At 65.4% G+C, this 456,360-nt stretch carries 447 protein-coding genes, 8 tRNA genes and 14 pseudogenes (2 of these 469 cut by a window edge); 273 read left to right on the top strand and 196 right to left on the bottom strand.

Annotated elements, in window-relative coordinates; all coding sequences use genetic code 11:
• On the bottom strand, positions 1-1,763 hold the start of the coding sequence (locus ACQY5K_RS06085) for a hydantoinase B/oxoprolinase family protein (RefSeq protein ID WP_428121017.1). It extends 2,380 nt beyond the left edge of the window; only the first 1,763 of its 4,143 coding nucleotides appear in the window; its start codon is at positions 1,761-1,763; its stop codon lies beyond the left edge, outside the window.
• An 81-nt stretch (positions 1,764-1,844) separates the two neighbouring features.
• Between ACQY5K_RS06085 and ACQY5K_RS06080 the strand changes: the two genes are divergently transcribed.
• From ACQY5K_RS06080 to ACQY5K_RS06065, 4 genes are all read left to right on the top strand, one after another.
• Positions 1,845-3,215 carry an aspartate aminotransferase family protein gene (locus tag ACQY5K_RS06080; protein WP_428121015.1) on the top strand — a complete coding sequence of 457 codons (1,371 nt, stop codon included), beginning with the start codon at positions 1,845-1,847 and terminating at the stop codon, positions 3,213-3,215.
• A 10-nt stretch (positions 3,216-3,225) separates the two neighbouring features.
• Positions 3,226-4,371: an aromatic ring-hydroxylating oxygenase subunit alpha gene (locus tag ACQY5K_RS06075; RefSeq protein WP_428121012.1), complete on the top strand. Its 1,146-nt coding sequence runs from the start codon at positions 3,226-3,228 to the stop codon at positions 4,369-4,371.
• 72 nt (positions 4,372-4,443) lie between these two features.
• Positions 4,444-5,934: an amidase gene (locus ACQY5K_RS06070; protein ID WP_428121010.1), complete on the top strand. Its 1,491-nt coding sequence runs from the start codon at positions 4,444-4,446 to the stop codon at positions 5,932-5,934.
• Positions 5,935-5,993: 59 nt separating this feature from the next.
• On the top strand, positions 5,994-6,872 hold the full coding sequence (locus tag ACQY5K_RS06065) for an acyl-CoA thioesterase (protein WP_428121008.1): 879 nt from the start codon (positions 5,994-5,996) through the stop codon (positions 6,870-6,872).
• Between the two features lie 57 nt (positions 6,873-6,929).
• On the opposite strand, the gene ACQY5K_RS06060 is transcribed toward ACQY5K_RS06065, so the two are convergent.
• The 3 genes from ACQY5K_RS06060 to ACQY5K_RS06050 all read right to left on the bottom strand — a co-directional run bounded on the left by ACQY5K_RS06060 (position 6,930) and on the right by ACQY5K_RS06050 (position 10,177).
• On the bottom strand, positions 6,930-8,093 hold the full coding sequence (locus ACQY5K_RS06060) for a CaiB/BaiF CoA transferase family protein (RefSeq protein ID WP_428121006.1): 1,164 nt from the start codon (positions 8,091-8,093) through the stop codon (positions 6,930-6,932).
• An 11-nt stretch (positions 8,094-8,104) separates the two neighbouring features.
• Positions 8,105-8,632 carry an alpha/beta fold hydrolase gene (locus tag ACQY5K_RS06055; protein WP_428121003.1) on the bottom strand — a complete coding sequence of 176 codons (528 nt, stop codon included), beginning with the start codon at positions 8,630-8,632 and terminating at the stop codon, positions 8,105-8,107.
• Positions 8,633-8,704: 72 nt separating this feature from the next.
• The gene (locus ACQY5K_RS06050) at positions 8,705-10,177 is read right to left on the bottom strand and encodes an amidase (RefSeq protein WP_428121000.1); all 1,473 of its coding nucleotides are present in this window, start codon (positions 10,175-10,177) and stop codon (positions 8,705-8,707) included.
• Positions 10,178-10,293: 116 nt separating this feature from the next.
• Between ACQY5K_RS06050 and ACQY5K_RS06045 the strand changes: the two genes are divergently transcribed.
• Together ACQY5K_RS06045 and ACQY5K_RS06040 are read left to right on the top strand one after the other, a co-directional pair.
• Entirely contained in the window at positions 10,294-10,980 is a 687-nt protein-coding gene (locus tag ACQY5K_RS06045) for a hypothetical protein (RefSeq protein ID WP_428120998.1), read from the top strand.
• Between the two features lie 105 nt (positions 10,981-11,085).
• Positions 11,086-13,557 (top strand): CaiB/BaiF CoA transferase family protein, encoded by a 2,472-nt coding sequence (locus ACQY5K_RS06040; protein ID WP_428120995.1) that lies wholly within the window; start codon positions 11,086-11,088, stop codon positions 13,555-13,557.
• Positions 13,558-13,612: 55 nt separating this feature from the next.
• Here ACQY5K_RS06040 and ACQY5K_RS06035 read toward each other — a convergent pair whose 3' ends face one another.
• The gene (locus tag ACQY5K_RS06035) at positions 13,613-14,596 is read right to left on the bottom strand and encodes an isopenicillin N synthase family dioxygenase (RefSeq protein ID WP_428120992.1); all 984 of its coding nucleotides are present in this window, start codon (positions 14,594-14,596) and stop codon (positions 13,613-13,615) included.
• A 181-nt stretch (positions 14,597-14,777) separates the two neighbouring features.
• Here ACQY5K_RS06035 and ACQY5K_RS06030 point away from each other — a divergent pair, with 181 nt between their 5' ends.
• On the top strand, positions 14,778-15,764 hold the full coding sequence (locus tag ACQY5K_RS06030; protein WP_428120990.1) for an NADPH:quinone oxidoreductase family protein: 987 nt from the start codon (positions 14,778-14,780) through the stop codon (positions 15,762-15,764).
• A 75-nt stretch (positions 15,765-15,839) separates the two neighbouring features.
• Here the strand turns inward: ACQY5K_RS06030 and ACQY5K_RS06025 are convergent, their stop codons facing one another.
• The gene (locus ACQY5K_RS06025) at positions 15,840-17,495 is read right to left on the bottom strand and encodes an AMP-binding protein (protein WP_428120987.1); all 1,656 of its coding nucleotides are present in this window, start codon (positions 17,493-17,495) and stop codon (positions 15,840-15,842) included.
• Positions 17,496-17,596: 101 nt separating this feature from the next.
• Here ACQY5K_RS06025 and ald point away from each other — a divergent pair, with 101 nt between their 5' ends.
• From ald to ACQY5K_RS06010, 3 genes are all read left to right on the top strand, one after another.
• The gene (gene ald, locus ACQY5K_RS06020; RefSeq protein ID WP_428120985.1) at positions 17,597-18,709 is read left to right on the top strand and encodes an alanine dehydrogenase; all 1,113 of its coding nucleotides are present in this window, start codon (positions 17,597-17,599) and stop codon (positions 18,707-18,709) included.
• A 133-nt stretch (positions 18,710-18,842) separates the two neighbouring features.
• Entirely contained in the window at positions 18,843-19,154 is a 312-nt protein-coding gene (locus tag ACQY5K_RS06015) for a hypothetical protein (protein WP_419922733.1), read from the top strand.
• A 12-nt stretch (positions 19,155-19,166) separates the two neighbouring features.
• Complete coding sequence (locus ACQY5K_RS06010; protein ID WP_428120982.1) at positions 19,167-20,177, top strand: HNH endonuclease; 1,011 nt, start codon at positions 19,167-19,169, stop codon at positions 20,175-20,177.
• Positions 20,178-20,268: 91 nt separating this feature from the next.
• Here ACQY5K_RS06010 and ACQY5K_RS06005 read toward each other — a convergent pair whose 3' ends face one another.
• From ACQY5K_RS06005 to ACQY5K_RS05975, 7 genes are all read right to left on the bottom strand, one after another.
• On the bottom strand, positions 20,269-20,655 hold the full coding sequence (locus tag ACQY5K_RS06005) for a hypothetical protein (protein ID WP_428120980.1): 387 nt from the start codon (positions 20,653-20,655) through the stop codon (positions 20,269-20,271).
• On the bottom strand, positions 20,652-20,903 hold the full coding sequence (locus tag ACQY5K_RS06000; protein ID WP_428120978.1) for a hypothetical protein: 252 nt from the start codon (positions 20,901-20,903) through the stop codon (positions 20,652-20,654). Before ACQY5K_RS06000 ends, ACQY5K_RS06005 begins: the two co-directional genes overlap by 4 nt.
• A 133-nt stretch (positions 20,904-21,036) precedes the next feature.
• A complete protein-coding gene (locus tag ACQY5K_RS05995) occupies positions 21,037-22,245 on the bottom strand; it encodes an ATP-binding protein (protein WP_428120975.1) in 1,209 nt (402 codons plus the stop codon).
• A gap of 166 nt (positions 22,246-22,411) precedes the next feature.
• Positions 22,412-22,630 carry a type II toxin-antitoxin system HicA family toxin gene (locus ACQY5K_RS05990; RefSeq protein ID WP_428120972.1) on the bottom strand — a complete coding sequence of 73 codons (219 nt, stop codon included), beginning with the start codon at positions 22,628-22,630 and terminating at the stop codon, positions 22,412-22,414.
• Positions 22,631-22,645: 15 nt separating this feature from the next.
• On the bottom strand, positions 22,646-22,855 hold the full coding sequence (locus tag ACQY5K_RS05985) for a type II toxin-antitoxin system HicB family antitoxin (protein WP_428120969.1): 210 nt from the start codon (positions 22,853-22,855) through the stop codon (positions 22,646-22,648).
• Between the two features lie 244 nt (positions 22,856-23,099).
• Positions 23,100-23,492 (bottom strand): very short patch repair endonuclease, encoded by a 393-nt coding sequence (locus ACQY5K_RS05980; protein WP_428122575.1) that lies wholly within the window; start codon positions 23,490-23,492, stop codon positions 23,100-23,102.
• A gap of 120 nt (positions 23,493-23,612) precedes the next feature.
• Positions 23,613-24,182, bottom strand: a complete 570-nt coding sequence (locus tag ACQY5K_RS05975) for a peroxidase-related enzyme (protein WP_428120967.1) — start codon at positions 24,180-24,182, stop codon at positions 23,613-23,615.
• A gap of 146 nt (positions 24,183-24,328) precedes the next feature.
• Between ACQY5K_RS05975 and ACQY5K_RS05970 the strand changes: the two genes are divergently transcribed.
• The 3 genes from ACQY5K_RS05970 to ACQY5K_RS05960 are packed head-to-tail and all read left to right on the top strand — an operon-like array spanning position 24,329 to position 28,161.
• Entirely contained in the window at positions 24,329-24,895 is a 567-nt protein-coding gene (locus tag ACQY5K_RS05970; protein WP_428120965.1) for a carboxymuconolactone decarboxylase family protein, read from the top strand.
• 35 nt (positions 24,896-24,930) lie between these two features.
• The gene (locus ACQY5K_RS05965) at positions 24,931-26,457 is read left to right on the top strand and encodes a cell wall-binding repeat-containing protein (protein ID WP_428120962.1); all 1,527 of its coding nucleotides are present in this window, start codon (positions 24,931-24,933) and stop codon (positions 26,455-26,457) included.
• Between the two features lie 54 nt (positions 26,458-26,511).
• Positions 26,512-28,161, top strand: a complete 1,650-nt coding sequence (locus tag ACQY5K_RS05960; RefSeq protein ID WP_428120960.1) for a hypothetical protein — start codon at positions 26,512-26,514, stop codon at positions 28,159-28,161.
• Positions 28,162-28,181: 20 nt separating this feature from the next.
• Here ACQY5K_RS05960 and ACQY5K_RS05955 read toward each other — a convergent pair.
• Positions 28,182-28,255, bottom strand: a tRNA-Lys gene (locus ACQY5K_RS05955).
• Positions 28,256-28,279: 24 nt separating this feature from the next.
• Positions 28,280-28,355 (bottom strand) — tRNA-His (locus tag ACQY5K_RS05950).
• A gap of 98 nt (positions 28,356-28,453) precedes the next feature.
• Between ACQY5K_RS05950 and ACQY5K_RS05945 the strand changes: the two genes are divergently transcribed.
• From ACQY5K_RS05945 to ACQY5K_RS05920, 6 genes are all read left to right on the top strand, one after another.
• Entirely contained in the window at positions 28,454-28,960 is a 507-nt protein-coding gene (locus ACQY5K_RS05945; protein WP_428122573.1) for a glycine/sarcosine/betaine reductase selenoprotein B family protein, read from the top strand.
• 18 nt (positions 28,961-28,978) lie between these two features.
• Positions 28,979-29,467 carry a hypothetical protein gene (locus ACQY5K_RS05940; protein WP_428120958.1) on the top strand — a complete coding sequence of 163 codons (489 nt, stop codon included), beginning with the start codon at positions 28,979-28,981 and terminating at the stop codon, positions 29,465-29,467.
• A gap of 73 nt (positions 29,468-29,540) precedes the next feature.
• On the top strand, positions 29,541-30,479 hold the full coding sequence (locus ACQY5K_RS05935; protein ID WP_428120955.1) for an NUDIX hydrolase: 939 nt from the start codon (positions 29,541-29,543) through the stop codon (positions 30,477-30,479).
• 71 nt (positions 30,480-30,550) lie between these two features.
• Positions 30,551-30,624 (top strand) — tRNA-Arg (locus tag ACQY5K_RS05930).
• A 223-nt stretch (positions 30,625-30,847) separates the two neighbouring features.
• On the top strand, positions 30,848-31,405 hold the full coding sequence (folE, locus tag ACQY5K_RS05925; protein WP_428122570.1) for a GTP cyclohydrolase I FolE: 558 nt from the start codon (positions 30,848-30,850) through the stop codon (positions 31,403-31,405).
• 181 nt (positions 31,406-31,586) lie between these two features.
• Positions 31,587-34,262 (top strand): ATP-dependent DNA helicase UvrD2, encoded by a 2,676-nt coding sequence (locus ACQY5K_RS05920; protein WP_428120952.1) that lies wholly within the window; start codon positions 31,587-31,589, stop codon positions 34,260-34,262.
• 99 nt (positions 34,263-34,361) lie between these two features.
• On the opposite strand, the gene ACQY5K_RS05915 is transcribed toward ACQY5K_RS05920, so the two are convergent.
• Together ACQY5K_RS05915 and ACQY5K_RS05910 are read right to left on the bottom strand one after the other, a co-directional pair.
• Positions 34,362-35,018, bottom strand: coding sequence for an NUDIX hydrolase (locus ACQY5K_RS05915; protein WP_428120950.1), 657 nt, complete (start codon positions 35,016-35,018; stop codon positions 34,362-34,364).
• A 47-nt stretch (positions 35,019-35,065) separates the two neighbouring features.
• Positions 35,066-35,908, bottom strand: a complete 843-nt coding sequence (locus tag ACQY5K_RS05910) for an LLM class F420-dependent oxidoreductase (protein ID WP_428120948.1) — start codon at positions 35,906-35,908, stop codon at positions 35,066-35,068.
• Positions 35,909-35,944: 36 nt separating this feature from the next.
• Here ACQY5K_RS05910 and ACQY5K_RS05905 point away from each other — a divergent pair, with 36 nt between their 5' ends.
• The 6 genes from ACQY5K_RS05905 to ACQY5K_RS05880 all read left to right on the top strand — a co-directional run bounded on the left by ACQY5K_RS05905 (position 35,945) and on the right by ACQY5K_RS05880 (position 39,044).
• Positions 35,945-36,358 (top strand): ferredoxin, encoded by a 414-nt coding sequence (locus ACQY5K_RS05905; RefSeq protein ID WP_428120946.1) that lies wholly within the window; start codon positions 35,945-35,947, stop codon positions 36,356-36,358.
• 181 nt (positions 36,359-36,539) lie between these two features.
• A tRNA-Pro gene (locus ACQY5K_RS05900) sits at positions 36,540-36,616 on the top strand.
• A gap of 219 nt (positions 36,617-36,835) precedes the next feature.
• Entirely contained in the window at positions 36,836-37,267 is a 432-nt protein-coding gene (locus ACQY5K_RS05895) for a hypothetical protein (RefSeq protein ID WP_428120943.1), read from the top strand.
• On the top strand, positions 37,264-38,202 hold the full coding sequence (locus tag ACQY5K_RS05890) for an ADP-ribosylglycohydrolase family protein (RefSeq protein ID WP_428120941.1): 939 nt from the start codon (positions 37,264-37,266) through the stop codon (positions 38,200-38,202). Before ACQY5K_RS05895 ends, ACQY5K_RS05890 begins: the two co-directional genes overlap by 4 nt.
• A 168-nt stretch (positions 38,203-38,370) precedes the next feature.
• A complete protein-coding gene (locus tag ACQY5K_RS05885; RefSeq protein WP_420627031.1) occupies positions 38,371-38,610 on the top strand; it encodes a hypothetical protein in 240 nt (79 codons plus the stop codon).
• Positions 38,607-39,044, top strand: coding sequence for a TA system VapC family ribonuclease toxin (locus ACQY5K_RS05880; RefSeq protein WP_428120939.1), 438 nt, complete (start codon positions 38,607-38,609; stop codon positions 39,042-39,044). Before ACQY5K_RS05885 ends, ACQY5K_RS05880 begins: the two co-directional genes overlap by 4 nt.
• Positions 39,045-39,251: 207 nt before the next feature.
• Here the strand turns inward: ACQY5K_RS05880 and ACQY5K_RS05875 are convergent, their stop codons facing one another.
• The gene (locus tag ACQY5K_RS05875; protein ID WP_428122868.1) at positions 39,252-39,758 is read right to left on the bottom strand and encodes a hypothetical protein; all 507 of its coding nucleotides are present in this window, start codon (positions 39,756-39,758) and stop codon (positions 39,252-39,254) included.
• A gap of 68 nt (positions 39,759-39,826) precedes the next feature.
• Between ACQY5K_RS05875 and ACQY5K_RS05870 the strand changes: the two are divergent.
• Positions 39,827-40,407, top strand: a pseudogene (locus ACQY5K_RS05870) (transposase); the annotation flags it as partial.
• Here ACQY5K_RS05870 and ACQY5K_RS05865 read toward each other — a convergent pair.
• Both ACQY5K_RS05865 and ACQY5K_RS05860 read right to left on the bottom strand, forming a co-directional pair.
• Positions 40,312-40,704, bottom strand: coding sequence for a DNA adenine methylase (locus ACQY5K_RS05865; RefSeq protein ID WP_428120937.1), 393 nt, complete (start codon positions 40,702-40,704; stop codon positions 40,312-40,314). The pseudogene ACQY5K_RS05870 and the gene ACQY5K_RS05865 overlap by 96 nt on opposite strands.
• A gap of 364 nt (positions 40,705-41,068) precedes the next feature.
• Positions 41,069-41,308 (bottom strand): annotated as a pseudogene (locus ACQY5K_RS05860) (aldehyde dehydrogenase family protein); the annotation flags it as partial.
• A gap of 120 nt (positions 41,309-41,428) precedes the next feature.
• Here ACQY5K_RS05860 and ACQY5K_RS05855 point away from each other — a divergent pair.
• Together ACQY5K_RS05855 and ACQY5K_RS05850 are read left to right on the top strand one after the other, a co-directional pair.
• Complete coding sequence (locus ACQY5K_RS05855) at positions 41,429-41,719, top strand: hypothetical protein (RefSeq protein WP_428120935.1); 291 nt, start codon at positions 41,429-41,431, stop codon at positions 41,717-41,719.
• Positions 41,706-42,119 carry a PIN domain-containing protein gene (locus ACQY5K_RS05850; protein WP_428120933.1) on the top strand — a complete coding sequence of 138 codons (414 nt, stop codon included), beginning with the start codon at positions 41,706-41,708 and terminating at the stop codon, positions 42,117-42,119. Before ACQY5K_RS05855 ends, ACQY5K_RS05850 begins: the two co-directional genes overlap by 14 nt.
• A gap of 42 nt (positions 42,120-42,161) precedes the next feature.
• On the opposite strand, the gene ACQY5K_RS05845 is transcribed toward ACQY5K_RS05850, so the two are convergent.
• From ACQY5K_RS05845 to ACQY5K_RS05830, 4 genes are all read right to left on the bottom strand, one after another.
• On the bottom strand, positions 42,162-43,991 hold the full coding sequence (locus tag ACQY5K_RS05845; RefSeq protein WP_428120930.1) for an SWIM zinc finger family protein: 1,830 nt from the start codon (positions 43,989-43,991) through the stop codon (positions 42,162-42,164).
• 11 nt (positions 43,992-44,002) lie between these two features.
• Positions 44,003-44,236: a hypothetical protein gene (locus tag ACQY5K_RS05840; protein WP_428120928.1), complete on the bottom strand. Its 234-nt coding sequence runs from the start codon at positions 44,234-44,236 to the stop codon at positions 44,003-44,005.
• Between the two features lie 62 nt (positions 44,237-44,298).
• Complete coding sequence (locus tag ACQY5K_RS05835; RefSeq protein ID WP_428120926.1) at positions 44,299-45,390, bottom strand: AAA family ATPase; 1,092 nt, start codon at positions 45,388-45,390, stop codon at positions 44,299-44,301.
• A 96-nt stretch (positions 45,391-45,486) separates the two neighbouring features.
• Entirely contained in the window at positions 45,487-46,983 is a 1,497-nt protein-coding gene (locus ACQY5K_RS05830) for a CoA-acylating methylmalonate-semialdehyde dehydrogenase (RefSeq protein ID WP_428120924.1), read from the bottom strand.
• 127 nt (positions 46,984-47,110) lie between these two features.
• On the opposite strand from ACQY5K_RS05830, the gene ACQY5K_RS05825 reads away from it, so the two are divergent.
• The 6 genes from ACQY5K_RS05825 to ACQY5K_RS05800 all read left to right on the top strand — a co-directional run bounded on the left by ACQY5K_RS05825 (position 47,111) and on the right by ACQY5K_RS05800 (position 50,915).
• Complete coding sequence (locus ACQY5K_RS05825; RefSeq protein WP_428120921.1) at positions 47,111-47,356, top strand: hypothetical protein; 246 nt, start codon at positions 47,111-47,113, stop codon at positions 47,354-47,356.
• Positions 47,357-47,359: 3 nt separating this feature from the next.
• Positions 47,360-48,313, top strand: coding sequence for an SDR family NAD(P)-dependent oxidoreductase (locus ACQY5K_RS05820; protein ID WP_428120919.1), 954 nt, complete (start codon positions 47,360-47,362; stop codon positions 48,311-48,313).
• 185 nt (positions 48,314-48,498) lie between these two features.
• A complete protein-coding gene (locus ACQY5K_RS05815; protein WP_428120916.1) occupies positions 48,499-49,452 on the top strand; it encodes an SDR family NAD(P)-dependent oxidoreductase in 954 nt (317 codons plus the stop codon).
• Positions 49,453-49,496: 44 nt separating this feature from the next.
• Positions 49,497-50,627, top strand: coding sequence for a glycine cleavage T C-terminal barrel domain-containing protein (locus ACQY5K_RS05810; protein WP_428120914.1), 1,131 nt, complete (start codon positions 49,497-49,499; stop codon positions 50,625-50,627).
• A 45-nt stretch (positions 50,628-50,672) separates the two neighbouring features.
• Positions 50,673-50,744, top strand: a tRNA-Gly gene (locus ACQY5K_RS05805).
• A 62-nt stretch (positions 50,745-50,806) separates the two neighbouring features.
• Positions 50,807-50,915: transfer RNA gene (locus ACQY5K_RS05800), tRNA-Gly, on the top strand.
• A gap of 24 nt (positions 50,916-50,939) precedes the next feature.
• Here the strand turns inward: ACQY5K_RS05800 and ACQY5K_RS05795 are convergent.
• Entirely contained in the window at positions 50,940-51,620 is a 681-nt protein-coding gene (locus tag ACQY5K_RS05795; RefSeq protein WP_419922787.1) for an ATP-dependent Clp protease proteolytic subunit, read from the bottom strand.
• Complete coding sequence (tig, locus tag ACQY5K_RS05790; RefSeq protein WP_428120911.1) at positions 51,617-53,239, bottom strand: trigger factor; 1,623 nt, start codon at positions 53,237-53,239, stop codon at positions 51,617-51,619. Before tig ends, ACQY5K_RS05795 begins: the two co-directional genes overlap by 4 nt.
• Before the next feature lie 201 nt (positions 53,240-53,440).
• Between tig and clpX the strand changes: the two genes are divergently transcribed.
• The 18 genes from clpX (at position 53,441) to ACQY5K_RS05700 (ending at position 74,638) form a co-directional block, all read left to right on the top strand.
• Positions 53,441-54,712 carry an ATP-dependent Clp protease ATP-binding subunit ClpX gene (gene clpX, locus ACQY5K_RS05785; protein WP_428120908.1) on the top strand — a complete coding sequence of 424 codons (1,272 nt, stop codon included), beginning with the start codon at positions 53,441-53,443 and terminating at the stop codon, positions 54,710-54,712.
• 9 nt (positions 54,713-54,721) lie between these two features.
• Positions 54,722-56,128, top strand: coding sequence for a bifunctional folylpolyglutamate synthase/dihydrofolate synthase (locus ACQY5K_RS05780; RefSeq protein ID WP_428120906.1), 1,407 nt, complete (start codon positions 54,722-54,724; stop codon positions 56,126-56,128).
• 202 nt (positions 56,129-56,330) lie between these two features.
• Positions 56,331-56,780: a nucleoside-diphosphate kinase gene (gene ndk, locus ACQY5K_RS05775; protein ID WP_428120904.1), complete on the top strand. Its 450-nt coding sequence runs from the start codon at positions 56,331-56,333 to the stop codon at positions 56,778-56,780.
• A gap of 41 nt (positions 56,781-56,821) precedes the next feature.
• Positions 56,822-57,838, top strand: coding sequence for a rod shape-determining protein (locus ACQY5K_RS05770; RefSeq protein ID WP_428122567.1), 1,017 nt, complete (start codon positions 56,822-56,824; stop codon positions 57,836-57,838).
• 65 nt (positions 57,839-57,903) lie between these two features.
• The gene (gene mreC / locus ACQY5K_RS05765; RefSeq protein ID WP_428120901.1) at positions 57,904-58,839 is read left to right on the top strand and encodes a rod shape-determining protein MreC; all 936 of its coding nucleotides are present in this window, start codon (positions 57,904-57,906) and stop codon (positions 58,837-58,839) included.
• A 43-nt stretch (positions 58,840-58,882) separates the two neighbouring features.
• On the top strand, positions 58,883-59,425 hold the full coding sequence (locus tag ACQY5K_RS05760; RefSeq protein ID WP_419922794.1) for a hypothetical protein: 543 nt from the start codon (positions 58,883-58,885) through the stop codon (positions 59,423-59,425).
• Positions 59,418-61,607, top strand: a complete 2,190-nt coding sequence (gene mrdA / locus ACQY5K_RS05755) for a penicillin-binding protein 2 (RefSeq protein WP_428120895.1) — start codon at positions 59,418-59,420, stop codon at positions 61,605-61,607. Before ACQY5K_RS05760 ends, mrdA begins: the two co-directional genes overlap by 8 nt.
• Positions 61,607-62,779 carry a rod shape-determining protein RodA gene (gene rodA, locus ACQY5K_RS05750; RefSeq protein WP_428120893.1) on the top strand — a complete coding sequence of 391 codons (1,173 nt, stop codon included), beginning with the start codon at positions 61,607-61,609 and terminating at the stop codon, positions 62,777-62,779. The genes mrdA and rodA overlap by 1 nt, the downstream gene beginning before the upstream one ends.
• 108 nt (positions 62,780-62,887) lie before the next feature.
• Positions 62,888-64,897, top strand: a complete 2,010-nt coding sequence (locus ACQY5K_RS05745; RefSeq protein ID WP_428120890.1) for a TIGR03960 family B12-binding radical SAM protein — start codon at positions 62,888-62,890, stop codon at positions 64,895-64,897.
• A complete protein-coding gene (locus ACQY5K_RS05740; RefSeq protein ID WP_428120888.1) occupies positions 64,827-65,762 on the top strand; it encodes a TIGR03936 family radical SAM-associated protein in 936 nt (311 codons plus the stop codon). The genes ACQY5K_RS05745 and ACQY5K_RS05740 overlap by 71 nt, the downstream gene beginning before the upstream one ends.
• Positions 65,763-66,288: 526 nt before the next feature.
• Positions 66,289-67,683: an Rne/Rng family ribonuclease gene (locus ACQY5K_RS05735; RefSeq protein WP_428120885.1), complete on the top strand. Its 1,395-nt coding sequence runs from the start codon at positions 66,289-66,291 to the stop codon at positions 67,681-67,683.
• 95 nt (positions 67,684-67,778) lie between these two features.
• A complete protein-coding gene (gene rplU / locus ACQY5K_RS05730; protein ID WP_428120882.1) occupies positions 67,779-68,090 on the top strand; it encodes a 50S ribosomal protein L21 in 312 nt (103 codons plus the stop codon).
• A gap of 3 nt (positions 68,091-68,093) precedes the next feature.
• The gene (gene rpmA / locus ACQY5K_RS05725) at positions 68,094-68,345 is read left to right on the top strand and encodes a 50S ribosomal protein L27 (protein WP_419922801.1); all 252 of its coding nucleotides are present in this window, start codon (positions 68,094-68,096) and stop codon (positions 68,343-68,345) included.
• Positions 68,346-68,458: 113 nt separating this feature from the next.
• Complete coding sequence (gene obgE / locus ACQY5K_RS05720; RefSeq protein WP_428120880.1) at positions 68,459-69,730, top strand: GTPase ObgE; 1,272 nt, start codon at positions 68,459-68,461, stop codon at positions 69,728-69,730.
• 41 nt (positions 69,731-69,771) lie between these two features.
• Positions 69,772-70,905: a glutamate 5-kinase gene (proB, locus tag ACQY5K_RS05715; RefSeq protein ID WP_428120878.1), complete on the top strand. Its 1,134-nt coding sequence runs from the start codon at positions 69,772-69,774 to the stop codon at positions 70,903-70,905.
• Positions 70,906-70,968: 63 nt separating this feature from the next.
• Positions 70,969-72,255, top strand: a complete 1,287-nt coding sequence (locus ACQY5K_RS05710; protein ID WP_428120876.1) for a glutamate-5-semialdehyde dehydrogenase — start codon at positions 70,969-70,971, stop codon at positions 72,253-72,255.
• Between the two features lie 42 nt (positions 72,256-72,297).
• Positions 72,298-73,197, top strand: coding sequence for an AAA family ATPase (locus ACQY5K_RS05705; protein WP_428120874.1), 900 nt, complete (start codon positions 72,298-72,300; stop codon positions 73,195-73,197).
• Between the two features lie 4 nt (positions 73,198-73,201).
• The gene (locus ACQY5K_RS05700) at positions 73,202-74,638 is read left to right on the top strand and encodes a vWA domain-containing protein (RefSeq protein ID WP_428120872.1); all 1,437 of its coding nucleotides are present in this window, start codon (positions 73,202-73,204) and stop codon (positions 74,636-74,638) included.
• Between the two features lie 9 nt (positions 74,639-74,647).
• Here ACQY5K_RS05700 and ACQY5K_RS05695 read toward each other — a convergent pair whose 3' ends face one another.
• Both ACQY5K_RS05695 and ACQY5K_RS05690 read right to left on the bottom strand, forming a co-directional pair.
• Positions 74,648-76,063 carry a class II 3-deoxy-7-phosphoheptulonate synthase gene (locus tag ACQY5K_RS05695; protein WP_428120870.1) on the bottom strand — a complete coding sequence of 472 codons (1,416 nt, stop codon included), beginning with the start codon at positions 76,061-76,063 and terminating at the stop codon, positions 74,648-74,650.
• Complete coding sequence (locus ACQY5K_RS05690; protein WP_419922808.1) at positions 76,041-76,907, bottom strand: sigma-70 family RNA polymerase sigma factor; 867 nt, start codon at positions 76,905-76,907, stop codon at positions 76,041-76,043. Before ACQY5K_RS05690 ends, ACQY5K_RS05695 begins: the two co-directional genes overlap by 23 nt.
• A 388-nt stretch (positions 76,908-77,295) precedes the next feature.
• On the opposite strand from ACQY5K_RS05690, the gene ACQY5K_RS05685 reads away from it, so the two are divergent.
• Complete coding sequence (locus tag ACQY5K_RS05685) at positions 77,296-77,919, top strand: nicotinate-nicotinamide nucleotide adenylyltransferase (protein ID WP_428120867.1); 624 nt, start codon at positions 77,296-77,298, stop codon at positions 77,917-77,919.
• A gap of 2 nt (positions 77,920-77,921) precedes the next feature.
• Positions 77,922-78,338: a ribosome silencing factor gene (gene rsfS, locus ACQY5K_RS05680; protein WP_428120865.1), complete on the top strand. Its 417-nt coding sequence runs from the start codon at positions 77,922-77,924 to the stop codon at positions 78,336-78,338.
• Between the two features lie 2 nt (positions 78,339-78,340).
• Here rsfS and ACQY5K_RS05675 read toward each other — a convergent pair whose 3' ends face one another.
• Positions 78,341-79,558 carry a DUF3048 domain-containing protein gene (locus ACQY5K_RS05675; protein ID WP_428120862.1) on the bottom strand — a complete coding sequence of 406 codons (1,218 nt, stop codon included), beginning with the start codon at positions 79,556-79,558 and terminating at the stop codon, positions 78,341-78,343.
• Between the two features lie 261 nt (positions 79,559-79,819).
• Between ACQY5K_RS05675 and galE the strand changes: the two genes are divergently transcribed.
• Complete coding sequence (gene galE, locus ACQY5K_RS05670; RefSeq protein WP_428120859.1) at positions 79,820-80,827, top strand: UDP-glucose 4-epimerase GalE; 1,008 nt, start codon at positions 79,820-79,822, stop codon at positions 80,825-80,827.
• A gap of 49 nt (positions 80,828-80,876) precedes the next feature.
• Here the strand turns inward: galE and ACQY5K_RS05665 are convergent, their stop codons facing one another.
• Entirely contained in the window at positions 80,877-82,463 is a 1,587-nt protein-coding gene (locus ACQY5K_RS05665; RefSeq protein WP_428120857.1) for a hypothetical protein, read from the bottom strand.
• A 66-nt stretch (positions 82,464-82,529) separates the two neighbouring features.
• Here ACQY5K_RS05665 and ACQY5K_RS05660 point away from each other — a divergent pair, with 66 nt between their 5' ends.
• The 3 genes from ACQY5K_RS05660 to ACQY5K_RS05650 all read left to right on the top strand — a co-directional run bounded on the left by ACQY5K_RS05660 (position 82,530) and on the right by ACQY5K_RS05650 (position 86,943).
• Positions 82,530-83,948 (top strand): sugar transferase, encoded by a 1,419-nt coding sequence (locus ACQY5K_RS05660; RefSeq protein ID WP_428120855.1) that lies wholly within the window; start codon positions 82,530-82,532, stop codon positions 83,946-83,948.
• Positions 83,949-84,014: 66 nt separating this feature from the next.
• On the top strand, positions 84,015-85,730 hold the full coding sequence (locus tag ACQY5K_RS05655; protein ID WP_428120853.1) for an N-acyl-D-amino-acid deacylase family protein: 1,716 nt from the start codon (positions 84,015-84,017) through the stop codon (positions 85,728-85,730).
• Positions 85,731-85,734: 4 nt separating this feature from the next.
• The gene (locus ACQY5K_RS05650; RefSeq protein WP_428120850.1) at positions 85,735-86,943 is read left to right on the top strand and encodes a CaiB/BaiF CoA transferase family protein; all 1,209 of its coding nucleotides are present in this window, start codon (positions 85,735-85,737) and stop codon (positions 86,941-86,943) included.
• Positions 86,944-87,067: 124 nt separating this feature from the next.
• On the opposite strand, the gene ACQY5K_RS05645 is transcribed toward ACQY5K_RS05650, so the two are convergent.
• The 3 genes from ACQY5K_RS05645 to ACQY5K_RS05635 all read right to left on the bottom strand — a co-directional run bounded on the left by ACQY5K_RS05645 (position 87,068) and on the right by ACQY5K_RS05635 (position 90,378).
• Positions 87,068-88,402, bottom strand: a complete 1,335-nt coding sequence (locus tag ACQY5K_RS05645; protein ID WP_428120848.1) for a bifunctional o-acetylhomoserine/o-acetylserine sulfhydrylase — start codon at positions 88,400-88,402, stop codon at positions 87,068-87,070.
• Between the two features lie 174 nt (positions 88,403-88,576).
• Positions 88,577-89,602 carry a D-2-hydroxyacid dehydrogenase gene (locus ACQY5K_RS05640; RefSeq protein ID WP_428120845.1) on the bottom strand — a complete coding sequence of 342 codons (1,026 nt, stop codon included), beginning with the start codon at positions 89,600-89,602 and terminating at the stop codon, positions 88,577-88,579.
• Positions 89,599-90,378, bottom strand: coding sequence for a 2-keto-4-pentenoate hydratase (locus ACQY5K_RS05635; protein ID WP_428120843.1), 780 nt, complete (start codon positions 90,376-90,378; stop codon positions 89,599-89,601). The genes ACQY5K_RS05640 and ACQY5K_RS05635 overlap by 4 nt, the downstream gene beginning before the upstream one ends.
• 226 nt (positions 90,379-90,604) lie before the next feature.
• Here ACQY5K_RS05635 and ACQY5K_RS05630 point away from each other — a divergent pair, with 226 nt between their 5' ends.
• Entirely contained in the window at positions 90,605-91,048 is a 444-nt protein-coding gene (locus ACQY5K_RS05630; protein ID WP_428120841.1) for an ArsI/CadI family heavy metal resistance metalloenzyme, read from the top strand.
• 108 nt (positions 91,049-91,156) lie between these two features.
• Here ACQY5K_RS05630 and ACQY5K_RS05625 read toward each other — a convergent pair whose 3' ends face one another.
• The 6 genes from ACQY5K_RS05625 to ACQY5K_RS05600 all read right to left on the bottom strand — a co-directional run bounded on the left by ACQY5K_RS05625 (position 91,157) and on the right by ACQY5K_RS05600 (position 97,170).
• Positions 91,157-91,975 carry an acyl-CoA thioesterase gene (locus tag ACQY5K_RS05625; RefSeq protein WP_428120838.1) on the bottom strand — a complete coding sequence of 273 codons (819 nt, stop codon included), beginning with the start codon at positions 91,973-91,975 and terminating at the stop codon, positions 91,157-91,159.
• Positions 91,976-91,987: 12 nt separating this feature from the next.
• Positions 91,988-92,911, bottom strand: coding sequence for an acyl-CoA dehydrogenase family protein (locus tag ACQY5K_RS05620; protein WP_428120836.1), 924 nt, complete (start codon positions 92,909-92,911; stop codon positions 91,988-91,990).
• A complete protein-coding gene (locus ACQY5K_RS05615) occupies positions 92,911-93,729 on the bottom strand; it encodes an enoyl-CoA hydratase/isomerase family protein (RefSeq protein WP_428120834.1) in 819 nt (272 codons plus the stop codon). The genes ACQY5K_RS05620 and ACQY5K_RS05615 overlap by 1 nt, the downstream gene beginning before the upstream one ends.
• Positions 93,730-93,814: 85 nt before the next feature.
• Positions 93,815-94,195 carry a PIN domain-containing protein gene (locus tag ACQY5K_RS05610; RefSeq protein ID WP_428120831.1) on the bottom strand — a complete coding sequence of 127 codons (381 nt, stop codon included), beginning with the start codon at positions 94,193-94,195 and terminating at the stop codon, positions 93,815-93,817.
• Complete coding sequence (locus ACQY5K_RS05605; RefSeq protein WP_428120829.1) at positions 94,192-94,425, bottom strand: ribbon-helix-helix domain-containing protein; 234 nt, start codon at positions 94,423-94,425, stop codon at positions 94,192-94,194. The genes ACQY5K_RS05610 and ACQY5K_RS05605 overlap by 4 nt, the downstream gene beginning before the upstream one ends.
• A gap of 366 nt (positions 94,426-94,791) precedes the next feature.
• Positions 94,792-97,170, bottom strand: coding sequence for a 3'-5' exonuclease (locus ACQY5K_RS05600; protein WP_428120826.1), 2,379 nt, complete (start codon positions 97,168-97,170; stop codon positions 94,792-94,794).
• A gap of 178 nt (positions 97,171-97,348) precedes the next feature.
• Between ACQY5K_RS05600 and ACQY5K_RS05595 the strand changes: the two genes are divergently transcribed.
• Complete coding sequence (locus ACQY5K_RS05595) at positions 97,349-97,690, top strand: IS30 family transposase (protein WP_428120824.1); 342 nt, start codon at positions 97,349-97,351, stop codon at positions 97,688-97,690.
• A gap of 196 nt (positions 97,691-97,886) precedes the next feature.
• Positions 97,887-98,171: pseudogene (locus ACQY5K_RS05590) on the top strand (hypothetical protein); the annotation flags it as partial.
• A gap of 74 nt (positions 98,172-98,245) precedes the next feature.
• Here the strand turns inward: ACQY5K_RS05590 and ACQY5K_RS05585 are convergent.
• From ACQY5K_RS05585 to ACQY5K_RS05570, 4 genes are all read right to left on the bottom strand, one after another.
• Positions 98,246-98,497 (bottom strand): type II toxin-antitoxin system HicB family antitoxin, encoded by a 252-nt coding sequence (locus tag ACQY5K_RS05585; protein ID WP_428120822.1) that lies wholly within the window; start codon positions 98,495-98,497, stop codon positions 98,246-98,248.
• 4 nt (positions 98,498-98,501) lie between these two features.
• A complete protein-coding gene (locus ACQY5K_RS05580) occupies positions 98,502-99,623 on the bottom strand; it encodes an acyl-CoA dehydrogenase family protein (protein ID WP_428120819.1) in 1,122 nt (373 codons plus the stop codon).
• A gap of 97 nt (positions 99,624-99,720) precedes the next feature.
• On the bottom strand, positions 99,721-100,872 hold the full coding sequence (locus tag ACQY5K_RS05575) for an acyl-CoA dehydrogenase family protein (RefSeq protein WP_428120817.1): 1,152 nt from the start codon (positions 100,870-100,872) through the stop codon (positions 99,721-99,723).
• Positions 100,873-100,900: 28 nt separating this feature from the next.
• A complete protein-coding gene (locus ACQY5K_RS05570; RefSeq protein ID WP_428120815.1) occupies positions 100,901-102,526 on the bottom strand; it encodes a flavin-containing monooxygenase in 1,626 nt (541 codons plus the stop codon).
• Positions 102,527-102,593: 67 nt separating this feature from the next.
• On the opposite strand from ACQY5K_RS05570, the gene ACQY5K_RS05565 reads away from it, so the two are divergent.
• On the top strand, positions 102,594-104,114 hold the full coding sequence (locus tag ACQY5K_RS05565) for an amidase (protein ID WP_428120812.1): 1,521 nt from the start codon (positions 102,594-102,596) through the stop codon (positions 104,112-104,114).
• 42 nt (positions 104,115-104,156) lie between these two features.
• Here the strand turns inward: ACQY5K_RS05565 and ACQY5K_RS05560 are convergent, their stop codons facing one another.
• Positions 104,157-106,457, bottom strand: a complete 2,301-nt coding sequence (locus ACQY5K_RS05560) for a hydantoinase/oxoprolinase N-terminal domain-containing protein (RefSeq protein WP_428120810.1) — start codon at positions 106,455-106,457, stop codon at positions 104,157-104,159.
• 144 nt (positions 106,458-106,601) lie between these two features.
• Here ACQY5K_RS05560 and ACQY5K_RS05555 point away from each other — a divergent pair, with 144 nt between their 5' ends.
• Together ACQY5K_RS05555 and ACQY5K_RS05550 are read left to right on the top strand one after the other, a co-directional pair.
• Positions 106,602-107,009, top strand: coding sequence for a rhodanese-like domain-containing protein (locus tag ACQY5K_RS05555; protein ID WP_428120808.1), 408 nt, complete (start codon positions 106,602-106,604; stop codon positions 107,007-107,009).
• A gap of 18 nt (positions 107,010-107,027) precedes the next feature.
• Positions 107,028-109,559, top strand: coding sequence for a N,N-dimethylformamidase beta subunit family domain-containing protein (locus tag ACQY5K_RS05550; protein WP_428120806.1), 2,532 nt, complete (start codon positions 107,028-107,030; stop codon positions 109,557-109,559).
• 36 nt (positions 109,560-109,595) lie between these two features.
• Here ACQY5K_RS05550 and ACQY5K_RS05545 read toward each other — a convergent pair whose 3' ends face one another.
• On the bottom strand, positions 109,596-110,261 hold the full coding sequence (locus tag ACQY5K_RS05545) for a hypothetical protein (protein ID WP_428120804.1): 666 nt from the start codon (positions 110,259-110,261) through the stop codon (positions 109,596-109,598).
• A gap of 179 nt (positions 110,262-110,440) precedes the next feature.
• On the opposite strand from ACQY5K_RS05545, the gene ACQY5K_RS05540 reads away from it, so the two are divergent.
• Entirely contained in the window at positions 110,441-111,670 is a 1,230-nt protein-coding gene (locus ACQY5K_RS05540; protein ID WP_428120802.1) for a hypothetical protein, read from the top strand.
• Between the two features lie 10 nt (positions 111,671-111,680).
• Here the strand turns inward: ACQY5K_RS05540 and ACQY5K_RS05535 are convergent, their stop codons facing one another.
• The 3 genes from ACQY5K_RS05535 to modA are packed head-to-tail and all read right to left on the bottom strand — an operon-like array spanning position 111,681 to position 114,604.
• Positions 111,681-112,853, bottom strand: coding sequence for an ABC transporter ATP-binding protein (locus ACQY5K_RS05535; protein ID WP_428120800.1), 1,173 nt, complete (start codon positions 112,851-112,853; stop codon positions 111,681-111,683).
• A 24-nt stretch (positions 112,854-112,877) separates the two neighbouring features.
• Entirely contained in the window at positions 112,878-113,702 is an 825-nt protein-coding gene (gene modB / locus ACQY5K_RS05530; protein WP_419922837.1) for a molybdate ABC transporter permease subunit, read from the bottom strand.
• Positions 113,703-113,707: 5 nt separating this feature from the next.
• The gene (gene modA, locus ACQY5K_RS05525; RefSeq protein ID WP_428120797.1) at positions 113,708-114,604 is read right to left on the bottom strand and encodes a molybdate ABC transporter substrate-binding protein; all 897 of its coding nucleotides are present in this window, start codon (positions 114,602-114,604) and stop codon (positions 113,708-113,710) included.
• Here modA and ACQY5K_RS05520 point away from each other — a divergent pair.
• Positions 114,603-115,499, top strand: a complete 897-nt coding sequence (locus ACQY5K_RS05520; protein WP_428120795.1) for an MBL fold metallo-hydrolase — start codon at positions 114,603-114,605, stop codon at positions 115,497-115,499. The two genes, modA and ACQY5K_RS05520, sit on opposite strands and share 2 nt — an antisense overlap.
• A 59-nt stretch (positions 115,500-115,558) precedes the next feature.
• On the opposite strand, the gene ACQY5K_RS05515 is transcribed toward ACQY5K_RS05520, so the two are convergent.
• Together ACQY5K_RS05515 and ACQY5K_RS05510 are read right to left on the bottom strand one after the other, a co-directional pair.
• Complete coding sequence (locus ACQY5K_RS05515; protein WP_428120793.1) at positions 115,559-116,683, bottom strand: DUF418 domain-containing protein; 1,125 nt, start codon at positions 116,681-116,683, stop codon at positions 115,559-115,561.
• 43 nt (positions 116,684-116,726) lie between these two features.
• A complete protein-coding gene (locus ACQY5K_RS05510) occupies positions 116,727-117,818 on the bottom strand; it encodes a Zn-dependent alcohol dehydrogenase (protein ID WP_419922841.1) in 1,092 nt (363 codons plus the stop codon).
• Positions 117,819-117,956: 138 nt separating this feature from the next.
• Here ACQY5K_RS05510 and ACQY5K_RS05505 point away from each other — a divergent pair, with 138 nt between their 5' ends.
• From ACQY5K_RS05505 to ACQY5K_RS05470, 8 genes are all read left to right on the top strand, one after another.
• Complete coding sequence (locus tag ACQY5K_RS05505) at positions 117,957-119,384, top strand: 3' terminal RNA ribose 2'-O-methyltransferase Hen1 (protein WP_428120791.1); 1,428 nt, start codon at positions 117,957-117,959, stop codon at positions 119,382-119,384.
• Positions 119,384-121,921, top strand: a complete 2,538-nt coding sequence (locus ACQY5K_RS05500; RefSeq protein WP_428120789.1) for a polynucleotide kinase-phosphatase — start codon at positions 119,384-119,386, stop codon at positions 121,919-121,921. Before ACQY5K_RS05505 ends, ACQY5K_RS05500 begins: the two co-directional genes overlap by 1 nt.
• A gap of 86 nt (positions 121,922-122,007) precedes the next feature.
• Positions 122,008-122,274 carry a hypothetical protein gene (locus ACQY5K_RS05495; protein WP_419922844.1) on the top strand — a complete coding sequence of 89 codons (267 nt, stop codon included), beginning with the start codon at positions 122,008-122,010 and terminating at the stop codon, positions 122,272-122,274.
• A gap of 6 nt (positions 122,275-122,280) precedes the next feature.
• Positions 122,281-122,604 carry a carboxymuconolactone decarboxylase family protein gene (locus tag ACQY5K_RS05490; RefSeq protein ID WP_428120787.1) on the top strand — a complete coding sequence of 108 codons (324 nt, stop codon included), beginning with the start codon at positions 122,281-122,283 and terminating at the stop codon, positions 122,602-122,604.
• A 119-nt stretch (positions 122,605-122,723) separates the two neighbouring features.
• Complete coding sequence (locus tag ACQY5K_RS05485) at positions 122,724-123,026, top strand: hypothetical protein (protein WP_428120785.1); 303 nt, start codon at positions 122,724-122,726, stop codon at positions 123,024-123,026.
• A complete protein-coding gene (locus ACQY5K_RS05480; RefSeq protein ID WP_428120783.1) occupies positions 123,023-123,574 on the top strand; it encodes an acyl-CoA thioesterase in 552 nt (183 codons plus the stop codon). The genes ACQY5K_RS05485 and ACQY5K_RS05480 overlap by 4 nt, the downstream gene beginning before the upstream one ends.
• A gap of 5 nt (positions 123,575-123,579) precedes the next feature.
• The gene (locus ACQY5K_RS05475; protein ID WP_428120781.1) at positions 123,580-124,467 is read left to right on the top strand and encodes a 1,4-dihydroxy-2-naphthoate polyprenyltransferase; all 888 of its coding nucleotides are present in this window, start codon (positions 123,580-123,582) and stop codon (positions 124,465-124,467) included.
• A 22-nt stretch (positions 124,468-124,489) separates the two neighbouring features.
• Positions 124,490-125,017 (top strand): YbaK/EbsC family protein, encoded by a 528-nt coding sequence (locus tag ACQY5K_RS05470; RefSeq protein ID WP_428120779.1) that lies wholly within the window; start codon positions 124,490-124,492, stop codon positions 125,015-125,017.
• A 23-nt stretch (positions 125,018-125,040) separates the two neighbouring features.
• Here ACQY5K_RS05470 and ACQY5K_RS05465 read toward each other — a convergent pair whose 3' ends face one another.
• Both ACQY5K_RS05465 and ACQY5K_RS05460 read right to left on the bottom strand, forming a co-directional pair.
• The gene (locus tag ACQY5K_RS05465) at positions 125,041-125,739 is read right to left on the bottom strand and encodes a ubiquinone/menaquinone biosynthesis methyltransferase (RefSeq protein ID WP_428120777.1); all 699 of its coding nucleotides are present in this window, start codon (positions 125,737-125,739) and stop codon (positions 125,041-125,043) included.
• Positions 125,736-126,167 carry a hypothetical protein gene (locus ACQY5K_RS05460; RefSeq protein WP_428120775.1) on the bottom strand — a complete coding sequence of 144 codons (432 nt, stop codon included), beginning with the start codon at positions 126,165-126,167 and terminating at the stop codon, positions 125,736-125,738. Before ACQY5K_RS05460 ends, ACQY5K_RS05465 begins: the two co-directional genes overlap by 4 nt.
• A 161-nt stretch (positions 126,168-126,328) precedes the next feature.
• Here ACQY5K_RS05460 and mshD point away from each other — a divergent pair, with 161 nt between their 5' ends.
• The 4 genes from mshD to ACQY5K_RS05440 all read left to right on the top strand — a co-directional run bounded on the left by mshD (position 126,329) and on the right by ACQY5K_RS05440 (position 129,882).
• Positions 126,329-127,093 (top strand): mycothiol synthase, encoded by a 765-nt coding sequence (mshD, locus tag ACQY5K_RS05455; RefSeq protein ID WP_428120773.1) that lies wholly within the window; start codon positions 126,329-126,331, stop codon positions 127,091-127,093.
• Positions 127,094-127,130: 37 nt separating this feature from the next.
• The gene (gene rlmN / locus ACQY5K_RS05450; RefSeq protein WP_428120771.1) at positions 127,131-128,246 is read left to right on the top strand and encodes a 23S rRNA (adenine(2503)-C(2))-methyltransferase RlmN; all 1,116 of its coding nucleotides are present in this window, start codon (positions 127,131-127,133) and stop codon (positions 128,244-128,246) included.
• Positions 128,247-128,262: 16 nt separating this feature from the next.
• A complete protein-coding gene (gene nth / locus ACQY5K_RS05445; protein WP_428120769.1) occupies positions 128,263-128,904 on the top strand; it encodes an endonuclease III in 642 nt (213 codons plus the stop codon).
• Between the two features lie 63 nt (positions 128,905-128,967).
• Positions 128,968-129,882: an HpcH/HpaI aldolase/citrate lyase family protein gene (locus ACQY5K_RS05440; RefSeq protein WP_428120767.1), complete on the top strand. Its 915-nt coding sequence runs from the start codon at positions 128,968-128,970 to the stop codon at positions 129,880-129,882.
• Between the two features lie 31 nt (positions 129,883-129,913).
• Here ACQY5K_RS05440 and ACQY5K_RS05435 read toward each other — a convergent pair whose 3' ends face one another.
• The gene (locus ACQY5K_RS05435; RefSeq protein ID WP_419922855.1) at positions 129,914-130,102 is read right to left on the bottom strand and encodes a hypothetical protein; all 189 of its coding nucleotides are present in this window, start codon (positions 130,100-130,102) and stop codon (positions 129,914-129,916) included.
• Between the two features lie 63 nt (positions 130,103-130,165).
• Between ACQY5K_RS05435 and hisD the strand changes: the two genes are divergently transcribed.
• The 7 genes from hisD (at position 130,166) to ACQY5K_RS05400 (ending at position 137,100) form a co-directional block, all read left to right on the top strand.
• Positions 130,166-131,470 (top strand): histidinol dehydrogenase, encoded by a 1,305-nt coding sequence (hisD, locus tag ACQY5K_RS05430; RefSeq protein WP_428120765.1) that lies wholly within the window; start codon positions 130,166-130,168, stop codon positions 131,468-131,470.
• Positions 131,467-132,540, top strand: coding sequence for a histidinol-phosphate transaminase (gene hisC / locus ACQY5K_RS05425; RefSeq protein ID WP_428120763.1), 1,074 nt, complete (start codon positions 131,467-131,469; stop codon positions 132,538-132,540). The genes hisD and hisC overlap by 4 nt, the downstream gene beginning before the upstream one ends.
• A gap of 73 nt (positions 132,541-132,613) precedes the next feature.
• Positions 132,614-133,237 carry an imidazoleglycerol-phosphate dehydratase HisB gene (hisB, locus tag ACQY5K_RS05420; RefSeq protein ID WP_428120761.1) on the top strand — a complete coding sequence of 208 codons (624 nt, stop codon included), beginning with the start codon at positions 132,614-132,616 and terminating at the stop codon, positions 133,235-133,237.
• Between the two features lie 10 nt (positions 133,238-133,247).
• Entirely contained in the window at positions 133,248-133,898 is a 651-nt protein-coding gene (gene hisH / locus ACQY5K_RS05415) for an imidazole glycerol phosphate synthase subunit HisH (RefSeq protein ID WP_428120759.1), read from the top strand.
• 24 nt (positions 133,899-133,922) lie between these two features.
• The gene (locus ACQY5K_RS05410; protein ID WP_428120757.1) at positions 133,923-134,717 is read left to right on the top strand and encodes a HisA/HisF-related TIM barrel protein; all 795 of its coding nucleotides are present in this window, start codon (positions 133,923-133,925) and stop codon (positions 134,715-134,717) included.
• Positions 134,714-135,496: an imidazole glycerol phosphate synthase subunit HisF gene (hisF, locus tag ACQY5K_RS05405; RefSeq protein WP_428120755.1), complete on the top strand. Its 783-nt coding sequence runs from the start codon at positions 134,714-134,716 to the stop codon at positions 135,494-135,496. The genes ACQY5K_RS05410 and hisF overlap by 4 nt, the downstream gene beginning before the upstream one ends.
• A gap of 47 nt (positions 135,497-135,543) precedes the next feature.
• Positions 135,544-137,100 carry an acyl-CoA synthetase gene (locus tag ACQY5K_RS05400; protein ID WP_428120753.1) on the top strand — a complete coding sequence of 519 codons (1,557 nt, stop codon included), beginning with the start codon at positions 135,544-135,546 and terminating at the stop codon, positions 137,098-137,100.
• Between the two features lie 3 nt (positions 137,101-137,103).
• Here the strand turns inward: ACQY5K_RS05400 and ACQY5K_RS05395 are convergent, their stop codons facing one another.
• Positions 137,104-137,760: an alpha/beta hydrolase gene (locus ACQY5K_RS05395; protein WP_428120751.1), complete on the bottom strand. Its 657-nt coding sequence runs from the start codon at positions 137,758-137,760 to the stop codon at positions 137,104-137,106.
• Between the two features lie 181 nt (positions 137,761-137,941).
• Between ACQY5K_RS05395 and ACQY5K_RS05390 the strand changes: the two genes are divergently transcribed.
• The 11 genes from ACQY5K_RS05390 (at position 137,942) to fabZ (ending at position 146,677) form a co-directional block, all read left to right on the top strand.
• Positions 137,942-138,238 carry a GroES family chaperonin gene (locus ACQY5K_RS05390; RefSeq protein WP_419923522.1) on the top strand — a complete coding sequence of 99 codons (297 nt, stop codon included), beginning with the start codon at positions 137,942-137,944 and terminating at the stop codon, positions 138,236-138,238.
• A 3-nt stretch (positions 138,239-138,241) separates the two neighbouring features.
• Positions 138,242-140,449 carry an anthranilate synthase component I gene (locus ACQY5K_RS05385; RefSeq protein WP_428120749.1) on the top strand — a complete coding sequence of 736 codons (2,208 nt, stop codon included), beginning with the start codon at positions 138,242-138,244 and terminating at the stop codon, positions 140,447-140,449.
• Positions 140,449-141,339, top strand: coding sequence for a YgfZ/GcvT domain-containing protein (locus ACQY5K_RS05380; protein WP_428120747.1), 891 nt, complete (start codon positions 140,449-140,451; stop codon positions 141,337-141,339). Before ACQY5K_RS05385 ends, ACQY5K_RS05380 begins: the two co-directional genes overlap by 1 nt.
• Positions 141,340-141,432: 93 nt before the next feature.
• Positions 141,433-141,747 carry a putative quinol monooxygenase gene (locus tag ACQY5K_RS05375; RefSeq protein ID WP_428120745.1) on the top strand — a complete coding sequence of 105 codons (315 nt, stop codon included), beginning with the start codon at positions 141,433-141,435 and terminating at the stop codon, positions 141,745-141,747.
• Positions 141,748-141,802: 55 nt separating this feature from the next.
• Positions 141,803-142,624, top strand: a complete 822-nt coding sequence (locus ACQY5K_RS05370; protein ID WP_428120743.1) for an indole-3-glycerol phosphate synthase TrpC — start codon at positions 141,803-141,805, stop codon at positions 142,622-142,624.
• A complete protein-coding gene (locus ACQY5K_RS05365; protein ID WP_428120741.1) occupies positions 142,615-143,286 on the top strand; it encodes a phosphoribosylanthranilate isomerase in 672 nt (223 codons plus the stop codon). The genes ACQY5K_RS05370 and ACQY5K_RS05365 overlap by 10 nt, the downstream gene beginning before the upstream one ends.
• Positions 143,287-143,328: 42 nt before the next feature.
• Positions 143,329-144,528 (top strand): tryptophan synthase subunit beta, encoded by a 1,200-nt coding sequence (trpB, locus tag ACQY5K_RS05360; protein WP_428120739.1) that lies wholly within the window; start codon positions 143,329-143,331, stop codon positions 144,526-144,528.
• Positions 144,525-145,325: a tryptophan synthase subunit alpha gene (gene trpA, locus ACQY5K_RS05355; RefSeq protein ID WP_428120737.1), complete on the top strand. Its 801-nt coding sequence runs from the start codon at positions 144,525-144,527 to the stop codon at positions 145,323-145,325. The genes trpB and trpA overlap by 4 nt, the downstream gene beginning before the upstream one ends.
• A 3-nt stretch (positions 145,326-145,328) precedes the next feature.
• Positions 145,329-145,742, top strand: a complete 414-nt coding sequence (locus ACQY5K_RS05350) for a hypothetical protein (protein ID WP_428120735.1) — start codon at positions 145,329-145,331, stop codon at positions 145,740-145,742.
• Complete coding sequence (locus ACQY5K_RS05345) at positions 145,739-146,134, top strand: c-type cytochrome (RefSeq protein ID WP_428120733.1); 396 nt, start codon at positions 145,739-145,741, stop codon at positions 146,132-146,134. Before ACQY5K_RS05350 ends, ACQY5K_RS05345 begins: the two co-directional genes overlap by 4 nt.
• Positions 146,135-146,221: 87 nt before the next feature.
• On the top strand, positions 146,222-146,677 hold the full coding sequence (gene fabZ, locus ACQY5K_RS05340; RefSeq protein WP_428120731.1) for a 3-hydroxyacyl-ACP dehydratase FabZ: 456 nt from the start codon (positions 146,222-146,224) through the stop codon (positions 146,675-146,677).
• Between the two features lie 54 nt (positions 146,678-146,731).
• Here fabZ and ACQY5K_RS05335 read toward each other — a convergent pair whose 3' ends face one another.
• The 3 genes from ACQY5K_RS05335 to ACQY5K_RS05325 form a co-directional block, all read right to left on the bottom strand.
• Positions 146,732-147,151 carry a putative toxin-antitoxin system toxin component, PIN family gene (locus ACQY5K_RS05335; RefSeq protein ID WP_428120729.1) on the bottom strand — a complete coding sequence of 140 codons (420 nt, stop codon included), beginning with the start codon at positions 147,149-147,151 and terminating at the stop codon, positions 146,732-146,734.
• Positions 147,152-147,153: 2 nt separating this feature from the next.
• Positions 147,154-147,501, bottom strand: a complete 348-nt coding sequence (locus tag ACQY5K_RS05330; RefSeq protein WP_428120727.1) for a hypothetical protein — start codon at positions 147,499-147,501, stop codon at positions 147,154-147,156.
• Positions 147,502-147,770: 269 nt separating this feature from the next.
• Complete coding sequence (locus ACQY5K_RS05325; RefSeq protein ID WP_428120725.1) at positions 147,771-148,331, bottom strand: hypothetical protein; 561 nt, start codon at positions 148,329-148,331, stop codon at positions 147,771-147,773.
• Positions 148,332-148,476: 145 nt separating this feature from the next.
• Between ACQY5K_RS05325 and ACQY5K_RS05320 the strand changes: the two genes are divergently transcribed.
• The 15 genes and pseudogenes from ACQY5K_RS05320 (at position 148,477) to ACQY5K_RS05250 (ending at position 160,306) form a co-directional block, all read left to right on the top strand.
• Complete coding sequence (locus ACQY5K_RS05320) at positions 148,477-149,514, top strand: hypothetical protein (RefSeq protein WP_428120723.1); 1,038 nt, start codon at positions 148,477-148,479, stop codon at positions 149,512-149,514.
• Positions 149,511-149,774, top strand: coding sequence for a hypothetical protein (locus tag ACQY5K_RS05315; RefSeq protein ID WP_428120721.1), 264 nt, complete (start codon positions 149,511-149,513; stop codon positions 149,772-149,774). Before ACQY5K_RS05320 ends, ACQY5K_RS05315 begins: the two co-directional genes overlap by 4 nt.
• A gap of 352 nt (positions 149,775-150,126) precedes the next feature.
• Positions 150,127-151,674: an RNA-guided endonuclease InsQ/TnpB family protein gene (locus ACQY5K_RS05310; RefSeq protein WP_428120719.1), complete on the top strand. Its 1,548-nt coding sequence runs from the start codon at positions 150,127-150,129 to the stop codon at positions 151,672-151,674.
• 421 nt (positions 151,675-152,095) lie between these two features.
• On the top strand, positions 152,096-152,662 hold the full coding sequence (locus ACQY5K_RS05305) for a toprim domain-containing protein (protein WP_428120717.1): 567 nt from the start codon (positions 152,096-152,098) through the stop codon (positions 152,660-152,662).
• Positions 152,663-153,798: 1,136 nt separating this feature from the next.
• On the top strand, positions 153,799-154,869 hold the full coding sequence (locus ACQY5K_RS05300; protein ID WP_428120715.1) for a hypothetical protein: 1,071 nt from the start codon (positions 153,799-153,801) through the stop codon (positions 154,867-154,869).
• Between the two features lie 117 nt (positions 154,870-154,986).
• On the top strand, positions 154,987-155,148 hold the full coding sequence (locus tag ACQY5K_RS05295; RefSeq protein ID WP_428120713.1) for a hypothetical protein: 162 nt from the start codon (positions 154,987-154,989) through the stop codon (positions 155,146-155,148).
• Positions 155,149-155,329: 181 nt separating this feature from the next.
• Positions 155,330-155,617, top strand: coding sequence for a hypothetical protein (locus ACQY5K_RS05290; RefSeq protein ID WP_428120711.1), 288 nt, complete (start codon positions 155,330-155,332; stop codon positions 155,615-155,617).
• Between the two features lie 130 nt (positions 155,618-155,747).
• Positions 155,748-156,499 (top strand): annotated as a pseudogene (locus tag ACQY5K_RS05285) (DNA-methyltransferase); the annotation flags it as partial.
• A gap of 249 nt (positions 156,500-156,748) precedes the next feature.
• Positions 156,749-157,021 carry an HNH endonuclease gene (locus tag ACQY5K_RS05280; protein ID WP_428122564.1) on the top strand — a complete coding sequence of 91 codons (273 nt, stop codon included), beginning with the start codon at positions 156,749-156,751 and terminating at the stop codon, positions 157,019-157,021.
• A 96-nt stretch (positions 157,022-157,117) separates the two neighbouring features.
• A complete protein-coding gene (locus tag ACQY5K_RS05275) occupies positions 157,118-157,294 on the top strand; it encodes a hypothetical protein (RefSeq protein WP_428120709.1) in 177 nt (58 codons plus the stop codon).
• 200 nt (positions 157,295-157,494) lie between these two features.
• Complete coding sequence (locus ACQY5K_RS05270; RefSeq protein WP_428120707.1) at positions 157,495-157,848, top strand: hypothetical protein; 354 nt, start codon at positions 157,495-157,497, stop codon at positions 157,846-157,848.
• 3 nt (positions 157,849-157,851) lie between these two features.
• Positions 157,852-158,079: a hypothetical protein gene (locus tag ACQY5K_RS05265; protein ID WP_428120705.1), complete on the top strand. Its 228-nt coding sequence runs from the start codon at positions 157,852-157,854 to the stop codon at positions 158,077-158,079.
• Positions 158,080-158,680: 601 nt separating this feature from the next.
• Positions 158,681-159,031, top strand: coding sequence for a hypothetical protein (locus tag ACQY5K_RS05260; RefSeq protein ID WP_428120703.1), 351 nt, complete (start codon positions 158,681-158,683; stop codon positions 159,029-159,031).
• 238 nt (positions 159,032-159,269) lie between these two features.
• On the top strand, positions 159,270-159,674 hold the full coding sequence (locus ACQY5K_RS05255; RefSeq protein WP_428120701.1) for a hypothetical protein: 405 nt from the start codon (positions 159,270-159,272) through the stop codon (positions 159,672-159,674).
• Positions 159,675-159,928: 254 nt separating this feature from the next.
• Entirely contained in the window at positions 159,929-160,306 is a 378-nt protein-coding gene (locus ACQY5K_RS05250) for a hypothetical protein (protein WP_428120699.1), read from the top strand.
• 320 nt (positions 160,307-160,626) lie between these two features.
• Here ACQY5K_RS05250 and ACQY5K_RS05245 read toward each other — a convergent pair whose 3' ends face one another.
• The 5 genes from ACQY5K_RS05245 to ACQY5K_RS05225 all read right to left on the bottom strand — a co-directional run bounded on the left by ACQY5K_RS05245 (position 160,627) and on the right by ACQY5K_RS05225 (position 164,375).
• Positions 160,627-160,761, bottom strand: a complete 135-nt coding sequence (locus tag ACQY5K_RS05245) for a hypothetical protein (RefSeq protein WP_428120697.1) — start codon at positions 160,759-160,761, stop codon at positions 160,627-160,629.
• A 460-nt stretch (positions 160,762-161,221) separates the two neighbouring features.
• Positions 161,222-161,833 (bottom strand): hypothetical protein, encoded by a 612-nt coding sequence (locus tag ACQY5K_RS05240; protein WP_428120695.1) that lies wholly within the window; start codon positions 161,831-161,833, stop codon positions 161,222-161,224.
• Between the two features lie 17 nt (positions 161,834-161,850).
• Complete coding sequence (locus tag ACQY5K_RS05235; protein ID WP_428120693.1) at positions 161,851-163,074, bottom strand: DUF7224 domain-containing protein; 1,224 nt, start codon at positions 163,072-163,074, stop codon at positions 161,851-161,853.
• A 121-nt stretch (positions 163,075-163,195) separates the two neighbouring features.
• Positions 163,196-163,933, bottom strand: a complete 738-nt coding sequence (locus ACQY5K_RS05230; RefSeq protein WP_428120691.1) for an ATP-binding cassette domain-containing protein — start codon at positions 163,931-163,933, stop codon at positions 163,196-163,198.
• 79 nt (positions 163,934-164,012) lie between these two features.
• The gene (locus tag ACQY5K_RS05225) at positions 164,013-164,375 is read right to left on the bottom strand and encodes a hypothetical protein (RefSeq protein WP_428120689.1); all 363 of its coding nucleotides are present in this window, start codon (positions 164,373-164,375) and stop codon (positions 164,013-164,015) included.
• 76 nt (positions 164,376-164,451) lie between these two features.
• Here ACQY5K_RS05225 and ACQY5K_RS05220 point away from each other — a divergent pair, with 76 nt between their 5' ends.
• Together ACQY5K_RS05220 and ACQY5K_RS05215 are read left to right on the top strand one after the other, a co-directional pair.
• A complete protein-coding gene (locus ACQY5K_RS05220) occupies positions 164,452-165,615 on the top strand; it encodes an ISAzo13 family transposase (protein WP_428122562.1) in 1,164 nt (387 codons plus the stop codon).
• A gap of 397 nt (positions 165,616-166,012) precedes the next feature.
• Complete coding sequence (locus ACQY5K_RS05215) at positions 166,013-166,357, top strand: hypothetical protein (protein WP_428120687.1); 345 nt, start codon at positions 166,013-166,015, stop codon at positions 166,355-166,357.
• A gap of 290 nt (positions 166,358-166,647) precedes the next feature.
• Here the strand turns inward: ACQY5K_RS05215 and ACQY5K_RS05210 are convergent, their stop codons facing one another.
• On the bottom strand, positions 166,648-167,121 hold the full coding sequence (locus tag ACQY5K_RS05210; RefSeq protein WP_428120685.1) for a DNA methyltransferase: 474 nt from the start codon (positions 167,119-167,121) through the stop codon (positions 166,648-166,650).
• Between the two features lie 174 nt (positions 167,122-167,295).
• On the opposite strand from ACQY5K_RS05210, the gene ACQY5K_RS05205 reads away from it, so the two are divergent.
• Complete coding sequence (locus ACQY5K_RS05205; RefSeq protein ID WP_428120683.1) at positions 167,296-168,846, top strand: RNA-guided endonuclease InsQ/TnpB family protein; 1,551 nt, start codon at positions 167,296-167,298, stop codon at positions 168,844-168,846.
• 333 nt (positions 168,847-169,179) lie between these two features.
• Here ACQY5K_RS05205 and ACQY5K_RS05200 read toward each other — a convergent pair whose 3' ends face one another.
• The 5 genes from ACQY5K_RS05200 to ACQY5K_RS05180 all read right to left on the bottom strand — a co-directional run bounded on the left by ACQY5K_RS05200 (position 169,180) and on the right by ACQY5K_RS05180 (position 179,221).
• Positions 169,180-172,518, bottom strand: a complete 3,339-nt coding sequence (locus ACQY5K_RS05200; RefSeq protein ID WP_428120681.1) for a helicase-related protein — start codon at positions 172,516-172,518, stop codon at positions 169,180-169,182.
• The gene (locus ACQY5K_RS05195; RefSeq protein ID WP_428120679.1) at positions 172,505-173,293 is read right to left on the bottom strand and encodes a hypothetical protein; all 789 of its coding nucleotides are present in this window, start codon (positions 173,291-173,293) and stop codon (positions 172,505-172,507) included. Before ACQY5K_RS05195 ends, ACQY5K_RS05200 begins: the two co-directional genes overlap by 14 nt.
• A gap of 451 nt (positions 173,294-173,744) precedes the next feature.
• The gene (locus ACQY5K_RS05190) at positions 173,745-176,627 is read right to left on the bottom strand and encodes an Eco57I restriction-modification methylase domain-containing protein (protein ID WP_428120677.1); all 2,883 of its coding nucleotides are present in this window, start codon (positions 176,625-176,627) and stop codon (positions 173,745-173,747) included.
• 502 nt (positions 176,628-177,129) lie between these two features.
• Positions 177,130-177,924, bottom strand: a complete 795-nt coding sequence (locus ACQY5K_RS05185; RefSeq protein WP_428120675.1) for an SDR family NAD(P)-dependent oxidoreductase — start codon at positions 177,922-177,924, stop codon at positions 177,130-177,132.
• A gap of 70 nt (positions 177,925-177,994) precedes the next feature.
• On the bottom strand, positions 177,995-179,221 hold the full coding sequence (locus ACQY5K_RS05180; RefSeq protein ID WP_428120673.1) for an IS110 family transposase: 1,227 nt from the start codon (positions 179,219-179,221) through the stop codon (positions 177,995-177,997).
• 286 nt (positions 179,222-179,507) lie between these two features.
• Between ACQY5K_RS05180 and ACQY5K_RS05175 the strand changes: the two genes are divergently transcribed.
• Positions 179,508-180,392, top strand: a complete 885-nt coding sequence (locus tag ACQY5K_RS05175; RefSeq protein ID WP_428120671.1) for an alpha/beta hydrolase — start codon at positions 179,508-179,510, stop codon at positions 180,390-180,392.
• A 14-nt stretch (positions 180,393-180,406) separates the two neighbouring features.
• Here the strand turns inward: ACQY5K_RS05175 and ACQY5K_RS05170 are convergent, their stop codons facing one another.
• The 3 genes from ACQY5K_RS05170 to ACQY5K_RS05160 are packed head-to-tail and all read right to left on the bottom strand — an operon-like array spanning position 180,407 to position 183,757.
• Positions 180,407-181,105 (bottom strand): type 1 glutamine amidotransferase, encoded by a 699-nt coding sequence (locus tag ACQY5K_RS05170; RefSeq protein WP_428120669.1) that lies wholly within the window; start codon positions 181,103-181,105, stop codon positions 180,407-180,409.
• Positions 181,102-182,394 carry a cytochrome P450 gene (locus ACQY5K_RS05165; RefSeq protein ID WP_428120667.1) on the bottom strand — a complete coding sequence of 431 codons (1,293 nt, stop codon included), beginning with the start codon at positions 182,392-182,394 and terminating at the stop codon, positions 181,102-181,104. The genes ACQY5K_RS05170 and ACQY5K_RS05165 overlap by 4 nt, the downstream gene beginning before the upstream one ends.
• Positions 182,395-182,398: 4 nt before the next feature.
• Positions 182,399-183,757 (bottom strand): cytochrome P450, encoded by a 1,359-nt coding sequence (locus tag ACQY5K_RS05160; RefSeq protein WP_428120665.1) that lies wholly within the window; start codon positions 183,755-183,757, stop codon positions 182,399-182,401.
• Positions 183,758-183,837: 80 nt separating this feature from the next.
• Between ACQY5K_RS05160 and ACQY5K_RS05155 the strand changes: the two genes are divergently transcribed.
• Positions 183,838-185,175, top strand: a complete 1,338-nt coding sequence (locus tag ACQY5K_RS05155) for a glutamine synthetase family protein (protein WP_428120663.1) — start codon at positions 183,838-183,840, stop codon at positions 185,173-185,175.
• A 69-nt stretch (positions 185,176-185,244) separates the two neighbouring features.
• On the opposite strand, the gene ACQY5K_RS05150 is transcribed toward ACQY5K_RS05155, so the two are convergent.
• Positions 185,245-186,549 (bottom strand): glutamine synthetase family protein, encoded by a 1,305-nt coding sequence (locus ACQY5K_RS05150; RefSeq protein ID WP_428120661.1) that lies wholly within the window; start codon positions 186,547-186,549, stop codon positions 185,245-185,247.
• Positions 186,550-186,639: 90 nt separating this feature from the next.
• Between ACQY5K_RS05150 and ACQY5K_RS05145 the strand changes: the two genes are divergently transcribed.
• The 11 genes from ACQY5K_RS05145 to ACQY5K_RS05095 all read left to right on the top strand — a co-directional run bounded on the left by ACQY5K_RS05145 (position 186,640) and on the right by ACQY5K_RS05095 (position 194,432).
• The gene (locus ACQY5K_RS05145) at positions 186,640-187,917 is read left to right on the top strand and encodes an ABC transporter substrate-binding protein (protein ID WP_428120659.1); all 1,278 of its coding nucleotides are present in this window, start codon (positions 186,640-186,642) and stop codon (positions 187,915-187,917) included.
• Between the two features lie 59 nt (positions 187,918-187,976).
• Complete coding sequence (locus ACQY5K_RS05140) at positions 187,977-188,738, top strand: ABC transporter ATP-binding protein (protein WP_428120657.1); 762 nt, start codon at positions 187,977-187,979, stop codon at positions 188,736-188,738.
• Entirely contained in the window at positions 188,735-189,622 is an 888-nt protein-coding gene (locus ACQY5K_RS05135; RefSeq protein ID WP_428120655.1) for a branched-chain amino acid ABC transporter permease, read from the top strand. Before ACQY5K_RS05140 ends, ACQY5K_RS05135 begins: the two co-directional genes overlap by 4 nt.
• Positions 189,622-191,505 carry an ATP-binding cassette domain-containing protein gene (locus ACQY5K_RS05130; RefSeq protein ID WP_428120653.1) on the top strand — a complete coding sequence of 628 codons (1,884 nt, stop codon included), beginning with the start codon at positions 189,622-189,624 and terminating at the stop codon, positions 191,503-191,505. The genes ACQY5K_RS05135 and ACQY5K_RS05130 overlap by 1 nt, the downstream gene beginning before the upstream one ends.
• 66 nt (positions 191,506-191,571) lie before the next feature.
• Positions 191,572-192,309, top strand: coding sequence for a Phenylacetic acid catabolic protein (locus ACQY5K_RS05125; protein WP_428120651.1), 738 nt, complete (start codon positions 191,572-191,574; stop codon positions 192,307-192,309).
• A gap of 63 nt (positions 192,310-192,372) precedes the next feature.
• Positions 192,373-192,609 (top strand): hypothetical protein, encoded by a 237-nt coding sequence (locus ACQY5K_RS05120; RefSeq protein WP_428120649.1) that lies wholly within the window; start codon positions 192,373-192,375, stop codon positions 192,607-192,609.
• A 22-nt stretch (positions 192,610-192,631) separates the two neighbouring features.
• Complete coding sequence (locus tag ACQY5K_RS05115; protein WP_428120647.1) at positions 192,632-193,081, top strand: FAS1-like dehydratase domain-containing protein; 450 nt, start codon at positions 192,632-192,634, stop codon at positions 193,079-193,081.
• Positions 193,078-193,455 (top strand): MaoC family dehydratase, encoded by a 378-nt coding sequence (locus ACQY5K_RS05110; protein WP_428120645.1) that lies wholly within the window; start codon positions 193,078-193,080, stop codon positions 193,453-193,455. Before ACQY5K_RS05115 ends, ACQY5K_RS05110 begins: the two co-directional genes overlap by 4 nt.
• Positions 193,452-194,051: an enoyl-CoA hydratase/isomerase family protein gene (locus tag ACQY5K_RS05105; RefSeq protein ID WP_428122559.1), complete on the top strand. Its 600-nt coding sequence runs from the start codon at positions 193,452-193,454 to the stop codon at positions 194,049-194,051. Before ACQY5K_RS05110 ends, ACQY5K_RS05105 begins: the two co-directional genes overlap by 4 nt.
• Positions 194,052-194,082: 31 nt before the next feature.
• Positions 194,083-194,271: a hypothetical protein gene (locus ACQY5K_RS05100; RefSeq protein ID WP_428120643.1), complete on the top strand. Its 189-nt coding sequence runs from the start codon at positions 194,083-194,085 to the stop codon at positions 194,269-194,271.
• On the top strand, positions 194,265-194,432 hold the full coding sequence (locus ACQY5K_RS05095; protein WP_428120642.1) for a hypothetical protein: 168 nt from the start codon (positions 194,265-194,267) through the stop codon (positions 194,430-194,432). The genes ACQY5K_RS05100 and ACQY5K_RS05095 overlap by 7 nt, the downstream gene beginning before the upstream one ends.
• A gap of 23 nt (positions 194,433-194,455) precedes the next feature.
• On the opposite strand, the gene ACQY5K_RS05090 is transcribed toward ACQY5K_RS05095, so the two are convergent.
• On the bottom strand, positions 194,456-194,923 hold the full coding sequence (locus ACQY5K_RS05090; protein ID WP_428120640.1) for a PPOX class F420-dependent oxidoreductase: 468 nt from the start codon (positions 194,921-194,923) through the stop codon (positions 194,456-194,458).
• A 172-nt stretch (positions 194,924-195,095) separates the two neighbouring features.
• Between ACQY5K_RS05090 and ACQY5K_RS05085 the strand changes: the two genes are divergently transcribed.
• The gene (locus tag ACQY5K_RS05085; protein WP_428120638.1) at positions 195,096-197,570 is read left to right on the top strand and encodes a CaiB/BaiF CoA transferase family protein; all 2,475 of its coding nucleotides are present in this window, start codon (positions 195,096-195,098) and stop codon (positions 197,568-197,570) included.
• A gap of 41 nt (positions 197,571-197,611) precedes the next feature.
• Here ACQY5K_RS05085 and ACQY5K_RS05080 read toward each other — a convergent pair whose 3' ends face one another.
• The 4 genes from ACQY5K_RS05080 to ACQY5K_RS05065 all read right to left on the bottom strand — a co-directional run bounded on the left by ACQY5K_RS05080 (position 197,612) and on the right by ACQY5K_RS05065 (position 200,496).
• Positions 197,612-198,022, bottom strand: coding sequence for a type II toxin-antitoxin system VapC family toxin (locus ACQY5K_RS05080; RefSeq protein ID WP_428120636.1), 411 nt, complete (start codon positions 198,020-198,022; stop codon positions 197,612-197,614).
• Positions 198,023-198,025: 3 nt separating this feature from the next.
• Positions 198,026-198,331 (bottom strand): type II toxin-antitoxin system Phd/YefM family antitoxin, encoded by a 306-nt coding sequence (locus tag ACQY5K_RS05075; protein WP_428120634.1) that lies wholly within the window; start codon positions 198,329-198,331, stop codon positions 198,026-198,028.
• A gap of 31 nt (positions 198,332-198,362) precedes the next feature.
• Complete coding sequence (locus ACQY5K_RS05070; RefSeq protein WP_428120632.1) at positions 198,363-199,562, bottom strand: CapA family protein; 1,200 nt, start codon at positions 199,560-199,562, stop codon at positions 198,363-198,365.
• 85 nt (positions 199,563-199,647) lie between these two features.
• Positions 199,648-200,496, bottom strand: a complete 849-nt coding sequence (locus tag ACQY5K_RS05065) for an alpha/beta hydrolase (RefSeq protein ID WP_428120630.1) — start codon at positions 200,494-200,496, stop codon at positions 199,648-199,650.
• A 188-nt stretch (positions 200,497-200,684) separates the two neighbouring features.
• On the opposite strand from ACQY5K_RS05065, the gene ACQY5K_RS05060 reads away from it, so the two are divergent.
• Positions 200,685-201,851 carry a serine hydrolase domain-containing protein gene (locus tag ACQY5K_RS05060; RefSeq protein WP_428120628.1) on the top strand — a complete coding sequence of 389 codons (1,167 nt, stop codon included), beginning with the start codon at positions 200,685-200,687 and terminating at the stop codon, positions 201,849-201,851.
• A 20-nt stretch (positions 201,852-201,871) separates the two neighbouring features.
• Here the strand turns inward: ACQY5K_RS05060 and ACQY5K_RS05055 are convergent, their stop codons facing one another.
• From ACQY5K_RS05055 to fabD, 5 genes are all read right to left on the bottom strand, one after another.
• Positions 201,872-203,053: a beta-ketoacyl-[acyl-carrier-protein] synthase family protein gene (locus ACQY5K_RS05055; RefSeq protein WP_428120626.1), complete on the bottom strand. Its 1,182-nt coding sequence runs from the start codon at positions 203,051-203,053 to the stop codon at positions 201,872-201,874.
• A 10-nt stretch (positions 203,054-203,063) separates the two neighbouring features.
• The gene (gene acpP, locus ACQY5K_RS05050; RefSeq protein ID WP_428120624.1) at positions 203,064-203,297 is read right to left on the bottom strand and encodes an acyl carrier protein; all 234 of its coding nucleotides are present in this window, start codon (positions 203,295-203,297) and stop codon (positions 203,064-203,066) included.
• A 107-nt stretch (positions 203,298-203,404) separates the two neighbouring features.
• Positions 203,405-204,139 carry a 3-oxoacyl-ACP reductase FabG gene (fabG, locus tag ACQY5K_RS05045; RefSeq protein ID WP_428120622.1) on the bottom strand — a complete coding sequence of 245 codons (735 nt, stop codon included), beginning with the start codon at positions 204,137-204,139 and terminating at the stop codon, positions 203,405-203,407.
• A gap of 76 nt (positions 204,140-204,215) precedes the next feature.
• Positions 204,216-205,181: a beta-ketoacyl-ACP synthase III gene (locus ACQY5K_RS05040; RefSeq protein WP_419922903.1), complete on the bottom strand. Its 966-nt coding sequence runs from the start codon at positions 205,179-205,181 to the stop codon at positions 204,216-204,218.
• 87 nt (positions 205,182-205,268) lie between these two features.
• Complete coding sequence (gene fabD, locus ACQY5K_RS05035; protein ID WP_428120620.1) at positions 205,269-206,453, bottom strand: ACP S-malonyltransferase; 1,185 nt, start codon at positions 206,451-206,453, stop codon at positions 205,269-205,271.
• 222 nt (positions 206,454-206,675) lie between these two features.
• Here fabD and ACQY5K_RS05030 point away from each other — a divergent pair.
• The 5 genes from ACQY5K_RS05030 (at position 206,676) to coaE (ending at position 212,498) form a co-directional block, all read left to right on the top strand.
• Positions 206,676-206,758: transfer RNA gene (locus ACQY5K_RS05030), tRNA-Leu, on the top strand.
• Between the two features lie 156 nt (positions 206,759-206,914).
• Complete coding sequence (locus ACQY5K_RS05025; protein ID WP_419922905.1) at positions 206,915-207,490, top strand: ANTAR domain-containing response regulator; 576 nt, start codon at positions 206,915-206,917, stop codon at positions 207,488-207,490.
• A 20-nt stretch (positions 207,491-207,510) separates the two neighbouring features.
• A complete protein-coding gene (polA, locus tag ACQY5K_RS05020; protein ID WP_428120618.1) occupies positions 207,511-210,234 on the top strand; it encodes a DNA polymerase I in 2,724 nt (907 codons plus the stop codon).
• Positions 210,235-210,483: 249 nt separating this feature from the next.
• On the top strand, positions 210,484-211,833 hold the full coding sequence (gene rpsA, locus ACQY5K_RS05015) for a 30S ribosomal protein S1 (protein WP_428122556.1): 1,350 nt from the start codon (positions 210,484-210,486) through the stop codon (positions 211,831-211,833).
• A gap of 29 nt (positions 211,834-211,862) precedes the next feature.
• Positions 211,863-212,498, top strand: a complete 636-nt coding sequence (gene coaE / locus ACQY5K_RS05010) for a dephospho-CoA kinase (RefSeq protein WP_428120616.1) — start codon at positions 211,863-211,865, stop codon at positions 212,496-212,498.
• Between the two features lie 32 nt (positions 212,499-212,530).
• On the opposite strand, the gene ACQY5K_RS05005 is transcribed toward coaE, so the two are convergent.
• Positions 212,531-213,052, bottom strand: a complete 522-nt coding sequence (locus ACQY5K_RS05005; protein ID WP_428120614.1) for a hypothetical protein — start codon at positions 213,050-213,052, stop codon at positions 212,531-212,533.
• A 328-nt stretch (positions 213,053-213,380) separates the two neighbouring features.
• Between ACQY5K_RS05005 and uvrB the strand changes: the two genes are divergently transcribed.
• A complete protein-coding gene (uvrB, locus tag ACQY5K_RS05000; protein WP_428120612.1) occupies positions 213,381-215,465 on the top strand; it encodes an excinuclease ABC subunit UvrB in 2,085 nt (694 codons plus the stop codon).
• Between the two features lie 56 nt (positions 215,466-215,521).
• On the opposite strand, the gene ACQY5K_RS04995 is transcribed toward uvrB, so the two are convergent.
• Complete coding sequence (locus ACQY5K_RS04995) at positions 215,522-216,613, bottom strand: S-(hydroxymethyl)mycothiol dehydrogenase (RefSeq protein WP_428120610.1); 1,092 nt, start codon at positions 216,611-216,613, stop codon at positions 215,522-215,524.
• Positions 216,614-216,855: 242 nt separating this feature from the next.
• On the opposite strand from ACQY5K_RS04995, the gene uvrA reads away from it, so the two are divergent.
• Both uvrA and ACQY5K_RS04985 read left to right on the top strand, forming a co-directional pair.
• Positions 216,856-219,717 (top strand): excinuclease ABC subunit UvrA, encoded by a 2,862-nt coding sequence (gene uvrA, locus ACQY5K_RS04990; protein ID WP_428120608.1) that lies wholly within the window; start codon positions 216,856-216,858, stop codon positions 219,715-219,717.
• 108 nt (positions 219,718-219,825) lie between these two features.
• Positions 219,826-220,404: a carboxymuconolactone decarboxylase family protein gene (locus tag ACQY5K_RS04985; RefSeq protein WP_428120606.1), complete on the top strand. Its 579-nt coding sequence runs from the start codon at positions 219,826-219,828 to the stop codon at positions 220,402-220,404.
• Positions 220,405-220,473: 69 nt separating this feature from the next.
• Here ACQY5K_RS04985 and ACQY5K_RS04980 read toward each other — a convergent pair whose 3' ends face one another.
• The 5 genes from ACQY5K_RS04980 to ACQY5K_RS04960 form a co-directional block, all read right to left on the bottom strand.
• Positions 220,474-222,774 (bottom strand): ATP-binding protein, encoded by a 2,301-nt coding sequence (locus ACQY5K_RS04980; RefSeq protein ID WP_428120604.1) that lies wholly within the window; start codon positions 222,772-222,774, stop codon positions 220,474-220,476.
• A complete protein-coding gene (locus ACQY5K_RS04975) occupies positions 222,771-223,895 on the bottom strand; it encodes an ABC transporter substrate-binding protein (protein ID WP_428120602.1) in 1,125 nt (374 codons plus the stop codon). Before ACQY5K_RS04975 ends, ACQY5K_RS04980 begins: the two co-directional genes overlap by 4 nt.
• A gap of 172 nt (positions 223,896-224,067) precedes the next feature.
• Positions 224,068-224,496, bottom strand: a complete 429-nt coding sequence (locus ACQY5K_RS04970) for an ATP-binding protein (RefSeq protein ID WP_428120600.1) — start codon at positions 224,494-224,496, stop codon at positions 224,068-224,070.
• A gap of 88 nt (positions 224,497-224,584) precedes the next feature.
• Complete coding sequence (locus tag ACQY5K_RS04965) at positions 224,585-225,748, bottom strand: PP2C family protein-serine/threonine phosphatase (RefSeq protein ID WP_428120598.1); 1,164 nt, start codon at positions 225,746-225,748, stop codon at positions 224,585-224,587.
• Between the two features lie 5 nt (positions 225,749-225,753).
• On the bottom strand, positions 225,754-226,092 hold the full coding sequence (locus ACQY5K_RS04960) for an STAS domain-containing protein (protein WP_419922917.1): 339 nt from the start codon (positions 226,090-226,092) through the stop codon (positions 225,754-225,756).
• Positions 226,093-226,322: 230 nt separating this feature from the next.
• Between ACQY5K_RS04960 and uvrC the strand changes: the two genes are divergently transcribed.
• The 10 genes from uvrC (at position 226,323) to ACQY5K_RS04910 (ending at position 237,514) form a co-directional block, all read left to right on the top strand.
• Positions 226,323-228,197, top strand: coding sequence for an excinuclease ABC subunit UvrC (gene uvrC / locus ACQY5K_RS04955; RefSeq protein WP_428120596.1), 1,875 nt, complete (start codon positions 226,323-226,325; stop codon positions 228,195-228,197).
• 29 nt (positions 228,198-228,226) lie between these two features.
• Positions 228,227-229,147, top strand: coding sequence for an RNase adapter RapZ (rapZ, locus tag ACQY5K_RS04950; protein ID WP_428120594.1), 921 nt, complete (start codon positions 228,227-228,229; stop codon positions 229,145-229,147).
• Positions 229,148-229,336: 189 nt separating this feature from the next.
• Entirely contained in the window at positions 229,337-230,341 is a 1,005-nt protein-coding gene (gap, locus tag ACQY5K_RS04945) for a type I glyceraldehyde-3-phosphate dehydrogenase (RefSeq protein WP_428120592.1), read from the top strand.
• A gap of 14 nt (positions 230,342-230,355) precedes the next feature.
• The gene (locus ACQY5K_RS04940) at positions 230,356-231,516 is read left to right on the top strand and encodes a phosphoglycerate kinase (RefSeq protein ID WP_428122554.1); all 1,161 of its coding nucleotides are present in this window, start codon (positions 230,356-230,358) and stop codon (positions 231,514-231,516) included.
• Positions 231,517-231,535: 19 nt separating this feature from the next.
• Positions 231,536-232,303 (top strand): triose-phosphate isomerase, encoded by a 768-nt coding sequence (tpiA, locus tag ACQY5K_RS04935; protein WP_428120590.1) that lies wholly within the window; start codon positions 231,536-231,538, stop codon positions 232,301-232,303.
• A gap of 138 nt (positions 232,304-232,441) precedes the next feature.
• Positions 232,442-232,726 carry a hypothetical protein gene (locus tag ACQY5K_RS04930; protein WP_419922922.1) on the top strand — a complete coding sequence of 95 codons (285 nt, stop codon included), beginning with the start codon at positions 232,442-232,444 and terminating at the stop codon, positions 232,724-232,726.
• A complete protein-coding gene (locus ACQY5K_RS04925) occupies positions 232,726-233,160 on the top strand; it encodes a helix-turn-helix domain-containing protein (RefSeq protein ID WP_428120588.1) in 435 nt (144 codons plus the stop codon). Before ACQY5K_RS04930 ends, ACQY5K_RS04925 begins: the two co-directional genes overlap by 1 nt.
• A gap of 36 nt (positions 233,161-233,196) precedes the next feature.
• Positions 233,197-234,753, top strand: a complete 1,557-nt coding sequence (locus ACQY5K_RS04920; protein WP_428120586.1) for an AMP-binding protein — start codon at positions 233,197-233,199, stop codon at positions 234,751-234,753.
• A gap of 276 nt (positions 234,754-235,029) precedes the next feature.
• Entirely contained in the window at positions 235,030-236,202 is a 1,173-nt protein-coding gene (locus tag ACQY5K_RS04915; protein WP_428120584.1) for a DUF2339 domain-containing protein, read from the top strand.
• Positions 236,192-237,514, top strand: a complete 1,323-nt coding sequence (locus ACQY5K_RS04910) for a DUF2339 domain-containing protein (RefSeq protein ID WP_428120582.1) — start codon at positions 236,192-236,194, stop codon at positions 237,512-237,514. Before ACQY5K_RS04915 ends, ACQY5K_RS04910 begins: the two co-directional genes overlap by 11 nt.
• Positions 237,515-237,533: 19 nt before the next feature.
• Here the strand turns inward: ACQY5K_RS04910 and ACQY5K_RS04905 are convergent, their stop codons facing one another.
• Positions 237,534-238,700: an alpha/beta hydrolase family protein gene (locus tag ACQY5K_RS04905; protein WP_419922926.1), complete on the bottom strand. Its 1,167-nt coding sequence runs from the start codon at positions 238,698-238,700 to the stop codon at positions 237,534-237,536.
• A 110-nt stretch (positions 238,701-238,810) separates the two neighbouring features.
• On the bottom strand, positions 238,811-239,422 hold the full coding sequence (locus ACQY5K_RS04900) for a MarR family winged helix-turn-helix transcriptional regulator (protein ID WP_428120580.1): 612 nt from the start codon (positions 239,420-239,422) through the stop codon (positions 238,811-238,813).
• A 271-nt stretch (positions 239,423-239,693) separates the two neighbouring features.
• Between ACQY5K_RS04900 and ACQY5K_RS04895 the strand changes: the two genes are divergently transcribed.
• The 5 genes from ACQY5K_RS04895 to secG all read left to right on the top strand — a co-directional run bounded on the left by ACQY5K_RS04895 (position 239,694) and on the right by secG (position 244,395).
• Complete coding sequence (locus ACQY5K_RS04895; protein ID WP_428120579.1) at positions 239,694-240,128, top strand: hypothetical protein; 435 nt, start codon at positions 239,694-239,696, stop codon at positions 240,126-240,128.
• A gap of 71 nt (positions 240,129-240,199) precedes the next feature.
• A complete protein-coding gene (locus ACQY5K_RS04890; RefSeq protein WP_428120578.1) occupies positions 240,200-241,342 on the top strand; it encodes an alpha/beta fold hydrolase in 1,143 nt (380 codons plus the stop codon).
• A gap of 9 nt (positions 241,343-241,351) precedes the next feature.
• Positions 241,352-242,416, top strand: coding sequence for a patatin-like phospholipase family protein (locus ACQY5K_RS04885; RefSeq protein ID WP_428120576.1), 1,065 nt, complete (start codon positions 241,352-241,354; stop codon positions 242,414-242,416).
• Positions 242,417-242,490: 74 nt separating this feature from the next.
• Positions 242,491-244,113 (top strand): thioredoxin family protein, encoded by a 1,623-nt coding sequence (locus tag ACQY5K_RS04880; RefSeq protein WP_428120574.1) that lies wholly within the window; start codon positions 242,491-242,493, stop codon positions 244,111-244,113.
• A gap of 54 nt (positions 244,114-244,167) precedes the next feature.
• Positions 244,168-244,395 carry a preprotein translocase subunit SecG gene (gene secG, locus ACQY5K_RS04875; RefSeq protein ID WP_419923525.1) on the top strand — a complete coding sequence of 76 codons (228 nt, stop codon included), beginning with the start codon at positions 244,168-244,170 and terminating at the stop codon, positions 244,393-244,395.
• 35 nt (positions 244,396-244,430) lie between these two features.
• Here the strand turns inward: secG and ACQY5K_RS04870 are convergent, their stop codons facing one another.
• Positions 244,431-245,903, bottom strand: a complete 1,473-nt coding sequence (locus ACQY5K_RS04870; protein ID WP_428120572.1) for an N-acyl-D-amino-acid deacylase family protein — start codon at positions 245,901-245,903, stop codon at positions 244,431-244,433.
• A 74-nt stretch (positions 245,904-245,977) separates the two neighbouring features.
• Between ACQY5K_RS04870 and ACQY5K_RS04865 the strand changes: the two genes are divergently transcribed.
• Complete coding sequence (locus ACQY5K_RS04865; protein ID WP_428120571.1) at positions 245,978-246,817, top strand: TIGR03560 family F420-dependent LLM class oxidoreductase; 840 nt, start codon at positions 245,978-245,980, stop codon at positions 246,815-246,817.
• An 80-nt stretch (positions 246,818-246,897) separates the two neighbouring features.
• Positions 246,898-246,981, top strand: a tRNA-Leu gene (locus ACQY5K_RS04860).
• A 48-nt stretch (positions 246,982-247,029) separates the two neighbouring features.
• On the opposite strand, the gene ACQY5K_RS04855 is transcribed toward ACQY5K_RS04860, so the two are convergent.
• The 9 genes from ACQY5K_RS04855 to ACQY5K_RS04815 form a co-directional block, all read right to left on the bottom strand.
• The gene (locus ACQY5K_RS04855; RefSeq protein WP_428120569.1) at positions 247,030-247,824 is read right to left on the bottom strand and encodes an IclR family transcriptional regulator; all 795 of its coding nucleotides are present in this window, start codon (positions 247,822-247,824) and stop codon (positions 247,030-247,032) included.
• The gene (locus ACQY5K_RS04850) at positions 247,821-250,214 is read right to left on the bottom strand and encodes a xanthine dehydrogenase family protein molybdopterin-binding subunit (RefSeq protein ID WP_428120567.1); all 2,394 of its coding nucleotides are present in this window, start codon (positions 250,212-250,214) and stop codon (positions 247,821-247,823) included. The genes ACQY5K_RS04855 and ACQY5K_RS04850 overlap by 4 nt, the downstream gene beginning before the upstream one ends.
• Positions 250,211-250,699 carry a (2Fe-2S)-binding protein gene (locus tag ACQY5K_RS04845; protein ID WP_428120565.1) on the bottom strand — a complete coding sequence of 163 codons (489 nt, stop codon included), beginning with the start codon at positions 250,697-250,699 and terminating at the stop codon, positions 250,211-250,213. The genes ACQY5K_RS04850 and ACQY5K_RS04845 overlap by 4 nt, the downstream gene beginning before the upstream one ends.
• Entirely contained in the window at positions 250,696-251,553 is an 858-nt protein-coding gene (locus ACQY5K_RS04840) for an FAD binding domain-containing protein (protein ID WP_428120563.1), read from the bottom strand. Before ACQY5K_RS04840 ends, ACQY5K_RS04845 begins: the two co-directional genes overlap by 4 nt.
• A gap of 6 nt (positions 251,554-251,559) precedes the next feature.
• The gene (locus tag ACQY5K_RS04835) at positions 251,560-252,588 is read right to left on the bottom strand and encodes a hypothetical protein (protein WP_428120561.1); all 1,029 of its coding nucleotides are present in this window, start codon (positions 252,586-252,588) and stop codon (positions 251,560-251,562) included.
• Positions 252,585-253,673 (bottom strand): aromatic ring-hydroxylating oxygenase subunit alpha, encoded by a 1,089-nt coding sequence (locus ACQY5K_RS04830; protein ID WP_428120559.1) that lies wholly within the window; start codon positions 253,671-253,673, stop codon positions 252,585-252,587. Before ACQY5K_RS04830 ends, ACQY5K_RS04835 begins: the two co-directional genes overlap by 4 nt.
• A 299-nt stretch (positions 253,674-253,972) precedes the next feature.
• Positions 253,973-255,586: a flavin-containing monooxygenase gene (locus ACQY5K_RS04825; protein ID WP_428120557.1), complete on the bottom strand. Its 1,614-nt coding sequence runs from the start codon at positions 255,584-255,586 to the stop codon at positions 253,973-253,975.
• Between the two features lie 76 nt (positions 255,587-255,662).
• Complete coding sequence (locus ACQY5K_RS04820; RefSeq protein ID WP_428120555.1) at positions 255,663-255,923, bottom strand: DUF4160 domain-containing protein; 261 nt, start codon at positions 255,921-255,923, stop codon at positions 255,663-255,665.
• 18 nt (positions 255,924-255,941) lie between these two features.
• Entirely contained in the window at positions 255,942-256,244 is a 303-nt protein-coding gene (locus ACQY5K_RS04815; protein WP_428120553.1) for a DUF2442 domain-containing protein, read from the bottom strand.
• A gap of 136 nt (positions 256,245-256,380) precedes the next feature.
• Between ACQY5K_RS04815 and ACQY5K_RS04810 the strand changes: the two genes are divergently transcribed.
• The 5 genes from ACQY5K_RS04810 (at position 256,381) to ACQY5K_RS04790 (ending at position 259,210) form a co-directional block, all read left to right on the top strand.
• Positions 256,381-256,611, top strand: coding sequence for a hypothetical protein (locus ACQY5K_RS04810; RefSeq protein WP_428120551.1), 231 nt, complete (start codon positions 256,381-256,383; stop codon positions 256,609-256,611).
• Positions 256,605-256,922 carry a type II toxin-antitoxin system PemK/MazF family toxin gene (locus ACQY5K_RS04805; RefSeq protein ID WP_428120549.1) on the top strand — a complete coding sequence of 106 codons (318 nt, stop codon included), beginning with the start codon at positions 256,605-256,607 and terminating at the stop codon, positions 256,920-256,922. The genes ACQY5K_RS04810 and ACQY5K_RS04805 overlap by 7 nt, the downstream gene beginning before the upstream one ends.
• On the top strand, positions 256,891-257,034 hold the full coding sequence (locus ACQY5K_RS04800; RefSeq protein ID WP_428120547.1) for a hypothetical protein: 144 nt from the start codon (positions 256,891-256,893) through the stop codon (positions 257,032-257,034). Before ACQY5K_RS04805 ends, ACQY5K_RS04800 begins: the two co-directional genes overlap by 32 nt.
• A 224-nt stretch (positions 257,035-257,258) precedes the next feature.
• Positions 257,259-258,050, top strand: coding sequence for a uridine phosphorylase (gene udp, locus ACQY5K_RS04795; protein WP_428120545.1), 792 nt, complete (start codon positions 257,259-257,261; stop codon positions 258,048-258,050).
• Entirely contained in the window at positions 258,047-259,210 is a 1,164-nt protein-coding gene (locus ACQY5K_RS04790; RefSeq protein WP_428120543.1) for an enolase C-terminal domain-like protein, read from the top strand. Before udp ends, ACQY5K_RS04790 begins: the two co-directional genes overlap by 4 nt.
• 85 nt (positions 259,211-259,295) lie before the next feature.
• Here the strand turns inward: ACQY5K_RS04790 and ACQY5K_RS04785 are convergent, their stop codons facing one another.
• Together ACQY5K_RS04785 and ACQY5K_RS04780 are read right to left on the bottom strand one after the other, a co-directional pair.
• Positions 259,296-260,081: a hypothetical protein gene (locus tag ACQY5K_RS04785; RefSeq protein ID WP_428120541.1), complete on the bottom strand. Its 786-nt coding sequence runs from the start codon at positions 260,079-260,081 to the stop codon at positions 259,296-259,298.
• An 18-nt stretch (positions 260,082-260,099) separates the two neighbouring features.
• A complete protein-coding gene (locus ACQY5K_RS04780) occupies positions 260,100-260,468 on the bottom strand; it encodes a hypothetical protein (protein ID WP_428120539.1) in 369 nt (122 codons plus the stop codon).
• A gap of 338 nt (positions 260,469-260,806) precedes the next feature.
• Here ACQY5K_RS04780 and ACQY5K_RS04775 point away from each other — a divergent pair.
• A pseudogene (locus tag ACQY5K_RS04775) lies at positions 260,807-262,252 on the top strand (transposase); the annotation flags it as partial.
• Between the two features lie 204 nt (positions 262,253-262,456).
• Here the strand turns inward: ACQY5K_RS04775 and ACQY5K_RS04770 are convergent.
• The 3 genes from ACQY5K_RS04770 to ACQY5K_RS04760 form a co-directional block, all read right to left on the bottom strand.
• Entirely contained in the window at positions 262,457-263,551 is a 1,095-nt protein-coding gene (locus ACQY5K_RS04770; protein ID WP_428122551.1) for an IS630 family transposase, read from the bottom strand.
• A 95-nt stretch (positions 263,552-263,646) separates the two neighbouring features.
• Positions 263,647-263,913, bottom strand: coding sequence for a type II toxin-antitoxin system RelE/ParE family toxin (locus ACQY5K_RS04765; RefSeq protein WP_428120537.1), 267 nt, complete (start codon positions 263,911-263,913; stop codon positions 263,647-263,649).
• A gap of 6 nt (positions 263,914-263,919) precedes the next feature.
• Positions 263,920-264,174: a type II toxin-antitoxin system RelB/DinJ family antitoxin gene (locus tag ACQY5K_RS04760; RefSeq protein ID WP_423921991.1), complete on the bottom strand. Its 255-nt coding sequence runs from the start codon at positions 264,172-264,174 to the stop codon at positions 263,920-263,922.
• A gap of 444 nt (positions 264,175-264,618) precedes the next feature.
• On the opposite strand from ACQY5K_RS04760, the pseudogene ACQY5K_RS04755 reads away from it, so the two are divergent.
• Positions 264,619-264,888, top strand: a pseudogene (locus ACQY5K_RS04755) (type I restriction enzyme endonuclease domain-containing protein); the annotation flags it as partial.
• 185 nt (positions 264,889-265,073) lie between these two features.
• Entirely contained in the window at positions 265,074-266,369 is a 1,296-nt protein-coding gene (locus ACQY5K_RS04750) for an ISL3 family transposase (protein ID WP_428120534.1), read from the top strand.
• 129 nt (positions 266,370-266,498) lie between these two features.
• Here ACQY5K_RS04750 and ACQY5K_RS04745 read toward each other — a convergent pair whose 3' ends face one another.
• The 7 genes from ACQY5K_RS04745 to ACQY5K_RS04715 form a co-directional block, all read right to left on the bottom strand.
• Positions 266,499-267,200, bottom strand: a complete 702-nt coding sequence (locus ACQY5K_RS04745; RefSeq protein WP_428120532.1) for a D-2-hydroxyacid dehydrogenase — start codon at positions 267,198-267,200, stop codon at positions 266,499-266,501.
• Between the two features lie 42 nt (positions 267,201-267,242).
• Complete coding sequence (locus ACQY5K_RS04740) at positions 267,243-267,908, bottom strand: maleylpyruvate isomerase N-terminal domain-containing protein (protein WP_428120530.1); 666 nt, start codon at positions 267,906-267,908, stop codon at positions 267,243-267,245.
• Positions 267,905-269,281 carry an LLM class flavin-dependent oxidoreductase gene (locus ACQY5K_RS04735; protein ID WP_428120528.1) on the bottom strand — a complete coding sequence of 459 codons (1,377 nt, stop codon included), beginning with the start codon at positions 269,279-269,281 and terminating at the stop codon, positions 267,905-267,907. Before ACQY5K_RS04735 ends, ACQY5K_RS04740 begins: the two co-directional genes overlap by 4 nt.
• Positions 269,282-269,332: 51 nt before the next feature.
• The gene (locus ACQY5K_RS04730; RefSeq protein ID WP_428120526.1) at positions 269,333-271,342 is read right to left on the bottom strand and encodes a molybdopterin-containing oxidoreductase family protein; all 2,010 of its coding nucleotides are present in this window, start codon (positions 271,340-271,342) and stop codon (positions 269,333-269,335) included.
• Positions 271,343-271,412: 70 nt separating this feature from the next.
• Positions 271,413-271,820 carry an ester cyclase gene (locus tag ACQY5K_RS04725; protein WP_428120524.1) on the bottom strand — a complete coding sequence of 136 codons (408 nt, stop codon included), beginning with the start codon at positions 271,818-271,820 and terminating at the stop codon, positions 271,413-271,415.
• A 176-nt stretch (positions 271,821-271,996) separates the two neighbouring features.
• Positions 271,997-272,461 carry a hypothetical protein gene (locus ACQY5K_RS04720; RefSeq protein WP_428120522.1) on the bottom strand — a complete coding sequence of 155 codons (465 nt, stop codon included), beginning with the start codon at positions 272,459-272,461 and terminating at the stop codon, positions 271,997-271,999.
• A complete protein-coding gene (locus ACQY5K_RS04715; RefSeq protein ID WP_428120520.1) occupies positions 272,458-272,691 on the bottom strand; it encodes a hypothetical protein in 234 nt (77 codons plus the stop codon). Before ACQY5K_RS04715 ends, ACQY5K_RS04720 begins: the two co-directional genes overlap by 4 nt.
• A 143-nt stretch (positions 272,692-272,834) precedes the next feature.
• On the opposite strand from ACQY5K_RS04715, the gene ACQY5K_RS04710 reads away from it, so the two are divergent.
• From ACQY5K_RS04710 to ACQY5K_RS04700, 3 genes are read left to right on the top strand one after another with little or no spacing between them, the layout of a single operon-like run.
• Positions 272,835-273,014 (top strand): hypothetical protein, encoded by a 180-nt coding sequence (locus ACQY5K_RS04710; RefSeq protein WP_428120518.1) that lies wholly within the window; start codon positions 272,835-272,837, stop codon positions 273,012-273,014.
• A gap of 45 nt (positions 273,015-273,059) precedes the next feature.
• Entirely contained in the window at positions 273,060-273,197 is a 138-nt protein-coding gene (locus ACQY5K_RS04705; RefSeq protein WP_428120516.1) for a hypothetical protein, read from the top strand.
• A gap of 40 nt (positions 273,198-273,237) precedes the next feature.
• Positions 273,238-273,990 (top strand): maleylpyruvate isomerase family mycothiol-dependent enzyme, encoded by a 753-nt coding sequence (locus ACQY5K_RS04700; protein ID WP_428120514.1) that lies wholly within the window; start codon positions 273,238-273,240, stop codon positions 273,988-273,990.
• 16 nt (positions 273,991-274,006) lie between these two features.
• Here the strand turns inward: ACQY5K_RS04700 and ACQY5K_RS04695 are convergent, their stop codons facing one another.
• Together ACQY5K_RS04695 and ACQY5K_RS04690 are read right to left on the bottom strand one after the other, a co-directional pair.
• Positions 274,007-274,360, bottom strand: coding sequence for a hypothetical protein (locus tag ACQY5K_RS04695; protein ID WP_428120512.1), 354 nt, complete (start codon positions 274,358-274,360; stop codon positions 274,007-274,009).
• Positions 274,357-274,602 carry a hypothetical protein gene (locus tag ACQY5K_RS04690; protein WP_428120510.1) on the bottom strand — a complete coding sequence of 82 codons (246 nt, stop codon included), beginning with the start codon at positions 274,600-274,602 and terminating at the stop codon, positions 274,357-274,359. Before ACQY5K_RS04690 ends, ACQY5K_RS04695 begins: the two co-directional genes overlap by 4 nt.
• 196 nt (positions 274,603-274,798) lie before the next feature.
• On the opposite strand from ACQY5K_RS04690, the gene ACQY5K_RS04685 reads away from it, so the two are divergent.
• A complete protein-coding gene (locus ACQY5K_RS04685) occupies positions 274,799-274,963 on the top strand; it encodes a hypothetical protein (RefSeq protein ID WP_428120508.1) in 165 nt (54 codons plus the stop codon).
• Positions 274,960-275,187 (top strand): hypothetical protein, encoded by a 228-nt coding sequence (locus ACQY5K_RS04680; RefSeq protein ID WP_419552892.1) that lies wholly within the window; start codon positions 274,960-274,962, stop codon positions 275,185-275,187. Before ACQY5K_RS04685 ends, ACQY5K_RS04680 begins: the two co-directional genes overlap by 4 nt.
• Positions 275,188-275,190: 3 nt before the next feature.
• On the opposite strand, the gene cysC is transcribed toward ACQY5K_RS04680, so the two are convergent.
• From cysC to ACQY5K_RS04630, 10 genes are all read right to left on the bottom strand, one after another.
• Positions 275,191-275,787 (bottom strand): adenylyl-sulfate kinase, encoded by a 597-nt coding sequence (cysC, locus tag ACQY5K_RS04675; RefSeq protein WP_428120506.1) that lies wholly within the window; start codon positions 275,785-275,787, stop codon positions 275,191-275,193.
• Positions 275,788-275,812: 25 nt separating this feature from the next.
• The gene (gene cysN, locus ACQY5K_RS04670; protein WP_428120504.1) at positions 275,813-277,759 is read right to left on the bottom strand and encodes a sulfate adenylyltransferase subunit CysN; all 1,947 of its coding nucleotides are present in this window, start codon (positions 277,757-277,759) and stop codon (positions 275,813-275,815) included.
• On the bottom strand, positions 277,759-278,682 hold the full coding sequence (gene cysD, locus ACQY5K_RS04665; RefSeq protein WP_428120502.1) for a sulfate adenylyltransferase subunit CysD: 924 nt from the start codon (positions 278,680-278,682) through the stop codon (positions 277,759-277,761). Before cysD ends, cysN begins: the two co-directional genes overlap by 1 nt.
• A complete protein-coding gene (locus ACQY5K_RS04660) occupies positions 278,679-280,985 on the bottom strand; it encodes an SDR family NAD(P)-dependent oxidoreductase (RefSeq protein WP_428120500.1) in 2,307 nt (768 codons plus the stop codon). Before ACQY5K_RS04660 ends, cysD begins: the two co-directional genes overlap by 4 nt.
• Before the next feature lie 42 nt (positions 280,986-281,027).
• Complete coding sequence (locus ACQY5K_RS04655; RefSeq protein WP_428120498.1) at positions 281,028-282,206, bottom strand: DUF1214 domain-containing protein; 1,179 nt, start codon at positions 282,204-282,206, stop codon at positions 281,028-281,030.
• 111 nt (positions 282,207-282,317) lie between these two features.
• The gene (locus ACQY5K_RS04650) at positions 282,318-283,064 is read right to left on the bottom strand and encodes a sulfotransferase family protein (RefSeq protein ID WP_428120496.1); all 747 of its coding nucleotides are present in this window, start codon (positions 283,062-283,064) and stop codon (positions 282,318-282,320) included.
• Between the two features lie 15 nt (positions 283,065-283,079).
• On the bottom strand, positions 283,080-283,625 hold the full coding sequence (locus tag ACQY5K_RS04645) for a hypothetical protein (RefSeq protein WP_428120494.1): 546 nt from the start codon (positions 283,623-283,625) through the stop codon (positions 283,080-283,082).
• 3 nt (positions 283,626-283,628) lie between these two features.
• A complete protein-coding gene (locus ACQY5K_RS04640; RefSeq protein ID WP_428120492.1) occupies positions 283,629-283,931 on the bottom strand; it encodes a hypothetical protein in 303 nt (100 codons plus the stop codon).
• 278 nt (positions 283,932-284,209) lie between these two features.
• Positions 284,210-284,617, bottom strand: coding sequence for a type II toxin-antitoxin system VapC family toxin (vapC, locus tag ACQY5K_RS04635; protein WP_428120490.1), 408 nt, complete (start codon positions 284,615-284,617; stop codon positions 284,210-284,212).
• Positions 284,589-284,831, bottom strand: a complete 243-nt coding sequence (locus ACQY5K_RS04630) for a type II toxin-antitoxin system VapB family antitoxin (RefSeq protein WP_423923095.1) — start codon at positions 284,829-284,831, stop codon at positions 284,589-284,591. The genes vapC and ACQY5K_RS04630 overlap by 29 nt, the downstream gene beginning before the upstream one ends.
• A 629-nt stretch (positions 284,832-285,460) precedes the next feature.
• Here ACQY5K_RS04630 and ACQY5K_RS04625 point away from each other — a divergent pair.
• The 5 genes from ACQY5K_RS04625 to ACQY5K_RS04605 all read left to right on the top strand — a co-directional run bounded on the left by ACQY5K_RS04625 (position 285,461) and on the right by ACQY5K_RS04605 (position 288,354).
• Entirely contained in the window at positions 285,461-285,712 is a 252-nt protein-coding gene (locus ACQY5K_RS04625) for a hypothetical protein (RefSeq protein ID WP_428120488.1), read from the top strand.
• 340 nt (positions 285,713-286,052) lie between these two features.
• Positions 286,053-286,442: a hypothetical protein gene (locus tag ACQY5K_RS04620; protein WP_428120486.1), complete on the top strand. Its 390-nt coding sequence runs from the start codon at positions 286,053-286,055 to the stop codon at positions 286,440-286,442.
• Between the two features lie 28 nt (positions 286,443-286,470).
• Positions 286,471-287,598, top strand: coding sequence for a class I SAM-dependent methyltransferase (locus ACQY5K_RS04615; protein WP_428120484.1), 1,128 nt, complete (start codon positions 286,471-286,473; stop codon positions 287,596-287,598).
• A gap of 130 nt (positions 287,599-287,728) precedes the next feature.
• Positions 287,729-287,971 carry a type II toxin-antitoxin system VapB family antitoxin gene (locus ACQY5K_RS04610; RefSeq protein ID WP_428120482.1) on the top strand — a complete coding sequence of 81 codons (243 nt, stop codon included), beginning with the start codon at positions 287,729-287,731 and terminating at the stop codon, positions 287,969-287,971.
• Positions 287,968-288,354: a type II toxin-antitoxin system VapC family toxin gene (locus ACQY5K_RS04605; RefSeq protein ID WP_428120480.1), complete on the top strand. Its 387-nt coding sequence runs from the start codon at positions 287,968-287,970 to the stop codon at positions 288,352-288,354. Before ACQY5K_RS04610 ends, ACQY5K_RS04605 begins: the two co-directional genes overlap by 4 nt.
• A 24-nt stretch (positions 288,355-288,378) precedes the next feature.
• Here the strand turns inward: ACQY5K_RS04605 and ACQY5K_RS04600 are convergent, their stop codons facing one another.
• A complete protein-coding gene (locus tag ACQY5K_RS04600) occupies positions 288,379-289,404 on the bottom strand; it encodes an aldo/keto reductase (RefSeq protein ID WP_428120478.1) in 1,026 nt (341 codons plus the stop codon).
• A 96-nt stretch (positions 289,405-289,500) separates the two neighbouring features.
• Here ACQY5K_RS04600 and ACQY5K_RS04595 point away from each other — a divergent pair, with 96 nt between their 5' ends.
• The 5 genes and pseudogenes from ACQY5K_RS04595 to ACQY5K_RS04575 form a co-directional block, all read left to right on the top strand.
• A complete protein-coding gene (locus ACQY5K_RS04595) occupies positions 289,501-289,923 on the top strand; it encodes a DUF1330 domain-containing protein (RefSeq protein ID WP_428120476.1) in 423 nt (140 codons plus the stop codon).
• A 127-nt stretch (positions 289,924-290,050) separates the two neighbouring features.
• Positions 290,051-290,452 (top strand): heavy metal-responsive transcriptional regulator, encoded by a 402-nt coding sequence (locus ACQY5K_RS04590; protein WP_428120473.1) that lies wholly within the window; start codon positions 290,051-290,053, stop codon positions 290,450-290,452.
• A gap of 43 nt (positions 290,453-290,495) precedes the next feature.
• Positions 290,496-292,646 carry a heavy metal translocating P-type ATPase gene (locus ACQY5K_RS04585; RefSeq protein ID WP_428120471.1) on the top strand — a complete coding sequence of 717 codons (2,151 nt, stop codon included), beginning with the start codon at positions 290,496-290,498 and terminating at the stop codon, positions 292,644-292,646.
• Between the two features lie 4 nt (positions 292,647-292,650).
• Positions 292,651-293,605 (top strand): annotated as a pseudogene (locus ACQY5K_RS04580) (oxidoreductase).
• 49 nt (positions 293,606-293,654) lie between these two features.
• Positions 293,655-294,134 (top strand): annotated as a pseudogene (locus ACQY5K_RS04575) (zinc-binding dehydrogenase); the annotation flags it as partial.
• 151 nt (positions 294,135-294,285) lie between these two features.
• On the opposite strand, the pseudogene ACQY5K_RS04570 reads toward ACQY5K_RS04575, so the two are convergent.
• Positions 294,286-294,561, bottom strand: a pseudogene (locus ACQY5K_RS04570) (SDR family oxidoreductase); the annotation flags it as partial.
• 165 nt (positions 294,562-294,726) lie between these two features.
• Between ACQY5K_RS04570 and ACQY5K_RS04565 the strand changes: the two are divergent.
• Entirely contained in the window at positions 294,727-295,170 is a 444-nt protein-coding gene (locus tag ACQY5K_RS04565) for an SRPBCC family protein (RefSeq protein ID WP_428120469.1), read from the top strand.
• Between the two features lie 58 nt (positions 295,171-295,228).
• Complete coding sequence (locus tag ACQY5K_RS04560) at positions 295,229-296,437, top strand: HNH endonuclease (RefSeq protein WP_428120467.1); 1,209 nt, start codon at positions 295,229-295,231, stop codon at positions 296,435-296,437.
• A 131-nt stretch (positions 296,438-296,568) separates the two neighbouring features.
• On the opposite strand, the gene ACQY5K_RS04555 is transcribed toward ACQY5K_RS04560, so the two are convergent.
• Complete coding sequence (locus ACQY5K_RS04555; RefSeq protein WP_428120465.1) at positions 296,569-297,177, bottom strand: dimethylsulfonioproprionate lyase family protein; 609 nt, start codon at positions 297,175-297,177, stop codon at positions 296,569-296,571.
• Between the two features lie 66 nt (positions 297,178-297,243).
• Here ACQY5K_RS04555 and ACQY5K_RS04550 point away from each other — a divergent pair, with 66 nt between their 5' ends.
• The 4 genes from ACQY5K_RS04550 to ACQY5K_RS04535 are packed head-to-tail and all read left to right on the top strand — an operon-like array spanning position 297,244 to position 301,378.
• Positions 297,244-298,377, top strand: coding sequence for an acyl-CoA dehydrogenase family protein (locus tag ACQY5K_RS04550; RefSeq protein ID WP_428120463.1), 1,134 nt, complete (start codon positions 297,244-297,246; stop codon positions 298,375-298,377).
• 36 nt (positions 298,378-298,413) lie between these two features.
• Positions 298,414-298,842 carry a Fur family transcriptional regulator gene (locus ACQY5K_RS04545; RefSeq protein WP_428120461.1) on the top strand — a complete coding sequence of 143 codons (429 nt, stop codon included), beginning with the start codon at positions 298,414-298,416 and terminating at the stop codon, positions 298,840-298,842.
• A gap of 17 nt (positions 298,843-298,859) precedes the next feature.
• Positions 298,860-301,076, top strand: coding sequence for a catalase/peroxidase HPI (gene katG / locus ACQY5K_RS04540; RefSeq protein ID WP_428120459.1), 2,217 nt, complete (start codon positions 298,860-298,862; stop codon positions 301,074-301,076).
• A 50-nt stretch (positions 301,077-301,126) separates the two neighbouring features.
• A complete protein-coding gene (locus tag ACQY5K_RS04535) occupies positions 301,127-301,378 on the top strand; it encodes a type II toxin-antitoxin system ParD family antitoxin (RefSeq protein ID WP_428120457.1) in 252 nt (83 codons plus the stop codon).
• Between the two features lie 102 nt (positions 301,379-301,480).
• On the opposite strand, the gene ACQY5K_RS04530 is transcribed toward ACQY5K_RS04535, so the two are convergent.
• Positions 301,481-302,455 (bottom strand): IS30 family transposase, encoded by a 975-nt coding sequence (locus tag ACQY5K_RS04530; protein WP_428120455.1) that lies wholly within the window; start codon positions 302,453-302,455, stop codon positions 301,481-301,483.
• Positions 302,456-302,642: 187 nt separating this feature from the next.
• On the opposite strand from ACQY5K_RS04530, the gene ACQY5K_RS04525 reads away from it, so the two are divergent.
• The 6 genes from ACQY5K_RS04525 to ACQY5K_RS04500 all read left to right on the top strand — a co-directional run bounded on the left by ACQY5K_RS04525 (position 302,643) and on the right by ACQY5K_RS04500 (position 307,270).
• Entirely contained in the window at positions 302,643-302,837 is a 195-nt protein-coding gene (locus ACQY5K_RS04525) for a hypothetical protein (protein WP_428122866.1), read from the top strand.
• A 48-nt stretch (positions 302,838-302,885) separates the two neighbouring features.
• Complete coding sequence (locus tag ACQY5K_RS04520; RefSeq protein ID WP_428120453.1) at positions 302,886-303,719, top strand: phosphate/phosphite/phosphonate ABC transporter substrate-binding protein; 834 nt, start codon at positions 302,886-302,888, stop codon at positions 303,717-303,719.
• Between the two features lie 25 nt (positions 303,720-303,744).
• Positions 303,745-304,770 (top strand): LLM class flavin-dependent oxidoreductase, encoded by a 1,026-nt coding sequence (locus tag ACQY5K_RS04515; protein ID WP_428120451.1) that lies wholly within the window; start codon positions 303,745-303,747, stop codon positions 304,768-304,770.
• Between the two features lie 139 nt (positions 304,771-304,909).
• Positions 304,910-305,785, top strand: a complete 876-nt coding sequence (locus tag ACQY5K_RS04510; RefSeq protein ID WP_428120449.1) for an alpha/beta fold hydrolase — start codon at positions 304,910-304,912, stop codon at positions 305,783-305,785.
• Between the two features lie 27 nt (positions 305,786-305,812).
• Positions 305,813-306,427, top strand: a complete 615-nt coding sequence (locus ACQY5K_RS04505; protein ID WP_428120447.1) for a hypothetical protein — start codon at positions 305,813-305,815, stop codon at positions 306,425-306,427.
• Between the two features lie 213 nt (positions 306,428-306,640).
• Positions 306,641-307,270: a hypothetical protein gene (locus ACQY5K_RS04500; protein WP_428120445.1), complete on the top strand. Its 630-nt coding sequence runs from the start codon at positions 306,641-306,643 to the stop codon at positions 307,268-307,270.
• Between the two features lie 58 nt (positions 307,271-307,328).
• Here ACQY5K_RS04500 and ACQY5K_RS04495 read toward each other — a convergent pair whose 3' ends face one another.
• The 4 genes and pseudogenes from ACQY5K_RS04495 to ACQY5K_RS04480 form a co-directional block, all read right to left on the bottom strand.
• Positions 307,329-307,778 carry a nucleic acid-binding protein gene (locus tag ACQY5K_RS04495; RefSeq protein ID WP_428120443.1) on the bottom strand — a complete coding sequence of 150 codons (450 nt, stop codon included), beginning with the start codon at positions 307,776-307,778 and terminating at the stop codon, positions 307,329-307,331.
• A 1-nt stretch (position 307,779) separates the two neighbouring features.
• A complete protein-coding gene (locus tag ACQY5K_RS04490; RefSeq protein WP_428120442.1) occupies positions 307,780-308,331 on the bottom strand; it encodes a hypothetical protein in 552 nt (183 codons plus the stop codon).
• A gap of 186 nt (positions 308,332-308,517) precedes the next feature.
• Positions 308,518-309,429, bottom strand: a pseudogene (locus ACQY5K_RS04485) (redoxin domain-containing protein); the annotation flags it as partial.
• Between the two features lie 12 nt (positions 309,430-309,441).
• A complete protein-coding gene (locus tag ACQY5K_RS04480; protein ID WP_428120440.1) occupies positions 309,442-309,699 on the bottom strand; it encodes a hypothetical protein in 258 nt (85 codons plus the stop codon).
• Between the two features lie 218 nt (positions 309,700-309,917).
• Between ACQY5K_RS04480 and ACQY5K_RS04475 the strand changes: the two genes are divergently transcribed.
• The 3 genes from ACQY5K_RS04475 (at position 309,918) to ACQY5K_RS04465 (ending at position 313,735) form a co-directional block, all read left to right on the top strand.
• Positions 309,918-312,167: a xanthine dehydrogenase family protein molybdopterin-binding subunit gene (locus ACQY5K_RS04475; RefSeq protein WP_428120438.1), complete on the top strand. Its 2,250-nt coding sequence runs from the start codon at positions 309,918-309,920 to the stop codon at positions 312,165-312,167.
• Positions 312,168-312,269: 102 nt separating this feature from the next.
• Complete coding sequence (locus ACQY5K_RS04470; RefSeq protein WP_428120436.1) at positions 312,270-313,013, top strand: hypothetical protein; 744 nt, start codon at positions 312,270-312,272, stop codon at positions 313,011-313,013.
• Positions 313,010-313,735: a nucleotidyl transferase AbiEii/AbiGii toxin family protein gene (locus tag ACQY5K_RS04465; protein WP_428120434.1), complete on the top strand. Its 726-nt coding sequence runs from the start codon at positions 313,010-313,012 to the stop codon at positions 313,733-313,735. The genes ACQY5K_RS04470 and ACQY5K_RS04465 overlap by 4 nt, the downstream gene beginning before the upstream one ends.
• A gap of 117 nt (positions 313,736-313,852) precedes the next feature.
• On the opposite strand, the gene ACQY5K_RS04460 is transcribed toward ACQY5K_RS04465, so the two are convergent.
• The 4 genes from ACQY5K_RS04460 to ACQY5K_RS04445 all read right to left on the bottom strand — a co-directional run bounded on the left by ACQY5K_RS04460 (position 313,853) and on the right by ACQY5K_RS04445 (position 318,320).
• Positions 313,853-314,917 carry an NAD(P)H-dependent flavin oxidoreductase gene (locus ACQY5K_RS04460; RefSeq protein WP_428122548.1) on the bottom strand — a complete coding sequence of 355 codons (1,065 nt, stop codon included), beginning with the start codon at positions 314,915-314,917 and terminating at the stop codon, positions 313,853-313,855.
• A gap of 106 nt (positions 314,918-315,023) precedes the next feature.
• On the bottom strand, positions 315,024-316,235 hold the full coding sequence (locus tag ACQY5K_RS04455; protein ID WP_428120432.1) for an LLM class flavin-dependent oxidoreductase: 1,212 nt from the start codon (positions 316,233-316,235) through the stop codon (positions 315,024-315,026).
• A gap of 56 nt (positions 316,236-316,291) precedes the next feature.
• A complete protein-coding gene (locus tag ACQY5K_RS04450) occupies positions 316,292-317,035 on the bottom strand; it encodes an SDR family oxidoreductase (protein ID WP_428120430.1) in 744 nt (247 codons plus the stop codon).
• A 97-nt stretch (positions 317,036-317,132) separates the two neighbouring features.
• Positions 317,133-318,320 (bottom strand): CaiB/BaiF CoA transferase family protein, encoded by a 1,188-nt coding sequence (locus ACQY5K_RS04445; protein WP_428120428.1) that lies wholly within the window; start codon positions 318,318-318,320, stop codon positions 317,133-317,135.
• A gap of 164 nt (positions 318,321-318,484) precedes the next feature.
• On the opposite strand from ACQY5K_RS04445, the gene ACQY5K_RS04440 reads away from it, so the two are divergent.
• From ACQY5K_RS04440 to ACQY5K_RS04425, 4 genes are read left to right on the top strand one after another with little or no spacing between them, the layout of a single operon-like run.
• Entirely contained in the window at positions 318,485-319,225 is a 741-nt protein-coding gene (locus tag ACQY5K_RS04440; protein ID WP_428120426.1) for a class II aldolase/adducin family protein, read from the top strand.
• A gap of 18 nt (positions 319,226-319,243) precedes the next feature.
• The gene (locus ACQY5K_RS04435) at positions 319,244-320,614 is read left to right on the top strand and encodes an aromatic ring-hydroxylating oxygenase subunit alpha (protein ID WP_428120424.1); all 1,371 of its coding nucleotides are present in this window, start codon (positions 319,244-319,246) and stop codon (positions 320,612-320,614) included.
• Positions 320,611-321,141, top strand: coding sequence for a 3-phenylpropionate/cinnamic acid dioxygenase subunit beta (locus ACQY5K_RS04430; RefSeq protein WP_428120422.1), 531 nt, complete (start codon positions 320,611-320,613; stop codon positions 321,139-321,141). The genes ACQY5K_RS04435 and ACQY5K_RS04430 overlap by 4 nt, the downstream gene beginning before the upstream one ends.
• Before the next feature lie 10 nt (positions 321,142-321,151).
• A complete protein-coding gene (locus ACQY5K_RS04425) occupies positions 321,152-321,928 on the top strand; it encodes an SDR family oxidoreductase (protein ID WP_428120420.1) in 777 nt (258 codons plus the stop codon).
• 142 nt (positions 321,929-322,070) lie between these two features.
• Here ACQY5K_RS04425 and ACQY5K_RS04420 read toward each other — a convergent pair whose 3' ends face one another.
• The 4 genes from ACQY5K_RS04420 to ligA form a co-directional block, all read right to left on the bottom strand.
• On the bottom strand, positions 322,071-322,730 hold the full coding sequence (locus tag ACQY5K_RS04420; RefSeq protein WP_428120418.1) for a TetR/AcrR family transcriptional regulator: 660 nt from the start codon (positions 322,728-322,730) through the stop codon (positions 322,071-322,073).
• A 92-nt stretch (positions 322,731-322,822) separates the two neighbouring features.
• Positions 322,823-323,776 (bottom strand): Gfo/Idh/MocA family oxidoreductase, encoded by a 954-nt coding sequence (locus ACQY5K_RS04415; RefSeq protein WP_428120416.1) that lies wholly within the window; start codon positions 323,774-323,776, stop codon positions 322,823-322,825.
• Entirely contained in the window at positions 323,773-324,669 is an 897-nt protein-coding gene (locus ACQY5K_RS04410; protein ID WP_428120414.1) for a class III extradiol dioxygenase subunit beta, read from the bottom strand. Before ACQY5K_RS04410 ends, ACQY5K_RS04415 begins: the two co-directional genes overlap by 4 nt.
• Positions 324,666-325,064 carry a protocatechuate 4,5-dioxygenase subunit alpha gene (ligA, locus tag ACQY5K_RS04405; protein ID WP_428120413.1) on the bottom strand — a complete coding sequence of 133 codons (399 nt, stop codon included), beginning with the start codon at positions 325,062-325,064 and terminating at the stop codon, positions 324,666-324,668. Before ligA ends, ACQY5K_RS04410 begins: the two co-directional genes overlap by 4 nt.
• 114 nt (positions 325,065-325,178) lie before the next feature.
• Between ligA and ACQY5K_RS04400 the strand changes: the two genes are divergently transcribed.
• Positions 325,179-326,189, top strand: a complete 1,011-nt coding sequence (locus ACQY5K_RS04400) for an amidohydrolase family protein (RefSeq protein ID WP_428120412.1) — start codon at positions 325,179-325,181, stop codon at positions 326,187-326,189.
• Entirely contained in the window at positions 326,186-326,899 is a 714-nt protein-coding gene (locus tag ACQY5K_RS04395) for a 4-carboxy-4-hydroxy-2-oxoadipate aldolase/oxaloacetate decarboxylase (protein WP_428120410.1), read from the top strand. The genes ACQY5K_RS04400 and ACQY5K_RS04395 overlap by 4 nt, the downstream gene beginning before the upstream one ends.
• A 28-nt stretch (positions 326,900-326,927) precedes the next feature.
• On the opposite strand, the gene ACQY5K_RS04390 is transcribed toward ACQY5K_RS04395, so the two are convergent.
• From ACQY5K_RS04390 to ACQY5K_RS04370, 5 genes are all read right to left on the bottom strand, one after another.
• Positions 326,928-327,572 (bottom strand): GntR family transcriptional regulator, encoded by a 645-nt coding sequence (locus tag ACQY5K_RS04390; RefSeq protein WP_428120408.1) that lies wholly within the window; start codon positions 327,570-327,572, stop codon positions 326,928-326,930.
• Positions 327,559-328,422, bottom strand: coding sequence for an amidohydrolase family protein (locus tag ACQY5K_RS04385; RefSeq protein WP_428120406.1), 864 nt, complete (start codon positions 328,420-328,422; stop codon positions 327,559-327,561). Before ACQY5K_RS04385 ends, ACQY5K_RS04390 begins: the two co-directional genes overlap by 14 nt.
• A gap of 60 nt (positions 328,423-328,482) precedes the next feature.
• Positions 328,483-329,556, bottom strand: a complete 1,074-nt coding sequence (locus ACQY5K_RS04380; protein WP_428120404.1) for a 4-oxalomesaconate tautomerase — start codon at positions 329,554-329,556, stop codon at positions 328,483-328,485.
• Positions 329,557-329,640: 84 nt separating this feature from the next.
• The gene (locus tag ACQY5K_RS04375) at positions 329,641-330,867 is read right to left on the bottom strand and encodes a cytochrome P450 (protein ID WP_428120402.1); all 1,227 of its coding nucleotides are present in this window, start codon (positions 330,865-330,867) and stop codon (positions 329,641-329,643) included.
• A gap of 120 nt (positions 330,868-330,987) precedes the next feature.
• Positions 330,988-331,155 carry a hypothetical protein gene (locus ACQY5K_RS04370; RefSeq protein WP_428120400.1) on the bottom strand — a complete coding sequence of 56 codons (168 nt, stop codon included), beginning with the start codon at positions 331,153-331,155 and terminating at the stop codon, positions 330,988-330,990.
• A 70-nt stretch (positions 331,156-331,225) separates the two neighbouring features.
• On the opposite strand from ACQY5K_RS04370, the gene ACQY5K_RS04365 reads away from it, so the two are divergent.
• The 4 genes from ACQY5K_RS04365 to ACQY5K_RS04350 all read left to right on the top strand — a co-directional run bounded on the left by ACQY5K_RS04365 (position 331,226) and on the right by ACQY5K_RS04350 (position 334,560).
• Positions 331,226-332,071, top strand: coding sequence for a TauD/TfdA dioxygenase family protein (locus tag ACQY5K_RS04365; RefSeq protein ID WP_428120398.1), 846 nt, complete (start codon positions 331,226-331,228; stop codon positions 332,069-332,071).
• A 96-nt stretch (positions 332,072-332,167) separates the two neighbouring features.
• On the top strand, positions 332,168-333,289 hold the full coding sequence (locus ACQY5K_RS04360) for an LLM class flavin-dependent oxidoreductase (RefSeq protein ID WP_428120396.1): 1,122 nt from the start codon (positions 332,168-332,170) through the stop codon (positions 333,287-333,289).
• A 58-nt stretch (positions 333,290-333,347) separates the two neighbouring features.
• Positions 333,348-333,737, top strand: coding sequence for a RidA family protein (locus ACQY5K_RS04355; RefSeq protein ID WP_428120394.1), 390 nt, complete (start codon positions 333,348-333,350; stop codon positions 333,735-333,737).
• A gap of 331 nt (positions 333,738-334,068) precedes the next feature.
• Positions 334,069-334,560, top strand: a complete 492-nt coding sequence (locus ACQY5K_RS04350; RefSeq protein ID WP_428120392.1) for a phytanoyl-CoA dioxygenase family protein — start codon at positions 334,069-334,071, stop codon at positions 334,558-334,560.
• A gap of 10 nt (positions 334,561-334,570) precedes the next feature.
• Here the strand turns inward: ACQY5K_RS04350 and ACQY5K_RS04345 are convergent, their stop codons facing one another.
• Both ACQY5K_RS04345 and ACQY5K_RS04340 read right to left on the bottom strand, forming a co-directional pair.
• Complete coding sequence (locus tag ACQY5K_RS04345; RefSeq protein ID WP_428120390.1) at positions 334,571-335,533, bottom strand: alpha/beta fold hydrolase; 963 nt, start codon at positions 335,531-335,533, stop codon at positions 334,571-334,573.
• A 55-nt stretch (positions 335,534-335,588) separates the two neighbouring features.
• On the bottom strand, positions 335,589-336,221 hold the full coding sequence (locus ACQY5K_RS04340; RefSeq protein WP_428120388.1) for a GNAT family N-acetyltransferase: 633 nt from the start codon (positions 336,219-336,221) through the stop codon (positions 335,589-335,591).
• Between the two features lie 325 nt (positions 336,222-336,546).
• Between ACQY5K_RS04340 and ACQY5K_RS04335 the strand changes: the two genes are divergently transcribed.
• The 3 genes from ACQY5K_RS04335 to ACQY5K_RS04325 all read left to right on the top strand — a co-directional run bounded on the left by ACQY5K_RS04335 (position 336,547) and on the right by ACQY5K_RS04325 (position 340,111).
• Positions 336,547-338,247: an Eco57I restriction-modification methylase domain-containing protein gene (locus tag ACQY5K_RS04335; RefSeq protein WP_428120386.1), complete on the top strand. Its 1,701-nt coding sequence runs from the start codon at positions 336,547-336,549 to the stop codon at positions 338,245-338,247.
• Positions 338,248-338,283: 36 nt separating this feature from the next.
• Positions 338,284-338,721 carry a hypothetical protein gene (locus ACQY5K_RS04330; RefSeq protein WP_428120384.1) on the top strand — a complete coding sequence of 146 codons (438 nt, stop codon included), beginning with the start codon at positions 338,284-338,286 and terminating at the stop codon, positions 338,719-338,721.
• 502 nt (positions 338,722-339,223) lie between these two features.
• Entirely contained in the window at positions 339,224-340,111 is an 888-nt protein-coding gene (locus ACQY5K_RS04325; RefSeq protein ID WP_428120382.1) for a phytanoyl-CoA dioxygenase family protein, read from the top strand.
• A 43-nt stretch (positions 340,112-340,154) separates the two neighbouring features.
• On the opposite strand, the gene ACQY5K_RS04320 is transcribed toward ACQY5K_RS04325, so the two are convergent.
• Positions 340,155-340,721, bottom strand: a complete 567-nt coding sequence (locus ACQY5K_RS04320; RefSeq protein WP_428120380.1) for a hypothetical protein — start codon at positions 340,719-340,721, stop codon at positions 340,155-340,157.
• Between the two features lie 149 nt (positions 340,722-340,870).
• Between ACQY5K_RS04320 and ACQY5K_RS04315 the strand changes: the two genes are divergently transcribed.
• From ACQY5K_RS04315 to ACQY5K_RS04270, 10 genes are all read left to right on the top strand, one after another.
• Entirely contained in the window at positions 340,871-341,548 is a 678-nt protein-coding gene (locus tag ACQY5K_RS04315; RefSeq protein ID WP_428120378.1) for a response regulator transcription factor, read from the top strand.
• A complete protein-coding gene (locus ACQY5K_RS04310; protein ID WP_428120376.1) occupies positions 341,545-342,852 on the top strand; it encodes a sensor histidine kinase in 1,308 nt (435 codons plus the stop codon). The genes ACQY5K_RS04315 and ACQY5K_RS04310 overlap by 4 nt, the downstream gene beginning before the upstream one ends.
• Before the next feature lie 115 nt (positions 342,853-342,967).
• The gene (locus tag ACQY5K_RS04305; RefSeq protein WP_428120374.1) at positions 342,968-343,387 is read left to right on the top strand and encodes a nitroreductase family deazaflavin-dependent oxidoreductase; all 420 of its coding nucleotides are present in this window, start codon (positions 342,968-342,970) and stop codon (positions 343,385-343,387) included.
• Positions 343,388-343,408: 21 nt separating this feature from the next.
• Complete coding sequence (locus tag ACQY5K_RS04300; protein WP_428120372.1) at positions 343,409-344,350, top strand: phytanoyl-CoA dioxygenase family protein; 942 nt, start codon at positions 343,409-343,411, stop codon at positions 344,348-344,350.
• Positions 344,351-344,378: 28 nt separating this feature from the next.
• The gene (locus ACQY5K_RS04295) at positions 344,379-344,801 is read left to right on the top strand and encodes a hypothetical protein (RefSeq protein ID WP_428120370.1); all 423 of its coding nucleotides are present in this window, start codon (positions 344,379-344,381) and stop codon (positions 344,799-344,801) included.
• On the top strand, positions 344,798-345,178 hold the full coding sequence (locus ACQY5K_RS04290; RefSeq protein ID WP_428120368.1) for a DUF5615 family PIN-like protein: 381 nt from the start codon (positions 344,798-344,800) through the stop codon (positions 345,176-345,178). The genes ACQY5K_RS04295 and ACQY5K_RS04290 overlap by 4 nt, the downstream gene beginning before the upstream one ends.
• A gap of 5 nt (positions 345,179-345,183) precedes the next feature.
• Positions 345,184-345,309 carry a hypothetical protein gene (locus tag ACQY5K_RS04285; protein ID WP_428120366.1) on the top strand — a complete coding sequence of 42 codons (126 nt, stop codon included), beginning with the start codon at positions 345,184-345,186 and terminating at the stop codon, positions 345,307-345,309.
• A complete protein-coding gene (locus ACQY5K_RS04280; protein ID WP_428120364.1) occupies positions 345,302-345,838 on the top strand; it encodes a DUF1697 domain-containing protein in 537 nt (178 codons plus the stop codon). Before ACQY5K_RS04285 ends, ACQY5K_RS04280 begins: the two co-directional genes overlap by 8 nt.
• Positions 345,839-345,901: 63 nt before the next feature.
• Complete coding sequence (locus ACQY5K_RS04275) at positions 345,902-346,195, top strand: hypothetical protein (protein ID WP_428120362.1); 294 nt, start codon at positions 345,902-345,904, stop codon at positions 346,193-346,195.
• A 148-nt stretch (positions 346,196-346,343) separates the two neighbouring features.
• Positions 346,344-347,252, top strand: coding sequence for an IS982 family transposase (locus ACQY5K_RS04270; RefSeq protein ID WP_428120360.1), 909 nt, complete (start codon positions 346,344-346,346; stop codon positions 347,250-347,252).
• A gap of 14 nt (positions 347,253-347,266) precedes the next feature.
• Here ACQY5K_RS04270 and ACQY5K_RS04265 read toward each other — a convergent pair whose 3' ends face one another.
• The 7 genes and pseudogenes from ACQY5K_RS04265 to ACQY5K_RS04235 form a co-directional block, all read right to left on the bottom strand.
• Positions 347,267-347,692, bottom strand: coding sequence for a transposase (locus tag ACQY5K_RS04265; RefSeq protein ID WP_428122546.1), 426 nt, complete (start codon positions 347,690-347,692; stop codon positions 347,267-347,269).
• A 134-nt stretch (positions 347,693-347,826) separates the two neighbouring features.
• Positions 347,827-348,855, bottom strand: a pseudogene (locus tag ACQY5K_RS04260) (transposase); the annotation flags it as partial.
• Positions 348,856-348,994: 139 nt separating this feature from the next.
• The gene (locus ACQY5K_RS04255) at positions 348,995-349,600 is read right to left on the bottom strand and encodes a hypothetical protein (RefSeq protein ID WP_428120358.1); all 606 of its coding nucleotides are present in this window, start codon (positions 349,598-349,600) and stop codon (positions 348,995-348,997) included.
• The gene (locus ACQY5K_RS04250) at positions 349,587-350,048 is read right to left on the bottom strand and encodes a hypothetical protein (protein WP_428120356.1); all 462 of its coding nucleotides are present in this window, start codon (positions 350,046-350,048) and stop codon (positions 349,587-349,589) included. Before ACQY5K_RS04250 ends, ACQY5K_RS04255 begins: the two co-directional genes overlap by 14 nt.
• A gap of 239 nt (positions 350,049-350,287) precedes the next feature.
• A complete protein-coding gene (locus ACQY5K_RS04245; RefSeq protein ID WP_428120354.1) occupies positions 350,288-350,446 on the bottom strand; it encodes a hypothetical protein in 159 nt (52 codons plus the stop codon).
• Positions 350,447-350,741: 295 nt separating this feature from the next.
• A pseudogene (locus ACQY5K_RS04240) lies at positions 350,742-350,963 on the bottom strand (transposase); the annotation flags it as partial.
• 134 nt (positions 350,964-351,097) lie between these two features.
• Positions 351,098-351,574 (bottom strand): annotated as a pseudogene (locus tag ACQY5K_RS04235) (transposase); the annotation flags it as partial.
• Positions 351,575-352,408: 834 nt separating this feature from the next.
• Between ACQY5K_RS04235 and ACQY5K_RS04230 the strand changes: the two are divergent.
• The 4 genes from ACQY5K_RS04230 to ACQY5K_RS04215 all read left to right on the top strand — a co-directional run bounded on the left by ACQY5K_RS04230 (position 352,409) and on the right by ACQY5K_RS04215 (position 354,171).
• Entirely contained in the window at positions 352,409-352,666 is a 258-nt protein-coding gene (locus ACQY5K_RS04230; protein WP_420443497.1) for a type II toxin-antitoxin system VapB family antitoxin, read from the top strand.
• Entirely contained in the window at positions 352,663-353,049 is a 387-nt protein-coding gene (locus ACQY5K_RS04225) for a type II toxin-antitoxin system VapC family toxin (RefSeq protein ID WP_428120352.1), read from the top strand. Before ACQY5K_RS04230 ends, ACQY5K_RS04225 begins: the two co-directional genes overlap by 4 nt.
• Positions 353,050-353,086: 37 nt before the next feature.
• Positions 353,087-353,608, top strand: coding sequence for an adenine phosphoribosyltransferase (locus ACQY5K_RS04220; RefSeq protein WP_428120350.1), 522 nt, complete (start codon positions 353,087-353,089; stop codon positions 353,606-353,608).
• Positions 353,609-353,745: 137 nt separating this feature from the next.
• Positions 353,746-354,171, top strand: coding sequence for a PPOX class F420-dependent oxidoreductase (locus ACQY5K_RS04215; RefSeq protein WP_428120348.1), 426 nt, complete (start codon positions 353,746-353,748; stop codon positions 354,169-354,171).
• A 63-nt stretch (positions 354,172-354,234) separates the two neighbouring features.
• On the opposite strand, the gene ACQY5K_RS04210 is transcribed toward ACQY5K_RS04215, so the two are convergent.
• Complete coding sequence (locus ACQY5K_RS04210; RefSeq protein ID WP_428120346.1) at positions 354,235-356,520, bottom strand: CotH kinase family protein; 2,286 nt, start codon at positions 356,518-356,520, stop codon at positions 354,235-354,237.
• 113 nt (positions 356,521-356,633) lie between these two features.
• On the opposite strand from ACQY5K_RS04210, the gene ACQY5K_RS04205 reads away from it, so the two are divergent.
• From ACQY5K_RS04205 to ACQY5K_RS04180, 6 genes are all read left to right on the top strand, one after another.
• Positions 356,634-358,211, top strand: coding sequence for an FAD-dependent monooxygenase (locus ACQY5K_RS04205; protein WP_428120344.1), 1,578 nt, complete (start codon positions 356,634-356,636; stop codon positions 358,209-358,211).
• Positions 358,212-358,255: 44 nt separating this feature from the next.
• The gene (locus ACQY5K_RS04200) at positions 358,256-359,077 is read left to right on the top strand and encodes an MBL fold metallo-hydrolase (RefSeq protein ID WP_428120342.1); all 822 of its coding nucleotides are present in this window, start codon (positions 358,256-358,258) and stop codon (positions 359,075-359,077) included.
• Positions 359,078-359,129: 52 nt separating this feature from the next.
• Positions 359,130-359,657 (top strand): hypothetical protein, encoded by a 528-nt coding sequence (locus ACQY5K_RS04195; RefSeq protein ID WP_428120340.1) that lies wholly within the window; start codon positions 359,130-359,132, stop codon positions 359,655-359,657.
• A 64-nt stretch (positions 359,658-359,721) separates the two neighbouring features.
• A complete protein-coding gene (locus tag ACQY5K_RS04190; protein ID WP_428120338.1) occupies positions 359,722-361,188 on the top strand; it encodes a N,N-dimethylformamidase beta subunit family domain-containing protein in 1,467 nt (488 codons plus the stop codon).
• Positions 361,188-362,597 (top strand): carotenoid oxygenase family protein, encoded by a 1,410-nt coding sequence (locus ACQY5K_RS04185; protein ID WP_428120336.1) that lies wholly within the window; start codon positions 361,188-361,190, stop codon positions 362,595-362,597. The genes ACQY5K_RS04190 and ACQY5K_RS04185 overlap by 1 nt, the downstream gene beginning before the upstream one ends.
• 22 nt (positions 362,598-362,619) lie before the next feature.
• The gene (locus ACQY5K_RS04180) at positions 362,620-363,774 is read left to right on the top strand and encodes an acyl-CoA dehydrogenase family protein (RefSeq protein ID WP_428120334.1); all 1,155 of its coding nucleotides are present in this window, start codon (positions 362,620-362,622) and stop codon (positions 363,772-363,774) included.
• Positions 363,775-363,847: 73 nt separating this feature from the next.
• On the opposite strand, the gene ACQY5K_RS04175 is transcribed toward ACQY5K_RS04180, so the two are convergent.
• On the bottom strand, positions 363,848-364,627 hold the full coding sequence (locus tag ACQY5K_RS04175; RefSeq protein WP_428120332.1) for an SDR family oxidoreductase: 780 nt from the start codon (positions 364,625-364,627) through the stop codon (positions 363,848-363,850).
• Between the two features lie 102 nt (positions 364,628-364,729).
• On the opposite strand from ACQY5K_RS04175, the gene ACQY5K_RS04170 reads away from it, so the two are divergent.
• The 5 genes from ACQY5K_RS04170 to ACQY5K_RS04150 all read left to right on the top strand — a co-directional run bounded on the left by ACQY5K_RS04170 (position 364,730) and on the right by ACQY5K_RS04150 (position 369,055).
• On the top strand, positions 364,730-365,959 hold the full coding sequence (locus ACQY5K_RS04170; protein WP_428120330.1) for a hypothetical protein: 1,230 nt from the start codon (positions 364,730-364,732) through the stop codon (positions 365,957-365,959).
• 7 nt (positions 365,960-365,966) lie between these two features.
• Complete coding sequence (locus tag ACQY5K_RS04165) at positions 365,967-367,133, top strand: hypothetical protein (protein ID WP_428120328.1); 1,167 nt, start codon at positions 365,967-365,969, stop codon at positions 367,131-367,133.
• A 31-nt stretch (positions 367,134-367,164) separates the two neighbouring features.
• Entirely contained in the window at positions 367,165-368,319 is a 1,155-nt protein-coding gene (locus ACQY5K_RS04160; protein WP_428120326.1) for a redoxin domain-containing protein, read from the top strand.
• Between the two features lie 72 nt (positions 368,320-368,391).
• A complete protein-coding gene (locus ACQY5K_RS04155) occupies positions 368,392-368,691 on the top strand; it encodes a hypothetical protein (RefSeq protein WP_428120324.1) in 300 nt (99 codons plus the stop codon).
• Entirely contained in the window at positions 368,675-369,055 is a 381-nt protein-coding gene (locus tag ACQY5K_RS04150; protein ID WP_428120322.1) for a PIN domain-containing protein, read from the top strand. Before ACQY5K_RS04155 ends, ACQY5K_RS04150 begins: the two co-directional genes overlap by 17 nt.
• 44 nt (positions 369,056-369,099) lie before the next feature.
• Here ACQY5K_RS04150 and ACQY5K_RS04145 read toward each other — a convergent pair whose 3' ends face one another.
• Positions 369,100-369,735 (bottom strand): hypothetical protein, encoded by a 636-nt coding sequence (locus tag ACQY5K_RS04145; RefSeq protein ID WP_428120320.1) that lies wholly within the window; start codon positions 369,733-369,735, stop codon positions 369,100-369,102.
• Complete coding sequence (locus tag ACQY5K_RS04140; RefSeq protein ID WP_428122544.1) at positions 369,725-373,606, bottom strand: DEAD/DEAH box helicase family protein; 3,882 nt, start codon at positions 373,604-373,606, stop codon at positions 369,725-369,727. Before ACQY5K_RS04140 ends, ACQY5K_RS04145 begins: the two co-directional genes overlap by 11 nt.
• A 539-nt stretch (positions 373,607-374,145) precedes the next feature.
• Here ACQY5K_RS04140 and ACQY5K_RS04135 point away from each other — a divergent pair.
• Complete coding sequence (locus ACQY5K_RS04135; protein WP_428120318.1) at positions 374,146-376,428, top strand: arylsulfatase; 2,283 nt, start codon at positions 374,146-374,148, stop codon at positions 376,426-376,428.
• 34 nt (positions 376,429-376,462) lie between these two features.
• Here ACQY5K_RS04135 and ACQY5K_RS04130 read toward each other — a convergent pair whose 3' ends face one another.
• Together ACQY5K_RS04130 and ACQY5K_RS04125 are read right to left on the bottom strand one after the other, a co-directional pair.
• Positions 376,463-376,906: a PaaI family thioesterase gene (locus ACQY5K_RS04130; RefSeq protein WP_428120316.1), complete on the bottom strand. Its 444-nt coding sequence runs from the start codon at positions 376,904-376,906 to the stop codon at positions 376,463-376,465.
• A gap of 59 nt (positions 376,907-376,965) precedes the next feature.
• Entirely contained in the window at positions 376,966-378,057 is a 1,092-nt protein-coding gene (locus ACQY5K_RS04125; RefSeq protein ID WP_428120314.1) for a zinc-dependent alcohol dehydrogenase, read from the bottom strand.
• A 151-nt stretch (positions 378,058-378,208) separates the two neighbouring features.
• Here ACQY5K_RS04125 and ACQY5K_RS04120 point away from each other — a divergent pair, with 151 nt between their 5' ends.
• On the top strand, positions 378,209-379,393 hold the full coding sequence (locus tag ACQY5K_RS04120; RefSeq protein ID WP_428120312.1) for a mandelate racemase/muconate lactonizing enzyme family protein: 1,185 nt from the start codon (positions 378,209-378,211) through the stop codon (positions 379,391-379,393).
• A 33-nt stretch (positions 379,394-379,426) separates the two neighbouring features.
• Here ACQY5K_RS04120 and ACQY5K_RS04115 read toward each other — a convergent pair whose 3' ends face one another.
• From ACQY5K_RS04115 to ACQY5K_RS04105, 3 genes are all read right to left on the bottom strand, one after another.
• Positions 379,427-380,239 (bottom strand): coniferyl-alcohol dehydrogenase, encoded by an 813-nt coding sequence (locus ACQY5K_RS04115; RefSeq protein ID WP_419923051.1) that lies wholly within the window; start codon positions 380,237-380,239, stop codon positions 379,427-379,429.
• A 98-nt stretch (positions 380,240-380,337) separates the two neighbouring features.
• Positions 380,338-380,751: a c-type cytochrome gene (locus tag ACQY5K_RS04110; protein WP_428120310.1), complete on the bottom strand. Its 414-nt coding sequence runs from the start codon at positions 380,749-380,751 to the stop codon at positions 380,338-380,340.
• Positions 380,748-381,293, bottom strand: a complete 546-nt coding sequence (locus ACQY5K_RS04105; RefSeq protein ID WP_419923531.1) for an O-acetyl-ADP-ribose deacetylase — start codon at positions 381,291-381,293, stop codon at positions 380,748-380,750. Before ACQY5K_RS04105 ends, ACQY5K_RS04110 begins: the two co-directional genes overlap by 4 nt.
• A gap of 592 nt (positions 381,294-381,885) precedes the next feature.
• Here ACQY5K_RS04105 and ACQY5K_RS04100 point away from each other — a divergent pair.
• From ACQY5K_RS04100 to ACQY5K_RS04090, 3 genes are all read left to right on the top strand, one after another.
• Entirely contained in the window at positions 381,886-382,356 is a 471-nt protein-coding gene (locus tag ACQY5K_RS04100; protein ID WP_428120308.1) for an MBL fold metallo-hydrolase, read from the top strand.
• Positions 382,357-382,360: 4 nt separating this feature from the next.
• Positions 382,361-383,272, top strand: coding sequence for a haloalkane dehalogenase (locus tag ACQY5K_RS04095; protein WP_428120306.1), 912 nt, complete (start codon positions 382,361-382,363; stop codon positions 383,270-383,272).
• Between the two features lie 162 nt (positions 383,273-383,434).
• Positions 383,435-384,562 carry a DNA cytosine methyltransferase gene (locus ACQY5K_RS04090; RefSeq protein ID WP_428122541.1) on the top strand — a complete coding sequence of 376 codons (1,128 nt, stop codon included), beginning with the start codon at positions 383,435-383,437 and terminating at the stop codon, positions 384,560-384,562.
• A 163-nt stretch (positions 384,563-384,725) separates the two neighbouring features.
• Here ACQY5K_RS04090 and ACQY5K_RS04085 read toward each other — a convergent pair whose 3' ends face one another.
• The 4 genes from ACQY5K_RS04085 to ACQY5K_RS04070 form a co-directional block, all read right to left on the bottom strand.
• The gene (locus ACQY5K_RS04085) at positions 384,726-385,922 is read right to left on the bottom strand and encodes an ISL3 family transposase (protein ID WP_428114698.1); all 1,197 of its coding nucleotides are present in this window, start codon (positions 385,920-385,922) and stop codon (positions 384,726-384,728) included.
• 56 nt (positions 385,923-385,978) lie between these two features.
• On the bottom strand, positions 385,979-387,091 hold the full coding sequence (locus ACQY5K_RS04080) for a hypothetical protein (protein ID WP_428120304.1): 1,113 nt from the start codon (positions 387,089-387,091) through the stop codon (positions 385,979-385,981).
• Between the two features lie 91 nt (positions 387,092-387,182).
• On the bottom strand, positions 387,183-389,588 hold the full coding sequence (locus tag ACQY5K_RS04075) for a CoA transferase (protein ID WP_428120302.1): 2,406 nt from the start codon (positions 389,586-389,588) through the stop codon (positions 387,183-387,185).
• Positions 389,589-389,667: 79 nt separating this feature from the next.
• Positions 389,668-390,438: a glucose 1-dehydrogenase gene (locus tag ACQY5K_RS04070; protein WP_428120300.1), complete on the bottom strand. Its 771-nt coding sequence runs from the start codon at positions 390,436-390,438 to the stop codon at positions 389,668-389,670.
• Between the two features lie 123 nt (positions 390,439-390,561).
• On the opposite strand from ACQY5K_RS04070, the gene ACQY5K_RS04065 reads away from it, so the two are divergent.
• The 12 genes from ACQY5K_RS04065 to ACQY5K_RS04010 all read left to right on the top strand — a co-directional run bounded on the left by ACQY5K_RS04065 (position 390,562) and on the right by ACQY5K_RS04010 (position 404,477).
• The gene (locus tag ACQY5K_RS04065; RefSeq protein WP_428120298.1) at positions 390,562-391,770 is read left to right on the top strand and encodes an NAD(P)/FAD-dependent oxidoreductase; all 1,209 of its coding nucleotides are present in this window, start codon (positions 390,562-390,564) and stop codon (positions 391,768-391,770) included.
• Positions 391,771-391,888: 118 nt separating this feature from the next.
• Positions 391,889-392,899 carry an LLM class flavin-dependent oxidoreductase gene (locus ACQY5K_RS04060; protein WP_428120296.1) on the top strand — a complete coding sequence of 337 codons (1,011 nt, stop codon included), beginning with the start codon at positions 391,889-391,891 and terminating at the stop codon, positions 392,897-392,899.
• Positions 392,900-393,039: 140 nt separating this feature from the next.
• Entirely contained in the window at positions 393,040-393,723 is a 684-nt protein-coding gene (locus ACQY5K_RS04055) for a VOC family protein (protein WP_428120294.1), read from the top strand.
• Between the two features lie 90 nt (positions 393,724-393,813).
• Positions 393,814-394,656, top strand: coding sequence for a dioxygenase (locus ACQY5K_RS04050; protein ID WP_428120292.1), 843 nt, complete (start codon positions 393,814-393,816; stop codon positions 394,654-394,656).
• A gap of 152 nt (positions 394,657-394,808) precedes the next feature.
• Positions 394,809-397,391, top strand: a complete 2,583-nt coding sequence (locus ACQY5K_RS04045) for a leucine-rich repeat domain-containing protein (RefSeq protein ID WP_428120290.1) — start codon at positions 394,809-394,811, stop codon at positions 397,389-397,391.
• Positions 397,392-397,501: 110 nt separating this feature from the next.
• Positions 397,502-397,711, top strand: coding sequence for a type II toxin-antitoxin system CcdA family antitoxin (locus ACQY5K_RS04040; protein ID WP_428120288.1), 210 nt, complete (start codon positions 397,502-397,504; stop codon positions 397,709-397,711).
• A complete protein-coding gene (locus ACQY5K_RS04035; protein ID WP_428120286.1) occupies positions 397,708-398,016 on the top strand; it encodes a type II toxin-antitoxin system PemK/MazF family toxin in 309 nt (102 codons plus the stop codon). The genes ACQY5K_RS04040 and ACQY5K_RS04035 overlap by 4 nt, the downstream gene beginning before the upstream one ends.
• A 153-nt stretch (positions 398,017-398,169) precedes the next feature.
• The gene (locus ACQY5K_RS04030) at positions 398,170-399,036 is read left to right on the top strand and encodes an FAD binding domain-containing protein (RefSeq protein ID WP_428120284.1); all 867 of its coding nucleotides are present in this window, start codon (positions 398,170-398,172) and stop codon (positions 399,034-399,036) included.
• On the top strand, positions 399,036-399,527 hold the full coding sequence (locus ACQY5K_RS04025) for a (2Fe-2S)-binding protein (protein WP_428122539.1): 492 nt from the start codon (positions 399,036-399,038) through the stop codon (positions 399,525-399,527). The genes ACQY5K_RS04030 and ACQY5K_RS04025 overlap by 1 nt, the downstream gene beginning before the upstream one ends.
• Positions 399,524-401,860, top strand: a complete 2,337-nt coding sequence (locus ACQY5K_RS04020) for a xanthine dehydrogenase family protein molybdopterin-binding subunit (protein ID WP_428120282.1) — start codon at positions 399,524-399,526, stop codon at positions 401,858-401,860. The genes ACQY5K_RS04025 and ACQY5K_RS04020 overlap by 4 nt, the downstream gene beginning before the upstream one ends.
• A 29-nt stretch (positions 401,861-401,889) precedes the next feature.
• Positions 401,890-403,491 (top strand): hydantoinase/oxoprolinase N-terminal domain-containing protein, encoded by a 1,602-nt coding sequence (locus tag ACQY5K_RS04015; RefSeq protein ID WP_428122537.1) that lies wholly within the window; start codon positions 401,890-401,892, stop codon positions 403,489-403,491.
• On the top strand, positions 403,488-404,477 hold the full coding sequence (locus tag ACQY5K_RS04010) for an LLM class flavin-dependent oxidoreductase (protein WP_428120280.1): 990 nt from the start codon (positions 403,488-403,490) through the stop codon (positions 404,475-404,477). The genes ACQY5K_RS04015 and ACQY5K_RS04010 overlap by 4 nt, the downstream gene beginning before the upstream one ends.
• 22 nt (positions 404,478-404,499) lie before the next feature.
• Here the strand turns inward: ACQY5K_RS04010 and ACQY5K_RS04005 are convergent, their stop codons facing one another.
• Positions 404,500-405,570 (bottom strand): DUF917 domain-containing protein, encoded by a 1,071-nt coding sequence (locus ACQY5K_RS04005; RefSeq protein ID WP_428120279.1) that lies wholly within the window; start codon positions 405,568-405,570, stop codon positions 404,500-404,502.
• 108 nt (positions 405,571-405,678) lie between these two features.
• Between ACQY5K_RS04005 and ACQY5K_RS04000 the strand changes: the two genes are divergently transcribed.
• Together ACQY5K_RS04000 and ACQY5K_RS03995 are read left to right on the top strand one after the other, a co-directional pair.
• The gene (locus ACQY5K_RS04000) at positions 405,679-405,900 is read left to right on the top strand and encodes a ribbon-helix-helix domain-containing protein (RefSeq protein ID WP_428120277.1); all 222 of its coding nucleotides are present in this window, start codon (positions 405,679-405,681) and stop codon (positions 405,898-405,900) included.
• Positions 405,900-406,247, top strand: coding sequence for a type II toxin-antitoxin system PemK/MazF family toxin (locus tag ACQY5K_RS03995; protein ID WP_428120275.1), 348 nt, complete (start codon positions 405,900-405,902; stop codon positions 406,245-406,247). Before ACQY5K_RS04000 ends, ACQY5K_RS03995 begins: the two co-directional genes overlap by 1 nt.
• On the opposite strand, the gene ACQY5K_RS03990 is transcribed toward ACQY5K_RS03995, so the two are convergent.
• The 8 genes from ACQY5K_RS03990 to ACQY5K_RS03955 form a co-directional block, all read right to left on the bottom strand.
• Positions 406,244-406,888 carry an aldehyde dehydrogenase family protein gene (locus ACQY5K_RS03990; RefSeq protein WP_428120273.1) on the bottom strand — a complete coding sequence of 215 codons (645 nt, stop codon included), beginning with the start codon at positions 406,886-406,888 and terminating at the stop codon, positions 406,244-406,246. The two genes, ACQY5K_RS03995 and ACQY5K_RS03990, sit on opposite strands and share 4 nt — an antisense overlap.
• A 34-nt stretch (positions 406,889-406,922) precedes the next feature.
• Entirely contained in the window at positions 406,923-407,411 is a 489-nt protein-coding gene (locus tag ACQY5K_RS03985) for an aldehyde dehydrogenase family protein (protein ID WP_428120271.1), read from the bottom strand.
• Between the two features lie 9 nt (positions 407,412-407,420).
• Complete coding sequence (locus ACQY5K_RS03980; RefSeq protein ID WP_428120269.1) at positions 407,421-408,449, bottom strand: phosphotransferase enzyme family protein; 1,029 nt, start codon at positions 408,447-408,449, stop codon at positions 407,421-407,423.
• Entirely contained in the window at positions 408,442-409,734 is a 1,293-nt protein-coding gene (locus ACQY5K_RS03975) for an aspartate aminotransferase family protein (protein WP_428120267.1), read from the bottom strand. The genes ACQY5K_RS03980 and ACQY5K_RS03975 overlap by 8 nt, the downstream gene beginning before the upstream one ends.
• A gap of 61 nt (positions 409,735-409,795) precedes the next feature.
• A complete protein-coding gene (locus tag ACQY5K_RS03970; protein WP_428120265.1) occupies positions 409,796-410,671 on the bottom strand; it encodes a phytanoyl-CoA dioxygenase family protein in 876 nt (291 codons plus the stop codon).
• Between the two features lie 68 nt (positions 410,672-410,739).
• Complete coding sequence (locus tag ACQY5K_RS03965; protein WP_428120263.1) at positions 410,740-410,886, bottom strand: type II toxin-antitoxin system Phd/YefM family antitoxin; 147 nt, start codon at positions 410,884-410,886, stop codon at positions 410,740-410,742.
• Between the two features lie 71 nt (positions 410,887-410,957).
• Positions 410,958-411,542 carry a hypothetical protein gene (locus tag ACQY5K_RS03960; protein WP_428120261.1) on the bottom strand — a complete coding sequence of 195 codons (585 nt, stop codon included), beginning with the start codon at positions 411,540-411,542 and terminating at the stop codon, positions 410,958-410,960.
• Entirely contained in the window at positions 411,520-411,906 is a 387-nt protein-coding gene (locus ACQY5K_RS03955) for a VOC family protein (RefSeq protein ID WP_428120259.1), read from the bottom strand. Before ACQY5K_RS03955 ends, ACQY5K_RS03960 begins: the two co-directional genes overlap by 23 nt.
• Before the next feature lie 36 nt (positions 411,907-411,942).
• Between ACQY5K_RS03955 and ACQY5K_RS03950 the strand changes: the two genes are divergently transcribed.
• Genes ACQY5K_RS03950 through ACQY5K_RS03940 form a run of 3 tightly spaced genes read left to right on the top strand, consistent with a single transcriptional unit; the run spans position 411,943 to position 414,411 of the window.
• A complete protein-coding gene (locus tag ACQY5K_RS03950; RefSeq protein ID WP_428120257.1) occupies positions 411,943-412,917 on the top strand; it encodes a DUF7065 domain-containing protein in 975 nt (324 codons plus the stop codon).
• Between the two features lie 10 nt (positions 412,918-412,927).
• Complete coding sequence (locus tag ACQY5K_RS03945; protein WP_428120255.1) at positions 412,928-413,353, top strand: hypothetical protein; 426 nt, start codon at positions 412,928-412,930, stop codon at positions 413,351-413,353.
• Positions 413,350-414,411, top strand: a complete 1,062-nt coding sequence (locus ACQY5K_RS03940) for a phosphotransferase family protein (protein ID WP_428120253.1) — start codon at positions 413,350-413,352, stop codon at positions 414,409-414,411. Before ACQY5K_RS03945 ends, ACQY5K_RS03940 begins: the two co-directional genes overlap by 4 nt.
• Before the next feature lie 25 nt (positions 414,412-414,436).
• On the opposite strand, the gene ACQY5K_RS03935 is transcribed toward ACQY5K_RS03940, so the two are convergent.
• On the bottom strand, positions 414,437-415,429 hold the full coding sequence (locus tag ACQY5K_RS03935) for an LLM class flavin-dependent oxidoreductase (RefSeq protein WP_428122534.1): 993 nt from the start codon (positions 415,427-415,429) through the stop codon (positions 414,437-414,439).
• Positions 415,430-415,529: 100 nt separating this feature from the next.
• On the opposite strand from ACQY5K_RS03935, the gene ACQY5K_RS03930 reads away from it, so the two are divergent.
• The 3 genes from ACQY5K_RS03930 (at position 415,530) to ACQY5K_RS03920 (ending at position 419,415) form a co-directional block, all read left to right on the top strand.
• On the top strand, positions 415,530-417,101 hold the full coding sequence (locus ACQY5K_RS03930) for a pyridoxal-phosphate dependent enzyme (protein ID WP_428120251.1): 1,572 nt from the start codon (positions 415,530-415,532) through the stop codon (positions 417,099-417,101).
• Between the two features lie 86 nt (positions 417,102-417,187).
• Positions 417,188-418,492, top strand: coding sequence for a Zn-dependent hydrolase (locus ACQY5K_RS03925; protein ID WP_428120249.1), 1,305 nt, complete (start codon positions 417,188-417,190; stop codon positions 418,490-418,492).
• Positions 418,489-419,415 (top strand): N-carbamoyl-D-amino-acid hydrolase, encoded by a 927-nt coding sequence (locus ACQY5K_RS03920; protein WP_428120247.1) that lies wholly within the window; start codon positions 418,489-418,491, stop codon positions 419,413-419,415. Before ACQY5K_RS03925 ends, ACQY5K_RS03920 begins: the two co-directional genes overlap by 4 nt.
• A 35-nt stretch (positions 419,416-419,450) precedes the next feature.
• Here the strand turns inward: ACQY5K_RS03920 and ACQY5K_RS03915 are convergent, their stop codons facing one another.
• From ACQY5K_RS03915 to ACQY5K_RS03900, 4 genes are read right to left on the bottom strand one after another with little or no spacing between them, the layout of a single operon-like run.
• The gene (locus tag ACQY5K_RS03915; protein ID WP_428120245.1) at positions 419,451-420,698 is read right to left on the bottom strand and encodes an ABC transporter permease; all 1,248 of its coding nucleotides are present in this window, start codon (positions 420,696-420,698) and stop codon (positions 419,451-419,453) included.
• A 3-nt stretch (positions 420,699-420,701) separates the two neighbouring features.
• Positions 420,702-421,442: an ABC transporter ATP-binding protein gene (locus ACQY5K_RS03910; protein WP_428120243.1), complete on the bottom strand. Its 741-nt coding sequence runs from the start codon at positions 421,440-421,442 to the stop codon at positions 420,702-420,704.
• On the bottom strand, positions 421,442-422,563 hold the full coding sequence (locus ACQY5K_RS03905) for a peptidoglycan-binding protein (protein ID WP_428120241.1): 1,122 nt from the start codon (positions 422,561-422,563) through the stop codon (positions 421,442-421,444). Before ACQY5K_RS03905 ends, ACQY5K_RS03910 begins: the two co-directional genes overlap by 1 nt.
• Positions 422,520-423,167 (bottom strand): hypothetical protein, encoded by a 648-nt coding sequence (locus ACQY5K_RS03900; protein ID WP_428120239.1) that lies wholly within the window; start codon positions 423,165-423,167, stop codon positions 422,520-422,522. Before ACQY5K_RS03900 ends, ACQY5K_RS03905 begins: the two co-directional genes overlap by 44 nt.
• A gap of 200 nt (positions 423,168-423,367) precedes the next feature.
• On the opposite strand from ACQY5K_RS03900, the gene ACQY5K_RS03895 reads away from it, so the two are divergent.
• Positions 423,368-425,989 carry a molybdopterin cofactor-binding domain-containing protein gene (locus tag ACQY5K_RS03895; protein ID WP_428120237.1) on the top strand — a complete coding sequence of 874 codons (2,622 nt, stop codon included), beginning with the start codon at positions 423,368-423,370 and terminating at the stop codon, positions 425,987-425,989.
• Between the two features lie 48 nt (positions 425,990-426,037).
• Here ACQY5K_RS03895 and ACQY5K_RS03890 read toward each other — a convergent pair.
• Positions 426,038-426,337: pseudogene (locus ACQY5K_RS03890) on the bottom strand (type II toxin-antitoxin system PemK/MazF family toxin); the annotation flags it as partial.
• An 803-nt stretch (positions 426,338-427,140) separates the two neighbouring features.
• Here ACQY5K_RS03890 and ACQY5K_RS03885 point away from each other — a divergent pair.
• From ACQY5K_RS03885 to ACQY5K_RS03850, 8 genes are all read left to right on the top strand, one after another.
• Positions 427,141-428,076: an LLM class flavin-dependent oxidoreductase gene (locus ACQY5K_RS03885; protein WP_428120235.1), complete on the top strand. Its 936-nt coding sequence runs from the start codon at positions 427,141-427,143 to the stop codon at positions 428,074-428,076.
• 87 nt (positions 428,077-428,163) lie between these two features.
• A complete protein-coding gene (locus ACQY5K_RS03880; RefSeq protein ID WP_428120233.1) occupies positions 428,164-429,213 on the top strand; it encodes an amidohydrolase family protein in 1,050 nt (349 codons plus the stop codon).
• Positions 429,214-429,225: 12 nt separating this feature from the next.
• Positions 429,226-430,392: a diaminopropionate ammonia-lyase gene (locus tag ACQY5K_RS03875; RefSeq protein ID WP_428120231.1), complete on the top strand. Its 1,167-nt coding sequence runs from the start codon at positions 429,226-429,228 to the stop codon at positions 430,390-430,392.
• 38 nt (positions 430,393-430,430) lie between these two features.
• A complete protein-coding gene (locus tag ACQY5K_RS03870) occupies positions 430,431-431,207 on the top strand; it encodes an enoyl-CoA hydratase/isomerase family protein (RefSeq protein WP_428120229.1) in 777 nt (258 codons plus the stop codon).
• Positions 431,208-431,241: 34 nt separating this feature from the next.
• Positions 431,242-432,402: an ABC transporter permease gene (locus tag ACQY5K_RS03865; protein WP_428120228.1), complete on the top strand. Its 1,161-nt coding sequence runs from the start codon at positions 431,242-431,244 to the stop codon at positions 432,400-432,402.
• On the top strand, positions 432,399-433,331 hold the full coding sequence (locus tag ACQY5K_RS03860; protein ID WP_428120226.1) for an ABC transporter permease: 933 nt from the start codon (positions 432,399-432,401) through the stop codon (positions 433,329-433,331). Before ACQY5K_RS03865 ends, ACQY5K_RS03860 begins: the two co-directional genes overlap by 4 nt.
• Positions 433,332-433,587: 256 nt before the next feature.
• Entirely contained in the window at positions 433,588-434,628 is a 1,041-nt protein-coding gene (locus tag ACQY5K_RS03855) for a BMP family protein (RefSeq protein WP_428120224.1), read from the top strand.
• Between the two features lie 81 nt (positions 434,629-434,709).
• Positions 434,710-436,290, top strand: coding sequence for an ABC transporter ATP-binding protein (locus ACQY5K_RS03850; protein ID WP_428120222.1), 1,581 nt, complete (start codon positions 434,710-434,712; stop codon positions 436,288-436,290).
• 19 nt (positions 436,291-436,309) lie between these two features.
• Here the strand turns inward: ACQY5K_RS03850 and ACQY5K_RS03845 are convergent, their stop codons facing one another.
• From ACQY5K_RS03845 to ACQY5K_RS03815, 7 genes are all read right to left on the bottom strand, one after another.
• Positions 436,310-436,747 carry a Zn-ribbon domain-containing OB-fold protein gene (locus tag ACQY5K_RS03845; protein ID WP_428120220.1) on the bottom strand — a complete coding sequence of 146 codons (438 nt, stop codon included), beginning with the start codon at positions 436,745-436,747 and terminating at the stop codon, positions 436,310-436,312.
• An 8-nt stretch (positions 436,748-436,755) separates the two neighbouring features.
• On the bottom strand, positions 436,756-437,943 hold the full coding sequence (locus ACQY5K_RS03840) for a thiolase C-terminal domain-containing protein (protein ID WP_428120218.1): 1,188 nt from the start codon (positions 437,941-437,943) through the stop codon (positions 436,756-436,758).
• Positions 437,944-437,951: 8 nt separating this feature from the next.
• On the bottom strand, positions 437,952-438,464 hold the full coding sequence (locus ACQY5K_RS03835) for an aromatic-ring-hydroxylating dioxygenase subunit beta (protein ID WP_428120216.1): 513 nt from the start codon (positions 438,462-438,464) through the stop codon (positions 437,952-437,954).
• Positions 438,465-438,473: 9 nt separating this feature from the next.
• Entirely contained in the window at positions 438,474-439,853 is a 1,380-nt protein-coding gene (locus ACQY5K_RS03830) for an aromatic ring-hydroxylating oxygenase subunit alpha (RefSeq protein ID WP_428120214.1), read from the bottom strand.
• 57 nt (positions 439,854-439,910) lie between these two features.
• Positions 439,911-440,405 carry an aromatic-ring-hydroxylating dioxygenase subunit beta gene (locus ACQY5K_RS03825; protein WP_428120213.1) on the bottom strand — a complete coding sequence of 165 codons (495 nt, stop codon included), beginning with the start codon at positions 440,403-440,405 and terminating at the stop codon, positions 439,911-439,913.
• Between the two features lie 9 nt (positions 440,406-440,414).
• Positions 440,415-441,725 (bottom strand): aromatic ring-hydroxylating oxygenase subunit alpha, encoded by a 1,311-nt coding sequence (locus tag ACQY5K_RS03820; RefSeq protein WP_428120211.1) that lies wholly within the window; start codon positions 441,723-441,725, stop codon positions 440,415-440,417.
• Positions 441,726-441,788: 63 nt separating this feature from the next.
• Positions 441,789-442,625 carry a phytanoyl-CoA dioxygenase family protein gene (locus ACQY5K_RS03815; RefSeq protein ID WP_428120209.1) on the bottom strand — a complete coding sequence of 279 codons (837 nt, stop codon included), beginning with the start codon at positions 442,623-442,625 and terminating at the stop codon, positions 441,789-441,791.
• 188 nt (positions 442,626-442,813) lie between these two features.
• Here ACQY5K_RS03815 and ACQY5K_RS03810 point away from each other — a divergent pair, with 188 nt between their 5' ends.
• Positions 442,814-443,719, top strand: a complete 906-nt coding sequence (locus ACQY5K_RS03810) for a nitroreductase family protein (RefSeq protein ID WP_428120207.1) — start codon at positions 442,814-442,816, stop codon at positions 443,717-443,719.
• A 101-nt stretch (positions 443,720-443,820) separates the two neighbouring features.
• On the opposite strand, the gene ACQY5K_RS03805 is transcribed toward ACQY5K_RS03810, so the two are convergent.
• From ACQY5K_RS03805 to ACQY5K_RS03795, 3 genes are all read right to left on the bottom strand, one after another.
• Entirely contained in the window at positions 443,821-445,059 is a 1,239-nt protein-coding gene (locus ACQY5K_RS03805) for an acyl-CoA dehydrogenase family protein (RefSeq protein WP_428120205.1), read from the bottom strand.
• 182 nt (positions 445,060-445,241) lie between these two features.
• Complete coding sequence (locus tag ACQY5K_RS03800; RefSeq protein WP_428120203.1) at positions 445,242-446,033, bottom strand: SDR family NAD(P)-dependent oxidoreductase; 792 nt, start codon at positions 446,031-446,033, stop codon at positions 445,242-445,244.
• A 101-nt stretch (positions 446,034-446,134) separates the two neighbouring features.
• Entirely contained in the window at positions 446,135-447,307 is a 1,173-nt protein-coding gene (locus ACQY5K_RS03795) for an LLM class flavin-dependent oxidoreductase (RefSeq protein ID WP_428120201.1), read from the bottom strand.
• A gap of 175 nt (positions 447,308-447,482) precedes the next feature.
• On the opposite strand from ACQY5K_RS03795, the gene ACQY5K_RS03790 reads away from it, so the two are divergent.
• From ACQY5K_RS03790 to ACQY5K_RS03755, 8 genes are all read left to right on the top strand, one after another.
• A complete protein-coding gene (locus tag ACQY5K_RS03790) occupies positions 447,483-448,703 on the top strand; it encodes a cytochrome P450 (RefSeq protein ID WP_428120199.1) in 1,221 nt (406 codons plus the stop codon).
• A 132-nt stretch (positions 448,704-448,835) separates the two neighbouring features.
• Positions 448,836-450,056: a cytochrome P450 gene (locus tag ACQY5K_RS03785; protein WP_428120197.1), complete on the top strand. Its 1,221-nt coding sequence runs from the start codon at positions 448,836-448,838 to the stop codon at positions 450,054-450,056.
• 20 nt (positions 450,057-450,076) lie between these two features.
• Positions 450,077-450,961 carry an LLM class F420-dependent oxidoreductase gene (locus ACQY5K_RS03780; RefSeq protein WP_428120195.1) on the top strand — a complete coding sequence of 295 codons (885 nt, stop codon included), beginning with the start codon at positions 450,077-450,079 and terminating at the stop codon, positions 450,959-450,961.
• A 66-nt stretch (positions 450,962-451,027) separates the two neighbouring features.
• Entirely contained in the window at positions 451,028-452,689 is a 1,662-nt protein-coding gene (locus ACQY5K_RS03775) for an amidohydrolase (protein ID WP_428120193.1), read from the top strand.
• Between the two features lie 107 nt (positions 452,690-452,796).
• Positions 452,797-453,540: an SDR family NAD(P)-dependent oxidoreductase gene (locus ACQY5K_RS03770; protein ID WP_428120191.1), complete on the top strand. Its 744-nt coding sequence runs from the start codon at positions 452,797-452,799 to the stop codon at positions 453,538-453,540.
• Between the two features lie 151 nt (positions 453,541-453,691).
• Positions 453,692-453,940, top strand: a complete 249-nt coding sequence (locus tag ACQY5K_RS03765) for a hypothetical protein (protein ID WP_428120189.1) — start codon at positions 453,692-453,694, stop codon at positions 453,938-453,940.
• A gap of 39 nt (positions 453,941-453,979) precedes the next feature.
• Positions 453,980-454,171, top strand: a complete 192-nt coding sequence (locus ACQY5K_RS03760; protein WP_428120187.1) for a hypothetical protein — start codon at positions 453,980-453,982, stop codon at positions 454,169-454,171.
• Between the two features lie 69 nt (positions 454,172-454,240).
• The gene (locus tag ACQY5K_RS03755; protein WP_428120185.1) at positions 454,241-455,272 is read left to right on the top strand and encodes a CobW family GTP-binding protein; all 1,032 of its coding nucleotides are present in this window, start codon (positions 454,241-454,243) and stop codon (positions 455,270-455,272) included.
• A 22-nt stretch (positions 455,273-455,294) separates the two neighbouring features.
• Here ACQY5K_RS03755 and ACQY5K_RS03750 read toward each other — a convergent pair whose 3' ends face one another.
• On the bottom strand, positions 455,295-456,197 hold the full coding sequence (locus ACQY5K_RS03750; RefSeq protein ID WP_428120183.1) for a VOC family protein: 903 nt from the start codon (positions 456,195-456,197) through the stop codon (positions 455,295-455,297).
• Positions 456,194-456,360, bottom strand: the 3' end of a protein-coding gene (locus tag ACQY5K_RS03745) for a xanthine dehydrogenase family protein molybdopterin-binding subunit (protein ID WP_428120181.1). 2,194 nt of this gene lie beyond the right edge of the window; 167 of the gene's 2,361 nt are visible here — the last part of the coding sequence; its start codon lies off the right edge, out of view — the gene reads right to left on this strand; its stop codon occupies positions 456,194-456,196. The genes ACQY5K_RS03750 and ACQY5K_RS03745 overlap by 4 nt, the downstream gene beginning before the upstream one ends.

Genomic DNA, 456,360 nt, shown 5'->3' with positions numbered 1-456,360 from the left:
AGCGTCACGTCGTCCGCCGCGAAGCCCTCGCCGCTCATCACATCGAGCGCTTGCGCGCTCAGGGCCTCGAAACCTGCGTCGATCTCGGCGAGGTCCAGATCGTCCAGCGAGCCCATCAAGAAACGGGTGAAGTCCTGGCGCACGTCGGAGTGCAGCATCCCGATCGCGCAGAGCGCACCCGCATCGCGGGGCACATAGACGCGATCGCAGCCGAGGCCCGCGGCGACCGAGGCACCGTGCATTGGTCCGGCGCCTCCCGCAGCCACCATCGTGAACCGCCGCGGCGAGTGTCCCCGTTCGATCGAGATGTGCTCGGTTGCGCTGAGCAGGTGCTGTTCGACGACCTCGACGATGCCTGCCGCTGCCTCAGTGATCGTCATGCCGAGCGGTTCGGCCACGTGAACGCGGATTGCTTCGCGGGCTGCGTCAATGTCGAGATCCAAGGTGCCGCCGGCGGACTTGCCGGGACGCAGGCGGCCGAGGACCAATTGGGCGTCGGTGACGGTCGGCAGGGTGCCGCCGTGTCCGTAGCAGGCTGGACCGGGATCAGCGCCGGCGCCCTGCGGTCCCACGTACAGCAGTCCGGCCTCGTCGACTCCCGCGATGGTCCCACCGCCTGCGCCGATCGTGTGGATGTCGATGGCCGGGGTGGAGACGTGATAGCCCGCGATCATGATGTCGTCGCGGGTGTCCACCTCGCAGCCCGACATGAGCAGCACATCGCACGAGGTTCCCCCGATTTCCATCGAGATGAGGTTTCCGGGCAGAGCGGAACTTTGCGCATTTTTGCCGCCTGGAACGGCATTCTTGCCATCAGAAAGCGTCGAAGCGTGTGTGTCGCTGGTCAGGGCGGCATCCACGGCATCGCGGTACAGGTTCAGCGCGCCGACCGCGGCTGCGGGGCCGCTCAGCAGCAGGTTCACGGGCCGCTCGGATACCTGATCGACAGACGCAGCACCACCGTTCGACTGCACGAGCAGGATCGCGTGACGCAATCCAGCTGCCGCGAGCTCATCGTTCAGCGAACGCAGGTAGGACACGATCTTCGGTGACAGCGAGGCGTTCACGACGGCGGTGGAGGTGCGCTCGTACTCGCCCATCAGCGGCGAGACAGCAGCCGAGGTCGTCACCCACGTGCCATCCCACTGCTCACGCACGGCTTCGGCAGCAGAGCGCTCGTGCGAGTCGTTCACGAACGAGTTCATGAACGCAATGGCGACCGCCTCGACGTCGTGACTGGCGAAGTGCTCAAGCACCGAGTCGAGTCCGCTCAGGTCCACCGGTTGGTGCTCGGTGCCGTCGGAGTCGATGCGCCCGGGAACTGTGGCACGCAGGTATCGGGGCACCAGTACCGGCGCGTACGGGGCACGGTGGTTCCACTGGTCCTCGCGCATCCCGCGGCGGATCTCCAGCGTGTCGCGGAAGCCCTCGGTCCCGATCAGCCCGACGACGGCGCCCGTGCCCTCGAGCATGGTGTTGGTGGCGACGGTCGAGCCGTGGACGAACAGCGAGCAGCCGGTGAGCACATCGCCCAGCGGCATGCCGAGATCCACGGCGACGCGGGCAAGTGCCGCGTGCACTCCCCGGCTGGGATCAGCAGGTACTGAGGGCACCTTCGCCACCCACGTTGCACCCTGCGCATCGGCGAGGACCAGGTCGGTGAAGGTGCCTCCGACGTCCACGCCGATCCGCCATGGCGCCCGGGGCCTGGCCTGTGTGCCGTCGGCGCCAGTTTCGATGCTGTCATCTGCGAGCGTCGTCATCTGTTCAGTCTCGCACTTGGGCCTGCTCGGTGAGGCATGAAGCCCCGCCCACTGGGCATATCCGGCCCGATGATCGGACCAGTGACAGACTTGGCCGATGCTCCAGCAGCCGCAGCGCAGACAACCGTGCAGATGACCGAGTCGGGCCCATGGCCCACGGAGGCGTCCGCGGCGCTGTACGAGCGGGCGCAGCAGTCGATCACCGACGGCACCTCGCGGGCGACGTTGCTGCGCAAGGGCCATCCCATCTACGTCGACCATGGCGAGGGTGCCTGGGTCACCGATGTCGACGGCAACCGCTATCTCGACTGCAACAACAACTTCGCATCGATCATCGTGGGACACGCCGACCCGGTCATCGCAGCTGCGGTCGGGGCCCGGATGGCCCGCGGGACAGCGTTCTCGCTGCCGAATGACGCCGAGATCGAATTGGCCGAGCTGCTGTGCAACCGCGTGGAGAGCTTCGACCTCATTCGCTTTTGCAATTCGGGGACCGAGGCCGTGATGGGTGCGCTGAAGGCCGCCCGGGCCTACGCCGGACGGCCGAACGTCATCAAGGTGGAAGGCGCCTACCACGGCACGTACGACCACGCCGAAGCAAGCCAGTCACCCGATCCGACCAACTGGGGAGACGCCGGGGCACCTTCCACCGTGCCCTATGCCGTTGGCACGCCAGCGTCCGTCGAAGACGAAGTCGGCATCATCTCGTTCAACGATGCGGAAGGCGCCCGAGCTGCGATCCGCCGAGGCGGAGACCGGTTGGCGGCCGTGCTGCTCGATGTCATGCCGAACCGCGTGGGGATGCCGGCGATCGAACCCGAGTTCATCGCCGCGATTCGCGAGACCACTCGCGAGGTGGGCGCGTTGTTCGTGCTCGACGAGGTGATTTCGTTCCGGCTCGGATACGGCGGAGCGCAGACGAAACTGGGCATCGACCCCGACATCACGTCGCTGGCGAAGATCATTGGCGGCGGGTTCCCGGTGGGGGCGATCGCCGGCCGCCGGGGTCCCATGGAGACCTTCACTCGTGTGGCGGGCGACCGTGCGAAGGTGCCGTCGAGCGGTACGTTCGCCGCCAACCCCATCACGATGACGGCCGGCCATGCTGCGATGACCCAGCTCGACCAGGCTGCATTTGCGCGGCTGGACGCGATCGGCGAGGCAATCCGGTCAGGTCTGCGGTCGCTGTTCGAGGCCGCCGACCTGAAGTGGCAAGTGACGGGTGCGGGCAGCCTGTTCCGGGTCCATCCGCACACCCGCACCATTCGCAACTACCGCGACTCGCACCTGTCGAGCGACGAAGCAACCGAGGTCACCCACTTCGGCCTGCGCATGCAGGCCCACGGCGTCTATTTCATTGCCGAGAGCCTGGGGTGTTTGAACCTGGCGACGACCGACGACGACGTCGAGCACTTCCTCGCGGCCGCGCACGCGTCGCTGCCAAGCCCATAATTCTCTGTACATGCCGACCGATCACATGACAGCGGACGCCAAAGGCGGGATCTTCGCCGGATACGACCCCGATCCCACCGAGTCGATGTCGCTGCACGCCGACGCCTACACCGCCGCCCGCTGGCACGACCTCGAACAGCGAGAGGTGTTCGCCCGCAGCTGGCAGTGGGTGGGCCACGTCGAGTCGCTGCGTGAATCCGGCAACTACACAGCGCTGGACGTCGCGGGCATGCCGATTGCGGTGGTGCGCGGCAACGACGGCGTGTTGCGGGCGTTCTACAACGTCTGCCAGCACCGGGCCCATGCGCTGCTGTCGGGAGCGGGCCATACCAGCAGCATCGTGTGCCCGTACCACGGCTGGACCTACGACCTGTCGGGAGCTCTGCACCGGGCACGCCACACCGACGACGTCGCAGGCTTCGATCCGTCCACGATCTGCCTGGCAGAAGTGCAAGCAGAAGAGTTCGGCGGCTTCGTGTACGTCAACCTCGACCCGTCGGCGGCCTCGCTGGCCACACAGGCCGGTGGCCTCGGCGACGAGATCGCTCACTGGGCACCGGATGTGGAAGACCTCACTCACGTCCGCCGATTCCGCTACGACATCGCCTCCAACTGGAAGAACGTGGTCGACAACTTCTTGGAGTGCTACCACTGCCACATCGCTCACCCCGACTTCGTGACGCTGGTGGAGATGGACACCTACCGGGTCGACACCCACGGCATCTACTCCAGCCACATGGCCCGCGCCGGCCGCTCGGCCAATGCGGCCTACGACGTCGGCGACTCCAGCGTGAAGGACCTTGCGGTGTGGTGGCTGTGGCCCAACACCTGCCTGATGCGATACCCGGGTCGCGGCAATTTCAGCGTCCTGCACATCGTGCCTGCCGGACCCGAGCGCACCCTCGAGACCATCGACTTCTACTTCGAGACGGCCGAGCTGACCCCCGCCGACATCGAATCGATGCGCTACATCGACGAGGTGCTGCAGCCCGAGGACGTCGCACTGGTCGAGAGCGTGCAGCGAGGCATGAGCACCCCAGCGTTCACCCAGGGCCGGCTCGTGTGCGACCCAGGCGGCTCGGGCCTCTCCGAGCACGGCCTGCACCACTTCCACGGCCTCGTGCTGGACGCCTACCGCCAAGCCGGCGCCAGGTAGCTACGCCGTTTTCAGTCGCGCACGTCTGACAAGCCGGGTGTGACGGCGGCCGGAGCACTTAGTCTCGGCGCGATGACGAGCACCGGCGCTTCCAGTACCTCCTCGAGTACCGATATCAACCTCATGCCAGCGACCGAGCTGGCCTCGCTGATTCGGCACGGCAAGGTGTCGGCCGCCGATGCGCTCGAGGGTGCGATCGAACGGTACGAGCGCTTCAACCCGGCAGTCAACGCAGTGATTCTCACCCGGGTGAACGAGGCCCGCGAGCGGGCCGAGGCCGCCGATGCAGCACTTGCGGCGGGGGAGTGCTGGGGGACATTGCATGGCGTGCCGATGACCATCAAGGAAGCCTTCGACTGGGCTGGCACACCGTCGACGTGGGGCAATCCAGCCTGGGCAGCTGACGTGGCCGACACCGACGCCGTCACGGTGTCGCGGCTGCAGCAGGCGGGCGCGGTCATCTGGGGCAAGACCAACGTGCCGCTCATGCTGGGCGACTGGCAGAGCTTCAACGACATCTACGGCTGCACCAACAATCCGTGGGACCTGACTCGGGTGCCCGGCGGGTCCTCGGGCGGATCGGCCGTGGCGCTCGCCACGGGCATGGCGTCGTTGGAGCTGGGCTCCGACATCGGCGCGTCCATCCGCAATCCGGCCCACTACTGCGGGGTATTTGGCCATAAGCCCACGTTCGACCTTGTGCCGTGGGAAGGCCATGCCATACCTGATTGCGAGGTCGTCACCGATATCGCAGTGTGCGGACCGCTTGCTCGAAGCGCCGCCGACCTCGATGTCGCGCTTGACGTGCTTGCGGGACCCGCAGGATTTCCTGCGGCTGGTTATGGGCTCACGCTGCCTGTCGAGCACCGAGACAGCCTCGGTGCGTTCCGCGTGGGCGTCATGCTCGACACTTCGGTCATTCGCAACTCCTCGGCGATGATTGACACGCTCCAGCGAGCCGTGGACGGGCTGGCGGCGGCCGGCGCCGATGTGTCCGAAGCTGCACCCGCTATCGACCAGCACGAGTTTCACGAGAACTACCTCATGCTGCTGCGGGCGGCCACAGGCGCACTCGCTGACGACGAGATGTGGGAGGACGCCCAGTCGCGTTCGCACCGTTTTGCAGAGGGCGCACGTGACTACCAGGCCCGCCTCGAACACGCGATGACCATGAGTCACCGCGAATGGTTCGGCCACCACAACAAGCGGGAGGGCTACCGCCAAGCCTGGGCGAGGTTCTTCGATGACTACGACCTGCTGCTGTGCCCCATCGCTGCCTCCGCGGCGTTCGTGCACGACCACACCGGCACCCGCCCGACCCGCACCATCGACATAGACGGCCAACAGGAACTCGGCGTAGACCAGCTTTTCTGGGCCGGCTGGAGCTGCAGCGTGTACCTGCCCGGAACCGTTGCCCCCGCAGGGCTGACCGCTGACGGGCTGAACCTGCCGGTCGGCATCCAGATCGTGGCCCCGCACCTCGCGGACCGTCGCTCGATCCGATACGCGGCCCTCATCGAACGAACCCTCGGAGGTTTCGTCTCACCTCCCGGCTACGAGTAACCCATCGCCTGGCCCTCGGGCAGGTCCATGAGCACCGCCATCTGCTAAGGAACTAGGCCGTGAAAGACACCCCCGTCACAGACATCACAGTGGCATTGGACGAGTTGCTCGAACTGCTGGACCTGCAGCGAAGCGATGCCGAATCGGATGCCTTCCGGGGCAAGGGCTCGGGTTTCGACGATTTCGGGCTGTACGGCGGGCATGTGCTCGGGCAGGCGGTCGTGGCGGCACAGCGCACCGTTGACGAAGGACGGCTGATGAACTCGGTACATGCCGTGTTCCTGCGGGGCGGCGACGGCATGGCGGACGTGGACTACACCGTCGACCGCGTGCGCGACGGGCGGGCGTTCTGCACGCGCCGGGCGCAGGCGCACCAATTCGACCGACTCATCTTCGAGCTCATGGCGACCTTCCATGTTCCCGAGGCGGGCCCGGTCGACATCGAGTGTCCGATGCCCGAAGGCGTGGCGTCGCCCGAGTCGCTGCCGACCTTTCAGGAGTGCATCGCCGAGATGGGTCCGATCTTCGGAGAGCAGTGGTCGTACATGACCCGGCCGGTGGAATATCGCCTTGCCTATGCGCCGTGGGCTCCCACGGGGCCGTCGCCACGCGGCGGCATCGACTACTGGTTCCGAGCCCCCCGCCGGTTGCCCGACGATCCGGCCGTTCACGAAGCGGTCATCGCCTACATGAGCGACGACTGCCTCGCCGACAACGTGATCGTGCCCTACGGCGGCACCTGGCTCGACGACGGCGTGCAGGTCGTCAGCCTGGATCACGCCATGTGGTTTCACGCGCCAGCTCGTGCCGACGAGTGGATCTACTGCGAGCAGCGGCCGCTGATGGCGGGCGGGAACCGCGGCACCGCCGAGGCCCGCTTCTGGCAGGACGGTCGCCTCGTTGCCACTGCGGTGCAAGAGGCCTTGGCCCGCCTCTGACGACGTCTGCCGCACCGATGGACGGCAGGCACCAGCAGGTGTGCGCGCCTCTGGCGCTCAGGCGACGATGCCATCGGCGCGTAGCGCGGCGATGGCATCGGTCGAGCAGCCCAGCTCAGCGAGGACTTCGTCGGTGTGCTCGCCCTTGCCTGGCGCCAGGCGTTCCAGCTGGGTGGGCGTCTTGCTGAACCGTGCCGGGAACCGGGTGGTGCGGATGTGGCCCGCGGTCGGGTGCTCGTGTTCGACGATGGTGCCGTTGTGACGCACCTGCGGGTCGTCGAAGATCTCGCTGCGGTCCAGCACAGGTGCACACGGCACATCGGCTGCCTCAAGTGCTTCGAGTGCCTCGGCCGTGGTGAGCTCGACGAGCAGCTTCGCAAATTCCTCGCGTTGAGCGTCGGAGTTCTGCAGCCGTGCGGCGCGGGTGGCGAAACGGGGGTCGTCCGCGAGGTGCGGGGCGCCGAGCGCGGCGCAGGCGCGGGCGTACTGGCCCATATTGACCCAGTTCGCAGCGACCCAGCCGTCGGCCGTCTTCCATGGGCTGTACCACTCGCTGTAGGTCGGCGTGGGCTGGGCGTCGGGGACGGATTCGTTCCAAAAGACCTCGAGCCACATCCACGACAGCATCGAGTCGAGCAGGTTCACCTCGATGTGCTGACCGCCAGCGCCGTTCGCTCGGGCGAGGAGCGCGCCGAGCACTGCGTTGGCACCCGTCATGGCCGCGGTCTTGTCGGCCACGACGGCCTTCACGAAGTCGCCGTTCTGCGCCTCGGCCATGCCCGTCAGCGACTGGATGATGGGGTCATAGACCGGGCGGTGCGCGTACGGACCGTCGGGGCCGAAGCCCGACACTGACAGGTACACGAGCTCGGGATTGATCTCGCTCAGATCGTCCCATGCGATGCGCAAGCGCTCGGCGACACCGGGCCGGAAGTTCTGCACGAACACGTCGGCGCGTTCGACGAGCTGCATCAGGATTTCGTGGCCGCGCGGATCGCGAATGTCGAGGTCCATGCCGCGCTTGTTGCGGTGCATCTGCACCCAGCAGCCCGACTGGTCGCCGATGATCGCACCTGTGAGCCGCATCACATCGGGGGTGCCGACCTTCTCGATAAGCACGACATCGGCACCCATCTCGGCGAGGTGCGACGACACCCACGCTCCCGCGACGGCGCTGGAGACGTCCACCACCGTGATGCCCTCTAGCGGTCCCGTGCCCATTGGTGTCTCCCTCAGTGCGTCCGGGACGTTCCCGAACGGTGATGCCGCATGAACGACGTCGTAGCTGAGTTCCAGCCTGCCGGATCCTGCGCGTTCACCGCGTGCGAGGCCGGCACATCAGCGATCTCGACACCCGGGATCAGCCGCACCGTCGGCAACAGGCGCTGGAAGCGACCCTCCTCGGTGTCGTTGGTGAGCACAGCGTCGATGACTCGCTCGGGGTTCGCCAGCACGTAGTGCAACACCCACGCAGCGCCCATCGACTGGCCGATCACCCAGACCTGGCTGGTGCCGAGCTCGCAGCGAATCCGCTCGAACTCGGCGACGTAGCCGCTGGGCCGGTACCGATTCGTGTCGGCGGGACTCGGCGATCGGCCGTGGCCCCACAACTCGATCACCACCGGCTGGCAGACCTCCGCGAGCGCTGCGACGTTGTCGTTCCAGTACGAACGACTGCCGAGCGCTCCGTGCACGATCAGCGCGGGTGGGCCGTTGCCGTCGTGAACGACAGTGTGGAGCTTCTCGGTGTCAGCACTCATCGCGCGTCGAGAATCACCAGCGTCCGCGGTGCGATGCGTCTTGTCAGTGATCGGGTTGGCTTCGGCGGCCGGCTAGAAGCCGTCGGGGCGGGTGAATCCGCCGAGCGCCTGCTGCAAGAAGCGGCCGACGGCCAGTGTGGTGCGGTCCTCGAGGAACGGGCCTGCGATCTGCACGCCGACCGGCAGATCACCCCCTGTGTCACCGTCGCCGGCGGGCACCATGCCGACCGGCACCACCGTGGCGGGCAGCCACGACACGCCCGTGAGCCCCATCCACTTGATGATGTCGAAATAGGGGCGGCTCTCGCCGTTGACGGCGATCGTGCGCTTGGTCGCCGGACGGCTGTGGTCGTGTCGGACAGCGGCTGTCGGCGTCACCGGCAGCAGCACGACATCCCAGTCGGCGAAGAACTCTTCCCAGCGCTTGCGCTGCTGCAGCCGGCGTTCGTGCCAGCTCAGCCACTCGCGGTGGCGAAGCGCCGCGTACCAGATGCCGAGATCGCCGTCGGGGGCGTCGTCGGATGAGGCGATCTCTTCGAGTTCGGAGAGCGTCCAGGTGCCGGCTTCGGCCGCGGACAGCAGGTGCAAGAACGTGTCGACTGCTTTGTCGAAGGTGAACGCAGGTCGAGCCTCCGTGTCGACCGTCGCGCCCGCGCCCTCGAGAGCGCTCGCCGCGCCCAGCAGCAGATCCCGGTACTGAGTGTCGATGGGGCAGGACTCTTCATCCAGCCATACCGCCACGCGGAAGCTTGAGATGTCGCTATGGCGGGCAGGCGGCAGATCCAGCGAATAGGCCTTGGAGTTCCACGCATCCGGTCCGGCGAGCACCTCGAGCGCCATTTCGAGGTCGTCCACGTCGCGGGCCATCGGGCCGGCGACAGCGATGTCGGCCTGGCTCAGCGTGCCCGGCATGCCCGGAATCTGCCCAAGCGCCGAAACGACGCCATAGCTGGGCTTGTGCCCGCACACGCCCGACCAGTGGGACGGGATCCGGATGGAGCCGCCGATGTCGGAGCCGAGTTCCAGCGGCGTGTAGCCGGCCGCGAGCGCTGCGCCCGAACCGCCCGACGAGCCGCCCGGGGTGTGCTCGATGTTGTAAGGGTTGCCCGTGGTTCCGTACACCTTGTTGTACGACTGCGCGTCGCCCGCCCAGATCGGCAGGTTGGTCTTGGCGAACACGACGGCGCCGGCGGCCTTGTAGCGAGCGACGGGATCGGCGTCGCGCTCGGGCACGAAATCGGCCAGCTCGGGCGCTCCGGACGTCGTGACGAGACCCTCGGTCTGGAACGAGTCCTTGATCGTGATCGGCACACCGTGCAGCGGACCCAGCCCGTCGCCGCGCGCGACGGCGGCATCGGCCGCGTCGGCGGCTGCTCGGGCACGATCGGCATCCAGCGCAACGACGGCGTTGACCGGACCGTCCAGCCGACCCACTCGGGCCAGCGCTGCGTCGAGCAACTCGCGGGACGAAACCTCCTTCGCGGCAATGGCAGCGGCCGTTCGGCGCGTGCTCTCGTATGCGAAGTCTGTGTCATGCGCTGACATATTCCCGGCCCTCCTGTTGTGGCGTAGACGTGACCCAAAACGTGGTCGCGCAACCTAGTTCGCCGGTGTGCGGAAAACCGCTTGCGGGGTGGCCGCGACGGCACGACGTTGTGCTGATGAGAAACATCACAGTCTTTCGTGCATTGTCAGTGAGCCTTGCAATCGGGCTCCTTGGAACCGCGCATCCAGCGGGAGCTTGGGAGCCGACGATTGTGTCCGTCGTCGGCTCGGGCACCGGCATCTCGGAACAATCCGCCGCCCGTGACCCAGTGCTGGCTGACCTGGAGATCTCGGTCACAAGCCGCGATCCCGAACACCGGCGGGGCGAGGTGGGCGTGGCCACCAACCGAGCACTGCGGTCGCTGTCACTGCCTCGTCCTGTGCCGCGCTTCGCGCCCCCTGCAGCGCGCGTTCGAACGCTGGTCGGCATCGACACCTGGTTCTGGGTGCCCGCGTTCCAGTGGCGCCCGATCGTGCGAATCGTGGCTGCAGGCGGAGTCGTCGTGACGCTCGTTGCCACGCCAATCGCCCTGCAGCTGCTGCCCGGCGATGGCTCGCCACCGGTGACCTGCCCCGGACCGGGCTCGCCGTGGCTGGTGCCGGGAAGCCGTTCACTGTGCAGCCACGTATTCCAGAGAGCTTCGACGGCAACGGCGGGCGGGCGTTATCGCGCCGCAGTGCAAGCGGTCTGGACGATTCGATGGACGTCCAGCACGGGCCTCAGCGGAGTTGTCGGGCCGGTCGTGGTCTCCACGCCGGTCTCGCTCCTCGTCGCCGAGGCCCAAGCGGTGCTGCGCCGGTGAGCCCCGCCCCGGGTCGATGCGGCCGACGGCCGGTGCCGTTACAGCGGCCAACTAGGTTCGGCGCGCACACGACGAAACCCCACGAAGCGGGGGAAAGGGGCTTCAGTGCTGGACTGCCGAGTACTCGACCTGTCGGATCATCGAGGTCAGCTGGCGGGCGGAATGCTGGCCGACCTGGGCGCGGATGTTGTCCTGGTCGAGCCGCCTGGCGGCTCCCGGGCACGCAATGTCGGGCCGTTTGTCGAAGGCCGGGAAGGCGATCCCGAGTCGTCGCTGTGGTTCTGGTCGTACAACCGGGGCAAGCGCAGCATGGTGCTGGATCTCGACGATCCAGGGGGTCAAGAGAGTCTGCGACGACTCGCAGCGAGCGCCGACGTGCTCATCGAGTCCGATGCGCCAGGTGCCATGGCGGCCCGAGGTCTCGGACCGGACGATCTCGCTGCGGTCAATCCGGCGCTCGTGTACGCGTCGATCACACCGTTCGGCCAGAACGGCCCCAAGGCCGACTGGGCTGCGACCGACCTGATCGTCTCCGCTGCAGGCATGCTCTCCAACGTCGTCGGCGACGAGGATCGTGCGCCACTGCGCATTCCCCTCGACCAGTGCTTCTTGCACGCCTCGGCGGAAGCGGCGGTGGCATCGCTTGTCGCCCTGCGTGAGCGCAAGCGTTCCGGGCAAGGCCAGCACATCGACACGAGCGTGCAACAGGCAGTCACCCAGGCCACGCAGTCCGCGACGCTGTGTCACCTCTACAACTCGCCCGAGCTGCTGCGCATGAGCGGCGGTGCACGGCTGGGGCCATTCCGAGTCCGTTTGCGATCACCAGCCGCCGACGGCTTCGTCTCGGCGACGATCTTGTTCGGCGAGTCCATCGGTCCGTTCGGGGCGCGGCTGTTCGAGTGGATGCACCCTCAAGGCGGCTGTGCTGACAGCGATCTCGAGATTGATTGGATCCACTTCGTTGAGGGTGTGATCACCGGGCGTATCCCGATCACCGAGTACGACCGGATTCAGCAGGTCGCGGCCGATTTCACGGCCACGCGCACCAAGGCCGAGCTTCTCGAAGCATCACTGGAGCACCGGCTGCTCATCGTGCCGATCTCGACGGTCGCCGAGGTGGTCGACTCGCCCCAATATGCCGAACGGGATTTCTGGCGAGACATTGCCACCGGGGGGCTCGACTCGGTGCGCTATCCGGGACCGATGGCTCAGCTCAGCGCGACGCCGCTCGACATCTCGACACCGCCGCCGTCGCTAGGCCAGCACACCGCCGAGGTGCTCGCAGAACTCGACGCTGCACCGGTGGCGGTCGCCCCGGTGTCCCATGAGCTGGTGTCCGACGAGCTTGTATCCGCTGCCGCGGCGAGCCACCGCGATCCGGCGCTGCCGCTTGCGGACGTCAAGATCCTGGACTTCATGTGGGTGATGGCCGGACCTGGCTCGACTCGAGTGCTGGCCGACTGGGGCGCCACGGTGGTCCGTGTCGAGTCCTCGCACAAGGTGGAAGCGGCACGCACCATCCAGCCGTTCCTCAATGACGAGGCGGGCGCAGAAAACGGCGGCCTCTACCAGAACATGAATGCCGGGAAGCTCGGCATCACCATCGACATCTCCAAGCCCGAGAGCCGTGACCTCATCTTGGATCTGGTGCGTTGGGCCGATGTGGTGTGCGAATCGTTCTCGCCCCGCGCCCTGCGGGAACTGAGCCTGTCCTACCAAGACCTGTGCGAGGTCAAGCCCGACATCATCATGGCGTCGAGCTGCCTGTTCGGACAGAGCGGTCCGCTGTCGTCGCTGGCCGGCTTCGGCACGATGGGCGCGTCGTTGTCGGGCTTCTACGAGATGACCGGCTGGCCCGATCGCGACCCGGCGGGCGTGTTCGGTGCCTACACCGACTATGTGTCGCCGAAGTTCCTGAGCGCGGTCTTGCTCGCGGCGCTGGAACATCGAGACCGAACCGGCGAGGGCCAGTACATCGACATGTCCCAAGCCGAAGCGTCGATGAAATTTCTGGCGCCGGCGGTCCTCGACTACAGCGTCAACGAACGCATGCCGGCCAAGCTTGGCAACGATCATCCGTCGATGTCGCCCCATGGGGTGTTCGCGGCGACAGGCGAGGATCGCTGGATCGCCGTGGCTTGCGAGAGCGACGAGCAGTGGCAGGCACTGTGCGGGGTCATCGGCGCGGAGGGTCTCGCTGGTCTCGGCGTCGGAGAGCGTCGTGAACGGGCCGACGAAATCGCCGGGCTCGTCACCGCGTGGACGTCGGAGCGCGACGCTGTTGAAGCGCATTCGGAGCTGCAAGCGGCTGGCGTTCCGGCGCACGCAGTGGCGGATTCCGCAATGATGGCTGCCGACCCGCAGCTTGCCCACCGGCGCCACTTCCGCGAGGTGGCGCATGGCGCGAACGGCACGATGTGGGTTGAAGGCACCCGATTTGCGATGTCACGAAGCAGCGACGGCATCAGCCACGGTGGGCCGACGTACGGCGAGCACACCTTCGTCGTCCTCGAGCAGCTGCTGGGCTACGACGCCGATCGCATTACCGAGTTGGCCGTCGCCGGCGTGCTCGAATAGTTCGCTTCGGAGTGGCGCACGTTGTGAAAGAGGCCCAGCAGGGCCGCCGGGCCGTCTAGCTGGGTGCCTCGCCGACGGCCTCGCCCGTGACGTTTTCGTAGTTCCGGTTCAGGAACCAACGCTGGTAGTCGCCGTAGGTGATCGGCTCCCAGCGAGCCGGCGCCTCGTCGCTGACGGTCGTGGGCACTGGCGCGACCACGGCGTCATCCCGGGCGCCGTAGAAGAACGGTGCCGCATACCGCTCACTGTCGGTGGGGTTGCGAGCCCGGTGCGCTGTGGACAGGTACACGCCATTCGTCCAGCGCTTCAGCATGTCGCCGCTGTTGACCAGGTACGACTCAGCGAGCTGCGGCGGCCTGATCCAGTCATGGCCGGCGGGCCGGATCTCCAGACCCGGTACCTCGTTCGCCGGAAGGAACGTAAACACCGAGCTGTCAGTGTGCGGGGCGAGGCCCCACTCGTCGTCCGAGTAATCCATCGGCGGGTAGTGCGACATGCGCAGCGTCACGCTCGGTGAGTCGAAGTTTGGCACGAACCAGTCGTGCGGCAAGTCCAGCGACTGCGCCAGCACCGGCAGCAGCCGAGCGCCGAGGGCGATGACCTGGTTGATATAGGCCTCGCACCTTGCCGCGAATCCCTCGAGCGGCGGGAACTGGTTGCCGCGGTGGTACCCGTGCCGGTGGCAGAAGAACGCCTCGTTCTGGTTGGGCTTGCGCACCGGTCCGGCGATGTCGGAGGCATATGAGGTGCCTCCTCCCATGCCGAGGTAGCCGCCGACCAGCTTCCCCATCGGGATTGTGTCCTTCGTCGGCTGCGGAAGTGCGTGCAGCTGCCGAGCCGAGTCGAAGATCCGTTCCACCATCTCCCATGGCACGCCATGGTTGACGATGAAGAAGAACCCCACGTCGGTCAGCGCACGTCGCAGGTCGCTGGCGAGCGCTGCGACGGCCGCCGGGTCCGGGGCTGTCTCGTTCAGCGACGACAGGTCCAGGACGGGGATCACGTCTGTCGTTGGCGATTGTTCGACGATGAGTGCCATCTCGTCCCCCCTCGATTGCTGGCGTCGACGGCCGCTACGAGCGTACGCGCAATGGCGCACCCGGGGCGTGGGCCGTGAGGGGCACAGCGCACCGTCACAGCGCGTTGGTACGGTTCTGCCGGTTCGGCGGGGGTGTGCTGCCGGGCCGTAGGTGTTGAGCCGACCGAGGACAGGGGATCCGATGAGAGCGTGGCGACTGAACGAACTGGGATACCCGTGGGACGTGCTGGAGCTGGGCGAGTATCCCTCGCCCGCCCCTGGGCCCGGCCAGGCGCGTATCACCGTGGAGGCCACCGACCTGAACTTCGCTGACATCCTGCATTGCCAGGGCACCTACCAGGAGCGTTCGAATCCGCCGTTCACGCCCGGCATGGGAGCTTCGGGCACAGTGGTCGCAGTTGGTCCCGATTGTGACCTGAAGGTCGGCGACCGCGTCATCGGCTCTGGTGCGGGTGGCTGGGGCGGTTACGCCAGTGAGGCGCTGATCAAGGGCGCAACTGCTCGACGGGTGCCCGACGACGTCTCGATACCGGCGGCATGTGCTGCCAATGTCATCTATGGGACGGCATGGTTCTCGTTGTACCGGCGGGGACAGATGCAGGCTGGCGAGACGGTGCTGGTGCTGGCGGCCGCGGGCGGCGTCGGCTCGGCCGCTGTGCAGATGGCCAAAGCTGCGGGATGCACGGTGATCGCGGCCGCGGGCGGTGCTGCGAAGGTGCAGACCTGCCGCGAGCTCGGCGCCGACACCGTCATTGACTACGACAACGGCGACCTCTACCAGTCGGTGATGGATGCCACCGGTGGTCGGGGCTGCGACATCATCTACGACCCGGTCGGCGGCAAGTACTTCGACGTAGCGCGCCGTCTCGTGGCGTGGGAAGGCCGGCTGTTGGTGGTGGGCTTCGCCAGCGGCACGATCCCCCAAGCGCCGGCCAACCATTTGCTGGTCAAGAACTACTCGGTGGTCGGCGTGCACATGGGTGGCTACCGGGGACGCATGGACGAGGTGCTCGAAGAGTGTTACGACGAGCTCTGGCCCCAGGTTGCCGATGGCACCCTGGACCCGCTGGTCAGCCAGGAGCTGCCCCTCGATGGGCTCCTCGACGGCTTGCTCGCGCTGCACAACCGTCAGACCACCGGCAGGGTTCTGGTTCGACCTGATCTGTAAGCCGCCGCCTCAGCCGCGGGCCGCTGTGCCGTTTGTGCCCGCTCAGCCGCGGGCCACGGTGTTGTCGGTGCCCGCTCAGCCGCGGGCCACGGTGTAGCCGACCGTTTCGCGGTCCCAAAGGTCGGCGGTGACGCCGGCGTCCCGGATCACTTGCTTGCGGATCTTGCCTGAAGCTGTCTTGTCCAGCTCGGCGACGAACTGCAGGTAGCGAGGCACGCTGTGTCGAGGCATGCGCGGAACGCACCAGTCGAGGAACTCGACCGGGTCGAGCGCGGGGCCGTCGACGGCCACCACGGCCAGCACTTCATCCTCGCCGCCGGCGCCTTCCACTCGGAGTCCGACGACGGCGCTCTCGATGACACCGGCGTAGCCGTTGATGACTGTTTCCACTTCGTAGCTGGAGATGTTCTCGCCGCGTCGCCGGATGCGGTCGTTGAGTCGGTCGACGAAGTGCAGCCGTCCGGCGGCGTCGAGTTTTCCGGCATCGCCGGTGTGGAACCACAGGTTGCGCCACGCTGCGACGGTCTTGTCCGGCATCTGGTGGTAGCCCACGTTGAAGCAGAACGGCACGCGGGGCCGCACGAGGATCTCGCCGGTCTCGCCGAGCGGCAGCGGCAGGTCCGTATCGGGATCGGCGACCACCACTTCGAAGTACTCGTCAAGCGGCGGGCCGGCGCAGCCGGACATCACCTGGTCTGCGGGGCGGGTGAGGGCAACCATGTTGACCTCGGTCATCCCGTAGCCCTGCACGATTCGCACGCCGAAGCGTTCCTCGAACCCGGTAGCCCATTCCTCGGCGACGGGAAGGGCGATGACGGCGCGCATCTGGTGGTCCCGGTCGCGATCGGTTCGGGGGCTGCGCCAGATGAACTCCGGCATGACACCGAGCGCGTTCGTCAGCGTGATGCCGTTGTCGATGACGGTGTCGAGCCACTGGGCCACGCTGAACCGTTTGGTGACGTACACCGAGGCGCCGGCGTGCAGCGAGGCGTACACCTGCATGAACAGCCCGTTCGCGTGGAACATCGGCATGCAGCAAAAGAAGCGGTCTTCGGGTGTGATCTCCAACGCTTGTGCTGTCGTGAGACCGAACAGGTAACAGTGCGCCTGCGGCATGAGCACACCCTTGGCCGGCCCGGTTGTGCCTGACGTGTACATGATCGTGCAGACATCGCTGGGCTTGGCTTCCAGCACTGCGTCGGGCCGTGTCGTGGTGTCGATCAGGTCACTGACCGCCAGCATCGTGGTACCCATCAGCGCTCCGCCCGGGGCGCTGGCGTGGCTGCCGTCGTCGACCAGCAGCGTGGTCTCGATGTCGGCACCTAGTGAGGCGATCGCCCCGGTGTCCACGTCGTCGAATCGGTCCAGCAGGCCGTGATCAACCGCCACGATCCGAGGTCCGGAATTTCGTACCTGATGCTCCAGGAATGCACCACGCAGGTCGGTGTTGACCGGTACGAAGATCGCCCGCCGCTTGTGGGTGGCGATCATCAACAGCATGAATTCGGCGCTGTTGGTGAGCAATGCCAGCAGCCGATCTCCAGGTTCGAGTCCGAGGTCGGCCAGTGCAGTTGCCAGCCGGTCGGTCAGCTCGTCAAGCTCGGCGAAGCTGACCGTGCGGCCGTCCTCGAATGCGAGAAACTCGCGAGCGCCATGCGACCCCGCCGCTTCCCGAACGAGCCCAGGCAACGTCCAGTTGTCACGACTCGTGCCCTGGTCACCGGTGCCCATCGGCGGAATCGTAGACTTCGCCCGGGCAATTCGGCCCGAATGGGGGGCGCCTGCTTGCTGGGCGCGTACGGAAGTTGGACACCTGCTTGGGAGGTGACCGCATGCTGATCGGATTGCCCGGCGAACTCAAGGCGGGTGAACAGCGCGTTGGGTTGACGCCCCACGCTGTGCGCGAGCTGGCGTTTTACGAGCATCAGGTGCTGGTGGAATCCGGCGCCGGTGCGGGCATTCGAGTTTCCGATGCCGAGTACGAATCCGCGGGCGCTCGCATCGGTACCTGTGACGAGGTGTGGGAAAAGTCGGAGCTCGTCGTCAAGGTCAAGGAGCCTCAGGCGTCGGAACGCAGGCGGCTTGGCGATGGTCAGATCCTCTTCGCCTATCTGCACCTTGCGCCCGATCCTGAGCAGACGGCCGATCTCGTGGACTCCGGCGCGGCGTGCGTGGCCTATGAGACGGTCACGGACTCGCGTGGTGGACTGCCGTTGCTGGCGCCGATGTCTCGGGTTGCCGGCCGGCTCGCAGTTCAGGCGGGCGCGTGGGCGCTGGAGACAGCGCATGGCGGCATCGGCCTGCTGATCGGTGGCGTTCCTGGAGTGCCGCCGGCTCGTGTGGTGATCATCGGCGGGGGAGTGGTCGGCGAGAACGCGGCCACGATTGCCATCGGCATGGGTGCCGACGTGCGGGTGCTCGACATCGATCCGGCCGCGCTGGATCACCTCGAGCAGCGCTTTGGCGCTGCGGTCGTGACGGTCACCTCTACCCGGGCGACGGTCGAGACTGAGGTGCTCAACGCGGACTTGGTGATCGGCGCTGTGCTGGTGACCGGCGCTCGGGCGCCCAAGCTCGTCACCGACGACATGATCCGCCAGATGCGACCGGGTTCAGTGGTCGTGGATGTCGCCATCGATCAGGGCGGCTGCTTCGAGACGTCGAAACCCACGACACACGCCAAACCGACCTTTGTCTGCGACGGTGTCGTGCACTACTGCGTCGCCAACATGCCCGGCGCCGTGCCGGTGACCTCAACCCGAGCACTCAGCGACGCCACCCTGCCACGGGTGCTCGCCATCGCCGAGAACGGCCTCGACGCCCTGCGCAGCGACCCCCACCTCCGCGCCGGCCTCAACGTCTACAAAGGCCACGTCACCGAGCCCAACGTGGCTTCCGCCCTCAACATCCCCTACACCGACCCCCTCACCGCCCTCGGCCTCTGACAACAACTCCGCTGAGCCAGCGCAGGTACCCCTTGTTCGATCTGCTCATTGCGCTCGTATCGAGTCGTGATTGCCGGCCCTAAGGGATGCCGAGCCGGCAGCATCGCCTCATTGGGTCAGCCGAGGAGGATCGATGGCTCTCAGCACATCATTCGATGAGGTTCCACAAGCACGAGGCAAGGTTCGGCTCGTCGTGTCAGTCGACTTCGGCTACCGGGACTGCGAAGTGTGTCCACTGCCGCCCAAGGGGCACGGCGCGCTGTACGGCGTTTCTTGGAAGCTCGATTGCGGCAGGTTGAGCTTCACCGTGTTCGCCTGCTCAGAGCATCTCGACGAGGTGCTGGAGGGCGCGATCTTGGGTTCGCTGCCACAGTTTCGTGATGGCCGGCTGCTACGAGGTTGCGCCGAGCCCTGCGAGTGTCATCCGCTGGAACTGCGCGCATGAGAGAGTGTCCGAGTGGCGTCGCTGAGCGACTACTTGGACCTCAGCGAAACTGGGGCGGCCTCGCAGTGGCAGAGCATCGTGCAGCGTCGCATGCCGCCGCCAGGCAAGCGGCAAGTCAACTTCACGCCCGTAGAGACCGTGCTCTGCTACGGGCTCTTCTTGTCCGACGATCCAGTAGTAGACCCGCACCGCTATGGCGGGCAGACGATTTATACCGCGCCGCGGCTCGTCCACGATCTCGCTGCTCTCTTCAAGCGCCGGCCGAGTTCGATCACCAGCAAGATGATGAATCTGAACGGTTCTCGGGTCAACGGAGCGAAGTACGAAGTTGAGTTCTTCATGAATATGGGCACCGACGTCGTCCGTTTCCTGGATCTGTACGGCACAGCGTTGCGGGCGGCGCGCCGCATGGGAATCGGTGCCCGACGACTGCCCGATTTCTTGCGACTGGAGCAAGCGACTGAATACTCAATGCTCGGCCTTGAGGACTTGGCAGATTCACGATTTGACGAAATGATCGAGCAGGAGGCGGCACAGCTCCGCGCCGCCAAGCTGCGATACAACCAAGATCTGTCGTCCGCTGAGACGACCCGGATTGTCCAGCACCGTGCCCGGGTCGGCCACAAGGCATTTGCGACTGAGGTGCTGCGACGCTTCGACCACACCTGCGGCTTCTGCGGCATGGCCCCGAGATCGCTTCAGGGCAACCGTCTTATCGTTGCGTCACACATCAAGCCGTGGGCTGATTCGAGCAACCGAGAGCGACGCGACCCGCGCAACGGAGTAGCGGCGTGCCCAACGCACGATGCTGCGTTTGACAAGGGACTGATCACCGTGAACGGAGGACTGCGCGTACATCGGTCCAGGCGGTTGCGAACAAGCATCGAGGCTGACACCGGGGTCGAGCACAACTTCGGGGAGTCCCTGCGGGAAGCCTTGATTGTGCCTTCAGGTGTGGAGCCGCCGCGGAGCGCATACCTCCATTGGCACCACGAGCACATCTACCAAGACTCACTGCGCTGAGCGCTGGCCTGTGGGAGCGAGCTTGCCTCGATGGCCCTCTCGGAGGCGTGGCGAGAGGACCCGGGCACATCAGAGGTTGACTTCGCTGCGCCTACGCCCGATGCACCTGCACATTTCGGGCATGGACCGCCAGTGCGCCAAGGTCACCGACGTCACTGCTGAATACGACGCCGTCGGGTTCAGCCATGGCGACTACAACCGCATCGACCGCAGAGCCTCGCTTGGCGGCCGAGCGCAAGGCTCCCGCTCGGCGAGCTAGCCGCTCGGGAAAGTCGGTGACGATGTCACACCGCTTGAGCAGCCTGTTCGTGTTGGCATCCGTGTGCTGGCGCCCCGAGATCGACTCTGCCAGCACAACTGAAGGAACGACCGGCGGCCAGTACCCGTCGCGCGACAGAACTGCGATGAGCGCCACATTCTCCTGCTTCTGTTCGCTCAGTCGGCTCAATCCGCCCGAGTCCAGGACAAGAACGGTCAACCTGCGGCCTCGCCAGTGCCGCTTGTACGGATACGACCCACAAGTGCCTCGGCTTTCTCCATTGCAGCCTTGGAAGGTTCTCCGACCTCGTCGATGAGTTCAGCGAGATATCTCTCGGTCTCTGCGCTCAACTCCTGCCGACGAAGCTCGTCCTGGACGGCCGTCTGCAGCAGGTCGGCGGGCGAGAGGCCGAGCTCCTTGACCGAGACGTAGAGGTCATCAGGGAGATCAACCCGAATCTGAGGCATGAGCTCAACGTACTCACCGCTGGCGGACGGGCCAAGCGATTTCATTGGGGGGCTGTCACAGGCATTGACGGTTCCGGGGTTCTCGTTACCGACTCTTGCATCCCGGCGGTGAGAGTGCCGGATCGCCGCGGCATCAGGCCCACAGGGCGCAGATGGGGATCGCTTCGATCTGCTCTGACAGGTGGTACCTGCGGCGGCCGACATGGAAGACGACGCCTGCTGCGAACTGGGATCCAAGTTCGTCTCGGAGCCACATGAGATGGCGGGCATCACTGGTGTCGGGGGCATTCGTGGCCTTGATCTCGATGGCGACGATGCCGCGGGCGCCGAAATCGGCGATCAGGTCGATCTCGTGGCGACTGTCCGCCACTCGCAGGTGACACAGCTGTGGGCCGCGCGTCGTCAGAGCCGTCTCGGCTCGCAACTGGTTGATGACGAAGGTCTCTAGGAGCCTCCCGAGCAGGTCACCGCTGGACATCACGGTCGCGGCGTCAACGCCGACGGCAGCCGCCCACAGGCCGGTGTCTGCCACTAGGCGCTTGCGTCCCTTGACGAGCCGGGTGAGACGGTTGCTGTGCCACTGCGGCAGCTCAGCGATGGCGCCGAGGTCGCTGAGCACTTGGGTGTAGGCGGTGCCAGTCCGATGGTTGATCGCCGCGGCACTGTTAAGCGTGGAATCCGTCGCAAGACCTGCCGTGTTGAGCGCGTATGCCCCGAAGAAGCGACCGAGACGAGCGCTATCGGGTGAGGCACCCAACGTCGACGGGTCGCGGTTCAACATCTGGCTGAGGTAGCCGTCGAGCCAAGCGTCACGGAGTGCGGGCTGGCTCTCCAGCACGGCTTCGGGGAAGCCACCCTTCAACGCGATGTCTACGTAGCCGCGCAGATCAGGTGGGTCTGCCGGCAGGCGAATGCCCTCTCTGGTTCGCAGGCGCTCAAGGAACTCGACACCGATTGTGCCCATGTGTTCCCGCACCGTCAGCGGATGCATGGCGACCGAGAGCAAACGACCCGTGCCGGGCCACAGGGCGGGATCGCGAGCGGAGCGGACGGAGCCGCTGAGAATGAACCGGCCCGGAGTGCGGTCGCTGTCCACGGCCCGTTTGACGGCGCCAAGCACCTCGGGGACTACTTGCCACTCATCGAGCAAGACCGGTGGCTGGAGATGGCGCAGGGCGGCGTCGGGATCGGCTCGTACCGCGGCGGCCTCATCGGCGTTGTCCAGCTGAATCACGGTCGCTGCGTGGCGGCGTGCAGTGGTTGTCTTGCCTGTGGCACGTGCACCTGTGATGAACAGCGCTGCGGGAGACTCCGCCAGAAACTCGATTCTGGTGTCTGCCATCCGAGGAATGTAATCAGCCACGGTTGCAGATTACCGCTTCTGCACGCGTGTGATTGCCTATTTCACACAGCTTCAAATACTGATTCTACACATGCTGTATTGCACATTTGGCTCGGAGTCGAATACAGCTATTGCACCTTCAGCGCAGCGCCCGCGCCCGACGTGTCTATCGGCGATACGCCACGAACTCCTGCACCGTCATCCCGACATCTCGCGCGATGGATCGGAGCAAGATTGGGGAAAGGTCTCGCCCGCGATGCATTGGCACGGTCGTCGACCGTCCGTCCGCATGGCGGAATCGCTTGTGCGAGCCGCGCTGGCGAACTTCCTCAAATTCCAGTGCCGTGAGGACGGCGACGACCTCACGCGGCTTGAGGATCGGCACCGATGGTACGGGGGTTCAAGCCACCACGACGACCTGTGTGCCGACGAACTCTCCCGCCATCGCCGGGGCACCGTCCTCGAGGATCATCGCGATGACCTCGGTGAGGTTGTCGTTGAGCTCTTCCAGCGTCTCGCCCTGGGAGTGCGCACCCGGAAACCCCGGGACGTAGCCGACAAAGAACCCGGTGTCGGGGCAACGCTCGACAACAGCAGTGAAATTCTGCATCGGCATAACCTCGGTCTTGCTCTTGAGGATCAATTGTAGGCGTGCCTGTAAATCGGATCGGCTCAACCGCGATGGGAATCGGCGTGCCGGTCTTGCGCACTTGTGGCGCTTGGTAGCTCGGAGCGGCGATTTAGGGGCTGAGCCGATTGGCGAAGCTGTGGCCCGAGCGGACCGTGAGCGCAGCGAACAAGAGCGGAAAACAAGTGGTCTCGCAGCGTGAAGCCTCACCTATCCGCGCGGCCTCTTACGAACTGGCGAGGCGGCGGGCGCGTTCGCGGATGAGTTGTTCGATCTGGCCGGCTGCTTCTTCGGGCGCTTCGTGTTCCCAGACGCGCAAGGTCGTCCAGCCGGCCGCCTCTAGGCGTGCGTCGGTGTCGGCGTCGCGGGCTCGGTTGCGGGCGATCTTGGTCTCCCAGTACTCGGCATTGCGCCGGGGTTTGGTGCCGTGCTCGGGGCACCCGTGCCAGAAGCAGCCGTCCACGAAGATGGCCACCTGGAGGCGCGGGAACACGATGTCGGCCTCCCGGCGCACCTCCGGTAATGGCCGCCGATGCACGAAGTAGCGCAAGCCTCGCCGGTGCAGCGCTGACCTGACCAGCCGTTCCGGTCCCGTGTCACGGGACCGCTGTTTGGACATGCGCTCCGAGGCAGGACCCGGCAGCGCTTTGGGCTCCACGGTTCGGGTTCTACCAGTCGCCCGGGAGTGGCTGGGATGGTGATCGCCGCCGCGAAGTGCGACTGCTGTGGGCAGAACCAGTCAGCGGCCCATCGTGAAGAACTCGTCGTTGGGTCGCATCGAAGTCAGGTGTGCCATCCGGTTCGACAAGGCGAACAGTGCCGTGATGGAGCCGATGTCCCAGATGTCGTCGTCGCTGAAACCGTGCGCCCGCAGCTCTTCGTGATCGGCCGTCGACGCTGACGCCGGCTCACGGCACATCTTCAGCGCAAAGTCGATCATCGCCCGCTGCCGGTCGGTGAGGTCGGCCTTGGCTGGGTCCACGGCGAGCTGATCGGCCAGGAACGGGTCCTTGGCACGGATGCGCAGGATCGCGCCGTGCGCCACCACGCAGTACATGCAGTCGTTGGCGCCGCTGGTGGCCACCACGATCATCTCCCGCTCTGCCTTGGTGAGCCCGCTCGGGTCCTCCATCAGCGCGTCGTGGTACGCCATGAAGGCCCGCATCTCGTCCGGCCGGTGCGCCAGTGCGAGAAACACGTTGGGCACGAAGCCGGTCTTGGATTGGATCAACTCCATGCGCTCGCGCAAGTCGTCGGGAATGTCGGCGATTGCGGGCACGGGGAATGTCGAGATGGCTCGCTCGGTCATGCTCGCAGCCTAAACACGGAAGGCTGCGGTACACCGAAGCTGTATCGGATTGCGCTGCGGCAGGCGCCAGCTGTGTCGGCTCACACTTCAGCTTGCGTCGACGGTGTCTCCTACATTCATGGAGCCGACGAGAGGACTGCCTTGCGATGCACTTGCCACGACCGACCTCACCTCGCCTCGAACCGATTCCCAAGGTGGCCGAACGGGCCCGTGAGGTCATGGAGTCCTCGTTCGCCAACGCCGTCAATGTCATTGCGACCATCGCGCACAGCCGCCCGATCTCCAAGGCGTTCGGCGAATTCGCCCAAACCATTCTGTTCAAGGGCGACCTGTCCCGGCGTGATGTGGAGATTGCCGTGCTGCGCATGGGCTGGAACTGCCAGTCCGTCTACGAGTTCGGCCAGCACACGTTGATCGCCCGCGCGGAGGTCATGACCGACGAGGAGATCTACGCGGTCACTCGTCCGATTGCCGAGGGCCGCTGGACGCCGTCCGAGGCGGCCCTTCTGCAGGTTGTCGATGACCTCTACTCCGACGACTGTGTTTCCGACGCCACCTGGGCCGAGGCGGCTTCACACTTCAGCGAAGCCGAAATGGTGCATCTCATCGCTGCGGCAGGCTGCTACCGGATGGTGAGCGGTTTGCTCAACAGCACCGGTGTGCAGCGCGACGAAGGCGTCCCCGACTGGCCCACCGCCCCGACACCCACATAAGGCGGGAGTGCGATAAGCAAACCCTCATGCGAACCATGAGACGTCTCGCGGCTGGTGCCGCCGTGCTGCTTGCGTTGAGTGTCAGCGCCGCAGCGCTCGCGCCAGTCGCAGCTGCCGCGGTGGACGCCGATCTCGCAGAAGTCACGCTCACCCGCTACGGGGGAACCGACAGGTACGCCACATCGCTGCTGGTCGCCGAGGCCGTCGCCGCCGATGCAGGAGGCAGTCTCGACTCGGTTGTGCTGGTCTCGGGACTCAGTTGGCACGAGGCCGTCGTCGCAGCCTCGGTTGCTGGACGGCTTGATGCACCCGTGCTCATGACGCCGCCCACCGAGCTTCGAGCCGATGCGCAGGAGTTCCTGCGCAGAGTCGGGGCATCGAATGCGCTGATCGTGAGCGCAGGGGAGGACGCCGAGTCGCGCTCAATCTCACCGTCCGTCGCATCGGCGCTCGAATCGGCTGGACTCGAAGTCGAGTGGGTCGGCGGTGCAGACCAGTACGAAACGGGGGTCGCTGTGGCGCGTCGCACTGGTAGCCCCGGCACGCTCGGCGACTTCGGAACGACAGCGATCGTGGCGAGCGGAGAAGTCTTCGCCGATGCGCTCGTAGCGGGGCCGCTGGCTGCTCACGGCAAGCACCCGGTGCTGTTGAGCCCGCATGCACGTCTCGATGAAGGCGTTGAGGCGTACTTGGAAGAGTCGGGCATCCGCCATGTCGTGCTGATGGGCGGGACTGCTGCGCTGTCACCGGCCGTGGAGAACTCCATCAGTGGACTGGGTATCGCCGTCAGCCGCATGGCAGGAGCCACTCGATACGACACAGCCACCATGACGGCGAGTTTCATGCGTGACCACTCCGCCAGCACCTGCTTCAGCGGTGCTGAGGTTGGCGTAGCCCGCGCGCGGGTGCCGTTCGACTCGTTCAGTGCGGCGCCGCTGCTGGCCCGACGTTGCGCGTCGCTGGTGCTGAGCGATCCAGGAGCCATTCCGTCCGAGACAGCAACGTTTCTGGACACGGCTCGTCAAGCTGACGGTGTCACCGAACTGCGCCTGACGGTATTCGGCGGTGATGCAGCCGTCTCCCAAGCGGCGATCGAGTCGTATCTCGCTGGCGAGACGACCGGAGAGGCCGAGCCGACCGACGAGCCAACCCGAGAGCCGACCGTGTTGCCAGCCGGCACGTGCGGTGGCTCCAGCAGCGGCCAAGACGTGCGGATCGCCGGGCCTACATCGAGCACCGGTGCGCCGAGTTGGTCACCGGACTGCACATACATCGCGTTCCAAGAACAGGGCGCGCTGTGGGCGGCGCGCCCTGACGGCAGTGGGAAGCGCCGAGTGCTCGCAGCGCTAGGCGGAGGCGCCTTCATCGATGAACCGGCATGGTCTCCCGACGGGAAAAAGATTGCGTACTCGCGCCCGAACTTCTTCACCGAACCATGGACCTCGTTCATTTTCGTGGTGAATGTCGATGGGAGCGGCAATACCCAGTTGACCAATGGCGAAGTGTTCGACGAATCACCGTCGTGGTCGCCCGACGGAAGCCAGATCGTCTTCAGTCGATAGACCGGACGTGAGGTCTTGGAGTCAGGCGGGATTCTCAGCGGACCAAGATCGATCGTGACCATGGATGCATGCACGGGCCGGAACCGGACAGCTCTCGCGAGCGGCCGCTTCTACTCGCCCCGGTGGTCGCCTGAGGGTACGCGCATCGCCTACGTGAAGTCCGACCAACTTGGCGTCGTGGACATCGACGGAACCAACGCGCGCATCCTGACGGGCGGCGCGCACAACGCAGGCTTGGCATGGTCGCCCGATGGCACCCAGATTGCGTATGTGAGCGGCGATAACCGTGAGTCCGACATTCGCATCATTGAGGTAGACGGGATTCGCTCCTTCCAGCTGACCAACGCGCCGGGACCGGAGGTGGAACCCGCCTGGTCACCAGACGGCGAGCGCATTGCGTATGGAACGTTCAACCACGAGGGAAATCGACTCGTTGACATGGAGATCCGCGTCACCGGTGTGAGCGGCGCGCCGGTCGGCGTCTCTCAGACATGCATGCCTCCGGGCCCGACGTCGCTCACGACTGCAGGTTTCCCGCTGCCTGCGTGGGCGCCACCGGCAGTCGGATCGTTGCGCATTGCCGTTCTCTTCGCCGACTTCCCCGATTTCGGGGCGAACCACAGCACCGAGGAGGAGGCCGAAGGGGGTTTGCCGTTCATGACGCGCTATCTCGAAGTGGTCAGCTACGGCCAGCTTGACATCACGACAACGGTGCGACATGGCTGGCTGCGATTGGCCCATCCACGTGGCGACTACATCACCGAAGTGCCCCCGGATGAGCACGGCGAAGCGCGTGACGTCGAGACGCGAGACCTCTTCGGCGAGATCGTCGCCGCGGCAGATCCGGGATTTGACTTTGCCGGATCCGACGTCGTTCTCATCGTGTTCCCGAGCAGCCATTTCGGCGGCGGTCTGGCGCGCAGCAGCCATACGGCCGACAGCACCGAGATGCAGCTGGCAGTGGCCAACATCTTTCGAGCGGGCCTCGAGACGGGGCCGCGCCCCTGGGGATCGACCGGGGCTCATGAGATCGGTCACACGCTCGGCCTGACCGATCTCTACCCCTACGACAACGAGCATCAACGCTCGGACATTGCGAGCGACAGGGTCTGGGTGCGCACCGTCTTCGGTCGCATGAACCTCGTTTCGTACTTCGAAGCCTCGGCAACTGATCCCCAGCTCGAAGAAGCACATCGAAATGCTGACGGCACGACATCTCGGTTGTATGGATCGCCGCTGATCTTTGAAGAGATGTTGGCGTGGAGCCGATGGCAGCTGGGTTGGCTCGACGACGAGGAGGTGCTCTGCGTCACTGAGCCGTCCGCCACAGTCGAGCTTGACCCCGTCGCTGCTCCCCGCGGCGGCACGGTCATGGCCGTCGTTCCCTTGACGTCCAATCAGGTGCTGGTGGTGGAGAGCCGTCGCCGGCTCGGGTTCGACGCCGTCCAGCCCTACACGGACCCTGCCGGCACGCGCATCACCCCAGCGGGCCTTCCCGCCGAAGGCGTGCTCGTCTACACCGTCGACGCCTCATTGGGAGCAGGCGACTTGCCGATCAAGGTCGCGGGGGACAGCGGCAATGGCACCGTCGACGAGTTCCCGCTGCTGGAAAACGGCGACTCCGTCACTGTTCGCGGGTACACCGTGTCCGTCACCGCGGATACGGGACGCATACACACGGTCAGCATCCGCAAGGGCTCTTGATCGCCCGCCTTGCCGATTTGTACGCCCCCTGGGACTTGAACCCAGAACCTGCGGATTAAGAGTCCGTTGCTCTGCCAAATTGAGCTAGAGGCGCATGTCGTGCGGGCGGATGCCTGCGGGCGGATCGAGGGGAATCGAACCCCCGGCCTCCAGTGCCACAAACTGGCGCTCTAACCGACTGAGCTACGACCCGCAAGAGTGGTCAAGGATGCCACGGGCGACACAGGGTTGCTACCGGTTTCAGGGTGTTCTCGTGCCAAGCTCAGTGCCGAGCGCGTACCGTGGAGTCGTGATGACACAGACCGTCGGGCCAAGACAACCGCCGATCGAGTACATCGGGCGTATCACTGCCCAATACGCAGGGCTGGGATACGGCGAGTACCGATGGCTCCACAGCGAAGAGCCGCCCGCGTGGGCACCGCTGGAACGGCCGATCTCGGAATGCCGGATCGGAATGATCGCCACGGGCGGCATCTACTCGGTCGGACAGACGGCGTTCCACTACCGCGACGACGCGACCTATCGAGCGATTCCTACCGATGTCGACGTCGCTGCGCTGCGCGCCACACACTTCGCTTACGACGTGACCGATGCCCGCACGGACATCAACTGCGTCTTCCCGATCGATGCGCTCCGCTCGATGCGCGACGCCGGTGAGATCGGAGAGCTCGGACCGAACGCCTACACGCTCATGGGCGGCATCTACAGCACTCGACGGGTGCGCGAAGAGCTCATCCCCGAGTTGGTGAAGCGCTGCCAGGCGGACGAGCTCGACGCGGTGCTGCTGGTGCCGGTCTGACCGGTCTGCCATCAGACCGTGGGTCTGATCGCACGAGCCATTGAGGCCGAGGGAATCCCGACACTGTCGATGTCGAGCGTCCGGGACATCACCCGCGCTGCTTGGCCGCCACGGGCGGTGTTTCTCGACTACCCGCTTGGGCACACGTCCGGCCGGGCGCGCGATACGAAGCTGAATCTCGCGATCCTGCGAGAGACCTTTGCGGCGTTCGAGAACCTCCGGGTACCTGGCTCGATGGCGCATCTGCGCCACCGCTGGTCGGATTCGGACCGCTGGAAGGACAAAGTGTTCGCTCCGGCGGGTGGCAGCTTCGCAAAGACCGCGGACGGGCTGCCCGCCTCCGCCGTGCCGACCGACGACAAGGCGAGTGCCGAGAGCCTCGCGTACGACGACGATCGGGTCGCGCGGCATCCGACGCCGCAATACCAGACCGACGAGGACGCGGCAGCGGCTCGGGCCAGCCACGATGGCGAGGAGTGCCTCGTGTGCGCGGGGATCGACTTCTGAGTCGGTCGCCGAGTCGAGCCCTGCGCCATCGACGGGATCTCCAGCTTCTGGGTCGCAAGATAGTGGGACGCCAGTGAGCGAGCAATCCGAGCGTCGAGCTTCGACGGGGTCCGCGTCGCCTGGGACCGGCGGCGACTATGACCCTGAAGCAATCGCCGTGCGTGACGCGGCGACGGTGATGATCCTCGCAGGCGACGACGATCCCCACGTGCTCATGCTGAAGCGCAACGCTCGGTCGATCTTCGTGGGCGATATGTGGGTGTACCCCGGCGGCGCCGTCGACCCGCACGACGCAACGGCGCTCGCCGATGCCACCGTGTCAGGGCTCACTGGCGCCGAGGCGTCGTACCAGATCGGCATCGACCGCGGCGGCATCGCGTTCTGGGTTGCAGCTCTGCGAGAGACCTTCGAAGAAGCCGGCATCTTGCTGGCTCACCACGATGATCCCGCTGGTGTGGAGGATCTGAGGGATCTTCCGTCGGGCATCATCGACCTGTCGCCACCCGATGTGACGGCACGATTCTCCGGCTATCGCGACCAGGTGAATGCCGGCACCCGTGACTTCATCGAGACAGTGCGCAGCGAAGACTTGCTTCTCGACGGCAACGATGTCCATTTCATCGGGCGCTGGGTGACGCCGATGGGCCCGCCGCGTCGCTATGACACCCGGTTCTTCCTGACGGCGATGCCCGATGGGCAGGTGCCGCTGGCCGACAACGACGAAGCCGTCGACCACCAGTGGGTCCGACCAGCAGATGCGATCCGACGCAATGAATCCGGCGACATGGTCATGATGACCCCCACTATCGGCATGCTCCACCGTCTCGCCCGTTTCAGCACGATCGCAGATGCCGTCGCAGCTGCGGCTCGGGGGACACCCGCTGATGACGAGCATGTCCGCATCCGCTTCGACAACGAGGGACCGAATCGGATCGCCTTCCCCGGAGATCTCGACTACGACTCAGCGGACGGCAGAATCGAGACCGGAATCCTTCGCTGGCCGTCTCAGTAGCACTCCCGGTCGTCGAAGCTGCGCGAAGACGGTGGGGCAGCTCAATATCAGTGGCAGCATGGGGTCTCGTGGCCCCCGTGGCGCAACTGGACAGCGCAGCGGGCTTCTATCCCGCCGGTTGCAGGTTCGAGTCCTGCCGGGGGCGCAGCGACGCTCGCGCAGCAGCGCGGCGGCCCGACACCAGGAGCGCGACGAGAACTCAGATGGGTGTCGCGCTCAACCGAAGGTAGGTTCCGTCCGTGGCTCATTCCGCAGACACCGATGGCGCTCGCGATGCAGTCGTGGCAGCCCCGGAAAATTCGACAGCCGACCCAGGCCGCAATGGCGCGCCTGAGGGGACCGGCAAGGTGACGGACGCACCAGTCGATATGGCACGCATCGAGCACGCCGTGCGCGAGATCCTGGAGGCAATCGGCGAGGATCCTGACCGCGACGGGCTCGTCAAGACTCCCAAGCGGGTCGCTCGCATGTATGCCGAAGTCTTCGCTGGCCTGCGGGAAGACCCCGAACACCACCTACAGGTTCAATTCGAGACCGGCCACGACGAGATGGTCATGGTGCGCGACATTCCCTTCTATTCGATGTGCGAGCACCACTTGCTGCCGTTTGTCGGGCTCGCGCACGTTGCCTACATTCCCGGTGAACGGGGCACGATCACGGGGTTGTCGAAGCTGGCTCGACTCGTCGAGGCCTACGCCCGCAGACCCCAGGTGCAAGAGCGGCTCACCACCCAGGTCGCCGACAAGATCGTGGAAGTGCTCGAGCCCCGTGGAGCGCTCGTGGTCGTCGAGGCCGAGCATCAGTGCATGTCGATGCGCGGCGTCCAAAAGCCCGGATCGCTGACGATTACCTCGGCGGTTCGCGGCCAGTTCCGCATGACAGCCACTCGCGCGGAGGCGATGCAGCTCATCGGCATCGGCCGCTGACCAGTTCGCAGGCGAAACCGGTCGAGTTCCTGACGGTTCCGCCGATTCGATGAGCGCAAACGCAGCCGACTTCGCAGGTCCGCCGCTGTTGGGACGTAGCGTGATGGTTCGGCCAGGCCAACCCGCGCCGGCTCCGTGGCAGGATTGTGAACGACTGCGCGTGCAGCCTGACGCGTTCACTATGGAGGTCGGGCGTGCCCTGCGCGATGCCTGGCTGACACGGACACCTCTGGTGGTGGAACTCGACGGTGAGGTGCCCAACCCCGCGACCGTATGGGAGGCCCGCTGGTGGGAGCTCAGCGTCGGCATGACGACGCGAGCCGAAGTTCTCGCGCACCTGCTGTCCGCCAACATCGTGGATGCTCGGGATCCGCGCCGCGCCCGGTTTGCCCCCGTCGAGGCAGCCGTGTCGCTCGGAGCACGGATCTGCGCAGGTTCCGACGAGGGCGACGTCGTGACGGACGGCGGGCCGGCGTGGTGCGACGGGGGACCACTGGACGCGTTCGATCTCACCCATGGCGTTGTTCCCGCCGCAAACCTCGCCGCGGGGAGCCTGGCAGTGCTTCGGCCCTGCACGCCTGAGGCGGATCTGGCCCACGACCAGCGCGCCGCCGTCGGCCATCTCGGCGGTCCGGCGTGCATCGTCGCCCCCGCAGGCTCGGGCAAGACCCGGGTGCTCACCGAACGAGCGCGCTATCTCGTCCGAGACCTCGGAGTGACGCCGGGCGCGGTGTGCTTGGTGGCGTTCAACGTCCGCGCACGTGCAGAGATGCAGCAGCGAACATCGGATCTCGACGGCCTCGAAGTCCGCACGCTGAACAGCCTCGCGCTGGCGATCTGCAACGGCTCCAGGCCGTTTGCGCGGCCTGCGCGCCATGGCCGGGTCGACGTTGTCGATGAGATGGGCGTCCGGGCGCGACTCGACGGCCTTGTCAAGCGGAAACGGCGGGCCATGACCGATCAGCTCGCACCGTGGCTGGAAGCGCTCAGCGTTTCCCGGCTGGGTCTTCACGATCCTGTCGATGCGGAGCGGGCATTCCAGCCCGATGTGCCCGACTTCGCCACCATCGCGCCGCACTACGTTGACGGTCTCGCTGCCGACGGCCTCGTCGATTTCGACCAGCAGATCATCCGTTCCATCGAGATCCTGCTGGCCGATCCCGCTGCACGCGCCACCGCACGCCGAGTGTGCGGCGTGCTGCTGGTGGACGAGTTTCAGGACCTCACACCGGCCCACCTGCTGCTCGTCCGTCTGCTCGCTGGTCCGCGCGCCGACGTGTTCGGCGTGGGCGATGACGACCAAACCATCTACGGCTATTCGGGGGCGTCACCTCGCTGGCTCATCGACTACGAGACGTATTTTCCTGGTGCCCAACGGCACCCGTTGCATGTCAACTACCGCTGCCCACCCGCAGTCGTCGACGCCGCTGTCCATTTGCTGTCGCACAACCGGGAGCGCATCGACAAACAGATCAAGGCCGCACCGACGAACGTCAGCGCCGACGCAGCGAACGCTCTTCAGTTCGCTGCCGGGGTCGATGCGGCGACGAAGCTCAGGGACACGATCACGGCTCTGGTTGATGGCGGTGCCCGGCCAGCCGACATCGCCGTGTTGACACGGGTCAACAGCACGTTGTTGGTGCCGCAGATCTTGCTCGCCGACATGGGCGTTGCCGCTGATGCGCCATTGGGGCGGGGCTTTCTGGAGCGCACTGGGGTGTCGGCCGCGTTGGCCTGGCTGTCGCTCGCAGTGGCGCCGAGGCGGGAGCTGCCAGCTCAAGCGCTGTCGGATGCGGCGCGCCGTCCGCCGCGTGGCATCTCCCCGCGGGTCATCGAGTGGATCGGCGAGCAGCGCAGCGTCCGGGAAGTGCGGGCCTTGGCAGGTCGGCTGAGCGATGAGCGTTCCGCGCGCAAGGTGGACGAATTCGCCGACGATGTCGAGATGTTGCTGCAGCGCGTCGACGATGGGCGTCTGGGCACACAGCAGATCCTGGAGGTCGTCCGCGACGAGCTTGGCCTTGGGGGGAGCCTCGACACGCGCCTTGACGCGTCCCGCCGATCAGTGGACCGCTCGGCGCACGGCGACGACTTGCGCGCACTCATCTCACTAGCGCATCTGCACCCCGACCCAGCGGGCTTCAGCAGTTGGCTGGAGAGTCGGCTTTCTGGATCGGGCACCGGCGATGCAACAGGCTTCGGAGTTGACGACTACACGGCGCGAGGGCGCACCGGCGACTGGGGGACAGCACGGCGCGGGGGCGTTCGGTTGGCGACGGTGCACAAGGTCAAGGGGCTCGAGTGGCCCCATGTCATCGTGTACGAGGCCTCGGCGGGCTTGATGCCGCACCGCCTCGCCCACGATGTCGAGGAAGAACGACGCGTCTTTCACGTTGCTCTGACGCGTTGCTCGGAATCGGTGACGCTCGTCAGCGATGATCCGCCGTCGGCCTTCCTGCGAGAGATGCGCGAGATGGCACCGCCGCTGCCGTCGTCGTCGGCGAGCCCGATGCCCGGTTCGTTGCCCGGTTTCGGGGGATCGAGCAGGGCCATGCCGGAGCGCGGCACCGCTAGTGCCTCTATCGGCAACGGTTCGCAGGCCGCTTCGGCGCGGGTCAAACCGGTGCCGCCGACCGATCCGCGTGGCGCGGCATTGTTCGAGTCGCTGCGTGCATGGCGACGCGAGCGCAGCCAGGCCGACGGTGTGCCCGCCTACCGCGTGTTCTCAGATGCGGTGCTGATCGAGCTGGCCGTTCGGTGCCCGACCTCCGATGCGGAGCTGCTCGCGGTACCCGGCATCGGACCGGCGAAGCTCGCTGCATACGGCGCGGATGTTGTCGCCGTTCTCGCACAAGCGTGAGGCTGAAGACCGCAGACCAACCTCCCAGAGCCCGTGTGAGGTCTGCGCCGAGCGGCCGTGGCTGCGGCTGGGGTCGCTCGGCGTCAGCCAGCGACGGGGCTAGACCGCGAGCGGGCCCTGGCCAGCCAAGAATCGCTGGGCCATCACCATCAGCACCACCCAGTACTCAGTGCCGGGCACGAGATCGTTGAGCGTCACCTCGGCGATGATTTCGTGTGCGTCGGCATGGCCCGCCGCTGCGACGCCCTCGACGGTGATTGGCGGCCCGTCTTCGAGCAGCGTGAGGAACGGCACAATCGGCACGTCGAACACTGCATCGACCTCGTCGCGAGCGATCGCATAGTCCGCCAGCGAGCGGTCATCACGCAGCAGGTACACGCTGATCAGCTCGCAGTTCAGCGTGCCCTCACCACTGTTGTCCGCCAATCTGCGGATGCCGAGCGGCACCAACTCGCTGCGGTCCGGAGCAACGCCAAGCTCCTCGGTCAGTTCTCTCACTCCATCGAGCGGAGTTTCCCCGGCGGCCAGGTGCCCTGCCGCGCTGATGTCGAGCAGCCCCGGAAAGGCCGCCTTGGCGCGTGATCGTCCTTGCAGGACCGCAGTCGGCACGCCGTCGCGCAGCGTCACGATGAGGCAGTGGAAGACGCGGTGCCAGTCGCCGCGCTCATGAACCTCTGCCCGCGGCGCGGTGCCAAGGCGCCGCCCGAACTCGTCGGTGAAGTCTAAGAGTTCCACCCCTGGGGCGCTGTCGGTCATCGAGCCATTGTCCCCGCTGGCGCTTCCAGCGGCGACCATGCCAGCGGCTACAGCAGCTCGGCGTACTTGTCCAGGATCGGCAGCACGGTGTCGGCAGGCGCCGGCGGCAGGGCCAGCACCACCCGGGTGCAACCCAGTTCGGCCAAGCTGTCGAGGACTTCGGGCTTGGGGGGCGTACCGAACTGCCCGATCTCGATCTCGTCGGGATCGCGGCCCGCTTCGATCGCAGACTCCCGGATCTGCTTGACCGGAACGTCCAGGTCGTAGCGGCCTGAGATCGGCATCCAGCCGTCGCAGAACTCCACGATGTCGGCGATGGTGCGCGGACCTGCGGCGCCGCCCAGGATGACCTTCGGGCCGCCTTCCTGCACAGGCTTGGGCCATTGCCATGACGAGTCGATGTTCACCCAGTCGCCGTGGAACTCGGCCTCCTCCTTGGTCCACAACTCGCGCACGGCCAGCATCGTCTCGCGGGTCACGGCGCGCCGGTCGGTGTACTTCACGCCGTGGTGGGCGAGTTCTTCCTTGTTCCAGCCATAGCCGATGCCCAAGATGAACCGACCATTCGAGATCCGGTCGACGGTGGCGGCTTCCTTGGCCAGCCAGATCGGATCGCGCTGGGCAACGAGCGTGATCCCCGTGCCGAGCATGATGTTCTCGGTCACCGCCGCGGCGGCACCCAGCGATACGAACTGGTCGTGCGTGCGCCAGTACTCCTCGGGCAGCGGAGGTGCTCCCTCGCGGCCGCCCCACGGCGTCTCGCGGCTGGTGGGGATGTGGCTGTGCTCGGGGAACCACAGCGACTCGAAGCCCCGTTCCTCGGTGGCCTTGGCCAACTCGACTGGCCCGATGGCCTTGTCGGTGGGAAACATCATCACGCCGATTTTCACGGTGGTCCTCCTGGTGATTGGCGAACGTGGCCGGTCATGGCCGCCGCTGAGAGTAACGGCCACGAGTCGGACGTGCCCGGTTGCGCACCGGCAGTGGTGCGTACGTCGTTCCAGCAGCGCCGAGTGACGTCGGGCGTTACAGCGGCGTGGCGTAGCGTGTTGCCGGATCTCCAGGAGCACAATGCGTGGGCACCTAGCGGTTGCCGCCGAGCAACGTGCGGGCTCGACGACCTGGGGGCCCGACGACTTGGAGGCAGAGTGAAGATCACCATCGACGTCGAGAAGTGCATCGGCAGCGGGTCATGCGAGATGATCGCCCCGGGCATCTTCGAGGTGGGCAACGACGGTCTCGTGCAGCTGCTGGACGACAGCCCCAGTGCCGAGCAGCACGGCGCGGTGCGAACAGCGGCAGCGAGCTGTCCCACGCAAGTCATCTCGGCTGACGACTGAGCCCCGACGCAGATCAGGGCCCGACCGCAATACAAAGCGCCGGACGGCGTGACGCGACCGGGTAGCACCACAACCCGACACAGCACCGCTCACCCCAGAAACGACACAGGCCGATCGGACCGCCACCGGTACGCTCGAAAGCGAGAGCTGGCCCGCCAGCACTCCGTCAACTCTTCAGACTCGGGAAGTGGCGCAGCTTGGTAGCGCACCTGCTTTGGGAGCAGGGGGTCGTGGGTTCAAATCCCGCCTTCCCGACCAGTGGCGAAACAGGCATTCACAGACTGACGAGTGATTCCGACTGGCCGGCGGCGGAGCTTGCCGGGTGCGAGGCGACCAATGACGGTGGACATGTGCGGTGCTTGTAGCTGTCATCAACTGCCGGCGAACACCTATTGGGTCGATCATGGCCGCTTCCTAGCGGGCGAGTATCCGGGGGCGCCAAGCCGGAACGAAGCTGCCTAGAAGTTGAGGATTCTGTTGAAGGCCGGAATCAGCCACTTCATCGACCTGACCGAGCCGTATGAAGGATTGGCGCCCTACGCCCCGATTGCTGCGGAAGAAGCCAGCCGACTCGGCACGCCATTCCAGCATTCCCGGCATTCCATCGTTGATCTAGATGTGCCGCCCAGCCCCCAAGACACTGCCGAGATTCTCGATGTGATTGACGAGGCCATAGGTGCGGGCAAGACGGTCTACGTGCATTGTTGGGGGTGGCGTTGGCAGAACCGGCACAGTGGTCGGCTGCTGGCTGGTGCGCCATGGCCGGACGGGCGAGCAGGCTCTCGACCAAATCGCGACGTGGTGGACGGGCATGGAGAAGGCATACCGCACGCCTCGCTCGCCGGAAATGCCGTAGCAACGCGAGTACGTCCGCAACTGGAGCGAACCAGTCTCGGGCGGGCCGCGTGAGTGATTCCACACCCCGGGATCGATTCCGGGGATGTCTGCTCGGACTTGCCGCAGGTGATGCGCTGGGCACCACGCCGGAGTTCAAGAATCCCGGCTCGTTCGACCCGATCGATGACATGGTCGGCGGCGGTCCGTTCCGCCTGATGCCAGGCCAGTGGACCGACGACACCTCGATGGCGTTGTGCTTGGCCACCAGCCTGGTCGAGTGCGGCGGGTTCGACCCGACCGATCAGATGCAGCGTTACGTGCGCTGGTGGCGCGAGGGCTACCTGTCCAGTACGGGGGATTGCTTCGACATCGGGATCACCGTCAGCGGAGCGCTGTCGCGGTTTGTCCAGCACGGCGACCCGTACGCAGGATCCACCGACCCCATGAGTGCCGGGAACGGTTCGCTAATGCGGCTCGCACCGGTGCCCATGTACTACGCGGGCCACGCTTCGGAGGCCATCGCCATGGCCGCCGACAGTTCACGGGTCACACATCAGGCGCCCGAAGCGGTCGATGCCTGCCGCTACTTCACTGGCCTGCTGGTCGGAGCTTTGCAGGGCGTCAACAAGCAAACGCTGCTGTCCCCGGGCTATTGCCCCGTCGAAAGACTCTGGGAGCACGACCCCCTAGCCGAGAAGATTGCGCTCGTTGCCGGTGGATCGTTCAAGGACCGTGACCCACCGCACATCAAGGGAACGGGCTACGTCGTCGACGCTCTTGAAGCGGCGTTGTGGGCCTTCCACCGCTCCGATGGCTTCCGCGAGGGCGCCTTGCGTGCCGTGAACCTCGGTGACGATGCCGACACGACCGGTGCCATCTACGGCCAGGTAGCCGGTGCCCACTACGGAGCGGAGGCGATCCCGGCGACGTGGCGGGCCAAGCTCGTCATGGCAGACGAAATCACCTCGCTGGCCGACCGCCTCTACGACCAGGCCAAATTGGCTTGAGTCCTGACCCCTTGCACCAGAGTCATTACCGCTGGGTTTGTCTCCTCATGGTTTAGCTGCCAACGGCGTAGGACTCCTTAGGGCGGTGTCGAGCTTGAGGTGCTCATGGAGCAGCTCGTCGTAGGTGTATGGAGCCATATCTGCATATCTCGCGATATGGTTGTGTATGTGAAAACGACGATCAACTTGCCCGATGGGCTTGCAGACATGGCGAAGCGCCGCGCCGCAGAGCGTGGGTGCACCTTCACGGCTCTGGTCGTTGAAGGTCTTCACCACGTACTGAGCGAGGTGTCGGAGGTTCGCCGGGCGCCGCTGCCGATATGGGGCAGCGCAAGTGATCAGGTTCTCGTCGATCCCGCAGACAAAGAGGCACTCGGCAGCGCCCTTGACGCCGACGGCTGGAAATGATCTGCCCAGACGTCAATGTGCTGGTGTATGCCTACCGTGGCGATCTCGACGAGCACGAGATGTTCCGTCGCTGGCTGGACGCTGCGCTTGAGGGTCCAGAACCATTCGGTCTCGTCGACGTAGTCCTCACCGGGTTTCTCCGTGTCGTGACGAATCGCCGGGTATTCGCGAATCCTGCTCCCACCACAGCCGCCCTCTCATTCGTGGATGCGTTGCGCGCTGCGCCGGCTGCCCGGCAGTTGCAGGTGACCGAGGCGACCTGGCGCCAGTTCTCGCAATTCGCTGAACGCGACTCATTCATCGCCGGCAACCTTGTGCCTGATGCTTGGATCGCCGCGTTGGCCATCAGCAACGGTGCCCGCGTCGCCACCGCCGACGCCGGTTTCGCTCGCTTCGACGGCCTGTCGTGGTTCAACCCGGCGCACGCCACATGAGTTCGCGCTCCCAATCGAGGCGACCTCACGAGTGGAGGCCGGAATGGCGGGGTACCAAGCGCCTGGACGACGTGCTGAGCGAAATCGCAGCGTCGGCTGGCGGCTTCCAGACGGCCGACAACCTGTCTCGCGATGAGCTGTACGAGCGTGGTGCGTTCCGCTGATGCGGAGGTCTGCCCCCAAGGCAGGTCCGGCGCTCAGCGACACTCAATTGCGGGAACTTTGTGCACAAATCGAATCGTTGCGGAAAGTGCTGTGCGTTTGGTGCGCCAATGGGCGCTCAGCGTGGCGGTGCTCGCGACCCGGTTCGGCCTTTGGTGTCGTTGAGTGGCCGAGTCGGGGCTGGAGCCGGTAGCGGCCGGTGTCGGGTTCGAGGATCAGTTTGGTTATCGCATCAGCGGTGCGCTGGGCGGGTGTGCGTCGTGCTGCGGGGCCTTCGTTGCGGAACAGGTGCCGCTCCGTCGCCGCGATGACCGTGGCCACCCGGGCGCCGGTGACCGGGTCGAGTTCAACGTTGAGCACGACCATGCCGTTGTCACGGCTCGTGAACACCCGCCCCGAGCGTGCCCGGCGCTGCTGCACGAGCCGCGCTCGCCGTGGCAGCGGCCCACCAACGAGCACACCAACGGGCTGCTGCGCCGATGGCTCCCAAAAGGCACCAATCTCGACATCGGACAACTGCGCCTTGCGGTCATCGAGGACAACCTCAACCACATGCCACGTCGACTCCACCACTGGCAATCAGCCGCCGACATCTACACTCAACTGACTTGCAACCACCGCTAGAGCTTGCCGACCCTTTGTGGGTGGGTGGCCGTCCCCGCCGGATCACGACTGACGATGATGCGTTCATCGTGGAGACGGCCCGCACCCGCCCGCGCAAGCTGGGCCAGCCGTTCACGCGGTGCAGCGTCCGCAAGCTTGTGGCGTATCTGGCCGACAACCCGACCCGGGTGGTGCGCGTCGGTCGGCAGCGGCTGCACGAGATCCTCTCCGAACCATCCGCGCCCGGCGCCCTGACGGCGGCTGGGTCTATGTGATCCTGGACGACCTGTCCGCCCACAACCGCACCGACATCGCCAGATGGGCCAAGCGCAACAACGTCGAGCTGTGCTTCACACCGACCTACAGCTCATGGGCGAACCCCATCGAAGCGCACTTCGGGCCGCTGCGCGAGTTCGTGCTCAACAACTCCGACCACCCCGACCACACCGTGCTCACCCGCGCGCTGCACGCCTGCCTGCGCTGGCGCAACGCCAACAAACGCTCACCCGAACTGCTCGCAGCCCAACGACGCGAACGAGCCAGAACCCGCGCCGAAAAACAACACCGCTGGGGCAGACCCACCGAAGCAGCCGCATGACCAAAGCGCGCAAACGTTTGCGGACACAGCACTAGTGAGATTCTGCAAGTGAGTGTCAAACTCGGGTTTGAGGTCCTCGATCAAGTCGGCCGCAACCGCCTTCTGAGTGGACGCGTAGCGCGCCCGCAAGAAGTGGCCAAGAAATGTGCTGACATCGTTCATGAGCACTGACGCAGTGTCCTGCAGGGCACCGGTCACGGCGCCCGTACCACAGAACAGATCACCGACCCGTCCCGGCTCTGGTAGCTCTTCGATGAGGTCGACGACTAACGGCGCGAGAAAACGCTTGGTCCCCATGTAGCGGATCAATGTTGCCTTCCAAGCCCAAGTAACGGTCGTATCATCTGTCGCGTCTCGCGGTGCCTGGCCTCACGAGGAAGACGCACCGGAGTCGTGGGCCTCTGCTTGCTGTGCTTTGGCTCACAGCCAGTCGGGGCCGGCTCGGGCAGGAATAGCGTCATGCATTCACAACATACTCAGATGCTGGCTATCAGTTCTACGATTTGTCGACCGATGGCGCAAGAGGATGCGATTCAACGGATTCGGGAGCGCAGCGCGGCTCTCAGCACCACTACCGACCCGTAGCTCAGGAAGACTCCCGCCTTCCCGACCAGGTGGCCGTCGCGGGCGTGTTTGACTCCCGGACTGAGTCGGTGAAGACTCAGCGGGCTGTCGGAAACCCCAGGTCGACGCCGCGATCGGCTGGGCCGGGCCAGTGCTCGGTGACTGCGTTGAGCCGCGTGTAGAAGCGGATGCCTTCGGGGCCGTGCATGTGGTGGTCGCCGAACAGCGAATCCCTCCAGCCGCCGAACGAGTGGTATGCCATCGGCACCGGGATGGCCACGTTGACGCCGACCATCCCGACCGAGGCTTCCTGCAGGAACCGCCGTGCCGTCGCGCCTCCGCACAGCGCCTTCGGACTCGCTTGTACGCAGGCGCAGGGGCGGCGAGACAGGCTGACATCTCTGGTTCACAGACAACATGATTCACAGTTACTGTGATGCACAGGAGGGTGATGGACATGCGAAACATCACGGTGGCAATTGACGACGACACGCACCGGTTGGCGCGCATTCGCGCTGCTGAGCTGGACACCTCGGTGTCTGCGCTGGTTCGCGGCTACCTCAGGCGTCTCGCAAGTGGCGATGGCGGCGTGCTCGATGACGACGAGAACCCGCCTGAGACGGCACAGCAGCGGCGGAGCAGGCACCTTGACGACGTGCTGAGCGTCATAGCTGCGTCAGCCGGCGGCTTCCGGACGGCTGACAATCTGTCGCACGAAGAACTGTACGAGCGCAGTGCGTCTCGTTGACACGAACGTCCTGCTCTATGCGGCAAGTCCCGCGCCCGACGATGCCGCCAAGCACGGACTCGCCGTGGCGCTGCTCAAGCAGCCCAACTTGGCGCTCTCGGTGCAGGTGCTGGCCGAGTTCTTCGTTCAGGCGACGCGACGCAGCCGTCCCCATGCCCTCAGTGCCGAACTGGCGCTGCGTTTTCTCAGCGTCTTCGACGACTTCCCGGTCCAGCCGATCACGGTTGAGGTCTTTCGTGCAGGCGTGTCGCTCAGCCAACGCTTCGGATTGTCCTACTGGGATGGCGAGATTCTTGCTGCTGCGCAGGCATTGGGCTGCGATGCCGTGTACTCCGAGGACATGAGCGCACAGCAGGACTACGACGGCTTGCGGATCATCAACCCATTCGTCGAGCAGTGACGGCCATCGAAGCGCCCGGGTGCCGCAGATCGCCCGGCGGGATCACCAACCGGCGCGGTCGAGCAGCTCCTTGAGCCGGCGCTTCGCCCGGTGCTCAGTCCGGATGCGTTGCAGCAGCGAATCGAACAATTCCGGCTCGCCCGCATCGGCTGCCAGACGCTGAATTCGAGACATCAGATCGACGGCGGACTTGTATTGGTTGGCCCTCTTGCGGTCGATGATCGCCAGCGCCGCCGAGGCATAGACCGTGATCGAGTCACGAGGTGAGCGTTGCTCTCGCTCCCTCGCGAGCGCCATCCACATCTGGCTGCTCGTGCCCAGCTGCACAGCCATGTCCCATGCTTGCTGAGCGTGACCTTCGAAGAGCAGGATCTCCGTCAAGATGACTGCTGCTGCGGGCGCGGCGGAAGCGTCGTCAGACATGACGTCTTCGGGCACCGAACCATCAGCCGGCGCCCCGTAAGCCAGCAACGTGTTATCAGCGCTCGGATCGAGCCGACTGAGCAGATGCTTGCGGATTCGGCTCAGCCAGTCGACACCGGTGTCCTCCTGCTTCAGGCGGCGGTAGTTGCTCAGCGACGGACTCGCCTCAAACGTCTTCCAGTACAGATCGACGGCGGCTTCGGTCTCTCCCCGCTCGCGCAGCTTGCGAGCCAGAAAATAGCGGGTATTGCCGGCATGCCTTGAGCCGTGCCCCGTGCCTGACAGACCCCGGCGGGCCCACTCGACAGCTTCGTCGTCACGGCCGGCCCGTTCGAACGCAGCGGCGATCTCGACCATGTCGGTGGGGCGAATTCGCTCGCGCCGGTGCGCCTCGACGAGTGCGTCGGGGTCGTCCATGGCAAGCGCCCAACCGATCATCGCTTCACGCAGGCGGGAAACGTCCGACGACCAGCCGTCGTCTTTGGGGTCGATCTGCCGCCATTGGGGCTCGATTGCACGGCGGAACGCGGTCAGCCCTGAGGGGCCGAGCACGTCCGCATATGTCACTGCCGACCGGTAGAATCCGTCCAGTTCTGACGTCGTCTCGAGCTTCGCGAGGCGCTTCGCCAGCTTGACCGGGTCTGATGTGCTCTGTTCGCACGCCTGAAGATGCAGATCCGCCAGTCGGTCGGATATGGCCGTCAGCCACCCGTCAGAGTCGTCCACAAGGCCCATCGCCGTGTCCGCCTGCCTGTGCGCATATTCAGCGAGCTGCGCTACTGCGGGGCCATGGCCTGCATCGCAGAGATCCACCATCGCGTCGATCATTTCGTCGACAATTTCTGCCCATTCGTGAACTTCGTGATAGCTCACATGACGCCCGGCATCGAAAACGCCCCTGATCCGCTGACGCCATTCATCCAAATCCGGCCCTATGCCTTGCTCGGACCTTGCTTCGAGCAGCAGGCGTTCGCGTAAGCGCCAATCGTCGGCAGCCTGCTGCAGAACGATCTCTGCCAGCCGTTCGACGTCGAGCCGGTGCACGAACCCCTCGAGCAGGGGGACATCAGGGTCGGCGCTTCGGCTGCGCTGCGACGGCCGCGTTGGCTCGCTCGCGCCTTCGGGACGCTCGCCGGTGCGCAGCAGCGACAACGCCACGGCGACGCAATGCTTGCAGAACGAGCCGTCTTCGGCCGCAGGGCACGAGCACGACCAGTGCAGCGTGTCGGCGTCGAGCCACAACTCGACGTCGTACGGCATTGTTCCGCGCACCGTCGCGCGCACCCCTTTGTCGCTCGCTGCCGCCGATTCCACCCGACGGTCGTTCAGGTATCCGACCCCTCGCTGAAAGGAGCGCAGACCGGCGAGTTCGCCGATCATGTGTTCGTCGAGCACTTCGTCCAGTTCGTCTGAACGACTCGATCCGCTCAGTTCCCCGATATCGGTCACGACCTGATTTCCTAGTCGATGGCACCGAAGTCACGATGTTCGTGCAATCCGGCCGAGTGACGGGCCATCCCGCCGTCTCGGGTGAACAGCGCCACACCGTTGCCGAACTGGTTGTTCTCGATGAGCTCCATTGCCCCTTCGAACGAGTCCCCCCGCACCAGGCACGGCACCGCCCCCTCGAATTCCACCTCGAAATAGCCAACCTCAGTGCCGCCCAGCTCGAAACCGGGCAACAGACTTGACACGAGATACCACTGCACGGATCGTCCCTGCTTGGATGCGCAGACCCGCGAAACGGCGCCGGGCGTCAGATAGGAAAGCGGCGGCGGAGCCAGTCGGCGAGGAGCGGGTCGATGACTTCGAGTCGCTCTTGGGCGCGGCGCACGATGCCGTTGCCGATCAGTTTCTCGGCGGCGTCTTGGGCGCTGCCGGGGGGAAGCTCAAGTGCCGACGCAGCGGCGCCGTAGATACTGCCGCCCGCAGCGATGGCTCGCAGCGTCTTTTGCTGGCCGGTTGGCAGCAGGCTGAAGATACGTTCGGAGGCTGCGTCGACGTTGGTGCGCACCTCGGCGAGTGCCGCCTCCCATGCCGGCATATCGGCCGTCTCGCCCGGCTCGACACGTCTCCAGAGGGCATCTGCGAGTTGCATGGCACGTTGGGGGTGCCCGGCGGCGAACGCAACGATCCGGCTGGTGATTCCTCCGGTGTGCCGCTGCGTGGTCTCGAAGCCGTCTTCGACGATGTGGCCGACGGCGGCGTCGCTGAGCGGTCCGATTTCCACGAGGTCGGCTTGAGCGAAGAAGGGCTGGGTCTGCTCGCCGAACAGCGCTTGCATCGTTGAGGGTTCCGAGCCAGCGAAGACGATGCCGAGCGACTGGAAGTGATGCTGCAGCTCGGTCCGCAGCACCCCCGCGCCTCCTTGGATGTTGGCGATGCCTGAGAACTCGTCGAATACGACGAACAGGTCGTGACGCTGCGCTGCTGAGGTGAGCACTCCGAGCAGGTTGCGCAACGACAACACTGGGTCCGGACGATACTTGGGGCTGCGAGTGAGCTCGACGCCTAGCACTCCGATGCGCAGCGCCACCGTGGCAGCGATGGAGTCGAGCGCTCGGCGTACGGGACCGGCGACGGACGCGAGACCGCGGTCGACCGCCGCGGCGAAGTCGGCCATCGACGTGAGCTGGTAGAGGTCGATCCACACAGGTTGTGGGCCGATGGCAGCCAAGTCGGCCGCGACGCGCTTGAGCAGGCTTGTCTTGCCGAAACGTCGCGGCCCCACCAACGCGGTCAACCGCCGATCCGCGATTCGCTGGGCGAGATCGACAGCGAGGCTCTCGCGGCCTGTCACCTGCTCGGGTCGCAACGGTCCGTGATGCGGAAACGGACTCCGGTCCATGCCGCGAGCATACTCGGAAATTTTGAGCAAAAATACTCGGAAAAATAGAGCAATATGGCCGCGATATGGCTATGGGCGATAGCGGGCACTGCTCCCTCAGCGAGCCGTCGGGAACCCCAGATCGACGCCGCGATCGGCTGGGTCGGGCCAGTGCTCGGTGACCGCTTTGAGCCTTGTGTAGAAGCGGATGCCTTCGGGTCCGTGCATGTGGTGGTCGCCGAACAGCGAATCCTTCCAGCCACCGAACGAGTGGTACGCCATCGGCACCGGAATGGCCACGTTGACACCGATCATCCCAACCGGGGCTTCGCGCCGGAACCGCCGGGCCGCACCGCCGTCACGAGTGAACAGCGCCACGCCGTTGCCGTATTGGTTGTTTTCGATGAGCTCCATCGCTTCTTCGAATGACTCCACGCGCACCACACACAGCACCGGTCCGAAGATCTCGTCCTCGTACACCTTCATTTCGGTGGTGACCTCGTCGAGCAAGGTGGGCCCGACCCAGTAGCCGTTCGGGTGGCCGTCCACCACGAGGCCACGGCCGTCACGTACCAGGACTGCGCCTTCGGATTCGCCCAAGTCGATGTAGCTGAGCACGCGATCACGGTGCTCTGCGGTGACGAGCGGGCCCATGTCGACGGCCTCGGCACCTAGCCCGGGGCCGATGCGTAGCGCGTCGATCCGCTCGCAAATCGCCTCAGACAAATCGTCGGCGATTGCCCCCACCGCCACGACCACCGAGATGGCCATGCAGCGCTCGCCCGCAGAGCCGTAACCCGCCGACACGGCGGCGTCAGCGGCCTGGCCGATGACGGCATCGGGCAACACGATCATGTGGTTCTTGGCACCGCCGAGCGCCTGCACTCTCTTGCCGGACATCGACGCAGTACGGTGCACGTGCCGGGCGATCGGCGTAGAGCCAACAAAGCTCACGGCGTCAACCCCAGGGTGCTCGCACAACCCGTTCACCGCATCGGCGTCGCCATGCAGCACGTTGAACACGCCGTCGGGGAGCCCGGCTTCGGCGAACAGCTCGCCGATGCGAACCCCGACCGAAGGGTCCTTTTCGGACGGCTTCAGGATGAACGCGTTGCCGCAGGCGATAGCCACCGGGAACATCCACATCGGCACCATCGCGGGGAAGTTGAACGGCGTGATGCCCGCCACCACGCCGACCGGCTGGCGGACGGTGTAGGCGTCATGCTCGGTGCTGATGTCGTCAGTGCGCTCGCCCTTGAGCAACTGGCCGGCGCCGCAGGCGAACTCCACCACCTCGATCCCTCGCCGAATCTCGCCGAGGGCGTCGGCTCGCACCTTGCCGTGCTCGGCCGAAACCATCTCGGCCAACTCGAGGCGGTGCTCCTCGAGCAGTTCGCGGAACGCGAACATGATCGCAGCACGCGACGAGATCGAAGCCTCCCGCCAGGTGTCCGACGCTGCGCGCGCCGCGCCCACGACTGCTTCCACGTCGGCCGCTGATGCCATAGGCACCTCTGCGATGACGGTTCCCGTGACCGGGTCGGTCACCTCGAACGTCGTCTTCGGTGAGCCCTGTGTACGTTGCCCGCCGATCCAGTGGTCGATCTGCCTCATTGAAGATCCTCCTTGCAGGACGGCTCTACCGCACCGGTGCTGGAAATCGCTACGGTGCGCCGGCCCCGGGCCGTTGAGTCTTGCTCCCTCAGTCTGCCTCGCCATGCCGTCGATAAAGTCCGCTGCCATGAGCGATGTGCAACCAATTCCCGCCGACCGGCCCTTTGTCGTGCCGTACATGACCATCGGTGCCCGCACCGATGGTTCGCCCGGCGGTGCCGCCGATGCCATCGAGTGGTACACGGCCGCGTTCGGCGTCCGCGACCCGTTCGGTCACAACTGGTCGATCGCCACCCATATGCGAGACGTGAGCCCCGAGGAAATGGAAGCCGCAGCCGCCGAGATGTTCGCGGGCGGCCCGCCGGAAGGCTGACCCATGGGCGTCACTGAACTCGCGCGACGTATTGCCGTGGTCACCGGCGGCGGCAACGGCATGGGCCGCGAGCTGGTGTGCCAGCTCGCAGCGGCAGGTGCACACGTAGCGGCGTGCGATCTCAATGATGAGACGCTGCAGCAGGCCGCCGAGCTGGCCACGTCGCGGGCCGCAAGCGGCGTGCGCATCACCACGCACCTGTGCGATGTCACCGACGCAGATGCCGTGGCAACATTCGCGGCCGAGGTCGCAGCACAACACGACACTGACCACATCAACTTGCTGTTCAACAACGCCGGCATCGGCCACGGCGGCAGCTTCGTGATCGATGATCAACGAGCTGCGTGGGACAAGACCTTCGAGGTGTGCTGGAACGGCGTACTAAACTGCGCTCGCGCCTTCATGAACCTGCTCGTCCGCTCAGATGCGGCAGCGATGGTGAACACCAGCAGCATCATGGCCGTCTGGCCGACGCTCGGTCCAGGCTTGACGGACACGTCGTACTGCGCGGCGAAGTTCGCCGTAAAGGGCTTCACCGAGGCGCTCATGGTGGATCTCGCGCTGCACGCGCCCCACGTCAGCGCCCACGTAGTGATGCCTGGCCACATCGGCACGTTGATCGATCTGAACAGCGTTTTCGCTCACGGTCTCGATGCGCCGGTGTTGCGCAAGACCGTGGCGGCCCGGGGGGTGGCGCTCGATCAGTCCAGCGACACCGAGGTTGAGGCATTGGTCCTCGACCTCTACACGCGCTTCCGAGACGATGCCCCGACGACAGCTGCCGAGGCCGCCCAGATCATCTTGGCGGGAGTCCTTGCGAGCGATTGGCGCATCCTGGTCGGCGATGACGCGCACGCCATCGACAATGCAGTGCGCGCCGATCCTGAGTCGGCGTACGAACTGGAGTTCTTCGAGCGGCTGCGCAACGCGGGCCACCTGCAGGCGTTCGGCCGCTAGCCGCGCACCGGTGCCGAGGTGCTCATACCACCTGCCGTGATGTTCGCGGGCGGTCCGCCGGAAGGCTGATCGTGCACCTGACACGCCGGCTCGGCGCGCGACCGCCGTCGCGCTGCCAGACTGCGGCCTCGCACGGGGAGTCGGGCGGCACCTGCCGCCCCCGAATCAGCACAGGGGAGCGACCCATGGCGGTCACTGAATTCGCGGGACGTATTGCCGTCGTCACCGGCGGCGGCACCGGGATGGGGCGCGAGCTGGTGTGCCAGCTCGCAGCAGCAGGCGCGCGCGTTGCGGCCTGTGATCTCAATACCGAGACGCTGGCCCAGGCAGCCGACCTGGCAGGCTCCCAGGCAGCGAGCGGCGTGCGCATCACCACGCACCAGTGCGATGTCACCGATGCCGATGCCGTGGCAGCGTTTGCCGCCGAAGTGGCAGTTGCGCACGAGACCGACCACATCAACTTGCTGTTCAACAACGCCGGCATCGGCGGCGGCGGCAGCTTCGTGATCGACGACCAGCGCGAAGCGTGGGACAAGACCTTCGACGTGTGCTGGCACGGCGTACTGAACTGCGCTCGTGCGTTCATGGACCTGCTCGTGCGCTCAGACGCGGGAGCGATGGTCAACACCAGCAGCATCAATGGTTTCTGGGCGACCGTCGGACCGGGCTTTCCCCATACCTCCTATTGCGCGGCGAAGTTCGCGGTGAAGGGATTCACCGAAGCGCTCAAGGTAGATCTCGCCGTGCATGCGCCGCACGTCAGCGCCCACGTCGTCATGCCCGGTCACATCGGCACCTCGATCGCGCTGAACAGCACCGAAGCTCACGGCATGGACGTGCCGCTGCTGCGCAAGACGATGGCCGCCCGAGGCGTCCCGCTGGATGCACTCAGCGATGATCAGATCGAGGTGCTGGTTGTCGACCGCAATACGCGATTCCGCGACGATGCCCCGACGACGGCTGCTCAGGCTGCCCAGATCATCCTGGACGGAGTGCTGACTGGCCAGTGGCGCATTCTGGTCGGTGACGACGCGCATGTCATTGACAACAACGTGCGTGCCGACCCCGAATCCGCCTACGAACCGGAGTTCTTCGAAGCACTCCGCGACGCGGGGCACCTGCACGCGTTCGGCCGCTAGCTGGTTGCCAGTCGCGAGCCCGGTTCGTTGCACTGGAGCTCGAGGTGGAGCTGATCGTCGGCCCCCGGACCAGGACCACACCGTTCACTGAACGCGCTGTCGCAGCGGGCATGACCAAGGCGATGGTCTACAACCACACGGTGCTGCCGATCAGCACAGATGATCCTGCTGCGGATTACCGGGCGCTGACCGAAGCCGCAGCGATCTGGGATGTCGGCTGCGAACGCCAAGTGCAGATCGCCGGACCGGATGCGCACCGGTTGGTCACGTATCTCTGCGCCCGGGACCTGCGGGATCTCGAGGTCGGAGCGGCCCGCTATGCGCCGATGTGTGACCACGAGGGTCGCCTCGTCAATGACCCGATGGCGCTGCGCATCGATGAGGCGACGTTCTGGCTCTCGACAGCGGACAGCGACGTGCTGCTGTGGGCACGGGCGGTTGCGGGCGAAGGCGGATTCGACGTCGTGGTGACCGAGCCGGACGTCTGGCCGCTTGCGATCCAAGGCCCCCGCGCCGCCGATGTCGTCGCGGCAGCTCTCGGAGACTGGGTGCGCGACCTGCGCTTCTTCCGCTTCGCGAACCACGTTCATGACGGCATCCCCATGATTGTGTCTCGTTCGGGGTGGTCCGGCCAAGACGGTTTCGAGCTGTTCTTGATGGACGGCTCTCGGGGAGAAGAACTCTGGGACTTGCTCTGGGAAGCAGGCCGACCCTTTGGGCTCGCCGTGGGCGCTCCCAACAACGCGGAGCGCATCGAGAACTTCCTGCTGTCGTTCGGCGGCGACACCGATCCCGAGACAGATCCGGATGAGGCCGGGATCAGCCATTTCGTGAGCTTGGACGACGATGATGGCGATCAAGCCGGCCACGACTTCATCGGCAAAGCCGCACTGGCGGCTCGGCGGGCATCGGACACCCAGCGACGCCTCGTCGGGCTCGTCGTCAGTGGCGACCCACCGTCGCCGATGCGGTCGCCACACACGGTGCAGAGCCCCGACGGTCACCCCGTCGGCACGTTACGCGCACTCGTCCGCTCGCCGAAGTTCGACACCAATATCGGCCTGGCACTGCTGAATCCGCCCTGGTACGAGCCGAGCACGTCCCTGACAGTGACCGTCGACAGCATCGACCGCAGGGCCACGACGACGCCGCTGCCCTTCAACCTCGACAAGTAGCCGTACATGCCAGTTCGGCGCGCGCCGCTACCCTCGGCGCTCCTCGCGGACGTAGTTCAACGGCCAGAACCTCAGCCTTCCAAGCTGATGATGCGGGTTCGATTCCCGTCGTCCGCTCGCCAGAACCTCAGCCTTCCAAGCTGATGATGCAGGCAGCACACGGTGTGCTGCGGGGTACTGAGCGATTCCCGTCGTCCGCTCGCCAGAACCTCAGCCTTCCAAGCTGATGATGCTGGCAGCACACGGTGTGCTGCGGGGTACTGAGCGATTCCCGTCGTCCGCTCGCCAGAACCTCAGCGCCGGGCGAGCGCCCTACGCGGCGCGGATCGGACCGTCTTCGAGGGCGGATCGGCTGGCGATCACCTCGTCGATGATGCCGTAGTCCTTCGCCGCCTCTGCATCCATGATGAAGTCGCGGTCAGTGTCGGAATGGATGCGCTCGAGATCCTGCCCGGTGTGATGGGCGATGATCCGCTCGAGGCGTTCGCGCATACGGTCGATCTCCCGAGCGGCAAGCTCGATGTCGGTGGCCTGACCAATCGCCTGGCCGTAGGGCTGATGAAGCAGGATCCGGGCGTTGGGCAGCGCCATGCGCTTGCCCGGCGTGCCGGCCGCCAGCAGAACGGCAGCAGCTGAGGCTGCCTGACCCAAGCAGATCGTCGTGATGTCGTTGCGGATGTACTGGCTCGTGTCGTAGATCGCGAACAGCGAACTGAGGTCCCCGCCGGGTGAGTTGATGTAGATATTGATGTCCTTGTCGGGATTCTCCGACTCAAGGTGGATCATCTGGGCGCACACCAAGTTTGCGATGACGTCATCGATGGGCGTGCCCAAGAAGATGATGTTCTCCTTCAGCAGTCGGGAATACAGGTCGTAGGCCCGCTCACCCCGATTGGTCTGCTCCACAACGGTGGGCACGAGGTAGTTGGTAGCGCGGTGCCGTTCTGCATCGTCGCCGGATTGACCCGCCGTGGCGGGAAACTCGGAAGTCACGATTTGTCCTCTGTTGCTGGGTTCTCTGGGTCCTGGTCGCCTGACGCTGGTTCTTCTCTACCAGCGGCGGCTGCCCCTTCACTGTGTGTGCCAGCTTCATCCGGCTCGGTGTCGAGTCCGGGCAGCACGAGTGCAGAGCGCTCAATGGACGCCCCGTCGGGATCTATGAGCGTGGCGGCATCAATTGCCCACTGCAGGGCCTTGCCCTTGCGAATGGCGGAGCGAAGCTGCGCCAACCCGTCCACGTCTTCCATCGCAGCCCGCAGCTGCGATGCACTGCGGCTGTCGCTTTCTGCCATGCGCTCCAGCTCGGCGTCGATTTCGGTTTCGTCGGCCTCGATGTTCTCGGCCTCTGCGACAGCGCGCAGAGCGAGGTCCAATCGGACGCCCCGCTCGGCGTCATCGCGCAGCTCGGTGATGAACTCGCCAGGCTCCTGACCGGTCGCTTCCAGCCAGCCTTCGATTGTCATGTCGCGCTGCTGAAGCCCGCTGCCCAACTCGGTCATGCGGTCGGCGATTGCTCCGCTGACCATGGCGTCGGGCACCGGACCTTCGACGAGCGCTGCCAGCTGCTTCTGGATTTCGTCGCGCAGCACCATGTTTGCCTGCATGATGCGTCCGAAGCTCAGCTGCCGCACGGTTGCGGCGCGTAGCTCGTCAACGGTGTCGTGCTCGGTGTTCTCGTCGACCCAATCGTCGGTCAATTCGGGCAGGACGAGTTCTGAGACGGCATTCACCGTGATCTCGAAGTCGATCTCCATGTCGGGCTGCACCGGATGCGGCGCGCTGAACGACAGCTCACTGCCCGCATCCGCTCCAAGCAACTCGTCGTCGACAGCTTCGACAATGCCGCCACTGCCCAACTCGTAGAGGTAGTCCTGCGCGGAGAGTCCCGGCAAAGTCTCGCCGTCGACGGAACCCTCGATGTCGATGCTCACGCGGTCGCCGGTCTCGGCAGGTCGGTCGACGGCAGAAATGTCGGCGAATTGGCGGCGTGTCTCGTCGATCCGAGCGTTCACGTCGGTGTCTGAGGGCTCGGGCGACGGGATCTCGATCTGCCGCGTTTCGTATCCCATGACTGCAACGGTCGGTCGGATCTCCACGGTTGCGGTGAAGGCCACCGTTCCCTCGCTGCCGTCATGTGTCAGCTCGAGTTCGGGCTGGTTGACGACGTCGACGCCGTTGTCGCGGACCGCTTGTGCGTAGTAGCGCGGGACAGCATCCTCGAGCGCCTGGGCGCGTCCGACATCCGCGCCGAAGTGCGACTCGAGCACCCGGCGTGGTGCACGTCCTGGCCGAAAACCGGGAATTCGAACTTCGCGCGCCAGTTTGCGAAATGCAGCGTCGATGTCGGCATCGAAGGCTTCGGCGTCCACTTCCACGGTCAGCTTGACCCGGGGCCCGATGACGCGTTCGGTCGCGCCGTCGAAATCGGTGGCATCGGTGTCGTCGCCGTTGTCAGTGTCGTTGCCGCTGGCGGCGTCCGGGGGGCCGCTGGCGTCGCCGACAGTCTCGGACATCGACGAATCGTCGAGGTCATCGAGACCGGGAAGTTCTTCAGAGATCGGCGCGGGACCGATGAAATCCGCTGGATCCAGCGGCGTCAACGTCGTCTTCACGAAGCGCAGAGCCTACCGGCGCGTCCTTTTGGCTCCCCGCTGACGGGTCACATAACCGGACCGCACTCCGCGGAGTGCTCTGTGCCATTCTTGGCGAGACGCGTGAGCGCGCGGTCGGGGTGGTCGTGTGCGACCCTGTACACACGGCACAACACGCAGGGCAAAACGATGTGACCGGCAACAGCTGAGGGGAGGTGCAGCGTGGCGAAGTTCGGCGAAGGCGGCGAGCTCCTCAAGTGCTCCTTCTGCGGCAAGTCCCAAAAGCAGGTGCGCAAGTTGATTGCGGGCCCTGGCGTGTACATCTGCGACGAGTGCATCGACCTGTGCAACGAGATCATTGACGACGAAGTCGAGACCTCAGCGGAAACGCCGTTCGAAGCCGTCCCCAAGCCGCGCGAGATCTTTGCGTTCCTCGATGACTACATCATCGATCAGGACCGGACCAAGACGATCCTGTCGGTGGCTGTCTATAACCACTACAAGCGGATGCGGCTCGAGCCTGTCGGACCCGGCGCGGACGACGATGTCGAGATCGCCAAGTCGAACATCCTGCTGATTGGCCCGACCGGCTGCGGCAAGACGATGATGGCGCAGACGCTCGCCCGGCTGCTCAACGTGCCGTTCGCCATTGCGGACGCGACCGCGCTGACCGAAGCCGGTTACGTGGGAGAGGACGTCGAGAACATCCTCCTCAAGCTCCTGCAGGCAGCTGACTTTGACGTGAAGCGGGCCGAGACGGGGATCGTCTACATCGACGAGATCGACAAGATTGCCCGCAAGGCCGAGAACGCTTCAATCACCCGTGACGTGTCGGGCGAGGGTGTCCAGCAGGCGTTGTTGAAGATTCTGGAAGGAACGGTGGCATCGGTGCCACCGCAGGGTGGACGCAAGCATCCGCATCAGGAGTTCCTGCAGATCGACACCAGCAACGTGCTGTTCATCTGCGGCGGCGCATTCGACGGACTCGAGAGAATCATTGCTGATCGACTCGGCGAGCGAGGTGTGGGCTTCGGTGCGACGTTGCGGAGCGCAGCGTCCAAGCCGCCGCTCGACGTCCTGCCCGAGGTGCTGCCCGAAGACCTGCGCCACTTCGGTTTGATCCCCGAGTTCATCGGCCGGCTTCCGGTCGTCGGCGTGGTCGACCCGCTGGGCCCTGACGCACTGCGACGCATTCTCACCGAGCCCAAGAACGCCTTGATTCGTCAATACCGCCGGATGTTCGAGCTCGACGATGTCGAACTCGAGTTCACCGACGACGCACTCGATGCCATCGTCAACCAGGCCATGCTGCGAAACACCGGTGCGCGGGGGCTTCGCGCGATCTTGGAGGAAGTCCTGCTGGGGTTGATGTACGACTTGCCGAGCCGCACCGACGTGGCCCGGTGCATCGTGGATCGTGGTGTCGTCATGGACAAGGTGAACCCCACCTTGGTCCCTCGCAGCACATCGTCCCCGTCACGCCGCGCCTCCTGAGCGCCTGCGGTGTCTGAACCGCTGGGGGACTACGAGGCTGCTCTCGACTGGCTCGATTCCCACATCGACCTTGAGCGTCTGCTGGGGTCGGCCGGCGTGGACGCGCCCACGCTGGATCGAATGTGGACGCTCATGGGTGTGCTGGGCGACCCACAGGACAGCGTTCCGGCGATTCACATCACGGGCACCAATGGCAAGGGGAGCACGGCTCGCTGTGCCGTGGCGCTGCTCGGCGCGTGCGGCCTCGCGGCGGGCAGCTACACGTCGCCCCACATCGAGCGCGTCAACGATCGGATCATGGTCGCCAACGAGCCGCTCAGCGACGATGACTTCACTGCGGCTATCAGCGAGATCGCGGTCTTCGAGCCGCTGGCCGTAGAGCGTGTGGGTGAGCGCCCCAACTATTTCGAGGTGATGGCTGCTGCCGCGTACAATTGGTTCGCCTCGGTGGCGCACGTCAATGTGATCGAAGTGGGCATGGGCGGCCGTTGGGATGCCACGAACGTTGTGGACGCCGCTGTGGCGGTGATCACCAACGTCGGGGCGGACCATCTCGAGATCATCGGCCCGACGCTCGCCGATGTCGCCGCGGAGAAAGCAGCGATTATCTCAGCCGGGGCGATCGCCGTCTGCGGTGAGACAGCGCCCGCACTCACCGGCATCGTGGCCGCTGCGGCCACCGAAGCCGGTGCCGACCTATGGCGCCGTGGCGACGAGTGGGACGTCGTCGATCGTCGCGTCGCCGTCGGCGGACAAGTCGTCAGCTTGCGGACACCGTTCGGCGAGCATCGCGACATCTTCGTACCACTGCACGGCGCGCACCAAGCTGTCAATGTTGCGACTGCACTCACCGCCGTCGAGGCGTTCTTCGGCCGATCTCTCGATGATGAGTTGGTCTCGGCGGCACTCGGTGACGTTTGTCTGCCAGCCCGCTTCGAGATCGTCAAGCATCAGCCGACGGTCGTCATCGACGGGGCACATAATCCCGCAGGCGCCGTCGCCTTGCGTGAGACGCTCGCGGAGGCGCTCTCGGTGGCCGTCGGAGGTGGCGTGACGTCGGACGTGATGCCGCGAAGCGACGGTAGCGAAGCTGTGCTCGTGATCGGGGCCAACCGGCCCCACGATCCGGGAGCGTTCTGCGAGGCCCTGGACTTGGGTTCATTCGACGCAGTGGTGACGGTGGCTGCGACGTGGCCGCGCGCAATGCCTGCATCGGAAGTTGCTGATGCTGTGAAAGCGGTCGCTGCAACGGCCGGCCGAGGTGTATCGGCACCGAAGATCATCCCGGCATCCGATGTACCGACAGCAACGCAGATCGCTCAGGATCGGGCGGGCACCGGCGGCATCGTTGTCGTGACCGGCTCGCTCTACCTCGCTGCTGAGGTACGACGACTTCTGGCTGCGCGGTCGCACTAACCTCGGACCGCGCGGTGGACATACCACGTCCTGGTTGTCCCGACAACCGTCGCGCCGAATCGGCGTCTATGCCGCGCCCCAGCGATGGCGAGCCGCCGCTTCGCCCAGCTACCGACGAACTCCGCCCGAAGCCACACCGACACCAACCGCCTGGTCCCTTGGCCCGGCGCCATCTGCAGCCATGACGAACCGGGAGACAGCAATGCGGCAGACGCTCGTGATTTGCAAACCCGACGCCGTGGAGCGCGGTCTCGTCGGCGAGATTGTCGGCCGCTTCGAGCGCAAGGGCCTCACGATCACTGCACTGCAGCATCGGACGATCGATCGTGCGACCGCTGCAGAGCATTATGCGGAGCACGTCGGCAAGTCGTTCTACGAGCCTCTGCTTGACTTCATCACGAGGTCGCCATCGGTCGTCATGGTCCTCGAAGCGCCGCAAGGCGCCGGTGATGACACATTTGCCGTCGTGCGGACGCTGATGGGAGCAACCAATCCGGCGCACGCCTCGCCGGGAACGATTCGCGGCGATTTCGGGCTGTCGCCCACCGAGAACCTGGTGCACGGTTCCGACGGCGAAATCTCGGCTCAGTGCGAGATAGCGCGCTTCTTCGCCAGCACAGCTTGCGCGGGTTCCGATCGGGGGCCGCAATAATGCCGCGTGTGACGCGTTTCCGGCGCCGCCGACGCGGCAACGTGTTTGGCGGCAGAGATATTGCCGTCGATCTCGGTACGGCCAACACGACCGTATTTGTGCGCGGTCGGGGCATCGTGCTGAACGAGCCGTCAGTCGTCGCGGTTGATGCGGCGACGGGCAATTCGCTCGCTGTCGGCCACGAGGCCAAGCGCATGATCGGGCGCACACCGGGCAACATCTCGGCCATCAGTCCTCTCAAGGACGGCGTGATCGCCGACTTCGACATCTGCGAAAAAATGCTCCGGCATTTCATTACCGAGGTCACGCAGACTCGCTGGCCGAAGCCGCGCATGGTGATCTGCGTGCCGTCGGGGATTACGGGTGTGGAGCAGCGCGCTGTGCAGGAAGCGGCGGAATACGCAGGTGCCCGCCGTGCCTACATCATCGAAGAGCCGATGGCCGCGGCGATCGGTGCCGGGCTTCCGGTCCAGTCGGCGCGCGGCAACATGATTGTGGACATCGGCGGCGGCACCACCGAAGTAGCGGTGATCTCGCTGGGCGGGATCGTCACCGCGCGTTCGGCCCGCGTCGGCGGCAACATGATCGACGCCGCAATCGTGGCGCACATCAAGAAAGAGCACGGTCTCATCATCGGGGAGCGCACCGCTGAAGAGCTCAAGCTGGCCTTGGGCTCTGCGTGGCCCTTGAATTCCGAGATCTATGCCGAGGTGCGGGGCCGCGACATGGTGACCGGACTTCCCGAATCGGTCAGCGTGGACAGCGTCGAGATCAGGGAAGCCATTGCGGCACCGGTCAGCGCGATCGTGGACTCTGTCAAGGCGACCCTCGATGACACAGCGCCCGAGTTGGCGGCTGACGTCATGGACCATGGCATCACGCTTGCCGGCGGCGGCGCGTTGCTGCGTGGCTTGACGGATCGGCTGCGGTCCGAAACCGGTGTCGAGGTCCATGTTGCTCAGGACCCGCTGTTTGCGGTAGTGCGCGGCTCGGGCCAGACGCTCGAGGAGTTCGACGTCCTGCACGGAGTGCTGTTCTCCTCCGGTGAGGGGCGCTGACGCCCCGCACCGTGGCCCACCGCGCCGGAATTCGGAGACGCACGTGGCTCCGATTGGCGCTACTCGTGGTGACGGCTATCGCGCTGCTGACGCTTGACGCCAGAGGTTCGGGCGGCGCTCTGGACACCGCCAGGGGAGCCGCGCTGGACGTGCTAGGGCCGGTACGCAGCGTTGGCGACTGGGTCATCACGCCGGTCCGCAATGCGTGGCGGGGAATCGCCGGCTTCAGTGACCTCGAGGCGGAGAACGCGCAATTGCGCAGCGAGCTCGCCACAGCTGAAGCGTCGGTGCTGCGGGTCGGAGAACTCGAACGGGACCGCCAGGATCTGCTCGGGCTGCTCGGGGCGCGCGACAACGCCCAGTCGATCCAGCGGGTGACTGCTCGGGTCATCGATGCGCCGGTGTCGAATTTCGAGCGAACCATTGAGCTGGCGAAGGGTCGCTGGGACGGCATCCGTGAGGGCATGCCCGTCGAGAGCGGCCACGGAATAGTGGGCCGAGTCGTTCAGGCCAGCGCGACGTGGTCGCGGGTGGAATTGTTGACCGATCCGAATTTCGACGCGGGTGTGCGCATGGTGCGCTCCGGCGACGACGGGCTGGCATCGGGCCGAGGCCCCGGACGTGATCTCGAAGTCAGCTACATCGAGCTCGAAACGGTGGTCATTCCCGGAGAGACCGTGGTGACGAGCGGCTTCGAAGGCAGCTCGTTCCCTGCTGGACTGCTGGTCGGGACGGTGACTGACGTCGAACCCGACGCAGTCCGCGGAGCCCAGCGCGTCACCGTGCACCCCGCGGCAAACCTGACGCGACTGCGCTGGGTCCAGGTGTTGCTGTACGAGCCGGCCATCCCTGAGCCCGTCGTGGTGGATCGTACGCCGTCGACGACCGCGCCGTCACCGGCGGTCACAGTGCCGTCCGATTCTGCGCCGACCAGTCCTGCGCCGGCAGAACCCGAGCCGGAGGAGCCGACGGGTTCGCAAGCCCCGTCGCCCCAATCATGATGTTGTTGGGCATGAGGCGGTTTGGCATGAGGGAGCTGGGCGAATGATGGCGGGTGCGGGGCCGATCCCGCGTTCAGCGCTCGTGATCGCTCTCGCAGTCATGGTGCACGTCGGGTTCGGGGCCCACATCACACCGGCTGGCGTCATCGTCGACCCCCTCGTGTTGATAGCGGTCGCTGGCGGGACCGTCGGCGGCCGCAGTTCAGGAGCCTCGCTCGGCGGAGGATGCGGACTGGCCTCTGACCTCATCGTCCACACGCCGTTCGGCATGTCGATGTTGGTACTGACGCTGGTGGGCTACGTGTCGGGGACAATCGCAGATCAGCTGCCGTCAGCGGGGCGGGCGGTGCGGGCCATGATCGCTGGGGTTCTCGCAGCCGGAGCGATCGGAATGTTCGGCTGCGCTGGCTGGTTGATGGATCTGGTGTACGTGACCGAGGCACCGTTGGTGCGCATCGCGATCGTGACCGCAATAGCGGCGCTTGCAGCAAACCCGCTGCTCGAGCGAATTGTGCGCTGGGCGCTCGTCGTTCGACCCTCGATGTCCGTCGAGCGCACTCGGGGGCGGGGGTCCCGCAGTGGATGAACAAGTCCGGCGCCGGATGGCCTTTCTGGGCATCGTCATGGTCGGGCTGTTCGGCGCACTGTTCACCCGCCTGTGGTACCTGCAAGTCCTCGAGACCGATCAGTACACCGTGGCTGCCGAATCGAATCAGATGCGGATCATCATCACGCCGCCGACGCGCGGACGCATCCTCGACCGTCATGGGGTATTGCTCGCGGACAACGTGCGCACCGGCGTCGTCACGTTCGACCAGTCGAGCTACACCGACGCGGACGTCGAGACCCTGCTCATCGAATTGGCTGACCTGCTGGGCGTAGAGGTGGAGCAACTCGCAAAAGGCCTAGCTGACCAGCGGAGCCACCCCCTCGCGCCCAAGATCGTGGCGACCGGCCTCGACGAGGAGGGACTGCTGCGCGTCGCTGAGCGCTCGATACCCGGTGTCGAGGCCAAGTGGGACTGGGTGCGCGTCTATCCGCAGAACGAGGTCGGCGCGCACATCGTCGGCTATGTCGGCGCTATGTCCGAACGCCAGCACCGGGAACTGATCGACGACGGTTACCTGCCGTATGAGCGCGTCGGCCGAGCCGGTATCGAGGGTCTCTTCGAAACCGAGCTGCACGGAGAGCCTGGCCGTACCAAGCTCGAAGTCGACCGTCGGAATCGGGTGCAGCAGATCCTCGCCGACATCGCGCCGAGCCCCGGCCACGACATCGTGCTGTCGATCGACGTCGAGTTGCAGGCCGCCGTCGAGTCGTACCTGCGGCAGGGTCTCATTGCGGCTCGCAAGACGGTGAGCGATGATTCTGGCTTCTTCTACCCGGCGCTCACCGGCGCTGCGGTCGTAGTGGACGTGCGCAATGGCGACGTGCTCGCGATGGCGTCGCATCCGACCTACGACCCCAATTGGATGGTCGGCGGCCTGAGCATCGCCGAGTACCGGTCCGTGTTTGAGAATCCGTACGCCCCTGGGGCATTGAACAATCGTGCGGTGCAGGGCACATACTCGCCCGGCTCGGTCTTCAAGACGGTGACGGCGCTGGCGGGACTTGAAGCCGGGCTCATTGCCCCGCGCGCCGCTTACCACGACGTCGGGTACTACAGCATTCCTGCAGAACGAGGATGCACGGGTCGTTGCACGTTCTTCAACTCAGATCGGGCTGCGTTGGGAACCGTCGATCTGTCGGCGGCGTTGACCCGATCGAGCGATGCGTACTTCTACAAAGTGGCCGACGACCTGTATTGGATCGACGGACCCGAGCAGTGGGCGATCCAGGACATGGCGCGCGAGCTCGGATTCGGTTCGCCCACCGGTGTGCAGCTGCCCTTTGAGAAGTCAGGCCGTGTGCCCGATGGGGACGTCAAGAAGTTCCTGTTCGAGGCGAACCCCGACGCGTACAACCCGTACAACGAGCCGGAGCGCTGGTTCCCAGGCGACAACATCAACACCGGTATCGGCCAGGGATTCGTTTCCGTCACGCCGCTGCAACTCGCCAATGCCTACGCGACGGTCGCCAACGGCGGCACGCGCTTCTCGCCGAACGTCGTGGAGGCTGTGGTCTCGCGCGAGTCCGAGACCTTTGGCGAGGCTGTGCTGACGTTCGAGCCGCGCGTGCTCGACGTCGTCGACTTTCCCGATGGGACAGCGGTCGTGCGCGAAGGTCTCAGCAATGTCACGAGCCTTCGGCTGCGCGGCACCGCGGGCAAGGCATTTGAGGGTTACGACCACGAGGGTTATCGCGTGTCGGGCAAGACCGGCACGACCCAGGCTCAAGGCCTCAATGCGGTGCTGCGCCGCAAGAAGGAGGACACGGCAGTCTTCGTGGCCTGGGCTCCGACGCACGACCCGAGGTACGCAGTTGCAGTGGTCATGGAGGAGGCAGGCTTTGGGGGCGAGGCCGCAGCTCCCGTGGCGCGGCGCATTCTGGAGGCCGTGCGCGCCTACGAGCAGCGTTGGCCCGAGCCGCAGATCGCGTTCGTGCCTCCGCAGCCGGAATGCCCTGAGGTGCCCGAGGCGCTGCGCGGGGATCCGGCATTCATGGGCTACGTGCCGCAGGGATGTCCATGGGGTGTCCAGATCCCCAGGGCCAACACGCCCGGCGATGCCGATGGCGACGGCATCCCCGACGTTGATCAACTCGATGACCGGTTCGACGGTGCTCTCGGTGCTGCGACCCTGCCCAGACACCGCTCGGGGGTGACCTGATGGTGCTGGGCCGATTGCTCGCCAAGACGTCGACGAGACGCGAGCTGCGTTCTCCGGCGTGGTTCGCCGACTACACGCTGGCCGCGGCGGCGGTGACGGTGGCCTGCTTGGGCATTGCCATGAACTACTCGGCGACGTGGCGCAGCCTGAGCTTTGAAGGCGCGGATCCGCTCACGGTGGCGCGACGCCAGGCAATCTTCGTGCTCATCGGCATCGTCGTGATGGTGGTAGCGGCCGCCGTGGACTATCGAGTCCTGCGGCACTACGCCACGCCGGCGTATCTCTTGGTGCTGGTCGCACTCGCGGCGCTGCTCCGCTGGGGTCCCGAGATCCGCAACGCACGCTCATGGTTCGAATTGCCCTTCGTCGGGTTCCAGGTGCAGCCCTCAGAGTTCGCCAAGCTCGTGGTGATCGTCTCGCTAGCGGCCTTCGTGGCGAGTCACGAGGGATATCTGCGCTTCGACACGCTGTTCAATGCAGGCCTACTGCTGGCCGTGCCGATGTTCCTGATTTACCGCCAGCCTGATCTCGGCACGATGCTGGTGTTCGTCGCGATCGCAATGGGAATGCTGCTCGTGGCGGGCGCACAATTGCGCCACATTGTCGTCGTCACGCTGGCGGGAATTCTGGCGTTAGTACTCGTCTTCAGCATCGACGCGCTGCAGGGTCCGAGGCTCTTGACCGAGACCCAACGCGGCCGCTTGACAGCGTTTCTGGATCAGGACTTCGAACCTCAGAAGGCTTCCTACAACCTCCGGCAGAGCCAGATCGCGATCGGCGCGGGCGGCGTGTGGGGCCAGGGCTGGAAGCAGGGCACGCAGACCAACTTGGACCTGGTGCCCGAGCAGCACAACGACTTCATTTTCACGGCGCTGGGAGAAGAATTCGGTCTCGTCGGCGCGTCACTGCTTCTGGCGCTCTACGCGTACATCGTGGTGCGAATCTGGCTCATTGCACGATCGGCCAGCGATCCCTTCGGACGATTACTCGGGGTCGGCATTCTGTCGATGCTGCTGTTCCAGGTATTCCAAAACATCGGCATGACCATCGGCATCATGCCGATTACCGGTATCCCGCTGCCGCTCATGAGCCATGGCGGTTCAGGCACCCTCACAACATTCGCCGCAATCGGCATCGTCATCAGCATCGGGTCGCGTCGGTACGCCCTTTAGGGCGTACCAGCAGGCACATCGCCTTCTCGGGCGTCGCGGGCTCGCTGTGGACAAGATCGAGGGTCATCGGCCCCATGTGCGAGGCGGGCCGGTAGCGTTGGACGGGAAATGACAACGCTGTGGCCACGGCTCGAGCCCCTGCTGCCACGTGTCTCCAAGCCGGCTCGATACATCGGCTGCGAGGACGGGATGCAGCGACCATCCGGTGGTCCGCACCTCACTTCGTGGTTGCTGACGTACCCGGATACGTACGAAGTCGGCCTGCCGAATCAGGGCTTGCAGATTCTGTACGAGTTGCTCAACGAGCGGTCAGACTCCTGGGCCGAGCGTTCATATGCGCCGTGGATCGACCTCGAAGCCGAGCTTCGGGCCGCTGGACTGCCGCTGTTCTCAGTCGACACGCATCGAGCCGCAGGCGAGTTCGACATCATCGCGTTCAATCTCTCTGCAGAACTGGTGTACACGAACGTCCTCAATTGCATCGACCTCGCGGGCGTCGAGGTGCGTTCGGCACATCGCTCCGATGCTGATCCGTTGATCGGGGCAGGCGGCCACTGCGCCTTCAATCCCGAACCGCTCGCAGATTTCGTCGACTTCTTCGTGATCGGCGACGGCGAAGAAGTCGTGGGCGAGATCACCGAGATCGTCGGGGGCTGGAAGCGATCGGGCAAGCGCACCGGGACGCGTGAGGCACTGTTGCGGGAGCTGTCGAAGATCGAAGGCGTGTATGTGCCTGCGATGTACGACGTCGCCTATGACGGCCCGGCCCTGGTGGGCGTGACGCCCAAGCATTCCGACGTGCCGCCGATGGTTGGCAAGCGGACGGTCGCAGACCTCGCCGAGTGGCCGTACCCCAAGCGCCAGCTCGTACCGGTCACAGAAGTCGTGCACGACCGCTTGTCGGTTGAGGTGTTCCGGGGTTGTACGAGAGGCTGCCGCTTCTGCCAGGCAGGCATGATTACGCGACCAGTCCGGGAACGGCCTGCAACGCAGGTCCGCGAGATGATCAGTCGCGGCCTCGAGCGCAGTGGATACGACGAGGTGAGCCTGATGTCGCTCTCCACGGCGGACTACAGCGGCATCGGGGATCTGGTGCGCGACACGATCGCACTCGGTGGCGACGCGATGGGTGGCTGCGGTGACACGCCGTCGGGTGCGGGACGTGTGAGCGTGTCCTTGCCGAGCCTGCGTGTTGACGCATTCACGGTCGACGTTGCCGCTCAGGTCTCCAAAGCGCGCCGTACTGGGTTGACGTTCGCTCCCGAAGCTGGATCGTGGCGACTCCGGCAGATCATCAACAAGCTGATCACCGAAGAGGACCTGTACGCAGCCGTTCGATCTGCGTACAGCCAGGGCTGGCACCGGATGAAGCTGTACTTCCTTACGGGATTGCCCTCGGAGATGGACCCTGACACCCAGGCCATCGCTGAGCTGGCAGATGCATGCGCGCGGATCGGTCAGGAATACACCAAGCGAGCCTCGGTGACGGTGTCGTTGGGGGGCTTCGTGCCCAAGCCCCACACGCCATTCCAATGGTTCGGGCAGAATTCGGCCGAAGAACTGACCCGCAAGGTGCGACTGGTGCGTTCAGCTCTCGGTCGGAACCGGCGGGTGCAGCTCAAGTGGCACGACCCGGCTGCGACCACTGCGGAGGGGATCACCAGCCGCGGCGATCGGCGTGTGGGCCGCGCCATCGAGTACGTGTGGCGCAAGGGCGGGACGTTTCAGGAATGGAGCGAGCGTTTCGACTTGGACATGTGGGCAGAAGCGATGGCGGCGTGCGGACTCGACCTGGACTGGTATGTGCACCGCCATCGAAGTGCCGACGAAGTGCTGCCGTGGGATCACATCGGTGCCGGCTTGCACCGAGACTTTCTGTGGCAGGACTGGCAGGACGCTCTGGCCGGTTACGGCGTGGAGGACTGCCGCTGGACCCCGTGTTACGACTGCGGGGCCTGTACCGAATATGGGATCGAGCACATGGTTGCGTCCTCTGTCGCCCCCAACGGCGGCAGTCAGGGGACGGGACAAGACCTCGCGACCGGCCATGTGGTGCCGGTCGAGCTGCGGCCTCGCGTGTTTGCGGGCGCAGCTGGATCAGCGGGAGGCGGCGCATGAGCTGCCTCGTTTGCGTTGCGATGCCGGGTCCGTGTGCCGCTCCCACCCTGCCGGGTGGGAGATTCCCTTGAGGCTGCGCGTCCGTTTTTGCAAGACCGGCAAGATCCGTTTCATAGGTCACCGTGATGTGGCGCGTGTGACCGAGCGAGCTGTGCGCAAAGTCGGCCTTCCCGTGGTCTACAGCGAGGGATTCTCGCCGCGCATGCGGCTCAGCTTCGGCTTGGCGTTGCCGACCGGCTACGAATCCGACGGGGAGTACCTGGACCTGCCGCTCATGCCAGATGCGGTGGGTGGCGCGGCCGCCGACGGTCCCGAGATTGCGTGCGGCCACGCGCTCCATCGTCGCTGTGCCGTCGAAACGACAGCGGGCGGAGCGAGCTACTGCAGTGTTGCCGAGGCGCTGAGCGACGCGTTGCCGCACGGTATGTACGTGTCGGCAGTCCTTCTGCAGGAACGGGGCGGTCCGTCGCTGCAATCAGCGGTCCACACGTGCGGTTGGCAATTCGAGATTCAGCACCTGAGCGTCGCGGACGCTGCCGATGCGGCGAAGCAGTTGCTCGAAGCGGATCACGTCCCCGCGACACGCGTCCACAAGGGCCGCACTCTGACCGAGGACGTGCGGGGCGCCATCTTCGCTCTGTCCGTAGTGGACGAGACATCTCGAGGAGCGGTGCTGGCGGCGGAGCTGTCTGCGACACCGCGACTCGTACGACCAAGCGAACTGGTGCCGGCGCTGGCTGCCGGCCACGAGATGGGCATTGCCCGCAGAACACATCAATGGACATGCACTGCAGGAGTGCGCGCCGAACCGGCGACTCCCGCCCAGTGCTCCCTCAATCGACGACAGGAACTCGTCAGTGAATGACATGACAACAGGCGCGAGCGCGCCAAGCACCGACCGCGATGCGGTCGCAAATGATTCAGACCGCAAAGCGGTCGCAGCTGATTCTGAGTCCGGCGAAGGCCAATCGAGCACAGTTCGCAAACGTCGCCTGGTTGCACCAGGCGGCCGTGTTGCGACAACTGAGGCTCCGGCGCCGGCTGAGAAATTCCGCAAACCCGACGCCCAGGACACCGGCGAGGCCACCGAAGTCCGCTCCGAGCAGGACGCTGCACTGACGCCGCCGTCCGTGCCACCGCCAGCGCGTAAGCCTCAGATTGGCGACCGCCGACCGGCTCGAGCGGGGGAAACCCCAGCGCCCGAAGGTGAAGTTGCGGGCGGTAGCCGCCGTCGCCGCCGACGCGGTGGCCGCGGGCGCGGCCGTGGCGGCCGCTCTGGGTCGACAAGCACGGCGACCGACGCGGCCGGCCCGAACGGTACTGGCCGACGAACGGCATCGGCTCGGCCCTCGAATGCACCCGTCGAGGCCATCCTTGCCGACCACCAGCCCGTGCAACTCGACGACGAGCAGCTCTCGGAGCGGCGGGGGAAGTACCGCAATGGCAAGCCGCTGGGCAAGTACCGGATGTGCGTGCACGTTGCGGATGCTGCAACGCACATCGCTGTACTCGAAGGCCGCTCATTGATCGAGTACCACGTCAGCCGACCATCCGACGACGTGTCGGAGATCTACGGAAACCTCTATTTGGGACGGGTGCGTCGAGTGCTGCCCGGAATGGAAGCGGCTTTCGTGGACATCGGCACCCCCAAGCAGGCGGTGCTGTACCGCGGCGACCTGACCATCGCCACCGAGAGTGCCGGAGCTGCCGATAGCGATGAGGATGCGCCCAACAGCGGTGAGCGCAAACGCGCCGGAGGCCGGCGAGGTCGTCGCACTGACGGACCAGCGATCGGGGCGTTGCTGCGCAACGGCCAGTCGATCATGTGTCAGGTCATCAAGAATCCGATCGGGCACAAGGGTGGACGCCTCACGACAGAGGTGTCGCTGCCGGGACGTTTCGTCGTGCTCATCCCCGACAGCAGCGCCGTCGGCATCTCGCGCCGTCTGCCGAGCCGCGAACGCCGCCGCTTGCGGACCCTGCTGGCCAAGGAAATTCCCGAAGGCTTCGGTGTGATCTTGCGGACCGCAGCAGAAAACGTCACGCCCACAGAAATTCGACGGGACATCGAACGACTGACTCGCCAATGGGCGCAGATCAGCGAGCTCGCAGCACGCACCGATGCGCCTGCGCTGCTCTTTCGCGAACCGGAACTCGCTGTCAGGATCATCCGCGAGCAGTTCACGTCCGATTTTCGCGAGGTCGTGATCGACGATCCGACGCTGTTCGAGCAAGTCAAGGGCTACATGGAGGCCATCGCGGCACCTTTGGCAGATCGCATCCATCTGTACGACGCCACCGAGGAGAAGCTTCCGCTCTTCGAGCGTGTCCACGTCGCCGAGCAGGTGCGAAAAGCCACCGACCGCAAGGTCTGGCTGCCATCGGGCGGCTCGCTCATTATCGAGCACACTGAGGCGCTTACCGTGGTCGATGTGAACACGGGTCGCAATGTCGGGAAGTCCAGCCTCAACGAGACCCTGTTTCAGAACAATCTGGAAGCAGCGACCGAGATAGCGAAGCAGCTTCGTTTGCGCGACATCGGCGGGATCATCGTCGTCGATTTTGTCGACATGGACGACAAGCGACAGCGGGATCAGCTGATGGAGACGCTCAACGAAGCCCTCGCGCGCGACAAGACCCGCACGGCGACGGAGCCGATCTCAGACATGGGCATCGTGCAGATGACGCGAATGCGAACGGGCGAGGGCTTGATCGAGTCGGTGTCTGACCGCTGCGACGCCTGCGACGGGCGTGGCGTGCTGCTGCACGAGTCATTGTTCGCTTGAGCTAGCGGAGTTGCTTGTCGGATCGAAGCGTCTGGGTGTCGCTCGACGTAAATGGCGCGCCAAATCGCAGGCCCCATCGGTATCCTCACACTGGTATGTATGCAGTCATCGCCACCGGCGGCAAGCAGCGTCGCGTCGAGGCCGGTCAGCGGCTTCAGGTCGAGTTGCTCGAGGCCCCTCAAGGCGCAGAAGTCACCTTCACGCCTGTCCTGCTGGTCGACGACGGCATGGTGCTGTCCACACCGGCAGAGCTAGCCTCAGTTTCAGTGCGCGGCCGCGTGGTGGGCGAGACCAAGGGTCCGAAGATCGACGGTTTCACATACAAGAACGCCACGAACAATCGCCGCCGGTGGGGTCATCGGCAGCGTTACAGCACCGTCGAGATCACGGCGATCGCGAAGGACTGAACGATGTCCAAGACCAAGGGCGGGGGTTCGACCCGCAACGGACGCGACTCAGTCGCCAAGCGCCTCGGTGTGAAGGTGTACTCGGGTCAGACCATCGATGCCGGCGGCATCATCGTTCGCCAACGAGGCACCAAGTTTCATCCCGGCCGAAACGTCGGACGGGGCAAGGATGACACGCTGTTTGCGACAGCCCCCGGTGTTGTGCGCTTCGGCTACCGCCGCGGTCGCCGGCTGGTTGACGTCATCGACACCTAGGCGAGCGTCGTCGCTGCGGGGTCCGCGCGTCAGCGGCCGTCCAGTGCCTCGAGGCCCAGCGGAGCCATAACATTCGAGCGGCGGCATCGCCGCGGGTTGACGGGTCACGATCGATGAGCAGCTTTGTCGACGAGTGTCAGTTGCACGCCAAGGGCGGAAACGGCGGGGCAGGTTGCGTGTCTTTCCGGCGCGAAGCGCATGTGCCGCGTGGCGGACCTGATGGCGGCGACGGCGGTCGGGGCGGCGACGTTTGGCTGGTCGCCGATCGCAACGTCGCCTCGCTGCTCGCGTTTCGCGATTTCCCCTTCCGACGTGCAACTGACGGCGGACACGGTCAGGGGCGCAAGCGGCACGGCCGAAATGGGGTCGACGAAATCGTTCATGTCCCAGAGGGCACCGTGGTGCGAGACAGCGATGGCGCTGTGCTCGCCGATCTGGTGAACGCCGGCGATCGTTGGCTCGCGGCCCATGGCGGCCGAGGGGGCCACGGCAACACACGGTTCGCATCGAATCGGCTTCGAGCACCTCATTTCGCCGCGCAGTCCGAGTCCGGTGAGGAACGCTGGCACTCCCTCGAACTCAAGCTGATGGCCGATGTCGCGCTCGTGGGCTTTCCGAACGCGGGCAAGAGCACGTTCATCAGCGCTGTCTCGGCAGCCCGGCCAAAGATCGCGTCGTACCCCTTCACGACGCTCACCCCCCATCTGGGCGTCGTGCGCCTCGATGACGGTGCCAGCAGTGCGCCTGGTCCTGGACCCGGATCGGGCAGTTTCGAGATGGTGATCGCGGACGTGCCGGGCCTCATCGAAGGTGCGGCTGAGGGGAAGGGCCTCGGCCACCAGTTTTTGCGTCACGTCGACAGAGCGCGAGTGCTGCTGGTGATGGCTGATCTCGCTGAAGTCACCAACCGTGATCCTCACGAACAGGTGGACGTCCTGGCCGCCGAGCTGGAGAGATACGACCCAGAGCTGGCCCGGCGCCGCAAGCTGGTCGTGGGCACGAAGGCCGATGTCGCTCATCTCGATTGGCATGGCCTGCGTCTCAGCGCCGTGACGGGGGAGGGAGTCGCGCAGGTGCTCCGGGAGTTGCGGCTGCTCGTCGACGAGGCTCGCGCGATCGACGATGCGCCAGGCCAATACGTCGTTCACCGGCCCGAACCCACCGGAGTGACGGTGCTGCGCCTCGCCGACGGCGTTTTTGAGATTGTGGGCAGGCAGGCATTGCGCGCTGTCGCGCTGTCGGACCTCACCGATCCTGACGCGCTTGCATGGGCACAGCGGCGACTCGAGAGTCTCGGAGTCTCGCGTGCGCTGGCGCGAAACGGAGCCGTCGAAGGCGATCTCGTGCGCATCGGAGATTTCGAGTTCACCTACGAACCGGACTGAGAGGCCGAGCGGATGGGCCCCGAGCAGGGCAGGATTGGGCGATGACGAGTGAGCGGTCGGCGGCAGATCCGCCTGCGTCTTCGGTGTCGCCGCTGCGACTCGTCGTCAAGATCGGTACCTCCTCGATCACTACGCCCGACGGCTACGTCGACCTCGGCGCCGTCACCAAGCTGGCCTCGGAGATAGCGGAGGTGCGTGCTGTTGGCCATGAGGTCATCGCAGTGACCTCCGGAGCGATCACCGCAGGGGTACAGCGCCTCGGTGTCGAACGGCCCACCGAGCCCGAATTGCTCCAGGCGATGTCGGCGGTCGGGCAAATCGACCTCATGGCCTCGTACCGCGAACTGTTCGGCGCGGCAGACATGGTCGTGGGCCAAGTGCTGCTTGCCCCGCATGACTTCCGGGATCGCGACCAGTACCTGCACGCCCGAGCGACCTTCAGCCACCTGCTGAAACTCGGCGTCGTGCCGGTCGTGAACGAGAACGATGCTGTTGCCGACGATGCCATCCGCTATGGCGACAACGACCGAATCGCCGCTCTTGTTGCGAATCTTGTTCGTGCTGACCTGCTGATCCTGCTCACGGATATGCCGGGTGTGCTGACGGCGGATCCCAACCGTGATCCTGATGCGTCGCTCATCTCCGAGATTTTGGAGATGAGCCCATCGCTGCAGGAGGCGGCGGGATCGGCGAGCGCGGTGGGAAGCGGAGGAATGGCGTCCAAGCTGGCAGCGGCGAAGATGGCTTCTTGGAGCGGCATCCGTACCGTGATCGCCTCGGCTCGCCGACCTCACGTCGTCGTTGATGCCGCGGCCGCACGAGCCGGCGTGGGGACGACCGTGCTCCCACGCGACGCCCGGGTGTCCGCGCGCAAGCTGTGGATCGGGTTCGCGGTTGCGGCTCGAGGAACCGTCACGGTGGACGACGGAGCTCGTAAGGCCCTCTCCGCAGGCGGGAAATCGCTGCTCACCGCGGGCGTCGTGCATGTCGACGGCGAATTCACGGCTGGCGATGCCATCGACATCGCCGGTCCTGGGGGCGACACGTTCGCCAAGGGCCTGGCTGCGCTCGGCGCCGAGATGTTGCGGACGGCAGCGGGTCGACGCAGTGACGAACTCCCCGAGGGCGTTCTCCCGCTTGTCGTTCACCGCGACGACCTCGTGGTTCTGGGCTGAGAACCGCCCCGCGACGCCACGATTCCCAGTCACCCTCAGCAAGCCGACGGCTAGTCTTGTTGGGTGCCCGCCTCAGCTTTTGACGCGCCCGCGTCCCTTGACACCGCTGACACCGAGATGTCTGTGCTGGGCCGGCGGGCGAAGCGGGCGGCGACACTCCTGGCTGGCACATCGGGTGCCGAGCGCAACGATGCGCTGCTGGCAGCGGCCGAATTGCTCGAGGCAGCGACTGATGAGGTTCTTGCCGCCAACGACGTCGACGTTGCCGCTGCGCAGGCTGCTGGAACATCGGAAACGCTCGTCGATCGCCTGCGTCTCGATTCCGGACGCATCGCCGCGATGGCAGCGGGTCTTCGCAGCGTCGAAGCGCTCGCGGATCCCGTCGGACAGGTAGTCGACGGCTGGACCAGGCCGAACGGGCTCGAGATCGAGCGAGTCCGGGTTCCGCTTGGCGTGGTAGCGATCATCTATGAGAGCCGGCCCAACGTCACCTCTGACGCCTTCGGCCTCTGCCTGAAGTCCGGCAATGCGGCGTTCCTGCGGGGATCGTCCGCCGCGCTTGTGTCGAACAAGGCCATCGCTGGGGCCCTGCGCCAAGGAGTGGCGAAAGTCGGTTTGCCCGCGGACGCGCTGGTGCTGGTCGAAGACACCGGACACGAAGCCGCGGCAGAATTCATGCGGCTACGCGAGTACATCGATTGCCTGATTCCCCGGGGCGGTCCCGCCCTGATCGCATCCGTGCTTGCGAATGCAACGGTGCCCTACGTGATCGACGGCGATGGCAATTGCCACATCTACGTCGACGCGGACGCCGATCTGGACATGGCAGCGGACATCGTGGCGAACGCGAAGCTGAGCCGGCCGTCAGTGTGCAACGCGGCGGAATCGCTGGTGGTGCACGCCGACATCGCGGCTGAATTTCTGCCCCAGGTCGTGCGCGAGCTTGCCGAGGTCGAGTTCGTCGGCGATGCAGCGGCGCAATCGCTCGTCCCCCAGATCGCTCCGGCGACGCCCGCTGACTTCTCGACCGAATTTCTTGCACTCAAGATGAGCGTGGCTGTCGTGGATGACCTCGACGCGGCGATCGAGCACATTGACCGGCACGGTTCTGGCCATAGCGAGGCGATCGTGACGCGCAGCCTGGCCGCAGCGCAGGAGTTCACACGGCGTGTGGATGCCGCAGCGGTCCTCGTCAACGCGTCGACGCGCTTCGTCGACGGGGAGGAATTCGGTTTCGGCGCAGAGATCGGCATCAGCACCCAAAAGCTGCACGCCAGGGGCCCCATGGGCCTTGAACAGCTCACAACCACCAAGTTCGTGGTAACCGGCGAAGGCCACACCCGCGGCTGAGCGTGCGGCCATCGGCTCGTAGCCGCCACACTGATCGTTCTGATGAAGGAGACACCCACGATGGGCGACACAATGTTCGGAGACCTCTCGGGTGTCCGTGAAGGCTTGGCAGACGTCGGGTACCTCGCCGATGACGGCATTGCCAGCGTCGTGTACCTCGCCGAGCGGCTCGGCAAGCCGGTGCTGGTGGAGGGACCTGCTGGCACGGGCAAGACAGAGCTGGCCAAGTCGGTCGCCGCCATGACGGGGGCTCGCCTCATTCGGCTGCAGTGCTACGAAGGTCTTGACGAAGCCAAAGCGCTGTACGAGTGGAACTACAAGAAGCAGCTTCTGCGCATCCAGGCAGACCGGGGTGTGGACGCCGAGCACGAGGACTGGGTCGAGCTGCAGGACGACATCTTCCAGGATGAATTCCTGCTGACGCGCCCGCTGCTCGAGGCCATCAGTGCGCAGGACAAGGTTGTCCTCCTGATTGACGAAGTGGACCGGGTCGAGGTCGAGACCGAGGCCCTGCTGTTGGAGATTCTTTCGGAATACCAAGTGTCGATTCCAGAGCTCGGCACCATCATGGCAACCCAGATTCCCCTCGTGTTCCTGACGTCGAACAACACGCGTGAACTGTCCGAAGCGCTGAAGCGCCGATGCCTGTTCTTGCACATCGACTATCCCGACCTCGAACGTGAGAAACAGATTGTGGTCACCAAGGTCGAGGGCATCACCGAGAACCTGGCCGAACAGATCGCTCGAGTGGTGCGCTCCATCCGCCAGCTTGACCTCAAGAAGGCGCCGTCGGTGTCGGAGACCCTCGACTGGGCCCGGACGCTGGTGCTGCTCGGCATCGAGAACATCGATGTGGAGCAGGCCAAAGCGACGCTGCACATCTTGCTCAAGTACCAGTCGGACATCGAAAAGACTGCCAAGGAACTGACGGTCGAGGCGTAGGGCGATGCTGGACCTGCTCAGCGGCTTTGTTGGGGAGCTGCGCAACGCCGGGCTGCCCGTCTCGCTGACCGAGAACCTCGACGCGATGGAGGCGGTCAAGCACATCCCGATCGAGGACCGCGATGCGTTCAAGTATGCGCTGGCCGCCACCATGGTCAAGAACGAGCAACATTGGCGCGCGTTCGAGACGGTCTTCGAGGTCTACTTCTCGCTGCGCGGACCCGAGTACAACGTCGGCGACGAGAACGGCGACGGCGAGTTCGACCCGGACAACCTCGAAGAGTGGATGTCCCAGCAGATGCAGGGCATGGGCGGCCGCGGCGGCGGCCAGGACATGTCCCCCGAAGAGATCGCCGAGATGCTCTTGCGGGCGCTGCTCAACGCGGACGAGGCGATGATGGCCGCGATGGCCCGCGCCGCGGTGACGCAGTTCGCCGGCATGGAACCGGGTCGGCCCGTCGGCGGCACGTACTACCTGTATCGAACGCTGCGGAATCTGGATCTCGACGGGATGCTCGAGCGTCTCATGGACGAGTCGTCCCAGCGCTACGAAGGCGACATGACGCAATTGGCGGAGCGGCTCGAACGCGAGGAGTTCGAGAACCGCATCGAGCAGCTCAAGCGCGAGATCGAAGCCGAGATCCGGCGCCGCCTCGTAGCTGACCGCGGTGTCGAGGCCATGGCCAAGACACTGCGCAAACCATTGCCTGAGGATGTCGACTTCATGCACGCCAGCCGTGAGGAGATGGCCAACATCCGCAAAGCCATCGGGCCGCTGACGCGCAAGCTGGCCGCTCGCCTGGCGCGCAAGCGCAAGCACAAGCGCCGTGGCCCGCTGGATTTCCGTGCGACGATGCGCCAATCGCTCAGCTACGGCGGTGTCCCCGCGGATCCGCGGTTCCGCCATCCGCGCCCCAACAAGCCCGAACTCATCGTTGTCGCTGACATCTCAGGCTCGGTCGCGGCCTTCGCCCGCTTCACGCTGCATCTGGTCTACGCGCTGCAGAACCAGTTCTCCAAGGTGCGCTCGTTCGTCTTCATCGACGGCATCGACGAAGTCACGCATATGTTCCGGAACGAAGAGGACATCACCAACGCAGTGCACCGTGTGAACACCGAGGCGGACGTCGTGTGGGTCGACGGCCACTCTGACTACGGCCACGCGTTCGGCGTGTTCTGGGAGAGCTTCGGCAAGGATGTCAACGCCAAGTCGACGATGATGTTCCTCGGCGACGCCCGCAACAACTACCACTCCACCAATGCATGGGTGCTCAAGGAGTGCCAGAAGCGAGCCCGCTCGGTGTTCTGGCTGAATCCCGAACCCAAGTCCTACTGGGACACCGGTGACTCGGTCATCACCGAATACAGCACCTACACCGACGGCGTCTTCGAGTGCCGCAACCTGCGCCAGCTCGAAGGCTTCGTCGACAACCTCGCCTGATTCGCGCTGCTAGGCAGTGCCGAGCAGTTCAGCGGCCATGAAGGCGAGGTCGAGCGACTGGCGCGCATTGAGTCGCGGGTCGCACATCGTCTCGTAGCGGTCGCCCAACTGGTGCGCAGCGAGATCGTCGCCACCACCGACGCACTCGGTCACGGCATCGCCGGTGATCTCAAGATGCATGCCGCCGGGCCACGTGCCGACGTCGGCATGCACGGCGAAGTACTCACGCATCTCGGCGAGGATGGCGTCGAAATGGCGGGTCTTTGTGCCGTCATCGGTCGCATAGGTGTTGCCGTGCATCGGGTCGCACTGCCACACGACAGGATGACCCGCAGCGATCACGGCCCGCAGAATCGGGCCGAACGATGCCGCCACGTTTCCTGCGCCCATGCGACTGGTGAGCGTCAGCCGGCCCGGTATACGACCTGGATTGAGCGTTTCGCACAGGTCGAGTGCCTCCTGGGGAGTAGCGGTCGGACCGAGCTTGGTGCCAATGGGGTTGTGCACGCCGCGGAGGAACTCGACATGAGCACCGTCGAGCTCCCGGGTTCGCTCGCCGATCCACAGCATGTGTGCCGAGCAGTCGTACCAGTCACCCGTGATGCTGTCGGTACGAGTGAGAGCCTCTTCGTAACCCAGGAGCAGCGCTTCGTGGCTGGTGTACAGCTCAACTTGGCGCATCGCGCTGTCGTCGGTGTCGAGTCCGCAGGCGTTCATGAAGCGCAGCGCGGCGGCAATGCCGTTGGCGAGCGTCTCATAGCGCTGTCCGACAGGGCTCGAAGCCACGAATTCCTGGTTCCAGGTATGCACCTGACGCAGGTCGGCGTACCCGCCGCGGGTGAACGCCCGCAGCAGATTCAGCGTTGCGGCCGACGTGTTGTACGCCTGTAGGAGCCGGGCGGGATCGGGCTTGCGGGACTGCTCGTCAAATGCAATGTCGTTGACGATGTGACCGCGGAAGACCGGAAGCGTGACGCCGTCACGGGTCTCGGTGGCAGAACTGCGCGGTTTTGCGAATTGTCCCGCGATGCGCCCGACCTTCACGATCGGCAGTCCGGCGGAGTACTGCAGCACGACCGCCATCTGCAGGATGACCTTGAGCCGGTCGCGAATCTGGTCCGCTGTCGAGAGCTCGAATGACTCGGCGCAATCGCCGGCCTGCAGCAGAAACGCTTCGCCGGCGCAGACGCGGCCGAGATGCTCGGTCAGTCGCCGTGCCTCGCCTGCAAATACCAGCGGCGGACGTCGCCGCAATTCTGCCAGCGATTCCGCCAGCGCATGAGCGTCGGGCCATTCAGGCTGCTGGCCCGCGGACCGTCCGGCCCATGAGTCTGGACGCCATCCTGGCGCGTGCGGGGACTGGGAGGCGGAGTCGGTAGCCGCGGTGGCAGGCCGAGTCGCTTCAGACAGCGTCTGCGTCGGCATCGATGTCTACGAACTCGCCGTCAGCGGCCAAGCTCTGCAGCTCGTCGACAGCGCGCTTGACGAGTCGACGTGCCGCCTCGGCGGTCACACCCAGCTCTTCGCCGATCTCGCGGTAGCTCCGCTGCTCGCCGTCGATGATTCCGTTGCGACGCGCCACTGCGTAGCGGGCGCGCTTGTCCAGCCGACCCAGCATCGACATGACCATCCCGCGACGGTCAGCTTCGATGGCGAAGTGCTCGGGCCCCGGGGCGTCGTCTCCGATGAGGTCGATCAGCGCGCTGTCGCCGTCATCGCCGACGGTCTTGTCGAGCGACGTGGGCGTGCTGATCCGCTGCAGCCATGCGTTCTCGTCGTCAAGCGAGTCACTGTCGCCGCCATTGTGGCGAAGCGCGGCACGCAGTGTCGCGGAACGGTCTGAAGGCAGACGGATGAGGCTTCCCTTCTGGTCCAGCGCGCGTCCGATGGACTGGCGGATCCAGAACGTTGCATACGTTGAGAACTTGAAGCCACGCCGCCAGTCGAACTTTTCGACTGCGTGCTCGAGGCCCAGGTTGCCCTCCTGGATCAGGTCCAGGAGTTCGAGGGTCGGCGGCAGCGGGTAGCGCCGGGCGATCGAGACGACCAGGCGGAGGTTCGCCCGGATGAAGCGGTCACGCGCAGCAGCGGCGGTCTGAACCGCCTTACGGAAGTCGCGCCGCTCAGCCACGGTCTGCACCTCGTCGCTGTCGAGACGCTCACGGGCGTCGCGGCCCGCCTCGATCTGCTGGGAGAGCATGCGCTCGTCCCCAGCCGTCAGCAGCGCTACCGCGCCGATTTCGTTCAGGTACTGGCCAACAGAATCCATCACACACGCTCCAACCGGCAGGGGGCAGCCGGTTCAGTTACTTGCCTTGCCATACCACCCGGTGGGGGGCACCGGGTATATAGCGCCCTTGTCAGGCCAATTCGACCCGGACTCAGGCGCTCTTGGGGTGGTGCCATCGTCCCGATGGCACCGTGTTTGCTTGTTCGCCCGCCAGCGTTGTCGAACTACGAGAAAATCCCGAAGCCCGGCATCGCACCGCAATCAGTGAATGCACCGTCGGTCCGTCGATATGGGACCATGCAGACCACTGCTGTGGGCGGACAATCAAAACGTAACACACAGCACAGGGCGCGCGCAACAACTGGCACTTTGATGCACGTGCGCACGGAGATTCATGTGGTGTGGGACGCAACCCTACACTGCGACGGTGCCGCCGCGACAAGGGATCTTCGGGGGCACCTTCGATCCGCCCCATGTGGGACATGTCGCCGCAGCAGTGAGTGCGAGGGATCAACTCGGCATTGCGACGCTTTGTGTGGCGGTCGCGAATGACCCTTGGCAGAAGTCGGAGCGGCGCAGCGTGACGCCGGCTCATCACCGATTTGAGATGACGCGGCTCGCGTTCGAGGCGGTCGACGGCATCGAAGTCACTGATATCGAACTGCGGCGAGGCGGACCAACGTTCACCATCGAGACTGTCATCGATCTGGAGCGCCCCGGCACTGAGACGGTGTTGGTTGTGGGGCCTGAAGCCGCCGCAGGCCTGGGGGCCTGGAACCGCGCAGACGAACTGGCTTGCCGTGTGACGGTCGGAATACTCCAGCCACCCGGCCATGAGTTCGGTCACCTCGACGGCTGGAAGACAATGCCGATCGTCATGGCACCGGTGGACGCTTCCGCTACCCGGGTGCGGGAACTGCTGGCTGCCGCCGCTCGTGAACCAGCACGCGGATCCCACGACGCTGTCGCCGACGCCATGCGCGAGGCTGCGCGGATGGTTCCGGATGCCGTGATGAGCTACATCGCGGACCGTGGGCTCTATTCTGCGTGACTGTGGCATCGGTTCCCCAAGCTTCCCCCGCCGGGACGCCCGTCGCCCCCTCCGAGCCGGACAGCTACGAAGACGGCCTTGTGCCCGAAGTCGTGCTCGCAGCGGTGCGAGGTGCTTCGGAAATGTCGGCGGAGCGCATCGTCGTGCTGGAGGTGGGCGATGTGCTCTCCATTACCGATTGGTTCATCATCGCCAGTGCGCCGAACAAGCGGCGGGTTCGGCGCATCGCCGAGTTGATCACTGAGCACGTGAAGACTGCTGGCGGCGACGGACCCATCCGTACCGAAGGCCTCGACGACCCTCAATGGGTCCTGCTTGACTTCGGACTGTTCGTGGCGCATGTCTTCTTGGAGCAGACCCGCGAGTACTACGACCTCGAACGCCTTTGGTCAGACGTGCCGCGTTACGAATTCGGCTGAGCTCACTGAACGAGGATCGCAGAATTCGCTAGCGCGAGAGCGATCCACGTGCGGCCAGGAGTCAGCGCGACAACGGTCCCGCTCGAGGTGCGGAACACCGTGAGATCGCGTTCGGACAAGCGCTCCCACGATCCTTGGAGGACGAGCCCGTTTGTGAAGATCCACGCGTCGCCGCTGCCCGTCAGCTTGGGTTCAGGGGTGGCCCGGTTCGCGGGGCTTTGGCCATAACTGACGAATTGGACGATCACATTTTCCGGCGCGACGCGCACACCCTCGAAGTCGGTGTGATCTCTGCCGTTCTGTGTGCGGGCCCATCCGCTCAGCAACGGGTCCCAACGGTACGACGCCTCGATCTGGCCGAAGTCGATGTCGACGCCGCGGACCGACTGACCCCCGATGACCGGCTGGCCCCCATCGCGGAATCTGAGGAAGTTCGGGGGGTCGCCGCCGCCGTCGGCCCCTGCGGCGTAGATGCGGGCAGTGTCGGTGACCAGATTGTGCGGAGCAGACTTGGACGACGATCGCTCGAACACTCCCTTGGCGAGCGCGCCTCCGTCGGTGATGTTGACAGCGTCGACGCGACGGAGCGCTCGCGACGTGTACGCGTTGGCGCCCGAGTTGACGAAGATCGGCCAGTTGAGGTTCGACAGGAGCGCAAAGTCGCCGGTGCGTGCGGATCGGACGGGACCGACCATGTCGGCGTTCTGCGAGTGGAAGATTGCGGCGAACCTGGTGAGGCGGGCTTCGACGATTTCCTCGTAGACGACATCGGCGCGGTTGATGCCCCACTGGGGAAGGGCTCTCGGGTGGTTGTCGATCTTGACGACGGCTGCCGGGCGGGTCAGCTCAGCGAGGACCGCGAGACCGGTGAACTGTGCGGTGAATTCGGGCGCAGCGGTCGTTGTGGGTACGGGCTCAGCGACTTCTTCGGTCGTCGCCGGCGCGGCGGAGACAACCGAAGCGTTCTCTGGTGTGTCCGCAGGCGCCTGGGCGACATCGGTGACCGCCGGAACGTCAGTTTCCGAGGTCGTCGCGGACTCCGCGAGCGTGGTCTTTGGCGCTCTTATGCTGGAACACGCAGCAGCGGTGAACAGGAGCAGAGCGCACACGATGACGAGATGATGCCGGGTTGTCGCGGCCACGCGATGGCTGTCGAATGGTTCGCGAACACGGTCCAAGGTTCTGCTCCTGCTGATGTGCAGTTGGGCCACCGCGGCCATCGGGGCGATCATCCAGAGTATCGGTTGCCTGCTGCGCCGGGATGGCACCGTGACGTCGTCCAAGTGCAGCTAGAACACGTCGACGCGCCGTATGGCGGCTGCCGCTGCAAGGATGCCTAGGATGTGCGCGCCCGGCGCTGGTTCGACGGCAGCGACGACAGCTCGGAGGATTGCTGAGGTGATGCACGCCGCCGTTGATAGACCGCTGGCGGCTGCGGTGACGAGCACGACTGCCGGGCATGTCGGGTTCGACTCGATCCCGTGACGACGCTGGTCACCGGCGGCGCCGGGTACGTCGGCAGTCACACGGTGGCAGCGCTGGCGGCCGCTGGCCACGACGTAGTGATTCTTGACGATTTCTCGAACGCACGGCGCGACCTCGTCGGTGCGCTGCGCTCATTGACCACCCAGAAACTGGAAGTCGTCGAGGGAGACGCCGGGGATCGTGCGACGGTCGACGCCGTGTTCGACGCATATCGCATCGAGTCGGTCGTTCACTTCGCAGCGCACAAGAGCGTGCCGGAATCGGTGGCGGAGCCGCTGCGCTACTTCAGAAACAACCTCATGTCGACGCTTACGCTTGCTGCGGCGGCGGTCGAGCGGCAGGTCGGGCGGTTTGTGTTCAGTTCGTCTGCCGTCGTGTACGGCACTCCCGCGGCACTGCCGGTCACCGAGGAGACACCGACCGAGCCCGAGAGTCCGTACGGCGCTACCAAGATCATGTGTGAGCGCGTGCTTTCCGACGTCGCATCCGCCTCAGGCATGCAGGTCGTCATGTTGCGCTACTTCAACCCCGTCGGAGCGCATCCAACCGGAATAATCGGGGAAGACCCGCCCGGTGAAGCGACGAACCTCGTTTCTGCCGTGATGCGCGTCGCGGCGGGAACGTTGGACAAGTTCGAGATCTTCGGTGGCGACTATCCGACGCGCGACGGCACCGCCATTCGCGACTACATCCACGTGATGGATCTCGCTGATGGCCACCTCGCGGCGCTCGCAGCCAATCTCGGCGAGCGACCCAGTCGGATCTTCAACCTCGGTACTGGAGTCCCCACGACGGTGCTCGAAGTCGTCGCAGCGGCGTCGGAGGCAGCGCAGCGCGCGATTCCCTTCGAGATCGTTGCTCGCCGTCCGGGCGACCTCGGCGCGTCCTGGGCGGACTGCAGTCGAGCCGCCCGAGAGCTGGAATGGCAAGCACGCCGAGGACTGAACGAGATGCTCGAAGACCATTGGCGCTTTGTGAGCGGGCGCAGCGATCGGCAGCACTGAGGACGAACCTCGTCAACCGAGCGGCAGCGGGCGCGTCACCCCAGGTCGGTCACTCGATCATCTCGCGTGCGGAGATGAGGGTGTACTCCTTCCCGGCAGCCAGCGGTTTCGCCAGCGCGCCGTCGGGAACGAACTCGGGGATCCGATCGTTACGCACGAGGATCACGTCGGACGCACGCACTTTGTCCAGGTTGCTCTCATCGAGCATCCACACGGGTCGGTCGAGGTAGTACGAGATCCAACGCGGTGTCCAGATGCCCGAGGTGAACCAGACAAGATCTGCCTCGGCCACCTCAGGAGCGCCTCGTGCTTGCTCGAGCACCGCGCCCGCATCGGCGGGTCGTGTCAGATAGAAGTCCCGCGTCGATCCGGTGACGACGAAGAACAGCGTTGTTGCGGCAACGGCGCTCATGAGCAGGCCAAGCGGCAGTCGGAGCCTCGCAGCGCGTCCCCGCAGCGCCCGCCGGACGGCATCGGCGAGTGCGGCGATGCCGATGGTTACGGGCGCCATCCAGGGGAAGTTCCACAGGCGGTGGATCCAAGCGCCCTGCTGCAATGCAAACGTCATCGATGCAGCGACGGCGAGTGTGATGAGCAACGGTCCCCGGGAACGTCGGTCGACGACACCGACGACGAGAGCGGGGAACACCAGCAGTCTGAGCCACCAAGAGGTCAGCAGCTCGTGGCTGGCATTCGTCCACTGGCGCGCCAAGAACTCTCCGAAACTGAATTGCCGCTGCTCGGCCGCTGTCGAGACGTCATTGCCGGTGCGGAAGGCGACTCGCTCGCTGAGCTCGGAGATGTCGGTCGCATTGAGCAGCCACGCCGCGGTCAACAACCCGCCGATCACGGTGCCGGTCACCACGGCGGTCAGCGCGGGCGACCAGGTCCGCCTGAGCATGTGCCGCAGTCCGCGCGGCCCCGACGGCGAGTCGGCCCGGCCGGTTCGGTCTCGCTGCACGCCGCCGAAAAACAGCCAGATCAACAGGAGGCCGACAGCAGCGATGGCGATCCAGGAGTGCATCGCCGTGAGCGCGGCGAGAACTGCCGCTCCCCACAGGGCCCAGCGGGGAGGACGCTCGGCTTGACGCAACCAAGCCACAGCTGCGGTCAATGCCAGCAGCAGAGAGAAGCTGATGCCGACGCGCGCATAGACATAGAAGAACCCGGTGCTCACGAACGCAGCGAGAGCGACCAGCGTGGGGCCCCACCGGAAGCCGACTGCTCGCAGCAACGCGGCCATGAACGCCACTGTTGCGGCGCCGATGAGGAAGTCAGTGATGCGGATTGCCGTCAGGTTGTCGCCGAACAGTCCCACGGATCCGATGGTGATGAACAGCTTCAGCGGGGGATGATGCGCGTACGTGACCGCGGCAGGCGGCGGATCGGTGCGTGGCGGTACGTCGTACTCGGCCCGGATGAACGGCTCGGTCCCTGCACCGAGCCGGGACTCGATCGGGCCGAGTTCCCAGAAGTTGCGCGCCTGAATGCCTGCTCGTCCGAAGATTCGGCCGTCGTCGCTGTTGCCGAGCGGGAGGTTCAGGTCTGGCGCCCACAGGGCGAGCACGCCGATGCAGATGAACACCACGACGGTCCAGCCCGAGCACGGACGAGCCAAGGAGCCTCGAGGGAGCATGAGGGATCTTTCGGTTCGCGGTCGCCGCACCCACCGCACGAAGGGTCGCAGCGTAGTATCGGCCTGATGGCAGTCCCGCAGCGGCACCGACTGCCGGACGCCACGGCCCCCAGCACTGAGCGACGTGTTTCGTCCAACCATGCACACCTCGTGACGTCGGCGGCGCGGGCGGAGGGGGATCCGTCGAGCCTTCGGGGATTCCGGTTCCTCTACCTCGTCGATGCGGTGACGCTGTTCGGCTTGATGGTGGCAATCACCGTTGTGCGTTTTGGTCTCGACTGGCCGACGTACCCGTGGACTCACTACGTGATCGGCTTCGCCGTCGCCACCGCCTTGCACATGGCCGTCTATTACTTCGGCGGGCTGTACGAGTATGAGCAGCGCTTGGGGCATCGGCCGTGGCTGCCGCGCGCCATGCTGCTCACGTTCATGGCGGTGGGCGGCGATGCCACCGTCACGCTGTTGACCGGTCGGTACCTGATGCCGCGGGCGAACCTCGTGGTGCTCGCTGTGGCAGCGAGCATGCTGATCTCGTTCAATCGCTGGGCGGCGCGGCGTGGGCGGCTCCTGCGCACCGGCAGGCCGCGGATGTTGCTGGTCGGCACGCCCTCCGACATCAGCTCAGCCCGCGAGCACCTCGCAGATGCTGAGCCTGATGCAGTCGTCGCCGGCTGCCTGAACGACCCCGCATCGATCCTCGACGAGGCAGACCGAGTGGGCGCCACCGAGTTGCTGCTGCTGTCGGGCCAGCCCCTTGACGCCATCTACCCAGAGCCGCTCGGTGAGTTGGAGTTTCGCCGCATCAGCGTGTTCCGCCGCATCACGCCAGCCGACACGCTGCTGGGACTGCAGCGCAGCCGTCAGATCGGCGGCATGCCGTTCGTGGCCCTGCGAGCGCACGCCCTGCCAATCTGCCGCCTGCGTTTCAAGAGGTTGCTCGATATTGCGTACCTGCTGCTGCTGGCGTCATTCGCGCTGCCTCTCGCAGCAGCCGTTGCCGCGTACGTGAGGATCGTCGGCGGTCGGGATGTGCTGTATCGCCAGGAGCGCGTGGGCCGCGGCGGAGTGCCGTTCGTGCTGCTGAAATTCCGCACGATGACCCGCGACGCCGAACGGAACGGACCGGTGTTCGCCGTCTCGAACGACCCACGGGTGATCCGGGGCATGGGGTGGTTGCGCAGCACGCGGCTGGACGAGCTGCCCCAGCTCTGGAACGTGCTGAGGGGCACCATGTCGCTGGTCGGGCCCAGGCCCGAGCGGCCTCAATTCGTCGCCCGGCTGGAGCATGAAATTGCCGGATACGGCCGCCGCCACGATGTCCCGCCCGGCATCACAGGGTTGGCGCAGACTCAGGGTCACTATCAAACCGATCCCGGCTACAAGCTCGGGCACGACCTCCAGTACGTCGTCAACTGGTCGCCGGTCCTCGACTGGGAAATCATGGCAAAGAGCCTCGTCGTCATGGCCCGCCGCACAGCCCGGTGAAGTTGCGTCGTGCCCGAATCGAGCACGTCATCGGCTTCGTTTCACCCGCGTAGGTACTCTGTCCTGATGGCCGATTTGGTGATTCGGAATGGGAGCGTCGTCGACGGGAGCGGCGACCCGCCGCGGATGGCGGATGTGGCCATCAATGACGGTGTCGTGGTCGAGGTCGGGGGCGTTACTGGTCGCGGCCGCCGTGAGATCGATGCCGACGGACATCTGGTAATCCCGGGCTGGGTCGACATTCACACGCACTACGACGGCCAGGCCACCTGGGATCCCGAGATGACACCGTCGTCGTGGCACGGAGTAACCACGGCGGTCTTTGGTAATTGCGGCGTCGGGTTCGCTCCGGTGCAGCCCGGCACCGAGGACTACCTGATCAATCTGATGGAAGGCGTCGAGGACATCCCCGGCACGGTTCTGGCAGAGGGCATGGACTTCTGCTGGACCAGCTATCCGGAGTACCTCGACACGCTCGAGCGCACGCCACGGGTCATGGACATCGGCAGTCAGCTGCCGCACGGGGCGCTCCGTTTCTTCGTCATGGGTGAGCGCGGCGCCGACCACGCTGAGGTGCCGAGCCCTGACGAGTTGGAACGCATCGAGTCGCTGGTTGCAGAGGCGCTCAACGCGGGAGCGCTCGGATTCACCACCAGCCGCACCACCAAGCACAAGACGGCAGACGGGCGTCTCACGCCGTCGCTGTCCGCCGGTGATCCCGAGCTTGCGGCCGTGGCCCGTGGCATGCGCGCCGCCGGCGCTGGGGTGCTCCAGGTGAACTCCGATTTCGGCCCAGGCGAATTCGCGCACCTGCGTGCGGCAGCGGAGCTCTCCCGTCGGCCGCTGTCGGTGCTGCTTCTGCAAGTCGATCGCTCGCCCGAACTGTGGCGCGAGACGCTGGCGGACATTCGATCTGCAAACGCGGCAGGAATAGCGGCCAACGGGCAGGTCGGCTGCCGACCGATCAGCGTTCTGCTCGGGCTCGACGTGTCGGTCAATCCGTTCGGCAACCATCGTGCATACCGTGATATCGCGCACCTGCCGACGCTTGAGCGGGCCCGGAGGCTGCGCAACGACGAGGCCTTGCGATCTGCGCTGGTCAACGACCGGCCAGCCGACGCATTCAGCAAGTGGATGGACTACGCACTGACTCGCGCATCCGAGCTGGGCAAGGTGCCGGACTACGAGCCCGACCCGCGTGACACGGTGGCCGCACGCGCCGCCGAACTCGGCGTCAGCGTGTGGCAACTGGCACTGGATCTGCTGTCAGAAGGCGATGGCGGGGGACTGCTGCTGTTCCCGTTCGAGAACTACACCGGCGGCAGTCTCGATGTGATTCGGGAAATGCTGGCCGACCAGCACACGATCTGCGGGATCGGCGACGCAGGAGCCCATGTCGGCACAATCTGCGATGCGTCGTATCCGACGTACTTGCTGACGCATTGGGCGCGCGACCGCACGCGCGGCGAAGGGCTTCCGCTGGAATTCCTCGTTCACAAGCAGACCCGGGGCAATGCGCTCGCCTATGGCTTGGCAGACCGGGGCTTGCTGGCTCCGGGCTTCCGCGCGGACATCAACATCGTCGACTTCGATGCCCTCGGCTTGGATCGACCGAAACTCGTCTATGACTTGCCGACTGGCGGCAAGCGGCTGGTGCAGCGTTCGAGCGGCTACCGGCACACCTTGGTGGCCGGTGTCGAAGTGTCTTCGGACGGCGAGTTCACCGGTGAGCGCCCCGGCCGGCTCGTCCGTGGCGCCCAAGCAGAACCTGCGAACAGTTGAAGCTGTGAGCCAGGTATCGGCACCTGGCCCTGCTTCCGGCGAGCAGGCCCTCCCGCTCGCCAGCTTTGTCGCGCTTGACCTGACCATTGCCCGCGCAGGTCCCACGGCTGTGCGCCAGCTGGCGGACTGGGGCGCCGACGTGATCCGGGTCGACGCACCTGGCGGCAGCTTCGAGGAAAGCCGCGAGCCGTCGCCCGACCATCTCAACATTCATCGAAACAAACGCTCTCTGGTCATCGACCTCAAGCACCCCTCAGGCCGTGAGCTCCTGCACCGATTCGTGAAATCGGCTGATGTGCTGATCGAGAACCTGCGACCAACGGTCAAGTACCGGCTGGGCTTCGATTGGGAGACCCTGCACTCGCTGAACCCGGCACTCGTCATGGGCTCGATTTCCGGCTTCGGTCAGGAGGGTCCCTACGCAACTCGCGGCGGCGTCGACCAGATTGCTCAGGGCCTCGGCGGGATGATGGCGGTCACTGGCTTGCCGGGGCACGGCCCAGTGCGAGCCGGTGTGGCAATCAGCGATGTGACTGCCGGGTTGCAGTTGGCCATCGGCGTGCTGGTGGCGCTGATCGAGCGATCCCGCACCGGCCTCGGCCGCTGGGTGCACACATCGCTGCTCGAGTCGATGATTGGCATGCTCGACTTCCAAGCCGCTCGCTGGACTGTGGCAGGGGAGGACCCGCCACAGGCTGGCAACGACCATCCCACAATGATCCCGATGGGGACCTACTCCGCAGCCGACGGGTATATCAACATCGCCGCGCCCGGAGGCCGCCTGTGGCAGGCGTTCTGCGCAGAGATCGGTTGCCCGGATCTGCCCGACGACGAACGCTTCTTGTCGACGAAGTCGCGCTCGGCCAACCGGGCTGAATTGAACGCCATCATCGGCGAGCGGCTCGCTGGCGCCACCTGCGACGAGTGGGTCGAGCGGTTGAATGCCGTGGGCATCCCGTGCGGGCGCGTCAACACTGTTGCCGAGGCGTTTGCCGACCCGCAGGTTCAGCACCTCGCCATGGCCGCGCCGGTGCATCACCCGACCGCAGGAGACATTCGCATCGTGCGCAATGCCACCCAGATTGACGGGGTGCCGGGCGATATTCGCCGACACAGCCCGATCAAAGGCGAGCACACGGACGAGATCTTGGCTCAGTTCGGCCTGCGATCCGATGAGATCGCTGCCCTGCGAGACAGCGGAGCTGTGCGCTAGCTCGCATCCGTGGGCCAGTTGCCCGGTACAACGCACCTACGGGCGGTGATCCCAAAGGACCACCGCCCGGAAGTGCGCAGGTCTGCGTCGTCAGGGTCTGTCTCAGATCCGGAGATCCGAGATGTCAGACGCCGGCGGCAGCCTCGAAGCCGGTGTCAAGGTCGGCGATGATGTCGTCGATGGTCTCGATGCCCACGGACAGCCGGACAAGGTTCGGCTCGACGCCCGTGTCGGACTGCTCTTCGGGGGTCAGCTGGCTGTGCGTCGTGCTGGCCGGATGGATCGCCAGGCTGCGCACGTCGCCGATGTTGGCAACGTGGCTGTGCAACTGCAAGCTCTCCACGAATTTCTGACCTGCCTTCACGCCGCCTTCGATGCCGAATCCCAGGACCGATCCCGCACCCTTGGGCAGGTACTTGCGTGCCCGCTCGTTGTACGGGTTCGACTCCAGGCCCGCGTAGAGCACCCATTCGACCCGCGGATGAGCTTCGAGGTATTGCGCAACCTGCGCCGCGTTCGATACGTGACGCTCCATGCGAAGCGACAGCGTCTCGATGCCCTGCAGGAACAGGAAGGCATTCATCGGAGAAACCGCGGCGCCGATGTCGCGCAGCAGTTGCACCCGGGCCTTCAGAATGTATGCGCCAGCGCCCAGGGCGGGCCAGTAAGCCAGTCCGTGGTAGCTCGGATCGGGCTCGGTGTACATCGCATGACGTCCTGAGGCGCCGAAGTCGAACGTGCCTCCGTCGACAATCAGCCCGCCGATTGAGGTGCCGTGACCACCGATGAACTTGGTGGCCGAGTGCACCACGATGTCCGCGCCATGTGCCAAGGGCTGGCACAGGTACGGGGAGGGAACCGTGTTGTCCACGATGAGCGGAACGCCAACACTATGGGCGACTGCCGAGACACCCTCGAAGTCCAGGATGTCGTTCTTCGGGTTGCCGATGGTCTCGCCGTAGAAGGCACGCGTGTTGTCTCGCGTCAGTGAGCGCCACTCGTCGAGGTCGTCGGGGTCGTCCACGAAGGTGACCTCGATGCCCATCTTCGGCAGCGTGTAGTGGAACAGGTTGTACGTGCCTCCGTACAGCGACGGGCTGGCCACGATGTGGTCGCCGGATTCAGCCAGGTTCAGAATCGCCAGCGTCTCCGCAGCTTGTCCCGACGACACTGCCAACGCTCCGGGCAGTCCGACCGCGGTGCGCACGCCGCCCTCGAGCGCGCTGATGCGCTCCTCAAGCACGTGCTGGGTCGGATTCATGATCCGCGTATAGATGTTCCCGATCTCCGCCAGACCGAACAAGTTCTGAGCATGCTCGGAGCTGTCGAACGTAAATGACGTTGTCTGGTAGATGGGTACGGCGCGGGCGTTGGTGGCGCTGTCAGGCGACTGGCCCGCGTGGATCATTCGGGTTTCGAAACCCCATTGCGCGTTTGAGTCCGTCTGTAAATCGCTCATGGCGATCTCCGTTTCTGTCGCCCCATGAGGCGGGCTGTGCCTTACTCAACGGTATTGCCGAGCGGCAGCACTGTAGCGGTAAAAGCCGACCAAATAGGTCGGATTTTCTGTGACAGATCGGTGTCGGAATACTTGGCGGCTGTTTCGGAGTCCCGATGGCGTCCGAATTCCGCTTCAGAAACCCGTCTGTTTGTCCACGACGCCTTCGAGCGGGCGACCCTCGCGCAGCGCCGTCAGATTGCGGCAGAAGCGCTCCAGGTTTCGCCGTGCGCGGTGCTGGCTGGCGCCAGCCGTGTGCGGCGTCATGACGCAGTTGTCGAATCCCCACAGCGGGCTGTCGGCAGGCAGCGGCTCGACCGGAGCAACATCGAGCGCGGCACCGCCGATCCGATTCTCGGCCAGCGCCCGCTCCAGTGACGGCCCGTCGATGATCTCGCCGCGGGTCACGTTCAGCAGGATTGCCCCATCGGGTATCAGGGCGAACATGTCGTCGTCGAACATCGTCCTGGTCGCGTCGGTAAGGGGCAGGCCGACCGCCAGCACGTCGCTCGTGGCCACGATGTCGCGCAGCGACTCAGGCCCGCCGACGGTCTCAACGCCCTCGCCGGGCGTGACTGGATACAGGTCCATTGCCTGCACGTTCATGCCGAAGGCGACGGCACGGCGGGCGATATGCCGACCCGTGCCGCCGAATCCCAGGATGCCCATGGTCAGGCCTTCGAGCTCCAGTTCGCTGTAGCGCATCCGTTCCCGGTGGTCGTTGTCCCATCCGTCGGGACCGAGTTTCACGGCCGTTGCGATACGCCTGACCAGCGCCAGCAGAAGGCCGAAAGCGTGATCTGCGAGGTGGCTGCCGACCAAGCCCTTCTCGCCGGTGAGCACGACTGCGCTGTCGAGGAACTTCGGGTACATGAACATGTCGACGCCTGATGCGGTCGCATGGATCCAGCGCAGATTCGGCGCCGCATCGAACAGCCACTCGGGCACGATGCCGAGAATCACCTGTGCCTCTGCCGCCAACGGAACGCCGTCGCGTGGCCGGTCCACGATGTTGACCACGGCATCTGGCCCGGCTACGGCACGGATCGCGGCCTCGTCGGCTTCGCTGACGTCGGGCAGGGTCAGAGTCTTGGTGACGAGCACGTTGAGCGGCCCGTCGGGCATGTCCAGGATGGTCGGTCCGGGTACTGCGGAACTCATGAGATGACGGCCTCCACGCTTCCGATGCCGCTGTATGTGGTGGTCCAGTGTTGGCCCGGCTCAGCCCGGAATCGGGCATAGGAACCAGTGATGACGCACTGGTCTGGCTCGAGTGCCAGACCGTAACGGTGCAGCGTGGCGGCAAGCCGGGCGATGGACAGGTAGGGGTTGTCGACCTCATCGGCGGCGATGCAGCTGAAGCGCTCTTCGCCGTCGCACGAGACTGTCACCACGCAGCGGTCGAGATCTTCAGCGGGTGGGGTGGCAACGCCGGAGCCTCGCACGATGGCCCAGTTCGTCAGGCTGTCGGCGACCAACATGGCGAGGCTCCCCTCGACGCCGATCCGCGCCTCGTTCACTTCGTAGCCAGCGCACACCCCCGAGATTCGGGCTGGTACCGAAGCCGGATCGACATCGTCACCGGCGATGAGTTCGCCGATCACGAAGCACATCTCGGGCTCGATGCTCACCTTGTTGATGTCTGCTGAGGGGAGTGCTGCGGGAGAGCTGAGCACACGGTTGACGTGCCCGAACGGCCGGTCGTCGATGCCGACCGCCGTACGCGCCCGATCTGAGGTGAGCCCCACCTTCCAGCCTGTATGGGAAGCACCGTTCGCGAGGGCTCGGCGCTGCATCTCGCACTGGATGGCGAGCCCGTCCTCGAAGCCCAAGTCGGCGAACGCCGCAGTGGGCGGGTCACCGCCGTTCGCGTAGTAGTCCGAGAGCGCGTCTGCCGCGCTGAGCTGGGCGGCGCTGAGCTGTCGTGGCGGAGTCACAGCGGCGCACCTTAGAGGCTGCGCGGATAGGTGAGCCCGCTGTGGAGGCGGCAGGGCCCTCTGCTCCGGGAATCCTGCAGGTTCCAACCTCGCAGAGTTCCCTGCCGCCTCCACAGCGATGACGTTTGTGCCTATCCGCTGGTGCGCTCAGATCATGAGCAGCCCGTGAGTTCAGATGTCCGAGGTCGTCCTTCCCAGCCCATGGCGCTCGCCGTAGAGTGAACTCATGAGGTTGCAGCTAGCGCTCAACGTGGACGACATCGATAAGGCCGTCGACTTCTATTCGCGGTTGTTCGGCGCAGAACCTGCCAAGCGGCGTGAGGGTTACGCCAACTTCGCCATCGACGAGCCGCCGCTGAAGCTGGTGCTGTTCGAGTCGCCGGGCGATGGCGGCTCCATCAATCACCTGGGAGTGGAGACTGAGTCGGCCCGCGAGGTGGAGCAAGCCCATGCACGCATGAGCGACGCCGGCATCACCACTTCGACCATCGACGAGACCATGTGCTGCTACGCGGAGAAAGTGGAGACGTGGACAACCGATCCGCACGGCATCGAGTGGGAGTGGTATGTGAAGCAGGGCGACGCCGAGGTGATGCAGAACGTCGTGCTGTCGCGCCGCGGCGACGGCATGAGGCGGGACGGCCACAGCGAAGAAGCTTGCTGCGCCTGACGGTGCGCACCAGCTCCCTGTACTGATTTGCCGGTTGCGCCAGAGCGCTAGTGGGGACGTGAAGCGGTTGGGACGAGCAGTCGGTGCGGCTGCGCTGACGGCCGCGCTTCAGGATTGAGGCCGCCGCTCGCGCAGCAAGAGTTCTTGGGCGATCGTCGCGACGTGGCTACCGTCAGGTGCGAACAGGTTGCCCACGGTCATCCCGCGGGCGCCCGTGAGGCCGTGACAGTCGAATTGGTACAGATGCCATTCGTCGGCCCGCATGGGACGGTGGAACCACATGGCGTGGTCCAGCGATGCACCCATGAACGTCTCCTGGTACCGCTCGCGGGTCACCTGCAGGGGATGCAGCGATCGAGCGGCGTTGAACTGAATCGCGTCGGACGTGAACGCCAGTCCGCAGATGTGCAGGCGGGGATCGTCGTCGATCGGGTCGACGATGCGTACCCAGCCCATCGACTGGCCGGCCCCGGGATAGCTGACCAGCGGTCGGCGCTCCATGATCCAGGGCCACCGTTCCTCGTCGACGTTGCGGCAGTCGTCCGGGTCGGGGGCCAGCGGGATGCGTGCCGTTTGCACTTGGGCATCCTGCTCGGCAACGTGAAATGAGCACGACAGATTCAGGATTGCGCCACCGCTTTGCCGGGCGACGACGGCACGTGTGCAAAACGACCGCCCGTTGCGCAGCCGGTCGACCTCGTAGCGAACAGGCTCGTCGAGCGTGCCGCCGCGAATGAAGTACGCGTGGACCGAATGCGGCACGAACGCCTCGTCCACCGTTTGGAATGCCGCCCACAAGCCTTGAGCAATGACCTGGCCGCCATAGATGCGACCCCACGAGTACTCGGGGCTCACTCCGACGTAGGTGTCCGGGCCGTGTTCCTCGAGGAACATCACCTCGCTGTAGGTGGTGGGGACTTTGCTCATGCAAGAGCGTGTCTACAGCATTCCCTTTCGGGAATCGCGCCAAGGCACATCGCGGTCGAGGCGGGGTTCGCCGGGGAGGCCGAGCACCCGCTCGCCCAAGATGTTGCGCTGGATCTCGTCGGTACCGCCCCGGATCGACATCGACGGTGCCGTCACTGTCTCGATGTAGCCGTGGCCGTCCTCGAGCATGCCCGTAGCGTCGGCGGCGCGATTTGCCAGATAGGCACGCCGTTTGTACGACCACACTGTCCTGAGCTTCGCACCGCTGCCGGCCGGCCCTGGACTGCCACCCGAACGGGCCTCGTCGGCCGCCCGCTGCGCCGTCCAGCGTGACGCCATGTCTGCGGCGTACACCGACATCGCCTCGGCTCGCCGGACGTCGCCGCCCAGGGCTTCGAGTTCGACCAAATCGGCGATCCATGGCGGGACACGGGCTCCCCGCTTCGCGCCATCACCGCCGCCCCTGCTGCCGGCCCCGGCCCGCTCGTGAGAGAGGATCGTCATGGCAACCCGCCAACCCTCGCCCACGTCGCCGACGCGCCACTCGTCACCCACGACCGCGCCGTCCACGAACACTTCGCTGAAGTGGGCGTCGTTGTTCATCTGCCGCAGCGGACGCACCTCCACATCAGGCGTGCCCATCGCGACGACGAACATCGTGAGTCCTTTGTGCTTGGGCTGTGCGGGGTCGGTGCGAGCCAGGCAGATTCCCCACTCCGCCCACATCGCGCGGCTGGTCCACGTTTTCTGGCCGCCCAAGCGCCACACATCGCCGTCCCGCTCGGCGCTCAGGGCCACGTTGGCGAGGTCGTCGCTGCCTGCTCCCATCGAGGTCAGCCGAGTCTGGTCGGTGCGGCGTTCGAGCAGGCTGTCGAGGGCCGTTCGAATGTCGTCGGCAGCGAGGCCGGCCGCCGCTTCCGACGAGGGCTCCGCCATCAGCTGCGGGTGAAGTTTGGCGTGCGGCGTTCGTTCATGGCGCTGACGCCCTCGCGCCAGTCGTTGGTGGTGCGCAGGCGGTCCTGCTCGGCCTTCTCGTTGTCGGTTGCAGCCTTGATGGCGTCCGCCAGGTGACCGCGCATCGTGTTGCGGATGGACTCGACGGCCAGCGGCGCCGAACCGGCGATCTCGCATGCGAAGTCGTAGGTGGCCTGGCGCAACTCGTCGAGCGGTACGAGCTTGTCGGCCAACCCGATCTCGACGGCTTCGTCGCCCTTCACACGCCGACCGGTGTAGAGCAGCTCCAGCGCCTGCTGGTTGCCGACCAGCAAGGGCAGCGTGACCGTGAGACCGAAACCGTGATGAAAGCCCAATCGGGCAAAGTTGGCAGTGAAGCGAGCCTCGGGGGCGGCGATGCGGAAGTCCGGGAAGCAGGCCACGCCGAGGCCGCCGCCCACCGCTGCGCCCTGGATGGCGCCGACCACTGGCTTGTGCTTGGAGAACAGATCAAAGGCGGCGTCGTAGAGATGGCGCGGGCTGCCGTCGGCGTTCGTGGCCGTGATCTCACCGCCCCGGTGGCCGTCGGAGCCAAATTGGGCGCCCGCACAGAAGTTCTTCCCCTCAGAGCACAGCACGCTGGCCCGGCAGCCATCCTCCTCGTCTAGATCGCCGAACGCGGCGACAAGACCGTCGATCAGCTCGAGGTCGAAGAAGTTGTGCGGCGGTCGCTGGATCTCCACGATCGCTACGTGGTCGTCGCTTAGCTTGACCGAGATATCCCCGTACTGGCCGAATTTGTCAAGGGTGCTCTCATCCATGCGGCGAGCGTAGATGCGCCGCCCCCGGAGCGCTCGTCTGGTAGCAACCGCGGCCCGCACCCCGGCATCAGTTTGTGAGGCTAGGTCACTGCCAAGCCAGCACCTGTGGTGAACGCGGCGCTGTTGTTGTGCGAAGCGACGCGAAGTCGTCGACATCCGAAGTCAGGATGTCGTGGCCGATTCGCTCCGCCACGACGTAGAGATGCGCGTCGACCACGTCGGCGGTGTCCGATCTGCGAAGGGCCTCGCCCACCATGGCAACGTCGCCCGGCAGGAAGGGATGCAGCGTCATTGATCGGAGCGCCCGTGCGAGGCGGGCTTGCCGACTGCCGTCGCGCCACACTTGCGCCGCGACTGCAGTGGTCGTGTGGAGCGGCTCGGCGAGCCGATCAGCGTTGGCTAGCAGGGCTTTGCCGGTCTCAGTGCCGCGATCAATCGCGATGAGCACACCGGCGTCGAGGATCACCGATTGAAGTAGCGCTGCCGCATCTCGGCAACCATGTCTTCATCGACAGGGCCTGACTCGGCCTCCCAGTCATGCAGCAGCGATCTGAGCGCTGCACGCTGCGCCTGTTCCTCGGCAAGCCTGCGGATGCCATGCCTGATGACGCTCGACTGGTCGCCGTACTCGGGCACCAACTGGGCCAGCAGGCGCCGGTCCTCGTCGCTCAGGCGGATCGTCGTCGTCCCGCTCATACTGATATCGTAGTACGTCTGTAGCACGCCTACTCCCGATTTCCCAGCCGACTGAACTGATGGGTCGGCATCGAGCACGCTCTGCGATCATGGTTCCCCAAGAGCATCCCGATCAAGCCGTTTTGCCACGCCCTCGCGCGACGCGTATGCGGTGCGGCCGCCTTGGGCAGATTCCCGGAGCGCGGTGAAATCGTCAGCGTCGGCAGTTTGGGATGTCAGGACCACAGGACCGAGATCGGCACTGCCGTGATGCGGTCGGCGAGGTCGAAGGCGTCGCGCCCGGTGTGCATCACGATGCTTGCGACGGCGTGCTCGTCCATCGAGGCGCGCAGCCTCTGGAGGTGCCGAGCGATTGACCGCTGAATCTCAAGCGGCTGGGATGCGGATGGTCTCGAAGTGGCTGCGGCCAGCGTCGATCAGCGGATGAGGTTTCTCGCTGCACACGACGTAGAGCGCGTCCCGGGCGCGGGTCATAGCGACAAAGAGCTTGGTGGTGGCAAGCGCCTCTGCATCGGCGCGTTCGGAGGGCGGAAGCTTGCTGGAGGCCGTGAACGGCCACGCACCGTGCGACACTCCGAGCAGAAAAACGACCTTGAATTCCAGCCCCTTCGCTCTATCGAACGTCCCCACCCTGACCTCTTCGGTTGCCTTGCCGGCGAAGTCTCTGAGGTTGATACAGCTCAGGCCTGCCTGCTTCAATGCCGAGATCGCGGCGTCGACTTGCTTGTTCGTGGCCGCGAAGACGCCAAAGTCACCCAGACCCAGCGCCGGGTTCGATGAGGCGAGCTGAGTGACTTCGCTCACCACATATCGGCGCTCCTCTCCTTGATCCGCGACGATCACGAGGCGCGGCGGCACACCGTCGTTGCGGCGAGTTTCCCTGTGTGCATCGGCGCGTCTTCGCGTCCGCGGTGACATCGCCGACTCGTCGTCGGTCTGCTCGCTGAGATCGGCAATTTCTTGCGTGCCGGTGCAGGCCATGGCTGCTTCGATGATCTGACGCGTGTTTCTGTAGTTGAAGTTCAGCGATTCGCTGCGGCCTCGAACTTCGACGCCCGCATCGCTCAGCGCGAATCCTCCCGGATAGACACGCTGCGCTGCATCGCCGACGATCAGCAGTGAGTTCTGTCCGAGCACCAAGCGGTGCCCATCGCCGGTCTCGGACGGGACGCGCTCGGCCACCAACGCGCACAGCAGCTCAAGGCCGATTTGGGTGAGGTCCTGCGACTCGTCGACAAGCACGGCGCGGTATCGCGGCTGCGGCAGCGACCGCACGTAGTCACGTGCCCGGCGGATGCGGTCGTCGAAGTGTTCGAGACTCTTTTCCACCATCATTTCGCGCCATGCGAGATGGAGGTCCCACATCTGTTGACGTAGGGGTTGTTGGAATGCAACCTCGCGGCCGTGGCGCCTGACCTTGCGATAGGTCTCCAAGTCTCCGATGTCACGACCGATGATGACCCTGGTCACCTCGTCGCGGAGGTAATCGTCGGAGACTCCTAGCGCGTGCAGCGGCGAACCGGGGTGAACCACGTCGAGTTTCGCCCGCGCGAACGTGCTCTTCCACTGCGCTTTGTTGACGTTCGCCTGAGGGCCACCGAGATGTTCGTCGATCTCCTGGCATAAGCCCTTCGCAAGCTCGTCGATGTTCGTGAACTCGACCGTTCCCTCCACGGCCGTGGGCAGCCTCGAATACAGGCTCTCAAGCACGGGCGGCAGACTTCGAATGAAGGTCGTGAACAGGATCGGAAGCGGGCCGTCGTCGAATATCTCCGCATCGGGCGGATGCTTGGCGAGCCAGGCTGCCCGGTGCAGCGCGACGCTGGTCTTGCCAGTACCGGCTGAGCCGCTCACGCGAGCCGGCCCGTTGAAATGGCGTTCCACGATCTCCTGCTGCGCCGGGTGCAGGAAGATCATCCAGTCTTCGACAGGAGCTTCGGCGAGACGTTTCACCTCGTCGGCGTTCAGCGTGATCGACAACGCCGAGGCCGCGCCGCGTTCGGTGATGTCCAGCGCGAACTGCTTAACGGCTGCTTGCTCGGCGGCGGTCAGTTGATCGCTGCGCCATCTGTCGGGATGGATCTCGTGCAGTTCAAACAAGAGTTCGAGCAGCGAACGCCGCAGCTCGGCGTCGTCATCGCCTGGCCAATGGCGCAACAGCACCTCGTCGCCGTCGGCATCGGTGGCGCGGACCAGCGCCGCCGCCTGATCAGCAGTAAGGCCGCCGAATCCGTCCCGCACCTTGAACACGTCGAGCACATCAGCGGCAGTCCACATCCACAGCAGCGGTCGTTGCGGTTCGTCCTGCGTCGGGCGGGACTCCTGGATCTCCTGGACGTACGGGTTCGGCTTGGCGTGGCGCTCGGTCGACGGCGGGACATCTGTCTCGGCTTGATCAGCTGGTTCCTCTGGCGCCTGTTCCGATCGGGGTGTGCTGCCCTGCAGAAGCCTGGCCTTCTTGTATGCCTCGTCGTGGTGACCGGCATGGAGAAATTGGCACTCGTTTCCGTCGGGGAGGAGCACGATGCGCAGCTTGTCCGACGCCCGAATCGACGACAGAGGGCCACTTGGCCCCTTGACGTGCAACTTTTCGAAATTGAGTCCAGGCAATCCGGGATTCTCCGCGAAGCGTGCCATTGCGTCATACACGCGGAATTGTTCGTCCTTCGTCAGCTTGGCAACCGAATCACGGAATCCGGGCGCGACACGTAGGCATGGGGCAACCTGCGCAGATGCGTTGGGCACGGTCGGCAAGTGTAGGACCCGTGTGGTTGACCTTCCGGACGACGGTGACACGCGCTGCGGCCAACCTCAGGGTCGGCGAACTCCATCGGTGGTTGCAAGTGAACGGTCATGATGGCCGTTGCCAACATATGCAGCCGACCGATGGAGGTGTCGAGTATGGCTGCGAGGCTGAGTTTGGATGAGCGGGTGTTCATCGAGTCGTCGCTGGGGGCGGGCCGCCGACGTCGAGGACCGCTCGCAGCCAGGCCACTGGGACCGCGACCTCATCGTCGGCAAAGCGAACCGCACCGCCGCGGTCACCCTCGCCGAGCGCACCAGCCGCTACACGGTCACCGCGGCGCTGCCCGACGGCTACAGCGCGCCCCAGGTCGCCGCCGCGGTCACCGCGGCGCTGGGCCGCCAGCCCGCAGCGCTCGTGCGCACCCTCACCTGGGACCAAGGCCGCGAGATGGCCCGCTGGGCCGACGTCGAAGCAGCGCTCGGCATCGAGGTGTTCTTCTGCGAGCCGCGCTCGCCGTGACAGCGACCCACCAACGCACTGCTGCGCCGATGGCTCCCCAAAGGCACCAGCCTCGACATCGCACAGCTGCGGCTCTCGGTCATCGAGGACAAACTCAACCACATGCCCCGCCGACTCCACCACTGGGCATCAGCACACGACATCTACACTCAACTCACTTGCAACCACCGATAGAGCTTGCCGCGCTACCCCTGCGGCACCCGACCAGGAGACGGCCGAGAGCGTCAACCTCACCGACCTGATGCACGCAGGCCTCATACGTGCGGGCGAACTACTCGTCCCCGCCGACCCCGAGCGCGACACCATCGCCGAGATCACCGAGGAAGCCCTGATTGTCGTTGACGAACATGGTTATGACTCGCCGCAGCGCGCTGCACGTGCTGACGGCGATGAGCATTCTGACGGCTGGGCCTACTGGATACTGGCGGAGCGAGAGCCACCGTGCAGTCTGCGCTCGCTTGTCGAGCAGCTTGACGGGTGACCCCGTCAAGCCCATACAGATCAAGCCGATCCAGCAGTTCCGCCATGCTGGGGTCATGGTGAGCGACGACGCACTTACATTGCCAGGACTTCGTCTCTGACGAAGTGCAACCGGACGACGCTGGGACGGGTCGATGCCTCGTCGAAGTAGCACTCAACCGTTTCGCGGATGTTGTCGCGCATCTCCTCGATCGTCTCCGCTTGGGTGTGAATGCCATAGACGAGTGCGCGGGCGGAGTATCCGCCGTCGACTTCGTCATCACTGACCTCGAAGATGATCTCGGAATTCATCGGCGGCACAACCACCTCCCTGCCGACACCTGTCACCACTTCACCGTAGGGCTGCGGTGCCGCTGGTGATGAGGGGGTAGAGGCCGTCGGCGCCGACGCCGGTGGCCATGTTGCCGAGCACGGCCGACCAGTGTGCGTCGGAGCCGTATTCCTTGCGCCAGCTCCACAGCCGTCGGCTGAAGTGGTGCAGCGGGTACTCCTGGGTCATGCCCATGGCGCCGTGCGCCTGGTGGCAGGCCTTGGTGGCCCGGGCAGCAGCCTGGTTGGCGACGAGCTTCGCGGCGGCGATCTCGAACGGTGCGTCTCCGCGTGTGGCCTCTCGGGCAGCGACCTCGGCGGTCATGCGCACCAGCGCCGCATCCTGCGCGGCCCAGACCAGGTGCTGTTGCACCGCCTGGAAGCGCGCCACCGGTCGACCGAATTGGACTCGCTCGTTGGTGTAACTGACGGTGAGCTGGCACATTTTCTCGATGGCACCGGCCATCAGCGCCACCCGGGACAGGGCGCCGCGCTGAGCCAGCGCTTCAGCGTTGACGCCGTCTGGCGCAGGTACCGCTCGCCCGGTCACACCATCGAAGCGCACCGTGTCGCGGGGCTCGCCGGCCATGTTCGGCAGCTGCGTGATCTCGCACTCCGATGCCGGCATCGCGACCACGTTTGCCTGCCCATCGCAAGTGCAGATGCACACGATTATCTCTGCGCTGCGTGCCCATGGCACTCGATGTGATTCGCCGGTCAATGTTGCGGTGCCGTCGCCGTTGAGGTTCGCCGAGCACGCCCCGCCGCCCGACCAGCCATCGGTGCCTGCTCGAGGCGGGACGACCGTGACCAGGCCGTCAGGGCGCTCGAGCCCGGCCTCGGCCAGCAGCCAGCCGCCGAGGACGCCGTTCTCAGCGGCTGGAATCGGCGCCGAGTGGTAGCCGACCAGGCGCAGCACCTCGATGGCCTCAGCGAGCGTGCCTCCCGATCCGCCAGCCCCCTCAGGGACTGCGATCAGGTCGAAGCCGGTCTCGCAGAACGCATCCCAGATGCCGGGTGCGCTGCCGCTGTCCTCAGCAGCCTGCACCGCTTCATGCGTGCACAGCTCGCTGAACAGCCGGTCCGCTGTCTCCGTGATCAGTTCGTCGACGACGACCGGCTCGGGTGCTGCATGTGCCGTCATCGCGCCACGCTGCCGACAATCTGAGTGACCGCTGCGCAAGCAGGGCAGATGCACGGTTGGTACACGGCGCCGCATCGCTGGAACTTCGATGCTGTCGTCATACCGGCAGCCCCTGGAGGCCCTTCGAGGCGACCGAGCGCAGGATCTCGATGGTTCCGCCCCGGATTGTGTTGCCGGGGAAGGTGACCACGCACTGGGCCAGCATCCGCTCGAACAGCGACTCGGACTCCGGCGAGTATTCCTCGTCGATGAGCTGCACAAGCTTCTCGACGACCTCCTGCTCGTAGCGAGTGCCCATCTCCTTCACCAGCGCGGATTCCACCGACGGGGCCTCGCCTTCGTCAATCAGCCTCGCCACCGACAGCGACAGGTTCCGGATGCCCCACCAGCGCGCTGCTAGCTCGCCGAAAAAATCGGACACGGTGTCCTCCATCGGCGTGCCTGCTGTCTCGCGCAACAGCTGCTCCACCGTCGAGAACGGCGAGAGCCACCGGTCGGGGCCGCCGCGCTCATACGCCATCTCGGCGGTGTTCTGGTGCCAGCCCATGCCGGGATCGCCGACCACGTTGGTGTCGGGCACGTACACGTCGTGGAACGTGACCTCGTTGAAGTGGTGACTCCCGTCGAGGAACGGGATCGGGCTGATCTCAAGGCCCGGCGAGCTCAGGTCGATGAGGAACTGCGACAGCCCGGCGTGCTTGTTGCCGTCCTCCATCGGCGAAGTCCGCAGCAGGCATATGAACCAGTCGTTCAAGTGTGCGTTCGATGTCCAGATCTTCGTGCCGTTGACGATCCAGCCGTCATCGGCGCGCTCGGCCCGTGTCGACACCGATGCCAGATCCGAGCCGCTGTCAGGCTCGCTCATGCCGATGGAGAAGCCCAGTTCGCCCCGGCAGATCGGCGGCAGGAATCGCTCGCGTTGCTCGTCGGTACCGAACTTCAGGATCACGTTGCCGGTCTGGCGGTCGCCCACCCAGTGATGCCCCACCGGCGCGCCCCACCGCAGCATCTCCTCCACCACGATGAAGCGCTGCACGGCGGTGCGGTCCGAGCCGCCCCAGCGTGACGGCAGCGCCATGCCAACCCAGCCCCGGGCGGCCATCTTGGCCGAGAACTCGCGGTCGTGGTCCGCTGCCATGCCGAGGCAGGGCTCGTGGGTTCCAGGCGGCAGCTCGGCCGCCAGGAACTCGCGTACCTCCGCTTGGAGGTCGAGCTCGGGGCCCGTCAACTCTGTGGGCGTGAATCTCATCGGCAGGCCTCTGCGGGATAGGAGATGATCAAACGAGGGCGAAGCCGCGGTAGTCGTCGGACGCCACGTCCTCGCAGATCTCAACGTAGGGCGGGAAACCGGGCAGCGGCATGAAGACCCGGGTCTTGCCGGGAATGTTCGCCCCCAGGTACCACGAGTTGCACGTCGGGTACAGCGTCAGGTCGGCAACGGCATTGACGTAGTCCACCCAGTAGGCCTCGGCATGGGGTTCGGGCTCGATGGTGGCGACACCTCGCTCGCGCAGGTCCAACAGGCAGCGTGCGATCCAATCGACGTGCTGCTCGATGGACGGGATCATGTTGGTCAGCACCGAGGGGCTGCCGGGTCCCGACACGGTGAACATGTTCGGGAAGCCCGCAACGCCGAGGCCGAGATAGGTGCGTGGCCCGGCGTCCCAGTGGTCAGCGAGTCGCATCCCACCGCGCCCGGTGACGTTCATGCGCAACAGTGTTCCGGTCATCGCGTCGAAACCGGTGGCGTACACGATCGCGTCGACGGGGTACTCCCGACCGTCGACCACGACCCCGGCTTCGCAGATGCGCTCGATCGGCGTCTCGGACACGTCAACCAGATCGACGTGGGGCTGGTTGAACGTCTCGTAGTAGTGCGTGTCGAGGCACGGACGCTTGCAGGCGATCGTGTTATGCGGGGTGAGCTTTGCCGCCACCTCGGGATCGTGGACGATCCCGGCGATCTTGTTGCGGACGAATTCGGCCACCCGGTCGTTCGATTCGGGGTCGAGGGCGATGTCGCCGTAGGCCCGGTAGAAGGTGAATCCGCCAACCTCCCACCGTTGTTCCATGCGCTGGCAGAACTCGTCGTCGCCCGTCTCTTTGGCGGGGTCTTCGCCGTCTGGCAGCCGCTGCACCATGGCCGCGCTCTCGGCGAACATCTTGGCCCGGAGTTCGCGATAGTTGGCCTTCCACTTGGCTTGCTCGGCCGGATCGAGCGGCTCGTTGCGGGCCGGGACCGAGTAGTTCGGCGTGCGCTGGAAGACCGTGAGCTCCCGGCATTGCGCTGCGATGACCGGGATGGCCTGCACGGCCGATGACCCGGTGCCGATCACCGCGACCGACTGTCCACTGAAGTCGACGCCTTCATGGGGCCAGCGACCCGTGTGGTAGGTGGGGCCGCCGAAGGTCTCGGCACCGTCGAACTGCGGAACATTCGCAGTGGACAGGCAGCCGGTGGCCATCACCACGAAGCGCGCTCGGTATTCGCCCCGGTCGGTCTGCAACCGCCACTGGCGGGCGTCATCGTCCCAGTCGACCTGAGCGACCGTGGTGCCGAATCGGATGTCGCGCCGCAGGTCGTACCTTTCGGCGACGTGGTTGGCGTATCGGAGGATCTCGGGCTGGCCGGAGTAACGCTCCGACCAGGACCATTCCTGCTCGAGCTCAGGATCGAACGAGTACGAGTACTGCATCGACTCGACGTCACAGCGAGCGCCGGGGTAGCGGTTCCAGTACCAGGTGCCGCCCACACCGTCGGCCCGTTCGAGCACGACGGTGTCGAATCCGAGCCCGCGCAGCTTGTGGAGCATGTACATGCCCGCAAAGCCCGCGCCGACGACGACGACCTCGCGTTCGCTGGCCCCCCGGCCGTTCGAGCCGGCCCCATCCCCACTGCTCATGGCCGGTCAGACTACCGAAGGCGGCTGAGCGCAGCCTGTGGCGGGCCGCTGTGGCACGCTCCGGGGGATGGGTGAACCCTGCGATCTCACCGCGACCCAGGCACGGCAGTTGATGGCAACCGCCGAGCTGTCGGCCGTCGAACTGCTGGAGTCGTGTCTTGCACGGGCCGATGCGACCAACAAGGCGGTGAATGCGCTCGTCATCCGCGATGACGATGCAGCGCGAGCAACGGCTCGTGCAATCGACGACGCCCGCGCCCGCGGCGACGAGTTGGGGCCCCTGGCAGGCTTGCCGGTGGCGATCAAGGACATTCAGGCCACCGCAGGTTTGACCACGACCTTTGGCGCTGTGCCTTTCGCAGACAATGTGCCAATCGCCGACGACGGCATCGTGGCCCGGGTCCGGTCCGCCGACGCCGTCATCATCGGCAAGACAAACACGCCAGAGCTCAGCATCGGCGCCAATACCGTCAACCGTCTCTTCGGTGCCACCGGCAACCCCTTCGATCCGTCGCTGACCTCTGGGGGAAGCTCGGGTGGTTCCGCTGTTGCACTGGCGTGCGGGATGGCACCGCTTGCAACCGGGTCGGACCATGGCGGCAGCCTGCGCATACCGGCGTCGTACTGCGGGGTTGCCGCGCACCGCTCGACGCCGGGCACAGTTGCCCACGACGAGCGCACGATCGGGAGAACCAACTACAGCGTCCAGGGCCCGATGGCTCGCACCGTTGCCGATGTGGCGCTGTTGTTGTCGGTGGTTGCAGGCCGAGATCGTGCCGCGCGCCGCGACCCCATGGCGTTCCCGTTGGATGCAGCAGCCTTCGCCGATCTCCCGGTAGTCGATGTGGCATCGCTGCGCGTCGGTGTCAGTGCTGACCTGGGCGGGTTGCTGGTCTCCGACGCCGTGCGGACGGTGTTCGCTGACCGGGTCGAGCGGCTGAGCGGCATCGTCGGGTCAGCAGAGGAAGCCAGCGTCGACCTCAGCGACGCACTCGATGTCGACTGGCAGCTGCGCTCGGACATCTTCGCTACCCAGTACCACCGCAGCATTCACAAGTTCGAACCCGACGCCACCGGCCCCGACGGCGGCTTCAACCCGAATATCCGCGCCACCTACGACGAAGCCCTGCGTACGACCGTGCTGGACATCGCAAAGGCACGGAGGCGGCAAGTAGAGCTGTTTCGCGCCACCGACGCCTTGTTCGACCCCTTCGATGTGCTGATCTGCCCAGGCGTCAGCGTGCCGCCCTTCGACTGGCACCAGCTGTATCCCGCTGAGATCGACGGTCGACCTGTTCGCAACTACATGGCGTGGCTCGGTTTGTCTGCCGCGCTCACGGTGGTCGGTCATCCCACCACGGCGCTGCCCTGCGGACTTGACGACCACCGCACGCCGTTCGGACTGCAGCTTGTGGGCCCGAGCTACAGCGACCGGCGCCTGCTCGGGATTGCCGCAGCGCTCGAAGCCGCGTTCGCCGAAGATCTGGTTACCGCCCGCCCGATACCCGACGTCGACTGGCTGGCGACTGCAAAGACCACCTGCCGCACTGAAGGCCGCATGGTGCACGCGTCTGCGCCGCGATCGTGACCTGAGCGATTCTCAGCGAGGGGCCTCAGGCTCGACGGCGACTCAGCGCCCGGCGGGACGGCCGGTGGCGATCACCCGAAGAGTGGCTTCGACGAACAGTTCGCGATCTCCCGACGGTGCGGTACGAGCGTCCCAGTCGAGCGTGATCTCGGCGTCGGGAGCACCCGCCGCTGCGGCTTCCGCGCGAGCGGCATTGCTCGCCTGTGTGGTGGCCCAAGCCCGGGCCTCGTCGAGGCTGTGCCACGTGGGCGGGTCTTCACCCCAATGTGCTCGATAGCTGCCGCGACGCGGGGCGGTGACGGTGATTTCCTTCGTGATCCGGACACGCGCTGTGGCCGCCCCGACAGCGTTTGCGACCTCGGCGTGCGACGGCACGATCGCCGTCGTGCCGAGCAGATCTGCAATTGCGGGTGCGTACGTCACGGCCGGAGCGCCGATGGCTACCACTGGCACTGCAACACCGATATCGATACGCGCCAGCGGAGCGCTCTGGGTCCGGGCGAGCGAAGGATCGTCGGCGATCGAAACGGCGGGCGCATCGTTCGGGTCGAGCAGGCCCCAAAGCGGGTTTGCGGAGGGATTTCCGGCGGCCGTCGGTGACATCGGATCAGCGGAGTGCGCTTCGGCGGTCGCTTGGCGGCGGCGATCGATTGCGGCCTGTGCCATCGGTCGGCGGGTTTCGGCTGGGGTGATGCCGTCGGCACCCAGCGCGACACCGAGAATGGACTCGGCGGCGCTGCGCAGCAGCGTCTGGACGATGTGGGCCGCGAGGTGCGGTCCGTCGGCGCCGACCTCGGCGCCGTAGCGGTCGCGCTGGCGGCTGAACAATTCGGCTCCGAGACGTGCTCCGCGAGGATCTCCGAGGTCGGCGTCGTCGAGGAGCCCGAGAACGACGCACGCATCAGTCGGCGTCATTGCCGCGCGCCGGACGACACCGCGACGTTCGAGACGCCCGATGGCGCCGCGCCAGCGAGCCGAACGCCGCAGCTCGTCGAGAGCGAGCACTCCCGAGGCCTCGCCGATCAGGTCCAGCACCTGCATATCGACTGCGTCGGGCCCTGCTGCAGGGGGCACCTCGGCGATGAGCATCAGCAGCTGACCGTGTTCTGCGATGACACGGTCGGCTTCGAGCTGGCGAGTGAGCATGGGTATCACGACATCGGGGCGCTCGCGTGCCGCGATGCACAGCGGCACGACCCGTCGTGGACCGACAGCGATCTCACCGCGATCGCCCTCAGGCGGAATCCAGATCTCGCTGTCCCCACCGAGTCCCACTGTCGTCATCGGCAGCGCCGTCACCATCGTCGCGTGACCCCCGACGACGGCGCCGTCGCGCGCAACGGAGCTGCCGACGGCTGCACCCACAACGACACCGTCGCGGATCGACGCGATGTCGGTGGTCGTACCGCCGATGTCGGCGATAACGCAGCTTGTCTCGAGGCCCGAACCGTCACCGAGCTCGGGAGCCGCGAGGTGGCGAGCGCCGATGACGCTGGCTGCAGGTCCCGACAGGATCGTTTCGATTGGACGAAACGAGACGAAGTCGCCCGAGACCAGGGAGCCGTCGCCGCGCACCACCATGAGCGGGGCATCGATTTCGAGCGTTGACATCGCCTCCCCGATCGCGTTGACGAAGCGCGACGTGACGGAGATGAGTTGGGCGTTCAACAGTGTCGTCACGGCGCGTCGCGGGCCGCCGAGGCGTGACGACAGCTCGTGGCTGCATGTGACGGGCTTGCCGGTGCGTTCGCGGATCGCTTCCCGCGCTGCGAGTTCGTGCGCGGCGTTTCGGACGCTGAACTGCGCCGCGACGGCATAGGCATCGACGTCGTCGTTGACGCGGTCGACCCCCGCCGCGAGCGCGCGGATATCCAGAGGGAAGATCTCGTCACCGTGGGCGCCGTGGCCGCCTGCGAGCATCACCACGGGTGCCGCAGCCAAGCTCTTCGCAAGCGTGCCCGCGCCGTTGGCGTCGTCGTTCGTCGCCCCCAGACCGGTCGTGCCCGCGGTGCGAAGGCCGGCCCGGGCGAGATGATCGGCATCGAATCCGATCGATACCAGCGCCGCAGGCCGTCCAGCACCTTCCACGAGAGCGTTTGTGGCAAGCGTGGTCGACACCGACACGAGGCCGATGTCGGTTGCACTGACGCCGTCGACAGCATTGAGCACCTGCTTCATTGCTTCCACGACACAGCCGAAGAGGTCGCCATGCCGAGTCGGTGTCTTGGCGGTGGCAACCACAACGCCACTCTCACGGCTGTAGATGACGGCGTCGGTAAAAGTGCCACCAGTATCGATACCCAATGAGAACCGGCCTGACGGCGACCCGAGGGGCTCTGGCACCGAACCAAGTGTGCCAGCGGCGACAGCCTGCTGTGGCCGATCCCCCGCCGGCACCCGGTGCGGTGGACGACTGCGGCGTGATCGGTGAGACTGCGGGGGACGGCGTCGCCCAGACGCCGTCGTGCGAATCCCCAGGAGGATCCGATGGGCGTCAAGTCAGTGAACGAGATGGTCGCCGAGGCGAAGAGCCGGATCGACAACATCTCGCCGGCGGAGGCGCATCGCCGTGCCACCGAGGAAGGCGCGCTGATCGTGGACATCCGCGATGTGCGGGAGTTGCAACGCGACGGGGCGATTCCTGGCTCCATGCATACGCCGCGGGGCATGCTCGAGTTCTGGGCCTCACCCGACTCGCCCTACACCAAGCAGGAGTTCCTCGAAGACCGCGAATTCATCCTGTGTTGCGCCGGCGGAGCGCGTTCTGCGCTGTCCGCGGACACCTTGGGGGACATGGGGATGGAGAAAGTAAGCCACGTCGAGAGTGGATTCGGTGGCTGGCGCGCTGACGGCATGCCGGTCATGGACTACGACAGCTTCCGGGCGAGGGGCTGAGCCCGTTCGGGATCCCCGGTGACAGATGCAATGAACGCAAGCGGCGCCGAGCTTGGCGCGGGCGATGCCGGCCCACCCAAGCAGATCGTCGGCTACTGCGAGCCATGGACATTGCGCGCCGGCGAGAGCATCCGTCTAAAGGCTTCGAGCCACCAGCCGGGCCCTGCTGTGATCGATGTCACCAGGATCGTCTGCGGTGATCCGACCCGCTACGGCCCAGGCTTCGACGAGCGTGACGTCGATGCGATCGACAGCTGGTCGGTTGAGCTCGACGAGCAACCGCTCACCCCTGGCTCGTACGCAGTTGCAGATGTGCGAGGAATGCCCGCGGGTGGTCCGTACATCGGTTTCCGGCTCTGGGTGATGCCCACCAACGTTCGTGGATGGCAGCGGATTGCCACCCTTACGGCTCCGGTCCCCGAGTCCCTAGAGTGCCGTCGTCTGACCGAACGGGATCCCGATGACGATCTGACGTTGCCGCTTCCTGCAGATCTGCAAATCGAGGACTCCCAGGACAGCAGTCCGGACCCGTCGAGAGTCGATCTTGCGCTCGACCTCGTCGATGGGCAGCTCATGGCGCGTTATCCCGGTCGCGGGATATTCCTTGGACAACCGCACATGGGCATGGTGCCGCTGACCGCTCATCGTTGGTACCTCATCGAGACGATGATCGACACCCACGCAGACAAGATCTACCTGTTCGTCACGACATCTCCCTCAGCGTCACCGGGTCGCGATGCCCGAGAGGTCTCGCTTGGGCAAAAGGGCGTGGCCGAATTGGAGTGCTGGACCTTCTTTGAGGCGTGTGGACCCCATGACGTCGAGGACTCTGTAGACGACCAGCCGTTCGAGATTTATGAGGATGTTCGCCGAGAAATGCCCTCGTGGTCCGATCAAAGCAGGGCCGTGCAGGCGTGGGGCGTCGATCCTTGGCCAACGACGATGTTTCGCTACCCGCCCAACCCGCTGTTCCTTCCAGAACGCGGCTGGCCGGAGGAATTGGATCCGGCTGAGCTCTGGCTTGGTGCTGGCCCCGACGGCGAGCGCTTTGACGGGCGGATAGCGCGGCCGGTCGTCGTCAGCGGCGGATCGTCTTGCACCTGGGATCTCGAGAGCGACATGGCGGCACGAACTGCCACGATGAAGCCCCCATTGGTTGACGATCCCGGTGCAGGTCGGCTTGTGCTGTACCAGCTGCCGACGCGGGCGATCACGGGGCCGGCATGGGACGGTTCGGCGCACCGCTGGATCGACAACCCGGCGCACTTCGACGCAATCCATTTCCACCACGACGACCTGTACGACGCCGGATGGGAGACCACGGTCGAGGCGACGCTGCCTGACGACCTGCCGAGCGGGATCTACGCCTTCCGGGTGCGCAGTTCCGCCGGTGAGGACCGGGTGCCGTTCTTCGTCCGGCCCGCCGCAGGCGCCCCGACCGCCGATGTGGCACTGCTCATGCCGACGGCCACCTACATGGCCTACGCCAACCACCGGATGTTGTTCGAGGGCGCCGATTTCATCCCGACCAAGACACGCCTGCGGCCTGAGCATGCGTACATCCGCGATCATCCCGAACTAGGACGCAGCCACTACGAGAAGCACCCTGATCGAAGCGGCGTCATGTTCAACTCGCGCCTGCGGCCAGTGCTGAACCTTCGCCCCGGCGCCGACGGCTGGAACTTCACTCCGGACACCGACATCAACGTCTTCCTCGAAGATCTTGAAGTCGGTCACGACATCGTCACTGACGAGGACCTGCATCACGAGGGCATCGCCGCCATCGCGCCCTATCGCGTGCTGGTCACCGGCAGCCACCCCGAATACTGGTCAACCGCCATGCTGGACGCGCTCGCGGACTGGCAGCGCGAAGGCGGCCGGCTCATGTACCTGGGCGGCAATGGCTTCTATTGGCGGGTGGCATTCAGTGAAGACTGGCCGGGCGCCATCGAACTGCGCCGGGCAGAAGACGGCGTGCGGAATTGGCAGACCGGCCCGGGCGAGAGCTATCACGCCTGGGGTGGTGAGTACGGGGGGCTGTGGCGTCGGCAGGGCCGGGCGCCCAACGAGATCTGCGGCATCGGGTTCGCCGCCCAGGGCTTCGAGAAGGCCACCTACTTCGTGCGCGATCCAGGTGCGGACAGCTCGCGGGCGTCGTGGATCCTCGAAGGGGTACCCGGCGAGCGCATCGGCACGTCAGGACTCGGCGGCGGCGCAGCCGGACAGGAGGTCGACCGCTACGACGTTCGCCTCGGATCGCCCGACCATGCTGTGGTGCTGGCTTCGGCGACCACCTTCGGGCCCGACATGCTGCGCACGAAAGAGGAGTTCGAGGGCTCGGTCTTGTTCCCTGCGCCCGATCCGTATGTGCGCGCGGACATGGTGTTCTACGAGACACCCAATGGCGGGGCGGTGTTCTCGGTGGGCTCGATCTCGTGGTTCGGCGCGCTCGCTCGCGATGGATTCGACAATGACATCGCGCGCATCACGGCCAACGTGGTCCAGCGCTTCGCCGACTCAGAGCCGTTCGGGCCGCCGCCGCTGGGCTAGCGGACCGCAGCGTGGCGTTGCCGTCGCGCTGAGCGCTCAGTCAGCCTTGCGCACCTGATCGAGCAGTTCGCTGACGCGGTTGCTGGCCGGTGCGTAGTCCGGGTCGACCTCGGGTCCGGGCACGAACTCGGGCAGATCGACGCGGGGTGGTCCAGCGGGAGCTTCGGCAGGAGCCGCTGTCGCAGGCGCCGGTGCCGCTGCGGGCACCGGTTCGGGCTCGGATGCTGCGGGGGCGTCGCTCGCTGGTGCGGGAACACCCGTCTCCTCGCGGGCGGCTGCCGAGCGGGCCATGATTGCCGCGAGTCGAGGGTCGACGTCCGCGGAGCTGTCATCAGCGGCGTCGGCAGGAGCTGCCGCGGCAGGTGCTGGACTTGCGGTGGCCGCCAACGCGGAGGCGTCGCCGCTCGGGGCTGGCAGCCCTCGTGCTTCCGCAGCCGCAGCGCGGGCTTCTGCGATGAGGGCACGCTCTTGCGCTGCCTCGATCTCGGCCCGAGCTCGCTTGGCGAGGAACTGGGGCCATTCGGTCTCGGGTACCAGCTTGCTGTGAGCGACTGACATGGCCTCGACGTCGTTGTCGAAGCGCACGCGGTAACGCTTGATTGCGAAGCCGAGGCTTCGGCCGCACTTGCCGGGTGTTCCTTCGGGGACGCCGCGGATGTCCTCAGTGAGGATCACCCGGGTGCCTCGCCTGTATTCACTCACGATCGCGCTCATCGTTGCGGCATGGTATCGGCGCGTGCTGCGCGCGTGACGGGTTGCACGCCAGCGGTGCGTCGCAGTGGCTGCGCCACTCGACGACGGGCCGTATTGTCGCCACGTTCGAGCGCCGCGCGCGTCGGCAGCGCCGAGCGCGGCAGGGCGAGTGAGCGCGAGGAGCAGACGTGAGCAAGCGAACGCCAAAGGCCCCTGGGAGCAAGCGAACGCCAAAGGCCCCTGGGAGCAAGCGAACGCCAAGTGCCTCAGCGAGCGAACGGACAGCGTTGGTGGTGGGTGGCACGGGCCCGACTGGGCCACATGTCGTGCTGGGCCTGCTGGAGCGCGGTTACCGCGTCACCATCTTGCACACCGGTCGCCACGAGGCAGCCGAGATTACGGACCTCGTCGAGCACATCCACACAGACCCATTCGATGTCGATCAGTTCGCCGACGCACTGGGCGCTGCGGAGTATGACCTGGCCGTGGTCATGTATGGGCGATTGCGTGAGATCGCCAAGGTGCTGGCGGGGCGCGTGAGCAAGTTCGTCAGCGTCGGCGGGTTCCCCGTGTACTCGGGCTGGGGAGATGCCGATGCGCTCTGGCCTGCGGGAATGCGCGCGCCCACCCGCGAGCACGACCGGCTGGTCTCCGACGAACCGCCCGAGTTTCGCGTGAATCGCAAGGTGCGCCAGATCGCCGTCACTGAACAGGTCGTGTTTGCGCAGCATCCCACCGCCTCGCACCTGCGGTACCCCTGGATCTATGGGCCCGGACAGATCAGCCCGCGCGAGTGGAAGATCGTGCGGCGCGTGCTTGACGGGCGGGAGCGCATCGTGCTGCCCGACGGTGGCACGACCCTGCAAGGACAGGCGCACTCGCGCAATGCCGCAGCGATGCTGTTGGCCACCATCGATGGCGGCGCGCGTTCCGCTGGCGAGGCGTACAACGTTGCCGACGAATGGACGCCCACGCTTATCCAATGGGTGGAGATTCTCGCTGCTGCGCTGGATCACACGTTTGAGATGGTGTCGATCCCATGGGAATACGCGGCCGTCGGCCATCATCTGACGCTGCGCAGCACTCCGCATCACCGGCTGATCGGGTGCGACAAGGCGATGTATCAGCTCGGCTATCGCGACGTCATCAACCCCGCCGAGGGTCTCGCTGAAACTGCGCGCTGGTTGTGCGACGAGGCCAACCACCCCGCGCCGGGCAGTGCCATGGAGCGCTCCATCGGCGATCGATTCGACTACGAGGCAGAAGATCGACTCATCGAGGCGTGGCAGTCCGCGATGACCGGTGCAGACATGGCGACGGTCGCCGCGGCCGCCGACCCAGGGTTCGTCGACCGTTACAGCGCCGCCTTCGACGACCACCCCGGCGCCGGCAAAGGGTGGACGTCGGTCAGCCGCTGAGGCTGACGCCTCAATCGCGGCTGTCGGGCGCGAGCTCCACTTCGGTTGCCTTAACAGACACCCACAAGCTGGTACCCGGCCGGATGAGCAGCTCGTGGGCCGCGCCGGGAGTGATGTCGGCTGTGACTTGCAGTGGTGGCCCGAGCAGCACCCGAGTGATGTCACCGAGCGGTTCGACCGCCTCTGCAACCGTGCGCCAGACGTTGCGCGGGCTACCGCTTGGTCGCTCTCGATGCAGGGCGATAGCGCGGGGATGAATCGTCACGAGCACAGCGCCGGCTGCGGTTGTGTCCGCTGCGTGGAGCAACTGGGTCGGTCGCCGGTTCTGTTGTGGCGATGTCGTTTCACCAGCATCCAACGTGATCGTGATCTCGCCGTCGCGCACGCTGCCCCGGAGCAGGTTGATACCAGAGAGGTCTGCCGCATATGCCGTCGCGGGCGAGCGTCTCAGCTCATCGGGCGTCCCCGATTGCGTCAGCCGACCCCCTTCGATGATGTGCACCCGGTCAGCGAGCACGAACGCATCCGTGGGGTCGTGCGTAATGAGCAGTCGCGGCACATCCAACGCGCCCGCCTGCGGAGCGGACGACGCGTCGCCCCCGCCGTTGCGACCACTGCTGAGATGCGCTGCAAGATTCCGACGGAAGCGATTGCGAGCCGTGACATCGAGCGAGCCGAGTGGTTCGTCGGCCAGCAGCAGGTCCGGCTCGCATGCGAGCGCTCGTGCCAGCGCCACGCGCTGGCGCTGCCCGCCCGAGAGGGCCTTGGGTCGCCGATGCCCCAAATCGCCTAGGTCGATCGCATCGAGCCAGGTTTGGGCTCGCTCCCGAGCTTCAGCCCGTCGAAGGCCCCGCGAGATCAGACCGAACGCCACATTGTCAAGTGCACTGAGGTGCCCAAACAAGAACTGGTCCTGGAACACGACGCCGATGCGGCGCTTCTCCGGGGGGATGAACACGCCCGAAGCGGGGTCGTCCAACACCCTTCCGGCGAGCCGCACGCAACCGTCATGCAGCGGCAGCAATCCGGCCAGCGCAGCGACGATTGTGGACTTGCCGGCACCGTTCGGGCCGAGCAGCGCCGCTGTCTCGCCGGGCTCGACCGCGAGCGAGACATCGAGTTCGAAGTCGCCGCGTTGCACACGAATGGCGGCGTCAAGCCCCTCGATCTGTGAGTCACGCATTTCGGGGTCGCCCCCCCAGCTCCCTCATCGGCTCGGCCACCATCGGTCTCGCAATCCGATGAGCAGTCCCAGCGACAGAGCCACAAGCACCAGGCTGATGGCGACGGCGGCATCCCGGTCGCCCTCGAGTGCGACGAATACGGCGAGCGGGAGGGTCTGGGTGCGACCGCCGAGATTCCCTGCGAAGGTCACCGTTGCACCGAACTCGCCGAGGGCCCGAGCCCACGCGACAACCACTGCCACGCCCAGCGCCGGTCCGATCATCGGCAAGGTCACGCGTGCCAGCACCCGCAGGCGAGATGCGCCCAATGAAGCGGCTGCGGCCTCGTAGCGCTGATCGAGATTTCGCAGCGCCCCCTCGACAGTGAGGATCACGAACGGCGTAGCGACAAATGCGTTGGCCAGGATGACGCCCCAGATTGAGAACGGAAGCAGCAGTCCCGTTGCGTCGTGGAGCGGGCCGCCGACCACGCCGCGGCGACCGAGGGCGAACAGCAGCGCTGCGCCGCCCACGACCGGCGGCAGCACCATCGGCAGCGTCACGAGCGCACGAATCACTGAGCGACCCCGGAAATCGACCCGGGCAAGCACCCACGCCAGCGGCACGCCGACGACAGCCGCAACCGCCGCCGCGGCGATCGAAGACACCACCGACAGCACTGCGGCGTCCACGACGAACCGGCTGGACAGATGTGTCCACAGTCCGGTCCACGGCGCGCGTGCCGCGAGCCCGATCAGCGGCAAGGCGAACAGGATCACTCCGGCCCCGGCGAGCACGGCGACCGGCCAGGGTGGTACCACCCGAGCGTTCCGATCAGCCGAGCTGTTGAGCGGCTCGTTCGCTGGCATCGGGTTCATCGTGCCCCGACTTGCGGCGACTCGAAACCGTGGCTTCGAAAGATGTCGAGAGCGGCCTCTGAGGCGAGGAACTCCACGAACGCCGTCGCAGCGCGCGGGTTCGGGGCCGTCGCGACCACCGCGGCCGGGTACACCGCCTCGGGCGCCGCTCCCGCAGACCAGCCGAGGCTGGAGATGCTGGCGGATTCAATGAGCACGTCGCTGGCGTACACGACACCCGCGTCCAATTCGCCTGCGGCCAGCTTGGTGACCAGCGCACGGACGTTGGGCTCTTCGGTGTCGGTGGATGCCTCGATGCCTGCAGCGGTCAGTCCAGCTCGGGCGAGAGCGCCGCACGGGACTTCGGCGGCGCACATGCCGACGAGCAGCTCGGGGCGTGCGAGGTCTGCGAGGTCGGTGACGGCAGCGGGATTGTTCGCTGGCACGGCCAGCACCAAGGAGTTGCGCGCCACGTTCGTCGGTGCGCCGGCGAGGCCGATGTCTGAGCGGACTCGTTCGAGATGCGCCGAGTCAGCTGGCACGAAGACATCCGCGGGTGCCCCCGCCAGTATCTGTTCCCGCAGCGTCGAGCTGCCCCCACCAAAGATCAGCACGTCGACGCCCGGGTGGGCCTGTTCGAAACCGCCAGCCAGTTCGTCGGCCAGGGGCAGAAGCGATGCCGCAACCATGACGTGCAGCGTGCCCGAGAGCGGGCCGCCGCTCGAGCCATCCGCCTGGGCGTCGCTGCGGGGGCTGCACGCGACGACAAGCGGACCCGCTGCCACGCACAAGGCCGCCACGACGATCCCGACGCGGGCCGCAGGCCCGAACGTCCGCGTCCAGATGCCGCCCATATCGAGCCAGTGTGCCCCCCTTAGGAGCGCTTTGACGGAGCGCGCGTAGGGTTTGGGCATGGCCACAACGCTGGACTGGTACGGGTGCGCGACCTTCAGGCTGCGCACCGGCGGCCTCACGATCTTCCTCGACGCCTACATCGACCGTGCTGCGAACGCTGCCGGTCCGGGTCTCGTGGCGGACGATGTCACCGACGCCGACTGGATCCTGGTCGGCCACTCGCATTTCGATCACCTTTACGGCGCCGAGCGCATCGTGGCCAATACGGGCGCCACGATGGTGGGCAGCTACGAGTCGGTGCGGGTGATGGAGCAGGCGGGCGTATCCCTCGATCGCATGATCTGCGTCGCCGGCGGTGAGACGGTTGACCTTGGATCGGGTGTGCGGGTGTCGGTATTGCCCAGCCAGCACTCCTGTGTGTGGTCGCACACCCAGATGGATCAGCCCGATCACGTCTGTATCGGCGATCTCGGCGTGACCTGGCAGGAGCAGCAGGAACGCTTCGCCGAGCTGATGTCGTACTTGGCCAACGAGGTCGACCCGGCGACGAGCGAGCACATCGGGGCGTCATCACTTGGGCACAGCGACCGTGGAGACGGCGGCGCGCTTGTGTACTTGATCGAGGGGCCTGACGGTTCGGTGCTGTTCCAGGACACCTCGGGCCACTGGTCCGGCGTGATGGGAGAACTTCGCCCCGATGTAGCGATTCTTGCGGCGGCCGGGCGAGGGAACATTGACGGCGAGCCGATCCAGGGGTCGCTGGCACAATTCATCGGCCGCCAAGCCGACTTGCTGCGGCCGCGTACGGTCATTCTCGGCCACCATGACAACTGGCTTCCCGGTTTTTCGGTACCGACCGACACGTCGAGCATCGCCGCCGAGCTGGCACGCGTCGCACCGCGAACACAACTCCTCGAACCCGGCTACATGGAAGCGACCGAGATCCTGCCGTAGATGTCGACGCGGCGAATCCGAAGCCGAAGCTGAAGCCAGACGGCTTCGACGCGCCGTGGCTATCTGATGCGGAGGGGCTGCCAGTGACGGTAGGTGGCGCTTCGCCACAGCCACTCAACGGGCCCGAACCCGAAGCGCGCGAGCCACGCCTGTGACCACCACAGCTGGAGTATCCACACGCCGACGATGAACACGGCGATGCCGCTGCGAGTCAGCGACACGTCACCGAGCAGCCATCGAAGTACCACCATGCCCACCGCAGTCTGCGTGAGGTAGTTCGTGAGCGCCATCTGTCCTGCGGTTCGGATGCGCCGGCGCGCCGGGGAGTCGCTTCTGCGATTCCACAGCACTATCAAGCTCAGGTAACCCACACAGATGGGCACGGTGGCAACGGTGTTCGGGATGGTTCCTGCAATGGCCCAGTCGATGTCGAAATCGGTTCCCGCCACCAGCGCGAGCCCTGCACCCGAAAGCGGCAGCCCGATTCCCAGGCCCCATGCCGCCATGCGGCGGTAGAACGACGGCGCCCGGTGGCCGCTCATGACACCGGTCCGGTACAGCGCCACGCCGATGAGCATGGCGCCCAAGGCTCGCCCGAAGTAGTCCGCAAGAAACCATGTCTCGATGACGTCGTAGTAGTCGCCGTAGTGCCAAAAGTCGATGAGGACGCTGGAGAAGCTGCGCAGCGACGACTGCACGCTCCAGGAGATGACTGCCACTGCTGCGTAGAACGCGCCGCCCAACGCGAAGAGCACCTTGGGAGGCAGTCGCCGCAGTGCAAGCACGACCGGGGCGCACAGGGCGTACACCGTGAGCACGTCGCCGTCCCACACGGCCAGATGCACCACGCCCATGACCAGCAGCAAGGCGTTGCGCCACAGGCTCAGCAGTGCGCTGCGCCGACCCTTCGCAGCGGCGCGCTCAGCGAACAGCACGATGCCCGCGCCGAACAGCATGGAGAACAGGCCCATGAACTTCTGGTCGGCAAGGATCTCCCCAGCACCGCCGACAAGCCAGTCCAGCAGCGTGCGCGAGCCGGCGGCGTCGAGATTGGTGTACGCCGCCGCGGGCAGGCCGAACGACACGGCGTTCATGACCAAGATGCCCAGCACCGCCACGCCGCGCACGGCATCAAGCGTCGTGTTTCGCTCGCTTGATGACGTTGCCGAGGTCTCCGACGACATGGCGGTCGGTCGAAGTCTCGGGCGTCGCAGGTCAGCTGCGGGGTCAGTCGAAGGTGATGACCGTGCGGGCGGCAGTGCCGGCTTTCATCCAGCCGTAGCCCTCGTTGATCTGCTCGAGGTCGATGCGCGCTGAGATCATCTCGTCGAGCATCAGGCGACCGTCGAGGTAGAGCTCGACCATCATCGGGATGTCTGTGCGGAACTGGTTCGAGCCCATCATCGAGCCTTGCAGCTTCTTCTCTGACAAGAAGTCGATGCCCCGCAGTTCGACTTTGGTCTTCGACGGCACCATGCCGATCACCGTGGCGGTGCCGCCGATGTCCAGCATGCCGAACGCTTGCTCCACAGTCGCAGACAGGCCGATGGCCTCGAAGCTGTACTCGACGCCGCCACTTGTCATGTCCTTGACAGCAGTCACGACATCGTCGACTTCGGCAGCATTGACGGTGTCAGTCGCGCCCATCTGGCGCGCCGTCTCGAGCTTCTCGTCGGTCATGTCGACAGCGATGATCCGGCCCGCGCCAGCCACTCGGGCACCCTGCACGGCCGACAGTCCGATGCCGCCGCAGCCGATCACGCACACCACGCTGCCGACGCCGACGCCTGCGGTATTGACCGCCGCGCCGAACCCGGTAGTGACGCCGCAGCCGATGAGGCAGGCGCGGTCAAGCGGCATGTCGGGCCGCACCTTCACCACGGCGTTCTGGTGCACCAGCATCTGTTCGGCGAATCCGCCCAGCCGTGCCATCTGTCCGACCTCGGTGCCGTCGCCACGCGTGAGCCGGGCGTCGGCGCCTTTGGCGCGGGAAGTGGCCCTGATGTTCGTGCAGCGATGCGGGTTGCCCGACAGGCACCTGTGGCACTGGCCGCAGAAGATTGACAGGCATGCGATCACGTGGTCACCGGGCTTGACGTAGCTGACGTCGTCGCCGACGGCCTCGACCACGCCCGCCGACTCGTGTCCCATCACCATGGGGACGGGCGTGCGGAACAGTCCCTCCATGAAGTGCAGGTCGCTGTGGCACAGCCCTGCACCCTTCGTCTGTATAAGGACTTCCTGGGGTCCTGGATTGTCGATCCGCAGATCCTCCATCTCGAGATCTCCGGGCTGCTCGCAGAGCACCGCAGCTTTCATGTCACGCCCCCTCGCGTCGTTCGGCCAAGTTGATTGGCTCTGCCGAGACTACGCGCGCGTCTTGATCGCTGTGCCAGACGAGGGCGCGCGCTGAATTCTCTCGATCCGAACAGTGGCATCCGGTTAAATGGACCGCTCATGCTGGTTTCGCTCACTTCGACGACGCCCGATGCGACCGATCTGGGCTTCTTGTTGCACAAGCATCCGGATCGGGTGCGGTCGGTCGATGTCGGATTCGGGCGCGCCCATGTCTTCTATCCACAGGCTTCGCCGCAGCGCTGCACGGCGACGCTGTTCGTGGAGGTCGATCCGATCGCTCTGTCGCGAGGCCAGCATGGGCGTCGGTCCAGCGGCCTTGAGCCCTACGTGAATGACCGGCCCTATGCGGCGTCGTCGCTGCTGAGCGTTGCGCTTGGCCGTCTGTACCGCACGGCGATGAGCGGTACGTGCGAAGCCCGACCTGAACTGGTCGAACAGCCGCTCGACCTCGAAGTCGACCTCCCCGTCGTGCCGGTTCGAGGTGGCGAGCCGATGCTTCGACGGCTGTTCGAGCCGTTGGGCTACGAGGTCGAGTTCGCACCGATCGCGTTGGACGAGCGTTTCCCGGCGTGGGGCGACAGCCGCTATTTCTCGGTCCGGCTCTCAGGCCGGCATCGCGTGCGCCACACCCTTGAGCATCTTTTCGTGCTGCTTCCCGTGCTCGATGACCGCAAGCACTATTGGATCGACCAGAACGAGATCGACAAGCTGCTACGGCGCGGAGGCGATTGGCTCGGCTCGCATCCCGAGTCCGAGCTGATCTCGCGTCGGTACCTGCGCTTCGGCCAGTTCGCCCGTGAAGCCCTCTCGCGTCTCGCCGACGTCGGCGAGGACACCGACTCGCTCGACGAGCAGCAGGACGAAATCGAGCAGGCAGCCGAACGCCCGATCAGCTTGCGCGAGCAGCGGCTTGCATCGGTTCTGGCGGCGGTTCGAGCTGTCGGGGGAGGCCGGGTTGTCGACCTCGGATGCGGCGAAGGCCGACTGCTGCAGCGCCTTGTCTCCGAACCGTCGGTGACCGAAGTGCTCGGCGTCGACGTATCGGTGGGTGCACTCGAGCGAGCCGAGCGGCATCTCCTTCCCGACGAGATGTCCGAGCGTCGCCGGGAGCGGATTTCGCTGCTGCAAGGAGCGCTGACCTACACCGACGATCGGCTGTGCGGCTTCGATGCCGCCACCGTGGTGGAAGTCATCGAGCACATCGACAGTGAGCGGCTCGGAGCATTCGCCGATGTCGTGTTCGGTCACGCTTCTCCAGCGTCGGTGGTGCTGACGACGCCGAACCGGGAATACAACGCAAACTTCGCCAACGTCGGCCCGACCGGTCTCCGGCACGGCGATCATCGATTCGAATGGACCCGCGACGAGTTTGCGGCGTGGGCGCAGGGCATCGAGGATCGGTTCGGCTACGGCTTCGAGATCAGCGGCATCGGCCACCCCGATCCCGTCTGCGGGTCGCCGACACAGATGGCGGTGTTCCGCCGCCGAGCCGAGCCTGATGCGCCGAATCCAGTGAGCCAAATCTGATGCGACAGTTGCTCACCAGCATCGAGACTCCCGAGCTCGGGCTCGTCGTGCTCTGTGGCGCGTCCGGCGCGGGCAAGTCGACGTTTGCCCGCCGACATTTCACCGATACCGAGATCGTGTCAAGCGACCAGTGTCGTGCCCTCGTCGGCGATGACGAGACCGACCAGTCGGTCACCGGGGCCGCCTTCGAACTCCTCCACACGATCGTCGACAAACGCCTCGAACTCGGTCGCCTGACCGTTATCGATGCCACCAATGTCAAGGCAGAGGACCGGAAGTCGCTGCTGGAGATTGCACGTCGAAACGACGTGCTCGCGACAGCGATCGTCTTCGATCTCCCACTGGACCTCTGCCTGGAACGCAACAGCTCACGGCCAGACCGTCGCACACCGCAGCACGCCATCAGGCGCCAGCACGCATCGATTCGCCGAGGCGCCAAGCAACTGCGCAAAGAGCGCTTCGCCAAGGTCTACACCCTCGGTTCGGCAGCCGAGCTCGACTCCATTGAGGTGGTGCGCACCCGGCTTTGGAACGATCGACGAGACGATGCCGGCCCGTTCGACATCATCGGTGACGTCCACGGCTGTCATGTCGAGCTCTTGGCGCTGCTCGAACAGCTTGGCTACGACACGACGGCAGATCCGATTGTCCACCCCGACGGACGGCGAGTCGTCTTTCTGGGTGACCTCGTCGATCGAGGCCCCGGCGTGGCCGAGGTGCTCGATGTCGCCATGTCGATGGTGGACGCGGGCAGTGCGCTGTGCATCCTCGGCAACCACGAGAACAAGCTGAGTCGCGCGCTCGCCGGACGCGACGTCAAGGTGACTCACGGGCTTGGCGAATCGCTCGAACAGCTCGAACGGCGCAGTCCCGAGTTCCGCGAGCGCGTTACCGGCTTCATCGACGGCCTCATCAGCCACTACGTGTTCGATGGCGGCCGCCTCGTCGTTGCGCACGCGGGCTTGCCTCAGCGGTACCACGGGCGGTCGTCGGGCCGTGTGCGGAACATCGCTCTCTACGGCGACACCGACGGCGAGACCGACGAGTACGGCCTTCCCGTGCGCTACCAGTGGGCGCAGGATTACCGTGGCACGGCTGCCGTCGTGTACGGACACACGCCAGTGCCGGATCCCGAGTGGGTGAACAACACCATCTGTCTCGACACCGGTGCGGTGTTCGGCGGTGAGCTGACGGCAATGCGCTGGCCCGAACGGCAGATGGTCTCAGTGCAAGCAGAGCGTGAGTACTACGAGCCGATCAGGCCCCTCGAGGCCGAGGTTGAGCCCCGGTTGCCGCGCCGATTGGACATCAGTGACGTGCTCGGCAAGCGCCGCATCGATACGACGTTGGCGGGGCGCGTCTCCATCGACGCCGACCGATCCAGCGCAGCCCTCGAAGTCATGAGTCGCTTCGCCGTCGATCCCCGGTGGCTCGTGCACCTCCCGCCGACCATGGCGCCTGTCGCCGCCAGCAAGCGCCCCGATTGCCTCGAGCACCCCGACGAGGCGTTCGCCTACTTCCGAAAAGCCGGTGTCAGCGAGGTTGTCTGCGAGGAAAAGCACATGGGCTCGCGAGCCGTGCTCGTGTTTGCCAGCGACGCCGCCGCAGCTTTGGCGCGATTTGGCATCTCCAACGACGATGCAGGTGTCATCGTGACCCGTACGGGAAGGCCGTTCTTCCGCGAGCCCGGGCTGACGGGGGCTCTGCTGGATCGTGTTCGCCTGGCTGCCGACGCCGCTGGAGTCTGGGATCGCCTCGGAACCGATTGGCTCGTGGTCGATGCGGAGCTGCTGCCGTGGTCCGCGAAATCCATCGAGCTGCTTCAGGACCTGTACGCCTCGACCGGAGCGGCAGGCGCCGCCGTCCTCGACGCCGGGCAACGGCTGATGTCCGATGCGATCCGACGAGGAATCGATCTCTCGGCGCTCGCGACGCGAACGACCGGGCGCGCCGAGCACCTCGCGTCCTACGTCGACGCGTACCGGCGCTACTGCTGGGATGTCGACGGCGTCGCCGGAATCGAGATTGCTCCGTTCCAACTCCTCGCCGCCGAGGGCGAGGTTCTCGCCCGCCGACCGCACAAGTGGCACCTCGAACAGATCGATGCGCTGATCGAGCAGGCCCCAGACGTGCTTCGCCGAACCGATCGCCGGTTCGTCGACCTGAGCGACGGCGGCTCGGTGCAGGCGGCCAACGATTGGTGGCATTCGCTCACCCAGGGCGGCGGTGAGGGCATGGTCGTCAAGCCGGCCGCGTCGGTCGCGCACGCAAAGGGAGGCCTCGTCCTGCCTGGTGTCAAGTGCCGGGGCCGCGACTATCTCCGGATCATTTACGGGCCGGAATACCTTGAACCGTCGAATCTCGAACGACTGCGGCAGCGGTCGCTCGGCCGCAAGACATCTCTGGCGCAACGAGAATTTGCTCTCGGCATCGAGGCACTTGACCGTTTCGTGGCGAACGAGCACCTGCACCGGGTTCACGAGTGCGTGTTCGGTGTGCTGGCGCTTGAGAGTGAGCCTGTGGACCCGCGGCTCTAGCACGGTGGGCGGCGTCCTCACAGCGTTCGGTGTGCCTCGCTGCGGTAGCGTCGCGGGAAGCAAACCAGGCCCGCCGAGGGGGAGTCATGGCGAACAAGCACGGCTACTTGCCGAAGGTGTCCGAGTTGGACGACAAGCAGCAACGGCGCCTGGACACGTGGTATGCGAAGGCCTACGCCGACGACAACCTGTTCCGGACCCTCGCGGCCGACGAGACCACGATCGACCTGTTTCTCGGCTGGGTGAGCGCGGTGTACGCCGGCAATCCCGACGACGACCCCGGAGCGCTCGATCGCCACATGATTGAGCTCTGCCGTATTCGCATGGCCAACCGCAACGAGTGCTTTCACTGAAGCCTCGTGCGCAGCGCATCGTTGGTGCGCACCGGACTCACGAACGAAGTCGTCGCACACTTGGTCGACTACGAGGCATCAGACTTGCCCGAATCGTGGAAGGCCGCACTGGCGCTGTGCGACTGGCTGTCGGGCTTCGAGCACTCGGGCGTGATCCCGCCCGAGATGTACGAGCGGCTGAGCGAGCACTTCAACGAGCAGCAGATTCTGCGCTTGGGTGCCCTGCTTGCTTCTGCGAGTGGCTGGCACAGGATGATCGAGGCATTCGGCATCCGTCCCGACCACTACAGCGAGGGCCAATCCAGCCCTTGGGCCGCCGCAGCGGGCTGACCGGCAGATCACAGCACAGCTTCCGCGCAGACGCGACGTTGCACAGCCTCACTGCACAGGCGTGCGCGAGCCTGACGTACAGCACGACTGCGTCGTCCGCCGCCTAGCTTTTGGAATCTGTGACGAACGGAGCCTCGACCAGTGACGCGGCGCCGCAGGACCCGCACCTCGGCGAGATCACTGACTTCTTGGGTCTGCGCCCCACCGAAGACGAATTGCGCTGGCTGATGCCGGTGACGTTCGATGTGGCCGGTGCGACCGGAACCTTGCATGGCGGTTGCGGCTTGGCGGCTGCGGTCGCAGCACTCGAGACGGTGACGGGCCGTCCCATGGCAGCGCGTCTGCTCAATATCTGGCTCGCCTGTCCGAGGGAAGTTGCGCGGCGATCACTCTGGACATCGGGGCAAGCGGCAACCGCATGACGCAGGCCTCGGCGGAGATCACAGACGCCGCCGACGGGCGCGTCATCCTGCGAGCGCTCGTTTCGCTCGGCGGCCGGCAACTCGGCATCGATCAGACGTGGGTCGCTGCGCCCGAGGTGCCGCCGCCTCTGGAGTGCGAGCGGCGTGACAACACGTCGCTCGTAGGTCACTCGTTCACTGACCACGCTGATGTTCGCCTGGTAGGACAGCAGCCGGGAGACCGCCACGTCCGGTACTGGTCACGGCTCTCGGGCACGCTGGCATCGACCGGGCCGGGCCTGACTGCTCTGGCTGACCTGCTGCCGAGCGGCATGCGAGTGAGCCTCGACGCAGGCTTTCGGGGTTCGAGCCTCGATAACACCGTGCGCATCGCCGGAGAGGCCGACAGCGAGTGGGTCTTGCTGGACATCGAGTCCGACGCCGTGCACAACGCGGTCGGTCAGGGCATCGTTCGCATCTTCGCCGAGTCGGGTGAGCTGCTTGCGACGGGAAACCAGTCATTCGCGATCACTCGCATCACCGGGCCGCTGGGCTCGCTGGCTGAGTAGGCGCCATGGCAGCAAGCGCTGGTCTCCGGATGTGGATCGCGGGAGCGAGACCGCGCACGTGGCCGGCCTCGCTCGTGCCGGTGTTCGTCGGGACGGCGGCTTCGGATGCCGCTGTCGGCGATGGCGTCGTGTGGTGGCGCGCTGGGTGCGCGCTCGTGGTGTCGCTGTTCATTCAGATCGCCGTCAACTACGCGAACGACTACAGCGACGGCGTGCGCGGCACCGATGCGGACCGGGTCGGGCCGGCGAGGCTGGTGGCATCGGGCGCGGCGTCGCCGGTGGCCGTGCGGGCCGCAGCGTTCGCGTCGTTCGGCGTCGCCGCTGGGGTCGGGATCGTCGTCGCGGCGGCCGTGTCGTGGTGGCTCATCGTGGCTGGCGGGGCCTCGATACTCGCGGCCTGGTACTACACGGGCGGCCGCAGTCCCTACGGATACCGGGGACTCGGTGAGCTGTTCGTGTTTGTGTTCTTTGGCGTGGTCGCGACGGCCGGCTCTGCATTCGTGCAGGACGCGCAGCTGTCGATATTGGGCGTCGCGGCGTCAGTGCCGGTCGGGTTGGGCTCGGTGGCGTTGCTGATCTCGAACAATCTTCGGGACCTGCCGCGCGACGAGCGAGCCGGCAAGCGCACGCTGGCAGTACGGATGGGGGACGCGCCGACCCGCGTGCTGTATGCCGCCGTCGTGGCCATTGCCGTGTTCTCACCGCTGTACCTGTGGCTCTTGCGGCCCTGGGCATTCGTCGGACTGTTGGGCGCAGTGGCCGCGCTGGCGCCGGTACGAGCAGTGCTGCGCGGCGCCCGCGGTCGGGCGCTGCTGCCGGTGCTGGCCGGCACCGGCCGGCTTCAGCTCGTCCTGGGCGCGTTGCTGACGGTCGGCTTCTTGCTCGGGACGTGAGCATGCGATCGATTGGGGAGCAATGAGCGTGGCGAACGACGGTGACTCAGTGACTTCCACCGCAGTGCTGGAACACCTCGCGGCGCTGGGCGTCGCGTACGAGATCGTGGAGTGCGATCCGGATCTTGCCGACACGGCACAATTCTGCGAGCGGTACGGATTCTCGATGGACGCTTCCGCGAACGCGATCTGCGTGGTCGGCAAATCGGCGGATCGGCCGATGGCGTGCTGCTTGGTGCTGGCCACGACGCGGCTCGACGTGAACGGCGTCGTGCGACGACGGCTTGGAACCCGAAAGGCATCGTTTGCCGACGCGGACGAGACGATCGAGCGCACCGGCATGATGATCGGCGGTGTGACGCCCTTCGGACTGCCCAGCGATCTGCCAGTTTGGATCGACAGCCGGGTGATGGCCTGCGAGCAGGTGATCGTGGGCGGCGGGTCGCGCGACTGCAAGATCCTGTGCCCGCCGTCCTCCCTCATGGCCATCGCGAGCGCGCACGTTGTCGACGATCTGGCAAAGAATCCGCCGAATCCGCCTGCGGGCTGAGCGGTATCAACCAGCCGTGAGATTCAGCGGGAGCGGGTGGCGGTGATGAGCTGCGAGATGCCCCCGCTCAGCAGTTCCCGATCCACGTCGCGAAACCCTGCTTCGGCGATCTGAGCGAGCAATTCCGGCGCGGGCGGCAAGTACGCGACTGACTTCGGCAAGTAGCGATACGCGTCTCGACTGGAGAGCAGGCTGCCGACGGCAGGCACGACTTTGCCGAAGTACACGCTGTGGCCGGCACGCAGCAGCGGGTTGCCGGGCTCTGCGACTTCGAGTAGCGCCATGCGCCCTCCTGGACGCAGGATGCGAGCCAGCTCCGCAAACACGGCTGCAAGGTCGGCGAAGTTGCGCAGGGCGAAACCGCAGGTCGCCCCGTCGAACGTCCGGTCGCGCACGCCCAGTCTCAGAGCGTCGGAGCGCAGCAACGGCGCTTGTGTGGTGGTGGCGGCCAGCATGCCGGCACTGAAGTCGACGCCGACCGCCCGAAGGCGAGATTTCTGCAGCTCGTTGCAGAGATCGCCAGTCCCGCAGGCCAGATCGACCACGAGTTCTCCGGGTTGCAGACCGAGCGCCGACACAGCGCGGCGGCGCCAGCGAGTGTCCAGCCGAAACGTCAACAGCCGGTTGAGCAGGTCGTAGCGCGGCGCAATCTCGTCGAACATCGCTTCGACGGCTAGCGCCTTGTGCTCGGGCTCGGGCAGCCCGGCCTCGGGCGGATTCATTGGAACCAGATGCGCCGATGGTTGCGACTGAGGGGATGGAAGATGAGCACCAGCAGCAGCACGTCGAACATCAGCCGCATCAGGATCCCCAGTCCAAATTGCGTTCGGGCCGTCCACCACAGCGTCGCGAGCGTCGAGTAGACGGCCGCAGCCGCGCACAGTCGATGTCCCCAGCGACGTTCGTTAGCCGTTCCCAGACCTCCGGCGGCAAAGGCGCCGCCGAGCAGCAGCGTCACGACGATCGGCACCAAGGCATCACCGAGGTCCTCAGCGGTGCTATCGCTGGCAAACAAGCCGACGATGTCGAGCGTCAGCTGATAGTCGATACCGGATCCGAACAGCAGGAATCCGGCCGAGAAGTAGCACAGCAGGACAGAGCTGTAGAGCGTCTGGGGCTGGCTGCGATTCAGCCAGCGCATCTGATTCACCGCGCAAGTGTGGCACCCCAGATCGCCGATCCACTGTTGCCCTGCGCGTAGCGCTGCATGGACCCTGTGCGTAGCGCAGCAACGGCACAGCGAGTAGCGCGCCAATGACGCAGCGAGCGGGCCCAGCGACGAGCCCGGACCCCAGCGTTAGCCTCGCTGCGGTGAGTGCCGAACCCGTGATGTCGATCGGCGCCGACCAGCACGGCGCCGTCGTTGAGGCAGACGCGTCCGGGTGGGCGCCGGGAACCTTGAGCGAGGCGCTGCGGCAACAGCTTCGACAGCTCAGCGGCCCGGTGGCGGTGTGGATCGACCATCCAGACCACGGCGAGGACGCAGCAGGCGAGTTGTCGCCCAGCCAGACCACCCTCGGACGCGAGCTGGCCGCGGCGGGGCTGGCGTTCGAACGAGACCTCTACCGGATGGAGCGGGCGCTGCCCATGGACCAGGCAAGCGGTATCGAGACGCGCTCATTCGTCGTGGGCCAAGACGAAGCCGCTTGGGTCGAAGTCAACAACCGCGCTTTTTCATGGCACCGCGAGCAGGGCGGATGGACGCTGGCACAGGTCGCCGAACGGGCGGCCGAGCCTTGGTTCGACGCTGACGGCTTCCGCGTCTACGACATCGACGGCGAGATCGCTGCGTACTGCTGGACGAAGGTGCACGTCGACGAGGACCCGGCCGCCGGCGAGGTGTATGTGATCGCCGTGGACCCCAAGTACCACGGCCGCGGACTCGGCCGGGCGCTCACGTTGGCGGGGTACGAGCACCTCACTGATGTCGGACTGACTCGCGGGATGCTCTACGTCGACGCCGACAACACACCCGCCGTCACGCTGTATCGCGATCTCGGGCTTGAGGTTGCGGTGATCCGGCGGCTGTTCACTGGCGCCGGCCCGCTCTGTTGGTCAAGCACAGGCCGGCAGTGACCCCTGCAACGTCACAGCGCACGGCGATGAGCTGCCGATGCGAGGCTCACCGTTGATGGCCTCCCAGCGCCCCGCAGACGATCCATGCCTGGCGGATCTCAGCCGGACTGAGTTGGGGGAGCTGCTCGACGGCGAGCCCTCCTATCGCTTGGATCAGGTGTGGGAGGGGCTGTACCGGCAACGGCGGCCCTTGGACGAGATCACCAACGTTTCCAAAGCCCTGCGCAGTGCCATCGCAGATCTGCTGCCGCCGGCGCTCGGGCTCGTGCGAACGCAGTCCGCGGACCGCGGATCGACTGTCAAGCAGCTGTGGTCGCTGCGCGACGGGCATCTCGTGGAGTCCGTGCTGATGCGCTACCGCAACCGCACGACACTGTGCATCAGCAGCCAGGCGGGCTGTGCCATGGGCTGCAGCTTCTGCGCGAGCGGACAGATCGGATTCGACCGCAACCTGAGTGTGGGCGAGATTGTCGAGCAGGTACTGGCGACATTGCAACACCCTTCGGCCGCCACGAGCCGCAGCAGCGGCGCGCTGAACATCGTGTTCATGGGAATGGGCGAGCCGATGGCGAACTACGACGCGGTGTGGTCCGCCGTCGAGCGCTTTCATGGCGACATGGGCATCGGCGCGCGGCACATCACGATCTCGACGGTCGGCCTCGTGCCCGGCATCGCTCGTTTGACAGCGGCCGACTTGCCGGTGAACCTGGCGGTCTCGCTGCATGCGGCGAACGACCGCATGCGAGACCGCATCGCGCCGATCAACCGCACCTATCCGCTCCGCGAACTCGCGAAATGCCTTGCCGAGTACCGCCGCGCCAAGCGGCGGCGCATCAGCTTGGAGTGGGCCATGATCGGCGGCGTCAACGACAGCGACCGCGATGTTGCTGAGCTGGCTGCATACGCACGGCCGCTGGCGGCGCACGTGAATTTGATCCCGCTGAATCCGACACCGGGCTATGGCCACGAGCCCTCGCCGCAGTCGACGATCGAGCGATTCGCTGCAGAGCTGGCGTCGCATGGCGTGAACGCCACCATCCGCGCCAACCGTGGCACCTCGATCGATGCCGCGTGCGGCCAGCTCCGCGCAGACAAACAGGTTGCGATCGGCCGCACCCGACGCCGCGCATCACCGCGCGTTCAGTCTCGCTGAGCGCTAAACACAGGTCATGGCCAAGCCGAGATCGCCGAAGGGCCGCGCCCAGCGGACCCATGAGCGGCTCAAGGACGAATACGAAGCGGTCTGCGAGCTGGTGCATCGCAACCCCTTCGAGCTGCTGGTTGCCACGATCCTGTCGGCGCAATGCACCGACGTCCGTGTCAATGCCACGGTGCCGGGGTTGTTCGCTCGGTTTCCCGACGCCGAGGCCTTGGCTTCGGGCGATCTCGCGGAAATCGAGGAAATCGTCCATCCCACTGGCTTCTTTCGCAACAAGGCTCGGAATCTGCAAGGGATGGCCCGCCAGCTCCTCGCGGACCACGGCGGCGAAGTGCCGACGCAGCTCGCGGACCTCGTCAAGCTTCCAGGCGTGGGCCGCAAGACCGCGAACGTCATCCGTTCGGTGGCCTTTGACCTGCCCGGACTGCCGGTGGACACCCATGTCGGTCGGTTGGTCCGGCGGCTGGGCATCACAGAAGAACAAGACCCGGTCAGGGTGGAGCTGGCCCTCAACCCGATGATCCCGCAGTACGAGCGAGGCGACTTCAGCCTGCGGCTCATCCTGCACGGCCGTCGGGTCTGCGCATCACGCAAGCCGGCCTGCGACGACTGCGTGCTGAACGACTTCTGCCCGAGCGCGTTCGCGGCCTGATCGGACGACGAGCGGTACGGGCATGCCGTCGTTCACGATGCACCAACGGGGAGACCTTCACCCATGACCCAGCCAGACACGACGGGTACGACAATCCGGCGGTCGTCTCACTTTGTGCCGGGCGCCAACGAGCGCTTGCTCACCAAGTCGCTCGCCACTGCCGCCGACGGCCTGGTCCTCGACCTCGAGGACGCCGTGATTCCGGACAACAAGGACAGTGCCCGCGCCACGGTGGCGGGGTGGCTGGCCGATGTCGACTTCGGCGCCAAAGAGCGAGTGGTTCGGATCAATCCGCTGGACAGTCCGTGGTGCGCCGCCGATGTCGAGGCCACGATGGTTGCTCCGCCCGACGCCTACCTGGTGCCGAAGGTGAACAACGCAGCGGAGGTAGCGCATCTCGACGGCATGATCGCCCGCTGGGAGCTTGAGCATGGACACCGCCCGGGCGGTGTGGCGCTGCTGGTGCTGGGCACCGAGACACCGCAGGGGCTGCTCAACATCGGCGAGCTGGCCCGTCATGACCGCGTCGATGCGTTGACGTGGGGGGCCGAGGACCTGTCGGCCGCGATGGGTTCGAAGGCCAACAGGGATGCGTCAGGCGCCTACCTCCCAGTGTTCGAATACGCCCGGGTCATGTGCCTGGTGGGAGCCACGGCGTGGGGCAAGCAGCCTCTCGACACGGTGTACGTGGACTTTCGGGACGGGGAGGGTCTGGCCGCCGAGTGCGCCACTTCAGCGGCGATGGGCTACACCGGCAAGATCACGATCCATCCCGATCAGATCGACATAGTGAACACTGCCTTCACTCCGAGTGCGGACGAGGTCGCCGACGCGAAAGAGCTGCTCGAGGCATTCGTCGAAGCAGAAGCCGCTGGGCTGATGGCGTTTGCGCACAAGGGCCAGATGGTTGATGTGCCCCACCTCACTCGGGCTCGCAAGATCGTCCAGACAGCGGAGTTGCTCGAACGATGTGCCTGAGCTCGACAACGGAATCGAGGGCTGATTCCGCTTAGCGGAGCGAATCCGTGGCTTGGGTCAGCCGGCGACGGGCCATGCGCAGCGATCGTTCGACCTCGTAAAGCTCGACGCCGACATCTTCGTGTGGCGTTCCCATCAGCTCATCAGCAGCTCGCGAGATGCGGTTGCCAAGCTCGCCGACAGCGGTCTCGATTGACGACAGCTCTGCCGCGCTGATCACCCGCGGCACGCTAGCGACGACTCGCACCCAGTGGTGCAAAGGGGCGCAGGTACCCTCGGCACGGTGCTGAAACGGCTGGACCTTCGGGGTAAGAGCGGGGAACTCGCCGACCTTCTGCCGCGCCCAGATTCGGGTGCGGCGGTACCGGCAGAGGCGGTTCGCAAGCTGATCTCGCGGGTCCGAGAGGGCGGCGACGCGGCTGTCCGGGAACTGACGGCCAGCTTCGACGGCGTCGAGGTGGTCGACACGCTCGTGCCGGCGAGCGAGCTTGAGGCGGCTTGGGAGTCGCTGTCGTCTGCTTTACGCTCGGCCTTGGAGACCGCCCATCGGCGAATTCTGGAGTTCCACGTCGCAGAAGCAGCGACAGCCCACGTCCACAAAAGCGATGGTGTCACTGTCCGCTCGGTCAGACAGCCGGTGGACCGTGCCGGTGTGTACGTGCCAGGCGGTCTGGCTGCGTATCCCTCCACGGTGCTCATGACGGTGCTCGTGGCGCGGGCCGCGGGCGTGGACGACATCGTGCTGTGCTCCCCACCAGGTCCGGACGGCAACCTGGCGGCAGCGGTGATGGCCGCAGCACACCTCTGTGGCGTCACTGAGGTGCACCGTGTCGGTGGCGTGCAGGCTGTCGCGGCGCTGGCGTACGGCACTGAGACCATCCGTCCCGCCGATGTCGTGGCTGGGCCGGGCAATGCCTGGGTCGCCACCGCCAAGCAGCTTGTGGCCGGCGACGTCGGCATTGCGTCGGCATTCGCGGGGCCATCAGAGATTGTCGTGATCGCCGACGGGACGTGCCCGCCGGCCGCCGCAGCCACTGACGTCGTGCTGCAGGCCGAGCACGGTCCCGGCGGCCGGGCCTGGCTCGTGACGTGGGATGCCGCCTGCGCGGACGCTGTCTGCGCGGCAATCAGCCAGATTGTCGAGCTGTCGCCACGGCGCGATGAGACCCTCGCGACTCTGGATGCCGACGGGTTCGTGTGCCTCGTTGACGGCCCCGCCCAGGCTGCCGAAGTCGCCAACTTCATTGCACCTGAACATCTCCAGCTCATGTGCGACGGCGCCCACGAACTGCTGGGCGACATCCGTCACGCCGGTGCTGTGTTTGTCGGGCCGTGGGCGCCGGCGTCGGTCGGCGACTACGTGGCCGGGCCGTCGCACGTGCTGCCGACTGCTGGAACTGCCCGCTTTGCGGGGGCGCTCACCACCGACGACTTCATCAAGCGGATGCATGTGGTCGAGGTCTCCGAGGCTGGATTTGACCGACTGGCGCCAGCTGTGGCTGAGCTGGCGAAAGCCGAGGGGCTGTGGGCGCACGCGGCCTCGGTGTCGCGCCGCAAGGAGTGGATCGCGTCCGGGGTGCGGCCGTGAAACCGGCAGTGCGGGACGATCTGCGCTTGCTGGAGGGCTATCACTCGCCGCAGATCGAGGTGGAAGCGCGCCTCAATACCAATGAGGCCCCATTTCCGCCCCCTGCCGAGTTCACCGAGGCCCTCGCAGCCGAGCTGCGCAGCGTCGAATGGCATCGTTACCCCGACCGGACCGCCAGTGCGCTTCGGGCCGACCTCGCCAAGCTGCACGGCACCGAGCCCGAGCGCATCTTCGTCGCAAACGGTTCCAACGAGGTACTCCAGACCGTGTGCCTGACCTACGGCGGGGCCGGTCGAAGCGTCGCGACGTTCGAGCCCACGTATGCGATGTATGGCCAGATTGCACGCAGCACGCAGAGTTCAGTAGTTGATGGCGAACGCCACGCTGACGGCAGTGTCAGCGTCTACGAGATGGAACGAATCGTCGAGCGGTACCAGCCCTCGATCGTGTTCCTGTGCTCGCCCAACAATCCAACTGGCACACCCGAACGACTTGACGTGTTGGAGCGGGCGCTGGAGATTGCGCCCGGCCTCGTGGTGGTCGACGAGGCATACGGTCAATTCGCTGACTGGAGCGCCATCGACCTCTGCGATGACGCGGGTGGACCCGACAACCTCGTTGTCACTCGTACGTATTCCAAGACGTGGGCGATGGCAGGGGCGCGGCTGGGCTACGCGGTGATCCCTGTGGGAATGGCCGCCGAGTTCGAGAAGGTCGTCCTGCCGTACCACGTCGACACGTTCAAGCAGATCGCTGGCCGGGTGGCGCTGCGATTCACGGACCAGATGGAACACCGAGTAGCGGCGATCGTGTCCGAACGCGAGCGAATCTCCGCTGAATTGGCCCAGATGCGGATCGACGTCTGGCCTTCGCAGTCCAACTTCATCCTGTTCCGCACCAGCCCCGCCGGGCACAGCGGCGACGATGTCTGGCAAGCGCTCGTCGACCGCTCGGTGCTCGTGCGGAACTGCTCAGGGTGGCCACGCCTCGCCGACTGCTTGCGGGTCACGGTCGGCACGCCTGCCGAGAACGACCGCTTCCTGCAAGCCCTCGCAGAGGTGCTCGCATGAGCTCGGCCAGCCGGAGGGTGCGAATCGTCGGCGGAGGCCGCAGGCTGATGCGAATCGATGCTGAGGTGTCCCGATGACTGCAGAGGCAACGTTGCCCAGCCGCCGCGCTGCTCGTATGGCAAGCGTGCAACGGCACACCGCAGAGACCCAGATCGACCTTTCGATCGACATCGACGGCAACGGCCGCAACGAAATATCGACCGGCCTGCCGTTCTTCGACCACATGCTGGCCCAGCTCTCCAAACACGCGCGCTTCGACGTCGACCTGCGCACGGTGGGCGATCTCGAGATCGACGCCCACCACACCGTCGAGGACACGGGCATCGCGTTCGGCGAAGCCTTTCGCTCAGCGTGGGGGGACAAGGCAGGCGTGCGGCGCTTCGCATCCATCACGGTGCCGCTCGACGAGGCGGCCGTGGAGGTCATCTTGGACCTGTCGGGCCGCCCCTTCCTGCACTACGACGTCGACCCTCCAGGTGAGAAGATTCTCGGCGATCCGCCATTCGATCCCCAGCTGTGCGAAGAGTTCTGGCGCGGTCTGGTGATGGCGGCGGGCATCACGCTGCACATCGTGATGATCCGGGGTCGCAACACTCATCACATCATCGAAGCCAGCTTCAAGGGCGTGGCGCGGGCCTTCTACGACGCCGTGCGCATTGCCGACGACGTGCTGCCGTCGACCAAGGGCGTCTTGTGAGAGGCCTGCGGTGAGCGGTGCCGCTGCCGTGCGGCCGCTCGTGGCCGTCCTCGACTACGGCATCGGCAACCTGCGATCAGCGCAAAAGGGACTTGAGCGGGTGGGCGCCGATGCCCGTCTCACCTCTGATTCGGGGTTGATCCGTGACGCCGATGCAGTCGTGCTCCCCGGCGTCGGTCACTTCGGCACGTGCATGAGGCAGCTGCGCGCAACGGGCCTGGAGGCACCGGCTCTCGATGCGGTCGACAGCGGCCGCCCGTTCTTGGGCATCTGCGTCGGCATGCAGATGCTCTTTGAGGATTCGACCGAGGCCCCGGGAGTGCCTGGGCTTGCCGTGTTGCCCGGGTCGGTGCGCCTGTTGCCTGAGGGCGTCGTGCGGCCCCAGATGCAATGGAATCGCCTCGATGTGCGGCGGCCTGAGTGCGCGTTGCTGGTGGGGCTCACCGACGGCGCGTGGATGTATTTCGTCCACAGCTACGCCGCTCACACCGACGACGACCTCGTAGCCGCAACGTGCGACTACCCGACGCCGATCACGGCGGCCGTCGAGCGGGGCCAGCTGTGGGCGACCCAGTTCCATCCGGAGAAATCAGGCGATGCCGGCAAGCGTCTCGCCCAGAACTTCGTAGATGCCGTCGCCGCCTCGAGCGGTAATCGGTGAGCTGCTGTAGGTGAGGGCTGCGACGTGAGCTTCGAACTGTTCCCCGCGATTGACCTGCGCGAAGGCCGGAGCGTGCGGCTGCTGCAAGGCGACTACGAGCGCGAGGTGCGCTACGTCGGTGATCCGGTCGAGGTTGCCCACGAGTTTGCCGAGGCTGGGGCGCGCTGGATCCACATGGTGGACCTCGATGCTGCTCGTTCGGGCACAGGTGAGCCGCGCAATCGCGAGGTGATGCGCAAGGTCGTCGCGGCGGTGGGGGATGCGGGTGTACGCGTGCAGTGCGGCGGCGGCGTGCGCAACCGCCAGAGCGCCGAAGCGCTCTATGAGGTGGGCGTCACGCGGTGCGTCGTCGGCACGGCGGCGATCGAGAATCCGGATCTGGTCGCAGAGCTCGTGACGGCGGGCTACCGCGTTGCGGTCGGACTTGACGTGCGCGGCACGGAAGTGGCCACTCGCGGATGGGAGCACCGCAGCGGCGTGAGTCTGAGCGATGCGCTCCGGCGCTTGGCGAGCACCGGTGCCGAAGCCGTCGTCGTGACGCAGATTGCCCGAGACGGAATGGGCGGGGGCAGCGACCTGGCGGGCTTGCGCGACGTGCTGGACGCGCCGCAGCGGCCCGCGACGATGAACGTGATTGCCAGCGGCGGTGTCGGCTGCTTGGCCGACATCGCTGATCTGCGAGATCTTCGGTCCGCCGGTGGCAGCGCGCTCAGCGGGGCCATCGTCGGCAAGGCGCTGCACGACGGCGCAATCAGGCCTGTCTCCGCAATCGTCGTTGCGCGCGGCAGTGGCCCCCCAGCAGGAGCCGATTCGGCGTGAAGACCGTCCGAGTCATCCCATGCCTCGATGTCGACAACGGCCGCGTCGTGAAGGGCATCAATTTCGTGGGTCTGCGAGACGCCGGCGATCCCGTCGAGCTGGCGGCGCTGTACGACCGTCAGGGTGCGGACGAGATTGTGTTCTTGGACATCACCGCATCGGCACACGACCGCGACACCATCATCGAGCTCGCACGCCACACCGCCGAGGAGGTGTTCATCCCCTTCACGATCGGCGGCGGCATCCGTACGACCGATGATGCCCGGGCCTTGCTCCGCGCAGGCGCGGACAAGGTGTCGGTCAACTCGGCTGCGGTTGCCCGTCCCGACCTTGTGCGCGAGATCGCAGGTGAGTTCGGCAGCCAGTGCGCGGTGGTCGCGGTCGACGCGAAGTCGAACCCCATCGAGCCCGGACGGCCCCGAACATGGAACGTGTACGTCAAGGGCGGCCGCGAGGACACTGGTATCGATGCCATCGAATGGGTGCGCCAGGTTGTCGAGCTGGGCGCGGGCGAGATCCTGCTGACCTCGATGGATGCCGACGGCACCAGGGAGGGCTTCGACCTTGAGCTCACCCGAGCGGTCGCGGATGCCGTCAACGTTCCGGTCATAGCCAGCGGCGGCGTGGGCACGCTCGAGCACCTCGTGGAAGGGGCTGTCGAAGGGCGCGCTGACGCCGTGCTGGCCGCCTCGATCTTTCACTTCGGCGAGCACACCGTCGCCGATGCGAAGCGGGCGATGACGGCAGCCGGAGTCGCAGTCCGCCCGCCGCAGGACTGAGCTCGACTCCAGCGTTCGCCAGCGAGCTGCGAGATAGCTTCCGGGACATGAGCTTTCCCGGCACATACGCGCCCGACGTCCCTGATCGTGCAGCGGTCATCATGGCCCGCGACGGCACGATCCGGACTTTTCGCGAGTTGGAAGACCGCAGTGCGCAGTTTGCACAGCTCATGTGGGCCGCCGGCTTGCGCCCCGGTGATCACGTCGCGGTGTTCGCCGACAACAACATCGGCTACTTCGATGCCTTCTGGGGAACAGTGCGCAGTGGCCTGTACTTCACCACGGTGAATCGGTACCTGACAGCCGAAGAGGCGGCCTACATCGTGAACGACTGCGGGGCGCGGGTACTGGTGGCCTCGCCGGCCGTGGCCGAGGCTGCGACCGAGATGCTGCCGCTCATCGGCGATTGCGACATCCGGCTGATGTTCGACGCCCGCGCTGCGGGATTCGACTCGTTCGAACATGCAATAGCGGCCTATCCGACCGAGCCGCTGGCTGAACAACCACGCGGGTCAACCATGCTGTACAGCTCGGGCACCACGGGCCGTCCAAAGGGGATCAAGCGCCCGCTGGACGGCACCTCGATCACCGAGCCCGATCTCATCGGTGCGGGTCTGGTCGGCGGCATCTTCGGTATCGGCGCCGGCAGCGTCTATCTCTCCCCGGCGCCGCTGTATCACTCCGCACCGCTGTCGTTCACCACTGGTACCCAGTCGATGGGTGGCACCGCGGTGATCATGGATCGCTTCGACCCCGCCGATGCGCTCGCCTACATCGAGCGGTACCACGTCACGCACAGCCAGTGGGTGCCGACGATGTTCAGCCGGATGCTCAAGCAGCCCGCCGAGGTGCGGCAACGACACGATCTGTCCAGTCATCAGGTCGCTGTGCATGCAGCTGCGCCGTGCCCGGTCGAGGTGAAGCGGCAGATGATCGACTGGTGGGGACCGATCCTGCACGAGTACTACGCCGGCACCGAGCTCAACGGCTTCTGCTACGTCAATTCCGCTGACTGGCTCGACCATCCGGGGACAGTCGGCACGCCGCTCATCGGCGTCATCCATATCTGCGACGACGACGGCAACGAGATGCCTGTCGGCGAGTCGGGCGCGATCTACTTCGAACGCGACGTCCCAGCATTTGAGTACCACAACGATCCTGACAAGACCGCCGAATCGCGCCACGCAGATCACGAGCTGTGGTCGACACTGGGCGACATCGGCCGTGTCGATGACGAGGGCTACCTGTATCTGACCGACCGCAAGGCGTTCATGATCATCTCGGGCGGCGTGAACATCTATCCCCAAGAGATCGAGGACTGCCTGGTGCTGCACCCGAAGGTGGCAGACGTTGCGGTCTTTGGCGTGCCCAACGAGGATTTCGGCGAAGAGGTGAAGGCGGTGGTGCAGCCGGCCGAAGGAGTGATCGGCGACGACGCGCTCGCCACCGAACTCCTAGGTTATGCGCGCGAGTACATCGCTGCGTACAAGATGCCGCGCTCGGTCGATTTCCGCGATGAACTGCCGAGACTTCCCACAGGCAAGCTCTACAAGCGAATCCTGCGCGACGAGTACTGGAGCGACAAAGAGTCGCGCATCGTCTAGCCGCTAGAGGTCGGCGACAAACTCGCCGATCATCTCGGCGACAGCGCGGGCGTGGCCCATCAAGAAATGGTCGCCGCTCGCAATGGTCCGCATCTGTGCGTTGGTCCACGACGAGAAGATCTCGCTGGCCTCGGCAGGGGAGCGGAATTGGTCGTGCTCGGGCACGAGGAGAAGCTTCGGGCGAGCGTCCGCTGGGGCAGCCATGGAGGACTCCGCGACGATGCGAATGGGCGCCGCGATGCCCACCCAGGCCCCAAGTTCGTCATGGTCGGCCGCGAGAGACACGTCGCCGCCGAAGGACCATCCTGCTGAAACCACCGGCGCAACATCGTCAGCGTCGCCTTCGGAGGCGAGCGCCGCGGCCTCGGCAAATGCTGCGGCGGCGTCGAGCTGCTCGGCGCCTCCGCTGTCGTGTTCGCCGCCCGAGCTGCCAACACCTCGAAAGTTGTAGCGAAGCGCGGCAATCCCAGTGGCGGGCAACGCCCGAAACAGGTGGTCGATGAGCGGGTTGCACATGTCGCCGCCATAGAGCGGATGCGGATGCGACAGCACGACGACAGCACAGACGTCCCCTGCGGGCCACGAGACTTCGGCTTCCAGATCGGTGCCGTCGGATGCGGTGAGGCCGATCTGGCGGGTGTGGGGAGTCGCCGCATTCATCGGTGTGAACGGTACCGTGCCACTGGTGACTGCCCCCGAAACTGCTGACCCAGCGACTGCCGCTGACAAGACCGCCAAGACGCCTGCGCGGAAGAAGAAGGCTCCCGTAAAGCGAGCGACCGCAGCGGGCAAGAGCAACGGTGTTGCGGACGCGAGTGACGACGAGCGCCGTCCGATCAAGATGCTCCATGACCGGCTGCTGGTCCGGCTGCCCAATGACGGCTCGGAGCGTCGCAGCAGCGGCGGCATTCTCATTCCAGCGACTGCGCAGCAGAACAAGCGTCTTGTGTGGGCCGAAGTGGTCGGTGCCGGACCGAACGTGCGTAGTGCTCAAGAGGGCGACAGGGTCCTATTCAGCCCTGACGACCGTCACGAGGTCGAGGTGCACGGGGACGATTTCCTCATCTTGCGCGAGCGCGATGTCCACGCCATCGCGGCACCACGGATCGAGCCAGGCAGCACCGGCCTGTACCTGTAAGTCATGCCGGCTTCCGAGCACGCTGACGCTGCCCCCGGGATCGACGCGTTCTCGGCGACCGAGTTCCGCACGGCGGGTGGGATCTCGATCACACTCACCGCGGCAACCGTTGACGGCGATGCCGCAGTGGAAGAACTGGTCGACCGACTGGACCAGGCTCGGGGCGTCCTGCTTTCGTCGAGTTACGAGTACCCCGGCCGGTACACGCGGTGGGACATGGGTTTTACCGACCCGCCGCTGGCCGTCACCAGCCGAGGCCAAGATGTACGGGTCTCTGCCCTCAACGAGCGCGGGAAAGTGTTGCTTGAATCGGTGCACGATGCACTCGCGCAACTCGGTGAGACGGCAGGGATCGTCTCGCTGCGGCACGGCCCCGACGAGGTGTCCTGCACGATCGAGCGAGCTGAGCGACGCTTCGAAGAGGAGGAGCGAAGCCGCCAGCCATCGACCTTCACGGTCGTCCGAGCGCTGGTGGAGCTGTTCGCATGCGACGATCCCCACCTAGGCCTTTACGGCGCATTCGGATATGACCTGGCGTTCCAGTTCGAGCCGATCGAGCTGACGCTGCCGCGTCCGCAGGACCAACGCGACCTGGTTCTCTACTTGCCCGACGATCTGCTCGTCGTCGACCACCAAGGCGGGATCGCGCAGAGGCTTCACTACGACTTCGAATTCGCGGGGCGCAGTACCGGCGACCTGGCCGGTGGGGGAGATAGCGTCCCGTACGAGCCGGATCTCGACCTCGAAGCGAGGCGGGATCACGAGCCGGGCGGCTACGCGGCGGGAGTTCGCGCTGCCCGAGAGTATTTCGCCAGAGGTGATCTGTTTGAGGTCGTCGCGAGCCAGATGTTCTCCGAACGCAGCATCGAGCCGCCCTCAGAGCTGTTCCGCCGCCTCAAGGAGCAGAACCCCTCGCCGTACGGATTCCTGATCAACTTGGGTCGCTCGGCGCAAGCCGGCGAATGGCTCGTGGGTGCATCGCCTGAGATGTATGTGCGAGTCGAAGGCGACCGCGTCGAGACCTGCCCGATTTCGGGGACCATCGCCCGCGGACAGGACCCCATCGACGACGCCTCGCAGATCCTTGCACTGCTCAACTCGTCCAAGGACGAGTCCGAGCTGACCATGTGCACCGACGTGGACCGCAACGACAAGAGCCGCATCTGCGTACCTGGCTCGGTAAAGGTGATCGGCCGTCGCCAGATCGAGATGTACTCGCGCCTGATCCACACCGTCGATCACGTGGAAGGGCGCCTGCGACCCGGCTTCGACGCGCTCGATGCGTTCCTCTCCCACACCTGGGCAGTGACGGTGACGGGCGCACCGAAGACGGCCGCCATGATGTTCTTGGAACGCCACGAGCGCACCCCGCGGGCCTGGTATGGCGGCGCTGTCGGCAAGGTGGGCTTCGACGGCAGCCTGAACACGGGTCTCACCCTGCGCACCATCCGAGTGACCGAGGGGCACGCCGAGGTGCGTGTCGGTGCGACGCTGCTGTGGGACTCCAATCCTGACGATGAGGAGTCCGAGACCGAGCTGAAGGCGTCGGCATTCCTCGACGCGATCCGGCGTCCCCGGACACTGCCAGCCGCGATAGCTACAACGGCAACACCGAGCCAGCGGCGAGTACTGCTGGTCGATCATCTGGATTCGTTCGTGCACACGCTGGCGAACTACTTGCGCCAGACGGGCGCGAGCGTGGTGACGCGACGGGCGGGGTTCCCACCGGGCGAGGTCGCGGATTTCGACTTGGTGGTGCTGTCCCCGGGCCCTGGCCGGCCAGATGACTTCGACATCGGGCCGATGGTGGGCGCCACGCTGGATGCCGGTCTGCCGCTGTTCGGTGTGTGCCTGGGACTCCAGGGGATCGTCGAGTACTTCGGCGGCGAACTGGGCCAGCTCGCCAATCCGAAGCACGGCAAGCCCTCGGTTATCCGCGTTCTCGGCGGACGCCTGCTTGACGGTCTGCCCGCAGAATTCCGCGCAGGTCGGTACCACTCGCTGTTTGCTCGACGTGCCGAAGTACCCGACGAGCTGGAAGTCACCGCCGTGAGCCTCGATGACGACATCGTGATGGCGGTTGAACATCGGGAGCTGCCCGTGGCTGCGGTGCAGTTCCATCCCGAATCGATCATGTCGCTCGATGACGGTGTGGGTCTTGCGCTGATCCGCAACGCAGTCGATCGTCTTGTGCCCAGGTGGAGAAGCTGATGATCGCCGATTCTCTCGACCGTTCCGTCGCAGCGACGGTCCCACGAGACGTCGTCGTGGTGTCCGGACCTGAGGCTCAGGCATACCTGCACGGGCAGATCTCCGCCGATGTGGAGTCTCTCGGCGTCGGTGAGAGCGCTCTGTCATTCCTGCTGGAACCGCGGGGACGTGTCGAGGTGCTGTTTGGCCTGTGCCGCAGCGCTTTGGAGGCGTTCGTGCTCGACACCGAGCCAGGATTCGGTGAGCCCCTCGCAGCGTCGTTGGAGCGCTTCAAGCTGCGCACACGCGCAGACTTCACCTGGCACCAGTGGTCGATGCATGCGTTGCGCAGTGCTGCAGCAGTCAGGCCGTCGCCTGGCGACGTCGCTGCCAGCGATGATCCGCTGCCCCATCAGTCGGTCGGGCAACGGGTGGCGCGAGCGGCGCGTTGGCCCTTGGCGGCTGGAGTCGATGTGCTGATGCCTGATGAGGGCACTTTGCCCGATGCGCTCTCGCAAGCAGAGAGCATTTCCGCCGACGAATTCGACGCATTGCGCATCGCATATGGGCTGCCTGCCATGGGAGCAGGCGTTCTGATCGGCGACATTCCCAACGAGACGGGCATCGTCGAACGCGCTGCCTCGTTCACCAAGGGCTGCTACCGAGGTCAGGAACTGGTCGAACGCATCGACTCACGATCGGGCGGACGCCGGATTCTGCGTCGTGTCCGTTCTGCATCTCCGCTCGAAGCTGACGAACAGCTCTTGGACGCCGAGGGAACCTCAGTTGCCACAGTGCGCTGCACTGCCACCGTGGGAGACACCGTGGTGGGCTATGCGCTCGCACGACGAGATGCAGCGGATGAGGTGCACACCGCCAGTGGCAAACCCGTCCTGCTGGCGACCATATAGACCCGGTTTGCGGGCCGCCCACACGGGTACCCTCGCATCGCAACGACACGACGGCTTCACTCAGACGGCGTCACCAACCCAGGGAGCACCGAGATGGCAAAGACCGCACTGCTGGCCAAGCTGACGGCGAAGGAAGGCAAGCGCGACGAGCTGCTCGCAGTCATCGGCGACATTGGCATGAGCAACGCCGCAGGTGAGCCCGGCACCGAGGTCTACGCCGCGCACAAGGATCAGAACGACGCCGACGTCGTGTGGTTCTACGAGCTGTACAGCGACCAAGCTGCGCTTGTGGCCCATGGCGGCTCGGAGCAGATGAAGGTATTCGGGCGGGCGATGAAGGACCTCATGGCCGGTCGACCCGAGCTGACCTTCCTCGATCCCGCTGTCGCCAAGGGCCTCGAGTTCTGACGCCTGCGCCTGTCACAGGTGACAGTGCCGGCACGACGACCATCGCCTGACCCCAGTGACGTCGGCTACCTACCTCGACCGGATCATCGCCGAGCACCGAGCTGAGGCGTCGCGTGATGAGCGGCCGCTCGACGCGCTGCGTCGGACGGCTTCTGCGATGCCGCCGCCGCGACCGTTCCGGGCGGCTCTGGGGGCGCAAGGCCTGTCCGTGGTTGCGGAGATCAAGCGCCGTTCGCCGTCGAAAGGCCCTCTGTTCGCCGATCTTGATCCTGCGACGCTGGCCCGCTTGTACAGCGACGGTGGTGCCGCCTGCCTGTCGGTGCTGACCGACGGCCCGAACTTCGGCGGCTCGGCAGAAGATCTCGCCGCAGCGCGTTCGGCGACCGCGCTGCCAACGATTCGCAAGGACTTCACGGTCAGCGAACGAGACGTGCTCGATGCGCGCATCATGGGAGCCGACGCCGTGTTGTTGATCGCCGCGGCGCTCTCGGGAGATGAGATCATCCGCCTCATGGGACTGGCTCGTGAGCTTCTGCTCGACGTTCTGGTTGAGACACACGATGAGGCTGAGCTCGAGAGCGCGCTCGCAGCAGGCGCCGATCTCGTCGGCGTCAATCAGCGTGATCTGGTTACGTTCGAGGTGGACCATGAGCGGGCCGCCCGCATGGGCAAGCTGATGCCTGCGGAGGTGACGTCAGTGGCCGAATCAGGAGTGCGCGGGCCAGATGATGCGGCGATGCTTGCCGACGTCGGCTACGACGCTGTTCTTGTGGGGGAGAGCCTGGTTACCAGTGGCGATCCTGCGGCGGCGGTAGCCAGCCTGCGAACGGGTACACAGCAGGGTCAGAGCGACGAAAGGCGGTCGGCGTGTTCGTGAAGGTGTGCGGTGTCACGAACGAAGAGGACGCGCTCGTCGCAGTGGGGATGGGTGCCGACGCGATCGGGTTCAACTTCGTGCCCGGCTCGCCTCGGCAGATCTCGCCCCGTCTGGCTCGAGACATCGTGCGACGACTCCCAGGCGGAATCATCACAGTCGGTGTGTTCCGCAACGAGTTGCCCGAACGGGTCGTGCAGGTGATGGACGGCGCGGGCCTACGGATGGCGCAGCTGCACGGCAACGAAACGGCCGCGGACAGTCGCTGGGTCGCAGAGCGAGTTCCGGCGCTCATCAAGGTATTCGTCGCCGGCGACCCGAACGTTGAGCGCGTTCGTGACTACGGAGCCTCGGTCCTGCTCGTGGACGGTCCCGACCCAGGCAGCGGGCGCATCTTCGATTGGCGGCAACTGGAGGGCCGGGACCGTGGCATTCGGCTGCTGCTTGCAGGCGGCCTTCGACCCAGCAACGTGGCTCAAGCCATCGAGATCGTGCGCCCGTGGGGCGTCGACGTGGCGTCCGGCATTGAGTCGGAGCCGGGCCGCAAAGACGTTCTGGCGATGCGGGAGTTCATCTCGGTGGCCAACGAGGCCGGAGCGTTGTACGAGGACGCCGCCGACGAGAGCCTGGCGGCGGATGCACCGTACGACTGGCGGGACGATTGACGTGAATCGAGGCCAGGGACCGAGCGACATGAGGGTGGCGACATGACCGCAGTGATGGGCGAGCCAACACCGGATGGTCGCTTTGGCGACTTCGGAGGCCGCTTCGTGCCCGAGACGCTGGTTGCAGCGTGCGAAGAGCTTGAAGCGGCGTTTCGCCAGGCGTGGGCCGACCCAGGTTTCATTGAGGACTTCGAGACGACGCTGCGCGACTTCGGTGGGCGGCCCTCACCGATGACCGAGTGCCGGAACCTGTCCAGCCAGCTTGGCGTCCGCTTGCTGGCGAAGCGCGAAGATCTCAATCACACCGGCTCGCACAAGATCAACAACGTCATCGGGCAGGCGTTGTTGGCGCAGCGCATGGGCAAGACACGGCTCGTCGCCGAGACGGGTGCGGGCCAGCACGGGGTGGCGACGGCGACGGCTGCTGCGCTGCTTGGGATGGAATGCAAGGTGTACATGGGCGCGGTGGACGTCGGGCGTCAGGCGCTCAACGTGTTCCGGATGCAGCTGCTGGGCTCGGAGGTCGAGGCGGTCAACTCGGGCAGCAGAACCCTCAAGGACGCGGTCAATGAGGCGCTCCGGGACTGGGTCGCGACCGTCGAGCACACGCACTACTGCCTGGGCTCGGTGATGGGACCGCATCCGTATCCGTGGATGGTGCGTACGTTCCATCACGTCATCGGTGACGAAGCCGCTGCGCAGTGCCGGGAGCTGATCGGCGGCGACCCGGATGTCGTGGTGGCCTGCGTCGGCGGGGGGAGCAACGCCGCGGGCATTTTCTCGGGCTTCGCAGACGGCGATGCACGCCTTGTCGGTGTCGAGCCCGCCGGCGGCGCCGCTGTCGGACGGGGAGTGCCGGGTGTCGTCCACGGCATGGTGAGCTATCTGATGCAGGACGAAGTCGGCCAAGTGCTCGAGGCCGAGTCGATCTCAGCCGGACTGGACTACCCGGGTGTCGGTCCTGAGCACGCGTACCTTGCGGCCATCGGCCGGGCCGAGTACCCGAGCGTGACTGACGACGAGGTCGTCTCGGCCTTCACGCTGATGAGTCGCGCTGAGGGGATCATCCCGGCGCTGGAATGCGCTCACGCGCTGGCATGGATTGTGCGAGAGGCGCCCTCCATGGCTGGCCAGACCGTTCTCATGAACCTGTCGGGACGTGGTGACAAGGACGTGGATCAGATGATGGACCTCCTGCATCCCGGCGACGCGGGCGCCGTTGCGGACGGAGAGCGTCCGTGAGCGCGCCGGATACGGCAGGTGGGCCGTATGGCTCCATGGAATCGCATCTCCGGGCACGGCGTGACGGCGGCGCAAAGCTGCTCATTCCCTACGTCACCGGCGGCTATCCCGGCTGGATGCGTGCGGTCGAAGCGGCCGCTGCCGCGGGTGCTGACGCCATCGAGATCGGAATCCCGTTCTCCGATCCGGTCATCGACGGCCCCGTGATCCAGCGAGCCTCCACCGCAGCGCTGGACGCAGGGGTCACGCCGGCATCGGTGCTCGAGGAAGCGCGAGACCTCGACACTGGCGTTCCCCACGCCGTGATGACCTATTACAACCTGTGTCACCACCAGGGTCACGAGCGTTTCGCCGCAGCTTTGACGGAAGCGGCAGTGTCCGCCGCGATCTTGGCCGACCTTCCCTACGTGGAAGCCGGTGGCTGGCTCGAAGCCGCCGCCGAAGCTGGCATTGAGGCAATCTTGCTGGCGGCGCCGACCACCCCCGAGCACCGTCTAGCGGAGCTGTGCGCGGCCTCTAGCGGCTTCGTCTATGCCGTTGGCCTGCTGGGTGTCACCGGCGAACGGGCGGCGCTGGCCCGCACAGCCACAGAGATCGCCGGACGCTGCAAAGCAGTGACCGACCGTCCCGTGCTGACGGGTGTCGGCATCGGATCGCCGGAACAGGCGGTCGAAGCCTGCGAGGTGGCCGATGGCGTGGCCATCGGATCGGCGGTGGTGCGCACCCTGATGGCCGACGGCCCCGAGGCGGTCGGCGACCTGGTGGCGACCTACCGATCGGCGCTGGACCACGGTTGAACGGTGAATCCTGCCGAACCGAGTTCCCCCGGCCCGGCCCTTTCTGATCCGGCCCTTTCTGATCCAGCTCAGTTGGACCCCGATTGCGAGCTCTGCCAAGCCGCCCGCTATACCCACTGGTATCACGAGGGCGAGCTGTGCTGGGTGGCTGACTGTGAGGTATGCGCGACGCCGATGGTGGTCTGGAAGCGGCACGGAACCGATCCGCCCGCTGCGGAGTTGGAGGCAATGCTGGCTCGCTTGAACGAAGCCGGCGAGCAACGCTTTGGACCCAGCAGCGGAGTGATCGACCAGGTGATGCGCCAGATACCGGACCATTTCCACGCTCACTACCGGGACGCCGATTGGATGGCCCGCCGCTGGAATGAGACGCCGAGTCTCTACACCGGCGTCGGCACGCCCCGGGTGACCCGATGAGCAAGCCATTCACGCCTAATCGTGGTGAAGTGAAGCGCCGCAGGTGGCGGGTGCCAGCGCTGGCGCTCGCAGTCGCGATCGGGCTCGCGAGCTGTGGTGGAGGCGATGCGACCGAGGCCGATGTGGATCGGCTGGAGCTGGCGTTCGCCAGCGCAGATGTGGCGCTCGGGAACGAGGTCTTCGGTGACAGCTGCTCGGTGTGCCACGGCAGCGACGGCAGCGGTGGCGTGGGTGCGGCGCTCGGCGGCGTCAGCGAACGGCTCGCCGTTCGCGACCACCTGTCGGTGGTGTGGAACGGCCGCGGCTCGATGCCTCCGTTCGGCGGGCTTCTCACCGATGCCGAGATTGCCGCCGTCGTGGCCTACCAGCGGAGCACCTTCGGTACGCAGTGAACAGCGGGTACGCGGTTGGGGGCTCTTGTTGGCTGCGCTCACGGACCTCTCGGCCCCTCGGCGCGCACTGGCGGTAGCTTCGCCCCAGTGAGTGACGCAGCGAACGAGCCTGGCTTCCCGCATCCCGAGGAGTTGCTGCCGCACCGAGCGCCGTTCCTGCTCGTCGATGAGATCGTCGAACTCGAACCCGGCGAGCGCTGCGTGGGACTCTGGCACCTCAGCGGCGACGAGGCGTTCTTCACCGGTCACTTTCCCGGTAGGCCGACCCTGCCCGGGGTACTCATGGTCGAAGCCATTGCGCAGACGGCGGGTCTAGCAGCCGCCTCGGCCTCATCTCTGAAGGGCAAGCTCGCGCTGTTCGGTGGCATCGACAGGGCCCGCTTCCGCCGCCAGGTGATCCCGGGCGACACGCTGCGGCTCGAAGCCACGATCGATCGCCTGTCAACCAGGGGCGGCCGTGCAACGGGCACGGCGAACGTGAACGGTCAGGTGGTCTGCGAAGCCTCGATGATGTTCCTCTTCGCCGACGCCGGCGCCGACTGAGTCACTTCCGCCCCGACGCACTCTCGCCGTCGGTCGTGACTCAACGAGTCCCTGTCAGACGGCCTCGACATTGAGCAGATCTTCGAATTCCGCCGGGGTGACAACGGGCGGTTGTTGCTCCGGCCATTCGAGCAAGTCCTTATCGCCGCTCACGATGAAGTCGGAATTCGCAGATCGCGCCAAAGCGATGAGATAGTCGTCGCCGCTGTCTCGCGTCACGGCCGCTATTTGTGCTGGGTCGGGCATTCCGGCGGCTTTGTCATTGACCGCCAGCAGGTAGTTGCGGACCACAGCTCTCGGGAGCCTGCGCGCTATGTGGGGGCGACTGCACACGTCACTGATCTCACGGATGAGACTGGGACAGATCACCAGCTCGAATGTTTGTTCGTCTTGCCAGTCCGCCATGATTCGCGCCGGTGGTCCCGTGCCCATGAGCGCGGAAACGTGAACGTTTGTGTCAATGACGGCCCTCACTGTCAGAGGGAGGAACCCGACCGCCGGCTCCGACGCGACCGTTCCCGCGCATGCTCCTTGCGCACGGCCTTCGTTTCGGCGACTGCGAGTTCCATCGCCTGTGCTTCTGGCAGGGCATCGCTTGACGAGGCATTTCGCAGGATCGCGGAACGAACGTCATGGCGCAGTTGTTCCCAGGCTTCGTCTTGTTCGCGTCCGATAGCGGTAACGACTTGATCCCAGGACGCGCCTGCTGCCACGGCACGCTCGATCTCCGGGCCGAGGCAAGAAATCTCGGCTCGGTGAGACATCGAATCGCGAAGATCAGCCAGCGCTTGAGTGATCTCGTCATGTGCGTTTGCAGTCGCCACACCGCCATCGTAGACGTGCCACCACCCATCTCGAACTGAATTTTTCTCGATCCGGCCCGCCGTGACCGCCGCATGCGTCGCAGCCAAACGCGGACCGGCAACGCGCTTCGACCGTGCCTGGCATGCACATCCTGCTCGCGTCCCCCGCCACATGGTCCGGTATCCGTGCGGGGGTTGACGCATGTGTGGAAGGACAGCGGATCAACTGCCATGGCGGCAAGAGCGGTCTGCATGTGATCCCGATCGCCCGTCGCGTGTAGTTCGGGGACTCAGCGCCCGGTGCGTCCGGCTTCGACAGTGGCGGTCACGGTCTTGCGTCCGAGTCCGGACGCTTCCGCAAGCTGGCGCAACGAAGCGCCTGACTGGTGAGCCACCCGGATCATGTCGTCGCGTATCTCGGCTTCCTTGTGCGCCCGCTCGGCGCTGAGGTCCACCACCGCCAATCCTGCCGCGATCTCGCCGTCGAGCTCGCGGCGGTACTTGTTCATCGCATCCCGGGCGGCTGACACTTCGGCTTCGGTGCAACTCATTGTCGACCCCGCAGTCCCGTCGCCAGCTTGCCTCGAATCGACATCAGGCGAGCGCGAGTGAGGTGGCCCAACTTTGGTCGCTGGCCTCGAACTCGGAAACAAATCAGGCCTCTTGGCAGCGCCGCCAAACTCTCCGTCGAGGGCACGGCTGACGAACGCGTTGGTGTCGATGGGGCGTCCGGCGGGAAGCGGGCGCGTGTAGTGCCAGAAGCGCATCGCTTCGGCAACCCCGGGCTTCGGCAGCGACTGCTCCAAGACGCGTTCGGTGATCTGAGCTTGTCGGTCCTGTGGATCAGTCACAGTCGCACCACACCTGAAAGAGAACACTGCAGAGCTGTCGCTGAGCCAAAGTCTCAACCTCCGCGAACGAGACGGCACTGTCGCACTGGGCGAGGACTGAGTAGGGTCCCTTGCTTCCTTACACATCTTACAGTAAAATGTGTAAGTGCTGTTACTGAGCCAGCGACCTCTGACGGCTTCTGATGCCGACAATCGGCTCTTCGCCAATCGTAGCGATGAGCTGAAGCGGGTCTGCCGTGCTCTCGACTTGGGCCTCAACGTTTATGTGTGGGGCGCGAGGGGAACTGGCCGAACCTCGTTGCTCCACCAAGTGCAGCGACTGCGGCCGGACAGCAGGTACGTCCGGCTTGAGGGTTACAAGAATCTGACCGAGCGGCTTGACGAGGTCGAGCGGGTCTTAAGCGGCAAACGTCGGTTGCAGCGCCAACAGCGGGTCAGTCGACCCTCGCTACTGGATCCTTTCGCATCTACGCGTGACTACGAACTTCGAACTGTCACCGTCGCTGAGGATCCCGTGCGACGCCTGCGCACGGTGGCAGGAGTGGACTCGGGTGGGCCTCGCCCGGTGGTCTTGGTGGATGATCTCAGCCGAAGCGACCTCCACGAGATGTTTGGGCGGCTTCGCGACAACATGTGGGAGCTGCCGATTCAGTGGGTTGTTACCGGGGAGACCGCACATCTGAGTCCTCCCGCCGACACCTTCTTTGATCTGAGTGTTGAACTGCCGCCGCTCGACCAGGTCGGTCTCGCTGAACTCCTCCAGCGAAGGGCCGCGAGCGGGACTCCCCAAGAGCAGAGCCTGCTCCTGACGTCTGCGACACCCGCACTCGAAACGATTGCACCATGTACGCCGCGCCGAGCGCTAGCTGTCCTGCGAGATGTGTACTTGTCTGATGATGCGACGGAGTTAACGGACGAGCTTCTGAGGGTGCAGACGGCACGCGCACACCTGAAGCCGACGGCCAACAAGGTGCTGGAAGCGCTCATGGCACATGGGCCCGCGCACGCTGGTGACGAGCGATTGCTCGCTGAAGTCGGCGTAACCCGAAGCCGGATCGTGCAGGTGCTCGCGGTATTGGAGGCAGAAGGGCTCGTCAGCGCAGAGCGCGTCGGGCGTCGCAAGCTCTATGCACCGCGAAGCGCGTCATTGGGACGAGGCCACGCTGGGGCTGCGGCGTCATGAGCATCGCCAGCGATCACCACCCGAGGCTCTGCACATGCATGTGGTGCATGGCACAAGGTCGCACTGCAGTGGCAGCGCTGTCGGACGAGTCTTCGCATGCTGCAGGCCTCGGTTTCTACCTGGACGATGGCTCGCTCAAGTTCTCGGCCTCCGTACTTGTGGCGCCCGATGCCGAACATCACGATGTCGCTGACTGGCTCGTTGGCCTCGCAGCGGAGCTTCGTAGGAGCTCGCAGAGCGCCAATCCGGGCCAGGGCTGAGACTGCATTCGGGCGAGGGAGCTACAGGGGTCGCTTATGAGAGTGGCGAGTATGTGGTCGCAGTCGGGGACCAGACACACGATGAGACCTTCAATCTCGATACATCCGCGCAAATCGCTTTCGCCCACCTCACCGAAGTCGCAGCCATGCCACTCGCCAACGCTTCGGGGAGGGCTGTCGGCGTCCTGTCCGTCTCGCACAGTACCGAGAAAACGATCTTGAACACTCCGGAGGGGTATGAGACTTACGCCCGCGCTGCTGCGGCGGCGACCCGAGTAGTGGTTGATCTGTTAGGGGCTTATATCGGGTGTTAGCCGTTCCACCGGGTGGGGGTGCTGTTTATGTTCGGGTGGTGTCGTATGTGACGGTGCGTGTGCCGGTGCGGTTGAGCGGTCGGAGGGATCGGCTGAGCATCTGGTTGTTGCTGGGTGAGCAGCGTCAGGCGTTCAATCGCGGTGTGGGTTTGTGTCTCGAAGCGGTCGAGTCAGGCAACCGGGTGCCGTCGAAGTTCGATCTTCACAAACTGTTGACAGCGGACCGTGCGAGCGGCCGTATGCCAGGCGAGGTGCCGGTTGCGTTGCAGCGTCCGGGGATCGAAGCGGGCCGCGACGCTGTCCTCAAATGGGACAAGGCCCGTGGCCGTCTGGAGCGCGGTGTGGTGTTCTGGGCTGTACGGCTCGCGGCAGCAGAGCTCGACGCTGCAGGTGAGCACCGGTCAGCTTCGGCGGTGCGCGGGGCGGTGAACTCGAAAGGGAAGCTGCGCAAGACCGCAGCCGGCGAGGTCCGTTATTGCGAGACGAGGCTGGCCAAAGCCCGCCAGCGACAAGACCGGCACAACAAGCAGGGCACCGGTCGCCTGTTCCGGTCCCGCAAACGGTTCGAAAGCGAACCCGCGAACGCGGCTGCGTTGGTGTACCGCGGAGGAGTGATCCTCGGCGCAGACGGGTCGGTGCGGCTGCCGGGCGGCAAACGGCTGCGGCTCGCTGACCCCGGGTGGCGTCCGCCTGAGGGCCACGAATGGACCGGCGCGATACAGATCGTGGACACCACCCGCAAAGTCACTGTCCGCACCCGCCCGCAGCATCGCAAATATGTGATGCATGTGCAGCTGCGCCGCACCGATCCCGAACCGGTGCAAGCCCCCCAGTCACGTGATGAGGTGATCGGCGCTGATGCCGGGGTGGTGGAGCATATGGCGCTGTCGGACGGTCGGATGCTGAACATGGCCGACGAAACCGATCTCAACACACAGATCCGGGAACTGCAACAGCAACGCTCGCGTTGCGATCACGGGTCGCGTCGCTGGCGGACGCTGTCGCGGCAGCTGCGCGGCCTGCACGCCAAGCGCACGAACCGGCGCGACAACAGCGCCGGCCAGATCGCTGCTGAGATCGTGTCCACGCCGGGTGTGTCCGTGGTCGGGGTCGAGAGAACCAACACCGTCGGGATGCTCGCCTCAGCAGCAGGCACCAAAGAACACCCCGGCAAAGGAGTGGCCGCTAAACGCGGCCTGAACCGGGCACTGTCGGACGCCCGCTTCGGCGGGATCCGCACCACCCTCGAACGCGCCGGCGTCAAACGCGGAATCCTTGTGATACGCGTCCCTGCCGCGGGCACGTCGATGTTCTGCCACCGATGCGGTGCGCTAGTAGCCAGAGAAAGCCAATCCAGCTACTGGTGCAAAGACTGCGGGATCGTCGGCAACGCCGACACTCTCGCAGCCCGCAACGTGAAAGAACTCTCCTGGCAAGCCCTCACAGCCAACCAGGACACCAAACCGGCGGCGCGGGACTTCGCCGTCGAAAGAGGACCGGGCCGGAGGGAAACCAGCCCAACCGCACCAGCGGCTACCGAGATCCTCACAAACAAACGGCTAACACCCGATATAAGCCCCCAGTGAAGTATTGCGAGCTTGGTATGACCCGCCTAGCAGCGACCTTCCTCACGCTGACCGGCGGGCCCGGCGCCACGCAGCTGTACTGCTCACGGAGACGCTGATCAAGAGCGGATCGATCCCGGCCGGCGACATGGACACCGTTGTCGGCCCGCCTGTGCGACGCCCTGACGGTTTCGTCGCTCGGCAGCAAGCACCGCTGCGTTCACGCACAACGATCGAACAGGCGCAGCAGGTGTGGGCAGCGGCTGTGCCGGCGGTCGGTTCTGAGGTGGAGCGATGGATAAAAGAAACACGTCGCGCCATGCCGATAGGCGCCGCTGAGATGCCGTGGGCGCTGCGAATGATCCTCCCGCAGCAGCTACGGGACATGAACGAGTCGCTGCCACGGGCATAAGAATTTCCTGACACCGCCGACTGCGTCGCTGTGTGGGCACATCAAGACTCCGAAGGCGTCGTCCGATGCGTCAGCCTGGATTCGCTGCAGGTCACCGAAACCGCCGTCGCTGCCACCGAACCACGCTGGCGTCGGAACATCGGCAAACACGCCGACAGCGCCATCTTCGTCTCCCCCGCCGGCACTTCTATGATCCCGACAGACACCGAAACGGTGTACCTCGTCGAAGGCCCAGTCGACGCCGTAGCCGTCAGCTCACATCACCAAACACCCGCGGTCGCCTGCGGCGGCACCGGCCGGCCCGCCGATGTCGCAGCGATCATCGCCGGCCTACGCCCCCACGCCGACATCATCTGCATCGCAGACGGCGACACCCCAGGACGCAAAGCCATGCGACAAGCAGCACAACGCGTGCCGCAAGTCATCGAAGTGATCGAGATGCCGGAGGGCTTCGACCCTGGCGAGTACTACGCAATCAGATCGACTGCGACTGACTCAACTGCTCAGCGGCAGAGCCAGTCACCGGCGAACGCGACCATCGTCGACAACGCCAACCCGAAAGCAACCCATGGGGATGCGTTGCACAGCGTGACATGAGCACAGCGGAAGGCAGCCCGTAGATGCCTATTCCCATGCAGGTCGCCGAACGAAGTCGGACCCCCAGTCAGATGCTTCCGCCCATCTACCACAGCAACAAGATGGTCAGCAAGATCATCTACTTCATGGTGTCGGACAGGACACAGAACGTCGTCGGGTGGCGAGCACGTAGCCACCGACCAGAGTCTCGACTCTGACTCATGGGGACTCCTCCGTCTGCCTCTGCGAATACAACCCGTGTCCGCACAACGGCAGGCAAATACTGGCGCTGAGACACGCCTGTATTGCTCCGTGCTTGCAGGCAGCCCTGTGCTTCTCGGGTCCGATAGCGAATCGGTTTTGTGGCGAAGAACAGTTGTCAAGTAGCCATTGGACATCTGATGTCAGCGACCGCTATCACTTGCAGGACTATGACAGGGAAGAGAACTAGAAGTATCCCCGTCGCATTTCGCATGATCGACACTGTCAGCGGTACGTGTCCCCACGGGTTGAATCTCTGAAGGCGTGAATCCGCCTGCTCTTCCACCTCGGATTCTTCGGAGACTTCGACGTGCATTGCAGCCAAGCGCCATAAAGCGAGCAACCCCCAACGACCGACGAAGAGGAAGAGACAGGTGAAGGCGAGCAACGGGAACGGACCCATCCCCTTCGACAGCGCAGGCCAACACTCGGTCGGGGTATCACCGAGTGCGCTTGCTGACAATCCCGCGCCGACCAAACCCGCTCCGGTCAAAGTAGCCAGCACGGTCCCATGAATACCAAGATGTCGGATGGGACGCTCTCCCACGAGACCACGAGTTTTCTTGTTGTCAAGGAGCGCTCCGATATACAGACCGGCTCCAACTACGACGTAGAGAGCAAGAAATGTCAGAGATGATTCCATGGTTGCGCATCTTTCAAATCTCATCGAATATCTCGGGCGGCTTCTTTCGTACCTGAAGCTGTTCGAGATCGAAACTTGCGCTCGATACTGACATGCAACAATGATCGGCTGCCGGCAATGGCCTTCGGGCGTACCTGCCTTGCGTCGCCTCTCTTTTCCGGTTACCCTTCCGTCTCATATCGTTTTGGATTCCTTCGCGGTCTCCTTGCAGCTATATCGCCTTTTGATAGTCGAGATAGCCAGGAGGCTTTCGATGACCCAGTCCGAACTTCTAGCCGCAACGGACAACATGTCCGCTGCTGACGACGACGGGAACACCCCGCCGCCGCAACGCAGACGCCTGCTAGGGCGGCTGCGACGCCGAGACCGCAAAGGCCAAGGCGAAAACCAGCTCATCTACATCATCGCCGCCATCGCCGTCACCGTCATCCTCGGCGGCGGCGCATTCTTCCTGGTGCGGGCGCTCACGAGCTCATCGGAAGCTCGCGTGCTTCAGCAAAACATCGATGACATCTCCGAGCTAGCAGAGGACTACTGGCAGCGGTACTCGGGCGACATCGACGGGCGACGCAAGATTGCTCTACCGGCGTTCTGCCAGTACGCCAACGCGAACCTCGGCGAAGAAGGCATCAACCTGCGCACCCTGCAAGCTGTCACCGGTGCGGTAGTCACCGGACTGTTGGAGCTCGACGCGGACGCGGACGTGACCGGTGCTGAAAGCTTCCACTTGGTCAGCAATGGCACAACAGCGCTGATGGCACATCGCGGCGGAACGACGTCGGCGGCGTCATGCCCTGACGACAGCGGCGACCTTGTGAATGAAGGCGCGAACATTCTCATCAGCGATACCGGACTGACCGGCGTGACCGGCGTGACATCAACCGACTGGAGCGGAACCGGAACGCACACCTTGGGACTCGTAGCGCAGCACACCAACTCGCTCGAAGCAGCAGGGCTGCTGTCGTCGCGGACCGTGTGGATTGCCCAGTACGGGCAGACAGCAGCTAATCAAGGCTGGGGGTTGGAGACCACAGATACCGGTCTACCGATCGGCACCGATGGCAAGCTGAGCACCGCAGCCACTGTTACGGTGGACTCGCACGCTGCCAAGGCAGAGTTCTTGGTGATTGGCGGTCAGGCACCTGATGGCACGTCGTTCTGTCTGATCAAAGTGTTCGACGCTGCCGACCCGGGCGACATCGGCGACTACCGCGTGTCACGCGCGCCGCAGGACAACCTCGGGTTCGCCAGCTGCCTCAAGGGCACCAACGCGACCGGCGTGGACGCTCCGCGTCGTGGCGGCGAATGGCCTGAGCCTCGCTAAGCGAGCGTTCTGCCTGCCGGTCCGCAATGGCCGGTGAGTGGTTTCGTGTCGGCCCGCCCGGATGTGTCCGGGTGGGCCGTTTCGCGTGTGGGAAGGGATTGCGAACGTGGTGTGGGGATGACTGACCGGGTCTGGTTCCGTGTTCTGCTGTTGGGGGTTTTCCCGTTCGCGGTCGGGTATCTGACGGGGTCTCTGGCGCTCAGCTGTGTCGCTGTCGCCGCGATCTACCTCGGCTTGAAACTGTTCGTGGCGCAGGTGCTCAAGGGCGACGACGGATGAAGTCGAAGCGGGAGGGCGGTTTCGTGTTGCCGTGTCGGGCGATGCGCGGCTTTTGGGTGTGTCGTCGTGCGGTCGCATCCGGGACGGCGGCACCGGATCAGATGTGTTGAGCTCCGCGAGTTTGCGGGCGACGGTTTACTGTATGACAGTGCGGGCCGTTTCTCGTGGGTAGGTTGCTGGCATGAATAGCGAGATGATCTTGGACAGGGTGCAGGCGCAAAGCGCTCACAGTGAGCGTGTGCGGGAAGCGACACTGGCGATCACCGGCGTGCTGTTCGGGCAGCGCAACCCGGCACGACAGTTAGAGCGGGTGACGAGGTTACGCGACCAGCTAAACAGCGAGGGCTCTGACGCGGTCTCAGCGGAGGCACTGTCCGCTGCGTTGCGCAGCATCGCTGACAGTATCGACGACGACGCCATCGACACTGACGGTGATGCTGTCCGGTTGGATGTTCACGAGCGCAGCTGATCACAGCCCGGGACAGCTCCCAGTGGGCATCTGCCCGTCGTAGCTCCCGCAGGCTTCTTACGTTCATCGTGTGTCGAACTTCGCCAACCGGACACTGTTCCATTGCGACAACCTGCAGGTGCTGCGCGGCATGAACTCAGGCTGCGTGGACCTGATCGCTACCGACCCGCCATTCAACAAAGGCCGCGACTTCCACGCCACACCCGACTCGCTCGCAGCGGGAGCAAAATTCCAAGACCGCTGGTCGTGGGCAGACGACGTCGAAGGCGAATGGGTCGACCAGATCACCGATGACCATCCGGCGCTGATGGAAGCGATCGGCGCAGCGCGGCACACATGGGGCGATGACATGGGCGCGTTCCTGTGCTTCATGGCGGTGCGAATCGTCGAGATGCATCGCGTCCTCGCCGACACTGGGTCCCTGTACCTGCACTGCGACCCCACCGCATCGCACTACCTCAAACTCATGCTCGACGCTGTGTTCGGGCACAAGCAGTTCCGCAATGAGATCGTCTGGTGTTACGCGGGGGTGGGCAGCCCGCGAACGACTTTCCTCGCAAGCACGACATCATCCTGCGCTACGCCAAAGGCAAGGCGTGGACGTTCAACAAGGACGCCGTGCGAGTGTCCTATGACTCTGACTACAAGGCGACCGTGTTCAGTGGGGCCAATACGCGCGCTCCTGGCAAAACCTACGGTCCCAATCCTGATGGCAAAGTGGTTGAGGACTGGTGGCGGGGCATTCCGCGACCGTATGGTGATGAGCGGCTGGGCTACCCGACACAGAAGCCATTGCCGCTCTATGAGCGCATCATCAAGGCATCGAGCAACGAAGGCGATCTGGTGTTCGACCCGTTCGCCGGTTGCGCGACAACGCCGGTTGCTGCGGAGCGTCTGGGGCGCCGATGGGCCGGCTGCGACATCTGGGCAGATGCTCATGATCTGGTGCTGTCACGGCTCGAGTCCGAAGGTCTCGCAGCGCCGGATGCTGCATCAAAGTCCGAGCAGGATCGGCTGTTCACGTTCGGTGATGTGACCTACACGACTGAGCCTCCGGTGCGCACCGACGAGGAGCAGCTAGCTGCACCGTTCCTGCAGGTAACTGAGCGTTTCGCCGAACCGGGACGCCGTATGAGCCGCGAGGAGATGGTCGACTATCTGATCGCTCAGCACGGCCAGAAATGCCAGGGCTGCGACCGGGTGTTTGACGACCGCCGCTATCTGGAGCTCGATCACAACACGCCGCGCGCTGATGGCGGCATAAACCACATCACGAACCGTGTGTTGCTGTGCGGTCCGTGCAACCGCATCAAAGCGCACACTCTCACGCTGTCAGGGTTGCGCAAACGCAACCGTCGAGACGGCCACATGGCCGATCAGAGGCCGCAGCTCCTAACGGCATGAGGCCTGCTTTTTCGGAAACCCTCGGGTTCGGCGCATGACCCTCAGACAGCCTGTTCAGCACTACACAAGTGGGCCGATTCGCGTTAGGAGGAAAGGATGAGTGCACGAGATGCGCTCAAGGCTGTTGCGGTGCTCGTTGTCGTCTTGGTGTTGTTGGCGTTGTGGACGATCGGGGTGCTGCCCTGGTTCTTCGAATGGCTGGGCGGATTGCTGAGCGGGTGGCTCGGCGGACTGATGGAGCAGCTGGTGGACGGAGCGGCATCTGCTCGGTGAGTGTTCGGGTGTGCCGCCGGGTGGGCTGTCTGCGCCGTGTTGTGTCGCATACTGGTCGCGGGCAGGGATGTTGAAGCCTCATTGAGCGTGGTGGCCGAACTGCGCGATACCCTCAACCAGCCCATGCCGGTCAGGTGTGGGTTGGTTTCGGCATGCAGCGGCGGAGCTTCAGTGTGACACCCCGCTGCGACACTTGACGCATGACAACAACGCACACCAAGACAGATCCGCCGACGACGATGACTGCCGGGAAGCGCAACGGGCGCCACGCCATGACACTGCATGTCCGGGGCGACGCCGCAGAGTTCGACGACCTGCGGAGCCTCGTGGAATCAGTGGCCGCATGGGGCACTGCGTACGACGTGGCGCTGTCGACACTCGGCGACGCGCTCAAGCGCGCATGCGACGCGTGGGACGCCGACGAGGACACGGTGCTCATCGCAAACGACCTCGACGGCGATCCGCTGCTGTATGTGACGAGCAGCCCGCTCGGCTCACCGGGGCGGGCCGTACGCGAGCCCCGTTTCGGTGTGACACCCCGCTGCGACACTTGATGCATGCGGTCGCACGAAGCAATCGGGTACGCCGCCGGCTACAAGGCCGCGCTGAGCATCGTGGAGGAGTGCAGCCCGTCCGAGTTCTTGGCGGATCACCGCCTCACCGCTGAGGTTGCGTCAGCACTGGACGAAGTGCTCGATGACCTTGTGGGCAAGCTCGAAGACGCGCAGCCGCCGTGCGGGCCGCGTTCGCTGCTCGCTGCGGACATGCCGCTCGCCGCCGGTTAGGTGTGACGCTTCGTTGCGATACTTGGTGCATGGCAATGACCTTGGTGGGCGCCAACGACGGTGCGGATTTCCGCCAGTGAGGCAAACGGAGCCTGTACCGATGGCGGGCAGAGTCGTGAGGCCCGATCCGCCATCGACATTCCCAGCGAGTTCCGGCAAGGTCATGCCCGGCATGCACGGCGCCGCGGTGCAGATCGTCTCCCACGGTGAGGCGGCATCCGTTTAGAGTCGGTGACCGTTGCCTCGTTCCTATGTTCCATTCATCCCCACTTGGGGCTGGGCGGGTCGGAACGCATTGTCTGGTGTGACGTGGTTGCGTTCCGGCCCGCGGCTTTTTCGGATGGCCGATTGGGAGAATGCCGACACGACGCGCGCTCGGGCCATGTCCGTGGTGCCGATATGGCGTGTTGCTGCGTTGAGCTGCGCCGTAACTATGAGACGGGTGCGCAATCGGCGGCGGGGTCTGCGAGAGCAACCTGCTCCGTCGGTCTGCAGCGAATGCTGGGCGGTTGTCCCCGCGATCAGAAGCCGGAACGCACTGGCACTCAGGCGGCTGAGTTAATGAAGGGCCGCGTTCGCAGTCGCTGGTCACACTGCGGATATGAACATCATTAGACGCCGCAAGTCACACCGCACATTCGTCAAGGAATCGGGCCCGCCGCAGCGCATACGGGCGGCAGCGAGGGTGTGCGCCTGGCTTGGCATTCTGTTGCTCGTGACGCTTATCGCCACCGCGGTCCTTGGCGGTGGTGCCTACACCGACACAGTGGGCGAACTGAGGAACCTCAACATCGCAGTCGCTTTGGTTGCAGCAATCATGCTCCTCATGGGAACAGCAGTGCTGCGAGCCCTCGCTGATCTCTATGAGATCGCCGACAAGAGCGTTACGATACGGGTGCCGATGGCGGTCCTCGAAGCGATGAACCCGACGCCGCGGACGACTAGTTCGTGAAGGGATGGATCAATAGCGAGCCGAACCCGTGAACTGTCAGCACAACGGTCGCTAGGGCGACAATAGCCCAGTGCGGGGAGCCATCCGACATTGCTCAGGACTCCGGCGGACCTTGGGGCGTTGGGGGGACTGATGCAGGCCGTCCATTGACCCAAAGCCATTCGAGGACGGCCTCGATGGCTGCCGGCCCGAGATGGCCTGACCGATCCTGAGTTGACGGGCTCGCTATGTTCTGGTCATGTGCATTGAACACGCGAGGGCACGCAGATTCTCAGCCACCAGCGTCGGGCTGATTGCCGCTCACGCAGATGCTGTTGCGCGGCGGGTGGCGAAGGGCGCTTCGCTGGACGAGTTCGACCGCAAAGCGCTCGCCGGCATGTCGGATCTTCTGCGCACGGTGGAAAAGGCACGGGCAGATCCCTTGACGGGTGTGCGCGCGACCCCAGAGGCCATGTTGTTGATCGATGTGGCTGGTCGGCTTCCGTTGGGCGGAAACGACTCGCTAGATGGCTTCAGAGCCCGCTCGAGCGAGCTTGTGTCTGTCGTCGACAAGCACGACGCAATGGCCGCTCAGAGCTTTGTCTCGTTCGCATCCGCCCTGTGCAGAGAAGCCGGCAGCAACGGATGCAGTTTGCGGTCGTGAAGCGTCGACGCGTGACGGCTGCCGGCCCGAGCACGATAATTGCGGACACAGAAGCCCGCCGGCTGGGAGCAGAGATACGACGCCATGAACAGCAAGGCATCCCGATCCCCGCCGCCGCCAGAGACGAGCTGGAAGCGATCTTTGGCGAGATATCGGCCGACTGTCAGTAGCCCATTGAGCCGGTTCGTTTCGTGAGCGACTTCGAACGGCAACCGATCCGCAGTGTCAACGGTGGGTGTATTTGGTGCGGTGACATGTCGCGGATACGTGTGGATGCGGACGGTTTGACTGTGTGCGTCGATGAGTACGAGTGCGGCGGACGCATGGATGAGCAGGGCATCACCGACAGCGCACTGGCCGATGAGCAATACGGCAAACGACCGCTCGTGTCCGATGAGCGATGGGCGCGCGACACGACCGTCCGGTTGAGTGTCACAACCGGCGTCGTGCGGCCGCTCATGTCTGATGAGCGATGGGCGCGCGACAGCTCCGGGTTGTGCGGACGGCGATGCGACGCAGCCCATTACGGCTCCGGGCACGGCGACTACACGCTGTGCGTCCAAGAGATCGGCCACTCCGGTCCGCATCGATGCGGACGCAACGACCACGAAATAGGCAGCCACAGTGGCTGACGGGGCTGTGTTCTGAGCAGACGGAAGCGATGAGCTAGTGCTCGTCGCGGGCATGTCGTCTTTGATGGTGTCCGAAGGTGGCGGTGGGCTACTGGTCGGTACCTGAGAGCCGCATCGGTTGTTGATGCTCAACTGCAGGGGGACAGATGGACGCCGTTACTGATGAGCAGATGGATGCGTTGCGTGAGGTCCTCCCGAGATCTCTTCGTGGGCTGGCGGCGGCTGTGTTAGTGCCGGCGTTAGCTGCTGATGCGGTGAGAGCTGAGCGGGAACGTGGCGGATGGATAGATCCGCATGACCGTTCGCCGCATCCTGCGCTCCTAACGCTCGAAGAGATCAGCGATGAACTCCCGCTCGACGAGATCGGTGGGCGCTGCGGGCTTGGAACTCCGCTGAGCAAACGTCACAGCGGCCGGCTCATCGGGAAGCTGGAACGTCGAGGTTGGCAACGGCATGGCACCTACGTCGACGGGTTGCCGACCTATGAGTGGGCACCGCCGGCACGCTCCGATGCGCCAGCCGTCTCTGCCGGCTGAGCGTCTGAGAACTGCCTCAGCGGAGCCGGCGGCGCAACAAGCCGCGACGGGTGCGTGTGGCGTCGCGTCTCAGGCTGGGGAGCCCGAATCGCCGCTGTCGGGATGGGCAAGATCCGCGCTTCGGTTCACCATGCCCGCTGAGCGTCTCGGCGGTCATGCTGTGAGCCGGATCGTCGCCAGGCTGATGGCCCGCGTCAGCGACGCCATCGAAGGCATGCCGCTGCGAACCCGGCGATCGGCGACGAAGCCGCTGGCCACATCACAGCACTGGGATCGCGGTTGTGCCGTCACGCGTTTCCGCAGGTCAGCGCCTATCGGCGCAGCCTCTTAGGGTCTTGTGCTCGTGAGGAGCGTTGAGCGTCGATGAACCCGGTTGCGGTTATCGCAGTCCTTTGTTGACGAGTCGTGAGTTGTGCGGTGGCTGGGCCGCGGCGACCGACGCGCCGACCAGAAAGACGACGACGGCGAGCCCGACCGATGTTGCTGTGTCGGGCGGTTGAAGTGTCAACGCCCAGATGCTTGGCTCTCCGGTTTGGACGCGGCCGAACAGCACCACGGCCATGCCCGCTATGAGCGGTCCGATGCTCATGGCTCGCGTTCCGCCGATCGCGCGGGAGACACATGCCAGTCCGAGGTAGATCAGCGAGTTGCGCGCCCAGCTCAAGTGCGCGAACGAATCCATCTGCCAGCTGCCGATCAGGCCGCTGCACAGCCCCACTGTGGCCAGAGCGACCAGCAGTCCGACATCGAACAGGTGGAATCTGACCAACGGGCACGCGATCCGGTCTCCCTCGTCGGTGTCGAGAACGACCTGCACCATGGCGACCATGATGATGGGCGCCAGTACCGCTATCGGGGTGTCGACGAGATCGCCGAGCAACAAATCAGGGAGCGGCACCAGTGTTTGAGACGCGAGCCATGGATGCAGTGCTTGCAGCGCGAAGATCGCCAGCATCAATCTCGGTCGGCGGGCACGCAGCCACAGTTTCATCCCCAGCACACGAATCTTCAATCTGCCAAGCGGGCCAAGTTCTCGGTGTCGACTGAGTGACAGCCGAGAATCGCTTGAACGCTCGTTTCGATGAATCTTGATGCACGGTCAGGTTCGGCGAGGACGTAGTCGACGGCTTGGCGCTGCTTGACGGTGAGTGCCAGCAATTGGCTCTTGTCGCCCGCGACCAAGCTCCACACGACAGCTCGGGCCAGCGGTACGAGATCCTCTGTTGATCTGCGCTCATCGTGTGGGGGGGTGTGGCGAGATCTGCAGACCGGCCGCGGAATTACCGCATTCGTAAGTTGTGCGCGCAGCGCCCCCGGCACCTCGAGGACCCTTGGATGAAGCTGCAGCGTCCACGCATGATCTTGGCTTCGTTCGGGCACGGTAGTGCGGTCGATGCGTTTGTCGTAGATCCATGCCGCAGCATCTGCTGCCTCGGTGAACGTCGCGGGCGTCTTGATCCCGGATGCGGCCAGCCGGTCGCTAACGATCGATGTTTCTGTGCCGACCGCTTCGAACAGTTCCTCGTGCTCCGGCCACAGGCACACCTGTGTTGCGCCATGCTGCTCGCACGCCAGCTCCGATGAGGATCGAGGAACGACGCTGTCCCAGCCGAGACGTTCCACCATCCGGATGCCTACAGCCAACAGCCCCACGACGGGCAGCACCGCAGCGAGGACCCACAGCACCGGTCGCTTCGAAGAGAGCGCTACAGCGACGATCACAGACGCCGCAGCGAGCAGCAGTGTCGCCACGATGGCGTTTATCGACAACGCCTCGTACGCCGAGCAGCAACCCCCAAATGTGCCGGTCATGTGGCGCGGCCATATCAAGCCGATCGACGGCGGATACGCAATCGCGAGCCACGTCACAATCACCGACAAAGGAACCGCCAAAGCAGTCGGAACGCGAACCGCTACTGCGGACCAGAGCGCGAACACCGACAGCAGCACCAAGTACGGCAGCACGAGCGCCAGCAGCCCCCGGGCCGTGGTCGGTACACGGCTCACCTGCCAGATCTGCACCAGCGCGAAGACTGCGAATGCCGCGATAATCGTCGGCGTGGCCGCATGGAAAACGATCCGCCAGTAGCTCTTCAGCGCATCGACACGCAGAGCATTGCTCTTCCTCAGCTTTCCGATTTCCCATGTGAAGAAACCAGCGAGTATGGGCACCAGCAGCGAAGTCAGCAGATTGTTTGCGTCACCCAAGCGGTCATCGAGGTAATAGTCCAAAGCGCCCGAATCGCCATCAAAAATGGTACGAGACCGGGCCGCCAACGCGAAAAGAAGGACACCCAAGACGATATGAGGGGTGTGTTGCCGCACCGTTGCCATGTCAGCGCCGTTGAATCATCTAGGCGGAAGCACCACGCAAGGCATTGATGTATGCCTCGGTGTAGCCGGCATGGCCCTTGACGAACTCTTGGGCGGTTCCGCGATAACAGATCCGCCCGGTCGATATCACGGTTACGAAGTCGAAGTGCTCGAAGTAGTCCGCGATTCTGTGGGTTGAAAGCACCAGTGCCGAATAGCCGCTGAGCTGACCGAGGATCGCCCCGAAGTGCGCTATCTCGACAGGATCCAAACCCGCAGTGGGTTCGTCAAGCAAAATGATGCTCGGTTCGTGCACCAGTGCCTGAGCGAGCCCTACCCGCCGCAGCTCCCCTCCTGACAGCTCGGACACATATCGATCAGAGAGCGCAGAGAGATCGACACGCTCAATCACCCGGTCGACGCGTTCTCGGATGTCCGAACGCGTCATGCCTTTCAGCCAGCCTGCATACGCGACCTGCTCCTTCACTCGCATACCCGGATATGGGTATGTGAACTGCGGAAGCCAGCCGACGACTTGGCGAAGACGTCGACGAGGCTGCCGCCTCGACACATCCTCTCCGTTGAAACGCACAACCCCGCCCTGCGGCGTCATCACCGACGCAGCGAGGGCCAGCATCGTCGACTTGCCCGCCCCGTTCGGGCCGAGCAGCAGTGTCGCCCCCGCGTCAAAGTCGTAATCGAAGGACACAAACACAGGCGTGCTGAAGCCATACCGGAACGTCAAGCCGTCAAACCCGAGCGGAGTCAAGCTATCCACGGACTGCGCCACCTCACCCAAGCTCCTGCAGAGAGCACTAGATGATGTTTTGAGATGCGTTCACGACACAATTGTCGAATCATGGAAAGATCTGGACGAGAGAGCGATCAAGATGCGCCTCGTCGCCACTTCGCTCTCCCATTATCTCATCCAGTTCGACAAAAAACGTCCCATTATCGTCTACACCGACCCAAACATAGTCATCTTCATCTTCGCAATAAAACATCGATTCGCCGTAGCCTTCATCAGGCCAAGCGAAAATCTGTCGACGCAACTCTAGAGCCACGGTGTCGTCGTAATCAATGTCGCCACCGTAAGTAGAACATGAGTACAACCAGATCTCGAGATCGTAGTAGTCCCAGTCGTTGTTGTCATCTTCCCAGGTGGGAGTATCATCACCCAAATGGGCATGGGTCCACAAATCCTTGTAAGGGTGCGCCACAGGTTAACACGCGAGGTGTAGTGTCGGGTGTGTGGAGCTTTCGGCGACCGATGCGAGGGTGTTCTTCGAGACCGTCATGCCTCATCTGGGCGAGCGTCAGCGGCGTGTGGTGAGCGGCGCGTTGGCCGAGGCGCTGGGCCGCGGCGGGCAGGCGTTCGTTGTGGGGGCGTCGGGGGTCTCGACCTCGACGATGTCGCGGGCGGTGCGCGAGGTGCGCGCCGGGGCCGAGCCGTGGGATCGTCAGCGCGCCGAGGGCGGCGGGGACCGCCCGGCGGTCGACAAGCAGCCCGGTCTGCTCGAAGCGCTCGACGAGCTGGTGCATCCGGTCACGCGGGGCAGCCCGATGTCGCCGCTGCGCTGGACGCTGAAGTCGACGTATCAGCTCGCACGCGAGCTCGCCGGGCAGGGCTTCAAGGCGTCCGCGGAGCTGGTGCGCCGGCTGCTGCACCAGATGGGCTACTCGTTGCAGGCGCCGGCCAAGCAGAACGAGGGAGCCCAGCACCCCGACCGCGACGCCCAGTTCGCCTACCTCAACGCGCTGGCCTCGGAGCGCCTCGCCGTCGGCGACCCGGTGATCAGCGTGGACACCAAGAAGAAAGAGCTGATCGGGTCCTACGCCAACGGCGGCGCCGAGTGGCAGCCCGCCGGGGAACCCGAGCGGGTGAGCGTGCACGACTTCGCTGATCGGGCGCTGGGCGAGTTCGCCAAGGCCATCCCCTACGGCGTCTACGACGTCGCCAACAACGCCGGCTGGGTCAACGTCGGCGACTCCGCCGACACAGCCGAGTTCGCCGTGGAGTCCATCCGCCGCTGGTGGAACACCCTGGGCCGCGACCGGTTCCCGACCGCGACCCGGCTGCTGATCACCGCCGACGCCGGCGGCTCCAACGGCTACCGGCCCCGCGCCTGGAAGTGGTTCCTCGCCCGCCTCGCCGCCGACACCGGCCTCGAGATCACCGTCGTGCACTACCCGCCCGGCACCAGCAAATGGAACAAGATCGAACACCGCCTCTTCAGCTTCATCTCCATGAACTGGCGAGGCCGACCCCTCACCGACATCGCCACGATCATCGAGCTCATCGCCTCCACCACCACCCAAACCGGACTCACCGTGCAAGCCGCCTACGACCCCGGCTGGTACCAACGCGGCATCAAGATCACCAACACACAAATGGAACAACTGCCGCTGTGCCCCCACCACTGGCACGGCGAATGGAACTACACCATCACACCCAACTGAACACGCGACCTAACTCGCGGCGGACCCTAATTCAAAAAGTTCGTGTAGTAGCCGGCGCTGGCGACGCTGGGAATAGCAAGTACTGCAAGCACTACCAGAATCGCTGTCGCCGTTCGGATCTTCCGCACACTCGTTCCCCTCGTTCGCACACGCGGCCTCGCTCGAGGTGCAGGTGGCGTGGCGCGCGAGTGTCACACGAAACGCATATCTTGCGCAAGTGCAACTTCGCAGACAAGGGCTGCAATCGCTCGTGAATTGACGACAAGCCGACCTGTGCGGTTCCAGAGCCGTCCCGAGCCGCGTTGCATCCCAGACCACTTCGCGGCTTCGTAGGGGAGCGCCGGACAGGCCCATCCCAAGATCATGGCTGTCACACCCCCAGTCGATACTGGGAGCCATGACAACCGCAGTTGACGCAGCTTCGCCCATCACCATTCCCGGAGGCCGCAGGTTCGGTGCGTGGATCTACGGCCTCGACGCCGACGGGCGGGCGGTCCGGTGCCCATGGCGTGTTGAGGACCGCACGGACCGTGTCGAACGATCGGTCGGTTTCAGCGGTGGCGTGCATTTGTGGGCAGATGAGCGGCGCGACGTTCGAAACGCGGCGCTCGACTTGGGTCAGCCGTGGACACCACGGGACGAGCCGCAGTCCATGACGCCTGCGCAGGCAGTCGCGTACCGGAAATGGTTCGATGAGGCGTACCGGGCTTGGCGTGACTCGGACGAAGCGAAGGCTCAGTGACCGGCCAGGAGTCGTTGCGGCTCAGCGGCGTGCGCCGCCGCGGTGTGCTGTGGTAGGGGCACTGTGAGCCGTGCCGGTGGTGCACGACCGCTCGCGTCGAAAGTACGCGGCTGAGGATCTGGCGAGACATCGACTCGAGAAGCACAGTACGTAACGAAGTTCGCTGTAACCGTGACGCTGGTCGCTGCTGGCTGCGTAGGTCAAGAGCGCACATAGTTGAGTCCGCATCGCGTCGAACGCCACTTCGCCGAGTTGTGCTTCGAGGTAGACGAGCCGTCGGCTGACGCGAGCTACGCGGACACATCAGGATGAGTGCTGATCGTTGCCGCCAGGTCCTGCGCGGCAACTTCCGCGAACGATTCAGCCATCTCGAAGCCGACCGCGGTGCGCCCATTTTCGGCTGCGATCGTGAGCGCCCGTCCGGTGCCGCAGAACGGGTCGAGGACCACACCGCCGACGGGTGATGACGACAGGACGCGAGGTCGGATCAGGTCCGGCGGGAATGTCGCTGAGTGCCCGTGCGCACCTGAGCGGGTGTTGACTGTCACGACGTCCCGACCGCCGGGTTCGGCTTCGTCCAGGTCGTAGAAGTAGGAGGCCCGACCGTCGCTTGGCCGGTGGACGAAGTGGAACAGATGCTCGTGGGTCAGTCGAAGGCGATCCTTCTCAGGGCGGGGCGGAACGTTCGGTTTTGACCAGATGAGATCGTTCCGTTGAATCCAGCGACGATCCTGCATCGAGATCGCGAATCGTGCTGGGACCATCAGCAACTGTTTCTCCTGCCGGTAGTCCCCCATCGGTGTTCGCCGTCTGACCCGGCCTGTGTCGCTGAGACCTTGCCGCCCTTCGGGGCGGATGCTTGCCCAGCGTGCAAAATAGGGGGCTTATATCGGGTGTTAGCCGTTCCACCGGGTGGGGGTGCTGTTTATGTTCGGGTGGTGTCGTATGTGACGGTGCGTGTGCCGGTGCGGTTGAGCGGTCGGAGGGATCGGCTGAGCATCTGGTTGTTGCTGGGTGAGCAGCGTCAGGCGTTCAATCGCGGTGTGGGTTTGTGTCTCGAAGCGGTCGAGTCAGGCAACCGGGTGCCGTCGAAGTTCGATCTTCACAAACTGTTGACAGCGGACCGTGCGAGCGGCCGTATGCCAGGCGAGGTGCCGGTTGCGTTGCAGCGTCCGGGGATCGAAGCGGGCCGCGACGCTGTCCTCAAATGGGACAAGGCCCGTGGCCGTCTGGAGCGCGGTGTGGTGTTCTGGGCTGTACGGCTCGCGGCAGCAGAGCTCGACGCTGCAGGTGAGCACCGGTCAGCTTCGGCGGTGCGCGGGGCGGTGAACTCGAAAGGGAAGCTGCGCAAGACCGCAGCCGGCGAGGTCCGTTATTGCGAGACGAGGCTGGCCAAAGCCCGCCAGCGACAAGACCGGCACAACAAGCAGGGCACCGGTCGCCTGTTCCGGTCCCGCAAACGGTTCGAAAGCGAACCCGCGAACGCGGCTGCGTTGGTGTACCGCGGAGGAGTGATCCTCGGCGCAGACGGGTCGGTGCGGCTGCCGGGCGGCAAACGGCTGCGGCTCGCTGACCCCGGGTGGCGTCCGCCTGAGGGCCACGAATGGACCGGCGCGATACAGATCGTGGACACCACCCGCAAAGTCACTGTCCGCACCCGCCCGCAGCATCGCAAATATGTGATGCATGTGCAGCTGCGCCGCACCGATCCCGAACCGGTGCAAGCCCCCCAGTCACGTGATGAGGTGATCGGCGCTGATGCCGGGGTGGTGGAGCATATGGCGCTGTCGGACGGTCGGATGCTGAACATGGCCGACGAAACCGATCTCAACACACAGATCCGGGAACTGCAACAGCAACGCTCGCGTTGCGATCACGGGTCGCGTCGCTGGCGGACGCTGTCGCGGCAGCTGCGCGGCCTGCACGCCAAGCGCACGAACCGGCGCGACAACAGCGCCGGCCAGATCGCTGCTGAGATCGTGTCCACGCCGGGTGTGTCCGTGGTCGGGGTCGAGAGAACCAACACCGTCGGGATGCTCGCCTCAGCAGCAGGCACCAAAGAACACCCCGGCAAAGGAGTGGCCGCTAAACGCGGCCTGAACCGGGCACTGTCGGACGCCCGCTTCGGCGGGATCCGCACCACCCTCGAACGCGCCGGCGTCAAACGCGGAATCCTTGTGATACGCGTCCCTGCCGCGGGCACGTCGATGTTCTGCCACCGATGCGGTGCGCTAGTAGCCAGAGAAAGCCAATCCAGCTACTGGTGCAAAGACTGCGGGATCGTCGGCAACGCCGACACTCTCGCAGCCCGCAACGTGAAAGAACTCTCCTGGCAAGCCCTCACAGCCAACCAGGACACCAAACCGGCGGCGCGGGACTTCGCCGTCGAAAGAGGACCGGGCCGGAGGGAAACCAGCCCAACCGCACCAGCGGCTACCGAGATCCTCACAAACAAACGGCTAACACCCGATATAAGCCCCATCTGTTAGGACTCGACAACGATGACTGAGACGATCCGGGCGGCTGTTACCCACCTTGCCGCCGTGACAACATGTACATGGGAGGAGACGACGTGACATACACGACCCGAAAGGTGAAGGAGGAGGACGTGCTGCGGGCCCTCGAAAAGGGCCTGGAAGGTGCTCCTCTGCGGTTCAGCTTGACGGATGGCCAGGTCGCGCACCTCGCCGGCAGCGCCCGACGAGCACGGACACGCCGCGTCCGGCGCCAACTCCGTCGTCGGGTCGCCTGATACTCGCTGACCCGGTCGCCGCTGGATGCACACGCAGGATCCGCCCAGGGCGACGGCCGACCGCCGACGGCTACACGAGGGCGAGCCAGGTGACGCAGTAGACGTCGTCGGGTGTGATCTCGGGGAGCGGCTCGGGAGGGACGAAAGGATGCAGCCCGAGGTCGCTGATGACCCGGATGATCTGCTCGGCCTGCTCGGCAGGTTTGGGTGAACTGGCGAGGGCGCTCTGGAAGGTCCTGATGGTGCGTTCGGGGTAGGGCGCCCTGATGGTGTCGATTGCTCGGTCGATCTCGTCTTGGGTCATGCCCGCGGGCGGGTGATTACGCACGACATCGGCGGCCCGGACTAGGCGCGGCGGAATGCGCGGCTCCAGGTTGGCCTTGTCGGACATGAAGTTCCACTTCTCGACGATGTGGGCACGGGCCGTTTCCCACGCCTCGAAGGCGTCGCTGGCATCGGAATCCTCCAATACCCGGGGCGTTTGGAACCCGGTAGGTGGTCGGGCAAGGTCGAGGCACGCCAACGTTTCGTCAGTCACATCACGCGTCCCTGTCTCGTCTCGGCTCACGAACCGGAAGACGGGCGAGGGATGATCGCCCACGCGTGCGCAGAAGACGTAGCCGGACCCGCTTTCGCCCGCGCCGACCGCCATGCCCGAGCCTGATCCCCACGGCAGCGACGTGATTTGCTCGGCCAGGCCTGCGTCTTCGAGCGCTTGGCGCAGCTCCTGACGGAATTCCTCGCCCGAAAGTGCCCCCTTCGCGGTTCCGCCCCGCTCAAAGAGCGATGCATCTTCACTGCGAATGCGCTCGATTTCATCACGGGTCTCGGTGAAGTTGATGTCCACGTGAGCGTCTTGGTCAGGCAGGATTTCGCCGACTCCGACACTCGCCGCAGCTTGGGCGATCTTGCGGTGCAGCCGTTCTTCCAGCCCGAGCAGGTCATCGAGCCGGCTGTCAGGAAAGACGCAACGCAAGAGCACCTCAGCATGTCGCGACCCGATCCGGTCGATGCGGCCGTGGCGCTGTACGAGCCGCATCGGGTTCCACGGCAGGTCGTAGTTGATGATGTGACGTGCTTGCTGGAGATTGACGCCCTCGGCCAGCACATCGGTCGCCACGACAATGTCGTACAAGTCTCCGTTCTGGCCGTCGGGTGCGTCGGTAGTGCGGGGTGCGAACCCCCACAGCACCGATTCCTTGTCGCCAGCACCTGAGCCACCTGCGACCGAGGCGATGCGTCCCCGGTAGGCGGCCAGGCGGTCGTCGCTGTGCGAGATGGCCTCGAGATGCTCGACGATCCAATCCACGGTGTCTGCGTAGTAGCTGAAGATGAGCACCTTGCGCCGGTCCCGCACATCGGAAGCACCGATGCCGTTGGCTTCCGCTTCGGCAGCGATGTCAGCCAGCTCATCAACAAGTGCCGCCAGGTTCGGATCGTCGGCTCGGGTCACCGTTCGTGCCTCAGCCCCGAATGCTTGCAGCAGGTCCCGGTCGCTAGACACGGCGTCCCGCAGCTGATCTACGTCGTACTCAGCAGCATTGTCGGTGATCCCGACGAGATGATCCAAGAAAGCGTCGCGCTGCTTGTCGTCAAGATCGTCGGTGTCGGCAGCGATCCAGTCCGCCAGCGCGTCGCCTGCGCCGACACGGCCTCCCGACAGCAGCGACAAGAACGCATTGTGGCTCTTCGCCATCCGGTCGCACGTCTCGGCGAACGCAAATGGCGACGACTCGAATCGCTTGAGCAGGCCCGAGCGCAGCAGACCGGCGAGCTGAATCTCGTAAGCGTCGACATCATGATCGAGCCGGTAGCGCGACGGCACATAGCGGGCGAGCGTCAACAACCCAGGGGATCCGGGTTCTGCATCAGGATCCAGCGCCGCAGCGAACCGGTCGAAGAAGCCGGGCAGCACGGCGTCCAATTCGTAGGTGACTTTGCGGACTCGCGGTGTCGGGAAGATGATCTGGGTTTCGACACCGCTGATCCGCACCGTGTCGCTGGGATAGAACCGTTTCACGAACGAACGGGTACGACGCACGGCGACGGCGTCCAGGACGTCGAAGAGGTGCTCGGGTGTGAGGTCGTCTGGGTTCATCGCAACTGCGTGTGCGAAGTGGTCCCGCAGCGAACGAATACCTGCGTCTGCGAATGCTGCGTCGTTGTGCAGGAAGTAGCCGAGCAGGTGGTACAGATCCCACAGGCTGTTGTTGACCGGTGTTGCCGTCAGCATCACCAACTGCTTGGGCGGCGACCCCGCTAGCAGCTGACGCAATGCGTGTGCCCGCTGAGTAGCCGGGTTCCGCAAGTTGTGCGCTTCGTCGATGACCACCATCGCGTAGTCGTTGATGCTTGTCGCCTGAAGCTTGGTAGTCGAAGCATGGTCCGGGTTGAGCCGCATGTCGGCCATGACCTCTTCGTAGGACACCAGCTCCATCGGCAGGTTGTGCTCGAATTGGAACGCTCGCCACGGCCCGTCACGCAACGTGGCCGGTGTGATGACCAGTACACGTTGGCGCCGGTCCAGCGCCGCTTCCCGGATCAGTTCGCCGGCCAAGAATGTCTTGCCGAGACCGACCTCGTCCGCGATCAGCACACCGTTGCGGTCGTCGAGAATGCGTCGTGCTCGCCACAGCCCGTCGGTCTGGAACGCAGTGAGATGGATCTGGGGAGCGCCTTCCGCATCGGCCTCGGCTTGCAGCTCGTCGCCGTAGCGCTCCCACAGCATCCGCAGGTACACGAGCTGTGGTGAGTGTGGCTCGTAGCGGGCCTCAAACAGCGCAGCGAGATCGTAAGGAGCAGCCTCGTCCCACAACTCCTCGAACCATTCCTGAACTTGGGACACCACATGCGGCGCGTAGTTGCCGAGGTTCAGCTCCAAGTTCGTGGCAAGACCGGCATAGGTGAAGTTCGACGAGCCGGCGACAACGCCGTGGGAGCGGTCGCCGACGACGAATGCCTTGCCATGCAGGAAGCGACCCTCGAGGCGGCGCACGTCGACGTTGGCCGTTCTCAGCCAATCGACCAGCCGGCGCGTGGCAGTGTCCGTCTCCAGCGTGAAGCCCAGATGGTCGCGCTCGAAGCGAAGATTCTGCTCCTGATCATCGAGCGCTCGCCGCATCCGTGCCCGTGCCGCTCGCTGGGCTTGCGGCGGCTCTGCGCGGAGCGCCCGTCGCCGGTTCTCGGGCGGCTCGGGTTCTGCCCCCACGAGCAGCCGTATCCCGGTGGCTTGGTCGAGCGCATCGGCAAGCAGGGAGTACCCACCGACATTGAAGTAGGCCGTCGCGATGTCAACAGACGCACCGCCGACGAACCCAGTAGCTGCGTGGGTGATGAAGCCGCTCAGCGCCCCGGCGACGGTCCGACCGTCGCGATTGACCGCCAGCTCCGGCTTCTCAACGACTGTCACGCAGCCTCCTGAAATGCACCAACACGGCCGCGTGGCGCTCGGTGTAGTCACGGGTCTCGCTGAACGTTTCGTAGATAACCGCCAAGTCGTCCTCGTCGAGCCCATACAGCAGCGCCACGCACGCATCGAGTTCGCAGATCAAGTCCTGCTTGGTCGCCTCGTCGTTCGCCGATCCCACCGGGACACCGATCTCGGAGGCCCAGTCCGCAAACCGCTCGTCCACAGCCGCTAGCCGGCCAGAGATCTCGACTACCCGATCGCGGACGTGATGTCCCTCTCCCGGGTCAGGAATGGCCAGACCGTTCAGCAGAGCAAACGACATGACGAGTTCGACCTTGCGGCGCGCCTGCCAGTCACACGGCATCGAACTCAGTACGCCGAGAACGTACGCCTCATCAGCTCCGTTGCCTGCGAGTTGCAGCAGGTATGGAGCCTTGTGTACTAGTACACGGTTCCCAGGTACTAACGCTGCGATGAGGGAACGAGTATCGGTCGCCCGGGCTACGTCTCGAAACGCGATTCGTGCGTGCAGACATGGCAGCGTGCCCGGATCGTCAGTAGTGGTGTTCTCCTGTTCGGCGAAGGCGGAGGTGGGCTTCGATCGCTGTGCCAGGCGCTTTTCCTGCAGATGATCGACCATCGCTTCGGGGTCGGCGCTGTCGTAGTACGTGCCCGTATCCGGTTGCCACAAATTGAACGACGAGCCTTTGTAGACGGGCCATACTTCGCTCATCTCACTGCTCGTGGCTTCGGGTCGCGGCTGCGCCGTCGTCATTCATGAACCGTCCTCGGTCACGCGTGGCATCGAATTTTCGAACCGGGCGGAAACGCCATCGTCGTTCACGAACCGGTGCCGGTCGTGGGTCGCGTGAAGCTCTGCGACGGGACGGAAGCTCCATGCCCGTCGTCGTTGAGGAATCGCCACCGGTCGGTCGTGGCGTTGAGATCGCCTTGAACTGGGCGGAAGCGCCACGGGGGGGGGGGGGGGGGGGGGTACAGGCGCTTCTGGCGCGGTAGCGCTGTCGAAACGTGGATGGAGCTTCATGCGGCGCCAAACGCGGAATGCCGCGCGGCTCGGCACCTGAGGGAATGCGGCAGTCTCCGACCAGAGCCGAAACTCGGAGACCGGGATCAGTTCCGGTTTGCCGTCGACCAGTTCTCGATAGTGCGCGAGCGAGCTTGCCGGACCGGGATAGATCGCTACATGTGGTTCGTCGAGATCGGCATCAAAGCCACCCCCAAGGTTCGGCCCGCGGCGTTGACTTCGCCGCAGAAACGAGTGCGACGGTGTATCTGCCGTCGACACCGTCGAACGCCCACTGCTTGGTGTTGAGGCAGCTGACGACGGTGATGGCCGGCTGATTGCTGCGAGCACCACCGTGTAGGAGTGATGCACTCCCTCGAAGACCCAGCCCTTCTGGTTGATGACCGTCGCGATTGAGGCTCGGCTGGTACCCCCCCCTTGGGTTGACGACCTCTCGTCGCCAATTCGCCATGCCAGCGTCGGAGACTGCGGACCGGGGCAGGACAATGCCGAGCGTGCCCCCCGAGCGGCAGAGCGTGAAATTCGCCCACGCGAACGCCTTGTACAGGTCCGTCTGGCCAGAGCCCAAATTGGGGAACGTGGCTCGGAGGATGTGCTTGAGCGCCTCGGCTCGCTCCCGCTCGAACTCGTCCGCCAAGTCGGGTCGCTCGGCTTCGAGCGCATCTATCCGGGCCCGGCGGCGTGCGACCGGCAAGGACCGCACGCCCGGAAGGTGCATTCCCCACCAGACTTCGCGATCGACTACCACCTTTTCCCATGGCGGATTGCCCAAGAGACAGTCAAATCCTGATCTTTCAGTCCGGGAGAAGACCTCTGGCCAAGCTGTCGGATAGTGCACCGGTGAGAGTCGTTCGACGGCTTCGCGGACGACAGTTTCCTGTGCCTTTGCAGCGATCTTCTCGGGCGTGAAGTCAAAGTCCCGGCTGATCTCGATCGCGCCTGCACGCACCGCAGTTGCGACATCTGACACATCGTCGATGAGCTTGACGGTGCCGCGAGCAGCGTTGTGCGCATCGCGAGCAGCGTCGATCTCGGCCTTGTCGGCGTCGTTCAGCCTGCCCAGCCGTCCTAACGGTTCGAGACCGGCTTCGAGAACGGATTCCAGTTGGTGAACGAAGAGCGAGGGTTGTGCCTTGTCGCCCTTGGGCCGTACGGCGAGCGCCGCTTCGTCCACCGATGCGACACCGGTCAGGCTGTCGCCATGGACCAAGTTGTGATCGAGGAACGAGAGCGGCAGTCCTGGCACGAACGTGTGCACCCAGATCGCCAAGCGCGCCAACTCGACGGCGACTCGGTTCTTGTCGACGCCGTAGATGCAGTGGCGAGCGAGTTGGCGTCGCAGCAGCGAGCCGGTCTCAATCTCGACGCCGTCTCCGAGGTCTCCCAGCGCATCGAACGCTGCCTTACGAAGACGCGCCAGCTCAGCCGCGATCGCGGGCGCCGGATGCAGCGAGAGATGCGCCGACAAGCGAGCTTCGATGCGATCCACGGCGGCCACGAGGAAATGAGCTGATCCCATGGCGATGTCGGCGCAGCGAAAGTCGAAGAATGCATCTGCGACACCGGCGTCGTCGCCCGCCTCGTGCAGTTCTTCCAGGCGGGCGATGTGAGCATCGAGGGCAGGTTCGAGGGCGTGCTCCAGCAGGTGCTCCACGGCGAATGGCTTCGTGAAGTACGAACCGGTCGCTTTGCGAGCGCCGGAGCGATTATGGAAGTAGACGTCGCCAGCCTGCACGACGACTTCGTCCTCGGCGACGGCGGGAACGTAGTGGTCCGATCCCTTGATTCGTTTCACCATCAGGTCGTCGGGAGCAACGGACAACTTCGACTCCAGCAGGCCTTCGTAAATCGTGCCGAATTCCCGAACCGACAGCGACCGGAAGTCCACAGGTCCGATGCCTTCGGGACCCTCGTCGATGAGAGCAGCGGCCAACGCCGGCCCAAACTCGGCGTCGGTCAGCTTGATGTCCGCGAGCGCTGCACCTGAGCGGCTCACCGTTGGGTCGTCGGAGAACAGGCCTCCGTTGTATGCCGGAACTCCCCATCCCGCGTTGCCGCGATTGACCGCTCGCCACAACTGGTTGACATCGTCCCAAAGGTCAGTGGCGTCGTCGTCGAACGCCTTCCGCCCCTGGCGACGGTCTTCTGTCAGCCGTCGTGCCAGCCGGGAGAGCGAATGGTCGGCGTACCTGCCGTTGCTTCGATAGGGGAGCAGATCCTTGTCTTCGGCGTAAGCCACAAACAGCAGCCGGAACAGAATGACCATCACCTGCTCGTAGGCGTCGTCGAGGTCTGCCTCGCTCGGACCGCCCTTGCGCCGATCATCTGTCAATCGGGTAGCTATTCCGCGGGCCAACACAGGCACGGTCTCGTGATAGATGCGATCGCGCAGCCGCTCGGCCAAGCCTGCGGCATAGCGAGCAGAGTCATCGAGGATCTTGTGCAGCGAACCGCCGGCGACGAGTGCATCGGCCGAGAACAGCAGAGGCAGATAGCCGGCATCCTCGCGTGACAGCAGCGAGAGATTCAGTTCGATAAAGGTCTCGGTTCGACCCTTGCGCCCCACGCCGATGTCGGGTCGTGCGGCGTACAACCGGATTTCTGATGCTCGGGTGAGCACCACCCAGTCCAAGTTCTCGCGATCCGCCAGCACCAGCGCTCTCGACACCGGCGATGCGTTGTCGAAGCGGTTCGAAGGTGCTTCGAATGGCTCGTTGTCGTCGCAGAAGACAGCGACAGCCTCTCGACGGCCAGCGACCGTGAGCACCGAGGCGTTGGTGGCCAAGGTCTCGATGCCGAAGCCCAATGACTCGACGAGCTTCCGACCCCTGCGGTCGAGCAGACGTTCTGCATTCTTGCGAGCGGCGGTCCAGTCGGGCCGCTCGGGCACGCCCGCCTTGAGTTCTTGAGTGGCCAGCAGACCGGAGTTTCGAAGCCCGGGGAACGGCGAGTCGAGTTCGCCCAGAGCGGCCAGGAGCAGTCGAGTCGCCGCGTGGTGGCTGGGTTCGCTGAGGGCCACCGCAGTGATTCGCTCCGCTTGTGAGGCCTCCACATCGGCGTGCACGACCGGGGATCGCCGACGGGGCCGCACAGCGCCACGCGCTCCCCTTCGGCCGATGGGTAGAAGGCAACGAGCAGCACCGGCGAGACTCGCTTGTCCCTGCGAGCAACCCAGGCCTTGCGCAGATCCGGACTTGAGGGTTTCCGTCTGGCAGTTGCCAGCACGACCTCAAGCCCGTGCGGCCCCTCTTGGACGAACATGCCTGCCGGCGTCAGCGAACCGGGGAATCCCCGCGGTGCGTGCCACGACTGCGGGACCCAGTCGACAAGGAACTCGTCCATGAGCTACTGGACCTGCCGGGCGGACGTGCCGAAGGCAAAAGGCTCCGCCGAGGCATCTTCTGACGGCGGCAGCCCAGAGTCCATAGGCACCCGAAGGTAGTTGAATACGAATGGTTACTACTACCGCTGACGGCGTGTTCAGAAGTAGATCAAGTGGTCGGAGGATTCGGTCGTCTGCCTCACCTAGTGGTTCGGCGTGCGCATCCGCATGTGGAGTCGCTCGTTCAACGCTTGTGGGCGGGGCGGGGGTCGGCGAGGCGTCCTAGGGGGGATTGTGCTCGCAGGCCGCCGTCCACCACGATCGCTTCGCCGGAGACGAATGACGATTCATCGCTGGCAAGCCAGGTCGCGACGCTGGCGATCTCTTCGGGTTGGCCGAGCCGGCGCAGGGCGTGGGCATTGATATTGCGCTCGAGGACGTCCGGATCGCTCATCATGCGCATCACCGGTGGTGTCTCGATAGTGCCCGGGCAGATTGCGTTGACGCGAACTCCGGCGGGCCCGTGGTCTGTCGACAGTGCCCGGGTCAGATTGATGACGGCTGCCTTCGACGCTGCGTAGACGACCGAACCGCCGTCACCGTGCAGCCCGCTCACCGATGCCGTGTTGATGATCGAGCCGCCACCGCCAGCCTCCATGTGCGGTACAGCGAATTTGGCGCCGAGGTACACCGAGCGCACATTGACGTTCATCACCAGGTCCCAGTCCTTGGGCTCGAGCTCGACGGCGGTGCCGGGGCGCAGTGTTCCGGCGTTGTTGAACAGCACGTCTAGCCCGCCCCATCGATCGACGGCCGCTTGCACCATCTCGGAGACGGCATCGGCGAGCGAAACGTCGGCACCGAAGCTGTGCGCCTCGCCGCCGGCCTCGCGGATTGCCTCGGCGACGGACTCCGCGCGTTCGCGCCGGATGTCGACAACGAGTACCGATGCACCCTCAGCTGCGAAGCGCTGGGCGCTGGCTTCGCCGATGCCAGAGGCGGCTCCGGTCACGATGGCGATCTTGTTCTCGAGCAGCATGTGCGATCTCGTTTTCGGCGTGACTCCTGGGAACGTCGCGACGTTAGATCGGTGATGCTCCTATGGTTCGTCAAGCGGCGGGTTGGAGTGTGTTGAGCCAGTCGCGGTAGGCGGGTATGAGGGGGTGGTGGGGTGCTTTGCCGCGTTCGATCACCGAGATGGTTGCGGGCCAGGTGTTGAGCTGGTCGGCGGCGTGGGCGAGGCTGAGGCCTGCTGCTTGTCGTCGGTGTCGCAGCTCGCCTGGGTTGTCGGCGCTGTTGGTGTGGTGGGGGTCGGCGAGCAGGGCGAAGACTTCTCGGGCGATGTAGCGCTTGAGGCATCGGATGATCTCTCGGCGTGATTTGCCTTCTGTTTGGCGGCGGGCGGCGTAGGCGCGTGTTCGGGGGCAGGTGGCGAGGCGGACCATGGCGATTCGCCACAGGGCGTGGTTGGCCTGGCGGTTCCCGCCGGGGTTGAGGCGGTGGCGGGTGGTCTTGCCTGATGACGCCTCGACGGGTGACGCGCCGCACAGCGCCGCGAACGCGGCTTCGGTGGTGAGCCGGGCGGGGTTGTCGCCGGCTGCGATGAGCAGGATCGACGCCGTGTCGGCGCCGATGCCTTTGGCGGCTCGCAGCGCCGGGTTGGCGGTGTTGGTGAGCTTGTCGAGATGGCGGCGCAGCTCGTCGAGGTCGGCGTCGAGGGCCTGGTATTGGCGGGCCAGGGTGCGCAAGGCGATCTTTGCCGCCTCGGCGGGCTCTGTGGGGTCGCCGGGACGGAACCGAGCGCACCGAGCCGTCCGCTGGGCAGTGGTGAGCGGCTCCAGGGCGCTGCGCAGCCGGTCGGGAGCGGTGACGATGAGATCGCGGATCTGATTGGAGATGCGGGTGCGATGGGCACGCGTCGAGCACAACACGACCCGGATCGCCCGGATCGACTCCACAATCCCGTCGCCGCCCTTGGGAACGGTGGCCGCCTCGCCGTTGAGCGCAGCGCGTGCCGCGGCCTCGGCGTCGACGGTGTCGGACTTGCCGCGGCGGCGACGCATCTGACGGTTCGGCCGGTTCACCTCGACCACCTCGACACCCGAGCCGACCAGGTGGCGCGTCAGCCCCGCCCCATAAGAGCCGGTGCCCTCCACGCCGACGCGCACCACAGGGCCGAACGACCCCAGCCACTCTGCGAGCCGGCGATACCCCGCCGGGTCCGCCCCGAACGACGCCGTGGCGAGCACCCGGCCCGCCTGGTCGGCCGCCGCAGCGACATGGACCTCCTTGTGCGTGTCGACGCCCCCGTAGACGCCGACCGCCTCATCAGCCATGATGAACCCCTGCCTTTCTCCCTAACCGGGTGATCAAGGCACCACCGGCCGGGACGGCGGACAGCACAGCCACGGTGCATAGCCAAGGCTCCTATCAAGTCACGTCCGCCCGACCGGCCGGTGCGCGCCAGCAGCCAGGACACCGAGCCGACAAATCACGAAAAAGGCACAAAGCCCGTGACACCCTGGGTCAGACCCGGGCCCGACTGCTGACCCCAACATCATGGCTGTGGCACCCCGTCTCAGAACTACGTTGTGGCGGCCGGAATCAACCGCGGGAGACACGATGGCGAGCGCAGCATTCCAGAGAATCCGCGAGATCATCGCGTCCCAACGCATGTCGGCCGACATCGAGGCCATGCGCAGAGGCATCGAGACCACCGCACGGCCCCTGCCGGCTGGGGTCACGGGCGAAATGGTCGATGCCAATGGCGTCCCGTGCGAGCTGCAGATGCCCAAGGGTGGCAGCGCCGACGCGATTGTGCAGTACGTGCACGGTGGCGGTTACGTCGCCGGGTCGATCGCCTCGCATCGAAACCTGACCGGTCACCTGGCCCTGAGCCTCGGTTGTCCGGTGCTCTCGGTCGACTATCGCCTTGCGCCCGAGCATCCGCACCCCGCAGCGGTCGAGGACTCCGTCGCTGTACATCGCTGGTTGCTCGACCAAGGCCATTCAGCCGATCGGATTGCCATCGCCGGCGACTCCGCCGGCGGCGGGCTGACCGTGTCGACGCTCATGAAGCTGCGCGATCTGGGCCTGCCGCTGCCCGCAGCAGCTGTGCCCATCTCGCCGTGGGTCGACATGGCGGGCACCGGGGAGAGCATGGTCACCCGATCCGACCGAGACCCGATGGTGAGCGGACCTGACATCCGGCGCCTCGCTGGGGTCTTCGTTGGCCCTGAAGGCGATCTCGCTGATCCGCTCGCGTCTCCGCTGGAGGGCGACCTGTCGGGCCTGCCGCCGCTATTGATTCATGTCGGCGACGACGAGGTCCTGCTGTCGGACAGCGAGCGGCTTGCCCACAAGGCCAGCACCTCTGGCGTCGATGTGACCCTCGAGGTCTGGCCGGAGATGATCCACGTCTGGCATTCGATGGCGGGATTGTTCCCCGAGGCCGATGACGGCGTGGCGCGCGTGGCCGAATACCTCAGCGAGCGTCTGGCTGTCTGAGCTCGCAGCGAGGTCTACGAACGGGCAACGTCGTCGAGGAACCAGTCGACCAGATCAAAGCAGTTGCGCCGGTTTGCGACCTCGTTGCGGCTGACGTCGGCGAGGATGGCTTCGCGAGTCACGCCGCAGGAGTCCAGGTAGCTGTCGCTCGACTCTCGCATCCAATGGCTGGCGAGCTCCACGCTGATCTCGGGATGGAACTGGGTGCCCAGGCTGTGGCCCACGCGAAACAGTTGTGGACAGGCCTCGGTGCTGGCCAGTAGCTCGGCGCCCGGCGGCAGCGCGAAGCGATCGTGGTGCCATTCCATCCATGGTCCGGTTGAGATCGGTAGTTCCGTGCCATCAGCGGCCGTGATCTCGTACCAGCCGATCTCGGTCTCCGGCGAGAGTTCTACGGAGCCCCCGAGCGCTGCTGCGAGTGCCTGGCCGCCGAAGCAAATGCCCAGCACTGGCGTGCCGCCGTCATGGGAGCGGCGAATGAGATCCAGTTCGTCGCCGATCCAGGCGCTGATCGCGTCCTCGTACACCGACCAGTACGAGCCCATGATCACCAAGAAATCGAAGCCGTCTGCCGGCAGCGACTCGAAGTGCTCAGGCAGCGAGGTGTCGGGCACCATGACGTGGAGGTCGCATTCCACATTGCGCTCGACAAGCCGATCACCTACGAAACCGGGCTTGGTCCCGGCTTCGTGCGAGACGATCAGCGCCTTCATGCAGCGCGCTCGACGACCGAGACCGGCAGGTGCTTGATGCCGGAGATGAAGTTGGACCGCAGCCACTCGATCGGTCCGTCCTGTTCGATCCTCACTACCCGCCGCAGGAGTTCCTCGAACACCACCCTGATCTCCATGCGCGCCAGCCACGCGCCGAGGCACAGGTGGGGACCGTTGCGGCCGAACGCCATGTGCTCATTGTCCGGGCGGGACAAGTCGAACCTGAACGGGTGTGCGAAGCGATCCGCATCGTGATCTGCGCTGACGTAGTAGAGGACTACCTTGTCGCCAGCCCGCACCTTGGTGCCGCGGATCTCGGTGTCGCAGGTGGCGGTACGTCGAAAGTGCGTGGTGACCGAGCTTGCCCTCAGCACTTCCTCCACCGCGGTCGTGGTCAGAGCCTCGTCGCCGGCCAGCACCGCCGAGCGCCACGTGTCGAACACGTGGGGGTGCGCCATGAGCACCCACAGGCCGTGGGTCATCGTGTAGCGGGTCGTGTCGTTGCCCGCCGCGATCAGCAGCGTGAAAAAGTTCTTGAACTCCAGGTCGGTCAATGGGGTGCCGTCGGTGGTGGGGGCCAGCAGCTGGCTGATCACGTCCCCCGTCGGGCACTCGCGCCGTTGTGCGGCCTGAACGGCTGCGTACTTGAAGATCTCGACAGTGGCGGGACTGCGGAAGGGCATGTACCGGAACTCGTCGGTGTCGACGAGCCCGACGGGATAGTCGGTGAAGTCCGGATCGGTGTTGCCCAACAAGGCGTCGCCCCACTCCACGAGCTGGTGGCCGTCTTCGTCGCTGGTGCCGAGCATGCGGCCCAGCATCCGCATGGGCAGCTCCGTCGCAACTTCGGTGACGAAGTCGAATCGGCCTAGTGGCACCGCCCGGTCCAGCACCTCGCATGCCAGGCCACGGATGGCTGCCTCGTAGGTGTTGACGACCCGCGGCGTGAAACCACGGCTCACCAGGCGCCGATAGCGGGTGTGGGAGGGCGGGTCCATCTCCATCATCGTCGTACGGGCTTCGAGTTCGTCGGGTGCCATGTCCTCGAGCCGGATGCCCTGCGATGAGGTGAAGGTTTGGGTGTCACGGCTGATGCGGAACGCGTCGTCGTACTTGGTGACCGCCCAGTAGCCGCGCCCGTCGACTTCGTCGACCCAGGCGACAGGATCCTCGCGCCGCATGCGAGCGAACGTCGCGTGGGGCACGCCGCGAGTCCAGACGTCGTGGTCTGAGATGTTGAGGTCGTCGGGCCCGAGGTCGTCGAGGTAGGGCTCGGCCCAGGTGCTCATTGCCTCAGGCTCGCACAGGTGCGGTCGCAGGTGCAGACGAATCAGCGACTGAGACGTCAACTGATGCGACGCCATGCACGAAATTCGAAGGGATCCGCTCCACGTTTTCAGCGCTGGCTGGTTTAATGCCGCGGTCCAGCATGGCTTCGAGCAGCACCGTCAGCTCCATCCGGGCCAGGTAGGCACCCAAGCAGAAGTGCGGCCCGCCACCACCGAAGGCGATCTGCGCGTTGTCGACCCTGCCGATGTCGAATTCGTCGGGACGCTCGAACACCTGCTCGTCCCGGTTGGCTGACGGGTACCACATGACCACCTTGTCTCCGGCGGAGATGGCGGTTCCCGCCAACTCGGTGTCGACGGCGGCGGTTCGACGCATATGCAGGATCGGCGAGGCCCAGCGAATGACCTCCTCGACGGCATTAGGCACGAGTTCGCGATCGGCCACCAGCCGATCCCACTGTTCAGGATGTTCAGCGAACGCGATCGTCCCGTGGGTGATCGCTGTGCGTGTCGTCTCATTGCCGCCGAACACCAGCACCTGGAAGAAGTTGCGGAACTCGGTTGCAGTCAGACGGTCGCCGCCGACCTCGGCGTGCACCAAGTGGCTCACGACATCGTCAGTGGGGTAGCCCAGGCGTTGGTCGCCGAGCTTGGCCCCGTACTCGTACAACCCCCATGCGGCGGGACTGCCAAACGGCAGCAAGCGCAGCGGGGTGGTGTTGCCGTAGGCATCGGCCGGCAGCGACTGGGTTTCGGTCGTGCCTTCCACCAGGTGGTTAGACAGCTCCACCATGTAGTCGGCGTCTTCGGGCGGCACTCCCAAGATGGCGATGATCACCCTGATCGGCAGCGGCGCTGCCACCAGCTCGACCCAGTCGCCCCCGCCCAGGCGGACCACAGTGTCGAGGAGCTCATCGGCGATGGCACGTGTGCGTTCCTCGTAGCGGCGCATCTGGCGGGGTGTGAACGCCTTGCTGACCACCCGGCGCAGGCGAGTGTGCGCCGGCGGGTCGTGTTCGAGGATCGAACGGCGTGCCTCGAGCGCGTCGGCTTCGAGGTCCCACAAGTTCACGTGGCCGATCGCGGAAGAGAAACGTTCGGGATGGCGAGACACCTCGCACACGTCGCCATGGCGTGTCACGATCCAGAAACCGTGATCCTCGTAGGAGTTCCAGTGCAGCCCGGGACGCTGGCGCAACGTGCGGAAGTCATCCCAGGGGATGCCATCGGCATACCGGCGAGCATCGACGATGTCGATGTCTGCTGCGCTGCGGGTAGCCGCCGGGTCACCGAGTGCAGGGCCATCCGACGCTGAACCATCTGTCACGATGTCCGTTCCGGCCGACTCGGTTTCGCTAAGCACAGGCGAATGGTAAGTCTGTGCCCGCCTCCGGGCAGACCAACTGCGACCACCGCACCCGAACACGACCCAGGAGACAAAGCATGAGCACCCTTGCCGAGACGGAGAGCGCGCTGCGCTCTGCCGCAGTGCACACCGTCGAGGTCGCCATCGTCGACACCTACGGGCACCTGCGCGGCAAGCGCTTTCCCGTGGACCACTTCCTTGCGTCCGCAGCGGAGAACGGCTGCCATCTTGCCGATGCCATCTACATCTTCGACCTGCACAACGACCTCGTCGACAGCCCCTACATCAACATGGCCAAAGGCTTCCTCGACACCCACCTTGTTCCCGATCTCGGCACACTGCGGCTCTTCGGGCACCGACCTGGTTACGCGCTGGTGTTCTCCGACAGCCTCGATCCGTCGCACAAGTTGCACCCAATAGCCCCGCGCACCGTGCTGGCGCGCCAGATCGAGCGATGCGAAGCGCTCGGCTACAGCCCAGTGGTAGCCACCGAGATGGAGTTCTACCTCTGCGAGGCGGACTGGTCGCACGTGCAGAGTCACATTCAGTACTCCTCGCTGACCGACCGGGGCGATCTCGAAACCGTGCTGCTGGCCATGCGTCTCGCAATGATCGACGCCGGGATACCGGTCGAATCTTCGAACTCCGAGTACGGACCGGGTCAGATCGAGATCAACGTGGCCCACGCCGATGCCATGACCACCGCCGACAACACGGCGCTCTACAAGAGCATCGTCAAGGAGATCGCCGAAGAGACTGGGCTGAAGGCCACGTTCATGCCCAAGCCGTGGACCGAGCCGTCAGGCAGCGGGATGCACGTGCACACGAGCCTGACTGCTGGCGGAGGCAACGTGTTCGCGTCGTCGCAGGACGCACCCGATGCCACGATGTCGCACTGGCTTGCTGGCCAGCTCGACAACGCCGCTGCGCTGTCGCTGCTCGGCAGCCCGGTGCCGAACGGCTACAAGCGTGTGCGGCCGTACACCTTTGCCCCCACACACGTGCATTGGGGGCTCGACAACCGGTCGGTGATGTGCCGCTGCACCGTGGGTGCGGGCAACGCGAACCGCGTCGAGTACCGAGCGCCCGGATCTGACGCCAATCCGTATCTCATGATCGCGGGCTTGCTCGCGGCAGGCGCGAACGGGCTTGAGCGTGAGCTGGATCCGGGACCGATGAGCGACGGCGACAAGTACGACGATCCAGGTGACGCGGTGCCGCTGCCCGCGAACGCCGCGGACGGCATCGCCGCGTACGAGGGCAGCGCACTGGCGGCTGCGTTGGGAGAGGAGTTCTCGACGAACTTCTTGCTGATGGCCAACGCCGAGCTGGAGAACTTCGTCGATGCAGGCTGCGACCCCGCCGGCGACGACGTCTCCGACTGGGAGCGCGAGCGCTACCTCGAGTTCACCTGACCGGCGCTGTCCGCTTGATTTCGCCCCGTTGGCATCGGCTGGCGGCAACGGCGAGCGGCGACGGCGAGCTCAGTGGAAGGGCAGGTACTCGCTGATCTCCCATTCGCTGATCTCGTCGGAGGGCTCGCCCACGGCCACCACGTAGCGGTCCCATTCGGCGTCCTTGATGGCCAAGAAGTTGTCCACGAGGTCGCTGCTCACCGCCTCGGCGAGGGCCGTGTCGGCTCGCAGATCAGCCAGGGCATCCGCGAGGTTCAGCGCTGAGGTGACCTCAGTGTTCCAGGCGTCCATGCCGTCATTGGTCTCGGGCTCGGGGCATTCGATGTCGTCGACCACACCGAGGCGCGCTGCCTGCAGCACAGCGGAAATTGCCGTGTGGATGTTGCAGGTGCCATCTGCGAGGCGGGATTCGATGCGGGTGCGTTCGGCCCGCTCGGGCGGCACGCGGGTGCCGACCACCCGGTGGTCGTAGCCCCAATTGGCCCGCCGACCGCTGAACGTGAACGGCCGCAAGCGCCGGTACGCGTTCACCGTCGGGGCGCACAGCGCCGTGAGCCCCTGATGGTGGGCACACAGCCCGGCCAAGCATGACTTCGCCAATTCGGACAGCCCGTCGTCGGTGCTGGTATCGACCAGCGCGTTCGCCCCGTTTGCGTCCACCAGCGAGAAGTTGACGTGGACGCCGTTGCCCTCGAACTGCTCGTACGGCTTGCCCAACAACGTGAGCCGTAAGCCGTGGTTGAGCGCGCACTCGCGGGCAAGCACTTTGAACAGGAACGCATCGTCGGCGGCCCGCAGCCCATCGCTGTAGCGAAGCGTCAGCTCGAATTGGCCGGAGTCGAACTCGGCGTTCACCGATTCGAGCACGATGTCGCTGCCGGCTGCGAGGTCGACAATCTCGTCGATCAAGCCGACCGGATCGACGAAACGACCGGTGCCGTAGACATACGACCCGGGTGTGTCCCAGCGCTGCCAGCCATCCTCGTCAGTGAGCTCGAGCACGTAGGCCTCGAACTCGATGCCGACCATAGGGCGGTAGCCCAGCGCCTCCCAGTCGGCAATCGCTTTGCGCAAGGCGTACCTGGCCGAGTAGCGGAACGGCTCACCCCCCTGGGAGAGGTCGCACACCGCCACTTTGGTGCGGTCGTCTTCCCAGCCCGGTCGCAGATCGGCGGGGTCGAAGGTGGCATGCATGTCGGGAAATCCGTCGAGCACCCCCGATCCAGGCGCGGCCACGAACGAGCGGTCATAGGCGAGGCTGAACACGGCTGCCGCATGGCCGGTGCCTTCATGGGCGAAGGCGACCGGGAGGTACTTGCCCCGTGCAAGACCGAGGTGGTCGGGCCACAGCATGCGAACGCGTTCATTGGCCATGGCGATTACCTCCGAATTGCCCTGCAGAAGCTATCCAAGGGTGTCGCAGTAGAGGGGTAGCATCGACCCGATCCACCGGAAGGTCTCACTATGAAACGACGCATCTTGGCTTTGCTGGCTGTTTTTGCGCTGCTCGGCGCCGCATGCGGCAGCGACGACGACACCACGGAGGCCGAGCCGGCTGCCAGCGAAGCACCGGCTGCAACCGAAGCGCCGGCTGCAACCGAAGCACCGGCTGCTGCTGTCACGATGACCAGCATCGACATCGACCACATCTTGAGCGCCGATCTCGCCAACTGTGAAGAAGCGCCGACGGGCGATCCGATCCGGGTGGGCATGGCGATGGACTTCAGCGACGTCGTCGGATTCGTCGACATCCCCGGCTCCAAGGTGGTGCCGTACGTCGCGGAACTCGCGAACTGCCGCGGCGGATTCAACGGCAGGCCAGTGGAAGTGCGGGTTTCCGAAGTCGGTGAAGACGCTGCGCTCGCCACCGAAGATCTGCTCGATTGGGGCGCACACTTCCTCATCGGGCCGCCGTTCGCTGACTTCGCGCTGCCGATTCTGCAGACCACGGGCGGCAATGTTCCGCTGTTCGTGGCGGCATCAACCGAGCCGACGTTGGCGGATGCCTCGATCAACTCGTATCTGGTCACCTTCGACGACCACCAGATGTCGGGCGCTGCGGCCAAGTGGGCGCTCGGCGAGGGCATCACCAGGGCAATCGTGTTCACCGAAGGCGCAGGCATTCCCTACACCGGCGTCAACCCTGACGCATTCATCGCCGCATTCGAAGCAGGCGGCGGCGAGGTGGTCAGCGTCCAGACCTACGTGTGGGCTGGCGACACCGATTTCTCGTCGCAGGTGAACGAGATCGCTCAGATCTCACAGAACAACGAAGTCGTCTTCTCGGCCGCATTGGGATTCCAGGTAACGGCCCTGCGTGGGCAACTCGAAGGCCAAGATCTTGACGGCCTGACCTACATCGGCACCGACGCCTTGGACGCCACCGGCATCCAGGTCGAGGCGAACAACGAGGGCATCGCCCATACGCCGCACACGAGCATCACTGCGGGCGACCGGATCGATTCCATGCTCGCCGCGTTCGAGGCCGTCAAGGGCGAGGCACTCGAGAGCCGTGGCTTCATGGCGCTGTACGTCGACTCGATGTTCGTCGGCATCCAGGGGATGCTCGACTGCGGCTGCGACGACACGGCCGAGATCGGCGAGGCCGTCAAGCAGCTCTCTGAATTCCCGGGACTGTCGGGCGAGATCACCTATAAGGGCACGAATGGCATTCCGCCGAAGGCAGTGCCGATCAACCGCATCGTAAATGGCGAGGACGTTCTCGTCGCCACGATTGACTGAGTCCGCTTGAGCGCCGGAGTAGCGGGTACAGCGCCGGACGCGGTGGACTCGCGATCTCCATGCTCGAAGTCGAAGGCCTCACCGCTCGGTACGGCTCGATAGCGGCATTGCGTGGCGCGACCCTGAGCGTCGGGTCCGGTGAGGTCGTCGGCCTCATCGGGCCCAACGGCGCGGGCAAGACCACGCTCCTGTCGACCATCGCCGGGCTGATGGCCCCGGCCGAAGGCCGCGTCACTCTTGAGGGCAGCGACATCACGGGCCACTCGCCTGAGAAGTTGCTGCGTTTGGGAGTGGCGCTCGTGCCTGAGCACCGTCGCATCTTCGCCGATCTCACCGTGGAGGAGAACCTGAAGATCGGCGGGGTGACGGTGCCCGCAGCGAATCGAGCAGAACTGCTCGATGAGATGTGCGAACGCTTTCCGGTGTTGCGGGAGAAGCGGGATGTTTCGGCCGGTTATCTGTCGGGGGGCGAGGCACAGCAACTGGCCATTGGGCGAGCGCTGATGTCGGCTCCTCGGTTGCTGATGATGGACGAACCCTCGCTGGGCCTCGCTCCGGCGCTGGTCGACCTGGTGTTCGAGTTGATCGCCACGTTGCGCGACCAGGGCCGCACGATGCTCGTTGTGGAACAGAACGCAGCACGAATGCTGGCTGTGTCTGACCATGCGTACGTGCTGCGAAGCGGCGAGGTGGTGGCCGCGGGCACGGGCGCTGAGCTGAGCCAACGAGAGGATTTGTTCGACACGTTCGTCGGGCCCGAAGTGCCCGCCGAGGGCGGGCTGCGGGCCGCCGGCGAGTCACATGGGGGCAGCGCGGGGTGACCGAGCTGGCGCAGAACCTCATCGACGGTCTTGGCCGGGGCAGCATTTACGCACTGCTTGCGCTGGGCGTGGCCGTCGTGTTCGGCGTCATGCACCTGCTGAATTTCGCCCACGGCGAACTCATCACCGTCGGGGGCTACGTGGCGCTGTGGACCCTCGGTCGCGACTGGCCTTGGTTCGTGGTGGCACCGCTGATTGTGGTGAGCGCAGTGCTGACCTCGCTGGTGATCGAGCGGGTCGCCTTCTCCCGTGTGCGAGGAAGCTCAGACTTCACGCTGCTGCTCACCTCCTTCGGCGTGCACTTCGTGATTTCCGCGATCTTCTTGCTGTATGTGTCGGCCTCGGTGAAGCCGTTCGCGAGGCCCACGTGGGTGACGAACACCTACTCGGTCGGGCCGCTGCGGATCGAGGTGTTCGACACGGTCGTCATCGTGGTGACCCTGCTCACGCTGATCGGCACCACCCTGCTGCTGCAACGAACCATGTTCGGGCTGTCACTGCGCGCCGCTGCGGCCGACTTCGACACCGCCCGGCTGATGGGCGTGCGTTCTGACACCGTGATTCGGGGTGCTTTCGCCCTGTCGGGACTGCTGGCCGGCATCGCTGGGGTGTTCTGGCTGATGCGGGCCGGCAGCATCAACCCCACCGCTGGCATCGGTCCCATGCTCAAGGGCGTTCTGGCGGCACTCATCGGCGGTCTCGGCAGTCTCCGAGGGGCGGTTATCGGCGGCCTGGCGCTGGGCTTGGCGGAAGTGCTGTTGCGCTCACGCCTGCCCGACAGCGTCGCCAGCCTCACCGAAGGTGTGGTGTTCTTGCTGATCGCCCTGCTGTTCATCTTCAGGCCGCAGGGCCTCATCACCGTGGCGCGAGCCGAACGGGTCTGATGTTTCCTCGCTTCGGACGCGATGTCGGCTTCCCGATTATGGGATCCGCCGCGCTCTTCACCGTTTTCCTGGCGGGCGGACTCTTCTACCAGAGCCTGCAAGGCAGAGCTGCCGAACGTCTGGTGACGGTCATGCTGATCGACGCCATCATCGTGCTCGGCATCCAGATCTACGTCGGCAACACAGGTGTGCTGTCGTTCGGCCACATCGGTTTCGGCGCAATCGCCGGCTACACGTTTGCGATTCTTGCCATCAGCCCTGAAGAGAAGCTCAAGCGCATTTCCGATGCCCCGTTCGGGCTGCACGAAGTCCTGCTGCACCCGGCGTTGGCCGTTGCCGTGGCCATCGGGGTGACGGTGGCGGTGGCGCTCGTCGTGGGCATCGGATTGGCACGCTCAGGCGCGGAATCGGGTGCTGTCGCGGCCACCGTGATCACCTTGGCCCTGCTGTTCGTCACCCATGAGGTGGCCCGCAACTGGCCTGATCTCACTGGTGGCGACCGTGCAGGTCTCACGTTCAAGGTCGGGGCTGCGCTCGACAGCAGACTGCCGATTTATGGCTGCTTGCTGGCAGCGTTGATCGTTGCCCGGCTCTATGCGCAGAGCCGCAGCGGCAAGCTTGCAGTTGCTGCGCGCGAGGACAACTTGGCGGCACGCGCCATGGGTGTGAACCCGCTGGTGCAGCAGACCGCGGCGCTGCTCATCTCGGTAGTTGTTGTCAGCGCCGGGTCGTCGCTGCGGGTGTATGAGAACGGCTCGATCCTTCCCGACAATTTCTTCTTCAGCTACACGCTGCTGACGCTGACCATGCTGATTGTGGGTGGCCGCAACAGCGTCACTGGAGCGCTCGTCGGCGTTGCGGTGATGACGGTCGGGCGCGAACTGGCCCGGCGCCTCGGGCAAGACGGCTTTGAGTTGTTCGGACTCAATCTCGACACCGGACCGCTGGATTGGATATTCCGCGAGAACCTTCAGACGGTCTTTTTGGGCCTGGCAATGCTCGGCTTCATGATCTTCCGTTCGGATGGCCTCCTAGGCGACTGGGAGCTGGATGCCTGGCTGTGGCGTCGCTGGAAGCGTCGTCAGCCCGAAGAGCAGATGCCCGAACCGCTGGCGGAGATTGCGCCGGTGGGCTTGGGTGTCGAGGTGGAACGTCGAGGCCCAGCGCTTGAGGTCCATGATCTCGCAGTGGACTTCGGCGGCTTCCGGGCGCTTGACGGTGCTGGCCTCACCGTCGCACCTGATGAAGTGGTGGGATTGATCGGTCCCAACGGTGCGGGCAAGACAACGCTCGTGAACGTGATCACTGGCATTGTCGAACCCACAGCGGGACGTTTCGGGGTCGGCGATCGGGACTTTTCCGGCGAGCCGAGTCACACGATTGCCCGTGCCGGTCTCGTGCGCACCTTCCAGAACCTGCGGCTGTTCGGGGCGCTGACGGTACGCCAGAACGTGGAATTGGCGAGCCGGGTAGCGGCCCGACATCGGCCGGGGTCGCATCCGCCGGTCGAGACGCTCATTGCCGAAGCCGGCCTGTGGCAGGTACGGGATCGCCGGGCACGCGAACTTGACTACGGCAGCGCTCGGCGCCTGGAACTGGCGCGGGCCGCAGCAATGGCACCGGACTTCCTGCTCCTCGACGAGCCCACAAGCGGCATGAGCGACACCGAGTCAACCGAGATGATCCGGCGGGTGCGGCACATGGCTGCGGCGGTCGATGCCGGAGTCTTGGTGATCGATCACGATCTGAACTTCATCACCGGCATCAGCGACCGGATCTACGTGCTAGATCAGGGCCGGGTGATCAGCGTAGGCACGCCCGATGAGGTTCAGGCCGACCCCGCAGTGCGCGCTGCATATCTGGGCACCGAGACAACCCGGTGAGTACGCTCGGGTGCCGCTGGTGGTGTGCCACCAAGATCTTGACGATCTTGACGGCGTGGGAGTGACATGAGCACAGCAACGCTGGAGCGAACGCAAGAGCCGCAGCGAATCTGGGACGAAGGCGATCCCGAGATGCCGGCCGAGTTTGCTGAGCTGCTCGTGCGGATGCTGAGCTACCACGTCGAGAACAGCACGAATCCCCACTACACCGAATTGCTGACCAAGCTGTGGGATCGCTGCCTCCGGCTTGCACCGGACGAGGCGACCAAGGGACTCTTGGTCAAGCTGATGCAGCAAGAGGTTGAGCACGGGATCATCAACGCCCAGATTCTGGCGGGATTGGGGGTCGACAAGGTTGACCGACCGATCGAGCAGTACGCGTTCCGGCTGTCGATGGATACGTTCTGCGACCTGTCGTACTTCCACGCGCTGATCGACCGGGTCGGTGTGTACATCGGCGAGACCTGGGACGGTGTGCCCTACAAGCCGCTGCTCAACATCGCCACGCGGGTGCACAAAGAAGAGTTGTTCCACTGCACGCTCGGGCTGCGCAATCTGCGACTCATCTGCCAGACACCTGAGGGCCTGGAAGATGCCAACGACAGGATCCACGTCTGGTGGCCGGCGGCGCTTGACATGTTCGGCCGGTCTGATTCCGATTTCGGCGACGCGTACGTGCGGTGGGGCCTGCGCAAGAAGAACAACGCCGACCTCCGCCGGCAGTACATCGCTGACACGGTGCCGCTGCTCGAAGAGCTGGGGATCGAGGTACCGCCGAATCGGCTGAACCGCCGGTTTCTCTAGCCAGTCATGCATCCTGCGAGCGCGGGCGGTCTGGCAGTCAAGGTTTCGAGGCCGGCGCCTCAGGTGGCGTTCATCGAGACCTCTTCGTCGATGCACTGGGAGTGCTTCTGGGTCGCCGAGGGCGAGAACACGCTCGTCGTGGGAGCGTTCGACAGTGGTGACAAGTCGTCGCCAGAGCCTCGCGTCCATGTGATCAACAAGCCGTACGGATGGGACATGCGGCCGGCCTGCGATCCGCCGTCTGCTGGCGACGACCAGGACCTGTTGGTGCAGGTGTGGCAATTGCTGGGTTCGTCCTGAGCGTGCAGGGCGAGGAAGCGGCGTGAATCTCGAGACGCTGGGCCAAGTTCTGGTGGAGACCGAGGTGGTGGTCGAGCCCGAGTCAGTAGCGCTGCTGGTCGATGCGCTGGGGACGCCGACTGCGGGCGAGGTGGCGCTGCGGCTGCCGTTCTTCGGCCCGACCGTCGGCGGCGGTGACTCGGTGGTGGGACCCATCGGGCTCAGCCTCGAGCGGGGCCTCGCCGGCGGCCAGTCGTTCGAGTGGCATCGTTCGTTCCGACTGGGCGAGCGAGTGTCCGTGGTGGTGTCGGTGGAGGACATCATCGACAAGGGAACGCTGCATCTCGCCACGGTGCTCTCTGAATACCGCGACGCAGAAGGGGAGCTGATACAGCGCCAACGGACCGTGTTCGTCGAGCGCAAGGCGGACGATCCCTCGGCGAGCGTTGCAGCGGCAGATGGCGGGGGTTCGGCAGGGGAGTCGAACACGTGAGTGGATTCGAGGTCGCCCAGGCGACTGCTCTGAGGGTCACCCGGGAGGCGATGCGCAGCTTCGTCGACGGTGTGCATGACGCAAACCCGGTGCATACCGACCCCGAATTTGCAGCCAAGGCCGGACTGCCCGACGTGGTGGTGCAGGCTTCGCACACGACCGCAATAGCGCTCGATGCGCTCGTTGCGCAGTTCGGTGCCGATGCGATTCTGAATCTCGACGTTCGGTTGCGTGGACCAGTCTTTCCTGGCGATGACCTGACGGTGTCGCCGGTGAGTTTTGGGGAACACGATCGAGGTGTGGAGGTACGCAACCAGCGGGGCGACACCGTCGCCACTGGCGTCGTCATCCTCCGCGGCGACCCCGATGAATAAGGAGATCAGATGAACTACGAACACCTGCTGGTGGAGGACGGCGACGGCGTCCGGATTCTGACGCTGAATCGGCCGCAGAAGTTCAACTCCTGGAACGCCGCCATGCGCGCCGAAATGCGCGACGCAGTGGACCAGACAGCGACTGCGGCTTCGAACTGGCCCTGTCGTGCGACTTCAGGGTCATCGCGGCCAATGCGCGCTTTGTCATGCCCGAGGCCAAAGTCGGGCTTATCCCGGGATCGGGCGGCTGCTCCCGGCTGGTGCACTACGTGGGGCTCGGACGTGCCAAGGAACTCGTGATGCTGTCGCGCAACGTCAGCGCCGACGACGCCAAGGCGATGGGACTCGCGACCGAAGTGGCCCCCGAGGGCGAGGCCGTGGCGGGGGCACTGGAATTGGCGGAGGAACTCTCCGCGTTCGCCCCGCTCGCGCTCGGCATGGCCAAGATCGTCCTCAACACCTGCACCGACGTGGACCACGAGACTGGCCGCCGCCTCGAACGGCTCGGCCAGAGCGTCCTCAAGACCACCAGCGACCACGCCGAGGGCGCCAGCGCATTTCTCGAGCGCCGCACCCCCGATTGGCAGGGCCGCTAAGCCGCATTGTCATTCGTTGTTCGGCGCTGCGATGGAACGCGAGGGTGCGGTGCGCGAGGTGATGGCCTCGTTTGGCAAGGCGGTGGGCAGTGAAGAGGTGTTCGAATGGGGCAGCTCGGCAAATCGGTCCAACGCATCGGGCGAACTGGAGTTCGAGGATGCGGTGGCGCAGATGGTGGGCCCCGTGGGCGTGGCGTGCCCACGATCATCGACATGGTGAACGTGCTCGCCGACATGGAGCTGGAGGTCGAGGCGGCAACGCTGATGATGACGCAGATGTCGGGTGCCTTCGACCGTGCGCCGACGGACCCCGACGAGGCCGTCTTCTCGAGGCTGGCCACCCTGGCCCACATCGCTGCCCGAGCCGTCCCGTCCCGCTGACGCCCGCTTCGACGCTCGCGCTGCTACTCCTCGACGAGGCGGGACGGAAAGCCGCCCTTCGAGATCGGCCCCCAGCTCTCGATATGCAGGCGCAGCAGCACTTTGCCTTGGCGGGTCATCGCTGCCCGGTAGTCGTCCCAATCTGAATGCTCGCCGCTGATCACCCGGAAGTACTCGACGAGCCCCTCCATCGCATCGGGAAGGTCCACCACCTCGCCACGGCATTTGAGCTGCACCCACTCGCCAGCCCACCCATCGGACATGACGACCACCCAGGCCTGGGAGTTGCGCCGCAGATTGAGCGATTTGGCCCGCTCGGGGTAGCTGCTGACGAGCACGGCCGTGCCGCTCTCGTCGAGGCCCATGGTGACCAGCGATGCCTGCGGACGACCGTCCCGCCGCAACGTGAGCAGCACCCCGTGGTGTCGCTCGCGGACGAATGCAACCAGTTCGTCTCGCTCGACCGTGCGGTCCGCAGCAATCGACGCCATCTGTGTCTCCCCGGATCGTCCCAATAGCTCCGGCAGTCTCGCCGCTCAGCTCGCCATTCGGCACACCGGTGGGCGGCTCAGGACGCCGATGGTTCGCATGACTTGCCCAAACAGGGGAGAATCGGCAACGAACGGCGCTGAGCCTTGGCGCTGACAAGGGGTGAGACACGACATGTTGCAGCACTTCCGGGTACTGGACCTCTGCGACGGAATCAGCCAGTTCGCGGGCTACCTGCTTGCCAGCCTGGGAGCTGAGGTGATTGCCGTCGAGCCTCCTGACGGGGTGCGCAGCCGTCACCTCGGGCCGTTCATCGACGACGAGCCGGACTTGGAACGCTCGCTGGGCCACTGGGCCTACAACCAGGGCAAGCGCAGCGTCACTGCCGATCTGACCACCCCAGACGGACGGCAGCGACTGCTGGAGCTTGTGAGGGGCGCGGACGCGCTCATCGAGGACGCGCCGGTGGGCCTCATGTCTGCATTGGGTCTTGGCTATGAAGAGCTCGCCGCCGTCAATCCCGCCATCGTCCATGCGTCCGTGACGCCGTACGGCTCGACCGGCCCGCGCAGCGCCTGGGCAGGTTCGGATCTCACCGCTGTGGCCGGCAGCGGATTCCTGCACTCCAGCGGCGACGCCGACCGTGCCCCGGTGAGAGTCTCGGGAGTGCCGCAGAGCTTTCTTCAGGCCGCCGGCGATGCCGCTGCGGCCACGCTCATCGCCTTGCGCGAGGCCCAACGCAGCGGCCTCGGCCAGCACGTCGATGTCTCTGCGATGGAGTCGATGACCCACGGCCAGCCGCAGAACCTGTCACCGCGGGTCAACGCCAACCCCATCGACCGCATTGCCGGCGGCCTCAGCCTCGGCGGCATCGACATCCCGATGATGTTCCCGTGCGCCGACGGCAACACCATCTGCGTTGCGCTCATGGGGGTGGCATTCGCGCCCTTCACGCGACGGCTCGTGGAGTGGGAGGCGGAGGAGGGCTTTGCCGACGAGGAGCTCCAGGCGGTGGACTGGGAGACCATCGCAGCCGAAGTTCTCAGCGGTCAGCGCTCGCCCGAGATCATCGTCAAGTCGTTCGCGACTCACGCCCGCTTTCTCGCGACCAAGACGATCGAGGAATTGTGGGCTGCGGCGTTCGACCGGAATCTGCTGATCACGCCGTCGGCACTGGTCAGCGATCTCCTCACGAATGTGCACTTCGCCAGTCGCGACTTCTGGCGAGACTCCGAGTTCGACGATGGGCGACGTGCCCGCTTTTGCGGCCCGCTGGTCCACTTCAGCGACGACGCGCCCGAGCGCACCCCGGTCGTGCCACGGCTCGGCGCTCACGACGACGCGATCGACACCGACCGGCAGCCCCATGCCGCAACCGTGACAGCGGCAGCCGCCGACGGCCCTGAGTCCAATGGCACTGTCTCGGAAGGCACAGTCTCGGGCGACGCGGTGTTGCCGCTCGCAGGCCTGAAGGTGGTGGAGTTCTCATGGGTCATCGCCACGCCCTCGGCGGTGCGCATCCTTGCCGACTACGGCGCCACCGTGGTCAAGGTCGAGACCGAGGGCCGGCCGGACACCATGCGCACGGTCAACCCGTTCGTGGACGAGGAAGCCCATCCCGACAACAGCGTCGGCTACGGCGTGTACAACGCGGGCAAGCGCAGCCTCAGCCTGGATCTCAGCAAGCCCGAGTCGCGCCAAGTCGTCGAGGACTTGATTCGATGGGCCGACATCGCCACCGAATCTTGGGCGCCAGGATCGGCGGCGCGCATGGGCTTTGGCTACGGCGACTTCTCGGCGATCAACCCCCAGATCATCATGCTGTCGAGCTCGCTGCTGGGCCAGAGCGGTCCCTACTCGAGCCTCGCCGGCTACGGGTTCATGGCGGCCGCCATCGCCGGCTTCTACGAGATCACAGGTTGGCCCGATCGCGGCCCCGCCGGTCCGTATGGCCCCTACACCGACTTCTTGGCGCCGCGCGTCATCGTGGCGTCCCTCATGGCGGCCCTGGAACGGCGTGACCGCACGGGATCCGGCTGCTATCTCGACCTTTCACAGACCGAAGCAGCACTGCACTATCTGGCGCCGGCCATCTTGGATGCCTCGGTCAATGGCCGGGATTCGCAGCGATGCGGCAATGAGGATCCGCACATGAGCCCCCATGGCGTCTACCCGACCGCCGGTGACGATCAGTGGGTGGCGATCGCCTGCACCGATGACCGTTGGCCTGCATTGGCCGGTGCGGTGGGGCCCGACGCCGACGGGGCCGCCGGCTGGGATCAGGCAGCCCGCCGCGAGCGCGCTGGGGTGATTGACGAGGCAATCTCGGCGTGGACCTCGGAGCGCACCAACGTCGAGGCAGCCGAGACGCTCCAGGCGCTCGGCATCGACGCCTACCCGGTCAACAATGCGCAGGGCTGCTGCGACGACGTCCAGCTCACAGCACGGGAGCACCACATCAACGTTCCCCAGGGCCACCGCGGGACGATGTGGACGCAGAACTGCCGGACGCGCATGTCGCGCACACCTCCGGTCGTCTGGCGAGGCGGGCCGTGCCTCGGCGAGGACAACTACGAGGTGCTCACCGAGTTCTTGGGCTACGACGCCGACCGCATCGCCGATCTCGCAGCAGCCGAAGTGCTCGGTTGAGTGCCCATGCGGGACCCCCTCCTGCCTCGGCGGAGGCGGTCTCACAACCAGCGTTCGATGTCCAGGTCGTCGAATGCTGCGAAGTCCGACGTGTTTGCGGTCACGAGGGTCAGCCCGTTGACAGCAGCGATGGCCGCGATTTGGCCGTCGACAAAGGGCGGCGTCGCCCCGACAGCAGCCAGTCGTGCGCGCTCCCGAGCGTGCCAGTCAGCCGCCCTGCGGTCGTAATCCACCACTTCGAAGCGTTCCAGCACGACTTCTTCGACATAGCGCTCGATCACCTCGCGTCGGCGCGATTGGGGAAGTCGACAGCACCCAAAGCGCAGTTCGTGCCAGACCAGCGCCGGAATTGCGATCTCGCCGTCATGCTCACGGAGACGCCGCAGCACCTCTGCGTCGGGCCGTGGCCGCAACGGTTCCGACACGATATTCGTGTCCAGGAGGTATCTCATCGCCTACAGCCGCACGTCGCGGCCGGGCACCGTGTCCCGCAGGTGTCCGAAAAGCTCGCCGGGGTCGAGTTCCATCTCGGCAAGCCCGACGCTGTCGGAGAACGCCTGATACGCATCGTCGAAACTTCGATGGCTGGTGGCGAGCCGTTCGAACATCGGGCAGCTGATCAGAACCGCCACGGGCTCGCCTCGGCGGGTCAACTCGACAGCGTTTCCGCTTTCGGCCTCGCGGATGAGCGAGGGCAGATTGCGCCGTGCTTCGGCGATGGACTGTCGATCTGTGATCGTGATCGCTTTCATGTACACCATGATGTACATCATAGGCAACAGTGCCGTAGTCCTAGTCTGGTTCCGCCTCTGCTCCCTGCTCGGATTCGGCGTCATCGTCGGGTTCCGGGGGAGTGCTGATCGGAGGCGGCTGGTGACGGGCGCAGTCGCCCGAAACGATGTCGGTCAGCCGATCCACACGAGCACCCTCGGTAGCTGGCACGGGCGCACCGTTGGAATCGAGCAAATGCGGGTGGAATGACCAGCCCACGATCTCGGCGCCGTCGAAGTCGATCTGCAGCACGCCCGTCTCGCCGGTGATACCGGACCGGTAGTGCCAGATGAAGTTGCCGAGCGAGTAGGCGATTAGCTTTCCATCGTCGAACACGACGGGCTGCAGAACATGGGGATGGTGGCCGATCACCGCATCGGCGCCGTTGTGCAGCAGCTCGAAGGCAAGATCGCGCTGGCGCCCATCGGGGCAGGTCATGCGCTCGATGCCCCAGTGCACGACAGCGATCACGACATCGGCCTCCCAGGCGGCCACCCTGACGTTCGCGAGCACGCGATCGCGCTGGTACGCAGACGCGATACCGGGCCGCGACTCGCCGGCCGGAAAGCCGAGCGGCACCACCATCGAGGCGCCGACGAACGCGACTCGAATACCCGGCCGTACCTCGATGATCCGGTGGCGGTAGGCGTCGGGGCTGGTGGCTCCTGCCCCGAGCGCAATCACACCCTCGGATTCGAGCATCTCGATGGTGTCGATGAGCGCATCGGCGCCGTAATCCTTGGCGTGGTTGTTGGCGAGATTGGCGACGTCGACACCGGCCATCGCGATGCGTGCCGCAGCCGCCGGCAGTGCCCGGAACACGTACTGCTTGTCCGCAGCGGGCTCACCTCGGTCGCTGATCGCCATCTCCACATTGATCACTGCAATGTCGGCCTCCGCGAGCGGCGGGACGATGCCAGCGAACGGATCGATGCCTGCGGCCTCGCTGCGGTCCATCAGCACGTCACCGCCTGCCAGCAGGGTCCAACTCGGGTCGGGTTCGGTCGTTGGTGCAACCTCGGCGGTCGAAGAGGTCGGGCCCGCATCGGCTAGGCGCGCCGAAGGCGCCGGCGCCGACGTGGCTGCCGACGTGGACTCCGGCTGCTCGAGATTTGCGCCCGCGGGCGCAGTGGTGGTCACCGCAGGAGTCGCGCTGGCGACAGTGGCAGTCGTCGGCGGCGCCACTCGGACGGTGCTGGCGCTGCATGCTGAGAGCAGCATGGCTGCGCCCGCTGCGAGCGCCCATGCGAGCCCCGATGCGCCCGCTCGGCGCCGTCCTCGGTCAGCGGTCGTGTTCAGCAGCGCCTCAGCCGGCGTTGAACACCCACCGCAAGCCGTGCGCAATGAGGGCGTACGGCACGGTGAAGTGGGTCTCCTCGGGCCAGATCATCGTCTTGAGCCTGAGGTTCGGATAGTCACGGCCTGCTAACAGTTCTCCCAGCCGCTCGGTGTGCTCGGCGGTGCGCGCCTGCTCGAAGATGGCGGTCGCACCCGGGTCGAAGGCGGGGCTGAGCACATCCTCCGCGCCGCCCGCAGCCAGGTACACGACCGCATCGAGGTCGTCGTTGGCGTCGGCATACGCCGCCTCGTAGTCGTACACCAGCGGATGGTCCCAGCAGATCCACGGGCTGCCGATGACATAACGGTTGAAGAATCCGCCGTGGTTGAACAGCGTGTAGCAGCCGAACAGCCCACCCATCGAGTCGCCGACGTAGGTGCGGTCGTCGCTCACGTTGAAGTTCTCGGTGAGCCAAGGCCAAAGTTCTTCGCTCATGAAGCGGACGAACAGCGGAGCGCCTCCGCCGACGACTTCGCCCTCGACCAGCGGAGAGGCGTTCAGCTGTCCAAGCTGCCATTCGTCCGATGTCGGTGAGAAGTCGTACATGCGCCGGCCGGTCACGTACACGATGTCGCCTCCGACCGGGTAGCCGATCCCCACGGTGAGCACCGGGGGAATCTCCCCACCCATCAACAGCATCGTCGCCATGTCAGCGGCGAAGCCGATGCCGAAGTTGGCATCGGTCTGGTACACGACCGGCAATGGCTCGGGCCAGTCGATCGGTGGGCCTTGCGTGGTGATCTCGAAATCAAAGTCCATGAGATCGGAATGGACGATGTGGGTCTGGGTGAGCGAAAGCTGCTGCGGTCCTGCCATGAGACGCCCCTCCGGGTCCGATTGCGAGGGCCCGAGTCTCGCGCAGCGCTTCGCCCAGCCGCGTTCTGCGTAGCGGCCAGATGAGATCGCGCTGGTGTCACGCTGGCCGGAGGGTCGAAGTAGCGTCACGCACGCTGGGCCGTTCGGCGCTGGCCGCGCCACGCCCGGCTGCGAACAAGGAGACGCTCATGGCACTTGCAGACACAGTTCAGGGGATTCTCGACCGGGGCGTTGACGACGGCGATGTCGTTGGGGCGGTGGCAAAGATCGTCGGACCAGACGGCGAGATCTGTTCCGGTACGGCGGGCACACGCGGCGCCGACAGTGATGTGGCGATGACCAACGACACGGTGTGCTGGATCGCCTCGATGACCAAGGCGCTGACCGGCACCGCAGCAATGCAGCTCGTCGAACAGGGCAAGCTCTCGCTCGACGGCCCGGCGGCGGAAACATTGCCGTTGCTGGACGAGCTCGATGTGCTGACCGGCTTCGACGGCGACGGCAACCCCGTTACCCGGGCCCGCAATGGAGATATCACGCTGCGACAGCTGCTGACCCACACCGCGGGCATGGGCTACGACATCTGGAGCGCAGAGCTGGGGCAGTACCAGGAGGCCACGGGCACGCCCGGCATCACCGAGTGCCAGAAATCGACGCTCAGCATTCCGCTGCTGTTCGATCCGGGCGAACGTTGGATGTACGGAACTGGCATCGACTACGCCGGCCAAATGGTCGAGACAGTGTCGGGCATGTCGCTGGGGGAGTACTTCGCGCAGAACGTCACCGGGCCGCTTGGCATGTCCGACACGGCGTTTCGAATCAGCGATGACATGCGGTCGAGAATCTCGGCCATGCATGCCCGGATGGAAGACGGCTCGCTGGTCGAGATGCCATTCGAGATCCCCCAGGACCCCGAAATGGAGATGGGCGGAGGCGGCCTGTACTCCACGATCGACGACTACTGCCGCTTCCTGGCGATGATGCTCAACGGCGGCAGCCTCGACGGCCGCCAGATCGTCTCGGCTGACACACACCAGCAGATGGTGTCCAATGCCATGGGCGACCTGCGGGTCACGATGCTGCACACCGCTATCCCGCCGTACTCCAACGATGCAGAGTTCTTCCCCGGACTCGAGAAGTCCTGGGGCCTCACGTTCCAGATCAATGAGGAGCCTGCGCCGACCGGTCGCCCGGCCGGCGGCCTCATGTGGGCCGGGTTGGCCAACTCGTTCTTCTGGATCGACCTGGCGAGCCAGGTGGCCGGCTGCTACATCAGCCAGGTTGTGCCGTTCGCGGATGCGCGCTCGTACAAGCTGTACGAGGACATCGAGTCGGCGGTCTACGCGAGCCTGTAGGGGCTCGGCGGGGCGGCGATCTAGGCGGTCGGCGGTCCGAGTACCAGGCAGCCGTTGTGGCCGCCGAAACCGAACGAGTTGCTGAGTGAGGGTCCCGGCTCCCAATCGGCGGCTTCGCCGGTCACCAGGTTGAACTCGGGAATGTCCGGGTCCGGGGTTGTCCACCCGGCCGTCGGCGGGATCTTGCGGTACCGCATCGACAACAGCACCGCGACTGCCTCGAGTGCACCGGCAGCGCCGAGCGCGTGACCGGTCACGCCCTTGGTCGAGGTCACCAGCGGGCCGTCGGCACCGAAGAGCTTGTTCAAGGCCTCAGCCTCAGCGGCATCGTTCAACGACGTTGACGTGCCATGCGCGTTGACATGCACGATGTCATCGGGTGTCAACCCGGCATCAGAGATCGCGAGCTGCATGCACCGAAGCGCTCCCTCGCCGCCTGGCGACGGCGCGGTGATGTGGTGGGCGTCGGCATTCGAGCCCACACCCAGGACTTCGCCCCAGATGGACGCACCCCGGGCCACGGCTGAGTCCCATTCCTCGAGCACCAGCGTGGCCGAGCCCTCGGTCATCATGAAACCGTCGCGATTGACGTCGAACGGCATCGAGACACCGCTGCTGGACAAGGCGGTCATGTTCGCGAAACCCGCTGTGCCAACCGGCGTCATCACCGATTCGCATCCGCCCGTCACCGCCACGTCCACGACGTCAGCTCGGATCAGCCGAGTGCCGTAGCCGATGGCGTGCGTTGCGGCCGCACATGCGGTGGTCAGGACCTCGCACGGCCCCGCGAGGCCATAGCGCATCGAGATCGCGGCACCGGGCGCGTTGGGCATCATCATCGGGACCATGAACGGCGAAACGCGCCGTGCTCCCTTGCGGTCGAGGACCAACACCTGATCCTCGAACGTCTGCAAACCGCCCACGCCGGTGCCGTAGATGACGCCCTGCCGATCGGGGTTGGTCCCGAGATCGCCGGCATCAGCCATCGCCTGGGCTGTAGATGCCATCGCAAACTGCTGAGACCTGTCAGCTCGACGGGCGTTCTTGGGGCTGTCGTAGAACGGGGCCGGATCGAAATCGGCGACGCGGCGCTCACCCTCAGGCGGGTCGGAGTTCAATCCATCCCAGAAGGCATCGACGCTCGTCCCGGCGCATGAGATGACGCCCAGGCCCACGATTGCGACCCGACGGCCGTCACTCATTGCGGGATGCTCACAGTTTCGATTCGACCAGCGCGACCGCGTGGCCGACGGTGATGACGCCTTCTAGCTCCTCTTCGTCAACGCTGATGTCGAACTCCTCTTCAAGAGCCATGACCAGCTCGACGAGGTCGAGACTGTCGGCATCGAGATCATCAGCAAAGCTGGCCTCGAGCGTGACCTGTCCGGCGTCGACGGCGAGTACCTCGACGGCGCAATCGGTGAATCGATCCAACGTGTCGCTCATGCTGTTCCCCTCATGTGTGGGCAGATCTCCCCAGCGGCTGTGCGCGTGCGAAGTGTAGGTGCCAGATGACCGCAAACCGGTACGCGTTCGTGCTCTCGGCGCACGGACTAGTGGCCCATACCAAGGCCGCCGTCCACCGGCAGCAGCGCGCCGGTGATGTACGCCCCTTGGCCGGAAGCCAAGAACGCCACCGCCGCCGCGATCTCGGCGGGTTCGGCGACACGGCCGAGCGGCACTGCAGCGGTAATTGCAGCTTGCCGGTCGTCGGTGAGGGCTCCGAACATCTCGGTGGCGACGGGGCCGGGTGCGACGACGTTGGAGGTGATGCCGCGCGAGCCCAGTTCTCTTGCAAGCGATCGGGCCAAGCCCACGAGGCCAGCCTTGGATGCTGCGTAGTTGACTTGGCCCGCGGACCCCAGCATTCCTACGACTGAAGACACGAAGATCAGCCGGCCCCAGCGCGCACGCAGCATCGGCCGAGCGGCCCGCTTGGCCATCCGGTACGCGCCCGTCAGGTTGGTGTCCACTACTGCGGCAAAATCCTCGTCGGCCATGCGCAGCACGAGCTGGTCGCGCGTGATCCCGGCGTTCGCGACCAGCACTTCGACGGGACCCAGCTCGGACTCGATGCGGCCGTAGGCGGCATCGACAGCCTCACTGTCGGACTGGTCGCACGCGACCCACACCAGCCGGTCGTCGTCAGGCGGATCAGATCGGCTCGTGACGGCGACGCGGTGCCCCTGTTCTGCGAAGAGCTGTGCTGTCGCCAAACCGATGCCCCGGCTTCCGCCGGTGACGAGCACCGTGCGCACGGGGTCTGAACTCACCGAGCCAGAGCTCATGGACGGGGACTCATCGGCGAGGGGAAGACGCTTTGGCTCGCGAGGCTCGGTTAAGCACGGTGGTCAGGGCCAGCGGTCAGCCGCGGCGTCCGGGCTCGCCCGACCAGCGGAGCACGGCCGAGGCTGACGTCATCCCGGCGCCGAATCCGACGAGCAGAACGTTGTCGCCCTCTTTGACCCGTCCGTTGCGCACCGCATCGTCCAGGGCGAGCGGGATCGATGCCGACGAAGTGTTGCCGGTGCGGTGAATGACCATCGAGGTTTTCTCGAACGGGATGCCCAACCGCTTGCACGAGGTCTCGACAATGCGGATATTCGCTTGATGGGGGACCACCAGATCGATGTCGTCAGCGGTGAGGTTGGCCTGCTTCATCGACTGGCGAGCCGATTCCTCCATCACCAGCACCGCCCTCTTGAACACCTTCTGGCCTGCCATGAAGATGGTCTCGCCGTGCTCGCAGTACAGGTACTCTTCCATCGCGCCGTCGCTCGACACATGCCAGCCCAAGAGATCCGTGCCCTTTTCGCTGCGCTCGATGACGGCGGCGCCGGCGCCATTGGCGAACAGGATGCAGGTGGAGCGGTCCGTCCAGTCAATGATCCGTTCGAGGACTTCGGCTCCGATGACCAGCACCCGCTCGTGGCCCATGGCAATGAAACCGTGGCCGGTGACGAGCGAGTACACGAAGCCGGAACACGCGGCGTTGACGTCCATGGCGCCGCAATCCAGCCCGAGCATTTCCTGCACGGTCGACGAGGTCGCTGGAACGGCTCGATCCGGCGTCGTGGTGGCCAGCACCAGCATGTCGATTCCCGAAGGGTCGATCCCGGCGTCTTCGAGGGCCGCCGCACCCGCCTCGGCTGCCAACCCGGCAGTGGTGCCGCCGAGGTGCCGTGACGTGATGCCGGTCCGCTCGGTGATCCACTCATCGGAAGTGTCGACCATCTTCGCCAGCTCGTCATTAGTGAGGATGCGGTCGGGCAGCGCAGTGCCCATACCCACGATGCGGGCGCCCGATGCGTTGGGTGTCGTACGAGTCATGTCAAGCCTCGGTTCGAAGTGTCGTGTCTGCGGGGCGTGTCGGTTGTGCCGTCGTAGCCGCCCGCCTTCGGTTGCGGTAGGTCGTAGCTAGGTCGCGTCCCCGGTGCGGAGCCACGCGATCGGTTGCCGTGCGGTGACGCGTTCGCCCTCGACGGCCATTATCCCCATGACAGTACCCGCGAATGGCGACCGCACTTCCTCGCCGGCGACGCGGCCGATGACGTCACCGACCCTGATCGGCTGGCCGTTGCCCATGTCGCTGTCGAGCGCGAAGATCCCGGCGCAAGGGCTGACGATGAGACGCTCGGTCACATAGAGGTTCTCGCCGCCGAGAACGGCAGGGACAGCCGGAGCAGAGTCGGCAAGCGCTTCCATGAAGGCGTCGATCTCCGAGGGTGCGCCGACCGACAGCGCTGTCGCAGCCTTGTTGGTTCGCTTGGTCATCCCCGTGAGCACCTTGCCGGGGCCCAGTTCGACAAATGTGGTGACGCCGACGTCGGTCAACGCGTGCAGGCTCGCTCGCCACAGAACCGGGCTGGTGAGCTGCTGTGCGAGAAGCGAGCGCCACTCGTTGTCGTCCGAGCGCGGGCGAGCGTCAACGTTCGCGACGACCGGCACACTCGGCGCACGGATCTCGACTTCGGCCAGAGCCTTGCGCAGCCGATCCCGCGCTGGCTGCATGAACGGCGTGTGGAAGGCACCGCCGACCTGCAACTGCATGAGGCGCTTGGCACCTGCCGCTTTCGCTGCTGCTCCGCCTGCGGCCACCGCATCGGGTGCGCCAGCGATCACGACCTGACCCGGAGCGTTGTAGTTCGCGACCCAGACGTCGCCATCAGTGTTTTCGCATGCTTGGGCGACAAGGTTGTCGTCAAGGCCGAGAACCGCCGCCATGGTTCCGTCGTGCTCGTCGGCGGCAACCTGCATGGCTTCGCCACGCTCCGCGACGAGCCTCACGGCGTCGTCATATGCGAGCGCGCCCGTAGCGGTGAGTGCGCTGTACTCGCCCAGCGAGTGCCCAGCGGCAATTGAGAACGTCGCGCCGGTGCGCTCGACCGCGTCGAGCACGACCATCGACAGCACGAATGTCGACAGCTGCGAGTTGCGGGTGTGGCGCAGTTCGTCAGCATCCGCATCGAGCAGCAGGGCTGCCACGTCACGGCCGCAGGCATCCGATGCCTCGATGACGAGCTCCCACGACTCATGCGAGGTCCAGGGCTCTCCCATGCCGGGCAGCTGCGAGCCCTGCCCTGGAAACGTGAATGCCAGCACTCGTCCTCCTCAAGAGCGCCGGTGCGCGAGCAATCAGCTCCTGCCCCACAGCGGCACGGTGAACGCGCAGTAAAGGGTAGGTGGCCGCAAGGTGCATGGGCGACTCCATGGCCGAACGGGCATGCAGTGCAGCGAACGGGAGCGGGAGACAAGTGGTCTGGCTGCCGGCTGCATCCCTTTCACGCGGCCAGTTTGACCGTGAGTACGCTGTGGCGGCTCAGAGCCCGGGTGGTGAAACGGCAGACACGGAGGACTCAAAATCCTCTGCCCTCACGGGCGTGCGGGTTCAACTCCCGCCCCGGGCACTCCAGTGCATCGCGCTGTTGCCCTGCGAGGCAAGGCGAAATCCGGCGAGCCACGGCAACCTGACAGGTAGGCTGGCCGACCCGCAGCCGCCGAGAGGGACAAGAGTCCACAACGGCGACTGGCGCGGGAAGTCCCGTCGAGTTCGGGGAGCGTGTGTGCCCAAGCGAGTCGTGATCGCAGAGGACGAAGCCATCATTCGGCTCGACTTGCGGGAGATGCTCGAAGACGAGGGCTACGTCGTCGTGGCAGAGACCGGGCGGGGCGACGAAGCAGTGGACCTGGTCCGTCGTCACGAGCCCGACGTGTGCATCTTCGACATCCAGATGCCCGGTCGCGACGGTCTCGATGCAGCCAGGGAGGTCGCCGCCGACCGCGCTTCGGCAGTCCTGATACTCACGGCGTTCAGCAAACGGCATCTCATCGCCGAAGCGCGTGACGCCGGGGTGCTGTCGTACTTGGTGAAGCCGTTCCAGCGCGAAGAACTGGTATCGGCCATCGAGGTTGCATGGGGCCGCTTCACAGAGATGCGTGAGCTGGAGGACACTGTCGAGAGCCTTGAGGAGAAGCTGGAGACCCGCAAGGCGGTGGAGCGGGCGAAAGGCACCCTGATGGACGAGTTTCAGCTCACCGAGCAAGACGCGTTCGAGTTCATCCGGAGCACCGCGATGGCCAATCGTGCGAAGATGCGAGACATCGCCCAGCAGGTCGTCGACGGTCAGCTGACGCCCTGAGGTCCCCGCTGGGAGGCCCGATGACGAGGCTGCTGCTGCTCGACGGGAATTCCCTGACATATAGGGCGTTCTTCGCTATTCCAGAGGACATGGCAACGCGTTCAGGCCAGCGCACTGGTGCGGTGTATGGCTTCACCTCGATGCTCATCAATCTGGTGCGAGACCATCGCCCAGACGCGCTTGCCGTGTGCTTCGACCGTCGCGAGCCGACATTCCGCCACACGGCGGCACCGCACTACAAGGCCCAGCGCGACGCGACCCCCGCAACCCTGATCGAGCAATTCGGCCTTGTGCGTCAAGTGCTCGAATCTTTGAGCATCCCGGCCATCGACTGTGCGGGATTCGAGGCCGACGACCTGCTCGCGACGCTGGCGCACGAGGCAGATCTTCGAGGTGACGACGTTGTGGTCGTGAGCGGCGACCGGGACGTGTACCAACTCGTGCGCGACCCGCATGTCCAGGTTCTGTACAACCGACGGGGAGTCACCGACTACGCGCTGTACGACGAGGCCGGCATCACTGAGCGGACCGGCGTCACGCCCGAGATGTATGTGCAGTACGCCGCGTTGCGGGGGGACCCTTCCGACAACCTGCCCGGCGTGCCCGGAGTCGGGGAGAAAACCGCGGCAAAACTGCTGAACTCATACGGAAATGTGGAGGCGCTGCTCGCTGCGGCGTCCGAGCAGACGCCCAAGCTGGCCGAGAATCTTGCCGCACACGCCGATGTCGTTCGCCGCAACATCGAATTGATGGAACTGCGAACCGATGCACCGATCGACGTGCCTGCTCATGAGCTGCGGTGGGACGGCTTCGATGCGGAACTCGTGGACCGCACATTCGAATTCCTCGAATTCGCAAGCCTGCGCGCCCGCCTGCAAGAGGCTCTGATCGGAACGACGTTGGACGGCGTGCTCACTGCCGGGTCCGCTGGCAGCGAATCCGCTGGACTGGCAGAGGTTCGAGTGCTGACGCCCGCCGCCGCCGATGTCGCGGACATGCTCGCCGAGCTGGCTCGGCGCCCCGAGCCCGTCGCTGTCGGATGGGCGCGGAGCGACGACGACAGGTTGGGTGTGCTCGCGATCGAAACCGACGCCGACGCAGCCGAGGTGCTCGCGTTGAGACCGGATCAGCTTGGCCGTGACGAGATCGCATCCGCGCTGATCGCATTGCTTGGGACTGACGGTCCGGGTGTGCATGTCCATCAGGCCAAGCCCTTGATGCGAGCCTTGGCGCGACTGCCCGCAATCGGCCCTGATGGTGCGGGCTTGCCAGGGCTCGAGGTGGATACCGCCATCGCTGCGTACCTCATCGATCCCTCTGAGGGCCGCGACGAGATTGGGGCTCTGCTGGCTCGCCACTGCGGCATTCACTTCGACGACGGGGCAGTCGAGGCCCAGGGCCAGCTCGGATTCGACAATGTCGATGCGGAGCCGACGGATCTCAGCGTTCAGGCAGGTCGGGATGCTCTCGCCGTAGCGCTGCTTGCACCTGTCCTCGACGCGCTGCTCGATGAGATGGGCATGTCCGATCTCTACCGCGATATCGAACGCCCGCTCATTTCGGTCCTGGCCCGCATGGAGGCCGTCGGCATCGGAGTTGACCGAACCGAGCTTGAGGCGTTGCGGGACCATCTCACCGCTGAAGTGGCCGCGCTCAAAGCAGAGGTACGGCTGCTTGCGGGACGCGACGACCTCAATGTCAACTCTCCGAAACAGCTGGCAGAAGTGTTGTTCACCGATCTCGGCCTGGCGCCTCAGCGCAAGACGAAGACGGGCTACTCCACCAGCGCAGCTGCGCTCGAGTCGCTGCGCGGTGAGCACAAGATCGTGGATTGTCTGCTGGCCTACAGGGAAGTGGAAAAGCTCCGCTCGACGTACGGCGTCAGCTTGCTCGAGTACGTGTCCGCCGATGGACGCATTCACGCCACCTTCAATCAGACCGTTGCACGCACTGGCCGACTCAGCTCGGAGGAACCCAACCTTCACAACATTCCAGTGCGCACCGAGCAGGGCCGGCTGTTCCGGCGAGCCTTCGTGCCCGCAGACGGATTCGAGTTGCTGATCGCGGACTACAACCAGATTGAGCTGCGCGTCATCGCACATCTCTCGGGGGACCCCGGCCTCGTCGATGCATTCGCCGCAGGCCGTGACATCCACAGCGCCACCGCCGCATCTCTGTTTGGCGTTGCACCGCAGGGAGTCACGACCCAGCAGCGATCGACGGCAAAGATGGTGAGCTACGGGTTGGCATACGGCATGGAGGCGTACGGCCTCGGGCAGCGCCTCGGCGTGCCGACCGATGAAGCGGACTCAATCCTGGCGGCGTACTTCGAAGCCTTCCCCAACGTTCGCTCGTTCATGGAAGGCGTCGTGGCACAGAGCCGTGATCGCGGATATACCGAGACCGCGTTCGGCCGACGCCGGCCGCTGCCAGAGCTGTCGGCTCGCAATTTCCGAGTGCGCCAGGCAGCCGAGCGGCAGGCCATGAACGCCCCGATCCAGGGCCTCGCGGCAGACATCTTCAAGGTGGCGCTGGTTCGTCTGGCTGCTGCTCTGGAAGCTCTTGGATTGGCGAGCCGACTCGTGCTTCAGGTCCACGATGAGGTCATCGTCGAGGTTCATCCAGATGAAGCGCACCAGGTGACCGAGCTCACGGTCGAAACGATGCGACATGCCGCAGACCTCGCTGTGCCACTCGAAGTCCATGTCGCGACAGGTACCACGTGGGCAGATGCCAAGGCGTGAGCCCCCGGTAGCCTTGCGCTGCGCTTTGAGCGGCGTGCTCTGCCGCCTGTGCTCGTATCGCCTACGTGAGCATCCCCTGACACCGTGACCGACGCAACTGCCCCCGCCACCGAAACCCTGGATCCAGAACCCGCAGCACCTCCAGAGCCAGCATCGGAAGGGCCTCCGCCGGAAGCGTCTGACAGCAACGGTGCGTCTGACAGCAACGGTGCAGCGGACGGCAACGCTGCGTCCGACACCGGCTTCGGAATGTTCACGGACGCCGGCGACTACGTGCCGCGCATCGTGGCGGTCGACGACTTGGGTGATGTCTCGTTTGAAGAGGCCATCGCAGGGACGATCGTCGAGTTCGACGACGGCGACATCGTGGCCGGCACGATTGTGCGGGTCGACCGCGACGAGGTGCTGCTGGACATCGGATTCAAATCCGAGGGCGTCATCCCGGCTCGAGAGCTGTCCATCCGGCACGACGTCGATCCGTCCGAGGTCGTCCAGATCGGCGATCAGATCGAAGCGCTCGTTCTGCAGAAGGAAGACCCTGACGGCCGACTGGTCCTGTCGAAGAAGCGGGCGCAGTACGAACGGGCGTGGGGCCGCATCGAAGAGATTCGCGAGTCCGACGGCGTTGTCAAAGGCCCGGTGATCGAAGTCGTGAAGGGCGGGCTGATTGTCGACATCGGTCTGCGCGGGTTCTTGCCGGCTTCGCTGGTCGAACTCCGGCGGGTGCGGGACCTCGCTCCGTACGTCGGGCGCGAGCTCGAAGCGAAGATCATCGAACTCGACAAGAACCGAAACAATGTCGTGCTCAGCCGGCGTGCCTGGCTCGAGGAGAGTCTCAAGGAAGAGCGCGAGGGATTCTTGCGTGATCTCACGCGTGGCGAGCGTCGAACGGGCCGGGTTTCGTCGGTCGTGAGTTTCGGCGCATTCGTCGACTTGGGCGGCATGGACGGACTCATCCACGTTTCCGAACTCTCTTGGAAGCATGTCGATCACCCCAGCTCCGTGGTCACCATCGGCGACGAGGTCCAGGTGGAGGTCCTCGAGATTGACCGTGACCGTGAGCGCATCTCGCTGTCGCTCAAGGCCACGCAGCAGGATCCATGGGAGGCGTTCGCTACCAGTCACCGTGTGGAAGAGCTGGTGTACGGACGGGTCACGAAGCTCGTGCCGTTCGGCGCTTTCGTGCAGGTTGGGGACGGCATCGAAGGCTTGGTGCACATCTCGGAGATGTCTGCGCACCACGTTGAGCTGCCCGAGCAGGTCGTCACCCCCGGCGAGGAATTGTGGGTGAAGATCATCGATCTCGACCTCCAGCGTCGCCGCATCAGCCTGTCCATCAAGCAGGCAGCCGAGGGCGGCGTCGTCGCCGAGGAGTACCGCGAGGCGTTCGGCGATCATGCGTACGACGAAGAGGGCAACTTCATCGGCGAGTTCAGCTATGAGACACCGGCCGAAGGCGAGGAGTCCGAGGCCGAGCGTGCCTGGCGCGAGTACTACGAGGAGCACGGAGAGGAGGCGTACCGCCAAGCGTTGGCTCACTATGAGAACCCGGGTCCCGATGATGCACCCGCGCCGGACGCCGCCGAAGACGACGACTAGCCCGTCCGCGTTTCGCTGAACTCTGCTTGATGATTGCGGTCGGTCTCACCGGCGGCATCGGCAGCGGCAAGAGCACCGTCGCGACGGGGTTCGTGCAACGTGGAGCTGCGCTCATCGACGCGGATGTCATCGTGCGAGAACTGCAGGATCCCGCCGGCAAAGTCTTTGCGGAGATGGTGGCTCGCTTCGGTGACCACATTGTGGCTGCCGACGGCACCTTGGACCGTGCCGCGGTCGCGTCGATCGTGTTCAACGATGCCGAAGCGCTCGCGGACCTGAACGCGATCACCCATCCGCCGGTCGGGCGTGAGATCCGGAGACGGCTCGACGAGCTGGCAGGCACAGACCGGCTCGTTGTCCTTGATATACCGCTGCTGGCCGAGGGCCTGGCGAAAGGGCGACCGGCTCGCTATCCGACGAGCGGCATCATCGTCGTCGACACGCCGACCGAACTGGCAGTCGAGCGCCTCGTGACGTCGCGCGGGTTCGTCGCAACAGACGCACGGGCACGGATCGCTGCGCAGTTGTCCGGCTCCGAGCGGCGTGCACTCGCTGACTGGGTCATCGACAATTCAGGCGGCCTCGCTGAGCTCGAAGCGGCAGTCGGCGCCGCGTTCGAATGGGCTGGCGCGCTGCCGCACAGCGAACCAACGACTCACGGCTGACCGAGCGGCTCATCGGCCCTGCGCAGCAGCGCTCAGACGGCGATGGGCGTCCCGCAGTGCGGGCAGGTCGGCTCGGGCGAACGCGTGTCGAACTGCGACGGCTTGACCAGCAAGAAGCAACCTTCGCAGAGGATCTCGTCCTCCTGCTTGGACGTCGAGCGGGAGCCGGACACGATGCCGATGTCGTCGTCTTCGTCGTCGTCTTCGTCGTCGTCGGAGGAGGCGAGCCGTTCCTTGAGGATCTCTCCGAGGTCGGCTTCGAGTTCCTCGTCATCGTCTTCGTCGTCGTCCTCGTCGTCGGAAGGCCGAACGCCAGCGGGAACTTCACGACGCGCGGGCACATCGTCTTTGGCGTCATCGGAATCGTCGACCGAGATATCGCTGACTACTGCGTCGTCGGTATCGGGATCTTCGGGTCCGCCGACGCCAAGCTCTTCGGCCTCGAGCTCCTCTTGGGGCGGTTCGAGGTCGCTGTCGTCAAGCATCTCTTCGGCAAGCGTGTCTTCGTCGAACGTGTCGACGGGCGCTTCGGCGTCTGGGTTGTCGCGGCTCATGGGCGGTCGGGGCCTGGTGGTTGGCTCAATGTCCTCAGGGGTTGGTTGGTCGTGGGCTCTGGCTCGGTTCGAGCGCGAGCGCTCGGAAGGTGCGGTCAATGCGATCGGCAGGAGCAGTTGGTCGCCGTCGGGCGTCAGCGCGGCAGGATAACCACACCGGCCGGGCGCAGGTGGACATGATCCGATGTCGCGGCACAACGCGCACGCGGTTGGAGCGTGTGCTCACCGTTCGAAACTTCAGAACACCGCAGCGGGCCCTGTGACCCCGAGCGCCGTCTGGCCGTTTGACGCGGCGATCGAGCTCGCCCTTCGGCATAGCCTCAGACGCATGTCGGCAGCCTCTACTGCGACGCGGCGATCCCGGCCCTGGCTGCCGAGTCCGACGGCTGCACATCCATTCCGAGTGGTCGCCGGCTTCGACCCGGCCGGCGATCAACCTCGGGCAATAGCTGAGCTGTTCGAAGGAATTGATCGGGGCGACCGATTCCAGACTTTGCTGGGCATCACCGGTTCGGGCAAGAGCGCGACGATCGCGTGGACGATCGAACGCGCGCAGCGGCCGACGCTGGTGCTCGCGCCGAACAAGTCCCTGGCGGCGCAGCTCGCGAACGAGTTCCGGGAGTTTTTTCCCGACAACCGCGTGGAGTACTTCGTCTCCTACTACGACTACTACCAGCCCGAGGCGTACATGCCCGCCTCGGACACCTATATCGAGAAGGACTCCTCCGTCAACGACGAGATTGATCGCCTGCGGCACTCTGCGACGGCGGCGTTGCTGACTCGACGTGATGTCATCGTGGTGGCATCAGTGTCTGCGATCTATGGGTTGGGCGCGCCCGAGGAGTACCTCCGCCAGATGCTCTACCTGCGGGTGGGCGAGATCGTCGACCAGCGCACGATCCTGCGGCGTCTCGTCGATATGCAGTATGAGCGCAATGACATGAACCTTGTGCGCGGCAAGTTTCGCGTTCGCGGCGACACGCTCGAGATCCACCCGGCATACGAGGCATCCCTGGTGCGAGTCGAGCTCTTCGGCGACGAAATCGACCGCGTCAGCCGGATCGATCCGGTCACGGGTGAGCGGCTCGGCGAGCTCTCCGAAATCACGGTGTTCCCGGCCTCGCACTATGTGACGGGCGCCGACAAGCTGCAGCGGGCGGTCGGCGGCATCGAGGCGGAGCTGGCGGAACAGCTGGGGTTCTTCGAGAAGAACAACCAGCTGCTCGAGGCGCAGCGGCTTCGGATGCGCACTGAGTACGACCTCGAAATGCTCGCCGAGCTCGGCTATTGCAACGGCGTCGAGAACTACTCCATGCACCTCGACGGCCGCACGTACGAAGAGCCGCCCTACACCCTGCTCGACTTCTTTCCCGACGACTACTTGCTGGTCATCGACGAGAGCCACGTGGCGATGCCGCAGCTACACGGTCAATTTGCGGGGGATCGGGCGCGCAAGGACACGCTCGTCGCGCACGGATTTCGCCTGCCGTCAGCGCGGGACAATCGCCCCCTGCGCTTCGAGGAAGTCATGGAGCGGCTCAACCAGGTCGTCTTCCTGTCAGCGACACCGGGCGACTACGAGTTGCGCACGAGCCAGCAAGTCGTCGAGCAGATCGTTCGCCCGACCGGGCTTGTCGATCCCGAGATTGTGATCCGCCCGACGAAGGGTCAAATCGACGATCTGATGGCGGAGATCGAGCGCGTGACTGAGCGTGGGCAGCGTGTCCTGGTCACCACGCTGACCAAGAAGATGTCCGAGGACCTCACGGACTACCTGCTCGAGCTGGGTGTCCGAGTGCGCTACCTCCATTCTGAAATCGACACCATCGAGCGCATCGAGATCCTTCGAGACCTGCGGTTGGGACACTTCGATGTGCTCGTGGGAATCAACCTGCTGCGCGAGGGCTTGGACCTGCCCGAGGTCAGCCTCGTGGCGATTCTCGACGCGGACAAGGAGGGCTTTCTGCGCAGCGAGACGTCACTCATTCAGACCATCGGGCGAGCAGCGCGCAACGTGGACGGCCAAGTGGTCATGTACGCCGACGCGGTGACCAATTCGATGCGGCGGGCGGTGTCAGAGACCAATCGACGGCGCGGTCTGCAACAAGCATACAACGCCGAGCACGGCATCGATCCGCAGACCATTCGCAAGGCCGTCACGGACATCCTTGAAGTGCTGCGCGGACCGGCTGAGGGCGCTCCGGTGCCCGAGAACCTTGTGGGAGGGCGCGTCACCTCCGAGCGGTTGCGCGCCGCGTACGGGGATCTCCCAGCAGACGACCTCACGCGGCTCATTGCGTCGCTGGAAGAGGAGATGGCGGAGGCCGCAGCGGACCTGCGATTCGAATACGCCGCACGTCTACGCGACGAACTGCGGGAACTGCGCCGAGACCTGCGCGACGCGAGCGGCTAGAGGCCGAAGGCCCAGAGAACGAAGGCCCAGAGAACGAAGGCCCAGAGAACGAACGCCTAGAGAACGACGACTGAGCGCAGCACTTCGCCGCGTTCCATCTTCTCGAAAGCCTCCTCGACGCCGTCGATGCCGATGGTCTCACTGACGAACTTGTCGAGTGGCAGACGGTCCTGCAAGTGCAGGTCGATGAGCATCGGGAAGTCCCGGCTCGGCAGGCAGTCGCCATACCACGAACTCTTTAGCTGGCCCCCTCGGCCGAAGACCTCGATCATGGGCAGTTCGATCTTCATGGTGGGATTCGGCACGCCGACCAGCACAACGGTCCCGGCGAGGTCCCGGGCGTAGAACGCCTGCTCGTAGGTCTGCGGCAATCCGACAGCCTCAATGGCCACGTCGACACCGTTGCCGCCTGTGAGCTCGCGGATCGCTTCGATCACCTCGTCATTGCGCAGGCCCGAGGAGTTGATCGTGTGGGTTGCGCCGAACTCGGACGCCCACTCGAGCTTGCGGTCGTCGAGGTCGATGCCGATGATGGTGTGCGCCCCGGCGAGCCGGGCACCGCAGATAGCGGCATCGCCCACGCCACCGCAGCCGAACACGGCCACGCTGTCGCCGCGGCCCACGCCGCCGGTGTTCATGGCTGCGCCGAGACCCGCCATGACGCCGCAACCGATGAGACCGGCGACCTCAGGCGGCGCGGCAGGGTCGACCTTGGTGGCCTGTCCCGCAGCCACCAGTGTCTTGTCTGCGAACGCACCGATGCCGAGCGCCGGGGACAGTTCGACACCGTCGAGCGTCATCTTCTGGGCTGCGTTGTGCGTGGCGAAGCAATACCAGGGACGTCCCCGTTCGCACGAACGGCAGTTGCCGCAGACGGCGCGCCAATTCAGGACCACGAAGTCGCCGACGGCCACATTGGTCACGCCGTCCCCGATCTCGGCCACGATGCCCGCCGCTTCGTGGCCCAGCAGGAACGGGAACTCGTCGTTGATGGCGCCTTCGCGGTAGTGCAGATCGGTGTGGCAGACCCCGCACGCCGCGATGTCGACGATGACTTCCCCAGGCCCGGGATCGGGGACCGTGATCGTCTCGACTGTCACCGGCTCGCCCTGCGCGCGTGCCACGACGCCTCGTACTTCGTATGGCATAACCGCCCCCCCGTTGGTGTCGGTCCCCGATCATGGGTATCGGGGACCTGTACTGATTCTGCGGTCTGACGATCCTCCATGGGACCGAGCAGCACGTGGTTCCGGCACGGTTTGCGCGCGCCCCGGCGCGACCCTAGTTGTGCCGATCCTCGCTCTGGGCAACGTGCTGTGAAGCCCGTTTGCGAACTTGTGTTTGTGTCTGGGGCCACAGATAGGATCGCCCAGAATGACTCGGGGACCGAATGGGTGAACGGCTGATCGTCCGCGGGGCGCGGGAGCACAATCTGCGCAACGTGGATGTCGAGCTGCCGCGAGATCGCATGATCGTGTTCACGGGGCTGTCCGGCAGCGGGAAGTCCTCGCTGGCCTTCGACACCATCTATGCCGAAGGGCAGCGCCGGTACGTCGAGTCCTTGTCGGCCTACGCCCGGCAGTTTCTCGGCCAGATGGACAAGCCCGACGTGGACTTCCTCGAGGGCCTGTCGCCGGCGATCTCCATCGACCAGAAGAGCGCCAGCCGCAACCCGCGCTCCACCGTCGGCACGATCACCGAGGTGTACGACTATTTGCGATTGCTGTACGCCCGCGTCGGCATTCAGCACGATCCACAGACTGGCGAGATCGTGCAACGCCAGACGGCTCAGCAGATCGTCGATCGGATCGTGCAGCTGCCACTCCGCACTCGTTTCGAGGTGCTTTCGCCGGTTGTGCGGGGCCGCAAGGGCGACTATCACACGCAGCTCGGCGATTTTGCTCGGCAGGGCTACGCACGCGTCCGGGTCGACGGCGAGGTGCTCGACCTCGGCGATGTCTCCGAGATCGAACGTCTCGACCGGTATGTCAACCACGACATCGAGGTCATCGTTGATCGCTTGGTCATGCGCTCCGACATCGAGCAGCGATTGACCGAGTCGGTCGAAGCCGCGCTCGGGCTCGCCGACGGGCACGTGTGGGTACATCTCGTGCCGGGGCCCGTTTCCCGCAGCGAAACCGAGGATCCCTCGGAGATGCTGACGTTCAGTCAGCACCTGTATTCCCCGACGACGGGACGCTCCTTCGAGGAATTGGCACCTCGCAATTTCTCGTTCAACTCCCCGTACGGCGCGTGCGACACCTGCGATGGGCTCGGCACCCGATTCGAAGTCGATCCCGAGCTGGTCGTGCCCAACTCCGAGCTGTCGGTCGCGGGTGGGGCACTTGCGCCATGGGCCGGAGCCACCGGAAAGTGGTTCATTCGCCTGCTCGAAGCTGTCGGCGAAGAGCACGACATCCCACTTGACGTCCCATGGTCGCAACTCGACGAGGGCCAGCGTGGATTGCTCCTGGGCGGCGCTCCGGCCGGCAAGCAGATCACCGTGCGATACCGAAACCGCTACGGGCGATCGCGCAGCTACACCACTCGTTACGAAGGCGTCATTCCCTTTCTGCGTCGGCGCCACGCCGATACCGAGAGCGACTGGTCGCGAAATCGCATCGAGGGCTACATGCGCGAGGTCCCCTGCGGCACCTGCCGTGGAGCGCGCCTCAACGATGTGTCGCTTGCGGTTCGCGTCGCTGGTCGGAACATTTCCGAGCTGTGCTCTGCTTCGATCGGCGAGGCAGCCAAGATCATCGACGGTCTCGAACTCACCGAACGGCAGCGCATCATCGCCGCTCCGATCGTCAAAGAGATCGACGCTCGGCTGAACTTTCTGCTCGATGTGGGTCTGGACTACCTCACACTGAATCGTTCAGCCGCGACCTTGGCGGGCGGCGAAGCGCAGCGGATCCGGCTCGCCAGCCAGATCGGCAGCGGCCTCGAGGGCGTGCTGTACGTGCTGGACGAGCCCTCCATCGGATTGCACCAGCGTGACAACCGCCGGCTGATCGACACCTTGCTCCACTTGCGCGACCTGGGCAACACCGTCCTCATTGTCGAGCACGACCTCGAGACGATCTCGGTGGCGGACTGGGTCGTGGACATCGGCCCGGGTGCAGGCGAACATGGCGGGGAGATTGTCTACAGCGGACCGGTGGACGGCCTCCCGGGCGCACCGGGCTCGGTGACGGGGGAGTACCTCAGCGGACAGCGCGAGATCCCGCTGCCGTCGCAGCGACGTCTTCCCGGACAGGATCGGCTGACGGTGCGTGGTGCTCGCGAGCACAATCTGCGCAAGATTGACGTCGAATTCCCGCTCGGCTGTTTCGTCTGCGTCACGGGAGTGTCAGGCTCCGGCAAGAGCACGCTGGTGAACGACATCATGTACAAGGCGCTGATGCAGCGCATCTACTCCTCCAAACAAGTGCCGGGCTTGCACACCGCTATCGAGGGCTCCGAGGCGCTGGACAAGGTCATCGACATCGACCAGTCGCCGATCGGGCGGACGCCGCGGTCGAATCCGGCCACGTACACCGGCGTGTTCGATCACATCCGCAAGCTGTACGCCGCCACGAACGAATCCAAGGTGCGCGGCTACCTGCCGGGCCGTTTCAGCTTCAATGTCAAGGGTGGCCGGTGCGAGGCCTGTTCCGGTGACGGGAATATCAAGATCGAGATGCACTTTCTCCCCGATGTTTACGTGCCCTGCGACGTGTGCAAAGGGGCCCGATACAACCGGGAGACGCTTGAGGTTCGCTTCAAGGGCATGACCATCGCGGACGTGCTGCACATGCCCTGCGAGGAAGCACAAGAGTTCTTCGCGGCACAGCCGGCGATCAGCCGTCACATGAGGACGCTCACTGATGTCGGGTTGGGCTACATCCGGTTGGGTCAGCCTGCGACGACGCTGTCCGGCGGCGAGGCGCAGCGAGTCAAGCTGGCGAGCGAGCTGTCGAAGCGCTCCACCGGGCATACCATCTACATCCTCGACGAGCCCACCACGGGGCTCCACTTCGAGGACATACGTCGGCTCCTCGGCGTCCTCGATCGTCTGGTGGATGGCGGTAACACGGTGATCGTCATCGAGCACAATCTCGACGTCATCAAGACCGCCGACTGGATCATCGACATGGGCCCCGAAGGCGGCACCGGCGGAGGGACCATCGTGGCGGCTGGGACGCCGGAGGAGATCGTTGCGACTCCCGAGTCCCATACCGGCCGATACCTCGCCCCGCTGCTGCGCTGAGCGGCGCACAACGCCTTCCGAACGCGACACGCGGCGGCGCTTCGGCGCTGCGACCGGCGCACGTGCACCTAGTGTCGGCGAGCGAATCATCGCGAGGAGAGCGAGCACATGAGGCTGCCAGAGATCACGCCGGACGAGCTGACCGATGAACAGCGCACGGTCTACGACGCTTTGCGCAGTGGTCCTCGCAGCTCCGCAACGTCCAACTTGGCTGGACGCGGACTACCGGGGCCGTATGGCGTGTGGGTACGCGCACCGGCCATCGGTGCACCGACGCAGGAGTTGGGCGCTGCAGTGCGGTTCAGGTCTGGACTCGCGGAGAACGTGAAGGAGGCCGCAATCTGCACCGTGGGGGCCCACTACAAGGCCAAGTTCGAGTTCGCTGCGCATGAGCGCCTGGCTCTTGCTGCGGGTGTCGACCAGCGCCACCTCGACGCCTTGCGCGAGGGCCGACCGGCGGAGTTCCGTGGCCCTGAGGCAATAGCGCACAGCGTCGCCGCCGAGCTGGTCGAGTCGCATCGCTTGAGCGACGAGACCTACGCAGCGGCGCTGGCTGAGTTCGGCACCGAAGGAGTCATTGAGTTGGTCACCACGGTGGGCTACTACTGCTTGATTTCGCTGACGCTGAATGCCTTTGAGGTGCCGTTGCCGGCGGAGTGGGACGATCCCTTTGAGGGCACGTCCTGAGGTCCGACGAGCGCCCAGTCCGCATCGACCCAGTCCGCATCGACCCAGTCCAACTCGACGAAGGCCAGTTCAGCCCGTATCCGCCGGGGCTCCCTCGTCAGTGAGCGCGGGAGGCGCGAGCGGAAGCTCAACGGTGAACTCTGTGAATTCGCCGGGCTCGCTGTCGACGGAGATGGATCCGCCGTGCCCGCGCACGATGTCGTTCGACATCGCCAAGCCCAGGCCGGTGCCCTCGTTGGCGGGCTTCGTGGTGTAGAAGGGTTCGAAGATGCGTTGGGCCACCTCAGGTGGGATGCCCGTGCCGTTGTCACGGACTGAGATCACGGCGGTTTCATCTGTCCGGCGCGTGCTCAGCCGAATTGTCGGGAAATAGAGCTCTGTTTTGTCGCCGATCGTCACGGACATCCCAGGCCCTCCGCCAAGATCGCGCCATCGCTGGTTCGCTGCGTAGCCCGCATTGTTGACGAGGTTGAGGAAGACCCGACCCATGTCCTGCGGGATGACCTCGAGCTCGCCGAGGTCTGGATCGAAGTCGCGCTCAAGCGTGACATTGAAGTCGGAATCTTGGGCGCGGGCGCTGTGATAGGCGAGCATCGCGTGTTCGTCGAGCAAGGCGTTGATGTCCACCGGTCGTGTCTCGCCGCCGCCGCGACCCATCATCAGCATGCTCTCGACGATGCGGTTGGCCCGGTCGCCGTGCGATCGGATACGCGTCAGGTTTTGTTTCAGGTCGCCTGAGATCTCGGCGACGTAGTCGTCGTGGTCGTCGGGCGGCTCTGGATCGGCCAGAGCTTCCAACAGCTCGTCGAGCAATTCGGCCGACGACTCAGAGAAGTTCTTGACGAAGTTGAGCGGGTTGCGGATCTCGTGAGCAACGCCGGCCGTCACTTCGCCCAACGCGGCGAGCTTCTCGTTGGCGACGATCTGGTCCTGTGCACGGTCCAGATCGGCCAGCGTCTGTGAGAGCTGCTCGTTCCGCTCGCCCAACTCCGCTGCCAGCTTCTCGACAAGGTTGAGCCGTTGCACTTCCAGTGCGTCCCGCCGGAATACCTCCAAAGCGTCGGCCATCTCGGCAACTTCGTCCCTGCCTGTGGTGTCGACGGCGGATTCCAAGTCACCGCCAGCCAGTGCCCGCATGCGGTTCGACAGCCGACCGATTCGAGCCAGAACACGCTTGCCGACGAACAACCAGCTGATGAGCAGTGCTCCGACGACGCCGACCACGCTAATCACCGCCAGCAGCAGCCGGCCGGTCTGCACGGCTTGGGCGGAAGCCTCGGTGGCCGAATCGACGTCTTGCTGCACAGCGCCGACGAGGCCTTCGATCTCTTGCACCAGCGCGACGGCTAGATCCTGGTTGCCTGCGAGGAGCTCGCGCTGAGTTTCTTCGATTTGCAGGCGCCGGTACATCACGTCGAAGACGCTGTTCTCGCCGAGTCCGAGCTCGAACAAGCGGTCCACAGCAGGCTGCAGTTCTGGATCAGCGGAATCGGAGAGGGTTGTGACGCTGATCTCGATGCGGTCTGACGCAGACTCGAAGCTCTCCCGCAGTGGTTCAATCAGCGCCGACTGCGACAAGCTGAATGCGCTCGCGAGCAGCTCGGCGGATCTTGACACGTCACCGCTCAACGCGGACCAATGCCGGTAGTTGAGCACTTCGCTGTCGGAGCGATGCACTCCCTCATCCGTTGGCGACGATTCCAGATCGCGTCGCCCGACGACGAGGTAGAAGAGTTGGTCGTCGAGCGCAGGCACGATGAGGCGAACCAGATCGCGCACGGCTGCGTCGGATTCGGTTCGCAACTGATCGGCCTCTTGGCCCAATGCGAAGTACTCCGGCATGTCGGCTTCGATAGCGGCGATGTTCGAGTTGAGCTGGGCGGCGAATCCGCGCATCTCGCCCAGCCACATGGAACCGGTGCCGCGTGCCCACAGCAAGTCGAGCTGGGTCTCGAACTCGGTACGCGCTGCTGAGATTTCCGCGACCACGTCCGGGAAGTCCTGCGGTTCGGAAGATGCGAGTCGAGGCCCGCCTGCGACCAGCCGGTTGCTGGATTCCGCAACGCCGAACGCGGCGCCCAGCTCGGGGAGAGCACCTTCGGTGACTTCGTTCTCCGCTTCGCCGACACGGGTGAACGAGATCCAGCCGACGACGCTCGCGGCCAATGTCAACAGCATCGCTGCCGCGATGCCGGCGTACATCCGGGTGGAAATGCGGTTGTGGATCGATGGCTTCGTGTTTCGTGTTTCCTCGGCAGCTTCAGGGGCGCCGTTGTGGGCCGGCGACGGCAATTCGGGGCCGTCGGCTTCGGTTGAGGTTTCGACACAGACGCCGTTCGGCGACGACTCGGTGCTCACTGAGTCCGTCACCGTCGCGCACCTGTGAGGGCGTCGACGGAGCGATAGGCACCGTCGGGACCGATCTCGGTGACGAACACAGCATCAGAGCCTTGGTTGTCGTCAGTGACGTTCTCGCCATCGCCGAACCTCATCACGAATCCGTCAATGTCGATCGCATCAGCACCGAGCAGCGCGTCGAGGAAGCACTCCCGTGTCACGGCGCCGCCGCATTGGGCGAGTCCGGCGATCGCCAGCCGGCCAGCGATGTACCCCTCCAGGGACACGAAGCCGGGCGCTGCGTCCGGCTCATGGGCCGCGAGCGCTGCCTGGTACGCCGCGACCACGGGCGTCTCGGCATCGAAGGGGAACGGCACGACTTGGGTGACGTACACGCCTTCGCCATCAGCGCCGAGCTGATCGGCGAGTGCATTGGCACCGACAAACGACAGGGTGATGAACACGGGGTCGAAGTCGGTGCGTCGCGCCCAGGAGATCAGAGTGCCGACCGGCTCGTACGCGCCGACCATGATGACGGCCTCGGGATTTCCGGCCCGCAGGTCGAGCAGCGCCGATTTGATGGCCGTTGTGTTGCGGGGGTAGAAGCCGATGGCGACAGGTTCCATCTCGCGACGCTCCAACGCTGCCAGCGCCCCGAAGTAGCCGGCGCGCCCGAAGGAGTCATCCTGGAACAGCACGGCGATCCGCGTGATCCCGAGATCCGCGGTGAGCCGTTCCACCATTTCCTCGGCCTCCTGGGCGTAAGAAGCTCGGAGATTGACGATGTTGGTCCAGTCGTCGGCGCGAAGGAAGCCCGCGCCGGTGAAGGGGGCGATGTAGGGAACGTCGGCGGCGGCGGCGACGGGCGTGGCGGAACGGGACGTCGGCGTTCCGACGGCGCCGATGAGCGCGAAGACCTGCTCGTTCTCGATGAGATTGCGGGTGTTGGCCACCGCTGCTTCGGGCTCGTAGGCGTCGTCCATGTCCACGAGCTCAAGCTGGCGGCCGCTGACGCCTCCAGCCCGGTTGGCCTCCTCGAACGCGGCTTGGATTCCGAGCCGCATGCCGAGGCCGAGCTCCGCGGCTGGCCCGCTCAAGGCGGCCGACTGGCCGAAGACGATGCGATCGTCGAAGACGCCGGTCTCGGTGTTCACGCCCTCGGGAACAGTCGGTCTGGCGGGAGCTGTGGGTGTGTTGCCGGCGCCACCGGACCCCGATGAGCCGTTGTCTGACGATTCGCTGCAGGCGGCGAGCAGGGCGACCATCACAACCGTGAGTGCCGTGATGGTGGCACGGGCGCGAGACCGCGGGCGTGGCGGAGCGCCTTCAGGCACCAGCCCGTGCGACCAAGGTGAGATGGTTCTTGCCGTCGGTGTGCGAATACTCGAGATTCTCGGCCATGGTCCCCACCAGATGGAGGCCCAAACCGCCGATGGAGCGCTCTTGGAGCGGCAACTCGGTGTTGGGCGGCGGCTTGTCAGTGAGCGGGTCGAATGCGGCGCCGTCGTCGGCGATGGTGATCGTGACAGATCCCTCGCCGCTCTCGAGGGTGATCTCGATGTCGCTGAGGCCGCTCGTGCGCCCGTGGGTCAGAGTATTCAGAATCAGCTCTTCGAGGATCAGGTTCGAACGCAGCACAAGATCGGGTGCCCAGTCGTCCAGCTCGGCCATCTCCTCGACGAACGCAACGATGCGCGGCAGCGCCTCGGCGGCCGCGGAACCCGGCACGGGAGTGATGTTCAACGAACGTCGCATGGCTGATGCTCCGTGGTGCAGGCTTTCCGACGCCCAGAGGCGCTCGAGAGCATGTCGGCGGGGACCTCGGCGGTACAGAGCCGACGCCTCATGATGCTGTTTTCCGGTGCAGCGCCAGGCAAGTGATGTCGTCAGATGCGGGGGCTTCGCCAGCGAATTCGGCGACAGCTTCGAAGATCACAGCTGTGGCTTCGTCGGCGTCGCGAGGTGGCCGACCGTTGAAGAGCTCAAGAATTCGCTTGATGCCGAATTCCTCCTGCTCGACATTCATCGCTTCGCTCACACCATCGGTGTACAGCAGGAGGGTCTCTCCGGGCTCAAGCTTCACGGTTTCTTCCGCAAAGCTCAGCTCGGGGACAATCCCGAGAGCGATGCCCCCCGTGGCGGGCAGCTGGGAGGCCGTGCCGTCGGTATGGACCACGACGGGCGGATCGTGACCCCCGCTGGCGTAGGTGCATTGCCCGTTGTGGGGGTCGTAGACCGCGGAAATGACCGTGACGAACATTGCGGTTGGGTTGTCGGCCTGCAGGACGCGGTTCGCCTCGGCAAGAGCCGCGCCCGGCGAGCCGCTGCCGATAGCGGCTCCTTTGAGCGCAGTGCGGCTCGACATCATGAACAGGGCCGCCGGAATGCCCTTGTCGGAGACATCGGCAACTGTCGCGAAAACACAGTCTTGTGGCAACGAGACGAAGTCGAAAAAGTCGCCGCCGACGTTGCGCGCCGGCACCATGTTGGCGCAGGTCTGGTATTTGTCCGAGGAGGGGAAATCGCCGGGCAGTATCGATTGCTGGACATTGGATGCAATGTCCAGCTCGTTCTGCAGCGTGACGAGCTTGTCGCGCGAGGCTGTGGCCTCGCGCCATTGCTGGAGGTGCTCAACAGTTCGCTCGATCGTGATCTGCAGGTCATCAAAGTCGACGGGCTTGGTGACGAAGTCGAATGCACCGCGGTTCATCGCAGTGCGAATGTTCCCCATGTCGCCGTAGGCCGAGATGATGACCGCGCGCAGGTCCTGGTGGATCGACGAGACCTGTGACAGCAGGGTAAGCCCGTCCATCTGCGGCATGTTGATGTCCGACAGTAACAAGTCGATCGAGTCGTCCGTCCGCAGCTTCTCCAGAGCCTCGAGACCATTGCCCGCGAAAACGAATTCGTACTTGCCGCTGCGGATTTGCCGCCTCATTCGCTGGAGGACGAGCGGCTCGAGGTCGGGCTCGTCGTCGACGACGAGGATTCGCCAGGGCGGAGACATGTGCGCTACGACGCCAGCTGAGCCTTCGCCTCGTCGAGCGTGCCGAACACCGTGATGATCTGATTGAAACCGCTGATCCGGAACACTTCGTCGACGGAGGCCGCGAGAGAGCAAACGGCAAATGGCTTCGAGCTGCCACTGAGGTGCTGGGCGAGCAGGAGCAGCACGCGCAGGCCGGCGCTGCTGATGTAGTCGATGCCGCCCATGTCGAGGATGACTCGACTGTCGTCGTCGGACAGAGCTGCAAGCAGCGCTTCGTGGAAAGCGGCAGAATTCGATCCGTCCACCCTGCCCGAGGGACTGATCACGTTCGTGTCTGCGTCCCGCTCGTGTGCGAGTTCCATATCTTGCAGCCTCCTGCGCAGCTACGTGGTGCGGAATCACCGCATCGTTCCGATTTCGGCGGGCATGCAGGAGCAGGCGAACCGCGATCAGACCTTCCGTCGGCGCAACTTACTACACGCCCTCGCCGTGTCCACCTTTCCTCGACACACGCTTGGTGGGCCGGTCGACGAGCGACTCGTTGGGCAAGCGGTGTGCATTTCGAGGGTTTGAGGGCACTTAGCCTGCGGGCGTGGGCCTGCGACCTGATCCGGGTTCGGTGCCAGATGCACCGGGCAGCTATCAGTTTCTCGATGCTGACGGACGGGTCATCTACGTCGGCAAGGCCAAGAATCTTCGCTCTCGCCTGAACAGCTACTTCGGGGATCCTGGGGGGCTTCATCACCGGACAGCCCAGATGGTGGCCACGGCCAGATCGGTGGAGTGGATTGAGGTTTCCACCGAGGTCGACGCGCTCATGCTCGAGTACAGCCTCATCCAGCGGCATCAGCCGAGATTCAACGTGCGGCTTCGAGACGACAAGTCGTACCCGTTCTTGGCGGTGACGCTGCTTGACGAATGGCCGCGGGCGATGGTGATGCGCGGCCGTCGCAAGCGCGGGAATCGGTACTTCGGCCCGTACGGGCACGCCTATGCCATCCGCGAAACGCTGGATCTGTTGCTGCGAACGTTCCCGATCCGCACCTGCAGCGACAGCAAGCTGGCCACCCACCAGCGGCTCGGCCGGCCGTGCCTGCTGTACCACATCGAGCAGTGCGCTGGACCGTGCGTCGGCGAGATCGGACGGGACGACTACGACCGGCTGGTCCGAGAGCTGGTTCGCTTTCTCGAAGGCGACACCGACGCAGTGGTGAACGACCTTGAGCAGCGAATGGCCGACGCCTCGGTCGAGCTCGAATTCGAGCTGGCGGCTCGGCTGCGGGACCGGCTGGCCAGTGTCCGGCGGGCGATCGAGAAGCAGCAGATTGCTGGGACGCGCAGTGAGGACTTCGACGTCATCGGCATCGGCGACGACGAGCTCGAAGCGGCAGTCCAGCTGTTCTTCGTCCGCAAGGGCCGCGTGATGGGCCAGCGAGGCTTCATCGTGGACAAAGTGGAGGAGCTGGACGGTCCGGCACTTGTGGCCCGGGTGCTCGAGCAGCTGTACCACGACGAGAACCCGCTGGGATGGCCGAAGGGCGTGATGGTGCCGGCGCTTCCGCCGGGTGTCGGGCTGTACGAGGACTGGCTCAGCAGCCAGCGGGGCTCGCGGGTGACGCTTCGGGTGCCGCAGCGTGGGGACAAGCGCGCTTTGATGGAAACTGCGCAGCACAACGCCCGCGAGTCGCTGGTGCGGCACCGACTCAAGCGCGGCACCGATCACAACAGTCGCGCCCGTGCGCTGAACGAGCTGGCCGAGCACTTGGGACTGGATCAGCCGCCGCTGCGCATCGAGTGCTACGACATGAGCCACCTTCAAGGCTCGCACTACGTGGGCTCGATGGTGGTGCTCGAGGACGGGTTGCCGCGCCGCAGCGAGTACCGCCACTTCCGGATCCGCAATGTGGCCGGCAACGACGACTACGCGGCCATGGACGAGGTGCTGCGACGACGACTGCGGAACTATCTGGCCGAGCGCGGGCTCCCGCCCTCGGAGCAGGGCCGCTTTGCCTACCCGCCCCAGCTGCTGGTGGTCGACGGCGGCAAGGGTCAGCTCGGCATCGCCGTCGGCGTGCTCGAAGAGCTCGGCCTGAGTGAGCAGATACCGGTCGCTGCGCTCGCAAAGCAATTCGAAGAAGTCTTCGTGGCCGGCCGGTCAGATCCCGTTCGCATTCCGCGGCAGTCAGAGGCGCTGTATCTCTTGCAACGGGTTCGCGACGAGAGCCATCGATTCGCCGTCTCGTATCACCGCCGGCTTCGAGGCAAGGCAATGAAGGCCGGTGTGCTCGACGGGATAAACGGCTTGGGGGACAAGCGGCGGTCCCGACTGGTGCGCGAACTCGGGACCGTTGGCGCCATCAAGGAAGCCACATTGGACGAGCTGCGGGCGCTGAGCTGGCTTCCTGATGCCGTCGCTGCGGCCGTCTATGACGCCACGCATCCGGGCGGGGCCCTGACCGGCTCTTGAGCGCAGCTTCGGAACGTACGCTCGCATTTGTGGCGGGAGGGCCGGAGTTCGTCATCGTGGCCGGCCTCTCGGGCGCGGGTCGCTCCACAGCAGCGAACGCGCTGGAAGACGTGGGCTGGTTCGTCATCGACAACCTGCCGCCGAACTTGATCCCCGATGTGGCGGATCTCGTCGCCCGACCCGGCGCTCGGCTCCGCCGAGTGGCGTTGGTGGCAGGTACGCGCGAGTACCGCGAGGACTTGATCGCGGCGATCGCCCGGCTCCGTGAGAGCAATGCGTCGGTGCGCGTGATGTTCCTGGACGCGCCGACAGATGTGCTCATCCGGCGATACGACGACACCCGCCGCCGGCATCCGTTGCACACCGGCGACACTGAGCCATCCCGCAGCGACGGCGTCGAGCAAGCGGCTGGTGCCGAGCCCGTCGCGGAATCGGTGATTGATGCCATCGAATTGGAGCGACGTCTGCTTGCCGATGTGCGCGAGACGGCTGACGTCGTCATCGACACGGCAGATCTCAACGTCCATGAACTGCGCGACCGCGTCCGTGAAGAGTTCCGGACCTCTGCCGACGCACCGCAGATGCGAACGGCGGTCATGTCGTTTGGCTACAAGCACGGTGTTCCGCGTGACGCGGATCTCGTGTTCGACTGCCGCTTCCTGCCAAACCCGCACTGGGTCCCTGACCTGCGTCCGTTCACCGGGCTGGACCATCAGGTCCGTGACTGGGTGCTCGGTCAGGCCGCCTCGTCCACATTCCTCGACCGGCTCATGCCGCTGCTCGAGAGCGTGCTGCCTGCGTACCGCGCAGAGGGAAAGTCGTACCTGACGATCGCCATGGGATGCACTGGCGGTCGCCATCGCAGCGTGGCTGTCGCCGAGGAAGTCTCGCGGCTGCTCGCTGAACGCGGTCACGATCTCCAATGCCGCCACCGCGACATCGATCGCTGAGGGCCATTCCGAATTCCTCGCGAGATCGCCAGGGAGTCCATGAGGAACCGGTTCGTCGATTTCCCAGCCTGGGAATGCTCTGATGCAACACGGCTTTGGACCGCGCGTCGGCTAGACAACCGCTAGCGGTACATGCGGCCGGGACACGGATCGTCTGGCAGGCCTGCGACGCGAAGGGAGCTGCTGCGGATGAGCGTGCGCGTGGGCGTCAACGGTTTCGGCCGGATCGGGCGCAACTTCTACCGGGCGGCCGGCCGCCCTGACTGCGACATCGAGATCGTGGCGGTGAACGACCTTGGCAATACCGCCACGATGGCTCACCTGCTCAAGTACGACTCGGTGCTGGGCAACCTGCCTCACGACATCGCCGCCACCGACGGCGGCATCTCCATCGACGACAAGGTGCTGCCGGTGCTGTCGGAGCGCAACCCAGCCGACCTGCCATGGGGCGACTACGGGGTGGATGTGGTGGTGGAGTCAACCGGCATCTTCACTTCTCGCGACAAGGCGACCATGCACCTCGACGCCGGCGCCCCGCTCGTGGTCGTGTCGGCCCCCGCGTCGGGCGCTGACGCCACGTTTGTGGTGGGCGTCAACGACGGCGAATTCGACGCCGCCAACCACAAGGTGGTCTCCAACGCAAGTTGCACAACGAATTGCTTCGTCCCGATGGTACAAGTGCTGGATCAGGCCTTCGGCGTTCAGCAGGGCCTCATGACGACGATCCACGCTTACACCGGCGACCAGTCGCTCGTGGACGGCCCGCACTCCGACCTTCGTCGGGCGCGCGCGTCAGCCGTGAACATCATCCCCACATCGACCGGTGCGGCCCGTGCGACCGGGCTGGTGCTCCAGGCGATGGCAGGCAGGCTCGACGGCACCTCGTTGCGTGTGCCGATCCCTGACGGCTCGATCACCGACTTCACGGCGATGCTCGACGCCAGCCCCAGCGTCGAAGAAGTGAACGAGGCGTTCGCGGCGGCTGCGGCCACTGGACCGCTCGCGGGCGTGCTCGACTACTCCGAGGATCCGCTGGTCAGCAGCGACATCGTGGGAAACCCGGCCAGCTGCGTGTTCGACGCCGGCCTGACGATGGCGATGGGCAGCATGGTCAAGGTCCTCGGCTGGTACGACAACGAGTGGGGCTACTCGAACCGGCTGGTGGACCTCGTGGACATCATCTGCAACCGATGAGCGATGTCGGCACGCTGCCGACGCTCGAGGATCTCGAGCAACGGCTTGGCGGCCTTGAGGGCCGGCGGATCCTCGTGCGTTGCGATTTCAACGTTCCGCTGCGGCAGACCGAGGCCGCACAGCGGGAGATAGCTGACGATCTGCGCATTCGAGCAGCGGGGGAGACGCTGCGATGGCTGACCGAGCGCGGTGCCTCGGTCACTGCCTGCTCGCACTTGGGCCGACCCGATGGAAAGCCTGACGAGCGCTACTCCCTCGCGCCCGTTGCCGATCGGCTGGCGGCCGTCGCACCCGGCGTCTGCCTGGCGGAGAACCTGCGGTTCCATGCCGGCGAGGCCGCCAACGAGCCGGAGTTTGTGGAAGCGCTCGTGACGGGCGTACTCGGTGCGCCCTATGGCGAACAGCGCGGTGGCGGCGCATTCGACGGCTATGTGAACGACGCCTTCGGGGCTAGCCATCGAGCGCATGGCTCCATCGTCGGGCCGCCGCAACGCCTCCCGAGCGCGGCGGGACGCTTGCTGCAACGCGAAGCCGAGGTGCTCGGCGGCATGCGAACCGGCGCTCGCAAGCCGTTCGTTGCGGTGTTGGGCGGGGCAAAGATCAGCGACAAGCTGGGCGTCGTCGAGGCGCTGCTGTCCGTGGTCGACCGTCTCGCTATCGGCGGGGGCATGTGCTTCACGTTTCTGGCGGCGCTCGGCCACAGAATCGGGGACTCGCTCTGCGAGCCTGACCGCATCGAGGACTGCCGGCGGCTGCTCGACAGCGGCGCCGACATCGTCCTGCCAAGCGACATCACGGCGCTCGATGCCGGCGGCACCGTACGGCAGATGCGCCGCAACATCCCCGACGGCTGTCGCGGCCTCGACATCGGCCCCGGTTCCGCTGCCGAGTTCGACGACGTCATCGCAGAGGCACGCACCGTGTTCTGGAACGGACCGATGGGATTGTTCGAAGACAAGCGATTCGCCGCCGGCACCCGAGCGGTGGCCCAGTCCATGGCCGACGCACGCGCCTTCACGGTGGTGGGCGGCGGCGACAGCGCGGCTGCAGTCGCACAGTTCGGGCTAGCGCCGTACATGGACCACATCTCGACTGGCGGAGGCGCGGGCCTCGAGCTCATTGAGCACGGTGACCTGCCAGGTCTCGCAGCGCTGCGAAACTCGCCGCAGCAGTAGTCAGTCGGGGAGAAGGACGATGAGTCGAACGCCACTGATCTCGGGCAACTGGAAAATGCACCTCAACCATCTCGAGGCGATCCAGCTGTGCCAGAAGCTGAGCTACGAGCTGGCCCGGCACCGCTACGACCAGGTTGAGGTGAGCCTGCACCCGCCGTTCGTGGACCTGCGGTCGTGCCAAACCGTCATCGACGCCGACCGGCTCGAGTTCAAGCTGGGCGCACAGAACTGCCACCCCAACGACAGCGGCGCATTCACCGGCGAGGTGTCGCCAACCATGCTGGCCAAGCTCCAAGTGAGCTATGTCATCGTCGGCCACAGCGAGCGGCGCGCCCTGTTCGGCGAGACCGACGAGGTCGTGGCCGCCAAAGCCGCAGCAGTGGCCAAGCACGGCATGACTCCGATTGTCTGCGTCGGCGAAACGTTCGACGATCGCGAAGCCGGCCGGGCGGCCGAGGTCGTGACAACGCAGCTGCGGGGCAGTCTCGCCAAGCTCACCCGCGCACAGTTCGAAACGCTGGTGGTGGCCTACGAACCCGTCTGGGCAATCGGCACAGGCCGCAACGCCTCCCCCGAAGACGCCCAGGACATGTGCGCCAAAGTGCGGACCGTCGTGAACGACATCCGCTCAGGCGCCGGCGACCAGGTCCGCATCCAATACGGAGGCTCAGTGAAACCCGTCAATGCCGCGGAGCTCTTGCGCCAGCCCGACATAGATGGCGCCCTAGTAGGCGGCGCCTCCCTCGACGCCGCCCAATTCGCCCGCATAGTCCAATCCGCCACCTAGCCACCTAGCCACCTAGCCATCTAGCCACGTTGACGCCACAAGTTGCAAATTGTTCCCGCAGTGGGTACTATTTCTAGCAGTCCCGATTCGGACAGAACCGAAGCGGAATTTCCCCCTCACCCTTCGATACTTGGAGCAATGCCAATGCCAGTCCTCGATTCCGTCCGCGAGATGCAAGACCGCACGCTGGAGCAGATGAAGACTGCCCAGGAGCAGTTCGTCTCGATGAACGAGCGTGTCGCCGAGGCGTGGCTGAACGCCATGCCGGCTATTTCTTCGCCGTTCGCGGAGTACCTGCCGAAGCCGACCGAGATGATCGACGCTTACTACAACTTCCTGGGCCAGCTCCATGAGGCCAACAAGGACTGCGCTGCTCGCGTCGCTTCCGCTTGGGAGCGGGCCAGCGAGGACGCCAAGGCCTGATGGCTGTCGACGGCCCTGATGCTGCAGCAGCGGCGCAGGGCGGTCGGTCCGCGTCCGACAGCGACGCCACAGCGGGAAAGGGCGGCGGGTCGGCGAACCCGTTTCCCGGCTTCGACCAGCTGGGTGCGTTCATTCGTGCTCAGCGCGAGCTCATGGAGCTCAGCCAGAGGCAGCTCGCCAAGATGGCGCAGCTCTCCAACCCGTACCTGAGCCAGATCGAGCGAGGTCTGCACGAGCCGTCGGTCCGGGTGCTGAAGGCTCTGGCCGAGGCACTGAACGTGCGCGCTGCCACGTTGCTGTCATACGCCGGGCTCATGGACCGTGAGGACGTTCCCACCGTTGTCGAGGCGGTGCAGGCCGATCCGAGCCTCACCGATGAGCAAAAGGCCGCCCTGCTCGGCGTGTACCGCAGCTTCGACGCCGGCAACGGCTGACACGCGCGCATCGACGCCGGCGACGACATGTGGAGTGTGGCGTTGCGTATGGGTGCGGCCGATGTCGCTCTGAATTCGGCGCGCTGGTGGGCCTCAGTTCGCTGGGGTCTCGGAACTGCCGCAGCGGTTCATGCCGCTGCACTGCGCTTCGGCGGCCGCACCGCGATCGTCGACGATGCCGGCTCGGTCGACTACCGGACGCTGGACCGGGCCGCGAACAGTGTTGCGGCCGAATTCAGATCGGCCGCAACCGGATCCGATGGGAATCTGGGCGCGATCGGCATCCTCTGTCGCAATCATCGCTGGTTCGTGACGGCTCTGGTCGCCGCAGAGCGGGCAGGCTGCGACACGGTGCTGCTGTCGACGGCGCTTCCAGCCTCGAATCTGGCCGAGGTCTGCGAGCGCGACAGCATCGCCGTCATCGTGGCGGACAGAGAATTCTCAGACGTTGTCGCTCAAGCCGGCACCGATGCGACGGTCGTCTCCGCCGACTCCAGCGGGCCGAACTCATTGGCGCACATCGCGGCAAAGGGTCTCCACTGCTCGCCGCCGAAACGTCGACCCAGGCTGGTGCTGCTGACTTCTGGCACCACCGGAGCACCCAAGAGCGCGATGCGGGCCCTCACGACGACCCGGGTCGGTGGGGTTGGGATGTTGCGCCGGATTCCGTACCGACTCGGTGATCGTTACTTCATTGCGTCGCCAGCGTTCCACGCCTGGGGGCTCAGCCAGCTCGTCTTTGCACTCGCAACCGCCAGCACGGTCGAGATGCGCCGCCGCTTCGACGCTTCAGACCTGTTGCAGCTGCTGCGGGAGCACCAATTCGACGTGCTCGTCGTGGTGCCGCTCATGCTCCGTCGCATCCTGGACGTGACCGCCAGCGACGATGCTGCGAGGTCGCCGCGCATGGTCCTCTCGAGCGGCAACGTGCTCTCGGGAGATCTGGCCGGCCAGTGGATGGACCGCTTCGGCGACGCTCTCTACAACATCTACGGATCGACCGAGGCAGCCATCGGCACCATCGCCGATCCGGCCGACCTGCGGGCCGCGCCCGGCACGGTTGGGCGCTCGCCCGACGGCGTCACCCTCGTCATCCTCGACGACGAGGGGATGCCCGCCCCCAAGGGCAGTTCCGGCTGGGTCCACCTCGCCAGCACAGGCCAGTTCGACGGCTACACCGATGGGACCGACCGCGAGCGCACGGGCACGCTGATGGCCACTGGCGACATCGGCCAGCTTGATGCGGCCGGCCGGCTGCACGTTTCCGGTCGTGCCAACGACATGATCGTGACCGGCGGCGAAAACGTGTTTCCATCCAGCGTGGAAGAGGTGCTGGACCGTCACCCCGCGGTCGAGATCTCAGCTGTTGTCGGCACCGACGATCCCGAATTCGGCCAGCGCGTCGCGGCGTTCGTGGTGCTTCGTCGGGGCCGCAGTGTCGATCCGGACGACTTGAAGGGCTGGGTCGCTGCGAAGCTGCCAAGTTTCATGGTGCCCCGTGAGGTCCGATTCGTCGATGCTCTTCCCATGACCACTACCGGCAAGGTGGTGCGGCATCGCCTCGCTGTGCTGGGGCGCCGCGACCGTTACTAACCGGAATCGCGGCCTGCTGGCGCCGAAGCCGCCCCGCCAGAGGCAACCGCTGACGCGGCTGAGGCGCTGGGGACCGAGGTACCGCCCGCTGGCCCAGAGTCGTCATCGGTCCCGCAGCCGCCGCCAGAGGCAGAGCAACCGTTGTCTCCCGAGCCCACCGCTCCTTGGATCCCGTCCAAGCGACCTCGTCCCGCGCCTCCTCCGGGGGCCCGTCCGACTCCGCCTCGCGTGCCTCGCCCAGTTGCCGCCCCCCGATCCATCTCCGTGTCATCGCGAGTGCCGCGACCCCCGCACAAGGTTGCGCCGCAGGATCGTCGGCGCGTCGGCTCGGAGGCGGAGTTCCCTCCGACGCTCTTGGAACGGCTGATCGCTGTGATCAAGCGTTGGATCACGACCGCGAATGCGCCAGTCAAGGTCGGTGTGCTGGTCTCGCTGGTAGGCGTCGGCTTGCTCACGAGAGAAGCCAGCATCCGCGGCTTCGTGACACTCACGATCGAGATGCGTCTCGTCGCCGTGGCGTTCTTCGGTCTCGTATTGCTCGGCCTGGGCTGGCGCCAACGCGCCCGGCAACCCGTGTATGGCCTGAGCCTGCAAGGCGGCGGCATAGCGGTCCTGTACCTGACGACATTTGCTGCGTATGCCCGTTACGACCTGCTGCCGGCGGCGGTAGCGCTTGTGGCAGTTGTCGCAATCACCGTCGGCGCCGGGGCGCTCGCGGTCGTGCAGAGGTCGCTGTCGTTGGCGCTGCTGGGCCTCATCGGCGGCTACCTCGCGCCGCTGCTGGCGTACCGCTGGCCCGAGGACCATCTCGCGGTGTTCAGCTTCTACGCGGTGCTCAGCGTCGCGGTCATCTCGGTGGCTCGACTCCGGTCCTGGCCGGTGCTCACCCTTGCTGGGTACGGCTTCACGTTCGCGGTGTCGGCCCTGTGGCTGGCAGACCTCCCGGCCGGCGAGGACTGGGCGTCGCTTCAGCCGTTTGTCGCCTTCTTCGTCTTGCTGTACATAGCGGTGCCGGTCATCTCCGGAGCACGACCCACGCTCGACGTCGGGAGCCTGTGGATCGTCCCGCTGGTGTTCGGCACTCCCTTCATCGGCATCGCGCTCCAGTCGATACTGGTCGGCCACACCGAGCACGGGCTGCTGATCAGCGCCCTCGTTGTGGCAGCTGTCCATGCTGTGCTGTATGTGATCGTGCGCCGCTGGGGTGACGACGGTCGCATGCTGGCCGAGTCGTACGCGGCGCTCGCGGTGGCGTTTGTGGCAATAGCGGTGCCACTCGCGTTCGACGCATACGCCTGGGCGACGGCGTGGGTAGCCCAAGGCGTCCTGCTGGTCTGGCTCGGCACGCGGTGGAGGCGGCACGCGGTGGAGGCGGCTCACGCCGATCGTCGGCGGAATCGCGTTGCAACTGTTAGCCGCTGCGGTCTACGCGTATTACTTGACGTCTGACGGCGTCGCAGATGTCTTGACTGCGGACTCGTTGCAGTTCTGGATCGACACGACGCCCCTCCTGAACCGGTACTTCCTGGGCGCCTTGTTGTTCGCGATCTGTGGCCTGATCAGCGCGTGGCGCCTGCTGCGCGGTTCAAAGAGCATGCGCATCGATCCGGCCGCGGCGTGGGCGGCGCTGGCATGGGGCGGCGCATGGTGGTTCTTTGCCGCGTTTGCCGAGGCATATGCCCGTCTCGATGATGCCCGATTGCCGGCCATGTCCTTGATTGCGATCCTGACGCTCGCCGCAACCGTGGTCGGCGCCCGCGTGACGCGATGGCCCGGACTGGATGCAGCGGGCCTCGTGATGCTGCCAGTTCTCGGCTCTTGGCTGGGCCTCGCAATTGCCGTCGAGGCACATCCTGTCGCAGGGTTCGGCTGGGTGGCGTGGCCCATCGCTTTGGCGGTGTACGTCGCATACGTTCGTGTGTGCGAAGACGCATGGCCAGACTTCGGAACGGCCGTGCACTGCGGCGGCTATTGGGCTGTCGCGGTTCTCGTCGGCGTGGAGACGTACTGGCGGATCGATCTCGTTGCGGACGGGGCGTGGCCGCAAAGCGCAGCCTTGGGTGTCCTGTTGCTCATGGTGATGGGAACACTGGGCGGTCGCCGCGTCGCGGCGTGGCCGTTGCGAGCACACTGGCGCCGGTATCTCACGAGCTGCGCCGCGCCGGTGCTCGGTTTCGTGGTGCTAGAGGCGTTCGGCGCGGCAGTTGCCTCCCCTGGCAGTCCCGAGCCGCTGCCGTACCTGCCGGTGCTCAATCCGGTCGAGCTCACAGCGATCGCGACAGCACTCACCGCGTTGTGGTGGCGCGAACTCCTCATGGCCGAGCCGGCACCGGCGGGCGCCGAGAGTGACAGCCCGCTCGACAACTTCGTCCGCTTGTCGTGGGGCCCGGTGCTGGCGGGCGCCGGCACCGTCGCTGCGACGATGGCATTGGCACGCACGATTCACCATTGGCGCGACGTTCCGTTCGAGCTGACGCCATTGATCACGTCGACGGAGCTTCAAGCTGCACTGTCGATCTTGTGGGCGGTGATCGCTCTCGCAGCGATGGTCGCCGGAGTCGTGCGCGCCAATCGGGGCATCTGGATTGCGGGTGCGGCATGGATGGCGCTGGTGGTCGCAAAGTTGTTCCTTGTCGACCTCGCGAGCCTCACCGCTCTCAGCCGCGTCATTTCCTTCATCGGAGTAGGCGTGCTCTTGCTGATAGTGGGCCGCTTCGCTCCCGTTGTGCCTGCGGCGAAGTCAGAGTTTTCGAAGGACTAACGGCTCTGCACCGCAGCGATCAGTGCCGCGGGACGGGCGGCTGTGAGCCGAATGTCTCGACAGCGGCGCGGTCCACGTATCGGGCGACCTCGCGCTCGAACGGGTACGACAGGTGCGAGCCCTGGTACCAGAGCATGTCGGGACGATCCCAGTGCTCCCAGAGCGTCTTGACATTGCCGGGACGGACCCAGCGGTCCAGCAGGCCGGCGAAGATGTAGCGCCGGTCGGCGGGGACCAAGCAAGGGAGCGACAGCGGGGACACCACCGAGAGAACTTGCTCGTACGGCTCCCAGGACAATCCCCACTGCTCGTAGTACGGCGGAAGCAGCGGTGCGACTTGGCGGCGCGTACCGCGTGCGAGGTCGCTCTCGGGGACACCGGCGATGACAGCGGCAAGGTCGTCGTCGAGCGCAGCGATCATCGCCGCCATGTAGCCGCCCAGTGAGATGCCCGAGACTGCCACGGCGGGGGCCTCGTGCTGGTTTCGTACCCAGTTGAGTACTCGGCGAATGTCCCACGCCCCTTGGGCCACCGTGAACACGGTGTTCATCGCACCTGCGTGGATGACCCGCGAGCCGCTCACGCCGATGGCACGCGGACCGTGGAGGGGGAGCACGACTGCGATGACGTTGAGGCCCCAGCGTCGATGGAGGCGCTGGGCGTAGAGCATCCACATGTCCATCTCGGGCTCGCCGGTGCGGTAGCCGTTGACCGCCACCACCCACGGCCGAGGCTGATCTGCGTGCTGCAGCATCCATGCATGGGCGGTACGGACCGGCCGGTAGTCCATCCATCGCTCGCGACCGGGTTCGTCGGGCCACGGCTCGAATTCGCTCGGGAATCGGACGTGCCAGAAGTCGGCGTCGCCGGCGGAGGCTGCCCGAATGGTCACGCCGTCGTCGAGCGGCGGGGGAGTGCGGTGGTACGACGCGGGATCTGCCAGCCAGCCACGCTCGGCGTAGAGACCGCGCGCGTCGGCCAGCTCGGAGCGCAGACGCTGACGGAACGAACCGTCGGGTACGCGCATGCGCGCAGTCGCCAACTCGAGCTGGATCGACCACTCGTCGAACAGCCATTTCCATGCGGCCTGCGGCGTCTGGCGCACTGGCGGCAGGTCGGTCTCGTTGTGCCCGCGGACCCACTCGGCCATCGAGCCGGCGGCGCGGCGACCGGCGCGCAATGACACAGACGCCGGGTGCGGAACTTGCCGACGAGGAGTCGCACGTGGTTCTGCGGGGGCCTGAGTCATGGCGCGCTGTCCTGTGATCGTGCTGGGGCTTGCGGAGGAGATGGGTTCTACAGGGCGCGTGCGTCGAGCCGCGCCAGCGCGGCATCGGTCGAGACCAGCATGCGCTCGAGCAAGTCTGCAAGCACGGCACGCTCGGCCGTGTCGAAGACCGTGAAGATCTCCTCGTAGATGCGGTAGGCGCGATCCACGAAGTACTGGTGGCGCGCTGCCCCAAGCTCGGTGAGCGCCACAAAAACCTCTCGATGGTCTCGCTCTGCACGCCGCTTGAACACGAGTCCGTCTGCTTCGAGCCGTGTGATGGCTCTCGTGACCGTGCTGGGCTCGACGTCCATGATGTCCGAGAGTGCCCGGATAGTGGCTGGACCGTGCCCGGCCACTGCGTCAAGCGCCCGGAACTGCCCGGGCTCAATCGATTGAGAGCCCCCCTGCAGGACATGGCGCCGGAGTCGCTCGACCGTGGGTCCCAGTCGGGCGGCACGCCACAGCGCGGCCACCTTCTGGTCGAGGTCCCAGTCGAGGTCCCAGTCGCTGCCCCAGTCGGTTGCGCTCGGCTGGTCCGTGTCGCGGACGCGTGGCAACCCCAGCGTGCGACGAACGCCTTCGCCGGAGGGCTGTAGCGAGCCCTTGGGGACCTGCTGGTCCGCATCGGACATATTCATGAGCTGAACCAACACCATAGCTTCGGTGCAGCCTCCTCGCCCGCAGATTCATTGCAGCATGCATTACATTCATTGCAGCATGCATCACAATTTTCGTTAGCTAAACCGTTTTGTGACAAGTCCGCAACACAGATATGATTGCATAGCGTCATGCAATTAGCTCTGCTTGGGACCGAATTCCCGGGTGCGAGACGACTGCATCGTCAGGCTGGCTGCCAGCCGCCGGCGCAATGGACACCAACCCCCACACCCCCTGCGGGAGGAATTGAACATGGCCAAGCAATGGCGCGAGACCTACAACCAATGGGAAAAGGCCATAGCGCCAGGCCTCGAGCAGATCACCGCTTCAGACGGCTTCCGCGATCTGATGGCGACGAGCGCGAAGTTCACCGCAGCGGTGACCTCGGAATTCGAGCGTGCGAGCCGACGCTGGCTGCACTTCTGGAACCTGCCCGCCGCCACCGATGTGCGCAAGCTGCGCCAGCAGGTCGCGTCCATCGACCGCGAGGTCAAAGGCCTGCGGAACCTCGTCTTCGAAGTTGTGGCCGCCGAACCGGCACATGCGCCGGAGCCGGCCGTGATGGCCGAGTCCCCGTCGCCGATGGCCAAGCCCGCAATGGCCAAAGGGACGGCGGCCGAGCCCGTCGTGGCCAAGCCTGAACTCGTAGTCGTCGCGCCCCCAGCTGTGGCGGCTCACAGCGTCTGAGCGGCGGCCCAGCGGCCGAGTCCATCCGCAACTCCCCTCGAAACCCCCCTCAACTAACCGAAGGAGCAGACATGTCTGCCTCAACTCTTGTCAAGCCGATCCCCAAGACCGCCGACAACGGCGAAGCGTCGGCGACCTCGCCCGACGCGATCAACCCGTTCGCACCGTTCACCGACATGTGGGAGACCGGCATGCGCCGCTGGTGGAACCTCACCCGCCACATCATGGGCATCGACCGCGTCGAGGTCGGCCAGACACCCCGTGACGTCGTGTGGAGCAGCGGCAAGGCCGTCCTGTACCGCTACCGCAGCGACAACCGCACGGTCCGCCAGCCGATCCTGCTGGTGATGAGCCTCGTGAGCCGGGCATTCATCCTCGACCTGCAGCCTGGCAACAGCTGCGTCGAGCGCCTCCTCGAAGGAGGCTTCGACGTGTTCCTGCTGGACTGGGGCGTCCCCGACGAAGAGGATGCCGCCAACACGCTCGAGACTTACTGCGACGAGTACCTGCCCCAGGCCGTCGCAAGGACGAACGAGATCGGCGGCGACGAGGGCGTCACCGTGTTCGGCTACTGCTACGGCGGCGTGCTGACACTGCTGTACGCCGCAGGTCACCCCGATGATCCGATTCACAACGTGGTCGTGATGGCCACGCCGGTCGACTTCACCAAGATGCCTCCCGCCATGTCCGGCGTCGGCAACGGCGGCATCGACCCCCAGCACTTGCTCGACGAGACTGGCAACGTGCCGGCGGAGTCGGTGCGAGCCTCGTTCACGCTGCTGACGCCCACGTCGGATCTCAACACGGTCATGGACTTCTGGGAGCACCTCGACGACGAGAAGTTCCTCGGCTCGTACCAGGCCATGACGTCGTGGACGCGCAACCACATCCCGTTCCCGGGTGCGACGATGCGCCAGACCACGACGATGTTCAGCGAGGGCAACGGCTTCGTCAACGACGATCTGGTGCTCGGCGGACGCCGGATCCACCTGTCCGACATCACGGTGCCGTTCCTCAACGTCATCGCCGAGCGCGACCACATCGTGCCTCCCGACTCGACGGACGGCCTCGACTCGTTGGTCGGCTCCGAAGACGCCACCGAGATGCGGCTGCCTGCCGGGCATGTCGGCCTGGTTGTGGGAAGCGGAGCACGCAAGCGCTCGATCCCGGCGATGATCGGCTGGATGCTCGAGCACAGCGACGTCAAGGCGTAGTCGACGCCCATGGCGGACAGCGCCGCTCCGACCGGAGCCCTGCGAGACAGCTCAGCCGACCGCTCTGACACGGCTCAACGGCCTTCGGGCCGAACGGCTCCGGGCGCACCGGGCGACCGTCGCATCGCTTTGGTGATGGGCTCCGGCGGGATCGTCGGCGGTGCCTTCCACGCGGGAGTGCTCAAGGCGCTCGAGGACACCTGGGGCATCGATGCCCGCAGCGTCGATCTGGTCGTGGGTACGTCGGCGGGCTCGATTTCCGGAGCGCTCGTTGCAGCCGGCCTGAGTCCCGGTGACCTGTTCCGGCGAGAGACTCGCCAGCCACTGAGTACGCAGGGCGCGCAGCTGCTTGGCGCAGCACGGGCCAAGCGCGGCCCCAAGCGCCAAGCAGCCGCGAGCTTTGGGGCGCCGATGTCGCCCCAGGTGATGATGATGGCGCTGACCTGGCCGGGGAGCGTCGCTCCCGGGACAGCGATGGCATCGATGCTGCCGCGAGGGGGCATTCCCACCTCGCACGTGGCCGATCTCGTGGCTGGTCTGTTTGGCGAGTCGTGGCCCACGGGTGTGCGCCTGAGAGTCCCCGTCGTGGATCTCGACACCGGCAAGCGGGTCGTGTTCGACGCGTCAGGTCCGGCGACCCCGTCGCAAGCGGTTGCCGCGTCGTGTGCTGTCCCGGCGGTGTTCGAACCGGTCGAGATCGACGGTGCCTCCTACATCGACGCTGGTGTGCACTCATCGGACAACCTCGACGTGCTCCGCGGCGAGCCATACGACCTGGTCGTGGTGAGTTCTGCGATGGGCATGGCCGAGCTGCCGCGGACGGCTTGGCCGTGGGCGATGCCGCTCACTGCCGCAACTACGTGGGGCTGGAGCGCTCTTCGGTCGGTAAGCAGGGCGGCCACCCAGTGCGAGCGGTTGAGCCTCACCGAATGCGATCGGGTGGAGATCGTCATGCCGGCAGCGGCTGATCTCGACGCGATGGGCAACAACCTGCTCGATCCGCAGCGACGCCCTGCCGTAGCGCTGCAGGCCTACGCCACCGCAAGTGACCAATTCTCTGCGCATCCGCTGTAGGCCCCACCGAGGTCGCCCGGCGGTGTTGATGCAGCCTGCGGGCACCTTCCGCAAGCCGAACCTAGAGTCGCGGCGTGCCTGCTCAAGATTCTCATGCCGTAGCGCCAGCCGGTGCCGATCGACCGCCGCTGACTGACGGCCTGACGGCGTTCGTCAAGCGCGACTGTCCGACCTGCTGCGACGTCGAGCCCGTGCTAGCGCAGCTTGCCGACCACGCTGCCCGCACGGGATCGCAACTGACCGTCTACACCCAAGACGACCCGACGTTCCCGGCCGGTGTCGCCGGAACGGCTGCGGACGTCATTCACGACGAGGATCTGGCGGTCTCGTGGCATCACGACGTCGACACGGTGCCGACTCTCGTCGCGGTTGCCGGTGGCCGCGAGATGGCCCGCACGGTCGGCTGGGACCGGCGCAGTTGGGAGGCGCTCAGCGGGGCCGATGACCTGGGCCCCGGTCTGGCTGAGATGCGGCCTGGCTGTGGCTCGCTGTCGGTCGATCCGCTGCTGGCCGACGAGCTGGCCCTGCGCTTCGGTGCCACGTCGTTCGCGAGCCGTCGAGTCGAGTTCGCGTCTGCTGAGGATCCCGTCGAAGCCGCGTACGACCGCGGGTGGTCCGACGGGCTGCCCGTCGTGCCTCCCACCGAGGCGCGGGTCGCCGCAATGCTGGCGGGCACCACCCGGGCGCCGGACGAGATCGTCGCGATCGTGCCGCCGGCGCTCGAGGCGTGCACGGTCGAGAAGGTGGCGGTGAATGCCGTCATGGCCGGATGCCGCCCCGAGTATCTGCCGGTGGTGCTGGCGGCTGTCGAGGCGGCGTGCACCGACACGTTCAACATGCACGGTCTGCTGTGCACGCTGTGGTTCTCGGGTCCGATCATCATCGTGAACGGCCCGATCCGGCGTCGTATCGGCATGAACACCGACAAGAACTCGCTCGGTCAGGGCAACCGAGCCAACTCCACGATCGGGCGAGCGCTGCAACTGGTGATCCGCAATGTGGGCGGCGGCAAGCCCGGCATCGGGGGCATTGACCGCTCCGCGCTGGGGTCGCCGTCGAAGGTGGGCTGGTGCTTCGCCGAGGACGAGGAACGACTGCCGGACGGCTGGCCGCCGCTGTCGGTGAGCCGGGGCTATGAGATGGGCGAAGACACCGTGACGCTGTTTGCCGGGCACGGTCCGATCGGCTGCATCGATCAGATCTCCCGAACGCCCGGCTCGCTCATCCGCACGATCGCCCAGCAGCTCATGTGCGTCGGCAATCGCAAGCTGCCGAGTGAGGCAATGCTGGTGATGACGCCCGAGCACATGGCGACGTTCGGCGACGCGGGCTGGACACGGCAGCGCTTCTACGAGGAACTCGATCCGCTGTTGCAGATGGATCTCGAGTTCGCCATTCGCGGTGCCGGTGGCATCGAAGAGGGTCTGCCTGAATCTCTCGTGCAGCACTTGGGGGGCACCACGCAGGTCCGCAGGGCAGGCCCCGACGAAGCCCGAGGCGCTGACGACGGCGACGATCACGGACTCGTGTTCGGATCAACCGAAGGTTCGGCGGGCGGAAGCTTGCGCAAGCTTCCGCCTTGGTCGCCATTGGTCGTGACCGCAGGCGGGGGAGCGGGAGGCTTCAGCGCCATCATCGAGGGATGGGTGCCAGGCGCCAAAGGCAGCACGCCAATCACCCACCCGATCCGCCCGTAGGCGCCCGCCTGCATACGGAGCGGGCGCCGTGTGCCGGTAGCCTCGGTGCCCGTGATGACGTGGATTGTGGGTGGGATTCACCTGCTGTCGGCCTTCGGCCTGATCGGGCTCGTGCTGCTGCACAGCGGCCGCGGAGGGGGAGTGTCGGACATGTTCGGCGGGGGCGTCGGCGCTACTGCTGCCGCCTCGACCGTCGCAGAGAAGAACCTGAGCCGCGTCACCGTCGTGGTCGCCGTGTCGTTCGGCTTCACCACGGTCATCCTGGGTCTACTGCTCGCCTAGCGGCACGGGCTTATTGCTCGCCTAACGGCACGGGCTTATTGCTCGCCTAACGGCGACGAGCTTGCTGCTCGCCTGATCGCCCGGCCCGGCCGTGCACCGGTACTGGCGCCGTTCCGCCAGACCGCCCTGCCATTGACTACGACGAGCTCGATTCCGCGCGCCGGCTGCTTCGGTTGTTCGAAGGTGGCGGTGTCGATCACGGTCTCTGGGTCAAAGAGCACGAGGTCGGCCATCGCACCGGTCTCCAGCACGCCCCTATCAGCCAGACCGAAACGTCGGGCCGGCAGTCCAGACATCTTGTGCACTGCTTCTTCCAGAGAGAACAGGCCTTGGTCGCGCGCATAGTGGCCGAGCACCCTTGGGAAGGTGCCCCACAGGCGCGGGTGCGGGAATTCGTCGTGGGGCAGGCCGTCGGAGCCGATCATGGTGCCCGGATAGGCCAGGATGCGGCGCACGTCCGCCTCGTCCATCATGAAGAAGATCCCGCCGGCGGGCAGCAACGCATCGACCGCAGCTTCGGGGTCGAGACCCATCTCGGCTGCGAACTCGGCGAGATCCCGCCCAGCAGCCTCGGGCTGCGCTTTGGACCAAGTCACCAGCACCTTGCTGGCATCCGCCAGCCTGGTTGAACCCAAAGTCGTCGAGCTGGCGATGTAGGGGTAGGCGTCGAGGCTGATTCGTTGGCGGTGCCGTGCTGCTTCGATCAGCGCCAGAGTCTCTGTTGAGCGGCCGTGGTTGGCCTGCCCGGAGCACTTGTGATGCGAGATCACCACTGGAACGCCGGCTTCGCGGCCGATAGTGAATGTCTCTTCCAACGACTCGCTGACACGGTCGGCTTCGTCTCGCATGTGGGTCGTGTGGATGCCGCCCGCGGCCCGGACTGCTCTGGCCAGCTCGATGATCTCCTCGGTCGGTGCAGCCGCGGCCGGCGCATAGTAGAGACCCGTCGACAGGCCGATAGCCCCGGCCTCCAATGCTCGCTCCAGGCGGCCCCGCATGGCCGTGATCTCATCTCCAGTCGCCGGGCGGTGCAGATTGTCCATGGCCTCAACCCGCAGAGAGGCGTGGCCGACCAGGCAGAGTGCGTTGACAGCTGCCGGCTCTGCATCGAGGGCGGCGAGGTAGTCATCGAATTCCGAGAAGAAACCCTCGCCGTCGGGGCAAACGAGATCGAGCGGTGCCGGCGGCCGTCCGATGGTGCGCAGCGGCGCCAAGCTGACCCCGCAGTTGCCGGTGATGACCGTGGTGACGCCCTGGCTGACCTTGGGTGCCATCAGGGGGTCGACCAGCAGCGCACGGTCGTCGTGGGTGTGCACGTCGATGAAGCCGGGGGCCACCGCTTTGCCGCCCGCATCGATCTCGACGGCGCCTTCGGCATGGCCGAGATCGCCCAGCCCGACGATCCTGTCATCGGCAACTGCGATGTCGCCATGGGTCGACGGAGCGCCGGTTCCATCAATCAAGCGGGCGTCGCGGATGATCAAGTCCGCTTTGTCGATCTCTGCCATGAGCCCTTTCCCAACCAGGTCAAGGTCGCAAGTTCACCACGTATCGTTCGGGTCGTCTGCGACAAGGAGCCCAAATGGGACGTCACGCAATCAAGACCCCGCCGCACCATGCCAGCTGGCCGGAGTATCTGGCGATCTGGCAAGCCGCTGACGAGTTCGAGGTCTTCGAGTCGGCGTGGAACTGGGACCACTTCTATCCCTTGGCGCCGCCGTACGACGGCCCCAACCTTGAGGGCTGGACGATGCTGGCGGCGCTAGCGCAGGCCACGACGCGGGTCCGTCTCGGCGCCATGGTCAACGGCATGCATCACCGCCATCCGGCGGTAACCGCCAACATGGCCGCCACGCTTGATCACATCTCGAATGGTCGCTTCGAGCTGGGGATGGGCGCCGGCTGGAACTTCGGGGAGAGCGACGCCTACGGCATCGATCTCGGGCCGCTGCGGGACCGCTCGGATCGGCTCGAAGAGGGCATGGAGGTCATCGTCAAGCTGTTGACCGAGACCACGACTACGCACAAGGGACGCTTCTTCGAACTCACCGATGCTTGGTGCGAGCCCAAGCCGATCCAGGAGCGCATCCCAATCGTCATCGGCGGGCAGGGCCGGGTGCGGACCCTGCGCACCGCTGCGAAGTACGCCGATCAGTGGGACATGACGTTTCCGCCCGATGTCGCAGCGTGGCAGGAGCTGGACGAGATTCTGCGGGCGCACTGCGGACGCGTGGGCCGTGACGAGGCCGAGATCGACCGGTCGGTGCACCTCGGATTCGAGGCCGACGGCGACATCGACAAGGCCGTGGCAGGGGCGCAGGACTTCTTCGATGCTGGGGTCGACATCGTCGTGTGGTCATGGCGAGGCGAGCTCAATCCGGTGAGTCTCGATGCCCTGGCAACGGCCATCGACGAGGTCTGAGCACCATCGAACAATCGAGACAGCAGCGCTATGCTGACGCGCCCCGAAATCCCTGCACATGCAGCGTTTGCGGGCGTCCAGTCGGAGTGGCGGAATTGGCAGACGCGCTAGATTAAGGATCTAGTGCCCGAAAGGGTGTGGGGGTTCAAGTCCCCCCTCCGACACGAACAGGCGTCCGATTCCGTTGACCATCGCAACGGTGCCGTGCGCCGTCAGTCGAACGTGGCGGAATAGCCGAGTTTGTGGGAGATCTCCTCCGACGCCTGGCGAAGAGCCGCTGCGGGGGAATCTGGGCCGACACCATCCATCGTCCCACTCCGACCCAGAACTGCGGTCGACGCAACAAGTCGACCTTGATGATCGAACACCGGTGCGGCGACGGCGCTGAGCCCGGGCAAATAGTCGCCGCGGGAGATGGCCAACCCTTCTCGGCGAACCTGATCGATCAGCTCCCGCACCGCGCCAGCATCACCAAAGCGATCACCAAGAGGAGAACCCGCCAGCCGTTCGAGCTCTTCGGCGACCCTGCCGTCAATCATTCTCCCTGGCTCATAGGCTAAGAAGATCCTGCCGGTTGCCGTTCCGATGAGCGGCAGCACGGAACCGATGTGCAAGTTGCAGTGAACGACCTCGCTGGCATCGCGCCAGCCAATGATCACCGGCCCGTGCTGGCCCCACACCGAGAGCGCGGTGGTTACATCGAGGCGTTGGTTGAGCTCGACCAACGCGTCGGTCGCGAAGCGAACCGCGTCAAGCCGCCGCAGACCGGCCAAGCCCAACTGCAACGCGCCGGGGCCGAGATCGTAGCGACCGGTGATCGGATCCTGGAGCACGAGGTCGCAGCGGATCAGGCTGACGAGATATCGGTGCGCCTTGGGGGGCATCATGTCAGCCCGCGACGCAAGCTCGCCGAGGGGGAGGGCACCGGGAGCCTCGGCGAGCGCGGCCAGCACCCGGGCACCAACCTCGATGGACTTCACCCCTTGGCTGGCCGCAGCCGCAGTCACCCTCCGGCCTCTCGAATGAGGCCTGACAGCAGCGCGGGTCGAAGTGGCTTGGTGTTGACGTTGACGTCGAGATCGAACAGAGCGTCGGCGACTGCGTTGACGAGCGCGGGTACGGCTCCGATCACACCGCCTTCCCCCACGCCCTTGAACCCACCGACGGCATCGATCGACGGAGACTCGATGTGAGCGATCTGGAAGTTGGGAACGTCCACCGAGCTGGGCAGGAGATAGTCGGCCAGAGTCGCCGTGCGGACCTGGCCGTCGGGGTCGTACACAAACTCTTCCATGAGCGCCTCGCCGATGCCTTGTGCCACACCGCCCATCACCTGACCATCGACGATCATCGGGTTGATGATGCGACCGCAGTCGTGTACGACGGTGTAGCCCTCGATGTCGACTGTCCCGTCTCCGGCATCGACAGCCACCTGTGCAATGTGGGTGGCATTGGCCATCGTGACAAGGGGCGGGTCGTAGAAGTCGGTCTCCTCGATGCCAAAGCTCTCGCCTTCGGGGAGGTCGAATGTGTTCATCGCGTAAGCCGTCTCGGCGACCTCCCCGAATGTGAGCGCTCGGCTAGGCACGCCAGCGACGTACATCTGGCCGTCGGAGACCACGATGTCTTCGGGCGTGGACTCGAGCATGAACGCTGCGATCCGCGCCAGCTTCAGCCTGGCCTTCTCCGACGCCCGCACCAGCGCTCCGCCGCCCGTGACTGCGCTGCGGCTGGCGAAGGTGTTCGTGCCGTAGGGCCCGGCGGCGGTGTCGCCCTCGAAGACAGTCACATCCTCCAATCGGGCCCCGAGCTCGTCGGCGACGACCTGCGCGAACGTCGTGAAGTGGCCTTGCCCCGAATGAGCGTGGCTCACGAAGGCCGTCACCTTGCCGGTGGGCTCCACCTTCACCGTCCCGCTGTCGAACCCGGGTAGACGGGTCAGCCCGCGGGCACGCCACCCTGGGGCTCCCGTCCCGCTCACCTCCGTGAAACTGCAGATACCGATGCCCCGGTACTTGCCGTCGACGAGTCGGCCCTGAGCCTGGCGGGCGCGGAACTCATCGTATTTCGCCATCTCCATCGCTTGGTTGAGCGACTCTATGAAACTGCCTGTGTCGTAGCGGACACCGACGACGTTGGTCCACGGGAGCTCTGAGGTGGGCACCATGTTTCTCAGCCGAACCTCAGCTGGATCGAGCTCGAGCCGGCGGGCAATTCGGTCCATGATGCCCTCGATCGCCATGAAGCAAACCGGTTGGGCCACGCCCCTATAGGCCAACACCGGCGCGGTGTGGGTTGCGACGGCGGTGGCCGTGTACTCGTACTCCTCGATCCGGTACGGCCCAACGATCATGCGGGCGCCACCAGTGGTCTCCAGGGTGCAGCCGAAGGGCAACGCTGAGTAGGCGCCGCCATTGGTTCGAATCTCGGCCCTGAGCGCGAGGACGATGCCGTCATCATCGACCGCGGCCTCAACCCGGTAGCGGTTGTCACGGGCGTGTACATCGGTGAGCAGGGCTCCGTACCGGTCCTGAATCCACTTCACGGGCCGGCGCAAACGCAGGGCGAGCGCGGCGCAGACGAACTCTTCGGGGTAGAGGGCCGCCTTGATGCCGAATCCGCCGCCGACATCGGGAACCACGACCCGCAGGGTTGACTCTGAAACGTCGAGGAACTCGGCTAGGGCAGTCCGTAGAAGATGGTGTATCTGGGTCGAGGAGTAGAAGACAAGGTTGCCCGCCTGCTCGGGCACAGCAAGACACCCTCGGGGTTCAATCGGAACAGCGGTCACACGGTTCGAGCGGAAGTCTTCGGAGATGACATGGGCCGCCGCTTCGAAACCAGCGGCCACGCCATCGGTTCTGAATCGACCCTCGTAGTAGACGTTGCCCGGCACTGTCGGATTGACCTGCGGGGCGGCGGGATCGGTCGCTTCTTCGATCCCCACGACCACAGGAAGCGGCTCGTAGTCGACGTGGACCAGCTCGATGCCGTCTTCGGCGAGGTACTGGCTCTCGGCCACGACCACGGCCACCGCCTCGCCCGCAAACCGCACTTCGCCGACAGCCAGCACGTCGCGGCTGTTGAGGTGGTAGCCGGGCAGCTCGATCTGAGCGGCGATCGGCTTCACCAGGGCTGCCAGATCCTCGCCGGTGAGGACGTCGACCACGCCGTCGAGCGCGCGCGCCTCGCTCACGTCGATCGACAAGATTCGGGCGTGGGCGTACGGGCTGAGCACGAAGGCAAGGTGCAGGGTGTTGATCGGCGCGGGCAGATCGTCGACGAAGCGGCCCTGGCCTCGTAGGAGGTAGTCGTCCTCTCGACGCAAGACACTCTGCCCAACAACGCCGTGCCCAACAACGCCGTGCCCAACAGCGCCTTGCCGGTCGCTGCTCATGCTCGCTGCCCTCGTCGCAGCTCCACCGCGGCCTCAGCTATCGCATCGACGATGTTGGCGTAGCCGGTGCAGCGACAGACGTTGTTCATCAGTGCCTCCCGGATGGTGGCCTCGTCGGGGTCGGCGTTGCGTTCCAGCAGCTCGACCGCCGTGAGCAGGAATCCCGGCGTGCAGAAACCGCACTGGAGGGCATGTTTTTGGTGGAACATCTCTTGGATCGGATGGAGCTCATCGAGGCCTGCGAGGTCTTCCACGGTGCGGATGTCCGATCCGTCAACCGCCACAGCGAAGTGCAGGCAGCTGCGGGCGGTGCGGCCGTCGAGCAACACCGTGCATGCACCGCACACTCCTTGCTCACAGCCGATGTGGGTGCCGGTTAGGCCGAGATCGTGTCGCAGGAAGTCGGCGAGCAACCGCCGAGCCTCCACACGGCATTCTCGGCGTCGCCCGTTGACGGTGACGGTCACCTGGTACTCGTCTGTCATGGAGCCTCCCCTTCCAGCAGGCCGCGTTCAACAAGGACGCCGACGAGGTGTCGTCGGTACTCGGCGTCGGCGGCGATGTCGCCGGTCGGATTGACTGCACCGCGGGCCGCCGCGACGGCGGCTGCGATTGCCGGCGGGCCGAGGTCGGAGCCGACCAGCGCGCCCTCGGCGTCGATCAAACGCTGGGCCGCCGACCCAACGCCGAACGCCGCGATGCGTGCCATCGTGCAGACGCCGTCCACGCTGGCCCACCGCAGTGCGACCCCGCCCACCGGGAACACGTGGCCCCCGTTCGAGACTTCAGCCAGGGCGCTTCGCTCGCTTGGATCCTGGCGTCTGAACGTGACCGCCGAAATGACCTCACCTGTCTCGATGCTGGTGGTCATTTCAGCTACGAAGAAGTCTTGGGCCGGAACCCGACGTTCGCCGACGGCACTCGTGAGCACCAGCTCGGCCTCCAACGCGAGCGCAACGGCCGGCAACTCGGCTAGCGGGTCGCAGTGGGCCAGACTGCCGCAGACGGTGCCACGGTTGCGCGTGGCGGGCAGCCCGACGTGGGGGAGCGCCTTGGCCAACAACGGGCACTCGGCTTCGACCAGCGGGTTGGTCTCGGCATCGATCTGGCGCACGAGCGCACCGACGACGAGGCGATCGTCCGAGAGCGCGATGTAGTCGAGCTCTCGACAGCGGTTGATCGACACGAGCACCTCGGGTCGGGCCAGCCGGAGATTCATGAGCGGAACCAGGCTCTGGCCGCCTGCGAGAATCCGAGCGTCATCGCCGTACTCGGCCATGACTCGGACCACCGCGTCGAGCGACTCGGGAGCAACAAACGAGAACGGAGCGGGTTTCATGGAGACTCAGCCGACGACGGGCTGCAGCTCGGCCGCGAGAGCCACCAGCGACTCAGGGCCCACGATGGCGCCGTCTTCGACGACACGTCGACCATCGATGTCGATGGTGTGCAAGAACAAGACAGCGTCGGGGTGGTTCTCACCGCCGCCGGGGTCCCACCACGGCATGCCCATGCCGATGGCGTTGTTGCCCTGGGCACGGGTGTCCTCGATGAACGAGTCGCCGGTGACTCGGGCCGTGGGATGGATGCCGTGGGTGAAGTGAATGACATATCCGTAGTCGCCGTCCGAACCCGCCCGCCGCAGCGCTCGATCGGCGACAAATCGCTCATTGCCTCCGCCCGCAATGGCCCGAATGCGGCCATCGATCTCGAGGGTCATGGGTACAGCGAGCGGTGTGTAGTACTCGTGGAAGATGGCTCCGACCTCGATGCGCCCCTTCACCGTTTCGACATCGGGGAACAACGTGCATTGCCCCGGCACCAAGACCGTCCCTGGTTTGTCGGCTCGTCGCGGCTTGTCGAATCCACGCTGCCCGAGAACGAAGCTCACGTCGGTGCCGGCGTTGTCCGTGATGCGCACGGTCTTGCCGACCGCTTCGTTCACCAGCGCGTCAAACCCATGGTGTACCGCGAAGTACTGGTCGAGATCGACCCGCCCGAACAGCCTCAACAGGCCCCCGGCGTTCAGGTCGGCACCCAGCAGATAGCGGATGTGTTCGCCCTCCATCGCCTGATCGTGAAGCTCCGAGCCGGCGAGGTAGGGGAACGTGAGATCGATCCACACATCGGCGGCCAGCGCTGCGGCCGAAACGGCCGGGGTGAGGTACGGGTCGGCAAGGCGGCCTTGAAACGGAAGCGGCGGGATCAACATGACCGATGCATTGGCACCGGCGAGCAGTGATGCTTGGAGTACCGCCTGCCACACCACCTCGTCGCTGTCGGTGTCGGCGGTGATCAGGACGGTCTCGTTCGGCTCCAGCGCCATGTAGTCGCGCATCAGCACGTCGGCTGCGCCGGCAACAGCGGCCGTCATGGGGTCGCTCCACCGATCACGCGGTCCAGATAGCCGTTGAGGAAGTTGTGAACGCCCTTCTCCAGGGTGCTCATACGCCCGGGCCGGTAGGCGGGTGAACTCATCGCCTGTTGCATCGACTCGATCATGAGCCGGTCTTCTTCGAGCACCAGGATCTGATAGTCGTGGTAGATCTTCAGCGTCTCGGCGAAGTCCGGCCTGTCGAAGAACTCCTCGGGAAACAAGTGGTAGACGACCACCCGGGTGCGGCCCTCGTCGATCGGCCACGAGATCATCGGCCGAATGCAATCGATGCGGCCGAAAAATGTCAGGTTGGGCGAAGTGAACGCAGTGCAGGCAAAACTGTGCGGCCTGTCGGTAAGCCACGGCATTTTGCCCAGCAGCGGCTCGGCCCCCGGCGTGGGAGGGCCGGCATCGTAAAAGATCGAAAGACCGCCGTCGGGTTTGACGTTCACGTGGTCGGGCTCGAACTTGAAGTTGGCGCCGAAGCTGTCCGCGTGCAGCACCCCGACGTGGTAGAAGTCCATCAAGTTCTCGTGTATGAACTTCCAGTTGCACGCGAGGTCGATTTCGATCTTGTTGCCCAGGCGGCATTTCTCCCACCCGAGGAAAGAGAACTCCTCGTCGATCCCGGCCATCGCGTCAGCCAGCGGCCCGGCATCGTGATCGAAGTTGATGAAGATGTTGCCCCGCCAGACGTCGAGCCGCAGTGGTGTCAGGGCGCAATCGGCGACGTCGAAGCCCTTGGTCTCGGCCATGTAGGCGGCCCCCTTCAGCTGGCCGTCGAGGCCGTATACCCAGCCGTGGTACGGGCAGCTGAACGCCTTGAGATTGCCCGATCCGTATGCAATCTCGACACCTCGGTGGACACACATGTTGTAGCTGGCGTGCAGCTGACCGTCTCGATCGCGCGAGAGCAGTATGGGCTCGCCAACCAGGCGCAGCGCCATGTAGTCGCCGGGATCGGCCAGCTCCTCGACCCGTCCCACGTAGAGCCATTCGCGTTTGAAGTACTCGGCCACCTCGCGACGGAAGATCTCCGGGCTGGCATAGATCGCGCCCGGCGCATGGGTCGCCTGGTCCAACGCGACCCTGGTCCCTGCCGGATCTACCTCGGACGAATCGGACATCACGTCCCTCCATTCCCCACGGTTCCGCATTGTGAAATTCACGCCGCTATCCGAAACGTAGCAGGACATCAGCTACCGCCATGGCGAACGTCACTCCCACCGTCCGGGCCCTGTGGGCTGTCGGCCGTGGCGCTCCGAAGCGAGTGTAAGTCCTTGGCTCGATTGCTCAGGCGACCCGAGGAAGTGCGACCCAGTTCAAACCGCTACTGGGTAGGAGAGGAATCCTCTGTGGCGCGCGCACCTGCCGGGACGGTTCAGGCCATAGTGAGGCCGGGGTAGCCGTTCGCAGCAAGCTCGGTGACCTTGGCGGTGTAGCGGGTGGCCCCGCCGAAGTAGGCCTGATAGCGGACGTTGCCTTCCTCGTGGCCGGCGACATTGGAGTTGTAGCCGGTGAACCAGCCCTTGCTGCGCCGGAACAGCAGCCGTTCGTGGAACCGCATCACCTCGTCCACCCATTCCTGCTCGGCCTCGGGCTGCGCCTCCACCCGGCTGTATCCGTGCTCGCGCAGGTATTCGAGCAATCCCGTCACCCAGTCGACGCCGCCCTCGATGGCCCGTGGGAAGTTTGTGGAGCCCGACACGCTCTGGGGTCCGGCCACCATCGCCATGTTGGGGAAACCGTGCGACAGCAGGCCGCAGTATGTGCTGGGTCCGTCACGCCATTTCTCGCCGAGCGAGGTGCCGTCGACTCCGCGGATGTCCACCCGGTCGAATGCCCCGGTAATGGCGTCGAAGCCGGTGGCGTAGACGATCAGGTCCAAGTCGTAGTGGCGGTCGGCGGTTTGGATGCCGGTTGCGGTCAGGCGTTCGATGGGTGTCTCCGACAGATCCACCAGCTCAACGTTGGGGCGGTTGTAGGCCTCGAAGTAGTCGGTCTCCAGCGGCAGCCGCTGCAGTCCGAAGCCGTGGTCGGTGGGGATGAGCTTCTCCGCCACGGCAGGGTCGTGGACCCGTTGGCGGATCCGGTCGGCGATGTACTCCGACATCTCCCGGTTCGCGGCCTCGTCCACGAAGATCTCAGCGAAGTTGCCCGCCAGGATGGCGAAACCAGACCGGGTGTACAGCTCATCCCACAGCTCGCGGCGCTCGGCGGCGGTCATGTCCCAGAATCCCCAGCGGGGCACGTGCTCGAATCCTTGGGGCGAGGCAGCGCAGTTGGCGAAGATCTCGTCGTAGCGATCGCGGATTGCGTCCATCTCTGCTTCGGAGATGGGGGAGTTGTTCAGCGGCGTGCTCCAGTTGGGCCGGCGCTGGAACACCTTGAGCTCGCTGACCTTGTCTGCGATCTCGCCGATCACCTGAATGCCGGTGGCCCCGGTGCCGATGACGCCGACGCGCTGCCCGGCGAGCTCCACGGGTTCGTTGGGCCAGAAGAACGTGTGAAATGACGGGCCTTCGAACTCGTCCATGCCGGGGTAGGCAGGCAGGGTCGGTGCCGACAGCGGACCGAGGCTGGTGACCACGAAGCGAGCGGTGTGGGTGTCGCCGTCGGCGAGCGAGAGGTGCCAGCGGCGTTCGCTCTCGTCCCACGTCATGGCTTCGACCCGCTTGTTGAAGCGCATGTGGCGGCGCAAGTCGAACTTGTCGGCCACGTAGTTCAGGTAGCGCAGGTTCTCGGGCTGGGAGCTGAAGCGCTCCTTCCAGTGCCATTCGTCCAGCAGTTCTTTGGAGAACGAGTAGCCGTAGGTGTAGCTCTCGGAGTCGAACCGGCAGCCCGGGTAGCGGTTGCGGTGCCAGGTGCCGCCGAGGTCGTCCTCGGCTTCGAGGACCACGGCGTCGATGCCGAGGTCCACGAGGCGCTTGATCTGGTAGATGCCCGACACCCCAGCACCCAGCACCGCCACTTCGCTCTGGCGGGAATCGCTCATTGCTGTCCCTTCGATCGCCTGCCTCGCAGTATGGCGGCGCCGGCTTCAACCGGTGCTTGCCGAGAGCTACCAGCGTTTAGTCCAGCGGATCGATCTTTGGTGGGGTCTCGCCTCGGTTGAGTTGCTGCCACGACTCGGCAAGCTCGGTCTGGTGGATCTTGGCCCATTCAGCAACGAGGCTTCGCGCGCGACGCGGCAGATTCCCACGAATCATCCGAAGAGTCGCTATTTCCACGAGCGCTGATCGATCCGCGTAGACGGCATGAAAGTGTGGCGGAGCGTGATCGTTGCCGTACATGCGAATGACGATCCCGTAGAAGCGGCTGAGTTCGGCCATGACGGAATTGCGTTGATCTCAGCCAGCCAGCTGGGGCCACGGTTTCGGGTGCAGGTCTTCGAAGCACTTGCCGGTGAGATCCGAATACATCGCAGAGGGATCGAGTTCGAGGTTGTCGTCCTTTCCCCATGCGATAGCGCCGTCTGGCCGCAGATGCGCTGTCTTGAAGAAGGCCACATCCGACCAGGTAGCGAAGTTTCCTCGGGTCGACCACTGGGCGAGGTCCACAATGCCGCTCACACCATCGTCAAATCTGATCCACAGCTTGAACGGCTGCCGCGCTTCGACCTCGACAGCCTGAGGCGGCAGTGACACGTCCATGCCGAGAACTCTAGGTGAGTTCGAGGCCTGCTGAACTGCCCTGGTGTTGTCGTCGGCCTGAGTGCATCACGCCGGATTTTGGAAAGCTACGGCCTCCTGCAGAGCGTTTGTTGAGATATGTACGTATAATACATACGTGCCTAATAAGACGATCAGTGTGCCCGATGACGTCTTGCCGATCATCGAGAGCCTGCACGTGCCGTTCTCGAGGTGGGTGACCGATCAGCTCCGGCGCCATGCGGCCCAGTCGACTAGGTCCTTCACCGATCAGCTCGTGGCGGATGCGGCGCTCGTCGCGCCCGAGGGACTAACGGCCGAGGACGCCATGGCGGTTGGCGAGCGGATGGAGCGATCTGCGCCGTGGTAGTGCGTGGCGGGGTGTACTGGATCGATCTCGACAAGCGTCGGCCTTGTGTCGTCGTGTCCTGCGACGACGTTCTCGATGCCGACGTCTGGCAAACCCATCTTGTGCCGCTGACCTCGAATCTCGATCGGGCCGGTCTGGCCGGCAATGTCCTGCTCGACGCTGCGGTGACCGGGCTGCCCACCGACTCCGTTGCGGTGCCGCTCGGATTGGAGCTGGTCGATCGCTCATGGCTGGGGGAGCGTGCGGGCCGACTGCCACGGGCTCTGGTGGATGCCATCGATGACGGACTGCGAGCCGTCCTGGATCTGTGACCATCGGTCAGCAGCCGAGTTCCTGAACGACCCCGCCAACAAGCTCCGCACGATGACCCTTCCCTTCGCGGGAGGCCTCGAGCTCACCGTCCGTATCGACGAGCAGCAGTGACCTCGGCGGGGACCAACCGCAGTCCTGGCCCCGACACCCAAGAAGTCAGCTCGGAGCGGGTGTGAGTGCTTGCAGGCTCAACTGCAAACCTAAACCTCTACGCCCAATGTTTAGGTAAACGCCATTTGCCTTACATCTATGGTGCTTGCCGCGCTCCGGAACTTCGCAAAACCAGTCGCACGCCATCGGTCACCCAGTCGACGGCTGAGAAATAGGGTCGGGTGATGAGTGACGAGCGCGTGATGCACCTGGATGTGACAGCCGCCGATCTGGGTGGGGCCACGCTCGCCATCGTGCCGGGCGACCCTGCGCGGGTAGCGAGGATCGCCGAGACGATGGCTGAGCCGACCCACTTGGCCTCGACCCGGGAGTTCACGAGCTATCGGGCGTTGATCGACGGCCAGCTGGTGGTGGTCTGCTCGACCGGCGTCGGCGGGCCGTCGACCTCGGTGGCGGTCGAGGAGCTGGCCCAGCTCGGCGTGCGGACGTTCCTGCGGGTCGGCACCACCGGATCCATCCAGCCCGATCTGTTGATCGGTCACCTGGTCATCACCCAGGCCGCGGTCCGCCTCGACGGGGCGAGCCGCCACTTCGCACCGCTGGAATACCCCGCTGCCTCCTCGTTCGAGTGCACCCGGGCCCTGGTCGATGCCGCGGTCGCCCTCGACGCTCCCCATCAGGTCGGGATCACGGCGTCGAGCGACACGTTCTACCCCGGCCAGGAGCGCTACGACACCGTGGCCGGCGACGTCGTGCCGTGGCTGCGGGGCAGTCTGGCCGAGTGGCGTCGCATCGGCGTGCTCAACTACGAGATGGAGTCGGCCACCTTGTTCACGATGTGCGCTGCCAGCGGCTGGCGGGCCGGGTGCGTCGCCGGTGTGATCGCTCAGCGGACCGAGTCGGAGGCCGTCGTCGACGAGGCCCGCATCGCTGCCATCGAGGAGCGGGCAGTCAGCGTGGTCGTCGAGGCCGCCCGGCGCCTGCTTCAACAGAAATCTCGCCGAGGTGCATCGTGAGCAAGATCAGCCGCATCGTCGTTCAGGCCTACACGTATCAACTCCCCGACGTCGGTCCGTCGATCGTGACCTACTCGCCTGGGGCAGAGCTGAGCGTCTCGAAGTTCATGGTGTCGATCGAGACCGACGACGGTCACACGGGAAGCTACGCACCCCACTTCGGCGCAACCGAACACGCAATGGCGCAGGTCAGCGATATGGCGCCACTCCTGATCGGTAGGGACCCAGAGCAGCGCGAACGGATATTCGAGCTCCTCAAACTGCAGTTCCGGCACTACGACAAGGTCGGTATCGCAGCATTAAACACAGCCCTGTGGGACCTCGCGGGCAAGAAGTACGGCGCCTCCATCAGCCAGTTGTTGGGCGGGTACCGGGAACGGCTGCCGACATATGCGAGCACGACACCGGGCCAAAAGACGCCCGGCGGCCTAGACAGCATCGACAAGTACGCAGACTTCGCGGAGGAATGCCAGCAACGCGGTTTCCCGGCGTTCAAGATTCACGGTTTCTTCGACGGCGACGTGGACAACGAGATCGACATCATGACAGCGGTTCGCGATCGCGTCGGGTCCACGATGAAGTTGATGACAGACCCCGCGTCGTCCTTGGGGTCATTCATGGATGCCGTAGAAGTCGGTCGGGCTTGCGATGACTTGGGATTCCTCTGGTACGAAGACCCGTACCGCGATGCCTCTTCGAGCGCCGCCGCTCACAAGCGTCTGCGAGACTTCGTCCGCACACCGATGCTCATTGCCGAGCACATCCGAGGATTCGAGCAAAAGGCCGACTTCGTGCTCGCTCGTGGCACCGACATCATGCACATCGATCCCGAGTTGGACGGCGGCATCACCGGCACGATGAGACTGGCCCACTTCTGCGACGCCATCGGCATGGAGGTACAGCTCCACACGGCCGGCCCGATGCACCGACACTGCATGTCCGCCATACCCAACACGCTTTTCTACGAACTCGGCTTGGTCAATCCCGACACATCGCAAAACTGCCTGCAACCGCCGATCTACGCAGACGGTTATGGCGATGGCCTCGACGATGTGGATGCTGATGGATACGTCGCTGTACCCACCGGCCCCGGGCTGGGAGTGGAGTACGACTGGGACAAGATCAACGCTTGGGAAACGGCTAGGCGCACCTTCGAGTAACTCGACTCGCCCTTCCGCCACTTGGTGCAAGGCGGCGCGATCTCAAGCTTCTGCCTCCAACTCGGTCAGTCGGTTCGAGATCGTCTCAGCGACTCGGCTGTCGAGGGTGGGGCTTCGGGGGCTCGGTGCCGAGGCTTCGCCCGCCTGGCTCGGGCGTGCTGCCGGCGGGAATGTGCGAGAACTCGCGATTCACTCGGCGGACGGCCGGTGTGATAGCCACGGCGTAGCCGGCCAGAGCGAGGAGGACTCGGCGAGCTGGCAGGAGCACGAAGCAGATGGCCCACGCCGCGGCGAATCCAATGAGTCGTGGTTTCATCGCGGACACGCGCGCAGTCGGCTTGTCGTCGGATCGGCCGAGTGGGAACCGCTTCGGCTTGATGAACCATCCATGGGCAAACAGCTGAGCGACGAAGTACGGCCAGAAGGCCTCTGGGGCGTCGAGTGGGGGATCGGTATCCCATGCGGCGTCGGTGTCGCTGGCTAGTCCGTCTCGGATGCGAGACCACACATGCGACGCGGTGACTCGACCGGAGGCGCCACCACGATTCTGATGAGTTGGGCGACAGTGCCACCGGTACAGCACTCGATGGTCCTCGGTGAGGGCCAGAATCCCGGCTTGGAAGATGCCGTTCGGGTGCGAGGACCAGTGTCGCTCCAATACTGCTGTGTCGCCGATGTAGAGGTCGAATCGGTCAGTCTCGCGGCAGTCTCCGAGGATCTCGTGGTGCGGGTCGCCTACCGCTTGATATTCCAATTCCCATGTGTCCTGTGCTTCGCTCGCGAGACTCTGGGGTTCACTGGAGACGGCGAAGATCCCGCCGCCCGCAGCCCGGATCTCCTCGACGACTCCCGACTTTCCAAAGCCGCGCAACTCGCGGCGGCATGGAGGTCACCACAAGCCGCGGTAGAACACCAGGACGACAAACTTGTGCTTGTCGAGTTGGGCGTTTAGCCACCCGGTGCGTACCCCGATCGGCGGGTCGAGCAGCGGCGGGATCAGCGGATCGCCAACGTCGGCGGCCGACACTCGAAGGCCCTCGGCCGATCGTTCGACCACTACCTGCTCACGGGCACAGACGTCGCCGTCGCACAGCACCAAGCCCAGTTCGAAGGACCCTTCTCGTGCTCGTGCCACGGTGTCTACGGCGTCGATGACTCCGGTGATCTCGTAGTGCGACTCCTGCGTTGCGTTGATCCACTCAAGAGCGGCCTCCGAAGCGGTCAGAAGCTCACTGGGGGTTTCTTCGCTCACGTTCATGCGTCGCAGTGCCTTGGAATTGTTGAGTCGAATTGACGTGACGCCACGTTCGCTTCCCGCCTCGGCTCAATGTAGTTGCGGCTGGAAGAATCTGCCCCTGGCGGCACTCGTCAATGCGGGGTCGGTCCCGAGCGTGCGCGACCTGACCGACCACCTCGAGTCTCAAGGTATGGCGAGGCAATTCTGGCCTGAACGTCTTGAAGTCCTCGACGAGCTCCCTCTAGGAGGGTGGTCGGAAAGTTCGGGTGTGGGTCCTGGTGTTGGGGGGCGTGATCGCGGATGATGGTGGGGTGCGCGGTTCGGCTGATGGTCAGGGTTCGATTTTCGATGTCGGGGTGATGGTGGGCGGCCTGCTCGACTCTGAGGGTTTTTTGGCGACGTTGGGGCAGGCTCGGGGCGAGTTGTTCTGTGATGCCGATTTTGATGCGTTGTATGCGTCGGGCCGTGGTCGGCGGTCGCATCCGCCGTCGGTGGTGGCGGCGTTGTTGTTGTTGGGGTTGTTCTATGGGGTGTCGGACCGTGAGGCTGAGCGGCGGTCGCGGTTCGACATGTCGTGGAAAGCGGCGCTGGGTCTGCCGTTGGAGCATCGCGGGATCGCGCATGTGGTGCTGGTGGAGTTCCGGGCGCGTCTGGTGCGCGCCGGGATGGAGTCGTTTTTGGGGGATCGTGTCAAGATCGCGGCCAAGCGCGCTGGGGTGATCGGCCATCGCCGCACGATGGACTCGACCGGTGTGGCGGACTGCGTGCTGACCCAGGACACGATCACGCTGATCAGGTCCGGGGTCCGCAAGTGCCTCGGGGCGCTGGCAGCGCTCGACGCCGATGCCGGGGCCGCAGCGGTGCTGGCCGGGCTGTTGTCGCGCGACGACTACGGGCGGCAAGGCAAGCCGCAGGTCATGTGGGCAGACCCCCGGGCGCGGGCTGCTTTGGTCGCGGAGCTGTTCGGCGACGCCGAGACCGTCATCGGGTTCTGCGCCCGTTTCGACGATCCCGGCCTGGCAGCAGCGGTCGAGCTGTTGAGGGTCGTGGCGGGCCAGGACATCGAGATCGCCGCCGCCGACGACGGAGCCGAAACAGCACGGATAGCTCAAAGGGTGGCCCCGGGCCGGGTCGTCTCCACAGTCGATCCCGACGCCCGGCACGGGCACCGTTCGCGCACCGACCGCTACGACGGCTACAAGCTGCACGTGTCCGCGGATGTGGACTCGGACCTGATCTGCTCAGCGACCGCGACGCTCGCGACCGTCCACGACGCCGCTGTGATCGGTGACCTCATCGACGCCGACCCGGTCCCGGTCGCGGAGATCATCGCCGACACCCACTACGGATCCGGGCCCACCCGCCGAGCGATGGCCGACCGAGGCATCGACCTCGTCGCGCCCGCCGCGCCGATCCCGGCCCGCGAAGGCATGCTCACCAAAGCCGACTTCGACATCGACCTCGAAGCAGCGACGGTCACCTGCCCGCAGGCAAACACCGCACCCATCCCGCCGCGCGGCGCCAAACGGCGCCAGGTGCGGTTCGCGGCAACGGACTGCTCCCAATGCGAGCTCAAGGCGCGATGCACCACACGCGACGGCGGCCGCATCATCGAGATCAACCCATATGAAGAACTCCTCGCCCCCGCGAGAGCACAACGCCACGAACCCGAATTCCTCGCCAGATACCGACTGCGATCCCAGGCCGAACGCAAGATCGCCCAGATCAAGTCCCGCACCAAAAACGTCCCCTGGCGCGGCCTCGACAAAGCCAACCTGTGGCTCGACCTGCGCATCGCCGCCCTCAACCTCGACCGCGCCGGCCGCCTCGGCATCATCAGGCAGAACACCCGCCCCGACCAGCGACCCCGGGCCCCACTGGCCGACCGACGATGTGCCTGGGCATCATCACGCAGAACACCCGCGCCCAACCCACCCCGAACCACCAACCAGACAACCGCGCACGCACAACAAACAACACACACCACACCCCAATTGCCGACCACCCTCCTAGTGTCCTGTTTGGGGAATTCGTTGGATATATGTGGCGAGGCTGTCGAGTATCTCGTCGGCGGTCTTGCGCCATATGAAGGGTTTGGGGTCGTTGTTCCAGTTGTCGACCCAGGCGTTGATGGAGTCTTTGAGGTCTGTGACGCTGGTGTGGGTGCCGCGGCGGAGCCATTTGGTGGTCAGCTCGGAGAACCAGCGCTCGACGAGGTTCATCCAGGAGCTGTAGGTGGGGGTGAAGTGGAGCTTGAAGCGGGGGTGGCGCAGCAGCCAGCGCTTGATGGAGGGCGTTTTGTGGGTGGAGACGTTGTCGAGCACGATGTGCACGTCGAGGTGCTGCGGGATCTCTTTGTCGATGAGGTTCAAGAACTTGCGGAACTCCTCGGCGCGGTGCCGCGGCGTCATCGAGGTGATGACCTTGCCCGAGGCGGTGTCGAGGGCCGCGAACAGGTCGGTGGTGCCGTGGCGGCGGTAGTCGTGGGTGCGCCTCTGGGGTGTGCCGGGCATCAGCGGCAGGATCGGGGCGGTGCGGTCCAGTGCCTGTATCTGGGTCTTTTCGTCCACGCACAGCACCACCGCGGCCTCGGGGGGGTTCAGGTACAGCCCGGCCACGTCGCGGACCTTGTCGATGAACTGCGGGTCCGGGGACAGCTCGGACTCCTCGGCGAGGTGGGGCTTGAGCCCGAACGCCTGCCAGATGGCATGCACCGACGACGGCGAGATGCCCGCCGCTTTGGCCATCGACCGCACCGACCAGTGCGTCGCGTCCGCCGGCGTGCTCTCCAGGGTGAGCACGATCACCCTCTCGACGGCGGCGTCGTCGATGGTGCGCGGCGGGCCCGGCCGCGGGTCGTCGCAGAGCCCGTCGAGGCGGCGCTCGGCGAACCGGCGGCGCCACTTGGACACCGTCGCGGGATGGCACCCCAGCCCCGCAGCGATCTCCTTGTTGGGGCGGCCCTCGGCCGCGCCCAGCACGATGCGGCACCGCAGCGCCAGCGCCTGGGACGACTTGGGCCGCCGCGCCCACCGCTCGAGCGTCTCGCGTTCCTCGCCGTCCAGCACGATCGCGACCGTCGGCCGTCCCCGCCGTGCACCCATGTCCGCCTCCGATCATCGCCTGCCGCAGCCACGCTGCCGCCCCACCATGATAACGCGCCGAACTAGCCAAACAAGACACTAGTAGTGGGCTGTGATCAGCCAAAGAGATCGCTGTGTGTGCCCGTTCGGACAAGCACGAGCGCGTGTTCCTGGCGGTCCCAGATCAGCAGCCAGTCAGGCTCGATGTGGCATTCCCAGAAATCCGACCACTGTCCCGACAAGCGGTGCGGTCGGTGACGGGAATGTAGTTCGTCGCCCGCCATGAGAATCTCCAGCACGGCCCACAGCTTGTTGAGGTCCTTGCCGCGCCGCTTGACGCGCTTGAGGTCCCTTTCGAAGCGATTCGTCGTCCGCAGAGTCACTGCGGGCTACAGCGTGGCTTTGAGTTCGTCGAGGCTTGAGTACTCGGTCAGCTCGTCGGGCTCCCGGGCCTGTCGCAGGGCTTCGACGGTTTCGGCGTTCGGGATGCTGACGTCAAACGGAACGCCTTGCCGCAGGACTACTTGCTTGTAGAACAGAGTGATCGCCTCAGTGGCCGACAATCCGAGTTCGCGAAGGACACGCTCGGCTTGCACCTTCAGATCCGGTTCGACCCGAGCTCGGATCATCTCGGTCTTGGCCATAGCGCGATCTCCTGCGTGCCACACGAGTGTACCTCAAACGAGGAACACTGGAGTCTGATGCGTCGAGCGAGAGCCAGTATGTCGCGGGGCGTGATGAGCCCAGTGGCCGTTTTCTTGCTGAGGGACAGGGCTCCAATGGCCACAATCCTGGCCTTTTTATCGTCGAGTGCATCGACATAGGCGATGCGGCTGTGGTCAGAAGCCGAGGATCTTGTCCGCGACAACGTAGTGGAGCGGCTCGCCGGCGAGTAGGCGGCGCCGGTTCGTCGTTGTCTTGGATCTCTTGCTGCTGTTCGCCCTCTTGTACAGGGAAGAGTGCGAGTACGGCTCTGTCTCCGATCTCCGCGCTTGAGTCATGGAGCGCTTCTGATTGCGACTCCGGCCGGGCTGCCAGCCGTCATGCGCCTGCATCGGACCGAGCGGCTCCCGTTCCTCGTCGAGACCGAAGAGACCGCGTTCTACGATGCGCTCGCAGACAACGAGTCGGCAATCGAAGTCATGCAGAGCGACGCACTGAGGCTGATGGCGCGGGAGCTGACCGAAATTGTCAAGGCGATGCCAAAGCTCGACTGGACCGAGCGTGAGTCGGTGCGTGCGAACCTGCGTCGCAACGACCGCCGGCTGCTGGCCAAGTACGGCTATCCGCCAGACCTGGCGGAAGGCGCTACCCAGCTTGTGCTGCGGCAGGCGGAACTGTCGGTGGGCGCCGAGTAGTCGGGTGCCGCAGAAGAGCGGGTTCTGGTCCTTGCCAGCAGGCGGAGTGCCCGGCTGCGTCGTGATAGCGGAAACGGGGCGCTTCGCGTTTGAGGGTGGAGTTGGTGGTGTGAGGGTCCCGGTGTGAACGCGGGGGATCCCCCAGAATCGGAGGTGTCTATGCCGCCGAGTCCTGGAGGATCCCCGTGGAGAGCGACCCTACGCGTGTCAATGAGCTGCTGGTCGGACTCGGCGCCGATGTGGAAGTGGTGTCGGTGGGCGACGAGCCGGGCCGGCCGTTGAGGGTCCTGGTGCGGCTTCGTTCGCCGCGACCGGTGTGCGGGTCCTGCGGCGGGTCTGTGTGGTCGAGCGGCGTCAGGCGTGCGGAGCTGGTGGACCTGGGGTCGTTCGGGCGGCCGGTGCGGCTGGTGTTGGCAAAGCGCCGCTGGCGCTGTCCGAATGGGGACTGCGCGGTGGGGACGTTTACTGAGCAGTCGCCAGAGATAGCGCCGCCGCGGGCGCGTTTGACGTCGCGGGCAGCGCGCCGGGCGACGCGTCGGGTGGGGCGGGGCCGCACCGTCAAAGAGATCGCCGCGGAGCTGGGCTGCAATTGGCACACCGTGATGGGCGAAGTGCGGCGCTGGGGAACAGCGCTGCTCGCCGCGGACCGCGGCCGCATCGACGGCGTCACCGCGCTGGGGCTCGACGAGATCTTGATGTGGCGCCACGGCAAGTACCGGCGCAAACGGTGGGGCACCACGATCGTGGACGCCCGCCGCGGGATCCTGCTCGACATCGTCGCAGGCCGCACAGCCAATCCGGCGATCAAATGGCTGGAGGCAAGCACGCCGCAGTGGCGCCGGGCGGTCCGCTGGGCGGTGATGGACCTGTCAGGTCCGTACCGCAAGGCGTTCGACACCGCGCTGGCGCACGCACGCCAGGTCGCGGACCCGTTCCACGTCGTGCGCTTGGGCAACCAGATGGTCGACGAGGTGCGCCGCCGCGTCCAGAACGACACCCTCGGCGGGCGGGGCACCAAAAACGGCCCGCTGTACCGGGTCCGCAAGCCGCTCACCATGGCCCACGAACGCCTCAGCACAGACAGCGACGCGAAGCTGCGCGGCCTGCTCGCAGCCGGCGATCCCCGCGGTGAGCTGCGAGACGCCTGGCACGCCAAAGAGACCCTGCGCCAGACCTACCAGATCCCCAGCCACCGCCTCGCCCGACGAGCCCTCGACGCGCTCGCCCTCGATCTGCGCGATCCCGCCTGGTCCCCGGAGATGAACAGGCTCGGCCGCACCCTTGGACGCTGGCGCACCCAGATCGCCAACTGGCACCTCTCACGCGTCACCAACGGACCCACCGAGGCAGCGAACAATCTCGCCAAGCTCATCAAACGCAACGCGTCCGGTCTCACCAACTTCGAGCACTACCGAATCCGAGCACTCCTCTACGCCGGCAAACCCGACTGGACACTCCTCGACACCCTCACTCCACCCTAAAACGCGAAGAGCCTCCAATGTCAGGGCCATGACGGCGTCTCGGGTCCCTTGGGGCCATGTATGTCGGGTTCGTGTCCCCGTTCGATGCCCGGAAGCCCCTGGTCGGGGCGAGTCTGACTGCGGTCCGGGTTAGAAGCCGAGGATCTTGTCGGCGACGACGTAGTGGAGCGGTTCGTCGGCGAGCAGGCGACGACAGTTGTCGGCGATGAGGTCGAATCGCCGTTGGTCGATGTCGGGGCCGACCATGGCCACGTGCGGTGTGATGAGCACGTTGGGCAGTGCCCAGATCCGGTGGTCCGGTGGCAGCGGCTCCTGGTCGAAGACGTCGAGGCCTGTGCCGGCGAGATCACCGGCCTCCAGCGCGTTGACGAGATCGTCGAGCACGACGGTCATGCCGCGCCCGATGTTGATGAACACGGCCGTGGGCTTCATCAGCGCGAACTGTCGACGGCCCAGCATCCCCTCGCTGTCGGGTGTGTGGGGAACCGTCATCACGATTGCGTCGGCCATCGGAAGCTGAGCTTCGAGGTCGTCGGTGCCGAACACGGCGTCGATCGCCCCGCCCGATGTGGTCTCGGGGCGGGCGTCGACGGCCACGATTCTCGGCCCCCATGGCTGCAGGTAGTGGGCTGCCTGGTGGGCGACACCGCCGGCGCCGATGAACAGCACGGTCGAGTCTGCAAGGTGCAGGACCGGGGCAATTCCACGTCGATACTCCCGGTTGCGCTGGTCGTGTGCGTAGTGCGGCAACCTTCGGGCGAAGGCGAGCAGGAACGCCATCACGTGGGTGGCGATGTGGTCGTTGTACACGCCGCGCATGTTGGTGACCACAACGGGGTGCTCAGCGCAGGTGGGTGCGTTGTGGGGTGGGGATTAGAAGACGGGGAATACTGCGGGGTCGCTTGAGCGTTCTGCTCGGGTCAGGGCGTAGAGGACGTTCCAGTCGCCGTTGCGGTTGCGGGCGATGTCGATGCAGATCTCGATGATGATCGCTGGGCCGAGTGGGTCGGTGGTCGGGCGAGTCTGGCCGGTGCTGATGGCGAGGTCGTCGAGATGGAGGAGGACTTCTATCAGCCTGGTGCGGCAGAAATCGTCGAGGGTGAGGAGTCGGCCTCCCAGTGCGGCGACGAGGCGGTCGGCGGGTTCGTCAGCCAGTCGTGTTTGCAGGTCGTCGGCCAGTTGGCGGCACTTGTCTGCGGTGGCTTGGTGACCGATGGCCGATTCGGATGCGGAGACGTCCTTGATCTGTTCGTGGACGGGGGAGTCGACCGCGGCGTGGAAGTAGGTGACCGCGGTGAGGAGGTCGCCGTCGGCGCGCCGGTCGGGTGGGGTGCGGTCCAGGTAGGCGATCGTCGCGCCGGCGGCGCGTACGAGGTGGGCGCAGAGTGCTCCGACCGTCATGCCTTCGAGGGCCGAGGGCTGGTCCCATAGCTCGGCTGTGGCCGGGGTGTCGATGAGTTCGGCCGATTGGGTGACGGCTTCGACGACGAGGGCCCGGACGCGGGCTGAGTCGATCGACGAGTTGGCGGCAGGCGTCATGGGCTGATCTCGTTGCGTTTCGGACGGGGGTAGGTGGGGTGCAGGTGCCGCTGGCCGGCACCGAAGAAGTTCTCCCGGAAAGTACTGCCCTCGTAGCTGGTGCGGAATCGACCACGCCGCTGGAGCTCGGGCACCAGCAAGTCGACCACTTGGGTGAACCCCAACGGGACCGGAGCCGTCGTCACGTTGAACCCGTCGACGCCGGTGGTCTCCATGAACGCCTCCATCTGATCGGCAACGGCGGCCGGTGAACCCACAAATCCCAGCCCGCCGGCGGTCTCCGAAAGCCGTCGGGCGACATCGCCGACGGTCCAGGTCCTCTCGGGATCTTCCAGTTTCCAGCGCTCGACCTGGGTGCGGATCGCGTTCGCTTCGATGTCATCGATCGGTGTGTCCGGCGGGTGGCCGCCTAAGTCGATGCCCGTCCAGCCACCGTAGAGAGCGAGGTAGCCGTCGACGGAGAACAACCGTGACCACTCGTCGCGCATCGCCCGGGCTTGCGCATCGGTCTCGGCGACCACGACCCGCGCCACCTGCAGGGCCCTGATCTGTTCGGGATCTCGGCCGGCTGCCGCGGCATGTTCGCGCAGCGATGCCACAACAGCGGCACCCCGGTCGTTGCCTGGCACAGACATGAACACGACCTCTCCCGTGTTCGCAGCGAACTCGACACCGCGCGCCGAGTTTCCTGCCTGGTACAGCACTGGTGTGCGCTGAGGGGAGGGTTCGACCATGTGGGGGCCTTCGACGGTGAACCAATCACCGGAATGGTTGATCTCGTGCACCTTCGCCGGGTCGGTGAACGTGTCGGCCTCGGCATCGAGGACGATCGCGCCGTCCTCCCAGCTGCGTTCCCACAGCTTCAGGCAGACATCGACGTACTCGTCGGCCCGGTCGTAACGAGCGTCGTGGGGCAGGATCTCGCCGAGTCCCTGGCGTTCGGCATCGGACAGGTACGAGGTCACGATGTTCCAGCCGACACGGCCTGCGGTGAGGTGGTCGAGGGTCGAGAACAGCCGGGCCGTGTGGTAGGGGGCGTGGTGGCTGGTCGACATAGTCACTGCGAAGCCGAGGTTCTCGGTGCACGCCGCCAACGCCGGGATCAGCAGGGTGGGGTCGATGCCGGGAATCTGGACCGCACCACGCAAGGCAGCCTCGCGACTCGCCCCGTAGACGTCGTATGTGCCCAAGACGTCTGCGAAGAAGATCCCGTCGAAGCAGCCCCTCTCCAGGGTGCGCACGAGGTCCTGCCACCAGCTCAAAGTCCGGTAGCCCCACGACGTCTCGTCCGCAGGGTGTTTCCACATCCCCTTGATCTGATGATTTGGCGACGCCTGGATGAATGCACTCAGATGCATCTCGCCACGACTCATCGGTCTAGGCGACCCACGTCGCCGACCACCACCGAGCGGGATTCGAGTGCGTCAATGCGCTAATTCGAGCGTCACTCGCGTGGCGTGCACTGCGCTGCAGCCCTCGATGTCGGACGATATGGCCTCGTGGAGGACATTGACGTTGGCCCCGCCGGGTTCCAGCTTGGGCCAACGTCCCTTGTAGCTGACGAGAACGCCACGAGGTGTGACGTTCTCCACGTTTGCCTCGACCTCGAGTTGGCCTGCGCTGTTGCGCATTCGGACCTGGTCGCCGTGGGCGATGCCGAGATCGGCCGCGTCCGCGGGGTGGATCGTGACGGTTGCAGGACCTGATCGCCGGGCGATGGTGCGGTCGTTGGCGTGGGAGTCGTTGAGCCGCCACTGTGAGGCAGGCGACAGCAGCCGGAAGATCCCGTCGGCTTCACGGGCGTCAGCCGTCGGAACCGGAGCCCGTCGCAAGCCTGCCGCCGATGCAGCGTCGGATGCGATTTCGATGCGACCCGACGGGGTGCGGAAGCGTCGGTCGGCGAAGAAGTCGACTGGCTCACGGGCCAGATACACGTGGCCTCGCTCTGCCAGCTCCGCGAAGGAAAGACCGAGGTCGAGCTGGTCGAGGAGCCGCTGGATCAACATATCGTCGGTCACGTGGAGCTCTGGCTCGTCGAGGCCCATCGCCCCAGCGAGCCGACGGAAGATCTCTTGATTCGACAGCGCCTCGCCGATCGGCTCTCGGACCTTCTGTTGCGCTCCCACGATCGGTGACATATAGCTGAACGTGAGGTCGTCGAATTCCAGGAAGCTCGCGGCGGGCAGCACGATGTCGGCGTAGTCGACCGTGTCAGTTGGGAAGCAGTCCACGACGACGGTGAACAGGTCCTGTCGGCACAGTGCCGCGCGGAGCCTGTCCTGCTCGGCAGCCGAGGCGACCGGGTTCGTGTTCCAGCTGAACAACGCTCCGAATCGTTCGGGGTCCTCGAGCTTGGCTGCAAGGCCGATGTGATTGACCTTGGGAGCGCCGTTGGGGGCCAGTGACGTGCCGGACAGCTCGTCGAAGTCCGCGCCGAGCACGGCCGCCGCAACATTGAGGTAGCTGATCCCTGCGCCGGGCTTGCCGATGTTGCCAGTCAGCGCCGGCAGCAAGCCGACGGCGCGCATGACATTTGCGCCCGTGGGCTGACGTTGGAGTCCTTGACCGGCCCACAGAAGCGCCGGTCCGGCCCCATAGAGCCGGGCAGCCTGCCTGATGTCACCAGCCGGGACACCCGTTTGTTCCTCACCCCATTCGGGCGTGCACGTCTCGATGACGGGGAGCACTTCGTCGACGCCTTGGACATGGTCAGCGATGAACTCGGTGTCGAAGGCCGCCATGGCGCCGAGTTCGTGCGCTATGGAAAACGCCAGCGCAGCGTCGGTGCCGGGGTAAGGCTGGAGATGAAGATCGGCCCGGGCCGCGGTCGCCGTGCGTATCGGATCCACGACGATGACGGACCCGTTGAAGTCTCCCAGCCAGTTCCGGTCCATGTGCGGGGCGCTGTGAGAGGGGTTGGCACCCCACACGAGAATGCACGATGAATCGACCGCGGTACGCGGGTCGAATCCAGCGACGGACGTGCCGAACATGTACGACCACGCGATATGTCCGGCCAGATTGCAGATCGAATCCGGCTCTACTTCGGTCGCGCCCAAGCGGTGAAAGAACCGCAGCGGGAACATGAACGCCAGCATCGACATCGTTCCCGAGTAGTGGGTGTGGAGCACGGCCGCGGGGCCGCGCTCGTCGACGACCTGCTGCGTGCGTTCCGCGGTCTCGGCCAGAGCGTCTTCCCAGCTGATGGGTGCGAATGCGCCTTCGCCCTTCGGGCCGACCCGGCGGAGCGGAGTCCCGAGGCGGGCCTCGGGGTCCTGCCACACTCCGTTGTAGGCCGTTGCACACTTCGTGCACAGCGTTCCTCGGCTGACTGGATGCTCGGGATCGCCTTGGACGATGACCCGACCGTCCTTGCCGGAGCGCACCACGATCCCGCAGTTGTCGTAGCAGTCACGTGGGCAGTTCGTCCGCATTGGCGTCACGATCTGGTCTCCTGGCACATCTAGACCCCGGCGGATCTGGTGGTAGGACTGGCGTCGGAGTTCAGGCCCAGCCGAGCTGCTGCAGGGCGACGCCGGAGTGCCAGATCTTGGTCATGTGAGCGATCTTGCCGCCCTCGAACCGCATGTCGTACACGTAGTCCGAGCTGGCCGCCTTCCCCGTCGGCGGAACCGGACCGCCGTCGCCGGTGTGGGTGCCGTTGAATACGGCGTAGGCCAGCACGCTGCTGCGCTCCTCGTCGACGGCCCACGACTTCAGGTCGTACGAGCCGTCTTCGAGGATCGTCAGGATGCCTTTCATCCACTCGGTGTAGGAGCGGAGGTCGGTGAGGTCGCCGATGGCTTCGGACTGCGCAGCGAACGACGCATCGGGGGTGCAGTACTGGGCACAGCCGTCCCAGCCCTGACCGGTCTCGCATGCGTCGAAGAATGCGGCGGCTGTCTCGTTCATCTGTGACATCTTGTGACCCCCTCAGTTGCAGGCTCTGTGGCCCAAGCGAAGCCTGTCAGACGGCGCCGGACATGTCCATGCCGCGCTGCGGGCGCTAGAGCTCAACTGTGTGCGAGCAAGCGGAGGGCCTCTTGGCTTCGGCCGCTCAGACTGAGCAGCATCGAATGGCCGGTCGTTCAGTAGAAGCACTCGTTCAGCACCGACGTGCGTGCGGCCACCAACTCGACTTGCATGCGGGAGAGTGCGTTCCGGTCGCTCGTCAGGTCAAACATCTCGTCGACCGGGAGGTACTGGGCATCCGACAGCAGGAGCATGGCAGCGTTCTCGGCGGGCACACCGCTGAGTGCTTGGACGACCGCCGGATAGTCGCTTGGAACGGTCGGCACCCAGTGGTCCCGCATGGCTGCGTTGCCGGGCACCGTGCGGTTCGGCTCGCCGGAGATTGGCTCTCCAGGCGCCGGACGGTCAAGGGACAGACCTTCGGCGAATCGGTCGATGCAGTTTGCCTGAGCGACGAGCGCCACGAGCTCTGTGTACTGGCCAGGGGTGATCGCACCGGAGGCCTCACCGAAGCCGTCGATGACCATCTCGCACCACTCGGCCGTCAGCGTCCCGGAGTGGTTGGTCAGCCGCCAGATCACGTCAATGGCTGCGGCAGGCAGCGGATGCCCTTCGCGAATCGCACCGTTGACCTGTGATGCCCGAACCCATGCCGGGGGATCTCTGCGGCATCACGCGCTCGACGGACTTCGGCGACGATTGCCAAGCGCTCTTGGGCGGTCCACCAGGTGCCGGGGCGGGTCCAACGGTCGACAACTGCCGCATGAGCCTCCCGCAGGTCGCTGCGGATCGGCAGATCTGTGTCGTACATGTCCATCTCCTGAGGGGATGCGCGGGCGGTCGAGCTTTCTTGTCGAGATGACCGGCCCACCGAGTCGACGTCGGCCACCGTACTGCGGATCGCCAACGATTCGGCTACCCGACGATGTGACCGGTTCCGAGTATCGTGGGCTCATGACCCGGCGGGTGTGGACCGCAGCTGAGCTGGCGGCGATGGCCCCGTCTGAGGTCGACGCCATCTTCGAAGACAGCATCATCTGGGATGTTGCCGATGCCCCACAAGACCTGCTGGCCCGGTCCCGTAAGCGGATCATGCGTCGAATCGACGAAACAGAGTCGACTCAGCAAACTTGACTGATCGTCGATAGGTTCGCCGGGCAATTCGATGACCTGCCGGAATTGATTCCCGATCGTCAGGACTACCGGATTCTGATAACCAGCGGCGTACTCGTGCGGGCGTTGAACGTGGTTGGCCAGCTCGCGGCTGACGGTGCCATCGAGTTGGTATCCATCGACATCGATCTCGACTGGGAATAGCTATGCGTCCAACACCAGCGGAAGCGGAGAGGGGTCAACAATGCTGGATCATGCTGAGCGGGTTGCGGCGGCGCGGTCGGCCATCGACTACATCTGCGGCCGCGGCGACGAAGAACAGGCGGCGCTAGTTCCGAACTGCCCGGGCTGGACGGTCTACAACGCAGCGTCGCACATCGGCCGCGTGGGGATCGCCTGGGAAGAGATGATCACCTCGGTGCCGGAGGATCCCGAGTCCCGGGCACGGGGGTACGAGCGTGCTGGCCTCAAGCCCGCTGGTACCTCGACGGCGGAACTCGCAACGTGGGCGCATTCGGCCATCAACCAACTCACCGACGATCTCGATCGGCGCTGCTACTTCTCGATGACCGGCGGGGAAGGCACCGCAGGGTTGTGGGCCTGGCACGCGGCATCAGAGCTGGGCATGCACCGCCTCGATGTCGAGATGGCCCTGGGTCACGAGCACTCGATGACGCCGACCCAGGCGCTGGACGCAGCCGACTACACGTGCCGGTTCTTCCTGCAGGCGATGCGTCGCGTGCTCGAACGAGACCCTGGTCGGCTAACTGCGCGGCTCGTCGATGCCGGCGACGCGGTCGGCACTGTCAACGTCGAGGCGCTGCCCCAGTCAACGTCGCCAGCCGCTGTGGTCATCGAAGGGCCGCCGGTCCAAGTGCTGTTCGGATTGTGGGGCCGACCCCACTCCGGGATCGACGTCACCGACGGTGACCCAACGGTATGGGAGCAGTGGCGAGCACTGCCCAGCGAGGCTTTCCAATTCGGCACCTGGGACTAGCGGTGAGTTGTCGCTGTCAATAGGTCTCGAAGCGGGCGTTGAGTCCTGACATGTCGCCGGGGTCGGTGGTGAGGATGAAGGTGCCGAGCCGCTCGGCGACGACTGCAAGGTGCGCGTCGACGACGTCAGAAGTGCCCGACGTCGCCAACCGGCGCCCAACCGAGATCGATTCGTCGAGAGGATGGATTTCGAAGTGGCGTAGTGCCCGGGCCAGATTGGCTTGTCGTGCAGGGTCACGCCAAACTTGAGCGAGCACTGGGTGGGTCGTATGCAGCTCATCGCCTCGTTCGATTGCCCGCTTGAACAGTGCCCACAGCCGAGAGTTCAGGCACTCGCCGCCGGTGATGAAGGGTCCTGCGTCGATGATCAACGACCGACGCCCTGACGGTCGAGGACTGCGTCGGCCCAGTCGAGGTGGTCGCGGTCGATCAGGCCTTCGTCTGCTTCCCAGGAGGCGATCATGTCCAGCATGGCCTGGCTGCGGCGGCGACGCTTCACCTCGGCAAGAAGCGACCGTTTGATTGCGAGCTTCTTGGTGCCGTCCATCGCCACGAGCTCGGCGAGCGCCGCCTCCATCTCATCATCGAAGTTGATGGTCGTCTTGGTGGCCATACGCGCACAGTATTTGAGCCATATATGTATGGCAAGTCAATTTGTCGAGGATTGACGTCGCGCGGCGCGGCGGCAAGCAGAGCGGCGACCCAGCCGTCGAGCGGGGCGAAGAACGTGTGCTGGCACGCGACATCGTCGTGCCACCGATCCGCCTGTTCGCCGATTGGACACTATGTCCATTAGTTAGACTCTTGGCGTGCGGATCACTGTCGACCTCGACGAGTCAGAACTGGCGCACACTCTGGAGGCACTCGGTGCGGTCGTCGAGATCGTGGAACGCCGGAGTGACGAACTGGCAGCAGCGGTGATCATCCGAGACGTGATCGCGAAGCTGCTGCGCAGCATCGAGGAGGCACGATGAGCAACGTCAAGTCGATTTGGGATCTCTCTGGCCTCGACATGGCCACGAGTTCAGAGGGGGCAGCTCTCAACGTCGTTCGCAGACTGACCCGTCAAAAGGAAGATCTGGCATCGCAATGGGCAACTGCGATCCGGCTTGCCCAGGCGAACGGAGCATCGCTGCGGGATATCGCCGCTGTCGCGAACGCTTCGCCCCAAACGATCGCCAAGATCTGCAAGGAATGAGACTCAAAGCGCTGCGCCAAGCGTGGCGAGGAGGTGGGCGATGCAGTCGTCGAGGGGCTGGGTCGTGTCGATGGTGATCTCGGGCGAGGGCGGGGGCTCGTAGGGGGCGGAGATGCCGCTGAAATCTGGGATCTCGCCGGCTCTGGCTTTCACGTAGAGGCCTTTGGGGTCGCGGGCTTCGCAGACATCGAGGGGCGTGTCGACGTAGACCTCGACGAACGTGCCTTCGGGGTGGATTGCACGCATTTGGTCGCGGTCCGTGGCATATGGCGAGATGAATGCCGTCAGCACGACAATGCCCGCATCACCGAAGAGGCGGCACACCTCGCCGATCCGGCGGATGTTCTCGGTGCGGTCCTCAGGTGAGAAGCCGAGATCGCGGTTGAGCCCGAAGCGGACGTTGTCGCCGTCGAGCACGTAGGCGGCGATGCCACGCTCCAGCAGCGCTTCTTCGAGGGCGAAGGCAAGGGTGGACTTGCCGCTGCCCGAGAGCCCGGTGAACCACACCGTCACCGCGCGGTGGCCGAAGTGGGCCGCCCGGTCCGTTCCGCTGACCCGTCCCTCTGCCCGAACGATGTTGCGCGAGACGGGTTCGTTCACGGCGTTCCCATCCCCGGGCCCTCATTCATGGCGTGCTCGGTCCTCGGAGGAAGCCGCGCTCGGTCAGCACCCGCACGATCGCCGCCACGCACTCGTCCACGCCTTGGGCGGACGTGTCGACACGCAGGTCGGCGTCCGCTGGCCGGTCGTAGCCGGCCGAAACGCCGGGGAACCGGGGGATCTCTCCGTTGTCGGCCATGGCGTACAGGCCGTGGGGGTCACGGTCGCGGCACACCTCGATCGGTGTGTCGACGAATACCTCCACGTAGCGGTCGGCGCCCACCAGGTCACGGGCACGCTGGCGGACCTCGCCGTTGGGCGCCACCAGGGCGGCAATCGCGATCAGCCCCTGTCCGTTCACCAGCCGAGCGACTTCCGACACACGGCGCAGGTTCTCCGATCGTTCCTGGGCGCTGAAGCCCAGATCCCGGGAGATGCCCATGCGAACGTTCTCGCCGTCGAGACGGATCGACACCTTGCCCCGGTCGAACAGCTCACGCTCAAGCGCGGTGGCGAGGGTGGACTTGCCCGCAGCGGTGAGTCCCGTGAGCAGGATGGTGCAGGGCTGCTGGCCGAACCGGATGGCCCGCTCGGCGTCGCTGATCTCCGAGATCTGCCGTACGAGCGCCGCGTCTGGCGAGTGGTCCCACGCCGACGCCGCGCCGATGAACATGCCAGCGGCCACAGTGGCGTTCGAGAGCCGATCGACCAGCACGAACGACCCTGTCGTGCGATTGCTGCTGTAGGGGTCGAACAGCAACTCCCGGTTCGACGCGACCACGCAGCGTCCGATGTCGTTGAGTCCCAGTGCCAGCGCTTGCTCGTTTCCGAGCGTGTCGATGTCGACGCGGTGGCGCAGGCTGCGGATCGTGCAGTTTGAGATGCCGCTGGTGGACTGGAGCAGATACGAGCTGCCGGGCTCCATCTTGGCCTCGGCCATCCACACCACCATCGCGTCGAGCTCGTGGGCACGCAGCGGCTCATCGCCACGTCTCACCAACATGTCACCGCGGCTGATGTCGATCTCATCGGCGAGGGTGACGGTGACCGCTCGACCCGGCCCGGCAACGTCGAGGTCGCCGTCGAAGGTCACAAGCCGTTCCACCGTCGAGCCGAGCCCTGATGGCAGGGCCGCGACCTCATCGCCGGGCCGAATGGCCCCGGAAGCAACAGTGCCGCAGAACCCGCGGAAGTCCGGATTCGGCCGGCTGACCATCTGCACCGGCATACGGAAGTGCTCGAGATCGACACCGGCGTCGACGTCCACGGTTTCGAGGTGCTCCAAGAGCGGTGGTCCGTCGAACCAGTCGAGGTTGTCGCCCCCGTCGACCACGTTGTCGCCCAGCAGGGCGGAGGTCGGCAAGAAGTACGGCTCGCCGAACTCGAGCGTCTTGGAGAACGCTCGAAAGTCCTCACAGATCGCAGCGAAGCGGTCCGCCGACCAGTCCACGAGATCCATCTTGTTGACCGCCACCACCACATGGCGGATGCCCAGCAGGCTGGCGATGTAGCTGTGGCGCTTGGTCTGGGGCAGCACCCCGTGGCGGGCGTCGACCAGGATCACCGCCAGCTGACAGGTCGACGCGCCCGTCGCCATGTTGCGGGTGTACTGCTCGTGGCCCGGGGTGTCGGCGATGATGAATGTGCGCCGGGCCCTGGAGAAGCAGCGGTAGGCGACGTCGATTGTGATGCCCTGCTCCCGCTCGGCCCGCAGACCGTCCATAAGCAGCGCCAGGTCGACCCGGCTGCCCGCCGAACCCTGCGTCGCAGAGTCGGCCTCAAGGCTGGCCAGCACGTCCTCGTAGATGAGCTGGGAGTCGTGCAGCAGCCGGCCGATCAGCGTCGACTTGCCGTCGTCCACGCTGCCGCAGGTCAACAGGCGCAGCAGGTCCTTTTGTTGATGGGAGGCCAGGTAGGCGTCAAAGTCAGACTCGACGAATCCAGAGGCAGCCAGACCGGATGCAGGGGCCATCAGAAGTACCCCTCGCGCTTTTTCTCTTCCATGGAGCCTGACTGGTCGTAGTCGATCACCCGGCCTTCGCGCTCAGAGCGGGTGGCGAGCAGCATCTCCTGAATGATCTCGGGCAGCGTCGTTGCCGTCGATTCGATCGCACCCGACAGCGGGTAGCAGCCAAGTGTGCGGAACCGCACCGAGCGCAGCTCCGCCACCTCGCCTTGGTCGAAGACGAACCGGTCGTCATCCACCATGATCAGCACGCCGTCACGCTCCACCACCGGCCGCATCGCCGAGAAATAGAGGGGAACAATGGGGATGTCCTCGAGACCGATGTACTGCCACACGTCGAGTTCGGTCCAGTTGCTCAGCGGGAACACCCGGATCGATTCGCCCGCCTTGACCCGCCCGTTATAGAGGTGCCATAGCTCGGGACGTTGATTCTTCGGATCCCAGCGATGATGCGAATCGCGGAAGCTGAACACCCGCTCCTTCGCCCGTGACTTCTCCTCGTCACGCCGAGCACCCCCGAACGCCGCGTCAAACCCGCCCGCGTCCAGCGCCTGGCGGAGCGCCTGGGTCTTCATGATGTCGGTGTAGTTCTTCGAACCGTGGTCGAACGGGTTGATCCCTTGGGCCACACCCTCGGCGTTGGTGTGGACGATCAGCTCGAAGCCGATCTCGTCAGCCATCCGCTCCCGAAACGAGATCATCTCGGAGAACTTCCACGTCGTGTCGACGTGCAAGAGCGGGAACGGGATCCTCCCTGGGTAGAAGGCCTTGCGGGCGAGGTGCAGCAGGACGGATGAGTCCTCGCCGATCGCATACAGCATCATCGGCCGCTCACACTGGGCGACCACCTCGCGCATGATGTGGATCGCCTCGGACTCCAGCTGCTGGAGATGGGTCAGCCGCAGCTCGACCGGCACTGAGGCGCTCATCTGAATTCGCTCGATTCCGCCACCAATGCCTCGCTGGCCTCCCACAGCTTGGTCCCATTTTCCGGGTCCGACGCCGGGGGCGACACCTGCTTGCGATGCATCATGTGCAGGTACATCCCAGTGGAGCTGCCCGCTTCTTCGGCGCAGCACAGGTACACGACCGGTCCGATGGCCTTTTCGGGAGACTGAAAGAACAATCGCAGCACCGGGCTGATGATCGGCTTCAGCAGTGTCGGCGATTCCCTGGCGATATTGGTGGCCACGCCTCCCGGGCACAACGCGTGCACTGCGACATCGATGCTCTCGCCCTGATTCAGGCGTCGGGACAGCTCGGTTGTGAACGTGCAGAGAGTCAGCTTGCTTTGGCCGTATCTCTGCATGCTCTCGGTCATCGCGTGTTCGGTGTAGGCACCGAAGCGATCGAAATCGATGGGGTCGCAGGACCGGTGAGATTCCGATGCGACGAACACGATCCGCGGAGTCTCGCTGGGGTGGCTCGACGGGCGAATGACGCCGTCGGTCAGCCATCGGTCGATCATCACCCGTTTGGCTAGGAAATTGACCGCGAACATGACTTCGTATCCCTGCGGGGTCTGCCTCGATCTGCGCGACAAGAGGCCGGCATTCATGAGCGCAATGTCGATGCGGATGCCGCGCTCGTGCAGCTGGTCGCAGCAGCGATGCACGGAACGGAGATCGGCGAGGTCCACCTCGATCAATTCCACGGTCTCGGACCCGGACTGTCGCTTGATCTCGTCGCAGATGCCGACATGACCGGGGCGGCAGGCCAGGATCATGTTCCCGCCGCGCCGTGCGAGATCAACCGCCGCAGCTCGACCCACTCCGCTGTTGGCGCCGGTCACGAGGCACGTCTTGCCGTCGATCCGCACGTCATCTGGGACAGGGCTGAGGTCGGGGTTCTTCGAATCTCGGAGGTCCCGGAGGGCCGCGCTCATGGCGTTGACGATGGCGCTGCCAGGGAACGTTTGCTTCTCTCGTGTCATGCCAGAAGGTGCCTCGCCGGTGGGTTGATCATGAGCGCTCGATGGCTGGCTCGGGGCCTCTTCGAACGGGATTGCATAGGCCTCCCGGTAGGAGGAAAAGGCTTCGTCGACGATCTGCTCGCTCAGTCCGAAATCGCTGAGCTTGTATTCATGCTTGCCGAATTGGTTCTGCGGGTTTGCCGCCATGTACTGCCCGGCTTCTCGCTCAGCTTCGGCATCGAAGCCGATCCCCGCCAGACCGCAGATCCGCCTCACCTCGGCGATCGGGTCGTTCGTCAGGTCGTAATAGGAAACATCGACAAATCGACCGGCCGGCGACTCGGCCCGGGTCTGCATGGCCACGTCAACCATCCTGTGCGTCTTGTAGCACCAGTGCTGCCCGATTTCGGCCGGATCGACCAAGTCGCTGAAGATGCCGCGGCCGTGGGCAACCATGCTGCAAAACGATGCGAGCGTCACTCGGGGGTCGCGGTGGGTCTGCACGATGGTCGCGCCATCGAACACCTTCCCGAACACGTCGAGGTACTCCATGTGGTGCGGAGTCTTGAGCACCCAGGCGCGCCCGGGGCGCTGCCACGACAGCACTTTCAGGACTCGGCGGAAGTAATGGTAGGTCTGCGTGTGGTCCTGTTCTTCCAGCCAGCGGGAATAACTCGGCACATGCATGATGGCTTCGGCTGACTGGCTCATGAAGTTCAGATCGAGCAGCAGGACGTCTTCTTCGGCCTGGTCGTGGCCGATCGGATGGATCGCCATGAACTCAGGTGCCAGGTAGGAGATCGTCTTCTGGGCAAGCACGGCACGCCATTGGCGAGTTCGCTGCGCGCGTTCGGTCCCGTCGGCTGTCGACACCGGCACCAGCGCTTCCGCGCCCGAGATGCCCCGCACCTCCGGATGGGAGTTCAGGAGGCGCTGCAGCAACGTGGTGCCGGTGCGCTGCAAGCCCGTGACGAGGATGATTGTGCCGAGGCCGATGTCGTCGATCTCGGGGTGCCGCTTGAGCAGATCCTCGATACGCAGCCGGTGAACCAGCGCGGCGACGAGCCGCGACTGCTGTATCTGCCGGCCGGTCGGGGTCAGGCGGGCTTCGCTGTTGATCGAGGCGACGAGCACGTTGAGAGCACGCAAATGCCCGTCGTCGCCGAAGTCCGTCAGGCCGGTCTTGCGTTGCGCAGCCTCACGCAATGCACCGACGTCCAGGCGGTCCGAGAGCCCGATATGCAGACCTGCCCGGCCGAGCCGGTTGAAGATCCTGATGGGTACAGGGCGATAGGGGTTCTCATAGTCCGTGGAAGTCACGACACCTTCCGGCTGCAGGAGCGTTCTGTCACTGGGCTAGCTTCACAAGCTGCTCAGCTTGACCACTCGGCACCCCGGTTGGGGGTGCTCGGCGGCGCGCACCCACCGAAAGCACATCGTGCCCGACGTGTGGCCTGCGGTGTCGAGCCAGTTCGGCAGGCCGGGATCTTCGTGCGCCACGATCAAGCGCACAGAACCGTCGGCTTCGTAGTGGGCGTGATGCTTGTTGGTGTGGATCGTGAAGTGGCGATAGTCCAGCGATTCCATCCAGTAGTTGTTCAGCTGGAAGTTCCAGTGCTCGCATTCGGGAGGCGTGGCCTCGATGAGCAGAGCCTCGTCGGGCGCCAGTGCCCAGTGGCTGTGGTAGTAGGTGATGTTCGGGTCCCCGTCGGCGGCCAGCGACACGTCCGGATCGAACATCGGCAGCTCGTTGCTGTGCTTGGAGAAGTCGCGCGCCCACTTGGCGAACAGCAATGGTGCGCCCATCACCAGCGCCCCTGCCTTCTTCAACCCCTCATCGAGCGCCCGTGCCGTCAGGTGGGAAGGGCGCCGCTCGTCGGGAGGACAGTTGATGCGCTCAATGCTCAGCTCTGCAGGGGTCTCCGTGGTGCGGTCCCCGAACGTCTGGCGGACCACCAGCGTGCCGGTCTCGGGCGTCATCGGGAGCCAGTTGCTGACCTGGGGAGTGCTGCTGAGCACCAGCTCGAAGCCCCCGTCGGGGTCCATCTTGATCTCGTCGGATTCGATGTACCCCGTGGGGGGCAGGCCGCCGCCCTGGCCGTAGTTGCCGGATTGTGTTCCGAAGCTCAGATAGACGATGTCGTTGCGCCGACCGGTGATCTTGTACTCGTAGCTCCCGTCCAACGCAGCCGTCAGATAGAAGTTGTCGGGATTGTCCGCCCCCAGCTTGGTGGTCTCGTCGACGACGCGATGCAGCACAGGTGCGTTGGGGTCGGCGTGCTCAACGAACGCATTCAGGCCGGCACGAGCGAGACGGCTGAGGTAGCGATACCCCTCGGCTTGGCTGAACGAGTCCTGCGGCGTGCCGGGGAAATTCAGCGCAGCACCCGCCGCTTTCAACGAGTCGCAGAATTCGTTCCAGGATTGGCCGCTGACGACGCGCTGGGCGGCCACATCGTCGTGCGTCTTGCCGCGCACTCTCAAGACGAACAGCGAGACCCTTCGAAACGCCGCAAGGAGACCGATGGCGAACCGTCGCATGGCGCACCTTTACAGACGCGAGCGGCCCGACAGCAACTCCTGCCCAGCTCGCTGCCGTTCCATCGTCAACACGGTTGCCTCCTCACCGGCAGGACCACAAGACCGGGCAAGTCAACCCAGCAGCGCGGCGGGACCGAGTTTGTGGGCGAGCATGTCTGCGTAGAGGGGCAGGCTTCGCTCGTAGAGCCCCTGGAGGCGAGGAGTGTCCTCCAAGGGCGGATATTCCGTGGGGGGTTTGTGAAAGCCGGAGCTCTGGCGCAGCGCATCGTGCCAAGGGCCGGAACCCTCGCCGTACCAGCTCACTTCGGTGCGTTCGCCCTGGGACCACTCGAGCGCCTCGGCGACGAACCGGATGCCGACCGCGTCGCAATAGGCCCGGATCGTTCCTTCGGGGTCGCCGATGAGGTCGGAAGCGTCGATGACGGGCGGGGGAGTGCCGTCGCGGTCGGCGATCTGTGCGAACAGGCGGTGCAGCGGCCCGAACCCGACCTCGTCCCACGTGCAGTCGGGCCAGTGATGGCCCAGCCCCTGGACCACTCGCTTCGGGTCCCGGATCAGGAACGTGTGGGTCATCGCCGAGAGCTTGGCGTCGTCGAGGTGGTGCTCGACCGAATAGGCGAAGTCCTTCACGAACATGTTCTGTGCCTGGGCGAGCACTGAGATCTCGTCCCAGAACGATGCATAGTGGTGGCCCGGTCGTGCGGGGACGTGGCCGTCGCGCTGGGACCGGCGGTCCTCGCCGTAGTAGTAGAGCTCGTTCCAGGGCTCGTGGAAGCACTCGAAGTCGCCTCGCTGGCGCATCATCCACTCGAACGCCGTCGAGATCGAGCGGGGTGTGGCCCACAGGATCAAGAGCATCTGTGAGCCCCCCGCTCAGCCGGCTCCGGCACGGTGATCCCCTCCGGTGTCCTTGCGGGCCGTGCGGGTGCTCAACCGCTCGTGACGGCGGTGCGCGAGCGCTGCGTCGCCTTGCGGAGTCCCGTCGTGGAACGAGCCGATCATCTCGTCCAGCGGCGACTCGAGTCCGCCGTAGTTGCACTCGATGAACCGGTGGTGGAGCTGATGGTGGAAATCGCCCAGCTCGAAGCGGGCCTGCCGGCGCTTCTGCGGCCCCAGCAACAGGGCGTCGAAGCCGGTGTGCAGCAACCGATGGTGAGCCGAGAAGTACAGGACGGACCACCACGGGATGATCGCCAGGAACACCACGAACAAGGCGGGGTTGTCGCCAATCGTGATCGATGGTGCGTACCCGTTGGCGTAGGCCCACAACAGCAATGATTCGAACCCGGTCCAGACCACGACGGCGGGTACGAGCGTGAGGAAGATGTTCTCCCGCACCTGATTTCCGAACAGGAACACCCGCTTGTTCCGGCCGAACGGCCGGGCGTCATAGCGCAGGGAGTCTCCCTGGCGACCCATGACCTAGAGCCAGACGTGAAGCCCGCCTGCAACGACCGTCACGAGAATCAGGTTGCGAAGCCACGCCTCGAAGATCCAGCCGAGTTCGAAGTGCTTGGTGCGCTCGAGCGACGGCATGAACCATGCCCAGATCCCGAACGACACAGCCAGCATGAAGAAGCGGGACCGCAGCGGGAGCCAGGTACGCACCAGGTGCGTTGCGATGGCACCCGGTCGGGGGGGCCAGTGCAGGAACGGCGCCGACCGCAGCGGCAGCTCCGGCGTGTAGTTCCACATCGTGTGGCCGCCACCGGGCGACGAAGACATCGCATCACCCCCTCGCGGCCTCGAGCAGCTGTCAGCGGATCTCGAAGGCGGCCTCCGGCGCGAGTGTGATTTCGCCAACAAGAACGCCGGTGACCACTCTCGGATTCAATTCCAGGGATTGCTGACTTGGAGTTGATGAAATCGCTCGAAGCCGTTGACGTTTCTGGTGATGACGGTCATGTCGTGGTGCAGGGCAGTGGCGGCGATGAGCGTGTCTCGGAAGGGTGCAGGGTCGAGAACGTGCAGCGCCGTTGCGCGACGGGCGATCTCGGCCGTGATCAGATGACTGCGACACGCAGGGGGGTGTGCTGCGCGATGAGGTCGAAGTCGCGGTCGCGGTGGAGGACAGGAATGTCGAGCCGGATGGCCACTACGGCGATCACGGCGTCCAACTGAGAGCGAATGGTGATGCCTCGCCGCCGCAGCTCCCGGTAGATCGATGCCGCGGAGAGCCAGTCGCGCCGGGGCTCCAAAGCCTCGAAGTGCTGGGCTTCAATCAATCGCAGCGTGCGATCGACTATCGCTGATCGAGTGCCAGCCATCACCTCGAGCAGTATCGGGTCGATTACTGTCACCTCGTCGTCGGAAATCGCTGCGCGCATGCGAATCGCTGCCGGTGAACCGGTGCCCCTGAGGAACTCGACCCAGGTGGAGCTGTCAGCCAGCAGCATCGAAGTCCTCGTCATACCCCCAGTCTTCGAATCGCTTGGCGCGCATTGCGTCGAGGTCGCCTTCCCATCCGACGCCTTCCATGGCGAGTTGTTCTTCGATGCTCATCGGCTCGCCTCCGACGAGTTCCGTGAGCGCAAGATGCACTGCTTCGCGCTTGGTTCTTAGCCCGTACATGCTCATTGCTCGTCCGATCAGCTCGTCGTCGATGTCAATGTTGGTCCGGCCCACACGAGGATTTTACACCTAGTGGTGTATAGAGGTGTACAACGCCAGCACGTCTGAGGACCGGCAACGACGAGGCAGAGTAAGCCCAGGAGAGTCGGCCAGGCGAACGAGTTTCTGGGAAGCTGAGGTGATGGACGGACCGGCAGCGCCGCAAGCCCAACCGGTGGAGGGGCGGAGCCTTCTGAACTCGGAGACGACGTTGATGTCGAGGAGGAACATCAGTCGAACGCTGCGGGTTGGGCGGTCTCAGGCGACGTCGGTGGGTGGGGTTCGGTGTCCTCCATGATCGAAGGAATGGTTGAGTCTTCGCCGACGCACTCGTTTGTGCGTGCCAGCGATTTCGACGTGTCACGTGGCGCGGCCGATACGGCCCTGTCGAGACTGTGCGCATCTGGAGGGGTGGCGTGGATTCGCAAGGGCTTGTACTGGAAGGGCGTCTCGACCCGGCTCGGGATGTCGCGTCCGTCCGTGGAGGAGGTCGCCCTAGAGGTGGGCGGTCCGGGTTCAGGCCCGGCGGGAATCGCTGCCGCTCATTGGCTCGGACTGACCACGCAGGTGCCGGCACATTCGTCACTGCGGTTCCGGTTCGGGCGCCTAAGGGATGGACATCGGTCCGTTTCAGCCAACGATCGTTGGGACGACGGCTGCGCGAGCTGTGGCCCACCGAAGTGGCGTTGATCGAAGCGCTTCGGGCGGGCCCGGCAGTCGTCGAGGGTCCGTGGTCGGCGGTCTCCGTCGCTGTCGGAGGTCTGGATGACCGCGGGGAACTGCGCCCGCAGTTGCTCGACGGCCAGATCGGTGATGAGCCTCACATGGAGACGCGGCAGCGTTGGCGCGATCTGATCGCGTCCACACCGCCGTTGGCTGCGAGCTTCGCCACATGACGTGGCGACTCAGTGAGGATCCTGATGCCGTCAGGGTCGCGGCGTCTCTGATTGAACAGAGTGTGGGCATCCCAGCAGCCCATGTGGAAAAGGATTTCTGGGTCAGCTGCAGTTGGTGAGGCACTTGGGACAGGGGGCCGTCGGCACGGCCTCTGCCACGAAGGGCCGCAAGCGGACGACCAGGTTCGAGTATCCGGTCAGCCACCGCCGCGGCGGTCTGAGCCCTTCCGTCCTATTGGAGCTTGGAGCGCGGGGCGGCACGCTGCCTGCAGAAGCGATGATCTTCAACCGATGCGCAGCTCAGTCCGCCTGGCCAACGAGTTTCTGGGAAGCTTGGGTGATGGACGAACCGGCAGCACCGCAAGCTCAGCCGGTGGAGGGGCGAGCCTTTCCGACCAAAGCACGCGGCGCGAGGCCGACGTTCTTCGATGACGAAGGCGCGACCGATGCGGTCTTGGCCATCGTGACGGCTTTGGCGGCCGAGGTGTGGGCCTTGCGGGAGCGGCAGAGCAGCCTTGAAGCGGTGCTCGACGCGGCGGGAATCGACGTCTCGGCGGCAATTGAGGCGCACCGCCCCGACGGCGATGCGGCCGTCGCCCGTGCTGCAGAAGCTACGGCGTTCGCCAGTCGCGTGTACCGCGTTTTCGAAGAGATGCGAGAAGAGGCGCTGGCCGGCGAGACGCAAGACCGGTATCTCCAGGTCGTCGATCGCGCACTCGCTGAGCTGTGACAGACCGCACAACAGGGGGAACAGACCGATGAGCCAGCAACGACACGAACTTCTTCCCACCGAGACGCACGACGAGCTCGCACGCGAGAGCTTCGTTCAGGCGTTGAAATCGCACATTGCGACCCGGGTCAGCCCCGGCGTGAGGGAGATCTACGACCACCGGGTTAGGAACCGGTGGGTCTCGGAACACGGAGCCGAGCCGGCGGACCGCCACGAAGTCCGCGAAGCACTGAGCGCCGACACGTACTACCGGCTGTGGAGCTCGATTCGACGATCGAGCCAGCACCTGTTGTGGAGCTCGGTCGGCGACGCCGTGACGCGCCAAGCCGAGGACCTCGCAGCCCGGGCACGGGCAGCCGATGCGGGGCTCGGGACTCTGCGTCTCGACCCAGATCTCGAGATCCCCTGGTACAACGCCGAGGTCGACATCCACGCAATGCCGGGGGGCTACCGCGGCGAATACATGGCTGGCGACGTGTCGGTGGGTGCGGTGTACGACCGCGGCGTCTACGTCTATGCGATGGGCCAGATGGGCGCACTCAACGACGACTACGGCCACTCGATCTGCCAGAACCTCCTAGCGGCTGCGCATCCCGGCTTCGCGCCGCGCCGGATACTCGACATGGGCTGCACGGTCGGCAATTCCACACTGCCGTACGTCGACGCGTATCCCGACGCTGAAGTCCACGGCATCGACTTGGGCGCACCGGTGCTGCGGTACGCGCACGCGAGGGCGGAGTCGCTGGGTCGGGCGGTGCACTTCTCGCAGCAGAACGCCGAGTGCACCGACTTTCCCGACGGTCATTTCAATCTCATCGTGTCGCACATCGTGCTGCACGAGATGTCGCCTGCGGCGCTGCGCAGAACGCTGGCCGAATGCCGCCGCCTGCTCGCTGCGGGCGGGCTCATGGTGCATGCCGACTTCGCCGGATACGAGGGCGTCGACCCAGTCACCCAGGCGATGATCGACTGGGACACCTACAACAACCACGAGCCCTTCTGGGGCCCGATGCGCGACATGGACCTCGTCGCCGACGCCGTCAGTGCAGGGTTCGATGACGGCGGGGTCACCATCGAAACGGTGCCCACAGGGCGAGTCCTGCAGACCGGCAAGCAGCAAGCCGGGCAGCTCACCCTGCTCGTCGGTCAAGCCTGACCAAGCCGGACCGAACTGGACCGAACTGGACCGAACCTCGTAGGGCCGCTTTCAGGTCCGGGCGGTATCGGTACCCGCGGAGCATGCAAATGGTAGGCGCCTATCTACCCAACTAGATATATTAGTTCCTATGGCACTGAGCATCAAGAGCGAGAGAGCGGACCAGTTGGCGCGGGATCTCGCTGCGTTGACGGGGGAGTCGATCACTGACGCGGTAGTGGCTTCGCTCGAAGCTCGTCTCGAGGTTGAGCTTCGGCGTCGCCGAGCGCTCGGACTCGGCGACATCGTGGAACGGTTTCGCCGTCTGCCGGTGCGCGATCAATGTGACCTAGATGACATCATCGGCTACGACGAGCATGGATTGCCAGCGTGATCGTCGTCGACACATCGGCGATCGTGGCGGTCTTGTTCGGCGAGCCTGGCAGTGCCGAACTCGAACGACATCTGCTGGAGGAGCACTGTGTGATCTCGGCGGCAACACGAGTGGAGTTGGGAATTGTGATCGAGGCCAAGACGGGTCCTGCTGGGACGCAGTTGCTCGAGGAACTTCTCAGTCGAATTGGGATCGAGGTCGTCTCAGTGGATGTCGACCTCGCAACCGAAGCCGTGGCGTGCTGGCGTCGGTTCGGCAAGGGGAACCATCAGGCGGGACTGAACTTTGGCGACACGTTCTCGTATGCCCTTTCCCGGCGGCTGGGGCAACCACTGTTATTCGTTGGTGACGATTTCTCGCAGACCGACGTGGCGGTGGGCTGATCGACAAGCAGGGCTTGCGTCGCGTCAGAAGCGCGAGCGCCAGGGGCTGCCTTCGGTGGGGTAGGGGTATTGCATGTAGTACTCGGACTTCATCTTCACGCACTCGTTCGCCACGTCGAACGCCTCGACGAGGGCATCCGGCAGCGGGCCGCCCCTTGACGCCCGCATAATGGGCGCGAGCTGTTCGATGCGTGACACGCCGACGAGCACCGCATCGCCGAGCGATGCGTCGACTGCGGAGTGATGTTGGGTCCAGCGCACCGCCGCTTCGAGCGTGCTGAGCTCAGCTTCTGACGCGGCGGCGGTGATGGCATCGAGCGCAGCGAACATCTCGTCGCGGTGCAGGTAGCGCTCCTCGTACTGCCTGATTCGGCGTGACTGAGCGAAGCGGTCGACCCCCTTCACCGGTGCGACACCCTTGCGGTACTTGCCCGTGAGGAACCCGCTCGCGAGCGACCCGTGCGTGTAGTAGCTGATGCCGTAGTTGCGCAGCACCGGGATGAGTTCGTACTCCGCGGTGCGATTCAGGGCGTTGTACACCCCCTGGTACACGGTCGGCATCACGTATCGGTGGCGCTGGCAGTATTGGGCGATCTCGACGACCTGCCAAGCGGGAAAGTTCGAAAGGCCGAATCGCTCGAATTGGCCAGCGGCATGACAGTCGTTGATCTCGGCGAGCGTGTCCTCGAGGGGGATCTCGGTCGAGGGCATGTGGATGTAGTAGATCGACACCGAGTCGCGTCGCAGGGCCATGAGCGACTGTTCCATCTGCGCAACCGGTCCTCCGTCGACGCTGGGGTGGTACTTGGTGCCCACCCTGATGCCCGCGCCTGCTAGCAGTCGGCCGATGACCGCCTCGCTGTTTCCGTTCTGGTACATCCTCGACGTGTCGAGTTCTTCGCCGCCGAGCGCCGCGAAGGCTCGCAGCAGGTCACTGCACGAGTCGTCGGCTGCCAGGGGATGGTCGCGAGTCGTTTCGGAGGGCTTACCGAAGGCAATTGCACCCAACACGACGGGCGCTGCTTGGGTTCGTGTCACCAGATCGGCCATGGGTCCCCCCGATGTCGTGAGGAACTGACCCTAGATCTCTGGCTCAAGGAAGCTGTTGACTGATGGGGCCCACGCCCAGGACAGGAGGGTGACCCGATGGAGGTCGTCAACGAAGTGATGCCCACGCGCCGGGAACGCATCGACGAGATGATGCAGCCCGGTCCCGACGGGCCGATCTACATGGTCAACCTGCTGAAGTTCAAGGACAAGGCCGAGTACGAGGATGGGCGGGAAACCGATCTCACCGGCTACGAGGCGTACCAGCTGTACGGCCGAGCGGTTATGAAGATCATCGGGGACTACGGCGGCGAGATCCAGTTCGCTGCCGACGTGACGTTCCTGGCGCTCGGCCAGGTCGAGGACCTGTGGGACGAAGTCGCCATCGCCAAGTACCCCAACCGCGGCGCACTCCTTGCGATGTCGTCCTCCGAGGAGTGGCGCGCAGCCTCTATGCACCGCACCGCGGGGCTGGCCGGTCAGCTCAACGTCGAGACGGTCGCCGAGTTCGTCCGGGAGTGAAATCGAGGCGACCTTGCGGACCGCCGACCTCGGAGAGCACGACAGCGGTGATTCTCATCTCTATTCCTCCGTCGGGATTCCTTCCAGCTGGAAGGTTGAGGCGGGGAGGTCAAGTACGGTCGTGCGTATGAGAATCGGGGAATTGGGCGATCGCTGCGGGGTGAGCACGAAGACGATTCGATATTACGAGTCGATCGGTCTGCTCGATGAACCAGGCCGCACAGCGAGCGGGTACCGCGAGTATGCGGGCGACGCTGTGGGGCGATTGCAGTTCATCAGGGATGCGCAGGCGACTGGCCTGACATTGGCCGAGATCTCTTCGGTGCTCGAGCTCAAGAGCGTCGGCGAGCGTTCGTGCGCGCATACCACTGCGCTCATCGAGGCCCAAGTGGATGCCATCGACGTCCAGATCGCCCAGCTCGTTTCGGCCCGCAAGGAGCTGGCGGCACTGCTGAAACGGGCACAGGGTCTCGACCCGGCGTCGTGTACTGACCCCAACCGCTGCCAGGTGATCAGCCAGACCCGATAGGGGACTTGACCTTCCAGTCAAGTGGAACCTTTAGGGTGGGCACATGGCCACCGATGTGACCGCCCGATCCGACCTGGCGATCGATGGGATGACATGCGCCGCCTGCGCGAGCCGGATTCAGCGCCGATTGGACGAGATGGATGCCGTGGCGACGGCAAACGTGAACTTCGCCACCGGGCGGGCCACGATCACCCATAACGGATTGCTCGACGAGGCATTCGTCGCAGCGGAGATCAAGGCACTGGGCTACTCCGTCATCGCCCCCGATGAGGGCGACGCAGCCGAGCAGCGACGCCAGGCGGACCTGCTGATCCGGCTGGTCATCGGCGTGGCGCTGGCGGTCCCGTCGGCGCTGATCTCGATGATCCCGGCGCTGCAGTTCGGCGGCTGGGAATGGCCGGTCGCTGCGTTGGCAACTGTGGTCATCGTTGGGTCGGGGTGGCCGTTCCATCGAGCTGCGGCGGTGAACCTGCGGCACGGCGCCACCACGATGGACACGCTCGTGTCGATGGGGTCGCTGTCGGCGCTGGCCTGGTCACTGGCTGTGTCGATTGTCGGTGTCGGCGATGGCCATGTGTACTTCGAGACCGGCGCCGTGATCGTGACGTTGATCTTGCTGGGCAAGTGGCTGGAGCTTCGGGCCAAGCGCCGCTCCGGTGATGCCATCCGGGCGCTGGCCGACCTTGGCGTGCGGACAGCCCGCCTGGTCGACGGGCGTGAGATCGAGCTCGCTGATCTGGCGGTCGGGATGCGGTTCGTGGTCCGGCCGGGGGAGAGGATCGCCACTGACGGTGTGGTCGTCGACGGACACTCGGCAGTCGATGCGTCGATGGTGACCGGCGAACCGGTGCCGGTCGAGGTAGGGCCCGGCGATGAGGTGATCGGTTCGACGATCAATGCGAACGGTTCGCTCGTCGTCGAGGCGACGAAGGTGGGCGCTGACACGGCGCTGGCCCAGATCATCCGGCTCGTTACCCAGGCCCAAGGCAGCCGGGCAGGGGTGCAGCGTCTCGCCGATCGGGTCGCGGCGGTGTTCGTGCCCTTCGCCCTTGTAACGGGAATCGTGACGCTGGTGGCGGGGTTGGCGCTGGGCAACGCGGCGAGTGAAGCGTTCAGCGCGGCCGTAGCGGTACTGATCATCGCCTGCCCCTGTGCCCTCGGGTTGGCGACGCCGCTCGGGATCATGGTGGGGACCGGTCGCGGCGCACAGCTCGGGGTCATCATCAAGGGCGGCGAAGTCCTCGAGGACACACGCTCGGTGGACATCGTGCTGGTGGACAAGACCGGCACGCTCACCGAGGGAGCCATGACGCTCGCCGGCGTTCATGCGGGCGAGCTTCCGGCCGCCGAGCGTGACGAGGTACACCGGCTGGCGGCGTCGGCCGAGGCGCTGTCGGAACACCCGATTGCTCAAGCGATTGCCGGTTCCGTCGACGGGTTGGCCAAGGTGGATGACTTTGAGACCACGCCGGGCTCCGGAGTGACGGCGACGATCGGCGGCGTGGAGGTCCGAGTGGGTCGACGCAGCCTGTTCGACAGAGTCCCCGGCCCTGTCGCTGAACTGGCCGGGAGCGCCGAGGCCGCAGGGGCGACGGCCGTCCTTGCCGGCCGCAATGGCGCAGCCGAGCTTGTCCTGGTGGTCGCCGACCGCATCAAGTCGACCTCGCAGGAGGCGATTGCGGCACTGCACGACCAAGGTCTGGCGGTCACGCTGCTCACCGGCGACAACGAGCGCACTGCCCGGACGGTCGCAGCCAAGGTCGGCATCGAGTCTGTGATCGCCGAGGTCTATCCGGGTGACAAAGCCGCCGTCGTGCAAGGGCTCCAAGCCGACGGGAAGCGCGTGGCGATGGTGGGCGATGGCATCAACGACGCCCCGGCGCTCGCTCAGGCCGATCTCGGCATTGCCGTCGGGACTGGCACCGACGTGGCCATTGAGGCCTCCGATCTGACCGTCGTGAGCGGCGATCTGCGTGCTGTCGCGGATGCCATCGCGCTGTCACGCCGCACGCTGTCGACGATCAAAGGCAACTTGTTCTGGGCCTTCGCCTACAACGCTGCCGCGATCCCGCTTGCGGCGTTGGGCATCCTGAACCCCATGATCGCCGCCGGCGCCATGGGCGTGTCGTCACTGTTCGTCGTGACGAACAGCCTCCGCCTCCGACGCTTCGCCGGCTACCGCCAGACTGACTGATCTTGTGACCAGCGACAAGTGGACTGCTACGGACATTCCTGATCAATCGGGGGGGGGTGGCGGTTGTGACGGGCACCAACTCGGGGAACGGTCTCGAGACGGCGCTGGCCTTGGCAGGCCGTGGTGCGATGGTGGTGCTTGCGGTACGAGATCTCGACAAAGGGGGAGCGGCGGCCGATGCCATCCGGGCCGAACATCCCGGTGCTGACCTCGTGCTGCAAGAGCTCGACCTGGCGTCGCTGGACTCGGTGCGCGAAGCGGTCGTGGCCATCCGCGATCGGTTCGAGCGCATCGACCTACTCGTCAACAACGCAGGGGTCTTTCGCACACCGCGCCGCCAGACCGCCGACGGGTTCGAGATCCGGATGGGCACCAACCATCTCGGCCACTTCGCCTGGACTGGCTTGCTGCTGCCGCGGGTGCTGCCTGTTGCCGGGTCGCGGGTGGTGATGGTGAGCAGCAACGCTCACCGGTACCGGTCGCGAATCGACTTCGACCGTCTCGGAACTGAGCAGGGTCGCAGCCAGTCCGCCGCGTACGGGCGCTCGAAGCTGGCGAACCTGCTGTTCACCCGCGAGCTGCAGCGCCGGTTGGTGGCCGCAGGGGCTCTGACTGTGGCGCTAGCGGCCCATCCGGGCTGGTCCGAAACGGGGATCCTGCGACATTTCCCGGGTATACGGATTATCCGTCCGCTGATCGGGCCGTTGCGGCACAGCGCAGCCATGGGCGCCCTTGCGACGCTGCGGGCCGCGACCGATCCCGCCGCTTCCGGCGGCCAGTTCTACGGGCCGGACGGCTTCATGGAGATGCGCGGCCATCCGGTCTTGGTGCCGTCAAGCGACCGGTCACGTGATGCGGAGCTGCAAGGGCGGCCGTGGGACGCGTCACAAGAGCTCACCGAGGTCAGCTTCGGGGTGTGCCAGTTCAGCGAACCACTCTCTTGGTGGATTGCGCGTTGAGCCGTGGGCCGCACCTGCGTCCGATGTTCTGTGCCAACCTCCCTGACAGAGCGGCCCGGGCCGAGTAATTGCCATCGATACGAATCCCGACAAGCTGCAGCTGGCGCGCATGCTCGGCGCAACCGATGCGGTGAATCCGCTTGAATCGGACCCTATCGAGGCGGTGCTGGACCTGACCGGCGGGGGAGTGCACCACGCAATCGAATGCCTGGGCATGAACACCACTGCCGAGCAGGCATTTGGCATGCTGGCCCTCGGCGGAACCGCCACCATCGTCGGCATGATCCCGGCGGATCAGAAGATCTCCGTTGACGGGATGCACCTGTTGCGGGGCCGCACGCTGAAGGGATCGGCGATGGGATCGAACCGATTCCGCATTGACATGCCGCGGCTCGTCGAGATGTATCTCCAAGGCCGGTTGCATCTCGATGAATGGGTGTCGGCGGTGATCACCCTCGATCAGATCAACGACGGCTTCGCTGACATGCGCGCAGGCAGGGTCGTCCGGTCGCTGATCAAGTTCGATTGACGTCGCCGACGGGCAGCGTCGTCGCAGCCCTGCTCAAGTGCGTGCGAGTTCGAATCCCTCGTCGAGCCAGCAGGTTTCGCCGCAGCCCGACTGGCCAAACTCGGCAGATGATCTCAGTCTCGATGGAACGATTGCACTCGTCATCGGCCGATCAGGGTTGCCGGACGCGGTCGAAGCCGCCTTCGGCGTCGATGACTTGGCCTCGGATCCAGCCGCCACTGTCGGTGACTAGGAACTCGACGAGGTCGGCGATGTCCTTTGGGGTGCCCCACCGCTGGTCGGGGAATTGCGCGCTCACCGCTTTATGCATGTCGCCAGTCGCGTACCCGGTGTCAACCGGGCCCGGGTTGATGCAGTTGGCCACGATCCGGGAGCTCTCAAGTGCGCGGTTGACGGAGGCCGCCATTTGGTGCAGCGCGCCTTTGGAAACGGCCTGTGCCTCTCGAGGACTTCATCCATCAGAGAGGTGGCCGTCACGGCTTGGTCGGGCTTGGCATGTTGCCAGATGGCCTCATCTGGAATCGAACGCAATTTCGAGGGTTTCATGTCGATGGCCTCTCGCTGCTCCCACTCCCGAAGAAGGACAACGCACATGGTTGAGACCACCGCAAGCACCAGCATCGACATTGCCGCGAGCCCAGAGGCGGTGTACGGGATCCTGACGGACCTGTCCCGGATCAGCGAGATCAGCCCCGAGTGCTACAAGTCCGCGTGGGAGGACGGCTCGACCGGTCCCCAGGTCGGGGCGAAGTTCCGGGGTTACAACCAGAACGGCGACATGAAGTGGGACGCCGGCTGCATCGTTGTGGCTGCCGAGCCAGGTCGGGAGTGGGCGTTCGAAGTGCCTGCCCAGGATGGCCGCCGCACGCTATGGCGCTATGAGATCGAGGCAACTGGCTCAGGCTGCCGGGTCACCGAGAGCTTCGACTCGCCGATTCTCGACATGGAGTTCTTCCAGAAGCACAACCGTCACAGCCTCCTGGTGCAGAACATTGCCCAAACGCTGGAGAACCTCAAGGCTGTCGCCGAGGCCTAACACCCGCGCCTTCGAGACTCCGCCCATCGGTGTTCTTGCCGCGGGCAATCTCGGTGCATTGAGAGACGGCGATCTGAAGGATCGGGTGTTGCGCCTGGTCGCTGAGCGATCCCGTATCGAGGGTGAGTACCTGGCTGCAGTGGGCGAAATGGCTTCTCGCAACGGTTCTCAGGCTGTTGCGCATGTGCTGCGCGAAGAAGCGCGGATGAACAGCTCGCAGGCGCGCTCGGAATCCCGCCTCGCCGAGAGTCTGGCCGAGCAGCAATTAACCGACACGCTCGATGCGTTGCGGGCCGGCGAGATTCAGGCGTCTCATGCGCGGGTGATCGCCCGTGAAGTGCCCAAGAAGCATCGTCGCAGCGAGACCGAGTTCATCGAACTGTGCCGCGCCTACCCCTCCGAAACCGTTGCCCGTCACCCATTCGCGTATGTGAGCCAGCAGGTGTACGCGGATATCGAGGCCGAGGCGGCCGCAAAGGGCCTCGGCCCGATCGACGCTGAGCTGGAACTACAGCGCGCTCAGCGGAGCGGATCGATGCGGCTGGGCACCGACGGAATGTGGCATCTGTGGGCCAAGTTCGATTTCATGACCGGTCGGCACCTCAATGCCGTGATCCAAGCAGCAGTGCGGTCAGCGCGCCGTCGCGCCGGGGACCACAACAGCGGGGGCAGCGGCGCTGGTGGAGTGGGCATCGACTTCGACGGCAGCGTCAGCGGCGACGTCGAGCCGACCCAGGCGCAGCTCATCGCGGATGCGATCAGCGACCTCATCGGCGGCCCAGAGCGCGTGCGGCGGGCCAACACGAGCCTGCTGATCATTGCCGACTACGACGTCGTGAACGATCGGCTCGCCCATCCCCGCCTCGACGACGGCACACCGTTGTCCGCGCAGATGCTGGCAGAGCACGCCGTCGACGCCAAAGTACTGCCGACGATCTTCAAGGCCGACTGGTCCGAGCTGGCGCTGGGGCGGGCTCGCAACGCCAGCGACGCCCAGCGCCTGATCCTGGCTGCACGCGATGGGGGCTGTATCGGCTGCGAGTTCACCAGCGAACACACCCAAGCCCACTACATCGACTACTACGAGAACGGCGGCCTCACCGACATACCGAATCTGGCATCTCTGTGCTGGGACTGCCACACAGACCTCCACCAACACGACCGCTACATCCACACACCACTCGACGGGCGACCCCGCCTGCTGCCGCCCGAACCCCACAACACCAAGCCCGCCAACCGAGCGCCGGCTACCGCCCGCAGCCCATAGCCAGACTGCGTGGCCCATCGCCGATGACGCTGAGCCGAGCGAGTCCTTCGTAGCGGTCTGGTCGCTTCTGCTCCGGACGGTCTAGGTAATTTCCGCCAGTGCTTTGACGGCGGCATTCGACTTCCAGTGGGTCAATCCGCACCCACGAGCGCGGCGTCGGCCACCACGGCCCCGGTCCAGCAGTAAAGGAGCACCGTCGGTGTGGCGCCGAAGTCCTGCTGGTGCGGTTGCCACGGCGCGTGATGCACCGCGTCACCGGGTTTGGTAGTGCGGCGCACATCATCGGTGCTGAAGCAAGGCTCGCCAGCCAGCACGTGGTACAGCTCCTCGGCTTCGTGGTGGTGGCTGGGGTAGTGCAGGTTCGGTCCCCACACGGCGATGCCGACTCGCACGCAGCGATGCTCGACGATCGACTTCGGACCGACCAGCTGGACATAGCCGTAGTTGTCGTGAAATTCCTGGCTCAGCACGCCGCGGTAGCCGGCGGTGTGAATCCAGGGCAGGGAGGCGGCGAGGGAGAGGAACTCCTCGAGCACGGCATCAACGGACTCATCGCCGCTGAGCGCGACTGCTTCGAGGTGCCGCAGCACCGGCAGGTAGCGAGCTTCGACCAGAGTGGGGCTGGAGGCTGCATCGAGTGCTTCGAGCACCTCAGCGACCATCGGGTACTCGGGGACGACCGGGCGGCTGCGATGGAATGCGGCGATACGCCGCAGCAGCTCGTCGATGGCGCCAGCCACAACGGCATCTTCCCAAATGGGCGTTCCTCGCTAGTCGATGCCAGATACACAGCTAGTTTCCATGCGGTGAATGCGGCACATGAGGTCCGGCCATCGAGTGCGCGGCTGTCGCACGACGATGTCGTGGCGTGGGCGTCGTCGATGGTCGAGCGCTTGTCTGAACGAGCCGCTGAGACTGCAGCGCTTCGTGAGCTGCCCCAATCGACGATGGATGACGCTGTTGCGAGCGGTGTCTTCGAGATACTTGTGCCCACCGAGCGCGGCGGCCACGGTCTCGGGCTCCGGTCGGTCGGCGAGATGACACGAATCCTCGCCCACGGATGCGTCTCATCGGCGTGGACGCTGCTGTTTCTGGTGTTGCACAACTGGTTCGTGGCCCGGGGTTCTCAGGAACTTCAGGATGCCGTCTGGGGCGATCGGCCCTACGTGCTCATGCCGTGCCCCCTCGCTCCGACTGGCAAGGCAGTCCCAGTTGAAGGGGGCTTCGAGATCAGCGGCCGGTGGCAGTGGGCAACGGGGGTGCAGCACGCCGGTTGGGTGATGGTCAGCGGACTGGTTTCCAGCGGGGAGGGCGCGGAGGCCCGCTTCTTCGTGTTGCCGATTTCCGATGTGACGGTCGTCGATGTGTGGGACACCTCGGGAATGAGAGGCACCGGCACCAACGACGTTGTGGCAGACGCGGCATTCGTCCCGTCGGAGAGGACGTTGCTCGCCAGCGAGTGGGGCGGCAATTCGCCGCCTGGAGCTCAGATCTGCGCCGACCCATTCGTGCGCTATCCAATGGTGCCGGTGCTGACGCTCGTGGCGTCTGCAGCTGCGTTGGGCGGGGCCGAAGCCGCAGTCGAGCACTTCCGTGAACTCGTGTCGTCACGGGTGCTGCCGTATTCGGCGGGAGACCGTCAGGCTTCGCAACCGGCATCCCAGATTCGCCTTGCGGACGCGCTGGCGACGGTGCGGGCGGCGCGCACGCTCTGGGACGATGCTGTGGATCATGTTTGCGAGACCTACGACGGGGAAGGGGTGTTCGACGCCGTCGAGCGGGGCCGAACCCGACTTGCGGCTGCGCAGACGGTTCGGATGTCGATACAGACCGTTGGCCTCGTGTTGGAGGGCTCGGGGGCGTCGGTTCACTTTGCCGACGGTCAATGCGCCGGCCAGTTGCTGGGGCTTGGAAACCAGATGATTCCAGACTGCTGCTGAATTTGGATTAAATCCAGAATTGTGTACGCTGCTGCCATGATCGATGCCCAGCAGATGCTGCGGGAGCGAGGGATACAGGTGACCGCACAGCGGTTGGCTGTGTTCAACGCCGTTTCGGCGCGACCTCATGCCACTGCTGACGATCTGGTCGACGATGTGCGTGCCAGTATCGGGTCAGTATCCAGACAGGCAGTGTTCGACGCCTTGACCATGTTGACCGAAGAAGGTCTGATCCGGCGGATCCAGCCGGCACGGTCGGCGGCCCGATACGAGGACCGGGTCGACGACAACCATCATCACCTGGTGTGCCGGTCCTGCGGAAGCATGGTCGATGTCGACTGCGCCGTGGGGTACCGGCCGTGCCTCGAGGCCGCAGACGACAACGGCTTCTCGATCGACGAGGCCGAGGTCATCTACTGGGGCTATTGCGGCGGCTGCCAGCCCACACCAACAGCGACTCACTGAACAGCCAAGGAGCAGCAATGAGTGATACCAGCACAACCGAAGCAACCCCGACGGCGGGCAGATGCCCTGTGCTGCATGAGCCCGCTGGCGCCATGGGCTCGCTGGCCAACCAGCACTGGTGGCCCGAACAGCTGAACCTGCGACCGCTCGGCAAGAACTCACCGCTGATCGACCCCACCGACGAGCAGTACGACTACGCCGCCGAGTTCGGGGGCCTCGACCTCGCAGCAGTGAAAGCAGACCTCGCCGAGGTGATGACCACCTCGCAGAATTGGTGGCCGGCCGATTTCGGCCACTACGGGCCGCTCATCATCCGCATGGCGTGGCACAGCGCCGGCACCTACCGCGTCCATGACGGACGGGGCGGCGGCGGCTCGGGCACGCACCGGTTCGCACCGCTGAACAGCTGGCCCGACAACGCCAACCTCGACAAGGCCCGCCGGCTGCTGTGGCCGGTCAAGCAGAAGTACGGCCGCGCGATCTCCTGGGCCGACCTGATGATCCTGGCCGGCAACGTCGCGCTGGAATCGATGGGCTTTCGGACCTTCGGCTTCGGCGGTGGCCGGGTGGACGTATGGGAGCCCGAGGAGGACATCTACTGGGGCCCCGAGACCGTCTGGCTCGACGACGAGCGCTACAGCGGCGACCGTGAACTGGCCGACCCGCTCGGCGCCGTGCAGATGGGCCTGATCTATGTGAACCCCGAGGGACCGAACGGCACGCCTGACCCGCTCGCAGCGGCGAGGGACATCCGGGAGACCTTCGACCGTATGGCCATGAACGACGAGGAGACCGTTGCCCTTATCGCCGGGGGCCACACCTTCGGCAAGACGCATGGCGCCGCCGATGGCGACCAGCACGTCGGCCCCGAGCCTGAAGGCGCCGCCCTCGAAGAACAGGGCCTCGGGTGGTCAAGCTCTTACGGCAGCGGCAAGGCGGGCGACTCGATCACCAGCGGGCTCGAGGGCATCTGGACGCCCACGCCCGTGATGTGGGACAACACGTTCTTCGAGGTGCTCTTCGGCTACGAGTGGGAGCTGTCCCAGAGTCCTGCGGGGGCAAATCAGTGGGTGCCAACGGATCCCGCTGCGGCCGACACCGTGCCCGACGCGCACGATCCGTCGAAGCGTCATGCGCCGGTGATGCTCACGACCGACCTGTCGCTGCGGATGGATCCCATCTACGAGCCGATCTCTCGGCGCTTCCTGGAAAACCCCGACGAGTTCGCCGATGCGTTCGCCCGGGCGTGGTACAAGCTCACCCACCGTGACATGGGACCGGTCGCCAGGTACCTCGGATCCGAGGTCCCCGACGAGCAGCTGATCTGGCAGGACCCGGTCCCCGCCGTCGACCACGATCTGGTTGGTGGTGCCGACATAGTGGCGCTCAAGGCTCAAGTCCTCAGCGCAGGGCTGTCGGTCTCACAGCTGGTCAAGACGGCCTGGGCGTCGGCGTCCACGTTCCGCGACAGCGACCTGCGCGGTGGGGCCAACGGTGCCCGCATCCGCCTTGCACCACAGAACGGCTGGGAGGCCAACGACCCCGCGGAGCTGGCTGAGGTACTGGCGACATTGGAGGGAATCCAGTCGGAGTTCAACAGCTCTCAGAGCGGTGACAAGCGGGTGTCCTTGGCCGATCTGATCGTCCTGGGCGGGTGCGCCGGGGTCGAGCAGGCGGCCCGCGACGCCGGCCACGACATAGAGGTTCCGTTCTCGCCAGGGCGCACCGATGCGTCGGCGGAGCAGACCGACGCCGATTCGTTCGCAGTGCTCGAACCGACTGCTGACGGGTTCCGCAACTACTGGCGTGCCGCTGACAAGCGTCGGCCCGAGGTGATGCTGGTGGACCGGTCGAGCCTGCTGTCGCTGACGGCGCCCGAGATGACGGTGCTGGTCGGCGGCCTGCGAGTACTTGGCGCCAACACCGGCGGCTCGTCGCTCGGCGTGCTCACCGGCCGGGCCGGATCGCTCACCAACGACTACTTCGTGAACCTGCTCGACATGGGCACGCAGTGGCAGGTCTCCGATACCGAGCACACCTACGAAGGCCGCGACCGGGCCTCCGGCGAGCTCAAGTGGACGGCAAGTGCCGTCGACCTCGTCTTCGGCTCCAACTCACAGCTGAGGGCGATTGCCGAGGTCTATGGCTGCGATGACGCCGAGTCCAAGTTTGTGGGCGACTTCGTGGCGGCCTGGACCAAGGTGATGAACCTCGACCGGTTCGACCTCGCCTGAGGCCGTCGCCGAATGTTGACAACAGTTATTAACTCGTAGAGACTGGCGATGTGAGCCGGAACACGATGAGCTTTGCACTTCCCGAGTCGATGCGGAGCTACATCGACGAGCGCGTTCGAGGCGGGGACTACGGCAATACCAGTGAGTATCTGCGCGAACTCATCCGGCGTGATCAGCAAGACGAGGCGGCGCGTCGTTTCCGCCTGTTGATTACTGACGGGCTCGAGTCGGGTGAGGGCCGGCCGTTGACGTCCGAGGTTGTCGATGATCTTCGCGCCCGGGCGCTCGGCCGAGCGGAGTGAGCGAAGTCCGACTGCGCCCGCTGGCCGAGGCGGACTTGGTTGAGCGGAGCGAGTACTACCGGTCCGAGGGTGGTGATGAACTCGGCCGTCGGTTGGCAAGCTCTAGCGGTGGTTGCAAGTGAGTTGAGTGTAGATGTCGTGTGCTGATGCCCAGTGGTGGAGTCGGCGGGGCATGTGGTTGAGTTTGTCGTCGATGACCGAGAGCCGCAGTTGTGCGATGTCGAGGCTGGTGCCTTTGGGGAGCCATCGGCGCAGCAGTGCGTTGGTGTGCTCGTTGGTGGGTCGCTGCCACGGCGAGCGCGGCTCGCAGAAGAACACCTCGATGCCGAGCGCTGCTTCGATGTCGGCCCGGCGGGCCGTCTCGCGGCCTTGGTCCCAGGTGAGGGTGCGCACGAGCGCTGCGGGCTGGCGGCCCAGCGCCGCGGTGACCGCGGCGGCGACCTGGGGCGCGCTGTAGCCGTCGGGCAGCGCTGCGGTGACCGCGTAGCGGCTGGTGCGCTCGGCGAGGGTGACCGCGGCGGTGAGGTTCGCTTTGCCGACGATGAGGTCGCGGTCCCAGTGGCCGGGCTCTGTACGGTCCTCGACGTCGGCGGGCCGGTCGGCTATCGGCCGGTATTGCCCCAGCGGGCTGGGCTTTTGGGCCTGCGCGACGCTGCGCGGCCGACGGCGCCGGCAGCGCCGCGGCAGCTTCGCCCAGGAGCCGGCGGGCAGGCCGCTGCGCGCGTCGTTCGCGTAGCACGCCCGATAGATCGTCTCCGCGCACACGCTCATGCCCGCCTCGCGCAGGTCCGCCGCCGCTGCGTGCGGGGACCACCTCAGCCTCAGACGCTCATCGACCGCAGCGGCCAGCACCGGGTCGCGCGCCAGCTTGGGCGTTCGCTCTCGTCGCGCCCTCGCGCACGCCCACGCGTCCCCAGCGCGGGCGTCATAGCCCGCCCGCCCGCCGCAGCGGGCCAGCTCGCGATGCACCGTGGACCGATCACGGCCCAGCCGGGCCGCTGCGTCCGCGACGCTGCGGCCCGCCCCCAGCGACGACTCGATGAACACCCGCTCATCCAAACTCAGCCTCGCTGCCATACTCGACACCTCCATCGGTCGGCTGCATGTGTCGGCAACGGCCATCATGACCGTTCACTTGCAACCACCGATGGAGTTCGCCCTCTTTCGCACCTCGAAGAGTGCGCGCGCTGGCTTTCTTTTCCCGCACTCGATGTTCTATCCAGTAGTCGTGCGATAGTTCGCCCTTGGCGTGCCCTGCGAGGCCGTGCTGGACGCAAAAGCGGACATGGCCGGGCACGTTCCTACGGCCAGCGCGGTCGATCTCGTGTTCGGCTCGTACGCGCAGCTGAGGGCAATCGCAGAGGTGTATGGGTGCGACGACGCCGAGGCCACGTTCGTGGGCGACTTCGTGGCGGCCTGGACCAAGGTGATGAACCTCGATCGGTTCGATCTGAGCTGAAGCCACCGCCCGAGTGCGGCACTACGTTGGGCGGCGGGGGACAAGCCCATGACCGCACGCCCACGACCGCTCATGATCGGCTCCACGGCAGCCGATCCGAAGCGAGCCGTCTTCATCTGGAACGCCATCCGCAAGTACTTCAACGAAGCCGGCCTCGAGACGGAGTACGCGCTGTATTCCACTTACGACGCGTTGTGCACAGCGGTGCTCGATGGCCATGTCGACATCGCGTGGAACGCGCCGATGGCACATGCCCAGCTGCTGCTGCGGTCCCCGGGCACGTGCCGGACGCTGGCGATGCGCGACACCGACGAGGACGTCCACTCGCTCATCGTCGCCAGGGCCGACGCTGCCATCGCCGGTCTTGATGACTTACGGGGGCGGCGGCTGGCCCTGGGAGTGGACATCTCCAGCGAGCTGTACCTGCTGCCGGCCGCTCAGCTCGCGGAGGACGGGTTTGATGTCGAATCGGACTGCGAGCTCGTCGAGCTGGAAGCAACGGAGTACTCCAACCTGGCGTCATGGGTGGACGACCGGACGATCTTCGGCGCCGTCATGGACGGTCGAGCCGATGCCGGGGTGATCTTCGAGCCGTGGCTTGGGTACTTGAAGCGACGCCACGAGCTGGCCGACGAGGACATCGTCGAGGTGTGGCGCACCCGTCCCTACTGCCACTGCGCCTTCACCTCCGCCCCCGGCCTGAGCGACGACACCTGCGAGCAATTCGTGGAGCTGCTCGTGGCGATGGACCCCGACGAACCCGAGATCGCCGAGATGATGCGCATGGAGCACCTCACCAAGTGGGTGCGGGCCACCGATGACGGCTGGAACGATCTCATGGGTGCCGTCGAACGCGCCGACCTCGTCGGCAAGATCTTCTAGTTCTGTACCCAGAGAAGAACCTGATATGTCGAGACCCGCGCTTGGAATGCTGCTCGGATTCGAGGACTCGATGGCCGACTTCGTCGAGCTGGCCCGCCAAGGCGAGGCCGCCGGGATGGAGTCGATGTACACCGTCGAAGCCGGTCGCAGCGCGTTCGTCTCGGCAGCCGCGGTGATCGCAGCGACCGAACGAGTGACGGTCGGCACCTACATCGCCAACGTGTATGCCCGCGAACCCTGGCTCACGGCGATCGCAGCCCGCGATCTCGACGAGATGAGCGGCGGGCGGTTCACGCTGGGGCTCGGCACCGGCAACCGCCACTTCAACGAGTGGTATATGGGCATCGACGACTTCCGCCCGCTCGGCAAGCTGCGCGACTACATACAGATCGTCCGCAGTGCAGTTGCCGGCCGGCCGGGGGAGCCGGTGCGGTACGAGGGCGATCACCATCGAATCCGCTGGCGGGCCACATGGGAGCCGACACGGCCGTCGATCCCGGTGTACCTGTCGGCTTCGGGACCCAAGATGGTCCGCCTCGCGGGCGAGGTTGCCGACGGGGTCGGCGTGGGGGTGATGTCGTCGGTCGAATTCATGCGTGACATTGTCCGGCCGGCGGCACGGGAGGCTGCCGGCGACGCCGGTCGCGATCCCGACAGCCTGGCTTTCCCCATGGGGTCGTTCATCAGCATCAACGAGGACTCCGAGCTGGCACGCAAGGTCACCCAAGCCACCATTTGCGGCCTGTTCCACCCGGTGCCGCACCCCTATTACGACTCGCAACTGCGCCAGCTCGGCTTCGACGAATTCGCCGACGCCGCTGCACGTCTCATGCCCGAGGGGCAGCTGCGTGAGGCGATGGACCTGGTGCCCGACGAAGTCGTCGACACCATGAGCATCACCGGCACCCCCGCTCAGTGCGCAGCACGGATCGCCGACTACAACGACCAGGCCGACGAGATCATCCTGTACCGGTTGCCTCAGCGCACCGATCCGCCTGGGCTGGGGGGCTACGAGTCGCTCTTCGAAGTGGTTGCGCTCGCCAGCGCCTGAGACTGCCCGTCAGTTCCAGAGCCCCTTGGCTGTTGCGGTGGCCGTTCGCAACCGCTTGAGGGTGTCGCCACCAGGGATGCTGCTCGTGGGTCAGGGCTAGCGTCGGAACCGCGGCATCACCGCAGACACGGGGGGCGACATGGCAGAGCGCATGGTCAAAGCCAACGGGATCGACATCTGTACCGAAGACTTCGGCAACCCGGGAGACATTCCGATCCTCCTCGTCATGGGCGCGAGCGCCCAGATGATCCTGTGGGAAGAGGGCTTCATCGCCGGGCTCGTCGACGGCGGGCGCTACGTGATCCGGTTCGACAATCGGGATACGGGACAGACCACTTGCTTCGACCTCGAACAGGAGACGTACGGCCTCGCGGACATGGCGAACGACGCTGTGGGAGTGCTCGACGCCTACGGGCTTGACAGCGCCCACCTCGTGGGGGCCTCGATGGGCGGGATGATCAGCCAGCAGGTGGCGATGGATCATCCGGACCGGATCCGGACGATGACGTCGATCATGTCGACGCCTGCAGGCGGCGAGATCGCACGGGCGATCTTCATGGGGGAGACCCCAGAGCTGCCGTCGCCGCTCCCGGAGTACATCGAACTGACGCTGAAGTGGGTGTTGGAGCCGCCGCTCACACGTGAAGACCGGGTGCGTTCGCGGTTGGAGAATTTCGGTGCGCTCGCTGGCAGCCGAGCCGAATTCGATGTCGAGTGCTTCACGGCGATATTCGAGCGGGAGTACGACCGGGCCGCCAACTGGCCGGCAATGCACAACCACGGTATGGCGCTCATGGATGAGGACAACCGCGCCGAGAAACTGCGTGGCATCTCCACGCCGACGATCGTCATCCACGGAACCGAGGATCCGATCCTGCCGTACCCCCACGGTGAAGCCACCGTGGAGGCCATTGGTGGGGCGCGCATGGTGACCCTGGACCGGGTCGGCCACGAGCTTCCCGAGGTGGTCTGGCCGCAGGTCACCGAAGCGATCCTCGCCCACACCGCCGAGTAGCTGCCCAACAACAGCGAGGAGGTGCCAATGCTGTCCGACCGCAGCCTGGGGTGGCTCCGGTACCTTGACCGCAAGGTCCACACTCCCGACGACTGGTCGCGCACCGGCCAGCCTCATCCTCATTGGGACGACCGCTCCGATCCGCCGATGGCCAGCTGGCATCGCTTCGACCTGGTCGATTCTTCCTACGCCCTCGGCTTGATGGCGCACCGGACGCCAGCGTGGACCGAGCGGTACGTGGCGATCTTGGACCAGCTGATCGAACGCCACACGGGCTGGTGGTCGGCCTCGGACTGGCTCGCCCAGTTCGGACCCGATCCCGACCGGGCCAACTATCCCGACGCCTACAGGCCATTCATCCCTCGCGAGCTGTGGGGCGACTACGACGTGCCCGGCTGGACAGCCAACGGCGTCGAGCCTTGGGGTGTCCAGATGGACCCGGTCGCAGCCGACGGGATGCTCTTCTACAAGGGCTTCTTCTTGGTGCTGCTCGGCATCCGCGAGATGATCGCCGCTGAGAGCCGCTGGAACGAGCCGTTCGACATGATCCGTGACGGCGAGCACACGTTCACGTGGGCTCACTCGGAGATTGCCGCTCACCTGCGGCAGCAGTGGCTGGCCGCCCCGATCGGCTGCCACTGAGAGAACACCAAGATCTGGCCGTTCTGACTGGCCGGAGCCGGCCTCGGTCTGAGGCTTCACGACAACCGCTACGCCACCGACCACCACCAGGCGGCCTTTGGGCCCTGGTGGGAGTACGCCCGAGAGCACTATCTGGATCTGGTCGGCGAGGCTGAGCCCACGACCACCACCTTCTACTACGACCCCCAGGTCGACGTGCACCATCGCCTGCCGGTGCGAGCCGCGCTGACCACGGCGTTCTACGTGGCCCCCCAGGAGGCCGAGGAGGCCCAGCGCCTGTTCGATGCGGCCTGCCGGTCGGCCCGGCTCGACCAAGATCCGGATCTGCCCCTGGTCGCTGGCCGCGGCGTGCCCTCGGCGCTGGTGCTGGCCCGTGAGTGGGGCATGACCGACCTCACCGAACGGCTGGCGTCGGCTATCGACGCGTCGTACGAGCCGACCTGGGACAACGCCAGGGGAGAGTTCACTTGGGGCATGGGTCTGGACGAGGAGCACCCGCGCGGCCAGTTCAACGCCTTCTTGGCTACGGCGGAGGCGGCCGGGCCGGGACGCTGGACTGCGCTGTCGGCCGCCCCGTTGGAACGATGCCCCCAAGTGGTCGACGTCGACTTTCCCCGGGTCGCCCTCCGCCAGGCCGACTGGGCCGACAGCACGCTCCGGCTCGGCCTGGCACCGCTGCGGGAGAACCCGCAGCAGCGAACGACGTTCCGGGTCATCGGAGCTGCGCCGGGGTCATGGCAGATTGCCGGACCCCCAGGCTCCACCGTTGAGCGGACCGAGCACAGCCTCGTGATTGAAACGCCGCTCGTGAGCACCGACCTCGAGCTGACTCCCTCGGCTTGACTGGGATCGTCAGCCAACGCCGCTAATGGGCGTGTCCGGCGCCCGCCTGCTGACTGAGTCAGAGCTCAGTCCAGTGCTTGGCATCAACGAAGCGCTCGAGATGGGCGACGTTGGTAGTTGCCACAACCACCAGGTCGCCGGACGCAGCGGACTGAAGGCTGCGGGCTTGGGCGGCGAGCACCACATCGCCGTCGAGTGCAGCATCGTAGGCGGTGGGGTAACCCTCGTTGCGTGCCAGCGCCCAGAGTTCGGCGGCCGCACGTAAGACCGGCGTGGACAGCGGCTGGTAGCCGAAACCGTCGCACAGTTCGTTCAGCCGAGCGATTCCTAGGTCTTTGTGGGCACGGATGAGTTCTCGGCGGACTTCGTAGTCAGCAATCTCGGGAACAACGAACCGGACTCCATCAGCGATGTGGTAGCGCGCCCATTGCTGGGCGTCGTATCCCGCTCCGCGGGGTGTCGGGTTGCTGAGCAATCCGAGAGGCCCGCTGTCGAGGACGATCAGCACGTCAGAAGGGACGTCCCTCTGAGCGCCGTGTTGCGGCGAGCGCCTTGAAGAGCTTGCGGCTGGTCTGCTCACGTTCGTCGACGTCGCCGATTGCAGACACGGCGTCGAGGGCCGCGAGCGCCCGGGATGATGGGGAGGCAGGGAGGGAGGCGGTGGCGGGCATAGCGGCGTCGGCAACGTACCGCTCTGCCTTAGTGAAGTGCGCGGAGCCCTTAACGGCACCCTTCCTGCCGGTGGCACGCCACCCGAGCTTCGCCATCTTGAGCTTCACGGCAACTCCGACGGTCTGACGAGTCCGAAAACTAGATGGGCCGACCGCGAGCACCATCCTGATTTTCGGGTCGGTCTCGATGAACCGCACTACGCCGCAGAGTGCCGGCAAGCCATGCATTTCGGCATCGACAAGTCGCTGCTCATTCGCACGGTCATTGAGCAGAGCGAACAGCCGCCGGTAGGCCTCAGGATGCCGGCCGAGCTCGCCGCGGTATTTGGCCGCGTGCGGGTCGCGTGCAAAGTCATCCGCAGAGATATCCCGCGGGGCCGGGGCCACCATTGCACCACTTTAGACATCTGTATTTGAGATGTCTAAAGAAGATCTTTCTTATTCGTATCGGACGAGTCGCTCCGACCTCGAACTGGTGCAGGGGAGCAGCGGGGCGGCCTAGTAGGAGACTGGGGTAGTCCAGCGGGAATCGCCGTGGGCGTCCCAGTAGGTCTGACGTAGCTGGAGCTTGCTGGGCTACTTGTCGTCGGCGCTGGATACATAGCTGGCTCGGCGATCGATCAGCTTCTGGAAGTGCTGTGCGCCATTCATGGCTGGCACCCTGCCCACACCGGGTCCCATGTCACCCAGTACCGGGAAGCCGGCCTCCACACGGAAGCTGAACGGCATCGACTCGGGCAAGAAGCACTCGACGTCATCGCAGGCCTGCCAGCGAAGCCGACCGCTGATCGTGACGTAGCGACCGTCGTCATCCTTTTGCATCTGCCGTGCGTTCTGCGCGATCGGAAGCCGCAGCACCACATCCCCCTCGTAGGTCTGCAGCGTGTCGCCCGACCCTGTGAGCGTCAGGGGCGAGGTAGGCGGCGCCAGCAGTTCGTAGGACAGGATTCCGTCGCTGTCGTCAAGTTCGATCGCTGCAGCCACCAAGCCCTCGGGCACAGGTTCGCCGTAGAGGTGCTGGCCGTCGGGCACCCGGAACGTGGCAACGATGTGGCGAGTGACGCCCATCGGCAGCCGGTCGCCGTCGACCATCACGTCCGCGGTGACCCGGTCGACCGGCCGCGCGCCGGCGGCAGCGCCAGCCTCGAATTCCTGACCGAGCGCGGCAGCGAGCATCTGCTCGGGACCTGAGCGCACAGCGAAGTTGTGCTCGAAGAACTTCGCCACGACGATCCCGTCCGTATCGACGACGTACGACCCGGGGAACGGGAGGCCGTACCACGGTTGGTCACCGGGTGGGATCAACGTGTTGAGGATCCCGAACGACCTGATCACCTCGCTGTCGGGGTCGGACAGCATGGTGAACGTGGTGTCATGAGCCGCCGCGTAGTCGGCCAACGCATCGGGCTCGTCATAGCTCAGCGCATACAAACGGACGCCTGCTGCCCGGTAGGAGTCCATGCCTCGTTCCAGCTCGACCAGCTGGGTGCGGCACGGCGGTCACCACACCGCCGAGCGGTAGAACACCACCACAGCGGGCTGACCTGCCCGGTCGGCGTGCACATTGACCTGGCGGCCTGACTGGTCTGTTGCCACGATGTCGGGCAAGCGGGATCCCACCTCGGGGCCGGTCGGGAATTCGCCCAGCGGGATCCGACGGCTGCCATTGCCGGGTGGCTCCGGCATGTTGAAGCCCTCGGCATCCTCGAAGTACGGGCCATTCGAAGGGCCGCCCCTGGTGTCAAGTGTGATTTCCATCGTCCGCTCCGATCGCCCGCCGTGCGGCGTCGATCATTGCACGCTCGTTGTCCGGGTTTCCGGGTACGAGCGCCCCGACAGGGCCGCAGAGATCCTTGCCGGGGGTACTCGGCCACGCGCACGGCAACAGATTTCGTCAGTTAAGCGGCCAGCCGGCGCCAAGCCCGCTGTCCGGCAGCGCCGCGCTCGCCGTAGGGGCGGGGAGCTACGTTGCTGGCGTGGATACATCAGGATTCAACGGGCGGCGCGAAGACGAGCCGCTGCTGCGCGGCCAGAGCACCTACATCGACGGGCTGGACGTCCCCGAGTTGGCCGGAGCGGCGCATGCCGTATTCGTGCGTTCGGCAGAAGCCCATGCGCAGCTCGATTCGGTGGATGTGCAGGAGGCTCGCGAGGCCGACGGGGTGATCGCGGTCTACCTCGGGCCCGAGGTAGACGGCTGGCCATTTCCGCCCCGGCTGCCCTCGATGAACCGCGACCTGTGGCGACCGCTCATGGCCTATGACACCGTGCGTTTCGTCGGAGAGCCCATCGCCTTGGTCATCGCCGAGACACGTGCCGCAGCAGTCGACGCAGCCGAGCTCGTCGTCGTCGACTATGAGCCGCTGCCCCCAGTCGTCGACCTCGATGCCAGCCTCGATGGTGAGACCCTGCTCCATGAACACGCCGGGACGAATGTCGCCCTCGCATGGGAGCTTGACCCCGTCCCCGAAGAGGTGTGGGCCGGCTGCGACGTGACGGTGGAGTTCGACTTGGCGCACCCGCGACTGGGGCCGCACCCGATTGAACCGCTCGCCGGCGCGTCGTCGTGGGGTCGCGACGGTCGCTGTACGGCCTGGGTCTGCTCCCAACGACCGGCGGGGGCCAAGCACGTCATCGAGACGTTGCTCGGCCTCGAACCGGGAACGGTGCGGGCCATCTCGCCCGATGTCGGCGGCGGATTCGGCGCCAAAGGGGGATGGGGCTGCTACCCCGAGGATGTGGCTGTCGCCTGGGCGGCACGCGAGCTCGGGCAGCCGATTCGCTGGGCGCAGACCCGCTCTGAAGCATCGCTGGCGATGGGCCACGGACGAGCCTCGCGCCACCGCATCCGCATCGGCGGCAATCGCGACGGCACGATCGTGGCCTACTCAGTGGATGCGTTGCAGGACAGCGGTGCGTACCCGGCCATGGGCACCAACGTCACCACCAACCTGCGCAACAGCGGCACAGGTGTCTACGACATCGCACACGCAACGCTGCGAGGCACCTCGGTGGTGACCAACACGACGCCAACCGTTGCGTTTCGAGGCGCCGGTCGGCCTGAGGCCGCCTGTTCGATCGAACGGGCGGTCGACCGTTTCGCCCGTGCGATCGGCCGCGACCCGCTTGAGGTGCGCATGGCCAACCTCGTGCCGGCCGATCGCTTCCCGTACAGGACGGCTGTAGGCGCCACCTACGACAGCGGGAACTATCCCGAGGCGCTGCGAAGGGCCGTGGCCGAAGCGGACTACGACGGGCTGCGCGCCGAGCAGGCCGAGCGACTCGCCGGTGGCGACAGCGCCATGCTCCTTGGCGTCGGCGTGAGCTGCACCGTCGAGGTCACCGGTGGCGGCGAGGGGGAGCGAGCAACGGCCCGACTCGAACCGCACGGTCGTGTCGACGTCGTGGTCGGAACCTCGCCGCATGGTCAAGGCCACGAGACGACCTTTGCTCCAATTGTCGCTGCCCAGATCGGCCTCGATATCGACCAGATCACCATCTCGCACGACGACACCGACAGGTCGCCGATCGGCGGAGGAACGATCGGGTCCCGCTCGGCGCAGCTCGGCGGCTCAGCCGCCCACGGCGCGGCCGTCGACCTTGTTGCGGCGGCCCGTGAGCGCGCAGCCGAACTCCTCGAGGCCGACCCCGACGATGTCAAGCTCGACACCGGCCGCGGGCTGTTTCACGTGGTTGGGACCCCGGCGCTTGCCCTCGGCTGGGCCGATCTGGGAGAACTCAGCGTCGACCACCACTTCAGAACCGAAGGCGGAGCCGGGTCCTTTTCGTTCGGGGCATGCGTGGCGGCGGTGGAGGTGGACACCGCCACCGGGGAGGTGCATGTGCGCCGCCTGGTGAGCGTCGACGACGCCGGCGTCATCTTGCAACCGGTCCTGGCTCATGGGCAGGTGCACGGCGGCTTGGCGCTGGCTGTGGGTGCGGCGCTGTACGAGGAGATGTTCTACGACGAAGAGGCCATTCCCATGACCGTCGGCCTCGCCGACTACGCACTGCCGTCCGCTGCGGAGCTTCCCTTCTTCGAGTGCTACGAGACCGAGACGCCATCGCCACTCAACCCCCTCGGCGTCAAGGGCATCGGCGAGTCCGGGACCGTTGTTGCCACTCCTGCGATCCACAGCGCGGTGCTCGATGCACTGGCGCCGTACGACGTCGAACATCTGGACCTCCCGCTGACACCCGAGAAGATCTGGCGCTCGCTGCAGTGATCCGGTCGAGGTCGGCTTGTTTCCCCGAATCGCGTCATGGTTCAAGGAATAGACCTCGCGAATGTATATAAAAACGCGAGACACTATTGTTACGATGAATCCATGGCCGCGCAACGCCATTCGTCGCAGTTGTCGCTGAGGATCGGTCGCCAGGATCTAGACCGAGTCCGCAAAGCTGCACTCGTCTCTGGCGAGACCGTTGCGCGCTTCCTCCGTGAGGCGGCTCGTGAGCGATGCAGGGCCGTGGAGGAACGCCAATCCGAGAACGTTGGCGCCTCACGTGCCGAGTCGCCAGACCAGCTCGACCGAGTCGAACGTTTGGTGCTCGCTTCGGTGACATCGTCCGCCAGTCTTGGCAGCATTGCGGGAGTTGCCAGGGCCGCAGGAGTGTCGTGGTCAGCCGCGCGCCACGCACTGAAGACGCTGTGCTCCCGCGGCACGGTGAGAACCCGTGTCTCGGAGCAGGGCCAGCGCAGGGGCGTACGCGAGGACAGTGTTTGGGAGCTTGCCGTTGCCTCCCCTGGTTTTGAACAGTTGCTTGCTCAGACCAAAGGTGTAGGCCTGCCTCCGCCATCGCCAAAACGGCTGCATGCGGGGCACTTGCCATCCGAATTCTGGTCGCTGTTCTGGAATCACCCAGATCCGTCGTCGCTGCGACTGCCCGACGATGAGGCCTACGTCGCCAACCGACTGCTCAATGGCCCGTCGGCCCGCGCCGCGCTGTGGGCGTCAGTGCACATGTCCACCGATGCACTACGAGACTGCTTGCCGTTGAGATCGACCCAGCCCAGGGCGCGTGCACTCATAGAGAATGCGCTGGCGCATCGCTGTACCGCGCCGCAGTGAATTCTCTCGGCGAGCAACCCGGCTGTGGCGAATCCGGCAGTGAGGAACCCGGTAGCGACGTTCTCGAGAACTGGTCCGATGTGCTCGATCCACAGACCCGCGCTTGCTGGCCGCTGGTCGCAGCGGTCACCCCGCCATCGGGCGTGCTGATGGGCGGTACGGCGCTGGCCGTGCACCTGCGGCACCGCCGCAGCAGGGACCTCGATGTCTTTGTGCATGAGGTGTTCGACCCAGAAGCGGTTTTGGACGGCCTGCGAGCGATCGCAGAGGTCTCGGTCATGTCAGTCGCGGACGGCACGCTCAACTGCCAAGCAGATGGTGTGAAGGTGCAGTTCCTGCAAGCGCGCGACCAGAGACAAATCGATCCGCCGGGACTCGTCGAGGGATTGGCTGTCGGATCGGTTCGCGACATCGCAGCAACCAAGTACAAGGTGATCGGCGATCGAGGTGAGCTTCGTGACTACTTCGACCTCATGTGCATCACCGTCGATGCCGGCATCAGTCCGAGCATGGGGCTGCGTCTGTACGCCGAGCGGTACGGAATCGGACTGGATCACCCAAGCGTGGCGCACGTTGTGATGGCACTCGGCTCCTTTGAGGATGTGGCTGACGACCCGTGGCTTGCAGAAGCGGCGTCGCATGCAAGCTTCACGACTGTCTCGTCCTATTGGCAGCAGCGTCAGCCAGGTCTGGTGGCATGGCTGGTCCGTACCCTTGATTAAGCTGACGGCCGAGCGCCGTGCTGAGCGCACCAGCGCGATTGCCCACATTCCGGACCTCGGCATCGACTCGGTCTGGCGAGCGCTGCCGGCGGGTCGAGACAACGGCAATCGTCGCTGTCACCGGCCGAGAAGCTGTTCTGCCTCGGTGACGACGCTGGTCACGACGTTGCCGGCGCTCGGCAGGCCGTCGAGCAGGTCGAACGCGGTGCCCGCATAGAGGGGTTGCATCTGGTCGTCGTCGGCAGCGATGGCGGCCCGTTGCAGGTCGGCGCGCGCCGCGGCCTGCAACAGTCCGGGCAGCGGCGGTCCGCCATGGTCTGCCCAGTGGTCGGTGTATTCCGACTTGAGGACCCGCGCCCACTGGCCGGTGAACCCGTCGGTGAGCACGGTGGTGCCGGCTCCGGAGATCAACCGGTCCTTCCAGAGCTGGCTGGCCTGTGACTCTGCGGTCGCCACGAACCGGGTGCCCATGAGCACGCCGGCCGCACCGAGCATCGTCGCTGCCGCCAAGCCTCTCCCGTCCACGATGCCGCCGGCGGCCACAACGGGCACACGGTCCCCGATGGCCTCGATCACTTGGGGGACGAGTGTGAATGTGCCGGTGCCGGAGGCTTCCGCAGCGGGGAGCTTGCAGCCGTGGCTGCGGTGACCGCCTGCTTCGTGGCCCTGCGCGATCACCACATCGCTGCCCTGATCGACAGCGCTGAGGGCATCGGCAGTCGTCGCGACCATCGTTGCAACTCGCGTGCCGGCCTCGTGGAAGCGGTTCACCAGCTCGGGCTCGGGAATGCCGAGTCCCGCAGAGAATACGGGAATGCGTTCCTCGATCATCACTTCGAGCGCTGCGTCGACAAGATCGGGCATGGGCCGGGGGGCTTCGAGTGTTGCCGGCAGGTCGAAGCGGGGGCGGAGCTCGTTGAGAGCGCTCTGCACCGAACGGACCAAGTCCGAGTGCTCCGCGACATCGGGAGGCCGACGGACGTCGTCGTGCAGCCAGATGTTGACGCCGAACGGCCTGTCAGTGAGCCGGCGGACCTGCTGGATGGCCGAGCGCACGGCGTCGGGCCGAAGATTGAGCGCCGCCAGGATCCCGAGCCCACCGGCGTTGCTCACCGCTGCAACCAGTTCCGGACCAGCCACGCCGCCCATGCCCGACTGCAGCACAGGTGCGGTGACACCGATGACGGTTTCGAGCCGCTTGGGATCCCCGGGAGTCAGAATTCTCGCACCCTAGATGGACCAGCGGCTGGCCCGGTCGGGCACCGACGTCTTGGAGAAAGTGCGGCCGTCAGTCAGCATCGGCGCCGAGGCGGGGCGTGAATGCTGTCTTGGGGGTGCCAGCACCCTTCAGCGCCGCGGCGGCTCGTTCGTTGTCGAAGATCTTCGCAAGGATGGCCTTGCCTGCCCGGTCGAAGTACTCCCGATTCTCGATCACGAATTCGTTCGACTCCTGCATCGACGCGAGCTGACCGCGCACCGCCGGGATGACGTGGCGCGCAACCAGATCCCAGCTGCGGAACATGGCTTCGGGTTCGGCCCAGTCATTGACGAAGCCCATCATCACGCCGAATCCGCCGGTGATCTCCTGCATCCGCAGGATGTTCTCGATCAGGTCGTCGGGCGTGCCGATGACACCCGCAGCGGTGTCAGGGTCGGCGTAGAAGTCGATGGCCTCCGCAGTGGACCCCATCGGTTCGAGTCCCGGTCGCTGCAGCGTGTCGACGTTGTATTCGTTGTGCCACCGCAGCAGTCCGTGCTCGACGTCGCGATGGGCTTGTTCGCGGGTGGGCGCCACGTGGAAGTTGAACATCACCCGCCAGTTGCCTCGGTCCACAACTTGGTCGTACTTCGCCGCTGCTTCTTCGGCGAAGCTCCATTGCAGCGGCAGCGATGCCAGACCGTCGGTGGACATCGACCCGATCGACAGCACGCCCATGCCGTACTTTCCGGCAAGGGTCATTCCCGATGGGCTGATCATTGACGCCGTCGCCATGGGTATCTCGTGCTGGTACGGCAAGATCTGCAGCTTGGCGTCGTACATCGAGAACCAGTCGCACTCATAGGTGAAGCGTTCGCCCCCTGCGAGCAGCCGCTTGATGACCGGGATGGCTTCGTCCTGGCGGTCGCGCAGCAGCATGGGGTCGATGCCGAGTGTGTGGGCATCCGACGGCAGTGCGCCCGGTCCGGTGCCGAGCAAGGCCCGCCCGAAGCTCATCTGGTCGAGCTGCACGATGCGCTGGGCGACGTTGAAGGGATGGTGGTACGGAATGGAAGTGACGCCGGTGCCCAGCTTGATGCGGCTGGTGCGCATGGCAGCGCCGGCCAGGAACATCTCGGGCGAGCCGATCGTCTCCCAGCCGGTCGAGTGGTGTTCGCCGCACCAGAACTCGTCGTAACCGAGCCGGTCGAGAAGGGCGACAAGGTCCAGGTCGCGCTGCAGCTGCAGCGCAGGACTCTCCCCGGGAGGGTGGTGGGGGGCCAGAAATGCGGCGAATTTCACCCTCGGGACACTACCGAAGCGCCGCGGCACCGGAACGAGCGATCATCGCTGCGCCTTTAGCTGATGCTGCGCCCGCCGTCGACGTCGAGGCAGACGCCGGTGAGGAAGCTGGCCTCGTCGGAGGCGAGGAACATCACGGCGTTGGCGACGTCGGTGGGGTCGGTCATGCGGCCCATGGGGATGCCGTCGATGATCGACTGCTTCAGCGGGGGAGGCAACGTGTCCTGGCCGGTCGCTCGAACGAAGAACGCAGTGTCGGAGGCCACGGGCGCGACGCAGTTGATCCGAATGTCTGGTGCGAACTCCTCAGCCAAACCCCTTGTCAGCACGATCGTGGCTGCTTTCGATGTGTTGTATGGCGTCAATCCCGGCCGGGGTCGCTTGCCGCCAATCGAGGCTGTGCTCACGATCGAGCTGCCCGGCGGCATGAGCGGTGTGAAGTGCTTCACGGCGAAATAGACGCTGCGGGTGTTGACCGCCCACATGAGGTCGAATTCCTCTGTCGAGATGTCCAAGATGGATCCCATCCGGTGGGCGAATCCTGCGTTGGCGGCCACGATGTCGATGCCGCCCCAAGTGCTGGCCATCAGTTTGGCCAGCTCAACGTGAGCGTCCTCGTCGGTGACATCGAGCCGGAATGCCAGCGCCCCATCGAGCCCGGACGCCACCTCGTCGGCGCCTTCGATGTCGATGTCGGTCACCATCACCTGGGCACCGCGGCCAGCAAAGCTCTGGCAGATCGCTCGCCCGAAGCCGGACGCCCCGCCGGTTACGATCACCCGCTTGCCGTCAAAACGCATCGTCGCTCCGTTCTGTCGTGAATTCTTCCGCTACGAGGCGAACTCCGGTGAGCGAATCGTATGTCGGGCTCTCGTGAGCTCTCCCGGTGGTCACCGCTCAGGGTGACGCAAGGATGCCTGCGGCTTCGAGGTTGTCGATCGACGCTGCGTCGTAACCGACCTCGGCCAGGATCTCACGGCCATGCTCGCCGATGCCGGGCGCAGGGCGCCGGATGCCGGCCGGTGTCTCGGAGAACTGCTCGGGCGGCGGAATGACCCGGTATGGACCGGCGACGGGATGGGTGTCGACCGGAAGCTGCTCGATGAGCTCGTCGAGCGTGGCGGCCTCAGTCGCTGGGATCCCGTGTGCTGCGCAGAATTCCAGCCACTCGGCGGTCGTGCGCTGGGTGAGCACGGCGGCGACGTCGCGGTACAGGCTGTCGCTGTGGACGACTCGCTCGATGGGCGTGGCGAAGCGTTCATCGGATGCGAGATCGGGGCGACCTCCGGCTTCGAAGAGCGCGACGTAGTGGGCCTGGTCGTAGGGGAGGATGTTGATCCAGCCGTCAGCGGTCGGCTGCGGCTTGCGCTCGGGCGTGAGAATGCGGGCATAGCCGGCATCTGCAACGGGAGGTTCGGAGATCGCACCCGAACCGTGCTCGGTGAGCACGAAGGCCCGCATGACGTCGATCATCGGGATCTCGATGCATTGCCCCTGCCCGGTGAGGGATCGGTGGTACATGCCGGCAAGCACGGCATTGACGATGGTCAGGCCGCAGACCTTGTCGGCAACGAGGCTCGGCAGCAGGCTCGGCTCGGCGCCCATGCGGCGGAAGAGGTCGCCGACGCCGCTGGCGGACTGGATGATGTCGTCATAGGCCGGTGCGTCCGCCTGGTCGCTCGCGGACGGGTATCCGTGAGCCCGGCAGAACACGATGTCGTCTCGGACATCCCGAACCGCCTCGTAGTGCAGGCCGAGGCGTCGCAGCGGACCGGGACGCAGATTCGTGATCATCACGTCGCACGTCGTGACGATGTCCAGGAATGCCTGGCGACCACGCGGTTGCTTGAGGTCGATCGAAATGCTGCGCTTGTTACGCAGGAGATTGAGCGAGATGCCCGAGAATCCCTCGGCAGGGCCGGACCCCATGGTGCGATTGCGATCACCCTTCGCAGGCTCAACAAGGATGACATCGGCGCCGAGATCCCCGAGCGTGCGCGTGGCAGCCGGACCCATCAACACCGACGACAGATCAAGAACCCGGACCCCCGACAACGGCCCCGCAGAGGTCTCACCTGTGCTCATCTGGCTCCCGGTCGTCGGCCCTGCTACAGGAAAGCACGATCGAGCCTTCGATCCTCTTGAATCCGCGACACCTGTTGGGGAACTGTGGCGCTCCTAGACGGTCTCGAATTGCAGCGCCGAAGTATCGAGACCCGGTGATTGCGGATCAGATATAGCTTCGGACCGTGAGCGATGGGCTTGCTGGGCTACGGCGTGAGGTTGCCGTTGGGTGCCGGGTGATGGCGCATCGCGGGCTGGTCGAGAACATCTTGGGGCACATCAGTGTCCGGCTCGACGGCGAACGGGCGCTGGTGCGGTGCCGTGGTCCCGAAGAAGCGGGACTTGGGTTCACGACGCCCGACGACGTGCGTGTGGTCGATCTCGACTCGGGCGAGGTGATTGACGATCCCGCTGGCGACTATGCGGCGCCGAGCGAGCTGCCGATCCATACCTCGGTGCTCGCGGCACATCGTGATGTCGACTGTGTGGTGCACGCCCATCCGCCAGACGTCGTGGTTGCCAGCCTCGCGGGCTTCGCATTCGAGCCCATCTTCGGCGCCTACGACATCCCGGCTGCACATCTCGCCGCCGCAGGCATTCCGGTGCACCCGCGCTCTGTCCTCATTCGCACTGACGATCTGGCTGCGGAGATGGTCGCGTCGCTCGGCAATGCCGTGGCACTGGTGCTGAAGGGACACGGTGTTGTGACCATCGGCGCCGATGTCGCCGAGGCGGTGCTGCGGGCGTTGCAGCTCGACACGCTGGCCCGCATTCACCTGCGTGTGTGCACCGCAGGCACGATCCCTGAGGCGATTCCGAGCACCGACTTGGCCGAACTCCCGGACCTCGGCGGGGCCTTCAACCGTGAAACCCTGTGGCGACATCACCAGGTGGCTCTCGAACACGACGGACATGGGCTGAACTAGGGCTCGGAGGGAGAACGCATGGAGATCGACGAGGTGACTGACTCGGTGCGTCAGGGCCTCATTCCCGCCTACCTGTACAACGACGCCGAAGTGTTCGAGCTGGAGCGGACCCGGCTGTTCGGCCGGTCGTGGAACTTCCTGGCACACGAGTCCGAGATCGCTGAACCCAACGACTACGTCGTCCGAAACATCTTGGACGATTCGTTCCTGGTGACCCGCGACTCCGACGGGCAGATCCATGTGATGTTCAACATGTGCGTCCACCGGGGCATGCAGGTCTGCCGTGCCGAGCGCGGCAGTGCCCGGACATTTCGGTGCCCGTATCACGCATGGACGTATCGCAACGATGGCCAGCTCGCAGGACTGCCCTTCCATGCGGACGCCTACGGCGGCGATGCGGGGTTCATCAAGGAAGGTCAGGCACTTCTGCCGGCCCCGTCGATCGCAGTCCGCAACGGGATGATCTTCGCGAGCCTCGACCCGGTCGCCCCCGACTTCGAGACCTGGCTGGGGGACTTCGCGTTCTATCTCGACTTCTACACCGGCCAGAGCGACGCCGGGATGGAGTTCCGCGGCCCGCAGCGCTGGCGCATCGAGGCCAATTGGAAGATCGGCGCCGAGAACTTCATGGGCGACAGCTACCACACGCCTCACACCCACGCGAGCGTGGTCGACATCGAGCTCTTCGGCGAACCGAAGCCCTACAAACGCAAGGAGGGCGTGCTGTGGCACGCGGGACCCGGCGGCGGAACCACCTACAAGCTGCCGGCGGGCAGCGGGTTCAGGTCCGGACTGCAGTACGTGGGCTACCCCGACGAGATGATCGACCGCATGGGGGAGAGGTTGAGCGCCCCGCAACGTGCGCTGGCAGGGGAGTCGGGCTTCATGCCGTCCGCGGCCACGCTGTTCCCGAACCTCAGCTTCGTCCACAACTGGCCTCAGACCGATCGCGAAGGGCGGATCACGCCGTTCATCTCGGTGCGGCTGTGGCAGCCCATCGGACCGGCCGAGACCGAGGTGTATTCGTGGTTCTGCGTGGCGGGCGACGCGCCGGAGGACTACAAGGCCGCGTCGTACAAGGCGTACCTGATGTGCTTTGGATCGTCGGGCATGTTCGAGCAGGACGATGTCGAGAACTGGGTGTCGATCACGACCATGGCACGGGGTTCGATGGCACGAAACCTGCTCCTCAACAACCGCATGGGCCTGACGCTCGACGGCGATCCGATCGTCGAGCAATTCGAGGCGTTCCGCGGTCCGGGCACGGCGTACCAGGGCTTCGGCGAGCACAACCAACGCCACTGGTTCTCGATGTGGGCCGACTCGGTGTCCCGGCCAGCGCCCGAACGCGAGCAGATTGCCTTCGGCATGGGGGAGACGCCCGCATGAACTCGGAGCGGGCTCAAGCTCCGCTGCCGTACAGCGATCCGCGGCACCAGTCCGCTGCCCAATTCCTCGTCGAGGAAGCCCATTTGCTCGACAGCGCCGACTTCGAAGCATGGCTTGAGCTCATGGATCCGCAGGTCCGTTACCGGATGCCGGTGCGTGTGACCGCTGTCAAGGCAGCCGACGAGGCAGACGTGCAGACCATGGACCACTTCGACGAGGACTGGTACTCGCTGTCCAAGCGAGTGCAGCGCTTCGGGACCGATTACGCGTGGACCGAGGACCCCCAGAGCCGGGTCCGCCACCACATCTCCAATGTCCGGACCTTCGAGGGCGAAGGCGGAGAGCTGATCGTGGAATCGGCCGTACTGCTGTACCGCTCTCGTGGCGACCGGACTGCACCGAGCTTGCTGTCCGCCGGTCGGACTGACGTCTTGGTTTCGACGCCGGACGGGATGCGCCTGCGGTCGAGGGACATCGAGATCGACGAATCAGTGCTGCGCACCCAGAACCTGGCCATCTTCCTGTGAGGTCTTTGCGGTGAGCAGGCTGTCCGGCAAGCGGGCCCTGATCGTCGGGGCAGGATCGGGCATCGGCCGCGGTGTGCATGATGCCTTCCTGGCCGAAGGGGCCAGCGTGGGCACGCTGGAGGTCGATCCGCTGAAGTGCGAGGCGCTGGTCGAGGCGTCAACCGGTCCCGTCATTTGCGGTGACGCCACAAGCGCGCAAGACAACGATGCCGTAGTAGCGGCGATGCTCGACGCCTTCGGAGGCATCGACACGTTGGTGAGCTGCGTCGGGCTCTTCGACTACTACCTCGGGCTTGCTGAGCTTCCCCATGATGTCCTCGACGAAGCGTTCACTGAAGTCATGGACGTCAACGTGCGCTCCATGCTGCTGGGGGTCCGGGCCAGCATCGAGCCCCTGCGGGAGAGCCATGGGTCGGTGATTCTGACCGGTTCGACCAGCAGCTTCACCCCCGGACGTGGGGGAATCCTGTACGTCGCCAGCAAGTTCGCAGTCCGCGGCTGCGTGGTGTCACTGGCCCACGAACTCGCACCGGAAATCCGCGTGAACGGCGTTGCCCCCGGCGGTACGGCGGGCACCGACCTGCGAGGCCTGCGGTCGCTGGGTCTGCACCAGCGATCGTTGGGCCAAGAGCCCGACCGCACCGAGTCGATTCGCCAGCGCAGCCCGCTCGATGTCGCTCTCGGAGCGGACGAACAGGCCGGGAGCTACGTGTTCCTCGCGTCCGACGAAGCACGCGGCATGACCGGCCGCTTCCTGCACAGCGACGGCGGCGCCAACATCGCCTGAGGACCCCTGATCCGAGTAGACCCGAACCTTGGCGCTACGCATCTCAAGGTCTTCGCAGCCGGCAATTCGCCAACCGAGATCGTGGCGCTCATGCGCAGGTGGCTCGACGTTGTGGGACCGGTGACGAAGGCCGCCTGAGGGCTCAGGCTTCTGGCCTCATCCCCCACACCGCAACTCGAACGGCGTCTTCGAGCTGGGTCGCCATCTCGTCGTAGGCGATCCTGTCCGTGACGAGCCGCCGCATGAGGACCTGCCAGAGCGAATAGAGGTTGAAGGCCAGCGTGTACTTGGGGACTTCGGGATCGAGTATGCCGTTCGCACTTGCGTCGTCGAGCAGCGAGGCCAGCCGCTTGGAGAACCAGTCAGTGAATTCATCGGTACCGACACGCCCGGACGTGCTCACGTAGGGGAGCTCCTTGAAGAACGATCGAGCCAACCGGCGATCCGCTTCGTGGTGGTCGGTGACATGGAGCAGCAGCGTCATGATCTGATCGACCACATTCGCCGAACCGTCGACGAGCTCGAACGCTTCGGTCCACGCCTCGCCTGCCACGTTGACGAATGCGCTGACCAGCAACTCTTCCTTCGACTCGACGTACAGATAGAGCGTGCCCGCGCCGATTCCTGCGGCCGCAGCAATCTCCGCGGTTGTGGTGTCCTCGAAGCCTTTTTCTTGGAAGAGGGCGGTGGCAGCGGCAACAATGCGCCGCTGCTTGTCCAGCTTGTTGCGCTCACGCTTGCCCAATTCGGTGACGTCGAAGTCGGCGTCCGAGGCCAGAATTGGGTCACCCGTGATCGACATTGCCGTCCAACGCTAGCGACGTTGGTAACAGCGGATTCTCAATGTCACGCTGCATGCGCGAGAGATTCGTCGCGGCGACCGTTCCAGTCGGTCTACTGCGCCTCGAGCTGCTGTTCGATCTGGTCCAGCACCTCGTAGCAGCCGAGGACGTCGTCGACGCTGGAATTGGGCTGGCGTCCGTCGGTGATGGCGGCAATGAATTCGCGGTCTTGAAGTTCGATGCCGTTCATCGAGACATCGACGTCCGAGACATCGATCGGTGTCTCGTTGCCGTCGACGAGATCGTCGTAGCGAGCGATGTACGTGCCGGTGTCGCCGATGTAGCGGAAGAACGTGCCGAGGGGACCGTCGTTGTTGAACGACAGAGTCAGCGTGAGCAGCTGGCCGGCTTCGGTCTTGAGCTGGATCGAGAGGTCCATGGCGATGTCCAGCTCGAGATGGATGGGGCCACCGACGGCCTGTGCCACGGCGATCGGCGAGCCTGTCTGGTAACCGAACAGGTCGACGGTGTGTGCCGCGTGGTGCCACAGCAAATGGTCGGTCCAGCTCCGCGGTTCGCCCAGCGCGTTGATGTTGGTGCGGCGGAAGAAGAATGTCTGGACGTCCATGTGCTGTATTGCGAACTCGCCTGCGGTGATACGACGTCGCACCCACTGATGGCTGGGGTTGAAGCGGCGGGTGTGGCCGCACATGGCGACGAGGCCGCTTGCCTGCTGGGCCTCCGCGACCGCTCGTCCGTCGGCAAGGTTGTCGCAGAGCGGGATTTCCACCTCGACGTGCTTGCCGGCCTCCAGGCACGCAATCGCCTGGCGAGCATGCATCGGGGTCGGGGTGGCAAGAATGACGGCGTCGACGTCGCCACAGCAGAGCACATCGTCGAGGTCTGTGGTGACATGCGGGATGCCGCGGGCTTCGGCTACCTTTCGTGCGCTGGACTCCACCGGGTCCACGACGGCGACGACCTCGGCACCCTCGATGCTGGCCAGCCCGTCGAGGTGCTTGTTGCCGAACGCGCCGGTGCCGGCAACCGCAATGTTGATGGTCACGAGCGATCCTCCAGGATGAGCTGGCCGACTGCGGTGTTGCTGGCGGGCACGTGATACAGGCGATGAGCGACTGAAGGGGCAGCACCGCCGGCGCGATCGGCCCGGCCGGTCGCGCCAGCGAGATCAGCACAGTCGGCCATTGCCCCGCGTGCGATGAGCCACATGACCAGCTCGATGCCTTCGGACCCGGCTTCACGGAGGTAGTCGATGTGCGGCACGTCGGCCAGACCGTCCGGGTCGGCGATGAGGCGGTCCATGAATGCGGTGTCCCACGGCTGATTGATGAGCCCGGCGCGTGGTCCCTGAAGCTGGTGACTCATACCGCCGGTTCCCCAGACCTGAACGTCGAGGTCGTCGTCAAAACTCTCTACTGCGCGTCGAATCGCCCGGCCGAGTTGGAGGCATCGGCGGCCCGACGGGACCGGGTATTGCACGACGTTGACTGCAAGCGGAACAACGGGACACGGCCAACTATCGGGTTGGCCGAACATGATCGACAACGGGACCGTAAGACCGTGGTCGACCTTCATCCCGTTGACCAAAGTCAGGTCGAAATCCTGCGGTATCACGGATTGCGCGAGGTGCGCCGACAAGGCCGGGTGACCTCCGACGATCGGCACCGGTCGGGCACCCCATCCTTCATCAGCAGGTTCATAGCTAGGGGCCATGCCGAGGGCGAACGTGGGGATCATCTCGAGACTGAAGGCGTTGCCGTGATCGTTGTACACGAGGATCACGACGTCGGGCGTGTGTGCTCGCATCCACTCCCGGGCGGGTTCATAGCCCGAGAACAGCGGCTGCCAGTAGGGCTCGTCGGTCGTGCCGAGGTCCATAGCGACGCCGATGGCGGGTACATGGCTCGTGTAGACGCTGGCCGTGATGCGAGCACTCATTGCCGTTGCTCCCACTCGCTCAAGAAGCGATTGCCGTCGGGAGATCGGCCTCCGGCGAGCATCATCGCCGTGTGGCCCTCTTGGTCGTTCTCGGTCATCGAGCTGACGATCTGGACATAATTCAGCCCGTCGGTCGCCCCAATCTTGGCCAGGAAGTAGATGTTGCCGCCGAGGCCGAGGAGTCGGTTGAAGTCGCGGTCGAGCACACCTGATTTCTGCTCTTCGGACATTTCCCATTCGTCGAGGTAGCCGCGCTCGTCGGCACGGAACCGCTCGCGGTTGGCTTCGCTCATCAGCGACATGCAGAACTGGTTGAGCCGGTAGCCCTTTCGCGCCTGGTCGGCATCGAAGACGGTCGTGCCGGGCACGTCGAGGTACGGCTTGTCGAGCGGCATGGCTACCTCCAAGTGGTGCTCGGATCGGAGGCTCAGCGATCTGTGGACAGGATTGTGAACAATCGGTACGTTACTCGTGGCGCTGAACACACTGTCAAAGGCGGGGACACCGACGTGCATCGCATCATCGACTGCCACGGGCACTACACCACGACACCGCCTGGTGTCGGCGCCTGGCGCGACGCTCAGACCGTGGCGGTCGCTGCTGACCCCGACGTCGTCGGCCAGAGGGGTTCGATGGCCGTCAGCGATGACGAGATCCGCGAGAGCCTCGAGTCGGCACAACTGAAGCTTCAGCGAGAACGAGGTTCGGACCTCACGATCTTCTCGCCCCGGGCGTCGTGGATGGGGCACCACATCGGGAACGAGCACACGTCGCGGTTCTGGACCGAACACCAGAACGAGCTCATCCGGCGTGTCTGTGACCTCTACCCCGACAATTTCGCGCCCGTCTGTCAGCTGCCGCAGTCGCCAGGCATCTCGATCGAGGGCTCGGTTCGGGAGCTGCGGCGGTGCGTGGCAGAGATGGGCTTCATCGGGTGCAACGTCAATCCGGACCCGACCGGCGGCTTCTGGACGGGTCCGCCATTGTTCGACCGCTCCTGGTGGCCGCTGTGGGAAGCCATGTGCGAGCTCGACGTGCCGGCGATGATCCATGTGTCCGCAGCGTGCAACCCGAACTTTCACTCGACCGGCTCTCACTATCTCGGTGCAGATACCACCGCATTCATGCAGGCGCTGACGTCCGGGTTCATGGCTGACTTTTCGGGACTCCGATGGATCATCCCTCACGGGGGCGGGGCCGTTCCGTATCACTGGGGCCGCTTCAGGGGCATGGCTGCCGACAACGGGTGGGACTTCGACGGCCTCTTGGATCACATCTACTTCGACACCTGCGTGTATCACCAGCCGGGCATCGATCTGCTGCTCGACGTCGTGCCTCCCAAAAACGTGCTCTTCGCGTCCGAGATGGTCGGCGCGGTGCGCGGGATCAATCCCGACACCGGACGCCACTACGACGACACGAAGGTGTATATCGACAAAGCGCCGCTCGATGCCGAAGCGCGGCGGCTCGTGCTTGAGGGCAACGCTCGGAGAGTATTCCCGCGATTGGAGATGCCATGAGCAGTCGCGTGCCACGGCACGGCCAGCACGTCGTCGTCACTGAGATCGACCGCGCTGATCCTGAGAGTGTTCTGGCGCTCGGTCAGGTTGGGACAGCGACGATTCACGAAGCCATCGGCCGCCGGGGCTTCCTCGGGCCCGAGCTCCGCCCGATTCAGACGGGGGTTCGGGTCGCTGGCACAGCTGTCACCGTGTTGAGCCATCCGGGCGACAATCTGATGATTCACGCCGCAGTCGAGTTCTGCGGTCCGGGAGACATCCTTGTTGTGACGACGACTGCCCCGTCGACGCACGGCATGTTCGGCGATCTTCTCGCCAGCTCGCTCACGGCGCGGCAGGTGCGGGGTCTCGTGATTGACGCGGGCGTTCGCGACAGCGCCGACCTGCGGGAGATGGGCTTTCCGGCTTGGGCGCGGCACATCTCGTGCCAGGGAACCGTCAAGTCGACTCCTGGCTCAGTGAACGTGCCAATCGCAATCGAAGGCGTTTCCATCGCGCCTGGAGATGTTGTGTGTGCAGACGATGATGGTGTCGTCGTAGTGAGCCGGGACGAAGCCGGCTGGGCGCTCGAGCGATCCCGGGCGCGACTGGACACTGAAGAGGGCACGCGTGCCAGGCTCGCCGCAGGCGAGCTGGGCCTTGACTTCTACGGGCTGCGCGACAAGCTGCGCGACCTCGGCGTGACCTATATCGACCGGCTCGAAGACTGACGCCCGACGACGCGGGCCGACGGCGCCGTTACGTTGCGTCGCGGACGTCTCCCCACCGGCCGAGCACGTGGATGACGGACTGCAAGTGGTCTCGCATTGCCGTGGCTGCGCCCGACTCGTCGCCTCCGACGACCGCGTCGACGATGGCAGCGTGCTGACCGAGTGACTCGCCGGGGCGACCCGGCATCACAGCCAGCCGGTACTGATGGTGAGCAGCGCGGTTGCGGAGATTGGCGACGAGGTGTGCCGCGACCGTGTGACCGCTCATTTCGCACAATCGGCGGTGCAGCAGTGCATTGAGCCCGGAGTAGTCGCGGCCACGGTCCTCACGCACCGCCGCCCGCATGTCATCGATGATGCCTCGCAGTTCTGCGTGGTGTTGGCTCGTCGCGTTTCGGGCTGCCTGGGCTGCGATGAGGCTCTCGAGGGCAGCGCGGGCTTCGGTGATCTGGATTGCCTCGGTGATCGAGATCCGGCGAACAGTGGAGCCCCGATTCGCTTCGCGTTCGACCAATCCCTCGGAGGTGAGCTCGACAAGGGCTGACCGCACCGCGGCGCGCCCGCACTCATAGTGCTCGGCCAGCGGGATTTCGAGCAGCCGGTCACCGGGCTCGTACCGTCCGGTGAGGATGTCGCGGCGAAGGTCGTCGGTGACGGAATCAGTCGAAGCCATAGAGCACCTGCGGGTTGTCGACCAGGATCCGGTTTCTGGTGGCCTCATCGGGCGCAAACGCGGTGAGGAGGTCTAGCAGTTCGCCCTCGTCAGGCATCACCGCGAGGTTCGGGTGAGGCCAATCCGTTCCCCAAAGAACCCGCTGCGGAGCGCAGTCGACAAGAGCGCGGCCAAATGGGACCACGTCGTCGTAGGGGGCAGTGCGACCGTCAGTGAGACGCTCAGCGCCCGAGATCTTCACCCAGCACCTGTCGTCGGTAGCGAGCCGCTCCAGCAGCCGCTCGAACGGTTCTTGTTCCAGCCCATCAGATGCCGGGACCCTGGCCATGTGATCGATGATGTACGACGTCGGTATCGCGTCGAGCACGCCGGAGTACTTCGTGAAGTCCTTCGCGTCCAGATGCAGGACGATGTGCCAACCCAGCGCAGCGACGCGGTGGGTGAGCTCCCAGAACTCGTCGAGGTCGGGAGCGCCGCCGAGGTGCGCAACGAAGTTGAAGCGGATGCCGCGAACCTGACTGTCGTGCAAGTGCGCAAGGTCGGCGTCGGTGAACGAGCCGTCAATCATGGCTACGCCGGCGTAGCGACCCCCACCGCGCTGTATTGCGTCGACCATTGCCGAGTTGTCGACACCATGACAGCTGGCCTGGACGAACACTGCACGTTCGAGACCGAGGCGGTTCTGCAGTAGCTCGAAGCGGTCGATCCCCGAATCGGGCGGTGTGTACGTCCGGGTCGGAGAGAACGGAAACCGATCTGCGGGACCGAAGATGTGGCAATGGGCGTCGCACGCTAAGGCGGGCGGGTTCACGATCGTCGGTGCGGTGGCCTGCGGTATCGGCCCGGGCACGGTTCGATCCAGTGGGAATTCGTGCGAAGGATTCCGATGCGCCACGGTCTGACCGATCGCCTAGTCCGAGCGCGGGAAGACGATCCCGTCCATGAGCTTGCGCGCCGTGCGGACGATTCCGGCCCGTTCGACGTGGATGCGGCCGTCGGAGAGCGTCTGGAGACCGATGACGGCGTCAAAAAAGCCAGTCGGGTGTTCGAGCCGCACGATGTCCGCGCCGTTTCCTTCGAAGCAGGCGCTTGCGGGTGAGCCATCGAGCAAGGCCGCTGTGGCCACCGACACTGCACCGAGGACACCGATCGCGTCGTGACAGCGATGGGGGATGAACGTCCGAGTGCACATATGCCCGCCGTCGCGAGGCGGAGCAACCAGGGTCAGCTTGGGAACGGTCGTCTGGCTGACATCACCGAGACCCATGAGTCTCCCGGCCTCGCCTCGGATGGCCTCCAGCTTGTTGCGGAGGGCACGGTTTTCCTCGAGCACCTTGGGCGTCTCATAGCCCGAGACGCCGAGTGTGTCGGCAACAAGCACGACCACTGGCATCCCGTTGTCGACCAGCGTGCAACTCGTGCCCTCGATGATGTCCGCCACCTCGCCGGTGGGTAGCAGAGCACCCGTGCTGCCGCCCGCAAGATCTTCAAATTCGAGATGAATCGCCGCTGAGGTTCCCGGGACACCCGATATTGCGGCTGCCCCCTCGTACATCGGCGCCCCGTTTCTCACCGTGATCCGGGCAGTTGCGATCGACTCCGTGTTGAGCATTCGGATACGTGTCGAAAACTCACCGTCTTCAGGTTGGGGAAGCAGTCCCCGTTCGAGCGCGAAAGGGCCCACCCCAGCGAGCAGGTTGCCGCAGTTCTGACGGTCCGATACGACGTCGTCGTCAACGCCGACCTGCAAGAAGAGATAGTCGACATCAGCATCTGGATCGCTGGCCGGCGCAACCACCGCAACCTTGGACGTCAGGGGGTGGGCACCGCCGATGCCGTCGATCTGCCGAGCGTCCGGAGAGCCCATGATGCGCCGCAAGAGCACGTCGCGCTCAATCGGGTCGTCTGGAAGGTCGTCCCGAAGAAAATACGCGCCCTTTGACGACCCGCCTCGGAGAATCATGCACGGGACGCCGATGCTCACAGACGGCAGTTTGCCAAATGTTGACAGGATTGTCGACATCTGTATTCGGCCAGGACCGTCGTCGGTGGCCGCAGTTGCGCAGCGTCAGCTCGCGGATGGAAAGCGGATCGGGAGGTAGCGCGGGCCGCGGACCTGACCGCCTGCCCACGTCACCTCGTCGGGCTCGGTCACCTCGAAGTCCGGGATGCGCTCGAACCAGGTGCGCAGCGCAATGTCCATCTCAAGGCGGGCCAGGTTCGAGCCCGCACAGCGATGGATGCCTGCGCCGAACGCGATGTGGCGGTTGTGCGGACGGTCCAGGATGACCTCGTCTGGACGTTCGAACATCTCGGGATCGCGGTTGGCGCCGGGAAAGTTCAACAGCACCTTGCTGCCCATTGGGATCGTGACGTCGCCGATCTCCACGTCCACCTCAGCACGCCGGCCCATGGTCACCGGGGAATAGAAGCGCAGCAGTTCCTCGATCGCCGAGGGCCAAAGTTCGGATTCAGCCGCCATGCGCTCACGATCGGCGGGATGGGTGCCGAAGTGCCACAGCGAGGCGCCGATCGAGCTCCACGTGGTGTCGATGCCGGCAATCAGCTGGAGGTTGAGCATGCCGACCACGACCATTGGATTGACCGGGTTGTTGTCGGCATCGGTGCCTCCCAGCAGGTCGCTCACGAATCCGCCGTCTGGGTTCTCCAGCTTGTCCGTTACGACCTCTTTGAAGAAATCTCGGATGACGTCCCGGTATTCCGCCCGCAATTCCGGCTTGGTGAGACCCAGCTCGAGCACACAGCGCACCCAGTAGGTGAACTCCTCCACCCGGCTCTCGTCGATTCCCAGCAAGTGAGCGATGACCCGAGGCGGGATCTGCTGCGCGTATTCGCCCGCACCGTCGACCGTGCCACGCTCGATGAACTCATCAATCAGGCGGTCAGCCAGCTCCTGGGTGTACTGGCGGTGCGCTTCGACCGCCTTGGGGGAGAAGTGCGGCAGCAGCAGCCGGCGAGTCCAGCCATGCATCGGCGGATCGACCGAGATCGGAGCGCTGACGGTGCCGTACGGCAGGGAGTCGGTGGCGTCGGAAGGCACCCCAGCTATCGGCACCACCAGCACGTCCCGGCTCGACAACTCGGGGACCATCTTGGCGAGGGCTTGGACATCGTCGTACTTGGTGGGCAGGTAGGAGCCGCCCCACCGTTCGCTGTGGGCGATGGGGCATTGGCTACGCAGCTCCTCCCACACGGGCGCCGGATCGGTCACGTATCCCTGGTCGAAGATGTCGTAGTCGGTGTCCCAATCGTCAACAGGTGCCGTGTCGGTCATCGAGCGTTCCTTTGGGGTTTGGGCGAGTCAGTTCGTGAAGAGATCGCCAGAGCGCGTGCGTCGGGCTGAAGGGTCAGCGTAGGACGTGCGTTCACGCCCCTGAGAATTCGGCGGTCCCGCCTAGTTCGCCAGCCCGGACCCGTCGATCACGCCTGGCACACCGAGCATCTTGGTCGGGAAGCGATTGCACTGCACCGGCAGTTCGTCGGGCCCGTCGACGGCGACCTTGTACAGCCAGTCCGGCCGGCACAGCGACACGGGGCCAGCCGGAGGTGTCGTTCTGCTCATGTGCCTTCACTTGCGCGATGATTCGACTGTGTTTGACAGTATGTGTCGCGAGCCTCGGAGGGGGAGTGACGTGCGTGTCGATGCGGTGAAGCCGAACGAGTACAACCGCATACGAGCAGAGCCGCTCACCGGTTCGATCGGCGCCGAGATCGCCAACGTCGACTTGCGGGAGCTCGACGACGAGCTGATAGCCGAGTTGCAAGACGCCTGGTTGGCCCACAAAGTGCTGTTCTTTCGTGATCAGCAACTCAGCCAGGCCCAGCACGTGGCCTACGGGCGGGCCCTTGGCGAACTGGAGATTCACCCCTTCGCACCAAACGTGGACGAGCATCCCGAGATCCTCGTGCTCGAGTCGACTGCCGAGAGTTTCTATGCAGCCGAGACTTGGCACTCCGATGTGACGTTCCGGGAGAGTCCCCCGCTGGGCTCCGTCCTGATGGGTCGCATCGTGCCTCCGTACGGCGGCGACACCTGCTTTGCGAATATGGAGCTGGCCTACGGGCGGCTGCCAGACGACGTCAAGGAACAGATTGACGGCCGATTTGCGATCCACTCTTACGTCAAGGCGTTCGGGCGTCACATGAGCGAGCGCAAGCGCGCCGAGGCCGCCGAGCAGTACCCGGACCAGAAGCACCCGGTCGTGCGCACGCATCCCGTCACGGGTTGCCAGAGCCTGTACGTCAACCGGATCTTCACGCTCACGATCGACGGGATGACCCCCGACGAGAGCCGCTCGCTGCGGCAGCGTCTCTACGACGAGGCGAGCAGGCCCGAGTACCAGTGTCGGTTCCGGTGGCGACCGGAGTCGATCGCACAGTGGGACAACCGCTGCACCCAGCACTACGCCGTCCCCGACCACGGCGGCCTGCATCGCCGAATGGAGCGCGTGACGCTCATCGGCGACCGGCCTTTCTGATCAACCATGCGGGCCGTGGGCCTCTGCAAGAGGCCTGTGCGAGGATGATTGCGCCGCGCCGGGGCATCAAAGTGCGCACGCGGGGGGAGTTGACTCATGCGGTTCGGGTTCTTGAGCGAGGGAACGACACCGCGAGGGATGACGCATCATCACCGGCTGCACGAGGTCATCCGCGAGGCGGAGCTCTGCGAGGAGATGGGGTGGGACTTCTGGGGAACCTCTGAGCAGCACTTTGCTCCCGGGGCCACCATTGCCGCACCGGAAACGCTGTACGGCGCGGTCGCGATGCGAACGAGCCGCATCAAGCTCAGGTTCATGTCGATTCTGATGCTGAAGTTCAACCACCCGATCAAGGTGGCGAATCACTTGGCGACAGTCGACATCCTGTCGCACGGTCGTGTCGAGCTGTGCACGGCTCGATCGAACAACGTGAAGACGCTCGATCCGTTCGAGGTCGACCCTTCCGACACCCGGGCTCAGTGGCGTGAAGGCCTCGAAGTGACAGTGAAGGCGCTCACGGAGTTCCCTATGGAGCACCACGGCGAGTTCTACAAGATCCCGCCCATCGAGGTGACCCCGCGGCTCTACCGGGACGAGCTCTTTCCGATCTCGGTGGTCACCATCAGTCCCGAGACACACACGATTGCGGGAAACATGGGCCTCGGGGCCATTACCAACGACTCGTACTTGGGCTGGGACCACCTCGGAGAGCTCATTGGGCTGTACCGCGAAGCTTGCAAGACGCCTGAGCCGATTGCGAAGTACCCTGTCAACTCATCGCTGTGCTTCTGCCCGCTCACGAGTCATTGCGCTGCAACTCGTGAAGCGGCCGTCGAGGAATCCCGCCATGACGTGGTCAGGTTCTTCCGCAGCACATATGACATGTACGACCAACTGGATCAGCGGTCGGGCTTTGAGGGCATCAACGAGATCCGCAAGATGAAGGAACACGAGAACGATCCGCTCGCCCTTGGGGAGTTCACCCCGACGATCATGATCGGTACGCCCGACGACCTAGTCGAGCGCATCAAGCGTCTCGAGGCGATGGGAGTCGACGAGATCGTCTTGCGCATCGACGATCTCGGCGTCTCAGCGCACCTGAAGGCGATCGAGCTCATCGGCAAGTACGTGATACCGGAGTTCCGCGGACCCAACGCCATCAGGCGGCAATCGATGTGGGGCGACTACGGGGTGGAGAAGCCCCGGTTCCTCATCTGAGAGCCGTGGGAACATGGCGAGACCAAGAACCTCATCCGATCACAAAGGGGAATGACCAATGGCTGGCAAGGTCATACGTTCAGAAGCACTCATCGAGGCCCATCCGGTTCCCGAGCTCATCCGATCGGGGGCTTTCTCCGTCGCGGTGCGAGCCGGACCGTCCATCTACATCTCGGGTTCCATCGCGAACGACTTGAGCAAAGGAATGGGCGGGCAGACCGAGGAGATCTTCGACTACATGAGCCTCGCGCTGAGCGAGGAAGGCTTCTCGATGGCCGATGTCGTCAAGCTGCAGGCCTTCATCACCGACATCGAGCAGTACGGCGAGTACAGCGCAGCTCGGAAGAAGTACTTCCCGACGGACCCGCCCGCAAGCACGACCGTGATCGCCGGGATCATCATTCCCGGAGCGCTCATCGAGATCGAAGTGGTCGCCTACCGGGAATAGGCGCTGTCGAGCGCTGTACTGCAGATGATGGGCACGTGCGACAGATGCCCAAGCGCGTGCGACAATCGACACCTGATGAGAGCCGAGCCGACAGGGTGCGCGGGCTTCTCAAGCGACACGACGCCTCATCGCTTGCGGTCGAACCTGACCGCATCCCGGAAGGCCGCAACATTGTCGAGACGGACGCCTGCGGCTGGCACGCCGGGATCCGCAACTTGCACGTGACGGGTCCGCTTCCCGCAGTCGTGACGGCCCTGAGCCGAAGCAACCGGGTGAATCTCTACAGCGATCAGCTGTTCCTCAAGGAGCCAGGATCTGCCATCCGTACGCCTTGGCACCAGGACAGCCGTACTGGGTGCTGCAAGGAACCAAGGTCGCTGTCTGCTGGGTTCCTGTCGATGAGGTCACCTTCGAGAGTGGGACAATGGGCTACGTCGCCGGCAGTCACCGCTGGGGCAAGGTCTTCAAGCCCAACGACTTCGTGACGCTCAAGGGCGTGATGCGGATCCCCGGTCTCAATTTCGACGGACTCGTCGATATGCCGCGGATCGACGAGCGACCCGACGACTACGACATTCGCCGCTACGAAGCCGGGCCCGGTGACGTCATCGTCCACAACTGGATGACCCTGCATGGCTCGACGGGCACCCTCAGCGCAGATCGACTGCGTCGGGCGGCTTCGGTTCGCTTCGCCGGTGAAGACGTCACGTTCTTCAAGCGGCCGTCGTCACCGGAGCCGTTCGGCAACACGGTCGGGCTGGAAGACGGTGACGATCTCGACGGCGCTGAACGGTTCCCCCGCGTCTGGCCCCGCGAGGGCTGAATCTGCTCGCCTAGCTCTGGGCGCGTCGCAAGATGTGCTCGACGATCTGGGGGCCGTGGGTGAACTGCAGGAAGTGACCGGCGTCGGGCAGCATGTCGATCGGTGCGTTCATCTGCCGGGCCCATGTGCGACCCCACTCCTCGGTGAAGCCGTCATCCTCGACGCCCCAGACGAAGTGGGCGGCCTTGTTCCAGTCGAGCAGCACCCGGTAGTGCAGGGCCTGCCCGGCGCCGTTACCGCTGTCGTAGTCGCCGACGGGGATGGACAGCGGGAACCAGCGGGCGCCGTTGAATCCCTCGTCAGGAAGGCCGCGGAAGGGCGCGGAGAATCCTGCGTACCGCAGAGCAGCGTCGCCTTCGAGGTCCGGTTCGACGCCGGCCTTAATCGCGGGAACCACGTCGCGTGAGCGGACCATGCGGCCTGCCAGCAGGGGCACGAGCCCGATGCTCGGGCGCGGGTGCGCATAACGGCCACCGGGTTGCCAGGCGTCGATCCACCTCAGAAAGCTCTCGTCGTATTCGAACTCTGGGTGATGGAGCCAAGTGTTCAAGATGACGAGCCGACTGAACCGCTCGGGCATCATCGCCGCCTGGGCGAGGCCGATCGGGCCGCCCCAGTCCTGGCAGAGCACGGTGATGTCTGAGAGATCGAGGCCGCAGATGAGCGAAGTCAGGACCTCGGTGTGGCGGGCGATCGAGTACCAGTTCGGATCGGTCGGCTTGTCGCTGCGGCCAAAGCCGAGGTGATCGGGAGCGATGCAGCGATACCCGGCGTCGACGAGGCCCGGGATCATCGTCCGGTAGAGGTACGCCCACGTCGGCATGCCGTGCAACAGCAGCATCACGGGTGCGTCGCTGGGTCCCTCATCGATGTAGTGGACGCGCAGGTCTTTCCACTGGTGGTACCGGGGCTCGTAGTCCCAGTCGCTGAGTGCGTCGAAGTGAGCGTCGTCGGTGCGAACGAAATCAGTCATGGTCATCCCCAGCGGTCTGTCGGAACCGGCGAATGATGCCAGCTTCGGCTGCGGGTCAGCGCAGGTCCAGCGCCATTCGCTGTTCCATCGGGACGCCGTGGCTGTGGGGAATGGGAGCGATGGTCTGTGCCAGTGCCTCGAACCCGAATGCCTCGTAGAACTTGACTGCGGGGTTGTCGCACAGCACGTCGAGGTGGACAACCCGGTACCCCTCGTCGGTGGCACGTTCGATGGCGTCCTTCATCAGTGCGGCGCCGATGCCCTGGCCGTGGCGGTCGGGCCGGACCGCCAGGGCATGGATGTAGTAAGCGCTCGAGGGGATGACGACGTTGAGGTAGCCGGCGAGGTAGGAGCGTCGGCCGATCTCGGCAAGCTCGTCGTGCGTGACCACGCCGTCGTCGAGAATCGGCTGCCACAGCGGCCGCAGGGTCTTCTTGCGACGGTCGAATTCCGGGCCTGAGAACCCGATCTCGATGCCGAGCAGATCGTCGCCCTCGACTGCGAGCATGGATTCGTCGTAGCCATAGAGCGTGCCCTCGGCGAGCCACGAGTCGCCCACCAAACGGTCGAACGTCGCGCGTGAGCCGAATTGGTAGTCGTAGGTCGCCGGTCCGGTGGCATAAGCCAGCTCCACGACTTCGTCGGTGAACTGCGCAGCCCGGTCGTGGTCGGCGGTGACAATGTCCATCAGTCCCCCTGGATCGTCGATTCCCCTCGTTCAGCGACGCTACTCCGATGCGGAATCACGCTCAGCTGCGACTGCTCGGGTGACGATGGCAGCTGTCGATCAACCGAGTGCAACGCAGAGAGCAAGGGAGGCATATGGAGCAAGGAACACCAACGGCACCGCTCGCTCGATTCGACCTTGTTCGGAATACCCAGGGTTCCAGTGCATGAGTCTGACCGAGAGTGCGAGGGGCGTGTCACAGGGGGGCCTTAGCGTCGCGTCGTATGGGACTACACAGTTGTAGTTTGGCCATAGAAGTCGGGGCTCGGCGATGAGGGGTACCCAGTTGACGTTGACGAGCGAGGCATTACCGCCTCCGGCGTGGTCGCCGAACTCAGGGGGCGAGCACGGCGAAGTGTTCACTCGCCGGTGGGTGGTGGACCTCATCTTGGATTTGGTCGGCTACCGGCCCGAGGCTGACCTCGGTGCCTCCACCATCGTGGAACCGGCGTGCGGCTGCGGGGCCTTCCTGCTTCCCATCATCGAGCGGCTGTGCGAATCCTGCGCGATGCATGGGCGAGCGCTTGCTGATCTCGACGACGCAATTCGGGGTTTCGACCTATTGGCGCACAACGCCGAGCACACGCGCAAGGCTGTCGTCGCCAAGCTCTTGGAATTCGGTGAGTCGCTCAGCACTGCCGAACACCTGGCCCAACTCTGGGTCACGCGGGGCGACTTCCTGCTCACCGACCATGGGAATGATGTCGCTGACTTCGTAGTCGGCAATCCGCCCTATGTCCGGCTGGAACAGATACCGGACGACGTCAGCGACGCTTACCGGTCCGAGTGCTCGACAATGCGGGGCCGAGCAGACCTGTTCGTCGGATTCTTCGAGAAGGGCTTGGCGCTACTGGCGCCAGGCGGGCGGCTCGGGTTCATCTGTGCCGATCGTTGGATGCGCAACCAATACGGCGCCCGATTGCGCCAGCTCGTCGGCGACCGGTACGCACTTGAGACGCTCATCGAGATGCACGACGCCGACGCATTCGAAGCCTCCGTGTCTGCCTACCCAGCCATCACCGTGCTGCGCAATACGTCGCAAGGACGGGTAAAGCTCGTCGAGGCCAGTTCGTCATTTGACGAAGCGGCGAGTCGCCGTCTCGGACCCTGGCTTCGCTCCGAAGCGGACCAGGAGCCGGCCGACGCTTCTTTCGAAGTCGCGGAGCTGAAGGGATGGCTCACTGGCGGCGACCATTGGCCGACAGGTTCGCCGTACGTCCTCGAACTGTTGGCGGACCTCGAATCCCGATTTCCTCCGCTCGAAGATCCGCGGACCGGGACGCGAGTCGGAATCGGCGTCGCGACCGGCTGTGATGAGGTCTACATCTCTGACGCCACGCAGGGCATCGAGGACGATCGGCTGTTGCCTCTCGTGACTGCCGGCGACATCGTCAGCGGGCAACCGAATTGGGGCGGCCGCTACTTGATCAATCCATGGGAAGACGGGCGGCTCGTGGACCTCGTCGAGTTTCCCGGTCTTGCTGATTACTTCCGAGTTCACGAGTCACGGATACGCCGTCGGCACGTTGCGAGGCGACGGCCGAGCACCTGGTACAGAACAATCGACCGTGTGACCCCTGGTCTGCGGGAACGACCCAAGCTGCTGATCCCGGACATCAAGTCATCTGCTCATCCGGTGCTCGACGAGGGGCACTACTACCCCCACCACAACCTCTACTTCGTCGTCTCTGATGTCTGGGATCTCGAAGTGCTTGGCGGCCTCCTGCTGTCTGATGTTGCGAACCTCTTCGTCGGGGCCTACTGCGTCAAGATGCGAGGTGGGACGTATCGCTTCCAGGCGCAGTACCTGCGCAAGATCCGTGTGCCGCATCCGACTGATGTCTCAACCGGGGCCTCGGACGAGTTGCGTGCAGCGTTTCGCCATCGAGACGCCGTGACAGCCACCAAGGCGGCGGCGAGCATCTATGGGCTCGACGAAGGTGCGCTCGCCGAACTTGCTGCTCGAAGGTCTTCAGCACGGGTGTAGGACAGAGGATTCAATGAGCGCGACGTCGACACCCAGGTGGATGACGAGTCCTCGTTGTGCAGCCCGTTCGTCCCTGTCTTCCAGGAGGCAGTTCAGCGAAGGTACGGAAGCTGGGAACAGATTGAGGACGCCTTCCTGAGAGCAATGGAGGCATTCGACACTTCCGTTGCCGCCACTGCCGGAGCTGACATGAACGACGAGGCGAAATCCGAGCTCACTGCCGATCTGCAAAATGGCAAGGGAGACTTCTTCAACGACTTGCTCGCCGTCTTGCTCCAGAGCTGTGCCGGGATCGAAGCCTTGGCGACGAGGTCTCGGGTTCCCGGGCTGATAGTTCCTGTCCACAACCTTGATGGCGCCTACCCGGATGAGGGCCCAATCCGGTTCCTCCTCGAGGCGAAGATGTTCGGGACGCCGAAGCATTCCAACACCCGAGGCAAAATCCGATTGGGCGGCCTGGCTCGGCAGACATAGACAAGCGCGTCAAGGAGCTGGCATTCAAGAGCATTGATCTCAAGGGCGAGTACAGCCGAAGGCGTACGGCTGAGGGGGAGGGCCAGCGCACTGGAGGAGCCGGCGGCGGCGACATCACAACATGGCTCCGGGGCATCGAGCCGAGGATCTACTTCTTCATCGGTGTACGCGTCGTTAGCCAATCGGACTTTGACCGGGCGCTTAGGTGGGCCTCGACTGCCGAACAGGTGGTGGACGCTGTCGGCATGTTTTGCTTTGAACCAGTTGCAAAGGACCAGTTCACGGCCTATCGCAAGAGAATGGACGTGCCGCCGAGCCTTCAGATTTCGCGTGTCCTGTACAAAGCGTGTACCGATCTGCAAGCACTCGTCGACAAATAGTCATTCGCTGCCCTCAAGAGGGGTGGTCGAACAGCCTTCCAACGGACAAGCGGCAGCGGACGACGAGTAGCGTCGTCATCGATCGCTCGACGTGCGGGCCGATGTTTCCGATTGGTGTTGCCATGAGTATGACCGCCACTCGTTCGCTCCGCAGGACCCCGGCCACAGCCGGACATGAACCCATCCTCAAGGCGCTGCGTGACGACGGCGGCGTGATTGTCGAGGGGATGTTCGGGGCCGAGTCCATCGCCCAGATGCGGGCCGCGGCCGATGAGTTCGCACGGGGTGTCGAGCCAGGAGGTGCGACACAGGGACTCGGCGAAGACGGCAAGCGGTTCGTTGGGGCGAACACGATCCGCTTCTCGAGCCTGGCCCGGCTCTCGCCGGCGTTCTTCGACATCCTCGACAACGAGCTGTATGGAGCGATCGCCGATGCGATGCTGCTGCCGGTATGCGGCTCGTACTGGCTGAACACCGCCCAGGTGATGTACATCGGGCCCGGGGAGCCGGAGCAGATGCTGCACCGCGACGCCAACAACTGGTGGGCGTTCGTCAAGGCGACATGGCCGAATTCGCCGGAGGTCACCGTCAGCGCCATGATCGGTCTCGATGAGGTCACCGAGGAACTCGGCGCAACCCGGGTGGTGCCGGGCAGCCATCGTCAGTCCGAACTCGCTCGCTATGAAGAGCGAGAGTCAGTGCCGGCTGAGCTTGGACCGGGCGACGCTCTCGTCTACTCGGGATATGTGCTGCATGGGGGCGGCGCGAATCTCACTGCGGATCAGTGGCGCCGGGCGATGCATGTGAGCTTTGTGGCCGGCTGGCTGACCCCTGAGGAAGCCAGTCCGTTGGACTTCGGCCTCGGTGAGCTGTCTGGGTGCAGTGAGCGCGTCCAGCGGCTGCTCGGCCACCGCTCCTACGACCCTCGCCCGTACGACGGGGGTGGCCTGTGGCTGCGCCACGTCCGCGAGATGCAGGACGTGGTGACCCAGGACGGCAACCCAGCCTGAGCCGGCCGTCCTCCGACGACAGTCGGGCTGCGAACTCGTTGGACTACCCGTCGTGCTCGCTGTCTCCCTCGGTGCCGTGCTCGTCGCTGCCTGACTCGGGATGGGCGCTCCAGGTGCCGAATTGCTCACCATCCGCGGGGAGGGTGATCTCAGCTGACTTGCCGGGTTGCAGGTCACCAGGGGTAGTGGGTCCGAGTTCGACTCCGTTGGACAGATGAACTTCGACACGGACTTGGTCGAGCACGGCGTTGGATGTGTTGGTGACGGTCCCGACGAAGGCATCTTGGTCGGCGTCATAACGAAGGACGAGACGGGCGCCCTTACGGCTTTCGTCGTACGACTCGTTCTTGGTGTATTGCGTGCCGGATTCCTCGTCGCCCTCAGCACCCTCGGCACCGCCGGAGTGTTCGCCGGAGGACTCTTCGCCCCCATGCTCACTGGCGGATTCACCGTCACCGTGTTCACCGGCGGATTCCTCCCCGCCGTGTTCGTCGGAGGATTCGCCGCCGCCGTGTTCGCCTTCGGATTCGTTGTCGCCTCCGCAGGCGGCAAGCAGCAGGCCCAAGCACAGGGCCAGTGCGGCGAAGAGAGAGCATTTGCGTTTCGTCATGAGTGATTGGCTCCTTAGTTTCGATCGCGGAAGCGACCTCGTCGAGACGCATGGTCGCTCCCGAACACTGAGAGACCGGTAAGAACGAGCGCCTGTCTTCTCAGTCTTCTCTCAGCTTCCTCTAGGCATACCTCGGCCAAGATGGGTACGTGCGCGTGCTGCTGGTTGAGGACGAAGTCAACTTGGCGGAAGTGATTCGCGACGGTCTGGCAGAGCACGGAATGAACGCAGACGTCGAGCACGATGGCGCTGCGGGCCTGTGGCGGGCTCGCGAGGGCAGCTACGACGTGATTGTGCTGGACATCATGCTGCCGAGCCTCAACGGCTATCTGATCTGTCGGACACTGCGGGAAGAAGGCGACTGGACACCGATCCTGATGCTGACCGCGAAAGACGGCGAGTGGGACGAAGCCGAGGCGCTCGACACCGGTGCAGACGACTTCCTGGCGAAGCCGTTCTCGTTCGTGGTGCTGCTGGCCCGTTTGCGTGCTCTCGCCCGCCGGCCGCCGACTCCCCGGCCAGCGGTGCTGGAGGTGGGGGACCTGGTGTTCGATCCGGCGACTGTCTCAGTTCGGCGTCAGGGGCATGAGATCACCCTGAGCCGGACCGAGCTGGGAGTGCTGGAAGTGTTGATGCGCGCTGGCGGGGCACCCGTATCGAAACGGGAAATCTTCGCCAGGGTGTGGGGATTCGACACTGACGTGGACCCCAAGATCGTTGAGGTGTACATCGGGTACCTGCGTCGCAAACTCGATGAGCCCTTCGGAGTCAGGACGATCACCAACCAGCGCGGCGTCGGCTATCGCATTGTCGAGCCGGCGACATGAGGCTCCCGAGGCTCGGTTCTGTCCAGTTTCGGACCACGCTGGCGGCAACGGTGGTGGCCGCGCTCGTGCTGGTGACGGCCTCGATAGTGATCGTGCAACTCGTGGAGCGCAACCTTGCCAACAATGCGCGGACTGCACTCGGCGATGCTCTGGAGTCGGCTTCGCATGCGGCCAGTGGCGAAGGGTCCAGCGAGAGCGACGACGCAGAGGGTGCCGAAGGCGGTGCAGCCCACGAGGACGGCGCTCGCATCGCCGAGCGGGACGCCGATGGCTCTGCTGGCGACCCAGAACAAGCCTCAAGCAGCGATCTGCGAAACGAGCAACTCGCTGAGGCATCGATCCAAGAGGTTCGCGACGGTGTCGACGCCGTAGCAGATGCGCTGAAGATCATCGTGCCGGTTGTCGTGCTGCTCCTCGGCGCCGCGATCTGGATCGCTGTCGGGCGGACGTTGCGACCCGTGCGCGACATCTCCCGTCGTGTCGCAGCGATCAGCGGGTCGACGCTTGATGAACGAGTACCGGAACCCAGCGGCGACGACGAGATAGCAGAGCTGGCTGGATTGATGAACGAGATGCTGGACCGGCTCGAGTCCGCCTCGGAACGCCAGCGAGCGTTCGTGGCAGACGCCAGTCACGAACTCAAGTCACCACTGGCGACCATCGTCGCCGTATCGGAGATTGCCCAGATCAGCAGCGATCCCCAGCGACTGGCCGAGTTGGCCCCGAAGATCGAGACCGAGGCCCGCCGAATGCAGGGTCTGGCAGCAGACTTGCTGGACTTGGCTCGACTCGATGCACAGCGCGATGACCGGGATTTCTCAACCGTCGATCTGTCGGCGGTGTGCAGGGAGGTCGCTAGCCGGCTGGACGATGCCGATATCGACATCGTTGTCTCATCCAACGGGTCCGTTCTGGCATATGGCACCGGCACGCAGATCGAACGTGCGGTGTTCAACGTCGTGGAGAATGCCGTTTGCCACGCCGCGAGCCGGGTGCAGATCACCACGATGAGCTCTGCGGACACTGTGCGGGCAACCGTCGAGGATGACGGGGCAGGCATCGCTCCAGCCGACCGGGAGCGGGTGTTTGACCGCTTCGTCCGACTTGACGGTTCCCGACAGCGCGCCTCCGGCGGCGCCGGTATCGGTCTGTCGTTGGTCAAGGCAATCGTTGACCGGCATTCCGGAACGGTCGAGATCGGCAAGTCGGCTGCCCTCGGCGGTGCTGAGGTGCTCTTGGAGTTGCCTCGTGCCGCACTGGCAACGCTCGATGAACCAGAGCCAGCAAGCCCAACCGAGCCTTGACGACGACTGTGCCTGAGCAATCCCGAAGCGTGCAGCTAACGTGCGCCGTCGTCGCTGTGGCGCGGCATCCACGACGTGACGAGGCACAGGCTCGTCTGGCAGGCAGGAGCACCCGATGGACTTTCTGAAGATGAACGAGGGCGTGATCAAGGAGTTCCGTGAGAACGACGGCAACTGCAGCGGTTGGCTCAAGGGTGCTCCGATGATCCTGGTCACGATGACGGGCGCGAAGACCGGCCGTGAGCTGTGCTCGCCGCTCGTGTTCTCGACCGACGGCGACGACATCGTGGTCATCGCGTCCAAGGGCGGCGCCCCTGAGAATCCGCTGTGGTTCTACAACCTCGTCGCCAATCCGACGGTCACGGTCGAGGTCGGCACCGAGACCTGGGAAGCCACAGCGCACCTCACCGAGGGCGATGAGCGCAAGCGGCTCTTCGACGCCCAGGCTGCGATGATGCCGCAATTCGCCGAGTACGAGAAGAGCGCCGGTGAGCACGGCCGCGAGATCCCCGTCTTCCGCCTGACCCGCAACTGACCCTCGATCGGGAGCCGCCCGATGATTGACGCCACCCGATCGGTGACCGACGCCGAGTTGGAGACATATGACCGAGACGGCGTCGTCGTGCTGCGCGACATCTGCCCGGCGGGCTGGGTCGACGAATTTCGAGCAGCCCTCGACGAAGTGTTCAACCGGGATACCGAGACGGGGCGCGAAGGGCTGGTATCGGGCGCGAGCCGGGCCGGGAGCCGGGTGGACGTCGCCGATCGCGTGCGCCAGATGCTGGACGATCACGATGCCTCGACGCTGGCGATCGAGCCCGATCGGTTGCCGGAAGGTCGCAGCATCGTGGAGACCGATGCGTGCAGCTGGCACGAGGGGCTGCGCGACCTGCATGTGACGGGTCCGCTTCCCGAGGTGGTCGCTGCGCTGACCCGCAGCGAGCGAGTGAACCTGTACAGCGACCAGATGTTCCTCAAAGAGCCCGGTTCGAGCGTGCGCACGCCGTGGCACCAGGACAAGCCGTACTGGCTGCTGCAAGGCACCAAGGTGGCGGTCTGCTGGGTTCCCGTCGACGAGGTCACGATGGAATCCGGCGTCATGGGCTACGTCGCCGGGAGCCACCGCTGGGGAAAGGTGTTCAAGCCGAACGACTTCGTGACCTCGAAGGGCACGATGAATATTCCGGGGCTGAACTTCGACGGTCTCGATGACCTGCCTGCGATCGACGACCATCCCGACGACTTCGACGTTCGCAGGTACGAGGCCGGTCCGGGCGATGTCATCGTGCATCACTGGATGACGCTGCACGGCTCGCTTGGCAACGTCAGTGCGGACCGGCTGCGGCGGGCGGCTTCGGTGCGTTTCGCAGGCGGCGACGTCACCTTCTTCAAGCGGCCGTCGTTCCCCGAACCGTTCCGCAACACCGTGGGGCTCGACGACGGCGACAATCTCGACGGCGCAGAACGCTTCCCCAGGGTCTGGCCCCGCCAATACTGACACGGTGACAAATGACTACAATGTCACTATGACGGTTCTGTCGATTCGCTTCCGGCGCCCGGGCGCGTATGACCGTCTGAAGCGGCGAGCACACCTGGGCTCAGAATCGATTTCTGCGGTGGGCGAGCGATTGATCGACGAAGGACTCCGCATGGAGGCTCACCCCGGGGTCGTGTTCCGCGACGGGCCAAGCGGTCGCAGAGCCGGTTTGGCTGCCGGACCGGACGTGTGGGAGATCGTGGGACTGTTGCGAGACCTACAAGGCAGTCTCGATGTACGAGCTGCCCATGTCGCTGACCAGATGGGCCTTGCAGAGTCACAGGTCCGAGCCGCGAGTCGCTACTACGCCGAATTCACAGACGAGATCGACGCCGAGATCGCTCAGAACGACGAAGCAGCAGAGCTCGAGTTGGCCGTCTGGGAAAACGAGCGCCGACTGCTCTCGGGGTGAGGCTGCTGCTGGACGAGATGCACGCTCCAGCGGTCGCTGCTGAGCTGCGACTGCTCGGACACGATGTTGTCGCCGTCAAGGCGCGCAGCGAACTGGCGGGGTTACCCGATGCCGAATTGTTCATCGCTGCGACGACAGACGGCCGTGCAATGGTCACCGAGAACGTCAAGGACTTCGCCGCTCTTCACAAGTCGAAAATCGCCGCCGGGCAAGGGCACCCGGGCGTGATCTTCACTTCTTCGCGCCGGTTCCCACGTGGGGCAGGCGATCACGTGCCGGAGTTGGTTGATGCGCTCGCCAAGTTCCTGACCGAGCACGCTGTTGCGTTCGAGGAATCCGAATCGTTCGTCTGGTGGCTCGAACGAGTTGAACCATGACGTGCGTGCCGACGAGCGAGCTTTCCCTGCCCATGGCGTTGCACCCGCTCATGAACCAAGAGCTGGCGCACGACTCCGACCGCCTCATTCCACGCGGCCGCCTCATCGACATTCCTGACCGCGATGTCTGAGCGCTATCTCGTCATGCCCCGCGGCATCAACGTCGGAACCCGTAACCGAGTGCCGATGGCACAGCTCAGGTCGGTTTTGGTGGACATGGGCTATCACGACGTTGCCACCGTCCTGCAGAGCGGGAACGTGATTCTCACGGCTGAATCGGCGGTGGCCGACGAGGTCGCCGCCGCAGTGCAGCAGTTGCTCTCCGAAGAGTTCGACGTCAACGTTCCCTGTGTCGCTCGAACCGCAGACCAGATTCGCGCGGTGCTCGACCGCAATCCGCTTCGGGAGGCCGTTACCGACAATTCCCGCTATCTGGTGAGCTTCCTCTCCGAGGAGCCCGGCGTGGCAGCGGCAGCCGCGCTCCTGGAGGAAGACCACAACCCCGAAGCCCTCGCGATCGCGGGCACCGAGGCGTTCGTGTGGACGCCGGAGGGCGTCAAGGCGATGACCCTGTCGTACGCCTACCTCGAAAAACGTCTCGGCATCGTCGTCACCGCCCGCAACTGGAACACGCTGCAGAAAGTCGCCGCCAAGCTCTGACGCGGCTGCGATCATTCATGCCATGACTATTCACCAGGGATCTTTGAGAGATTCGTTGACGCGATGAGCTTGACAAGTGCGCAGCGCGCCGAGGCGCTGGAAGAGTGGGCGGATCGAGTTGACCGAGCAGATCTCGTCGTAGCCGACACCGCATCGCTTCAGCTCATCAGCGAACTCGCGACCCGACGTGACACCATCGACGACGAGCTTGTAGAGGCTGTGCGGTCAGCACGTGCCGAAGGTCGAAGTTGGTCCATGATCGGGGCCATGCTGGGGGTGTCGAAGCAAGCCGCGCAACGCAAGTACGGGCCAATGGTTGTCGCAGAAACGACAGAGACAGTGGGGCCTCGCCGGTAACCCACCCTGCCTCGGCTGGTGCTGAGAAACTCTTCGTGCCCCGACGGACCTAGATGGTTAGTTCCTAGGGGTGGGGTCCACCGGTTGTGGGGTGAGGGTGTCCAAGCTCGGGGTGTGTATTCACGCTTCGATCTTGGAGGTTCTCAGCATGGGCCCGGACTTGGACACCCTCGCGGCCGCACTGTATGTGAGGATCGATGACCTGTTGGCGCAGAACCCTGGGTTGGCGCCGCAGCGGCCTGTGGTGGGGTTCGCCCCGAAGCTGACCGACGCGGAGCTGGTCACCTTGGCGGTGTTCTCGGCGCTGCTGGGCTTCGACAACGAGTCGCAGTTCGTGCGCTACGCGAAAGCGCATCTTCGGCCGTGGTTCGCGTATCTGGCGAACCGCGACGGCTACAACAAGCGGCTGCGGCGCAGCGGCGAGATGATCGCTCGTGTCATGGGGTGTCTCGCACGCGAGTGCGAGTCGTGGCACGACGACGTGTGGCTGGTGGACTCCACCCCGGTCGAGTGCGGCCGAAGCCGCGAGACCCAAAAGCGCTCCGGCCTCGCGGGATGGGCCCAATACGGCTGGTGCGCGTCGCATTCCCGCTGGTTCTGGGGCTTGCGGCTGCACCTTGTCGCCACACCCTCAGGTCTGCCGGTCGCGTTCGCTCTCGCCGACGCGAAAGCCGACGAACGCGAAGTCTGCGCCGACATGATCGACGCGGCCCGCATCGCCCGGCCGGGCCAGACCCTCATCGCCGACAACCGCTACCGAAGCGCTGCGTTCGAAGCCGACCTCAACGACGACGGCATCACCGTGCTGCGCCCCGCCACCCGAACCGAGGCCCCGCGGCCCCGCGCAAAGTTCCTGCGGCCCCTGCGCCAGATCATCGAATCGATCAACTGGACCCTCAAAGGCCAACTCACCCTCGAACGCCACAAAGGCCGCACCCGCGCCGGCGTCGCCGTGCGCATCGCGACACGGCTCCTCGCCCTCACCGCCGCCATCTGGCACAACGACACCTACCGACACAGCCGACCAGCACGCTCACTCACCGCATACGACCACTAAAACCTTGGAACTAATCATCTAGGAGGGTGGTCGGCAATTGGGGTGTGTTGTGCGTGCGCGGTTGTGTGACCGGTGGTGGTGGTCGGGTCACCCCGGGTTGTGGGTTCGGGCCGGGGGTGGGCGCGGGTGTTCTGCCTGATGATGCCGAGGCGGCCGGCGCGGTCGAGGTTGAGGGCGGCGATGCGCAGGTCGAGCCACAGGTTGGCTTTGTCGAGGCCGCGCCAGGGGACGTTTTTGGTGCGGGACTTGATCTGGGCGATCTTGCGTTCGGCCTGGGATCGCAGTCGGTATCTGGCGAGGAATTCGGGTTCGTGGCGTTGTGCTCTCGCGGGGGCGAGGAGTTCTTCGTGGGGATTGATCTCGATGATGCGGCCGCCGTCGCGTGTGGTGCATCGCGCCTTGAGCTCGCATTGGGAGCAGTCCGTTGCCGCGAACCGCACCTGGCGCCGTTCGGCGGCGGGATGGGTGCGGTGTTTGCCTGCGGGCAGGTGACCGTGGCGGTTTCGAGGTCGATGTCGAAGTCGGCTTTGGTGAGCATGCCCTCGCGGGCCGGGATCGGCGCGGCGGGCGCGACGAGGTCGATGCCTCGGTCGGCCATCGCTCGGCGGGTGGGCCCGGATCCGTAGTGGGTGTCGGCGATGATCTCCGCGACCGGGACCGGGTCGGCGTCGATGAGGTCACCGATCACCGCGGCGTCGTGGACGGTCGCGAGCGTCGCGGTCGCTGAGCAGATCAGGTCCGAGTCCACATCCGCAGAGACGTGCAGCTTGTATCCGTCGTAGCGGTCGGTGCGCGAACGGTGCCCGTGCCGGGCGTCGGGATCGACTGTGGAGACGACCCGGCCCGGGGCCACCCTTTGAGCTATCCGTGCTGTTTCGGCTCCGTCGTCGTCGGCGGCGATCTCGATGTCCTGGCCCGCCACGACCCTCAACAGCTCGACCGCTGCTGCCAGGCCGGGATCGTCGAAACGGGCGCAGAACCCGATGACGGTCTCGGCGTCGCCGAACAGCTCCGCGACCAAAGCAGCCCGCGCCCGGGGGTCTGCCCACATGACCTGCGGCTTGCCTTGCCGCCCGTAGTCGTCGCGCGACAACAGCCCCGCCAACTCCGCTGCGGCCCCGGCGTCGAGCGCTGCCAGCGCCCCGACGCACCTGCGGACCCCGGACCTGATCAGCGTGATCGTGTCCTGGGTCAGCACGCAGTCCGCCACACCGGTCGAGTCCATCGTGCGTCGATGGCCGATCACCCCGGCGCGTTTGGCTGCGATCTTGACACGATCCCCCAAAAACGACTCCATCCCGGCGCGCACCAGACGCGCCCGGAACTCCACCAGCACCACATGCGCGATCCCGCGATGCTCCAACGGCAGACCCAGCGCCGCTTTCCACGACATGTCGAACCGCGACCGCCGCTCAGCCTCACGGTCCGACACGCCATAGAACAACCCCAACAACAACAACGCCGCCACCACCGACGGCGGATGCGACCGCCGACCACGACCAGACGCATACAACGCATCAAAATCCGCATCACAAAACAGCTCGCCGCGAGCCTGCCCCAACGTCACCAAGAACCCCTCAGAGTCGAGCAGATCGCCCACCATCACCCCGACATCGAAAATCGAACCCTGACCATCAGCCGAACCGCGCACCCCACCATCATCCGCGATCACAACCCCCAACACCAGGACCCACACCCAGACTTTCCGACCACCCTCCTAGGTCGGGGCGGGCTGAGTCGGGCTACAGCGACGGTCCACTGCTCGATCGTCGCTGACTTCGCCGGCTGGGGTAGGCGCTGTCGAGCCTGTCGGCGGCGAAGTAGCCCATGGCGGGTGTCTGGAGATGAGCGGGCACGGCTTGGGTGAGCAGGTCGAGCAGCTCGGTCTCGGTGCGGATGCCGAGGCCTCGGATGAGGAGTTCGCAGTCTGCTTCGTCGATCGGCCGTCCGCTCACGAGCTTCATGGCCAGGACGTAGCGGTCGCCTGCGGAGTCGATGACGAGACTGTGGCCGGTGTAGATGCGCTCGGGCTCGATCGGGAGGTTGACACGTTTGAGCTTGGCGCCGTCGTTGAGCCAGTCCGCTCGCAGGCCGGGATGGCGGCGGCTGATTTCCTCGACGGAGCGACGCAGCCGAGCGGTCATGCCTTCGGAGATGACGTCGACATCGGCTGTGAGTCTCGAATCCGACTTGGTGGCGATGACGGCGCCGCCGGCAATGTGAAGGTGGAGCTGCTCGACAACGCCGCTTTGGGTGAGCAGCTCGTCGAGCTCCGCGAAGTACCGCAGCATCTCCGGTGCGGCGAACAGGGACGCCCCCGCTGTGGTGCGGCGATCAGCGGAAGCCATGCACCCGGTAGTCGTCGAGAGCGGTCGGCACGAACCAGACGTTGTGCCGCTCGCATGCCGGCGGCGCGACCGAGCGGACCCATGCGTTCCATTTGGTCGGAGCGAGCCGCTGCTGGGTCAGCGACACGGGCCGATCGGCTCGGTGGGACGCCACCCACGCGGGAGGGCTCAGATTGTCGCGTTCGCACAGCCCGTCCACTACCGCAGCGATTCTGGCGAGATCGAAACGACGCGGTCCGAGCCGATGCCAGGGCCGGTGCCGTAGCGGAGCGTCGGCGACCATGCGGCGGCGCCGAACGTCATCGGACGCTGCCCAATCCTTGACGAACTGGCGGAGCGCGACGACACGGCCACGCCCGTCGTCATCCGCGATCAAAGCGGGCAGGTGGCAGGCGCGCAGAAGCCTCTCGGGAGGCTGCACTGTCGTCACGCCGGGGACCTCGGTCACAGTCGAATCGTAACTGCGAGCCGAGCCGGGCCAGCGCGGCAGCTCGTTCTGCTGGCTCACGGGCTCGAGAATGCGGCCGCATGCGCGGACGTGGTCGACTGCAGGCCGGTCTCAGACGCTGCCGAGGAGCACGGATTCCGCTTCGAGGCGCTGACTCCCCCGGCTGATGTTCGACTGTTGATAAGAGATCTTATGTCAAGTCGATGTTTGCGGGCTCGCTCCCCTGCGAACGTAATGGTTCATGTCGCGTACCCGCGTTTGGCCATCCAGCCAGGGATTGGGCCCACGCGCAGGCTGGCCCGGGGGTAGAGCTGGCCGCCGACCACGCGCTCCACGACGAACTCGAACACCTCGATCGTTTGGATGTGCGCGGCGACGATCATCGCCGCATTTGGCACGCACCGTTCTTCGCCGGACATGTCTGCGAGGGCCTCGGCCTAGGAGGGTGGTCGGCAATTGGGGTGTGGTGTGTGTTGTTTGTTGTGCGTGCGCGGTTGTCTGGTCGGTGGTTCGGGGTGGGTTGGGCGCGGGTGTTCTGCGTGATGATGCCCAGGCACATCGTCGGTCGGCCAGTGGGGCCCGGGGTCGCTGGTCGGGGCGGGTGTTCTGCCTGATGATGCCGAGGCGGCCGGCGCGGTCGAGGTTGAGGGCGGCGATGCGCAGGTCGAGCCACAGGTTGGCTTTGTCGAGGCCGCGCCAGGGGACGTTTTTGGTGCGGGACTTGATCTGGGCGATCTTGCGTTCGGCCTGGGATCGCAGTCGGTATCTGGCGAGGAATTCGGGTTCGTGGCGTTGTGCTCTTGCGGGGGCGAGGAGTTCTTCGTATGGGTTGATCTCGATGATGCGGCCGCCGTCGCGTGTGGTGCATCGCGCCTTGAGCTCGCACGCTGAGCAATCCGTTGCCGCGAACCGCACCTGGCGCCGTTCGGCGGCGGGATGGGTGCGGTGTTTGCCTGCGGGCAGGTGACCGTGGCGGTTTCGAGGTCGATGTCGAAGTCGGCTTTGGTGAGCATGCCTTCGCGGGCCGGGATCGGCGCGGCGGCGGCGACGAGGTCGATGCCTCGGTCGGCCATCGCTCGGCGGGTGGGCCCGGATCCGTAGTGGGTGTCGGCGATGATCTCCGCGACCGGGACCGGGTCGGCGTCGATGAGGTCACCGATCACAGCGGCGTCGTGGACGGTCGCGAGCGTCGCGGTCGCTGAGCAGATCAGGTCCGAGTCCACATCCGCGGACACGTGCAGCTTGTATCCGTCGTAGCGGTCGGTGCGCGAACGGTGCCCGTGCCGGGCGTCGGGATCGACTGTGGAGACGACCCGGCCCGGGGCCACCCTTTGAGCTATCCGTGCTGTTTCGGCTCCGTCGTCGGCGGCGGCGATCTCGATGTCCTGGCCCGCCACGACCCTCAACAGCTCGACCGCTGCTGCCAGGCCGGGATCGTCGAAACGGGCGCAGAACCCGATGACGGTCTCGGCGTCGCCGAACAGCTCCGCGACCAAAGCGGCCCGCGCCCGGGGGTCTGCCCACATGACCTGCGGTTTGCCTTGCCGCCCGTAGTCGTCGCGCGACAACAGCCCCGCCAGCTCCGCTGCGGCCCCGGCGTCGAGCGCTGCCAGCGCCCCGACGCACCTGCGGACCCCGGACCTGATCAGCGTGATCGTGTCCTGGGTCAGCACCGAGTCCGCCACACCGGTCGAGTCCATCGTGCGTCGATGGCCGATCACCCCGGCGCGTTTGGCTGCGATCTTGACACGATCCCCCAAAAACGACTCCATCCCGGCGCGCACCAGACGCGCCCGGAACTCCACCAGCACCACATGCGCGATCCCGCGATGCTCCAACGGCAGACCCAGCGCCGCTTTCCACGACATGTCGAACCGCGAACCGCGAACGGCGCTCAGCCTCACGGTCCGACACGCCATAGAACAACCCCAACAACAACAACAACGCCACCACCGACGGCGGATGCGACCGCCGACCACGACCAGACGCATACAACGCATCAAAATCCGCGTCACAAAACAGCTCGCCGCGAGCCTGCCCCAACGTCACCAAGAACCCCTCAGAGTCGAGCAGGCCGCCCACCATCACCCCGACATCGAAAATCGAACCCTGACCATCAGCCGAACCGCGCACCCCACCATCATCCGCGATCACAACCCCCAACACCAGGACCCACACCCAGACTTTCCGACCACCCTCCTAGAAGTGCAGAACTGGGCCGCAAGGACCTTCGTCGAAGAACCTCGATGCTGCGGTCGTGGAGTCCCTGAAGAGCGGGCAGGGTCGCTCGGGAGGAGCTCTGCGTCACGCGTCGAAAAAGGTAGATCCTGGGTGTGCGTATCTACCCTACGCTCGGCGTCATGAGCCTCAACATCAAGAACAACGAAACGTGTCGACTTGCTGAGGAGCTCGCGCACTTGACCGGGGAATCCAAGACAGGAGCGATCACCCAGGCGCTCAGAGAACGCCTTGAACGGGAATTGCGACGGCGCAGCGTTGATGCTCGTGTCCGTGAGTTGCATGCCATCGGACAGCGCTGCGCGAGCCTGCTCACCGACGGACCACCAGCGGTCGCACATGGCGATGCGCTCTACGACGAGTACGGATTGCCCAAGTGATCGTCGATACGTCGGCGGTCCTTGCGATCCTGTTTGCCGAGGAAGATGCTGACCGCTACGAACTTGCGCTGGCACGGGCCGAGAACTGCCGAATGTCCTTCGCAAATTTCTTGGAAGCTGCCATGGTGGTCGAAGGCCGTGGCGGAACCGCTGCGGGTGACGAACTTGACCGCCTCGTCGACCGCGCGCCGATCCAGCTCGTTGAGGTGACGGCCGAACAGGCGCATGTAGCGCGACTGGCGTGGCGACGCTACGGGAAGGGTCGGCACCCCGCCGGGTTGAATTTCGGCGATTGCTTCGCGTACGCGCTGGCGGAAGTAACCCAAGAACCACTGCTGTACAAGGGCGGCGACTTCGCAGCGACTGACGTTGAATCAGCATGATGCAGCCGACTCGGCGGGTTGTGTAGAGAGACGCCTTATGGCTGGCGATTGGCAGTTGTTGATTCGGGATGTGCCGGACTTTCCGCGGGCGGGGATTGTCTTCAAGGACATCACGCCGCTGCTGGCAGATCCGGCGGGGCTGCGATCTTGCGTCGACGAGTTGGTGGCGCCGTTCGAGAACCGCAGCGTCGACCTCGTTGCGGCGCCTGAGGCTCGGGGATTTGTTGTCGGCTCGATGGCAGCGGTTCGACTGGATGCCGGCTTTGTGCCGTTGCGCAAACGCGGCAAGCTTCCTCGCGAGACGTTGCACGCCGACTACGAGCTCGAGTACGGCTCCGAGCGGCTCGAAATGCACACCGACGCGATCGTCGACGGGGCAAGAGTGCTGCTCGTCGACGACGTGCTGGCCACTGGTGGCACGGCGGCTGCTTCCGCCCGACTGGTCACGCTCGGCGGCGGCGAGCTGGTCGGCTTCTCGTTCATCGTCGAGCTCGCATTCCTCGACGGGCGTCGCCAGCTCGGCAGGGCGCACATCGCTGCGGCCGTCACCGTCGAATAGCGCTCCCGCCAGCTACAGCCGTCACCGTCCAGCAACGCACCCGGCAGCCACTGGCACGAATGACGGTGGTGTGGCGTTGGCGCGGCGACCGCGCTTACGGTGAGTCCGACCGGCGGATCCACTGAGCGAGGCAAATCATGACCACACCGACACCGAAGATCATGAGCGCCGAGGCCCAGAACTTGGTGCGCAGGCCGAACTTCGCACACCTCGCGACGCTGCGCGCAGACGGGTCGCCCAAGCTGGACCCGGTCTGGATCGAGCTCACGGACGAGTCCACCGTGACTATTGCCACCGGACAGGACTCGCTCAAGACGCGTAACGTGCTGCGCGACCCGCGTGTCGCCATCTCGATCGTCGACATCGACAACCCCTACGAGGAGCTGCAGCTGCGCGGCACCTGCGTGGTCGAGCCCGACGCCGACATGGCTGCTTTGGACGCGTTGAGCCACAAGTACACGGGCAAGCCGTTCCCGGAACGTGGCGACACCGGCGTCGTACTGCGCGTCACCGTCACCCAGTACCTGTACCAAGACCTGTCCTTCGAGCACACACCGGCATAACCGGTCATTTCCTCAAGAAAGGCGCGGCTCTGCCTTAACGAGGTTGGCCGAGGCGCCAGCATTTCACAGCTGGTTGGCGGCGCCTGGAGTGGGGGTTTCTACAGTTTCGAATCGGCCGGTGACGTCGGGCACTCGGGCGTAGCTCTGGTCCGCACCGGACTGGCCCTCGTCCCAGTCGACACTGGCAACGAGCGTGCCGTCCAGCAGCCAGATGCCCAGTTCCTCGTCGCTCCCGAGCGCGAAGCCAGGCCAGCCGTCGGAGTCCAAACTGAATTGCATGTACGCGCCAGGCCGAATGATCGTGCCGGCTGGGAAGGGCACTCGTTTTTCGGCGTCCGTGAGGCTGTCGGCCATCTCGAAGCCATCGAGGGCAATCGGGACACGCGATGCGTTGTGCAGCTCGAACCAGTCGAGCGGGTCGCCCTTGGCAGCCACCTCATTGATGAACAATCCGACGTCTAGCGGGGTCGTGGAGGGGTCTGCACCCTGCGCGTCAGCGCCGTCGCGGCCGGACAATGACGGTGCGGACCCGTAGACGCCGGAGAAGGCGCCGGAGATGGCGGCGCCGGGAGTCGTCTGGCCGCTCGACAGTTCCAGCGCACCCTCGGTGAAAGGCGAGAAGCTGTCCGGTGCCGAGGCTCCCGGCGGGATGGACCATGTTCCCCCCGCTATGGCGTCCACGCCGATGACCAGCGTTCTGCCTGCCACCAACAGCCTGGGGTCTATGACCAGTGACATTCCGTTGACGGAGCCGTCGTCGTCAAGCCCCGCGACGACGATGGAAGCGGCCGCCTCGACCCCCGGAAGCAGAACTCTCTCGTCGGGGTTGGCGTCGCCCGCAAAGACTCCCATGCCTTGGATCGGCTCGGGGGCACCGTTCAGCAGCAGGCTGTGGATGGTTCCCTGCCCGAGCGGGTTGGGACTCAGGTTGCTTCCCCAGGTTGTCTCGAAGGTGATCTCCAAGGTTCCCGACCCGGCACTGGGCCCCGCAGACACCTGGGGTTCGGGCCAGTCCGGTGGCGTGGGGGAGAGGTCAGCGAGGATCTCGGCCTTTCGCTTCAAGATGAACGTCCGCACCCGTTCGGTATCGGCGGCGGCCGCCATGGCTTCTTCTGGTAGGGCGTGCTGCTGCACGATGGCGGCCATCTCGTCAACCGCTGCCAGCAATTCGGTTTCATCCCAGACTGCGTCCAGGATCTCGGTGAGCCGGGCAACGTACTTTGCCCGCCAGTCAGGGTGGTTGTACAGGCGGTTCGGAATGGCGGTGAGCGCCAGCACCGACGGCGGAGGGTCGGAGATGTTGTCGAATGGATTTGGGTCGTCCTGGAGGTGGAACGTGCCGTCGGTGCCCCATGGCATGAACACGAACCGGCCGTCGGGCTCACGGTAGAACCAGTAGTTGTTCCGGTCGCCGGCGTAGCCGTCCCAGTGACCCACCAGCACTTCTGTCGCCCAGAACGAGAGAAACCGGTCGAGGTCCACGATCTCGCCCAACGCCTCCAGGCCGGCGTCGGACGAGTCCCTCAAGGCCCCAACCACGGCGTCGATGTCGGACCAATCGTCGGCGTCTTCGTTGGTCTTCTTCTCGAAGGTGCCGCGGAACTCCGGTGTGAAGTCGCTGACAGTGCCTTCGTACAGGTTGCCCTCCACGTTCCCGAAGTGGCTCGACAGGAACGGGGCTTTGAACTCCTCCACGTGCACGTACAGCCCGAGATCGGCGCCATTCACTGACACGTTGGCGAAGTTGCAGCGCGGTGCAGGATTGCCAGCCGCGGCGAACACCCGGTACGACAGGCAGGTATTGACCATCGAGAGGTCCTGGACGCTGTTGTTCAGGGTCATCCGGTTCATGCCCCCTGAAAGGGACTGGCCGTCGGTGTACTTGTCGAAGCGGAGCTTGAGGGACGGCTTGGTGGAGCTCTGGGAGCCGACGAAACCCTTCTTGCGCACACCCACATCGGCGCGTGTCTGGCCGTCGACGGTCACCTTGGCACCGAACCAGGTGTAGATGTCGGCAAAGGGCCGCGAGAGGCCGTACTCCTCGATCTCCGCGAACACGTCCGCGAGAGTGCGGGTCTGGTGGCGCAAGGTGTCCCAATCGGTGTGGGCGATCTCGATGCTGACGTCGAGCACGCGGTCGAGGGCGAGATAGACGTCGCGCTGAGGGGCTTCGTCGTCGTCTGTGAGTACTGCGGGCGCCGCGGTGGTGGAGGGGGCCGCGGCTGGGCCGAGAGTCGTGGCCGGGGGTGCAGCGTCGTCGTCGGCTGCGCCCGTGCAGCCGGCCGCAATGATCGTCGTTGCCAATAGCGCTGCGGCCAAGCGGCGCTGGCGGTGAGTGCGTACTCGCATTCGTCCAGCCTCTCAAAGTCAGTGAGACGTGAGCGGACCATATCGAGAAGGTCTCAACGGTTATCGCAGTCAGCCCGCTTCGCCTCTGACAAGAGCCGTTTAGGGTTGCCGCGATGTCAGGGCCGCTCCCGGATCGACAGCACTACGACGCCATCATCGTCGGCGGCGGACCGGTTGGCAGCGTCGCGAGTCTGCATCTGGCTCGGGCCGGCATGGCGGTGGCGCTGATCGAGGAGTTCGAGCACCCCTACCCCTACCCGAGGGCCGTCATGTTCGACGCCTATTCGTGCGCCATCCTCGCCGAGATACTGGGCCACGACTTCGGCCGCATCTCGCTGAAGCGGACTCCACGAGCGGGCTACTACCTCGACAAGGACAACCTCGACGAACCGTTCGCGCACACAGCCCTTGAGGTTGGCGATACCCGCAATTGGTTTGTGCAACCCCAGGTCGAGGACATCCTCCGGGACGTAGCCGGCCAGACCGACAACATCGACACGTTCTACGGCTGGAGCGCCCGCAAGCTCTACACCGAAGGCGAATCGCAGCTCACCATCGAAGAGCTGTCCAGCAGAACGATGCGTGACCTGAGCTCGACGTACCTGCTCGGGTGCGACGGCGCCAACAGCTTCGTGCGCAAGCAGGCCGGCGGCAGCCTGACACAGCTCGGCGACAACGTGTTGTTCCTGGTCATCGATGCCATCTCGGCGCCAGAGCATCGTGTGGGTGACGACGGCTGCGCCTACCAGATTGTCGACCAACAACGCCCGACGACATATCTGCCCATGGGCGTGGAGAACCACGTCCGTTGGGAATTCCGGATCAACCCCGGCGACGACATCTTGGAAATCCAGTCACCCGAGCGGATCCGGGAGTTCATCGCCCCGTTCTCGGACCCCGACCACACCGAGCTGCTTCGCCACACCGTCTACAAGTTCAATTCGCTCATCGCGAACCGCTGGCGGTTCGGCAACGTCTTCCTCTGTGGCGACGCAGCGCACCAGACCTCGCCGTTCCTGGGCCAAGGCCTCAACATGGGCATGCGCAACACCCGCAACCTGTGCCAGAAGATCGAGCTGGTGGCCTCCGGCGCCGCCCCCAGCTCGCTGCTGGATCGCTACCAAGCCGAGTGCTACGAGGACACGAAGGGCACGATCAAAGAAGCGCTCAAGATGGGCAAGCTGCTGTTCAACACCTCGCCGCCGGCCAACGCCCTGCGAGCGACGATCAGCCGACTGCGACGCGGCAAGCCGATCGATATCACCGCTCAGATCGCTCCCACCGCACGCGCTCTCGATTTGGCCGACGACGTGCCGTCACGCCTGCGCAAGCTGCTCCCGAGGGTGCGTGTCGAGCCCGACGGCGGACCGTCGACGTTCCTGACACTGCTGCACCCCGAACGAGCCAAGATCATCGCTGACGGGCCTCTCGCGGCAACCGCCTTCGGCGGTCTCGACTCGCTGCTCGAATCAGTCCGTCCCGAACTGTATGCCGCCGTCGATGCCCCCCATGCGCAGACCATGGGACAAGCGCTCGTCCTCCCCGATGAACGCCAGCGCACAGCGCTCTTCGGCGACGCGACCTATGTGGCCATGTTGGAGAACAGCGTCCTGCTCGGCCGGTTCGCCGCCGGCGACGAGCGTGCGGTGTGCGATGCCTACCGAGCGGCCTTCCAGCTGAAATCGAACTGACGGCAGTCCGAAACACAACTCTGAGAAGCAAGAGGGAGGACGTCATGGACATCGTGCTGACCGGGACGGGTTCGCCCCTGCCCGACGCCAACCGTGCGGGGCCGTCGACGCTCATCAAGGCCGGTGATACGCACATCCTCATCGACGTCGGCCGTGGCACGGTCATGCTCATGACCGGCGGCGGCTCGTTGCCGGTGTTCCTGAGCGCTGTGCTGATCACCCACCTCCACAGTGACCACGTTTGCGGGCTCAACGACGTGATCACGACCCACTGGATCATGGGCCAGGGGAATGCGACGCTGAACGTGTACGGCCCGCCGGGCATCGAGCAATTCGTCGAACGGCAGATGGGAGCGCTCGAAGCCGACATCGGATATCGCATCGAGCATCACGAGGTGCTCGTCAACGCCCCGAAGGTCGAAGTGACCGAGCTGGCGCCAGGCGATACGTTCGACGTCAACGATGTTCGGATCAGCACCGCGGCCACCGAACATGCGCCCGTGCGGCCCACGCTCGGCTACCGCCTCACCCATGAATGCGCGACTGCTGCCGTGGTCGGCGACACCGTGCCGTGCGATGGCGTGGACGAACTGGCTGCAGGCGTCGATGCCTACGTCCAGACGGTCATCCGGAGTGACCTCGTCAAGCTGAGCCCCAACGAGATGTTTCTGGACATCCTCGACTATCACTCCGACGTGCAGCAGGCAGCACAGACCGCCGCCAGAGCGGGCGCCAAGCGGCTCGTGCTGACGCACATGGTCCCAGCGCCCACCCCCGAGCAATATCCCGAGTGGATCGAGTTGGCCGCGGCGAACTTCGACGGCGAGATCGTCATCGGCGACGATCTCACGACCGTCACCCTCTGAGCCACCCAACTCCGACCCATACGCTCGCCGACCTGCCAGTGACAGGAGCCCCATGACAGCGACCGCCGACTCTATCCCTGTCGCTTACACGCCGACTGGCGGCTGGACGCAGTGGCCGCCGCCGGTCCTGGCGGGTTGCACCGAGCCACTGTGCGAAGGCGCACCGGACATGCGGGGCTTCTGGCGGATCATCGAGGTGATCGCAGACGGCGCCATCCAGCCCGACCATCCCGCACTCGGTCGCGTGCAGCGCATCGAACAAGCCGGCAACCGGGTGGTCGTGACCGGCGCCGGCATCGTCCACGACATGCGCTGCGACGGGACGCTGCGCAACGGTGTCCATGACGTAGCCGAGTTCGACAAGTCGGTCGAGATCCACGTGATCGCCAGCTTCGAGGACGACGTCCACGTGTTGCGGCCGTATGGTCTCGACATCGGCACCGGTCCGATCGAGATACGCCGCTGGCGCGACGGTGCGCACCTCATGTGGGACTACATCGGCTTCACCGCTCGCCTGCGCTGCCTCGCACCGCCCGACGCGGACCCAGCAGACGTCTTTGCCGAACTCGAAACGGCCTAAGAGCATTGGCGGAAAGGCACAGACGTCAGAGCTGCCCAAGCGGCGAGGCAACTACGGTCGCCGCATGATTGCGGGCTATTGCTGGCCGCACAGCGGCGTGGCGGGGGACACCGTCGACCTGATGATCAGCGCCACCGGCGGCTCATGCTGTGTGGAGGTGCTGCGGATCGGCGCCGCCGACCATCTCGTCGGATCATGGGAAGTGCCGACCGCAGAGCAGCCGGTCCCCGACGACTGCGCCACCGAGGGCTGCGGCTGGATCCCGACGCTGCAGCTCGAGATCGACCCGGCATGGCAGCCGGGCTTCCATCTCGTTCGCCTGCACGGCCCCGACGGCGAGATGGCAGAGGCGTTCTTCGTCGTGCGGGCAACCGAGCCGGGCGAGACCCTGCTCGTGCTGTCGACCTCGACCTGGGCGGCTTACAACGACTGGGGCGGGCCGAGCTTCTACACCGGCGGCCACGTGTCCTCCCAGCAGCGCCCGCTGCCACGCGGCTTCCTGGACAAGCCCGACCCGCACCGCTACCGCGTTGCCCGCTTTGCCGAGCTGCCCCGCACTGATTTCGACGACTACTTCGACAACTACTCCTTCTGGTCTGCCGCCGCGGGGTGGGCGAACTGGGAACGGCTCTTCGTCAGCTGGGCTGAGCGCAACGGTGTCGAACTCGACTACGCGACCAGCGGCGACCTGCACCTACGACCGGACCTGCTCGAAGGACGCCGCCTCTACTTGAGCGTCGGGCACGACGAATACTGGTCGGCCGAGATGCGCAACCATGTCGAGAATTGGGTCGAGACAGGCGGTGCAGTTGCCTTCTTCTCGGGCAACACCTCGTTCTGGCAGGTCCGCTTCGGCGACAAAGACCGGGTGATCGGCTACAAGCTCGACTTCCGACTCGATCCGGTGATGGGAACCGACGCCGAGCACACGGTGTCCACCATGTGGAGCGACCCGCTCACTGGCCGGCCTGAATCCGAGATGACGGGAGTCAGCTTCACCCGGGGCGGCTATGCCCATTGCCGCAGCGCCCCCAAGGGCACTGGCGGCTACACCATCTGGCGACCCGGTCACTGGGCCTTCGACGGTCTGCGGCTGATAGCTGGCGACGTAGTGGGCGCAGAACCCGTCGTCGTCGGCTACGAATGCGACGGCTGCGAGCTGGCCCTGGTCGACGGGCTGCCGGTCAGCACCGGAACCGGAGGCACCCCGGCGAATTTCGAGGTGCTGGGCACCGCGCCTGCCCACCTGTGGGAGACCTCCGAGGCACCGCCAGGGCTGCCCGACAGCTACGTCGGAGAACTCAACTGGGTGACTGAGCGCCTCGGCGGCGGCGACACGCCTGAGAACCGGGAACGCTTCGCACATGGGGCAGCTGTGATGGGCTGGTTCCGGCGGGGCTTCGGCGAGGTCTTCACAACGGGCTGCACCGACTGGGCCTATGGCCTCGAGCACGATGACGTGGCTACGGTGACACGCAACGTCATAGGCCGGTACGTCGATCTGGCTGGCGGCAAACCGGGGAGTCCCTGATGACCGACACCGCCGAGACTGCCGAGATCACTGCCGAGGCAATGCCACAGAACAACTACACGGAGGGCAACTTTGCTCGTGTGACCGAAGAGCTCACTGCGTTCGACCTCGAGGTGATTGGGGAAATACCCGCCGCCTTCGAGGGCCGTTACTTGCGAAATGGCCCAAACCCGGTGGTGCCGACCGATGCCGCCACAAGCCACTGGTTCACCGGCACTGGCATGGTGCACGGCGTGCGGCTGCGAGGCGGCCGCGCCGAGTGGTATCGCAACCGCTGGGTCCGCGGTCACGAAGTCACCGAGACGTTCGGCGAGCCTCCAGTCCCCGGACCCAGCCGTGGCCTCGACTTCTCGCCGAACACCAGCGTCGGCGGCTATGCCGGAACCACCTGGGCGCTCGTCGAGGCAGGAGCCCTGCCGGCCGAGCTCGGCTACGAACTGGACACGGTGTGCCGCAACGACTTCTTCGGGACGCTGCAGACCGGCTTCACCGCTCATCCCAAAGTGGATCCCGCCACGGGCGAGATGCACGCCATCTGCTATGCGTGGCAGGACTTGCTGGACCACATCGAGTACGTCGTGGTCGGCACGGACGGCCAGGTCCGCAAGACGGTGGACATTCCATTGCCCGGCATGTCGATGATCCACGACATGTCCCTCACCGAGAACTACGCCGTCGTCTACGACCTGTCCGTCACGGTCGACCTCGACATCGCTCTGAGCGGGAAGTCGTCGTTCCCGTTCCGGTGGGATCCCGACTACGGCGCCCGTGTTGGACTGCTGCCCCGCGATGGCACAGCCGACGAGATCATCTGGTGCGACGTCGGGCTCTGCTACGTCTTCCACCCGCTCAATGCCTACGAGGACGACGACGGGCGCGTGGTGCTCGACCTGTGCCGCTACGACAAGATGTTCGACCGGGATCTGCTAGGTCCGGCGGGCGATTCCAAGCCGACGCTCGACCGCTGGATCGTCGACCCGGTGAGCCGCCAGGTGTCGGAGCAACGGGTCGACGACCGGTTCCACGAATTCCCCCAAGTACGGGGCGATCGAAACGCCCGAAAGCACCGCTTCGGCTACACGGTCGGCGTGGGCGACGGTCTCATTCCCGGCGCCAACTTCAAGATCGACTACGACACCGGCATCGCTGCGTTTCACGATCACGGCCCCGGCCGGGGGAGCGGCGAGGCGGTCTTCGTTCCCGATCCCGACGGGACCGCCGAGGACGACGGCTGGCTGATTTCGTTTGTCTACGACGAGACAAGCAACGGCAGCGAGATGGTCATCCTCGATGCTCGGGATCTCGGCCGTGCTCCTGTAGCCCGGGTACCGCTGCCGCAGCGGGTGCCCTACGGCTTCCATGGCAACTGGGTGCCCGACGCGGCCGTCGCTCCGCCCGAGGCGACCTGAGCACCTGGCGGCGACAGGGCTGATGTCAGACCACGCCGAACTCGTCGGCCGGGCACGCGACCTGGCCCCCGTCATCGCAGAGCGTGCGGCCGATGCGGAGGCCATGCGCCGGCCCCCCGACGAGACGATTCGCGAACTCATCGATGCCGAACTCATCTCGATTCTCGTGCCCCGGCGCTGGGGCGGCTTGCAAGGCTCGCTGCACACCCATCGTGAAGTCGTGGAGATCATCAGCGCCGCGTGCATGTCCACCGGCTGGATCCTGGCCTTCTACAGCGGCCACAACTGGATGGCGCTGAAGTTCTCCGAAAAGGCCCAAGAAGAGTTCTTCGATGGCAAGAACTACGCCCTCATCCCGGTCACCACGGCTCCCACGATCCGCATCGAGCCGACTGATGGCGGTGTCATCGCCTCGGGACGCTCACCGTGGGGCACGGGAATCGTCCACGCGGACTGGGTATGTACCGGCGGCCGGGGCACCGACGGCGAGATCTACATCGTGGCGATGCGTGCGGAAGAGACCACACTCGTCGACAGTTGGCACATGGCCGCGATGTCGGGCACGGGCAGCAACGACTTCGAGATTCACGACGTCTTCATCCCCGAGCACCGGGTGCTGCGGCTCTTGGACTTTGTCACCGGCGACACGCCGGGAGCACGGCTGCACGACGATCCGATGTACCTGCTGCCGCTCATGCCGTTCATCTATTGCGAAGCCATGCCGGTGTTCTCTGGCGGGCTGCGAGGCGCGGCCAATGCCTTCGAGCACATCGTCAGGAAGCGGGTGCGAACCCACTCGCGCACCGTGGTGGCGGACGACAAGTTGGCGCACGCTCAGCTCGGCGAGGCTGCCGCAGCGGCGCTCGTCGCGGAACGGCTGGTGGCTGATCAGGTCCGAGAGACCATTGAGCTGGCCTCGGGGGGCCACACATTCAGCCTGTCGGATCGCATCCGATTCAAGGCGCAAGCGGGCTTTGTCGTGGATCACTGCCGTCGATCAGTGAACGACATCATCCACCACTCGGGCACGTCCAATTTCGCCGACGACTCGCCCGTGCAGCGGTTCTTCCGGGACATCAACATGCTGGCGACGCACGCGTTCTTCGAGTCGGACATGTGCCGCGAGCAGATGGGCCGTTCCCTGCTCGGATTGAAACCGACGACGCCGTTGATCTGATTGCTGGCGTTCGTGTCGTTGCGTAGCTCGATTGGGTCGGGCATGCGCACCGACGAGTTGGAGAACGACAGCCTCAAAAGACGCCGCCGTAGCTCCCGCCGTCAAGCTGCAGGCTCTGGCCGCTGATGTAGCCGGCCTGGGCCGAGCACATGAAGGCGAAGGCGTCGCCGAATTCCTCGGGCCGCCCCAGCCGTCCGGCGTTGATCGTTGCCTCCTGCTCGGCGCGTGCCTCCTCGTAGGTGATGCCCCGGCGCTCCATCTGGATGTTGGCCATGTACAGCTGGCGCTCGGTGTCGAAGCGTTCGGGCAGTAGCTGGTTGATCGTCACGTTGTCCTTGACCACTTCTTTGGACAGGGCCTTGAGCACCGCTGTCAGGCCGAGCCGAGGGCCCGCTGACAGGCTCAGCGCAGGGTTGGGCGCCTTCACCATTGCGGACGTGATGGTGACGATGCGGCCGAAGCCCCGTTCCTGCATGCCGGATACCACCCGTCGGACGAAGACCAGCGGGGAGATCAGCAGGCGCTGTGCCGCGTCCTGCCATTGCTCGGGCTCGATGTCCCCGAAGCCGGTGAGCGGCGGGCCGCCGCCGTTGAGCAGCACGATATCGGGCTCGGGACATGCGGCCAGCAGTTGATCTTGGACGTCGGCCTCGGTGGCGTCTCCCACAACCGCCTGCGCACGCACGCCGTGGGTCGAGGCGATGTCGTCCGCAGTCGCGTGCACATCTTCCGCTGTGCGGCCGTTGATGACGACGTTCACGCCCTCGCGGGCCGCGCTGTGAGCACATGCTCGACCCAGTCCCCGGCTGGACGCCATCAGGATCGCTGATCGACCGGCCAGGCCCAGATCCATCGAGATCACCTTCCTCATCTGTGCGGCCCGACGCCATGTCGCGATCGCAACGGACGGGGCTCGGCTGCTGGGTTACCGTACTGGCGCTCGACAGGAGGCGACATGGCTGACACCGCGACACGTCCCGAGACAGCGGCGCCGATTGTGAAGGCAGCCGATGTCGCGTACATCCGATTCTCGGCTCCCGATCTCGACGCCATGGAGACCTTCGTCAACGACTTCGGGCTCGTTGTGGCCCACCGCGACGACGACGTGCTCATCTCGCGGGGCCTCGAACCGATGCCGTTCCTGCACGTGGTCCATCGGGGCCCGGCGAAGTTCATCGGCTTTGCGTTTCAAGTGGACACTGAGGATGACCTGGCTGCATTGGCCGGTGCGGTGCTTGGCTGCTCGCCGTTGCACGACATCGACGGCGTCGAGGGCCAGCTTGGCGGCGGCAAGCGAGTCCACTTCGTCGAGCCGATCTCCGGGTTCGTGCTCGAGGCCGTGCATGGCCAGCAGGCCGAACCGCTCGCATCTCGGCGCGGCCGCCATACCTACAACCACGCCGGCGTGGATGAACGAGTAGGTGTCGAACAGGACGTGGGCGGCAATCGCTATCCGATTCAGAAGGACCCCGGCTCGCCCGAGGTGTACCGGCTCGGCCACGTGGTAGCCGCCGTGCCTCCAGGAGCGCACCAGGCCTTCATGAAATTCCTGGCGGACACCTTCGGAATGCTGGTGAGCGACGCGGCCCGCATGATCATCCCGCCCGGCGCAGAAGAGCACTTCCCGCCGCCGCTGGTGGAGTTGATCAAGGCGACTGGCTCCGATGTGATGTTCCAGTTCATGCGGATGGACCGTGGTGCTGCCGAAACCGATCACCACAGCATCCTCGTGCTGCCGTTGATGGATGGCACCCCCGCAGCCCAGTTCAGCCACGCCGCATTCGAGGTGTTCAGCATGGATGACGTCTTCCGGGGGCACATGCACTTCCGGGAGCGAGCGACGCAGGGAGCGCCCTATTCGCTGGCGTGGGGTGTGGGCCGTCACGTGTACGGCTCGCAGATCTACGACTACTGGCATGACCCCTACGGGCATGTTCACGAGCACATGTGCGACGGCGACCGGGTGGATGCCAGCTTCGGGCCCAACACGATCGACATGACCGATCCGGCGCAGATGGGCCACAACGGCGGCAACCAATGGGGCCCGACCGTCGAGGAATCCGGTGTCCACAACCTCAACGGTCCCCAGTGCGACCCCAAGTTCGCCGGCCAGTCCGAAGAGATCCGCGCGTCACTGCTGTCGCGGGACTTGAGCGAGGTGCGCCACATCGTCGACGCACTCTGAGCAGGCGATGAGTACCTACGAGAACCGATTCCCGGCTGACCGGGAGGCCAATCGGTCGTACCTGCTCGATGCCGTCGCGAGCGTCGCTGATGCACTTGCAGCGGGCCGGGACGAATCCGAGCAAGAGCGGCGGCTGTCGCCGATGTCGGTCGAGGCGTTGCGCTCCTCGGGGCTGTTCATGCTCAAGACTCCCCGCGAGGTGGGCGGCGCTGAAGCCCATCCCGTCGTCCAAATGGACGTCATCGAAGCGGTTGTGATGATCGATCCGGCCGCAGCGTGGTGCATGTTCATCACTGCGGCCGTGTCCGGCGCCACCTTGGCTCAGCTGCCAGATGCATCCGTCGAGGAGGTCCTTGCCGATGGCTTCCCGTTCATGGCTGGGGCGTTGCGGCCTGGCGGGATGGCCCGAAGGGCCGACGGGGGCTACCGGGTGTCAGGCCGGTGGGCGTGGGGCAGTGGTGTCGAGCATTCCGACTGGGTGATGGTGCCGGTGTTCTGCGACGGGCCGCCGCTGATCAGGGCGCTCGTGCCCACCAGCGAGGTCATCCTGCACGACAACTGGCACACCCTGGGCATGCGGGGAACCGGCAGCGGCGACTACGAGCTGGACGACGTCTTCGTCCCCGACCGATTCGCAACCGACTTGCTCGCGGCCGAGCAGATGCGGGGAGGAACGCTGCATCGGCTCGGGCTTCCCGCATACGTCGTGAACGAGCACGGCAGCTTCGCCTACGCCCTCGGCCGGCTGGCGCTGCAGACCATGCGCGACGCCGCGATCGAGAAGAAGCGGGGCTACCTCGGCGGAACAAGCATCGCCGACCGGCAGGTGTTCCAGCGGGCCATCGGCCAGGGCACCATCCGGATGAACGCCTGTGCCGCAGGCATGGCCGAGGTGCTTGAGCGCATGTTCGACTCAGCCGCGGCCGGCCCGCCCGATCCGGCGCTCGTCACCGAAGCCCAGGCCGTCGCGGTGTGGTGCACCGATGAGGCGACCGAGGTGGTCAGCGGTTTGTTCCGCTACGCCGGCGGCAGCGCGGTCATGCTGGCGAACCACATGCAGCGCATCCTGCGCGACATCTACACCGTGCAGTCGCACCTCATGGTCTCCGATGTCGGCTACGAGAGCTTTGGACGTGTGGTCCTGGGCATGGACCCCGGCGGCGGGCTTCCATAATGGCGCGAGTCGGTTGAAACCGGGGCAAGCCGTGATCATCCTCACCAACGACACGACGAGCGAAGTCTCCCAGCGGACGGATGAGACGCGGGTTCTGTGGGTGCGGCTCGATGAGCTCAAGGTAGCCACTGGCTGGCAGATGAAACCTGAAGGAGTGTGCCTCGGCGAGCTGTGTGTGCCGCTGTTTGCGGCCGAGCGTGAAGCGTGGATCGCTGACGCCGACGACTGGGTGTGGTTCTGCTACTCGGCCTTTGCCGACAAGATCGGCCAGAAGCATGTGCGCGACGGCGACGTGTGGAGCCTCGGCTCGGTGCCTGAAATCCGCCGAGTCGGGCTGGAATCCGGGCTCGCTCCCGACTTCGAGATGAGCGAGCGCGACGGCGACACGCTGCGATTGTCCGACTTGCGCGGTCGCAAGGTGGTGCTGTTCACCTGGGCGTCCTGGTGAGGATGCCGGATCAACCTGCCGGTCTGGCAGGAGCTCTACACCTCGATCGGCTCCGACCGATTCGAGCTGATCGGTGTGGCCCAAGACTCACGAGGCGAGGCCGCAGCCGGCAAGTGGTTCGACCGGTCCTCGCCGACGTACCGGTGCGTTGTCGACCCGACACACCGGATCAGCTCGTTGTTCGGCTGGGTCAACGTGCCGTCGGCCGCATGGATCGACGAGGAGGGGCGCATCGTTCGCAGCAACGAAGGTGTGTACCCGTCCGAGACCACGATCAAGTTCGGACTCGGCAAGGTCCGCATCGGCAGCGAAGCGTTTGCCCATGCAACTCGCGACTGGATCGAGCGAGGGGCGGACAGCGAGTTCGTCTGGTCAAACGAGGAGTTGGCCGCTCGCCGCAAGCCGGTCGACGACGACACGCTGCTGGCGGAGCCGACGTTCAAGCTCGCGCTGCACTTCGAAGCGGAAGGCGACAGTGAGCGTGCACTGCGGTACTTTGAAGCAGCGCAACGCTTGGCACCGGACAACTGGAACTACAACCGGCAGGGCTGGACCCACAAGGGAACCGCCTACGCACACATGCAAGTGCTCAAGCGGACGACGGACATGCGCAAGAACTCCGACAAGAACTACTACGACCCCATGGAACTGCCCGGCGAGAATCACCACCAAGTCACACAGCCAGAGTGGATCTGGACCCCAGCCGTCAACCGGATCAAGAGCCTGCTCAGCCGCTAGCGCCACCGCAATACGCATCGATGGAGCGCTCGAGCGATACGCCGGAGCGCGCACCGGAAATAAGATAAAGGTATGACGAAGCGTCGCATTACCGTCACCGTCGATGAGGACCTCATCGAGGCTGCGAGCGATGCAGTGAGCGACGGCGACGCCTCGTCGGTGAGTGCCTGGGTGAATGAGGCGATGGCGGCCAAGCGCGAGGAACAGCGCTTGCTCGATGCTCTGGACGAGGCGCTTGCTGACTACGAGTCCGAGTTCGGGCCGATTACCGACGAGCAGGTTGAAGAAGCACGCCGTCTGGCCTCACAACGAGCTATACGAGTCCGGGCACGAACGCGCGAACTGAGTCTGTCCGGTGAGCCTGCTGCTTGATACCGGGGCGCTCATCTCTCTTGAGCGGAATGACCCCGATACTTGGGCGTTCGTCCGTTTTGCGCGTCAGGCAGGCCGGCCGCTGATGACACACGGTGGGGTAGTTGCGCAGGTGTGGAGAGGCGGATTTGGGCGTCAGGCCCGATTGGCGGCGGCGCTGCGCGGCACACGAGTAGCGCCGCTCGACGATGTTCTGGGCCGGTCGGCTGGGGTGCTGCTGGCACGGTCAGGTCTGGACGACGCCATCGATGCAGCGCTCGTCGCACTGTGCAGCCACGGCGACGAAATCTTGACCTCGGACCCGGGCGATCTTGCAGCGCTCGCAGAAGCCGCCCGACTCGACGTCGACGTCATCCCCGTCTGACCGGTCAGAGAGCGAATGCGGCGGGAGCAGATGTGCCCAGGCCGTCAACCGATGTGCGTTTCCGCTTCCGATTGCTGCGACGCCTCGCTTTCGACTGCCTCGGTAGCTCGGTTGGAGATCGTCGGCTCGAGGGCGAGTCGGCGGCGCCAGTCGGCGATGGTGCTCTCAGGCACACCGAGCACTTGAGCCGCCGCGTTGTCAATGATGCGCCTGCCCTCGCATTGCTCCCCGTCTCGCAACGGCAGCAACTCGATGTCACAGGCCTGTTCGTACGCCACCAGCAAGTCGCCCCATGCGGGGTTCTCGGGCGATGGCACCGGAACACTTCGCAGCTGGTCCAGTGACCACGAGGGATAGGTCAGCTTCTTTGTGCGCCGATTCAGCAGCATCATCCGAGTCGGTGTGCTGTTCCACCACGCGCACAGTGACTTCGCCTCATCGTCATTCGCCACCGCGACCGGAACCCATGCAGAGCCAACTGATGGGAGCTCGCTGTACACGGCGACCAACCGGCCAGCGACGGTGTCGTGTCGGTTGGCAACCAGCAGCTTGCTGCGTTGCGCCCAGTAGCGCTCGGCCAGCTGTTCCTTGCCTGGCCGAGGCTGGATGAGTTGTTCAGGGGCAGCGCGCATAGTGCGGCGGAGCTTTGCGGACGCTGACCAGAAGGCGTCAAAGCTCATGATTGACTCGTCGGCCTGAAAGCGTCTTGGATGCGTCGCCCTGCTGGGCCGACGGCTCGTCGCACGGAGATCGATTCGAGTCGATCTGGTGGAATGCCCCACGGACTGCGCGGCCGTCGGGTTCGAGTCGGTATCGCGCCTGGAGGGGAAGAAGGCGCCCCTGATTGCTTGGCCCGAAGGTCCGAAACTCCCCCCCCCTGATAGGAGCAGCGCTGGCGTCGGACGAATTGGGCGACCCGGCTTCCAGTGACAGGGCAACGTCGGCGAGATTGCCGTCATACCACTGCACGGGCGACCAGTCGCCATCGCGTAGGCGCTCGGCTGGCCACAGCGTGACATTGCCCCATTCACCAGGGTCGCCGCTCGCAATTGCATCGGCGGCGGCGAGTGCCTCGGCGGGGGTCGACGGCATCTTGCGAAGCGACACGAATCGGGTGGGCGGGTCGCTTGCAGGCGAATCCGATCGATCATCTCGACGCCGGGCGATAAGCAAACACTCGTGAATGCCGGTGTTTTCGGAAAAGTTGATGTTCTTCGGATCGTGTGACGTGACGACCGTCTCAATGCGGAGTCGGTCTGCGAGAAAGCGGCGTTCGTTCTGCCCCGACGAAGCGGTGCACGCAGTCGCGGGGACCACCGAAGCGACGGTTGCACCGCGAGATGTCGACATTCGCTCCACGATCGGTGTGAAGTAGGTGCGGATGCTGTTGGCATCAATGGTTGCACCGGCCACGGGGTCTGAGTGCAGCAATACGTCGCGCAGCCCAAGTTCGTGCTGCTGCATGGCCTTCTTCTGAGCAGGCGAGTATTGCGAATTTTTCTTTACGTTGTTGGTGAACGGCGGATTCATAATGACGAGATCGATGTCGCGAATCGGGAAGTCGGCGCCGGAATCGGTCAACTGCGCGCCCACACTCCGGGCGTCGGCGTGTTGCACGAGGTTTCGCAGTGATGCTGCGGAATCGGCGAACCCGAGCACTTCCAGCGTTCCCGCCATCATCGATCCATCGGGTTGCGGGCCGTGTCTGAGCGTGAACAAGTTCATCTTGCGGAAGTCGACGGTCGGAGCGCCCAAAGTGAAGTTCGATGCAGCGAACTGAATGGCTGGCGAGTTGATATCGAGACCGTGGAGCACGTTCTCGACGACGGCCTTATGCAGGTCGGAATCGCTGGAATCAGCATCGTCGCTGTCCAAGTGTTGGCCGACCTCGCGGACGCGTTGCTTGAGCACCCGTAGCGCCGCCATGAGGAGTGTCCCGGTGCCGCAGGCGGGGTCCATGATCCGCAGGCGGGCGATCTGTTCGGAATCGGACCAGTCGGCGAAATCCTCGTCAATGGCCAGCCGCGCCAGCATGAGCGCTGACAGATTCTTGGTGTAAAACGCGCCATATGCCGCTGCGTTGGGCAGGATGCGGTGATACAGGGGGCCAGCGTGGTCGTAACCCATCTCGGTGAGCGAATCGGCGGTGCGGTTCGCGCACTCAGCCAGACCTCGCAATGCCTCGACTGCGTACGGTCGAGTCGGGAGTTGCCTGAGCACGGAGAGCGCAGATCCGAATACCGGCTCGTAGTCGTGCTCGAGAATCCGCTCCCACCCGTCTGCCAGGACCGCTGCGGGATCGGGGGCTCCGGTCACGCGGGCCAAGTCGGCGATGTCGCTGAACCGGGGCACCTCGCGCAGGCGACGGTGCAGCAGGCAGGCATTGATCAGAACGAGCGCGGCAACCTTGCAGATGTCGGTCTTGTTGGTGTCGTCAACGGCGAGATTGCCGAGCGCGGCCGCCAGCGGCGCCGCAAGATCGCCTTCACTGAAGCGAGCACCGGCGAAGGTCACGGCGAGCCCCAGATCGTCTGCCACGAGCTTGCCGGCCGACCCCAGACCCGACGCGGCGACGACATGCGCGTAGATGGCAGCGCCCGCCTTGTGCAGATCGAGCTGGAGTTGTGCAGGCTCATCGACGTTTTCTTCCAAGTCGTCGCCATCGCCCCGATGCCCCTCAGGCGGCGGGCGAGTGACCTCGCATGCTGTGACGAATCGGGCCGGAGTCTCGGCGAGGCGAGTGTCGTGGGCCTGCAGCGCCCTCAGCACTTGGCCGACTGATTCGTAGCCGCTGCCGCCCGCCTCGAGCGTCGCTGCCAGATCTTCGCCCGGCGGCACCGGGACGGGAATCACGATGTAGCCGAGCTTCTTTCCTTCGACGCGCCGCATGACTCGTCCGACGGCTTGCACGATGTCAACCTGGCTGTCGCGAGGCTCCATGAACACCACCGCATCCAGCGACGGCACGTCCACCCCTTCGGTCAGCAGCTTCGCATTGCAGATCACGCGAGCGCACTGGTCGGTGCGAGTCCGCGCGAGCTTGCGCAGTTCCTCGCTGCGCTCGAAGGCCGGTGCAGTTCCGTCGAGGTGAGTCGCTTCGACCTTGGCGGCGCCTTCCGTTTCTCCGTGTGCGCGCCTGCGTCGGGTGATGAGGGCGCGCAGCTGCGAATCAGCCAGTCCCATGGCATAGAACTTTGACCTCGCGATGGAATTTGCGAAGGCGATGGTGCTGTCAAGCCGCCGAGGCACCTCCAGTTCGCTGCCCTCGGCCATGCCGTTGATGGCGAGCGACGTGCCGAGCAGCCGTTGAAGGTCTTCGATGCTGACGACCAGCGGTTTCGGGCCTCCCTTCTGCGTCTGCGATTCGGCGGATGCGTCGCCCAGGTCGATGAGCCGCTGTCGCATGCCTGCCGGAACGGCGCTGTCGTGGACGCCCAAGACGATCACCCGATAATCGGCGAGCATGTCGGTCTCGACTGCCTCCTTGAACGACAGGCGCTCCAGTTCGGGACCATAGACATGCAGGTCGTTCATGTCGACGGTCCCGATGCCGCGTCCAGCGAGCGATGCCTTGGACGAGGCGGTGTAGATGCGGGGAGTAGCCGTCATGTAGAGCCGCTTGCGGGCACGCAGGCGATCGTCGTCGTGGACCATCTGGAAGCCGCTGTCCCGCTGGGTTCCGGCCGCGTCGGAAATGGCTCCAGTCGTGCGGTGCGCCTCGTCGCAGAGGACCAGATCAAATGCCCCGGCAGCGTGTTCGCTCTGGGCCTCGCAGAGTCGATGCAGCGACTGATACGTGCAGAACACCACGCGTGTTATGTCGGTGTCGCGGACGGGGTCCAGCATCACCCCGAGTTGCTGCGGCGACGTCGTCACCGGGCACTCCAGCTCGGAGACCCGCATCTCGGTCGCGCTCTCTGAGCGGCCGCCCGCGGACTCGTCGGAGCAGACGACGACACACTCAAGGGGTCGCGTCGTGTGCAGCAGCCATTCTCGGCGCGCTTGTGCCACCAGCGCGATGCTCGGCGCCACGAATGCGATGCGTCCGCCGTCAGGGACCACGCTTTCGGCGATGCGCAGCGAAGTGAACGTCTTGCCTGTGCCGCAGGCCATGATCATCCGGCCCCGGTTGTGGTGCGACAAGCCATCAACGACCTTGTCGATCGCCTCGTGCTGGCGTGGCCAAGGTGCACGAACAGGCCGCTCCTGCAGCTTCTCGCTGATCTTCTCGAATTCATGGTGCAGGAAGTCGATCCGGCGGACCGAGGATCCGAGGCTGTCTACCTGCACGAGTGCGTTGTCGGTCCACGGCGATGTCGTGACGATCCAACGCATCGCGAACACGGGCTGATCGGCGGCGTCGGTCGCCTGCGATTGGCTCAGGAACGAGTCGATGTCAGCCTTGGCGACTCGTCGCTTCGGTGCGTAGCACTTGCATTGGATGGCGATGTGGCTGCCGTCACGGTGACGCGCGACAAGGTCGATGCCGGTGTCCTTGCCGCTGAGGCCGGTCAGCTGCTGACGTTCGCGCCACCGTCCCCAGTGTTCGATCTCGTCGATCTCGTACTCGGGACTTTCAAGGAAGACGATCTTGACGAGTTCCTCGAACCACCGGCCCTTCTCGGATTCGTCACGGCTGGTAGTGCGAATGCGCTCGATGACCTCGCCGACCGTAACGAGTGCTTCGACCGGCGGCTCGGACGCGGTATCCGAAGTAGGGGGGGTGGGGGGGGGGGGGGGGGGGTAACAGCGAACGGGAGGCTCAACGAGGCGAGGTTGATGTCCTCACGACGCATCCCGCGGGTCGCGGAGGGCAAGAGTGTGATCTCGTCGGCGTCCGCCTCGACCTGCGGTGGGCGTGTCTCGCTCATCGATGCCTCCTGTGGTTCCCGCAGTTGTAGTCGAGAGCGACGACGGCGATCACCATCATCAGGACCATGTGCTGGATGTAGGTGAGTCGGCTCTGGGTGGGCATGGGCTTCGTGGTCCTCTCGTGAAGGGGCGGTGTCGCATTCAGGCGCCACCGCAGGACGGTAGTTCTCGACGAAGTGGCGTAGCGTCCCGTTGCAATTGCTCACGAAAGGCTCACGATGGCGACGCTACGCGCACTTCCGTCATTCCAGGGCCGAATCGGCAGAACCGTTGCCGAATCGGAGCCGTGGTTCGAGGAGCATCCCCGTGCGCCTTCCAGCGCGCCGAACGTGGTGTTCGTGCTGCTTGACGACACCGGCTTTGCCCAGTTCGGCTGCTTTGGGTCGGACATCGACACGTCCCGCATCGATGCGCTCGCCGCGAACGGCATCCAGTTCACGAACTTCCACGTTGCGCCGCTGTGCTCGCCGACCCGGGCGTCGCTGCTGACGGGACGGGCCCAGCACGCCGTCGGCATGCGATCGGTGTCGAACTTCCAGACCGGCTTCCCGAATCAGCTCGGGCACATCACCAACCACGCTGCGACCGTCGCAGAGGTGCTGCGAGACGAGGGCTATGCCACGTTCTGCACCGGCAAGTGGCACCTCGCGCCGACGGAGGACAGCTCCGCCGCCGGCCCATTCGATCAATGGCCCCTCGGCCGGGGTTTCGACCGCTTCTACGGGTTTCTCGAAGGCGAGACCGACCAGTTCTTCCCCGAACTTGTCAGTGACAATCACCCGGTTGACCCGCCTGCTCGTCCCGAGGACGGGTATCACGTCAGCGAAGACCTCGTCGATCAGATGCTGCAGATGATCAGCAACAGCAAGGGAGTGCGTCCCGACCGGCCGTTCTTCGCCTACGTGCCATTTGGCGCCACGCACGCTCCGCATCAAGCACCGCCGGAGTACCTCGCGAAGTACCGGGGCCGCTACGACGAGGGTTGGGATGTGGTGCGCCAGCGCTGGTACGACCGGCAGATCGAGATGGGCGTCATCCCGCCGCACACAGCGCTGGCGCGACTGAACCCGGGCGTGAAGCCGTGGGACAAGCTGTCAGTGAACGAGCAGAAGCTGGCCCGCCGACTGCAAGAGGCCTTTGCCGCTTTCCTGGATCACACCGACGACCAGATCGGGCGATTCGTTGCCGGGCTCGAACATCTCGGGCTGCTCGACAACACGATCTTCATCGTGATGGCCGACAACGGTGCGTCCCAGGAGGGCGGACCGACCGGCGTGATGCACGAATTCAAGTTCTTCAACGGACTGGCTGAGTCGATCGACGATGTCGTCGAGCGGCTCGACGACATCGGTGGGCCCAACAGCCACACCAACTACCCGTGGGGCTGGGCCCAATGCGGCAACTCGCCATTCCGCTGGTACAAGCAGAACACCCATGAGGGCGGGGTGCACGTGCCGATGGTTGTGCACTGGCCAGCCGGCATCGCCGCCGATCAGCAAGGGACGAAGCGGAGCCAATTCGTCAATGTGTCTGACGTGACCCCCACCGTGTATGAGCTGCTCGGTGTCACGTCGCCCGAGACATACCGGGGGCTGGACCAGCTCCCGGTCACCGGCAACTCGTTCGCGTCGGTACTGGCGGACCCTGAGGCTCCAGCCACGAACACGCTGCAGTATTTCGAGAATTCCGGGTCACGTGCCTTGGTTGCGCTGTTGGACGACGTGTGGTGGAAAGCAGTCATACGGCACATTCCGGGCGACGACTTCGACACTGAACAGTGGGAGCTCTTCGACCTCGGGGCCGATCCCTCTGAGTGCAACGATCTCGCAGGCGACCAGCCCGAACGCCTTACCGAGCTCATCGGCTTGTGGTGGGCCGAGGCCGAGCGCCACGGCGTGCTGCCGCTCGACGATCGCGGCGTCGCGTTGTTCGCGGCACCGTTGCGCGAGAACTCACCACACCCGCCGAGCCGGCGCTACGTGTACCGGCCGCCGATGTCTCGGGTTCCCTCGCAAGCGTCCCCGTCCGCCGGTGGGCGAGTGTTTGATCTCACCGCCCGGGTGAGTCGGCAGGCGGGCGACGACGGCGTCATCTGGGCGACGGGCAGCGCCGGCGCAGGCGTTTCAGTCTTCATCCAGAACGATCACCTCGTGGTGGACTACAACGCGTTTGCTGATCACACCATCGTGGAATCGTCGGTCGAGGTGCCTGAAGGTGACAGCGAACTGTCGCTGCATCTGCAGCGCACGGGTCCACAGGGAGGAACCGTCGAACTGCGAGTCGACGGCGAGCCGGTCGGCGGGGCAGAGCTGCCGTTCATGATGCGGATGATCTCGTCGTTGGGCTCCAGCATCGACCACGACTACGGGTCGACGGTGTCAGAGCGCTACGACGGCTCGTTCCCGTTTGCGGGGACTCTGCATGAGGTCGAGATCAACCTGTCGTCACGGACCGCGGCCGACGTCGCTGCCACCGCCCGAGCCGAGATGGCCCGTCAGTAGGCGGAAGTACGCAGCGGCGCGCCGCCGACTGCGGTCAGTTTGAAGTCTTCGGGGCGACGATTGTGGTGGTGCCCTGAGCGACGGCGACCATGCGCTCGCCGTTAGTGATCTCGACACGCACGACAGCGAGTCGCTTGCTCATCGAAATGATCTCGGCGGTGGCCACGCAGGTGCCACCGGTGACCGGTGCGAGCAGGTTGATCTTGAATTCGGTCGTCGCAGCCCAGTAGCCCGGAGGCATGACGGGGTACATGACCACGCCGAGCACGTGGTCGCACATGGCCGAGAGGCAACCGCCGTGCATGGTGCCCATGGTGGTGATCAGTTCGTCGGTGATCGGCATCTCGCACACGAGCCGCCCGGCCTCGAACTCCACCGCCCTGATGCCCAGATAGCCGTCAATGCCGCGGCGCGACACCCGGCCGATCACCTTGTCGGCCCATTCGGAGTTGAAGGTTTCAAAGACCGGTCGGCTCATGGATCGCTCCTAGGACTGGGCAGGATCAGGTGCAAACACGCCGTGCTGTGTTTGATGCTTCACGGCGCAAAGACGCCGTGAACGGGCGGCACGCCGGAACGTTCTCCGGCGAGGAGCTGAATCAGCGGTTCGAGGTCGTCGAAGCCGGCCACTTGGCGAGGCAGGTCTTTGAATGGGTATGGGCCCGAGACCAGTAGATCCAGGGCCTTGCGGTAGGCACCGACGTCAACGCCGAGGGCTCCGATGATCCGCAGTTCCTTGTAGACGATGTGATCGGGGTCGAAGCCCGGCGTCTCGGGAGTGCCGCGGGTGCCGGCGAGAACGATCGTGCCGCCAGGGCAAGCGAGCTGGACAGCCTGAGCGAATGCGGCGGGCGCCTTCGCCGTGACGTCGACCACGATGTCGGCCTTGCGCCCGATTGTTTCGCGCAGCGCACGGTTCGGGTCGGTCTCCGAGACATCCACCGCGAGGTCCGCACCGAACGCGGGCGCCAGGGCCAGCCGTTCTGCATCGCGAGTTCCGAGGCCCGTAATCATGACGAAGCTCGCGCCGGCTTCCTTCACGGCTGCAGCAGCGCACAGGCCTCGAACACCCGGTCCGAGGATCGCCACGACGTCACCCGGCTGGGTCTCGGGGATCTCCACCGCCCAGCGGATGCCGGCACCGAGCGGATTGAACAGCGTGGCGGCAACCGGATCGAGCTCATCAGGCACTGGCATCAACATCGAGTCGGGTCCCAGATACAGATGCGAGGCGTAGCCGCCGCCTAAGCCGGGCGGCGTGTCGGCGTCGGTGAATCCGATCATCGTTGCAAGGCCGTTGCGCTCGCAGCGCCGGTACACACCTGCCTGGCACTGCACGCATTCCCGGCAGGACAGGAACACTTCGACGGCGACGCGCTGGCCAGCGCTCACGCCCCAGCGCTCGGCTGCCGCGTCGCCCAATTCCTCGACCACGCCGATCACCTCGTGGCCGGGGATGAAGGCATGCGGGTTGGTGATGTGACCGGTGTATTGTTCGTGATCGGTGCCGCACAGGCCGCATGCCTCGATGCGCAGGAGGCCGTCGCTGGCGCCGATTTCCGGCAGGTCGAAGCTGCGCTGCTCGAACGAGCGGGGTGCCGTGAGTACCAGTCCAGTTGCAGATGCCATCGATGCTGACCCTCATCTGGTGACAAACCGCGCGGCTGTGCCGACGCCGGTCTGTGGCGTGCCCGGCACGCCGCAAAAGACGTTAGGTCACCGGCACCGCAGAATCGGCTGCAGGACACATCGCCAAAGCGGGCGCCCGTACGCTGCGACGATGACGCCGACGATCGTTGAGGTGACAGCGGCCCCGCTGCGGCGGCCTGAAGTGCTCGGGCGAACCGCTCCGCCCTCCGCGTCGTGGGACTCGACGGGCATGATGCATGCGCTGTCGAGCGATCGCAGCTTCGCCGGCCAGGCGATGCGATTCGAGCCTCCTTGGGACGACGCTCTGTGCGTCGTCACTGCCTCTGATGGCAGCTTCGGCGTCGGCATGACCAGCCAGGCAGGGCCGGTCATGCCAATCATCAACGACTTCTTCGGCCCGATGATCGTCGGGGAGAGCGTTCTCGCCATCGAGCGGCTGTGGAACATGATGAGCCGGAGCGCCAACAGCGCCTTCGGGGCGGCAGGCCTGGCTGCCTACGCCCTCAGCGCGGTCGACCTGGCCCTGTGGGACCTGAAGGGCAAGGTTCTGGGCCGACCCGTCTACGAGCTGATGGGCGGTCCGGCCAGGGAACGCACACGCTGCTACGCGACCGGCAATGACCTCGACGACTCGCGCAACCGGGGATTCGACGCGTTCAAGCTGGCCGGCTCTGTCGGGCCCGGATCAGGCACTGCTGGCATTACCGAGACCGAGCGTCTGGTGGCGAGCGCTCGCTCAGAACTCGGGCCCGATGCCGACATCATGCTGGACTGCTGGTCGTCGCTAGATGCCTCCTACGCAGTGCGTCTCGGCGAAGCGCTGGCCCCGTACCGGCTGACCTGGATCGAGGACTACGCCCAGCCCGACGACTGGCCCGGATACGCAGACGTGCGCCGACGATTGCCCACTCAGATGCTGGCTGCGGGTGAGCGCTGGCTGACCGACCGGGCCTTCGCTTACGCCGCCCAGCAGCGACTCGTGGACGTGCTGCAGCCGGATGTCCAGTGGGTGGGGGGTGCCACAGCCGTGCTTCGGATCGCGGCCATCGCCGCCTCATCGGGGATCGAGCTGGCCTTGCACGGCGGCAGCAACGACAGCTACGGCCAGCATCTCTGTCACGCGCTGGCCCAGAACCGCTGGGCGGAGATGTATGTCGGCTGCCCGCCGGGTGAGTCGCTGATGAATGCCTGGCGTTCCACCCCCGGCATGTCACTGCCCGATGACGGTTGGCTTGTGCCCAGCGAAGCGCCTGGATTTGGCATCGAGCTGACCAGCGAGCAGATCGACGCTGCCGTAGGGCAAGCGGACTCCTGAGCGACCGCTTCGGCGGACGTAGCTGCGCAGTGCTCAGGACTTGCGGGAGCGCGATGCTGGCGAGTCCTTGGGATTGGCCCAGCCGACCGTCATGCCAGCTGACAAGCCGCCGTCGACCGGGAGATCGACGCCGTTCACCCAGCCGCTCTCACCAGCGAGCAGCCAAGCAACCACTTGGGCCTGGTCGTCGGGTGTGGCAACCCTGCCGACCTGTTCGTTCAACCACGCCATCTGCTCGACGCCTGCGTCCTGCTCGAAGTAGGGGAACAGGGGAGTGTTCACGGGGCCGGGGCTGACCGAGTTCACACGGATGCCCCGGTCCACCAGCTGTCCTGCCAGTTGCTTCGTGTACGACACGACCCATTCCTTGGACAGCGTGTATGCGTTGGGTCCGCCGCGGTCGTATGCCTGGGCCACTTCGATCCCAGCGGCAAAGTCCTGACCAGCATCCAGCTCGGCGATGCGGTCGCGGTGCCGATTCCACACCATGCCCGCCAGCGAGGCGATGTTCACGATCGAGCCGCCGTCATCGAGCTTGCCCGCAGCCAGCAGTGTTTCGGTGACGTGGCGAAGCCCGTAGACGTTGACACGCAACACCAGCTCGGCGCCCATGCTTCCCGCAACCCCGGCGATGTTGCCGAGCCCATCGAAGGAGCCGTCGATCCCGGCGACTACTTCGTCGATCGACGCAGGATCCGACATGTCGCAGTGATGGTGCTCGCTCGCACCTTCGGGAGCGTCCTTGATGTCAAGGCTCACCACGTCGTGCCCGTCGGCCACCAGTCGCCGCAGTGTGGCGTTGCCGATTCCGGTGGATGCCCCTGTCAACAGAATGCGTTTTGTCATGATGATCTCCCTCTCGCCTCGCCAGCAGTGAAGTTCACTTTCGCCCAGCGCCGTGAGACTAGATCGGCGTGGGACACATCAGCCCGTGCCGATCCCGATCACTGTTCGAAGCCGAGGCGTTCCTGTTCAGCTCGAACGAAGACGATCACTGCCTCGATCTCGGCATCGGAAATGCCCTCGACCGGCGGCATGTCGCCGAACCACCAGTGATGCTCGGGCGCGCCTTCACTGATGGCTGAGCGGAAGGAGTAGTCGCTGTGATGATCGGGCTCGTAGATGATGGATAGCTGCGACGGGCCCTTGTCCGTGCCACGAAGGTCGACGCCGTGGCATTCAGCGCAGTACTGCTGGTAGACCGCCGCCCCGTCGACGGGAGCGTCGACGCTCGCTGTCGGATCGGCTTGAGTGCCGTCCGTGGCCTCCGATGTTGCATCCGTGGATCCGCATCCCGAGGCGACGAGGCACGCTGCGAGAACCGCGGAAGCAAACGCGTGGGACAGTTGTGCTTTCATGGGTTAGGGCCGAGGACGGCTCGGTAGGCGTTGAGGGCCTCGTCGTTGAAGCAGACGAAACGGACGAGTTCGACCTTGGTGGATGTGCTGCGAACGGCGTCGATCGCAATCTGCGTGGCAGGCGCGACGGGGTAGCCGTAGACGCCAGTGGAGATGGCGGGGAAAGCGATGGACGTGGCGCCCACCTCGTCGGTCCTGGCAAGCGAATCCCGATAGCACGACGCCAGCAGTTCGGCCTCGCCGTGGGAGCCACCGTGCCAGATGGGACCGACGGTGTGGATCACCCAGCGAGCAGGCAGCCCGAAACCCGGCGTGATCTTGGCCTGCCCAGTGGGGCAGCCCCCGAGTGTGCGGCAGTGTGCGAGCAGTTCGGGTCCGGCCGCCCGATGGATTGCGCCGTCGACACCGCCTCCGCCCAACAAGGTCTCGTTAGCGGCATTGACGATGGCATCGACGCGTTCAGCAGTGATGTCGCCGAGCACCACCTCGAGGCGTGGGCCGATGCGGCGAAGCCTGGCGGTGTAGCCGAGGTACTGCCACATCATGTGCTCGCCGTCTCGCCAGCGCCTGACCTCGATGTCCATGCCGATCGGCCGCAGGACATGGACGCCGTCCTCGTAGGTAGCAATCACATGGATGGGGGTGCTCTTGTCGAACTCGGCCACGTCGTGGACACCGTTGGCTTCGGTGCCGTCACATCGCATGTCGTGAATGATCCCTCCGCCGGTGACGACCACTCGATCTCCCGCCTGCTCGATGCGCTGGACATGGTTGAGCCCGGGATGATCAGGCACGCTTTCGCCGTCGACAACCACATCGACCGTCTGCCACCGCCCGCCGATGGCTGGTGCTTCGTCGGGGGTCGGCTCGACGCAACCGGCGAGCACCGGCGCGGGGAAGGCGTCGTACCCGCCCGGGGGTGTGTAGGCGACCGGGATGCTGTCGATTGTCGGCTGAGCCATCAGTGGAGCGCTCGATTCCTCGGCGTTGTGACCAATTGGACCATGTGACAGTGTGCAGCAACAGACACGCAATACATGGCTTCACCACTAGCTTCTGGCGCGCTGAGGACGGCTCGTCGGGACATGGGATGCTCGCCGGTCGAGGCCTCGATGGTCACGATCGGATCGCCACATGAGCCTCGCCGTCACTTTGCTTGGAACGGGCAGTCCGTTGCCTGATCCAAACCGGGCTGGGCCGTCGACGCTGATCTCTGCCGGGGACGAGCACTATCTGGTGGACGCCGGGCGTGGCGTGCTGATGCGGATGGCAGCCGCCGGAGTGGGCGCGCCGAACCTGAGTGCCGTGCTGTTGACGCACCTGCACAGCGATCACATCACTGACCTCAACGACGTCATCGCTCAGCTGCCGTTCCAGCGGATCAAGGACACTCTCGGGTACCACTCATCGCCAGCCGAGGCGGCCCAGACTGCCCAGCGAGCGGGCGTAGGCACCCTCATCCTCACGCATTACGTGCCACCGTTCCCACCTGGCGGCGGCGCTGAATGGCACGACATGGCGGCAGCCCACTTCGACGGTGTGATCGAGGTCGGCGACGACCTGCATCGTGTCGAAATCCCAACCGAAACCGACAGCGGAGACTGAGATCATGCACACCCTGCGCACACCCGACGAACGGTTCGAGGGTCTTCCCGACTACGACTTCGAACCGCACTATGCCGAAGTCCCCGACGGCGACGGCGGCACGCTCCGAGTGCACTACCTGGACGAAGGACCAGCAGATGCCGCGCCCGTGCTGCTGCTGCACGGAGAGCCCTCGTGGGCGTACCTCTACCGGCACATGATTCGGTCGCTCGCCGACGCCGGCCATCGTGTGATCGTGCCGGACCAGGTTGGCTTCGGGCGCAGCGACAAGCCCGCCGAGATGACCGACTACAGCTACGCCCGCCACGTCGACTGGATGTCGAGTCTGGTGTTCGACTGCCTCGGCCTCAGCGACATCACGTTCTTCGGCCAGGACTGGGGCGGTCTGATCGGCCTGCGTCTCGTGACGGCCCAGCCCGATCGCTTCGCTCGTGTGGCGATCTCCAACACCGGGTTGCCCACAGGGGACCGCAGGCCCAGCGACGCGTTCATGGCGTGGCAGAAATACTCCCAGGAATCGCCCGTCTTCCCGATCGGCGACATCGTGAACGGCGGCTGCCTGACCGACCTTTCCGCCGACGAGGTCGACGCGTACAACGCGCCGTTCCCCGACGACTCCTACAAGGCCGGCGCTCGCATCTGGCCGTCCTTCGTGTGCACCTCGCCCGACGACCCCGAGGCTCCCGCCAACCGTGAGGCCTGGGGCCTGCTTGAGCAGTTCACGAAGCCGTTCCTGTGCTGCTTCAGCGACAGTGACCCGGTCACCCAGGGTGCCGACAAGCCGTTCCGGGCGCGAGTTCCCGGCGCACAGGATCAAGCGCACACCACCATCGAGGGCGCATCGCACTTCCTTCAGGAAGACCGCGGCCCCGAGCTTGCAGCCGTGCTTGCAGACTTCATTGCCTCAACCAACTGAACTAGGCATCCAGCCCGCGTCACGACGGGTCGAGCTCAGGCCCGAACCACTGGCCCAAACAGCATGACTGTCACAGCGGGCTCGTAATTTGCGGCCATGACCTCTCGGCGGGAAGACGCCTCCGCGAAGTGCCATCGACTGGACTTCGAAGCTGCAGGGTGGATGCGCGCCCCGGGTCACTCGAGAAGCCACACTGATGCCGTGGAGCTGGGCGGTGCAATCTCGTTGTTCTCCGGCGCCGGCGGGCTCGACTTGGGAACCGAAGCTGCAGGTTTTCGCACGACCGTGGCGGTCGAATGGGATGACAATGCCGCCGACACGATGGAGAAGAATGCGGGAGAGCACTTTCCGGGCCTGCTCGGAGTGATGCGCGCAGACCTCTACCCGCTGGCCACAGGCAGCGGCGATGGCGTCACGGCGCGAGACATACTTCGCGCTGGCGGATTCAGCAAAACCGAGCGGCCAGATCTGCTCATCGGCGGCCCGCCTTGTGTTGCATTCTCCAAGTCCGGCTACTGGCTCGACTGGAAGCGGGACGGTGTCGATCCGGCGGCGAGCCTGTTGCAGGCCTACACGGCGGTACTCGCCGAAGCCAGGCCGCGGTTTTTCATCTTCGAGAATGTCTATGCGTTGACGTTCAACAACAAGGCCAGCCGGCCAGCGTTTGAACGCTTGCTGAGAGAGATCGATGCCGCCCGCTATAGGTGCCAGTGGCGCGTGCTCAACGCGGCTGACTACGGCGTGCCGCAGGCGAGGCCTCGATTGTTCATCATTGGTGCCTCTGCGGGAGAGCCGCTGCCCGAATTTCCTGTGCCAACCCACCATGGCTCTTGGGAGCGCCGACGCAGCGGCGGAGGGCCGCTCGCGCATGTCACGGCTGGCGAGGCACTGCGAGGCCTCGCCACCGACCCTGAGCCCGAGGAAACTATCCGCGGTCGATGGAGCCACTTGCTGCCCGAGATTCCGCCAGGCGACAACTACCTGTACTTCACTGCGAAACGTGGGCACCCGGCACCACTTTTCGAGTGGCGCTCGAGATATTGGTCTTTCTTGCTCAAGCTGGATCCCCAGCGTCCAGCCCCGACGATTCAAGCCAGGCCCGGCCCGAACGTGGGCCCGTTCCACTGGGACAATCGCCGCCTGCGCGTGCCGGAGCTGCGGCGGCTCTTCACATTTCCGGATGACTACGACGTAGTCGGCACCCGTGCCTCCGCTCAGATGCAGTTCGGTAACGCTGTGCCGCCTCGCTTGTCGCAGGTCGTAGCCGCAAGCGTTGCCGAGGTCGCCTGACCTGCCCTCAAGGGATTGCGGCCAGCAGGTCGCTCAGTGACCTCGACCACCGCTTGTCTATGTGCTGTATCGCGCCGATACGAGACTCGTCGTCCTGCCACGGCGCCAGATCAGTGGAGCCTTCGTCTTTTGTTGGGATTCGGGCTGCTGGGCTCGGCGGGGTTCATGTTAGGAGGAGGCCGCGGGCTTCGAAGTTGGCGTAGTTGGTGAAGCCGTGGGCTCGGCGTCGCAGGACTTGGAGCAGGTTGTTGGTTCCTTCGATGCGGCCGTTGCTGGGCCGTCCCGTTTGGTGCCAGTTGAGGATCTGCTGGTGCCAGGCGAGGAATGTGTCGACGGTGTCGCTGAACTCGGGTATGTCGCCGGTGCCGTAGATGTCGGCGAACCGGTCGAGCGCTTCGAGGGCGCCTTCGCGGTCGTCGGCGAGATAGAGCTGGTGCAGCTCGCCGAGCGCGTCCCATGCTGCTTTGAGCCGCGGGTGGGCGGCGAACAGCGCGTCGAGCCGGGACTGCTCGGCCGCGTCGAGCTTGTCGGGCCGACGCATGAGCAAGAACCTGGATCGGAACACTTCGGGATCGAATGCCGGTTTGGAGCCTTCGGGGCGACGCTGCACGTCGCGGCGCACAGCGATCAGGCCGGCTTGGAACCATCTGATGACGTGGAACCGGTCCAGCACATGGCGGGCGTGGCCGAGCCGCGCCTCTATGGCTGCCTTGTACGCCTTGGAGCCGTCGGACACCACGACCTTCACGCCGCGGCACCATCTATGCCCCTGGGCAGCCAGAAAGCCGCTCAGAGCCTGGGTGTCGCGGTGGGGCACCATGGCGAGCACCTCGCCGGTGTCGCCGTTGACGAGCACCGTCACATACCGGTGCCGCTTGCGGATCGAGGTCTCGTCCACCAACAGCACCCGACACCTTTGCCGCCGACGATGGTCGGCGACCAGACCCGCCCAGGCCACCACCAAAGCGTTGACCAGCTTCCAGCCCACCTTGTGACGCTTCGCCGCCGCGTTGACCGTCATCTGACGCGCGTCGGCCACCAGCCGACGGGCCAGACGCGCCGTGACACGGCCCTCGAACGCCGGGTGGTCCTCCATGAACCGCCGGCCGCCGCAGACGCCGCAGACCATGCGCCGCTGCTCGAACACCAGCGTCACCGGCCGGCCCGACACCTCCAAGTCGCGGATCTCCCGGTCACGGCGATCATGAGCCTTCCCGCTCGGGGTCCCGCAATCAGGACAACACGGGCGGCGCACCGTCGAGCGCACCCGCACCACCAGCCGCTCAGGCGCGTCGACCACCACCCCCAGCACTTCGACACGCGGCAGCCACAGCCGCACCGACATAACATCACGCTTCATCGAGGCCCTCCAGGGTTCGGCGTCTCACAACACCGATCCCAGCAGGGCCTCGACCCCTACAAACGGACCCTCAACCCACCCTCATCCCAACAAAAGGCGAAGGGCCGATCAGTGGCCCATCGGAATCGGAACTCCCAAATACCAGTAGCCGAGAACAGGCACGCCGCCAAGATGTCGAACTGATCCCAGGCGTACTTGCGGCCGGCGCCAGAGTCACGGCTCTTCTGTACCTCGACTTTGTAGTCACCGTTCGCATACTGCTTCGGACTTGCGGTCTTGCATTCGATCAAGAGCCGGCGCCCGTCGTTCACCCGTATCTCGAAATCGGGCCGGCCGTCTTCATCGATCCCAGTCACTGCGCAGATCTCTGGAACATCATGAAGGCAGCGTTCGAGATGATGTTCGGCGACGCCGCCCCGCACCGCAACTTTGAGTCGGAAGTTCCGATTGACGATGTCGAGAATCGCGCTGGCATCGAGACTGAAGGTCGCTTCGAGCTGGTGAGGCTCATGAGGTGGACTCGCATGATTCTCCGCGAGCACTTGCCGCAAGCTTGGAGAGAGCCCGAGTCCCGACGCCTGCGACTCGAACCGGGCGTAGTCAAGGAGTCGCTCGGGCCGAAATCCGACCAGGGTCTCCAGGCCTTCCAAAGTCGTGCGGCGTTGTCCGCCGGTCTTTTGACGCTCCCACACTGCCCAGCCGTACTCCGCAGCATGCTCAATGTGGCGGTCGTTGTAGTAGACGGAGATTCCCATCGGCAGATCGGCGTAGATAAGTGGATCAAGCCCGACGATGAAGCGTTCCGCGGGGTCGACGCACAGCACAAGCGTGACGTCAACTCCGGCCGTGTCACGAGCCAGCGGATTCTGGAGGTCTCGTTCACGCGTGGGATCGCCGAATCGAATCTGGGTTCTGCGTTCGCCCTTTGGTCGGTTGCGGGTCTCGCGTCTTGTCGTTGTGAAGGGGTACACGAGAAGCCCGTAGCGATGCCCTGCGTGATCCTCGGCACCGAAGTACATCGGTGCAATCGCTTCCGAACGAAAGGAGCTGTAGATCAATCGCGCGTCGCTTGCAACGATCGCGTCTTCGATGACTTCGACGACGGCGGTCCGGTCAGCCTGAACGCGGTATGTCTTGGGCACATAGATGCGATCGGCGACCACGGGCACAGATCACAAGGATGGCCGGAAAGAGCCGGTTGGACGCGTATTGCGCCTCGACGGCCACGTTGCGCAGGAATTCATCGCGCCGACAAGGTCGTCACTCCAAGGCTTCGGCCATTGCGAGTTCGGCGATCTGGTCGGCGTCGTAGCCGAGGATGTCGCCGAGGACTTCCATGGCGTGCTCGCCGTACGTCGGCCCAGCCCAGTCAAATCCGTTCGAAGCCTCTGACATGGTGTACGGCATCGCATCGACGATGGTGCGGCGGGCGTACTGGTGGGGGGCCCATTGGAAGTGGCCGCGGTGGGCGAGCTGCGGATCGTCGATGCAGGCGCCTGAGTTCTGGACGTAGTGGGCGGCGATGCCGTGCGCTTGCAAGCGATGCATGACGCCGGGACCGTTCTGCCGGGCAGTGAAGGCGGTGACGATCTCATCCAGTTCGGTCTGCCGCTCTCGACGACTGCTGTGGCCCAGATCGGCGAGGTCATTGCGGCGCATCTCGATGGCGAGCGAGTGCCACTGCTCGTCGCCTTCGACAGCGATGGCGATCCACTCGTCGTTGCCGGCTGCTGAGTACACGCCGTGGGGGACCATGACGTCGTCCTCATTGCCACGGCGAGTGCGCCGATTGCCGGTGGCCTGCATCTCGGCGATGGCCGGCGCCAGCATGTGCACCGCGGCTTCCATCTGTGAGAAATCCAGATGCTGGCCCTGCCCGGTTCGCCGACGGTGGTCGAGCGCGGCGAGCAGGGCGCAGACGGTGAATCGGGGCGAGCAGTAGTCGGTGTATGCGAGGTACGGCCCGGCGGGACCGCGGTCAGCCCAGCCGGTGATGTCGAAGAAGCCCGCAATCGACGCTGCCATATTCCCGAATCCGGCGAAACGGCGTTGCGGTCCGGTCTGGCCCATCACGCAGCTCGAGAGCATCACGAGTTCCTGGTTGACCTCGCGCAGGTCGTCGTAACTGAGTCCCCAGGCGGCCAGCGTGCCCGGAGTGAAGGACTCGATGGCCACGTCGGCCCACGCGATGAGATCGCGGACGACCTCGCGGGCTTCAGGCTTGCTCAGGTCGAGCGAGATGGTCATCTTGTTGGCATTCGAGGAATGCCAAGCAATGGCGTTCTCTTGGTCAGCCACGTCGTCGCGGTGGCCCAACGCGCCCCGCAACAGACACGGCCGGTTCTGCGTCTCCACCCGGACGACCGTGGCTCCCCAGTGGGCGAGGATCTTGGTGGCAAGCGGTGCGGCTGCCACCCAGGCCAGATCGGCGACCTTCAACCCGGCCAGAGGCTTGTCCGAGCGAGCACCCTCTGGCAACTGCACCGGAACCGAACGCTGCGCGGCGGCGCTTGCGGCTCGAACTTCCTCGCTGTGCTCGCCAACTTCGGGCGCCCGCGCCATTGGCGCCAAGGGGCTTCGGCTCGCAAGCACGAAGCGACCCGGCATGTGGACGCCGTCGAGATCATCCCAGAAGTCCCGCGCCGCCAGCTGCGGGCTGTCGAGGACGTCGGCGAGGCTGTTCACGGGGCACACCAGCAGCGAGTCGCGCAACCCTCGCTCGATCATCTCCGCCTTGGTCTTGGTCAGACAAAAGCGGGCGATGTCTTCCATCACGCCTTCGACGACGTCGATGGTTTCCTCGCCCGCTTGCAGCTGCAGGGCGAAGTTGACCCAGTCCTTGTTGAGCGTTTCGGTGTCGCAGAAGCCTTCCTCGTGCATCCACTCGAGGTAGCGACGCACCATCGGCCCGATCATCGGACCAAAGGCGACCGTGACGATGACGTACCCGTCTTTGCAGGGGTAGATCGTGCGCAGCATCAAGTCGCCGAAGCGCACGCCACCGGCCTCGCGCTGGACTTCGGCGATTCCGGCGGGGGCGTACAGAACCGCCGAAAGCGCTGTCTCGCACACCGCCTGCTGTGTCGACAGGTCAATGTGCTGGCCGCAGCCGATTCTGGCTCGGTGCTCGAGTGCGACGAGTGCGGCGACGGCGGCTTGCGCCGAGGCGTGCAACCACGCCTGAGGAATGCTGATACGCACTGGCGGCCGGTCGCTGTCCCCGGTCACCGCGAGCTGGCCGCTGGACGCAAACAGGGTCAGGTCGGTGGCACGCCAACTGGCCTTCGGCCCGGTCTCGCCCCATGGAGTGATGTGGACCGTGACGAGCTGATCGTTGGCGTCCCGGAGGGCCGAGAGATCGATGCTGAAGGGCGTGCCGTCGTTGTGCAGCACGACATCGGCATCGGCCGCCAGCGCAGCCACCTCGTCGGCGCTGGCGGAGACGACCGAGCGCTTGCCACGGTTGTACGCATCGTGGGCATAGCCGCGCGGCCAGCCGCCGGGAGGCTCCACCAGCACCACATCGGCGCCGAGTTGTGCCAGCAGATTGCCGGCGAACCAGCACCGGTCATCGGTGAGATCCAGCACGCGATATGGACCCAGCATCCCGTCCTCCAGGTGTCGATTCTGCGGTAATCGTCCGCCGTGACGCTCTTGTTCGGACACTACTTGCGCCTGTGGGACGGCCTCGAAGCGACGTCGAGTCGCACATTCGCCCAGGGTGTGACGGTGCCTGCCGGCAGCGCTACTCGGGAGTGACGTAGGCGGCGGTCAGGCCGCCGTCGACTTGCAGGTTGGCGCCGGTCATGTATGAGGAATCATCGGATGCCAGGAACAGGGCCGCGGAAGCCATTTCGTCGGCTTCGCCGAACCTGCCCATGGGCACATGGACCAGGCGCCGCTGCCGTTTCTCGTGGGTGTCGAGGAACGACATGAGCATCTCGGTGCGCAGCGGGCCGGGCGAGAGCGCATTCACCCGGATGTTCTCGCGGGCGTGCACCACAGCGAGTTCCCGGGTCAACGACAACACGGCGCCCTTGGAGGCGGTGTAGGCAATCTGCGGCGTCGCCGCGCCGACCGATGCCACGAACGAGGCGGTGTTGATGATCGATCCGCCACCCGAGCGGCGCATCGCTTCGATGGCGTGCTTGCAGCCGTACAGCACACCCTTCACGTTGACGTCGAAGGTTCGGTCGATGGTCTCGTCACGGGTCGAGATGGCGTCCGTGTCGGCGTCCAGCATGATCCCCGCGTTGTTGAATGCCACGTCAAGCTGGCCGAACTCCGATTCGGCCCGGCCGAACGCAGCGGCCACGTCCGACTCGACGGCGACATCGGCACGCACTGCGATGGCCTCACCGCCGGCGGCATTCACCTCGGCCACGGTCTCCTCATTCGAGGGGGCAATGTCGACTGCAACTATGCGCGCTCCCTCAGCGGCGAAGCGCAGCGCTGTAGCTCGGCCGATGCCACTGCCCGCACCAGTGATCAGGGCCACCTTGGCTTGCAGTCTCATAGTCCTGACCCCCAAGTCGTCCCCGATGTGCTCGAGATGCTCCGGTGCCTCTCACAGCTACGCGGCGTGCTGCCATCATCTGACCGTCCGGAATCGTCTCCACTCACATCAGGACCGTAACGAATGCCCACTGCCCACGAAGCGCCCCTGCGTGACACCTACGACGTCGTGATCGTGGGCGGCGCGGTCATCGGCTCGTCCATTGCTTGGGCGCTGTCGGCCAACGAAGACTTCGACGGCACCGTGCTGGTCGTCGAACGCGACCCGAGCTATGCGCAGGCCTCGACATCGCTGACCAACAGCTGTATGCGCCAGCAGTTCTCGAACCCGCTGAACGTGCAGATCTCGCGCTTCGGCGCCGACTTCGTGCGCAACTTTCGGGAGCGTCTCGGCGGTGACCCCGAAATCCCTGACCTGTTCGTGCACCACTTCGGCTACATGTACCTCGCAGGCGACGAGGACTTCGCCGCCACGCTGCGACGCAACCAGGCCATCCAGTCCGAACTCGGCGCCGGCACCCGCATCATGAGCCCGGCGCAGATCAAGGCCGACTACCCCTTCTACAACGTCGACGACATCGTCTGCGGCAGCCACAACCTTGTCGATGAGGGCTATTTCGACTCGGGCACGATGTTCGACTGGTGGCGCCGAAAGGCTCGCCAGAACGGCGTCGAGTACGTGACCGGCGAGGTTGCGGACCTGGTCGTGCAATCAGGTCGGGTCGACGCAGTCGTGCTGGCCTCAGGTGAAACCGTCAGGAGCGGGGCGCTCGTCAACGCAGCAGGTCCGCGAGCGGTGGACGTGGCGGCAATGGCGGGCGCAACCCTGCCGGTCGAGCCGCGCAAGCGCTACACGTTCATATTCGAGGCTGCCGAACCGCTCGACCGCGCCCTGCCGCTGACTATCGATCCCACCGGCGTTCACATGCGCAGCGATGGCGCCGCCTACATGTGCGGCTGCACTCCCGATGTCGATCCCGCCGTCGACTACGACGACTTCTCCATGGACCGCGACATCTTCGAGGACAAGGTATGGCCCGTGCTGGTCCACCGCGTTCCCGCCTTTGAGCGTCTCAAGGTCACCAGCCAGTGGGCTGGTCACTACGCCTACAACACGCTCGATCACAACGTCGTGGTTGGGCCCCACCACGAGGTCGGCAACTTCATCTTCGCCAACGGGTTCTCCGGCCACGGCATGCAGCAGTCGCCGGCCATCGGCCGTGCCGTCTCGGAGTGGATCGCTTACGGCGAGTACCGCACGCTCGACCTCACGCCGCTCGGGTATCAGCGCATTGTTGAGAACCGTCCGTTCGTCGAGAGCGCCATCATCTGAACTAGGAACTGCGCCCGCCCCGGCCGACGGAACGTCGCGCTGCCATCAGCGCTGTGACCTCGCTGAATCTCGCGCCCACCTCGGCCGACCGCCCGGCGCACAAGTACTCTCGCCGCTCATGCGCTTCGGCATCTTCGACCAGCTGGAACAACCCGGCGACGTGCCGTGGCATGAGCTCTACCGGCACCGGCTCGACCTGCTGGTACGGGCAGAGGAGGCCGGGGTGTGGGGGTGGCACAAGTCCGAGCACCACCTCATCCCGCTCGACGCCGCACCCAGCATCAACGTGTACCTGGCTGCGGCCGTCGAACGCACCAGCCGCATCCGCATCTGCTCGCTGGTGCACCTGCTGCCCTTCTACCACCCGATCCGGCTGGCCGAGGAACTGTGCATGCTCGACCAGCTCTCCGAAGGCCGCCTCGAGGTCGGCTTCGGCAAGGGCATCAGCGTGCCCGAGCATCTGCTGTGGGGGCTCGACCCCGACGACGCCATCGCACAGACCGACGAGTCGCTGGATCTGATCCTGGCTGCCATGCAGACCACCGGGAACTTCAGCTTCGAAGGGCAGTTCCATTCGTTCGCCGATATGCCGATCGAGTTCGAGCCGTACCAGAAGCCCTACCCGCCGCTGTGGCGCCCGGGCCAGCTTGAGACAGCCGCCGAAATGGGCGTGCGCACAATGGCCGCTGGGCCGCTGGCTGCCGTGGCCGCAAGCACGGCCCGTTACCACGAGCTGCTCCGAGTTGACGGCCTCGGCAGGCACCACTCGCCGATGATCGGGGGGCTCCGCCGATTGGTCGTGGCGCCGACCGACGCCGAAGCGGACGACATCGGACGCAGGACATGGGTCGCGTTCACCGAGCACTTGACCCGGCTGTTCCGGCGCTACGAGATGATCCCGCCCAATGACCCCACGCTCGGCGGCGACTACGACAAGGCCAAGCACTTCGAAGCCGTCGTCGTCGGTTCGCCTCAGACCATCCGTGAGCATTGCGAGCGGTTCGCCACCGAGGCGGGCACCGACTACTTCGTGGGGGTGTTCGCTTGGGGTGACCTCTCCGCCTATGAGGTGGACCGTTCGTTCGATTTGTTCGCCGAGCACGTGATTGCCCCGATGGCGTCACACTGAGCAGGCTCAGTTAGATCGCTGAGAAGTGCTGGGCCTATAGTCGGCAGTGCAGGCACGGCCTGTGTTGCTCGCCAGCGTGTCGTGCCTGCGCGGCGCCCGTGTCGGCGGGTCCGCGAAAGCACCGCAGAAGGGCTGCACAGATGACTGCACTACATCCCAACGGGGTGAATCACCTCGCCTTGTCGACACGCGACATGAAGGGCCAGCTGGAGTTCTGGTGCGATGTGCTGGGGCTGCCGCTGAAGGCCTTGTATTGGATGCACGGCGTGGACGGCACCTACCACGGATTCGTGGAGCTGGCGCCCGCCAGCTACGTGGCGTTCGTTCAGCACCCTGACAACGCCAAGGACATCGATCTGGGTGTCACCCATGCAGGCGGTCCCGGCGAGCCAGTCACCGCGGGCACCATGCAGCATGTCGCCTTCAACGTCGACACATTCGAAGACCTGATGTCGCTGCGGGATCGCATTCGAGACCGGGGCGTGCAGGTCTTCGGACCGATCGACCATGGCTTCATCCAGTCGATCTACTTCGCCGGCCCCGAGGGTCTGGCGCTCGAAGTGGCCTGCGGGTCGGCCATCCCAGTCGAGCAGTGGGTGGACCCCGAGGTTCTGGGGCTGTGCGAGATCTCCGACGCCGAGCTCGAGGCGCTGAAGTACCCCGCCGAATACGCCCGACCGGCCGGACCCGTCCCACAGCCCTCTTCCGCTACAGGTATGCCCCGGTTGATGCCCACCGATCACTACGACATGGTGATGAATCTGCCGGACCAGGTGGTGTGGGACAGGATGAGCGAGACCACCCCTCCGGTGGCCGCGGAGTGAACCAGGGGCGCATCACGCCACCTGAGTCCGGCGGAACACCTGAGGCTGCACGGGAGCGTGTCGGGCGCTGACGAGATCGCAGGAGGCGTCATGACGGAAAACAGCTCCGAAGCAATGACCCCGGAGGCCCACCTCGCCGAGGTGCTGGCGGCCTACGACAACTCGCCCAATCCGCGGCTCGCCGAGATAACCAAGGCGCTCATCCGGCACCTCCACGAGTTCGTCGCGGAGGTCGGTTTGACCCGGGAGGAGTGGTTCGCCGGCATCGAAGTGCTGACCCGCACGGGCCAGATGTGCGATGACCAGCGGCAGGAGTTCATCTTGCTGTCGGACACGATCGGCGTATCGATGCTCGTCGAGATGATCAATCACGTGGCGGCTGAAGGCTCGACCGAGCCGACGGTGTTCGGCCCGTTTCACGTCGAGGGGGCACCGCACCGTGTGATTGGGGAATCGATCATCACCGATTCCATGGACGACGACCGCGAGGTGACCTTTGCCGGCCGTGTGCTCGGGCTCGATAGCAACCCCATCGAAGGGGCGACGCTCGATGTGTGGGAGACCGCATCCAACGGCTTCTACGACGTACAGGACGGCAGCCAAACGCCGATGAACATGCGCGGCATCTTCACGACGGGCAGCGATGGCGCCTACGAGATCAAGGGCATCCGCCCGGTCCCGTATCAGATTCCTGGCGACGGCCCGGCGGGAGACTTGCTGTTCGAGAACGGACGGCACAACTGGCGTCCCGGGCACATGCATTTCGTGGTCGCAGCAGCGGATCACAAGACCGTGATCACCCACCTGTTCGACGCAGCCAGCGACTACCTCGACAGCGATGCGGTCTTCGGCGTGCGCGATTCGCTCGTCGTCGACATGAGCGGCGATCGCTGCGACTACGACTTCGTCCTCGAGGCCGTGTCGGCGAATTAGGGGATCTTCGGGAGTACCCAAAGCAATGCAGCGCTCCTCTGAAGCGATTGCGGACCGGCACAACTGATCGACACGCTGCGGGTCGCAGTCGCTTCGTGCTGGCGTTGCCATGTTCCCAAGGGTTGCGCGAGTGCTCGTGTACGGTCCCATCGATGCACCACAAGCGACGCGGGTTGAAGCGTCAAGCGAACGGCCCGCGGTCTCAGAAGACGCCGACGCAGCTGGCCCTGCGATTCGGCGCCGTGCTCACAGCGGTGGCCGTGTGGCTCGTAGCTGCTGCCGGCGTCAGCGGTGCGCAGGAGACGTCGTCGCAACCGCCCGACCGCAAGGCCCTGCTGGAGCTCTACGAAGCGACCGACGGAGCGAACTGGCGCAACGCAGCATTGTGGGGCAGCGAGGCTCCGTTGGAGCATTGGCACGGCGTGACCACCGACCGCGATGGAAGGGTGATTGCGCTTCGTCTGCCCGACAACGGGCTGTCCGGGCAGCTTCCGACTGGCCTCGGTGTGCTCGACCGTCTCGAAGTTCTGGATCTCAGCTACAACGAGATTGTCGGCGAGATTCCCGGTGAATTGAGTGCGCTCAGCGGGCTGCGCGTTCTTGACTTGAGCAGCAACCGATTGGAACGGCCGATTCCCCCAGAGATCGGCGACCTCGCGCAGCTCGAGGTTCTCAACGTGCGCAACAACGGGCTGTGGGGCGCGCTGCCAACTGAGCTTGGCGAACTTGCGGTCCTGCGAGTGCTCGATGTACGCACAAACAGTTTCTCGCGGCCGATTCCCGCGGAGTTGGGCCGGCTCGCATCGCTCACGCATTTTCACGGAAGCGGCAACCGGTTCTCGGGCGAGGTTCCAGTCGAGCTCGGTGCGCTGGAGCTCCTTGAGTGGCTCGACCTGAGCCGCAACCAGTTAGAGGGCGCCATCCCCGCACAGATCGGCGGCTTGAGCAGCCTGAGGTGGCTCGACCTGAGCGCCAATCGCCTCACCGGCGAGATACGCGCGGAGTTCGGCGGCTTGAACAGCTTGTTGAGGCTGAATCTCTCGCACAACGACTTGTCGGGTCTGATTCCTGTACAGCTGGGCACACTCGAACAGATCGAGGAACTGCTCCTGTCTGCGAACGAGCTGTCGGGGCCGATCCCGCCTGAACTGGGCAATCTCTCGACGCTGGAGCGGCTGGAACTCGACCGGAACTACTTCAGCGGCAGCATCCCTTCGCGTCTCGGTGGCCTGGGCCGATTGACGCACCTCTTGCTCAGCAACAACGAGCTGACGGGCTGGATGCCGCCAGACCTGGGAACTCTCACAGAACTCCGGGTGCTCGACGTGAGCACCAACGAGCTGTCGGGCCGGATTCCCGACGACGTCGGCTCGCTTCGGAACCTGGAACAGCTCGATCTGAGCGCAAATAGGATGTCGGGCAGGATCCCAGCCGTCCTCGGGCGCCTCAGCCAGCTCAAGCGGCTCGACGTGCGCGGCAACGAGCTGACCGGCCGGATTCCTAGCCAGATCGGCAGCGCGAGGAGCCTCCGAGAGCTGGACCTCGGCGGCAACCGGCTGCACGGCGTGATGCCGTCCAGCATCGGCAAACTCACCGCCCTGGAGCGCCTGCGCCTTGGCAACAACGAGCTGTCGGGGGCGATTCCGCACAGCTTCGGCCAACTCGCCAAGCTGACGGTGCTCGAACTGCACAACAACAATCTCACCGGCGAGATCCCCGCATCACTGGGCAACCTGGCTTCCCTGCGGCACATGAAGCTGGCTGGCAATCGCCTGTCTGGCCAGATCCCCGCAGCGCTCGGAAGGCTCGGCGACCTGGAGCGCTTGGACTTGCGCTACAACGCCCTGTCGGGAGAACTGCCGGCATCGCTGAGCCGACTTGTGGGCTTGACGCACCTGTGGCTCGGCAGCAACGACTTGTCCGGTCCGCTTCCGCCCTGGCTCGGCGAATTGGGCAACTTGCGATGGCTCGACGTGCGGATCAACCATTTCGAAGGCGAGATCCCGCCGGAGTTGGGCGGGCTGAGCAATCTGGTGGCGCTGTACCTCAGCTACAACTCGCTGAGCGGCGAGATTCCGGCCGAGCTGGGCAATCTCGAGCGCCTGCAAATGTTGATTATCCGTCGCAACGCGCTGTCAGGCGAGATTCCGGTCGAACTGGCGAGTCTGGCGAACTTGCGGTGGCTGAACCTGTGGAGCAATGACCTCACGGGCGAGATTCCGCCGGAACTCGGAAGCTTGGCGAAACTCGAGCGTCTTGACCTCGACGAGAACATGCTGACAGGCGAGATTCCTCCTGAACTGGGGAATCTGACATCGCTCACCGAGCTGTGGCTCAACAACAACCAGCTCACCGGCTCGATCCCCGCAGAGTTGGGCAACCTGACCAATCTGCGTCGCCTGTACCTGATGGTCAACCGGCTGTCCGGCGAGATCCCCGTCGAGTTGGCCAATCTGGAGAAGCTGCAGCGGCTGTACCTGTGGGGCAATCAGCTCTCGGGTGAGATTCCGCCCGAACTCGGAAGCCTGACTCGGCTGACCCACCTGTACCTGATCGACAATCAACTGTCGGGCGAAGTCCCCGCCGAACTCGGCACCCTGACCAACCTGCAGCAGATCTTCATCAGCGCCAACGACCTGTCTGGCTGTCTGCCGGCTGCCTGGGAATCACTCGAGACCTCAGCCGACGATCTGGGCACCCTCGGATTGCCGCATTGCCCGGCCGATACCCCATAAAGGAGACCATCGCGGGCGCACCGCCATCCTCGCTGCTGCGCCGGCCACGAGGCCTCGGGCATCACAGAGCACCAGCATCGTATGCTACTGCCGAGTGCTAGCATAAAGTGATGGCAACCACGAGAACCACCTTTACGCTGGACCGGGAGATGGCGGAGCAAGCGCAACTGCTCCATGTCAACGTCTCGGCCGCAGCGAGAGAGGGCGTGGCCGCCGCAGTCAAGCGAGCGCTCGGCGAAACTGATCGAGCGGCCTATCAGCGTGTGCCTGAACAACCCGACGATTTCTGGGATGAGGCCGAAGCCTGGGGCGAGGCGTGAATCGTGGCGAAGTGTGGTGGGCACACGTGGGCCCCAAGCGGCGTCCAGTGTTGGTGTTGACTCGTCCCGAGGTCATCGATGTCCGCGAGATGGTCACCGTTGCCGAGATCACCACGACCATACGAGGGCTCGCCGTCGAAGTCTCCGTGGGCGGGACCGAAGCTGAACTCCCCGCAGACTCGGCCATCAACTGTGACGGATTGCATACGATTCGGCGCTCGTCGCTCACAGCGATGGCCGGAGAGTTGGATGACTCGACGATGCAGTCGGTGTGCCGCGCCGTCACCTATGCGCTCGGCTGCTGATGGACCTTTCCGCTGATGGGCGATGCCCGACAGGAGGAGACCATCTCGGCTCCACATGGGCCGCATCCCAGAAGAGGTGAGGGTTACCATCGCCCGGATCGAGGGGTGCCCGCATTGAGGGGCCCCGACTGAGGGCGCTGAGGAGGTTCTGCCGTGCGGTTCTGCAGGGTCAGCAGCGTCGCCGAGGCGGTAGACGAGCTGAGCCGGTGGGGCACCGAGGGCTGTGTCCTGGCCGGCGGGACCGACGTGATGCCGCAGTACCTGCGTGGCGAACGTGCACCGGCGGCGTTGATCGATATCGGTGGGATCGATGGGTTGCGCGGCATGTCCGAGGTCGGCGGTGTGACGAACATCGGTGCGTCAGTCACATTGCGCAGGCTCGCCACCTCTTCGCTCATTGCGCTGCAGCATCCGGCGCTAGCGCAAGCAGCCACAGCGGTGGGCGCATGGCAGACCCAAACGGTGGCCACGCTGGGAGGAAACGTGTGCGGGGCCGCAACGACCGCCGACACGCTGCCAGCCCTGCTGATTTCCGATGCCCAGCTGGCGCTGGTGTCCAAGTCAGGTCGGCGGCGCCTGGGGCTCGATGAGTTTCTCGACGGGACCGGTGGCACGGTCTTGCGCCCCACCGAGTTGTTGCGTTCCATCCAGATTGAGCCGCTCGGCGGACGCAGCGCTGAGGGCTACCTGAAGGTGGGTCGTCGCAGCGCCATGGATCTAGCCGTCGTGGGCTTGGCACTGAGGCTGTCGGTTGCGCCAAACGGCATGGTGAGCCAAGCCAAGGTCGCGGCCTGCGGCGGCAGTCAGTCCCCACATCGGGTGCAGGCGGCCGAGGCAGCCATGTTGGGCACGCAACTCAACGGCGGCCCGGTCAACTTCGACGAGGCTGGTGAAGAGCTGGCCCAGGCGGCTGCACCAGAGCGAACCGAGATTGCGCAGTACCGGCGACGCGTGCTCCCCGGACTGTTGAACCGGCTCGCACAGCGGTGTGCCGACAAGATCATCGAAGCGGGGGAATGATGCCCGCAGGCTCATCGGAACAGACTGTCGCCATCCGGCTCACGGTCAACGGCCGAGCGCACCGGCTCGATGTCGGTGCGGGCGAGACATTGCTGGGCACGCTTCGAGATCGCTTCGGGCTCACCGGACCGAAGGAAGCCTGTATCGAGGGCGAGTGCGGCGCTTGCACGGTGCTGGTGGACGGCGGCCCAGCGGCGTCGTGCATCCTCGCTGCCGGTTCAGCGAGCGGACGCACCATTCGCACGGTCGAAGGGCTTGCCGGACCGGATGAGCTGACCTCGCTGCAGCAGGCATTTGTGAATCATGCGGCAGTGCAGTGCGGCTATTGCACGCCTGGCGTGCTGATGGTGCTGACGGCCTTGCTCGCTGAGGTGCCCCAACCGACCGAGGATGAGGTTCGCCGGGCCCTGTCGGGCAATATCTGCCGCTGCACGGGCTACCAGCAGATCGTCGAGGCAGCGCTCGACGCGGCGGCGGCGGTGTCGTCGTGAGCGCACTCGGCGTCAGCCCTGCACGCAGCGATGCTGACGCGAAGCTGCGCGGCGAAGCCGTCTTTGGCGCCGACCTCGTGAGGTCGGGGATGCTTTGGGCTGCGCTCGCCCGATCGCCGGTGGCTGCCGGCCAGATCCGAGCTATCGACACTGGCCCGGCGTTGGAGATCGAGGGTGTACTCGATGTGCTGACCACGGCGGACGTGCCGGATTGGCGCACTGGCGTCATTGTGTCCGACACTCCCTTCCTGGCTGCCGACTACGTGGCGTATGAGGGGGAGCCGATTGCGATCGTGGTCGCGGACAACCGAAATGCCGCCGAAGCCGGAGCGAACGCCGTGGCCGCCGACATCGAGCAGATCGAGCCGATTTCTACGCCCGAACAGGCTCTCGCACCGGGTGCGCGCTTGGTCCACCCCGCGTGGAATCGTTTCGCCGTGGCCGGCGGCGCCGACATCGGGCGCAGCGGCAACGTGGTGGCTGAGGTAGTCCACGATCCTGGTGATCTCGATGAGGCATTTGCGGTAGCAGATCTGGTGGTCGAGGGCACCTATCGCACGCCCCGGCAATACCAGGCGCACCTGGAGCCCAAGATGGCGTTGGCCACCTTCGAGTCGGGTCGCTACACCATCGAGGTTTCCCACCAGTACCCGTTCCGGCTGCGCGACCGAGTCGCTCAGATGCTCGGAGTGATGCCCTCAGCGGTCCGGGTAGTCGGCCATCACATCGGGGGCGGTTTCGGCGCCAAGCTCGATGTCAGCCTGGAAGCGTTCGCAGCATTGCTGGCCCGGCGCTACCGCCGCCCCGTCCGCATGCAGCACGGTGCGCTCGAAGAGCGCCTGGTGGCGCCCTGTCGGGCCAATGCGCTGGTGTCTGTTCGCTCCGCAGTACGGCGAGACGGCACGGTCTTGGCCACCGAGGTCGAGATCGTGTCCGACAGCGGCGCATACGCCAACAATGGCCCGGCGCTGTCTGCCATCCCGATGTTTGTCTTCGGCTCGATCTACCGCGTGGGCACCGCCCGAATCCGGACCCGAAACGTGTACACAAACACCGCACCCACCGGCGCCTACCGGGGGGTGAACGGACCCTGGCTGGTGTTCGCAAACGAACGCCACATGGACGCCATTGCGGACGCACTCGGTCGTGACCGTCGGGAATTCCGGCTCTCGGCCTTGGCGCGCGACGGCGACCTGATGCGCAACGGCCAGCCGCTCGAGCAGGTGTCGATTCTGCACGAGGCATTCGAACGAGTCGACGAACTGGCGCCCTGGCGCGACATCGTGTCGCGCAATGGGGGACAGCGCGACATCGTGTCGCGCCAGACGAAACTGCCTGATGCGGGTGACGCCTTGCTGCGTGGTGTTGGCATGGCGGCAGCGGTCTGGCTCACCAACCCGATGCCGGGCCACGCCACGGTGAAGCTGAACGAGGACGGCACCGCCACCGTGATCACCTCAGCCACCGAGAACGGCTCGGGGGCAGTCGTGACCGCCTTGAGGCAGATCGCAGCCGAGTCATTGGGACTGGCAGCGGATCAGGTTCTGGTCACGATGCCCGACACCGACGCAACCGGCTACGACGCTGGATCCCAGGGCAGCCGCACCACCCACGTCGTCGGCCGTGCTATCGCCGACGCCTCCGCAGACGTCCGACGCCAAGTGCTCGATCGGGCGTCACAGATGCTCGAAGCGGCTCCCGAGGACCTGGTGATCGCCGACGGCGTCGTGTCCGTCGCCGGTGTTCCTGCCGCGAGCCTCACACTCGGCCAGGTCGCCCAGGCAGCCACATGGACAGAGGGACCGATAGCGGCAGGCGCTTCGTATGTCACTCCAACGCCTCCGCACGATCCCATGTGCGCAACCGGCATGCTGATCAAGGGGTGGCCGACGCCCACCTACCACCTGCACCAGGCCGAGGTCAGCGTCGACTCGGTCACCGGGCGAGTCACGGTGGAGCGCTACGTGGTGTGCCAGGAGGTCGGGCGAGCAATTCACCCTGACGCCATAGCGGGCCAGATCCAAGGCGGCGTCGCACAGGGCCTGGGCTTTGCGCTGAGCGAACGCGTCGATCTCGATCACGGCCGATACGTCCAGCGCACGTTCAAGGAACATGGCCTGCCGCTGGCCGCAGATGTCCCGAAGGTGGAGATGATCGTGATGGAACACGCAGACCCGGCAGGTCCCTACGGCGCGAAGGGCGCAGCCGAGCCGCCCGTGGTCCCTGTCGCGGCCGCTGTCGCCAATGCCGTTGCCGATGCCATCGGCGCACCGATCGACACATTGCCGATCACCCCGGAGGCCGTGCTCGATGCCTTGGAGCGGGCACGGTGAGCGCTCCGCAGGCCCCGCCACCGGGGGCGTTGCGTATCGGCGTCGACGTGGGCGGCACCAACACCGATGCGGTCGCCGTGTCGGGCAACGACGTCGTGGGCTGGGCCAAGGCCACCACGACGCCGGAGGTCACCGAGGGCATCGTGACCGCGGTGCGGATGCTGCTCGATGGGCACGGTCTGTCGCCCGACGCGATCGGGTCCGTAATGATCGGCACGACGCATTTCACCAATGCGCTGGTGGAGGGACGCCGGTTGGTGCCGACGGCGGTGGTGCGCCTTGGGCTGCCCGCCACCAAGGGATTGCCGCCCTTCATCGATTGGCCCGAACGGCTGAGGGCCGTGCTCGGCGACCACGTCTACCTGTGCCATGGCGGCCATGAATTTGACGGCCGTTTGATCAGCCCGATCGACCACGAGGAGCTGCGAGCTGCGGCTCGTGACATTGCCTCGAAGGGAGTGCGCTCAGTGGCAGTCGCGTCGGTGTTCTCACCGGTCGACGCCAGCCTCGAATTCGAAGCCCAAGAAGTCCTGCGCGACGAGGTGCCCGGGCTGGACATCAGCCTGTCGAGCGAAATCGGCCGGCTCGGACTGCTCGAACGAGAGAACGCCGCGATTGTGAACGCCTGCCTGCGCCCGCTCGCCGAACGCACCGTTGCGGGCCTCGTCGCGGCGCTGGTTGAGCTGGGCCTCGATTGCCCGCTCCATGTCAGCCAGAACGACGGCACGCTCATGAGCGCCGACTTCGCCCGCCGCTACCCGGTGGCCACGTTCGCGTCGGGCCCCACGAACTCGATGCGCGGCGCCGCATTTCTGAGCGGCGTACGTGACGGCGTCGTCATCGATGTGGGTGGCACTACGTCCGACATTGGCGTCCTCGTGAACGGCTTCCCGCGTGAAGCATCGACGGCGGTGTCGGTGGCGGGGGTTCGCACAAACTTTCGGATGCCCGACGTGCTGTCGCTGGGACTGGGTGGCGGAAGTCTGGTGCGCTCAGACTGCGGCCAAAGCGATTGCGGCCAGAGCGATCGCGTGACGGTCGGCCCCGACAGCGTCGGCTACGAGCTCGCTGAGAAAGCGCTCGTGTTCGGCGGCAAGGAGCTGACGGCCACCGATGTGGCGACTGCTGCTGGCATGGCTGACATCGGCGATCGAGCGGCAACAGCGAATCTTGACCCGGCGCTCGTGCGCAACGCCGTGGAGTCGATACAGGTGATGCTGGCCGAAACGGTCGAGCAGATGAAGACTTCGGCCAATCCGGTGCCGGTTGTGGTGGTGGGCGGCGGAGGAGTCCTGGTGCGCGACGGCCTAGCGGGAGCGTCTGAGACGATCCGGCCGGAACACTTCTCGGTCGCCAGCGCGATCGGTGCAGCGATCGCTCAGGTGGGAGCGGAGACCGAGCGGGTGTACTCGATGGCCGAGATGACCCGCGACGAAGCAATGGAGCGAGCCCGAGCCGTGACGGCACAGCGTGCAGTCGACGCTGGTGCCGATGCGGCCACGGTCGAAATCACCGACGTGGACGAGATTCCTCTCACATACTTACCGTCGAATGCCATACGGATCCGGGTCAAGGCCATCGGCGACTTGGCCGCGGCCGACGGCACCTCGCACACAGGGACAGACATATGAGCAACAAGGGATCGATCGGACTCATCCTGGGCAGCGCGATTGCTCCCGAAGCCATTGCCAATGCGGCGGCGCAGGCCGAGTCGAGCGGCTTCGACGAGATCTGGCTGGCTGAGGACTACTTCTTCACCGGCGGCATCTCGGGCGCTTCGGTGGTGCTCGGCGCCACTAGTGAGATAACGGTGGGTCTGGGCGTCGTGTCGGCGGTGGCCCGTCATCCCTCGGTGCTGGCGATGGAGCTGGCAACGCTGAGCCGGTCGTCACCGCAGCGGCTGGTGGCGGGCGTCGGACTCGGCGTGCCGGTGTGGGTCCGCCAGATGGGCCTGCATCCCCGATCGCCGCTGACAGCAGTGCGGGAATGTGTGACAGCGGTCAAGTCGCTGCTCGCCGGTGAGACGCTCGACCGTCACGGAGACGTGTTCGAATTCAACGACGTCAAGCTGAGGTACCCCGAGACCGGCCCGCCGATGCCAGTGCGGCTTGGCGTGTCCGGGCCGAACATGCTGCGCCTGAGCGGCGAGATCGCCGATGGGACTGTGCTCTCGGTCTGTTCCAGCTTGCGGTATGTGGAATGGGCGAAGGGGCGCATCGACGAAGGGCGCCAGCTAGCCGGCCGTGCCGATACCCATCCGATCACGGTGTTCGCGCTGTACGCCGTCGACGAAGACGGCCAGGCAGCACGAGATTCCGCTCGGGCTTCGCTGGCCTTCTATCGCCAGCACGGTCCCAATGCCCTCACCGACGTGTATGGCATATCCGACGAGCTGCAGGTCTTGATCGGCAAGGGCGGTTACGCGGCGGTGCGAGACGGCATGCCCGACCAATGGGTTGCAGACCTGACCGTGGCGGGAACGCCTGCCGAGTGCGCCGCCAAGATTCGGGCGTTGTGGGCCGGGGGCGCCGATTCGGTGGCGCTGTTCCCGATCGCGACCGACCGCTTGGCGGAGATTATCGACCTCACCGCCGGTGAGGTACTGCCCCGCACCTGAAGGTGTGCCGGTACCCGGCGCGTCAGACGGCGGGGACGTAGTCGGCGTCGATGCCGAAGGCGTGCGGTCCGACGACGGCAAGCGCCTCGGGCGTGCGCAGCAAGTCGGGTGCGGGCAGCACGAGCACGTCTGCACGCACGCCGAAGCGGAGGAGCTCGGTCGTGATCGGCTCGCCGGTGTCGGAGGTGACCAGCGTTATGAGGTCGGGCACCATCACCTGAGGCTCGTCGTTCTCGTAGATGGCGAGGTTCTCGTTCTGGAAGTCGATTCGGATGGTGCGGCCGGCATCGTCGCCGATGCCCGCCACGGTCATCTGACCGCGTGCGAAGCCAGCGGCGTTGCGCCGATGCACGTCGGTGACCTTGCCGCGCAGATACCGCATGCCACCAGCGACGGCCAGTATCGCCTCGCCGGGATCGTCCTTGACGTCACGGGCATGATGCACCGCATGCCCGATGTCGCTGGCCAGTCGCAGTGTGTTGGGAATGATCGATCGACGGCAGTAGGCGCCGTCCATGACGGCTGATGCCAACCCCGTGTGCGCACCCATCTCGACCGTCGCGGCCCGCGCAATGCGCTCGAGCCACTTGGCGTCGGGGACCTCGGCGATGACCACCTGGCTGCCGCGTTCATCGGCGATGGCGGCGGGGTAGGGATTGCCCCCATAGATGAGGTACGTGATCATCTGCAGTTCAGGGAAGGCCCGGCCCATGCCGTCACCGTTCACGATGGGAATGTCCATCGCGGCGGCGACCACCATCGGCACCATCGAGTTGCTGCCGCCCATCTCGAACGGGGCGATCGCGTCAAACTTGCGGCCCAGGTGGCGTTCGAGTGCCCTGGCCGCCACGGTCTCCTCGTCGCCGCCGGCCAGCTTCTCGTGGCTGACCATCGGCGAACCCATGCCCCCGACGGCCACGAGCAAGTCATCGTCGGCGATCTCGTCAGGCTCGATGATCCGCACCCGCCCGCCGGTTCGCAGCACTTGGAGGACCCTCAGTCGCCCGAGGTAGGGATTCCCGCCGCCGCCGGTGCCCAGCACCGCAGCTCCCAACGCAATCGGTGCGAGATCAGGCTCGGTGATCTCCCACACAGCGTCCCTCCTGCCACCCGCCGACGCAGCAACCGCCGACGCTACCCCGCAGCCTGTCGCTGCGTCGATGGCCAGAAGATCGTTTTCCTACTCAAGTAAGATTTTGGTATGAAGATCAGTGTGAGCATCCCGGATGAGGACGTTGCAACACTCGATGCGTACGCAGAAACGCACCAGCTACCGTCACGGTCGGCGACGATCCGACAGGCGATCCGGATGTTGCGGGGATCCGAACTGATTGTCGACTACGTAGCGGCATACGAGGACTGGTCCGACGAAGACGCAGAGGTGTGGGACGCCGTTGCGGGCGATGGACTTGAGACCGACTGATGCAACGGGGCGAGGTCCACATGGTCGACTTCGGTCCCGCCATTGGTTCCGAGGTCGCTCAGCGCCGGCCTGCTGTCATCGTAAGTAACAACGCTGCGAACGCCGCTGCGAACCTCACAGGACGCGGCGTCATCACTGTGGTGCCGCTGACCTCAAACGCTGACCGAATTCTGCCGTTTCAAGTCTTCGTCGAAGCCGCCAATACAGAACTGCGCGTCGATTCCAAAGCTCAGGCAGAACAGATCCGCTCAGTTGCAACGAGTCGAATTGGCGATCGGATGGGCGTGCTGCCCTTCGAACTCATGGAACGGCTCGACGACGCCCTCCGGCTCCATCTCGATCTTTAGGCAGGGGGGCCGGTGTCGATGATGGCGGTGCGAAGGTCGGTCATGTCGAGGATCGTGTACTTGCCGCCGATGCGGCCCCACCCGGTTCCGGTTCGTGAGGCGCCGCCGAAGGGCGGGTGCTGTTCCCAGAATGCGGTCCCCTCATTGACCAGGACGGTGCCTGTACGAAGCTCATCGACGGCCCGGTAGGCACGAGCCAACGACGAGGTGAACACCGAGGCCTGCAAGCCAAGGTCGGAGTCATTGGCGAGGGCGAATGCCTCGTCGTCGGTGTCGAAGCAGGTGATCGGCACCACGGGGCCGAAGGTCTCGTTACGGAAGACGTCCATGGCGGGCGTGACGTCGTCGATGACTGTCAACTCGTAGTACAGGTTCGTACAGCGGTCGGCCTCGCGTTGTCCGCCGTGCAGCCCTCGGGCACCTTGGGCCCGGGCCTCGGCGACGTGGGCATCCATGCGGGTCGCGACCGCCTCGTTGTTGAGTGGCCCCATCAACGTGGTGTCGTCCAGCGGATTGCCGAGGGTGACGCCCTCGGCACGCTCCACGACGAGGTCGACGAGTTCGTCGTGGACCGAGCGGTGTACCAGCAAGCGTTCGGTAGCCACACAGCACTGTCCCGACACGAAGTGCGCGCCGAACACAGCGGCACCGGCGGCACCGGCCAGGTCGGCGTCGTCAAAGACAATCTGCGGGCCGTTCCGCCGGGATGTTCATCGGGAAGTTCCACGGCGTGACCAACGCATAGACACCGTTCGGTTTGCGGTGGGTAAAAACTCGCTTGCGCGGGTCGACGCTCGGCAGCACATGGGTTTCGAGTCGCTTGATCTCCTCGGCGGCCAACCGAAAGATCTCGGCCGACTCGGCGAGTTCGTCGACAGCCTCTGCCGCAAGCGGCTTGCCGCTCTCGCGAGCCGGTTGTTCAGCGTGCGGGTCAGCTGACGCCTCGATACAGCCCGCCGCAGCATGCAGCAGTTCAGCGCGTTCGAAAAAGCTCAGCCGCTCCAGTTCGGTCGCGGCCTCGTTCGCGCCGGCGACGGCATCGTCGATGTCGGCAAGCGATGCAGTATCGACCTCTGCGAACACCTCGCCAGTAGCGGGCTCGACGACCGCGAGCGCCGTGATACTGCGGCCGATGCGCCGCTCGCCCCCGATGAGCTGATGCATCTGCGCACCCTAGGCCGAGGCCGATTTTCCGCTGAGCAAGCGCTCGCAGCCGGAGACGACACCGCGGCGGAACATCTCGAGCTGGCCATCGGGCCACGGGATCTCGGGCCGCTGGGCCCTCCAGCCGAGGATCGCCATGCCACGAATCAACTCGAACATCGGCACGAGCGCCAGATCGTCATCGCTGATGGGGCGCACTGCTCGGTAGCTACCCAGGAACGCCTGCCGGGCAGCCTCGAAGTCCGCAGTGCCTCTCGAATGGAACATGGCCACTGCGATGTCGTACTGGTGCCAGCCGAAGCCGGCGTCGTCGAAGTCGATGACGCTCAGCCGGCCATCGTGGGTGAGCAGGTTTGCCAGGTGCAGATCGGCATGGATCAAGCTGAAGGTCCGACGCGGTTCGCCGTAGCGACGCAGCCGTTCCCGGCAGTGATCGCGTGTTGCGATGAGCAGGTCGCGCTCGCGGGCATCGAGCACCGGGTTCTCCCAGAACGGGCCCCAGAAGGGCGCATTGCCGAGCAGACCGTCGGTGTCGAGGCGATGGCGCCGGAACGATGACGGCGGTGTCCAGGCGGTCGCCTGGTTGTGCATCGCTGCCATCAAGCCGCCGAGCTGTCCGAACGGCTCGGCGATCTCGACCGGTTCTGTTGCATCAGTGCACTTGTCGTGCGCAGTGAGCAGCTCACCGACGATCTCACCCGGCGCCCAAAGGTTGAGCCCGACCTGCCGTGTCTCATCTTGGGCGACATCGGTGGGCACGAAGTAGCGTCCGTCGGGCGCAGCAACCGGCGTCGGCACGGAAATGCCGCTGCCGCGCAGCGCCTCCAGCCACGCGCGTTCGGAGTTGAGTTCGTCGAGGGTGTGGTAACCGGGCCGGTGCAATCGCAGGACGTAGGCCTGACCCGAGCGGTCGTCGTCGGCGCGAAACGTGACGTTCTCGCTGATGCCGACAAGTTTCAGGCGCGCCGACCCGAGGCCGAACGCTCGGAGCGCCTCCCGGGCCGGCGATGCGTACGGGGCCACAGCCCCGTCAGCCATCGAGATCGTGCAGCACAGCGTCGAATGTTGCCAAGAACTCGTCCGCGTGGGACTGCTGCAGAACGAGCGGCGGCCGGAGCTTCAGCACGTTGGCGTGGGCGCCGGCGTTCGACGCCAAGATGCCCTGGTCCTTCAGACGATCGGTGACCTCCACCGCCCGAGCACGGTCCGGAGCCAGGTCACCATCGGGCGTCACCATCTCCACGCCGATGAACAGACCGTGCCCGCGAACGTCGCCGATCCAGGGGCACCGTTCGGCCCGTTCGGCCAGCGCAGCCTTCAGCTTTCCGCCGATCTTGCTGGCGTTGGCCGCCAGGCCGTGCTCGGTGATCTCATCGATCACTGCATGACCCACAGCGGCCTGCAGGGGACTGGCGGCGAAGGTGTTGAAGTGCCGCGTGCCCTTCCGGAATCCCTCGACGAGAGCGCGGCTCGCGACCGTCGCGGATAGCGGCAGGCCATTGCCCATCGGCTTGCCCATCACGGCGATGTCCGGCTCGAACCCCGTGACCTCGTAGCCCCACCAGCGTCCCGTGCGGCAGTAACCGGCCTGCACTTCGTCCGCGATGACCAGTCCGCCGGCGTCGCGCACCATCTCTGCAGCTTTCGCCATGAAATCGCCGGGGATGTCTGGCAGACCCTCGTTGGCCAGGATCGAGCACAGGATGATCGCCGCGACACCCTGTCCCGATGCCTCTAAGTGGTCGATGGCAGCAGCGAGCTTTTCCAGGTAGGCGTCGGCAAGCTCGCCGTCGTCGAGCCCCTCAGTGATGGGGCGATAGCGCTGCGGAAAGGGGATCGTTGCCACCTCTGGGTGCTCCGCGGGTCGTCTCGCGGCCAGCGTCAGGGCAATCACCGCCTCGGTGTTGCCGTGGTAGGTGGCATTGGTGGCGATCACACCCCGTCGGCCCGTTGCCAGCCGCGCCATCCCCAGCGCCACCTCGACGGCCTCGGTGCCGCTGCAGCTGATGACGGCGCTCTCAATGCGGTCGGTATGTAGGCCCACGAGCCGTTCGGCGAAGCTGACGATGCCCTCGTGCAGGTACCGGCTGTGCACGTTCAGCGTGGCCTGCTGGGCAGCCATCGCCTCGGCGACACGTGCGTTGCCATGGCCCACGCACGGGACGTTGTTGTACATGTCGATATAGCGGCGGCCGTCGGCATCGAACAGCTCGACGCCGTCGCCGCGCACGATGTGCAGCGGCTCGGAATAGAACAGCGGCGCGCCTGCGCCCAGTGCCTGATCCCGCCGAACTCGAAGTGACGGGCCCGATGTCGAATTCATTCGCACGCACCCCAAGCGTCGCAGCCCTCGGGCACGGGCGATGCGGGGCGCTGCCGCCAGGTCACTCCGCGGGGGTCAGGAGCGCGGAATTGGAATGCTTGGAACCCGGCTTGCGTCCCAGCACGATCTCCGGGGTGAGCAGATCGACCGGACCTGGCATGCCGGACGGATCTGAGTAGTAGCCGAGCGCGTAGTTGCCCATCGAATACCCCATCAGATCTGCCAAGTCCGGATCGAGGTCCTTGGCGACATCGGGCGGGCATGACAGGAACTGATTCTCTTCTGTGCGCAGCCATCCGAGCGTGTAGGTGATGTTGATGCCGGTGCGATCGGCGTCGCTGCGGTTCTCGCCTCCGCCGTGAATTACCGAACCCGAGTACAGCAATACCGACCCGGCGCCCATCGTGGCCTGCGTCTTCTCGTCGTCGGCAGCCCGGCGCTCTGGGTCCCAGCCAGGGCTGCCGGGCACGATGCGTGTCCCGCCGTTCTCGTCGGTGAAGTCGGTGAGCGCCCACATGGTGTTGAACTGCGGCTCGATCTGGTCCGGGATGTAGCCGCCCCATGCCAGGCGGTCTCGATGCAGCGGCTGAGTGCCCTGGCCGGTTTTGATGTTGATTACCTGGGTCAGGTGCAGTTGGATCTTGTTGGTGTAGGGGCCGAGAAACCGGTTGGCCATGCTGATGATCTTGCGTTGCATGACCAGTTCACGGCACGAATGCGAGCGCGCCACGAGCGCTCCGGTGCGGGTCGTGTTGTGGCCGGAGAAGTTGTCGAGCCCGCCCGGAGTGCGGTCGATCCAGGGGCGCAGCTCGGCCTCGAGCCGCTCGACGAGGTCGAGGTCGATCGCGTCTTCGATGATGGCGCCGCCGTCGATTCGCACCACCTCGGCGATTTCTTCCTCATCGCTGTCCAGTGTGAAACGTGCAAGCTCAGCCATGTCGCCACAGTACGCCGCGCCAGCTGCCGCCGCCGCTCTCCACCGGCGAATTACCGCGCCGCTGACCCTCAGCTCAGACGGCGACGATGCAGCGGCGACAGGTGGGCCACTGGTTCACCGTTGCTCGTCACCGTGAACGACTCGCCGTTCGCAACCGCACGCATGATCTTCCCGCTGTCGTTGCGGAGTTCGCGCTGGCTGATCTCGCGTTCCACATGCGAACTGTGGCACCGCGTGCTACCACTCGAATGGAGTTGTCGGTCCGCGTCACCTGCCAAGCGTTCCCTCATCGGCAAGAGCCGCGGATGGGAGGGACGGCTAGGCCGTTTCGGATTACAGGGCGCCACGCTGGAGTTGCCTCCTCGCGTTGGTGGCTTCGCTGATGCTCGCTGATGCAGGCACGGAGGTTCGACGTGCTCTTCGCCCCGATTCTGTACGAGATTGCCGTGAGTCCATGGTGAAGGAAGCGGCTGCTGGCCTCGCTCCAGGTCACATGAGCATCCACTTCGGCTTGCATCTGCTCAAGCCGCGCATTCACTTCGCGCTGGCAGTCCGAAAGCTGCTTGCGGAGGTCTTTGAGTTCTGCCTCGGTGTTTGCGACAAAACGGCGGTAGCGGAGATACTGAACCATGAGGCCTGCGATGCTGAGCGCCGAGACCAGTGCCGACCATGCAATGAGCATTGACTTTGGAATGCCGGCTGCGAGCAGTGATACGACGGTGGCAGTCATCGGCTCGCTCCAACTGCGCGAGGTGTGGGTCGGTGCCGATGAGTTGATGCCATGAGCGCATGACAGCAGGCGTTGGCGCATCAAGCAACTAAATTTATTGAAATATGCTGTTAAGTGCTCAACAGGAACCTGATACTCCATATGAGCGAAGCTCGACCTCGTTGCCGTCAGGATCACGGACATAGACGGCTGATCCCCAGCCCCGCGCCCCATAGACACGCGGCGAGCGCCGTACGACCTCGACATCAGGGTGCGCAGCGATTGATTCCATGTCACCGGTGACCCAAAGCGCGAAGTGCCCGAGGTTCTCGCCGCTGCGTTCCGTCTCGACAAGGTCGATGATCGTGCCCTCGTCGATGCGTACCGAGACGAACGGAGCCTCGCCTGCGGTCCATTCGTCATAGCGGACCGGTGACAACCCCAGTCGGTCGCGATACCAACTCAGCGAGCGTTCGGCGTCGGCGACATTCAGCACGATGTGATCTAGCCCTTGTACCGGTTCCACGCCATCAGTATGGGCGACGGGCCTACGCTGCGGCGCGTGGCCTCAAAGACGGATGCAGCACCGGTCTTTACCGCAGACGATGACGGCTTGCACGGACATCTCGCCGGTGACGATTGGTGGTTCACCGAGACGGCTTGGTACTCGTTCCATCACCGTGAGCGGGCGCTGGGCGGGTGGTTCTACACCATGGTCCGCCACAACATCGGTACAGTCGCCGGCGGAGTGTGGGTGTGGGACAGCTCAGCGCATCTGCCGTGGGAAGTGCCGTACAACTCCAATCTCAGCGCCTTGGAGCTGCCTGGGGGAGTCGATCTCGGTGACGTCACGCTGCCGAACGGCATCGCAATCAGAGTCGAGACGCCCACGCTCGCGTACTGCCTCGGCTACGACGATCCGGGACGCTTCTGTGCTGATCTGCGATTCGAAGCGATCGTGCCGCCCCGCCCGCTGGCAGCCACTGCCTCCACGTTCGGCCGTTCCGCTCACTTTGACCAGATCGGCCGGGTCACCGGGACCATCGACCTCCACGGCGAAACCATCGACATCGACTGCTGGTCGATGCGCGACCGAACGTGGGGCCGCCGCCCCGAAGACCGTCCCCGACAAGCGGCCTACGTGACCGGTGTCGGTGATGACGGTTCAGGCTTCCTGGCTGTCACCAACATTCGGGACGGCACCGACCGGGTCGCCTACGGCTTCGTCCAGCACGGAGACTCACAAACCAGCCTCGTCGACGGCGAGCGGACCGTGCTGCGCGATCCCGACGGATGGGTGACGGAAGTGCGAATCAATGCCGTCGACGCCTCGGGAGCACGATTTGTGGCTGCGGGACGCTCGGTCAGCCGGATCGTGATCAATCGCCACAGCTTCATCGACATCAACAGCCTGATCCAGTGGGAGGTCGACGGCATCGGCACGTGGTGGGGCGAGGATCAGGACATGTGGCCCGTGCATCGATTCGCTGCGGCCAAACGCAGCGGCGACTGGTCGATTCCCGGGACCCGACGATGAGACATGCGTCATGAACCTCGGGGACCACGAGCTGTTGTCACGGTTGGCAGACACGGTGCGCAGTGACATCGCACCAGCAGTCAGTGACGAGTACGCCCGGACACAGGCCTTCATGGCGGCAGTGATTCTTCAGCGGCTTGCGAAGCAGGCCCGGCTCGGAGCCAAACATGGCGCCGCCGAGATCGGCGACGTCGCCGCGCTGTCGCACGAGCTCGACATACTGTTCGCCAGAGCGGATGCCACTACGGAAGTCCCTTCCGAGGTCCGGGACGCCGCCGTTCGCATGCGCGCCCAAGCGTCGATTGCTGCGGCGTCGGACGTCATTGACGCCCTGTACCAGTGGGGGCCTGAACACCCCGAAGCTGCTTCGGCACTGGTTGCCATCCGGCAGATGCTCCGCCGTGACATCGATCGACGCATGGACATTGCACAATGACCGCAGCGGGGGAGCGCGGCGCCGTGGCCGGGAAACAGGATCTGTCGGGTGTGCTGAGCGAGTACCTGCAGGAACGCCTCGGCACGAGCGGCCCTGTCGACATCGTGAACTCGGAACGCATCGCGGTGGGCTGGTCGCACGAGACGTGGCTCTTCGAGGCCGTGTGGGTTGACGGTGTCGCCAAGCAGCGACGGGACTTCTGCCTGCGTCGCGATCCCGGCAATGCACTGCTACGCGTGGAATCTGATCTGGCCGAGCAATTTCGAGTCTTGCGCTGCCTCGAATCCACTGACGTCCCCGCACCTCGGGCGTACTGGTACGAGGCCGATCCAGCGGTGCTCGGAGCCCCCGCCATCGTGATGGAGAGAGTTGCTGGCGAGTGCCCGAGTCCGTGGCGTCGAGCGGGACGTGATTACTACGCAGCGGCTGCCGAGCGAGGTGTGCTGCCCGTGAGCTTCACCGAAGCGCTGGCAGCGGTGCACAACGTGGATTGGCGGTCCGCGGGCCTGGACTTCCTGGGCGTTCCAGGAGCAGGCACTGATTTCGCGCTGCGCGAGGTCGAGAAGTGGCAGCGGCTCATCGTCGATTCAGGCCATCCGGGCCATCCGATCCTCGCTGACTTGATCGGCTGGCTGAAGCACAACGCGCCGTCGACTGAACGGCTCACGCTTGTGCACGGCGCATATCGAACCGGCAATGTCTTGATTCACGAGGATCGGGTGTCGGCAATTCTCGACTGGGAGCTGCAGGTCATCGGCGACCCGATGTACGACGTCGCCTACATGCTCACAGAGCTGAACCGCGAGGGCACCGAGCTGCTGTCGAATGTTGTGCCGCGGGAGCTGTTCTTCGAGCACTACCGGCAGGCCACAGGCATCGAGATCGACGAGGAGCGCTGCGCCTACTACCAGTTGCTCTATGCGATGCGTTCCGCTGCGTTCTGGATGAGCGCTGCCGGCCTGTTCGCCGATGGCGCCAACGATGACCTACGCCTCGCGCGCACCCACTGGTCGGTCACGGTCGCCTTGGAGCGCGCCGCCCAAGAATTGGGCTACTGAGGGCCGCTGCTGCGCCCGCGAGCCCCTAGTCGGCGAAGGCGTCGATCATCGCTTCGACGTCGCCGAGCGGGTACAGGATCGGGCACGTGGCGCCGTTGGCGATGTAGCCGTCGACGGCTTCACGGGCTTCAGCAGGGGTGCCTGATGCAGTCAGCATCTGCACGATGTCGTCGGGAACGAGGCGCGACGCGGCTTCGACTTGTTCCGCCGTGGCTGGCCACGTCAGCACCTTGCCGACTTCTTCGAGCAGCGATTCGGGCACGCCCGAGGCCTTCATGATGTGGGGTTGCTGGCCCAGGTACTGGGTGACCATGTTGCGTGCCATGTCGAGCGCCGTCGAGCGGTCCTCGTGCACGGAGCACACCACCAGCTGGGGGCGGTCGAGATCGTCGACGCTGCGACCGGCCGCTTCGGCCCCGCGTTCGAGAGCGTCCATCGCACGCGAGTTGTAGTCAGGCGAAACCAGGTAGTTGAGCACCACGCCGTCGGCGATCTCGCCGCACAGCTCCATCATCTTCATGCCCGTAGCGCCGATGTAGATCGGGACATCCTTGGGTCGGCGCTCCTGGTACACGTAGTCGAGCTCGACGTCGTCGAGATGGACGTGGTCGCCGTGGAACGTGACGTTCTCGTTGGCGAGCAAGGCCCGAACCACGGTGGTGACCTCTCGCATGGCGCCCAACGGCCGGGACCGGCTGATGCCTACCTTTGCGGCCAGCGGATCCCACCAGGCGCCGAGCCCGCAGATGATTCGTCCAGGGGCGAGGTCGTCGAGCGTGGAGAACATCGAGGCCAGCCGAGCCGGGTTGCGCGACCAGATGTCGATGACGCCCGCGCCGATCTTGATCTGTGAGGTGGTCGCGGCGAACGCGGCCATCGGCACGCTGGCCTCGCGCACCAACCGGGAGTCGGCTTGCCACACCGCCTCGAAGCCGCGCTCCTCGGCGTAACGCGCAAAGCCCATGGCTTCGCTGATGGTGTGAGCGTCCTGCAGGTAGAGCGCGTTTCGTGGCGACATCATCGATCCAGTGTCATTGATCCGGGGCCTCCCTCGCGCCCTGCAGCCATCGGCGGGACGTGCATCAAGGTGCTGCCGCGGAACATAGCCTCAGATCCTGATGTCCAACCACACAGGTGGAGCCGGAGCACGCGACAGCGCCGGCTCGTTTTCTGCCAACTTCGCTGCGCAGCTCGCCACCAAGGTCACCGACCCGGCGGGACGCAGCCATGTCGTCGAGCGATTCCGAGAGCAGGGCATCAGGCTGCCTACGTTCGCAGAACTCGCCGATCCTTCCCTCATCGACCCTGACATCGACACAGCGCTTGCCGACGTCGACCCAGACTTTGCGGATCCGTTGAACCTGTTCCGGGTTCACTGGTTCAACGACGGCAACGGCGGGCGCACCGACGTGCCTGAGCATGTCGTGCTGCCGAGCGAGCTGACCGGCACGCCTGCGCAGGTCGTCGTGGCGTTCGGCAACCGGTTCCCGATGATCGGTGCCCACAAGGTGCTGGCTGCGTATTCCTGCCTCGCGCCGAGAGTCACGTCGGGGCAGTTCGATCCGGTCACACACAGGGCGGTGTGGCCGTCGACGGGCAACTACGCCCGCGGCGGGGTGGCCATCAGCCGGATCATGGCGTGCCGCGGCGCAGCGGTGCTGCCCGAGAACATGAGCCGCGAACGGTTCGACTGGCTGGCCAACTGGGTCGCCGACCCTGCCGACGTGATCCGTACGCCCGGCTCGGAGAGCAACGTCAAAGAGATCTACGACGCGTGCGCAGCGCTCGCAGCGGATCCGGCGAACTTCATCCTGAACCAGTTCAGCGAGTTCTCAAATCACGTCGGCCACTACGAGGTGACCGGCGCGGCGCTGCTGGCTGTGTTTGATCACTTGCGCCAGGCAGCACCTGCGGGCTCCGAGCCGAAGCTGGCTGCTTTCGTCGCTGCCAGCGGCTCGGCGGGAACGCTCGGTGCAGGCGACCGGCTCAAGGACGAACACGGCGCCCAGATCGTGGCGGTCGAAGCGCTCGAATGCCCAACGATGCTCTACAACGGCTACGGCGAGCACAACATCCAAGGCATCGGCGACAAGCACATCCCGCTCATCCACAACGTCATGAACACCGACGTGATCGTCGGCGTCAGCGACCGGGCAACCGACGGGCTCGGGCTGGTGTTCAACACCGAAGCCGGCCGTGACGCGCTGCGCGAGCACCTCGGTGCGGCATCGTGGGTGCTCGACGATCTGGGGCACTTCGGCTACTCGTCGATCTGCAACGTGCTCGCCGCGGCCCGTGCCGCCAACGAGCTGGGCCTGGGGCCCGACGACGTGGTCATGACCGTGGCCACTGACGGGTTCGAGATGTACTACTCCGAGCGCGAGCGTCATCTCGTCGAACGGCACGCAGGCAGCTTCGATGCGGGCGCTGCCCGCAGCATCCTCGAGCAGCATCTGGCACCCGACGCCCACAGCGAGCACGCGCCTCACATAGAAGTGCTCACCGAGCGGGGCCGCGACCGAATCTTCAACCTCGGCTACTACACTTGGGTCGAGCAGCAGGGTGTGCCATTGGAGGACTTCGACGTCCGCCGTGACCAAGCGTTCTGGGATTCGTTGCGAGGCCTGCCCCGACTGTGGGACGAGATGATTAACGACCTCAACGACGAGGTCGCCGGCACGTTCGTGTGAGCGGGTCTCACACTGTTCGAACGAAGGCACTCGAATCCGCGCGCAGGCGATGCTGCGAACGCTCACTGCGATGAGAGAATGACACCATGAGTGGATCGAGCGGGGGAGCAACTCGGATCGATGGCGAACGGCTGATGGGGCGACTGGATGAGTTGGCCCAGATCGGCGCCATCGCGGGAACCCACGGAAATTGCCGCTTGGCACTCACCGACGAGGACCGCGCTGGACGCGACTTGGTGTGCACCTGGATGGCCGACCTGGGGCTTGAGATCACCATCGACGGTCTCGGCAACGTCGTGGCGTGCACCGAACCGGGCGGCGTGGCCGACTCGGTGATGATGGGCAGCCACATTGACACGGTGGCCACCGGCGGTCGCTACGACGGGAACCTCGGCGTGCTGGCTGGGCTGGAGGTCATCGAGTCGGTGCTGGCGAGTGGTCACATGCCCTCCCGCCCGCTGTCCGTGGCGTATTTCACCGACGAGGAAGGCAGCCGGTTCGCTCCCGACATGCTGGGCAGCCTCGCCTACGTGGGCGGCATGGCTCTCGAAGAAGCGCTGAAGATCACCGACCGGGAAGGCGTCTCGGTCGGCGGCGAGCTGGACCGCATCGGCTATCGCGGATCGGCGCCTGTTCCCGGCACCGTGCCGTATGCCTACATGGAGCTGCACATCGAGCAAGGTCCAGTGCTCGAGTTCCACGGGATCCAGATCGGCGTCGTGGAAGGCGTGCAGGGCATCTCGTGGACTGAAGTCACGCTGCGCGGGCAGTCGAATCACGCTGGAACCACGCCGATGCCGCTCCGACGCGACGCGGGCTTGGCTGCGTGCCGTATCGCCGGCGAAGTACGTGAGATGGCGCACAACATCGGCGACTCGCAAGTCGGCACTGTGGGATCGATCTCGCTTGTGCCAAACCTGGTGAACGTCATTGCAGGTTCAGCCACGATGACGGTGGACCTCCGCAACACCTCCGAGGGAATGCTGCAACACGCAGAGGCGCGACTCGATGAGATCGTCGCTCGCATCGCCGAGGGCGAGCACCTTGCTGCTGCCATGCGGCGGACGGCACGCTTCGAGCCGATCGATTTCCATCCGTCAGTCATCGACCTCGTCGAGCGCTGCGCCGCCGAAGCGAGCCTGACGCACCGTCGCTTGCCGTCGGGTGCAGGCCACGATGCGCAGATGCTGGCGCGTGTGTGCCCGACCGGGATGATCTTTGTGCCGAGCTTCGACGGCGTGAGCCACAACCCCGCGGAGTACACGGCGCCGGAGGACATCGAGGCAGGGGCGAACCTGCTCGCCGATGTGGTGTGGCGCCTCGCCAATGGCGACATCGACGGGGTTCTTTCCAGCGGAGCAGACGCTGCGAGCGATGAGATGGCTCGATGAGGCCGCTCACCGTCGGCGCCGCGCAGCTGGGACCGATCGCCCGCTACGAAACGCGTGCCAGCGTGGTGAAGCGCCTGATCGCGCTGCTGCACCAGGGTGCCGAGCGGGGCTGCGATGTCGTGGTGTTCCCCGAACTGGCGCTCACCACCTTCTTCCCCCGCTGGTACTTTCCTGACGACTCACCCGAGCTGCTCGCGTACTACGAGACCGAGATGCCATCGGCGGATACCCAGCCGCTGTTCGACGAGGCCAAGCGCCTGGGCATCGGCTTCCACCTTGGGTACGCCGAACTGACGCCCGACGGGCACCGTTTCAACACCGCGATCCTGGTCGAGCGAGACGGCACCCTTGTCGCCAAGTACCGCAAGGTGCACATTCCGGGACACGACGAGCACGAACCCCAACGCGCCTTCCAGCATCTCGAGCGCAGATATTTTGAGGAATCCGCCGAGGGATTCAGCGTGTGGCGGGCATTCGGCGGCGTCATGGGAATCGCACTGTGCAACGACCGTCGCTGGCCTGAGACCTACCGCGTGATGGGCCTCCAGGGCGTCGAGATGATCTTCATCGGCTACAACACGCCGCTGCACTACGCGCCCGACCCGATTCAAGACCCGCTGCAGGCCTTCCACAACCACCTCGTGATGCAGGCAGGCGCGTACCAGAATGGCACCTGGGTGGTGGGGGTCGCCAAGGGCGGTACCGAAGAGGGCGTGGAATCGCTGGCGCACTCGGCAGTGATCGCTCCCTCAGGCCAGATCGTGGCTCAAGCCGTCACCGACGGCGACGAGCTGATCGCCGCTCGCTGCGACCTGGACTGGTGCTCGCAGTACCGCGACACCCTGTTCGACTTCGATCGCTACCGCCGACCCGAGGTGTACCAGCTGATCGGCGAGCAGAAGGGTGTGATCCCGCCGCCCTAGAGAGCCGCCTGGACTGTCGCCCGATCTGGGTGCCCTCAAACCGTCGGGTGCACCGCTTGGGCGGGATCGGTGCGCGAAGCTCGGATGGCGGGGTAGATCCCGGCCAGTGCGCCGATGGCCAAGGCGGCAGCGATGCCACCGGCGAGCGCAGTGGTCGGCACTGAGGTCACCCACTGCTGGCTGCGGGCGTAGAAGACAGTGATCGCGGAGCCGATGAGCACACCGCCTGTCCCGCCCAGCACCGCCAGCAACGACGATTCCACCAGGAACTGCTGGGCGATGTGGTGACGGGTGGCACCGAGGGCCCGCCGGAGACCGATTTCGGCACGGCGTTCGAGCACGGAGATCACCATGACATTCGCAATGCCGACGCCACCCACAAGCAGCGCCACGCCCCCGAGCCCCAGCAGCAATCCGGTGAAGGCCGCCTCGGTGTATTCGCGGGCAGCAATCAGGTCGCTGGGCCGGCTGACCCCGACCTCGGCGGGCGCCTGCGGCCGCACCGTCGCGGCCATGATCTCGCGCACATCGTCGAGAAGTTCGGGATCGTCGGGCACGTGCGAACCCGTGCGCACGAAGACCCGGCTGGGAGAGCGTTCGAAGCCGAACAGTTGCTCAGCGATCGGCTCGCCGATGATGGCGGACCGATCGATGCTGGGCGCCAGCGGCACCGGGTCGGCAATGCCGATCACCGTGAAGTACACGCCCGACAGGTACACCTGCGGAGCCTCGGCTGTGCTGCGCACTGCCAGCCGTTCCGCAGCGACCGCACCGAGGAGCACATTGGGAAGCCTCTCGGTACCGGCGTCGAGCCATTTGCCGTCGGCCACGGTGATGCCGAGCACGCCGCGTACGTCGCCATCGGCTGCGAGTACCGAGATGCCGCCGGTCTGGCCTGCGGGAATGAACTCGCTGCGGCGTACGGTCGCCTCGACGCCGCTGACGGCGGCAGCGCTTCGCACCGGGCCAATGCGTTCGATCATCGCAGCTGAAGCCGGTGGCAGCTCTACCTCGTCACCGGTGAGCGAATCGGAGGGCGAGAGCTCGAGCAGGTCCGGGCCGAGGGCGTCAAGGTCGGCTTGCAACTGGGCGTCGCTGGACGCTGCAATACCGAGCACCGAAACCATGGCGGCGATGCCGATAGCGATACCGACCGAGCTCAGGGCCGTACGGGTACGCCGAGCCCAAAATCCCAGCGTTCCGGTCCCCAGTACATCCCGCAGCCGCATGCGGCTGCCGGCCTTGCGCGGAACTGCCCCGCCGTTCGCGGTCGACGGATGCATCGGTCAGCCTGTCGCAGCCGTGTCGTGATCAACCCGCCCGTCCAGCAGTGACACGGTTCGGGGCAGGGACGCCGCCAGGTCGCGGTCGTGCGTGATCACCACAATCGTGCTGCCGGCCACGTTCAGGTCGCGCAGCAGCGAGATGATCTCTGCGGCGGTTCGCGAGTCCAGGTTTCCGGTGGGTTCGTCGGCGAGCAGGATCGCCGGGTTGCCGACCAGCGCACGGGCAATGGCGACGCGCTGGCGTTCGCCGCCCGACAGCTCTGCGGGGCGGTGCCCGCTGCGTCCGGCGAGACCGACATGTTCGAGCATGTGCGCGGCGAGCCGCCGACGCTCGGCGATCGGGACAGCTTGGTACAGCAGCCCGGTCGCGACGTTGTCGAGCGCGTCGAGACCGGCGATCAGGTGGAATTGCTGGAAGACGAAACCGATGCGCCGGCCGCGCATTGCCGAGATTCGGCGGTCGGGCAGGCCGCGGAGCACCGATCCTTCGATGGTGACCTCGCCCGAGCTCGGTCGGTCGAGCGCACCCATCATGTTGAGCATGGTGCTTTTTCCTGAACCTGACGGGCCGGCCACGGCGACGAGCTCGCCGCGGCGCACGGTCACACTCACGCCTGCGAGCGCATGCACCGGCTGAGTTCCGGGATACGTCTTGGTGACCTCGCTCAGCGTGAGTACGGCTGGTGCCGCCGGGTAACGCTCGGCGGGTGCCTGGGCACGCTCAATGTGGCGGACTGGCATCAGGGCACGATGACGGCCTGGCCCGCCGACACGTTGCCTTCGATGGCAACTTCGTTGCGGTGGATGGCGCCAATCGCAACGCCGACGAGACGGATCACGCCGTCCTCGTCGACAACTTCCACCCCGTAGCCACCCTTGGCCAGCGCCACCAGCGCTGCAATCGGCACCACCGTGGCGTCGTGCGCGAGGACGTCTGAGACTCGTACCGTCACCGGGCTCTCGTCGAACGCACTGCCTGCGCCTTCGAGGGCGATCTGGACATCGAGGAACGACGACTGCTGCGCACCTTGGCCCTGAGCCCGGGCAACCGTCGATACGAACGTCACTGTGGCGCTCACCTCGGTGCCATCGGGCAGTTCCACGTTCACTGCGTCACCGGTGCTGAGCAGACCGGCGTCGGCGGTGTCGAGTGCGACCGTGACATGGCGGTTCGTCGAGGTGACCGACAGCACAGGCCCAGCCTGGACTCGGTCGCCGAGCCCCACGTGTACTTCGCTGATGCGCACGACCTCGGGCCGGTACACCACGGTGCCGAGCTCAACAGTGCCGGTGACGGGGAGCCCCGCCGCGGTCTGCCACGCCTCGACGGCCTCGGCTGTCACCGACGTGAACGTCTCGTCCACGGTGAGGTCCATGTCCTCGGCGTAGCCCTGTCCAACGAGCCATGATTCGAAGCGGAACACATCGGTGCCGTCGTCGATGCCGCGCTTGAGCGTGCGATGCAACGGTGTGGTGCCTTCGAGCAGCACGACGGGTTGAGCCGAGACCTCGTAGAGCTGTTCGCCGAAGCCGACCAGCGCGCCTTGCTCTGACAGCCACGTCGCGATCCCGTTGAGCAGGTTGGGCACTGCGCTGGGTTCGCCGTACCCGAGCGTGCCGTCGATCTCGACAACGTCGACGAGGTCCTTGACCACAATCTCGATCGTGTCGTAGGCGGGCGTGAACTGCGCCGAGGTCGTGTCGGCGCTGTCGCCGGAATCGCTGATTTCGTCGGTCGCGTCCGCATCCAGGAGGCCACATCCGCTCAGAATCACGGCAACTCCGAAGACCGCAACCAACCACCTCACCCCAGGCCGCTCATCCACCGTTTCCTCCACGTCGTCCGCCGAAGAGTCCGCCACCGGGTCCCGGTTGGCCGCGAAGTCCCTGGTCTGTCGCGCACTGCTGGATTGCCGAAGCGAAAGCCTGTGGATCGATTTCGCCGGAACCGAACAGCTCACGCATGCCGAAGCCTCGTCCTGCGCCGGCATCGAAGTTGGGATCCGGCACACCCTCGAAACCTGGCTGCTCCCGGACACAGGCGAACACTGCCAGCACAGTGTCCTGGCGTTCGGCTTGTTCTTCGGGGGACAGTGCGGTGACGCCGACGACACCTTGGAGGACCGATCGGCATTCGTCGAGGACGTCGGGGAACTCGCCGTCCTGTGGATCGATGCTCAGTTCCTCGAGCGCTTCACGACCGCCGAAGCCGCCCTCTGGCGACGGATCGGGCCACTGCGGGTAGGTCTCCCGCATACAGGCAGCGAACTCGAGCCGCGCTTCCTCGATGGTCATCTCCTCGGGGGGCGCTTCCGCATCCTCCGTCGTTGCCGTCTGCGACTGGCTGTCAGAGCTTGACGCGCCTGAGGTGGCGGTCTCGGCAAGCGTCGCTATCTGCCCGGTGCCGCTCTCGTCGGCACCCGACGCTGCGCATGCAGCGGCTGCGAGCAACACGGCAGCGGCCAAAGCGCCGCAATGGAACAATGCAGTGGTGCGATGACACGAAGGCATGTTCGAACAACTACCGAACGAATCTGAGAGTGCGATGAGAGGCCATCGTGGCGTCCGCGCCTGCGATTGGGGCCCGCGGTGGTGCGAATGACCGCCCGGCGGTGCGACAATAGCCAGCGGGGAAGGGACAACGGTGTCCCCGAGGAAGGTTGCCGATGACGACCGAGTTCGTGTTGAACGGCTCGCCGGTGACGGTCGCCAGCGACCATGAGCACCTGCTGGCGGCTCTGCGAGATGAACTGGGAATCATCTCGCCCAAGGACGGATGTGCGCCGTCGGGCCAGTGCGGCTGCTGTGCGGTATTGGTGGACGGCAGGGCACGGGTGGCCTGCCAGACCAGTCTTGAGCGCTCAGCGGGCACTGAGATCACCACCGTCGAGGGCTTCGACGACGCCGAGGTGGACGCCATGGCGAACGCCTTCGCAGCACACGGCGCCCTGCAGTGCGGGTTCTGCACGCCCGGCATCGTGGTGCGGCTCAAGGCCCTGCTCGACCGCAAGGGCTCGGCGCTGACCCGAGAAGAAGCGAGCCGCCACCTCGGCGGGCATCTGTGCCGCTGCACTGGCTACACCAAGATCCTCGACGCGGTGGAGTCGCTGGCGTCGGGAGAGGTGCCGGTGGCGCTGCCGCCGAAGGGCGTCGGCAGCTCCGGCGTTCGCTACGAGGCTCGCGAGCTCACGCTGGGCAGCCGTCCCTATATCGACGACATCGTGATCGACTCGTCGATCAGCGGTGTGACGGCCCCGTACGGCATGCTGCACGGCGCGCTGCGCTATGCCGACCACGCCCGTGCCGATGTGTTGTCGATTGGCACCGGTGCCGCTGAAGCAGTACTCGGCGTACAGGCTGTGTTCACCGCCGCCGACATTCCCGGTGTGCTGCGGGTGGGCCTCATCCACAAGGACTGGCCGGTGATGATCCCGGTCGGCGGGCGCACCTCCTACCTCGGCGACGTGCTCGCCATCGTCGTGGCCGACAACCGGCCCGCGGCCCGGCGCGCCGCAGAGCTGATCGACGTGGCCTACGACGTCCTCGAACCGATGACCGACCCGGTACGGGTGAAAGACAGCGACATCGACGCCGTGTGGGAGCTCGACGGCAATGTGCTGTCGCGCTCCACCTACGCCCGCGGCGACGTCGAAGCTGCGCTGGCGGCATCGGCGCACACGGTGACCGAGACGTTCCAGACCCAGCGCATCGAGCACGCCTACCTCGAGCCCGAGTCGACCCTGGCCGTACCCACTCCTGCTAACGGGGTTCCCGCCGGACTCCACGTGTACACCGGCGGGCAGGGCATCTGGGACGACCGCAACGACATCGCCGCGGTGCTGGCGCTGGACCCTTCGGTGGTAACCACCGAGCTGGTGTCCAATGGCGGGGCGTTCGGCGGCAAGGAGGACATGTCGAACCAGGCCCACGCGGCGCTGGCGGCGTGGCTGACCGGCCGCCCGGTGCGCATCACGCTGTCGCGCGAGGAATCGCTGATCATGCATCCGAAGCGGCATCCCATACGCATGACGTATGAGGCCGGCTGCGACGCCGACGGCAAGCTGACTGCGGTGCGGGCCCGCATGTTCGGCGACTCGGGCCCGTATGCCTCGGTAGGCATGAAGGTGCTGGAACGGTCGGCGGGACACGCCACCGGGCCGTACCTGGTGCCGGCCACCGACGTCGAGGCCATCGCGGTGCGCACCAACAATCCCGTGTGCGGCGCGTTCCGTGGCTTCGGAGCGAACCAGGCGCAGTTCGCCATGGAAGGCGTCATGGACCGGCTGGCCGAAGCTTTGGGCATCAGCGGCTTCGAGATGCGTCAGCGCAACGTGGTCGTGCCTGGGGGAGTGTGGGGCCCGGGTCAGATCATGGACGACGGCTGTTTGGGCGCTCAGGCCTGCTTGGACGCCGTGCGCGAGCCCTACGAGGCGGCCCGCGCAGCCGGCAAGCCCGTCGGGATCGGGCTGGGACTCAAGAACTCGGGCCTCGGCAACGGCTTCAAGGAGATCGCCAAGGCCGTGGTGCGCTTCTGTGCTGACGGCACCCTCGAGGTACGCCACTGCTGGACCGAGATGGGCCAGGGCGTGCACACCGTCGCGCTGCAGGTCGCGGTGGAAGAGCTCGGCGTCGACCCCGAAGCAGTGAGGGTCATCGTGGACTCCACCCGCGAGCTCGGAGCGGGCCAGACCACCGGCAGCCGCGGCACGCTCATGGGCGCAGGATCTGTCGCCGATGCCTGCCGTACTGCGCTGGCCGACGGGTGCCAGCTCGAAGTGGACTACGAAGGCGAATACCGGGTCGACTGGACCAACTCGCTGTCGGAGGGCCTCGAACACCCAGTGATCCATTCCACGTTCGGGTACGCCGCACAGGTGGTCATCCTGGATCCCGACACCGGCATCGTGGAACGTGTCGTCGCAGCGCACGACGTGGGCCGGGCTGTGAATCCGCTGTTGTGCGAGGGCCAGATCGAGGGCAGCGTGCACATGGGCCTCGGCTACGCGCTCAGTGAAGGCTTCCCCGCTGACGCCAGCGGTCGACCGCTCAACACCACGCTGCGCAGCCTCGCGATCATCCGGCCCAAGGACATGCCCGATGTCGACGTCATCCTGGTCGAGTCGCCACAACCCGGCGCTCCCTACGGCATCAAAGGCGTCGGCGAGATCGGTTTAGTGCCAACGGCCGGCGCAGTGGCGGCTGCCCTGCGCGAATACGAAGGCGTCTGGCACAACGAGCTGCCGATGCGCAACCCGTCAAACCGCGAACGAGCCGACGCCTGGGTATAGCTGCGCGGGTGTAGTGGGCTGATGACGTCCGACGTCAGCAGCCGATGGCGCCCGCAGGCGGCGGCAGCTCTGCTCGATGCGAGCTGGACTGAGGTTGGTGACAAACCGTCGGAACGTTTCCCGCCTGATTGTGTGAATGTCGTCGAAATTCACGACACAGTCGGTCGGCACACCGTCGAGGGCGGCAGACACCTCCAATTCCGAAACCAAGCCTCGCCGAGTCTTCGTCAGTGCCGCGACGACGACGGCATCGATTCGGTCGGCAACAGGATCGCGGGTCAGCACCAAGACTGGACGGTCGCCGTTGGGTGCATCCGCTCCGGCATTGCTCGGAAAAGGGGTAAATATATCTAAATGGTATGAAACAAGCTTTGCCAAGGCGCCAGCAATGCCTATGGTCCGAGATCGACTGTGTCGCCGCACCAGAGGACTTGTGACATGTCCGAAGAACATCGATCTCGCCTCTACGCTTGGTTTTGTGAGCAGATTGACGAGCCGCTTGCTCAGTAGTTGATGACGTGCTTGGCCCCCGCGCCGCTGTCGGACCTCGCCACCAAGTCCGACTTGAAGCGTTTCGTCACCAAGGACGAGCTGGCGAGTCAATTCGACAAGCTCAGGGATTGGATCGAGAGCAAGTTCGACCGCCTGATGGACCAGCGCGAAGCCGATCGCGCCGAAGTGACGAGCTGGCGCGAAGCCGGCCGCGCCGAAGTGATGAGCTGGCGCGAAGCCGATCGCGCCGAAGTGATGAGCTGGCGCGGAGCCGATCGCGCCGAAGTGATGAGCTGGCGCGGAGCCGATCGCGCCGAGGCAGCGGCTCAGCGCCAGGCTGATCGTGCTGAGGCAGCGGCTCAGCGCCAGGCTGATCGTGCTGAGGCAGCGGCTCAGCGCCAGGCTGATCGCACCGAGGCGAAGCACCAATTCCGTTGGATGGTGGGGATTGGCGTATCGATCTTCGTGGCGATCGTGGCACCGATGGTGATTTCGCTCTTCTCGGGCTGACCCGAACTCCATCTCGCAGCGGCCACCGAACGCCTGGAATTCGCAGGAGACCTAGCGCCGACGACGTGCCTCCATCAGTCGTGGCGCGAACCGGATCCCGAACATTGCCACTCTGGGGCCCGAGTGATCGAAGTGGCAGAGTTCACGCCATGACGTCATCCGGTTCAGTCACGTTCGGCCTGTTGCTTCCCTCACGGGAGTTTGCGATGTACCCGCCACACGACGGGGACCCGCGTCGGCTCGTCGACCTTGCCGTCCGGGCAGAGCAGGCCGGTCTCGACGCTGCATGGATCGGCGATTCCCTGCTGGCCAAGCCTCGGGCCGAACCGCTCTTGGTGCTGGCAGCAGCGGCAGCGGTCACCGAGCGCATCGACCTCGGCACGGCGGTGCTCCTGGCGGCAATGCGGCCAGCCGCGCAGCTCGCTCAGCAGGCCGCCACGGTCGACGCGCTGTCGGGCGGCCGCTTGATCCTCGGTGTGGGTGCAGGCCCCGGTCTGCCGCAAGTGCGGGACGACTTCGATCTGGTCGGTGCCGACTTCGATCGCAGGGGCGGTCGGATGATGGAGGTGGTGCACGACGCCCGCGAACTGTGGCGAGCAACAGACGCGCCGGCGGACCTTCGACTGCAGCCGATGTGCGCGACCGGCGGAGGTCCCCGGATGTGGCTGGGCGGCTCGGGCCCGCGAGGCCTCGAACGCGCTGGCCGCCACTTCGACGGCTGGTTTCCCACTGCTCCTGTGGTCGACGACTTCGCAGGTCAGCTCGCCGCGGTGCGAGCCGCAGCTGCCGACGGGGGACGTGACCCCGCGACGATCACCGCTGCGGCGTACCTGACGATCAACATCGGCGAGCCCACTGCCGCCGCAGCCGAAGTCGCCGAGCATTCGATGCTCTACTACGACGTCGAGATTGCGGTGCTGGAGAAGATCATGGGCACCAAGTCAGGTGCCGCTGCAGAAGTCGGCGCCTGGCTTCAGAGCTACATCGATGCCGGCTGTGAGCACCTGTGCATCCGTCTGGCGTCGCCTTGCGTCGACACCCAACTCGACCGCCTCGTCGAGCTGCTGCCCCAGCTGCGCACCTGATCAACCTGACCTGATCAACCCGGCCTGATCAAATCGAGACATCAGGAAGGCTCAGCGGGCTCGGAGGCCGGGATTACGCTCGCAGCCGTGAGTGAGGGGGGTGCGACGACGCCGGGACTCGTGTGTTCGCACCACCACCTGTATTCGGCGCTGGCCAGAGGCATGCCTGCCCCGCCGCGCATCCCAGGCGGCTTTGCTGAGATCCTCGAACTCGTGTGGTGGCGGCTCGACCGGGCACTCGACCTCGAGATGCTCGAGTGGTCAGCGAAACTCGGTGCGCTCGAAGCGCTGGAATCCGGCTGCACAGCCATTGTCGATCATCACGAGTCGCCCAACGCCATCGACGGCTCGCTCGACGTGGTCGCAGCGGCGTGCGCCGAAGTCGGCGTGCGGGCGAGCTGTTGCTACGGCGTCACCGATCGTCACGGCGCAGACGGGGCCCGGCGCGGCCTGGCAGAGAATGAGCGCTTCCTCACATCAGGCGGTAGGGGGTACGTGGGCATCCACGCGGCGTTCACCTGCACCGACGACACCTTGGCAGCAGCCGCAGATGTGGCCCGCCGCCACGATGTCGGCGTGCACATCCACGTCGCAGAAGGTCCGCCCGACGCCGACGCCGCGCAGCGACTTGCAGGCCTGAGCGACGAGCGTTGGCTGCTTATCCACGGCGTCCATCTGCCGACCGACCACGGCCTCGCAGGCACGATCGTGCACAACCCCCGCTCGAACATGAACAACGCCGTCGGATACGCCGATCCGGCCCGTTTCGCCGTGACGAATCCGATCGCGTTGGGCACCGACGGCATCGGCGCTGACATGCTCGACGAGTTCCGTGTCGCGTACGTGCGCTTGCGGGAACACGACGTGGTCGCATCGCCCGATCAGCCCTGGGAGTGGCTGGCTCACGGCTGGGAGCTGATGCCCGAAGCCCGTCACGACGTGGTGCGGTGGTCGTACCCGAGCGCCGACCCCTGGCATCTCGCTTACACGCCGGGCGTGCACCCGATCGACGTCGCGATCGACGGCGAGCAGGTGCTCTCAGCCGGGGTTGCCACACGAGTCGACCCTGCTGAGGTGCGTGCGAAAGCCGCCGAGCAAGCCCAGCGTCTTTTCGCGGCGCTCGACGAACTGGACTAGAGGAGGCCGGCAATGGCTGCACTGGTGACGCGCAATCAGCTCTTCGACGGGCGCGACTGGCCCGCCGCACCCAAAGAAGTGCTGGCATTTCACCGACGCTTGCCGGCGTATGCACCGACGCTGGTCATCGACGCACCGCGGCTGGCCAACAGCCTTGGCGTCGGACGGGTTCTGGTGAAGGCCGAGACCCAACGGATGGGGCTGCCGTCGTTCAAAATCCTGGGTGCGTCGTGGGCGTCGTACCGCGCCATCTGTGAACACCTGGGCGGCGAACCGCCTCCGTGGGCCAACATCAACGCGCTGGCGGCCAGCCTGGCTCACCTGCGCCCGATGACACTTGCCGCCGCCACCGATGGCAACCACGGCCGAGCGGTTGCCTTCATGGCGCGCCTGCTGGGCTTCGGTGCGCACATCCTGGTGCCCGACGGCACGTCAGAGGCTCGGATCGCGGCCATCCGAGGCGAAAGTGCCACCGTGACCGTCGTGGATGGCTCGTACGACGATGCAATCGAACAAAGCGCCGAGATGGCCGATGAGCGCTGTCTCGTCGTCTCGGATACCTCCTGGCCGGGATACGAGACTATCCCGGCGAATGTGGCCGAGGGGTACACAACCATCTTCTCCGAGGTCGACGACGCTCTTGCCGCCAACGACATCGGCCAACCCGATCTCGTGGCGGTCCCGGTGGGTGTCGGTGCTTTCATGGCCGCGGCGGTCACCCATTACCGCAGCGGCGAGCACCGTCCGGTGCTGGTGTCGGTTGAGCCCGACGACGCGAACTGCGTGCAGGCCTCGACGATGGCCGGGGAGATCACCGAGACCCCCGGCCCGCACCGCTCGATCATGGTGGGGCTGAACTGCGGTGTGCCATCGCCGTTGGCGTGGCCGATGCTCGCCAGCGGCGTTGATTGGTGCGTGTCTGTAGACAGCGACGCCGCCCGTCGGGCAATGACTGACCTCGCCAGCTCGCAGGTGGTGGCAGGCGAAACCGGCAGCGCGTCGCTTGCGGGCCTTCGGGCATTGCTCGCCGATGACGAAGGCAAGGCGGCTCTGCCCGATCCGGAGAACGCCACGGTGCTTGTCATGGTCACCGAAGGCGCCACCGACCCGGGCAACTACGAGCGTATCGTCGGCCGGTCGCATACCTCCGTCGGCAGGGTCCTGACCGCAGTACGTTGAGCGCGCACCAAGCGCTCGCAGATACGAGGAGGCTCATCATGCCGCTCGAGCAAGAGAACTACCAGGCAATGCTCATCGACAAGCGAGACAACGGCGTCGCTGTCGTCACGTTGAATCGCCCAGAGCGACTCAATGCGGTCAACGGCCAGATGCACCACGAGATGGCGACGTTCACTCGCGATGCGCAGACCGACGACGACGTGAAGGTCGTCGTGCTCGGGGGCTCGGGCCGTGCGTTCTGCGCGGGCGGCGACTTCAGCGACGCCAGCGGACCGGCGGTCAGCTTCGAGGAGGGGCGCCAGATCGTCGACCACCTCCTAGAGCTGCGCAAGCCGATCATCTCGGCTGTGCAGGGCTATGCCATGGGTCTCGGTGCGAACATCGCTCTGCTGTGCGACGTTGTGGTGGCGGGGCACAGCTCGGTGTTCGCGGACACGCACGTGAACATGGGTATCGGCGCCGGAGATGGCGGCCAGGTCATCTGGCCGCTGCTCATGGGTGTCAACCGGGCCAAGTGGTACCTGATGACCGGCGAGCGGGTCACCGGACCGATGCTCTACGACATGGGCCTCGTCAATTTCCTGGTGGACGACGACGCAATCCTCGACACAGCGCTCGAAAAGGCCTCGCAGCTCGCTGCCGGGCCGCAGAAGGCAATCAGCGCCTCCAAGGTGCCGATCAACAACTGGATCCGGCAAATGTCGGCCCAGATCCTGCCGCTGTCGCTCAGCCTCGAAGGTGAGACCTTCCACAGCGGCGACGCCCGCGAAGCCCAGCGAGCATTCGTGGAAAAGCGCCCTGCGAAATTCGACTAACCACTAGCAGGAACGCAGAAGGCAACCGGGGGGCATGGCGGTCACAACTGTCAGCGATGACGACGAAAGCGCAAGTGCCGGCTCCGGCGAGGGCGCCGCCTCGAACCGGACCGCGCGTTTGCTGCGGCCGCTCGCTGGCGTCGCTGTGCCTGCAATCGCGACGTTGGCCGCCTTGATCGTCGGCGCCGTGATGCTGCTCGCAGTGGGCGCCAACCCGCTCGTCGGCTACGGAAAGCTCATCACCGGTGCATTCGGCAGCGCCGACAATCTCGCTGACACCGCGGTACGGGCGATGCCGCTCGCACTGGTGGGCGTCGGAATCTGCATCGCGTTCCGCACCGACGTCATCAACATCGGCGGCGAGGGTCAGATCATCCTCGGCGCCATTGCCGCGACTTCAACGTCGATGGCCTTCGAAGACCTGCCGAGAGTGTTCCTTGTGCCGCTTGTGCTCGTCGCGGGTGCTGTGGGCGGCGGATTCTGGGGGGCGATTCCCGGTGCGCTGAAGGCCTACGCGGGCGTCAACGAGATTCTCTCCACGATCATGATGAACATCGTCGCGGCGCACTTGCTGAGCTTCTTGTTGCAGGACCTGTTGATCGAACCGAACGACATCAGAATCCAGCAGACCCGCCGTCTCAGCGCGAATGCCGACCTGCCGCTGCTACCAGGCGGCACTCGCCTGCACGTCGGCGTGCTGATCGCGATGCTGGTGGCGGTAGCCGGCTACTTCCTGCTCTTCCGCAGCGCACTCGGCCTGCGCTTGCGTTCCGTGGGGCACAATCCGGACGCTTCCCAATATGCCGGCATGGCAGTCAAGCGCAGCATCACGCAAGCGCTGGCGTTCAGCGGGGCCTGTTGCGGGATCGCCGGGGCGGTGCTGGTGTTCGGCAGCGAATCGCATCGCCTCATCGGCGAGGGGGGCGCTGCGGCGTTCACCCAGAATGCAGGCTTCAACGGCATCGTGGCTGCGCTCTTCGGCGGTTTGCATCCACTGTTCACCGTCCCCGCATCGTTCCTGTTCGGGGGAATGCTCACTGGAGGCAGTGATCTCCAGCGCGCCCTGCAGGTGCCGGCGGCGCTGGTGGTCGCGCTCAACGGCGTCGTGGTGGTGTTTGTCGTCGGCAGCCTTCGGCTGCGCGATCGGCTGCGCCGCTGGGCTGGCGAGGAAGCCAGCTACGGAGGCAGGGCGTGAGCGATTTCTTCACTGCCACCGTGCTGGTCGCCACACTCGCGTCGGGCATCCGGCTGGCAACGCCGTTCCTGTTCGCGGCCTTGGGCGAGACCATCGGCCAACGCTCCGGAGTGCTGAACCTCGGCGTCGAAGGCGTGATGCTCATCGGCGCGTATGCCGCGTACATCACCGCACTGCGAACCGGCAGTTCGCTGGCCGGCGTCCTCGCAGCGCTGGCGGCCGGTGCCGCAATGGGCATCGTGTACGCATTCATCACTGTGGTGATGCATGCCACGCAAGGCATCAGCGGCATTGGCATCTTCTTGTTCGGTCTGGGCTTCACGGATCTGCTGTTCCGCACGCAGGTAGGCACGCCGGTCCCCATCGACGGGCTCGGCTCCGCGCGGATTCCTGGCCTAGCGGATCTGCCGGTAGTCGGGGAAGTGCTGTTCGAACACAGTGTGCTGACCTACGTGGCGTTCGCGCTGGTCCCCGTCGTGTGGTTTGTGGTGAACCGGACGACCTTCGGCTTGAACATCCGCGCCGTCGGCGAGACGCCCGAAGCAGCCGACACGCTCGGAGTACGCGTGAACGTCGTGCGCACCTGGGCCATCATCATTGGCAATATGATGGCAGGCCTTGCTGGCGGCACGTTGGCCCTCGACGTTGGCATCTTCCAGCAGAACCTCACATCTGGCCAGGGCTTCATCGCCGTGGCGCTGGTGTATTTCGGGGCCTGGCGGTCGAGCGGTGTGATGGCTGGGGCGCTGTTGTTCGGCGTCGTGTCGTCCACAGTGCTGCAGCTCAAGACGCTCGGAATCATCGTGGGAGCGACTTCGACAATCGCTGCAATGGCTCCCGCAGTGCTCACTATCGTGGTCCTCGTCTTGGTGAGCCGCCGCATCGGAGCACCGGCCGCCTTGACCGTGCCGTTCGAACGCGACGGGTAGAGGCCCAGCGGGAGAAATGCGCCCGGATATCGCCGTGACACGCCCGACACACGCACGAAATCCGATGTTGACTGCGGGCGGCATCACTGGTGCCGAGGTTGCCCTAGCATCGCGGGGCAGTCGGAGGCCGCGGTCTGCCGCGGATAGCGCCCACGGGGCGCTGCTTCTGGCCGGAACAGTCTGGGAGGACTACATGCCTGTATGCACCGCGCCGAAGGGCGCTCGGAAAATTCGAGGACGTCGCCGCTTGCCAACGATGCTGACGGCACTCCTCGCGCTCGTCCTGCTGGCTGCAGGCTGCACCAGTACCGACGAGGCCGCTGAATTCTCGCCGACCACTGAGCAAGCGGTTTCGCCGCCGACGACCGAGGAAACTGCCGCGCCGCCGACGACCGAGGAAATGGAGCCGCTGCGAATCGCCATTGTGGCGCCGAGTGCCAGTAACGACCTTGCGTTCACTCAGAGCATGGTCGACGCGGTGAACGCTGTCGGAGCGACCCGCGAGATCGAGGTCGCGGTCACCGACGGCACCTTCATCGTGGAGGAGGCGGCCGCGGCGATCCGGGGCTACGCAGAAGAGGGCTTCCACCTGGTGATCGCCCATGGCAGCCAATACGGCGGCCCACTCGGGGAGATCGCTCCGGACTTCCCGGACACGTCCTTCGCCTGGGGCACTGCTGCGGACTACATGGGCCTCGACAACGTGTTCGCCTACACGGTGCGTTCCGATGAGGGCGGCTATGTGGCGGGCACTGTCGCGGCGGGGATCACTGCGTCCGGCGTGATCGGCGTCATCGGCCCGATCCCGGTCGGCGACGCGAAGCTCTACGTCGACGGCTTCGCCGCTGGCGTTGCTGCAACAGACTCGTCGATCCAGACCAACATCGTGTACACCGACTCGTTCAGCGACGTGGCACTCGCCGCAGAAGCGGCCGAGGCTCATATCTCCAACGGCGCTGACGTGCTGACGGGCTCTGCGCAAATGGTGGTTGGCGCCACCGGCGTCGCCAAGGAAAAGGGCGTCGCTTGGTTCGGCACACAGGCCAACCAGACGGCGCTTGGTGAAGACATCGTCGTGGCGTCGCAGGTGTACCACTGGGAGGCATTGCTCGCGGACATGATCGACAAGATCGAAGCGGGCACCCTTGGTGGTGAAGTGATGATCGCCACGCTGGCCAATGGCGGCATCGTGATCGAATTCAACGACGCCTACGGCCTCGACAGCGCGATCCGCGCTGCGGCCGAAGCGGTCGCCGAAGGCATCGCCGACGGTTCGATCTCAACTGGCATCAAGTAGGCAGCTCCTTCTGGCTGCGGGAGCTCGGCGAAGTGCACGAACCTGTGACGCACGACCGTCGATGAACCCGTGGCACAGAAAATGAACCAACCGGACGGCACGTCGGCTGCCGGGGCCTCGGCATCGAGCCAGGCCCCGGCGCCGCCGATGTTGGAGATGCGCGGCATCACGAAGCGGTTTCCGGGCGTCGTCGCCAACGAGGACGTCGATCTTGTGGTTCAGCCGGGGCACGTGCACACGCTGCTCGGCGAGAACGGCGCTGGAAAGAGCACGCTCGTCAAGATCCTGTACGGGCTCTACCGACCCGATGAGGGCACCGTCTCCATTCAGGGCAAGCGAATCGAGGTGACCTCGCCGGCGGACGCCATTCGCCACGGCATCGGCATGATCCACCAGCACTTCATGCTGGTCCCGACGCTCACCGTCGCCGAGAACGTTGCGCTGGGATTACGTGGGCGGCGCGGCCTCGCCGACGTGGGGCCGGTGCGCCGGCGCGTTGTTGAGGTCTCCGAGCAGCACGGCCTCTCGATCGATCCCGATGCGTACATCTGGCAGCTTGCGGTCGGCGAGCGCCAACGAGCCGAGATCCTCAAGGCGCTGTACCGCGACGCTCGGCTGCTGGTGCTCGATGAGCCCACAGCGGTCCTCACACCGCCCGAGGTCACCGATCTGTTCGCCACGCTGCGGTCGCTGACCGACGAGGGACGCGGCCTCATTTTCATCTCCCACAAGCTGGCCGAGGTCATGGAGATCTCTGATGAGATCACGGTGCTGCGGGACGGCCGCGTCGTCGGTCGCACGACACCAGACCAGACGTCCCGGGAAGGTCTGGCCTCGATGATGGTGGGCCGGGAGGTGCGGATGGGACGCGAGGTGCCGCCCCAGCCGACCGGCGACGACCGCCTGGTCGTGAACGGGCTGCGCGTCCGCGGCGACAGAGGCAACGTCGCGCTTCACGACTTCTCGGTTCGGGTCGCCGGCGGCGAGATCGTCGGGATTGCCGGCGTGTCAGGAAACGGGCAGCGAGAGTTGGCCGAGGCGATCTTCGGGCTGCGGCCCGCAGAATCTGGATCGATCGAGGTCGGCGGTGTGCCGGTCGACACGCCATCGCCGAAGCATGTGCGGCGCCGAGGCGTGGCGTTCGTTCCCGAGGAGCGCATGCGACACGGTGCAGTGGGGGAGCTGACCGTCTCGGAAAACCTGATGCTCGTCGAGTACGAGCATCGGCCCTATGTGCGCGCCGGACTCCTGCAGTTCCGCGCTATCGCGGAGCGCTGCCGGGACCTTGTGAAGCGATTCGCTGTCAAGACGCCGTCGATCGCCACGCAGACCTCGCACCTCTCGGGCGGCAACATCCAAAAAGTCGTGATCGCTCGGGAATTCTCCTCGGACGCCGAGGTGCTGATCGTCGCGCAGCCCACACGCGGCATCGACATCGGCGCAGCCGAGTACGTCCACGAGCGCTTGCTCGCCAAGCGTGCCGCCGGCGCCGCGATCCTGCTCATCAGCGAGGATCTCGACGAGGCCATGCAGCTCTCGGATCGCATTGTCGTGCTGTTCCAGGGGCGTGCCATGTGCGACCTGCCGCGCTCGGAGGCCACGGCGGACCGAATCGGGCTGCTGATGACCGGCGTCCGCAACGACAAGCTGGCATCGGTTTAGCGCCTGCCTGAGTTGCAGATCAGCGCGGGGCGATCCGGCAGGTGCCGTCGTGGTGCAGCACAACCTGCACCGGCAGGCCGAGCCGCAGGTCTGCGAGGTCGATCCCGTCAGCCTGGGCGGTGATGCGCACGCCCTCGTCCAGTTCGGCGATGACCGCTGCGTAGGGAACATCGTCCGCGAAGCCGGGGTGCAGGGACCGGTGCGTCACGGTCCAGGTGTAGATGCGGCCGTGCCTGCTGGAGGGCTCCCAGGCCCACGCGGTCGAGCCGCAGGCGTTGCACGCCTCGCGCGGCATGTGCCTCCACTTGCCGCATTCCCCACAGCGCTGGAATCGCAATTCACCCTGCCGGCAGAACGCGAAGAACTCGCCCCAGAGGCCTTCACCACGCGGCGGCGGCTTGGCGCTGTCGCCATCGGACTCAGCCGAGGACTTGGCCGCGCCAGCAGAGTCACTCATCGTCGAGTTCACCTGCGCAGGATCGCGGCGGAGCCCTCGGCGAAGTTGCCCCAGCCGGTCACGAGCCCGACTTCGCAGCCGTCCACCTGCAAGTCGGCTTCGTGGCGCAGCTGGCGCACGGCTTCGACGACGTGGTTGAGGCTCTCGACGTGCGCCTCGGAGTGCAGGCCGCCGTGGGTGTTGATCGGCAGCTCGCCGTCTATTCGCAGACGGCCGCCGCTCACGTAGTCGCCCACCTCGCCAGTGCCGCACAGTCCCAGCGCCTCGAGCTGAAGCAGCACGACGTAGGTGAAGCAGTCGTAGATCTGGGCGAAATCCAGATCGGCCAGCGTGACGTCGGCCATGGCAAAGGCCCGAGGCGCAGCGCGGGCAAGCCCGATGTCGGCGATGTCGGCGCGGCTTTCGAACTCGTCGGCTGGGTACGGATGGCCTTCGGCGACACCGTTGATGTACACGGGTGTGTGCGGCAGGTCTCGTGCGCGTTCGGCGGAGGTCACCACGACAGCGCATGCGCCGTCGGTTTCCAGGCAGCAGTCGAACATCCGCAGTGGCGAGGAGATCATCGGCGACGCGAGGTAGTCCTCAAGCGTCAGCGGCCGCCCACGCATGTATGCCTTGGGGTTGGACTGAGCGTTTGATCTGCTCAAAAGCGCGATCTCTGCGGTGTGCTCGGGTGTGATCCCGTACAACTCACTGTGGCGTGTTGCAAGCCAGCTGTAGAACTGCACGGGAGCGAAGACGCCCATCGGCGCGTATGCGTTCAGAACCGCCGCGCTCATGGTGTCGTCGCCGGTCACAGGCTCCGCGCTCGATGCAGCGACGGTTTCGGATCCGCCGTCGGGGCCTCGGCTGATGCGCGTCTCGGAGTAACCGTTCCAGCCGTAGGGGATGAGCACTGCCGACGCAACGCCCGTGGTGACGGCCATCGCTGCGCTCTGGAGCGCGGCGACGGGATTAGCGCCTCCGTGATGCAGCGACACCGAGTACGTGAGGTTGTCCATGCCGATGGTGGCTGCCAGGGCCTCGCTGAACACCTTGTTCCCGGAAAGCACCAATCCGCCGACGTCGCTGGGAACCAGCCCGGCGTCGGCCGTCGCACGCTGGCAGGCCTCGGCCACCTGGCTGAGCACTGTTCGGCCCGAGCCCCGCACGAATGCGGTCTCGCCGACACCGACGATGCAGGATTGGTCCATCATCGCGTCGCTCAGATGATGAACGCCATGTTCGGCAACGCCGAGGTGGAGTTGACGAGCTCGACCTTCTTCGCAGCGATGCGCAGGCCCTCGTCGGTGCGGCGCAGGCGATGTGTGGTGCGACCCACCCAGATACGCATGTCGTTGGTTGCCTGTACGGCGTGTTCGTACAGGACGAAGTTGCTGCCCACTTCGTACTCGTCGCCGTCGCCGTTGTCGCCGGGATGGACGGCGAGGATCTGAATGTTCGAAATGACGCGCCGCATGGACGACTTCGGTACCTGTGAGTAGCGCCGTCCGCTCATCAACTGCTGGATCCGGGTTCTCAGCCGGTTGCGATTGTCATTGAGGAAGCTCACCCGGGAGCCCGGCTCGTAGTCACCGGCCCCGAACGGCACCCAGTAGTGAATGTCGTCGGTGACCAGCGCCACCCAGTCTTGGTACCGGGACTCATCCGCGAGCACAGCCTCGTGGTAGAGGAATTCCTCGATCTCGCGCCGCGTGGCCTCGTCGACGGCTGGCATCGTCGCTGATCAGCCTTGACCGTTGCCCGACGATCCGTTGGGCGGGGCTGCGCCATTCCCCTCGGCAGGTCCCGACGTCGCCGATCCGGACATGACGCAGCGGTAGTGATGCCAGAAACCGCGACTGGTGGTCTCGTCAGTGACATCGCCCCAGCGCTGGCCGCCGCCGCTCTGCTCACGATCGATACCGCGGCCAAGCTCGACCCAGCCGCGTTCGGTGTGCCCATGGGGGTCCGTGGCACCGCCGACATCGAACGCCCGGTGCATCCGTTCGGCGATGACCACGTCCTCTGGAAGGAAGAACGACGCTGGCCCCATCGCCGCCTCGGACTGCAGGACCACCCGCCGGTTGATGCCGGGGTCAGAGGTCTCCACCAACAGCGGTGTGTGATGGTGCTCCGTCAGCCCGGGTGCCAGCGGGTCGATCCGCGCGATGTTCATCTCGCCGAGAAAAAGGTTGGGGAACACGAAGGCGTGCGGCGGCCCGTCCCACATGATCGACTTCGCCTTCTCAACGCCGTAGGCGTCCTCGAGATCGTCGCAATAGGCACTGACCTTGCCGCGGGGTGCTCCGAGCCATGCCAACTCGGTGGTGTAGCTCTTGCGAAAATCCAGCTCGACGTGACCGCCGCCGTAGTCGCGAGCCACCGACTTCGTCCGCCCTTCGCCTTCGAGGATGACGTCTTCGTACTGGCTTCCGGCCAGCAGCGACGACGCCAGCGACTCGTGGGCGAAGATGATGTGGTAGCCGTCGTTGTCGCTCTCGGGCCACATCTTCCAATTGGAATCGACCCGCTGTCCGATCCAGCCGCCGTTGAGCTGCAGCCGGCCGGTGGGCGACATATCTGCCGCACGATCGAGCAGGTCGCTGCCTCCGGGACCGAGGTGCTCGCTCAGCGGCCCGGCGGTGCCGCTCTGGTTTGCGAACACGAATCCCCGGTAGATGCCGATCTGGCCGGGCTGGTCGAGGCACACATCGGGCTTCCCGTTTCGGAATCCTTGCGGGAACGGCGCTCCCAGCAGCGTTCCGTCGAGGGCGTAGGTCCATGCGTGGTATGGGCAGCGGAAGTTGCGATTGTTGCCTTCCGATTGGGGACACAGGGTCGTGCCCCGGTGCGCGCATCGGTTCGCTACGACGCTGATCTCGCCCTCGGGCGTGCGAGCCATCAGCACTCGTTCACTGCCGAGCCGTCGAGCAACCCAGTCGCCGCCATTGGGAATCTCGGACTCGTGGCCCACGAATACCCAGCCGTCGGTGAAAATGCGCTTCATCTCGTCAGCGAAGACGGCCGGGTCGGTGTACAGGCTTCCGTGCACGCGGTAGTCCTGCACCAGGTGCGTGTAGTCCTTGCCGGTGCCAACGATCGGCGTCTCGGCGGCTAACACCATCACGTTCGAGACTACTCCTGCCCGTCCGATGGCGTCAGAAGCGGGCTGAGGGTGCGGCTAGATGATGAACGCCAGGTTCGGCAGCGGCGAGGTGGAATTCACAAGCTCCACCTTCTTGGCTGCCATGCGCAAGCCATCGGATGTGTGCCGCAGGCGGTGCGTCACCCGTCCCGCCCACAGCCGTAGGTGGCCCGTGGCCTGCACCGCATGCTCATACAGCACGAAGTTGCTGCCGACCTCGAACTCGTTGCCGTCGGCGCTGAGGATCTCGATGTTCGAAACGACCCGGCGCATCGACGACGGAGGATCCTGGGCGTGGTGGACGCCGGTTGCGAGTTGGCGGATGCGGGTGCCGAGGCGAGCCCGGTTGTCGTTGATGTAGCTGACTCGGGTGCCGGGTTCATAGTTGCCGGGACCGAATGGCACCCAATAGTGCATGTCGTCAGTGACCAGCGCTTCCCACTCGTCGTAGCGGGACTCGTCGGCGAGGCGCGCCTCGCGATAGACGAACGCTTCGATGTCGCGGCGCGTTGCCTCGTCGACACGCTCCATAGCGGCAGTTCAGTCTCCGTTGGCGGGACTGTTCACGATGTCATTGGCCATGACGTCGCGGTAGTGGTGCCAGAAGCCGCGGTTGGTGGTCTCGTCGGTGATGTCGCTCCACCGCTGCCCGTCTTCTGTGTGCTCACGCTCGAGGCCCCGGCTGAGGTCGATCCATCCGCCGTCACTGACGACGGCTCCTTCGAAGGCGCGGTGCATGCGCTCGGCGATCACCGCGTCGTCGGTGAGGAAGAACGATGCGGGACCCATCGCTGCTTCGGACTGCAGCACGAGCCGCCGGTTCACGCTCTCGTCGGTGCCTTCGACCAGCAGCGGCGTGTGGTGATGCACTGTGACGCCCGGCGCGATCGGCTCGATCCGGGCGATGTTCATCTCGGCGAGGAACAGGTTGGGGAACACCAGAGCGTGCGGCGGCCCGTCCCACAGGATGGATTTCGCTTTCTCGGGGCCGTAGGACTGCTCAAGAGCCTCGCAGTAGTCGGCGACCTTCTCGCGTGTCGTGCCGAGCCATGCCAGTTCGGAGGTGTAGCCGCGACGGAAGTCCAGTTCGATGTGACCCCCGTCGTAGGCACGTGTGGCCGATGCCGAGGCATCCTCACCGGTCATCACGATCTCGTCGTAGTACGTGTCGGGGACCGCCAGAGCCATCGAAGCGTGCGTGAAGTTGAGGTGGTAGCCGTCGTTGTCGCTCTCTGGCCACATCTTCCAGTTCGAGTCGATCCGCTGCCCGATCCAGCCGGCTCTCAAGCGGACCTTGCCCGTCGGCGACATGTTCGCCGTGCGGTCGATGAGGTCGGTGCCGCCTGCGCCCAAATGCTCGCTGAGCGGCCCGGCGGTGCCGCTGCGGTTGGCGAACACGAATCCCCGGTAGTCGTCCACTTGGCCGGGCCGATCCAGCCCCAGATCGGCGGTGTCCTTGTGGAAGCCCTTGGGTCCGGGGACACCTAGCAGCGTGCCGTCGAGGTCGTAGGTCCACCCGTGGTAGGGGCAGCGGAAGTTGCGGTTGTTGCCGTCGTTCTGCGGGCACAGGGTGGTGCCCCGGTGCGCGCACCGGTTCGCCACGACGCTGACGGCGTCATCACGGTTGCGCACCATCAGCACCGGCTCGGTGCCCAGTCGCCGAGAAACCCAGTCGCCAATGTTCGGCACCTCGGACTCGTGGCCCACAAACACCCAGCCGTCGGTGAAGATGCGCGCCATCTCGTCGGCGAACACCGCCGGATCGGTGTAGAGGCTGCCGTGAATGCGGTCGTCCTGCACGAGATGCCGGTAGTCGTTCGTTGCAGGCGAACTCTGCACTGTCAGTGCCATCAACGCCCCTCCGTCGCTGACAGCAGACGCTAGGCGGTCACGTCGGGTAGTCGCTGATACGAGTTAGATGCCGGGGGAGCGGTACCCGTCGTTGCGCCACAGGATCGGGAAGTGCTTCTCGTCCATCTCGTCGTCGGTGAGGCGGGCGTAGCGGGAGTAGATAGGTCCGTTGCCTTCGCCGAAGCCGTCCCGGTTGAACCGGGCTTCGCTGGTGGCGCAGTGCAGCACGAGGGCCCGGCGATGGCGATCGGAATTGTTCGGCCCCGAGCCGTGCCAAGCCCAGCCGTGATGGAATGACCCGCCTCCCGCGGTCACTTCCACCGGTGCGATGTCCAACTCGACGCCTGCGGCCTCGGCGGCTGCCGCGACCGGAGCCCGGTAGTCGTCGGGGGCATGAAACTCCCCGAACAGGTCGCCTGCAGTCGGCCAGCCGTGTGAGCCACGTGCTATCTCCAGGGTGCCGCCACCGGCCACGGTGTCGTCCAACGCAATCCAGCACGAGAACATCTCGGTCGGCGTGTACCAGGACAGGTATGCGTTGTCGCGGTGGAACCCCAGTGACCGGGCTCCGGGCGGCTTCCACAGCGCGTTGTCCTGGACGATGCGGGCACCGGGCCAGCCAGCCAGCTCGGCGACGGCTTCGCCCAGGCGCGCGTCGAGCACCGTCGATGCGATCAGCCGATCCGCCTTCCAGCCATTGCAGATCTGGCGCGTCAGGGTCGGATCGCTGCGGTCGCTGAGCCAGTTGACCTCGTCTGGGGAGATGCCGGTCTCGAAATCGCCCCGAAAAAGCCGCTCGAATCTCTCCTTGAGCGGTTCGATCAGGTCCGCGTCGATCAGCGAGTCGACCGTGACGAAGCCGTCGGCTTCGAACAACTCCACGTCGCCTGCGGCGAGCATGAAGCCAAGTTAGTTGGGTGCGCTTCGGTCATCGGGAGTGCTCAATCTCCATCTGGAGCACGCTGGCAGCCCCAAAGAGCCACGCGGCTACCCTCGCGGCCAAGGTCGCCGAGTGCAGTCAACGCACGGCAAACGGACCGAGACGACATGAACGCGAGCGATCTTCAGTCGAACGAGCATCGAAGCTGATGGCTGAGCCGGCCTTCGCACCGGGCACTCCCGCCTACCAAGCGATCGTCGATCACGCGCTGATGACGACCCGGGGCGTCCGCCAACGCCTCGACTTCGACCGGGAGGTCGATGATCAATTAATCCTCGACTGCATCGATGTCGCCGAGCAGGCACCGACCGGAGGCAACAACGGCAGCCGTCGGTGGATGATCATCAGAGATCAACAGACCAAGGATCGGCTGGCCGAGCTCTACCTGTCGGCCGGGGTCGAGTGGGTGATCGAGACGGCGAAGCGGCTCGAGGGCAGCGGCCACCAGAACGAACGACTGATGACCGGTGCCCGTCATCTCGGTGAGAACATTGCCAGGACGCCGGCGCTCGTCATTCCCACGATTCTCGGACGCCATGACGGGAGCGGAAGGCCTGGGCTGTTCGATTCGGTGATCCAGTCGGCTTGGAGCTTCATGGTCGCGCTCCGAAGCCGAGGCCTGGGGACGGTGTGGACCACGATGTACCTCAACGAAGCGCCGGCGGTCGCCGAGCTGCTGGAATTGCCGGACCACGTGACCCAGATTTGCCTCTTCCCGGTGGCCTACACGATCGGCACCGACTTCAAGCCGACGTCGCGACGCTACCCAGCCCCCGACATCGCCTACTTCGATCGCTATGGACGCACCAAGACGCAGAGCGGACCAGGTGTCGTCGATGAGATCGACCTCAAGGCCAAGCCCGACGCGGTTCGGGCCGCCATCGAATCGCTCGACTCGCCATCCGACCACTGGCGATTCGACATCGAGCAGGTACCCGGGGGAAGTCGGTTGCGCCTGCACGCGCCGGTCGGTCCTGGCGGCGATCCATCGACGGCGTTGGCCGAAGTGCGACGCACGCTGGACACTCTGGCTCAGCGGCTCGAAATGTCCTAGGACATTCTCTGTGTCTGATGTACCGGATGGCTTACGCCATCCGCTGTTTCTGATGTTCCGTATGACTTACGCCATACGCAGATTCTGATGCTCAGGATGTCTTACGACATCCTGAAGTCGGGATCGTGGCGGCGGAGTTCGCGGCGGGCGATGGTCATCTTGTGGACCTCGTCGGGGCCGTCCGCAATCCGCAGTGTGCGCATGTGGGCGTACATCTCGGCCAGCGGGAAGAACTGGGTAACGCCGCCAGCACCGTGTACCTGAATGGCGCGGTCAATGACCTTCAGCGCCATGTTGGGCACGGCCACCTTGATGCCGGAGATCTCCTGAGCCGCAGCCTTGTTGCCGATGGTGTCCATGAGGTGCGCCACGTGCAGCACGTACTCGCGGGCCTGGTCGATCTCGATGCGAGCCTCAGCGATCCAGTCCTGGATCAGGCCCTGCTGGGCGACGGGCTTGCCGAAGGTCTCGCGCTCGAGCGCTCGGCGACACATGTACTCCAGCGCCCGCTCGGCCACGCCGATCGAGCGCATGCAGTGGTGGATGCGGCCCGGGCCCAGACGGGCCTGGCTGATGGCGAAGCCCTCGCCGTCGCCGCCCAGAATGTGATCTTCGGGCACGCGAACGTTCTCGTACACCAGCTCTGGGTGACCGCCCCGGTCGTGGTAGCCGAACACCAGCGGGTCACGTCCCACCGAGACGCCCTCGGCATGGCGCGGCACCACGATCATGGACTGTTGGCGATGGCGCGGGCCGTCAGGGTCGTTCTTGCCCATCACGATCAGCACTTGGCACTCGGGCCGCAGCGCATTCGATGAGAACCACTTGCGACCGTTGAGCACATACTCGTTGCCGTCGCGGTCGATCCGCAGCCGGATGTTGGAAGCGTCAGAGCTGGCGACCTCGGGCTCGGTCATCGAGAACGTAGACCGGAACTCACCCTCGAGCAGCGGGGCCAGATACTGCTGCTTGACCCGCTCCGAGCCGTACAGGTTCAATATCTCCATGTTGCCGGTGTCGGGCGCAGAGCAATTCAGCGCTTCGGAGCTGAACGTCACCTTGCCGAGCTGTTCGGAGATCGGCGAGTAGTCCAGGTTCGACAGCTTGGTGCCGGGCGCCTGCGGGTCGAGGTGCGGAATGAACAGGTTCCACAGGCCCCGCTCACGCGCAGCGGCCTTGAGCTTCTCCATGATCGCCGGCGTGGCGTGGACATCTCCCGCCGCAGCGAGCTCTGCGTATTGCTCGTGGTACTCCTGCTCGTTGGGATAGATGTGGTCGTCCATGAACGACTGCACGGCCTGTTGTGTCTCGAGGCCTTTGTCGGTGTAGGCGTGCGCCATCTGTTCACTCCTGTCGTGCGTGTGCGATTCGCGCCCAGAAAGTAGCGGGCCGTCGTGTGCCATGAAGCTAGCCCGTGGCTGTACGGACTTTCAGGGCCGCGTTTCGCGGGGTTGGCCGGTTCAGACCGCCGCCGGCTCAGACTGCGCCGATTCAGACTGCGCCGATTCAGACCGCCGATGGCTCAGACGTGAGTGCCGACTCCACCGTCGATCGTCAAGCAGGTGCCGTTTACATAGTTGGCGGCACTGCTGGCCAGGAACACCACGCCCGAGGCGACTTCTGCGGGGCTGCCGTAGCGCCCCAGGGGCACCCCGGTGGAGTTGCGGGCGAAGATGGCCTCGGCATCGGTGTTGTTCGCCTCGGCAATCTCGTTGGCCGCACGTTCCCACATGTCGGTACGGATGAGCCCGGGGATGACTGTGTTGGTGAGCACGTTGTCGGCGCCGTACTTGCCCGCCAGCGCCTTGGCGGTGGCAACCATGGCTGCCTTGGTGGCGGCGTAGTCGATGAGCGCAGCATTGGGGGAGAAGGCGGCGCCGGTCGCAATCATGATGACCCGACCCCATTTCTGCTTGCGCATATGCGGCAGGCAGAACCGGGTGCAACGCACCGCCGACATCAAGTTGAGCTGATGCAAGTCGGCCCAGTCGTCGTCGGACATGTACAGGAAGTTACGCGACGGCGACGCCCCGACGTTGTTGACGAGGATGTCACCAAGTCCCACGTCGGCCGCGGCGGCTTCCAGGAACGCCTGCGTGGACTCGGCGTCGGCCATGTCCGCGGTGTAGCCCCGCACCGAGCCCGATCCTGACGGCGGCGCGTACGCAGCCAAGGCATCCACCGCCTCGGCGCCACGGGCACAGAACGCCACGGCGGCGCCGTGGTCGGCGAGCAGTCTCACCGAAGCCTCGCCGATGCCCTTGCTGGCACCGGTGACGAGTGCCACCCGTCCTGACAGGTCTAAGTTCAGCATCGGTTCCTCCTCGAATACTGATAGTCCGTTTTCTGGTCCACTGTCGGATTGCTCGATGGCACTGTCGGATTGCCCGATGGCACTGTCGCCGGCCCGATGCCTCAGTCGGCAGCGGCCAGGGCTGCCTCGCCCGGCTCAGCAGCGATTCCGCCCTCGCTTGACGCAGCATCGAGGTCGACCACGCCAGCCTTGATGCGCGGGATCAGCTCGCGCCCGAAATCGACAGCGTCGTTGAACGGGTCGAAGCCACGAATCAGCACGTAGGCCACGTCGCTTGTCCCCCCGCCCGCGGGTATCCCGAGCCGGTAGTAGCGCAGGATCGAGTCGGCCACCTGCTCTGGCGTGCCGACCAGGCACGAGGTGTTGCCAGGAGCTCCGGTCGCCTCAGCAATCTTGAGCCACAGCCGCTCGTCATGGGTGTCGGCGGCCGCAGCATGCGCCAGCATCCGCTCGCCGCCGCGGTCGTAGGGCTTGCCCCGGTGACTGCCTGCAACGGTCAGTTTGTCCGTGCCGGCGGCTTCGATGCCCCCGAGGATGCGGTGTGCACGGTCCCACGCTTCGCCTTCGGTGGCACCCAGGATGGGCCGCACGCTGATCGAGAACTGAGGCGTGTGTCCGTATGCGGCAGCCCTGGCGCGGAAATCGTCGAATCGCGCCGCCGTAGCGGCCCTCGGCTCGGCGTACACGGCATAGACGTCACAGCGGCGGGCACCCATCTCGAGCGCCTCGACCGACGATCCGCCGAAGAACACAGGAGGCGACGGCTGCTGCAGCGGCCTGACATCGGGGCGCACGTCGCTGAAGCGGTAGTAGTCGCCCTCGTAGTCGAACGGCTCAGATGACGTCCACGTCAGGCGCATCACCTCGAGGTACTCGTCGGCTCGGGCATAGCGATCGGCCTTCGGCAGGTAGTCGCCGTCGCGCTGATTGTCCTTGTCGCTGGCCCCGGCGATGATGTGCAGCGCAAAGCGGCCGCCACTGAGCTGGTCGAACGTGGCGGCCTTGCGAGCAGCCAGCGTGGGGGCGACGAAGCCCGGCCGGTGTGCGACGAGGTAACCGAGCCGCTCGGTGACCGAGGCGGCGTGGGTTGCCACCGACCAACCGTCGGCCGACGTCGAGGTGTAGCCCACCAGCACCAAGTCGAAGCCGGCCTCATCGTGGGCCTTGCTGAAATCTTCGAGGAATTGGCGGGAAAGCCCGCCCTCAATGACATGCACCGTCGAATCATCCTTGGGCGGCGACACGCCAATCATCCCGATCACCGACAACGGCACGCCACCACGGTACGCGCCCGGAATCCGGTGCGCCGCGGGAAACGGCTGAAATAGGAGACCAGCCCCGTCGAACGGCGAAGAACCGGGCACGGGATCGGCAACTGCGCATACCATCGCAGCCAAGTCGGATCGGCGGGTTGCGGGGGCTGTTCGTCGTCGGGGGGCGGAGGAAGCCGTGACTGAACGACCGCCGGTTGCTGACTGGACGACCGACTTCGATCACTTGAGCGAGGAGTGGGCTGCGAAGAGCCCGGAGATCCTGGCTGAATTGCGTGAGCGGTGTCCGGTCGCTCAGACTGAGCGATTCTGGGGGGCGTACCTCGTGAGCCGCCACACCGATGTGGTCAGGGCCGCCCGAGATACCGACACGTTTTCGAGCCGCATCACGATCATCAACGACAATCATCCCGACAACATCGGCTTGAAGCTGCCGCCGATCACGCTCGATCCACCTGAGCACGGACCGATCCGACGTGCCTTGTTGCCGTCGTTCAGCCCGAAAGCCACCGATGAGCTGGAGCCCACGGTCCTCGAGATGGCGAATCGCATTCTCGAGGCCACCGCAGGGCGCGAGATCGTCGACGGAGCGCTCGAATATTCCCAGCTTCTGCCCGTGGAGGTCATGGGCTACCTGTTCGGCGTCTCGCCTGAGGTCGGGCCGAGCTTTCGCCGCTGGGTCTCCGCGATAGTCCGAGATGGGCTCGCCGATCTCGATGTCGCACGGGTCGCCGCACGTGAGGTCCAGGAATTCTTCGCGGCACAGCTACGTGACCGAGCCGCATTGGGCGACAAGGCCCCCGACGATCTCGTTACCACTGTGCTGAATGCCCAAGTCGAATCGCCCGACGGCGGATCTCGACCCTTCAGCGAGATCGAGCGCATCGGGTCGCTGATCATCATGATGCTCGGCGGGATCGACACCACGTGGTCATCGTTGGGTTCGATGCTGTTGCATCTCGGCACGCACCCCGAGGACCTTGCGCAGCTGACTGCACATCCGGGATTGATTCCGAGTGCGGTGGAGGAATTCCTGCGGCTGTACAGCCCGGTCACGATTGCGCGCTACATCACCGAGGACGCCGAAGTTGCCGGCTGTCCCGTGGGTGAGGGGCGACGAGTGCTGCTGTCCTACCCGTCGGCGAACCGGGATCCCGGGCACTTCGACCGCCCCGACGAACTGGTTCTCGACCGTGAAGACAACCGCCACATGGCGTTCGGCGTGGGCGTGCACCGTTGCTTGGGATCGAATCTGGCCCGCATGGAGCTCCGAGTCGGCTTGAGTACCTGGCTGGAGCGCTACCCGTGCTTCGAGCTCGCTGTCGACCCTGAAGAGGTCACGTTCTCGGTTGGACCTGTGCGCGGCCCCCGAAGCGTGCCCCTTCGCATCCTGAACTGACCAGAGCCCCGGGGTTCTGGCCCCTGAGTTGGCTGGCTTATCGGGCATCGGTTCACTGGTCGCGCATATCATCGGAGCCGATTCGGAGTGACGAATGGCGGGAGCCATTGGTCTGAGGGAAGCTGGGTTGCCGTGGCAGAACGACCGCGAGTCGCGGACTGGAAGACCGACTTCGACCACCTGAGCGACGAGTGGGCTGCGAAGAGCCCGGAGATCTTGGCCGAACTGCGCGAGGAGTGCCCGGTTGCCCAGACGGAGCGGTTCTGGGGGGCCTACCTCGTGAGCCGCCATGCCGACATCGTGGACACCGCCAGAGACACCGAGACGTTCTCGAACCGCATCACCGTCATCAACGACAACCATCCCGACAACATCGGTCTGGAATTACCCCCCATCACGCTGGACCCGCCCGAGCACGGCCCGATCCGTCGGGCGCTGCTGCCGTCATTCAGCCCAGGAGCCACTGACGAGCTTGAGCCGACGGTGGTCGCCATGGCTGAGCAGTTGCTCGACGCCACCGAAGGCCGGGACGTGGTCGACGGGGCCATCGACTACGCGCAGCTGTTGCCGATCGACATCATGGGATACCTGTTCGGCGTGTCTCCGGAGATGGGGCCGAGCTTCCGGCGCTGGGCCGATGCCATGCTGAAGGAGGGCTTGGGCGACCTGGAGATCGCACGGACCGCGTCTCGAGAGGTGCAGGAGTTCTTCGCCAGCCAGCTGCGCGAGCGCGAAGAGCAGGGCGAGGACGCCCCCGACGACCTCGTCTCCACGGTGCTTCGCGCGGAGGCCGAACTGCCTGACGGGAACTCCCGGCCATTCGGCCGCAAGGAGCGCATCGGGGCGCTGTTTGTGCTGATGCTCGGCGGGATCGACACGACCTGGTCATCGTTGGGCTCGATGCTGTTCCATCTCGGAACCCATTCCGACGACCTGGAACGCCTAGTGGCCGACCCCGACCTCATGCCCAGCGCTGTCGAGGAGTTCCTGCGTTTCTACAGCCCGGCCACGATCGCCCGATACATCACCGACGATGCCGAGATCGCGGGATGTCCGGTCTCAGGCGGGAAACGGTTGCTGCTCTCCTACCCGTCGGCGAATCGCGATCCTGACTACTTCGACCAGCCTGACGAGTTCATCATGGATCGCGAGGACAACCGCCACATGGCGTTTGGGGTCGGCGTCCATCGCTGCCTGGGCTCGAACTTGGCCCGGATGGAACTGCGAGTCGGTCTCAACGCCTGGCTGGAGCGCTACCCGCGCTTCGAACTGGCTGTCGAGCCCGACGAGGTCATGTGGTCAGTCGGGCCGATTCGCGGGCCACGCAGCATCCCGCTGCGCATCCTGAACTGAACAGGCGAAGGACTGAGCTGATGAGATTCGGAGCTGTCCTGCCGACCTGCGAGATCGGAACCGACCCGATCGCCCTGCGCGACTGGGCCCAAGCAGCCGAGTCGCTGGGCTACTCGCACATCGTCACCTACGACCATGTGCTCGGCGCCGAACATTCCGGGCGGGAGCCGGCGTTCTGGGGTCCCTACACCGAGCGGGACGATTTCCACGAGCCATTCGTGCTCTTCGGCTACTTGGCGGGGGTCACCAGCACGATCGAGTTCGAGACCGGCATCATCATCCTTCCGCAGCGGCAGGCGGCACTGGTGGCCAAGCAGGCGGCCGAGGTGGATCTGCTGTCGGGCGGGCGCTTCCGGCTGGGCGTGGGCTCGGGCTGGAACTATGTCGAATACAAGTCGCTTGGCGCCGACTGGGAACGGCGGGGCGCACTGCTCGACGATCAGATCGCCGTCATCCGTGCACTGTGGGAGGACGACGTCATCGACTACACGAGCGAGTTTCACCGGATCGACCGGGCCGGCATCCGGCCGCGGCCGAACCGCCGCATCCCGATCTGGTTCGGCGGCTATACGCCTGCTGCTCTGCGACGAGCTGCCCGCCATGGGGACGGGTTCACCTTCGGCGACTCGGGGCCTGACACGGTGGCGCTTGCGGAGACGTTGCGAGAAATGCTCGCAGAGCAGGGTCGTGACCCAACGGACTTCGCTCTTGAAGCCGAGGCCAACTACGGCATTGGCCCGGATGGATGGACAGGCCTGGTGGACGAGGCCCGCAACGCTGGCTTCACGCACTTCTCCGTCAATTGCCAGAGCACCACATGCGAGTGGGGCGGCAACCCCGCTGCGAACCTCCAGAGCACCGCAGAGCAGATCGCGGCCCTGGAGCATTTCATCTCACTGACCTGACCCTTCCACAGGCGGCAACTCGCCGAAATGCTCATCTAGGGTCGCGCCAGCACACAGGGGAGGCCAATGGAACGCATCACGGTGTACCCGGCGACCCGCATCCACACCATGGACCCGGGCCGGCCCCATGGCAGTGCAGTTGCCGTCGCAGACGGGCGCATCGTGTCGGTCGGCTCGATGGAATCGATGCAGCCGTGGCTGCGGCGCTACCCCTTCGATGTCGACGACCGCTACGCCGGCAAAGTGATCCTTCCGGGCTTCATCGACCCGCACACCCACTTGCGGCTCAGCGGCACCTACATGGGGCTGCACTACGTCGGACCGATCGACTCGGCCTCGCCGACCGGGTTGCGCAAAGGGCTGCCGAGCCGAGACTCGGTGCTGCACCAGCTGCGGGTGCTGACGGCCGAGCACGCCGATCCCGGCGAGCCGCTGACCGCCTGGGGTTACGACCCCGCCAGCCAGGACGGCCACCTGGACCGCGACATGCTCGACGAGATCAGCGACACCGTGCCGATGTGGATCTGCGCGTATGCGCCGCACATCGTCTATGCAAACTCTCCGATGCTCGAATTGATCGGCGTCGACGACGACTCGATCGGCCACGGTCTGGGCCGCTATCCCGACGGCCGGCTGAACGGCTGGTTCGTGGAGACCGAGGCGACAGCTCGGGCCACACGCCCGGTGGCCGCCTCGGTCTACGGACCGGGAACTGGCCGTGCGGCCATCGATCGCATGGGTGCGGTTGCCCAAGCAGCCGGCATTACGACGACAGCGGACCTGCTGTGGGGCATGGCGGACGGTTTCGAGCCCGAGTGGGACGACCATGCAGCGGCCATCGCCGAGGGCACGTTCCCGCTGCGCATCTACATGATCCCCTTCGAGCCGAAGCTGGTGCGCACCTATGGCAGCGACATGCTCGATTTCCTCGCCTCGAAGCGAGCCGAGGGCGACGATCGGCTCAACACCCACGGTGTGAAGTACGTGAACGACGGCTCGTACCCGTCGATGACACTGGTGATGAATGCACCCGGCTACCTCGACGAAGACACCGCCTACACCGGCGAGGTGCCGTGGGAGGACATGGTCGAGCGGATGCGGCCGTTCTGGCAGGCGGGCGTGCAGATCCACTCCCACGCCAACGGCGACCGTACGGTCGACATGACGCTGGACACGCTCGCCGCGCTGCAGGCCGAGCACCCGCGCTTCGACCACCGTTTCACAATCGAGCACTACTGCATCTCGACGCCGGCGCAGGCGAAACGCCTGGCGGCACTGGGCGGGCTCGCCAGCGTGAACGTCTACTTCGTGCACTTCCGCGCGCAGCTCCACTCCGATCACGGATTCGGCCCCGATCGCAGCGAAGCCACAGCCCGGTTGGGCTCGCTGGAGCGCGCCGGCGCAACCTTTGCACTGCACAGCGATTTCAACCTGGTGGTCACTCCGCTGTCGCCGCTGCTAGCTGCCTGGTGCGCCGTGAATCGCGTCGGCGCCGACGGCGAGACCGTCATGGCGCCGGGGGAGAGGATCTCGGTAGACCGCGCGCTGCGTGCGATCACGATCGACGCAGCTCATGTGCTGGCTCGTGACGACTGGTTGGGCTCGATCGAGGCGGGCAAGCTCGCCGATTTCACCGTGCTCGACGACGATCCCTACGAGGTCGATCCGATGGCGCTGCGAGACATTGCCGTGTACGACACAGTGCTGGGAGGCGAGCCCGCTTCGTGAATTGATTCGGGCGGCGAATCCTGATTGCTGGAGGTCGAGTGTCCATCCTTTGAAGATCACCTCGACGGGCCCGTTCCTTGCCGGACGTTTACGGGAAGTGGGCCGTCGTGGCCGGCGCCTCGGAAGGGCTCGGCGCCGCGTTTGCCGTCCAGCTCGCTGAACGGGGCATGAGTCTGGTGCTGGTGGCGCGCCGCGCTCAGTTGTTGGCCGAACTCTCAGAACGGCTCACCTCCGAGTACGAGATCGAAGTCCGATGCGTGGTCCTGGATCTGGCCGATCCCGAGTTCACCGCAGCGCTCGCGGACGCTGTGGCTGGGCTGGACCTCGGGATCGTCGTCTACAACGCGGCGTTCACACCGGCGGGCCCGTTCCTGGAAGCCTCCGACGTGGAAATCGAACAGGCGGTGGACGTCAATGTGCGTGGGCCGCTGCTTGCCCTGCGGGCCTTGGTGCCGTCCATGGGCAGCAGGGGCAAGGGCGCTGTGGTGCTGATGTCATCGCTCTCGGGCCTGCAAGGGACGCCTCATATTTCCGTCTATGCGGCCAGCAAGGCGTTCAACCTCATTCTCGCTGAGGGGCTCTGGTACGAACTGCGGTCGCACGGTATCGACATTGTCGCCTGCTGTGCCGGCGCGATGCGCACCCCGGGATATATGAGATCGTTCGGCCGCGACGTGCCCGGCATGCTGGCTCCCGATGAGGCTGCACGCCGAACACTCGACGGGCTCGGCCGGGGACCGCGGCTGGTGCCGGGCCACCTCAACCGGATGACCGCTGTGCTCATGGGGCGCCTTCTTGCCCGGCGGACGGCGGTCCGGCTCATCGGCAGGAGCACGAGACATCTGACGTGACCAACCTCGTGGCGGGGTTCTTTGCGCCCTGGGCCGTGTTTGCGGTTGTCGGGGTGCTGCACCTGGTCCTGCCGGCACGCCGCGTGGCGGGGTATGTGCGCGCGATGCACACAGCGGCGAGCAACTGCGCTATCGACTCAACGGCCTGGCGGTGCTCGTGGTCACGCTGGGGATCTGGATCGCCGTCTGCGCCGGAGGCGTCATGTCGTGGGATTGGCTCTGGCGGCACCGCTGGGAGGGCGCTGCGGGTGCATTGACACTGGGCTTGCTGGCATCCGGCACGGTGGTACTGAGTGCGCCTTCAGGGGGAGACGGTCTGCTTGGCGAGCTCTATCTCGGACGCCGGGTCAACCCGCAGCTGTTCGACGGTGATCGCCATCTGTTGGCGAACGGTTTCTGAGGCCTCTCGCGTCACATCAATTACCTCGGCGAGATTCTGATGGCGACCGGCCTCTCGCTTGCCCTCGGCTTGCCCCAGGTAGTTGGTCCGTGGCTGTACCCGCTGTACTACGTAGCGCTGCTCGTCCCGCGGGAGCGCTCCGATGATCGGCGCTGCGCGGCAAAGTACGGCCAGCTGTGGGAGCAATACCGGGAAAGGGTGCCGTGGCGCATCGTGCCCCGGGTGTATTGAGGCCCTCCGCTCTCGAAATGCAGCCGGCACCGGGTTCGTGAGCTGCGGCGGCAAGGGATAATCGCCATCATGGGCATGAGCAGTCCTGCGGGGACCGGCGCGACGCAAGCTGACGTAGGACAGCTCGATGTTTCCTGGCAGGCCGCTATCGGGCAGATCGTCGCGGCCGGTCGGCCGACCGAGGATGCCGGTGAACAGGTCGTCGGGGTCACGGTGTTGACGGGTTTTCTCGGCAGTGGCAAGACCACGGTGCTGTGGCGGCTGCTGGCCGAGCCCGCTGGCCTGCGAATCGCTGCGGTCGTGAACGACATCGGGCCCGTGAACATCGATGCGATGGCAATTGACGGCCTGCCAGTCGCGTCACGAACGCCCGATCGGGTCGAACTCACCAATGGCTGTGCGTGCTGTGCCTTGGTGGACGACCTCGCCGAGACCTTGGAAGGCCTCGCCAGCGCGGGAACCAGCGACGCCATCGTGGTGGAGGCCAGCGGGATTGCCGATCCCGCCACGCTGGCAGCGGCAACCGAATCGGCAGTCGGTTGCGTGCTCGACGGGGTTGTGGCTGTTGTGGATGCGCAGCAGCTTGCATTCCAACTGGACGACCCCCGGCTCGCACCCGCCGTGCGACGCCAGATCGACGTGTCGCACTTGGTGGTGCTCTCGAAGGTCGATCAGGTGGACGACGAAATGGTTCAGTCCCTGACGCGCCGGATCGGCGAATTGGCGCCGGGTCGGATGGTCGTTCCCTCGGTTCACGGGCGTATCGATCCCCGCGTGCTGCTCGGCGCTGCACTGCGAGGAGCGACGTTTCGTGCCGATGCGGGTGAGCATCCGTTTGAGGTTGCGACTGCCGTTGTCAACCCGGCGGGACCATGGGAGATGACGAATGTCTCTCGCTGGTTTGAATCTCCGCCCGAGATACTGGTGCGGGCGAAGGGGTGGTTCAGCACTCCCGACGGTAGCTGCCACGAAGTTCAGGCGGTGGGGCGAAGCTGGCGCATCGAGTCTGCGAATGGCCCGCTCCTCCCGGTGATCGTGCTGATCGGCGAGTCCCCCGAAGTTGTCGACCGAGCGGCCGCTTCCCTGCGAAACCTCAGCTAGCCGGCCCGTTCAGCCAGCTCGGCTATTCGGGGGTTCCGGCCATCTGTTGCCGCATTTTGGCCGATGGGGGTCCGGCTGTGCCCCAGCGATCGGACAGCTCCGGTGTACGTGGCCAAGCCCGCGGCACCCAAGTGGCCTCGTCGACCTGTTGCACCTCGGCGGTGACCTCGGGCACAGTGCCCGCGGGGTCCACGAAGTAGCCGAACGCGTTGTTGCCTGGCCCGTGCCGGCCGGGACCCCAGCCGACGGTGTGTCCCGCCCGGGTGAGCCGGCCGAGCGACGTCATGTACGCGTCGAGCGAAGAGACCTCGTACGCGACGTGGTTCAGGGACGCCCACTCGGCTCGGTTGAACGCAATGGAGTGATGGTCGGCGTTGCAGCGCAGGAACACCATCTGGCGTTCGCTCCAGTCGCTCACTCGGAAACCCAGCAGCTCGCACCACCATTGGCAGAGCGCCTCGATGTCGGCGGTGTTGAGCACGACGTGAGCGATCTTGGTGGGGGTCGCATCGGCCGGCAGTGCCGACACGGCCTCGAGGCACGCGGCCAACTCGACGACCCGGCCTTCAGGGTCGGCAATGCGAAAGCCGTAGCCCTCACCTGGTCGGTCCAGCGCCGCAGGCTCGCTGAGCAGGGTTACGCCGCGGCCCGCCAGCACGGAGGCTGCTGCGTCGACGGCCCGGTTGTCGGCGAGTCCGAAGCTGATGTGGTCAATGCCGTTGCGATCGGCTCGATGCAGCTCCAGCACATGGTGTTCGGCGCCTGTGGCGCGCAGCACTGCGTTGTGAGCATCAGAATCTCCTAGCCGCTGCAGCCCCCACGGCCCGGCGTAGTAGTCGACGCACTCGTCGAATGCGCTGCATCGCACTGCGATGTGCCGCAAGTGAGTGACCGCCCATGCAGGCTGGCCAGAGCTGACGCTCACTTGGTGTCCCGGGCGGCATCGAGCGCGGCAAGAAAGGTCTCACCGGTCAGCGGCATCGAGGTCACGCGCACACCGGTCGCATCGGCAATGGCATTCGCGATGGCCGATGCCACGGGCAGCATCGCTCCTTCACCGAGGCCTTTCGACCCGAACGGTCCCGGTC

Source organism: Candidatus Poriferisodalis sp., from assembly GCF_965262965.1.
GTDB lineage: Bacteria > Actinomycetota > Acidimicrobiia > Acidimicrobiales > Poriferisodalaceae > Poriferisodalis.
Note: the sequence above shows the minus strand (reverse complement) of the source record. Positions and strands in the feature narration are given on the sequence as shown.

Coding starts and splice junctions, on each gene's coding strand:
- ACQY5K_RS06075 (WP_428121012.1), top strand. CDS start 3,226: ATGCCGACCGATCACATGACAGCGGACGCCAAAGGCGGGATCTTCGCC.
- ACQY5K_RS06070 (WP_428121010.1), top strand. CDS start 4,444: ATGACGAGCACCGGCGCTTCCAGTACCTCCTCGAGTACCGATATCAAC.
- ACQY5K_RS06060 (WP_428121006.1), bottom strand. CDS start 8,093: ATGGGCACGGGACCGCTAGAGGGCATCACGGTGGTGGACGTCTCCAGC.
- ACQY5K_RS06055 (WP_428121003.1), bottom strand. CDS start 8,632: ATGAGTGCTGACACCGAGAAGCTCCACACTGTCGTTCACGACGGCAAC.
- ACQY5K_RS06050 (WP_428121000.1), bottom strand. CDS start 10,177: ATGTCAGCGCATGACACAGACTTCGCATACGAGAGCACGCGCCGAACG.
- ACQY5K_RS06045 (WP_428120998.1), top strand. CDS start 10,294: ATGAGAAACATCACAGTCTTTCGTGCATTGTCAGTGAGCCTTGCAATC.
- ACQY5K_RS06035 (WP_428120992.1), bottom strand. CDS start 14,596: ATGGCACTCATCGTCGAACAATCGCCAACGACAGACGTGATCCCCGTC.
- ACQY5K_RS06030 (WP_428120990.1), top strand. CDS start 14,778: ATGAGAGCGTGGCGACTGAACGAACTGGGATACCCGTGGGACGTGCTG.
- ACQY5K_RS06025 (WP_428120987.1), bottom strand. CDS start 17,495: ATGGGCACCGGTGACCAGGGCACGAGTCGTGACAACTGGACGTTGCCT.
- ald (WP_428120985.1), top strand. CDS start 17,597: ATGCTGATCGGATTGCCCGGCGAACTCAAGGCGGGTGAACAGCGCGTT.
- ACQY5K_RS06015 (WP_419922733.1), top strand. CDS start 18,843: ATGGCTCTCAGCACATCATTCGATGAGGTTCCACAAGCACGAGGCAAG.
- ACQY5K_RS06000 (WP_428120978.1), bottom strand. CDS start 20,903: ATGCCTCAGATTCGGGTTGATCTCCCTGATGACCTCTACGTCTCGGTC.
- ACQY5K_RS05995 (WP_428120975.1), bottom strand. CDS start 22,245: ATGGCAGACACCAGAATCGAGTTTCTGGCGGAGTCTCCCGCAGCGCTG.
- ACQY5K_RS05985 (WP_428120969.1), bottom strand. CDS start 22,855: ATGCAGAATTTCACTGCTGTTGTCGAGCGTTGCCCCGACACCGGGTTC.
- ACQY5K_RS05980 (WP_428122575.1), bottom strand. CDS start 23,492: ATGTCCAAACAGCGGTCCCGTGACACGGGACCGGAACGGCTGGTCAGG.
- ACQY5K_RS05975 (WP_428120967.1), bottom strand. CDS start 24,182: ATGACCGAGCGAGCCATCTCGACATTCCCCGTGCCCGCAATCGCCGAC.
- ACQY5K_RS05970 (WP_428120965.1), top strand. CDS start 24,329: ATGCACTTGCCACGACCGACCTCACCTCGCCTCGAACCGATTCCCAAG.
- ACQY5K_RS05965 (WP_428120962.1), top strand. CDS start 24,931: ATGAGACGTCTCGCGGCTGGTGCCGCCGTGCTGCTTGCGTTGAGTGTC.
- ACQY5K_RS05945 (WP_428122573.1), top strand. CDS start 28,454: ATGACACAGACCGTCGGGCCAAGACAACCGCCGATCGAGTACATCGGG.
- folE (WP_428122570.1), top strand. CDS start 30,848: ATGGCACGCATCGAGCACGCCGTGCGCGAGATCCTGGAGGCAATCGGC.
- ACQY5K_RS05920 (WP_428120952.1), top strand. CDS start 31,587: ATGGAGGTCGGGCGTGCCCTGCGCGATGCCTGGCTGACACGGACACCT.
- ACQY5K_RS05915 (WP_428120950.1), bottom strand. CDS start 35,018: ATGACCGACAGCGCCCCAGGGGTGGAACTCTTAGACTTCACCGACGAG.
- ACQY5K_RS05905 (WP_428120946.1), top strand. CDS start 35,945: ATGGCCGCCGCTGAGAGTAACGGCCACGAGTCGGACGTGCCCGGTTGC.
- ACQY5K_RS05880 (WP_428120939.1), top strand. CDS start 38,607: ATGATCTGCCCAGACGTCAATGTGCTGGTGTATGCCTACCGTGGCGAT.
- ACQY5K_RS05865 (WP_428120937.1), bottom strand. CDS start 40,704: ATGGGGACCAAGCGTTTTCTCGCGCCGTTAGTCGTCGACCTCATCGAA.
- ACQY5K_RS05855 (WP_428120935.1), top strand. CDS start 41,429: ATGCGAAACATCACGGTGGCAATTGACGACGACACGCACCGGTTGGCG.
- ACQY5K_RS05835 (WP_428120926.1), bottom strand. CDS start 45,390: ATGGACCGGAGTCCGTTTCCGCATCACGGACCGTTGCGACCCGAGCAG.
- ACQY5K_RS05830 (WP_428120924.1), bottom strand. CDS start 46,983: ATGAGGCAGATCGACCACTGGATCGGCGGGCAACGTACACAGGGCTCA.
- ACQY5K_RS05825 (WP_428120921.1), top strand. CDS start 47,111: ATGAGCGATGTGCAACCAATTCCCGCCGACCGGCCCTTTGTCGTGCCG.
- ACQY5K_RS05820 (WP_428120919.1), top strand. CDS start 47,360: ATGGGCGTCACTGAACTCGCGCGACGTATTGCCGTGGTCACCGGCGGC.
- ACQY5K_RS05815 (WP_428120916.1), top strand. CDS start 48,499: ATGGCGGTCACTGAATTCGCGGGACGTATTGCCGTCGTCACCGGCGGC.
- ndk (WP_428120904.1), top strand. CDS start 56,331: ATGCGGCAGACGCTCGTGATTTGCAAACCCGACGCCGTGGAGCGCGGT.
- ACQY5K_RS05760 (WP_419922794.1), top strand. CDS start 58,883: ATGATGGCGGGTGCGGGGCCGATCCCGCGTTCAGCGCTCGTGATCGCT.
- rodA (WP_428120893.1), top strand. CDS start 61,607: ATGGTGCTGGGCCGATTGCTCGCCAAGACGTCGACGAGACGCGAGCTG.
- ACQY5K_RS05745 (WP_428120890.1), top strand. CDS start 62,888: ATGACAACGCTGTGGCCACGGCTCGAGCCCCTGCTGCCACGTGTCTCC.
- ACQY5K_RS05740 (WP_428120888.1), top strand. CDS start 64,827: ATGTGGTGCCGGTCGAGCTGCGGCCTCGCGTGTTTGCGGGCGCAGCTG.
- rplU (WP_428120882.1), top strand. CDS start 67,779: ATGTATGCAGTCATCGCCACCGGCGGCAAGCAGCGTCGCGTCGAGGCC.
- rpmA (WP_419922801.1), top strand. CDS start 68,094: ATGTCCAAGACCAAGGGCGGGGGTTCGACCCGCAACGGACGCGACTCA.
- obgE (WP_428120880.1), top strand. CDS start 68,459: ATGAGCAGCTTTGTCGACGAGTGTCAGTTGCACGCCAAGGGCGGAAAC.
- proB (WP_428120878.1), top strand. CDS start 69,772: ATGACGAGTGAGCGGTCGGCGGCAGATCCGCCTGCGTCTTCGGTGTCG.
- ACQY5K_RS05705 (WP_428120874.1), top strand. CDS start 72,298: ATGAAGGAGACACCCACGATGGGCGACACAATGTTCGGAGACCTCTCG.
- ACQY5K_RS05700 (WP_428120872.1), top strand. CDS start 73,202: ATGCTGGACCTGCTCAGCGGCTTTGTTGGGGAGCTGCGCAACGCCGGG.
- ACQY5K_RS05695 (WP_428120870.1), bottom strand. CDS start 76,063: ATGCCGACGCAGACGCTGTCTGAAGCGACTCGGCCTGCCACCGCGGCT.
- ACQY5K_RS05690 (WP_419922808.1), bottom strand. CDS start 76,907: ATGGATTCTGTTGGCCAGTACCTGAACGAAATCGGCGCGGTAGCGCTG.
- ACQY5K_RS05675 (WP_428120862.1), bottom strand. CDS start 79,558: ATGGCCGCGGTGGCCCAACTGCACATCAGCAGGAGCAGAACCTTGGAC.
- ACQY5K_RS05665 (WP_428120857.1), bottom strand. CDS start 82,463: ATGCTCCCTCGAGGCTCCTTGGCTCGTCCGTGCTCGGGCTGGACCGTC.
- ACQY5K_RS05660 (WP_428120855.1), top strand. CDS start 82,530: ATGGCAGTCCCGCAGCGGCACCGACTGCCGGACGCCACGGCCCCCAGC.
- ACQY5K_RS05655 (WP_428120853.1), top strand. CDS start 84,015: ATGGCCGATTTGGTGATTCGGAATGGGAGCGTCGTCGACGGGAGCGGC.
- ACQY5K_RS05645 (WP_428120848.1), bottom strand. CDS start 88,402: ATGAGCGATTTACAGACGGACTCAAACGCGCAATGGGGTTTCGAAACC.
- ACQY5K_RS05640 (WP_428120845.1), bottom strand. CDS start 89,602: ATGAGTTCCGCAGTACCCGGACCGACCATCCTGGACATGCCCGACGGG.
- ACQY5K_RS05630 (WP_428120841.1), top strand. CDS start 90,605: ATGAGGTTGCAGCTAGCGCTCAACGTGGACGACATCGATAAGGCCGTC.
- ACQY5K_RS05625 (WP_428120838.1), bottom strand. CDS start 91,975: ATGAGCAAAGTCCCCACCACCTACAGCGAGGTGATGTTCCTCGAGGAA.
- ACQY5K_RS05620 (WP_428120836.1), bottom strand. CDS start 92,911: ATGGCGGAGCCCTCGTCGGAAGCGGCGGCCGGCCTCGCTGCCGACGAC.
- ACQY5K_RS05615 (WP_428120834.1), bottom strand. CDS start 93,729: ATGGATGAGAGCACCCTTGACAAATTCGGCCAGTACGGGGATATCTCG.
- ACQY5K_RS05605 (WP_428120829.1), bottom strand. CDS start 94,425: ATGAGCGGGACGACGACGATCCGCCTGAGCGACGAGGACCGGCGCCTG.
- ACQY5K_RS05595 (WP_428120824.1), top strand. CDS start 97,349: ATGAGCGGGTGTTCATCGAGTCGTCGCTGGGGGCGGGCCGCCGACGTC.
- ACQY5K_RS05580 (WP_428120819.1), bottom strand. CDS start 99,623: ATGACGGCACATGCAGCACCCGAGCCGGTCGTCGTCGACGAACTGATC.
- ACQY5K_RS05575 (WP_428120817.1), bottom strand. CDS start 100,872: ATGAGATTCACGCCCACAGAGTTGACGGGCCCCGAGCTCGACCTCCAA.
- ACQY5K_RS05570 (WP_428120815.1), bottom strand. CDS start 102,526: ATGAGCAGTGGGGATGGGGCCGGCTCGAACGGCCGGGGGGCCAGCGAA.
- ACQY5K_RS05565 (WP_428120812.1), top strand. CDS start 102,594: ATGGGTGAACCCTGCGATCTCACCGCGACCCAGGCACGGCAGTTGATG.
- ACQY5K_RS05555 (WP_428120808.1), top strand. CDS start 106,602: ATGGGCGTCAAGTCAGTGAACGAGATGGTCGCCGAGGCGAAGAGCCGG.
- ACQY5K_RS05535 (WP_428120800.1), bottom strand. CDS start 112,853: ATGCGTGACTCACAGATCGAGGGGCTTGACGCCGCCATTCGTGTGCAA.
- modB (WP_419922837.1), bottom strand. CDS start 113,702: ATGCCAGCGAACGAGCCGCTCAACAGCTCGGCTGATCGGAACGCTCGG.
- ACQY5K_RS05520 (WP_428120795.1), top strand. CDS start 114,603: ATGGCCACAACGCTGGACTGGTACGGGTGCGCGACCTTCAGGCTGCGC.
- modA (WP_428120797.1), bottom strand. CDS start 114,604: ATGCCCAAACCCTACGCGCGCTCCGTCAAAGCGCTCCTAAGGGGGGCA.
- ACQY5K_RS05515 (WP_428120793.1), bottom strand. CDS start 116,683: ATGTCGTCGGAGACCTCGGCAACGTCATCAAGCGAGCGAAACACGACG.
- ACQY5K_RS05510 (WP_419922841.1), bottom strand. CDS start 117,818: ATGAAAGCTGCGGTGCTCTGCGAGCAGCCCGGAGATCTCGAGATGGAG.
- ACQY5K_RS05505 (WP_428120791.1), top strand. CDS start 117,957: ATGCTGGTTTCGCTCACTTCGACGACGCCCGATGCGACCGATCTGGGC.
- ACQY5K_RS05500 (WP_428120789.1), top strand. CDS start 119,384: ATGCGACAGTTGCTCACCAGCATCGAGACTCCCGAGCTCGGGCTCGTC.
- ACQY5K_RS05495 (WP_419922844.1), top strand. CDS start 122,008: ATGGCGAACAAGCACGGCTACTTGCCGAAGGTGTCCGAGTTGGACGAC.
- ACQY5K_RS05480 (WP_428120783.1), top strand. CDS start 123,023: ATGACGCAGGCCTCGGCGGAGATCACAGACGCCGCCGACGGGCGCGTC.
- ACQY5K_RS05475 (WP_428120781.1), top strand. CDS start 123,580: ATGGCAGCAAGCGCTGGTCTCCGGATGTGGATCGCGGGAGCGAGACCG.
- ACQY5K_RS05470 (WP_428120779.1), top strand. CDS start 124,490: ATGAGCGTGGCGAACGACGGTGACTCAGTGACTTCCACCGCAGTGCTG.
- ACQY5K_RS05465 (WP_428120777.1), bottom strand. CDS start 125,739: ATGAATCCGCCCGAGGCCGGGCTGCCCGAGCCCGAGCACAAGGCGCTA.
- rlmN (WP_428120771.1), top strand. CDS start 127,131: ATGCGAGGCTCACCGTTGATGGCCTCCCAGCGCCCCGCAGACGATCCA.
- nth (WP_428120769.1), top strand. CDS start 128,263: ATGGCCAAGCCGAGATCGCCGAAGGGCCGCGCCCAGCGGACCCATGAG.
- ACQY5K_RS05440 (WP_428120767.1), top strand. CDS start 128,968: ATGACCCAGCCAGACACGACGGGTACGACAATCCGGCGGTCGTCTCAC.
- hisB (WP_428120761.1), top strand. CDS start 132,614: ATGACTGCAGAGGCAACGTTGCCCAGCCGCCGCGCTGCTCGTATGGCA.
- ACQY5K_RS05400 (WP_428120753.1), top strand. CDS start 135,544: ATGAGCTTTCCCGGCACATACGCGCCCGACGTCCCTGATCGTGCAGCG.
- ACQY5K_RS05395 (WP_428120751.1), bottom strand. CDS start 137,760: ATGAATGCGGCGACTCCCCACACCCGCCAGATCGGCCTCACCGCATCC.
- ACQY5K_RS05390 (WP_419923522.1), top strand. CDS start 137,942: ATGCTCCATGACCGGCTGCTGGTCCGGCTGCCCAATGACGGCTCGGAG.
- ACQY5K_RS05385 (WP_428120749.1), top strand. CDS start 138,242: ATGCCGGCTTCCGAGCACGCTGACGCTGCCCCCGGGATCGACGCGTTC.
- ACQY5K_RS05380 (WP_428120747.1), top strand. CDS start 140,449: ATGATCGCCGATTCTCTCGACCGTTCCGTCGCAGCGACGGTCCCACGA.
- ACQY5K_RS05375 (WP_428120745.1), top strand. CDS start 141,433: ATGGCAAAGACCGCACTGCTGGCCAAGCTGACGGCGAAGGAAGGCAAG.
- trpB (WP_428120739.1), top strand. CDS start 143,329: ATGACCGCAGTGATGGGCGAGCCAACACCGGATGGTCGCTTTGGCGAC.
- ACQY5K_RS05345 (WP_428120733.1), top strand. CDS start 145,739: ATGAGCAAGCCATTCACGCCTAATCGTGGTGAAGTGAAGCGCCGCAGG.
- ACQY5K_RS05315 (WP_428120721.1), top strand. CDS start 149,511: ATGAGCATCGCCAGCGATCACCACCCGAGGCTCTGCACATGCATGTGG.
- ACQY5K_RS05300 (WP_428120715.1), top strand. CDS start 153,799: ATGACCCAGTCCGAACTTCTAGCCGCAACGGACAACATGTCCGCTGCT.
- ACQY5K_RS05295 (WP_428120713.1), top strand. CDS start 154,987: ATGACTGACCGGGTCTGGTTCCGTGTTCTGCTGTTGGGGGTTTTCCCG.
- ACQY5K_RS05290 (WP_428120711.1), top strand. CDS start 155,330: ATGAATAGCGAGATGATCTTGGACAGGGTGCAGGCGCAAAGCGCTCAC.
- ACQY5K_RS05280 (WP_428122564.1), top strand. CDS start 156,749: ATGAGCCGCGAGGAGATGGTCGACTATCTGATCGCTCAGCACGGCCAG.
- ACQY5K_RS05275 (WP_428120709.1), top strand. CDS start 157,118: ATGAGTGCACGAGATGCGCTCAAGGCTGTTGCGGTGCTCGTTGTCGTC.
- ACQY5K_RS05270 (WP_428120707.1), top strand. CDS start 157,495: ATGACAACAACGCACACCAAGACAGATCCGCCGACGACGATGACTGCC.
- ACQY5K_RS05265 (WP_428120705.1), top strand. CDS start 157,852: ATGCGGTCGCACGAAGCAATCGGGTACGCCGCCGGCTACAAGGCCGCG.
- ACQY5K_RS05260 (WP_428120703.1), top strand. CDS start 158,681: ATGAACATCATTAGACGCCGCAAGTCACACCGCACATTCGTCAAGGAA.
- ACQY5K_RS05255 (WP_428120701.1), top strand. CDS start 159,270: ATGTGCATTGAACACGCGAGGGCACGCAGATTCTCAGCCACCAGCGTC.
- ACQY5K_RS05250 (WP_428120699.1), top strand. CDS start 159,929: ATGTCGCGGATACGTGTGGATGCGGACGGTTTGACTGTGTGCGTCGAT.
- ACQY5K_RS05245 (WP_428120697.1), bottom strand. CDS start 160,761: ATGCCGTTGCCAACCTCGACGTTCCAGCTTCCCGATGAGCCGGCCGCT.
- ACQY5K_RS05240 (WP_428120695.1), bottom strand. CDS start 161,833: ATGAAACTGTGGCTGCGTGCCCGCCGACCGAGATTGATGCTGGCGATC.
- ACQY5K_RS05220 (WP_428122562.1), top strand. CDS start 164,452: ATGCCTCATCTGGGCGAGCGTCAGCGGCGTGTGGTGAGCGGCGCGTTG.
- ACQY5K_RS05215 (WP_428120687.1), top strand. CDS start 166,013: ATGACAACCGCAGTTGACGCAGCTTCGCCCATCACCATTCCCGGAGGC.
- ACQY5K_RS05210 (WP_428120685.1), bottom strand. CDS start 167,121: ATGGTCCCAGCACGATTCGCGATCTCGATGCAGGATCGTCGCTGGATT.
- ACQY5K_RS05195 (WP_428120679.1), bottom strand. CDS start 173,293: ATGACGACGGCGCAGCCGCGACCCGAAGCCACGAGCAGTGAGATGAGC.
- ACQY5K_RS05185 (WP_428120675.1), bottom strand. CDS start 177,924: ATGCTGCTCGAGAACAAGATCGCCATCGTGACCGGAGCCGCCTCTGGC.
- ACQY5K_RS05180 (WP_428120673.1), bottom strand. CDS start 179,221: ATGGCTGATGAGGCGGTCGGCGTCTACGGGGGCGTCGACACGCACAAG.
- ACQY5K_RS05175 (WP_428120671.1), top strand. CDS start 179,508: ATGGCGAGCGCAGCATTCCAGAGAATCCGCGAGATCATCGCGTCCCAA.
- ACQY5K_RS05170 (WP_428120669.1), bottom strand. CDS start 181,105: ATGAAGGCGCTGATCGTCTCGCACGAAGCCGGGACCAAGCCCGGTTTC.
- ACQY5K_RS05165 (WP_428120667.1), bottom strand. CDS start 182,394: ATGAGCACCTGGGCCGAGCCCTACCTCGACGACCTCGGGCCCGACGAC.
- ACQY5K_RS05155 (WP_428120663.1), top strand. CDS start 183,838: ATGAGCACCCTTGCCGAGACGGAGAGCGCGCTGCGCTCTGCCGCAGTG.
- ACQY5K_RS05150 (WP_428120661.1), bottom strand. CDS start 186,549: ATGGCCAATGAACGCGTTCGCATGCTGTGGCCCGACCACCTCGGTCTT.
- ACQY5K_RS05145 (WP_428120659.1), top strand. CDS start 186,640: ATGAAACGACGCATCTTGGCTTTGCTGGCTGTTTTTGCGCTGCTCGGC.
- ACQY5K_RS05140 (WP_428120657.1), top strand. CDS start 187,977: ATGCTCGAAGTCGAAGGCCTCACCGCTCGGTACGGCTCGATAGCGGCA.
- ACQY5K_RS05130 (WP_428120653.1), top strand. CDS start 189,622: ATGTTTCCTCGCTTCGGACGCGATGTCGGCTTCCCGATTATGGGATCC.
- ACQY5K_RS05125 (WP_428120651.1), top strand. CDS start 191,572: ATGAGCACAGCAACGCTGGAGCGAACGCAAGAGCCGCAGCGAATCTGG.
- ACQY5K_RS05100 (WP_428120643.1), top strand. CDS start 194,083: ATGGAACGCGAGGGTGCGGTGCGCGAGGTGATGGCCTCGTTTGGCAAG.
- ACQY5K_RS05095 (WP_428120642.1), top strand. CDS start 194,265: ATGGTGAACGTGCTCGCCGACATGGAGCTGGAGGTCGAGGCGGCAACG.
- ACQY5K_RS05090 (WP_428120640.1), bottom strand. CDS start 194,923: ATGGCGTCGATTGCTGCGGACCGCACGGTCGAGCGAGACGAACTGGTT.
- ACQY5K_RS05085 (WP_428120638.1), top strand. CDS start 195,096: ATGTTGCAGCACTTCCGGGTACTGGACCTCTGCGACGGAATCAGCCAG.
- ACQY5K_RS05080 (WP_428120636.1), bottom strand. CDS start 198,022: ATGAGATACCTCCTGGACACGAATATCGTGTCGGAACCGTTGCGGCCA.
- ACQY5K_RS05075 (WP_428120634.1), bottom strand. CDS start 198,331: ATGGTGTACATGAAAGCGATCACGATCACAGATCGACAGTCCATCGCC.
- ACQY5K_RS05070 (WP_428120632.1), bottom strand. CDS start 199,562: ATGCTGCTCTCAGCATGCAGCGCCAGCACCGTCCGAGTGGCGCCGCCG.
- ACQY5K_RS05065 (WP_428120630.1), bottom strand. CDS start 200,496: ATGGCAGGACCGCAGCAGCTTTCGCTCACCCAGACCCACATCGTCCAT.
- ACQY5K_RS05060 (WP_428120628.1), top strand. CDS start 200,685: ATGGCACTTGCAGACACAGTTCAGGGGATTCTCGACCGGGGCGTTGAC.
- ACQY5K_RS05055 (WP_428120626.1), bottom strand. CDS start 203,053: ATGAGTGACGGCCGTCGGGTCGCAATCGTGGGCCTGGGCGTCATCTCA.
- acpP (WP_428120624.1), bottom strand. CDS start 203,297: ATGAGCGACACGTTGGATCGATTCACCGATTGCGCCGTCGAGGTACTC.
- fabG (WP_428120622.1), bottom strand. CDS start 204,139: ATGAGCTCTGGCTCGGTGAGTTCAGACCCCGTGCGCACGGTGCTCGTC.
- ACQY5K_RS05040 (WP_419922903.1), bottom strand. CDS start 205,181: ATGACTCGTACGACACCCAACGCATCGGGCGCCCGCATCGTGGGTATG.
- polA (WP_428120618.1), top strand. CDS start 207,511: ATGACGAGGCTGCTGCTGCTCGACGGGAATTCCCTGACATATAGGGCG.
- rpsA (WP_428122556.1), top strand. CDS start 210,484: ATGTTCACGGACGCCGGCGACTACGTGCCGCGCATCGTGGCGGTCGAC.
- coaE (WP_428120616.1), top strand. CDS start 211,863: ATGATTGCGGTCGGTCTCACCGGCGGCATCGGCAGCGGCAAGAGCACC.
- ACQY5K_RS05005 (WP_428120614.1), bottom strand. CDS start 213,052: ATGAGCCGCGACAACCCAGACGCCGAAGCGCCCGTCGACACGTTCGAC.
- uvrB (WP_428120612.1), top strand. CDS start 213,381: ATGTCGGCAGCCTCTACTGCGACGCGGCGATCCCGGCCCTGGCTGCCG.
- ACQY5K_RS04995 (WP_428120610.1), bottom strand. CDS start 216,613: ATGCCATACGAAGTACGAGGCGTCGTGGCACGCGCGCAGGGCGAGCCG.
- uvrA (WP_428120608.1), top strand. CDS start 216,856: ATGGGTGAACGGCTGATCGTCCGCGGGGCGCGGGAGCACAATCTGCGC.
- ACQY5K_RS04985 (WP_428120606.1), top strand. CDS start 219,826: ATGAGGCTGCCAGAGATCACGCCGGACGAGCTGACCGATGAACAGCGC.
- ACQY5K_RS04970 (WP_428120600.1), bottom strand. CDS start 224,496: ATGCGACGTTCGTTGAACATCACTCCCGTGCCGGGTTCCGCGGCCGCC.
- ACQY5K_RS04965 (WP_428120598.1), bottom strand. CDS start 225,748: ATGTCTCCGCCCTGGCGAATCCTCGTCGTCGACGACGAGCCCGACCTC.
- ACQY5K_RS04960 (WP_419922917.1), bottom strand. CDS start 226,092: ATGGAACTCGCACACGAGCGGGACGCAGACACGAACGTGATCAGTCCC.
- gap (WP_428120592.1), top strand. CDS start 229,337: ATGAGCGTGCGCGTGGGCGTCAACGGTTTCGGCCGGATCGGGCGCAAC.
- tpiA (WP_428120590.1), top strand. CDS start 231,536: ATGAGTCGAACGCCACTGATCTCGGGCAACTGGAAAATGCACCTCAAC.
- ACQY5K_RS04930 (WP_419922922.1), top strand. CDS start 232,442: ATGCCAATGCCAGTCCTCGATTCCGTCCGCGAGATGCAAGACCGCACG.
- ACQY5K_RS04925 (WP_428120588.1), top strand. CDS start 232,726: ATGGCTGTCGACGGCCCTGATGCTGCAGCAGCGGCGCAGGGCGGTCGG.
- ACQY5K_RS04900 (WP_428120580.1), bottom strand. CDS start 239,422: ATGAATATGTCCGATGCGGACCAGCAGGTCCCCAAGGGCTCGCTACAG.
- ACQY5K_RS04895 (WP_428120579.1), top strand. CDS start 239,694: ATGGCCAAGCAATGGCGCGAGACCTACAACCAATGGGAAAAGGCCATA.
- ACQY5K_RS04890 (WP_428120578.1), top strand. CDS start 240,200: ATGTCTGCCTCAACTCTTGTCAAGCCGATCCCCAAGACCGCCGACAAC.
- ACQY5K_RS04885 (WP_428120576.1), top strand. CDS start 241,352: ATGGCGGACAGCGCCGCTCCGACCGGAGCCCTGCGAGACAGCTCAGCC.
- secG (WP_419923525.1), top strand. CDS start 244,168: ATGACGTGGATTGTGGGTGGGATTCACCTGCTGTCGGCCTTCGGCCTG.
- ACQY5K_RS04870 (WP_428120572.1), bottom strand. CDS start 245,903: ATGGCAGAGATCGACAAAGCGGACTTGATCATCCGCGACGCCCGCTTG.
- ACQY5K_RS04865 (WP_428120571.1), top strand. CDS start 245,978: ATGGGACGTCACGCAATCAAGACCCCGCCGCACCATGCCAGCTGGCCG.
- ACQY5K_RS04850 (WP_428120567.1), bottom strand. CDS start 250,214: ATGAGCAGCGACCGGCAAGGCGCTGTTGGGCACGGCGTTGTTGGGCAC.
- ACQY5K_RS04845 (WP_428120565.1), bottom strand. CDS start 250,699: ATGACAGACGAGTACCAGGTGACCGTCACCGTCAACGGGCGACGCCGA.
- ACQY5K_RS04840 (WP_428120563.1), bottom strand. CDS start 251,553: ATGAAACCCGCTCCGTTCTCGTTTGTTGCTCCCGAGTCGCTCGACGCG.
- ACQY5K_RS04835 (WP_428120561.1), bottom strand. CDS start 252,588: ATGACGGCCGCTGTTGCCGGCGCAGCCGACGTGCTGATGCGCGACTAC.
- ACQY5K_RS04825 (WP_428120557.1), bottom strand. CDS start 255,586: ATGAGCGATTCCCGCCAGAGCGAAGTGGCGGTGCTGGGTGCTGGGGTG.
- ACQY5K_RS04820 (WP_428120555.1), bottom strand. CDS start 255,923: ATGGCCGAACTCAGCCGCTTCTACGGGATCGTCATTCGCATGTACGGC.
- ACQY5K_RS04815 (WP_428120553.1), bottom strand. CDS start 256,244: ATGGACGTGTCACTGCCGCCTCAGGCTGTCGAGGTCGAAGCGCGGCAG.
- ACQY5K_RS04800 (WP_428120547.1), top strand. CDS start 256,891: ATGACGGACTGCGAGCCGTCCTGGATCTGTGACCATCGGTCAGCAGCC.
- udp (WP_428120545.1), top strand. CDS start 257,259: ATGAGTGACGAGCGCGTGATGCACCTGGATGTGACAGCCGCCGATCTG.
- ACQY5K_RS04780 (WP_428120539.1), bottom strand. CDS start 260,468: ATGAACGTGAGCGAAGAAACCCCCAGTGAGCTTCTGACCGCTTCGGAG.
- ACQY5K_RS04770 (WP_428122551.1), bottom strand. CDS start 263,551: ATGGGTGCACGGCGGGGACGGCCGACGGTCGCGATCGTGCTGGACGGC.
- ACQY5K_RS04760 (WP_423921991.1), bottom strand. CDS start 264,174: ATGGCCAAGACCGAGATGATCCGAGCTCGGGTCGAACCGGATCTGAAG.
- ACQY5K_RS04740 (WP_428120530.1), bottom strand. CDS start 267,908: ATGACGCCTGCCGCCAACTCGTCGATCGACTCAGCCCGCGTCCGGGCC.
- ACQY5K_RS04735 (WP_428120528.1), bottom strand. CDS start 269,281: ATGAGTCGTGGCGAGATGCATCTGAGTGCATTCATCCAGGCGTCGCCA.
- ACQY5K_RS04730 (WP_428120526.1), bottom strand. CDS start 271,342: ATGCGGACGAACTGCCCACGTGACTGCTACGACAACTGCGGGATCGTG.
- ACQY5K_RS04725 (WP_428120524.1), bottom strand. CDS start 271,820: ATGAACGAGACAGCCGCCGCATTCTTCGACGCATGCGAGACCGGTCAG.
- ACQY5K_RS04715 (WP_428120520.1), bottom strand. CDS start 272,691: ATGTACGACACAGATCTGCCGATCCGCAGCGACCTGCGGGAGGCTCAT.
- ACQY5K_RS04710 (WP_428120518.1), top strand. CDS start 272,835: ATGACCCGGCGGGTGTGGACCGCAGCTGAGCTGGCGGCGATGGCCCCG.
- ACQY5K_RS04700 (WP_428120514.1), top strand. CDS start 273,238: ATGCTGGATCATGCTGAGCGGGTTGCGGCGGCGCGGTCGGCCATCGAC.
- ACQY5K_RS04690 (WP_428120510.1), bottom strand. CDS start 274,602: ATGGCCACCAAGACGACCATCAACTTCGATGATGAGATGGAGGCGGCG.
- ACQY5K_RS04680 (WP_419552892.1), top strand. CDS start 274,960: ATGAGCAACGTCAAGTCGATTTGGGATCTCTCTGGCCTCGACATGGCC.
- cysN (WP_428120504.1), bottom strand. CDS start 277,759: ATGGCCCCTGCATCCGGTCTGGCTGCCTCTGGATTCGTCGAGTCTGAC.
- cysD (WP_428120502.1), bottom strand. CDS start 278,682: ATGAGCGCCTCAGTGCCGGTCGAGCTGCGGCTGACCCATCTCCAGCAG.
- ACQY5K_RS04655 (WP_428120498.1), bottom strand. CDS start 282,206: ATGCGACGGTTCGCCATCGGTCTCCTTGCGGCGTTTCGAAGGGTCTCG.
- ACQY5K_RS04650 (WP_428120496.1), bottom strand. CDS start 283,064: ATGCTCTTGATCCTGTGGGCCACACCCCGCTCGATCTCGACGGCGTTC.
- ACQY5K_RS04645 (WP_428120494.1), bottom strand. CDS start 283,625: ATGGGTCGCCAGGGAGACTCCCTGCGCTATGACGCCCGGCCGTTCGGC.
- ACQY5K_RS04640 (WP_428120492.1), bottom strand. CDS start 283,931: ATGTCTTCGTCGCCCGGTGGCGGCCACACGATGTGGAACTACACGCCG.
- vapC (WP_428120490.1), bottom strand. CDS start 284,617: ATGACGAGGACTTCGATGCTGCTGGCTGACAGCTCCACCTGGGTCGAG.
- ACQY5K_RS04620 (WP_428120486.1), top strand. CDS start 286,053: ATGGACGAACCGGCAGCACCGCAAGCTCAGCCGGTGGAGGGGCGAGCC.
- ACQY5K_RS04615 (WP_428120484.1), top strand. CDS start 286,471: ATGAGCCAGCAACGACACGAACTTCTTCCCACCGAGACGCACGACGAG.
- ACQY5K_RS04610 (WP_428120482.1), top strand. CDS start 287,729: ATGGCACTGAGCATCAAGAGCGAGAGAGCGGACCAGTTGGCGCGGGAT.
- ACQY5K_RS04600 (WP_428120478.1), bottom strand. CDS start 289,404: ATGGCCGATCTGGTGACACGAACCCAAGCAGCGCCCGTCGTGTTGGGT.
- ACQY5K_RS04595 (WP_428120476.1), top strand. CDS start 289,501: ATGGAGGTCGTCAACGAAGTGATGCCCACGCGCCGGGAACGCATCGAC.
- ACQY5K_RS04590 (WP_428120473.1), top strand. CDS start 290,051: ATGAGAATCGGGGAATTGGGCGATCGCTGCGGGGTGAGCACGAAGACG.
- ACQY5K_RS04585 (WP_428120471.1), top strand. CDS start 290,496: ATGGCCACCGATGTGACCGCCCGATCCGACCTGGCGATCGATGGGATG.
- ACQY5K_RS04565 (WP_428120469.1), top strand. CDS start 294,727: ATGGTTGAGACCACCGCAAGCACCAGCATCGACATTGCCGCGAGCCCA.
- ACQY5K_RS04545 (WP_428120461.1), top strand. CDS start 298,414: ATGATCGATGCCCAGCAGATGCTGCGGGAGCGAGGGATACAGGTGACC.
- katG (WP_428120459.1), top strand. CDS start 298,860: ATGAGTGATACCAGCACAACCGAAGCAACCCCGACGGCGGGCAGATGC.
- ACQY5K_RS04530 (WP_428120455.1), bottom strand. CDS start 302,455: ATGGCAGCGAGGCTGAGTTTGGATGAGCGGGTGTTCATCGAGTCGTCG.
- ACQY5K_RS04520 (WP_428120453.1), top strand. CDS start 302,886: ATGACCGCACGCCCACGACCGCTCATGATCGGCTCCACGGCAGCCGAT.
- ACQY5K_RS04515 (WP_428120451.1), top strand. CDS start 303,745: ATGTCGAGACCCGCGCTTGGAATGCTGCTCGGATTCGAGGACTCGATG.
- ACQY5K_RS04510 (WP_428120449.1), top strand. CDS start 304,910: ATGGCAGAGCGCATGGTCAAAGCCAACGGGATCGACATCTGTACCGAA.
- ACQY5K_RS04505 (WP_428120447.1), top strand. CDS start 305,813: ATGCTGTCCGACCGCAGCCTGGGGTGGCTCCGGTACCTTGACCGCAAG.
- ACQY5K_RS04490 (WP_428120442.1), bottom strand. CDS start 308,331: ATGGTGGCCCCGGCCCCGCGGGATATCTCTGCGGATGACTTTGCACGC.
- ACQY5K_RS04480 (WP_428120440.1), bottom strand. CDS start 309,699: ATGGAAATCACACTTGACACCAGGGGCGGCCCTTCGAATGGCCCGTAC.
- ACQY5K_RS04470 (WP_428120436.1), top strand. CDS start 312,270: ATGGCCGCGCAACGCCATTCGTCGCAGTTGTCGCTGAGGATCGGTCGC.
- ACQY5K_RS04450 (WP_428120430.1), bottom strand. CDS start 317,035: ATGCGTTTTGACGGCAAGCGGGTGATCGTAACCGGCGGGGCGTCCGGC.
- ACQY5K_RS04445 (WP_428120428.1), bottom strand. CDS start 318,320: ATGAGCACAGGTGAGACCTCTGCGGGGCCGTTGTCGGGGGTCCGGGTT.
- ACQY5K_RS04435 (WP_428120424.1), top strand. CDS start 319,244: ATGGAGATCGACGAGGTGACTGACTCGGTGCGTCAGGGCCTCATTCCC.
- ACQY5K_RS04430 (WP_428120422.1), top strand. CDS start 320,611: ATGAACTCGGAGCGGGCTCAAGCTCCGCTGCCGTACAGCGATCCGCGG.
- ACQY5K_RS04420 (WP_428120418.1), bottom strand. CDS start 322,730: ATGTCGATCACGGGTGACCCAATTCTGGCCTCGGACGCCGACTTCGAC.
- ACQY5K_RS04410 (WP_428120414.1), bottom strand. CDS start 324,669: ATGAGTGCTCGCATCACGGCCAGCGTCTACACGAGCCATGTACCCGCC.
- ligA (WP_428120413.1), bottom strand. CDS start 325,064: ATGCCGCTCGACAAGCCGTACCTCGACGTGCCCGGCACGACCGTCTTC.
- ACQY5K_RS04395 (WP_428120410.1), top strand. CDS start 326,186: ATGAGCAGTCGCGTGCCACGGCACGGCCAGCACGTCGTCGTCACTGAG.
- ACQY5K_RS04390 (WP_428120408.1), bottom strand. CDS start 327,572: ATGGCTTCGACTGATTCCGTCACCGACGACCTTCGCCGCGACATCCTC.
- ACQY5K_RS04375 (WP_428120402.1), bottom strand. CDS start 330,867: ATGACCGACACGGCACCTGTTGACGATTGGGACACCGACTACGACATC.
- ACQY5K_RS04370 (WP_428120400.1), bottom strand. CDS start 331,155: ATGAGCAGAACGACACCTCCGGCTGGCCCCGTGTCGCTGTGCCGGCCG.
- ACQY5K_RS04360 (WP_428120396.1), top strand. CDS start 332,168: ATGCGGTTCGGGTTCTTGAGCGAGGGAACGACACCGCGAGGGATGACG.
- ACQY5K_RS04355 (WP_428120394.1), top strand. CDS start 333,348: ATGGCTGGCAAGGTCATACGTTCAGAAGCACTCATCGAGGCCCATCCG.
- ACQY5K_RS04345 (WP_428120390.1), bottom strand. CDS start 335,533: ATGACTGATTTCGTTCGCACCGACGACGCTCACTTCGACGCACTCAGC.
- ACQY5K_RS04340 (WP_428120388.1), bottom strand. CDS start 336,221: ATGGACATTGTCACCGCCGACCACGACCGGGCTGCGCAGTTCACCGAC.
- ACQY5K_RS04325 (WP_428120382.1), top strand. CDS start 339,224: ATGAGTATGACCGCCACTCGTTCGCTCCGCAGGACCCCGGCCACAGCC.
- ACQY5K_RS04320 (WP_428120380.1), bottom strand. CDS start 340,721: ATGACGAAACGCAAATGCTCTCTCTTCGCCGCACTGGCCCTGTGCTTG.
- ACQY5K_RS04310 (WP_428120376.1), top strand. CDS start 341,545: ATGAGGCTCCCGAGGCTCGGTTCTGTCCAGTTTCGGACCACGCTGGCG.
- ACQY5K_RS04305 (WP_428120374.1), top strand. CDS start 342,968: ATGGACTTTCTGAAGATGAACGAGGGCGTGATCAAGGAGTTCCGTGAG.
- ACQY5K_RS04300 (WP_428120372.1), top strand. CDS start 343,409: ATGATTGACGCCACCCGATCGGTGACCGACGCCGAGTTGGAGACATAT.
- ACQY5K_RS04295 (WP_428120370.1), top strand. CDS start 344,379: ATGACGGTTCTGTCGATTCGCTTCCGGCGCCCGGGCGCGTATGACCGT.
- ACQY5K_RS04280 (WP_428120364.1), top strand. CDS start 345,302: ATGTCTGAGCGCTATCTCGTCATGCCCCGCGGCATCAACGTCGGAACC.
- ACQY5K_RS04275 (WP_428120362.1), top strand. CDS start 345,902: ATGAGCTTGACAAGTGCGCAGCGCGCCGAGGCGCTGGAAGAGTGGGCG.
- ACQY5K_RS04270 (WP_428120360.1), top strand. CDS start 346,344: ATGGGCCCGGACTTGGACACCCTCGCGGCCGCACTGTATGTGAGGATC.
- ACQY5K_RS04255 (WP_428120358.1), bottom strand. CDS start 349,600: ATGGCTTCCGCTGATCGCCGCACCACAGCGGGGGCGTCCCTGTTCGCC.
- ACQY5K_RS04230 (WP_420443497.1), top strand. CDS start 352,409: ATGAGCCTCAACATCAAGAACAACGAAACGTGTCGACTTGCTGAGGAG.
- ACQY5K_RS04220 (WP_428120350.1), top strand. CDS start 353,087: ATGGCTGGCGATTGGCAGTTGTTGATTCGGGATGTGCCGGACTTTCCG.
- ACQY5K_RS04215 (WP_428120348.1), top strand. CDS start 353,746: ATGACCACACCGACACCGAAGATCATGAGCGCCGAGGCCCAGAACTTG.
- ACQY5K_RS04210 (WP_428120346.1), bottom strand. CDS start 356,520: ATGCGAGTACGCACTCACCGCCAGCGCCGCTTGGCCGCAGCGCTATTG.
- ACQY5K_RS04205 (WP_428120344.1), top strand. CDS start 356,634: ATGTCAGGGCCGCTCCCGGATCGACAGCACTACGACGCCATCATCGTC.
- ACQY5K_RS04200 (WP_428120342.1), top strand. CDS start 358,256: ATGGACATCGTGCTGACCGGGACGGGTTCGCCCCTGCCCGACGCCAAC.
- ACQY5K_RS04195 (WP_428120340.1), top strand. CDS start 359,130: ATGACAGCGACCGCCGACTCTATCCCTGTCGCTTACACGCCGACTGGC.
- ACQY5K_RS04190 (WP_428120338.1), top strand. CDS start 359,722: ATGATTGCGGGCTATTGCTGGCCGCACAGCGGCGTGGCGGGGGACACC.
- ACQY5K_RS04185 (WP_428120336.1), top strand. CDS start 361,188: ATGACCGACACCGCCGAGACTGCCGAGATCACTGCCGAGGCAATGCCA.
- ACQY5K_RS04180 (WP_428120334.1), top strand. CDS start 362,620: ATGTCAGACCACGCCGAACTCGTCGGCCGGGCACGCGACCTGGCCCCC.
- ACQY5K_RS04175 (WP_428120332.1), bottom strand. CDS start 364,627: ATGGATCTGGGCCTGGCCGGTCGATCAGCGATCCTGATGGCGTCCAGC.
- ACQY5K_RS04170 (WP_428120330.1), top strand. CDS start 364,730: ATGGCTGACACCGCGACACGTCCCGAGACAGCGGCGCCGATTGTGAAG.
- ACQY5K_RS04165 (WP_428120328.1), top strand. CDS start 365,967: ATGAGTACCTACGAGAACCGATTCCCGGCTGACCGGGAGGCCAATCGG.
- ACQY5K_RS04155 (WP_428120324.1), top strand. CDS start 368,392: ATGACGAAGCGTCGCATTACCGTCACCGTCGATGAGGACCTCATCGAG.
- ACQY5K_RS04145 (WP_428120320.1), bottom strand. CDS start 369,735: ATGAGCTTTGACGCCTTCTGGTCAGCGTCCGCAAAGCTCCGCCGCACT.
- ACQY5K_RS04135 (WP_428120318.1), top strand. CDS start 374,146: ATGGCGACGCTACGCGCACTTCCGTCATTCCAGGGCCGAATCGGCAGA.
- ACQY5K_RS04130 (WP_428120316.1), bottom strand. CDS start 376,906: ATGAGCCGACCGGTCTTTGAAACCTTCAACTCCGAATGGGCCGACAAG.
- ACQY5K_RS04125 (WP_428120314.1), bottom strand. CDS start 378,057: ATGGCATCTGCAACTGGACTGGTACTCACGGCACCCCGCTCGTTCGAG.
- ACQY5K_RS04120 (WP_428120312.1), top strand. CDS start 378,209: ATGACGCCGACGATCGTTGAGGTGACAGCGGCCCCGCTGCGGCGGCCT.
- ACQY5K_RS04115 (WP_419923051.1), bottom strand. CDS start 380,239: ATGACAAAACGCATTCTGTTGACAGGGGCATCCACCGGAATCGGCAAC.
- ACQY5K_RS04110 (WP_428120310.1), bottom strand. CDS start 380,751: ATGAAAGCACAACTGTCCCACGCGTTTGCTTCCGCGGTTCTCGCAGCG.
- ACQY5K_RS04105 (WP_419923531.1), bottom strand. CDS start 381,293: ATGTGGCAGTACCTCGGCTACACCGCCAGGCTTCGCCGCATCGGCCCA.
- ACQY5K_RS04100 (WP_428120308.1), top strand. CDS start 381,886: ATGAGCCTCGCCGTCACTTTGCTTGGAACGGGCAGTCCGTTGCCTGAT.
- ACQY5K_RS04095 (WP_428120306.1), top strand. CDS start 382,361: ATGCACACCCTGCGCACACCCGACGAACGGTTCGAGGGTCTTCCCGAC.
- ACQY5K_RS04090 (WP_428122541.1), top strand. CDS start 383,435: ATGCGCGCCCCGGGTCACTCGAGAAGCCACACTGATGCCGTGGAGCTG.
- ACQY5K_RS04085 (WP_428114698.1), bottom strand. CDS start 385,922: ATGAAGCGTGATGTTATGTCGGTGCGGCTGTGGCTGCCGCGTGTCGAA.
- ACQY5K_RS04070 (WP_428120300.1), bottom strand. CDS start 390,438: ATGAGACTGCAAGCCAAGGTGGCCCTGATCACTGGTGCGGGCAGTGGC.
- ACQY5K_RS04065 (WP_428120298.1), top strand. CDS start 390,562: ATGCCCACTGCCCACGAAGCGCCCCTGCGTGACACCTACGACGTCGTG.
- ACQY5K_RS04060 (WP_428120296.1), top strand. CDS start 391,889: ATGCGCTTCGGCATCTTCGACCAGCTGGAACAACCCGGCGACGTGCCG.
- ACQY5K_RS04055 (WP_428120294.1), top strand. CDS start 393,040: ATGACTGCACTACATCCCAACGGGGTGAATCACCTCGCCTTGTCGACA.
- ACQY5K_RS04050 (WP_428120292.1), top strand. CDS start 393,814: ATGACGGAAAACAGCTCCGAAGCAATGACCCCGGAGGCCCACCTCGCC.
- ACQY5K_RS04045 (WP_428120290.1), top strand. CDS start 394,809: ATGCACCACAAGCGACGCGGGTTGAAGCGTCAAGCGAACGGCCCGCGG.
- ACQY5K_RS04040 (WP_428120288.1), top strand. CDS start 397,502: ATGGCAACCACGAGAACCACCTTTACGCTGGACCGGGAGATGGCGGAG.
- ACQY5K_RS04025 (WP_428122539.1), top strand. CDS start 399,036: ATGCCCGCAGGCTCATCGGAACAGACTGTCGCCATCCGGCTCACGGTC.
- ACQY5K_RS04010 (WP_428120280.1), top strand. CDS start 403,488: ATGAGCAACAAGGGATCGATCGGACTCATCCTGGGCAGCGCGATTGCT.
- ACQY5K_RS04000 (WP_428120277.1), top strand. CDS start 405,679: ATGAAGATCAGTGTGAGCATCCCGGATGAGGACGTTGCAACACTCGAT.
- ACQY5K_RS03995 (WP_428120275.1), top strand. CDS start 405,900: ATGCAACGGGGCGAGGTCCACATGGTCGACTTCGGTCCCGCCATTGGT.
- ACQY5K_RS03985 (WP_428120271.1), bottom strand. CDS start 407,411: ATGCATCAGCTCATCGGGGGCGAGCGGCGCATCGGCCGCAGTATCACG.
- ACQY5K_RS03980 (WP_428120269.1), bottom strand. CDS start 408,449: ATGGCTGACGGGGCTGTGGCCCCGTACGCATCGCCGGCCCGGGAGGCG.
- ACQY5K_RS03975 (WP_428120267.1), bottom strand. CDS start 409,734: ATGAATTCGACATCGGGCCCGTCACTTCGAGTTCGGCGGGATCAGGCA.
- ACQY5K_RS03970 (WP_428120265.1), bottom strand. CDS start 410,671: ATGGCTGAGCTTGCACGTTTCACACTGGACAGCGATGAGGAAGAAATC.
- ACQY5K_RS03960 (WP_428120261.1), bottom strand. CDS start 411,542: ATGGAGTATCAGGTTCCTGTTGAGCACTTAACAGCATATTTCAATAAA.
- ACQY5K_RS03945 (WP_428120255.1), top strand. CDS start 412,928: ATGAACCTCGGGGACCACGAGCTGTTGTCACGGTTGGCAGACACGGTG.
- ACQY5K_RS03940 (WP_428120253.1), top strand. CDS start 413,350: ATGACCGCAGCGGGGGAGCGCGGCGCCGTGGCCGGGAAACAGGATCTG.
- ACQY5K_RS03935 (WP_428122534.1), bottom strand. CDS start 415,429: ATGTCGCCACGAAACGCGCTCTACCTGCAGGACGCTCACACCATCAGC.
- ACQY5K_RS03930 (WP_428120251.1), top strand. CDS start 415,530: ATGTCCAACCACACAGGTGGAGCCGGAGCACGCGACAGCGCCGGCTCG.
- ACQY5K_RS03925 (WP_428120249.1), top strand. CDS start 417,188: ATGAGTGGATCGAGCGGGGGAGCAACTCGGATCGATGGCGAACGGCTG.
- ACQY5K_RS03920 (WP_428120247.1), top strand. CDS start 418,489: ATGAGGCCGCTCACCGTCGGCGCCGCGCAGCTGGGACCGATCGCCCGC.
- ACQY5K_RS03915 (WP_428120245.1), bottom strand. CDS start 420,698: ATGCATCCGTCGACCGCGAACGGCGGGGCAGTTCCGCGCAAGGCCGGC.
- ACQY5K_RS03910 (WP_428120243.1), bottom strand. CDS start 421,442: ATGCCAGTCCGCCACATTGAGCGTGCCCAGGCACCCGCCGAGCGTTAC.
- ACQY5K_RS03895 (WP_428120237.1), top strand. CDS start 423,368: ATGACGACCGAGTTCGTGTTGAACGGCTCGCCGGTGACGGTCGCCAGC.
- ACQY5K_RS03885 (WP_428120235.1), top strand. CDS start 427,141: ATGACGTCATCCGGTTCAGTCACGTTCGGCCTGTTGCTTCCCTCACGG.
- ACQY5K_RS03875 (WP_428120231.1), top strand. CDS start 429,226: ATGGCTGCACTGGTGACGCGCAATCAGCTCTTCGACGGGCGCGACTGG.
- ACQY5K_RS03870 (WP_428120229.1), top strand. CDS start 430,431: ATGCCGCTCGAGCAAGAGAACTACCAGGCAATGCTCATCGACAAGCGA.
- ACQY5K_RS03865 (WP_428120228.1), top strand. CDS start 431,242: ATGGCGGTCACAACTGTCAGCGATGACGACGAAAGCGCAAGTGCCGGC.
- ACQY5K_RS03855 (WP_428120224.1), top strand. CDS start 433,588: ATGCTGACGGCACTCCTCGCGCTCGTCCTGCTGGCTGCAGGCTGCACC.
- ACQY5K_RS03850 (WP_428120222.1), top strand. CDS start 434,710: ATGAACCAACCGGACGGCACGTCGGCTGCCGGGGCCTCGGCATCGAGC.
- ACQY5K_RS03845 (WP_428120220.1), bottom strand. CDS start 436,747: ATGAGTGACTCTGCTGGCGCGGCCAAGTCCTCGGCTGAGTCCGATGGC.
- ACQY5K_RS03840 (WP_428120218.1), bottom strand. CDS start 437,943: ATGATGGACCAATCCTGCATCGTCGGTGTCGGCGAGACCGCATTCGTG.
- ACQY5K_RS03835 (WP_428120216.1), bottom strand. CDS start 438,464: ATGCCAGCCGTCGACGAGGCCACGCGGCGCGAGATCGAGGAATTCCTC.
- ACQY5K_RS03830 (WP_428120214.1), bottom strand. CDS start 439,853: ATGGTGTTAGCCGCCGAGACGCCGATCGTTGGCACCGGCAAGGACTAC.
- ACQY5K_RS03825 (WP_428120213.1), bottom strand. CDS start 440,405: ATGGAGCGTGTCGACGAGGCAACGCGCCGCGACATCGAAGCGTTCGTC.
- ACQY5K_RS03820 (WP_428120211.1), bottom strand. CDS start 441,725: ATGGCACTGACAGTGCAGAGTTCGCCTGCAACGAACGACTACCGGCAT.
- ACQY5K_RS03815 (WP_428120209.1), bottom strand. CDS start 442,625: ATGCTCGCCGCAGGCGACGTGGAGTTGTTCGAAGCCGACGGCTTCGTC.
- ACQY5K_RS03810 (WP_428120207.1), top strand. CDS start 442,814: ATGGCTGAGCCGGCCTTCGCACCGGGCACTCCCGCCTACCAAGCGATC.
- ACQY5K_RS03805 (WP_428120205.1), bottom strand. CDS start 445,059: ATGGCGCACGCCTACACCGACAAAGGCCTCGAGACACAACAGGCCGTG.
- ACQY5K_RS03800 (WP_428120203.1), bottom strand. CDS start 446,033: ATGCTGAACTTAGACCTGTCAGGACGGGTGGCACTCGTCACCGGTGCC.
- ACQY5K_RS03780 (WP_428120195.1), top strand. CDS start 450,077: ATGAGATTCGGAGCTGTCCTGCCGACCTGCGAGATCGGAACCGACCCG.
- ACQY5K_RS03775 (WP_428120193.1), top strand. CDS start 451,028: ATGGAACGCATCACGGTGTACCCGGCGACCCGCATCCACACCATGGAC.
- ACQY5K_RS03760 (WP_428120187.1), top strand. CDS start 453,980: ATGGCGACCGGCCTCTCGCTTGCCCTCGGCTTGCCCCAGGTAGTTGGT.
- ACQY5K_RS03755 (WP_428120185.1), top strand. CDS start 454,241: ATGGGCATGAGCAGTCCTGCGGGGACCGGCGCGACGCAAGCTGACGTA.